Annotated in this window: 433 protein-coding genes, 3 tRNA genes, 5 pseudogenes and 1 riboswitch (2 of these 442 only partly in view); of the genes and pseudogenes, 194 read left to right on the top strand and 247 right to left on the bottom strand. The window is 72.3% G+C overall.

What is annotated here, in order from left to right; all coding sequences use genetic code 11:
• On the top strand, positions 1-186 hold the 3' portion of the coding sequence (locus ACTMS9_RS04680; RefSeq protein ID WP_441164202.1) for a hypothetical protein. 486 nt of this gene lie to the left of the window's left edge; only the last 186 of its 672 coding nucleotides appear in the window; its start codon lies beyond the left edge, outside the window; it ends in the stop codon at positions 184-186.
• A gap of 1 nt (position 187) precedes the next feature.
• Here the strand turns inward: ACTMS9_RS04680 and ACTMS9_RS04675 are convergent, their stop codons facing one another.
• The 5 genes from ACTMS9_RS04675 to eno all read right to left on the bottom strand — a co-directional run bounded on the left by ACTMS9_RS04675 (position 188) and on the right by eno (position 4358).
• Positions 188-1135, bottom strand: coding sequence for a Ppx/GppA phosphatase family protein (locus ACTMS9_RS04675; protein WP_441164436.1), 948 nt, complete (start codon positions 1133-1135; stop codon positions 188-190).
• A gap of 182 nt (positions 1136-1317) precedes the next feature.
• Positions 1318-1830: an amino-acid N-acetyltransferase gene (locus tag ACTMS9_RS04670; RefSeq protein WP_154939489.1), complete on the bottom strand. Its 513-nt coding sequence runs from the start codon at positions 1828-1830 to the stop codon at positions 1318-1320.
• Position 1831: 1 nt separating this feature from the next.
• The gene (locus tag ACTMS9_RS04665) at positions 1832-2386 is read right to left on the bottom strand and encodes a DUF501 domain-containing protein (RefSeq protein WP_441147197.1); all 555 of its coding nucleotides are present in this window, start codon (positions 2384-2386) and stop codon (positions 1832-1834) included.
• 34 nt (positions 2387-2420) lie between these two features.
• The gene (locus tag ACTMS9_RS04660) at positions 2421-3044 is read right to left on the bottom strand and encodes an FtsB family cell division protein (protein ID WP_441147199.1); all 624 of its coding nucleotides are present in this window, start codon (positions 3042-3044) and stop codon (positions 2421-2423) included.
• A gap of 30 nt (positions 3045-3074) precedes the next feature.
• Positions 3075-4358 carry a phosphopyruvate hydratase gene (gene eno / locus ACTMS9_RS04655; RefSeq protein WP_441147201.1) on the bottom strand — a complete coding sequence of 428 codons (1284 nt, stop codon included), beginning with the start codon at positions 4356-4358 and terminating at the stop codon, positions 3075-3077.
• Between the two features lie 233 nt (positions 4359-4591).
• On the opposite strand from eno, the gene ACTMS9_RS04650 reads away from it, so the two are divergent.
• Positions 4592-5284 (top strand): hypothetical protein, encoded by a 693-nt coding sequence (locus tag ACTMS9_RS04650; RefSeq protein WP_441164201.1) that lies wholly within the window; start codon positions 4592-4594, stop codon positions 5282-5284.
• A 104-nt stretch (positions 5285-5388) separates the two neighbouring features.
• Positions 5389-6243 (top strand): NAD(+) diphosphatase, encoded by an 855-nt coding sequence (gene nudC / locus ACTMS9_RS04645; RefSeq protein ID WP_441164200.1) that lies wholly within the window; start codon positions 5389-5391, stop codon positions 6241-6243.
• Between the two features lie 9 nt (positions 6244-6252).
• Here the strand turns inward: nudC and ACTMS9_RS04640 are convergent, their stop codons facing one another.
• From ACTMS9_RS04640 to mfd, 5 genes are all read right to left on the bottom strand, one after another.
• Positions 6253-7248 carry a TolB family protein gene (locus tag ACTMS9_RS04640; RefSeq protein WP_441164199.1) on the bottom strand — a complete coding sequence of 332 codons (996 nt, stop codon included), beginning with the start codon at positions 7246-7248 and terminating at the stop codon, positions 6253-6255.
• Positions 7249-7250: 2 nt separating this feature from the next.
• Positions 7251-8870 carry a DUF885 domain-containing protein gene (locus ACTMS9_RS04635; RefSeq protein WP_441164198.1) on the bottom strand — a complete coding sequence of 540 codons (1620 nt, stop codon included), beginning with the start codon at positions 8868-8870 and terminating at the stop codon, positions 7251-7253.
• Between the two features lie 202 nt (positions 8871-9072).
• Complete coding sequence (locus ACTMS9_RS04630) at positions 9073-10053, bottom strand: nucleoside triphosphate pyrophosphohydrolase (RefSeq protein WP_441147209.1); 981 nt, start codon at positions 10051-10053, stop codon at positions 9073-9075.
• Positions 10054-10055: 2 nt separating this feature from the next.
• On the bottom strand, positions 10056-10841 hold the full coding sequence (locus tag ACTMS9_RS04625) for a hypothetical protein (protein ID WP_441164197.1): 786 nt from the start codon (positions 10839-10841) through the stop codon (positions 10056-10058).
• Positions 10842-10941: 100 nt separating this feature from the next.
• Positions 10942-14601, bottom strand: coding sequence for a transcription-repair coupling factor (mfd, locus tag ACTMS9_RS04620; RefSeq protein ID WP_441164196.1), 3660 nt, complete (start codon positions 14599-14601; stop codon positions 10942-10944).
• Between the two features lie 326 nt (positions 14602-14927).
• Between mfd and ACTMS9_RS04615 the strand changes: the two genes are divergently transcribed.
• Positions 14928-15839, top strand: coding sequence for a cyclase family protein (locus ACTMS9_RS04615; RefSeq protein WP_441164195.1), 912 nt, complete (start codon positions 14928-14930; stop codon positions 15837-15839).
• Between the two features lie 71 nt (positions 15840-15910).
• On the opposite strand, the gene ACTMS9_RS04610 is transcribed toward ACTMS9_RS04615, so the two are convergent.
• Positions 15911-16951, bottom strand: coding sequence for a S66 family peptidase (locus ACTMS9_RS04610; RefSeq protein WP_441164194.1), 1041 nt, complete (start codon positions 16949-16951; stop codon positions 15911-15913).
• Between the two features lie 132 nt (positions 16952-17083).
• Here ACTMS9_RS04610 and ACTMS9_RS04605 point away from each other — a divergent pair, with 132 nt between their 5' ends.
• A complete protein-coding gene (locus ACTMS9_RS04605; protein WP_441147219.1) occupies positions 17084-18121 on the top strand; it encodes a hypothetical protein in 1038 nt (345 codons plus the stop codon).
• 120 nt (positions 18122-18241) lie between these two features.
• On the top strand, positions 18242-21028 hold the full coding sequence (gene ppc, locus ACTMS9_RS04600; protein ID WP_441147221.1) for a phosphoenolpyruvate carboxylase: 2787 nt from the start codon (positions 18242-18244) through the stop codon (positions 21026-21028).
• 63 nt (positions 21029-21091) lie between these two features.
• Here ppc and ACTMS9_RS04595 read toward each other — a convergent pair whose 3' ends face one another.
• Positions 21092-21880, bottom strand: coding sequence for a hypothetical protein (locus tag ACTMS9_RS04595; RefSeq protein ID WP_441164193.1), 789 nt, complete (start codon positions 21878-21880; stop codon positions 21092-21094).
• A gap of 54 nt (positions 21881-21934) precedes the next feature.
• Here ACTMS9_RS04595 and ACTMS9_RS04590 point away from each other — a divergent pair, with 54 nt between their 5' ends.
• Positions 21935-23098 (top strand): DNA recombination protein RmuC, encoded by a 1164-nt coding sequence (locus ACTMS9_RS04590; protein WP_350794702.1) that lies wholly within the window; start codon positions 21935-21937, stop codon positions 23096-23098.
• A gap of 148 nt (positions 23099-23246) precedes the next feature.
• Positions 23247-26564 carry a S8 family serine peptidase gene (locus ACTMS9_RS04585; protein WP_441164192.1) on the top strand — a complete coding sequence of 1106 codons (3318 nt, stop codon included), beginning with the start codon at positions 23247-23249 and terminating at the stop codon, positions 26562-26564.
• 196 nt (positions 26565-26760) lie between these two features.
• On the opposite strand, the gene ACTMS9_RS04580 is transcribed toward ACTMS9_RS04585, so the two are convergent.
• A complete protein-coding gene (locus tag ACTMS9_RS04580; protein WP_441147229.1) occupies positions 26761-27213 on the bottom strand; it encodes a hypothetical protein in 453 nt (150 codons plus the stop codon).
• 38 nt (positions 27214-27251) lie between these two features.
• On the bottom strand, positions 27252-28238 hold the full coding sequence (locus ACTMS9_RS04575; protein WP_441164191.1) for a 4-hydroxy-3-methylbut-2-enyl diphosphate reductase: 987 nt from the start codon (positions 28236-28238) through the stop codon (positions 27252-27254).
• Between the two features lie 151 nt (positions 28239-28389).
• On the opposite strand from ACTMS9_RS04575, the gene ACTMS9_RS04570 reads away from it, so the two are divergent.
• Genes ACTMS9_RS04570 through ACTMS9_RS04560 form a run of 3 tightly spaced genes read left to right on the top strand, consistent with a single transcriptional unit; the run spans position 28390 to position 30060 of the window.
• The gene (locus ACTMS9_RS04570) at positions 28390-28614 is read left to right on the top strand and encodes a hypothetical protein (RefSeq protein ID WP_441147232.1); all 225 of its coding nucleotides are present in this window, start codon (positions 28390-28392) and stop codon (positions 28612-28614) included.
• Positions 28611-29825: an exodeoxyribonuclease VII large subunit gene (gene xseA / locus ACTMS9_RS04565; RefSeq protein ID WP_210776597.1), complete on the top strand. Its 1215-nt coding sequence runs from the start codon at positions 28611-28613 to the stop codon at positions 29823-29825. The genes ACTMS9_RS04570 and xseA overlap by 4 nt, the downstream gene beginning before the upstream one ends.
• A gap of 22 nt (positions 29826-29847) precedes the next feature.
• The gene (locus tag ACTMS9_RS04560; protein ID WP_088964870.1) at positions 29848-30060 is read left to right on the top strand and encodes an exodeoxyribonuclease VII small subunit; all 213 of its coding nucleotides are present in this window, start codon (positions 29848-29850) and stop codon (positions 30058-30060) included.
• 69 nt (positions 30061-30129) lie between these two features.
• Here ACTMS9_RS04560 and ACTMS9_RS04555 read toward each other — a convergent pair whose 3' ends face one another.
• Both ACTMS9_RS04555 and ACTMS9_RS04550 read right to left on the bottom strand, forming a co-directional pair.
• Complete coding sequence (locus ACTMS9_RS04555; protein ID WP_154939527.1) at positions 30130-30975, bottom strand: hypothetical protein; 846 nt, start codon at positions 30973-30975, stop codon at positions 30130-30132.
• 320 nt (positions 30976-31295) lie between these two features.
• Complete coding sequence (locus ACTMS9_RS04550) at positions 31296-32108, bottom strand: DUF4245 domain-containing protein (protein ID WP_441164190.1); 813 nt, start codon at positions 32106-32108, stop codon at positions 31296-31298.
• A gap of 158 nt (positions 32109-32266) precedes the next feature.
• On the opposite strand from ACTMS9_RS04550, the gene glpX reads away from it, so the two are divergent.
• Positions 32267-33301: a class II fructose-bisphosphatase gene (gene glpX / locus ACTMS9_RS04545; protein ID WP_088963962.1), complete on the top strand. Its 1035-nt coding sequence runs from the start codon at positions 32267-32269 to the stop codon at positions 33299-33301.
• Positions 33298-34269 carry a DMT family transporter gene (locus ACTMS9_RS04540; RefSeq protein WP_441164189.1) on the top strand — a complete coding sequence of 324 codons (972 nt, stop codon included), beginning with the start codon at positions 33298-33300 and terminating at the stop codon, positions 34267-34269. Before glpX ends, ACTMS9_RS04540 begins: the two co-directional genes overlap by 4 nt.
• 33 nt (positions 34270-34302) lie before the next feature.
• Here ACTMS9_RS04540 and ACTMS9_RS04535 read toward each other — a convergent pair whose 3' ends face one another.
• Entirely contained in the window at positions 34303-35220 is a 918-nt protein-coding gene (locus ACTMS9_RS04535; protein WP_441164188.1) for an NAD-dependent epimerase/dehydratase family protein, read from the bottom strand.
• A 141-nt stretch (positions 35221-35361) separates the two neighbouring features.
• Here ACTMS9_RS04535 and ACTMS9_RS04530 point away from each other — a divergent pair, with 141 nt between their 5' ends.
• Positions 35362-36051, top strand: a complete 690-nt coding sequence (locus ACTMS9_RS04530; RefSeq protein WP_441147239.1) for a TetR/AcrR family transcriptional regulator — start codon at positions 35362-35364, stop codon at positions 36049-36051.
• Positions 36052-36059: 8 nt separating this feature from the next.
• On the opposite strand, the gene ACTMS9_RS04525 is transcribed toward ACTMS9_RS04530, so the two are convergent.
• The 6 genes from ACTMS9_RS04525 to ACTMS9_RS04500 all read right to left on the bottom strand — a co-directional run bounded on the left by ACTMS9_RS04525 (position 36060) and on the right by ACTMS9_RS04500 (position 41385).
• Entirely contained in the window at positions 36060-37028 is a 969-nt protein-coding gene (locus tag ACTMS9_RS04525) for an NAD(P)/FAD-dependent oxidoreductase (RefSeq protein WP_441164187.1), read from the bottom strand.
• A 118-nt stretch (positions 37029-37146) separates the two neighbouring features.
• Complete coding sequence (locus ACTMS9_RS04520) at positions 37147-37800, bottom strand: rhomboid family intramembrane serine protease (RefSeq protein WP_441147243.1); 654 nt, start codon at positions 37798-37800, stop codon at positions 37147-37149.
• Between the two features lie 115 nt (positions 37801-37915).
• Entirely contained in the window at positions 37916-38605 is a 690-nt protein-coding gene (locus ACTMS9_RS04515) for a lytic transglycosylase domain-containing protein (RefSeq protein ID WP_441147245.1), read from the bottom strand.
• A 286-nt stretch (positions 38606-38891) separates the two neighbouring features.
• Entirely contained in the window at positions 38892-40307 is a 1416-nt protein-coding gene (locus ACTMS9_RS04510) for a PhoH family protein (RefSeq protein WP_441147247.1), read from the bottom strand.
• 348 nt (positions 40308-40655) lie between these two features.
• Entirely contained in the window at positions 40656-41009 is a 354-nt protein-coding gene (locus tag ACTMS9_RS04505; RefSeq protein WP_280840415.1) for a hypothetical protein, read from the bottom strand.
• 31 nt (positions 41010-41040) lie between these two features.
• Positions 41041-41385, bottom strand: a complete 345-nt coding sequence (locus tag ACTMS9_RS04500) for a hypothetical protein (protein ID WP_441147249.1) — start codon at positions 41383-41385, stop codon at positions 41041-41043.
• Positions 41386-41649: 264 nt separating this feature from the next.
• Between ACTMS9_RS04500 and ACTMS9_RS04495 the strand changes: the two genes are divergently transcribed.
• The 3 genes from ACTMS9_RS04495 (at position 41650) to otsB (ending at position 43524) form a co-directional block, all read left to right on the top strand.
• The gene (locus ACTMS9_RS04495; RefSeq protein WP_210776574.1) at positions 41650-42090 is read left to right on the top strand and encodes a helix-turn-helix domain-containing protein; all 441 of its coding nucleotides are present in this window, start codon (positions 41650-41652) and stop codon (positions 42088-42090) included.
• A gap of 162 nt (positions 42091-42252) precedes the next feature.
• On the top strand, positions 42253-42606 hold the full coding sequence (locus tag ACTMS9_RS04490; RefSeq protein ID WP_441147252.1) for a hypothetical protein: 354 nt from the start codon (positions 42253-42255) through the stop codon (positions 42604-42606).
• A 93-nt stretch (positions 42607-42699) separates the two neighbouring features.
• A complete protein-coding gene (otsB, locus tag ACTMS9_RS04485) occupies positions 42700-43524 on the top strand; it encodes a trehalose-phosphatase (RefSeq protein WP_210776572.1) in 825 nt (274 codons plus the stop codon).
• A 34-nt stretch (positions 43525-43558) separates the two neighbouring features.
• On the opposite strand, the gene ACTMS9_RS04480 is transcribed toward otsB, so the two are convergent.
• The 4 genes from ACTMS9_RS04480 to ACTMS9_RS04465 form a co-directional block, all read right to left on the bottom strand.
• Complete coding sequence (locus ACTMS9_RS04480; protein WP_154939557.1) at positions 43559-44329, bottom strand: isoprenyl transferase; 771 nt, start codon at positions 44327-44329, stop codon at positions 43559-43561.
• A 46-nt stretch (positions 44330-44375) separates the two neighbouring features.
• Entirely contained in the window at positions 44376-45503 is a 1128-nt protein-coding gene (locus ACTMS9_RS04475) for a geranylgeranyl reductase family protein (protein WP_441164186.1), read from the bottom strand.
• A 99-nt stretch (positions 45504-45602) separates the two neighbouring features.
• Positions 45603-46466 carry a hypothetical protein gene (locus ACTMS9_RS04470; protein WP_441164185.1) on the bottom strand — a complete coding sequence of 288 codons (864 nt, stop codon included), beginning with the start codon at positions 46464-46466 and terminating at the stop codon, positions 45603-45605.
• A gap of 37 nt (positions 46467-46503) precedes the next feature.
• On the bottom strand, positions 46504-48348 hold the full coding sequence (locus ACTMS9_RS04465) for a phosphoenolpyruvate carboxykinase (GTP) (protein WP_441147258.1): 1845 nt from the start codon (positions 48346-48348) through the stop codon (positions 46504-46506).
• A gap of 461 nt (positions 48349-48809) precedes the next feature.
• Between ACTMS9_RS04465 and ACTMS9_RS04460 the strand changes: the two genes are divergently transcribed.
• A complete protein-coding gene (locus ACTMS9_RS04460) occupies positions 48810-49346 on the top strand; it encodes a GtrA family protein (RefSeq protein WP_441164435.1) in 537 nt (178 codons plus the stop codon).
• 63 nt (positions 49347-49409) lie between these two features.
• Positions 49410-50126, top strand: coding sequence for a GtrA family protein (locus ACTMS9_RS04455; RefSeq protein ID WP_441147260.1), 717 nt, complete (start codon positions 49410-49412; stop codon positions 50124-50126).
• A 110-nt stretch (positions 50127-50236) separates the two neighbouring features.
• Here the strand turns inward: ACTMS9_RS04455 and ACTMS9_RS04450 are convergent, their stop codons facing one another.
• Positions 50237-50809 carry a PH domain-containing protein gene (locus ACTMS9_RS04450; protein WP_357917446.1) on the bottom strand — a complete coding sequence of 191 codons (573 nt, stop codon included), beginning with the start codon at positions 50807-50809 and terminating at the stop codon, positions 50237-50239.
• A 119-nt stretch (positions 50810-50928) separates the two neighbouring features.
• On the bottom strand, positions 50929-51804 hold the full coding sequence (locus tag ACTMS9_RS04445; RefSeq protein WP_441147263.1) for a biotin--[acetyl-CoA-carboxylase] ligase: 876 nt from the start codon (positions 51802-51804) through the stop codon (positions 50929-50931).
• A gap of 85 nt (positions 51805-51889) precedes the next feature.
• Between ACTMS9_RS04445 and ACTMS9_RS04440 the strand changes: the two genes are divergently transcribed.
• Positions 51890-53473: an acyl-CoA carboxylase subunit beta gene (locus ACTMS9_RS04440; protein ID WP_334569639.1), complete on the top strand. Its 1584-nt coding sequence runs from the start codon at positions 51890-51892 to the stop codon at positions 53471-53473.
• A 53-nt stretch (positions 53474-53526) separates the two neighbouring features.
• Here ACTMS9_RS04440 and ACTMS9_RS04435 read toward each other — a convergent pair whose 3' ends face one another.
• The 4 genes from ACTMS9_RS04435 to ACTMS9_RS04420 form a co-directional block, all read right to left on the bottom strand.
• Positions 53527-54423 (bottom strand): hypothetical protein, encoded by an 897-nt coding sequence (locus tag ACTMS9_RS04435; protein WP_441164184.1) that lies wholly within the window; start codon positions 54421-54423, stop codon positions 53527-53529.
• Positions 54423-54914, bottom strand: coding sequence for a SigE family RNA polymerase sigma factor (locus tag ACTMS9_RS04430; RefSeq protein ID WP_377604524.1), 492 nt, complete (start codon positions 54912-54914; stop codon positions 54423-54425). The genes ACTMS9_RS04435 and ACTMS9_RS04430 overlap by 1 nt, the downstream gene beginning before the upstream one ends.
• A gap of 61 nt (positions 54915-54975) precedes the next feature.
• A complete protein-coding gene (locus ACTMS9_RS04425; RefSeq protein ID WP_441164183.1) occupies positions 54976-55959 on the bottom strand; it encodes a ketopantoate reductase family protein in 984 nt (327 codons plus the stop codon).
• Positions 55960-55984: 25 nt separating this feature from the next.
• Positions 55985-56728 carry a M50 family metallopeptidase gene (locus ACTMS9_RS04420; protein ID WP_441164182.1) on the bottom strand — a complete coding sequence of 248 codons (744 nt, stop codon included), beginning with the start codon at positions 56726-56728 and terminating at the stop codon, positions 55985-55987.
• A 101-nt stretch (positions 56729-56829) separates the two neighbouring features.
• Here ACTMS9_RS04420 and ACTMS9_RS04415 point away from each other — a divergent pair, with 101 nt between their 5' ends.
• Both ACTMS9_RS04415 and ACTMS9_RS04410 read left to right on the top strand, forming a co-directional pair.
• A complete protein-coding gene (locus ACTMS9_RS04415; RefSeq protein WP_441147272.1) occupies positions 56830-57381 on the top strand; it encodes a Uma2 family endonuclease in 552 nt (183 codons plus the stop codon).
• 124 nt (positions 57382-57505) lie between these two features.
• Positions 57506-58258 carry a GH25 family lysozyme gene (locus ACTMS9_RS04410; protein ID WP_441164181.1) on the top strand — a complete coding sequence of 251 codons (753 nt, stop codon included), beginning with the start codon at positions 57506-57508 and terminating at the stop codon, positions 58256-58258.
• 87 nt (positions 58259-58345) lie between these two features.
• Here ACTMS9_RS04410 and ACTMS9_RS04405 read toward each other — a convergent pair whose 3' ends face one another.
• Positions 58346-58576, bottom strand: a complete 231-nt coding sequence (locus tag ACTMS9_RS04405; protein WP_441164180.1) for a hypothetical protein — start codon at positions 58574-58576, stop codon at positions 58346-58348.
• 89 nt (positions 58577-58665) lie between these two features.
• Complete coding sequence (locus ACTMS9_RS04400; RefSeq protein WP_441164179.1) at positions 58666-60597, bottom strand: protein kinase domain-containing protein; 1932 nt, start codon at positions 60595-60597, stop codon at positions 58666-58668.
• A 91-nt stretch (positions 60598-60688) separates the two neighbouring features.
• Here ACTMS9_RS04400 and ACTMS9_RS04395 point away from each other — a divergent pair, with 91 nt between their 5' ends.
• Positions 60689-60901: an acyl-CoA carboxylase subunit epsilon gene (locus ACTMS9_RS04395; RefSeq protein WP_441164178.1), complete on the top strand. Its 213-nt coding sequence runs from the start codon at positions 60689-60691 to the stop codon at positions 60899-60901.
• A 127-nt stretch (positions 60902-61028) separates the two neighbouring features.
• On the top strand, positions 61029-61481 hold the full coding sequence (locus ACTMS9_RS04390; protein ID WP_154939588.1) for a hypothetical protein: 453 nt from the start codon (positions 61029-61031) through the stop codon (positions 61479-61481).
• 355 nt (positions 61482-61836) lie between these two features.
• On the opposite strand, the gene ACTMS9_RS04385 is transcribed toward ACTMS9_RS04390, so the two are convergent.
• Positions 61837-61968 (bottom strand): hypothetical protein, encoded by a 132-nt coding sequence (locus tag ACTMS9_RS04385; protein ID WP_441164177.1) that lies wholly within the window; start codon positions 61966-61968, stop codon positions 61837-61839.
• 879 nt (positions 61969-62847) lie between these two features.
• Between ACTMS9_RS04385 and mycP (ACTMS9_RS04380) the strand changes: the two genes are divergently transcribed.
• Genes mycP (ACTMS9_RS04380) through ACTMS9_RS04365 form a run of 4 tightly spaced genes read left to right on the top strand, consistent with a single transcriptional unit; the run spans position 62848 to position 65656 of the window.
• On the top strand, positions 62848-64008 hold the full coding sequence (gene mycP, locus ACTMS9_RS04380) for a type VII secretion-associated serine protease mycosin (protein ID WP_441147282.1): 1161 nt from the start codon (positions 62848-62850) through the stop codon (positions 64006-64008).
• Complete coding sequence (locus tag ACTMS9_RS04375) at positions 64005-64283, top strand: hypothetical protein (protein WP_441147284.1); 279 nt, start codon at positions 64005-64007, stop codon at positions 64281-64283. The genes mycP (ACTMS9_RS04380) and ACTMS9_RS04375 overlap by 4 nt, the downstream gene beginning before the upstream one ends.
• 53 nt (positions 64284-64336) lie before the next feature.
• Positions 64337-64993, top strand: coding sequence for a Maf family protein (locus ACTMS9_RS04370; RefSeq protein ID WP_441164176.1), 657 nt, complete (start codon positions 64337-64339; stop codon positions 64991-64993).
• A gap of 9 nt (positions 64994-65002) precedes the next feature.
• Positions 65003-65656 carry an O-methyltransferase gene (locus tag ACTMS9_RS04365; protein WP_441164175.1) on the top strand — a complete coding sequence of 218 codons (654 nt, stop codon included), beginning with the start codon at positions 65003-65005 and terminating at the stop codon, positions 65654-65656.
• A gap of 112 nt (positions 65657-65768) precedes the next feature.
• Here the strand turns inward: ACTMS9_RS04365 and ACTMS9_RS04360 are convergent, their stop codons facing one another.
• The 4 genes from ACTMS9_RS04360 to ACTMS9_RS04345 form a co-directional block, all read right to left on the bottom strand.
• The gene (locus ACTMS9_RS04360; protein ID WP_441147290.1) at positions 65769-67067 is read right to left on the bottom strand and encodes an MFS transporter; all 1299 of its coding nucleotides are present in this window, start codon (positions 67065-67067) and stop codon (positions 65769-65771) included.
• Positions 67068-67125: 58 nt separating this feature from the next.
• Positions 67126-67881: an ABC transporter permease gene (locus tag ACTMS9_RS04355; RefSeq protein WP_280840440.1), complete on the bottom strand. Its 756-nt coding sequence runs from the start codon at positions 67879-67881 to the stop codon at positions 67126-67128.
• Positions 67882-67904: 23 nt separating this feature from the next.
• Complete coding sequence (locus ACTMS9_RS04350) at positions 67905-68864, bottom strand: ATP-binding cassette domain-containing protein (protein WP_350799153.1); 960 nt, start codon at positions 68862-68864, stop codon at positions 67905-67907.
• 122 nt (positions 68865-68986) lie between these two features.
• Entirely contained in the window at positions 68987-69598 is a 612-nt protein-coding gene (locus ACTMS9_RS04345; RefSeq protein ID WP_441147629.1) for a PadR family transcriptional regulator, read from the bottom strand.
• Between the two features lie 148 nt (positions 69599-69746).
• Here ACTMS9_RS04345 and ACTMS9_RS04340 point away from each other — a divergent pair, with 148 nt between their 5' ends.
• On the top strand, positions 69747-71498 hold the full coding sequence (locus ACTMS9_RS04340) for an acetyl/propionyl/methylcrotonyl-CoA carboxylase subunit alpha (protein ID WP_357996537.1): 1752 nt from the start codon (positions 69747-69749) through the stop codon (positions 71496-71498).
• A 211-nt stretch (positions 71499-71709) separates the two neighbouring features.
• Entirely contained in the window at positions 71710-73149 is a 1440-nt protein-coding gene (locus ACTMS9_RS04335; RefSeq protein WP_377604555.1) for a GuaB1 family IMP dehydrogenase-related protein, read from the top strand.
• 114 nt (positions 73150-73263) lie between these two features.
• Here the strand turns inward: ACTMS9_RS04335 and ACTMS9_RS04330 are convergent, their stop codons facing one another.
• Positions 73264-73809: a TetR/AcrR family transcriptional regulator gene (locus ACTMS9_RS04330; RefSeq protein WP_441164174.1), complete on the bottom strand. Its 546-nt coding sequence runs from the start codon at positions 73807-73809 to the stop codon at positions 73264-73266.
• A gap of 91 nt (positions 73810-73900) precedes the next feature.
• Here ACTMS9_RS04330 and ACTMS9_RS04325 point away from each other — a divergent pair, with 91 nt between their 5' ends.
• The 3 genes from ACTMS9_RS04325 (at position 73901) to ACTMS9_RS04315 (ending at position 78218) form a co-directional block, all read left to right on the top strand.
• Positions 73901-74422, top strand: a complete 522-nt coding sequence (locus ACTMS9_RS04325; RefSeq protein WP_441164434.1) for a MarR family winged helix-turn-helix transcriptional regulator — start codon at positions 73901-73903, stop codon at positions 74420-74422.
• The gene (locus ACTMS9_RS04320; protein WP_441164173.1) at positions 74416-76149 is read left to right on the top strand and encodes an ABC transporter ATP-binding protein; all 1734 of its coding nucleotides are present in this window, start codon (positions 74416-74418) and stop codon (positions 76147-76149) included. The genes ACTMS9_RS04325 and ACTMS9_RS04320 overlap by 7 nt, the downstream gene beginning before the upstream one ends.
• Before the next feature lie 125 nt (positions 76150-76274).
• Positions 76275-78218: an ABC transporter ATP-binding protein gene (locus ACTMS9_RS04315; protein ID WP_441147632.1), complete on the top strand. Its 1944-nt coding sequence runs from the start codon at positions 76275-76277 to the stop codon at positions 78216-78218.
• 5 nt (positions 78219-78223) lie between these two features.
• Here the strand turns inward: ACTMS9_RS04315 and thrS are convergent, their stop codons facing one another.
• Positions 78224-79465, bottom strand: a complete 1242-nt coding sequence (gene thrS / locus ACTMS9_RS04310; RefSeq protein ID WP_441147298.1) for a threonine--tRNA ligase — start codon at positions 79463-79465, stop codon at positions 78224-78226.
• A gap of 526 nt (positions 79466-79991) precedes the next feature.
• On the opposite strand from thrS, the gene ACTMS9_RS04305 reads away from it, so the two are divergent.
• Complete coding sequence (locus tag ACTMS9_RS04305) at positions 79992-80597, top strand: DedA family protein (RefSeq protein WP_441147300.1); 606 nt, start codon at positions 79992-79994, stop codon at positions 80595-80597.
• 348 nt (positions 80598-80945) lie between these two features.
• Positions 80946-81599, top strand: a complete 654-nt coding sequence (locus tag ACTMS9_RS04300) for a DUF998 domain-containing protein (protein WP_441164172.1) — start codon at positions 80946-80948, stop codon at positions 81597-81599.
• On the opposite strand, the gene ACTMS9_RS04295 is transcribed toward ACTMS9_RS04300, so the two are convergent.
• Positions 81577-82980, bottom strand: coding sequence for an NAD(P)H-quinone dehydrogenase (locus ACTMS9_RS04295; protein WP_350796437.1), 1404 nt, complete (start codon positions 82978-82980; stop codon positions 81577-81579). The genes ACTMS9_RS04300 and ACTMS9_RS04295 overlap by 23 nt on opposite strands.
• A 106-nt stretch (positions 82981-83086) precedes the next feature.
• Between ACTMS9_RS04295 and ACTMS9_RS04290 the strand changes: the two genes are divergently transcribed.
• Positions 83087-83542 carry a gamma-glutamylcyclotransferase gene (locus ACTMS9_RS04290; protein ID WP_441147304.1) on the top strand — a complete coding sequence of 152 codons (456 nt, stop codon included), beginning with the start codon at positions 83087-83089 and terminating at the stop codon, positions 83540-83542.
• Between the two features lie 72 nt (positions 83543-83614).
• On the opposite strand, the gene ACTMS9_RS04285 is transcribed toward ACTMS9_RS04290, so the two are convergent.
• From ACTMS9_RS04285 to ACTMS9_RS04270, 4 genes are all read right to left on the bottom strand, one after another.
• Positions 83615-84577, bottom strand: a complete 963-nt coding sequence (locus ACTMS9_RS04285) for a GNAT family N-acetyltransferase (RefSeq protein ID WP_441147305.1) — start codon at positions 84575-84577, stop codon at positions 83615-83617.
• Positions 84578-84757: 180 nt separating this feature from the next.
• Positions 84758-85507 carry an SCO6745 family protein gene (locus ACTMS9_RS04280; RefSeq protein WP_441147634.1) on the bottom strand — a complete coding sequence of 250 codons (750 nt, stop codon included), beginning with the start codon at positions 85505-85507 and terminating at the stop codon, positions 84758-84760.
• 31 nt (positions 85508-85538) lie between these two features.
• Positions 85539-86480 carry a hypothetical protein gene (locus tag ACTMS9_RS04275; protein ID WP_441147307.1) on the bottom strand — a complete coding sequence of 314 codons (942 nt, stop codon included), beginning with the start codon at positions 86478-86480 and terminating at the stop codon, positions 85539-85541.
• Positions 86481-86485: 5 nt separating this feature from the next.
• Complete coding sequence (locus ACTMS9_RS04270) at positions 86486-87115, bottom strand: MBL fold metallo-hydrolase (RefSeq protein ID WP_441147308.1); 630 nt, start codon at positions 87113-87115, stop codon at positions 86486-86488.
• Positions 87116-87235: 120 nt separating this feature from the next.
• On the opposite strand from ACTMS9_RS04270, the gene ACTMS9_RS04265 reads away from it, so the two are divergent.
• The gene (locus ACTMS9_RS04265) at positions 87236-88198 is read left to right on the top strand and encodes a DUF4349 domain-containing protein (protein ID WP_441147310.1); all 963 of its coding nucleotides are present in this window, start codon (positions 87236-87238) and stop codon (positions 88196-88198) included.
• Here ACTMS9_RS04265 and ACTMS9_RS04260 read toward each other — a convergent pair.
• Both ACTMS9_RS04260 and ACTMS9_RS04255 read right to left on the bottom strand, forming a co-directional pair.
• Positions 88155-89414 (bottom strand): amidohydrolase, encoded by a 1260-nt coding sequence (locus ACTMS9_RS04260; protein ID WP_441147312.1) that lies wholly within the window; start codon positions 89412-89414, stop codon positions 88155-88157. The genes ACTMS9_RS04265 and ACTMS9_RS04260 overlap by 44 nt on opposite strands.
• A 614-nt stretch (positions 89415-90028) precedes the next feature.
• Positions 90029-91612 (bottom strand): acyl-CoA mutase large subunit family protein, encoded by a 1584-nt coding sequence (locus tag ACTMS9_RS04255; RefSeq protein ID WP_441147313.1) that lies wholly within the window; start codon positions 91610-91612, stop codon positions 90029-90031.
• 195 nt (positions 91613-91807) lie between these two features.
• Between ACTMS9_RS04255 and ACTMS9_RS04250 the strand changes: the two genes are divergently transcribed.
• Entirely contained in the window at positions 91808-93847 is a 2040-nt protein-coding gene (locus ACTMS9_RS04250; RefSeq protein ID WP_441164171.1) for a protein kinase domain-containing protein, read from the top strand.
• Positions 93848-93896: 49 nt separating this feature from the next.
• Complete coding sequence (locus tag ACTMS9_RS04245; protein ID WP_441164170.1) at positions 93897-95564, top strand: phospho-sugar mutase; 1668 nt, start codon at positions 93897-93899, stop codon at positions 95562-95564.
• 96 nt (positions 95565-95660) lie between these two features.
• On the opposite strand, the gene ACTMS9_RS04240 is transcribed toward ACTMS9_RS04245, so the two are convergent.
• Positions 95661-96338, bottom strand: a complete 678-nt coding sequence (locus tag ACTMS9_RS04240) for a GOLPH3/VPS74 family protein (protein ID WP_441164169.1) — start codon at positions 96336-96338, stop codon at positions 95661-95663.
• A 74-nt stretch (positions 96339-96412) separates the two neighbouring features.
• On the bottom strand, positions 96413-97045 hold the full coding sequence (gene upp, locus ACTMS9_RS04235; RefSeq protein ID WP_441147320.1) for a uracil phosphoribosyltransferase: 633 nt from the start codon (positions 97043-97045) through the stop codon (positions 96413-96415).
• A 136-nt stretch (positions 97046-97181) separates the two neighbouring features.
• Between upp and deoC the strand changes: the two genes are divergently transcribed.
• The 10 genes from deoC (at position 97182) to ACTMS9_RS04185 (ending at position 108651) form a co-directional block, all read left to right on the top strand.
• Positions 97182-98141, top strand: coding sequence for a deoxyribose-phosphate aldolase (gene deoC / locus ACTMS9_RS04230; RefSeq protein WP_441147322.1), 960 nt, complete (start codon positions 97182-97184; stop codon positions 98139-98141).
• A 5-nt stretch (positions 98142-98146) separates the two neighbouring features.
• Positions 98147-99577 (top strand): aldehyde dehydrogenase family protein, encoded by a 1431-nt coding sequence (locus ACTMS9_RS04225; RefSeq protein ID WP_441164168.1) that lies wholly within the window; start codon positions 98147-98149, stop codon positions 99575-99577.
• Positions 99570-100394 carry an aldehyde dehydrogenase family protein gene (locus ACTMS9_RS04220; RefSeq protein WP_441147326.1) on the top strand — a complete coding sequence of 275 codons (825 nt, stop codon included), beginning with the start codon at positions 99570-99572 and terminating at the stop codon, positions 100392-100394. The genes ACTMS9_RS04225 and ACTMS9_RS04220 overlap by 8 nt, the downstream gene beginning before the upstream one ends.
• A 172-nt stretch (positions 100395-100566) precedes the next feature.
• Positions 100567-100998: a BlaI/MecI/CopY family transcriptional regulator gene (locus ACTMS9_RS04215; RefSeq protein ID WP_441147328.1), complete on the top strand. Its 432-nt coding sequence runs from the start codon at positions 100567-100569 to the stop codon at positions 100996-100998.
• 11 nt (positions 100999-101009) lie between these two features.
• Positions 101010-101915: a M56 family metallopeptidase gene (locus tag ACTMS9_RS04210; RefSeq protein WP_441147330.1), complete on the top strand. Its 906-nt coding sequence runs from the start codon at positions 101010-101012 to the stop codon at positions 101913-101915.
• A gap of 226 nt (positions 101916-102141) precedes the next feature.
• Positions 102142-103392, top strand: coding sequence for a cytochrome ubiquinol oxidase subunit I (locus tag ACTMS9_RS04205; protein ID WP_441164167.1), 1251 nt, complete (start codon positions 102142-102144; stop codon positions 103390-103392).
• Between the two features lie 10 nt (positions 103393-103402).
• Entirely contained in the window at positions 103403-104410 is a 1008-nt protein-coding gene (locus ACTMS9_RS04200; RefSeq protein WP_441147334.1) for a cytochrome d ubiquinol oxidase subunit II, read from the top strand.
• Positions 104407-106086 (top strand): thiol reductant ABC exporter subunit CydD, encoded by a 1680-nt coding sequence (cydD, locus tag ACTMS9_RS04195; protein WP_441164166.1) that lies wholly within the window; start codon positions 104407-104409, stop codon positions 106084-106086. Before ACTMS9_RS04200 ends, cydD begins: the two co-directional genes overlap by 4 nt.
• Entirely contained in the window at positions 106083-107921 is a 1839-nt protein-coding gene (gene cydC / locus ACTMS9_RS04190) for a thiol reductant ABC exporter subunit CydC (protein WP_441164165.1), read from the top strand. The genes cydD and cydC overlap by 4 nt, the downstream gene beginning before the upstream one ends.
• Before the next feature lie 58 nt (positions 107922-107979).
• A complete protein-coding gene (locus ACTMS9_RS04185) occupies positions 107980-108651 on the top strand; it encodes a permease prefix domain 1-containing protein (RefSeq protein WP_441147340.1) in 672 nt (223 codons plus the stop codon).
• Between the two features lie 222 nt (positions 108652-108873).
• Here the strand turns inward: ACTMS9_RS04185 and ACTMS9_RS04180 are convergent, their stop codons facing one another.
• Entirely contained in the window at positions 108874-109215 is a 342-nt protein-coding gene (locus ACTMS9_RS04180) for a PadR family transcriptional regulator (protein WP_154939662.1), read from the bottom strand.
• Between the two features lie 118 nt (positions 109216-109333).
• Between ACTMS9_RS04180 and ACTMS9_RS04175 the strand changes: the two genes are divergently transcribed.
• Positions 109334-110284, top strand: coding sequence for a DNA primase (locus ACTMS9_RS04175; RefSeq protein WP_441164164.1), 951 nt, complete (start codon positions 109334-109336; stop codon positions 110282-110284).
• A gap of 41 nt (positions 110285-110325) precedes the next feature.
• Positions 110326-112875, top strand: coding sequence for a transposase (locus ACTMS9_RS04170; RefSeq protein ID WP_441164163.1), 2550 nt, complete (start codon positions 110326-110328; stop codon positions 112873-112875).
• Positions 112876-113236: 361 nt separating this feature from the next.
• Here the strand turns inward: ACTMS9_RS04170 and ACTMS9_RS04165 are convergent, their stop codons facing one another.
• The 4 genes from ACTMS9_RS04165 to ACTMS9_RS04150 form a co-directional block, all read right to left on the bottom strand.
• Positions 113237-113830 carry a GTP-binding protein gene (locus ACTMS9_RS04165; RefSeq protein ID WP_088964027.1) on the bottom strand — a complete coding sequence of 198 codons (594 nt, stop codon included), beginning with the start codon at positions 113828-113830 and terminating at the stop codon, positions 113237-113239.
• Between the two features lies 1 nt (position 113831).
• Positions 113832-114209, bottom strand: coding sequence for a DUF742 domain-containing protein (locus ACTMS9_RS04160; protein WP_088964879.1), 378 nt, complete (start codon positions 114207-114209; stop codon positions 113832-113834).
• Between the two features lie 102 nt (positions 114210-114311).
• Complete coding sequence (locus ACTMS9_RS04155) at positions 114312-114716, bottom strand: roadblock/LC7 domain-containing protein (protein WP_132186590.1); 405 nt, start codon at positions 114714-114716, stop codon at positions 114312-114314.
• Positions 114713-118333, bottom strand: coding sequence for a nitrate- and nitrite sensing domain-containing protein (locus ACTMS9_RS04150; protein ID WP_441147348.1), 3621 nt, complete (start codon positions 118331-118333; stop codon positions 114713-114715). Before ACTMS9_RS04150 ends, ACTMS9_RS04155 begins: the two co-directional genes overlap by 4 nt.
• A 385-nt stretch (positions 118334-118718) precedes the next feature.
• Here ACTMS9_RS04150 and ACTMS9_RS04145 point away from each other — a divergent pair, with 385 nt between their 5' ends.
• Entirely contained in the window at positions 118719-119129 is a 411-nt protein-coding gene (locus ACTMS9_RS04145; protein ID WP_441164162.1) for a hypothetical protein, read from the top strand.
• Here ACTMS9_RS04145 and ACTMS9_RS04140 read toward each other — a convergent pair whose 3' ends face one another.
• Positions 119130-120206, bottom strand: a complete 1077-nt coding sequence (locus tag ACTMS9_RS04140) for an adenosine deaminase (RefSeq protein WP_441164161.1) — start codon at positions 120204-120206, stop codon at positions 119130-119132.
• Between the two features lie 112 nt (positions 120207-120318).
• Here ACTMS9_RS04140 and ACTMS9_RS04135 point away from each other — a divergent pair, with 112 nt between their 5' ends.
• The gene (locus ACTMS9_RS04135; RefSeq protein WP_377604621.1) at positions 120319-120951 is read left to right on the top strand and encodes an RNA polymerase sigma factor; all 633 of its coding nucleotides are present in this window, start codon (positions 120319-120321) and stop codon (positions 120949-120951) included.
• Positions 120884-121534 carry a hypothetical protein gene (locus ACTMS9_RS04130; protein WP_441164160.1) on the top strand — a complete coding sequence of 217 codons (651 nt, stop codon included), beginning with the start codon at positions 120884-120886 and terminating at the stop codon, positions 121532-121534. Before ACTMS9_RS04135 ends, ACTMS9_RS04130 begins: the two co-directional genes overlap by 68 nt.
• A 43-nt stretch (positions 121535-121577) precedes the next feature.
• On the opposite strand, the gene ACTMS9_RS04125 is transcribed toward ACTMS9_RS04130, so the two are convergent.
• Entirely contained in the window at positions 121578-121991 is a 414-nt protein-coding gene (locus ACTMS9_RS04125) for a PPOX class F420-dependent oxidoreductase (RefSeq protein ID WP_441147356.1), read from the bottom strand.
• Between the two features lie 58 nt (positions 121992-122049).
• Between ACTMS9_RS04125 and ACTMS9_RS04120 the strand changes: the two genes are divergently transcribed.
• Together ACTMS9_RS04120 and ACTMS9_RS04115 are read left to right on the top strand one after the other, a co-directional pair.
• Positions 122050-122553: a MarR family winged helix-turn-helix transcriptional regulator gene (locus ACTMS9_RS04120; protein WP_441164159.1), complete on the top strand. Its 504-nt coding sequence runs from the start codon at positions 122050-122052 to the stop codon at positions 122551-122553.
• Between the two features lie 48 nt (positions 122554-122601).
• Entirely contained in the window at positions 122602-123486 is an 885-nt protein-coding gene (locus ACTMS9_RS04115; RefSeq protein ID WP_441164433.1) for a putative RNA methyltransferase, read from the top strand.
• Positions 123487-123493: 7 nt separating this feature from the next.
• On the opposite strand, the gene ACTMS9_RS04110 is transcribed toward ACTMS9_RS04115, so the two are convergent.
• The 9 genes from ACTMS9_RS04110 to ACTMS9_RS04070 all read right to left on the bottom strand — a co-directional run bounded on the left by ACTMS9_RS04110 (position 123494) and on the right by ACTMS9_RS04070 (position 133603).
• A complete protein-coding gene (locus tag ACTMS9_RS04110) occupies positions 123494-124174 on the bottom strand; it encodes a DUF4272 domain-containing protein (RefSeq protein ID WP_154939685.1) in 681 nt (226 codons plus the stop codon).
• Between the two features lie 134 nt (positions 124175-124308).
• Positions 124309-125589 (bottom strand): thymidine phosphorylase, encoded by a 1281-nt coding sequence (locus ACTMS9_RS04105; RefSeq protein WP_441164158.1) that lies wholly within the window; start codon positions 125587-125589, stop codon positions 124309-124311.
• A gap of 55 nt (positions 125590-125644) precedes the next feature.
• Positions 125645-126355, bottom strand: a complete 711-nt coding sequence (locus ACTMS9_RS04100) for a cytidine deaminase (RefSeq protein WP_088964039.1) — start codon at positions 126353-126355, stop codon at positions 125645-125647.
• Positions 126356-126504: 149 nt separating this feature from the next.
• A complete protein-coding gene (locus tag ACTMS9_RS04095) occupies positions 126505-127785 on the bottom strand; it encodes an ABC transporter permease (protein WP_441164157.1) in 1281 nt (426 codons plus the stop codon).
• A 3-nt stretch (positions 127786-127788) separates the two neighbouring features.
• Entirely contained in the window at positions 127789-129018 is a 1230-nt protein-coding gene (locus ACTMS9_RS04090; protein WP_441147638.1) for an ABC transporter permease, read from the bottom strand.
• A gap of 98 nt (positions 129019-129116) precedes the next feature.
• Positions 129117-130631, bottom strand: coding sequence for an ABC transporter ATP-binding protein (locus ACTMS9_RS04085; protein WP_441164432.1), 1515 nt, complete (start codon positions 130629-130631; stop codon positions 129117-129119).
• Between the two features lie 256 nt (positions 130632-130887).
• Positions 130888-131955, bottom strand: coding sequence for a BMP family lipoprotein (locus ACTMS9_RS04080; protein ID WP_441147642.1), 1068 nt, complete (start codon positions 131953-131955; stop codon positions 130888-130890).
• A gap of 277 nt (positions 131956-132232) precedes the next feature.
• A complete protein-coding gene (locus ACTMS9_RS04075) occupies positions 132233-132574 on the bottom strand; it encodes a hypothetical protein (protein WP_154939695.1) in 342 nt (113 codons plus the stop codon).
• Positions 132575-132631: 57 nt separating this feature from the next.
• Positions 132632-133603 carry a hypothetical protein gene (locus ACTMS9_RS04070; protein WP_441164156.1) on the bottom strand — a complete coding sequence of 324 codons (972 nt, stop codon included), beginning with the start codon at positions 133601-133603 and terminating at the stop codon, positions 132632-132634.
• 98 nt (positions 133604-133701) lie between these two features.
• Here ACTMS9_RS04070 and ACTMS9_RS04065 point away from each other — a divergent pair, with 98 nt between their 5' ends.
• Positions 133702-134301: a TetR/AcrR family transcriptional regulator gene (locus ACTMS9_RS04065; RefSeq protein ID WP_441147366.1), complete on the top strand. Its 600-nt coding sequence runs from the start codon at positions 133702-133704 to the stop codon at positions 134299-134301.
• A gap of 22 nt (positions 134302-134323) precedes the next feature.
• On the opposite strand, the gene ACTMS9_RS04060 is transcribed toward ACTMS9_RS04065, so the two are convergent.
• The 4 genes from ACTMS9_RS04060 to ACTMS9_RS04045 all read right to left on the bottom strand — a co-directional run bounded on the left by ACTMS9_RS04060 (position 134324) and on the right by ACTMS9_RS04045 (position 140066).
• Positions 134324-136135, bottom strand: a complete 1812-nt coding sequence (locus ACTMS9_RS04060) for a glycoside hydrolase family 13 protein (protein WP_441164155.1) — start codon at positions 136133-136135, stop codon at positions 134324-134326.
• A gap of 141 nt (positions 136136-136276) precedes the next feature.
• On the bottom strand, positions 136277-137179 hold the full coding sequence (locus tag ACTMS9_RS04055) for a sugar ABC transporter permease (protein WP_441164154.1): 903 nt from the start codon (positions 137177-137179) through the stop codon (positions 136277-136279).
• Positions 137176-138816, bottom strand: a complete 1641-nt coding sequence (locus ACTMS9_RS04050) for an ABC transporter permease subunit (RefSeq protein ID WP_441147372.1) — start codon at positions 138814-138816, stop codon at positions 137176-137178. Before ACTMS9_RS04050 ends, ACTMS9_RS04055 begins: the two co-directional genes overlap by 4 nt.
• Positions 138816-140066: a sugar ABC transporter substrate-binding protein gene (locus ACTMS9_RS04045; RefSeq protein WP_088964049.1), complete on the bottom strand. Its 1251-nt coding sequence runs from the start codon at positions 140064-140066 to the stop codon at positions 138816-138818. The genes ACTMS9_RS04050 and ACTMS9_RS04045 overlap by 1 nt, the downstream gene beginning before the upstream one ends.
• A gap of 197 nt (positions 140067-140263) precedes the next feature.
• Between ACTMS9_RS04045 and ACTMS9_RS04040 the strand changes: the two genes are divergently transcribed.
• Both ACTMS9_RS04040 and ACTMS9_RS04035 read left to right on the top strand, forming a co-directional pair.
• Positions 140264-141349, top strand: coding sequence for a LacI family DNA-binding transcriptional regulator (locus ACTMS9_RS04040; RefSeq protein WP_441164153.1), 1086 nt, complete (start codon positions 140264-140266; stop codon positions 141347-141349).
• Positions 141350-141569: 220 nt separating this feature from the next.
• Complete coding sequence (locus ACTMS9_RS04035; RefSeq protein WP_441164152.1) at positions 141570-143207, top strand: glycoside hydrolase family 13 protein; 1638 nt, start codon at positions 141570-141572, stop codon at positions 143205-143207.
• Positions 143208-143384: 177 nt separating this feature from the next.
• On the opposite strand, the gene ACTMS9_RS04030 is transcribed toward ACTMS9_RS04035, so the two are convergent.
• The 6 genes from ACTMS9_RS04030 to ACTMS9_RS04005 form a co-directional block, all read right to left on the bottom strand.
• Complete coding sequence (locus ACTMS9_RS04030) at positions 143385-143831, bottom strand: hypothetical protein (protein ID WP_210775092.1); 447 nt, start codon at positions 143829-143831, stop codon at positions 143385-143387.
• A 98-nt stretch (positions 143832-143929) separates the two neighbouring features.
• Positions 143930-144298 (bottom strand): GntR family transcriptional regulator, encoded by a 369-nt coding sequence (locus tag ACTMS9_RS04025; protein ID WP_154939716.1) that lies wholly within the window; start codon positions 144296-144298, stop codon positions 143930-143932.
• 1 nt (position 144299) lies between these two features.
• A complete protein-coding gene (locus ACTMS9_RS04020) occupies positions 144300-145235 on the bottom strand; it encodes a YihY/virulence factor BrkB family protein (protein ID WP_441147379.1) in 936 nt (311 codons plus the stop codon).
• A 55-nt stretch (positions 145236-145290) separates the two neighbouring features.
• Positions 145291-145836, bottom strand: a complete 546-nt coding sequence (locus ACTMS9_RS04015) for a 2'-5' RNA ligase family protein (RefSeq protein WP_246157988.1) — start codon at positions 145834-145836, stop codon at positions 145291-145293.
• A 43-nt stretch (positions 145837-145879) separates the two neighbouring features.
• A complete protein-coding gene (gene trpS / locus ACTMS9_RS04010; protein ID WP_441164151.1) occupies positions 145880-146905 on the bottom strand; it encodes a tryptophan--tRNA ligase in 1026 nt (341 codons plus the stop codon).
• 33 nt (positions 146906-146938) lie between these two features.
• The gene (locus ACTMS9_RS04005) at positions 146939-147952 is read right to left on the bottom strand and encodes a hemolysin family protein (protein ID WP_154939724.1); all 1014 of its coding nucleotides are present in this window, start codon (positions 147950-147952) and stop codon (positions 146939-146941) included.
• 229 nt (positions 147953-148181) lie between these two features.
• Here ACTMS9_RS04005 and galE point away from each other — a divergent pair, with 229 nt between their 5' ends.
• Entirely contained in the window at positions 148182-149111 is a 930-nt protein-coding gene (gene galE, locus ACTMS9_RS04000; protein WP_246158277.1) for a UDP-glucose 4-epimerase GalE, read from the top strand.
• Positions 149108-150257, top strand: a pseudogene (gene galK / locus ACTMS9_RS03995) (galactokinase). Before galE ends, galK begins: the two are co-directional and overlap by 4 nt.
• 108 nt (positions 150258-150365) lie before the next feature.
• On the opposite strand, the gene cysN reads toward galK, so the two are convergent.
• The 9 genes from cysN to ACTMS9_RS03950 form a co-directional block, all read right to left on the bottom strand.
• Entirely contained in the window at positions 150366-151694 is a 1329-nt protein-coding gene (cysN, locus tag ACTMS9_RS03990; RefSeq protein WP_441164150.1) for a sulfate adenylyltransferase subunit CysN, read from the bottom strand.
• A complete protein-coding gene (gene cysD / locus ACTMS9_RS03985) occupies positions 151694-152608 on the bottom strand; it encodes a sulfate adenylyltransferase subunit CysD (protein WP_441164149.1) in 915 nt (304 codons plus the stop codon). Before cysD ends, cysN begins: the two co-directional genes overlap by 1 nt.
• Before the next feature lie 79 nt (positions 152609-152687).
• On the bottom strand, positions 152688-153506 hold the full coding sequence (locus ACTMS9_RS03980; RefSeq protein ID WP_441147645.1) for an inositol monophosphatase family protein: 819 nt from the start codon (positions 153504-153506) through the stop codon (positions 152688-152690).
• A gap of 117 nt (positions 153507-153623) precedes the next feature.
• On the bottom strand, positions 153624-154214 hold the full coding sequence (gene pth, locus ACTMS9_RS03975) for an aminoacyl-tRNA hydrolase (RefSeq protein ID WP_280839723.1): 591 nt from the start codon (positions 154212-154214) through the stop codon (positions 153624-153626).
• Between the two features lie 102 nt (positions 154215-154316).
• Positions 154317-155024 (bottom strand): 50S ribosomal protein L25/general stress protein Ctc, encoded by a 708-nt coding sequence (locus tag ACTMS9_RS03970; protein WP_441147387.1) that lies wholly within the window; start codon positions 155022-155024, stop codon positions 154317-154319.
• A 287-nt stretch (positions 155025-155311) separates the two neighbouring features.
• Positions 155312-156292: a ribose-phosphate diphosphokinase gene (locus ACTMS9_RS03965; protein WP_238449438.1), complete on the bottom strand. Its 981-nt coding sequence runs from the start codon at positions 156290-156292 to the stop codon at positions 155312-155314.
• Between the two features lie 51 nt (positions 156293-156343).
• Positions 156344-157873: a bifunctional UDP-N-acetylglucosamine diphosphorylase/glucosamine-1-phosphate N-acetyltransferase GlmU gene (gene glmU / locus ACTMS9_RS03960; RefSeq protein ID WP_441147389.1), complete on the bottom strand. Its 1530-nt coding sequence runs from the start codon at positions 157871-157873 to the stop codon at positions 156344-156346.
• Positions 157874-157975: 102 nt separating this feature from the next.
• Positions 157976-158047 (bottom strand) — tRNA-Gln (locus tag ACTMS9_RS03955).
• 46 nt (positions 158048-158093) lie between these two features.
• Positions 158094-158924, bottom strand: coding sequence for a helix-turn-helix domain-containing protein (locus ACTMS9_RS03950; RefSeq protein ID WP_441164148.1), 831 nt, complete (start codon positions 158922-158924; stop codon positions 158094-158096).
• Between the two features lie 120 nt (positions 158925-159044).
• Between ACTMS9_RS03950 and ACTMS9_RS03945 the strand changes: the two genes are divergently transcribed.
• Positions 159045-160001 (top strand): acyl-CoA desaturase, encoded by a 957-nt coding sequence (locus ACTMS9_RS03945; RefSeq protein WP_441164147.1) that lies wholly within the window; start codon positions 159045-159047, stop codon positions 159999-160001.
• Between the two features lie 117 nt (positions 160002-160118).
• The gene (locus ACTMS9_RS03940) at positions 160119-160796 is read left to right on the top strand and encodes a TetR family transcriptional regulator (protein WP_441147647.1); all 678 of its coding nucleotides are present in this window, start codon (positions 160119-160121) and stop codon (positions 160794-160796) included.
• 12 nt (positions 160797-160808) lie between these two features.
• Here the strand turns inward: ACTMS9_RS03940 and ACTMS9_RS03935 are convergent, their stop codons facing one another.
• The 7 genes from ACTMS9_RS03935 to ACTMS9_RS03905 all read right to left on the bottom strand — a co-directional run bounded on the left by ACTMS9_RS03935 (position 160809) and on the right by ACTMS9_RS03905 (position 167168).
• Entirely contained in the window at positions 160809-161285 is a 477-nt protein-coding gene (locus ACTMS9_RS03935; protein WP_357608260.1) for a DUF4383 domain-containing protein, read from the bottom strand.
• Positions 161286-161521: 236 nt separating this feature from the next.
• Complete coding sequence (locus tag ACTMS9_RS03930) at positions 161522-161977, bottom strand: DUF4383 domain-containing protein (RefSeq protein WP_334569734.1); 456 nt, start codon at positions 161975-161977, stop codon at positions 161522-161524.
• A 115-nt stretch (positions 161978-162092) separates the two neighbouring features.
• Positions 162093-163895 carry an ABC-F family ATP-binding cassette domain-containing protein gene (locus ACTMS9_RS03925; protein ID WP_441164146.1) on the bottom strand — a complete coding sequence of 601 codons (1803 nt, stop codon included), beginning with the start codon at positions 163893-163895 and terminating at the stop codon, positions 162093-162095.
• 311 nt (positions 163896-164206) lie between these two features.
• Positions 164207-165160 (bottom strand): 4-(cytidine 5'-diphospho)-2-C-methyl-D-erythritol kinase, encoded by a 954-nt coding sequence (locus tag ACTMS9_RS03920; RefSeq protein WP_441164145.1) that lies wholly within the window; start codon positions 165158-165160, stop codon positions 164207-164209.
• Entirely contained in the window at positions 165157-165297 is a 141-nt protein-coding gene (locus tag ACTMS9_RS03915; protein ID WP_441147399.1) for a hypothetical protein, read from the bottom strand. Before ACTMS9_RS03915 ends, ACTMS9_RS03920 begins: the two co-directional genes overlap by 4 nt.
• Before the next feature lie 9 nt (positions 165298-165306).
• Positions 165307-166176 carry a 16S rRNA (adenine(1518)-N(6)/adenine(1519)-N(6))-dimethyltransferase RsmA gene (gene rsmA / locus ACTMS9_RS03910; RefSeq protein ID WP_441164144.1) on the bottom strand — a complete coding sequence of 290 codons (870 nt, stop codon included), beginning with the start codon at positions 166174-166176 and terminating at the stop codon, positions 165307-165309.
• Positions 166177-166208: 32 nt separating this feature from the next.
• Positions 166209-167168, bottom strand: coding sequence for a TatD family hydrolase (locus tag ACTMS9_RS03905; protein WP_441164143.1), 960 nt, complete (start codon positions 167166-167168; stop codon positions 166209-166211).
• An 82-nt stretch (positions 167169-167250) separates the two neighbouring features.
• Between ACTMS9_RS03905 and ACTMS9_RS03900 the strand changes: the two genes are divergently transcribed.
• Together ACTMS9_RS03900 and ACTMS9_RS03895 are read left to right on the top strand one after the other, a co-directional pair.
• Positions 167251-168477, top strand: coding sequence for a hypothetical protein (locus tag ACTMS9_RS03900; RefSeq protein ID WP_441164142.1), 1227 nt, complete (start codon positions 167251-167253; stop codon positions 168475-168477).
• Positions 168478-168549: 72 nt separating this feature from the next.
• The gene (locus ACTMS9_RS03895) at positions 168550-169401 is read left to right on the top strand and encodes an alpha/beta fold hydrolase (RefSeq protein ID WP_441147407.1); all 852 of its coding nucleotides are present in this window, start codon (positions 168550-168552) and stop codon (positions 169399-169401) included.
• A gap of 68 nt (positions 169402-169469) precedes the next feature.
• Here ACTMS9_RS03895 and metG read toward each other — a convergent pair whose 3' ends face one another.
• On the bottom strand, positions 169470-171272 hold the full coding sequence (gene metG, locus ACTMS9_RS03890) for a methionine--tRNA ligase (protein WP_441164141.1): 1803 nt from the start codon (positions 171270-171272) through the stop codon (positions 169470-169472).
• 161 nt (positions 171273-171433) lie between these two features.
• On the opposite strand from metG, the gene ACTMS9_RS03885 reads away from it, so the two are divergent.
• Complete coding sequence (locus tag ACTMS9_RS03885; RefSeq protein WP_441164140.1) at positions 171434-172315, top strand: hypothetical protein; 882 nt, start codon at positions 171434-171436, stop codon at positions 172313-172315.
• A 13-nt stretch (positions 172316-172328) separates the two neighbouring features.
• Here ACTMS9_RS03885 and rsmI read toward each other — a convergent pair whose 3' ends face one another.
• Positions 172329-173168 carry a 16S rRNA (cytidine(1402)-2'-O)-methyltransferase gene (rsmI, locus tag ACTMS9_RS03880; RefSeq protein ID WP_247657197.1) on the bottom strand — a complete coding sequence of 280 codons (840 nt, stop codon included), beginning with the start codon at positions 173166-173168 and terminating at the stop codon, positions 172329-172331.
• A gap of 92 nt (positions 173169-173260) precedes the next feature.
• Here rsmI and ACTMS9_RS03875 point away from each other — a divergent pair, with 92 nt between their 5' ends.
• The 3 genes from ACTMS9_RS03875 to ACTMS9_RS03865 all read left to right on the top strand — a co-directional run bounded on the left by ACTMS9_RS03875 (position 173261) and on the right by ACTMS9_RS03865 (position 177472).
• Positions 173261-174931, top strand: coding sequence for a dolichyl-phosphate-mannose--protein mannosyltransferase (locus ACTMS9_RS03875; RefSeq protein ID WP_441147413.1), 1671 nt, complete (start codon positions 173261-173263; stop codon positions 174929-174931).
• Between the two features lie 497 nt (positions 174932-175428).
• Complete coding sequence (locus ACTMS9_RS03870; protein ID WP_441147415.1) at positions 175429-176700, top strand: VWA domain-containing protein; 1272 nt, start codon at positions 175429-175431, stop codon at positions 176698-176700.
• A 1-nt stretch (position 176701) separates the two neighbouring features.
• A complete protein-coding gene (locus ACTMS9_RS03865) occupies positions 176702-177472 on the top strand; it encodes a peptidase (RefSeq protein ID WP_441147417.1) in 771 nt (256 codons plus the stop codon).
• Positions 177473-177512: 40 nt separating this feature from the next.
• Here the strand turns inward: ACTMS9_RS03865 and ACTMS9_RS03860 are convergent, their stop codons facing one another.
• A complete protein-coding gene (locus ACTMS9_RS03860) occupies positions 177513-177731 on the bottom strand; it encodes a hypothetical protein (RefSeq protein ID WP_441147419.1) in 219 nt (72 codons plus the stop codon).
• Between the two features lie 312 nt (positions 177732-178043).
• Here ACTMS9_RS03860 and ACTMS9_RS03855 point away from each other — a divergent pair, with 312 nt between their 5' ends.
• From ACTMS9_RS03855 to ACTMS9_RS03840, 4 genes are all read left to right on the top strand, one after another.
• A complete protein-coding gene (locus ACTMS9_RS03855; protein ID WP_441147421.1) occupies positions 178044-178697 on the top strand; it encodes a 4'-phosphopantetheinyl transferase family protein in 654 nt (217 codons plus the stop codon).
• A gap of 115 nt (positions 178698-178812) precedes the next feature.
• On the top strand, positions 178813-179838 hold the full coding sequence (locus ACTMS9_RS03850; RefSeq protein ID WP_441164139.1) for a DUF4352 domain-containing protein: 1026 nt from the start codon (positions 178813-178815) through the stop codon (positions 179836-179838).
• Between the two features lie 184 nt (positions 179839-180022).
• The gene (locus tag ACTMS9_RS03845) at positions 180023-180217 is read left to right on the top strand and encodes a general stress protein CsbD (RefSeq protein ID WP_210775062.1); all 195 of its coding nucleotides are present in this window, start codon (positions 180023-180025) and stop codon (positions 180215-180217) included.
• A 25-nt stretch (positions 180218-180242) separates the two neighbouring features.
• Entirely contained in the window at positions 180243-181124 is an 882-nt protein-coding gene (locus tag ACTMS9_RS03840; protein WP_441164138.1) for a redoxin domain-containing protein, read from the top strand.
• A gap of 13 nt (positions 181125-181137) precedes the next feature.
• Here the strand turns inward: ACTMS9_RS03840 and ACTMS9_RS03835 are convergent, their stop codons facing one another.
• Together ACTMS9_RS03835 and ACTMS9_RS03830 are read right to left on the bottom strand one after the other, a co-directional pair.
• A complete protein-coding gene (locus tag ACTMS9_RS03835; RefSeq protein ID WP_441164137.1) occupies positions 181138-181758 on the bottom strand; it encodes a VOC family protein in 621 nt (206 codons plus the stop codon).
• A 224-nt stretch (positions 181759-181982) separates the two neighbouring features.
• Positions 181983-182327, bottom strand: coding sequence for a VOC family protein (locus ACTMS9_RS03830; protein ID WP_441164136.1), 345 nt, complete (start codon positions 182325-182327; stop codon positions 181983-181985).
• Positions 182328-182531: 204 nt separating this feature from the next.
• On the opposite strand from ACTMS9_RS03830, the gene ACTMS9_RS03825 reads away from it, so the two are divergent.
• Positions 182532-183140: a hypothetical protein gene (locus ACTMS9_RS03825; protein WP_441164135.1), complete on the top strand. Its 609-nt coding sequence runs from the start codon at positions 182532-182534 to the stop codon at positions 183138-183140.
• Between the two features lie 4 nt (positions 183141-183144).
• On the opposite strand, the gene ACTMS9_RS03820 is transcribed toward ACTMS9_RS03825, so the two are convergent.
• Positions 183145-183936, bottom strand: coding sequence for a hypothetical protein (locus tag ACTMS9_RS03820; RefSeq protein WP_441164134.1), 792 nt, complete (start codon positions 183934-183936; stop codon positions 183145-183147).
• Positions 183937-184154: 218 nt separating this feature from the next.
• Here ACTMS9_RS03820 and ACTMS9_RS03815 point away from each other — a divergent pair, with 218 nt between their 5' ends.
• On the top strand, positions 184155-184715 hold the full coding sequence (locus ACTMS9_RS03815) for an RNA polymerase sigma factor (protein ID WP_441147434.1): 561 nt from the start codon (positions 184155-184157) through the stop codon (positions 184713-184715).
• Positions 184700-185470: a hypothetical protein gene (locus tag ACTMS9_RS03810; RefSeq protein ID WP_441164133.1), complete on the top strand. Its 771-nt coding sequence runs from the start codon at positions 184700-184702 to the stop codon at positions 185468-185470. The genes ACTMS9_RS03815 and ACTMS9_RS03810 overlap by 16 nt, the downstream gene beginning before the upstream one ends.
• 56 nt (positions 185471-185526) lie before the next feature.
• Here ACTMS9_RS03810 and ACTMS9_RS03805 read toward each other — a convergent pair whose 3' ends face one another.
• Positions 185527-186003 carry a DUF4279 domain-containing protein gene (locus ACTMS9_RS03805; protein ID WP_441164132.1) on the bottom strand — a complete coding sequence of 159 codons (477 nt, stop codon included), beginning with the start codon at positions 186001-186003 and terminating at the stop codon, positions 185527-185529.
• Between the two features lie 551 nt (positions 186004-186554).
• Here ACTMS9_RS03805 and ACTMS9_RS03800 point away from each other — a divergent pair.
• On the top strand, positions 186555-186893 hold the full coding sequence (locus ACTMS9_RS03800) for a hypothetical protein (protein ID WP_441164131.1): 339 nt from the start codon (positions 186555-186557) through the stop codon (positions 186891-186893).
• 163 nt (positions 186894-187056) lie between these two features.
• Here the strand turns inward: ACTMS9_RS03800 and ACTMS9_RS03795 are convergent.
• From ACTMS9_RS03795 to ACTMS9_RS03765, 7 genes and pseudogenes are all read right to left on the bottom strand, one after another.
• A pseudogene (locus ACTMS9_RS03795) lies at positions 187057-187572 on the bottom strand (DUF4304 domain-containing protein); the annotation flags it as partial.
• 200 nt (positions 187573-187772) lie between these two features.
• A tRNA-Ala gene (locus ACTMS9_RS03790) sits at positions 187773-187846 on the bottom strand.
• Positions 187847-188068: 222 nt separating this feature from the next.
• Positions 188069-188869, bottom strand: a complete 801-nt coding sequence (gene sepX, locus ACTMS9_RS03785; RefSeq protein ID WP_441147454.1) for a divisome protein SepX/GlpR — start codon at positions 188867-188869, stop codon at positions 188069-188071.
• 177 nt (positions 188870-189046) lie between these two features.
• Positions 189047-189697, bottom strand: a complete 651-nt coding sequence (locus tag ACTMS9_RS03780; RefSeq protein ID WP_441164130.1) for a GNAT family N-acetyltransferase — start codon at positions 189695-189697, stop codon at positions 189047-189049.
• The gene (locus ACTMS9_RS03775; RefSeq protein ID WP_441164129.1) at positions 189694-190989 is read right to left on the bottom strand and encodes a molybdopterin molybdotransferase MoeA; all 1296 of its coding nucleotides are present in this window, start codon (positions 190987-190989) and stop codon (positions 189694-189696) included. The genes ACTMS9_RS03780 and ACTMS9_RS03775 overlap by 4 nt, the downstream gene beginning before the upstream one ends.
• A complete protein-coding gene (locus ACTMS9_RS03770) occupies positions 190986-191939 on the bottom strand; it encodes a UTP--glucose-1-phosphate uridylyltransferase (protein ID WP_357996282.1) in 954 nt (317 codons plus the stop codon). Before ACTMS9_RS03770 ends, ACTMS9_RS03775 begins: the two co-directional genes overlap by 4 nt.
• Positions 191940-191948: 9 nt before the next feature.
• Entirely contained in the window at positions 191949-194138 is a 2190-nt protein-coding gene (locus ACTMS9_RS03765; protein ID WP_441147459.1) for a diguanylate cyclase, read from the bottom strand.
• An 84-nt stretch (positions 194139-194222) separates the two neighbouring features.
• On the opposite strand from ACTMS9_RS03765, the gene ACTMS9_RS03760 reads away from it, so the two are divergent.
• The 3 genes from ACTMS9_RS03760 to ACTMS9_RS03750 all read left to right on the top strand — a co-directional run bounded on the left by ACTMS9_RS03760 (position 194223) and on the right by ACTMS9_RS03750 (position 196527).
• Positions 194223-194879 (top strand): 5-formyltetrahydrofolate cyclo-ligase, encoded by a 657-nt coding sequence (locus ACTMS9_RS03760; protein ID WP_441164128.1) that lies wholly within the window; start codon positions 194223-194225, stop codon positions 194877-194879.
• A gap of 61 nt (positions 194880-194940) precedes the next feature.
• Entirely contained in the window at positions 194941-195297 is a 357-nt protein-coding gene (locus tag ACTMS9_RS03755; protein WP_441164127.1) for an FmdB family zinc ribbon protein, read from the top strand.
• A gap of 966 nt (positions 195298-196263) precedes the next feature.
• On the top strand, positions 196264-196527 hold the full coding sequence (locus ACTMS9_RS03750; RefSeq protein WP_441147468.1) for a hypothetical protein: 264 nt from the start codon (positions 196264-196266) through the stop codon (positions 196525-196527).
• 80 nt (positions 196528-196607) lie between these two features.
• Here ACTMS9_RS03750 and ACTMS9_RS03745 read toward each other — a convergent pair whose 3' ends face one another.
• Positions 196608-196787 (bottom strand): hypothetical protein, encoded by a 180-nt coding sequence (locus ACTMS9_RS03745; protein WP_247657189.1) that lies wholly within the window; start codon positions 196785-196787, stop codon positions 196608-196610.
• 228 nt (positions 196788-197015) lie between these two features.
• Between ACTMS9_RS03745 and ACTMS9_RS03740 the strand changes: the two genes are divergently transcribed.
• A complete protein-coding gene (locus ACTMS9_RS03740; protein WP_441164126.1) occupies positions 197016-197567 on the top strand; it encodes a hypothetical protein in 552 nt (183 codons plus the stop codon).
• Between the two features lie 13 nt (positions 197568-197580).
• Here ACTMS9_RS03740 and ACTMS9_RS03735 read toward each other — a convergent pair whose 3' ends face one another.
• On the bottom strand, positions 197581-198063 hold the full coding sequence (locus ACTMS9_RS03735) for a DUF2231 domain-containing protein (protein ID WP_441164125.1): 483 nt from the start codon (positions 198061-198063) through the stop codon (positions 197581-197583).
• 195 nt (positions 198064-198258) lie between these two features.
• On the opposite strand from ACTMS9_RS03735, the gene ACTMS9_RS03730 reads away from it, so the two are divergent.
• A complete protein-coding gene (locus ACTMS9_RS03730; protein ID WP_210775045.1) occupies positions 198259-198687 on the top strand; it encodes a Fur family transcriptional regulator in 429 nt (142 codons plus the stop codon).
• Between the two features lie 102 nt (positions 198688-198789).
• A complete protein-coding gene (locus ACTMS9_RS03725) occupies positions 198790-199647 on the top strand; it encodes an oxygenase MpaB family protein (protein WP_441164124.1) in 858 nt (285 codons plus the stop codon).
• Positions 199648-199660: 13 nt separating this feature from the next.
• Here ACTMS9_RS03725 and ACTMS9_RS03720 read toward each other — a convergent pair whose 3' ends face one another.
• The 11 genes from ACTMS9_RS03720 to ACTMS9_RS03670 all read right to left on the bottom strand — a co-directional run bounded on the left by ACTMS9_RS03720 (position 199661) and on the right by ACTMS9_RS03670 (position 208057).
• Positions 199661-200524: a RecB family exonuclease gene (locus ACTMS9_RS03720; RefSeq protein ID WP_441164431.1), complete on the bottom strand. Its 864-nt coding sequence runs from the start codon at positions 200522-200524 to the stop codon at positions 199661-199663.
• A gap of 148 nt (positions 200525-200672) precedes the next feature.
• Positions 200673-201287 (bottom strand): MarC family protein, encoded by a 615-nt coding sequence (locus ACTMS9_RS03715; RefSeq protein WP_441147476.1) that lies wholly within the window; start codon positions 201285-201287, stop codon positions 200673-200675.
• 40 nt (positions 201288-201327) lie between these two features.
• Positions 201328-202191, bottom strand: coding sequence for a PHP domain-containing protein (locus ACTMS9_RS03710; RefSeq protein WP_441147654.1), 864 nt, complete (start codon positions 202189-202191; stop codon positions 201328-201330).
• A 26-nt stretch (positions 202192-202217) separates the two neighbouring features.
• A complete protein-coding gene (locus ACTMS9_RS03705; RefSeq protein ID WP_441164123.1) occupies positions 202218-203420 on the bottom strand; it encodes a hypothetical protein in 1203 nt (400 codons plus the stop codon).
• A gap of 50 nt (positions 203421-203470) precedes the next feature.
• Entirely contained in the window at positions 203471-204244 is a 774-nt protein-coding gene (locus ACTMS9_RS03700) for a SigE family RNA polymerase sigma factor (protein WP_441164122.1), read from the bottom strand.
• 103 nt (positions 204245-204347) lie between these two features.
• Positions 204348-205229, bottom strand: a complete 882-nt coding sequence (locus ACTMS9_RS03695) for a PH domain-containing protein (RefSeq protein ID WP_280839223.1) — start codon at positions 205227-205229, stop codon at positions 204348-204350.
• 6 nt (positions 205230-205235) lie between these two features.
• On the bottom strand, positions 205236-205394 hold the full coding sequence (locus ACTMS9_RS03690) for a hypothetical protein (RefSeq protein ID WP_170285364.1): 159 nt from the start codon (positions 205392-205394) through the stop codon (positions 205236-205238).
• A gap of 117 nt (positions 205395-205511) precedes the next feature.
• Entirely contained in the window at positions 205512-206213 is a 702-nt protein-coding gene (locus ACTMS9_RS03685; protein ID WP_441147483.1) for a DUF6758 family protein, read from the bottom strand.
• Between the two features lie 74 nt (positions 206214-206287).
• Entirely contained in the window at positions 206288-206911 is a 624-nt protein-coding gene (locus ACTMS9_RS03680; protein WP_280839222.1) for a TrmH family RNA methyltransferase, read from the bottom strand.
• Positions 206912-206960: 49 nt separating this feature from the next.
• Entirely contained in the window at positions 206961-207449 is a 489-nt protein-coding gene (locus ACTMS9_RS03675; protein ID WP_441147485.1) for a hypothetical protein, read from the bottom strand.
• A 92-nt stretch (positions 207450-207541) separates the two neighbouring features.
• A complete protein-coding gene (locus ACTMS9_RS03670) occupies positions 207542-208057 on the bottom strand; it encodes a MaoC family dehydratase (RefSeq protein ID WP_179802973.1) in 516 nt (171 codons plus the stop codon).
• Positions 208058-208613: 556 nt separating this feature from the next.
• On the opposite strand from ACTMS9_RS03670, the gene trxA reads away from it, so the two are divergent.
• The 3 genes from trxA (at position 208614) to ACTMS9_RS03655 (ending at position 210492) form a co-directional block, all read left to right on the top strand.
• Positions 208614-208976, top strand: coding sequence for a thioredoxin (trxA, locus tag ACTMS9_RS03665; RefSeq protein ID WP_441147487.1), 363 nt, complete (start codon positions 208614-208616; stop codon positions 208974-208976).
• A gap of 131 nt (positions 208977-209107) precedes the next feature.
• Positions 209108-209548, top strand: coding sequence for a hypothetical protein (locus ACTMS9_RS03660; protein ID WP_210777477.1), 441 nt, complete (start codon positions 209108-209110; stop codon positions 209546-209548).
• Complete coding sequence (locus ACTMS9_RS03655) at positions 209545-210492, top strand: MFS transporter permease (RefSeq protein WP_441164121.1); 948 nt, start codon at positions 209545-209547, stop codon at positions 210490-210492. The genes ACTMS9_RS03660 and ACTMS9_RS03655 overlap by 4 nt, the downstream gene beginning before the upstream one ends.
• Before the next feature lie 21 nt (positions 210493-210513).
• Here the strand turns inward: ACTMS9_RS03655 and ACTMS9_RS03650 are convergent, their stop codons facing one another.
• A complete protein-coding gene (locus ACTMS9_RS03650) occupies positions 210514-210933 on the bottom strand; it encodes a thiol-disulfide oxidoreductase DCC family protein (protein WP_154939833.1) in 420 nt (139 codons plus the stop codon).
• A 91-nt stretch (positions 210934-211024) separates the two neighbouring features.
• On the opposite strand from ACTMS9_RS03650, the gene ACTMS9_RS03645 reads away from it, so the two are divergent.
• The 3 genes from ACTMS9_RS03645 to ACTMS9_RS03635 are packed head-to-tail and all read left to right on the top strand — an operon-like array spanning position 211025 to position 213317.
• Entirely contained in the window at positions 211025-212071 is a 1047-nt protein-coding gene (locus ACTMS9_RS03645) for an Rv2578c family radical SAM protein (RefSeq protein ID WP_441147656.1), read from the top strand.
• 38 nt (positions 212072-212109) lie between these two features.
• The gene (locus ACTMS9_RS03640; RefSeq protein ID WP_441147493.1) at positions 212110-212517 is read left to right on the top strand and encodes a CoA-binding protein; all 408 of its coding nucleotides are present in this window, start codon (positions 212110-212112) and stop codon (positions 212515-212517) included.
• A gap of 41 nt (positions 212518-212558) precedes the next feature.
• A complete protein-coding gene (locus tag ACTMS9_RS03635; RefSeq protein WP_441164120.1) occupies positions 212559-213317 on the top strand; it encodes a hypothetical protein in 759 nt (252 codons plus the stop codon).
• A 12-nt stretch (positions 213318-213329) separates the two neighbouring features.
• Here the strand turns inward: ACTMS9_RS03635 and ACTMS9_RS03630 are convergent, their stop codons facing one another.
• Positions 213330-214526, bottom strand: a complete 1197-nt coding sequence (locus tag ACTMS9_RS03630; RefSeq protein WP_088964115.1) for an acyl-CoA dehydrogenase family protein — start codon at positions 214524-214526, stop codon at positions 213330-213332.
• Between the two features lie 180 nt (positions 214527-214706).
• Here ACTMS9_RS03630 and ACTMS9_RS03625 point away from each other — a divergent pair, with 180 nt between their 5' ends.
• The gene (locus ACTMS9_RS03625) at positions 214707-215210 is read left to right on the top strand and encodes a DUF4190 domain-containing protein (protein WP_441164119.1); all 504 of its coding nucleotides are present in this window, start codon (positions 214707-214709) and stop codon (positions 215208-215210) included.
• Between the two features lie 12 nt (positions 215211-215222).
• Here the strand turns inward: ACTMS9_RS03625 and ACTMS9_RS03620 are convergent, their stop codons facing one another.
• Positions 215223-216128 (bottom strand): SDR family NAD(P)-dependent oxidoreductase, encoded by a 906-nt coding sequence (locus tag ACTMS9_RS03620; protein WP_441164118.1) that lies wholly within the window; start codon positions 216126-216128, stop codon positions 215223-215225.
• A gap of 112 nt (positions 216129-216240) precedes the next feature.
• Here ACTMS9_RS03620 and ACTMS9_RS03615 point away from each other — a divergent pair, with 112 nt between their 5' ends.
• On the top strand, positions 216241-216762 hold the full coding sequence (locus ACTMS9_RS03615; protein WP_441164117.1) for a DUF4190 domain-containing protein: 522 nt from the start codon (positions 216241-216243) through the stop codon (positions 216760-216762).
• 43 nt (positions 216763-216805) lie between these two features.
• Here the strand turns inward: ACTMS9_RS03615 and ACTMS9_RS03610 are convergent, their stop codons facing one another.
• Complete coding sequence (locus tag ACTMS9_RS03610) at positions 216806-217762, bottom strand: HpcH/HpaI aldolase/citrate lyase family protein (protein ID WP_088964118.1); 957 nt, start codon at positions 217760-217762, stop codon at positions 216806-216808.
• Between the two features lie 130 nt (positions 217763-217892).
• Here ACTMS9_RS03610 and ACTMS9_RS03605 point away from each other — a divergent pair, with 130 nt between their 5' ends.
• Both ACTMS9_RS03605 and ACTMS9_RS03600 read left to right on the top strand, forming a co-directional pair.
• Positions 217893-218717: an SDR family NAD(P)-dependent oxidoreductase gene (locus ACTMS9_RS03605; protein WP_441164116.1), complete on the top strand. Its 825-nt coding sequence runs from the start codon at positions 217893-217895 to the stop codon at positions 218715-218717.
• On the top strand, positions 218714-219007 hold the full coding sequence (locus ACTMS9_RS03600) for a hypothetical protein (RefSeq protein WP_441164115.1): 294 nt from the start codon (positions 218714-218716) through the stop codon (positions 219005-219007). Before ACTMS9_RS03605 ends, ACTMS9_RS03600 begins: the two co-directional genes overlap by 4 nt.
• Before the next feature lie 24 nt (positions 219008-219031).
• On the opposite strand, the gene ACTMS9_RS03595 is transcribed toward ACTMS9_RS03600, so the two are convergent.
• Both ACTMS9_RS03595 and ACTMS9_RS03590 read right to left on the bottom strand, forming a co-directional pair.
• The gene (locus tag ACTMS9_RS03595) at positions 219032-221182 is read right to left on the bottom strand and encodes an APC family permease (protein WP_441164114.1); all 2151 of its coding nucleotides are present in this window, start codon (positions 221180-221182) and stop codon (positions 219032-219034) included.
• A 193-nt stretch (positions 221183-221375) separates the two neighbouring features.
• A complete protein-coding gene (locus ACTMS9_RS03590; protein WP_441147509.1) occupies positions 221376-222341 on the bottom strand; it encodes a DMT family transporter in 966 nt (321 codons plus the stop codon).
• A 96-nt stretch (positions 222342-222437) separates the two neighbouring features.
• Here ACTMS9_RS03590 and ACTMS9_RS03585 point away from each other — a divergent pair, with 96 nt between their 5' ends.
• Entirely contained in the window at positions 222438-223136 is a 699-nt protein-coding gene (locus ACTMS9_RS03585) for an HAD family hydrolase (protein ID WP_441147511.1), read from the top strand.
• Between the two features lie 49 nt (positions 223137-223185).
• Here ACTMS9_RS03585 and ACTMS9_RS03580 read toward each other — a convergent pair whose 3' ends face one another.
• Both ACTMS9_RS03580 and ACTMS9_RS03575 read right to left on the bottom strand, forming a co-directional pair.
• The gene (locus ACTMS9_RS03580; RefSeq protein WP_441147658.1) at positions 223186-223677 is read right to left on the bottom strand and encodes a hypothetical protein; all 492 of its coding nucleotides are present in this window, start codon (positions 223675-223677) and stop codon (positions 223186-223188) included.
• A 62-nt stretch (positions 223678-223739) separates the two neighbouring features.
• Entirely contained in the window at positions 223740-224609 is an 870-nt protein-coding gene (locus ACTMS9_RS03575) for a PhzF family phenazine biosynthesis protein (protein ID WP_441147513.1), read from the bottom strand.
• Between the two features lie 33 nt (positions 224610-224642).
• Between ACTMS9_RS03575 and ACTMS9_RS03570 the strand changes: the two genes are divergently transcribed.
• From ACTMS9_RS03570 to ACTMS9_RS03560, 3 genes are all read left to right on the top strand, one after another.
• Positions 224643-225926, top strand: a complete 1284-nt coding sequence (locus ACTMS9_RS03570; RefSeq protein ID WP_441147515.1) for a magnesium transporter MgtE N-terminal domain-containing protein — start codon at positions 224643-224645, stop codon at positions 225924-225926.
• Positions 225919-226521: a DUF1003 domain-containing protein gene (locus ACTMS9_RS03565; protein WP_154939861.1), complete on the top strand. Its 603-nt coding sequence runs from the start codon at positions 225919-225921 to the stop codon at positions 226519-226521. The genes ACTMS9_RS03570 and ACTMS9_RS03565 overlap by 8 nt, the downstream gene beginning before the upstream one ends.
• A 97-nt stretch (positions 226522-226618) precedes the next feature.
• A complete protein-coding gene (locus ACTMS9_RS03560; RefSeq protein ID WP_441147517.1) occupies positions 226619-227767 on the top strand; it encodes an Mrp/NBP35 family ATP-binding protein in 1149 nt (382 codons plus the stop codon).
• A gap of 183 nt (positions 227768-227950) precedes the next feature.
• On the opposite strand, the gene ACTMS9_RS03555 is transcribed toward ACTMS9_RS03560, so the two are convergent.
• Positions 227951-228373, bottom strand: a complete 423-nt coding sequence (locus ACTMS9_RS03555; RefSeq protein WP_088964127.1) for a preprotein translocase subunit TatB — start codon at positions 228371-228373, stop codon at positions 227951-227953.
• 75 nt (positions 228374-228448) lie between these two features.
• Positions 228449-229786: a trypsin-like peptidase domain-containing protein gene (locus ACTMS9_RS03550; RefSeq protein ID WP_441164430.1), complete on the bottom strand. Its 1338-nt coding sequence runs from the start codon at positions 229784-229786 to the stop codon at positions 228449-228451.
• 255 nt (positions 229787-230041) lie between these two features.
• Here ACTMS9_RS03550 and ACTMS9_RS03545 point away from each other — a divergent pair, with 255 nt between their 5' ends.
• The gene (locus tag ACTMS9_RS03545; RefSeq protein ID WP_441147661.1) at positions 230042-230650 is read left to right on the top strand and encodes an O-methyltransferase; all 609 of its coding nucleotides are present in this window, start codon (positions 230042-230044) and stop codon (positions 230648-230650) included.
• Positions 230651-230705: 55 nt separating this feature from the next.
• Here the strand turns inward: ACTMS9_RS03545 and ACTMS9_RS03540 are convergent, their stop codons facing one another.
• Together ACTMS9_RS03540 and ACTMS9_RS03535 are read right to left on the bottom strand one after the other, a co-directional pair.
• Positions 230706-232181 (bottom strand): leucyl aminopeptidase family protein, encoded by a 1476-nt coding sequence (locus ACTMS9_RS03540; protein WP_441164113.1) that lies wholly within the window; start codon positions 232179-232181, stop codon positions 230706-230708.
• A gap of 144 nt (positions 232182-232325) precedes the next feature.
• Positions 232326-232493, bottom strand: a complete 168-nt coding sequence (locus ACTMS9_RS03535; RefSeq protein ID WP_007455245.1) for a DUF3117 domain-containing protein — start codon at positions 232491-232493, stop codon at positions 232326-232328.
• A 190-nt stretch (positions 232494-232683) separates the two neighbouring features.
• Here ACTMS9_RS03535 and ACTMS9_RS03530 point away from each other — a divergent pair, with 190 nt between their 5' ends.
• Together ACTMS9_RS03530 and ACTMS9_RS03525 are read left to right on the top strand one after the other, a co-directional pair.
• Complete coding sequence (locus ACTMS9_RS03530; RefSeq protein ID WP_088964130.1) at positions 232684-233502, top strand: PaaX family transcriptional regulator; 819 nt, start codon at positions 232684-232686, stop codon at positions 233500-233502.
• Positions 233503-233506: 4 nt separating this feature from the next.
• On the top strand, positions 233507-234298 hold the full coding sequence (locus ACTMS9_RS03525; protein ID WP_441164111.1) for an enoyl-CoA hydratase/isomerase family protein: 792 nt from the start codon (positions 233507-233509) through the stop codon (positions 234296-234298).
• A gap of 48 nt (positions 234299-234346) precedes the next feature.
• Here ACTMS9_RS03525 and ACTMS9_RS03520 read toward each other — a convergent pair whose 3' ends face one another.
• Genes ACTMS9_RS03520 through ACTMS9_RS03505 form a run of 4 tightly spaced genes read right to left on the bottom strand, consistent with a single transcriptional unit; the run spans position 234347 to position 236756 of the window.
• Positions 234347-234928, bottom strand: a complete 582-nt coding sequence (locus tag ACTMS9_RS03520; protein ID WP_441164110.1) for a hypothetical protein — start codon at positions 234926-234928, stop codon at positions 234347-234349.
• Positions 234925-235524: a DNA-3-methyladenine glycosylase I gene (locus ACTMS9_RS03515; protein WP_309140029.1), complete on the bottom strand. Its 600-nt coding sequence runs from the start codon at positions 235522-235524 to the stop codon at positions 234925-234927. The genes ACTMS9_RS03520 and ACTMS9_RS03515 overlap by 4 nt, the downstream gene beginning before the upstream one ends.
• 42 nt (positions 235525-235566) lie before the next feature.
• Positions 235567-236064, bottom strand: coding sequence for an SRPBCC family protein (locus ACTMS9_RS03510; protein WP_357612772.1), 498 nt, complete (start codon positions 236062-236064; stop codon positions 235567-235569).
• Entirely contained in the window at positions 236061-236756 is a 696-nt protein-coding gene (locus ACTMS9_RS03505; RefSeq protein WP_441164109.1) for a DivIVA domain-containing protein, read from the bottom strand. Before ACTMS9_RS03505 ends, ACTMS9_RS03510 begins: the two co-directional genes overlap by 4 nt.
• Before the next feature lie 154 nt (positions 236757-236910).
• On the opposite strand from ACTMS9_RS03505, the gene folP reads away from it, so the two are divergent.
• The gene (gene folP, locus ACTMS9_RS03500) at positions 236911-237780 is read left to right on the top strand and encodes a dihydropteroate synthase (RefSeq protein WP_441164107.1); all 870 of its coding nucleotides are present in this window, start codon (positions 236911-236913) and stop codon (positions 237778-237780) included.
• A gap of 12 nt (positions 237781-237792) precedes the next feature.
• On the opposite strand, the gene ndhC is transcribed toward folP, so the two are convergent.
• Positions 237793-238170 (bottom strand): NADH-quinone oxidoreductase subunit A, encoded by a 378-nt coding sequence (gene ndhC / locus ACTMS9_RS03495; RefSeq protein WP_441147535.1) that lies wholly within the window; start codon positions 238168-238170, stop codon positions 237793-237795.
• Positions 238171-238316: 146 nt separating this feature from the next.
• Between ndhC and ACTMS9_RS03490 the strand changes: the two genes are divergently transcribed.
• The 3 genes from ACTMS9_RS03490 (at position 238317) to ACTMS9_RS03480 (ending at position 242925) form a co-directional block, all read left to right on the top strand.
• On the top strand, positions 238317-239759 hold the full coding sequence (locus ACTMS9_RS03490) for a hypothetical protein (protein ID WP_441147537.1): 1443 nt from the start codon (positions 238317-238319) through the stop codon (positions 239757-239759).
• A 291-nt stretch (positions 239760-240050) separates the two neighbouring features.
• Positions 240051-241898: a 2-oxoacid:acceptor oxidoreductase subunit alpha gene (locus ACTMS9_RS03485; protein ID WP_441147539.1), complete on the top strand. Its 1848-nt coding sequence runs from the start codon at positions 240051-240053 to the stop codon at positions 241896-241898.
• Positions 241891-242925 carry a 2-oxoacid:ferredoxin oxidoreductase subunit beta gene (locus ACTMS9_RS03480; RefSeq protein WP_441147541.1) on the top strand — a complete coding sequence of 345 codons (1035 nt, stop codon included), beginning with the start codon at positions 241891-241893 and terminating at the stop codon, positions 242923-242925. The genes ACTMS9_RS03485 and ACTMS9_RS03480 overlap by 8 nt, the downstream gene beginning before the upstream one ends.
• Positions 242926-243021: 96 nt before the next feature.
• On the opposite strand, the gene ACTMS9_RS03475 is transcribed toward ACTMS9_RS03480, so the two are convergent.
• Positions 243022-244038 carry a potassium channel family protein gene (locus ACTMS9_RS03475; RefSeq protein ID WP_441147543.1) on the bottom strand — a complete coding sequence of 339 codons (1017 nt, stop codon included), beginning with the start codon at positions 244036-244038 and terminating at the stop codon, positions 243022-243024.
• Between the two features lie 154 nt (positions 244039-244192).
• On the opposite strand from ACTMS9_RS03475, the gene ACTMS9_RS03470 reads away from it, so the two are divergent.
• Together ACTMS9_RS03470 and ACTMS9_RS03465 are read left to right on the top strand one after the other, a co-directional pair.
• Positions 244193-244780: a helix-turn-helix domain-containing protein gene (locus ACTMS9_RS03470; RefSeq protein ID WP_441147545.1), complete on the top strand. Its 588-nt coding sequence runs from the start codon at positions 244193-244195 to the stop codon at positions 244778-244780.
• A gap of 140 nt (positions 244781-244920) precedes the next feature.
• Entirely contained in the window at positions 244921-245517 is a 597-nt protein-coding gene (locus ACTMS9_RS03465; RefSeq protein WP_441147547.1) for an ATP-dependent Clp protease proteolytic subunit, read from the top strand.
• Between the two features lie 260 nt (positions 245518-245777).
• Here ACTMS9_RS03465 and ACTMS9_RS03460 read toward each other — a convergent pair whose 3' ends face one another.
• The gene (locus tag ACTMS9_RS03460; protein WP_441164106.1) at positions 245778-247559 is read right to left on the bottom strand and encodes an adenylyl cyclase; all 1782 of its coding nucleotides are present in this window, start codon (positions 247557-247559) and stop codon (positions 245778-245780) included.
• Positions 247560-247735: 176 nt separating this feature from the next.
• Here ACTMS9_RS03460 and ACTMS9_RS03455 point away from each other — a divergent pair, with 176 nt between their 5' ends.
• Complete coding sequence (locus tag ACTMS9_RS03455) at positions 247736-248056, top strand: ArsR/SmtB family transcription factor (RefSeq protein WP_441164105.1); 321 nt, start codon at positions 247736-247738, stop codon at positions 248054-248056.
• A complete protein-coding gene (locus ACTMS9_RS03450) occupies positions 248053-248526 on the top strand; it encodes an SRPBCC family protein (RefSeq protein WP_280839192.1) in 474 nt (157 codons plus the stop codon). The genes ACTMS9_RS03455 and ACTMS9_RS03450 overlap by 4 nt, the downstream gene beginning before the upstream one ends.
• Before the next feature lie 64 nt (positions 248527-248590).
• On the opposite strand, the gene ACTMS9_RS03445 is transcribed toward ACTMS9_RS03450, so the two are convergent.
• Entirely contained in the window at positions 248591-248761 is a 171-nt protein-coding gene (locus ACTMS9_RS03445) for a hypothetical protein (RefSeq protein WP_441164104.1), read from the bottom strand.
• A 228-nt stretch (positions 248762-248989) separates the two neighbouring features.
• Between ACTMS9_RS03445 and ACTMS9_RS03440 the strand changes: the two genes are divergently transcribed.
• The gene (locus tag ACTMS9_RS03440; protein WP_441164103.1) at positions 248990-249514 is read left to right on the top strand and encodes a GNAT family N-acetyltransferase; all 525 of its coding nucleotides are present in this window, start codon (positions 248990-248992) and stop codon (positions 249512-249514) included.
• Positions 249515-249756: 242 nt separating this feature from the next.
• The gene (locus ACTMS9_RS03435; RefSeq protein ID WP_441164102.1) at positions 249757-251616 is read left to right on the top strand and encodes an EVE domain-containing protein; all 1860 of its coding nucleotides are present in this window, start codon (positions 249757-249759) and stop codon (positions 251614-251616) included.
• 230 nt (positions 251617-251846) lie between these two features.
• Here ACTMS9_RS03435 and ACTMS9_RS03430 read toward each other — a convergent pair.
• The 4 genes from ACTMS9_RS03430 to ACTMS9_RS03415 form a co-directional block, all read right to left on the bottom strand.
• A tRNA-Arg gene (locus tag ACTMS9_RS03430) sits at positions 251847-251919 on the bottom strand.
• Between the two features lie 536 nt (positions 251920-252455).
• Positions 252456-255017, bottom strand: coding sequence for a Nuclease sbcCD subunit C (locus ACTMS9_RS03425; protein WP_441164101.1), 2562 nt, complete (start codon positions 255015-255017; stop codon positions 252456-252458).
• 1753 nt (positions 255018-256770) lie between these two features.
• Positions 256771-257370: an AAA family ATPase gene (locus tag ACTMS9_RS03420; protein WP_441164100.1), complete on the bottom strand. Its 600-nt coding sequence runs from the start codon at positions 257368-257370 to the stop codon at positions 256771-256773.
• A gap of 63 nt (positions 257371-257433) precedes the next feature.
• Entirely contained in the window at positions 257434-258213 is a 780-nt protein-coding gene (locus ACTMS9_RS03415; RefSeq protein WP_441164429.1) for a transposase family protein, read from the bottom strand.
• A 171-nt stretch (positions 258214-258384) separates the two neighbouring features.
• On the opposite strand from ACTMS9_RS03415, the gene ACTMS9_RS03410 reads away from it, so the two are divergent.
• The 7 genes from ACTMS9_RS03410 to ACTMS9_RS03380 all read left to right on the top strand — a co-directional run bounded on the left by ACTMS9_RS03410 (position 258385) and on the right by ACTMS9_RS03380 (position 265291).
• Positions 258385-258759: a hypothetical protein gene (locus ACTMS9_RS03410; protein ID WP_441164099.1), complete on the top strand. Its 375-nt coding sequence runs from the start codon at positions 258385-258387 to the stop codon at positions 258757-258759.
• Between the two features lie 10 nt (positions 258760-258769).
• Entirely contained in the window at positions 258770-259150 is a 381-nt protein-coding gene (locus ACTMS9_RS03405) for a hypothetical protein (protein WP_441164098.1), read from the top strand.
• 176 nt (positions 259151-259326) lie between these two features.
• Positions 259327-259980, top strand: a complete 654-nt coding sequence (locus tag ACTMS9_RS03400) for a hypothetical protein (RefSeq protein ID WP_441164097.1) — start codon at positions 259327-259329, stop codon at positions 259978-259980.
• On the top strand, positions 259970-260527 hold the full coding sequence (locus ACTMS9_RS03395; RefSeq protein ID WP_441164096.1) for a hypothetical protein: 558 nt from the start codon (positions 259970-259972) through the stop codon (positions 260525-260527). The genes ACTMS9_RS03400 and ACTMS9_RS03395 overlap by 11 nt, the downstream gene beginning before the upstream one ends.
• Before the next feature lie 923 nt (positions 260528-261450).
• Positions 261451-262698 (top strand): DUF4297 domain-containing protein, encoded by a 1248-nt coding sequence (locus ACTMS9_RS03390; RefSeq protein ID WP_441164095.1) that lies wholly within the window; start codon positions 261451-261453, stop codon positions 262696-262698.
• A gap of 182 nt (positions 262699-262880) precedes the next feature.
• Positions 262881-263306, top strand: a complete 426-nt coding sequence (locus ACTMS9_RS03385) for a hypothetical protein (protein WP_441164094.1) — start codon at positions 262881-262883, stop codon at positions 263304-263306.
• Positions 263303-265291 carry a hypothetical protein gene (locus ACTMS9_RS03380; RefSeq protein ID WP_441164093.1) on the top strand — a complete coding sequence of 663 codons (1989 nt, stop codon included), beginning with the start codon at positions 263303-263305 and terminating at the stop codon, positions 265289-265291. Before ACTMS9_RS03385 ends, ACTMS9_RS03380 begins: the two co-directional genes overlap by 4 nt.
• A 1059-nt stretch (positions 265292-266350) precedes the next feature.
• On the opposite strand, the gene ACTMS9_RS03375 is transcribed toward ACTMS9_RS03380, so the two are convergent.
• On the bottom strand, positions 266351-267247 hold the full coding sequence (locus tag ACTMS9_RS03375; RefSeq protein WP_441164092.1) for a TauD/TfdA family dioxygenase: 897 nt from the start codon (positions 267245-267247) through the stop codon (positions 266351-266353).
• 161 nt (positions 267248-267408) lie between these two features.
• Between ACTMS9_RS03375 and ACTMS9_RS03370 the strand changes: the two genes are divergently transcribed.
• The gene (locus ACTMS9_RS03370; RefSeq protein ID WP_441164091.1) at positions 267409-267822 is read left to right on the top strand and encodes an NUDIX hydrolase; all 414 of its coding nucleotides are present in this window, start codon (positions 267409-267411) and stop codon (positions 267820-267822) included.
• 10 nt (positions 267823-267832) lie between these two features.
• Complete coding sequence (locus tag ACTMS9_RS03365; protein ID WP_441164090.1) at positions 267833-269095, top strand: helix-turn-helix domain-containing protein; 1263 nt, start codon at positions 267833-267835, stop codon at positions 269093-269095.
• A 365-nt stretch (positions 269096-269460) separates the two neighbouring features.
• On the opposite strand, the gene ACTMS9_RS03360 is transcribed toward ACTMS9_RS03365, so the two are convergent.
• Positions 269461-269658 (bottom strand): hypothetical protein, encoded by a 198-nt coding sequence (locus tag ACTMS9_RS03360; RefSeq protein WP_441164089.1) that lies wholly within the window; start codon positions 269656-269658, stop codon positions 269461-269463.
• 378 nt (positions 269659-270036) lie between these two features.
• Between ACTMS9_RS03360 and ACTMS9_RS03355 the strand changes: the two genes are divergently transcribed.
• The 5 genes and pseudogenes from ACTMS9_RS03355 (at position 270037) to ACTMS9_RS03335 (ending at position 276206) form a co-directional block, all read left to right on the top strand.
• Complete coding sequence (locus ACTMS9_RS03355) at positions 270037-272742, top strand: NACHT domain-containing protein (RefSeq protein ID WP_441164088.1); 2706 nt, start codon at positions 270037-270039, stop codon at positions 272740-272742.
• 642 nt (positions 272743-273384) lie between these two features.
• The gene (locus ACTMS9_RS03350; RefSeq protein WP_441164087.1) at positions 273385-273609 is read left to right on the top strand and encodes a hypothetical protein; all 225 of its coding nucleotides are present in this window, start codon (positions 273385-273387) and stop codon (positions 273607-273609) included.
• Between the two features lie 72 nt (positions 273610-273681).
• A pseudogene (locus ACTMS9_RS03345) lies at positions 273682-273852 on the top strand (IS110 family transposase); the annotation flags it as partial.
• 6 nt (positions 273853-273858) lie between these two features.
• Entirely contained in the window at positions 273859-274353 is a 495-nt protein-coding gene (locus ACTMS9_RS03340) for a transposase (protein WP_441164428.1), read from the top strand.
• A 770-nt stretch (positions 274354-275123) separates the two neighbouring features.
• On the top strand, positions 275124-276206 hold the full coding sequence (locus tag ACTMS9_RS03335) for a hypothetical protein (RefSeq protein WP_441164086.1): 1083 nt from the start codon (positions 275124-275126) through the stop codon (positions 276204-276206).
• 181 nt (positions 276207-276387) lie between these two features.
• On the opposite strand, the gene ACTMS9_RS03330 is transcribed toward ACTMS9_RS03335, so the two are convergent.
• The 5 genes from ACTMS9_RS03330 to ACTMS9_RS03310 all read right to left on the bottom strand — a co-directional run bounded on the left by ACTMS9_RS03330 (position 276388) and on the right by ACTMS9_RS03310 (position 281128).
• Complete coding sequence (locus ACTMS9_RS03330; RefSeq protein WP_441164085.1) at positions 276388-277170, bottom strand: hypothetical protein; 783 nt, start codon at positions 277168-277170, stop codon at positions 276388-276390.
• A 96-nt stretch (positions 277171-277266) separates the two neighbouring features.
• Positions 277267-278793: a tyrosine-type recombinase/integrase gene (locus tag ACTMS9_RS03325; protein WP_441164084.1), complete on the bottom strand. Its 1527-nt coding sequence runs from the start codon at positions 278791-278793 to the stop codon at positions 277267-277269.
• A gap of 61 nt (positions 278794-278854) precedes the next feature.
• Positions 278855-279163: a helix-turn-helix domain-containing protein gene (locus ACTMS9_RS03320; protein ID WP_441164083.1), complete on the bottom strand. Its 309-nt coding sequence runs from the start codon at positions 279161-279163 to the stop codon at positions 278855-278857.
• Between the two features lie 53 nt (positions 279164-279216).
• Positions 279217-280176: a TRM11 family SAM-dependent methyltransferase gene (locus ACTMS9_RS03315; protein WP_441164427.1), complete on the bottom strand. Its 960-nt coding sequence runs from the start codon at positions 280174-280176 to the stop codon at positions 279217-279219.
• A 55-nt stretch (positions 280177-280231) separates the two neighbouring features.
• Entirely contained in the window at positions 280232-281128 is an 897-nt protein-coding gene (locus ACTMS9_RS03310) for a hypothetical protein (RefSeq protein WP_441164082.1), read from the bottom strand.
• 795 nt (positions 281129-281923) lie between these two features.
• Here ACTMS9_RS03310 and ACTMS9_RS03305 point away from each other — a divergent pair.
• Entirely contained in the window at positions 281924-282793 is an 870-nt protein-coding gene (locus ACTMS9_RS03305) for a hypothetical protein (RefSeq protein ID WP_441164081.1), read from the top strand.
• 331 nt (positions 282794-283124) lie between these two features.
• On the opposite strand, the gene ACTMS9_RS03300 is transcribed toward ACTMS9_RS03305, so the two are convergent.
• Positions 283125-283718: a DinB family protein gene (locus tag ACTMS9_RS03300; protein WP_441164080.1), complete on the bottom strand. Its 594-nt coding sequence runs from the start codon at positions 283716-283718 to the stop codon at positions 283125-283127.
• Between the two features lie 198 nt (positions 283719-283916).
• On the opposite strand from ACTMS9_RS03300, the gene ACTMS9_RS03295 reads away from it, so the two are divergent.
• Entirely contained in the window at positions 283917-284369 is a 453-nt protein-coding gene (locus ACTMS9_RS03295) for an adenylyltransferase/cytidyltransferase family protein (protein ID WP_441164079.1), read from the top strand.
• Between the two features lie 22 nt (positions 284370-284391).
• Here the strand turns inward: ACTMS9_RS03295 and ACTMS9_RS03290 are convergent, their stop codons facing one another.
• The 3 genes and pseudogenes from ACTMS9_RS03290 to ACTMS9_RS03280 all read right to left on the bottom strand — a co-directional run bounded on the left by ACTMS9_RS03290 (position 284392) and on the right by ACTMS9_RS03280 (position 286365).
• A complete protein-coding gene (locus tag ACTMS9_RS03290; protein WP_441164078.1) occupies positions 284392-284790 on the bottom strand; it encodes a transposase in 399 nt (132 codons plus the stop codon).
• A pseudogene (locus tag ACTMS9_RS03285) lies at positions 284787-285932 on the bottom strand (IS3 family transposase). The gene ACTMS9_RS03290 and the pseudogene ACTMS9_RS03285 overlap by 4 nt, the downstream one beginning before the upstream one ends.
• A gap of 31 nt (positions 285933-285963) precedes the next feature.
• Positions 285964-286365 carry a hypothetical protein gene (locus ACTMS9_RS03280; RefSeq protein WP_441164077.1) on the bottom strand — a complete coding sequence of 134 codons (402 nt, stop codon included), beginning with the start codon at positions 286363-286365 and terminating at the stop codon, positions 285964-285966.
• A gap of 520 nt (positions 286366-286885) precedes the next feature.
• Here ACTMS9_RS03280 and ACTMS9_RS03275 point away from each other — a divergent pair.
• Both ACTMS9_RS03275 and ACTMS9_RS03270 read left to right on the top strand, forming a co-directional pair.
• On the top strand, positions 286886-287341 hold the full coding sequence (locus ACTMS9_RS03275; protein ID WP_441149086.1) for a hypothetical protein: 456 nt from the start codon (positions 286886-286888) through the stop codon (positions 287339-287341).
• A 228-nt stretch (positions 287342-287569) separates the two neighbouring features.
• On the top strand, positions 287570-288010 hold the full coding sequence (locus ACTMS9_RS03270) for a hypothetical protein (RefSeq protein ID WP_441164076.1): 441 nt from the start codon (positions 287570-287572) through the stop codon (positions 288008-288010).
• 51 nt (positions 288011-288061) lie between these two features.
• On the opposite strand, the gene ACTMS9_RS03265 is transcribed toward ACTMS9_RS03270, so the two are convergent.
• Entirely contained in the window at positions 288062-288358 is a 297-nt protein-coding gene (locus tag ACTMS9_RS03265) for a hypothetical protein (protein ID WP_441149084.1), read from the bottom strand.
• Positions 288359-289157: 799 nt separating this feature from the next.
• Positions 289158-289715 carry a hypothetical protein gene (locus ACTMS9_RS03260; RefSeq protein WP_441149083.1) on the bottom strand — a complete coding sequence of 186 codons (558 nt, stop codon included), beginning with the start codon at positions 289713-289715 and terminating at the stop codon, positions 289158-289160.
• An 87-nt stretch (positions 289716-289802) separates the two neighbouring features.
• Here ACTMS9_RS03260 and ACTMS9_RS03255 point away from each other — a divergent pair, with 87 nt between their 5' ends.
• Entirely contained in the window at positions 289803-289928 is a 126-nt protein-coding gene (locus tag ACTMS9_RS03255) for a hypothetical protein (protein ID WP_441149082.1), read from the top strand.
• A gap of 244 nt (positions 289929-290172) precedes the next feature.
• Positions 290173-290517, top strand: a complete 345-nt coding sequence (locus ACTMS9_RS03250) for a hypothetical protein (RefSeq protein ID WP_441149081.1) — start codon at positions 290173-290175, stop codon at positions 290515-290517.
• A gap of 479 nt (positions 290518-290996) precedes the next feature.
• On the opposite strand, the gene ACTMS9_RS03245 is transcribed toward ACTMS9_RS03250, so the two are convergent.
• Both ACTMS9_RS03245 and ACTMS9_RS03240 read right to left on the bottom strand, forming a co-directional pair.
• Positions 290997-291389, bottom strand: coding sequence for a DUF402 domain-containing protein (locus ACTMS9_RS03245; protein WP_441164075.1), 393 nt, complete (start codon positions 291387-291389; stop codon positions 290997-290999).
• A 40-nt stretch (positions 291390-291429) separates the two neighbouring features.
• Entirely contained in the window at positions 291430-294066 is a 2637-nt protein-coding gene (locus ACTMS9_RS03240) for a hypothetical protein (protein ID WP_441164074.1), read from the bottom strand.
• A 384-nt stretch (positions 294067-294450) separates the two neighbouring features.
• On the opposite strand from ACTMS9_RS03240, the gene ACTMS9_RS03235 reads away from it, so the two are divergent.
• Positions 294451-294990 carry a hypothetical protein gene (locus ACTMS9_RS03235; protein WP_441149078.1) on the top strand — a complete coding sequence of 180 codons (540 nt, stop codon included), beginning with the start codon at positions 294451-294453 and terminating at the stop codon, positions 294988-294990.
• 132 nt (positions 294991-295122) lie between these two features.
• Here ACTMS9_RS03235 and ACTMS9_RS03230 read toward each other — a convergent pair whose 3' ends face one another.
• On the bottom strand, positions 295123-296313 hold the full coding sequence (locus tag ACTMS9_RS03230; RefSeq protein ID WP_441149077.1) for a DUF6193 family natural product biosynthesis protein: 1191 nt from the start codon (positions 296311-296313) through the stop codon (positions 295123-295125).
• A 320-nt stretch (positions 296314-296633) separates the two neighbouring features.
• Complete coding sequence (locus tag ACTMS9_RS03225) at positions 296634-299234, bottom strand: hypothetical protein (RefSeq protein ID WP_441164073.1); 2601 nt, start codon at positions 299232-299234, stop codon at positions 296634-296636.
• Between the two features lie 687 nt (positions 299235-299921).
• Between ACTMS9_RS03225 and ACTMS9_RS03220 the strand changes: the two genes are divergently transcribed.
• Positions 299922-300524, top strand: coding sequence for a hypothetical protein (locus ACTMS9_RS03220; protein ID WP_441164072.1), 603 nt, complete (start codon positions 299922-299924; stop codon positions 300522-300524).
• 701 nt (positions 300525-301225) lie between these two features.
• Here ACTMS9_RS03220 and ACTMS9_RS03215 read toward each other — a convergent pair.
• The gene (locus ACTMS9_RS03215) at positions 301226-301819 is read right to left on the bottom strand and encodes an MBL fold metallo-hydrolase (protein WP_441164071.1); all 594 of its coding nucleotides are present in this window, start codon (positions 301817-301819) and stop codon (positions 301226-301228) included.
• Positions 301820-301900: 81 nt separating this feature from the next.
• Here ACTMS9_RS03215 and ACTMS9_RS03210 point away from each other — a divergent pair, with 81 nt between their 5' ends.
• Positions 301901-302839, top strand: coding sequence for a helix-turn-helix domain-containing protein (locus ACTMS9_RS03210; RefSeq protein ID WP_441164070.1), 939 nt, complete (start codon positions 301901-301903; stop codon positions 302837-302839).
• A 382-nt stretch (positions 302840-303221) separates the two neighbouring features.
• Positions 303222-304028: a DMT family transporter gene (locus ACTMS9_RS03205; protein WP_441164426.1), complete on the top strand. Its 807-nt coding sequence runs from the start codon at positions 303222-303224 to the stop codon at positions 304026-304028.
• A gap of 826 nt (positions 304029-304854) precedes the next feature.
• Here the strand turns inward: ACTMS9_RS03205 and ACTMS9_RS03200 are convergent.
• Positions 304855-305391: pseudogene (locus tag ACTMS9_RS03200) on the bottom strand (GNAT family N-acetyltransferase); the annotation flags it as partial.
• Positions 305392-305439: 48 nt separating this feature from the next.
• Here ACTMS9_RS03200 and ACTMS9_RS03195 point away from each other — a divergent pair.
• Both ACTMS9_RS03195 and ACTMS9_RS03190 read left to right on the top strand, forming a co-directional pair.
• Positions 305440-306057 carry a TetR/AcrR family transcriptional regulator gene (locus ACTMS9_RS03195; RefSeq protein WP_441164069.1) on the top strand — a complete coding sequence of 206 codons (618 nt, stop codon included), beginning with the start codon at positions 305440-305442 and terminating at the stop codon, positions 306055-306057.
• A gap of 208 nt (positions 306058-306265) precedes the next feature.
• Positions 306266-306556: a tyrosine-type recombinase/integrase gene (locus ACTMS9_RS03190; protein ID WP_441164068.1), complete on the top strand. Its 291-nt coding sequence runs from the start codon at positions 306266-306268 to the stop codon at positions 306554-306556.
• Positions 306557-306612: 56 nt separating this feature from the next.
• Here the strand turns inward: ACTMS9_RS03190 and ACTMS9_RS03185 are convergent, their stop codons facing one another.
• The 3 genes from ACTMS9_RS03185 to ACTMS9_RS03175 form a co-directional block, all read right to left on the bottom strand.
• Positions 306613-307509: a hypothetical protein gene (locus ACTMS9_RS03185; protein WP_441164067.1), complete on the bottom strand. Its 897-nt coding sequence runs from the start codon at positions 307507-307509 to the stop codon at positions 306613-306615.
• Positions 307502-307999 carry an RNA polymerase sigma factor gene (locus tag ACTMS9_RS03180; RefSeq protein ID WP_210777039.1) on the bottom strand — a complete coding sequence of 166 codons (498 nt, stop codon included), beginning with the start codon at positions 307997-307999 and terminating at the stop codon, positions 307502-307504. The genes ACTMS9_RS03185 and ACTMS9_RS03180 overlap by 8 nt, the downstream gene beginning before the upstream one ends.
• Positions 308000-308615: 616 nt before the next feature.
• Positions 308616-309320, bottom strand: a complete 705-nt coding sequence (locus tag ACTMS9_RS03175; protein WP_441149068.1) for an alpha/beta fold hydrolase — start codon at positions 309318-309320, stop codon at positions 308616-308618.
• 105 nt (positions 309321-309425) lie between these two features.
• Here ACTMS9_RS03175 and ACTMS9_RS03170 point away from each other — a divergent pair, with 105 nt between their 5' ends.
• On the top strand, positions 309426-310820 hold the full coding sequence (locus tag ACTMS9_RS03170) for a hypothetical protein (RefSeq protein WP_441164066.1): 1395 nt from the start codon (positions 309426-309428) through the stop codon (positions 310818-310820).
• A 418-nt stretch (positions 310821-311238) separates the two neighbouring features.
• On the opposite strand, the gene ACTMS9_RS03165 is transcribed toward ACTMS9_RS03170, so the two are convergent.
• On the bottom strand, positions 311239-312231 hold the full coding sequence (locus ACTMS9_RS03165; protein ID WP_441149066.1) for a hypothetical protein: 993 nt from the start codon (positions 312229-312231) through the stop codon (positions 311239-311241).
• 266 nt (positions 312232-312497) lie between these two features.
• Positions 312498-313205 (bottom strand): hypothetical protein, encoded by a 708-nt coding sequence (locus ACTMS9_RS03160; protein WP_441164065.1) that lies wholly within the window; start codon positions 313203-313205, stop codon positions 312498-312500.
• A gap of 1336 nt (positions 313206-314541) precedes the next feature.
• On the opposite strand from ACTMS9_RS03160, the gene ACTMS9_RS03155 reads away from it, so the two are divergent.
• Positions 314542-314940 carry an STAS domain-containing protein gene (locus tag ACTMS9_RS03155; RefSeq protein WP_441164064.1) on the top strand — a complete coding sequence of 133 codons (399 nt, stop codon included), beginning with the start codon at positions 314542-314544 and terminating at the stop codon, positions 314938-314940.
• Between the two features lie 67 nt (positions 314941-315007).
• On the opposite strand, the gene ACTMS9_RS03150 is transcribed toward ACTMS9_RS03155, so the two are convergent.
• Positions 315008-315757 carry a GAF and ANTAR domain-containing protein gene (locus ACTMS9_RS03150; RefSeq protein ID WP_441164063.1) on the bottom strand — a complete coding sequence of 250 codons (750 nt, stop codon included), beginning with the start codon at positions 315755-315757 and terminating at the stop codon, positions 315008-315010.
• A 793-nt stretch (positions 315758-316550) separates the two neighbouring features.
• Between ACTMS9_RS03150 and ACTMS9_RS03145 the strand changes: the two genes are divergently transcribed.
• From ACTMS9_RS03145 to ACTMS9_RS03135, 3 genes are all read left to right on the top strand, one after another.
• Entirely contained in the window at positions 316551-317177 is a 627-nt protein-coding gene (locus ACTMS9_RS03145; protein ID WP_441164062.1) for a hypothetical protein, read from the top strand.
• A 520-nt stretch (positions 317178-317697) separates the two neighbouring features.
• The gene (locus ACTMS9_RS03140; RefSeq protein ID WP_441164425.1) at positions 317698-318072 is read left to right on the top strand and encodes a hypothetical protein; all 375 of its coding nucleotides are present in this window, start codon (positions 317698-317700) and stop codon (positions 318070-318072) included.
• A gap of 114 nt (positions 318073-318186) precedes the next feature.
• Entirely contained in the window at positions 318187-318384 is a 198-nt protein-coding gene (locus tag ACTMS9_RS03135; RefSeq protein WP_441149061.1) for a hypothetical protein, read from the top strand.
• Between the two features lie 119 nt (positions 318385-318503).
• Here the strand turns inward: ACTMS9_RS03135 and ACTMS9_RS03130 are convergent, their stop codons facing one another.
• Entirely contained in the window at positions 318504-319550 is a 1047-nt protein-coding gene (locus ACTMS9_RS03130) for a fatty acid desaturase family protein (RefSeq protein ID WP_441149134.1), read from the bottom strand.
• A 31-nt stretch (positions 319551-319581) separates the two neighbouring features.
• Entirely contained in the window at positions 319582-319746 is a 165-nt protein-coding gene (locus ACTMS9_RS03125; RefSeq protein WP_441149060.1) for a hypothetical protein, read from the bottom strand.
• Between the two features lie 336 nt (positions 319747-320082).
• Between ACTMS9_RS03125 and ACTMS9_RS03120 the strand changes: the two genes are divergently transcribed.
• Positions 320083-320895 (top strand): SigB/SigF/SigG family RNA polymerase sigma factor, encoded by an 813-nt coding sequence (locus ACTMS9_RS03120; protein ID WP_441149059.1) that lies wholly within the window; start codon positions 320083-320085, stop codon positions 320893-320895.
• 33 nt (positions 320896-320928) lie between these two features.
• Here ACTMS9_RS03120 and ACTMS9_RS03115 read toward each other — a convergent pair whose 3' ends face one another.
• The 5 genes from ACTMS9_RS03115 to ACTMS9_RS03095 form a co-directional block, all read right to left on the bottom strand.
• Positions 320929-322419, bottom strand: a complete 1491-nt coding sequence (locus ACTMS9_RS03115) for a glycoside hydrolase family 130 protein (RefSeq protein ID WP_441164061.1) — start codon at positions 322417-322419, stop codon at positions 320929-320931.
• Positions 322416-323468, bottom strand: a complete 1053-nt coding sequence (locus ACTMS9_RS03110) for a glycosyltransferase (protein ID WP_441149057.1) — start codon at positions 323466-323468, stop codon at positions 322416-322418. Before ACTMS9_RS03110 ends, ACTMS9_RS03115 begins: the two co-directional genes overlap by 4 nt.
• Positions 323465-324601, bottom strand: coding sequence for a glycosyltransferase (locus tag ACTMS9_RS03105; RefSeq protein WP_441149056.1), 1137 nt, complete (start codon positions 324599-324601; stop codon positions 323465-323467). The genes ACTMS9_RS03110 and ACTMS9_RS03105 overlap by 4 nt, the downstream gene beginning before the upstream one ends.
• A 112-nt stretch (positions 324602-324713) precedes the next feature.
• On the bottom strand, positions 324714-325745 hold the full coding sequence (locus tag ACTMS9_RS03100; protein ID WP_441149055.1) for a glycosyltransferase family 4 protein: 1032 nt from the start codon (positions 325743-325745) through the stop codon (positions 324714-324716).
• A complete protein-coding gene (locus ACTMS9_RS03095; protein WP_441149054.1) occupies positions 325742-325915 on the bottom strand; it encodes a hypothetical protein in 174 nt (57 codons plus the stop codon). Before ACTMS9_RS03095 ends, ACTMS9_RS03100 begins: the two co-directional genes overlap by 4 nt.
• Before the next feature lie 578 nt (positions 325916-326493).
• On the opposite strand from ACTMS9_RS03095, the gene ACTMS9_RS03090 reads away from it, so the two are divergent.
• The 3 genes from ACTMS9_RS03090 to ACTMS9_RS03080 all read left to right on the top strand — a co-directional run bounded on the left by ACTMS9_RS03090 (position 326494) and on the right by ACTMS9_RS03080 (position 328798).
• Entirely contained in the window at positions 326494-326874 is a 381-nt protein-coding gene (locus ACTMS9_RS03090) for a LapA family protein (protein ID WP_441149053.1), read from the top strand.
• A gap of 3 nt (positions 326875-326877) precedes the next feature.
• Complete coding sequence (locus tag ACTMS9_RS03085) at positions 326878-327432, top strand: DUF5994 family protein (RefSeq protein WP_441149052.1); 555 nt, start codon at positions 326878-326880, stop codon at positions 327430-327432.
• Between the two features lie 184 nt (positions 327433-327616).
• Positions 327617-328798 carry a low temperature requirement protein A gene (locus ACTMS9_RS03080; protein ID WP_441149051.1) on the top strand — a complete coding sequence of 394 codons (1182 nt, stop codon included), beginning with the start codon at positions 327617-327619 and terminating at the stop codon, positions 328796-328798.
• A gap of 64 nt (positions 328799-328862) precedes the next feature.
• On the opposite strand, the gene ACTMS9_RS03075 is transcribed toward ACTMS9_RS03080, so the two are convergent.
• Entirely contained in the window at positions 328863-329186 is a 324-nt protein-coding gene (locus ACTMS9_RS03075) for a nuclear transport factor 2 family protein (RefSeq protein WP_441149050.1), read from the bottom strand.
• Positions 329187-329360: 174 nt separating this feature from the next.
• Between ACTMS9_RS03075 and ACTMS9_RS03070 the strand changes: the two genes are divergently transcribed.
• Positions 329361-329675, top strand: coding sequence for a hypothetical protein (locus ACTMS9_RS03070; RefSeq protein ID WP_441149049.1), 315 nt, complete (start codon positions 329361-329363; stop codon positions 329673-329675).
• Positions 329676-329823: 148 nt separating this feature from the next.
• Here ACTMS9_RS03070 and ACTMS9_RS03065 read toward each other — a convergent pair whose 3' ends face one another.
• Positions 329824-330042, bottom strand: a complete 219-nt coding sequence (locus tag ACTMS9_RS03065; protein ID WP_088964186.1) for a hypothetical protein — start codon at positions 330040-330042, stop codon at positions 329824-329826.
• A gap of 148 nt (positions 330043-330190) precedes the next feature.
• On the bottom strand, positions 330191-330859 hold the full coding sequence (locus ACTMS9_RS03060; RefSeq protein ID WP_441149048.1) for a DUF1707 SHOCT-like domain-containing protein: 669 nt from the start codon (positions 330857-330859) through the stop codon (positions 330191-330193).
• A 171-nt stretch (positions 330860-331030) separates the two neighbouring features.
• Here ACTMS9_RS03060 and ACTMS9_RS03055 point away from each other — a divergent pair, with 171 nt between their 5' ends.
• The 3 genes from ACTMS9_RS03055 (at position 331031) to ACTMS9_RS03045 (ending at position 333626) form a co-directional block, all read left to right on the top strand.
• The gene (locus tag ACTMS9_RS03055) at positions 331031-331459 is read left to right on the top strand and encodes an ATP-binding protein (protein ID WP_441149047.1); all 429 of its coding nucleotides are present in this window, start codon (positions 331031-331033) and stop codon (positions 331457-331459) included.
• A 69-nt stretch (positions 331460-331528) separates the two neighbouring features.
• Positions 331529-332725 (top strand): PP2C family protein-serine/threonine phosphatase, encoded by a 1197-nt coding sequence (locus tag ACTMS9_RS03050; RefSeq protein WP_441149046.1) that lies wholly within the window; start codon positions 331529-331531, stop codon positions 332723-332725.
• A 145-nt stretch (positions 332726-332870) separates the two neighbouring features.
• The gene (locus ACTMS9_RS03045; RefSeq protein ID WP_441149045.1) at positions 332871-333626 is read left to right on the top strand and encodes a GAF and ANTAR domain-containing protein; all 756 of its coding nucleotides are present in this window, start codon (positions 332871-332873) and stop codon (positions 333624-333626) included.
• On the opposite strand, the gene ACTMS9_RS03040 is transcribed toward ACTMS9_RS03045, so the two are convergent.
• Both ACTMS9_RS03040 and ACTMS9_RS03035 read right to left on the bottom strand, forming a co-directional pair.
• Positions 333580-333945, bottom strand: coding sequence for an STAS domain-containing protein (locus tag ACTMS9_RS03040; protein WP_441149044.1), 366 nt, complete (start codon positions 333943-333945; stop codon positions 333580-333582). The two genes, ACTMS9_RS03045 and ACTMS9_RS03040, sit on opposite strands and share 47 nt — an antisense overlap.
• Positions 333946-334072: 127 nt before the next feature.
• Positions 334073-334924 carry a DUF3152 domain-containing protein gene (locus ACTMS9_RS03035; RefSeq protein WP_441149043.1) on the bottom strand — a complete coding sequence of 284 codons (852 nt, stop codon included), beginning with the start codon at positions 334922-334924 and terminating at the stop codon, positions 334073-334075.
• A 153-nt stretch (positions 334925-335077) separates the two neighbouring features.
• On the opposite strand from ACTMS9_RS03035, the gene ACTMS9_RS03030 reads away from it, so the two are divergent.
• The 4 genes from ACTMS9_RS03030 (at position 335078) to ACTMS9_RS03015 (ending at position 338704) form a co-directional block, all read left to right on the top strand.
• The gene (locus tag ACTMS9_RS03030; RefSeq protein ID WP_441149042.1) at positions 335078-336322 is read left to right on the top strand and encodes a DUF2786 domain-containing protein; all 1245 of its coding nucleotides are present in this window, start codon (positions 335078-335080) and stop codon (positions 336320-336322) included.
• Positions 336323-336438: 116 nt separating this feature from the next.
• Positions 336439-336798, top strand: a complete 360-nt coding sequence (locus ACTMS9_RS03025) for a YciI family protein (protein ID WP_218896811.1) — start codon at positions 336439-336441, stop codon at positions 336796-336798.
• Positions 336795-338039, top strand: a complete 1245-nt coding sequence (locus tag ACTMS9_RS03020; protein ID WP_441149041.1) for an RNA polymerase sigma factor — start codon at positions 336795-336797, stop codon at positions 338037-338039. The genes ACTMS9_RS03025 and ACTMS9_RS03020 overlap by 4 nt, the downstream gene beginning before the upstream one ends.
• 29 nt (positions 338040-338068) lie before the next feature.
• Positions 338069-338704, top strand: a complete 636-nt coding sequence (locus tag ACTMS9_RS03015; RefSeq protein ID WP_441149040.1) for a dihydrofolate reductase family protein — start codon at positions 338069-338071, stop codon at positions 338702-338704.
• A 201-nt stretch (positions 338705-338905) separates the two neighbouring features.
• Here the strand turns inward: ACTMS9_RS03015 and ACTMS9_RS03010 are convergent, their stop codons facing one another.
• The 5 genes from ACTMS9_RS03010 to ACTMS9_RS02990 form a co-directional block, all read right to left on the bottom strand.
• A complete protein-coding gene (locus tag ACTMS9_RS03010; protein ID WP_441149039.1) occupies positions 338906-339409 on the bottom strand; it encodes a hypothetical protein in 504 nt (167 codons plus the stop codon).
• 282 nt (positions 339410-339691) lie between these two features.
• Positions 339692-339865: a CsbD family protein gene (locus ACTMS9_RS03005; RefSeq protein ID WP_088964196.1), complete on the bottom strand. Its 174-nt coding sequence runs from the start codon at positions 339863-339865 to the stop codon at positions 339692-339694.
• Between the two features lie 189 nt (positions 339866-340054).
• Positions 340055-342313, bottom strand: a complete 2259-nt coding sequence (locus ACTMS9_RS03000; protein ID WP_441164060.1) for a heavy metal translocating P-type ATPase — start codon at positions 342311-342313, stop codon at positions 340055-340057.
• A gap of 14 nt (positions 342314-342327) precedes the next feature.
• Positions 342328-343326 (bottom strand): hypothetical protein, encoded by a 999-nt coding sequence (locus ACTMS9_RS02995; protein ID WP_441164059.1) that lies wholly within the window; start codon positions 343324-343326, stop codon positions 342328-342330.
• Between the two features lie 34 nt (positions 343327-343360).
• Positions 343361-343570 (bottom strand): heavy-metal-associated domain-containing protein, encoded by a 210-nt coding sequence (locus tag ACTMS9_RS02990; RefSeq protein ID WP_346536774.1) that lies wholly within the window; start codon positions 343568-343570, stop codon positions 343361-343363.
• Between the two features lie 94 nt (positions 343571-343664).
• On the opposite strand from ACTMS9_RS02990, the gene ACTMS9_RS02985 reads away from it, so the two are divergent.
• Positions 343665-343964, top strand: a complete 300-nt coding sequence (locus tag ACTMS9_RS02985) for a metal-sensitive transcriptional regulator (protein ID WP_154939970.1) — start codon at positions 343665-343667, stop codon at positions 343962-343964.
• A gap of 86 nt (positions 343965-344050) precedes the next feature.
• On the opposite strand, the gene ACTMS9_RS02980 is transcribed toward ACTMS9_RS02985, so the two are convergent.
• From ACTMS9_RS02980 to ACTMS9_RS02970, 3 genes are all read right to left on the bottom strand, one after another.
• Positions 344051-344677 (bottom strand): DUF305 domain-containing protein, encoded by a 627-nt coding sequence (locus tag ACTMS9_RS02980; protein WP_441164058.1) that lies wholly within the window; start codon positions 344675-344677, stop codon positions 344051-344053.
• Positions 344678-344745: 68 nt separating this feature from the next.
• Entirely contained in the window at positions 344746-345246 is a 501-nt protein-coding gene (locus ACTMS9_RS02975; RefSeq protein ID WP_441164057.1) for a hypothetical protein, read from the bottom strand.
• A 29-nt stretch (positions 345247-345275) separates the two neighbouring features.
• Positions 345276-347309, bottom strand: coding sequence for a copper-translocating P-type ATPase (locus tag ACTMS9_RS02970; RefSeq protein WP_441164056.1), 2034 nt, complete (start codon positions 347307-347309; stop codon positions 345276-345278).
• A 318-nt stretch (positions 347310-347627) separates the two neighbouring features.
• Between ACTMS9_RS02970 and ACTMS9_RS02965 the strand changes: the two genes are divergently transcribed.
• Positions 347628-348968, top strand: a complete 1341-nt coding sequence (locus tag ACTMS9_RS02965) for a YibE/F family protein (RefSeq protein ID WP_441149033.1) — start codon at positions 347628-347630, stop codon at positions 348966-348968.
• A 166-nt stretch (positions 348969-349134) separates the two neighbouring features.
• Positions 349135-349265, top strand: a riboswitch (cyclic di-AMP (ydaO/yuaA leader).
• Between the two features lie 4 nt (positions 349266-349269).
• Complete coding sequence (locus ACTMS9_RS02960) at positions 349270-350289, top strand: coiled-coil domain-containing protein (RefSeq protein WP_441149032.1); 1020 nt, start codon at positions 349270-349272, stop codon at positions 350287-350289.
• Between the two features lie 62 nt (positions 350290-350351).
• Here the strand turns inward: ACTMS9_RS02960 and ACTMS9_RS02955 are convergent, their stop codons facing one another.
• Positions 350352-351005: a carbonic anhydrase gene (locus ACTMS9_RS02955; RefSeq protein ID WP_441149031.1), complete on the bottom strand. Its 654-nt coding sequence runs from the start codon at positions 351003-351005 to the stop codon at positions 350352-350354.
• 233 nt (positions 351006-351238) lie between these two features.
• Here ACTMS9_RS02955 and ACTMS9_RS02950 point away from each other — a divergent pair, with 233 nt between their 5' ends.
• Positions 351239-351568, top strand: coding sequence for a helix-turn-helix transcriptional regulator (locus tag ACTMS9_RS02950; protein WP_334572654.1), 330 nt, complete (start codon positions 351239-351241; stop codon positions 351566-351568).
• 73 nt (positions 351569-351641) lie between these two features.
• Complete coding sequence (gene mycP, locus ACTMS9_RS02945) at positions 351642-352880, top strand: type VII secretion-associated serine protease mycosin (RefSeq protein WP_441164055.1); 1239 nt, start codon at positions 351642-351644, stop codon at positions 352878-352880.
• A 128-nt stretch (positions 352881-353008) separates the two neighbouring features.
• Here the strand turns inward: mycP (ACTMS9_RS02945) and ACTMS9_RS02940 are convergent, their stop codons facing one another.
• The 6 genes from ACTMS9_RS02940 to eccCa form a co-directional block, all read right to left on the bottom strand.
• Positions 353009-354301, bottom strand: a complete 1293-nt coding sequence (locus tag ACTMS9_RS02940) for a WXG100 family type VII secretion target (protein ID WP_441164054.1) — start codon at positions 354299-354301, stop codon at positions 353009-353011.
• 17 nt (positions 354302-354318) lie between these two features.
• Entirely contained in the window at positions 354319-354879 is a 561-nt protein-coding gene (locus tag ACTMS9_RS02935) for a hypothetical protein (protein WP_441149028.1), read from the bottom strand.
• A 34-nt stretch (positions 354880-354913) separates the two neighbouring features.
• Complete coding sequence (locus tag ACTMS9_RS02930) at positions 354914-356362, bottom strand: S8 family serine peptidase (protein WP_441149027.1); 1449 nt, start codon at positions 356360-356362, stop codon at positions 354914-354916.
• Positions 356363-356474: 112 nt separating this feature from the next.
• Positions 356475-356753 carry a WXG100 family type VII secretion target gene (locus ACTMS9_RS02925; protein ID WP_377604913.1) on the bottom strand — a complete coding sequence of 93 codons (279 nt, stop codon included), beginning with the start codon at positions 356751-356753 and terminating at the stop codon, positions 356475-356477.
• A 28-nt stretch (positions 356754-356781) separates the two neighbouring features.
• Positions 356782-357090: a WXG100 family type VII secretion target gene (locus ACTMS9_RS02920; protein ID WP_088964212.1), complete on the bottom strand. Its 309-nt coding sequence runs from the start codon at positions 357088-357090 to the stop codon at positions 356782-356784.
• Between the two features lie 257 nt (positions 357091-357347).
• Positions 357348-361310: a type VII secretion protein EccCa gene (gene eccCa, locus ACTMS9_RS02915; RefSeq protein WP_441164053.1), complete on the bottom strand. Its 3963-nt coding sequence runs from the start codon at positions 361308-361310 to the stop codon at positions 357348-357350.
• 169 nt (positions 361311-361479) lie between these two features.
• Here eccCa and eccD point away from each other — a divergent pair, with 169 nt between their 5' ends.
• Positions 361480-362877 (top strand): type VII secretion integral membrane protein EccD, encoded by a 1398-nt coding sequence (eccD, locus tag ACTMS9_RS02910; protein WP_357617576.1) that lies wholly within the window; start codon positions 361480-361482, stop codon positions 362875-362877.
• Here eccD and ACTMS9_RS02905 read toward each other — a convergent pair.
• On the bottom strand, positions 362861-364042 hold the full coding sequence (locus tag ACTMS9_RS02905) for a type VII secretion protein EccE (RefSeq protein WP_441164052.1): 1182 nt from the start codon (positions 364040-364042) through the stop codon (positions 362861-362863). The two genes, eccD and ACTMS9_RS02905, sit on opposite strands and share 17 nt — an antisense overlap.
• A gap of 163 nt (positions 364043-364205) precedes the next feature.
• On the opposite strand from ACTMS9_RS02905, the gene eccB reads away from it, so the two are divergent.
• From eccB to ACTMS9_RS02860, 9 genes are all read left to right on the top strand, one after another.
• Entirely contained in the window at positions 364206-365678 is a 1473-nt protein-coding gene (gene eccB, locus ACTMS9_RS02900; RefSeq protein ID WP_441149023.1) for a type VII secretion protein EccB, read from the top strand.
• Between the two features lie 98 nt (positions 365679-365776).
• Entirely contained in the window at positions 365777-366145 is a 369-nt protein-coding gene (locus ACTMS9_RS02895) for a hypothetical protein (RefSeq protein WP_210774881.1), read from the top strand.
• Complete coding sequence (locus ACTMS9_RS02890) at positions 366138-367388, top strand: WXG100 family type VII secretion target (RefSeq protein WP_441164051.1); 1251 nt, start codon at positions 366138-366140, stop codon at positions 367386-367388. Before ACTMS9_RS02895 ends, ACTMS9_RS02890 begins: the two co-directional genes overlap by 8 nt.
• A 226-nt stretch (positions 367389-367614) precedes the next feature.
• Entirely contained in the window at positions 367615-367959 is a 345-nt protein-coding gene (locus ACTMS9_RS02885) for a hypothetical protein (protein WP_441149021.1), read from the top strand.
• Positions 367960-368092: 133 nt separating this feature from the next.
• Positions 368093-368890, top strand: coding sequence for a hypothetical protein (locus ACTMS9_RS02880; protein ID WP_441164050.1), 798 nt, complete (start codon positions 368093-368095; stop codon positions 368888-368890).
• An 89-nt stretch (positions 368891-368979) separates the two neighbouring features.
• Positions 368980-369321 carry a YkvA family protein gene (locus ACTMS9_RS02875; protein WP_154940009.1) on the top strand — a complete coding sequence of 114 codons (342 nt, stop codon included), beginning with the start codon at positions 368980-368982 and terminating at the stop codon, positions 369319-369321.
• 42 nt (positions 369322-369363) lie between these two features.
• Complete coding sequence (locus ACTMS9_RS02870; RefSeq protein WP_154940011.1) at positions 369364-369783, top strand: pyridoxamine 5'-phosphate oxidase family protein; 420 nt, start codon at positions 369364-369366, stop codon at positions 369781-369783.
• A 369-nt stretch (positions 369784-370152) separates the two neighbouring features.
• Positions 370153-370806 (top strand): C39 family peptidase, encoded by a 654-nt coding sequence (locus tag ACTMS9_RS02865; RefSeq protein ID WP_441149019.1) that lies wholly within the window; start codon positions 370153-370155, stop codon positions 370804-370806.
• Between the two features lie 242 nt (positions 370807-371048).
• Positions 371049-371648, top strand: a complete 600-nt coding sequence (locus ACTMS9_RS02860) for a hemerythrin domain-containing protein (protein WP_441164049.1) — start codon at positions 371049-371051, stop codon at positions 371646-371648.
• Positions 371649-371699: 51 nt separating this feature from the next.
• Here the strand turns inward: ACTMS9_RS02860 and ACTMS9_RS02855 are convergent, their stop codons facing one another.
• Positions 371700-372161 (bottom strand): Lrp/AsnC family transcriptional regulator, encoded by a 462-nt coding sequence (locus ACTMS9_RS02855; RefSeq protein WP_441149017.1) that lies wholly within the window; start codon positions 372159-372161, stop codon positions 371700-371702.
• Between the two features lie 100 nt (positions 372162-372261).
• On the opposite strand from ACTMS9_RS02855, the gene ACTMS9_RS02850 reads away from it, so the two are divergent.
• Entirely contained in the window at positions 372262-373164 is a 903-nt protein-coding gene (locus ACTMS9_RS02850; RefSeq protein WP_441149016.1) for an SMP-30/gluconolactonase/LRE family protein, read from the top strand.
• 51 nt (positions 373165-373215) lie between these two features.
• Here ACTMS9_RS02850 and ACTMS9_RS02845 read toward each other — a convergent pair whose 3' ends face one another.
• From ACTMS9_RS02845 to ACTMS9_RS02835, 3 genes are all read right to left on the bottom strand, one after another.
• The gene (locus ACTMS9_RS02845) at positions 373216-373464 is read right to left on the bottom strand and encodes a ferredoxin (RefSeq protein WP_441149015.1); all 249 of its coding nucleotides are present in this window, start codon (positions 373462-373464) and stop codon (positions 373216-373218) included.
• A 43-nt stretch (positions 373465-373507) separates the two neighbouring features.
• The gene (locus ACTMS9_RS02840) at positions 373508-374716 is read right to left on the bottom strand and encodes a cytochrome P450 (RefSeq protein WP_441164048.1); all 1209 of its coding nucleotides are present in this window, start codon (positions 374714-374716) and stop codon (positions 373508-373510) included.
• Positions 374717-374905: 189 nt separating this feature from the next.
• On the bottom strand, positions 374906-375088 hold the full coding sequence (locus ACTMS9_RS02835) for an antitoxin (protein WP_210777169.1): 183 nt from the start codon (positions 375086-375088) through the stop codon (positions 374906-374908).
• Between the two features lie 260 nt (positions 375089-375348).
• On the opposite strand from ACTMS9_RS02835, the gene ACTMS9_RS02830 reads away from it, so the two are divergent.
• Entirely contained in the window at positions 375349-376485 is a 1137-nt protein-coding gene (locus ACTMS9_RS02830; protein WP_441164047.1) for an AI-2E family transporter, read from the top strand.
• Between the two features lie 255 nt (positions 376486-376740).
• Here the strand turns inward: ACTMS9_RS02830 and ACTMS9_RS02825 are convergent, their stop codons facing one another.
• Positions 376741-377400, bottom strand: coding sequence for a dienelactone hydrolase family protein (locus tag ACTMS9_RS02825; protein ID WP_441164046.1), 660 nt, complete (start codon positions 377398-377400; stop codon positions 376741-376743).
• A 193-nt stretch (positions 377401-377593) separates the two neighbouring features.
• Here ACTMS9_RS02825 and ACTMS9_RS02820 point away from each other — a divergent pair, with 193 nt between their 5' ends.
• Positions 377594-377773 carry a hypothetical protein gene (locus ACTMS9_RS02820; RefSeq protein ID WP_441164045.1) on the top strand — a complete coding sequence of 60 codons (180 nt, stop codon included), beginning with the start codon at positions 377594-377596 and terminating at the stop codon, positions 377771-377773.
• 57 nt (positions 377774-377830) lie between these two features.
• Here the strand turns inward: ACTMS9_RS02820 and ACTMS9_RS02815 are convergent, their stop codons facing one another.
• The 10 genes from ACTMS9_RS02815 to ACTMS9_RS02770 all read right to left on the bottom strand — a co-directional run bounded on the left by ACTMS9_RS02815 (position 377831) and on the right by ACTMS9_RS02770 (position 391482).
• The gene (locus ACTMS9_RS02815) at positions 377831-380200 is read right to left on the bottom strand and encodes a glycoside hydrolase family 65 protein (protein WP_441164044.1); all 2370 of its coding nucleotides are present in this window, start codon (positions 380198-380200) and stop codon (positions 377831-377833) included.
• Positions 380197-380946 carry a beta-phosphoglucomutase family hydrolase gene (locus ACTMS9_RS02810; protein ID WP_154940048.1) on the bottom strand — a complete coding sequence of 250 codons (750 nt, stop codon included), beginning with the start codon at positions 380944-380946 and terminating at the stop codon, positions 380197-380199. Before ACTMS9_RS02810 ends, ACTMS9_RS02815 begins: the two co-directional genes overlap by 4 nt.
• 58 nt (positions 380947-381004) lie before the next feature.
• Positions 381005-381472 carry a DUF4442 domain-containing protein gene (locus tag ACTMS9_RS02805; RefSeq protein WP_441164043.1) on the bottom strand — a complete coding sequence of 156 codons (468 nt, stop codon included), beginning with the start codon at positions 381470-381472 and terminating at the stop codon, positions 381005-381007.
• A gap of 286 nt (positions 381473-381758) precedes the next feature.
• On the bottom strand, positions 381759-382799 hold the full coding sequence (locus tag ACTMS9_RS02800; RefSeq protein WP_441164042.1) for a hypothetical protein: 1041 nt from the start codon (positions 382797-382799) through the stop codon (positions 381759-381761).
• Positions 382800-382890: 91 nt separating this feature from the next.
• Positions 382891-384198, bottom strand: coding sequence for an ABC transporter ATP-binding protein (locus tag ACTMS9_RS02795; RefSeq protein ID WP_441149006.1), 1308 nt, complete (start codon positions 384196-384198; stop codon positions 382891-382893).
• Positions 384199-384336: 138 nt separating this feature from the next.
• Positions 384337-386514, bottom strand: a complete 2178-nt coding sequence (locus ACTMS9_RS02790) for a bifunctional glycosyltransferase/CDP-glycerol:glycerophosphate glycerophosphotransferase (RefSeq protein WP_441164041.1) — start codon at positions 386512-386514, stop codon at positions 384337-384339.
• Between the two features lie 17 nt (positions 386515-386531).
• Complete coding sequence (locus tag ACTMS9_RS02785; protein WP_441164040.1) at positions 386532-388484, bottom strand: DUF5941 domain-containing protein; 1953 nt, start codon at positions 388482-388484, stop codon at positions 386532-386534.
• Positions 388481-389224 (bottom strand): ABC transporter ATP-binding protein, encoded by a 744-nt coding sequence (locus ACTMS9_RS02780; protein WP_154940058.1) that lies wholly within the window; start codon positions 389222-389224, stop codon positions 388481-388483. Before ACTMS9_RS02780 ends, ACTMS9_RS02785 begins: the two co-directional genes overlap by 4 nt.
• Before the next feature lies 1 nt (position 389225).
• On the bottom strand, positions 389226-390053 hold the full coding sequence (locus ACTMS9_RS02775) for an ABC transporter permease (RefSeq protein WP_441149003.1): 828 nt from the start codon (positions 390051-390053) through the stop codon (positions 389226-389228).
• Positions 390054-390111: 58 nt separating this feature from the next.
• Complete coding sequence (locus ACTMS9_RS02770) at positions 390112-391482, bottom strand: L-serine ammonia-lyase (RefSeq protein WP_441149002.1); 1371 nt, start codon at positions 391480-391482, stop codon at positions 390112-390114.
• A 712-nt stretch (positions 391483-392194) separates the two neighbouring features.
• Here ACTMS9_RS02770 and ACTMS9_RS02765 point away from each other — a divergent pair.
• On the top strand, positions 392195-392398 hold the full coding sequence (locus tag ACTMS9_RS02765; RefSeq protein WP_154940064.1) for a PspC domain-containing protein: 204 nt from the start codon (positions 392195-392197) through the stop codon (positions 392396-392398).
• A 58-nt stretch (positions 392399-392456) separates the two neighbouring features.
• On the opposite strand, the gene ACTMS9_RS02760 is transcribed toward ACTMS9_RS02765, so the two are convergent.
• The 7 genes from ACTMS9_RS02760 to pdxH form a co-directional block, all read right to left on the bottom strand.
• Positions 392457-393221 carry a DUF4230 domain-containing protein gene (locus ACTMS9_RS02760; protein ID WP_441164039.1) on the bottom strand — a complete coding sequence of 255 codons (765 nt, stop codon included), beginning with the start codon at positions 393219-393221 and terminating at the stop codon, positions 392457-392459.
• Between the two features lie 99 nt (positions 393222-393320).
• On the bottom strand, positions 393321-394484 hold the full coding sequence (locus ACTMS9_RS02755; protein WP_346536829.1) for an acyl-CoA dehydrogenase family protein: 1164 nt from the start codon (positions 394482-394484) through the stop codon (positions 393321-393323).
• 32 nt (positions 394485-394516) lie between these two features.
• Positions 394517-394822, bottom strand: coding sequence for a type II toxin-antitoxin system VapB family antitoxin (locus tag ACTMS9_RS02750; RefSeq protein WP_154940070.1), 306 nt, complete (start codon positions 394820-394822; stop codon positions 394517-394519).
• A 178-nt stretch (positions 394823-395000) separates the two neighbouring features.
• Entirely contained in the window at positions 395001-395603 is a 603-nt protein-coding gene (locus ACTMS9_RS02745; RefSeq protein ID WP_154940072.1) for a nitroreductase family protein, read from the bottom strand.
• Between the two features lie 11 nt (positions 395604-395614).
• A complete protein-coding gene (locus ACTMS9_RS02740) occupies positions 395615-396544 on the bottom strand; it encodes an aldose 1-epimerase family protein (RefSeq protein WP_441148999.1) in 930 nt (309 codons plus the stop codon).
• Between the two features lie 107 nt (positions 396545-396651).
• The gene (locus tag ACTMS9_RS02735) at positions 396652-397947 is read right to left on the bottom strand and encodes an MFS transporter (RefSeq protein WP_441164038.1); all 1296 of its coding nucleotides are present in this window, start codon (positions 397945-397947) and stop codon (positions 396652-396654) included.
• Positions 397944-398573: a pyridoxamine 5'-phosphate oxidase gene (gene pdxH, locus ACTMS9_RS02730; RefSeq protein WP_441164424.1), complete on the bottom strand. Its 630-nt coding sequence runs from the start codon at positions 398571-398573 to the stop codon at positions 397944-397946. Before pdxH ends, ACTMS9_RS02735 begins: the two co-directional genes overlap by 4 nt.
• A gap of 272 nt (positions 398574-398845) precedes the next feature.
• On the opposite strand from pdxH, the gene ACTMS9_RS02725 reads away from it, so the two are divergent.
• The 4 genes from ACTMS9_RS02725 (at position 398846) to ACTMS9_RS02710 (ending at position 403663) form a co-directional block, all read left to right on the top strand.
• Positions 398846-399952 carry a citrate synthase 2 gene (locus ACTMS9_RS02725; RefSeq protein WP_280839119.1) on the top strand — a complete coding sequence of 369 codons (1107 nt, stop codon included), beginning with the start codon at positions 398846-398848 and terminating at the stop codon, positions 399950-399952.
• A gap of 271 nt (positions 399953-400223) precedes the next feature.
• Positions 400224-401354, top strand: coding sequence for a phosphoserine transaminase (gene serC / locus ACTMS9_RS02720; protein ID WP_441164037.1), 1131 nt, complete (start codon positions 400224-400226; stop codon positions 401352-401354).
• 184 nt (positions 401355-401538) lie between these two features.
• Positions 401539-402618 carry a septation protein SepH gene (sepH, locus tag ACTMS9_RS02715; protein WP_441164036.1) on the top strand — a complete coding sequence of 360 codons (1080 nt, stop codon included), beginning with the start codon at positions 401539-401541 and terminating at the stop codon, positions 402616-402618.
• A 58-nt stretch (positions 402619-402676) separates the two neighbouring features.
• Positions 402677-403663 carry an aldo/keto reductase gene (locus ACTMS9_RS02710; protein ID WP_441164035.1) on the top strand — a complete coding sequence of 329 codons (987 nt, stop codon included), beginning with the start codon at positions 402677-402679 and terminating at the stop codon, positions 403661-403663.
• A gap of 140 nt (positions 403664-403803) precedes the next feature.
• On the opposite strand, the gene thpR is transcribed toward ACTMS9_RS02710, so the two are convergent.
• The 5 genes from thpR to ACTMS9_RS02685 form a co-directional block, all read right to left on the bottom strand.
• The gene (gene thpR, locus ACTMS9_RS02705) at positions 403804-404382 is read right to left on the bottom strand and encodes an RNA 2',3'-cyclic phosphodiesterase (protein WP_441148995.1); all 579 of its coding nucleotides are present in this window, start codon (positions 404380-404382) and stop codon (positions 403804-403806) included.
• Positions 404379-404894, bottom strand: a complete 516-nt coding sequence (locus ACTMS9_RS02700) for a hypothetical protein (RefSeq protein ID WP_441164034.1) — start codon at positions 404892-404894, stop codon at positions 404379-404381. The genes thpR and ACTMS9_RS02700 overlap by 4 nt, the downstream gene beginning before the upstream one ends.
• Positions 404895-405005: 111 nt before the next feature.
• Positions 405006-406292 carry an MFS transporter gene (locus tag ACTMS9_RS02695; RefSeq protein ID WP_441148994.1) on the bottom strand — a complete coding sequence of 429 codons (1287 nt, stop codon included), beginning with the start codon at positions 406290-406292 and terminating at the stop codon, positions 405006-405008.
• Between the two features lie 69 nt (positions 406293-406361).
• On the bottom strand, positions 406362-406811 hold the full coding sequence (locus ACTMS9_RS02690) for a MarR family winged helix-turn-helix transcriptional regulator (RefSeq protein WP_172894517.1): 450 nt from the start codon (positions 406809-406811) through the stop codon (positions 406362-406364).
• A 120-nt stretch (positions 406812-406931) separates the two neighbouring features.
• Positions 406932-408410, bottom strand: coding sequence for an NCS2 family permease (locus tag ACTMS9_RS02685; protein ID WP_441164033.1), 1479 nt, complete (start codon positions 408408-408410; stop codon positions 406932-406934).
• Positions 408411-408544: 134 nt separating this feature from the next.
• Here ACTMS9_RS02685 and ACTMS9_RS02680 point away from each other — a divergent pair, with 134 nt between their 5' ends.
• A complete protein-coding gene (locus ACTMS9_RS02680) occupies positions 408545-408757 on the top strand; it encodes a DUF2530 domain-containing protein (RefSeq protein ID WP_218896793.1) in 213 nt (70 codons plus the stop codon).
• A gap of 3 nt (positions 408758-408760) precedes the next feature.
• Here the strand turns inward: ACTMS9_RS02680 and ACTMS9_RS02675 are convergent, their stop codons facing one another.
• On the bottom strand, positions 408761-409600 hold the full coding sequence (locus ACTMS9_RS02675; protein ID WP_441164032.1) for a DUF3027 domain-containing protein: 840 nt from the start codon (positions 409598-409600) through the stop codon (positions 408761-408763).
• A gap of 87 nt (positions 409601-409687) precedes the next feature.
• Between ACTMS9_RS02675 and ACTMS9_RS02670 the strand changes: the two genes are divergently transcribed.
• Together ACTMS9_RS02670 and ACTMS9_RS02665 are read left to right on the top strand one after the other, a co-directional pair.
• Positions 409688-411502: an MFS transporter gene (locus tag ACTMS9_RS02670; RefSeq protein ID WP_441164031.1), complete on the top strand. Its 1815-nt coding sequence runs from the start codon at positions 409688-409690 to the stop codon at positions 411500-411502.
• Positions 411499-412149: a futalosine hydrolase gene (locus ACTMS9_RS02665; RefSeq protein ID WP_441164030.1), complete on the top strand. Its 651-nt coding sequence runs from the start codon at positions 411499-411501 to the stop codon at positions 412147-412149. The genes ACTMS9_RS02670 and ACTMS9_RS02665 overlap by 4 nt, the downstream gene beginning before the upstream one ends.
• Here ACTMS9_RS02665 and ACTMS9_RS02660 read toward each other — a convergent pair.
• Positions 412121-413050 (bottom strand): GNAT family N-acetyltransferase, encoded by a 930-nt coding sequence (locus tag ACTMS9_RS02660; protein ID WP_441164029.1) that lies wholly within the window; start codon positions 413048-413050, stop codon positions 412121-412123. The genes ACTMS9_RS02665 and ACTMS9_RS02660 overlap by 29 nt on opposite strands.
• Before the next feature lie 804 nt (positions 413051-413854).
• Between ACTMS9_RS02660 and ACTMS9_RS02655 the strand changes: the two genes are divergently transcribed.
• Complete coding sequence (locus ACTMS9_RS02655; RefSeq protein ID WP_441164028.1) at positions 413855-414727, top strand: 1,4-dihydroxy-6-naphthoate synthase; 873 nt, start codon at positions 413855-413857, stop codon at positions 414725-414727.
• On the opposite strand, the gene ACTMS9_RS02650 is transcribed toward ACTMS9_RS02655, so the two are convergent.
• Together ACTMS9_RS02650 and ACTMS9_RS02645 are read right to left on the bottom strand one after the other, a co-directional pair.
• Positions 414688-415074 carry a cold-shock protein gene (locus ACTMS9_RS02650; RefSeq protein WP_210776414.1) on the bottom strand — a complete coding sequence of 129 codons (387 nt, stop codon included), beginning with the start codon at positions 415072-415074 and terminating at the stop codon, positions 414688-414690. The genes ACTMS9_RS02655 and ACTMS9_RS02650 overlap by 40 nt on opposite strands.
• Before the next feature lie 28 nt (positions 415075-415102).
• Positions 415103-415729 carry an HAD family hydrolase gene (locus ACTMS9_RS02645; RefSeq protein WP_441149583.1) on the bottom strand — a complete coding sequence of 209 codons (627 nt, stop codon included), beginning with the start codon at positions 415727-415729 and terminating at the stop codon, positions 415103-415105.
• Between the two features lie 84 nt (positions 415730-415813).
• Here ACTMS9_RS02645 and ACTMS9_RS02640 point away from each other — a divergent pair, with 84 nt between their 5' ends.
• Positions 415814-418282 carry a helicase-associated domain-containing protein gene (locus tag ACTMS9_RS02640; RefSeq protein ID WP_441164027.1) on the top strand — a complete coding sequence of 823 codons (2469 nt, stop codon included), beginning with the start codon at positions 415814-415816 and terminating at the stop codon, positions 418280-418282.
• A gap of 4 nt (positions 418283-418286) precedes the next feature.
• Here ACTMS9_RS02640 and ACTMS9_RS02635 read toward each other — a convergent pair whose 3' ends face one another.
• Positions 418287-418523 (bottom strand): hypothetical protein, encoded by a 237-nt coding sequence (locus ACTMS9_RS02635; RefSeq protein ID WP_441164026.1) that lies wholly within the window; start codon positions 418521-418523, stop codon positions 418287-418289.
• A gap of 136 nt (positions 418524-418659) precedes the next feature.
• A complete protein-coding gene (locus ACTMS9_RS02630; RefSeq protein ID WP_441164025.1) occupies positions 418660-419547 on the bottom strand; it encodes a L,D-transpeptidase family protein in 888 nt (295 codons plus the stop codon).
• 179 nt (positions 419548-419726) lie between these two features.
• On the opposite strand from ACTMS9_RS02630, the gene ACTMS9_RS02625 reads away from it, so the two are divergent.
• Positions 419727-421406 carry a DNA repair helicase XPB gene (locus ACTMS9_RS02625; RefSeq protein ID WP_441164024.1) on the top strand — a complete coding sequence of 560 codons (1680 nt, stop codon included), beginning with the start codon at positions 419727-419729 and terminating at the stop codon, positions 421404-421406.
• A 349-nt stretch (positions 421407-421755) separates the two neighbouring features.
• Here the strand turns inward: ACTMS9_RS02625 and ACTMS9_RS02620 are convergent, their stop codons facing one another.
• From ACTMS9_RS02620 to ACTMS9_RS02610, 3 genes are all read right to left on the bottom strand, one after another.
• A complete protein-coding gene (locus ACTMS9_RS02620; protein WP_441164023.1) occupies positions 421756-422406 on the bottom strand; it encodes a hypothetical protein in 651 nt (216 codons plus the stop codon).
• Between the two features lie 688 nt (positions 422407-423094).
• Positions 423095-423952 (bottom strand): hypothetical protein, encoded by an 858-nt coding sequence (locus ACTMS9_RS02615; RefSeq protein ID WP_441164022.1) that lies wholly within the window; start codon positions 423950-423952, stop codon positions 423095-423097.
• A gap of 17 nt (positions 423953-423969) precedes the next feature.
• Positions 423970-425070, bottom strand: coding sequence for a helix-turn-helix domain-containing protein (locus ACTMS9_RS02610; protein ID WP_441164021.1), 1101 nt, complete (start codon positions 425068-425070; stop codon positions 423970-423972).
• A 563-nt stretch (positions 425071-425633) separates the two neighbouring features.
• On the opposite strand from ACTMS9_RS02610, the gene ACTMS9_RS02605 reads away from it, so the two are divergent.
• Positions 425634-428246 (top strand): HsdM family class I SAM-dependent methyltransferase, encoded by a 2613-nt coding sequence (locus ACTMS9_RS02605; protein WP_441164020.1) that lies wholly within the window; start codon positions 425634-425636, stop codon positions 428244-428246.
• A gap of 582 nt (positions 428247-428828) precedes the next feature.
• Here ACTMS9_RS02605 and ACTMS9_RS02600 read toward each other — a convergent pair.
• Entirely contained in the window at positions 428829-429056 is a 228-nt protein-coding gene (locus ACTMS9_RS02600; RefSeq protein WP_334570961.1) for a winged helix-turn-helix domain-containing protein, read from the bottom strand.
• 369 nt (positions 429057-429425) lie between these two features.
• On the opposite strand from ACTMS9_RS02600, the gene ACTMS9_RS02595 reads away from it, so the two are divergent.
• Together ACTMS9_RS02595 and ACTMS9_RS02590 are read left to right on the top strand one after the other, a co-directional pair.
• Positions 429426-429704 carry a DivIVA domain-containing protein gene (locus ACTMS9_RS02595; protein ID WP_441164423.1) on the top strand — a complete coding sequence of 93 codons (279 nt, stop codon included), beginning with the start codon at positions 429426-429428 and terminating at the stop codon, positions 429702-429704.
• Positions 429701-429967 carry a hypothetical protein gene (locus ACTMS9_RS02590; RefSeq protein WP_441164019.1) on the top strand — a complete coding sequence of 89 codons (267 nt, stop codon included), beginning with the start codon at positions 429701-429703 and terminating at the stop codon, positions 429965-429967. The genes ACTMS9_RS02595 and ACTMS9_RS02590 overlap by 4 nt, the downstream gene beginning before the upstream one ends.
• A gap of 80 nt (positions 429968-430047) precedes the next feature.
• Here ACTMS9_RS02590 and ACTMS9_RS02585 read toward each other — a convergent pair whose 3' ends face one another.
• The 4 genes from ACTMS9_RS02585 to ACTMS9_RS02570 all read right to left on the bottom strand — a co-directional run bounded on the left by ACTMS9_RS02585 (position 430048) and on the right by ACTMS9_RS02570 (position 433497).
• Entirely contained in the window at positions 430048-431007 is a 960-nt protein-coding gene (locus ACTMS9_RS02585; protein WP_441164018.1) for a zinc metalloprotease, read from the bottom strand.
• 241 nt (positions 431008-431248) lie between these two features.
• Positions 431249-432136 (bottom strand): hypothetical protein, encoded by an 888-nt coding sequence (locus ACTMS9_RS02580; RefSeq protein WP_441164017.1) that lies wholly within the window; start codon positions 432134-432136, stop codon positions 431249-431251.
• 5 nt (positions 432137-432141) lie between these two features.
• The gene (locus ACTMS9_RS02575) at positions 432142-432657 is read right to left on the bottom strand and encodes a SigE family RNA polymerase sigma factor (protein ID WP_441149573.1); all 516 of its coding nucleotides are present in this window, start codon (positions 432655-432657) and stop codon (positions 432142-432144) included.
• An 81-nt stretch (positions 432658-432738) separates the two neighbouring features.
• A complete protein-coding gene (locus ACTMS9_RS02570; RefSeq protein WP_441164016.1) occupies positions 432739-433497 on the bottom strand; it encodes a TIGR03089 family protein in 759 nt (252 codons plus the stop codon).
• A 133-nt stretch (positions 433498-433630) separates the two neighbouring features.
• Between ACTMS9_RS02570 and ACTMS9_RS02565 the strand changes: the two genes are divergently transcribed.
• Positions 433631-434368 carry a hypothetical protein gene (locus ACTMS9_RS02565; protein WP_441164015.1) on the top strand — a complete coding sequence of 246 codons (738 nt, stop codon included), beginning with the start codon at positions 433631-433633 and terminating at the stop codon, positions 434366-434368.
• Here ACTMS9_RS02565 and ACTMS9_RS02560 read toward each other — a convergent pair.
• Genes ACTMS9_RS02560 through ligD (ACTMS9_RS02550) form a run of 3 tightly spaced genes read right to left on the bottom strand, consistent with a single transcriptional unit; the run spans position 434286 to position 437337 of the window.
• On the bottom strand, positions 434286-435452 hold the full coding sequence (locus ACTMS9_RS02560) for a hypothetical protein (protein WP_441164014.1): 1167 nt from the start codon (positions 435450-435452) through the stop codon (positions 434286-434288). The two genes, ACTMS9_RS02565 and ACTMS9_RS02560, sit on opposite strands and share 83 nt — an antisense overlap.
• A 39-nt stretch (positions 435453-435491) precedes the next feature.
• Positions 435492-436406 carry a non-homologous end-joining DNA ligase gene (ligD, locus tag ACTMS9_RS02555; RefSeq protein WP_441164013.1) on the bottom strand — a complete coding sequence of 305 codons (915 nt, stop codon included), beginning with the start codon at positions 436404-436406 and terminating at the stop codon, positions 435492-435494.
• Positions 436396-437337 carry a non-homologous end-joining DNA ligase gene (ligD, locus tag ACTMS9_RS02550; protein WP_441164012.1) on the bottom strand — a complete coding sequence of 314 codons (942 nt, stop codon included), beginning with the start codon at positions 437335-437337 and terminating at the stop codon, positions 436396-436398. The genes ligD (ACTMS9_RS02555) and ligD (ACTMS9_RS02550) overlap by 11 nt, the downstream gene beginning before the upstream one ends.
• A gap of 85 nt (positions 437338-437422) precedes the next feature.
• Here ligD (ACTMS9_RS02550) and ku point away from each other — a divergent pair, with 85 nt between their 5' ends.
• Complete coding sequence (ku, locus tag ACTMS9_RS02545; protein WP_441149567.1) at positions 437423-438442, top strand: non-homologous end joining protein Ku; 1020 nt, start codon at positions 437423-437425, stop codon at positions 438440-438442.
• A 110-nt stretch (positions 438443-438552) separates the two neighbouring features.
• Entirely contained in the window at positions 438553-439125 is a 573-nt protein-coding gene (locus ACTMS9_RS02540; RefSeq protein ID WP_441149566.1) for a PASTA domain-containing protein, read from the top strand.
• Between the two features lie 75 nt (positions 439126-439200).
• On the opposite strand, the gene ACTMS9_RS02535 is transcribed toward ACTMS9_RS02540, so the two are convergent.
• Complete coding sequence (locus ACTMS9_RS02535; protein ID WP_441149565.1) at positions 439201-439593, bottom strand: PPOX class F420-dependent oxidoreductase; 393 nt, start codon at positions 439591-439593, stop codon at positions 439201-439203.
• 183 nt (positions 439594-439776) lie between these two features.
• Between ACTMS9_RS02535 and ACTMS9_RS02530 the strand changes: the two genes are divergently transcribed.
• The 4 genes from ACTMS9_RS02530 (at position 439777) to ACTMS9_RS02515 (ending at position 443509) form a co-directional block, all read left to right on the top strand.
• Positions 439777-440412, top strand: a complete 636-nt coding sequence (locus ACTMS9_RS02530) for an FKBP-type peptidyl-prolyl cis-trans isomerase (protein WP_441164011.1) — start codon at positions 439777-439779, stop codon at positions 440410-440412.
• A 143-nt stretch (positions 440413-440555) separates the two neighbouring features.
• Entirely contained in the window at positions 440556-441380 is an 825-nt protein-coding gene (locus ACTMS9_RS02525; RefSeq protein ID WP_441149587.1) for an SCO6745 family protein, read from the top strand.
• Between the two features lie 36 nt (positions 441381-441416).
• Positions 441417-442073: an HAD family hydrolase gene (locus ACTMS9_RS02520; protein WP_441164010.1), complete on the top strand. Its 657-nt coding sequence runs from the start codon at positions 441417-441419 to the stop codon at positions 442071-442073.
• Positions 442074-442495: 422 nt separating this feature from the next.
• Positions 442496-443509, top strand: a complete 1014-nt coding sequence (locus ACTMS9_RS02515; protein WP_441149562.1) for an NADPH:quinone reductase — start codon at positions 442496-442498, stop codon at positions 443507-443509.
• A gap of 3 nt (positions 443510-443512) precedes the next feature.
• Here the strand turns inward: ACTMS9_RS02515 and ACTMS9_RS02510 are convergent, their stop codons facing one another.
• Positions 443513-443923: a DUF1801 domain-containing protein gene (locus tag ACTMS9_RS02510; protein ID WP_441164009.1), complete on the bottom strand. Its 411-nt coding sequence runs from the start codon at positions 443921-443923 to the stop codon at positions 443513-443515.
• A 270-nt stretch (positions 443924-444193) separates the two neighbouring features.
• Positions 444194-445828, bottom strand: coding sequence for a fatty acid--CoA ligase (locus ACTMS9_RS02505; protein ID WP_350795582.1), 1635 nt, complete (start codon positions 445826-445828; stop codon positions 444194-444196).
• Positions 445829-445928: 100 nt separating this feature from the next.
• On the opposite strand from ACTMS9_RS02505, the gene ACTMS9_RS02500 reads away from it, so the two are divergent.
• Positions 445929-446420 (top strand): NUDIX domain-containing protein, encoded by a 492-nt coding sequence (locus ACTMS9_RS02500; RefSeq protein WP_441164008.1) that lies wholly within the window; start codon positions 445929-445931, stop codon positions 446418-446420.
• Here the strand turns inward: ACTMS9_RS02500 and ACTMS9_RS02495 are convergent.
• Positions 446413-447294, bottom strand: a complete 882-nt coding sequence (locus ACTMS9_RS02495) for an EamA family transporter (protein WP_441149559.1) — start codon at positions 447292-447294, stop codon at positions 446413-446415. The two genes, ACTMS9_RS02500 and ACTMS9_RS02495, sit on opposite strands and share 8 nt — an antisense overlap.
• Positions 447295-447377: 83 nt before the next feature.
• Between ACTMS9_RS02495 and ACTMS9_RS02490 the strand changes: the two genes are divergently transcribed.
• Complete coding sequence (locus ACTMS9_RS02490) at positions 447378-448352, top strand: LysR family transcriptional regulator (RefSeq protein WP_441164007.1); 975 nt, start codon at positions 447378-447380, stop codon at positions 448350-448352.
• Here the strand turns inward: ACTMS9_RS02490 and ACTMS9_RS02485 are convergent.
• Together ACTMS9_RS02485 and ACTMS9_RS02480 are read right to left on the bottom strand one after the other, a co-directional pair.
• Positions 448325-449221: a hypothetical protein gene (locus tag ACTMS9_RS02485; RefSeq protein ID WP_441164006.1), complete on the bottom strand. Its 897-nt coding sequence runs from the start codon at positions 449219-449221 to the stop codon at positions 448325-448327. The two genes, ACTMS9_RS02490 and ACTMS9_RS02485, sit on opposite strands and share 28 nt — an antisense overlap.
• Positions 449222-449313: 92 nt before the next feature.
• Positions 449314-449440 carry the final stretch of an MDR family MFS transporter gene (locus ACTMS9_RS02480; protein ID WP_441149556.1) on the bottom strand. Its footprint extends 1550 nt past the window's final position, so 127 of the gene's 1677 nt are visible here — the last part of the coding sequence; its start codon lies beyond the right edge, outside the window; the stop codon is at positions 449314-449316.

The raw sequence follows: 449440 nt of genomic DNA, 5'->3' as shown, positions 1-449440 counted from the left end.
CGGGACCGCCCACTCGGCGTGGACGGTCTCGGCCTGGGCACGCCACACCCGACGCCGGAGCCGGAACTGGTGGGGACCGGCGGTGCGGACCGGCCCGATCGTTCGGACCGGGCCGGCTCGCTGGCGGGCGGCTCCGGGGACGGGCGCGGGCAGTGGTCGGACTGGAGGCGCCAGCCGACGCGGTGAACTACTGACGCTGGTCCTGCGGGGCGAGGCTCCAGGCGATGCCGTCGAGGATGTCGTGTTCGGAGGCGACCACTGACGGCATGCCGGCCCGCTCCATGATCACGCGGAGCACCAGCGCGCCCGCGCCGATCACGTCGGCCCGCCCGGGGTGCATGACCGGGACGGCCAGCCGCTCGTCGCGGGTCTTCGCCAGCAGGTCGGCGGTCACGTCGGCCACCCGGTCGTACGACACCCGGGCGTGGTGGATGCGCTCCGGGTCGTACTCGGTGAGGCCCTGGGCGATGGCGACGACGGTGGTGACCGACCCGGCGAGGCCGACCAGCGTGGCGGCCTGGCGGCCGGGGACGGCCTCGAGCGCGCGGTCCACCGCGACGGTGATGTCGGCCTGCGCGGCGGCGATCTCGTCCAGCGTGGGCGGGTCGCCGTGCAGGTGCCGCTCGGTCATCCGGACGCAGCCGATGTCCATCGAGATCGCCGCCTGCACCCCGCCCTCGCGGGTGCCGACGACGAACTCCGTCGAGCCGCCGCCGATGTCGACCACCAGGTACGGCGGCTCCGCGTCGGCGGGCAGCCCCCGGACCGCGCCGGTGAAGGAGAGCCGGGCCTCCTCGTCGCCGGTGACCACCTCGGGCGCGACACCGAGGGTCTGCTCGACCATGGCCCGGAAGTCCCCGGCGTTGGCGGCGTCCCGGGAGGCGGAGGTGGCGCACATCCGCACCCGCTCCGCGCCCAGCTTCTCGATCTCGGCGGCGTAGTCGGCCAGCGCCACCCGGGTCCGCTCGATCGCCTCCGGGGCGAGCCGCCCCGTCCGGTCGACGCCCTGGCCGAGCCGGACGATCTCCATCCGGCGGGTCAGGTCGAGCAGCGGCGCCTGCGCCCCGGCGGACGGGTCGGGCAGGTCGGCGACCAGCAGGCGGATGGAGTTGGTCCCACAGTCGATGGCGGCCACACGCGTCGTCACGGCAGCAACCCTACGGCAGCCCCGCGGTCCCGACCTGTCGGTCGCCGTCGGCGGCATCACCTCGTCGAGGGTGATACCTGAGAGTCATCTTGATGCCTCTGAGGTATCACCCTCGACGGCGTGGCCGCATCCGGAGGGCGTGGCCCGGCAGCACGCCGAGGGCGCACCGACTACAGCCGCAGCAGCATCCGGGTGTTGCCGAGTGTGTTCGGCTTGACCCGCTCCAGGTCCAGGAACTCCGCGACACCCTCGTCGTACGAGCGCAGCAGCTGCTCGTAGACCGGCTGCGGCACCGGCGCGCCGTCGATCTCGGTGAAGCCGAACGCGCCGAAGAACCGGGTCTCGAAGGTGAGCACGAAGATCCGCGCGACGCCCAGCTCCCGGGCGGCGTCGATCAGCTCGCCCACGATCCGGTGACCGATCTTCCGGCCCCGGCACACCGGGTCCACCGCCACCGTCCGGATCTCGGCCAGGTCCTCCCACATCACGTGCAGCGCGCCGCAGCCGACCACGGTGCCGTCGCCGGTCACCGCGACCCGGAACTCCTGCACGTCCTCGTAGAGGGTGACGGTGGCCTTGCTCAACAGCCGCCGGTCGTCGGTGTACGTGTCGACCAGCCGCCGGATGCCCCGCACGTCACCGGTGCGCGCCCGGCGTACGACGATCTCGTCGGCGGCGCTCATCTCACTCCGCCGGCACGTCCACGCACGGCCCGGCCGCCCACCACTTCTCCACCAGCTCAAGCGTCTCGTCGCCGAACGGGTTGACCCCCGGCCCGGCGCCGAGCGCGTGCCCCAGGTGCACGTGCAGGCACTTCACCCGGCCCGGCATCCCACCGGCGGAGATGCCGGCGATCTCCGGCACCTGGCCGATCGCCTCCCGCCGGGCGAGGTAGTCCTCGTGCGCCGCGCGGTAGCGGGCGGCCAGCTCCGGGTCCTCGGCGAGCCGGTCGGCCATCTCCTTCATCAGCCCGGCCGACTCCAGCCGGCTGCACGCCGCCGTCGCGCGGGGGCAGGTCAGGTAGAACAGCGTCGGGAAGGGCGTGCCGTCGGCCAGCCGCGGCGTCGTCTCCACCACGTCGGGCAGCCCGCACGGGCACCGGTGGGCCACCGCCCGGGTGCCGCGCGGCGGGCGTCCGAGCTGCGCGGCCACCGCGGCCAGGTCGGCCTCGGTGGCCGGTTCCCGCTGCGGCAGGGGTACGGAGTCCGCCGCCGGCTCCTGCGGTGGTACGACAGTCACGGTGCCCATCTCTCGTTCGGTGCTCGGGTGGTGCTCACTTCTCGGGGCGCTCGCCGTTCGCCGCCCGCACGCTGGACCAGAGCGTGTCGTACCAGGGGTCGGGGGTCTTCGGCGGGACCGGTGGCTTGCCGGCGTTGGCGTCCCGGGCCGCGCCCTCCGGGTCGTTCAGCACGATCACCGGCGTCTCGCCCGGCCGGACCATGTAGAACCGTTCCCTGGCCTTGATCTCGATGTACGCCGGGTCCTGCCACTTCGCCGCCTCGGCCGACAGCTTCGAGATCTCCTGCCGCTGGGCGGCCTGCGAGCGTTCCAACCGCTCGATGTCCACCTGCTGGTCGAGGTAGACCCGGACCGGATAGGTGTAGGCCAGGGCGAGCGCGATCAGCACCGCGAAGAGCACGGTGGCCCGCCCGGTGAAGCGTCGGGGGTGGGGTGCGGTGAGCCGCTTGATGGTGCCGCCGGCCGCCGTACGACGGGCGGCGGCGGGACGGCTCGCGGAGCGTACGCCCTCGGCGCCCCGCGCCCGGCCGGCGGCCGCCCGCGGCTCGGCGCGGACCCCGCCGTCGCGCACGGTCGGCCGGGCGCCACGGGCCCCGCCCGGCCGACCGGTCGGTCGACGGGCGGGGCGCTGACCGCCCGGTGTGCGGCGCTGCTGCATCGTCACACCCCTCCCCCGAGGCTCAGCGGGTCAGGCCGAACGGTAACGCGGGAACGCGCCCGCGCCGGCGTACCGCGCCGCGTCGGCCAACTCCTCCTCGATCCGCAGGAGCTGGTTGTACTTGGCCACCCGGTCGGAGCGGGCCGGGGCGCCGGTCTTGATCTGGCCGCAGCCGGTGGCGACGGCCAGGTCGGCGATGGTGGTGTCCTCGGTCTCGCCGGAGCGGTGGCTCATCATGCACTTGAAGCCGGCCCGGTGGGCCAGGTCCACCGCGTCCAGGGTCTCGGTCAGCGAACCGATCTGGTTGACCTTGACCAGCACCGCGTTGGCGGCGCTCTCGGCGATGCCCCGGGCGATGCGCTGCGGGTTGGTCACGAAGAGGTCGTCGCCGACGATCTGGATCCGGTCGCCGATCGCCGCGGTCAGGGTCGCCCAGCCGCTCCAGTCGTCCTCGGACAGCGGGTCCTCGATGGAGACGATCGGGTAGTCGCCGATGAGCTTGGTGTAGTAGTTGCTCATCTCCTCGGCGGACTTCGCGCTGCCCTCGAAGGTGTAGGTGCCGTTGTCGAAGAATTCGGTGGCGGCCACGTCGAGCGCGAAGACGATGTCGGTGCCGAGCCGGTAGCCGGCCTTCTCCACCGCCTCGGCGATCAGGTCCAGCGCGGCGGCGTTGGTCGGCAGGTTCGGGGCGAAGCCGCCCTCGTCGCCGAGGCCGGTGGAGAGGTCCTTCTTCTTCAGCACCGACTTCAGCGCGTGGTAGACCTCGGTGCCGGAGCGCAGTGCCTCGCGGAAGCTGGGCGCGCCGATCGGCGCGATCATGAACTCCTGGATGTCGACGTTGGAGTCGGCGTGCGCCCCACCGTTGAGGATGTTCATCATCGGCACCGGCAGCAGGTGCGCGTTCGGGCCGCCCAGGTAGCGGAAGAGGCTCAGCTCGGCGCTGCCGGCGGCGGCCTTCGCCACCGCCAGGGAGACGCCCAGGATGGCGTTGGCGCCCAGCTCGGCCTTGTTGTCCGTGCCGTCGAGGTCGAGCATCTTCTGGTCGATCAGCCGCTGCTCGCTCGCCTCGTAGCCGATGAGCTGGTCGACGATCTTGTCCTCGATGTTGGCGACCGCGTTCTCGACGCCCTTGCCCTGGTAGCGGTCGGAGTCACCGTCGCGCAGCTCGATCGCCTCGAAGGCGCCGGTGGAGGCGCCGGAGGGCACCGCGGCGCGGGCGATCGTGCCGTCGTCGAGCCCGACCTCGACCTCGACCGTCGGGTTGCCCCGCGAGTCGAGAATCTCCCGGGCGACGATTCCCTCGATGGTTGCCACTGAGTCGCTCCTCGTTCGTGTGTGCGAATCCGGTATGGGCCGCGACGGTGCGGCTGGGGCAGGTGTTGAACGCAGCGTATCGGGCGACGGCCGGCCGCACGTCGTCGCCCGCCGTTCGTCCCGCGCCCCGGATGCCCACCGGCGTGCGGGGTGAGACGGACATTCCCGGATTCTCGGGCCTCAACCGGCAACGGGTTTGCGTCGGGTGGACCCGATCGACCACGCTGGTCGCCATGCCCGCCGTATCGACCACCCTCCGCGTGCTGGCCGTGTCGGTCGCCGCGTCGCTCACGGTGACCGGATGCCAGACCCTGGACGACGCCGGCCGGGCGCTGGGCCGGGCCGACCTGGTCAACGACCTGGCCGCCCGGTTGGACGGCGCACTGACCGGCACCTGGGCCGCGGACTACCGGTTCGCCGGCGGGCGGACGGCCTCGATCGCGCAGACGCAGGAGCCGTTGCGCTCCGCCTACACCTGGCCGGACGGCAAGATCACGGTGACCCAGGATGCGGTCACCCGGTGCGAGAACGCCGGCGGCCGGACCGCCTGCACCGTGCTGCCGCCGGAGCTGACCGCCGGCAAGCCGTCGGTGGTCGTCTACACCGAGGCGGACAAGCGGGGACTGGTCACCCCGCCGGCCGTGATGGCGCTGCTCACCGAGGCCGCCCTCGACCCGGACGCCCAGGTCACCCAGAGCGACACCACCGTGGCCGGCCACCACGCCACCTGCGTCGACGTGCGGCGCTCGGCCGGCGACTTCACCACCTGCGTCACCACCGAGGGGCTGCTGGGCAGCTTCACCGGCACCCTCGACGGCACGTCGACCGAGGTGGCGCTGACCCGCTACACCGAGACGGTCGACCCGGCCGCCTTCGACGTGCCGTCTGGCGCGGGCGTGGTGGACCACCGACCGGCCACCTCGTGACCGCGCCGCCCCCCGGCCTTCCCGCCGAACGGGCGTCCACGGCCGGAGCGCCCGCCCAGACCGCTGACCCGACCGCCCCCGGGGCGTCCGCAGCCGGGGAACCGGTGCCACCCGCCGCGTCGGCGACGCCCGTTCGCGGCGGGTTCCTCTCCGGGGCGGACCGCGCCGCCCCGCCCTCGCCGGGCGACCTGGCCCTGCCGGTCTCCGGTCGCCGGGTGCTCACCCGCGCCGAGGGGCGGTTCGCCCGAGTCGGCGAGCTGCCCGCCGACACCGACTGGATACCGGTCGGCACGCTGGACGGCGTACCGGTGTGGGCGGTCGACAGCGCCGAGGCCGCGGAGTCGTGGGGGCGCTGGCGGAGCTGGCGGTCGCTCGCCGCCGAGCTGCCGGAGCCGTTCGCCACGGCGGCCGGGCGGGCGCTGGCGGTGGTCACCTGGCGGCGTACCCACCGGTGGTGTGGGGCGTGCCGGGCCGAACTGGCCGACGTGCCCGGCGAGACGGCCCGGCGGTGCCCCGGCTGCGACCTGTACGTGCCGATGCGGCTCTCCGCCGCCGTGCTCACCGCGATCACCCGCCCCGGCCCGGCCGGCGGCCCCGACGAACTGCTGCTGGTGCGGCACGCGTACGGGCCGACGGAGCTGTGGGCGCTGGTCGCCGGGTTCGTCGAGGCCGGCGAGACGCTGGAGGCGGCGGTACGCCGGGAGGTCGGCGAGGAGGTCGGGCTGACCGTCGACCGGCTGGCCTACTTCGGCAGCCAGCCGTGGGCGATGTCCGGGCCGGGGACGCTGCTGACCGGATTCACCGCCACCGTTGCCGACCCGTCCGCCGAGCCGATGGTGGACGGGCGGGAACTGACCGAGGCGCGCTGGTTCCCGGTGGACGCGCTGCCGGCGGAGCTGCCGCCGGCGTACTCCATCTCGCGCTGGCTGATCGACGCGGCGGCCGGCCTACCGGGCTGAGCCCGTTGCTCACCCGGCTCTGGCGGAGCTGAACGTGAGCCGGTGGTAGCCCTCGGCGTACACGAACTCCCGCCCGTCCGGGGAAAAGCTCGGATGGTGTGCCTCGGCCTCGTCCAACAGCTTCGACATCTTCCCGGTGACCGCGTCGACGGACCAGACACCGCCCTTCGCCTCGGGCGAGGTGACCGCCACGAGGACGGTACGGCCGTCCGGAGCGACCGCGAGGTCGGCGAGGCCCGGCAGCCCGGTCAGGGATCTGGCCGAGTCCGCCTTCGGGTCCCACACCACCAGCTGCCATTCGTAGCTCTCCAAGGCGTCGCTCCGGCGGTCCGGGAGCTTCCCGAGCGAATCCGGCGCGGCCAGGAAGTACAGCAGGCCGTCCCCGGAGAGCGCCGGCGAGCGCACCCAGGCGACCGACCCACACTCACGGTCCGAACCACTCATCGGAAACGTCTTCCCGGAGACCGTGATCGGGCGGTCGAACTCACTCGCCTTCCCGTCGACGACCCGCTCGATCGCGATGCCACAGTTCTTCGGCACTTCCGCGAACCCGGTGCCGCTCCCGTCGGCGAATGCCACGTCACCGAGGAACGGCATGGAGGCGGCCGACTCCAGCGACCCGCGACCGGCTGAGAAGGTGAACAGCTCGGTACGGACGCCATGACACTGCGCGGCGACGCCGACATCCGCCTCCGGCGCCCGGTACAGGAAGCTGAACACCCCCCTGCCGCACCCGGGCTCGAGAGCCGACTCGTCGAGCACCAGCTCGGCGGACCCCTCGTCGGGACGCTGCCGCCACAGCTCCGCGCCGTCCGAGGACACCTCACGGAGGAAGTAGACCCAGCCGTCCCGGGCCCAGACCGGATCCGTGACGGTCACCGGCTCCACCACCGCCAGGAGCCGCGAGCACCCGGCAGCCGCCATCGTCGCCAGCAGTACGACAGCCAGGACCACCCGACGCCGGACCCTGCCCGCGCCGGGCCGGTCCACCCAGGCGGTCCGCACGCTCAGATGCCCAGCAGGGTCCGCAGGTGGCGCGGCGGCGGGCAGTCGTGCGCGAGCATCGCGTCGTGCCACTCGCGCACCGACACCCCGTCGGGGCGCGCCGCGGCGATGTCGGCCATCTCGCTGTAGCCCACGAAGTACGTGGAGAGCTGGGTGGAGGTCAGCAGCGCGCGCCGCCACTTGCCGGCCGCCTCGCCCTCCTCCTGGAAGCCGCGCCCGGTCATCAGCGCCATCGCCTCCGCCTCGGACAGGTCCTCGCAGTGCACCAGCTGGTCCAGCAGCGCGTTGATGGTCATCCGCAGCTGCATCTTGAGCTGCTGCAACCGCACCGGCAGGCCACCGAAGCCGAGGCCGGCCATCAACTCCTCGGTGTAGACCGCCCAGCCCTCGATGAACACGCCGGACTCGGTCAGCGGGCGGACCCGGGTCGGGCCGGCGTACCGGCGGGCGTGCGCGAGCTGGAGGAAGTGGCCGGGCATCGCCTCGTGCACGGTCAGGTTGCGGATCATGTGGTCGTTGTACTCGCGGTAGAACGACTCCACCCGGTGCGCGGGCCAGTCCGCCGGGGTGGGCGAGATGCAGTAGAAGGTGGGCAGCGCCGCCGTCTCCAGCGGGCCGGGCGAGTCGCAGTAGGCGACGGCCACGCCCCGGGCGAACTCGGGCATCTCCTCAATCACGCACGGGTCGTCGACCAGGGTGACCAGGTCACGGTCCCGAACGAAGTCGACGGCCTCGTCCAGGGTGGTCGAGGCGAGGTCCACGATGGAGTGGTTGTCGGGGTGCTCGGCGGCGAGCAGGTCCAGCGCCCGGCGTACCGTCTCGTCGTCGGCCCGGCCGCCGACCAGCTCGACGGCCGCGGCGCGGATCTCCTCGGTGACCCGGTCCAGGTTGGCCCAGGCGCGGCGCTGCACCTCGGCGGCGCCCAACTCGGTGTCGAGGGTGTGCCACAGCCGCGCCTCCCAGCGCCGCCGCCCCAGCCGGGGGTCACGCCCCGGCCCGGCGTCGGCCTCGAGGCCGATGCGCAGCCACGCCACGAACTCCTCCAGCGCCGCGATCGCCGCGGTGGCGGCCGGCTCCACCCGGTCGAACAGCGCGGGTGCCTGCGCCAGCAGCAGCGGCACCTCGTCGCGGATCAGCGCCGCCGTGCCGGTGAACTGCCCGACCGCCGTCTCGGCGTGGATCCGGGGCATGTCGCGCAGCGTCGCGCGCGCGGTCGCCAGGGCATCGGGCACGGCCGACAGCCGCCCGACCAGGTGGGTCAGGCGCTCCTCGACCGGGGCGTACGGGCGGGCGAGCACCGCGTGCAGCAGCGGGCCGGGGTTGTGCCGCAGCGGGTCCCACTCGTACCCGCGGATCTCGCCCAGCTCGAACAGCTCCCGGTCGACCAGGGCGCTGAGCAGCGCGTGGTCGACCTGCTCCTCCACGTCCAGCGCGTCGGGGTCGAGTTCGGAGAGCGCGTCGGCGGCCTCCCGCAGCATCGCCTGGTCGGCCTTCACGGCCTCGGGGGAGAGATCGGGCAGCCGGTCGTCGTACCGGTGGTCACCGGCGGAGGTGGCCAGCCCGGGGCGGCTCTCCAGCAACGCCTCGACGATCCGTTCCGCCAGCGGCACGAACTGTTCCATTCCCCGACCCTACCGACCGCACCGTCCCGACACCGCCCACCGACCGCCGGCCCTGGCCCCTGGCCCCTGCACGAATTGCGGTGTGTCGCGGTGTCCGGATCGCGGGAGGCCGCGACACGCCGCAAATGGAGTCGATCACGACCCGGGACGGACGTGCGCCGGCGCGGGAAGGGCAGTGACGGGAGGAGCGCCGACGCGGGGGTCAGTCGCGGGTGGTGCGCTCGGCGGTGCGGACGGCGTCGGCGTAGGCGAGGGTGGCGCGGCGCAGGGCGGCCTCGGGGTCGATGCCGGCCTGTCGGGCGGCGGCGACGGTGGCCAGCAGGCTGGCACCGAGTCGCGCCTCCGGGTCGACCTGGGTGTCGGCCAGCGGGGGCGGAACGGCGAGGCCGATCCGGCCGGCGCGGTCGAGGATCTTGGCGGCCAGGGCGAGCGCGGGCTGGCTCAGCGCGATGCCGTCCAGCACCGAGGCGCGGGCCTTCTCGGCCTGCTTGATCCGCTCCCAGCTCGCCTCGATCTCCTCCAGCGTGCCCGCCTCCGCGCCGGCGAAGACGTGCGGGTTGCGGCGGACCATCTTGTCCACCAGGCCGCCGGCCACGTCGTCGACGCTCCACCGCTCGCCCTCGGGCAGTTCCTCGGCCAGCCGGGCGTGCAGCAGCACCTGGAGCAGCACGTCGCCCAGTTCCTCGCGGAGCGAGTCGGTGTCGTCGGCGCTGATCGCGTCGTACGCCTCGTAGCACTCCTCCAGCAGGAAGCCGGCGAGGCTGCGGTGGGTCTGCGAGCGCTTCCACGGGTCACCGCCGGGCGAGGCGAGCCGGTCCATCACCTCGACCGCGTCGAGCAGCCGCGCGCCGGGCGGGTCCCACGAGCCGTACATCAGCTCCAGCTCGGCCAGCCCCGGCTGGCGGGCCAGCCGCAGGCCCAGCTCCCGGGCGAGCGCCTCGTCACCGGCGGGACCGGCCAGCCAGACCGCCGCGCCGTGCGCCGCCACCGCGTCGAGCAGCGCCTGCGTCGCGCCGGCCTCGACCACCCTGACCTCGGCGCCCGCCGCCCGGACCGCCGTGGTCAGCGCGCTCTCCCCGCCGGCCAGCACCGGCGCGGAGCGTACGACGTCCCAGGCGGCCGCGGTCAGCAGGCCGGCCGGCAGCCGGGGCGACGTGACCAGCAGAACGATCCGTGCGGACATGCTCAGGGGGCCACCGACCCGGCCTGCTCCGCCGGGGTGACGACCGGCTCGGGGGTCGAGATGTCGGTCACCGGGCCGCTGGCGTCGACGTACGGCAGGGCGTAGAAGACGAGCTCCTGGCCCTTGTTGACCCAGGACGGGACGCCGAGCGGCCGGAAGCGTGGGTTGACCGACAGGTCCACCTTGTCGGCCTCCTCCTCCAGCGCCGCGCTGAGCGCCGAGGCGGTACGGACGAAGCCGCCCTCGCCGAAGAGCTGCCGCACCTCGCCCACCGAGAGCCCGGACTGGATCCCGCCGGTCTCCTCGATCGCGTGGTAGACGGCCATCACCGAGGCGTCGCTGAGCTCGGCCGGCGGCAGCTTCTGGCTGAGCACCATGGAGATGTCGGCCCACTCGCCCCAGAGCTTGGCGAACTCGGCCTGCGGCGGCATTTGGAGCTGCTGCGCGAGCTGCTCCGGGGTGACCTGGTCCGACACCTGGATGCCCTGCTCGGCCACGACCCGCTTACCCAGGTCGATGCTGACCAGCAGGTTCACCACGTCCTGCCGGGTCACCCGGGAGCGGAGCTGCTCCGCGTCGGGGGTGACGCCGGCCTGGGTCGCGCTCTGGCGCACGGCCTCCGCGAACTTCGCCTGGGCGTCGTCGTAGATCGCGTCCACCCGGTCGACCGAGTAGGTCCGGTCACCGACGTACGCGGCCACGTCGGGCGAGGACTTCCCGCAGGCGGCGAGGGAGAGGACACCGAGAGCCGCGACGCTGGCGGCGGCGATGAGACGGCGTGCACGCATGCGGGTCACTCTCTCATGCCCGGTACGGCGGTGTGACGCCGCCCACCACGGGCGGGCCGCCTCACGCCGACGCCCCGGCCAGCGCCGCCGGTTCGCCGTGTCACCTTCCGCTCGCCACTGCGGGGCGGGCAGAACCGGCCCGCTCCTCGGGCTCGCCCAGGACATCGGAGAGGAGCTGCGCGCACCACTCCAGCAGTGCCTGGTCGCGCAGCGGTTCGCCGCCGACCCGGCGGGTGCTCGGCCGCGGCACGCTGACCTGGTCGGTGGCCTGCTTGTAGACCGAGTCCGGGTGGTAGCGCTTGAGCCGCAGCTGCTTGGAATCCGGCAGCGGCAGCGGGCCGAACCGGAGGTGCTTGCCCTGCATCGACACGTCGGTCAGGCCGTACCGGCGGGCCAGCAGGCGGAACCGGGCCACCGCGACCAGGTTCTGCACCGGGGCGGGCGGCTCGCCGTACCGGTCGGTCATCTCGGCGACCACCTCGCGCAGCCGCTCCTCGTCGCGGGCCTCGGCCAGCTTGCGGTACATCTCCAGCCGCAGCCGCTCCACCCCGACGTAGTCGTGCGGCAGGTGCGCGTCGATCGGAAGGTCGATCTTGACGTCGGCCTCCTCCTCCTGGCGCTCGCCCTTGAATGCCGACACCGCCTCGCCGACCATCCGGACGTACAGGTCGAAGCCGACGCCCTCGATGTGGCCGGACTGCTCACCGCCGAGCAGGTTGCCGGCGCCCCGGATCTCCAGGTCCTTCATCGCCACGTACATGCCGGCGCCCAGCTCGGTGTGCTGGGCGATGGTGGCCAGCCGCTCGTGGGCGTGCTCGGTCAGCGGCTTCTCCGGCGGGTAGAGGAAGTACGCGTACGCCCGCTCCCGGCCGCGACCGACCCGGCCCCGGATCTGGTGCAGCTGGGCCAGGCCGAGCAGGTCGGCCCGCTCCACGATCAGGGTGTTGGCGTTCGGGATGTCGATGCCGGACTCCACGATCGTGGTGCAGACCAGGACGTCGAACTCCTTCTCCCAGAAGCCGACCATCACCTTCTCCAGCGCGTCCTCGCCCATCTGGCCGTGCGCCACCGCGACCCGCGCCTCGGGCACCAGCTCGCGGATGCGCCGAGCCGCCTTGTCGATCGACTCGACCCGGTTGTGCAGGTAGAAGACCTGCCCGTCGCGGAGCAGCTCGCGGTGGATGGAGGCGGCCACCTGCCGGTCGTCGTACGCCCCGACGAAGGTGAGCACCGGGTGCCGCTCCTCCGGCGGGGTGGCGATGGTGGACATCTCCCGGATGCCGGTGATCGCCATCTCCAGCGTCCGGGGGATCGGCGTGGCCGACATGCTGAGCACGTCCACCGAGGCCCGCAGGCTCTTCAGGTGCTCCTTGTGCTCGACGCCGAACCGCTGCTCCTCGTCGACGATGACCAGGCCGAGCTGCTTGAACCGGGTCGCCGTCTGGAGCAGCCGGTGGGTGCCGATGACGATGTCGACGGTGCCGTCGGCGATCATCTCCAACGTCCGCTCGGACTCCTTCGGCGTCTGGAAGCGGGACAGCTGCCGGATGGTCACCGGGAACTGGCTCATCCGCTCGGCGAAGGTGTTGTAGTGCTGCTGCACCAGCAGCGTGGTGGGCACCAGCACCGCCACCTGCTTGCCGTCCTGCACCGCCTTGAAGGCGGCCCGGACGGCGATCTCGGTCTTGCCGTAGCCGACGTCGCCGCAGATCAGCCGGTCCATCGGGACGGTCTGCTCCATGTCCCGCTTGACCTCTTCGATCGCGGCGAGCTGGTCCGGCGTCTCCTGCCAGGGGAAGGCGTCCTCCAACTCCCGCTGCCACGGGGTGTCGGGTGCGAACGAGTGCCCCTTGGACGCCTTTCGCGCGGCGTAGAGCTGGATCAGCTGCGCGGCGATCTCCTTGACCGCCTTGCGGGCGCGGGCCTTGGACTTCTGCCAGTCCGAGCCGCCCATCTTGTGCAGGGTGGGCTGCTCGCCGCCGACGTAGCGGCTGAGCTGGTCGAGCTGGTCGGTGGGGACGAAGAGCCGGTCGCCGGGCTGGCCGCGCTTGCTCGGCGCGTACTCGATGACCAGGTATTCCCGGGAGGCGCCGTTGACGGTGCGCTGCACCAGCTCGACGTACCGGCCGATGCCGTGCTGCTCGTGCACCACGTGGTCGCCGGCCTTGAGCTCCAGCGGGTCGATGGTGTTGCGGCGGCGGCTCGGCATCTTGCGCATGTCGCGCGTGGAGGTGCCCCGTCCGCCGGTGACGTCGTTGCCGGTGAGCAGCACGAACCGGGACGCCTCGTCGACGAAGCCGGCGGTCAGGCAGCCACAGCTGACCAGCACCTCGCCGGGGGCGGGCGCGGCCGGCACCTCCTCGACCAGCCGGGCGCCCAGACCGGCGTCGCGGAGCACCTCGACGGCCCGCTGGGCGGGGCCGTGCCCCTCGAAGACCAGCGCGATCGACCAGCCCTCGCCGGCCCAGCGCTTGAGGTCGTCGACCACCCGGGAGGTCTCGCCGTGGTAGAGCGGGGCGGGCTGCGCCGCCAGGCTCACCGCGATCGCGTCGTCGGGCGTCACGTCGACCTCGGTGGGCTCGTCCTCCCAGGGCTGCCGGACCGGTGCGGCGGCGTCCGCCTCGACCAGGCCGAACGGGGCGAGGGTCCACCAGGGCTGGCGCAGCGTGCGGGCCGCCGCGCGTACCTCGGCCAGGGTCCGGAAGGCGGCGGCGCCGAGGTCGACCGGGGCCTGGCCGCCGACGGCGGCCGCGGCCCAACTGGCCTGGAGGAACTCGTCCGAGGTACGGACCAGGTCGTGCGCCCGGGTACGGATCCGCTCCGGGTCGCAGAGCAGTACGTGGGTGCCGGCCGGCATGCAGTCCAGCAGCAGCTCCATCGAGTCGGCGCCGATCAGCGCGGGCGCCAGCGACTCCATCCCCTCGACCGGGATGCCCTCGGCCAGCTTGTCGAGGATCTCGGTTAGCTCCGGGTGCTCCTGGGCCAGGGCGGCGGCCCGCTCCCGCACCGATCCGGTGAGCAGCAGCTCCCGGCAGGGCGGCGCCCAGAGCTGCGGAACCTGCTCGATCGTGCGCTGGTCGGCGACGGCGAAGGTGCGGATCTCCTCCACCTCGTCGCCCCAGAACTCGACCCGGGAGGGGTGCTCGTCGGTGGGCGGGAAGACGTCCAGGATGCCGCCGCGCACCGCGAACTCGCCGCGCTTGGTGACCAGGTCGACCCGCGCGTACGCCATGTCGGTGAGCCGGCGGGCCACCTCCTCCAGGTCGGCCTCGTCGCCGGCGGTGAGCTGCACCGGTTCGAGATCGCCGAGCCCCTTGAGCTGCGGTTGCAGCAGCGACCGCACCGGCGCCACGACCACCCGCAGCGGGCCGGTACGGCCGTGCGCGTCGGCCGACTGCGGGTGCGCCAGCCGGCGCAGCACGGCCAGCCGGCGGCCGACGGTGTCGGAGCGGGGCGAGAGCCGCTCGTGCGGCAGCGTCTCCCAGGACGGGAAGACCGCCACCTGCTCGGGCGGGAGCAGGCTGCCCAGCGCCGAGGCCAGGTCGTCGGCCTCGCGGGTGGTGGCGGTCACGGCGAGCACGGGCCGGCCGGCGCCGGCGTCGACCGGATCGGCCGCGACGGCGGCGACGGCGAACGGGCGCAGCGCCGCCGGGGCGGTGAGGTCGAGGCCGTCGACCTGGGCGGCACCGGAGCGCGCCAGGTCACGCGCCCGGGCCAGCCCGGGGTCGGCCAGGGCGGCGGAGAAGAGTCCGGTGAGCATCTGTGATCACTTCCAGGAAATCGACACACGGCGACGGCCCCGCGTCCAGCCGGACGGGGGGTGCACCTGTCGAGACTATCCCGCTCGGGAGACGATCCGGGCTGGAGCCGTGGCGGCCGGGCCGGTACCGGATCCGCGGCGGCCGCGGCGACGGGAGCGGAGGCGCCCCCCACCGCCCACGCGCCGCTCCAGGGCGCAGATTCACGGAAAGCGGGGCCTGTTTCCGCGGCGGAGGCCACGAGTTCTCCGAAAGTGCGCGGATCTTGCACGGGCGGCCGGGTCGGGTGGATCTTGACTGGGGTGGGTGGGCGTGGTCGGGTGGGTGGATGGGAGAGCAGTATCGGGCGCAGTTCGACGCGGAGGTCACGTTCGCCAACGGGGGCGGGCTGCGGACCGACGGGTTCCGGCTGGACATCCCGGGGCGGGAGATCGACGACGAGGCGCTGGCCGCGCTCTTCGTCCGGCACCTCGGGCTGCTGATGGTCGCCGACGTACGGATCACCGGCCGGACGATCATCGAGGAGCCTCACAAGGGCGGCCGGGCCGTCACCGCCGACCCCGGTGACACTGGCCGACGCCTGGTCGAGCTGAGTCACGTGATCACCGACGGCATGATCACCCTGCCCGGCTGGCCGGCCCCCCGGATCAGCGAGTGGCTGACCCGCGAGGCGTCCCGGGCGAACTACGCCCCGGGCACCGAGTTCCAGGTGGGCCGGATCGACATGATCGCCAACACCGGGACGTACCTGGACACCCCCGCGCACCGCTGGGCCGAGGGCGCCGACCTCACCGGCGTCCCGCTGGACCGGCTCGCCGACCTGCCCGGCCTGGTGGTCCGGGTGCCGGCCGGCACGCGCACCGTGGACCGGCTGCTACTGGCGCCGTACGACGTCGCCGGGCGCGCGGTGCTGCTACACACCGGCTGGTCCGCGCACTTCGGCACCGACCGGTACGGCGCGCCGGACGCCCCGTACCTCACCGGCGACGGGGCCCGCGCCCTGGTCGAGGCGGGCGCCGCGCTGGTCGGCGTCGACTCGATCAACATCGACGACATGAGCCCGGCGTCCGGGGGCGAGCGCCCGGCGCACAGCGCGCTGCTGGCCGCCGGCATCCCGATCGTGGAGCACCTGACCGGCCTGGACGCCCTGCCCCCGGACGGGTTCCGCTTCACCGCCGCCCCGCCCATGGTGGCCGGCATGGGCACCTTCCCGGTCCGCGCCTTCGCCGTCGTCGGCTGACCCGACTCCCACAGGCGTCGGCCGGACGCAGGCACCGACGGAACAAGGTGCGGGCTGGGAAGGCCGGCTTCTCAGTACCGGACCGAGATTCGGCGCTCGACGGCGTCCACCCGGATCTCCCCGCCGTACGGGATGATCAGCTGCGGGTCGGTGTGGCCGAGGTCGACGTCGAAGACCACCACCGCGTCGGGGCGGTACGGGGCCAGCGCCCGGCTGACCGCCTCCCGCTGCGCCCCGGCCCACGCCAGCCGATCCGGGACCGACCGGGGGCTGTCGAAGTCCCACGCCTTGGGGCGGCCGACGACGACGGCGGGGAAGGCCGCGAGCAGCCCGCGCTCCCCCATGTTCCGCACGATCCGGAACACCTCCTGGGCGCTCGGCAGCTCCTCCGAGGTTTCGAGCACCAGCACCGAGCCGGTCAGTTCCGCGGCGGCGGGGACCCGGTCGGCGGCCATCAGCCAGTGCAGGATCTCCAGGTTGCCGCCCCAGGTGCGTCCCTGGACCACGGTCGACGGGCCCTGCCAGTGCCAGCCGGTGCCGGGGAACATCACCGGCTCCTGCGCCAGGGTGGCCGGGTCGCGCCAGTCGCGCGGCTCGTCGCCCCACTCCGGCGCGGGCGTGAGGTCGTACCAGCCGGAGGTGAAGAGGGCGGCGCGCAGCGAGTCGAGGGTGAGCGGGTGCGGCCGGCCGGACCGGCCGAGGTGCACCAGCACCGACCCGCCGTGGTACGCCACGATGCCCAGCCGGTAGAGGTGGTTGAGGACGTTGGTGTTGTCCGAGTAGCCGAAGTACGGCTTCGGGTTGGCCCGCAGCACCGCGTCGTCCAGGTACGGGGTGACCGTGATCAGGTCGTCGCCACCCACGGTGGCCAGCACGGCGGTGATCGTCGGGTCGGCGAAGGCGGCGGTGAGGTCCCGGGCCCGGTCCTTCGGGTCGGCGCCCATCGTCCGGGTCGTCGGATACTCCACCGGCTCCAGGCCGAACTCCTCGCGCAGCCGACGCAGGCCCAACTCGTACACGTGGGGGAAGAGATCCGGCAGGCCGGCGGAGGGTGAGACGACCGCGACCCGGTCGCCGGGGCGGGGCTTGCGCGGGTAGGTCGGGAAGGTCATGTCCGGACGCTACCGAGCGCGGCCAACGGGTTTTCCGGTCGTGTGGCCAACCTTGATCAGGTGGCGGGCCCCCGCCAGGCAGGGCGGGCGAAACGCCCCGAACACGGGCAAGCAGGGCCCTAGGCTGGCGAGGTGGAGGAGGAGCCGGAGCTGCGGACCCGCGAGTGGTTACCCCGCACGGCGGCCCTGCTGGTCGGCACCCTGGCCCTGGCCACGGCGTTCATCGCGGCCTACGTGGGAGCGCTGCACCAGCCGACCCCGCGCGACGTCCCGGTCGGCGTGGTCCTCGGTGACCAGCGCGCCCAGGCCGTGCTCGCCGGGGTGCGCGGCCGGACCGACACGATCAAACCCATCGAGTACGACGACCCGGCCGCGGCCGACGACGGCCTGATCGGCCGCGAGGTGTACGCGGTGCTCAGCTCGACACCCCAGGGAAAGCTCCTGCTGACCACCGCCACCGCGTCCGCGCCCGCCGCCACGGAACTCGTCACGCAGGTGCTGACCACCGCGGCCGGGCGCGCGCAGACCCCGATCGAGGTCACCGACGAGGTGCCGGTCGCCGCCGGCGACCCGCGCGGCGTGGTGCCGTTCTACCTGGCGGTCGGCCTGGTGCTGGGCGGCTACCTGGGGTCGACCGCGCTGGGCATCTCGCTCGGCACCGCCCCGCACAGTCTCCGCCGGGCCGGCCTGCGGATCGCCTCGCTGGCGGTGCACGCCGTGCTGTTGGCGGTCCTCGCCACGCTGCTGGTCGGGCCGGTGCTCGACGTCTGGGACCACGACCTGCCGACGCTCGCCGCCGTCGGCATGCTCACCACCTTCGCCGCCGCGATGGTCGCCGCCGCCGTCCAGGCCTGGCTGGGCCTGCTCGGCACCGGACTGGTGATCCTGGTGCTGGTGGTACTCGGCAACCCCGGCTCCGGCGGCATCTACGCCCCGGAGTTCCTGCCCGCGTTCCTGCGCGGCATGCACCGCTGGAACGTCCCCGGGCTGGCCACCGACCTGGTCAAGTCGGCGGTCTACTTCGACCTGCGGTCCGCCCGGTGGCCGCTGGCCGGGCTGCTGGTCTGGGTCGCGCTCGGCCTGGTCGGCCTGCTCACCGCCACCCTGGTGCGGGGCCGCCGGGCCGCTCGACGGCCGGCCCGCCAGCTGGACACCAGGCCGGACGCGTGAACCCGGCGGAGATCGTGGGGAAGGTGACATTGCGGGCCCCCTCCTTACCGGCGGGTCCCCACGGATACGATCGACGGAGTCGGACAGCGCTGTCCTTCGTACTCACGTAAGGAGCGCATGGTGACCGACCAGCACGACCACGACGGCCCCGACGCCGCCCTGCGGGCCGACATCCGCCGCCTCGGCACTCTGCTCGGCCAGACCCTGGCCCGCCAGGAGGGCCGCCCCCTGCTCGACCTGGTCGAGGAGATCCGCGCCCAGGTCCGCTCGGACGCCCCCGCCGCCGCGCAGCGGCTCGGCGGGCTGGACGTCACCACCGGCACCAAGCTGGCCCGCGCCTTCTCCACCTACTTCCACCTGGCCAACATCACCGAGCAGGTGCACCGCGCCCGGGACCTGCGCCGACGCCGGGCGGCGCACGGTGGGTGGCTGGACCAGGCGGCCAAGATGATCGCCGAGCGCGGCGTGCCGGCCGAGGAGATCGCCGCGGCGGCCCGCCGGCTCGCGGTACGCCCGGTCTTCACCGCCCACCCCACCGAGGCGGCCCGCCGCTCGATCCTGTCCAAGCTGCGCGCCATCGCCGACGAACTGGACACCGAGACCACCAACGCCATCCTCTACGGCGCCAGCGACGAGGGCCCGGCCAACCGGCGCCTGGCCGAGCTGCTGGACCTGATGTGGCAGACCGACGAGCTGCGGCTGGACCGGCCGGACCCGACCGACGAGGCCCGCAACGCCATCTACTACCTGCGCGACCTCTACGCCGAGGCCGCCCCGCAGGTGCTCGACGACCTCGCCGACACCCTGCGCACCCTCGGCGTGGAGACCTCGCCGACGGCCCGTCCGCTGACCTTCGGCACCTGGATAGGCGGCGACCGGGACGGCAACCCGTTCGTCACCCCGACCGTCACCCGCGAGGTGCTCCACATCCAGCACGAGCACGGCATCAGCGCCACCGAGAAGGCGATGGACCAGCTCATCAACGAGGTCTCGGTCTCCCGCCGGCTGCGGGCGGTGTCGCTGGACCTCTCCGCCAGCCTCGCCGCCGACCTGGACGCGCTGCCCGAGGTGGCGCCCCGGTTCCGCCGGGTCAACGCCGAGGAGCCGTACCGGCTCAAGGCGCGGTGCGTGAAGGCGAAGCTGGCCAACACCCGGGAGCGGCTGCGCCGGGGCACCCCGCACGTGCCGGGGCGGGACTACCGCGGCTCGGCCGAGCTGATCGCCGACCTGGAGCTGCTGCGCGCCTCGCTGGCGCGCAACTCCGGGCAGCTCACCGCCGTCGGCCGGCTCGCCTCCACCATCCGTACGGTCTCCGCGTTCGGCCTGCACCTGGCCACCATGGACGTGCGCGAGCACGCCGAGGCGCACCACGCGGTGCTGGCCCAGCTCTACGCGGCGGTCGGCGAGGTGTCGGACTACCCGTCGCTGACCCGGCTGGAGCGGACCAAGCTCCTCGCCGACGAGCTGGCCGGCCGCCGGCCGCTGTCGACGCTGGACACCCCGCTGACCGAGAACGCGCAGAAGACGTTCGACGTGTTCGGCGCGATCCGCGAGGCGCAGGACCGGTTCGGCGCCGAGGTGATCGAGTCGTACATCATCTCGATGACCCTCGGCGTCGACGACGTGCTCGCCGCCGTGGTGCTGGGGCGCGAGGCCGGGCTGATCGACGTGCACAGCGGCCGGGCCCGGATCGGCTTCGTGCCGCTGCTGGAGACCCCGGCTGAGCTGAACGCCGGCGGCGAGCTGCTCGACGAGCTGCTGTCGCTGCCCGCGTACCGGGCGCTGGTCGCGGCCCGCGGCGACGTGCAGGAGGTGATGCTGGGCTACTCCGACTCCAACAAGGAGGCCGGCATCACCACCAGCCAGTGGTCGATCCACCGGGCGCAGCGGGCGCTGCGGGACGTGGCCGCCCGGCACGGCGTGCACCTGCGGCTCTTCCACGGCCGGGGCGGCACGGTCGGGCGTGGCGGCGGGCCGACGCACGACGCGATCCTGGCCCAGCCGTACGGCACCCTGGACGGCGCGATCAAGGTGACCGAGCAGGGCGAGGTCATCTCCGACAAGTACACGCTGCCGGCGCTGGCCCGGGAGAACCTGGAGCTGACCGTGGCGGCGGTGCTCCAGGCGACGCTGCTGCACACCGCGCCCCGCCAGCCGGCCGAGATGCTGGAGCGCTGGGACGCGGCGATGGACGTGGTCTCCGAGTCGGCGTTCCGCTCGTACCGGGGGCTGGTCGAGGACCCGGACCTGCCGGCGTACTTCTGGGCCTCCACCCCCACCGAGCTGCTCGGCGCGCTCAACATCGGCTCCCGGCCGGCGAAGCGGCCCAACACCGGGGCGGGGCTGGGCGGGCTGCGAGCCATCCCGTGGGTGTTCGGTTGGACGCAGACCCGGCAGATCGTGCCGGGCTGGTTCGGGGTCGGCTCCGGGCTGGCGGCGGCGCGGGCGGCGGGGCTGGAGGACGTGCTCGCCGAGATGAACCGCAACTGGCACTTCTTCCGCACGTTCCTGTCGAACGTCGAGATGATGCTGACCAAGACCGACCTGAGCATCGCCCGCCGCTACGTGGAGACCCTGGTCCCGAAGAAGCTGCACCCGATCTTCGACAAGATCGAGCAGGAGTACGAGCTGACCAAGCAGGAGGTGCTGGCGGTGACCGCCGCACCGGCCCTGCTGGAGAACTCGCCGGTGCTCCAGCGCACCCTCGCGGTCCGGGACACCTACCTGGAGCCGCTGCACCACCTCCAGGTGGCGCTGCTGCGGCAGTACCGGGACTCCGGGGCCGCCGGGCGCGCGATGGCGACCGCGCCGGGCGGCCGCCGCGCACCGAGCGACGGTACGGCGTTGGAGCGGGCGCTGCTCACCACGGTCAACGGCATCGCCGCCGGGATGCGCAACACCGGCTGACGAGCGACGCGAAAGGCCCCGGTCACGCCGACCGGGGCCTTTCGCGTGCCGTTCAGCCGGCGGTCACCAGTCGCCGCCGCCGCCGAGGTCCCCGCCCCCGAAGTCCCCGCCGCCGAAGTCCCCGCCGCCGAAGTCGCCCGCCTGGTCGGCGCCGCCGAAGTCGCCCTGGTCACCGGCGTCCGTGCCCTGGTCGCCGCCGTCGCCGAAGCCCTCCTGGTAGCCGGCCTCGTAGCCGTACCCCGGGTCGGCGAAGGCCGGCGAGAAGAGCGCGTCGGCGATCAGCAGCCCGCCGAGCACCCCGGCGCCCGCGCCCAGCGCGGTCTTCCACCACGGAGTGGAGTACCAGCCGGCCGGCACCGGCCGCCCCTGGTAGCGCCCGCCCGGGTAGTAGTAGGGGGTGTCCTGGCCCGGCTGCGGGCCGGCCTTGAACGTCTGCCCCTGCACCTGCACCTGACGTTCCCTGGTCAACTCGCCGGCACCCTGCGCGGCGGCCAGCGGGGGCAGCTCCGGTCCCGGGTCCAGGCCGAGCGCCACCCGCGCCGCCCGGGCGTACGCCAGCCCCTCCAGCGCGGTCTCCCGGGCCAGCCGGTACTGCTGGACCGTCCCGGCCTGCTCCAGCTGGCTGCCGGCGGCGTTGTAGCGCTCCGCCGCGTCGACCAGCGCCTGGCGGACGGCCGGGGCGTCGCCGTGCAGGTTCATCACCTGACCGCCGAGGCGTTCGTACCAGCGCTGGGCGTCGGCGCGCACGTCGGCGAGACTGCGCGCCTCGCGGGCGGCCTGTTCCCGCCGCCACCAGACGAACCCGCCGACCAGGAGGGCCGCCACGAGAATCGCCACGAGCAGAAATTCCATGCCGCTGAACGTACCCGCAGACGTGGGGTCGTACCCGTTTGGCAAGCTCTGGTGATGGACTTCTCGACGCTGGCCGTGGTGGTCGTCTGCCTGGCCGGGGGCGGCGCGGCGGGCTGGTACGCCGCCCGGGCCCGGTCGGCCGCCGAGATCGCCCGGCTGGAGGCGACCCTGGCGGCCACCCGCGAGGGGGAGGGGCGGCTGGAGCAGTCGATGCGGGCGCTGAGCTACGAGGCGACCGCCCAGTCGCAGGAGGCGGTGGCCCGGGCGGTGGCCCCGCTGCACGACACCCTGCGCCGCTACGAGCAGCGGGTGGGCGAGCTGGAGCGCGACCGGGTCGACGCCTACGCCGAGTTGCGCGAGCAGGTCCGCGCCATGAGCACGGTCTCCGGCGAGCTGCGCACCGAGACCAAGCAGCTGGTGGCGGCGCTGCGGGCGCCGCAGGTGCGGGGTCGCTGGGGCGAGCACCAGCTGCGCCGGATCGTCGAGGCCGCCGGCATGCTGGAGCACTGCGATTTCAACGAGCAGGTCACCGCCGCCACCGACCACCAGGGGGTCCGCCCCGACCTGGTGGTCCGGCTGCACGGCGGCCGGACGGTGGTGGTGGACGCCAAGGCGCCCTTCGACGCGTACCTGACCGCGATGGAGGCGCGCGACGAGCGGGGGCGGGACACCCACCTCGACGCGCACGCGCGGCACCTGCGGGCGCATGTCGACGCGCTGGCCGCGAAGTCGTACTGGGCGGCGTTCGACTCGACGCCGGAGTTCGTGGTGCTCTTCGTGCCGGCCGACCCGTTCCTCGACGTGGCGTTGCAGCGCGACCCGACGCTGCTGGAGCACGCCTTCGCCCGCGACGTGGTGCTGGCGACCCCGGCGACCCTGGTGGCCCTGCTGCGTACGGTCGCCTACTCCTGGCGGCAGGAGGCGCTGGCCCGCAACGCGGTCGCCGTCCACTCGCTGGCCCGCGAGCTGTACGGGCGACTGTCCACCCTGGGCGACCACGTCGGCAAGCTGGGCACCTCGCTCGGTGGGGCGGTCACCGCCTACAACCGGGCGGTGGGCTCACTGGAGGCGCGGGTGCTGGTCAGCGCCCGCAAGCTGGCCGAGCTGGGCGTCTCCGACCAGGAGCTGGCCGCCCCGGCCCAGGTCGAGGTGGCGCCCCGGCAGCCGCAGGCCCCGGAGCTGTTGGATGGCACGTCCACCCTGGACCGGTCCAGCTAGCGTCCTGGATGTGACAGTGCGCACCTGCGCATGTCACGAAGTGGTCACAAGGCAGCGTTCGGTAGTGACACCACCACAACGCAGCACAAAGGATTCGCTCACGCGTGCCCTGTCATCTCAGGGCCCTGTTCTCTGGAGGAAAGAGAACGTGAGCAAACCCCGCAACCTGAGCCGGCGTACCTCCGCCGGGCTCTTCGCCTCGGTCGTGGCCGCCGGCGCCATGGCCGGCGCGGGCGGCGCCGCCACCGCAAGCGCCGCGCCCGCCACCACCCCGGACGCCCCGGCCAACGCCGTCGAGGCGCTCGGCTCGCACGACGCCAAGCTGCTCGCCGAGGCCGAGGCGAAGCACGCGCCGACCGTGACCCTGATCGTCGCCACCGAGAAGGGTGAGGCGAAGGACGTCGCCGCCGCGATGAAGGACCTCGGCGGCACGGTCAGCCAGCGCTTCGACTCGATCGGCTACGTGCTGGCCAAGGTGCCCACCGCAAAGGTGCTGAAGGCCGCCACGCTGCCGGGCGTCGCCGCGGTCGACCTCGACGAGACCATCCAGCTCCCCGACCCGACCCCGGAGTCCGCGCCGAACGGCGCAACCGCCGCGGAGCAGGGCGAGACCCTGGCCGGGCCGGGCGCCGGCACCGGCGCGGTCAACCCGTACATGCCGACCAACGAGACCGGCGCGGAGGCCTTCAAGGCCGCCCACCCCGAGTGGGACGGGCGCGGGGTCACCATCGGCATCATGGACTCCGGTGTGGACCTGGACCAGCCGGCGTTGCAGAAGACCACCACCGGGGAGCGCAAGATCGTCGACTGGGTCACCTCGACCGACCCGCTCGAGGACGCCACCTGGCGGGCGATGATCACCGAGGTGACCGGCCCGACCTTCACCATCGGCACCACCGCCTGGACGGCCCCGGCCGGCAGCTACCGGTTCGCCACCTTCCGGGAGTCGATCACCGCTCCGGCCGGCGCGACCAGCGAGGTCGGCGGTGACGTCAACCGCGACGGTGACACCACCGACTCGTGGGGGATCCTCTACGCCACCGACACCCACGACATCCGGGTGGACGTCAACGGCAACCGCGACTTCACCGACGACGAGCTGATGCGCCCGTACAAGGAGAAGTTCCAGGTCGGCCACTTCGGCACGGACAACCCCGCCACCGCCGTCCGCGAGCAGATCCCGTTCGTCGTCGAGTACCGCGAGGACGTCGACACCAACCCGGGCGACGGGCAGCCCGGCCCGTACGCCGACTTCGTCAACGTCGGCATCGTCCAGGCCACCCACGGCACGCACGTCGCCGGCATCACCGCCGCCAACGACATGCTCGGCAACAGCGCCTTCGACGGCGCGGCCCCCGGCGCCAAGCTGGTCTCCTCCCGCGCCTGCACCTGGACGGGCGGCTGCACCGCCGCGGCCCTCACCACCGGCATGGCCGACCTGGTGATCAACCGCAAGGTCGACGTGGTGAACATGTCGATCGGCGGCCTGCCGGCGCTCAACGACGGCTCGAACGCCCGCGCCCAGCTCTACAACAGCCTGATCACCACCTACGGCGTGCAGCTGTTCCTCTCGGCCGGCAACTCCGGCCCGGGCCTGAACACCATCGGCGACCCGTCGGTGGCGTCCAACGCGGTCAGCGTCGCGGCCAGCATCAGCAAGCAGACCTGGCTGGCCAACTACGGCTCGGTGGTCCGCAAGGACAACGCGCTGTTCAACTTCTCCTCGCGCGGTCCGCGGGAGGACGGCGGCTCCAAGCCGAACATCGCGGCCCCCGGCTCGGCGATCTCCACCGCGCCGACCTGGCTGCCGGGCGTGCCGGTCGCCGAGGCCGGCTACCCGCTGCCGCCGGGCTACCAGATGCTCAACGGCACCTCGATGGCCGCCCCGCAGGCCGCCGGCGCCGCCGCGCTGCTGCTCTCCGCCGCCAAGGCGAACGACCAGGGGGTCACCCCGGCCGCGCTGCGCCGGGCCATCTACAGCTCGGCCCAGCCGATCGAGGGCGTCGCCACCTACGCCCAGGGCTACGGCATGTTCAACGTGCCGGGCGCCTGGGAGCTGCTGGACCAGGGCGTCGAGGCCCGCTCGTACACCTCGGACGCGCCGGTCTGCACCGAACTGTCGGCGAACCTGACCCGCTACGACGCCGGCACCGGCACGTTCGTGCCGAACCCCGACCGGGGCACGGGCGTCTACAACCGTTGCGCCGCCGGGCAGGGCGGCCAGAAGGTCAACCAGACGAAGACCTACAAGGTCAAGGTCACCCGTACCAGCGGACCGGCTGGCAACATCCGGCACGACGTCGACCTGCGCGGCGACGACGGCACGTTCACCGCGCCGAAGTCGGTGGTGCTGCCGCTGAACAAGGCGGTCACCGTCAACGTGGTCGCCAAGCCGCGTACCGACGGGGCGCACGGCGCGCTCCTGACCATCGACGACCCGGCCACCAACGTGGTCGACTTCGAGGTCTCCACCGTGGTGGCCGTCTCCAACGACGTGAAGAAGCCCGACTACTCGTGGTCCACCGAGGGTTCGGTCGACCGCAACAGCTTCACCTCGTACTTCGTGACGGTCCCGGCCGGCGCGGGCGCGCTCCAGGTCAACCTCTCCGGCATCGCCACCGGTTCGCAGACCCGGTTCATCGCCATCAACCCGTACGGCATCCCGGTGGAGAGCACCGCCAGCACTGCCTGCTACACCAACTTCTCCAACCCGGCGGCCTGCAAGCCGCAGGAGCGGGACTACCAGAACCCGATCCCGGGTGTCTGGGAGATCGAGGTGGAGGCCCGGCGCACCTCGCCGGCGCTGAACAACCCGTATCAGCTCCAGGCCCGGGTGCAGGGCGTCAAGGTCGAGCCGGCCGTGGTCGCACTGCCGTCGGTGACCGCCGGCACCCCGACCCAGGTCTCCTGGGGCCTGACCAACACCTTCGGCCCGGTGTCGGTGGCCGGCCAGGGCGGTGCGCTGTCCAGCGTGCACGCCGAGCGGCCGACCATCGCCCAGGGCGCGCAGCAGGAGTACACCGTGACGGTGCCGGCCGGGGCGACCAGCTTCACCGCCCGGATCGGCAACACCGCCGACCTCGGCGCCGACCTGGACCTGTCGGTCTTCCTGGGCGCCACCCGGGTGGGCCGGTCGGCCGACGGTGACTCGGAGGAGGCGGTGACCCTGACCGACCCGGCCGCCGGCACCTACCGGGTCGTGGTGGACGGGTACGCCGTCGACGGTCCGGGCACCAGCACCGCCTACGACTACCGGGACTCGTTCTCGGCGCCGTCGCTGGGCACGCTGACCGCCCCGACCACCCCGCTGCCGCTGCAGAACGGCGACACCGCCGCCCTGACCGGTACGGTGACCGCCCTGTCCGCCCCGGCCGCCGGCCGGGAGCTCTACGGCGACCTGGCCGTCACCACGACCGAGGGCGCGGTCGTCGGCCGTGGCTCGGTCGCGATCGGCGCGGTGAACTGAGCACCGCCTGACGGCGGTCTCCGGACCGCCGAGCACCACAGGAGCCCGTCCCCGGTCCCCGGGGGCGGGCTCCCCGCTTCCCCCCTTTGCTCTGCTGCGGCGGGGGCGACACTGGGAGCGCTTCGCCGTCGCCGGGAGGGCAGCAGAGCAAAGCGAGGGGGACAGGTCCCCTGCCCCCGGACGGTCGGCGCTTGCCTCAGGAGCGGCGGGCGGACTCGACGACGAAGGGGGTGCCCTGCTGGCAGGTGGTCATCATGTCCGGCTTGGGCTGGCCGGTGACGGTGACCCGGGCGCCGACGGCGAGCACGTCCCGGGGGCCGCCGATGAGCTGGTAGCCCTCGACCAGCAGGCAGTTCGGCTCCACCCCGGCCTGGACGGTGCCGGTGATGGTGGTGGCGCCCGGGCCGGGCGGCACGCTGGGGCCGACCGGCGGCCGCTTGGTCGGCGGCAGCGCGGTCGGGGGCGGAGCGGTCGGCGGGACGGCGGTCGGGTCGCCCGGCTGCGCCGGGCCGCTGCTGGGCGCGCTGGTCACCGGCAATCCTTCCGAGGGGCTGGGGGTGCCCGTCCGGTCGTCGCCGTCCTGGCCACCGCAGGCGGTCAGCGCCGCGCAGGCGACCAGGGCGGCGAGGACCATCCGAGGAGTCTTCATGCCCACTGGGACGTGACCGGCGGGCGATCCGTTCCCGGTCAGGCCCGCGCGGCGGCGGCCTTCATGTCGCGCTTGAGCTCCTGCGGCAGCGAGAAGGTCAGCCGCTCGTTGGCGGTGGTGATCTCCTCGACGTCGGTGAAGCCCCGCGCGCCGAGGTGGGTCAGCACGTCCTGCACCAGCTCGTCCGGCACGCTCGCGCCGGACGTGACGCCGACCGTGCCGGCACCGGCCAGCCAGGCGTCGTCGATCTCGTGCGCGAAGTCGACCAGGTGCCCGGCGCGGGCGCCGGCGTCCAGGGCGACCTCGACCAGGCGCACCGAGTTGGAGGAGTTGCGCGAGCCGACGACGATCACCACGTCGCACTCGGGGGCGATCTCCTTGACCACGTGCTGCCGGTTGGAGGTGGCGTAGCAGATGTCGTCGCTGGGCGGCGACTGGAGCAGCGGCAGCCGGGACTTGAGCCGGGCGACCGTCTCCAGCGTCTCGTCCACCGACAGGGTGGTCTGGGAGAGCCATACGACCTTGTTCGGGTCCCGCACGGTGACCTTGTCGACGCCGTCGGGGCCGTCCACCAGCTGGATGTGCGCGGGGGCCTCGCCGGCGGTGCCGATGACCTCCTCGTGCCCCTCGTGGCCGATCAGCAGGATGTCGTAGTCCTCGGCGGCGAACCGCTTCGCCTCCTGGTGCACCTTGGTCACCAGCGGGCAGGTCGCGTCGATCGCCTTCAGCGAGCGCGCCTTCGCCTGCTCGTAGACCTCCGGGGCGACGCCGTGCGCGGAGAAGATGACGGTGGCGCCCTCCGGCACCTCCTCGTTCTCCTCGACGAAGATCGCGCCCTGGGCCTCCAACGTCCGCACCACGTGCTTGTTGTGCACGATCTGCTTGCGCACGTAGATCGGGGCGCCGTAGAGCTTGAGCGCCTCCTCCACGGTCTGCACCGCCCGGTCGACGCCCGCGCAGTAGCCGCGGGGCTTGGCCAGGAGCACGCGCTTGCCGGTCCGGGGGGTCGTCTCAGCCTGGGTCACCCGACCATCGTACGTGCCGGGTTTTCCGCCGGCAGCGGCTGCGACCCTCACCACAGCCGGGGCCGGGGACTGGCAGAAATGGCGGACCGGCAGCGCCCACGGCCGCCGGCCACCAGCCGAAACCCACATTTCGGGTACGAAAGGACGCGCGATGGTGATCCAGAAGACCCGCCGATGTTCGCCCTTCGGCGCGCTCGGCCTCACGGTCGCCGACGACGGCTGGACGATCAGCACGGTCGACGGCGCGACCGCCGCGCCCTGGGAAAACACCGTGGCGATCACCGAGCAGGGCCCGTGGGGCCCCGCCCCGGCGAGCGGCACGCGCTGTCAGGGCTGCCGCAGGTCGTCGGGGGCTGACCGTAGGGTGGGCGGGTGACCGACGCCCCGCGCAGCACCCCCGAGGAGCCCTGGCCGGTCCGGGTGGTCAGCCAGAAGGTCGGCGCCTGGATCGCCAAGCTCGGCTGGGTCTGGGTGGACGGCCAGGTGGCGCAGATCAGCCGGCGCCCCGGCGCCAGCACCGTCTTCCTCACCCTGCGCGACCCGTCCGCCGACCTCAGCCTGACCGTCACCACCAACCGGGACGTCCTCGACTCCGGCGCGCCGGAGCTGCGCGAGGGCGCCCGGGTGGTGCTGCACGCCAAGCCGGAGTTCTACGCGGCCCGCGGCACGCTGAGCCTGCGCGCCGACGAGATCCGCCAGGTGGGGCTCGGCGAGCTGCTGGCCCGGCTGGAGAAGCTCAAGAAGCTGCTCGCGGCGGAGGGGCTCTTCGACCGGTCCCGCAAGCGCCGCCCCCCGTTCCTGCCGCAGCGGGTCGGGCTGATCACCGGGCGCGCCTCGGCCGCCGAGCGGGACGTGCTGACCAACGCCCGGCGGCGCTGGCCGGCGGTGGAGTTCCGCACGGTCAACGTGGCGGTGCAGGGGCCGAGCGCGGTGCCGCAGATCGTCGACGCGTTGAAGGTGCTCGACGCCGATCCGAGCATCGACGTGATCATCCTGGCCCGGGGCGGCGGCGGCATCGAGGACCTGCTGCCCTTCTCCGACGAGGCGCTGTGCCGGGCGGTCTTCGCCTGCCGCACCCCGGTGGTCAGCGCGATCGGCCACGAGACGGACGCACCGCTGGTCGACTACGTCGCCGACGTCCGCGCGTCCACGCCGACCGACGCGGCCAAGCGGGTCGTGCCCGACCTCACCGAGGAGGTCCGCCTCATCGGCCAGGCCCGGTCCCGGCTGGAACGCGCGGTCCGCAACCTGGTCGACCGGGAATCGCACCGGCTCGCCCTGCTCCGTTCCCGACCGGTGCTGGCCCGCCCGCAGGTGATGGTCGACCAGCGGGCCGCCGAGGTGAGCGCGCTGCGGGACCGGACCGGCCGCTGCCTGGACCACCGGCTCGGCGCCGCCGACGACGACCTGCGGCACACCCTGGCCCGGTTGCGCGCGCTCTCCCCCGCGGCCACCCTCGACCGCGGGTACGCGATCGTGCAGCGCGCCGACGGCCACGTCGTCCGCGCCGCCGCCGAGGTGGCCAAGGGCGACCCCCTGCGGGTGCGCCTCGCCGACGGTGAGCTGACCGCGACCGTCGACGGCTGAGGAGTGTGGTGGGATGGGTGCGATGACCGACGAGACGAAGGACGAGCGGCTCAGCTACGAGCAGGCTCGCGCCGAGCTGGCCCAGGTGGTCGAGAAGCTGGAGGCCGGCGGCACCTCGCTGGAGGAGTCGCTGGCGCTGTGGGAGCGCGGCGAGAAGCTGGCCGAGGTCTGCCAGCGCTGGCTGGACGGCGCCCGGGCCCGCATCGACGCCGCCCGGCAGGCCGCCGACTCCTGACGCCTGCCCTGGGCAGCGGACAGCAGCGGCGGGGCGACCGACAGCCGCCCCGCCACCGCAGTCGACGGCTCAGTTGAACAGGTTGTAGAACTCCTTGGGCGCCTCGACCACCTGGTCGGCCGGCGGCTTCTGCGCGGCGGCGGCGTTGCCGTAGTCCGAGTAGGTGACCTTGATGTCCTGCGCGGCGTTCTGGCCGGCGGCCGGAATCTGGACCACCATCTCGCTGAGCCGGCCCTGCGGGTCCAGCTTCGCCGTGAACGGCACCGACTTGGCCTGCGGGCCGAGCGCGGTGATCACGGACTGGTCCACCGAGCCGGCCTCGGCGGCCTTCGACACGTCGAGCGTGCCGGCGTAAGTGCCCTGGCCGGTCTGCCGTACCTCGGTGATGCCCTGGGTCAGCACCTCGCTGCCGGCCGGGTCGATCTTGTCGAAGTCGAAGCCCAGCGCCTTGTTGCCCTTGATCCGGGTCTGGTCGAGGTGCTGGTACTTGCCGAGGTTGAGCTTCTGCGCGCCCGGGATGCTGCCGGCGGACTTGCCGCCCAGTTCCAGCTTCACCCAGCTGTCCGGCTTGGCGTGGATCAGGTCGAGCTTCATCGACAGGTCCGAGGACGCGTCACCGATCAGGACGCGCATCTCGGCGCTCTGGCTCGGCTCGTGCACCTGCCCCTCGGCGCTCGAACCGGCGCCGGACATGGTGAACCGGAAGTTGCCGTTCCTGATCTCGTTGGTGGAGTTGAGCAGGGCCTGCTTGGCGTCGCCGTTGACCGCGCCGGAGGCCCCCGGCGAGGCGCTGCCGGAGACCGTGGGGGACGCGGAGGCCCCCGCCTCGCCGGTCCCGGTGCTGTTGCAGGCGGCAAGCCCAGGAGTGAGCAGCGTCGCGGCGAAGACCGCCGCGCTGAAGCGCCGAATGGTCACGTGAACCTCTCAAGTGGGTCGTCCGGCCCGCGGGGGCGCCGGAGGCGTGGCGTCGAGGCGTTGCACCTGCCCCGCCGCACGAGTCCCGTCCGGCCCGACGGAACGAGCCGGCAAGGTCGCGTACCTTCTGTTCCCTGACGCCGCGTTCGGCAATCCCTGTCCGGTCCACTTGATGGAACGCCGCTCCTCGGTGGGGCGGCGCAGCACGCCGCACCCCACCCCGGGAAGTCAGTCCTTGAACATCTCGTAGACCTGGTCGGACGCCTCGACGACCTGCTTCGCCGGGGGCTTCTGCACAGGCCCGCCCAGGCCCGGCGGCGTCAGCGCAACGAGCCGGCGAGCTGCCGCAGCTCGTTCTCCCGGGCGTCGCCGATCACCAGGATCGTGCGGTTCGGTTCGAGCAGCACCAGGGCCTGGTCGTTGCCCCGGCCGGTGTACCGCTGCCAGTTGCGCCCGCCCAGGTCGGTGGGCCCCTGGGGCTGCCCCTCGGCGGTCAGCTCGGCCGGCAGCAGCCTCTCCGGCGGCACGTTGCTCTGCACCAGCTGGACGCCCCGCCCCTCCGGAGTGAGATAGCCGACGCGCAGGTTGGCGCCGCCCTCGACCGTGCGGTAGCTGGCGCTGACCGTACGCCAGCCGGAGCTCAGCCCGGCCGGCTCGCTGACCGGGAAGGCGTTCGCCGCGCGGGCCTGCTCGTAGGCGGGCGCGGCGTCGATCACGGTCGGCTGCTCGCCGCCGAGGAAACCCCGGTAGAAGGCGACCAGCAGGGCGATCGGGACGAGGAGCACCAGCAGCGAGAGCGCCATGTCCTTCGGCGACCGCTCGGAGCGGGACTTCTCCTTGCCGACGGGCCGCCCGCCGGCGGCCGGCCGCGCCGGCGGCACGTCGGCGTCCACTGCGGCGGCGTCGGGCGTCGGCTCGACCAGCGCCGGCTCGCCGCCGCCGCCGGTGCCGGCGGTCGTCTCTACCAGCGCCGCCTCGGTGCCGGCCCCGGTGGCCGAGCCGCCGCCGGCCGGTCCCTTCGACGGGCCGGACCCGGCCACCGCGTCGGTCGCCCCGGTCGGGGGCACCGGCGGCTGGCCGTCGGGCGGGGTCTGGTCGGCGGGTACGCGGTCGGCAGGCTGTGCGGGGTCCACCCGTCCATTCTCGCAGCCGCGCGGGTGACCGATCCCGCCCACCACCGCCCCGCCCCGACACCGGACCTGTCATCGTGTGAGGATCAGCGACAAAGCCGGCAGCGGCGACCGCAGCACCCTGCCGGTCCACCCCGCAACGTCGCGAGGAGGAAGCCGTCATGACGACGAACACCAGGACGCGGATCCCCCAGGATCTCGACCGCAACCTTGCCCTCGACCTGGTCCGGGTCACCGAGGCAGCGGCGATGGCCGCCGGCCGGTGGGTCGGCCGGGGCGACAAGGAGGGCGGCGACGGGGCAGCCGTCGACGCGATGCGCAAGCTGATCAACTCGATCCCGATGCGCGGGGTGGTGGTGATCGGCGAGGGCGAGAAGGACAACGCGCCGATGCTCTTCAACGGCGAAGAGGTGGGCGACGGCACCGGACCCGAGGTGGACGTCGCGGTGGACCCGGTCGACGGCACCACGCTGATGAGCAAGGGCATGCCGAACGCGCTGGCGGTGCTCGCGGTCTCCGAGCGCGGCGCGATGTTCGACCCGAGCGCGGTCTTCTACATGGAGAAGCTGGCCGTCGGTCCGATGTACGCCGACGTGGTGGACATCAACGCCGGGGTGGCCGACAACCTGCGCCGGATCGCCAAGGTCAAGGGCACCGACGTCTCCGAGGTGACGGTCTGCGTGCTGGACCGCTCCCGCCACGACGACCTGGTCAAGCAGATCCGGCGTACCGGGGCGGGCATCCGGTTCATCTCCGACGGCGACATCGCGGGCTCGATCGCGGCCGCCCGGGGCGAGTCCGACGTCGACGTGCTGATGGGCATCGGCGGCACGCCGGAGGGGATCATCTCGGCCTGCGCGCTCAAGTGCATGGGCGGGGCGATGCAGGCCAAGCTCTGGCCGCGCGACGCCGAGGAGCGGGAGAAGGCGCTGGCCGCCGGGCACGACCTGGACCGGGTGCTCAGCACCGACGACCTGGTCACCGGCGACAACTGCTTCTTCGTGGCCACCGGTGTCACCTCCGGTGACCTGCTGCGCGGCGTGCGCTACCGGGCGGGCGGGGCGTACACCCAGTCGATCGTGATGCGCTCCAAGAGCGGCACGATCCGGGTGATCGACTCGTACCACCGGCTGGAGAAGCTGGCCCTCTACTCGGCGGTCGACTTCGACGGCCGGCCGCTGGCCGAGCAGGAGTGAGTAGGGCCGGGACGGCGGTCCGTCCGACCGTCCCGGGGTCCCGGCGGATCGTCGCGACCGGGTTGGCGACCGCCTCGGGGGTCACCGTGGCCGTGCAGTCCCGGATCAACGGCGAACTGGGCGTACGCCTGGCCGACGGGATCGCCGCCGCGGTGGTCTCGTTCGGGCTGGGCCTGCTGGTGCTGCTGGTGCTGGTCCCCGCCACCCCGGGTGGGCGGCGGGGACTGCGCGACCTGCGCGCGGCGCTGCGGGACGGCTCGCTGCGCCCGTGGCAGTGCCTGGGCGGGTTGTGCGGGGCGTTCCTGGTCGCCACCCAGGGGCTCACCATCGGCACGCTCGGGGTGGCCGTCTTCACGGTGGCGGTGGTGGCCGGCCAGTCCGCGAGCAGTCTGGCGGTGGACCGGGCCGGGGTGGGCCCGGCCGGCCGGCAGCCGGTGACGCCGAGCCGGCTGGCCGGTGCGGCGCTGACCGTGCTCGCCGTCCTGCTGGCGGTGGGCGACCGGCTGGGCGACCCGGGAGCCCTGGTGCTGGCCCTGCTGCCGCTGCTGGCCGGGGTCGGCATCGCCTGGCAGCAGGCGGTCAACGGTCGGGTCCGGGTCGCCTCGGGCAGCGCCCTGGCGGCCACGCTGGTCAACTTCACCGTCGGCACGGCCGCCCTGCTGGTCACCTTCGCAGTCGACGGCGCGGTCCGGGGCTGGCCGACCGGCGCCCTGCCCGCCGAGCCGTGGCTCTACCTGGGCGGGCCGATCGGCATCGTGTTCATCGCGATCGCGGCGGCGATCGTCCGCTTCACCGGGGTGCTGCTGCTCGGGCTGGCCACCATCGCGGGGCAGATCGTCGGGGCCGTACTGCTGGACCTGGTCCTGCCGACCGCGGCCTCGCACCCGGGGCCGGCGACCCTGGCGGGTGCCGCGCTGACCCTGGTGGCGGTGCTGGTGGCCGCGCTCGGCCCGGCGCCCCGCCGCTGAGCCCGGGCCGGGCTCGCGGCGGGTGCCGGCGGGTCAGCGGCGCAGGGCCGTGACCGTCTCCTCGATCGCGCGGTCCAGCGGCGTCGCCTCGATGCCGAGGGTGGCGGTGGCGGCGGTGGAGTCCATCAGATACGGCCGGTCGAACTGGTAGGCGGTCTCGCGCAGCTCCCGCGCGAACGGGTCGGCCAGGCCGCCGAGCCAGAGCACCGGGTAGGGCATCCGGGTCAGCTTCGGCGCGGGCGCGCCGACCAGCGCCGCCGCGCGGGTGGCCAGCTCGCGCATGCCGGCGGCGGGTGCGCTGGGCACGTGCCAGGCCCGGCCCCAGGCCCGCGCGTCGGCGGCGGCCGCGACGAGGGTACGGGCGACGTCCGGGATGTACGTCCAGGTGTGCGGGGCGTCCCAGGCGACCGGGAGGAAGACCCGCCGTCCGTCGAGCACCCGGGGCAGCACCAGCATCGGCAGGGACGTGCCGCCGGCGCCGAGGTAGTCGGAACCGCGCACCTCGGTGACCCGGGCCCGGCCGGCCCGGTGGGCGGCGAGCGCCTCGGTCCACATCCGGTTGCGCACCCGGCCCTTGGTGCCGGTGGCGGCGAGCGGGGTCTGCTCGGTCATCGGGCCGTCGACCGGCCCGTACCCGTAGAGGTTGCCGACCGTGGCGAGCACGGCGCCGGTCCGCTCGGCGGCGGTGAGCAGCGCGCCGGCCAGCGGCGGCCAGTCGGTCGGCCACCGGTGGTACGCCGGGTTCGCGCAGTTGTACAGGGCGTCCGCGCCCTCGGTCAGCGCGGTGAGCCGGTCGGCGTCGGCGGCGTCGGCGGCGACCCGCTCGACGGCGGGGTGCTCCGGCCCGCTGCCCCGGCGGGTCACCACCCGGACGCGCTCACCCCGCTCGGCGAGGAGACGGGCGGTGGCCGTGCCGACCGGACCGGAGCCGACGATCACGTGCAGCGACATGGGAACGCCTTTCGAAGCGGGGATACAAACCGAGAGCACTGCTCTCACTTGCCGACACCAGCATGCCCGCCCATCCACCGAGTCGTCAAGAGCAGTGCTCTCTTTTTTGATTGCCGCTCCAGTCCGTGGCAGAGTGGACCCATGCCCGCTTCCTCGATCCGCGCCCGGGTCCGCGCCGAGATGCTCGACGAGATCAAGGCGGTGGCCCGCCGCCACCTCGCCACCGACGGCGCCAACCTCTCGCTGCGGGCGGTCGCCCGGGACATGGGGATGGTCTCCTCCGCCATCTACCGCTACTTCCCGAGCCGCGACGACCTGCTCACCGCGCTGATCCTGGAGGCGTACGACGCGCTCGGCGACGCGGTGGAGTCGGCCGACGCCGGCGCCGACCGGCAGGACCTGCGCGGCCGCTGGCACGCGGTGTGCCGGGCGGCCCGGGACTGGGCGCTCGCCCACCCCGCCGAGTACGCCCTGCTCTACGGCAGCCCGGTGCCCGGGTACGCCGCACCCGACGACACCGTCCTGCCGGCCCAGCGCCCGCCGGTGACCCTGGTCGGCATCCTGCACGACGGGCTGGTCGACGGGCGGCTGGCCGCCCCCGACGACGAGCTGCCCGAACCGGTACGCGCCGACCTGGCCGAGATCGCCGCCGGGCTCTTCCCCGGCCTGCCGGAGTCGCTGCTGGCTCGGGGCATGGCCGGCTGGACGCAGCTGTTCGGTCTGATCAGCTTCGAGCTGTTCGGCCGGCTCAACCGGGCGGTCCCGCACCGGGACGCGTACTTCGACCACCAGACCGGGCTGATGGCCGACCTCATCGGCCTGCCCCGCTGACGGTCGCCTCAGCCGGCGTCGGAGGAGTGGCCCGGGAACAGGTGGGCGCTCGGGTCGATGGCGACGGCGGCGTTGTTGACCGCGGTGGCCGCCTCGCCGAAGCCGGTGGCGATCAGCCGCACCTTGCCCGGGTATTCCGTGATGTCCCCGGCGGCGAAGACGCGCGGCAGGTTGGTCGCCATCGCGCTGTCCACCACGATGTGCCGGCGGTCCAGGCGCAGCCCCCACTCGGCCAACGGTCCGAGGTCGGCGGTGAAGCCCAGCGCTGCCACCACCGTGTCGACCGGCAGGGTCTCGGCGTCGCCGCCGCGCACGGTGATGTCGGCGGCGGTCACCGTGGCGTCCCCGTGCAGCCTGGTCAGCTCGGCGTTGACGATCACCCGCACCGGCAGCGCCAGCACCCGGGAGACCGTCGACGCGTGCGCCCGGAACTTCTCCCGCCGGTGCACCAGCGTCACCGAGCGGGCCAGCGGTTGCAGGGTCAACGCCCAGTCGAAGGCCGAGTCCCCGCCGCCGACGATCAGCACGTCCCGGTCGGCCAGTGCCGTCGGCTCGGGTACGAAGTAGACGATCCCGCCGCCCACGAAGCTCTCCGCCACCGGCAGCGGGCGCGGGGTGAAACTGCCCAGCCCACCGGTGATCACCACCGCGCCGCAGCGCAGCTGGTCACCGCCGGCGAGCCCGAGCACCGGCTTGCCGTCGACGTAGGCGAGCTTCTCCGCCCGGGTACCGAGCAGGTACTCCGGGTGGAACGGCGCGGCCTGGGCCACCAGGTTCGCCACCAGGTCCCGTCCCTTGACGGCGGGGAAGCCGGCGACGTCCAGGATCAGCTTCTCCGGATACATCGCGGTGATCTGCCCGCCCGGCTCGGGCAGCGCGTCGACGACCGCCACGGACAGCCCGCGGAACCCGGCGTAGTACGCGGCGAACAGGCCGGTCGGGCCGGCCCCGATCACCGCGACATCGACCTCGCGCATGGGCGTACCGTCGCTTTCCGCTGGCGGATCAACGCGTGCTGATGCCGACGGTAGGCCCGACGCACCGGCCGGGCAAGCATGTCCCGATCTCCGGTGGCCCAGCGGCGGGTCGCCCGACTCAGGGCATGGTGAGGGTCGACTCCGAGTGGTACGGCCCGCCCGGCTCGGGCCGGCGGCGCCGGAACAGGATCGCCGCGACCACCCCGCCGAGCAGCCCGAACAGGTGCCCCTGCCAGGAGATCCGCTCGTCGGTGGGGAGGATGCCGAGCAGCTGCCAGCCGTAGAGCAAGCCGACCAGCAGCACCACCGCCAGGTTCCACCAGCTGCGCTCCACCAGGCCCCGGGTCAGCAGCATGCCGAGGTAGCCGAAGATCACCCCGCTGGCGCCGACGACCACCGAGTTGGGCGCGCCGGTGAACCAGACGCCGAGCCCGCTGACCAGCACGATGATCAGGGTGGACCAGAGGAAGCGCCGGGTGCCGGCGGCGAGCACGAAGGTGCCGAGCAGGATCAGCGGGATGCTGTTGCTGTAGAGGTGCTCGAAGCCGTGGTGCAGGAACGGCGAGAAGAAGACCCCGTCCAGGCCCTGGATGCGGTGCGGGATGATCCCCGCGGCCACGTCGAGGCCGAAGTCGAGCCCCTGGTCGAGGGCCTCGATGAGGAAGAGGAACGGCACGACCGCGCACATGGCGACGAAGGCCCGGCCGAGGGCGGCGTAGAACGCGTCGGTGCCGAACCGGGTCGGGTCGCCGCCCGCTGGGTGCAGGGTCACCCTGACAGGGGTATCAGCATTCGTGGCCGACCGCCACCTGGGCGGCGCGCCGGCCCGGACCACGACGAGGGCGGGGCGGGTGGTCGCCCACCCGCCCCGCCCTCGTTCGCGACGATCAGTACCAGCCGACGTTCTGGCTGTGCGCCCAGGCGCCGCAGGGGTTGTCGTACCGGCCCTCGATGTAGCCCAGGCCCCACTTGATCTGGGTGGCCGGGTTGGTCCGCCAGTCGTCGGCGACCGTGCCCATCTTGCTGCCCGGCAGGGCCTGCGGGATGCCGTACGCCCCGGAGGAGGGGTTGCTGGCCTTGTGGTTCCAGCCGCTCTCCTTCGTCCAGAGCTTGTCCAGGCACGGCATCTGGTCGATCTTGAAGCCGGCGTCGAGCAGCAGCGCGCAGCCGATCTCGCGGTTGCCGCTGAACTCGTTGCAGGACGCGGGGATCGGACCGGTGAACGGCTGGGTCTTGGCCTCGGCCTCCTTGGCCGCCGCCTCCCGCGCCTTCTTCCGGGACGCCGCAGCGGCCTCGGCCTCGCGGGCCCGCTCGGCGGCCTCCTTGGCGGCCGCGGCGGCCCGCAGCTTCGCCTGGTACTCGGCGGCCCGCTGCTTGGCGGAGCTGCGCTGGTGGTCGGCCTGCCGCTCGCGCTGGTAGTCGTACTCGGCCTGGTCGACCTGGAGGCCGACCTGCGCGGTCAGGCCCTGTTGCTGGGTTTCCCGGTCTTCGCCCAGATAGAAGCCGCCGGCAACGCCCACGGAGAGCAGTGCGACGGCGGCCGTACGGGCGCCGAACCGGCTCCACAGCCGACTCACGAAGTGGTCCCTTCGTCGGGGGCAAGGACGCGGCGCGGGCCGGCCGTCTCCGGACGCGGTCGTGCCGCGAGCGCCCCGACCGGAGCCGGTCGCATCCGACGCACCGACTCTCGCCGGGGCTCGTCCTGGGGTGGGACGAACGATACTCGACGATCTTGTCGGGGCGCGGGCGCTCGTTGGACACCATCGCGCACAGTGAGACTGATGGGAAACCAACAGACCCATTTGTGACCTGCGCCACAAGGTGAATGCGGACGGAAGTGGGCGCAACGGACGCCCGAGACGACTACTGCGGGATGTCCTCCAGCAGATCAGTCACCATCGCGGCGATCGGCGACCGCTCCGAACGGCTCAGCGTGACGTGCGCGAAGAGCGGGTGACCCTTCAGCGCCTCGATCACCGCCGTCACGCCGTCGTGCCGGCCCACCCGCAGGTTGTCCCGCTGGGCGACGTCGTGGGTGAGCACCACCCGGGACCCCTGACCGATCCGGGACAGCACGGTGAGCAGCACGCCCCGCTCCAGCGACTGCGCCTCGTCGACGATCACGAAGGCGTCGTGCAGGCTCCGGCCCCGGATGTGGGTCAGCGGCAGGACCTCCAGGATCCCCCGCGAGGTGACCTCCTCCAGCACGTTCTCGTGCACCACCGCGCCGAGGGTGTCGAAGACCGCCTGCGCCCAGGGCGACATCTTCTCCGACTCCGAGCCGGGCAGGTAGCCGAGTTCCTGGCCGCCGACGGCGTACAGCGGGCGGAAGACGATCACCTTCTTGTGCCGGCGGCGTTCCATCACCGCCTCCAGGCCGGCGCAGAGCGCCAGCGCGGACTTGCCGGTGCCGGCCCGCCCGCCCATCGAGACGATGCCGATCGACTCGTCCAGCAGCAGGTCCAGCGCGACGCGCTGCTCGGCCGAGCGACCGTGCAGGCCGAACGCCTCCCGGTCGCCCCGCACCAGCCGGACGGTCTTGTCGGGCAGCACCCGGCCCAGGGCCGAGCCGCGGGCCGAGTGCAGCACCAGGCCGGTGTGGCAGGGCAGGCCCGCCGCGGCGTCCAGGTCGAGGGTCTCACCGGCGTAGAGCCGGCCGATCTCCTCCTCGCCCAGCTCCAGCTCGGCCATGCCCGTCCAGGTGGGATCGCTGGCCTGGCCGTGCCGGTACTCGTCGGCCCGCAGCCCGACCGAGGCGGCCTTGACCCGCAGCGGCATGTCCTTGCTGACCAGGGTCACCTCCCGGCCCTCGGCGGCCAGGTTCAACGCCACGGAGAGGATCCGGGCGTCGTTGGACTCGTTGCGGAAGCCCGGCGGCAGCACGCCGTCGTCCGAGTGGTTGAGCTCCACCCGCAGCGTGCCGCCGGCGTCGTTGGCGGGCACCGGACGGTCCAGCCGCCCGTGCCGCACCCGCAGCTCGTCCAGCATGCGCAGGGACTGCCGGGCGAACCAGCCCAGCTCGGGGTGGTGGCGCTTGCCCTCCAGTTCGGAGATGACCACCAGGGGCAGGACCACCTCGTGCTCGGCGAAGCGGTGGAACGCCGCCGGGTCGGACAGGAGCACCGAGGTGTCCAGGACGAACGCCTGGCCGGCTGGTCGGGGCTCCTCGGTGCCGGCCGGGGCGGCGGCCGGCGTACGGCGGCTCCGGGTGGCTCGGCGGGTCGTGGCAGTCGCGGCCGGGGTCTGGTCGGCACCGGCGGGCGTACGGCGAGTCGTCACAGGCCTGCTCCGACGGATGGGCACCCGCCACCCGTGTTCCGCCTCCTCCGGTGCCCGGGGACACGGGGTCGGATGCGGAACCCCGTGCGCGAGGTCGCAGTTCCGGGCGGACCGGCTGGCCCGGGAGAACCCCGTGCCATGCCTAGACGCTAGCGGCGCCGGGCCACCTCGGCTAGAGGTGGAGGTGGATCTCCCTCGACCGGGACGTGAACGTCGGCGGCGGACCGGCCGGGATGCATGCCCCCTGCGCGCATCCCGGCCGGTGGGGCCACCGTCACCGGTCTGACGTGGCCCCGACGGTGCGTGCCCGCCGCGGACGACGCACCGGGTCGGTGCCGGCGTGGGTCGTCAGCCCTGCCGCCGGACGAGGGTCCCGGTCGGGTGCCGGCCGGTGACCGGCGGGACCGGGGCGGTGAACGAGGAGCCGGTGTACGTGGTGCCCTGCCGGGCGACCGCGGTGGTGGTGACCGTCGCGGTGGTCACCACCGGTGGCCCGCTCACCGGCCCGGCCAGGGCCGAGGCGATCGCGGCCTGGGCGTCGCGGCGTCGTCGGTTCCACGCCCCCCGGTCGCCGTCGAAGTAGCCCTGCCGGTAACCGAAGCGATAGCCGATCCGGTAGCTGAGCTGGCCGTGCAGCCGGCCCGCCGCGTAACTGGTGGCGCCGAGGACGAGGACGAGGAAGACCGCGAGGAACGGGCTCATCCGGCGGCTCCGCCGCGCCGCGCCGGCCCGGTCACCGGTCCTCCGGCTCGATCGTGGTGGGGTCGACGACCAGGAGCCGCTCCAGGTCGTCGGTGCTGACCTCCTCCACCAGCTCGACGCTGATCCGGCACCCGTCCAGGACGATCTCGGCGACCGAGGAGCGGCGGATCTCGCCGCCGGCGTCGTAGACCCGGACGCTCAGCTCCGGACAACCGAGATGGGTACGCCAGGCGTCCCACTCGTCCCGGTCCCCCACGCTCAGGGACAGGTAGCGGCACCCTCGGGCGAGGTATAGGCGCCAGGGCGCGCTCAGTCCCGCGGCCACCCCCTCCGCGATCAGGCCGAAGGCCTGGGCACGGGTCGCGAGCTCGGTCACCGCACCTCCCGCGCGCTGGGGGCGTGACGCATGTGAGCACTAATCGTCTCATGCACGTGACACACCGTAGATTGTCCCACGAGCGTGACAGTATCAGCTTTTCGTCCGGTTACCGCCGCACCTAAGTCCTCCTATTCTGCCCAGGTGACACCCCTCGGAAAGGCCCCTGGATCGTTAACACGCGCCCGGAGAGAGTCGTCCCGTTCGCGTGACACCCGTACGCACGGACTCCCCACCGCGGCCGTCCGGCCGTACCGTCACGGGGTGACCGAGACCGCCCCCGCCCGGAAGATCGCCTTCGCCAGTTTCGTCCGCCGGGCGCTCGACGACGCCCGGGCGATGCGGGCCTGGACGGGCACCGAGGTCTCCCGCCGCACCGGCGTCTCCCGGCAGACCATCAACCGGTGGGTCCGCGGCGACTGGGCCAGCGACCCGGAGGTGGAGCGGGTGGTCGCCTTCTGCGAGGGGCTCGGGCTCAACCCCGCCGCCGCCTTCGCCGCGCTGGGCTGGGACCGGGCCGCCGCGCCCCGCACCGCGGCGACGCCACCCCCGATGGACCCGGACGTGGAGGCCCTGCTGCGCCGGCTGGTCGATCCCGCCGTCTCGGAAGCGGAGAAGTTCCACATTCGAGAAACCATTCGTTATCTCGCTTATCGCCCGACTCTGCCGGCCGACGTCCGAAAACGAGACGAACAGGCCGGGTAGTTCCTCAGATGGCGAAAGAACGCCTGGTCAGACCTCTTCGTTTCGCTACGGGCCAGGAACGGGCGCGCTAGCGTCCGTATTCGTACTGCTTGGGCTCGTCGTCGGCGGGGGGACGGGACAAGGCCGAACCCAGCCCTGCGGGACAGAAGGAGGGGTCTGTCCATGACCCTGAAATGGTGGGCAGTCGTGGTCGCGGCGGTGTCGGTGACATCGTTCGTGACCGCAAACGTCGCGATAGGCGCGGTCGAGGGCGAGCAGATGCCACTGGTCGTCAACCTCCTCGCGCTCACCACCGCCGGCACCGCGGTGGTGCTGGCCGTGGTCGCCGAGCTGCACGAGCGGCTCAACGACCGGGTCAGCGCACTGACCGAGTTCCTGGTCGCCCGGCTCAGCGAGATCGAGGCGCAGGCCGGCGACCGGAACACCGGATTCGTCGAGGGTTACCTGCTCAGCCACGGCCAGGAGGCCGACGTGGTGCCGTTCGGGCGCCCGCGCCGGGGAGCCGCCGAACGCTGACCGACCACCTGCGAAATCGCCCACCGCCGGAGGCGAGAAGGCGTCATCTCGCGGCCACGAATGAGCCGCAGCCGCCGGGGTACGCTGTCGCGCGTGCCGCCGTTGAATCTGGGCAACCAGCAGCCGAAGACTCCGTTGGACGCCGAACACGCCTGGCGGGCCACCGCCGCGCGGGCAGCCCACACGGTGCTCTTCTTCGACTTCGACGGCACCTTGGCGCCGGTCGACGACGACCCCACCGCCGTGCAGCCCGCGCCCAAGGTGCTCGCCGCGCTGGAGGCGCTCGCCCCGGTGGTGCAGCGGGTGGCGATCGTCTCCGCCCGCCCGGTCGACTTCCTCCGCGACCACCTCGGTGGCCTCGCCGGCATCGACCTGTACGGGCTGTACGGGCTGGAGCACAGCCACTCCGGGGGCGAGACGGTGACCGAGCCGGCCGCCCTGCCCTGGGTGCCGACCATGGCGGAGCTGGCCGACCTGGCCCGGGCCGAACTGCCGGCCGGCACGCTGGTCGAGTTCAAGCGGTTGAGCGTCGCCCTGCACTGGCGTACCGCACCGGGGCTGGGGCCGCAGGTCGAGCAGTGGGGACGCGCGCAGGCCGAGCGGCTGGGGCTCAAGGTGCAGGCCGGCCGGATGGTGCTGGAGCTCAAGCCCCCGGTCGACCGGGACAAGGGCCTGGTCATCGGCGAGATCGTTCGCGACGCCGGTGGCGCCTGGTACTTCGGCGACGACGTCTCCGACATCAAGGCCTTCGCCGCGCTGCGGGCCCGCGCCGCCGCCGACCCGGACTTCTTCGGCGTCTGCGTGGCCGTGGCCAACCCGGAGACCGGTCACGAGGTGGCCGACGCCGCCGACCTCACCCTCGACTCACCGGCCGCCCTCGGCGACTTCCTCACCAGGGCGCTGCCCCACCTGACCTGACCGGCGGCCGCCGCCGTGGGCGCGGGCGAGCCCGTCAGGCGCCGAAGCGGCGCTGGCGGTTGGCGTAGGAGCGCAGGGCGCGGAGGAAGTCGACACGACGGAAGTCGGGCCAGTTGAGTTCGCAGAAGTAGAACTCCGAATGGGCCGACTGCCAGAGCATGAAGCCGGAGAGGCGCTGCTCACCGCTGGTCCGGATGATCAGATCCGGGTCCGGCAGGCCCTTGGTGTAGAGGTGCTCGGAGATGTGGTCGACGTCCAGCGCGCCGGCCAGCTCCTCGATGGTGCCGCCGGTGGCGGCGTGCTCCAGCAGCAGGGAGCGCACCGCATCGGCGATCTCGCGCCGGCCGCCGTACCCGACGGCGATGTTGACCTGGGCGCCACCGGCGCGGTCCCGGGTGCGCTCCTCGGCGGCCTTGAGGGCCTGCGCGTGGTGCGAAGGCAGCACGTCGAGCGCGCCGACCATCCGCAGCCGCCAGGGGTTGCCCTCCTCGGCCAGCTCGGTGGTCAGGTCCTCGATGATCTGGAGCAGCGGATCCAGCTCCTCCGCCGGCCGGGAGAGGTTGTCGGTGGAGAGCAGCCAGAGCGTGACGTGGCCCACACCGGCGGCGTCGCACCAGCGCAGCAGCTCCTTGATCCGCTCGGCGCCCATCCGGTGCCCGTCGTTGGGGTCGACGAAGCCCATCTCCCGCGCCCACCTGCGGTTGCCGTCGCACATGACGCCGACGTGCCGGGGCACCGGCTTGCCCGCGAGCGACGCCGTCAGCCGGCGCTCGTACACGGAGTAGAGGAGGTTCCGCAGAGTCATCACCTTGCAGGGTAGCGACCCGTCCGGCCGATGGTGACCTCGGAGGTTAACTACGCGCCGAGAGACCGATGCCGATCATGGCGAGGGTGCGGGCGTCCAGCCGGCCGTCACCGAGCCCCAACTCGACGACGCTGCGGTAGACCCGGTCGTCGCGGCGGGCCGCCCGGACGGCGGCGTCGACCACCCGCCGGTGCCGGGCCAGCCAGGCGGCGACCGAGCTGTGCCGCAGGTGCGTACCGAGCCGCCGGCGCAGCGCCTGGGCGTACCGGTCGGCCGCCCGGTCCGGTGCCGCCGCGGCGGCCGCGCCGGCCAGCGCCCCGGAGAGCAGCGCGTAGAAGATCCCCTCGCCGGTGAACGGGTTGATCAGGGAGAGCGCGTCGCCGGCCAGCACCACCCGACCCCGACCGGGCGACGGCCGGTGCGTCGACAGCGGCAGGTGGTGGGCACGCAGGCCGGTGACCGTGGCCGGGTCGGTCGCCGGCAGCAACGCGGCGAGCCGGTCCAGCAGGTGCGCGCGGCTCAGCGGTTCGCCCCGCAGCACCTCCCCGTACCCGACGTTCGCGCGACCGTCGCCGATCGGGAAGGACCAGGCGTACGCCGGCCAGCGCGGCCCCGAGGTGACGATGAACTGTTCGGGCGGGCCGGGCAGCGCCGGGGCGTACCCCCGGATGGCGAGGGCGAGGTGGCGGTCCGGGTTCGGCGGGTGGCCGAGCGCGCGGCGGACGATCGACCCGGCCCCGTCCGCGCCGACCACCGCCCGCGCGGCCAGTTCCCCGTCCAGCACCACCCGGTCGTGGCGCGGCTCGACCCGGCGGACGGTGTGCCGGCACAGCACCGCACCGGCGGCCACCGCCGCCGCGACCAGCCGGGCGTCGAACACCTCGCGGGGCACCGTGTACGCGGGCCGGGGCAGCGCCCGGGCCACCGCCGGGCCGCCCGGGCCGACCAGGCGCAGCGCGGGCAGCGGGGCGTACCCGGCCACCGCATCGGTCACCCCCAGCCCGGCGAGGACGTCCAGCGCGTGCGCCGCGATGCCGTCCCCGCATGCCTTGTCCCTGGGGAAGTCGGACCGGTCCAGCAGCAGCACCCGGGCACCGGCCCGCCGGGCGGCCAGCGCGGCGGCCGCCCCGGCCGGCCCCGCCCCGACCACGATCAGGTCGAATTCGTCGCTCACCGCGTCGCCTCCCGCCCGCAGCCGCCCACCGGCCCATCCTGCCCGCCCCACGCCCCCGAACCCCGCCGCCGCACCGACCCACCAACGCGTGGCGGGGGTTCAGGTGGAGGGTGGGGGTGTTTCGGCGCGGGTGGCGCGCCAGAGGCCGTAGAGGGCGAGGACGGCGGCGGCGACGAGCGGGCCGCCGTCCCGGACCAGGCCGTCGACGCCGAGCAGCCACCAGCAGAGCGGCAGGTCGACAGCGAGCACGCCCACGGTGATCGCCACCAGCAGGGTGCGGGCCCAGCGCCGGCCGCGCATCAGGAACGCGGTGCAGAGGAGCACCGCGTAGCTGACCGCGATGCCGGCGAGGAACCAGAACACCACTGCCGGCGCGGCGGCCAGCCGGCCGTCCAGGATCGCGCCCCCGGCCACCAGCGCCGGCACCAGCATCAACGGGCTGTACGTGAAGGCGGCGACCCGACTGGTGAGCAGCCACCCGGTGACCGGCGGCCGCTTCGGGGCGGCCTCCCGCCAGGAGATCGTGCCGCCGGAGACCACCAGGGTCCTGCGGTGCCGGACGAGGTACGCGCCGACCGCCTCGGAGCGGTAGAGCAGCGCGACCACGCTCACGCAGAGCGCGGTGAGCAGGGCGAAGCCGAGCAGCCCGGGCAGCGGCGGCACCCCCTGCCGGGGCACCACCAGCCGGCCCACCGCGAAGATCGTGGTCACCGCGAGGATCAGCCCGAACGGCCGGGCCACGGTACGACCGCGGTTGACGTGCCCGATCAGCACCAGGAAGGCGAGTGAGCGGAGCATCGCCCAGCCGGTGCGTACGGCCAGGCCGAACTCCTGCTCCGGGGCGTACCACCAGTTGAGCAGCTCGACCACGACGGTGGCCGCCGCCGTCACGGCGAGCAGCGTGGTGAGCGCCCGGACGGCGGACGGCCGCCGGACCTCGGTGGTCTCGACGGCCGTCCTCATGGGATCCGATGGTGCCCGGTACGGGCAACCGTCACACCTACTTCTGCGGCTGCTCCGCGTCGAGCCGGGCCCGCAGCGCGTCCAGCTCGGCCCAGAGGACGCCCGGCAGCTTGTCGCCGAACTTCTCGAACCACTCGGTGACCAGCGGGAGTTCGTTGCGCCACTCCTCCGGGTCCACCTTGAGGGCGATCCGGACGTCCTCCGGGGTCATGTCCAGGCCCTCGACGTCCAGCGCGTCCTGCGCCGGCACCATGCCGATCGGGGTCTCGACCGCGTCGGCGGTGCCCTCGATCCGCTCGACGACCCACTTGAGCACCCGGGAGTTCTCGCCGAAGCCCGGCCAGAGGAAGCTGCCCTCCGGGTCCTTGCGGAACCAGTTCACGTAGTAGATCTTGGGCAGCTTGGCCTCGTCGCCGTCGGCGCCCTTGCCCATCTCGATCCAGTGCCGGAAGTAGTCGCCGGCGTGGTAGCCGATGAACGGCAGCATCGCCATCGGGTCGCGGCGGACCACGCCGACCGCGCCGGACGCGGCGGCGGTGGTCTCCGAGGAGAGCGTGGCGCCCATGTAGACGCCGTGCACCCAGTCGCGGGCCTCGGTGACCAGCGGGATGGTGTCCCGGCGACGGCCGCCGAAGAGGATCGCGTCGATCGGCACGCCGTTCGGGTCGTAGTAGTCCTCGGCGAGGATCGGGCACTGGGTGATCGGGGTGCAGAACCGGCTGTTCGCGTGCGAGGAGAGGCTGTCGCTCTCCGGCGTCCAGTCGTTGCCCTTCCAGTCGATCAGGTGCGCCGGCGGCTCACCCATGCCCTCCCACCAGATGTCCCCGTCGTCCGTCAGGGCGACGTTGGTGAAGATGGAGTTGCCGCGGTCGAGCGTCCGCATGGCGTTGGCGTTGGTCTTCCAGTCGGTGCCGGGCGCGACGCCGAAGAGGCCGTACTCCGGGTTGACCGCGTAGAGCCGACCGTCCTCGCCGAAGCGCATCCAGGCGATGTCGTCGCCGATGGTCTCGACCTTCCAGCCCGGGATGGTCGGCTCCACCATGGCGAGGTTGGTCTTGCCGCAGGCTGACGGGAACGCGCCGGCGATGTGGTAGACCTTGCCCTCCGGCGAGGTGATCTTGAGGATCAGCATGTGCTCGGCGAGCCAGCCCTCGTCGCGCCCCATCACGCTGGCGATCCGCAGCGAGTAGCACTTCTTGCCGAGCAGCGAGTTGCCGCCGTAGCCGGAGCCGAAGGACCAGATCTCCCGGGTCTCCGGGAAGTGCGAGATGTACTTCGTCTCGTTGCACGGCCAGGCGACGTCCTGCTGGCCGGGGGCGAGCGGGGCGCCGATGGAGTGCAGCGCGTGCACGAAGTCGGCGTCGTCGCCCATCGCCTCGAGGACCTTGGCGCCCATCCGGGTCATGATCCGCATCGAGGCCACCACGTACGGGCTGTCGGTGATCTCGACGCCGAACATGGGGCTCTCGGCCTCCACCGGGCCCATGCAGAACGGGATGACGTACATGGTGCGCCCGCGCATGCTCCCGCGGTACAGCTCCGTCATCGTCCGCTTCATCTCGGCCGGCGCCATCCAGTTGTTGGTGGGGCCGGCGTCCGCCTCGTCGACGGAGCAGATGTAGGTGCGCTCCTCGACCCGGGCGACGTCCGTCGGGTCCGTGCGCGCGTAGAACGAGTTGGGCTTCTTCTCCGGGTTGAGCCGGATCAGGGTGCCGGACTCGACCAGCTCGTCGGTGAGGCGCCGCCACTCCTCATCGGACCCGTCCACCCAGACCACGCGGTCGGGGGTGGTCAGTTCCGCGACTTCTCTGACCCAGGCGAGCAGCTTGGGGTGGGTAGTCGGGGCCTGATCGATACCCCGAACAGTAGCCGGAGCAACCATGACACATCTCCTTGTGGTCGACGCTGACCGTTCTATGGATGCACGAGTCTGGCGGGCGCGAGCCGCGTCGCCATCGTGGAAACCTGGGATTGCGCTCAGCGTAAACCGGGCCGAGCCGTGAGTCAGTGGGACTGGTTGTGAAGAACTGCACAAGGTACGGCCCGGCTGCGGCATCACGAGCTAATACCCGCTTTCCCGCGCAGTTTCACGCAAATCCTGCGGCGAACTGTTGTCGGCCACCGGAACGGACGATGACGGACAGCGGAACCGGGCTTCCGGTGACGGCCACGTCGATTGGGCGAACCGATCGACGATCGGTCCACAAAGAGTTACGCTCTGCTCACCTGCGGCGGCAGCGGACGGGCCGGTTACGACCCGCGCCGGGAGCGATCCGGGCCGGCTCGCCGTTGCTGCGCGTCCGGCTCGCTCCCGACCGGTACGCTCGGCGGGTGGCCGCGACGATGACCGGGGACCAACCAGGGTCTCCGCCGACCCGCCCGGGTCTGGTCCGCACTCTGCTGGACCGCTTCGGTCACCTCGTCCGCGAGCTGAGCAAGTTCGCCACGGTGGGCGGGATCGCCTTCCTCATCGACTTCACGCTCTTCAACTACCTGACGAGCGTGCGCGACGTCGAGCAGGTGACCGCCAAGACGATCTCCACCGTCGTCGCGGCCAGCGTCGCCTTCGTGGGCAACCGGTTCTGGACCTGGCGCCACCGCAAGCGCTCCAACCCGGCCCGCGAGTACGCGCTGTTCTTCTTCTTCAACGCAGTGGGCCTGGGCATCGCCGTGGCCTGCCTGGCGTTCAGCCGGTACGGCCTGGGCAGCATCTGGCCGGAGGTGTTCCAGACCCCGCTGGCCGACAACATCGCCAGCTTCATCGTCGGCACCGGCCTGGGGACGCTGTTCCGGTTCTGGTCGTACCGACGGTTCGTCTTCGTGGAAGCGGGAAACCCCCCGGTTCCGGAGGCGGCGCACGACCGGCCGCCGGGGGCGTGACCTGCCGCCCACCTCGTCCGGCTGGGACCTGCCGGCCCCAACCACTGCCCTAAGGTGTTCCGCATGCGTCTTGTCCGTCTGCTGCCCGAGCGCTGGCAGAAGTTCATCCACGAGGCGCTCAAATTCGGCGTCGTCGGTGGCATCAACACCGTCATCAATTACGCGGTGTTCAATGTCCTGGCACTCACCGTTTTTGTCAACGGTCAACTGAAGGCGACCGTGATCGCCACCGTGGTGGCGACGATCACGTCGTATCTGATGAATCGGCACTGGACGTACCGGGATCGACCGAAATCCGCGTTGAAGCGGGAATACGTCCTGTTCTTCCTTTTCAACGCCACCGGCCTGCTGATCGAGCTGGGCGTCCTCGCCGCCGCCAAGTACGGCCTGGGCGTGAACAGCCTGCTCGCGCTCAACGTGGCGAAGACCGGCGGCGTGCTGCTGGCCACCATGTTCCGGTTCTGGTCGTACCGGACGTTCGTGTTCCAGCCGGTGCCCGCGCACGCCGAGGAGACCTGGCACACGATTCACCGGGACGAGTGGGACACCATGGCCGAGCTGGACCCGGTGGCCGAGCTGGCCGAGTCGGTCAGCGAGCTGGAGGAGGCCCAGCAGCAGGCGGCGCAGCGGCCCGGCCGCCTGAAGGCCGAACCGGTCTTCCCGCAGCCGACCGGACGTCCCGCCCCGCTGGACGCCGGGCTGGGCAGCACGGTCGGCGCCGACCTCGACGCCGAGCTGGCCGCGGAACTGCATGCCGGCACCCGCCGCCCCCGCCGCTGACCCCGCCGCCCGGGACGACCCGGGCACCCGAATATCGCCAGGTGGCGGTGTCCGACGGACACCGCCACAGCTGCGAACCGGGGTCGATCAGGCCGGAGTCGGGCCAGGAGTCAGCTGGTGGGGTCGCGTAGCGGCTTGCCCTCGCGCATGTCGGCCAGGATGTCGCGCATCTCCCCGTCGCCCAACGAGTGCTTGTCGTGGTGGGCCTCGACCAGCTCGTAGAGCTTGGTCTGCACCTGGCCCACGGACGGGACGTCGCGCAGCACGGACTGGCCGCGCTCGCCCGCCGACTCGATGGTGAGCGTGCCGCAGCCGAGCAGCCGCTCGACGAAACGCTGGCTCATCGCGTGGTCGTTGATCCGGGTGAGCGGGATGTCCCGCCGGTCCCGGGAGAGCACGCCCTGCTGGAGCAGCACCCGCTCGTCGGTGAACAGGTAGTGCGTGGTGCGCCAGACCAGGAACGGCCAGAGGCCCAGCCAGAGCGCCAGCACCAGGGCCAGCCCGGCGATCACGTACAGCGCGATCGTGGCGCCGTCGCCGTCGGGCAGCAGGACCCAGCCCGCCACCACGGCGGCGACGCCGAGGACCAGCACCAGGATCGGCCGCAGCAGCGCCTTCCAGTGCGGGTGCAGATGCAGGACGACGTGCTCGTCCTCGGTGAGCACGTCTTCGGGAAACGCCACGGGGAACCTCCTCGGCACGGATCGGACGCGCTGACCGTAACCGGTCACCGCGAGCCGCCGGATCAGCCGCGCGGCCCCGATCGCGGCGCCGCGCCCGAACCGGACCGCCACCCGAGCGCTCAGCGCAGGTGCAGCACGTCCCCGGCCGCCAACCGCCGCTCCCCGGCGCCCGTGTCGAGCAGCAGCTGGCCGTCGGCGTCCACGCCGGTGGCCAGGCCGGTCAGCTCGGCGCCGTCGGGCAGCAGCACCCGCACCCGCCGGCCGACGGTGGCGCAGGAGGCGACGTAGGCCTCCCGCAGCCCGCTGGCCACCGCGTCGCCGCCGGCGGTGCGCCAGCGGTCGTACCAGTCGGCCAGCGAGCGGAGCAGCGCACGCAGCAGCGGATCCCGGTCGGTGGCCGTCGCGCCGGCCAGTTGCAGCGAGGTGGCCGGCAGGCCGGTCGGGTTCTCCGGCAGCTCGTCGGCACGGAGCGTGACGTTGAGCCCGATCCCGAGCACGATCGCCGGCGGCTGCGCCGGGGACGTGCCCGGCACCGCCTCGGCCAGGATGCCGGCGCACTTGGCGTCGTCGACCAGCAGGTCGTTCGGCCACTTCAGCCGAGCATCCAGCTCCGCCAGCCGGGCCACCGCCTCGACCAGCGCGACGCCGGCGAGCAGCGGCAGCCAGCCGTACCCGGTGGCGGGGGCCGGCGGCCAGCCACGGTCGGCGACGGCCTCGCCGGGCCGGAGCAGGACGCTGGTCGCGATGCCGGCGCGGGCCGGCGACTGCCAGACCCGGCCCCGCCGGCCGCGCCCGGCGGTCTGCCGCTCGGCGACCACCACCAGGCCCTCCGGCTCGCCCGCCCGGGCGGCCGCCACCGCGTCGGCGTTGGTGGAACCGGTCTCGGCCCGCAGGTCGAGCCGGCGCCAGGGCCCGTGCGGCCCGGTCAGCGCGCGGGCCAGCCGCGCCGCCGACAGCGGCGGGCGGTCCAGATCGGTGTACGGCGAGCCCGGCATCCCGTCAGCCTACGGGCCCGGCGACGGACGGTATTGAGGCGTACTGCACAGCGGCGTCGTCCTGAACCATCGTTATATTCCCTGGGTGACTACCGAGACCGGGATCAACATCCACAGCACCGCGGGCAAGCTGGCGGACCTGGAGCGACGGGTCGACGAGGCGGTGCACGCCGGGTCGGCGCGCGCGGTCGAGAAGCAGCACGCGCGGGGTAAGAAGACCGCCCGGGAGCGGATCGAGCTGCTGCTCGACGAGGGCTCCTTCGTCGAGCTGGACGAACTGGCCCGGCACCGCTCGACGGCCTTCGGGCTGGAGAAGAACCGCCCGTACGGCGACGGCGTGGTCACCGGCTACGGCACCGTCGACGGCCGGCAGGTCTGCGTCTTCGCCCAGGACTTCACCGTCTTCGGCGGCTCCCTCGGCGAGGTCTTCGGCGAGAAGATCGTCAAGGTGATGGACCTGGCCATGAAGATCGGCTGCCCGGTGGTCGGCATCAACGACTCCGGCGGCGCCCGGATCCAGGAGGGGGTCGCCTCCCTCGGGCTCTACGGCGAGATCTTCTTCCGCAACGTCCGGGCCAGCGGCGTCATCCCGCAGATCTCGCTGATCATGGGCCCGTGCGCGGGCGGCGCGGTCTACTCCCCGGCGGTCACCGACTTCACCGTGATGGTCGACCAGACCTCGCACATGTTCATCACCGGCCCGGACGTCATCAAGACGGTCACCGGCGAGGACGTGGCGATGGAGGAGCTGGGCGGCGCCCGCACCCACAACTCGCGCAGCGGCAACGCGCACTACCTCGCCACCGACGAGGAGGACGCGATCGAGTACGTCAAGGCCCTGCTGTCGTACCTGCCGTCGAACAACCTCGACGAGCCCGTCGTGTACGAGGCCCCGGCCGACCTCGACATCTCCGCGGAGGACCGGGAGCTGGACACGCTGATCCCGGACTCGGCCAACCAGCCGTACGACATGCACCGGGTCATCGAGCACGTGCTCGACGACGGCGAGTTCCTCGAGGTGCAGCCGCTCTACGCGCAGAACCTCGTCATCGGCTACGGCCGGGTCGAGGGACGCCCGGTCGGCGTGGTGGCCAACCAGCCGATGCACTTCGCCGGCACCCTGGACATCGCCGCCAGCGAGAAGGCCGCCCGGTTCGTGCGTACCTGCGACGCGTTCAACATCCCGGTGCTGACCTTCGTGGACGTTCCCGGCTTCCTCCCCGGCACCGGGCAGGAGTGGGACGGCATCATCCGGCGCGGCGCGAAGCTGATCTACGCGTACGCCGAGGCGACCGTCCCGAAGGTCACCGTGATCACCCGCAAGGCCTACGGCGGCGCGTACGACGTGATGGGCTCCAAGCACCTCGGCGCGGATCTGAACTTCGCCTGGCCGACGGCGCAGATCGCGGTGATGGGCGCGCAGGGCGCGGTGAACATCCTCTACCGCTCCGACCTGGCGAACGCCGAGGACCCGGCCGCCGTCCGGGCCGAGAAGATCGCCGAGTACGAGGACACCCTGGCCAACCCGTACATCGCCGCCGAGCGCGGCTACGTCGACAGCGTGATCCCGCCGCACGAGACCCGCGCCCAGATCGTCCGCGCGCTGCGGGTGCTGCGCACCAAGCGGGAGACCCTGCCGCCGAAGAAGCACGGCAACATCCCGCTGTAGCGGGTGTACCCGGAGATCCCCGCGTCCCTCGTGGTCGCGGGGATCTTCCGGTTTCAGCAGCGCGGGTTGGCGGCGACGCAGAGCCGACCGGCGGCGGTGCGACCGAGCCCCTCCAGGTCGGCCTGACTCAGGCCCGGGCCGGGACCGGTGCCGTCGGCCTTGAGGGTGGTCGGCCCGGTGGTGATCACGGTGACCAGGTCACCGACCCGTACCACCATGGTGGCCTCGACCTTTGGCGCAAGCTTGATCGCGGTGCCGTCGGCGACGCTGGCCGGCGGCAGCGACACATGGCGCAGCAGCACGGATTCGTCGCCGGCGAACCCGCTGACCGACCGCTCCCACCGGTGCGGGGTCACGGTCGGCACCGTCCTGCCGCCCACCTGCCCCGATCCGGTGATCTCCCACTGGGCGCAGGCGTCGAGCAGCAGGGCGACGGTGCCGAAGAGCAGCCGGCTCTGCCCCGGGTCGATGCGGTAGACGTCCTGGGTGAGCAGCGGTGGCGCGACCCCGTCGACCGGCCGCAGCAGGGTCTGCGACCGCGAATAGCGCGACGTCGCCGCCGACGGCACACCGCGCTCCCGGCCACACGCCTCCAGCACCGGATCGACCCGCACCGCCTCACCCAGGCCGGCCGCACCGATCTGCGTGCCGGTCTTCAGCCGCACGTCCCGCGCGGACAGCAGCGCCTCCCGCGGAATCTCGGCCGGCCCGGCGGTCGCCGTCGACGCGGAGACGGCCGCCACGGGCGGCGCGGGAGGCGCCGTCGCCCCTGACCGGCCCGCCACCACGTACCCGGAACCGGAGAGCACCGCGAGTACGGCGGTCGCCGCCAGCGCCGCCGTACGCCGGCTGCGTCGCCGGGCCCGGGCGCGGATCTCCTCCGGCTCGGCCCAGCGGACCCCACCGAGGTCCCGGTGCAGCCGGTCGACGAAGTGCAGGTCCTCACGCATCAGGCCTCCTCCAGGTCAGAGACGGCGAGCAGCCCGGCCAGCGCGGCGCGCCCCCGGGAGAGCCGGGCCTTCACCGTGCCGACGGGGGCCTCGGTCTGCCGGGCCACCTCGGCCACGGGCATGCCGAGCAGGTAGTACAGGGCGAGCGCGGTGCGCTGCTCCTCCGGCAGGCGACGCAGCGCGGCGACCACCTCGACCGTGTCGACGCCTGGGCCGGGCACGCTCTCCTCAGCGCCGTGCCGCAGATACGCCCGGGCGCGACTGCGCAGGCTGCGCCAGCGGCTGACCGCGATGCGGGACGCCACCACCCGCACCCACGCCTCCGGGTCGTCGTACCCGCTCACCGTCGACCAGCGCTGCCAGGCCCGGATGTACGCCTCCTGGACGGCATCCTGCGCCTCGGTCACGTTGCCGGTCAGCACGTAGACGAAGCCGAGCAGCCGTTGCCGGCTGCCCCGGTAGAACTCGTCGAACCCGTCGACGTCGGGCACGCGCTCACCTCCCGTGGCGTTCGGAGGGGACACGCGCGGCGGCACCACGCCGGTTGCCGGATCAGCCGATCATCTTCGCCAGCTCCGCGGGCGGGAAGCCGCCGGCCGGGATCCGCTCCCGGGCCGCCCGGCGCACCGCGTACGCGACGGCGGCGTTGGCCGGGGTCGGCACCCCGTGCAGCCGACCGAGCAGGACGATTTCGCCGTTGAGGTGGTCGACCTCGGTGGAGCCGACACCCCGGGCCAGGCTCTGCCAGGTGGAGCTGCCGGACCGCTCCTGCCCGTCGACCGGCCGGTGCCCGACCCGGTCGCCCCGCTCGGCGGCCTCCTCCTCGCTGCTGGTGTGCGCGATCCCGGCCGCGACGAGCACCGCCTGCCCCTCCGCTCGGACCCGGTCACGCAGGTCGGCGGGGACCTCCCCGCCGAGCAGCGCCTGCAGCCCGTTGCCGAGGTTGGCCAGCAGCTTGCCGTACTTCCACCGCATCACGTCGTCGCGCACCGGGGCGACGAAGCCGGCGCCGGTGAGGTCGGCGGCCACCGCGTGGTCCAGCGCGTCCGAGCCGGCCGGGTAGCGCCCGAGGTGCAGCATTCCCGGGTGCGGGTATCCGTTGGCGACGACCACGCCCGGCTCCAGGTGGGTGGCGGGCAGCCAGACGCAGACCGCGTGCACCCGGGCGAAGAGCCGCAGCGCCGCCGGCTCGTTGGCCACCCCGTTCTGGGCGGTGAACAGCGGCAGCCGTTCCCCCGCCGTGCCGCCACCGGCGACCGGCGCGTCCGCCCAGTCGGCCAGCGCGGCCGGGGTGTCCTGCGACTTGACGGTGAGCACCAGGACGGTGTCGGCGGGCAGCGGCCGCTCCCCGGGAGCGTCGGTGGCCGGCCCGCGCCAGGTCGCCGTGCGGTCCGGGGTGCGCAGGGTCAACCCGCGCCGCCGGATCGCGTCCAGGTGCGCGCCACGGGCCACCAGCGTCACGTCGTGGCCGGCCTCTCCCAGCCGTACGCCGATGGTGCCGCCGACCGCACCCGCCCCGATGATCACGTACCGCATGCGGCCATTCTGCTCTCCCGACCGGTTACAGGGTCAGGCCGGCGTCGGTGAGGATCGGGCCGGCGAGCAGCACCGCGCCGACGGCCAGGGCGAGCACGTTCACCAGGGCGAACACGGTCACCCAGAACAGCGCGGGGAACGGGGTCAGCCGGGCCAACTGGTCGGCGTCGGACTGCGGCATCCGTCCCCGGCTGCGCAACCGTTGCAGCTCCACCACCGGCCGTACCCCGCCGAGGAGCAGGAACCAGACGCCGGTCCAGGCGAAGGCGGCCTGCACCTGCGGCGAGGCGTACCAGGAGACGGCCAGCACCACCCCGCCGGTGACCAGCAGCGACAGCACGCCGAAGACGTTGCGGATGAGCACCAGCATGGCCAGCAGCAGCGCCACCGCGAGCCAGAGCAGCAGGGTGATCCGGTTGCCGCCGAGCAGCCAGGCCCCGGCGAGGCCGACCAGCGACGGGGCGACGTACCCGGCCAGCAGGGTGAGAATCATGCCGGGGCCGGTGGGTCGGCCGGCGGAGAGGGTCAGGCCGGAGGTGTCCGAGTGCAGCCGGATGCCGTGCAGCCGGCGCCCGGTGAGCAGAGCGGCGAGGGCGTGGCCGCCCTCGTGCGCGATGGTCACCGCGTTGCGGGCGACCCGCCAGGGCAGCCGGGTGGCGACCACGACCAGCGCGACGACGGCGGTGACCAGGACGAGCAGCGGGGGTGGGTCGGGCTGCGCGCCGAGGAGCTTGTCCCAGAGGTCGCCCAGCCCGTTGATCGACACCATGGGCGGGGAGCCTACCGGCCCGGGCTGGTGTCGTTCGGCGGGTGCGGCCTCGTATCGTGTGAGACTGATCGGGTGGCGAGCGGAGCGGGAGGTGAACGGCGGTGAGCGCGGCTCCCCTGGAACACCACGTCGGCCTGTGGACCGAGGCCGACTACCTCGCTTTGGGCGAGACGCCTGACCGGATCGAACTGCTCGACGGGAGTCTGCTCGTGAGCCCTGCCCCGAGTCGGCGGCACCAGCGGGTGGCGCGTCGACTGGCGAACAGCATCGAGGTCGCGGCAGAGCCTCGAGGACTCTCGGTTTACGATGCGATCAATGTTCGGCTGGGTGTGGACCGGATCGTCATTCCGGATCTCGTCGTAACCGACGCCGACGACGAAGGAACCTTTCTCGACGCTGGCCAGGTGTCTCTCGTCGGTGAGATCGTGTCCCCGGGCAACGCCGCCGCCGACCGGGTGCTCAAGATGCAGCTCTACGCGATCGCGCGCATCCCGTGGTACCTGCTGGTCGAACAAGACGGCGAGACGCATGCGCTGCGGTTGTACCGGCTCGACGGTGAGCACTACGTCGAGGACCGGGTGGCCAAGGCCGGCGAGACGCTGACCATGACCGAGCCGTTCCGCTGGCAGATCGATCCCACCTCGCTCCGCTGACCGATACCGATCAGGCGGCCAGCCACATACGAGCGTCGATGAAAATTTCCTTAGCCCCTCTTGTGATCTAGGGCAACTACCTCCAAGGATTGGCGTCAATCAATCGGCGTCCTCGGAGGCATCCATGACCCGTACCACATTCTCGCTGCGCCGGCTCCTCGCCGCCGGCCTCACCGTCGTCGCCACCGCGGCGGCGGCCCTCGTCGGGACCGCCGGACCGGCGGCCGCGGCCACCACCCCCGGCATCGACGTCTCCCACTACCAGGGCTCCATCAACTGGACCAGCGTCCGCAACGCCGGCATCCAGTTCGCCTTCATCAAGGCCACCGAGGGTACGAGCTACAAGGACCCGAACTTCAACGCCAACTACACCAACTCCTACTACGCCGGGGTGATCCGTGGGGCGTACCACTTCGCCCGGCCGAACATCTCCTCCGGTGCCACCCAGGCCAATTACCTGGCCTCCAACGGTGGCGCCTGGTCGGCCGACAGCCGCACGCTCCCGGCGGCGCTGGACCTCGAGGCCAACCCGTACAGCGGCGGCTACTGCTACGGCCTGACCACGTCCGGCATGCGGAGCTGGGTCCAGGACTTCCTCAACACCTACCGGTCCCGCACCGGCCGGTACGCGGTCATCTACACCACGACGAGCTGGTGGAACCAGTGCACCGGCAGCTGGACCGCGCCGTGGGCGAACCACCCGCTCTGGATCGCCCGCTGGTCCACCAGCCCCGGCACCCTGCCGGCCGGCGCCCCGTTCTGGAGCTTCTGGCAGTACACCAGCACCGGCTCCGTCTCCGGGATCAGCGGCAACGTCGACCGCAACTACTGGAACGGCGACCGGACGCGGCTGATCGCGCTGGCCAACAACACCTGACCGGCGCCGGACACAGGTCGGCGGCAGCGGGATCGGTCACCGTACGGTCGATGACTGGTCCGGCTGCCGCCGCCGTCCTTCGTCAAATCAGGCCCTGCGTCGCGCGGTCACGGGCACCGGCACGGCATCCTCGCCGGCCAGTGCGCTCCGCCGGGCGAGGCGCCAGGCGGCGACTCCGGCGGCGGTGACCGTCACGACGGCGAGCAGCGCCACCAGCGCGGGCATACCGGCACTGACCAGCAGCAGAACGATGTCTCCGAGGGCAACGAGCATCCACAGTGCCAGCCGGGGGCGGGCGTCCTTGCGTCGGTAACCCATGTCGTGCCTCCTTCCGTCGTCACGGGAGAGATACCCCGGACGAGGGAAGGTCATGCGAATCCATTTCACACGGACGCGATTCCCGCGCGTCAGCCCTGACGGTCGGGCTTGAACCCCTTGACGATCACGTCGAAGTTGGCGAGCTGGGCCCGCCAGTCCTTCTGGGCGACCTCCCACCGGATGGCGTAGCCCCGGTTGCTCGCCGTCACGAAGCCCCGGTTGCGCACGTGGATGCGGGTGTTGTCCCGGGTCTCCAGCCACTCCCAGTCGGCGCAGGTCCGGTGCCAGTCGCAACGCTCGATGCCGAGCAGCTCGTAGTTGTTGACGAACTTGCGGCGGTCCGGCTCGATCGCCCTCCAGTCCGCCTCCGCGTCGGGCTTCGGGTTGGGGGTCCACTGCACGAGCATCTCGCCCACCCCGCCCTGCTGGAAGAACACGACCGTGTCCGAACCCGTGCGGCTGACTCGCCAGCCCGGCGGCAGGGGGATCGAGAAGGTCGGTCCCTTGTGCAGGGTCCAGCCCGCGGGCAGCGCGTTCGGGTCCGTCGAGGGGGTGGCCGAGGGCGTCGGGCTGGGCGGGGCGGCACTGGTCGGCGCGGGCGCGCCCGGAGTCGACGTCGGGGCGGCGGCCGACGAGGTCGCCGCGGCGCCGGTGGGATCGCCGGCCTGTTGCCCGCCCCGCTCCGGGTCGTCCCCGCCCCGGCCGAGCAGCGGCACGAGCACCGCGAGACCGACCAGCAGCACCAGCACCACCGCGCCGATCAGCAGGTTCCGCTTCTGCCTGCCGCGCTTCGTCCCGTCGTACACCGAACCGGGAAGGCGCTCGGCGGACGCCGGCGCGGGACTCACCGGCGCCGGCATGACCGACGTGGGGGTGCTCGGCTTCGGCGGGTCCTGCACCTTCGTCGTCGGCTCGGCGTCGGCGGCCGGACGCGGCGGGTCGACCTTGGCGGTCGGCTCGGCGTCCACGCCCGCCGGCGTCGTGCTCGTCTCGTCCTCGGCGGCAGCGGCGACCCCGGCGGCGCCGGCCGCAGCCTCGGCGGCTCGCGGCGTGGCCTCAGCTCGCGGCGCGGGGGGCTTCGGCGTCGACTCGGCGCTCGTCTCGGGCGGGCGCGGGGCCGGCACCAGCGGCTTACGCGGCTCACGCGGGCCGTTCGGCCCCGGCCGGCGTACGCCGTCCAGCAGCGAGATCCCCTTGGCGCGCTTGCCGCCGGCCCGGCGCAGCAGGCGCTCGGCCACCTCGGCGGTGATCCGCTCGGTCGGGTCCTTGCGGAGCAGACCCTGGAGCACCGGCTTGAGCGGCCCGGCGTTCTTCGGCGGCGGCAGCGGCTCGGTGGCCAGCGCCGCCAGGGTGGCGATCGCCGACGGCCGGGCGTACGGGGACTTGCCCTCCACGGCGGCGTAGAGCGTCGCGCCCAGCGACCACAGGTCCGCCTCCGGACCGGCCGTGCCGTCCTTGGCCCGCTCCGGCGCGATGTACGCGGGCGAGCCGAGCACCATGCCCGTGCGGGTCACGTTCGGGTCGCCGGGAATGGTGGCCAGACCGAAATCGGTCAGTACCACCCGGCCGTCGTTGCCGAGCAGGACGTTGCCGGGCTTGATGTCGCGGTGCATCACGCCGGCCTTGTGCGCCGCCTTCAGCGCGCCGAGCACACCGAGCCCGATCTCCACCGCACGTGCCGGCGACACCGGGCCGTCCTCGGCGAGAGTGTCCTGCAACGACTTCGACGCGACGTACTCCATGACGATCCACGGGTCGCCGTCGGTGCGCAGCACGTCGAAGATGCGGACCACGTTGACGTGGTTCAGCCGGGCGATCGCCCGGGCCTCCCGCAGGGAGCGTTCCCGCATCTCGCGGCGCTCGTCGGTGGTGAGACTGGGTGGCGGGACGAGCTCCTTGATGGCCACGTCCCGGTGCAGCACCTCGTCACGCGCCTTCCAGACCCGGCCCATGCCGCCCTGACCGAGCGGCGAGATGAGCCGGTACCGGTCAGCGACAAGTTGGGGAAGCGCGTCAGACATCGGAGAGACGGTACCCGGCGCCACCGATGCTCACACCGCCGGCACGCCACTGTGCGTCGAAGGTCAAGTTCGCGACGCGTACGCTGACGCCATGTCTGCCGAAGAGCCGCTGTTCCGAGTCGTCCGGGGCGTCCCGACCGCCGACGAGTTGGCCGCGCTGGTGGGTGCGATCGTCGTCCGGTCCCGACCGGCCGCCGCGCCCGCGCCGCTGACCACGTCCGCCTGGGCGCGCAGCGCCCGACCGACCGTCGCGGCGCCCTCCGCCGGACCCGGCGCGTGGCGCGCCTCCGGCCTCCCCCGCTGACCGTTCCGCCAATCCGAGCGGATTGAGCTGGGGCGCAACCACCGTGATGTCCTCAGGACTGCCGAGATCGCTCCGCACCCATTAACCTCACTCAGGGAAACGGGGCCGTGACAGGTAGGGAGGATCGATGATCCCTGAGGAGGACCGGCCAGCTTCCTGGCTGCGCGACTACGGCGGCATCGAGGCCGACATCCGCCAGATGAGCGAGTTCGCCGACCGGCTCCAGGCCGAGGTCGAACGCAACTACGCGCCACACCTGTCGTACATCGCCGACGACATGAGAGCACCCGTACCCAACCCGTGCGACGCCTTCGTCGAGCTGGTGCAGTTCCTGCACGCCCACTGGGAGACCCAGCAGGCCACCGCGAACATGGTGCACGACCTGGGCGGAGCCACCGGCCACCTGGCCTCGGCGGCCGGCCGGATCGCCTCCGACTACCGGGGCGCCGACGCCTTCGCCTCGGCCAGGGTCGCCGACGTGGAGGCGGCGCTCGCCAACCCGTACTCCACGATGTCCGGTGGCCGGGCCCGGCTGCCCGACCCCACCGGCCCGAACGGCGGGCCGGTGGTGCTGCCGTGATCGACAGGGGCAGCGGCCGGACGTCCGGCCTCACCGACTGGCAACTGATGGACGTGCTCAGCATGTGGGCCTGCGTCCAGGACCACGAGACCCAGGGGCACTGGAAGCAGGTCGCCGGCTGGCGCAAGGTCTGCGACCTCGCGATGAACCACCTGCGGCGGCTGCACGAGTACCGGCGCGGCCTGGCCGAGGCATGGCCCCCGGAGACCAACGCGGCCGCGCGGGCATACCTGGCCGAACTCGACCAGCTCATCGACCGGGTCCAGCACACCCATGACGCCGCCGCCGCCAACCACGACGCGCTCGCCGCCGCCACCCGCGCCATCGACAGCGCCCGGCCCGAGTTGAAGAGGCTCTACGAGCAGTACTCGACCAAGCTCCAGCAGAAGCGGTCGTACGAGGCGACGCTGGCGGATCCGAAGGCGGCGGCGGGCAGCCGGGTGGTCGACCCGCCGGTGACGGACGTGGAGTTGGAGCAGCTGAACACCAAGGCCCGGGGGATCATGTACGGGTTGAGCGGCGAACTCCAGCAGGCCCAGGTGATGCTTCAGAAGCCGCCCCCGATACGTCCGCGTATCGACGACGCTGACCCAGCGATACAGGGCCCCGGCGCTTCGTCTGCACCCCTCATCCCGCCAATCGTTCCCGTGCCAATAGCTCCTGCAACCGCTACTAACTCCAGGTCGGCGACTCCAGCAAGTGCTGTCTCGATTCCTCAGGCCTCCAATGTTGGGCCAGTGCTTGGTGGCACCGGAGCAGGACTGGCGCAAGCACCGACGAGATCTGGTCCTATTGCCGTCCCGCCGCCCTCCCCCACTGCGCCAACGCCAAACGTCGGCCCACCCCCAGGCTTCCCGCCTCTTCCCAGCAAGGCGAGCCGGCCAGCTACGACCGGAACTCACCGCAGCCCTTTCCCGCCGCCATCTAGTGCAGTCAACCGCAATCCAATCGCGCCGAACGCTTCGCCCCGGCCCTTTCCATCGAGCGGACTCATAGGCGGCACCCCAGGGATGAACCTTCACCAGCCAGGAGGCACGCAACCTTCCCGCAGAGTCAATCCCGTCGGCGGTGTTATCGGCGGCGGTGGCGCCGGGACGGCACCTACCGGCGCAGCAGGCTCTCGTCCCGGCGGAGGGCGAGGCATGCTCTTGGGCGGCACTTACGGGATGCCCCCGCTTGGAGGCAGCCCAGGCTCAAACGCAAGCACTGGGATTACGGGTCAACCAAGACGATCCAAAATGGACGACGAATCCCGGCGTTGGGACCCAGAGCACCCTTGGGAGGTTGATGAGGGTGTTGCCCCAGTTGTACGACCGCCGGACGAAGAAGGCCCGATAGACCCGGGTCCGGCTATTGGGTTCCGCCGTTGAGGCAAGTTTTTGCAGCGTCGGGCGCCGTCGCACTACTCTTGGTGATCGCCGCACCCGGCGCTGATGTAAGCGCCGCCCCCAAACCGCCCGGCGGGGAGTGGGTGCGAAATCAGCAGTGGCACCTGGGATTCCTCGAAGTATCAGAGGCACACCGATTAACTCAGGGCAGGGGAGTCGTGGTCGCTGTCCCGGATACGGGAGTCGATCCCCACCCTGATCTAAGCGGCAATTTACTTTCTGGCACGGACACCATAGACGGCGGCCGCGGTACTGGAATCGGAGACCGAGACAGCCATGGCACGGGTATGGCCGGACTGATCGCCGCACACGGGCGACCGGGAAACCTGGGCGCCTTGGGGATTGCTCCGGAAGCCAAGATTCTGCCGATCTTGGTAACGCCGCCAAACGGAGACGGACAACCTGACGCACTTGCTAGAGGCATTGATTATGCAGTCGCACACAGAGCCCAGGTAATCAGCATCTCCAGCGGAGGCGACTCCAGCCCCGAATTGGAACGGTCCGTTCGGCGAGCCCTTGCTTCCAACATTGTGGTCGTGGCAGGCGCAGGAAATCGTCCGCGGGAGCAGTTCGTTGGTTATCCTGCCAGCGAGGCTGGGGTGTTGGCGGTGGCGGGCGTTAACCGTAGTGGCCAACACGCCGACATATCCGTTTCAGGGCCAGAAGTGGACGTCGCAGCACCAGGCGTAGACATAATCAGTACAAGCCACTCCGGAAATTACCGCAAGGGCACCGGTACCTCAGATTCCACTGCAATCGTTGCCGGAGCAGCCGCCCTTGTTCGCTCCAAGTACCCGGACCTGCCCGCTTCTGAAGTCGTGCACCGACTCACCGCCACCGCTGTCGACAAAGGCCCACCCGGCCGAGACGACGAGTACGGCTACGGCGTCATCGACCTGATGGCGGCGCTGACCGCCGACATACCCCCGCTCCCGCCCGACTGGGCGACGGCGAGCCCACCCCAAAACAACACACCAGCCACGACGGTGGCGGCCGAGCCTGCTGGCGGCGGGAGCGACGACAACTCGACCGCCCGGGGCCTGGCCACGCTGGGTGTGATCGTGGCGGCGGCAGGCGGCTACCTGCTCTGGCTGCGACGTCGCAACACTGACGACCCGCCGCCACGGATCAGCCGTTGACCACCGGCGCACGCCGTTTCCGGGTGGATGAAGTGTTCGACCTGACCGCCCGGCGCGGGCTCGTCGCGTGCGGGACCATGCTGGACGGCACACTGGTCAGCGGGCTCAGCTTCGTGGACGAGCTGACCGGCGCGCCGGTCCGAGTCATCGGCGTCGACTTTCCCACCCCGACCACACAACGCACCGGTCAGCACCTCCTCGTGGTCTCGAGGGAGGACGCCGCGCTGGCTCACACGGGTCGGGTCTGGGCAGGGCATGTCCTCCCTGAGTCCTGACGCCCGGCCGGTCGCCCGCCCGTCTCCCCAGCCCAGCCGGTAGCGTCGGAATCGTGCCGAACTCCCTGCCACTGCGCCTCGTGCTCGCCAGCCAGAGTCCTGCCCGTCGCAAGCTCCTCCAGGCCGCCGGGATCGAACCCGACGTGCTGGTGAGCGGCGTCGACGAGTCCCAGGTGGTCGCCGATCGGGCGGAGGATCTCTGCCTGGAGCTTGCCCGTCTCAAGGCGCTCGCGGTGCTCGACCGGCTGCTCGCCACCCCGGATGAGCGCACGCTGGTGCTCGGCTGCGACTCGGTGCTGGCCTTCGACGGGGAGATCCTGGGCAAGCCGGCGGACGCCGCTGACGCCACGGACCGCTGGCGACGGATGCGCGGGCGCAGCGGGGTGCTGCACACCGGGCACTGCCTGATCGACGTGACGCACGAGGCGCGAGCGGAGGCGGTCGCGTCGACGGTCGTGCACTTCGCCGACATCAGCGACGAGGAGATCGCCGCGTACGTGGCGACGGGCGAGCCGCTGGCGGTCGCCGGGGCGTTCACCATCGACGGGTTGGGCGGGGCGTTCCTCACCGGCATCGAGGGCGACCCGGGCACGGTGGTGGGGCTCTCGCTGCCGCTGCTGCGTCGACTCCTCGGCGAGTTGGAGCTGAGCATCACGGACCTGTGGACGAAGGTCGCGCCGGGGGGCCAGGAGGTCGAAAATCTCGGCTAGCGTCCGTTCATGACCACCAAGCCGTTGCCGCTGACTCCGGAACTGCACGCCTACCTCGTCGCCCACGGCTCGCCGCCGGACGAGATCATCCGCGACCTGGCAGAGGAGACGCTGGCCGCCCTCCCCGATGAGGCGATGATGCAGGTGGCGCCGGAGCAGGCCGCGTTCCTGACCTTCCTCACCCGGCTGCTCGGCGTGCGGCGGGCGGTGGAGGTGGGCACCTTCACCGGGCTCTCCTCGCTGGCGATCGCCCGGGGGCTGCCCGAGGACGGCCGGCTGACCTGCTTCGACATCTCTGAGGAGTACACCGGCATCGCCCGGCGGTACTGGGAGCGCGCGGGCGTCGCCGACCGGATCGAGCTGCGCATCGGCCCGGCCGGGGAGACGCTGCGCGAGCTGCCCCAGGAGCGGCACCTGGACTTCGCCTTCATCGACGCGGACAAGACGGGCTACCCGGTCTACTGGGACGAGCTGGTGCCCCGGATGCGTCCGGGTGCGGTCATCACGGTGGACAACACGCTGCGCGGGGGCCGGGTGCTCGCCCCGCAGAACGCCGACGACCGGGCGATCGCCGCGTTCAACGACGAGGTGCTGGCCGACGTGCGCGTCGAGGCGGTCATGCTCCCCATCGCCGACGGCGTGACCCTCGCCCGGGTCCACTGACGCACCTTGCGGCGTGTCGCGGTATCCCGGCGACTCGACACCGCGACACACCGCAAACCGCGCCGCGCAGCCCACACAGCGCCGCGCCACGCACACGACGCCGCGCCGAGGGTCAGGCGCCGACCAGGGTCGGGGCGCGGTCGTCGTCCGTCGGGGTGGCGCGCAGGGCGCGGCCGAGTCGCACGGTCAGCAGCAGGGCGGCGGCGATGAAGCCGGGCAGCAGCAGGAAGGCCAGGTGCGGTCCGACCCCGTCGGCCACCGCGCCGAGCGCCACCGGCGCGATCCCGAAACCCACCCCCATCGAGTACGCGGACCAGCCGGCCGCCTTGTCGGCGGCCGGCCCGGCGACGGCCAGCGCGATCGAGATCGCGAGGGGGTAGTGCAGCGCGTTGCCGAGTCCCAGCACCACCAGGCCGGTGACGGCGAGCCAGCCGACGGGCGCCAGCCAGAACAGGACGAACCCGGCCAGCGAGACGGTCAGCGCGCCGAGCAGCAGCGGGGCGGGCGGCCAGCGCAGGGCGATCCGGCCGCCGGTCAGCCGGCCGAGGAACATGCCGCAGACGATCGCGGCGACGGCGGCCGAGGCGGAGGCGGCGGTCATCCCGGCGTGCGAGCGGAGCACGTCGGCGGTCCAGAGCGACAGGCAGACCTCGATCGAGCCGGTGACCGACATCAGCACCCAGGCGATCCAGTACGCCCTGGGCAGCCGCCCGGCCACGCGCTCGACTGCGCCGGCACGGCCGCTGAGGGGTACGGCGACGTCGTCGGCTCGGGCCACATCGGCGGGCGCCGCCGCCGAGGCGGTCGCCCCGGCGGGGTCGGCGGCAGCCGCGGCAGCGGGGGCGGCCTGCGGCGGGCGTACCCGGGAGCGGCGGGCGGCGAGCGCGACCAGCGCGATCAGCCCGACCTCGACGGCCATCACCGGTCGCCAGCCGAAGCCGGCGTCGACGCTGGCGCCGATGACCAGCGGAGCGAGGATGCCCATGCCGGCGCAGACGGCGTTGGCCTCGGTGAGCGCGGCGGGCGCGGCCGGGCCGTGCCGGGCGGTGAGGACGACGGCGACGCCGCTGACCACGATCATGCCGGCGGTGGCCACGGCGGCGACTGCGGCGAGGGTGGCGGGCAGCGGGCGGAGCAGGCCGAACGCGGTGACGCCGGCGGCGACCCCGGCCAGCCCGGCCCAGATCGCCCCGGCCCGGCCGATCCGGCGGGCCAGCGGGGCGAAGAGCGCCCCGCCGAGCAGCGCGCCCACGGCGATGGCGGTGCTGTGCAGGCCGGCAACGGCGGCGCTGGTGCCCTGCTCGTCGCGGAGCAGCGGTACGACGGGGCCGAACCCGTAGAGGAAGAAGCCCCAGAGCCCCAGCTGGGCGTAGGTCAGCCAGGTGGTCCTGTCACGGGTGAGGCGGGGCACCGGCCTTACGCTACAAGCGCCTGGCCGGTGCCCCGCCTTTGGTGAGAGGCAGCTCTCGTCAGCGGACGCTGCGGGCGAACTGACGGGCGGCCCAGATGACGCCGGCGACGGCGAGCACCGCGGTGATGGTCAGCCCCTGCCACACCTTGTCGTTGCCCAGGTCCCCGGCGAAGAGCGCCCGGGTGCCGTCGACCGCCCAGGAGAACGGGTTCCAGTCGGCGATGCCCTGCAGCCAGCCGGGGGCGAAGGTGAGCGGCAGCAGGATGCCGGAGAGCAGCAGCACCGGCTGGGCGACGGTGTTCATCAGCGGGGCGAGCGCGTCCTCGCTCTTGACCTTGAGCGCGACACCGTAGGAGACGGCCGAGGTCATCAGCGCGATCAGGGCGAGCATCAGGTACGCCAGCAGCAGGTCGCCGATGAAGACGCGCAGGTCGAACAGGAGCGCGAGCAGGGTGATGATGACCGCCTGCACGAGCAGCGAGACCACGTCCCGCAGGGAGCGGCCGAGCAGCAGGGCCAGCCGGCTGACCGGGGTGACCCGGGAGCGTTCGATGACCCCGGCGCGCAGCTCGGCGATCAGGCCGAAGCCCTGGAACAGGCCGCCGAAGATGGCCAGCAGCACCAGCAGGCCGGGTACGAAGATCTTGTAGGCGGCGGCCTGGGTGGGCGCGTTCAGGGCCGGCTTGAGCAGCGGGGCGAAGAGCAGCAGGTACATCACCGGCTGGAAGATGCCGACGAAGACCCAGACCGGGTTGCGCAGCAGCAGCTGGATCTGGCGCTGGAAGATGAGCCAGGTGTCGCGGGCGAGTTTCATGACGATTCTCCTGTGGTGGATGCTCAGGACTCGCGCAGCGAGCGGCCGGTCTTGGTGAGGAAGACGTCGTCGAGGCTGGGGCGGTGCAGCTCGATCGAGGAGAGCGTCAGCCCGGCGCTGTCGAGCCGGCGGAGGATCTGCGGGATGGCGGTGGCGCCCTCGTCGACGTAGAGGCGCAGGCCGCCCTCGTCGGCGGTCTCCAGCTTCTTGACGAACTCCTCGCCGTCGAGCACCTGCGCGGCCTGCGGCGTGCTGGCCACGTCGAGGCCGACCAGCACCACGTCGCCGGAGATCTCCCGCTTCAGCTCGGCCGGGGTCCCCTCGGCGACCACCTCGCCGTGATCCATGATCGCGATCCGGTCGCAGAGCGCGTCCGCCTCGTCGAGGTAGTGCGTGGTGATGAAGACGGTCATGCCCTCGGTGCGCAGCCGGCGGATCTCGTCCCACATGTGCGCGCGGCTCTGCGGGTCGAGGCCGGTGGTCGGCTCGTCCAGGAAGACGATCTTCGGCTCGTGGATGATGCCGAGGGCGATCTCCACCCGGCGCCGCTGGCCGCCGGAGTACGTCTTGCACTTGCGGTCGGCGTACTCGGTGAGCTGGAAGGCGTCGAGGGCGCGGGCGGCGCGGCGGTGCGCCTCGGCCTTGGCGATGCCGTACATGCGGGCGTGCAGCACCAGCTCCTCGCGGGCGGTGGACTCGTCCCAGGTGCTGCCGCCCTGGGCCACGTAGCCGATCCGGCGGCGCACCTCGGCCGGGTCCTTGCGCAGGTCGGCGCCGGCGATGGTGGCCTCGCCGCCGTCGGGCTCGATGAGCGTGGCGAGCATCCGCAGGGTGGTGGTCTTGCCGGCGCCGTTGGGGCCGAGAAAGCCGAAGATCTCGCCCTCGGCGACCTGGAGGTTCACCCCCCGTACGGCGTCGACCGTCTTCGTCTCCCGACCGGCGCGGGAGCGGAACGACTTCCGCAGCCCCCTGGTCTCGATCATGTCTGCTCCTGGTCGTCCGGGCCGGACGCGCCGGCCGCCTGTCCCCCGGGGCCGCCGGACGGCGCGCTCCCCCGTGGTGCGCGAAGAGGCTAACGCGATATAGCTCTTGTGGTCAACGTTGATTATTCCGTGTTCACCTCGCGGGGCGGCGCGCCGTCGGTCCACCCCGGCCAGCCCTCCGCCCCGGCGAGTCCAGCAGGCAGGTACGACACCCCGGACTCGATCCGCTCGGCGATCCGGTCACACCAGGCCACCTCCGCCTCGGCGCGGGCCGCCCAGAGCTCGAACATCCACGCCACGTGCACCGGCTTGGTGTTGCGCATCCAGTCCGAGTCCAACGAGGCACGCATCGATTCGACACCGGCGCGCAGCAGGTTCGCCCGGTTCCGCAGCGCGGCGGCGGCCTCCTCGCGGGGCATCGCCGGCAGGAAGGAGAAGGCCGCGACGAACGGGTCCGGCGTCTCGTGCAACTGCCACCACAGGCCGCGCAGCAGCGTCTCGAACTCGTCCTCCCCCTTCGGCGTCACCTCGTACGTGGTGCGGGCCGGGCGGGCGCCGACCTGCTCGGTCGCCACCTCGCGCAGCAGCCCCTCCTCGGTCAGCTTGCGCAGGGCGTGGTAGATCGATCCGGGTTGCACGTTGGCCCACCGGTCGGCGTTCCAGCTGAGCAGCTCGCGGCGCACGTCGTAGCCGTGCACCGGTTGCATCCACCGGACCAGGCCGAGAATCATCATCCGAGTCGCAGACACCGGGCAAGCGTAATAAACAAGTTTGACTAGGGCGCGGCCGGAACAGTGCGCCATCCCACACTGAGCGATCGTTAGGGCCATCAGAGTGACCGATACACTCCCGGTCAACGACCTCCCGGGAGGAGCCCTCAAGGTGCGCAAGGTACTCATCGCCAACCGCGGCGAGATCGCCGTCCGCGTCATCCGCGCCTGCCGCGACGCCGGCCTGGGCAGCGTCGCCGTCTACGCGGACTCCGACCGGGACGCCCTGCACGCCACGCTGGCGGACGAGGCGTACGCCCTCGGCGGCGACACCGCGGCCGAGACGTACCTGCGGATCGACAAGCTGATCGACGTCGCCGGCCGGTCCGGCGCCGACGCCGTGCACCCCGGCTACGGCTTTCTCTCCGAGAACGCCGACTTCGCCCAGGCCGTCATCGACGCCGGGCTGACCTGGATCGGCCCCACCCCGCAGGCGATCCGCGACCTCGGCGACAAGGTGACCGCCCGGCACATCGCCCAGCGCGCCGGCGCGCCCCTGGTCCCCGGCACCCCGGACCCGGTCGGCAACGCCGACGAGGTGATGGCCTTCGCCGTCGACCACGGCCTGCCGGTCGCCATCAAGGCGGCCTTCGGCGGCGGCGGGCGCGGCCTCAAGGTGGCCCGCACCATGGAGGAGATCCCGCACCTGTTCGAGTCGGCCACCCGCGAGGCGGTCGCCGCCTTCGGCCGGGGCGAGTGCTTCGTCGAGCGGTACCTGGACAAGCCCCGGCACGTCGAGGCCCAGGTCCTCGCCGACCAGCACGGCAACGTGATCGTGGTCGGCACCCGCGACTGCTCGCTGCAGCGCCGGCACCAGAAGCTGGTCGAGGAGGCCCCGGCGCCGTTCCTCACCGCCGCGCAGCGCACCCAGATCCACGAGAGCGCCAAGGCGATCTGCCGGGAGGCCGGCTACCACGGCGCCGGCACCGTGGAATACCTGGTCGGCGCGGACGGCACCATCTCCTTCCTGGAGGTCAACACCCGGCTCCAGGTCGAGCACCCGGTCACCGAGGAGACCGCCGGCGTCGACCTGGTCCGCGAGCAGTTCCGGATCGCCGACGGCGAGAAGCTGCGGTTCTCCGAGGACCCGACCCCGCGCGGGCACTCCATCGAGTTCCGGATCAACGGCGAGGACCCGGGCCGCAACTTCCTGCCCGCCCCGGGCACCATCACCGCCCTGCGCCTCCCGACCGGGCCGGGCGTGCGGGTGGACACCGGCATCTCGGCCGGCGACGTGATCGGCGGCAACTTCGACTCGCTGCTCGCCAAGGTCATCATCACCGGCGAGACCCGGGCCGAGGCGATCGAGCGGGCCCGCCGGGCGCTGGACGAGATGGTCGTCGAGGGCATGGCCACCGCGCTGCCGTTCCACCGGCTGGTCGTCCGCGACGAGGCGTTCACCACCGAGCCGTTCACCGTGCACACCCGGTGGATCGAGACCGAGTTCGACAACACCGTGCCGCCGTTCACCGCCGCCGCCGGCGCCGCCGAGGCGCCCGCCGGTCGGGAGACCGTCGTGGTCGAGGTGGCGGGCAAGCGGCTGGAGGTCAGCCTCCCCGCCGGCCTCGGCGCGGGTACGACCAGCGCCGCGCCCGCCGCCCGCAAGCCGGCCCGCCGGGGCGGCGGCGCCAAGGCCGGCGCGGCGGTCAGCGGCGACGCGCTCGCCTCCCCGATGCAGGGCACCATCGTCAAGATCGCCGTGGCGGACGGGGACACCGTCGCCGAGGGCGACCTGGTGGTGGTGCTGGAGGCGATGAAGATGGAGCAGCCGCTGCACGCCCACAAGGCCGGTACGGTCAGCGGGCTGTCGGCCGAGGTCGGCGCGGTGATCACCGCCGGCGCGGCGATCTGCACCATCGCCTGACCCCGGTCGGCACGCCCCTTCGCCGGTGCGCCGGGGGTGCAACACCACTGTGAGCGATATGCCTGGGAGTCATATTTATGCCTCTCAGGCATATCGCTGACCAGTCATATGCCCGGTCGCCGCGACACGCCGACGCGACACCCACCATCGGCGGGGGTGGTTTGGGCCACCAGCGGCGGCGGATGGGACCGCGAGCAGGAATGATGGCCGGGTGCGGTTCCTTCATGGCGCGGTCCCCGCGCACGACCTGACCTACAACGACGTCTTCATGGCGCCGGCCCGCTCCGAGGTGGGCTCGCGACTCGACGTCGACCTGGCCACCGGCGACGGCACGGGCACCACCATCCCGCTGGTGGTCTCCAACATGACGGCGGTGTCCGGCCGCCGGATGGCGGAGACCGTCGCCCGGCGCGGCGCGATCGCGGTCATCCCGCAGGACATCCCGATCGAGGTGGTGGCCAACGTCGTCGCCTGGGTCAAGCAGCGGCACCTGGTGCACGACACGCCCATCACGCTCGGCCCGACCGACACCGTCGGCGACGCCATCCACCTGCTGCCGAAGCGGTCGCACGGCGCGGTGATCGTGGTCGACGAGGCGGGCCGCCCGCTCGGCGTGGTCACCGAGGCCGACACCGTCGGCGTGGACCGCTTCGCCCAGCTGCGGCACGTGATGTCGACCGAGCTGCACACCGTGCCGGCGGACGCGGACCCGCGTACCGGCTTCGACCGGCTGTCGGCCGGGCGGCGCCGGCTGGCTCCGGTGGTGGACGCCGACGGCCGGCTGATCGGCGTGCTGACCCGGCAGGGCGCGCTGCGCGCCACCCTCTACCGGCCGGCCGTGGACGACCGGGGCCGGCTGCGCGTCGCCGCCGCCGTCGGCATCAACGGCGACGTGACCGGCAAGGCGGAGGCGCTGCTGGCCGCCGGGGTGGACACCCTGGTGGTGGACACCGCGCACGGCCACCAGGAGCGGATGATCTCCGCGCTGCGGGCGGTACGCAAGCTCGATCCGGCGGTGCCGGTGGCGGCGGGCAACGTGGTCACCGCCGAGGGCGTACGCGACCTGGTGGAGGCGGGAGCCGACATCGTCAAGGTCGGCGTCGGTCCGGGTGCCATGTGCACCACCCGGATGATGACCGGCGTGGGCCGGCCGCAGTTCTCCGCAGTGCTCGACTGCGCGGCGGCGGCCCGGGCGCTCGGCCGGCACGTCTGGGCCGACGGCGGCGTGCGGCACCCCCGGGACGTGGCGCTGGCGCTCGCCGCCGGGGCGTCCAACGTGATGATCGGGTCGTGGTTCGCCGGCACCTACGAGTCCCCCGGCGACCTCTACACCGAGCCGGACGGCCGCCGGTACAAGGAGAGCTTCGGCATGGCCTCGGCGCGGGCGGTCAGCGCGCGTACCGCCGAGGACAGCGCCTTCGACCGGGCCCGCAAGGCGGTCTTCGAGGAGGGCATCTCCTCGGCCCGGATGTACCTGGACCCGACCCGGCCCGGCGTCGAGGACCTGATCGACGAGATCATCGCCGGGGTGCGCAGCGCCTTCACCTACGCGGGCGCCCGCAACCTGGACGAGTTCCACGAGCGCGCGCTGGTCGGCGTGCAGAGCACCGCCGGCTACACCGAGGGCATGCCGCTGCCCACCAGCTGGTGATCAGCCCGCCCGACGCGGGCGGTGGACCTCGTTCGCGGCGTGTCGCGGTGTCCGGGTGACGGGACACCGCGACTCGCCGCAACCGGGGTGGATCATCCCGGGCGGCGGTCGCGGTCACTCGAAGAGGCGGCGGATGACCGCGCGGGCGGTCTGCTCGGGGTCCCGGCCGGCCTCGGGCGGTAGGGCGCCGGCCAGCCAGAGGGTGGCGAACCCGTGCACGATCGACCAGGCGGCCAGGGCGTCCCGGTCGGGCTCGGCGGCGGGCAGGGCGGCCAGTCCGCCGCGCAGCACCGCGCGGGCCCGGTCCCGGGCGGTCCGCACCTCGGCGTCGTCGCCCCGGTAGAGGTCCGGCTGGAACATCACCTCGAAGTGGGCCCGGTGCTCGACGGCGAACCGGACGTAGGCCACCCCGACCTCCAGCAGGTCGTCGCCGGCCCCGCGCAGCTCGTCGGCGAGGCGGTCGTACCCCTCGACGGCGAGCGCGGTGAGCAGACCGGCCTTGTCGCCGAAGTGGTGGGCCGGGGCGGCGTGCGACACGCCGGCGCGGCGGGCCAGGTCACGCAGGCTCAGCGCGGCCGGCCCGGACTCCTCGATCGCCTGGACCGCCGCGTCGAGCAGGGCCCGCCGCAGGTCGCCGTGGTGGTAGCCGCGCGTCGTCATGCCGGGCAGCATAACTTTCCAACGACAAGATGCAATGTCGGATATTAGTTTGGCCCCTGACGATCCGGGGGCTAACGTCAGCCCCGTGCATATGAAACCCCTGGCCCGATTCCCGGACGCGCTTCGGAGCGTGCCGATGGGGCGGCTGGTCTCGGTCGCCGGCCACCTGGTCAACCAGCGCTGGGGTCGCTACCTGTCCGAACACCACGGCCTCACGACTGCCGGGATGCGGGTGCTGTTCACCCTGTCCCACACCGGCGAGACCACCCACCGGGACGTCGCCGAGCGCTGCTTCGTCCGGCCCGCCACCCTGACCGGGATCGTCGACACCCTGGAGCGCGACGGCTTCGTCGAGCGGCACCGAGCGGGTGCCGACCGCCGCACGGTGCAGCTCGCCCTGACCGACAAGGGACGCGAGCACGTGCAGGCCCTCTTCGACCTGATCCACAGCGACACCCCGCTGACCTCGGTCGACGCCGACCCGGCGAAGAAGGCGGTGATCCGCGAGTTCCTGACCGAGTTGATTGTGACCATGTCCGACGGGGAGGACACCAGGTTGAACCCGGCAGACCAGGAATCCGACGAGGCGAGACCGGGAGGCCGCCCGTGCTGATCCGCCTACTGCGCGATCACCTTCGCCCGTACCGCCGGCCACTGGCCGGGGTGGTGCTGCTCCAGTTCGTCGGCACGATGGCCTCGCTCTACCTGCCGAGCCTCAACGCCGACATCATCGACCAGGGCGTGGCCCGGGGCGACACCGACTACATCATGCGTACCGGCGGCTTGATGCTGCTGGTCAGCCTGGTCCAGATCGCCTGCTCGGTGGCCGCCGTCTACTTCGGCGCGCGGACCGCGATGGCCTTCGGCCGGGACGCCCGGGCCGCCATCTTCACGCAGGTCAACCGCTTCTCCGCCCGGGAGGTCGCCCGGTTCGGCGCACCCTCGCTGATCACCCGCAACACCAACGACGTGCAACAGGTGCAGATGCTCGTGCTGATGGGCTGCACCATGCTGGTCGCCGCGCCGATCATGTGCGTCGGCGGGGTGGTGATGGCGCTCCGGGAGGACCTCGCGCTCTCCTGGCTGATGCTGGTCTGCGTGCCGGTGCTGGCGATCGCGCTGGGCCTGGTCGTCCGACGGATGGTGCCGGGATTCCGGGAGATGCAGACCCGGATCGACACGGTCAACCGGGTGCTGCGCGAGCAGATCACCGGCATCCGGGTGATCCGGGCGTTCGTCCGCGAGCCGTACGAGACGGACCGGTTCGGCGTCGCCAACGCCGACCTCACCGCGACGGCGCTGCGGGTCGGCCGACTGATGGCCCTGATCTTCCCGGTGATCATGCTGGTGCTCAACGTCTCCAGCGTCGCGGTGCTCTGGTTCGGCGCGCAGCGGGTCGACGCCGACCAGATGCAGATCGGCGCGCTGACCGCGTTCCTGCAGTACCTGATGCAGATCCTGATGGCCGTCATGATGGCCACCTTCATGCTGATGATGGTGCCGCGCGCGGCTGTGTGCGCCGAGCGGATCGTCGAGGTGCTGGACACCGAGTCGTCGGTGGTGCCGCCGGCCGATCCGCTGATCGCGATGACCAGGCGCGCCGAGCTGGAGCTTCGCCGCGTCGCCTTCCAGTACCCCGGGGCGAGCGCTCCGGTGCTGCACGACATCTCGTTCCGGGCCGAGCCGGGCCGGACCACCGCCATCATCGGGTCCACCGGCGCCGGCAAGACCACCCTGCTCACACTGATCCCCCGGCTGGTCGACCCGACCGCCGGCGCGGTGCTGGTCGACGGGGTGGACGTGCGGCTGCTGGAACCGAACGAGGTGTGGCGCCGGATCGGGCTGGTGCCGCAGCGGCCGTACCTGTTCAGCGGAACGGTCGCCAGCAACCTCCGGTACGGCAACCCGGACGCCACCGACGAGGAGCTGTGGCGGGCGCTGGAGATCGCCCAGGCGCGGGACTTCGTGGCCGAGATGCCGGGCGGGCTGGACGCCCCGATCGCCCAGGGCGGCACGAACGTCTCCGGCGGTCAGCGGCAGCGGCTGGCGATCGCCCGGGCGCTGGTCCGCCAGCCGGAGATCTACCTCTTCGACGACTCGTTCTCGGCGCTGGACGTCGGCACCGACGCCCGGCTGCGGGCGGCGCTGCGGCCGGTCACCGCGGACGCCGCCGTGGTGATCGTGGCCCAGCGGGTCTCCACGATCGTCGACGCCGACCAGATCATCGTGCTCGAGGACGGCGGCGTCGTCGGCACGGGACGGCACGAGGAACTGCTGGTGAGCTGCCCGACGTACGCCGAGATCGTCGCGTCCCAGCAGACGGCGGAGGTGCCGGCGTGAGCGAGCCCGACGAGCGGACCACGCAGGCTGGTGACGGCCGGGCGCCCGTACCCGAGCAGAAGGCCCCGGAGGGACGGACGCCGAAGCGGCTGCCCCCCGGCGGCCAGCGCGGCGGTCCGCCGTGGATGGGCGCCGCGATGCCGGCCGAGAAGTCGATGAACTTCGGTCCGTCGGCCCGGCGCCTGCTCGGCCGGCTGCGGCCGCACCGGCTCCAGCTGGCCGCGGTGATCACGCTCGCCGTGGCGAGCATCGGGCTCAGCGTCATCGGGCCGAAGCTCCTCGGCCACGCCACCGACCTGATCTTCAACGGGGTGATCGGTCGGCAACTGCCCGCCGGGACCACCACGGAGCAGGCCGCGGCGGCGGCCCGGGCCGCCGGCAACGACAACTTCGCCGACATGCTCGCCCGGATGGACGTGGTGCCGGGCGCCGGGATCGACTTCACCGCCCTCGGCCGGGTGCTCGTCCTGGCCCTGGTGCTATACCTGGCCGCCAGTGTGCTGATCTGGTGGCAGGGGTGGCTGCTCAACGGGGTGGTGCAGCGGACCGTGCTGCGGCTGCGCGCCGAGGTGGAGGAGAAGCTCCACCGGCTGCCCCTGCCCTACTTCGATCGGCAGCCCCGGGGCGAACTGCTCAGCCGGGTCACCAACGACATCGACAACATCTCGCAGACCCTGTCACAGACGCTCAGCCAGCTGCTCACCTCGCTGCTGACCGTGATCGGCGTGCTGGCGATGATGTTCTGGATCTCGCCGCTGCTGGCGCTGGTCGCCCTGGTCGCGGTGCCGCTGTCGGTGATCGTCACCCAGCGGATCGCCAAGCGGTCGCAGCGCAGGTTCATCGCCCAGTGGCGGCACACCGGTGAGCTGAACGGCCAGATCGAGGAGGCGTACACCGGTCACGAGCTGGTCAAGGTCTTCGGTCGGCAGCCCGAGGTGGAAGCCGCCTTCCACGCGAAGAACGAGGAGCTGTTCCGAGCCAGCTTCGGGGCTCAGTTCATCTCCGGGATCATCATGCCGGCGATGATGTTCGTCGGGAACCTCAGCTACGTCGCGATCGCCGTGGTCGGCGGGCTGCGGGTGGCCTCCGGGACGATGAGCCTCGGCGACGTGCAGGCGTTCATCCAGTACTCGCGGCAGTTCACCCAGCCGCTCACCCAGATCGCCTCGATGGCGAACCTGCTCCAGTCCGGGGTGGCCTCCGCCGAGCGGGTCTTCGCAGTGCTCGACGCCCAGGAGCAGAGCCAGGACAGGGTTGCACCGTCCCGGGTCACCGGCAGGGTCGAGTTCGCACACGTCTCCTTCCGGTACGACCCGGAAAAGCCGCTGATCGACGACCTGTCGCTGGTCGCCGAGCCGGGTCACACCGTGGCGATCGTCGGCCCGACCGGCGCCGGCAAGACCACCCTGGTCAATCTGATCATGCGCTTCTACGAGCTGGACGCGGGCTGGATCACCCTCGACGGGGTGGACATCACCAGCATGCCCCGGGATGAGCTGCGCAGCCGGATCGGCATGGTGCTCCAGGACACCTGGCTCTTCGGCGGCACCATCCGGGACAACATCGCCTACGGCCGGCCGGACGCGACCGAGGAGGAGATCCTGGCCGCCGCCCGGGCCACCTTCGTGGACCGCTTCGTGCGCAGCCTCCCGGACGGGTACGACACCGTCATCGACGAGGAGGGCAGCAACGTCAGCGCCGGCGAGAAGCAGCTCATCACGATCGCCCGGGCGTTCCTGGCCGAGCCGTCGCTGCTGATCCTCGACGAGGCCACCAGCTCGGTGGACACCCGCACGGAGGTGCTGCTCCAGCGGGCGATGGCGGCGCTGCGCTCGGACCGGACCAGCTTCGTCATCGCGCACCGGCTCTCCACCATCCGCGACGCCGACCTGATCCTGATGATGGAGCACGGCCGGATCGTCGAGCAGGGCACCCACGAGCAGTTGCTCGCCGCGAAGGGGGCCTACCACCGGCTGTACCGGTCGCAGTTCGTCGGCGCGCTGGTGGACGACGAGGGCGACGGGGCGGCCCCCCGGACCCCGTCGGTCCAGGGGGCGCTCTCCTCATGATCGGCTCAGGCGGCCGCCGGCAGCAGGTCGGTCGAGCGGGCGGCGACCACCGCTCCGACCAGCCCCACCGCGTCCGCGACCGGCATCGGGGCCAACCCCCGGCCGTCGCGCAGGCGCAGCGAGACCGACCCGTCGGCCGCCTCCCGGGCGCCCACCACCCCGACGTACGGCACCCGGCGGTGGGCGGCGTCGCGGATCCGGGCGCCCAGCGAGCCACCGGCGTCGACCTCGGCCCGCAGCCCGGCGGCGACCGCCCGGCGGGCGAGCTCGGCCGCCGCCCCCGCCTGGCCGGCGTCCACCGGCAGCAGCACCAGCTGCACCGGGGCGTACCAGGGCGGGAAGGCGCCCTGGTGCACCTCGATCAGGTAGGCGAAGAGCCGTTCCATGCTGCCGACCAGGCTGCGGTGCACCATCACCGGCCGCCGCCGGGCGCCGGACGCGTCGGTGTACGACAGGTCGAACCGCTCCGGCTTGTCGAAGTCGAGCTGGACGGTGGAGAGGGTGGACTCCCGCCCGGCGGCGTCGACGATCTGAATATCGATCTTCGGGCCGTAGAAGGCGGCCTCGCCCGGGGCCTCGGTGAAGTCGACCCCGTCGAGCGCCGCGCGCAGCAGTTCCTCGGCCCGCGCCCACTGGGCGTCGTCGCCGACGTACTTCTCCCCGGGCCCGCGCAGCGACAGCCGGAACCCGGCCGGGCGGACGCCGAGCGCGACGTGCGCCTCGCGGATCAGCCGCAGGATCTCCCGCACCTCCTCGCCGACCTGGTCCAGTGCGCAGAAGTTGTGCGCGTCGTTGAGCGAGATGGCGCGGACCCGGGACAGGCCGCCCAGCACGCCCGACCGCTCCGCCCGGTACATCCCGCCCAGCTCGGCGATGCGCAGCGGCAACTCCCGGTAGGAGCGGCCGCGCGCCCGGTAGACCAGCGCGTGGTGCGGGCAGAGCGCCGGCCGCAGCACGAACTCGTCGTCGGCGCTGAGCCGCAGCGGCGGGAACATGTCGTCGGCGAAGTAGCCGAGGTGCCCGGAGAGCGCGAACAGCTCCCGTTTGCCCAGCGACGGCGAGTAGACGTGCTGGTAGCCCGCCCGTCGTTCCAGGTCGCGGACGTACTCCTCGACCGCGTGCCGGGCGGCGGCGCCGGCCGGCAGCCAGATCGGCAGCCCGGCGCCGGCGAGCGGGTCGGAGACGAACAGGTCCAGCTCCCGGCCGAGCCTGCGGTGGTCGATCATGTCGCTCTCCTTGCGGGTCATGACCCGGGAGCGACCTCGCCACGGACGCCGCGAAGCCCCGGGGCGGATCGCCCCGGGGCCTCGTCGACGTCGAACGTCAGTGCGGCGCGCCGGGGTTTCCCGGCGTCGTGGTCACCACCGCGCTGCGCATGCCCCGACGGTACGGTCCCGGCGCGCGGCGGTGCCAGCGCATTTCCGGCTCGCGACGCCGGCCGCCCGGACGGGCGTCGGGGTGAACTGAGAAAGGGGGCGGGTCGCCGGCACGGGACCTGCCGGCGACCCGCGGCGGCCGGCTCGTCAGGAACGGGGGGCCCGACGCGCGTGCGGCCGCGCGCCGACAACGGTACGCCGAGGAGCGGGGATCCGCCGTCCGCATCCCGCCCGGATTCGACCCGTTCCGCCCGTCACCCCCGACCGAACTGCGTCGTTGTACCCAAGTGGCCCTGTCGTGTCCACCGTCACCACCGGCCGGGCCTGTCCCCGGTGACGGCGGACACGCCGTCAGGCTCGGGGGATCTGATCGGCCTTGACCGGCGAGGTGGCAGTCGTGCTCGAACTTCTCACTGACGTCGCCTCGCCGACGTGGGCGTACGTCGCACTGCTCGGCCTGCTGATCGCCGACGCGTTCGTGCCGGTCATCCCGACCCAGGTCGTGATGATCACCAGCGGCGCGCTGACCGTCTACGGCGGGCTCAGCCTGCCGGTGACCATCGGCGTCGGGGCGCTCGGCGTCTTCGCCGGCGACCTGGCCTGCTACCTGCTGGGCCGCAGCGCCCCCGACCGGCACGCGCCCCGGCACGCCGAGCCGAGCCGGGCCCGCCGGATGGCCGGCCGGGTGACCCGGGGGCTGCGCCAGCCGGGTCCGCTGGTCATCCTGCTCTGCCGGTTCGTGCCTGGCGGCCGGATGGCGGCCTGCTTCTCCGCCGGCCGCAGCAGGTACCCCTACCGGCTCTTCCTCTTCTACGAGGGCGCCGCGGCGACCGGATGGGCGGCCTACGGCGGGTTGGTCGGCCACCTCGGCGGCACGGCGCTGACCGAGTCGGCCTGGCGGCTGGCGCTGATCGCTGCCGCGGCGGCGGCCGGGTTCGCGGCGGCGGGTTGGGCGATGACGCTGGTCAGTGCCCGCACCCGCGGCGAGGTACCCGTCGACTGACGCCCGCCCCGCTCGGTCTGGGCGCGGCGCCCCTCACTGCGCGGCAACCCTGTCACTGCGCGGCGCCCCTCACCGCGCGATGCCCCTCACCGCGGCGCCCGTTACCGCGCGGCGCCCTGTTTCGGCGGGGTACCCCTTCGGCGCTGTGGAGCTGATGACGTCAACGGATCGCCCGGTGGGTGGCGTGAGTCGTTGGTGTCATCAGCTCCACAGCGTCGAGCGACGGGGTGACCTCCGCACCGGCGGACCGTCTCCCCCCACTGACCCGGCACTAGGGGTGGACCCCGGCCGCGATCTCGGTGGGCGTCCCCGATCCGCTTCGGGTCGCTCCGGCGACAGGCTGGCGGCATGCCCACGACCCGGAACCTTGGCCTGGTGGCCCTCGGTGCGATCGCCCTGGCGGCGTTGCTCGCCGTGATCGGCCACCTGGAGGTGAACGACGACCTGAACCCCTGGTCGCTGACCGTCAGCGACTTCGCCGTGTCCGACCGGGGCGGCGTCATCGACGTGGCGATGGTCGCGCTCGCGGTCGCCGCCGCCGTGCTGGTCCCCGCCCTGCGCCGCGTCCGCCGGTCCCGGACCGTCGGCGAGCTGCCGCTCGCCGCCGCAGCCGGCGGGCTGTTGCTGGCCGCGGTGGTGCCCACGAACGAGCCCGGCCTGCCCATGGACGCCGCCGCCTACCTGCACCGGTACGCCTCCGTGGTGACCTTCGTGGCGCTGCCGGTGGGTGGCTGGCTGCTCGCCCGGCGGGACGCGCTGCCCGGGACCGCGCCCTGGCTGCGCGCCCTGGCGCTGGTCAGCCTCGCGCTCGCCGGGGCCATGATCTGGTCGGCCTACCCGGGCGACCGGCTGCTGATCGGGCTCGCCGAGCGGCTGCTGATCCTGGTCGAGGTGGGGCTGCTGGCGGTCCTCGCCACCGCCCTGGTCCGCCGGGGACCGGGCAGCGCCGGGCCGGCGGGCCGGCCCGGCGACCCGGGACTCACTCCAGCTCGTGGAGCATGAGCTGGCGGGCGGCCTCGGTGATCGACCCGGACAGCGACGGGTAGATCGTGATGGTCTGGGCCAGCTCGTTGACGGTGAGGTTGTTCTCCACCGCCATGGTGATCGGCAGGATCAGCTCGCTCGCCTTGGGCGCCACCACCACGCCGCCGACCACCTGGCCGCTGGCCGGGCGGCAGAACAGCTTCACGAACCCGTCGGCCAGGTCGTCCATCTTCGCCCGGGCGTTGCCCGACAGCGGCAGCATCACCTGGCGGGCGGGCACCTTGCCGGCGTCCACCTCGTCCTGGGAGACGCCGACCGTGGCCAGCTCCGGGTCGGTGAAGACGTTCGCCGCCACGGTACGCAGCCGCAGCGGCCGGACCGCCTCGCCGAGCGCGTGCCACATCGCGATCCGGCCCTGCATCGCGGCGACGCTGGCCAGCGGCAGCACTCCGGTGCAGTCGCCGGCGGCGTAGATGCCGGGGACGTTGGTGCGCGAGACCCGGTCGACGGTGACGTAACCGCCCCGGGCCAGCTCGACGCCGTACTCCGCCAGCCCCAGGTCGGCGGTGTTGGGGATCGAGCCGACGGCGATCAGCGCGTGCGAGCCGGCCACGAGCCGACCGTCGGAGAGCTGGACCTCGACGCCGTCGTCGGTGCGGCGGACCGCGTCCGCCCGGGAGTTGTTGAGGATGGTCATGCCCCGGTTGCGGAACACCCGCTCGATGGCCATCGCCGCGTCGGCGTCCTCGTGCGGCATGACCCGGTCCCGGCTGGAGACGAGGGTGACCTGGACACCCATCGCCAGGTAGGCGCTGGCGAACTCCGCGCCGGTGACGCCGGAGCCGACCACGATCAGGTGCTCGGGCAGCTCGGGCAGGTCGTACACCTGCCGCCAGGTCAGGATCCGCTCGCCGTCGGGCACGGCGGTGGGCAGCTGGCGCGGGGTGGCGCCGGTGGCGACCAGGACGGTCGACGCGGCGATCGACTGCTCGGCGCCACCGTCGGCCGGCGTGACGATCACCCGGTGGGTGTGACCGAGCGTGTCCTCGCCCAGCCGGGCGGTCCCGGCCACGAAGGTCACCCCGGCCTTGACCAGCTTGGTGTGGATGTCGTCGGACTGGGCCAGGGCGAGCCGCTTCACCCGCTCGTGGACCGCGCGGGCGTCGACGGTGACCGCCTCCAGCCCGTCGGAGTGCACCCCGAACTCCTCGGTGTCCCGATAGCCGGTGACCACCTGTGAGCTGGCGATGAACGTCTTCGACGGGACACAGTCCGAGAGCACGCAGGCGCCGCCGGCCCCCTCGGCCTCCACCACGGTGACGTCGGCGTCCAGCTGCGCGGCGACCAGCGCCGCCTCGTAGCCGGCCGGTCCCCCGCCGATGATCACGATCCGGCTCACAGCGCACGCCCCTCGTCGATGTTCACAGTGACTTTCTTCTCCCGAACGTGTCCGACACGCACCGTCGTATTCTCCCCCACCCGCCCGCCGGGCTATCGTCATCGCCGTGCGTCACTACGCCGCCTACGGCTCAAACCTGGACCCCGCCCGGATGCGCGCCTACTGTCCGCATTCGCCGATGGTGGGCACCGGCTGGCTGGAGGGCTGGCGGCTGACCTTCGCGGGCGAGGACGTGATCGGCTGGGAGGGCTCCGTCAGCACCGTCGTCGAGTCCCCGGGCGACCGGGTCTTCGTGGCGCTGTACGACATCCACCCGTACGACGCCGCGCAGCTCGACGAGATCGAGGGCGTGACCGCCGGCACGTACCGCAAGCTGCACGTCCGCGTCTCGACCCTGGACGGCGACGTCACCGCGTGGATCTACGTCTTCGACGGGTACGAGGGCGGCCTGCCGACCTCCTGGTACCTGTCGGAGATCGCGAACGCGGCCGAGAAGGCGGGCGCGCCGGACGACTACGTCACCGAGCTGCGCTCCCGCCCCACCGGCACCGCGTCGGCGTAGCGCGTATCGCACGCCTCCAGTCTGCTCCCGACGCCACGGACCGTCACCGCCGGCCCCGGGCGGCGTCGTCCATCACACACCGGCGGCGGGGACGATCCGCTCGTACATGTCGGTCCAGCGCACCTCGACCAGCCCCACGGAGCGGTAGAGGGTCACCGGGGCGGTCGGGTTGGTCAGGTCCACCCCGAGCCCGGCGGCGGCGCGGCCCTTGGCGGCGTAGCCGGTGAAGGCCCGCCACAGCAGCGCCGCGCCCACCCCGCGCCGCCGGTACGCGGGCAGCACCGACAGCGTGCGGACCCAGCCCATGTCCTGATCCAGCGCCTGGTCGGAGGATTGCAGCGCGCCGGCCGGCTCGCCGTCGACCTCGGCCACGAACCACTCGTCCCAGACCTTGCCGGACGCCGGGATCTGCTCCCGCCAGCGGTCGAAGCCGACCGGCTCGTAGTCCGGGGTGTCCCGGAAGGCGGTGTCGAAGATCCGGTGGAACAGGCGCAGGTCCGCCTCGTCGTCGGCGCGCAGCGGGCGGACGGTCACCCCCGGCGGGGGCGGCGACTCGGCGGGGAGCCCGGCCAGCGAGCGGGTCATCCGCACGTACCGCTTGACCCGGGTGAAGCCGGCCTCGGTCAGCTCCGCCGCCCAGCGGGTCTCCGGCGGAAAGACGGTGGACCGGACGGTCAGCGCGGGCAGGTCCCGCTCGGCGGCCCGCTCGGCGACCCGGTCGAGCATCCGGGCCAGCAGCGGGGCGCGCAGGTCCGCGCCGCGCTCCGGGTCGACGTAGACCTCGACGAAGTCGCGGCCCACCCCGGTCGGGTTGTCCACCGCCGTCCAGGCGACGACCGTTCCGTCGGGGTCGGTGACCAGCCAGGAGTCGCGGGCGGGGTCGAAGAAGGGAGCGGTCAGCGCGGCCCGGACGTCCTCGGCGTCGAAGTCCGGGTAACCGACGGCGAAGGTGTCGGCGGCGTGCACCACGGCGAGGATGGCGGGAACGTCGTCGAGGGTGGGGCGGCGGGCGGTCCAACCGGCGGGAAGCGTCACGGCGCGATCCTGGCAGGGCGGGCGGGTCCGGCGCCGCCGGTTTTTCCCGCCGCGTGATCCACTCGCTTTGCGGCGTGTCGCGGTGTCCGGCCCGCACGACACCGCGACACGCCGCAAACGGGGGTCGATCACCTGGCCCCGGGGTCGACCGCCCGCCGGAGACTCGGACACCGGCGGCGGTCAGCGCGCGGGGGCGCCGGCCAGCAGGGCCCGGGTGGCGGTGAGCAGTTCCACCAGCTCCGTGCCCTCCCCCGGGCGCAACGTGCGGAAGGCGGTGGAGGTCAACCGGTCGGTCATCGCCTCGGCCCAGAGCCGCCGCCGCACCAGCGGGCCGACCGGCGGGTACGGCGGCGACCAGCCGCAGGCCGACGCGCCGGCCTCCCCCTCCGGCCCGGCGAGCACCGCCTCCAGCGGGGTCATCCCGGCCGCCCGCACCGCCAGCAGGTACGCCCCGGTGAAGTGCTCGCGGAGCAGCAGCAGCGCCACGGCGGCGCGGGCGCCGGCGGCGTGCTGCGGCACCGGCATCGCCCGCCAGGCGGCGAAGAGCGGCATCCCGGTGGCGTCCGCCGCGGCGACCACCCGCTCCAGCAGCACGGCCAGCCGGGGCACCCCGGGCAGGTCGTCCAGGTGCTGGGCGCCCCAGCGGCAGCACTCGGCGAGGTTGGCGTTGGCCACCTCCAGCGGACGGACCACCCGGGCGGCGGCGTCCCAGCCGTCGGCGACCGCGTCCGGGGCGATGAAACCGACCGCGGCGGCGACGGTCTCCGCGCGGACGTCGCCGAGCGCGCCGGCCCGCCCGGTGATGTAGAAGGCCCAGCCGGAGATGCCCAGCAGCCGTGCCCGGCGCAGCGTCCCCGGGCAGCGGCTGAACAACTCGCCCAGTTCGAGCACGGCGGGCTTGCTGGCGGCTGCCACCTGTTCCGGCGTCATCCCGACCGCCCGCTGCACGCATCCATCGCGCTCAGTGTGCCTCGCCGTCGCCGGAGGCGACATCCTCCTCTTCGGCGTCCAGCGCCTCGATCGCCGCCTCCACCTCGCCGGTGCGGCGACGCGCGGCGGTGAGCGACCGTTCGGCGGCCCGGCGGGCCAGTTTGGACCGGCTCAGCTCCTGCTCGGCGGCGGCCCGGCGACGCTCCAGTTCGGCCAGTTCGGCTTCGATCTCCTCGAGCGCGGCGCCGCCGTCCCGCTCGGCCGCCGCCGCGCCGTCGAGGTCCTTCTCCGCCCGCCCCTGTTCGGTACGCGCCGACGCCAGCTCCCGTTCCAGCGCCCGGCGCCGCTTCGCGCGCTCGGCCCGGGCGGCCCGCTCCGCCGCCCGCTCGTCGCGCGCCCGGCGCTCCCCGGCCCGCTCCGCCGCCCGGTCCGGTGCCCGTGGCGGCTCCTCCGCCCCACCGGTGACGAGCCGCAGCTGCGGCCGGGGCACCTCGCCGAAGCCGGCGTAGTGGACGGCCCGCAGCAGGGTGCCGGCACGGACCTGCTCGGCCACCTCGGCATCGGCGAGCGCCGCGTTGAGGGTGGCCTCCACCTCGCCCAGCGGGAGCTTCCCGGCGGACGGGGCGTCCCGGTTCCGGGCCGCGATCCGGCGTACCTCGGCGACCAGGGCGGCGACGACCGCGCGCCGCTGGGCGGAGAGCTCGCGCAGCTTCGGCCCCTTGAGGTCGCGCTGGGCGGTGCGCAGCGCGTCGGCGAGCTGGGCCAGGTCGGCGACCAGTTCGGGGCGTTCGAGGGCGAGCAGGTTGACCAGCCAGGCCGCCACGGTGGGGCGCTTGAGCCGGGCGATCTCGCGGGCGCCGGCGGCGTCACCGGCCCGGCGGGCCTCGGCGACGGCGGCGTCCCGGGCGGCGACGAACCGGTCCGGGGGCGTGCGGTACAGCCGCTGGACCAGGTCGGAGGGGAGCGCGGGCACGGCTTTCAGGCGTCGATCCGGCTGCCCGGTTCCAGCCGCCGGTAGTCGGTCCCGGACAGGGCCGTGTACTGCCGGTCGAGCACGGCGAGCCCGTTGTCGTTGAGGTAACCGTCGTGCAGGGCGTACGCGCGGCGCGGCGCGACCGCCCGGATGAAGTCGAGCACCTCGGAGAACTTCGACCAGGGCGCGTGGATCGGCGCGAAGAGGGTGTCCACCTGGACGTCGTCCGGCACGAACAGCGCGTCTCCCGGGTGGTAGACGACGTCGTTGAACAGGTATCCGATGTTCTCCACGACCGGGATGTCGGGGTGGATGACGGCGTGCCGGCCACCGTGGGCGCGGACCGGCACGCCGGCGGCGGTGAAGGACTCCCCGGGGTTGACCACGGTCAGCACCTCCGCGGCGTCACCCAGGACGCCGGCGAGCGAGGCCGGGCCGTGGACGGTGAACGGGCGGCGGTCCAGCGCCCGGGTCAGCGCCTCCACGTTCACGTGGTCCGGGTGCTCGTGGGTGATCAGCACCGCGTCCACCCCGTCCAACGCCGCCGGCTCGCTGACCACGCCGGGGTCGACGACGAGCACCCCGCCGTCGTGCTGCAGCCGTAGGCAGGAGTGGGAGTACTTGGTGAGCTGCATACGTGACTCCTCGATTATCGAATCGTGACGTCCTCAGCGCAGTCTGCCGGAACCGGCGCGGTGTCGCGTCGCGTCCGAGCTATCGCCCCGGGACCGGGGTAGTCAGAGGACGGAGCGGGGATGGACAGACAGACGACACGACGCCGGGGCAGGGCCCTGGCGGCGCTGGGGCTGGCGGCGTTGCTGCTGGCCGGTTGCGGAGCGGCGGACCGCTCGACCTCGACGGGTGACTCGGCGGCCGAGGCCCCGGCCGGCGGAGCGCCGGCGGGTGGGGCGGCCGAGCAGGGCAAGGCCGGCGCGGGCGCGCCGGACCTGCGGGTGGACCAGCGATCGATCATCTACACCGGAACGATGCGGGTGCAGGTGGACGACGTCGAGGGCGCCGCCCGTCGGGCGGTCGCCGCGGTGGTCGCGGCCGGCGGGTTCGTCGGCGGCGACAACCGGCGCAGCGTGGCCGCCGACGCCGAGGCGGAACTGGAGCTGCGGGTGCCGGCGGCGAAGTTCACCGCGCTCATCGACGAACTGGCGACGTACGGCAAGCAGCAGCGACGGGAGGTGAAGACGCAGGACGTCACCGAGGAGACGGTCGACCTGGACGCCCGGATCGCCACCCAGCGGGCCCGGGTGGACAGTGCCCGCAAGCTGCTGTCCCGGGCCACCTCGATCCCGGAGCTGGTGTCGCTGGAGGACGAGGTGTCCCGGCGGGAGGCCGACCTCGCCTCGCTGGAGGCGAAGAAGCGTCGGCTGGCCGACCTGACCGCGCTCTCCACGATCACGGTGACGTTCGTCGGGCTGGACGCCTCGACCGCCGAGGAGGAGACCGAGACGGGCTTCATGGTCGGGCTGCGCGGCGGCTGGAAGGTCTTCGTGGCCTCGATGACCATCCTGCTGACCGTGCTCGGGGCGGTGCTGCCCTGGCTGCTGGCGTTCGGCGTACCCCTGGTGGTGTTCCTGGCGGTGCTGCGCCGGCGGCGTCGGGGGCGGCCCGCGCCACCGGCACCGCCCACCACGCCGGTCGGCGCACCGCGTCCGCCGATGCCTACCGCACCGCCGCCAGTGCCCGCAGCGCGGTCTGGACCATGAGGCGCACCCCGGCGGGAATGGCCCGCTCGTCGACGTCGAACGACGCCCGGTGCAGGTCCACGTTGGGCCCGGACCGGCCGACGCCGAGGCGGGCCAACGCGCCGGGGACGTACTCCAGGTACCAGGAGAAGTCCTCGCCGCCCATGCTCTGCGGCGTCTCGGCGATCCCCTCGGGGCCGAGCGCCGCGGCGGTGGCGGCGGTGAGGACCCCGATGGCGCGGGCGTCGTTGCTCACCGGCGGACGGCCGCGCAGGTATTCCAGGTCGACCGTGGCGCCGGTGGGCGCGATGACGTCCCGGACCACCTGAGCGACGATCTTGGGAGCCAGCTCCCAGGTGTCGCGGTCCATCACCCGCAGGGTGCCCGAGGCGCACGCCTCGGACGGGATGACGTTGTACCGGGTGCCGGCCGAGGCGTGGCCGAACACCAGCAGCAGCCCGCTGTTGGCCGGCACCCGCCGACTGACCAGCGCCGGCACCTCGGTGACCAGCCGGCCGAGCGCGTCGACCAGGTCGACCGTCAGGTGCGGCCGGGCGGTGTGCCCGCCCGGGCCGGTGAGCCGGACGGTGACGTTGTCGGCGGCGGCGGTGATCGGGCCGACCCGCAGGCCGACCTTGCCCACCGGCAGGTTGGGGTCGCAGTGCACGGCGAAGATCTGGACCACGTCCTCCAGGCCGCCGGCCTCGATGACCTCCAGCGAACCGCAGGGCAGGATCTCCTCGGCCGGCTGGAAGATCAGCCGCACCCGGCCGTCGAGCTGGCCGGCGTCGGCGAGCTGGGCCAGCAGCATGCCGACGCCGAGCATCACCGTGGTGTGCACGTCGTGGCCGCAGGCGTGGCAGACGCCCTCCACCGTGGACTTGTACGACACGTCCTTGACGTCGGTCAGCGGCAGCGCGTCGATGTCGGCGCGCAGCGCGATGACCGGCCCGTCGGGGCGGCCGTCGATGTCGCAGATGACCCCGTTGCCCTTGGGCAGCAGCCGCGGGTGCAGGCCGGCCAGGGAGAGCTCCCGCGCGATCAGCGCCGCCGTCTCGAACTCCTCGCCGGAGAGCTCCGGGTGGGAGTGGATGTGGCGACGGGTGGCGATGAGGCCGGGTACCCGCAGGGCGAGCAGATGGTCGAGCTCGTAGGGCAGGGGCTGGGACCCGGATGGCGCCTCCGGCCAGGACGACGCCAGCTGGCTGCCGTTCGGCAGCGTCAACGCACTCGTCACGTCGAATTCTCGATCACTAGGAATGGACGGATCATCGGGGAGGACAGCAGACAGCCTAGACCTCCGACGGTGACGCTGGGCAACCTCGTTACGGTAGTGATCGGACCGCACAGCGTCACGTAAGCCCTGGTGAGAGGGCTCGAATATCTGCGGGACAGCAGGTAGATCGCGTTCGAACGCCGTCATCTGCCCCACCCCTCCTACAACGCGTAACCGATTGGGCGGTCGCGAAATCGGCATCGATCCGGGGCCGTCGTTCCGAATTGTCGCATTAGTCGCCGCAATTAACTGCCGCTCGGACAATTAACCGACGACAGCCGGCGACCAGGCGACTCCCGACGGTGACACGGTCGTCCCGCGCGCGGCCGGACACGCTGTCCGTCCCGTTCACCCGTCCGGGTTACCCAGGAACCCACGCGGCACACGCCCGCCCGGAAGGCCACGCTGCCCGGGCGCCCACGGGAGCCTCGAGGAGCTCCGTGCCGCACCGGGTACCTGCACCGACGGTAGCTCCGGCGGGGCAGCCCTGACGACCCCTGTCGACCCCGACCGCATACGACAACGGCCCCCGCCGGCGCCCGGGGCACCGGCGGAGGCCGCCGTTCACGCGCTGGTCAGAAGCGGTCGCTGGGCTGGTATCTCCCCCAGACCTGGCGCAGCGTCCCGCAGACCTCGCCGACCGTGGCCCGGGCCCGCAGCGCCTCCTTCATCGGGTAGAGCACGTTCTCGGTGCCCTCGGCCGCCGCGCGCAGCTCCGCCAGGGCCCGCTCCACCGCGCCGTTGTCCCGCTCGGCGCGCAGCTTCGCCAGCCGAGACGCCTGGGCCGCCTCGATCGCCGGGTCCACCCGCAGCGGCTCGTACGGCTCCTCCTCGTCGACGGTGAAGCGGTTGAGGCCGACCACCACCCGCTCGCCCGAGTCGATCTCCTGGGCGATCCGGTACGCGGACTGCTCGATCTCGCGCTTCTGGAACCCCGCCTCGATGGCGTCCACCGCCGAGCCGTGGTCGGCCACCCGGTCCATCAGCTCCACCGCCGCCGCCTCGATCTCGGCGGTCATCGCCTCCACCACGTACGACCCGGCGAACGGGTCCACGGTGGCGGTCAGGTCCGTCTCGTACGCCAGCACCTGCTGGGTCCGCAGCGCCAGCCGGGCGGCCTTCTCGGTGGGCAGCGCGATCGCCTCGTCGAAGCTGTTGGTGTGCAGCGACTGGGTGCCGCCGAGCACCGCGCCCAGCCCCTGCACCGCGACCCGGACCAGGTTGACCTCGGGCTGCTGGGCGGTGAGCTGCACGCCGGCGGTCTGGGTGTGGAAGCGCAGCATCATCGACTTCGGGTCCTTGGCGCCGAAGTCGTCGCGCATCAGCCGGGCCCAGATCCGCCGGGCGGCGCGGAACTTCGCCACCTCCTCCAGCAGCGTCGTCCGGGCGACGAAGAAGAACGACAGCCGGGGCGCGAAGTCGTCCACGGCCAGCCCGGCCTCCAGCGCGGCGCGGACGTACTCGACGCCGTTGGCCAGGGTGAACGCGATCTCCTGCGCGGGCGTCGCGCCGGCCTCGGCCATGTGGTAGCCGGAGATGGAGATGGTGTTCCACTTCGGCACCTCCTTGCGGCAGTAGCCGAACGTGTCGGCCACCAGCCGCAGCGAGGGCTTCGGCGGGAAGATGTACGTCCCCCGGGCGATGTACTCCTTGAGGATGTCGTTCTGGATGGTGCCGTTGAGCGCGGAGCCGGCGACCCCGGCCTCCTCGGCGACGAGCTGGTAGAGCAGCAGCAGCACCGAGCCGGGCGCGTTGATGGTCATCGAGGTGGAGACCTTGTCCAGCGGGATGCCGTCGAAGAGCATCCGCATGTCCTCGATCGAGTCGATGGCCACCCCGACCTTGCCCACCTCACCGTGCGCGATCGGGTCGTCGGAGTCGTAGCCCATCTGGGTGGGCAGGTCGAAGGCGACCGACAGCCCCATCGTGCCGGCCCGCAGCAGCTGGTGGTAGCGGGCGTTGGACTCGGTGGCGGTGCCGAAGCCGGCGTACTGCCGCATGGTCCACGGGCGGGACGTGTACATGGTGGGGTAGACCCCACGGGTGTACGGATACTCCCCCGGGCCGCCCAGTCGGGTCTCCAGCTCCTCGGGGAGGTCGGCCGCCGTGTAGACGCCCTTGATGGGGAAACCGGACTCGCTGGACCGCCGTTCGCTCATCACCGGATGGTAGGACGCGCGAGCGTGTCGATGGGTGAGGGATAGCGCACACCCTGGTCGACGGCAGGTGAGCGCGCGGGCACATACGGTCCGGTAGGCAAAGGTGCGCCGCGTCGGGTTTCGCATCGGGCGTCGGAACCAGCAAGATAGGGGGGTTGTGTCCCAGCCCCCTCGATATCCCCCGGTGGCTTTTCTGTGACTCAGATCCCAACGTGGAGCGGCGGACCGGTCAGTCCTCCCAACGGACGCGCGGCACCCGGCACGATCATCGGTGGCCGCTACTCGCTGCGGTCCGCGGTGGGCAACGGCGGCATGGGCACGGTCTGGCGTGCCACCGACACGCTGCTGCGGCGCGACGTGGCGGTCAAGGAGGTCGTCCTGCCCCCGGGGCTGGCCCCCAGCGACCGTGACTCGATGTACGAGCGCACCCTGCGCGAGGCCCGCGCCGCCGCGGCCATCCAGCACCCGGCCGTGGTCCAGGTGTACGACGTGGTCACCGAGGGTGGCCGGCCGTGGATCGTGATGGAGCTGCTGGACGCGCGCAGCCTCGCCGACATGGTGATCGAGGACGGGCCGGTCGCGCCCCGCGCCGTCGCCAAGATCGGCATCGCGCTGCTCGGCGCGCTGGAGGTGGCGCACGCCAACGGTGTGCTGCACCGCGACGTGAAGCCGGCCAACGTGCTGATCTGCACCGACGGCCGCTGCGTGCTGACCGACTTCGGGGTTGCCCGGATGCCCACCGACGTCCAGCTCACCACCCCGGGGATGGTGCTCGGCTCGCCGCACTTCATCTCCCCCGAGCGGGCCATGGGCCAGGAGTTCGGCCCGCCGAGCGACCTGTTCTCCCTCGGCGTGACGCTCTACACCGCCGTGGAGGGCCGGCCGCCGTTCGACAAGGGCGACCCGATCGAGACCATGCACGCCGTGGTCGAGGACCCGCCGGCCACGCCGCAGCGCAGCGGGCCGCTGACCCGGGTCCTGATGGGCCTGCTGGAGAAGGACCCGGGCCGCCGCCTGGACGTGCACACCGCCCGGGCGATGCTCCGCGAGCTGCTCGCCGGGCCGCTGACCAGCACCGCCACCGCGGTCAACTCGGTCACCGACCCGTACGCGGTGGTCCCGGTGCAGCGCCCGTCGACGCCGCCCCCGGCGGCCGAGCCGGAGCCGAAGCCCAGCGGGCAGATCGGCGGCCGGGCCATGCTGGCTCCCGACGAGTCGCTGACCGACCGGCTGGCCGCGCTGCGCCGGGGTGAGCGGCCGAGCCCGGCCGCGTCCGCCGCCGGGCTCGACGACACCAGCGCGGACGCGCTGGCCGGCCCGCTGCACACCCCGACCGGTGCGATGCCGTCGGCGGGCCGCCCGCCGGGCACCACGTACGGCGGGGCGCCGGAGGCCACCCAGCGGTTCAGCACCGGGCACCCGGACACGACCCAGCGGATCGGCGGTGGGCGCTCCGACGCCACCCAGCGGATCGGCGGCCACCCCGACGCGACCCAGCCGGTGTACGGCGGGGGCCAGTGGTCGGTGCCGGGCACCGGCCAGCCGTGGACCTCACCGACCACCGCGCCGGCCGGGGCCACCGGCGGTGGGGCGCTCGACAAGGTCCGGGGCACCGGCGGCAAGCTGGTCGCCACGGTGCAGGGCTGGCCCCGCAAGCTCCAGCTCGCGGCGGCCGGCAGCCTGGCGGTGGTGCTGCTGGTCGGCATGATCGCGATGTTCAACGGCGGCGACGAGGAGCCCGGTACGCCGACGCAGGTCCAGCCCAGCGCGCCCGCGGCCGGCGGCGAGCTGCCCGAGATGCAGGAGCACAACGCCAGGGGCGTGCGGGTGATGGTGCCCAAGGGCTGGAAGAAGGCGACCGGCGGCTCCTACGTCGACTACGTGGACCCGCAGGACGACGGCCGCAAGGTCCGCATCCTCGCCGAGAAGTGGAAGGGCACCCCGACCCGGTGGGCGGAGAGCGCCCAGAACTTCCTGCAGACCAGGAGCACCAGCTGCGGGGACCCCTACGAGCAGGTCGCCATGGACGAGCAGGACACCGCCGGCAAGCCGGGTGTCCAGTTCGAGTACACCTGCGGCGAGGGCGACGCCAAGCGCCACGGCGTGTGGCGGGGCGTGCTCAGCGACGGGAAGATGTACTCGTTCTACCTCTCCGCCACCGATGCCACGTTCGCCGAGAGCAAGCCGATCTTCGACGAGATGGTGAAGTCGTTCCAGCTCACGGCGGCCAGCTGAGTCGAGGCCACCGGGGCGTGGTGATCCGCCGCCGTGCTATCCATAGGCAATGGCGGCGGAAACCACTGACCTTGACGACATTCGCGACCGGGCCCGGCGTTGGCTCGACGACGATCCCGACCCGGCCAGCCGGGACGAGCTCCGGGCGGTGCTCGACCGGCTGCCGGCGAGCGCGCCGGAGCTGGCCGACCGGTTCGCCGGGCCGCTGACCTTCGGCACCGCCGGGCTGCGCGGCCCGCTGCGCGCCGGCCCCAACGGCATGAACCTCGCCGTGGTCACCCAGGCCGCGGCCGGGCTGGTCGGCTGGCTCGCCGCCCAGGGCGGCGAGGGTCCGCTGGTGATCGGGTACGACGCCCGGCACGGTTCGCGGGAGTTCGCCGAGCGCACCGCCCAGGTGGCCACCGGCGCGGGCCGGCCGGCGCTGCTGCTGCCCCGGCCGCTGCCCACCCCGGTGCTGGCGTACGCGGTCCGGCACCTCGACGCGGTCGCCGGGGTGATGGTCACCGCCAGCCACAACCCGCCGCAGGACAACGGCTACAAGGTCTACCTGGGGGCCCAGCTCGGTGGGGCGCTCGGCGCCGGGGCGCAGATCGTGCCGCCGGCCGACGCGGGGATCGAGTCGGCCATCCGGGCGGTCGGCCCGCTGGCCGAGGTGCCGCTCGGCCCGGCCGGTCAGGTGCTCGGCGACGACCTGGTGGCGTCGTACGTCCAGCGGGCCGCCGAGGTCGTCGCGCCGGACGGCCCGCGCGACCTGGCCGTGGCGTACACGCCGCTGCACGGGGTCGGCGCGGCGGTGCTGACCGCCGCCTTCGCCCGCGCCGGCTTCCCGGTGCCCGGAGTGGTACCGGAGCAGGCCGAGCCGGACCCGGCCTTCCCGACCGTGAACTTCCCCAACCCCGAGGAGCCGGGCGCGGTGGACCGCCTCGTCGCGCTCGCCGACTCGACCGGCGCCGACATCGCGATCGCCAACGACCCCGACGCGGACCGGTGCGCGGTGGTCGTCCGCGACGGTGGGACGGGCTGGCGGATGCTGCGCGGCGACGAGGTGGGCGCCCTGCTCGCCGACCACCTGATGCGGCGCGGCGTCACCGGCCTGTACGCCACCACGATCGTCTCGTCGTCGCTGCTGCGGGCGATGTGCGCGGCGCGGGGCCTGCCGTACGACGAGACGCTGACCGGGTTCAAGTGGATCGTCCGGGCCGGTGGCGGGGCGCACCCGCTGGTCTTCGGGTACGAGGAGGCGCTGGGCTACTGCGTCGCCCCGGAGCACGTCCGTGACAAGGACGGCATCACCGCCGCGCTGACCGTCGCCGAGCTGGCCGCCGGCCTCAAGGCGCAGGGCCGGACGCTGACCGACCGGCTGGACGAGCTGGCCGCCGAGTTCGGCGTGCACCACACCGACCAGCTCTCGGTACGGGTCGACGACCTGCGGGAGATCGCCACCGCGATGGCCCGGATCCGGGCGGCCACCCCAACCACCCTGCTCGGGCAGCCGGTCAGCGAGGCGGAGGACCTGCTCCCCGCCTCCGACGTGGTGATCCTGCGCACCGACGCCGCCCGGGTCGTGATCCGCCCCTCGGGCACCGAGCCGAAGCTCAAGGCGTACCTGGAGGTGGTCGAGGCCGTCGTCGACGGCGACGTCCCCGCGGCCCGCACCCGCGCCCACACTGCGGTAACCACCCTCCGCACCGAGATCGCAACGGCCCTCAACCTCTAGCCCCCGGACCAACCGTTGATCATGAAGTTGGCGGCGAGGAGAGCGTTTTCCGGCACCACCAACTTCATGATCAACGCCGGCTGGGCGGGGCGGGGGTCAGGGGCGCTTGCCGAGGGCCTGGTCTACGGCCTGGGCGAGGGCGGCGACGACCAGGCCGACGGAGGGGCGGACGACGGAGTCGTCGAGGCTGACGTTGCCGGAGAAGCCGGCGCTACCGGCGATCTCCTCCAGCCGGCGGCGGGCGTCGACGGCGGCGTCGCCGCTCAGGCCGAGCGCCGGCTCCATCCGCAGCACCGCGACCAGGGTGGCCAGCGCGGCGGTCCGCTCGTCGGGCAGCTGCCCGCCGGCGAGCGCCTCGGCCAGCCGCCGCCGGCTGTCGTTCTCCACCGAGGCGTCCGCCACCGGGTAGCGGTGCACCACGATGAAGCCCAGCTCGGTCTCCTCGACGTCCCGGACCACGCCCCGGGCGACCAGGTCACCGAGGATCCGGTCGCGCAGGCCGTGCCGCAGCCGCTGCACCCAGGAGGACGGGCTGTGCGGGGTGTCGGCCGCCATCCGGCCGAGCACCCCGTCGATGATCGGCTCGCCGACCGGCGTCGGGTCGGTCACCGTCAGGGACCCGTCGGCGTACGCGATCCGCCCGGCCAGGGCGAGCTCGACCAGGACGGCGGCGGCCATCCCCAGGTCGAGGCTGATCCGGGGCATGGTCGCCCGGCCCGTCTCGTCGTCGTACGCCAGCAGCAGCAGCTCTTCGGCGAGCGCAACACCAGTCATGGCCCGAGACGGTAGCGGTTGCGCGCTCACCCGCGCGCCGACCCGCCGAGATCCGTCCCGGGACCGTGACCGGCTCAGAACCGGGGCATGCCGCCGAACTGTCGGTCGCCGGCGTCGCCGAGCCCCGGCACGATGAACATGTTGTCGTTGAGCCCCGCGTCGATCGCCGCGGTGACCAGGCGCAACGGCAGGCCGGACTGCTCCAGCCGGGCGATGCCGACCGGTGCGGCGAGCACGCAGAGCACGGTGATGTCGGTGCAGCCCCGGTCGGCGAGCAGCCGGCAGCAGTGCTCCAGCGAGCCGCCGGTGGCCAGCATCGGGTCGAGCACCAGCACCGGCAGGCCGGTCAGGTCGCGCGGCAGCGACTCCATGTACGCGCGCGGCTCGTACGTCTGCTCGTCGCGGGCCAGGCCGACGAAGCCCATCGAGGACTCCGGCAGCAGGCCGAGCGCGGCGTCGGCCATGCCCAGACCGGCCCGCAGCACCGGCACCAGCAGCGGCGGGTTGGCCAGCCGGGTGCCCTCGGTGCCGGTGACCGGGGTCTGCACCGGGTACCTCTCGACCGGGAAGGTGCGCGCGGCCTCGTACACCAGCATGGTGGTGAGTTCGTGCAGCGCGGCCCGGAACGACGACGAGTCGGTGCGGGCGTCCCGCATGGCGGTCAGCCGGGACTGGGCGAGCGGGTGGTCAATGACGTGTACGTCCACGATCGCTCAACCTACCGGTCCGCCCGCGCCCGCACTGCGGGTGCGGGGTGACCAGCGACCCCGCTCACGTGCGGCGGCGCCGGCAGGGCCGGCGTGACCATGATCACTGCCCCCCAGGATGCGTAGTATTCGGGGCATGACGGCGACAGCGACGTCGGCCCGGTCGGACCTCTCCGAGCTGGGACGATCCGAGACCGCTCTGCGGACCTTCCTGCACGGCCTGCCCGGCGTGGACCAGGTCGGCGCGGAGCAGCGGGCGGCACAGCTCGGCACCCGCTCCATCAAGACCACCGCCAAGGCCCAGGCGATCGACCTGGCCATCCGGATGGTCGACCTGACCACCCTGGAAGGCGCGGACACCCCCGGCAAGGTGCGGGCGCTCGCGGCCAAGGCGCTGCGCCCCGACCCGGCCGACCCGACCTGCCCGCACGTCGGCGCGGTCTGCGTCTACCCGGCGATGGTCCCGCACGTGGCCGAGGTGCTGCGCGGATCCGGCGTGCACCTGGCCAGCGTGGCGACCGCCTTCCCCTCGGGCCAGGCGCCGCTGGAGATCAAGCTCGCCGACACCCGGGCGGCCGTCGAGGCCGGCGCCGACGAGATCGACATGGTGATCAACCGGGGCGCGTTCCTGGCCGGGCGCTACAAGGAGGTCTACGACGAGATCGTGGCCACCAAGGAAGCCTGCGGGGACGCCCACCTCAAGGTCATCCTGGAGACCGGCGAGCTGGCCACCTACGACAACGTGCGGCGGGCCTCCTGGCTGGCCATGCTGGCCGGCGGCGACTTCATCAAGACCTCCACCGGCAAGGTCCCGATCGCGGCCACCCTCCCGGTGACGCTGGTGATGCTGGAGGCGGTCCGCGACTTCCGCGCCGCCACCGGGCGGCAGGTCGGCGTGAAGCCGGCGGGCGGCATCAAGACCACCAAGGACGCCATCAAGTACCTGGTCATGGTCAACGAGACCGTCGGCGCGGACTGGCTCGACCCGGACTGGTTCCGCTTCGGCGCCTCCAGCCTGCTGAACGACCTGCTCATGCAGCGCACCAAGCTGACGACCGGCGTCTACTCCGGTCCCGACTACTTCACCCTGGACTGAGAGTGATGTTCGAATACGCTCCCGCTTCCGAGTCCCGCTCGGTGGTGGACCTGAAAGCCTCCTACGGGCTCTTCGTCGACGGCGAGTTCGTCGACCCGACCGACGGCGGCACCTTCAAGTCGATCAACCCGGCCTCCGAGGAGGTCCTCGCCGAGGTCGCCGAGGCCGGCGCGCAGGACGTGGACCGCGCGGTCCGCGCCGCCCGGGCCGCGTACGAGAAGGTCTGGGGCCCGATGCCGGGCCGCGACCGGGCCAAGTACCTGTACCGGATCGCCCGGATCATCCAGGAGCGCTCCCGCGAGCTGGCCGTGCTGGAGTCGCTGGACAACGGCAAGCCGATCAAGGAGTCCCGCGACGTCGACCTGCCCCTGGTCGCCGCGCACTTCTTCTACTACGCCGGCTGGGCCGACAAGCTCCCGTACGCCGGCTTCGGGCCGGACCCGAAGCCGGTCGGCGTCGCGGCGCAGGTCATTCCGTGGAACTTCCCGCTGCTGATGCTGGCCTGGAAGATCGCCCCGGCGCTGGCCGCCGGCAACACGGTGGTGCTCAAGCCGGCCGAGACCACCCCGCTGACCGCGCTGCTCTTCGCCGAGATCTGCCAGCAGGCCGAGCTGCCGGCCGGCGTGGTCAACATCGTCACCGGCGCCGGCGAGACCGGCCGGGCGCTGGTCGAGCACGCCGGCGTGGACAAGGTGGCCTTCACCGGCTCGACCGAGGTCGGCCGGGCGATCGCCCGCTCGGTCGCCGGCACCCGCAAGAAGCTCACCCTGGAGCTGGGTGGCAAGGCCGCCAACATCGTCTTCGACGACGCCCCGGTCGACCAGGCGGTCGAGGGGATCGTCAACGGCATCTTCTTCAACCAGGGGCACGTCTGCTGCGCCGGCTCCCGGCTGCTGATCCAGGAGAACGTCGCCGACCGGGTGCTGGAGTCGCTCAAGCGCCGGATGGCCCAGTTGCGCGTCGGCGACCCGCTGGACAAGAACACCGACATCGGCGCGATCAACTCCGCCGCCCAGCTGGAGCGGATCCGCGAGCTCTCCGACGCCGGGTCGGCCGAGGGTGCCGAGCGCTGGTCGCCGCCGTGCGAGCTGCCCGAGCGGGGCTTCTGGTTCGCGCCGACCATCTTCACCGGGGTCACCCAGGCGCACCGGATCGCCCGCGAGGAGATCTTCGGGCCGGTGCTGTCGGTGCTGACCTTCCGCACCCCGGCCGAGGCCGTCGAGAAGGCCAACAACACGCCGTACGGGCTGTCGGCCGGGATCTGGACCGACAAGGGTTCCCGGATCCTCTGGATGGCCGACCGGCTCCGCGCCGGCGTGGTCTGGGCCAACACGTTCAACAAGTTCGACCCCACCTCGCCGTTCGGCGGCTACAAGGAGTCGGGCTACGGTCGCGAGGGCGGCCGGCACGGGCTGGAGGGCTACCTCAATGTCTGAGCGGGTCGCGGTACGCAAGACGTACAAGCTCTTCATCGGCGGGAAGTTCCCACGCAGCGAGTCGGGGCGGTCGTATCTCGTGCAGGACGCGAACGTGTCATTGGCGTCTCGGAAGGACGCCCGGGACGCGGTGCTCGCCGCCCGCGCCGCGGTGAAGGGATGGGCCGGGGCGACCGCGTACAACCGGGGTCAGATCCTCTACCGGGTCGCCGAGATGCTGGAGGGCCGGCGCGAGCAGTTCGGCGCCTTGGGTGTCAGCGACGAGGAGGTGTACGCGGCGGTCGACCGCTGGGTCTGGTACGCCGGCTGGTCCGACAAGCTCCCCCAGGTGTACGGCGGGGCCAACCCGGTCGCCGGCCCGTACTTCAACCTGTCCGCGCCCGAGCCGACCGGCGTGGTGGCCGTGGTGGCCCCCGAGTCGCCGGCGCTGCTCGGCCTGGTCAGCGTGATCGCCCCGGCGATCGTCACCGGCAACACGGTGGTGGTGGCGACCTCGCCGACGCAGCCCCTCGCGGCGGTGACCCTGGCCGAGGTGCTGGCCACCTCCGACCTGCCCGGCGGGGTGGTCAACCTGCTCACCGGGAAGATCACCGAGACGGTGCCGACGCTGGCCGCGCACATGGACGTCAACGCCCTCGACCTGAGCGGCGTGACCGACGCCGAGCTGGCGGCGGAGCTGGAGGTCAAGGCGGCGCAGAACCTCAAGCGGGTGCTGCGTCCCGCCCCGGCGGGCCACGACTGGACCGCCGACCCGGGCATCACCCGGATGACCACGCTGCTGGAGACGAAGACGGTCTGGCACCCCAAGGGGGTGTGATCGCGGGTCCGGGTGGGGTTTTCGGGGGAGCCCCACCCGCTCCGGGCGGTCAGGCTTGATCCCTGCGCGGGTGGGGCTCCCCCGAAAACCTCGGCCTGCCGGGCCCGCGGGGAATGTTCAGCTCGCGACTCCTGCCCTGGGAGGGTTCTACTACGGGGGGTAGGATTACGGGGTGACTCGGCTGGGTGATCTCGAACGTGCGGTGATGGACGTGCTGTGGGACTCGGTCCCCGCCACGTCGGACGGAGTGACCGTGCGCGAGGTCGCCGACGCTCTCGACGGCCGTGAGCTGGCGTACACCACGGTGATGACCGTGCTGGACCGGCTCGCCGGCAAGGGCATGGTGCAGCGCGAGCGGGAGGGGCGGGCCTGGCGGTACCGGGCCGCGGCCAGCCGCGAGGCGTACATCGCCCAGCTCATGCTCGACGCGCTGGACCTCGGCGGCAGCCGGGACGCGGCGCTGGTCCGCTTCGCGCGCTCGGTCACCGGGACGGAGGCGGACGTGCTCCGCGCGGCGCTGGGCGCCGAGGCCGGGCTGACCGACCGGGTCGAGGACCCACGGGCCGGCCGGTCCAGGCTGGCCGACGAGGCCACGGACAGGTAGGGGCGACAGCCGTGGCCTTCGCCGTGCACTTCGCCGCGTCGATGCTGGCCTGCTACCTGACCGCGCAGGTCCTCGCCGGGTCCACCTGGACGTGGCGCGCCCCCCGGGTCGCGATCGTCTGCTGGCAGGCGGTCGGGCTGGCGCTCGGCCTCTCCGCGATGGGCCTGCCGATGGCGCTCGGCCTGGCCCCGTACGACCGGCCGACCGGCAGCGCCCTGCTCGCCCTGGCCACCGACCTGAGCCACGGCACGCTCCCGGCCGGGCTGGGCACCGTGCACCTCGGGCTGGTCGGCGTCGGCTTCGGCATCGGCGCCGTCCTGCTCACCACGACCGTCCGCAGCATCCACGCCAGCGTCCGCGCGCAGCGCCGCCACCGGGACCTGCTCACCCTGGTCGCCCGCCGGGATCCCACCGTGCCCGGCGCGCTGGTGCTGGACCACCCGAGCGCGGCGGCGTACTGCCTGCCCGGGGTGAAGCCCCGCGTGGTGGTCAGCGCCGGCACGTTGAGCCTGCTCGACCGGGCCGAACTGGCGGCGGTGCTCACCCACGAGCGGGCGCACGCCCAGGAGCGGCACGACCTGGTGCTGCTGCCGTTCACCGCGCTCTGCCGCGCGCTGCCCTGGTTCCGCTGGGTACGCGACGCGCACGAGCGGGTCGCCCTGCTGGTCGAGATGCGCGCCGACGACAAGGCCCGCGAACTGCACGCCGAGGCGCCGCTGGCGGGCGCGCTGCGCCGCTTCGCGGCCTGCGGGGACCGGATCACCCCGGCCGGGGCGCTGGGCATGGGCGACCGCGACCTGGATGCCCGGGTGCAGCGGCTGATGGTGGCCGACCGCCCGCCCCGCCTGATCGGGGCCGCCGCGCTGGCGGTGGCGACCACCCTGGTCGCGCTGCCGGTCTCCCTCTTCCTCAGCTGACCCGGGCCTCCCTCCCCGGCCGAGCCGGACGTTCAACCGCCAGCAGAGCCGGATCTTCGCGCGCCCACCGACCGTGATGGCGATCGAGCCACATCTTCGGGGCCAGCTCAGCAGCATATCTACTACGCACTGTCGTAGCATCTTCTACGACAGTGCGTAGTAGATATGCGTAGAGAAACTACGTGTAGGATCGCTACGACAAGCGAGCCAACCCTGGAGAGCGGTCATGGACACCCTGCTCCTCGCGCGCCTGCAGTTCGCCACCACCACCTCGATCCACTTCCTCTTCGTGGTGGTCACCCTCGGCCTGGTCACGCTGCTGGTGGGCTTGCAGACGGCCTGGCTCCTCACCGGCAACCCGGCCTGGGAGCGCCTGACCCGCTTCTGGGGTCAGCTCTACGTGATCAACTACGTGCTCGGCATCGCCACCGGCATCGTGATGGAGTTCCAGTTCGGGCTGAACTGGAGCGGCCTGTCGCGCTACGTCGGCAACGTCTTCGGGGCGCCGCTGGCGATCGAGACGCTGGTGGCGTTCTTCCTGGAGTCCACGTTCCTCGGCATGTGGATCTTCGGTTGGCACCGGCTGCGTCGCGGGGTGCACCTCGCGTTGCTCTGGGGCGTCGCGCTGACCGCGTACGCGTCCGCCTTCTGGATCATGGTGGCCAACTCCTGGTTGCAGAACCCGGTCGGCTACGAACTGCGCGACGGCGTCGCCCACCTCACCGACTTCACCGCGCTGCTGACCAACCCGTCCCTCGGCATGGCGTTCGGGCACGTGGTCGCCGCCGCGCTGCTCACCGGCGGGGTGCTGATGGCCGCGGTCAGCGCCTGGCACCTGATCCGCCGGACGCCGGACTTCGCGCTGTTCCGCACCTCGCTGCGGATCGGGCTGGTCACCGCCGCGGTCGCGGTGACCCTGGTGCAGGGCTTCGGCTTCGCCCAGTTCGGCCCGGTCGCGCAGGTGCAGCCCACCAAGTTCGGTGGCGGACCGGAGGCCGACGCCCTGGTCGCCGAGTGGACCGCCCGGTTCGGCCCCGGCGACTACAGCCCGCCGGTGCTCTCCAACGTGGGGCTCGGCTTCATGATCCTGATCGGCTTCACGATCGGCTGCGTCTGGTTGCTGCTGCCGCTGCTCTGGCGGGACTGGGTCATCCGGCTGCGCTTCCCGCTCTGGCTGATCCTGTTCGCCCTGCCGCTGCCCTTCGTCGCGGTGATCCTGGGCTGGATCGCCCGCGAGGTCGGCCGCCAGCCCTGGGTGGCGTACGGGCTGCTCCCCACCGGGCAGGCCGTCTCCGGGGTGGACGCCGGGATGATGCTCGCCTCCCTGGTCGGCTTCAGCCTGTTGCTCGGCGCCCTCGCCGTCACCAACTGGACGCTGCTCGCCCGGCACGCCGCCCGGGGCGCCGCCGACCCCGCGCTCGGCCGCCCGCCCGGCGGCCGGGACGACGACGCCCGCCCCGAACCCGCCTTCGCTTGAGGAGACGACCGTGGAACTCGCCTGGTACGCCCTGCTCGGGCTCTTCTTCGCCACGTACCTGGTCCTCGGCGGCTACGACTACGGCGTCGGGCTGCTGCTGGCCCGGGGCACCGACCCGGCCCGCCGGCGCGCGGCACTCACCGCGCTCGGCCCGTTCTTCCTCGGCAACGAGGTGTGGCTGGTCGCCGCCGTCGGCATCCTCTTCGGCGCCTTCCCCACGCTGGAGGGCGAGCTGCTCTCCGGCTTCTACCCGGCCGTGGTCGGGGCGCTGGTCGGGGTGATCCTGGTGACCGCAGGGGTGCAGCTGCGCAGCCGACCCACGGCCGAGGCGACCCGCGCCCGCTGGGACCGGGTGGTGGTCGCCGGGAGCGCGCTCGCCGCGCTGGGCTGGGGCGCGCTGCTCGGCGGCCTGCTCCAGGGCGTACCCCGGCACGCCGACGGTCACGTCGCCGGGGTGACCCACCTGGCCACCCCGTTCGCCGCCGCTGCCGCGCTCGCGATGCTCGCCCTGGTCGCCGTGCACGGTGCGAGCTTCCTCACCCTCCGGCTGCCGGCCGCCGACGCCGCGGCGGTCGGCCGGCTGGCCCGCCGGCTGATCCCGGTGGCGCTCGCCGCGGTCGCCACGGCCACCGTCCTGGGCCTGCTCTCCGACCGGGTACGCGCCGCCGCGGCGCGCCCGCTGTTCGCCGTACTCCTGCCGTTGTCGCTGGTCGCGGCGATGCTGGTGGCGCGGGCGGCACTGGGCCGGGGGCGGCCCGGCGTGGCCTTCGCCGCCACCGGCGTGGCGCTGGCGCTGCCGGTGGCGCTGGTCGGGGCGACCCTGTGGCCCTCGGTGCTGGTCTCCACCGTCGACCCGGCCGCCTCGCTCGGCGTCGCCGACGCGGCGGCCAGCGGCCCGACGTTGCGGCTGCTGGGCTGGCTGACGCTGCCGCTCCTGCCGGCCCTACTAGGCTTTCAGGCGATGTGCTGGTGGGTTTTCCGGGGACGGACCGACGGCAGGGCACCGGTGTACTGGTGAACCGCCGTCCCTTCGACCCGCGTCTGCTGCGTCGGGTCCCCGCGGCCCGGCGCGACCTCGCCGTGCTCGCGGTTCTCGGCGGGCTGACGGCGCTGCTGGTCGTGGCCCAGGCCACCGCGCTCGCCGCGTTGCTGGCCACCGCGATCGACGGCCGGCTCGACACGGTGGCGCTGGCCGGTTTCGTCGCCGCCGTCGGCGCACGCGCGCTGGTCGCCTGGGGGCAGGGCACCGTCGCGGCGCGGGCGGCGGCCACCGTGAAGGCGACGCTCCGCGCCGACCTGCTCGCCGCCGTCGGCCGGCACGGGCCGGGCTGGGTCGCCGGGCAGCGCGCCGGTCAGCTCGCCACTCTCACCGGCCGGGGCCTGGACGCGCTGGACGCCTACTTCACCGGCTACCTTCCGCAGCTCGTGCTCAGCGTGACCGTGCCGCTGGCCGTGCTGGCCCGGCTGGTCTTCGCCGACTGGGGGTCGGCGCTGATCATCGCGCTGACCATCCCGCTGATCCCGGTCTTCGGCGCGCTGCTCGGCTGGCAGGCGCAGGCCGCCACCGAACGCCAGTGGCGACGGCTGTCGCTGCTCGGCGGGCACTTCCTCGACATGGTCGCCGGGCTCCCCACGCTGCGCGCCTTCGGCCGGGCCCGGGCCCAGACCGACGTGGTGCGCCGGATGGCCGACGGGCATCGGGTCGCCACCATGAAGACCCTGCGAATCGCCTTCCTCTCCGCGCTGGTGCTGGAGCTGGTCGCCACCCTGTCGGTGGCGCTGGTCGCGGTGCCGGTCGGTATCCGGCTGCTCAGCGGCGGGATCACCCTCTCCACCGCGCTGCTGGTGCTGCTGCTCACCCCGGAGGCGTACCTGCCGCTGCGGGCCGCCGGCAGCAAGTTCCACGCCAGCATGGAGGGGCTCACCGCGCTGGACGAGGCGCTGACCGTCTCCGCCGCCCCGGCCGCCGCCGCACCGGCCGGCGAGCCGGCCCCGGCGCCGGACGGCCACGGCGAGATCCGCTTCACCGACGTGACCGTGGCGTACGAGCGGACCACCGCGCTGCGCGAGGTCAACCTGACCATCCGGCCCGGCGAGCGGATCGCGGTCATCGGGCCGAGCGGCGCCGGCAAGAGCACCCTGCTCGGCCTGCTGCTCGGCTTCGTCACCCCCACCTCCGGCCGGGTCACCGTCGACGGCGTCGACCTGGCCGAGGTGGACCGGGACGCCTGGCGCCGGCAGGTCGCCTGGGTGCCGCAGCGGGCGCACCTCTTCGCCGCCTCGCTCGCCGACAACATCCGCCTCGGGGCCCCCGACACCCCGGACGCGGCGCTCGCCACGGCGGTCGCCGACGCCGCGCTCCAGGACGTGGTCGCGGACCTGCCCGACGGGCTCTCCACCACGCTGGGCGAGCGCGGGCACGGCCTGTCCAGCGGGCAACGGCAGCGCGTCGCGCTGGCCCGGGCCTTCCTCCGGGACGCCCCGCTGGTGCTCCTCGACGAGCCGACCGCCCGGCTCGACAGCGCCAGCGAGGCGGTGGTGCTGGCCGCCACCCGGCGACTCGTCGCGGGGCGTACCGCGCTGTTGGTCGCGCACCGGCCCGCGCTGCTGGCGGACGCCGACCGGATCCTCCGGATCGAGGACGGCCGGGTCACCGAGCTGACCCCGATCCCCGCCGTGGAGGCGACCCGATGAGCACCGGAGGAGTCCACCCGGAGGGCCGCGACACCGGCGGCCCGACCCCGGCGGAGGTGCCGCCACCACCGGCCGGCGCCGGCACCGTCCGTACCGGCGCGGAGCGGACCGTGCTGCGGCTGGCCCGGCCGTACCTCGGCCGGCTGGTCGGCGCGGGGCTGCTCGCCGCGGCGACGGAGTTCGCCGGACTGGCGCTGATGGCCACCGCCACCTGGCTGCTGATGAGCGCCGCCGGCCGACCGCCGCTGGACCGGCTCACCGTCGCCATCGTCGCCGTCCGGGCGCTCGCCATCGGCCGGGGCGTGTTCCGCTACACCGAACGACTCGCCGGCCACGACGCCGTGCTGCGCATGATCACCGACGTGCGGGCCCGGGTCTTCGCCACCCTCGCTGCCCGTCGGGGGCCCGCCGAACAACGGTCCGGGGACGCGCTGAGCCGGCTCGTCTCCGACGTCGAGGCCGTCCAGGACCTGCTGCTGCGGGTGCTCGTCCCCGGGGCCGCCGCCGCGCTGGTGAGCCTGCTGGCCGTCGGCGGGGCCGCGCTGGTCTCGCCACCCTCGGCCGGGGTGCTCGCGGTGGGCCTGCTGGTCGCCGGGGTCGCGCTGCCCGTACTGGCCACCGCGCTGACCCGGCGGGCCGCCGACGAGGTCGCGCCGCTGCGCGGGGCGCTCGCCACCGACGCCGTCGACCTCACCCACGGCGCAGCCGACCTGGCCGCCTTCGGCGCCACCGGGTACGCGCTGCGGGCCGCAACCGACCGCGCCGACCGGCTGGCCCGGCTGGAACGCCGGCTCGCCCGGACCGGGTTCGCCGTCGACGCGGCCGGGGTGCTGGTCGCCGGGCTGACCGCCGCCGGCGTGGTGCTCACCGCGCTGCGCGCCGGAGTCGACGGGGTGCTGGTCGGCGTGCTGGCCGTCGGCACCCTGGCCGCGGTGGAGATCGCGCTGGCCCTGGTCGGCGCGGCCCGGCAGCGCACCCAGCTGCGCGCCGGCCTCGACCGGGTCGCCACGCTGCTCGACACCGCGCCGGCCCCGACCGCTCCCGACGGCGGGGCGACGGTGGCCTCCCGGGCCGGGCACGACGTGCGGTTCGACGGGGTGACCGTGCGGTACCGGGAGGGTGCCGCCCCGGCCCTGGACGGCATCGATCTGGATCTTCCGGCCGGCCGCCGGGTCGCCGTGGTCGGGCCGAGCGGCGCCGGCAAGAGCACCCTGGCCGCCGTGCTCACCGGCGCGGTGCACCCCGACGCCGGCCGGGTCACCCTGGACGGGGTGGACCTGTCGGCGTACCCGGCCGAGGAACTGCCCCGCGCCATCGGCGGGCTGCTCGCCGAGGCGTACGTGTTCCACGCCTCCGTCCGGGACAACCTGCTGCTCGGCCGGCCCGCCGCCGACGAGGAGGAACTGGCCGCCGCCACCCGGGCCGCCGGCCTGCTCGACTGGGTACGCGAGCAACCGGACGGCTGGGACACGGTGGTCGGCGAGGAGGGCGGCCAGCTCTCCGGCGGGCAGCGGCAGCGGCTCGCCCTGGCCCGGGCGCTGCTCGCCGCCCCGGGCGTGCTGGTGCTGGACGAGCCCACCGAAGGGCTCGACCCGGCCGCCGCCGACGCGGTGCTCGCCTCCGCGCTGGCCGCCACCCCGGCCGGGCACACGGTGCTGCTGATCAGCCACCGGCTCAGCGGCCTCGACGGGCTGGACGAGATCGTGGTGCTCGACGCCGGGCGGGTGGTCCAGCGCGGCCGGCACGCCGAGCTGATGGCCACCCCCGGCTGGTACCGCGACCAGTGGCTGCTCCAGGCGGCGGCCGAGCGGGGGTACCTCGCCCTGGCCCCCTGAGCCCGGTTCCGGGAATCTCCCCGACGCGGCCGCCCCGTCCACGTGACAGGGTGGCCCCATGCGGGGCTGCGAAGACGTACGGGTGGCGGACCGGCTGCGCGAGCTGGACGACCGGCTGCGCGGGCCGGCCCGGCTCAAGGCGGAGCTGATGGTCGAGCTGCGGGACGCGCTGGACGACGCCGCCGAGGCGTACCGGGAGGGTGGGCTGTCGGCGGCGGAGGCGGAGCGACGGGCGGTGGCCGAGTTCGGCGCACCGGCCCAGCTGGCGCCGGCCTACCAGGCGGAACTGGCGGCGGCAGCGCTGCGGGGGCTGTCGGTACGGGCGTTCGCGGTGGCCCTGGTCCTGCTGGTCGCCGGTGACCTCACCTGGCGGGGTTCCAGCTGGAGCGGCGGCCCGCCACCGCCCGCCGGCTACCAGCTGCTCTCCGCCTCGGTGAACTGGGTGTGGCTCGGCGTGGCCGGCTTCGCCCTGGCCGCGCTGGTGCTCGGGGCGGGCGCGGCACGGCGCGGTCGGGCCGATGTGCCGGTGGCCGGCCGGCTGGTGGGGCTGGGCCTGACCGGCGCGCTGGCGCTCGGCGCGGTCGTCGGGGTCGCCCTGTTCGCCTGGTCGGTGCAGCTCTGGGACGCCGCCCTGAGCTGGCCCCCGATGATCATCGGCGCGGTGCTGGTCGGCGCCGGCTACTTCTCCCTCGCCCGGGCCGCCCGCGGCTGGCTGCGCGCCGCCCACTGACCCGCCGCCTCGACGCGCGCCCGGCCCAGCCTGGCGCGACGCTGCGGCCGCCTGGCCCGGCACGGCACCGAACCGGCACGGCGTGAGCCGGTCCATGATCGTCTGCAGTTTTCCGACGGGCCAGCCGGCGTGTCGAGCCGGAGAAGTGCAGACGATCATGACGGACGAAGGCTGCGGGAGCGGCGCCGGTGGGCGGCGGGTCGGCGAGCCGGGGCGGTGCGGTCAGGCGGGGGCGGTGGGGGGCGTGTCGGGGCCGAGGAAGCGGCCGACCGTCGCGCTGAACTCGCGCCAGCCGGCCCGCTCGCCGGCCAGCGCCCGGCGGCCGGAGTCGGTCAGCTCGTACGTGCGCCGCTCCCGGCCGCTGACGGTGCTCCACGAGCTGGCCACGTGCCCGGCCCGCTCCAGCCGGCGCAGGGCCGGGTAGATGGTGCCGGTGGGCAGATCGAGGTTGCCGTCGCTGCGGGCCCGCAGCGCCTCGATGATGGCGTAGCCGTGCAGTGCGCCCTGCTCCAGCACCGCGAGCAGCAGCGCGTCGAGGTGTCCGTGCAGCGCCTGAGCCCTCATACGTAGTAACGCTACTTGTCCGCCTTGCGGATCGCCAGCGGGGTGCGGGGTCCGGTCCCGCCGGGCTGACCACTAGGGTATGTGCCCAGAGTCACTAGCCGACCGGAAGTGTCGGCGAGTGGGCAACCCGACGCACCCGGAGGTCAGTGTGGCCCGCCAGTCGCCCCAACGGCCCGACGCCGACGAGCCCGAGCTCGACGCCACCGACGGGCCGGTCGAGCCCGAGGTGGAGCGCGGCTCGGCCGACCGTTCCCTCTGGGACGAGCTGCGGATCGACCCGGTGGAGATCGCTCTCCCCGCCGGCACCGGTTTCACGCTGCGCGCGTACCGGCCGGCCCGGGAGCTGACCCCGACCGACGTCGCCGAGCGCGACGAGGACGACCCGTTCCTCGCCCGCCGCCAGGTCGTGGAGGCCGAGGACGCCGAGGACGAGGAGGTGGTGATCCTTGACGAGGAGTTCGCCGCGCTCTCCGCCGAGGAGGACGAGGAGGCCGGCCGGCCCGCGGGTCGCAAGCGCAAGGCCGACGCCGAGGACGAGGAGTCCGAGGCGGAGGAGGAGGACGAGCAGGACGCGGCGGCCGACGAGGAGGTGCCGGTCTTCCTCACCCACAAGGGGCGGCTGCTGCTCTTCAAGACCCCCGAGGCGCTGGTCAGTTTCATCCGTTCCGGCGCGCCCAACGACATGTCCCAACTGGACAGCTGGAATGAACTGTCCGAACGGGTGGAACCGGCCGACATCGCGCCGCTCGACGAGGACATGTACGAGCTGGACCTGGTAGTGGAGAACCTGCGCGGCGGGCACGACACGTGGGACCCGACGCTGCTGATCGAGGCCGGTGAGGTGGCCCGTGACCTGTCGTACGCGCTGCGGCTACCCGCGGTGCTCGACATGCTCTCCGCCGGCTCCAGCCTGGACGACCTGGACGAGGCGCTGAGGGCATCTGTCAACGGCGGAATCGGTGGTTTCCTCGGCCGGCGGCGGCTCAAGAAAATCGGGGCACAAACCGCAAGCTTGGGTTGGCGCACCATTGTCGGCAAGATCTCTGCTGTCGTGGACTGGCGCGACTGACCCCGAGCGGGGAGCATCAGTCTCTGGCAGAGAAAAGACCTGTGTCCCGGGAGGAGGACGACGCCGTGGCGCTCGTGCGCGTGTACTGCGGTCTGGCCTCGGCGGATCCGGCCGACCGACCGGCATCGGCCGGATCGTCGCTGACGTCCGCTGTGGTCGACGACGCAGGCCGGCTGCTGCATGTCTGCGAGATCGGTGACGACCCGACGGGCTACGCCCAGCTGGTCGCGCTGCTCGTGGAGCGGTCGGGCGGACCGAGTGGCGCGGCGATCGCGGCCGACAGCGACGACCACACGGTCACCTCGCTGCTGAGCGCCGCCGGGCGTCCACTCGCGATCGCCGACGACGACTCGGTCGACGACTTCGCCGAGCGCTTCGCCGACGACGACTCGCTGGAGGAGATGCAGTCGCCGCCGGCCGAGCGGCGGGCGGTGGGCCTGGCCCGCGCCCTGCAGGCCGGGGCGCTCTCCGCGGTCACCCTGCCGGCACCCCGGGACCTGGCCGGCTTCAAGCAGGTCCTGGCGGCGCACGCCGCCCTGTCCACCGGTCGCCACTCGGCCGCCGTGGCGCTGCGCGAGGTGCTGCGCGAGCTCTACCCGGCCGCCCTCCGGGCGTACCCGGACCCGGCCGAGCCGGTGTCGCTCGCGGTGCTCGACGCCCTCCCCGAGCCCGGCATGCTCGGCGGCACGACCGCCCAGGGGCGCGACATCTCGGTCGCCGCCGAGGCGGTGGCCGCGCACCTGGCCGCCGACGGCGTGGCCGATCCCGACGAGATCGATGCCGCCGTCACCGCCCTGCGGGTGGCCATCTCCGAGACCCCCCGCCGGGCCACCGTCAACCGGGCGCTCACCTCCGCCGTCGCGGAGACCGTCCGTCAGGCGGTCGCCGCGGTACGGGCCTGCGACGCCGGTTGCGAGGCCCTGGTGGGCGCGCTCAGCGCCCGGGTCACCACGCCTGTTCCGGCACCCGGCCGGCGGGCCGCCGCCCGACGCGGCGAGCCGGTCGGCGAGCTGTCCGCCCTCGGTGGCGGCACGACGGGGCTGCGTACCGTCCGGCCGGCCGAGCCCGAACGCCCCACCCCCACCGGCCGGCGCAGCCGGCCCGAGCCGGTCTCCGGCGGGTCACTGCCGTCCATCCCCCGGCCGCTCGGTCCGCCGCCGGTCGCACCGGCCCCGGTCGCGCCGCCACCGGTCGCGCCCGCGCCGGTCACTCCCGCCGCCGCGGCCAGCCCGACCTCGGCGCCGCCGTCGCGTACCGACCCGGGCATGCCCGCCGTGCGCCGCGGCACCGACCCCGGCATGCCGCTGGTCCGCCGGGGCACCGACCCGGGCATGCCCGCCGTGCGCCGCGGCACCGACCCGGGCATGCCGCTGGTCCGCAGGGGCACCGACCCGGCCATGCCCGCCGTGCGTCGGGGCACCGATCCCGCCATGCCGGTGGTGCGTCGGGACCCCCCGACCAACCGTCCGGTCTCCGCACCGCCCCCGCCGCCGCCCGGCATCACGCCGATCGCCCCGGCGCAGCGCGGCAATGTGCCCCCCGCCGAGGCGGGCGAGCCGTTCCGGCCGACCCTGACCACGGCGGCGATCAACAGCGCCCGCGCCGAGCGGCAGCGCACGGTCATCCCGCCCCGCCCGAAGACCAACGGCGCGTTGTCGGCGCCCACCGGCGGCTTCAGCGCCACCGACCTGAGCATCCCGGTGCCGACCCCGCGCCCCGAGGCGGAGTCCGCTCCGCCCGGTTCCCGGGCGAACTGGCCGCTGGTCAACAACCCGGAGGACCCGGCCGACAGCTCCGCCAACAACCCGGTCGTGCCGTCGTACGGCGAGCGCGCGGGCCGGCAGGTGGACGCGCCGACCGACCCCGGCTCGGAGCGTCGGGTCACCCCGCCGTGGCTCGCCGACGACCTGCCGCCGGAGCCGCCGATGCTGCGGCTGGTCGAGCCGCCGCCGCTGGCGGACCGGGCCCTGCGCGACGGTCCGGCCCCGGGCGGTGACCCGCGCCTGGAGACGCCCCCGCTGCGGCTGGTCGACCGCGAGGAGGCGAGTCGTTCCGGGCGTGCCTCCCGGGCGGACCGGCCGGGCCCGGAGCGCCGGCCCGAGCCGGCGGAGCGCCGCCCCGCACCGATGGAGCACCGGCCCCCGCCGATCTCCGACGAGGGCGACGGCGACCTGCTGATCTTCGCGCAGGCCAGGTCCGCCTGGTTCGTCGGGCACAGCGAGGAGGAGTCCGAGCTGGACTGGTCGACCACCGCCGACACCGGTTGGCAGGCCGCCGAGCAGGCGGCTCGCCCGGCGGTCGGCGCGGAGACCTCCGCCGGCCTGCCCAAGCGGGTCCCGCAGGCCAACCTGGTGCCCGGTTCGCCGCTGCGCGAGGAGCGTCCGCTGCGGATCGTCCGCGACGCGGCGAGCCTCGCCGAGAACACCACCGGCTACTTCCGCGGCTGGCGTCGCGGCCAGGAGATCGGCGGGTTCGCGGTCGGCGGGCGACCGGGTCGTGAGTCAGCCGGCGGCTGGGACTTCAGCCGCGACCCGGCCGAGCGCGACGACGACCGCGAGTACGAGTTCCGGTCGGCCGGCTACCGTTCCTGAACCCGGGTAAAGCGCCTTCCACCTGCTGGCCGGGTGGTACGCCTTCGCGCCGATCCGCACGGCGGGATGGAGCGCGACTCGCTGGCGTCTACCAGCTCACCCAGGGGAGCTGGGCCCGGGTCTCCTGACCCTCGGCCAAGCCCTCTCCCGACCCTCTTCCCACCCGCAGCCCCGGGCACCGGCACCACCGGCGCGCGGGGCTGCTGGGCGCGCGGGGCTACGGCGCTCGGGGCTGTCGGTGCGTCCACTCGGGACCGGGTCAGCAGGCAGCGGAGCGCCGCCAGATCGAGTTCTGGCTGGCCCGGGACGCGCAGACGCGCCCGGCGTCGGCCGAAGCCGCCACCGGGCGCGTCGAGGCCGGTCAGGCCGGGGCGACCGCGCGCGAGCGGCGCATGGTCAGCACGTACTCGACCAGCGAGATCAGCACGTGCTTGGTCGACTCCCGGTTCCGGGCGTCGCAGGCCACCACCGGCACGTCCGTCGAGATCGCCAGCGCGTCCCGGACATCCTGCGGGTCGTGGTACTGCATCCCGTCGAAGCAGTTGATGGCCACCAGGTACGGCAGCCGCCGGTGCTCGAAGAAATCGATCGCCGCGAAGCAGTCGGCCAGCCGGCGGGTGTCGACCAGGACGACGGCGCCGATCGCGCCGCGTACCAGCTCGTCCCACATGAACCAGAACCGCGTCTGGCCCGGCGTACCGAACAGGTACAGGATCAGGTCCCGGTCGATCGAGATCCGGCCGAAGTCCATCGCCACCGTGGTCGTCGTCTTGCCCGGCACCTGCCGGGTGTCGTCGACGCCCACGCCCGCGCTGGTCATGATGGCCTCGGTGGTCAGCGGCGTGATCTCCGAGACCGAGCCGACCAAGGTCGTCTTGCCGACGCCGAATCCACCGGCGATAACGATCTTCGCCGACGTCACGCGCCCGCTCGGGGCCGGCGGCCGGTGCGACATGTCAGAGCCTGCGAAGTCCACTCAGCACCCTCTCCAGCAGTTCAGTGCCCACCGCGTCGTCGGAGTCGTCCAGGATGGTCGGCTCGTGGACCGCGACCAGGCCATCCGTCGCCATGTCGGCGATGAGCACCCGGGCCACACCCAACGGAAGCTGCATTCGCGCCGCGATCTCGGCCAACGACTGCACGCGTCCGTCACACAGCGCGGCGATGTACTGGTGTTCGCGGCCCTGACCGCCGTTGCCACTGGCAGCGGCGCGACCGCGCACCGTCGTCTCGACGAGCGCCTCCATGGCGATGTCGAGCCGGGGACGGGTACGACCACGGGTCACGGCGTATGGACGGACCAACGCTCCGGTTGGCTCGTCACGATCGGCCATGTCGCCGCTCACCTCCTTCGTACCCGGCACCGGCTCTCGCCCGGTGGAACTCGTCGTTGTTGTCGTGTCGTTGCTGCCGTGCCGACCCGGTGGTCAGCTCGGTCAGCCCATCATCCCGACGGCCGTGCGGGGCTGCGGGGTCAGCGCGTCGCCCACCCGGTCGACCAACAGGGCCATCTCGTAGCCGACCTGGCCCACGTCAGAGCTGCGGGCGGCCAGCACCGCGAAGGAGGAACCGTCGGAGATGGACATCAGGAACAGGAAACCGTTGTCCATCTCGACGACGGTCTGCAACACCGCGCCACCCTCGAAGCAGCGGGCCGCGCCCTGGGTGAGGCTGACCAGACCGGAGGCGATGGCGGCCAACTGGTCGGCCCGGTCGCGCGGCAGGTCCCGTGACGACGCGAGGAGCAGGCCGTCCGCGGAGACGGCGACCGCGTGCGCGACACCGGGCACCCGGTCGGCGAAGTTGGCGAGGAGCCAACCGAGATCCTGCGTAGTTGTCATCCTTCTTGCTCCTTCTGCCCGCTACCGGCCGCCGGGCCGGAGCCAGACTGCGAGGATTGCTGCCCTCCCGGAGTCGCCTCCGAGCTGGTGGGGTTGCTGTCCGAGGGGTTGCTGCGCCCGCGCTGCACGCCGCGGTGGTAGGCCGACAGCAGACCACGCACCGCCTCGGGCGTACGCCGCTGCGCCGAGATGGTCGGCTTCTCCACCGCGCCCGGGACGAGCTGGGCCATCGGCGTCCGCTTCGGCAGACCGGTCTCGGTCGTGGCCGCCACCGGCACCTCGGAGGCCGCCACGGCGGCACGCCAGCCGTCGTCGGCCGCGGTCTGCCAGCCGGCCGACTGCGGGGCGGTGGGCCGGCGGGTGGGCAGACCCTCGGCCTGACCGGGGCGGCCGCCGCCGTTGGTCGCCGAGCCGTTGTCGCGCGGCGTCCCTCCGGCCATCGGAGTGTTTGCCATCGGTGCGTTACCTGTCGTCCGTGGTGCGGTGTTCGGGACGGAGCGACCGGGGGCGTCGACGGCGGGCATCTGCTGGGTCGCGGTGCCATTGGCCGCCGGCTTGGCGGCCGCGGCGGCAGCGGCCGCCTCCTCCGGACCCGGCTTGCGGGAGGTACGGAACCAGGCCGACTCGAGCTCCCGGAAGATCGGCAGCTCCATCGTCTCGTCCGCGTACCGCTGCCGGTTCGCCGTCTCCTGCGGAGTCGGCGGCCGGTTCACCGGGGCCGGCTGCGCCGCGCGGACCTGCGGCGCGGCGGGCTGCCGCACGGCCGGCGGGGTGGCCGGCGCGGACGGCTGCGCGGTCTGCTGGGTCGGCTCGGGGCGTGCGACCCGGGGCAGCTCCGTGGTCATGTCCAGCGCGGCGGCGAGCCGCTCGGGCACCGGCGGGGCGGCCTGCTCCTGGTTCGGCACCGGCGGCCAGGCCGGCGGGGCGGCCGGGCTCGGCGGGCTCTGCCGGGGCGGCGCGGACGCCGGCTGGGCGGAGACCGGGGCGGCCGACACGGGCTGACCCGAGTACGGCTGGGCGGAGACCGGGTGCCCCGAGTACGGCGAGGCCGGCGGTGCGGAGTACGGCGAGGCCGGCGGCGCCGAGTACGGCGAGGCCGACACCGGCGGGCCCGAGTACGGCGAGGCCGAGACCGGGTAACCCGAGACCGGGGCGCCGGAGACCGGCGGGAGCGGCGGCGCGGACACCGGCGGGACCGGCGGCGCGCTGTAGGGGCGGGCCTCCGGGCTGCTCGGCAGCTGCCGCGGGATCACCGGCTGCTGGCCGGTGACCGGGTCGGTGTCGCCGGACCGCCGCTGCGGCAGCGGGTCGATCTGCTGCCCGTTGGTGGAGCGGGGCGTGAAGCCGTCGTTACCGTTGAGCGCGCTGGCACCGGTCAGGTCCGACCAGGCCGGCATGGAGCGCCCCCCGCCGGCGTTGGCCGGCGAGCCGTGCGGGGCCGGGTCGAACGCCCGCCCGCCGAGGGTGACCTGGTTGCCGGACTCGCCGGTACGCGGGGTCGGCGTCGGGCCGTTGCCCAGCGCGGGCAGCGCGCCGAAGGCCGGGGCCGCGCCGAAGGTCGGGGCCGCACCGAACTGCTGCGGGCTGGGCGTGGCCGCGGGCAGCGCCGGGGCGGGCTGGCCGCGACCGGTGAGCGCCCGGGGGACCAGCACGGAGGTGGGCATGGTGACCTCGGCCACCGTGCCCCGATCGGAGCCGGGACGCAGCTCGACCTTGACGCCGTGCCGCGAGGCCAGCCGGGCGACCACGACCAGGCCCATCATCCGGGAGACGGCGACGTCGACCTGGGGCGGCGTGGCGAGCCGCTCGTTGAGGTCGCCCAGCTGCTCCTGGCTGATGCCGATGCCGTGGTCCTCGACGTAGAGGGTGGCCCGGTCGCCGATGCGGCGCGCCTCGACCATGACCTGCGAGTCCGGCGGCGAGAACGCGGTCGCGTTGTCGAACAGCTCGGCGACGAGGTGCACCATGTCGTTGACCGCGTGGGCGGCGACCTCGATGTCCCGGTCGATGATCCCGAACTCGATCCGGGTGTAGTGCTCGACCTCGGACTGCGCGGCGCGCAGCACGTCGATCAGGGCGGCCGGCTCGCGCTGCACCCGGGTGGAGTCGGCACCGGCGAGGACCAGCAGGTTCTCGTCGTTGCGGCGCATCCGGGTGGCCAGGTGGTCGAGCTGGAACAGCTCGGCCAGGCGGTCCGGGTCCTCCTCGCCGCGCTCCAGCCGGTCGAGGTGACCGATCAGCCGGTCGACCAGGATCTGCGAACGGCGGGCGAGGTTGACGAACATCGTCGCGACGGAGGAGCGCAGCGCGGCCTGCTCGGCGGCGGTGCGGACCGCCTCCAGGTGGACCGCGTTGAACGCCTCGGTCACCTGGCCGAACTCGTCCTTGCTGCGCACCGGCAGCGGCTCGGCGATCTGGTTGGCCAGTTGCGCCGGGGAGAGCTGGCCGCTGACCTGCGGGTCGCGCAGCCGGGCCACGGCCTGCGGCAGGCCGTACTGGGCGATGGACAGGGCGCCCTGGCGCAGGTCGCGCAGCGAGCGGGCCATCGACCGGGCGACCAGGTACGCGAAGAGGATCGCCAGCAGCAGCATGCTCAGCAGCAGGCCGGTCTCCAGGAAGACCTGGCGCTGCACGTCGGAGCGGAGTTCGTCGGCCTGCCGGACCACGTTGCCGTCGAGCTTGACCTCGACGGCACGGATCAGCGCGGCGTTGGAAACCATGGCCGCGTCCCACTGGTCCGTGCCGAACTCGACCCCGGCGATGCTCTCGGTGTCACGGGACTTGATGAAGCCGCTGTAGGCCTGCGCCTGACGCAGGTCGGAGCCGGCGACGGTCTGCCGGTACAGCTCGCGCTCGGACTGGTTGGCGACCGACTGGAAGGTCTGTGTCGCCAGTTCCCCGCCCTGCTGGCTGCGAATGAAGTCGTCGCGCAGCGGAGCGATGTACGCCTTCTGCAGGAGCACCCGGTGCACCGCCACCCGGCGCAGCGACAGGAACTCCTTTTCCCGCGCGACGGCCGCGGCGGCCCGCATCCGGTCGCTCAGGTCGTTGTCGCCGGCGAGCTGGGTGGTCGAGTCGCGGACGCTCATCAGCTGGTCGATCAGGCCCTGGTACGACCCGATCGCGTTGCTGAGGCTGAGCTTGCCGTTGTAGACCTGGCTCCGGGTGCCGGGCAGGTCGCTCAGATTCTGGTCGATCCGGTCCAGCAGCGTCTCGAGGCTGGCCGGGAGATCATCGATCTCCAGCCGTTGCTGCGAGTACGGCGCCTTGGCCCGGTCGACCCGCTGGTTGACCCGGTTGTACGCCTCCTGGTACTGGTCCCGGGGCTGGCCCTTGGGCGCGCCCAGCAGCAGGACGGCGGCGGTGCGCTCGTCCTGGAGGCTGTTGACCAGGTCACCCGAGTACCCGACCAGGTTGGCCAGTTCGCCCGCCCGGTTGGCATTGTTGAGCGTCTGCAGGTGGTCCACCAGACCGCTGGTGCCCACGACGACCGTGGCGATGGTCGGCACGATCATGATGAGACCGAGCTTGGACCAGATCGGCATGTCGCGGAGCCGGCCAGCCGGCCGGCGTAGCCGCGACAGGAAGGAGCCCGCCGTCTTCGGCCGTTTGCTCACGTCACCGCCCTCGCGATTGCAGCGTCCCCGCGTTGCCCCGGGCAACGCCCAGCGACCGACCCGGCGGGTCGGACCTCCGAGATTCCATCACGCCGCCCCGGAAAGAGAAAGCCCAGGTTGGCGGTCGCCGAAGGTGTGATGAGATGTTGATGCAATTTGATAGCAATCCGTCTGGCCGGAGTTACCGAACGTAATGGAATATCGTCACCGCGTTGTCCTGCTCGCTGGCCCCTCCGGCTCTGGAAAGTCGTATATAGCCCATCGAACCGGACTTCCGGTGCTCTGCCTCGACGACTTTTACAAGGACGGCGATGACCCTACGTTGCCGCGCCAGAACGGACAGGTGGACTGGGACTCGCCCGACTCGTGGGATGCCGGGACGGCCGTGGACACAATTGCCCGACTGGCCCAGGAGGGCAAGGCCGAAGTGCCGGTTTATGCGATCGGTGCCGACCGACGGGTGGCCACCCGGCCATTCGAGGTGGCCGGATCGCCACTTTTCGTCGCCGAAGGGATCTTCGCCGCCGAGATCGTCGAGGAGTGCCGCCGCCGGGGGCTGCTGGCCGGGGCGTACGCGCTGCGGCGCCCGCGCGGCACGACCTTCGTCCGCCGGCTGACCCGCGACCTCGCCGAGCAGCGCAAGGCGCCGAAGGTCCTGCTGCGGCGCGGGGTGGCGCTGCTGCGCGCCGAGCCGGCGGTGCTGCGCCGGCAGACCGGGCTGGGCGCCGAGGCCGCCCGCGCGCGCGACGTGCTGCGGCGGGTGGCCGGCCTGGTCGCCAGCCACCCGCACCACTGATCAGGCCAGCAGCTTCGCGTACGCCGGCTTGATCACCTCGTCGATGATCCGCAGCCGCTCGTCGAACGGGATGAAGGCGCTCTTCATGGCGTTGATGGTGAACCACTGGAGCTCCTTCCAGCCGTAGCCGAAGGCGTCCACCAGCAGCGCCATCTCCCGGGACATCGAAGTGCCGCTCATCAGCCGGTTGTCGGTGTTGACCGTGACCCGGAACCGCAGGTCGCGCAGCAGCCCGATCGGGTGGTCGGCGATCGAGGCGGCGGCACCGGTCTGCACGTTCGACGACGGGCACAGCTCCAGCGGGATGCGCTTGTCCCGCACGTACGCGGCCAGCCGGCCGAGCACCGGCGGCGGCCCGGGGGTGATGTCGTCGACGATCCGTACCCCGTGCCCGAGCCGGTCCGCGCCGCACCACTGGATGGCCTGCCAGATCGAGGGCAGCCCGAACGCCTCGCCGGCGTGGATGGTGAAGTGGAAGTTCTCCCGCTGCAGGTACTCGAAGGCGTCCAGGTGACGGGTGGGCGGGAAGCCCGCCTCGGCGCCGGCGATGTCGAAGCCGACCACCCCGGTGTCCCGGTGCCGCACCGCCAGCTCGGCGATCTCCTGCGAGCGCGCGGCGTGCCGCATCGCGGTCAGCAGGGTGCCGATCCGGACGGGCGTGCCGGCCGCGGCGGCCTGCTCGCTGCCCTCGACGAAGCCGGCCACCACCGCCTCGACCACCTCGTCCAGGGTGAGGTGCTGCTCCAGGTGCTGCTCCGGGGCGAACCGCACCTCGGCGTAGACCACCCCGTCGGCGGCCAGGTCGAGCGCGCACTCCCGGGCCACCCGGCGCAGCGCCGGCGCGGTCTGCATGACGGCGACGGTGTGCGCGAAGGTCTCCAGGTAGCGCTCCAGCGAACCCGAGTTCGCCGCCTCCACGAACCAGCGGCCGAGCGCCTCCGGGTCGGTGGTGGGCAGCTCGTGACCGACCTCGGCGGCGAGTTCGACGACCGTCGCCGGCCGCAGGCCGCCGTCGAGATGATCGTGCAGCAGCGCCTTGGGGACCTTGACGATGTCCTCGTATCGGATTGCGACCATGCTCAGACCCTAGTCAGCCCCCGACCGACCCAGGGACGGGACCGCCGGGCCGGCGAGTCGCCGTGAACCGCACCACCCCGTACGGACATGACAGGGGCAGGGAGGGCGCGACATGACTGACGACCGAGAGCTCTGGGCCCGGAGCCTCGACGGTGACACCACGGCCTTCGGCACGCTCTTCGAGCGGCACGCGGACGCGGTGTTCGGCTACTGCCTGCGGCGTACGGGAGCGTGGTCGGCCGCGGAGGACCTGGTCTCGGTGGTGTTCCTGGAGGCCTGGCGACGAAGACGGGCGATGGTGCCGTACGGCGCGAGCGTCCTGCCCTGGCTCTACGGCATCGCGCTGGGCGTCAGCCGCAACCACCACCGGTCGCTGCGGCGGCACCGGGCCGCGCTGGACCGGGTGCCGCCGCCCGAGCCCGCCGCCGACCACGCCGACGCGGTCGTCGAGCGGGTGGACGCCGAGCGACGGGTGGCCGCCGTGCACCGCCACCTCGCCGGGCTCGCCCGCCGGGACCGGGAGGTGGTGGAGGCCTGCGTCTGGCTCGGACAGACCCAGGCCGAGGCCGCCGTCACGCTCGGCATCCCGCTGGGCACCGTCAAGTCCCGCCTGGCCCGGGCGCACCGTCAGCTGCGCACCGGCGTGCTCGCCGACCTCGCGATGGAGGACCGACCCGATGGACCACAGCCCGCTCCGCCCGGACCTGCCGCACCTGCCCGCCGAACGGGTCCGCGTACGCCGTGACGCGCTGCTCCGCGAGATCGCCCCGGCGCGGCGGCGACCGGTGACCGCCGCGCGACGGCGACTAGCCGTCGTCGCCGTCGGGCTCGCGACGCTGGCCGCGGCCGGCACGGCGGCGGTGGTCGCCGGCCGCCCGCAGCCACCCGCGGGGACGACGACGACGCTGTCGGCGAGCGCGCCGGCCTCCGACGGCACGGTCACGGTGACCGTGGCCGACACCGCCGACCCGACCCGGGTCAACGAGGAACTGCGTCGCATCGGTGCCCGGGCGACGCTGGTCAAGACCCGGCCGGAGGCCGCCTGCCCGCCCGGGGACCGGGGCGCCCAGGTGCGATCGGACCCCTCCGTCATGCTCGGGCCGGACGCCGCCGTGACCTTGAACAGACCCGAGGACGGGCTGCTGGTGATCCATCCGGACCGGATCCCGGCGGGGCTGATGCTCGCGGTGCATCTGCGGCAGCAGGAGGCGAACGGCAGCTATCTCTCGGGCTGGGCGTTCTATCGGCTGCCCGGGCCCGGCTGCGTGGTCGCCGGAGCGCACCGGTCGTTCGACGAGCCGGCCCCGAGCGGGAGCGGCCCCCGCTGACCGGGCCGGTCGACCGGGTTCAGGGACGCGACGGTGAGCCGGCTCAGGGTCGCCAGCCGTAGACCCGCTCGACGGCGAGCCGGATCACCAGCCGCCCGTCGGCGACCATCGCCGCCCGGTACTCCGCCCAGTCGGGGTGCTCGCCCCGGATCCGGCGGTAGACCTCGACCAGCTCCTCGACGGTGGCGTCGTCCTCGGTCGCGGCGGGCGGGGTGAGGGTGACGATCCCCTCGGCGACGGCGTACGCGCCGCCGTCGGGGGTGGTGACGTGGAAGCTGGCCCGGGGGTCGCGGCGCAGGTTGCGCGCCTTGGCCCGGTCGCCGACGGTCGAGCAGCGGATCAGGCCCGGCTCGGCGAGGTAGTCGAGGTTGGACAGCTGGGGCCGGCCGTCGCGGCGCAGCGTCACCAGGACGCCGCGACCCCGCTCACCGAAAAGCTCCCACAATCTGGTTGACATGTCACCAACCTAGGAGCGATGTAGATGACGTGTCAACCATCCGGCTAGGCTGGCCGACATGGACGCACCCCGCTGGCTCGACGACCGCGAGAACCGCGCCTGGCGCGGCTACCGCCGGATGCGCCGGCTGCTCGACCTCCAGCTGGCCCGCGACCTGATTCGTGACGCCGGCCTCTCCGAGCCCGACTACGACGTGCTCTCGGATCTCTCCGAGGCGCCGGACGGGCGGCTGCGGCTGGGCGAGCTGGCCGACCGGATGCTCTGGTCGCGCAGCCGCCTCTCCCACCACCTGAGCCGGATGCAGCAGCGCGGGCTGGTCATTCGCGAGGAGTGCGCCACCGACGGCCGTGGCTCGGTGGTGGTGCTCACCGCCGAGGGCCGACGGGCGATCGAGGCCGCCGCCCCCGGCCACGTCGCCGCCGTCCGCCGGCACCTGATCGACCTGCTGGAGCCGGACGAGCTGGCCGCGCTCGACCGGCTCACCCACCGGGTCGTCGACCGGCTGGCCGGGACCGGCGCCGCCCAACCCGCGTCCGGCCGGGGCCCCGAGCCGCTCACGTAGGCTCACCGGGTGACCGCGCCGCACCCGCCCGAGCAGCCCCGGGCCGGGATGCCCCCGGCCGTGCTGGCCCGGCTGCGCTGCCCGGTCTGCGCCGAACCACTGGACGCGGCCCCCGACACCCGCGCGCTGCGCTGCCCGCGCCGGCACAGCTTCGACGTCGCCCGGCAGGGGTACGTCAACCTGCTCACCGGCCGCGCCCCGCACGTCGGGGACACCGCCGACATGGTCGCCGCCCGGACGGACTTCCTGGCCGCCGGGCACTACGACGTCATCTCCGCCGCGCTGGCCGAGGCGGCCACCCGGGTCGCCGGCCCGATCAGCGCCGGCCGGCGGGCGGACGGCGAGCCGGACGTCGGGGCGTACCCGCTGGTGGTGGACGCCGGGGCGGGGACCGGCCGGCACCTCGCCGCGGTGCTGGCGGCGCTGCCCGACGCGGTGGGTCTGGCCCTGGACGTCTCCAAGCCGGCGCTGCGCCGCGCGGCCCGGGCCCACCCGAGGGCCGCGGCGGCGCTGGCCGACACCTGGCAGCGGCTACCGCTCGCCGACGCCTCGACCGCCGTGCTGCTGAACGTCTTCGCCCCGCGCAACGGCGCCGAGTTCCGCCGGGTCCTCGACCCGGCCGGGGCGCTGCTGGTGGTCACCCCGACCGACGCGCACCTCGCCGAACTGGTCGACGCGCTCGACCTGCTGCGGGTGGACCCGGCCAAGGCGGACCGGGTCGCCGACAGCCTGGCCGGTCACTTCACCGAGGAGCGCGGCGCCGCGCACACCGCCCGGCTACGGCTGAGCCGGGCCGAGGTGGCCACCCTGGTCGGGATGGGCCCCAGCGCCTGGCACACCGACCCGGAACGGCTCGCCGCCCGGATGGCCGCGCTGCCGGAGCCGGTCGCGGTCACCGCCGCCGTCCGGCTCACCGTCTGGCGGCCGCGCTGACCCCGGCTCAGGTGGAGAGGTCGACCTCTTCCCAGCCCGGCGGCTCGTCGTGGTACGGCCCGCGCAACATCACCGCCCACTCCAGCGCCCAGCGCCGCTGGCCGATCGCGTTGGCGTCGACCAGCCCCGGCAGCGGCTGGCCGCGCTTCTCCGCCTCCAGGTACGCCCAGTCCAGGCAGTAGTGCAGATCCAGCAGGGCGGCGGCGTCGGCCGGGTGCTGCGGCGCGGCCAGGATCCGGGCCCGCCACTGGCCGAACGTCTCCCCGCCGGCGAGGTGCGGCATCCGCTCCACCAACCGCTCGTCGACCGGGATGGTCGGGTCGAGCTGCTTGCTCAGGCCGAGCACCCAGGCCAGCGAGAAGAGCGCGTCGTGGTGCAGCACGAACGAGCGGTGGTCGCCCTTGCCGCCCATCACGAACTGCCACTCGGGCGGCGTGACCATCTCGACCAGGTGCGAGTCGAGCAGCCAGCTCATCGCCGCCTGCGGCGGCATCCCGAAGCAGCGGGCCAGGATCAGGTGCAGGACCGCGATCCGCGCCTCGATCTCCCCGGTGGGACGCAACTCGATCTCGTCACCCGGCTCCCACACCAGCGGAAACTGGGGAGGCGGCAACGGCAGGCGCAACCGGGACAGCTCGTCCAGGCTCGCCTCACGGACTTCCCGGGGATCGGGGGCGGGTACCAACACGGTCGAAGTCCCTGTCTGCTCGCGCCGGCGTCACCGCCGACCTCTCCCCCTGGGCTGGGAGAATAGCGCCCGTGGCGGGTCGGCACCATGCCGAGGTTCCCCCACCGGCCGACCGGTCGCGGGCGGTCGGCCGTTCAGCCGATCCGCTCGATGACCAGCGACGACGGGGTCGGCGCGGTGGGCGCCAGCCGGACCGCCAGCTCGGCCTCGGCCCGCGCCGCCGGGATCCGGGTGGCCTGGTCGGCGCGGAGCTCGTAGAGCGGGTCGCCGGCCCGGACCGGGTCGCCGGGCCGCTTGTGCAGCACCACGCCCGCGGCGGCGCTGACCGGGTCCTCCTTGCGGGCCCGCCCGGCGCCGAGCCGCCACGCGGCCACCCCGATCGCGTACGCGTCGACGGACTCGACGAAGCCGTCGGCCTGGGCGCGGACCACCTCGACCTCGTTGGCGGTCGGCATCGGCGCGTCCGGGTCGCCGCCCTGGGCGCGGATCATCCTGCGCCAGGCGTCCATCGCCCGCCCGTCGCGCAGCGCGGCGGCCGGGTCGGCGTCCGGCAGGCCGGCCGCGTCCAGCATCTCCCGGGCCAGTGCCAGGGTCAGCTCCACCACGTCGGCCGGGCCGCCCCCGGCCAGCACCTCCACCGACTCGGTCACCTCGACCGCGTTGCCGACGGTCAGGCCGAGCGGGGTGGACATGTCGGTGAGCAGGGCGACGGTCCGCACGCCGTGCGCGCCGCCCAGCTCGACCATCGTCCGGGCCAGTTCCCGCGCGTCGTCGACGGACTTCATGAACGCGCCGGAACCGACCTTGACGTCGAGCACCAGCGCACCGGTGCCCTCGGCGATCTTCTTGCTCATGATCGAGCTGGCGATCAGCGGGATCGCCTCGACGGTGCCGGTGACATCGCGCAGCGCGTACAGCTTGCGGTCGGCCGGGGCCAGCCCCTCGCCGGCCGCGCAGATCACCGCGCCGACCTCGCGCAGCTGGGAGATGAACTCGTCGTTGCTCAGCGCCGCCCGCCAGCCGGGGATCGACTCCAGCTTGTCCAGCGTGCCGCCGGTGTGCCCCAGGCCGCGCCCGGACAGCTGCGGCACCGCGCCGCCGCAGGCCGCGACCAGCGGGGTGAGCGGCAGGGTGATCTTGTCACCGACCCCGCCGGTGGAGTGCTTGTCCACCGTCGGCCGGGAGACCGGCGAAAGGTCCAGCCGCTCGCCGCTGGCGATCATCGCGGCGGTCCACCGGGCGATCTCCGGCGGGGTCATCCCGCGCAGCAGGATCGCCATGGCCAGCGCCGACATCTGCTCGTCCGCGACCAGCCCCCGGGTGTACGCGTCGACCACCCAGTCGATCTGGGCGTCGCTCAGCACTCCCCCGTCCCGCTTGGTACGGATGACGTCGACCGCCGTGAACGCACTCATCGTCGAGTTCCTCTGCTTGTTGGTTCTGCTGATCGGCGGTACGCCGCGCAGGGGTTCAGCCCGCGGGCCAGCGGGTGGGGATCTCCATCGGCGGTTCGCCCTCGCCGGCCCAGAAGATGGTGCCGCTCGCGTCGACCACCACCACCCGGGGCGTCCGGGCGTGCCCCCAGGTGATCGCCTCGGCGGGCTCGTCCCAGCTCGGGCCCTCCTCCAGCACCCCGGTCTCGGCGCCCTCGGCGTCCCCCGCCGACCGCTCCCAGTACGCCGTCCAGACCTGCTGCCCGGCGGACATGTCGGGGTGCACGAAGACGGTGCCCCGCCCCCGCCAGGCGGCCAGCCGCTCCGGCACCACCGGAACCGGCTGCTCCCCGGTCACCGCCTCGATGTCGGCCACGTCGAAGGCGTGCGGCAGCAGCTCCGCCATGCGCAGCGGCCGGCCCTTGGACTCGACCAGGCACTCCGGCCCGCCGTTCTCCCAGAGCAGCTGCCGGCAGCGCCCGCACGGCATCAGCGGCTCGCCGGTGGCGTCGACGCAGGACATCGCGACGAGCCGGCCACCGCCGCTGGCGTGCAGGGCGGAGACCACCCCGCACTCGGCGCAGAGCGTGACGCCGTACGCGGCGTTCTCCACGTTGCAGCCGGTCACCACCCGGCCGTCGTCGACCAGGGCGGCCGCCCCGACCGGGAACTTCGAGTACGGCACGTACGCGTGCCGCATCACCTCGGTGGCGGCGGCCCGCAGTCGCTCCCAGTCGATCTCGGTCATCCCACCATTCTGCCCAAGTCACCCTGGTCGGGCGCGGGAAGGGGTATCCCTGGTGTCCGCCGACACCAGCCCGCACCCGCCCGGCCCGGAAACGACCGTGCCCGGCGGGGTATCCCCCACCGGGCACGGATCTGGCCTCTGCCGGAGGCTCAGCCCTTGATGTACGGCTTGCCGTCGGCTGCGGGAGCGCGCACCCGGCCGACCAGACCGGCCACCGCCAGGATCGTCGCCAGGTACGGCAGCATCGCCAGGAACTGGCTCGGGATGCTGCTGCCGATCGCGCCCAGGTAGGTGGCGAGCTGGTCGGCGAAGCCGAAGAACAGGGCCGCGAGCAGCGCCCCGGTCGGGCTCCACCGGCCGAAGATCAGCGCGGCCAGGGCGATGAAGCCCTTACCGCCGATCATGTTCTTGGTGAAGCTGTAGAGCGCCAGCGTGTAGGAGGCACCGCCGATGCCGGCGACCACGCCCGCCAGCAGCACGTTGCGGTAGCGCAGCCCCAGCACCTTGACGCCGAGGGTGTCCGCCGCGGTCGGGTGCTCGCCCACCGAGCGGGTCCGCAGGCCCCACCGGGTGCGGAACAGCGCGATGTGGATGACCAGCACCAGCAGCAGGCCCAGGTAGAGGAAGATGTTGCCGCGGAACAGCGCCGGCCCGATCAGCGGGATGTCCTTGAGCAGCGGGATCTCCCAGTTGGTGAAGCGGGGAGCGCTGTTGTACTTCTGCGCGTTGGTCTGCATCAGCCGCTCGTAGAGGAAGCCGGTGATGCCGACCGCCAGCAGGTTCAGCACGACACCCATGACCACCTGGTCGACCAGGTAGCGGATCGCGAAGACGGCCAGCAGCAGCGAGATGAACGCCCCGCCGATCGCCGCCGCGACCAGGCCGACCCACACGCTGTTGAACATGCTGCCGAAGAGCGCGCCGCTGAAGGCGCCCATGAGCAGCTGTCCCTCGATCGCCACGTTGACCACGCCGGAGCGCTCGCAGAGCACGCCGGCCAGCGCGCCGAAGATCAGCGGCAGGGCCAGGATGAAGGTGCCCCGGACGATGTTGACCAGCGGCATGAAGTTGCGGCCCTCGGGGGCGGCCGACACCTGCCAGCAGAGGAAGCTCAGCACGAAGGCGACCAGCCCGACGCCGAGCGCCAGGGTGAACCAACGCTTCGGGATCCCGGCCAGCAGGGTGGCGCCGGCCGCGGCGGCGATGATCCCGAAGAGGATCGCGCCGATCGTGCCGTTGATCTCCAGTGCCGCGCCGCCCTCGGTCTCGCTGAGGGTGAAGCGCGCCTGCCGGTCGGTGGCGAGCGCCCCGAAGAGCGCGGCGGCGAGCACGCCCAGCGCCAGCAGGACCGCGCCGATCTTGCGGTTGCGGGTCCAGAACCCCTCGTCGACCGTGGCGACGGCGACGTCGGGGACAGCCATGGTGGACATGCCTTACCAGCCCTTCGCCAGGCTCGTCTGCAACCGGGCGGCGCGGGCGGCCCGGAGCTGGAAGATCGCCTTCACCAGGGCCGGTGCGGCGATGAAGATGACGATCAGCGCCTGGAGCACGGTGACCAGCTCCAGCGAGATCCCCGAGTACGACTGCATCCGGTTGCCGCCGGCCTGGAGCGCGCCGAAGAGCAGCGCCGCCAGCAGCACGCCCCACGGCTTCACCCGGCCGAGCAGGGCCACCAGGATGCCGTCAAAGCCGATCTGCGCGACCACCAGCGGGGTCAGCGCGTTCGCCGTCGAGCCGAGCACCATCTGGCTGCCGCCGAGGCCGGCGAGCAGGCCGGAGATCACCATGATCAGGACGTACGTCCGGGTGACGCTGATGCCGGCGGTGCGGGCGGCGTCCGGGTTGGCGCCGACGGCGCGCAGCTCGAAGCCGAGCGTGGAGCGGTTGAGCAGCCAGGCGACGAACCAGGTGACCAGCACCGCGAGCAGGATGCCGGTGTGCACCCGCAGGTCGTCGCCGAGCAGTCGGGGCAGCTGGGCCGAGGAGTCGACCGGCTTGCTGATCGCGTCGGAGCGGTCCGGGTTCTGCACCCCGTTCTGGATGATGACCCAGGAGAGGAAGTAGACCGCGACGTAGTTGAGCATGATCGTGTTGATCACCTCGTGCGCGCCGGTCCGGGCCTTGAGGATGCCGGGGATGAAGCCCCAGACCGCACCGCCCACGGCGCCGGCGATCAACGCGACGAGCAGGTGCACCACCGGCGGCAGCGGCAGGGCGAACCCGGCCACCGCGGCGAGGATGACACCCATGGTCGCCTGGCCCTGGGCGCCGATGTTGAACAGGCCGCCCCGGAAGGCGAGCGCGACCGACAGACCGGTGAAGACCAGCGGCGCGGTGTAGGTGAGCGTCTCGGAGATCGGGCTCAGCACCGCCTGGAAGCCGGACGCCTCGGGGTCGAAGACGGCACCCTTGAACAGGTTCGCGTACGCCTCGCTGACGACCGTCCAGCTGGAGTTGATCGCGTCGCCGGGCCGGGCCGTGATGTAGCTGTAGGTGGCCAGCACCTCCGGGTCGGACACGATGATCAGGACCGCCCCGAACAGCATCGCCAGCACCAGGGCGAGCACCGTCACGGTGACCGTGTTGGCGGCCCAGAGGTTGTCCAGGAAGAGCCGGCCCAGGGTGGGGCGGGGCTGCTCCGTGGGCTGCTTCGGGGCGGTCATGGTCGCGCCGCGGTCGGTGTTGCCGGCCTCGTCCTGCGCCGCCTGCGCCTCGGTCGCCGGCTCCTTGTCGGGGGAGCCCGACACCGGGTTGGGGTTGCTCATGCCTCGTCCTCGTTACCAGGGCCTTCGGGGGCGGGGGCCACGGCACCGCCGGGCTCGCCGGCGGCGTCCGGGGTGATGCCGGCCATCAGCAGGCCGATCTCCTCGCGCGGGGTGTCCGGGCTGACGACGCCGATGATCCGGCCGCGGTACATCACCGCGATCCGGTCGGCCAGGCCGATCACCTCGTCCAGCTCGCTGGAGACCACCATGACGGCGGTGCCCACGTCCCGCTCGCGGATCACCTGGCTGTGGATGAACTCGATCGAGCCGACGTCCACGCCCCGGGTCGGCTGGGCGGCGATGAAGAGCTTCAGCGGCCGGGACAGCTCCCGGGCCACGATCACCTTCTGCTGGTTGCCGCCGGAGAGGGTGCCCACCGAGGCGTCGGCGGAGGAGGTACGGACGTCGAACTGCGCGATCCGCTCCTTGGCCGACTTCGCGATGGCGTCCGGCTTGAGGGCCAGGCCCTTGCCGAAGGGCGGCCGGTCGTAGATGTCCAGGACCAGGTTCTCCGCGACGGAGAACTCCTTGACCAGGCCGTCGACGCTGCGGTCCTCGGGGACGTAGCCGACGCCGGCGCGTAGCACCTTCTTGGTGGACCAGCCGTGCATCGGCTCGCCGTCGAGGGTGACCGTGCCGGCGAGCGCCGGGCGCAGGCCCATGATCGCCTCGATCAGCTCGGTCTGGCCGTTGCCCTGCACGCCCGCGACGCCGAGCACCTCGCCGGCGTGCACGGTCAGGTCGACGCCGTCGACCGCGCGGATCCGCCGGTCGTCGTCGACCACCAGGCCGGAGACCTGGAGCATCGGCTTGCCGGGGGTGGCCGGCTGCTTGTCCACGGTGAGCCGGACGCTGCGCCCCACCATCAGCGCGGCCAGCTCGTCCCGGCTCGCCTCCGGGGAGGCCGTGCCGACGGTCTTCCCGCGCCGGATCACGGTGATCCGGTCGGCGATGGCCTTGACCTCGCCGAGCTTGTGGGTGATGAAGACGATCGACTTGCCGGCGGCCTTCAGCGACCGCATCACCGTGAGCAGTTCCTCGGTCTCCTGCGGGGTGAGCACCGCGGTCGGCTCGTCCAGGATGAGCAGGTCGACGTCGCGGGTGAGCGCCTTGACGATCTCGACCCGCTGCTGGATGCCGACCGGCAGGTCCTCGATCACCGCGTCCGGGTCGACCCGGAGGTTGTACCGCTCGGAGACCTCGGCCACCTCGCGGCGGGCCCGCCGGCGGTCCAGGAAGCCGGCGATGCCGCCCCTGACCTGCTCGGCGCCGAGCATGATGTTCTCGGCGACCGTGAAGACCGGCACCAGCATGAAGTGCTGGTGCACCATGCCGATCCCGGCCGCGATCGCGTCGGAGGGGCCCTTCAGCTTCAGTGGCTGGCCGTCGACCAGGATCTCGCCCTCGTCGGGCTGGTAGAGCCCGTAGAGCACGTTCATCAGGGTCGACTTGCCGGCGCCGTTCTCGCCGAGCAGGGCGTGGATCTCTCCAGGCTCCACCGTCAGGTCGATGTGATCGTTGGCGACCAGATCACCGAACCGCTTGGTGATGCCGCGCAGTTCGAGTCTCAGCGCAACCTCCTGGAGTGCGAGCGATGGTGCAGCCTAGCTGCCGGTCGGCCGGCTGACGGGGCCGGCCGCGGGTGGAGCGGATCGGCCGCCCCGGCGCACGCGGGGTGTCCCACGTACGCCGAGGCGGCCGATCGTCATGCCTGGTGCCCGCCGGCCTCCGCTGCCGATGATCCCATCGCGGCGGCCGGGGAGGCGGTCACTTGGTCGGCTGGGCCTTCGAGGTGACCGTGATGGTGCCGGCGGCGATGTCCGCCTTGATCTTGTCGACCTCGGCCTTGAGCTCGGCCGGGACCTTGCTCTCGAAGTCGTGGTACGGGGCGATCGAGACGCCGTTGTTGGCCAGGTTGCCGACGAAGCCCGGCTTGGACTGGAGCTTCTCGCCACCGGCGGCCTTGAGCACGGCCTCCTTGACGGCGTCCGGGATGTTCTTGACGACGGTGGTCACCAGCGCCGCGCAGTTCGGGGTGCTCTCGCAGCCGTCGACGTCCACCCAGATGACCGAGTACTTGCCGCCCGAGGCCTGGGCCGCGGCGGTCGTGCCGAGACCGGCGCCGCCGGCGACCGGCATGATGATGTCCGCGCCCTGGGCGACCAGCGCGTCGGAGACCTTCTTGCCCTCGTCCTGCTTGACGAAGTCGTTGGTGAAGAGACCCTTCTGGGTCGCCTTGTCCCAACCCAGCACCTGGACGTTCTTGCCCTTGGCCTTGTTGTAGTGCGCCACGCCGTCGGCGAAGCCGTCCATGAAGATGGTCACCGGCGGGATCGGCAGACCACCGTAGGTGCCGACCTTGCCGGCCTTGCTCATCCCGGCGGCCAGGTAGCCGGCCTGGAAGGCGGCCTGGGCGGTGTCGAACTGCATCGGGTAGATGTTGTCCACGCCCGGGTTCGCGTCCACGATGCCGAACTGCTGGTTCGGGTTCGAGGTGGCGGCCTTCTTGGTGGCGTCCGACATCAGGCCACCGACGGCCAGGATGAAGTCGCACTTCTGGTTGACGTACCCGGTCAGGTTGACCTCGTAGTCCGCCTCGGCCTTCGACGCGACGTACTTGATGTCGATGTTGTCGTTCGCCTTCTTGGCCTCCTGGAGACCCTTCCAGGCGGAGGTGTTGAACGACTTGTCGTCGATGCCGCCGACGTCGGTCACCATGCAGGCGCTGTACTTCTTGGCGCCGTTGCCGGCGTTGTTGTCGTCCTCGGGGGCCTCACCACACGCGGCGGCGGCCAGCACGAGCCCACCCGCCACGATCGCGGAGGCGATCCGCATCCCACGCACAGAGCGCAAGACGTCTCCTTCCCATTGCACACCGCGCCTCGTGCGGTGGCAGCCCTTGAACCGACCAGCGCTGCGCTGCCGGCATCCCACGTTACGGACGGGAGCGTACGCCCGCGCCCACCCACCGGCCGCCAATCGTGCACGACTGTTGAACGCCTGTTATCCCGGCGTAACCCTGGCGTGGGGCAGATCACTCACAGTGCTGGTACGTGACCGGCCCGCTGTCCCGAAAGTCCCTTTCCCCGGGCCCGCGAGCGGGTCCGGCCGGCTACCTCCAGAACACCGCGACAGCGGCGTTGAGCAGCGTCAACCCGACGATAGCGAGGAAGTGCCCGCGGTTGACCTGATCCCGCTTCCGGGAGAAGAAGACCATGACGAAGATCAGCAGAGCCAGCACCAACTTGGTAACAAGCTTCGCGGGTGCCGGCTCGTCGCCGTCGCGCAGCGGTGCGGAGAGGCCGATGCCGGTGAGCAGACCGATCACCGAGCCCCAGAGCATGGCCGCGTTGATCCGCAGCCGGCCGCTGACGTACTGGGCGATCGCGCCGCCGAGCAGCAGCGCGAACCCGATCAGATGGACGTAGAGAAGTACCAGCCGAAGAGCTTCCACGCCGGCCATCCTCCCCCATCAACGACAGTTTGTAGTAGCCGCCCCGCCGGGCTGATCTCATACCGTGATCTCGGCGGCCGGCCGGGGCGAGCCGCGCCGGCCGAGCAGCACCAGGCCGATCCCGAGCACCGCGTAGCCGGCCAGCACGGCGACGGAGCGACCCGCGCCCGCGCCGTCGAAGAAGGCGGCCGAGCGCAGCAGCGTTCCGCCGGCCCCGACCGGCAGGAACTGCCCGACGGTGCCCCACGGCTGCGGCAGCAGCTCCGGCGCCGCGCTGACCGCGGAGAGCGGGTTGCCGACCAGGAAGACCAGCAGCGCGCCGAGGCCGAGCCCGGGGCCGCCGAGCAGCGCGCCCAGCCCGGCGACGGCACCGGCGGCGGCGAGCGCGAAGAGCCCGATCGCCGCGGCCTCGGCCGCCGGGTCGCCCCCGATCACCCCGAGCCAGCCGTGCAGCACGGCGGTGCCGACCAGCGCGGCGAGCAGGGCGTAGCCGACCAGCCCGACCAGCCGGGCGCGCCGGCCGGTGACCAGGACGGTGAGCAGGACGCCGACGAGCATGCTGGTCAGCGCCAGCGGCAGGAAACCGGCGGCGAAGCCGGCCCCGCGCGGGTCGTCCGGGTCGGCCGGCACCACCGCCGTGACCGGCACCGGCCGTCCGCCGGAGAGCCCGGCCGCGGCCTCGGTGAGCAGGGCCGCGACGGTGGGGCTCGCACCCGGGGCGGTGTGCAGCCCGACGCCGTCGGGGCCGACGACGAACGCGGCGTACACCTCGCGGTCGCGTAGCGCCCGGTCGGCTGCCGCGGCGTCCGGCAGTTCGGTGACGGTGAAGGCACCCGGACGGGCCGCCGCCAGCCGGCCGGCCAGTTCCGCGGTGGCCGGCGCCGGCCCGGCTACGGCGACCGGCAGGTCACGCGGTGCCAGGTTCGCGGCGGGCCCCGCGAACAGGGGTACGAGCAGCGCCTGCGCCGCCACCGCGAGGACGGCGGCCAGCACGGCGAGCAGCATCGGGGATCGGGGTGACCGGGACATGCTCACTCCTTAAAACGAACGCTCGTTCTCTTTGAAGCCAGGGTGCGCTCCGGAGGTGTCAGGAGTCAAGAACGAGCGTTCGTTTTACACTGTGGGTCATGCCACGCGTATCCGACGCCCACCTCGCGGCCCGCCGCCAGCAGATCCTCGACGCGGCCCGGCGCTGCTTCCTGCGCGACGGCTTCCACAACACCTCGATGCAGGACGTGATCGCCGAGGCGGGGCTGTCGGTCGGCGCGGTCTACCGCTACTTCCCGAGCAAGAACGACCTGATCACCTCGATCGCCCAGTCGGTGATCGGCGGGGCGGACGCGGTCTTCGCCGAGCTGGCTGCCGCCGAGCCGCCGCTGCCCCTGGTCGAGGCGCTGGACCGGGCCCTGACCTACGTCGACGCGCAGGCCGGCAAGGACGGCATCCTGCCGCTGGCGATCCAGGTGTGGAGCGAGTCGCTGCGCGACCCGGCGCTGGCGACCTTCGTCAACGCGACGTACAGCGGCTTCCGGGACCGCTTCACGCTGCTGGCCCGGCGGGCCCGGGAGGCGGGTGAGCTGCCCCCCGACGCCGACCCCGAGGCCGTCGGCACCGCGCTGTTCGGCCTGGTCCCGGGCTACCTGATGCAGAAGGTGCTCACCGGCCGGCCGGACCGCCGCAGCTACCTCGCCGGCGTGCGCACCCTGCTCGGCCAGCCGGCCGCCTGACCCCGCGCCCGCCGGACCCGGATCAGGACAGCCGCCAGACCTGGAACGTGGGGCCGTCGGAGGGGAGGGTGACCACGCCGTCGGCGTCCGGGCGCAGCGCCGGGGCGCCGCCGTACGCGTTCTCCCCCGCCCCGAGGCCGGTCAGCCGGACCGGCCGGCCCGCGGCCCGGCGGGCGAGCACCAGCACCGCCCCGGTCGGGGCCTCGCGCAGGAAGACCAGCGTGTCGGCGTCGGCGTGCACCCGACGCAGGCCGCCGTGGCGCAGCGCGGGCTCATCGCGGCGCAGCGCCAACAGCCCGCGGTACGCGGCGAAGGTGGCCCGGTCCCAGCTCTCCGGCCGGTGCCACGGCATCGGGGTCCGCGAACCCTCGCCGTTGGTGCCGGTCAGCCCCAGCTCGTCCCCGGCGAAGACCACCGGGGTGCCCGGCATGGTGGCGAGCAGGCCGGCGGCCACCTCCTGCCGGGCGGCGTCGCCGACCACGGTGCGGATCCGGGCCGAGTCGTGCGAGCCGAGCAGCTGCCACGAGTGGGTGTACGAGCGCCAGGAGATCAGCGACCGGTAGGTGTCCATCGTCGCCAGCACGGCCTCGGCGTCCCGCCGCCGCACCCCGCCCGGGGTGCCGAGGAAGTTCGGCACCGGCTCGTCGCCGTGCCGCAGCCAGGACCAGACCGGGTCGGTGAAGCCGACGTAGTTCATCGTCCCGTGCCAGCCGTCCCGGTCCAGGTCGCCGGTGTGGTCGTGGCCGTGCTCGGCGAGCAGCAGGCCGTCGGGGCGGGTGTCGGCGACCACCTCGCGCAGCAGCCGCGCCACCTCGTGGGTGTACGCGTCCGCGCCGCGCCGGCCGGTCATGTTGGCCACGTCGACCCGCCAGCCGTCCAGCCCGTACGGCGGGCGCAGCCAGCGCCGCACCAGCGAGTCGTCGGCGGTGGCGAAGCGCCGGCGCAGCTCGGCGCTGCCCCAGTTCAGCTTCGGCAGCGACTTGACCCCGTTCCAGGACTCGTAGTCCCCGGTGGCCTCGTCGAAGTAGTACAACTCCCGCTCGGTGGCCCGCACGTCCGAGGCGGCGGTGGTGAACCACTCGTGCGCGTCGCCGGTGTGGTTGCTGGTGATGTCGCCGATCAGCCGCCAGCCCCGGGCCCGGACGGCATCGGCGAGCCGGGCCAGCGCGGCGTCCCCGCCGAGCAGCGGGTCGACGGTGTCGAAGCTGGCCGCGTCGTACCGGTGGTTGGAGCGGGCCGGGAAGATCGGGGTGAGGTAGAGGGTGTTCACGCCGAGCCGGGCCAGGTGGTCCAGGCGCTCGGTGACACCGTCCAGGTCGCCACCGTAGAACTGGTACGGCGTCTCCGGGCCGCGTCCGATCACCGGGGTGTCCCAGTCGCACGGGATCGCCCAGTCCGGCGGCGTACGGCCGGCGGCGGCCGCGGAGCGGGCGAACCGGTCCGGGAAGATCTGGTAGATCACCGCGTCCCGCGCCCAGGCCGGCGGCGGGGCGTAGCTGACCAGCTTGAAGTCGCCGTTGTCCGGCACGTCGTGAGAGATCACGCCGGCGGCGTTGAGCCAGCGGTAGCCGGTGGTCTGAGAGAGCATGAAGCGGTAGTTGCTGACCGGGTTGCGGACCTCGACATCGGCTCGCCACCAGACCTCGCCGCCCTCGGTGCGGTCGACGACCGCCTCGGCGAACCGGGGCTCGCCGTCACCGGTGGTCCGCACGTGCACGGTGCGCACGTCGGCGCCCGCCGGGACCCGGACGAAGACCGGCACGGTCTGACCGAGCGCCGGCTCCTGCTCGGGTACGTACAGGGCGGATCCGTCGTGGTGCGGCTGCGGGGACACGGAGAGACCTTTCGCGTGGGTCGGACGGGGAGAGAGGGGCAACCCGCCGCGGCCGGTCTCCCGACCGCGGCGGTCAACCCGTGACTGCTCCGGTGCACGTCGTCCCGACGCCCTTGCCGCAGCGTGCTAACTACCGTCGATTTATCCCTTGACGGCTCCGGCGGTCAGGCCGGAGACGATGTAGCGCTGAAGGAACTGGAACACCAGCACCGTCGGGACGGCGGTGAGCAGGGTGCCCGCCGCGAAGATCCCGAAGTTGTTGTTGCGCTCGCCCGCCACCAGACCGAACATGCCGACCGCGAGGGTCTTGGACTCGGGGTTGGTGAGGAACACGTTGGCGATCAGGAACTCGTTGATCGTGCCGATGAAGGCGAGCAGCCCGGTCACCGCCAGGATCGGCGCCACCAGCGGCAGCATGATCCGGAAGAAGACCTGGGCGTGCGACGCGCCGTCCATGGTCGCCGACTCGTCCAGCTCCCGCGGCAGCGTGTCGAAGAAACCCTTCATCAGCCAGGTGTTCACGCCCAGCGCCCCACCCAGGTAGAGCAGCAGCAGGCCCCACGGCGTGTTGAAGCCGATCGCCGGCCACAGGTCGGTGACCGTGGTGAAGATCAGGAAGATCGCCACGATGGCCAGGAACTGCGGGAACATCTGGATCAGCAGCAGCGCGAGCAGCCCGACCCGACGGCCGGCGAAGCGCATCCGGGAGAAGGAGTACGCCGCCAGCGACGAGAGGAAGATCGAGGCGAAGCTCGCCACCCCGGCGACGACCAGCGAGTTGAGGAACCACCACCCGAACGAGGTGCGGTCGAAGAGGTCGGTGAAGTTCTCGAACGACACGCCGCTGGTCGGCACCAGGTCCGTGGAGGAGAGGGTGCCGAGCGGGTTGAGCGCCGCGGAAAGCACGAACAGGATCGGGAAGAGGCTGAACGCCACCGCCACCACCCCGACCACGTGCCGCCAGCCGACCTGGGCGAGCCAGCGGTTCTTCCGCCTGCCGGCCGCGCCGGTCCGGGCGACCGGGGCGTTCGCGTGGGTGCTCACGAGTACACCTCCTCCTGCTTGCGGGTCCGCGAGAAGCTGACCGCGGAGACCACCGCGACGATCGTGAAGATGAAGATCGAGACCGCCGCCGCCAGGCCGAACTGGGCCCCCTGGGCACCGAAGGCCAGCCGGTAGGTGTACGTGATCAGCAGGTCCGTCGCGCCGGAGGTCGGGTTGTCCGCCGGGAACGGTCCACCCTCGGTGGTCAGGTAGATCGCGTTGAAGTTGTTGAAGTTGTACGCGAACGACGAGATCAGCAGCGGGGAGAGCGCCACCAGCAGCAGCGGCAGGGTGACCGCGCGGAACGACTGCCAGGGCGACGCGCCGTCGACCGAGGTGGCCTCGGTGAGTTCGCGCGGGATCGCCTGGAGCGCACCGGTGGCGACCAGGAACATGTACGGGTAGCCCAGCCAGAGCTGCACCAGGATCACGGCAATTCGGGCGGACCACTCCTGCCCGAACCAGTCGACGCCGAGCCCGAACAGGTTGTTGATCAGCCCGAAGTCGGTGTTGAACATGTCCCGCCAGACCAGCAGCATCGCGAACGACGGCATCGCGTACGGCAGGATCAGCAGGATCCGGTAGAGGTTGGTGCCGCGCATCCGCGGCGAGTGCAGCGCCAGCGCAATGGCCAGGCCGAGCAGGAAGGTGAAGCCGGTCGAGCCGAGCGCGAAGGCGAAGTTCCAGACCAGGGTGCCGAAGAACGGACCGGAGATGGCCGGGTCGGTGAGCACCCGATCGAAGTTCTTCAGCCCGACGTTGACCTTCCAGCCCTGGGCCAACTGCTCGCCGTCGGCGGCGACGAACGCACCGATCTCCTCGTCCGCCGTCCAGGTCTTGCCGGTCTCGCTGTCCTTGACGCAGTCGCAACCGGTGTCGTAGGCCCGGATCGCCCTGCCCTCGTACGCGCGGGAGAGACCGGAGGAGCGCAGCGCGCCGCCGGAGGTCGGGACCACCAGGTCGGTGATCTCCTTGCTGCGGGCGCTGGCCTGACCGAAGTTGAGCACCTGGTAGCCCTCGGCGGCGGTTACCTTGCCGCCCGGCGCCACGGTGACCTCGGCGGCGTCGAGCGGGGTCAGGCCGCCGGCGTCGCCGGCGGAGACGGTGCCGCTCTTCGGGTCGGTCACCAGGAAGACCAGCGGCCCGGTGGCCGGGTCGCCCTTGGTGGCGACGGAGAGGAGGTACTGGGTGGAGCCGGGGACCTGCTTCACCGACGAGCTCTGGATGGCGACGATCGCGTCGGACTTCTCGCCGCGGTGACCGTCGCCGAAGTTCGTGAAGGCGGTGCTGGCGGTGTAGAGCACCGGGAAGATCTGGAAGGCGATCAGGAAGATCGTGCCGGGAACCAGGTACTTCGCCGGGATGTGTCGGCGGGTGAGGTACAGGTAGAACAGGCCGGCGGTGGTGGCCGACAGGATGGCCAGCCCGACCCACTTCTCGGCCTCGATGAGCGGGAAGGCCGCCCAGATCGCGATCCCGGCCACCAGGCCGAGCAGGACCACCTTGACGGCGAGGCCGGTCAGGGTGATCGGCGCGTGGTGCCGCGCGTCACGGGACTTGCGCGGGAGCCCGGAGCGGACGGGCCCCCGGCCCGGGGTCTGCGTGGCAGACCCCGGGCCGGACAGCGACGCGCTCATTACTTGATCTGACCGGAGATCGTCTTGCCGGCGGCGGTGACGGTCTTGGTCGGGTCGGCGCCACCGATGACGGCGGCCTCGGCCTTGCCGAACGGGTCCCAGATCGCGGCCATGGCCGGGATCGCCGGGAGCACCTGGCCGTTCTTGCCGGCCTCGGAGAACTTGGCCAGGTCCGGGTCGGTGCCCTTGACCTGGTCGAAGGCGGCGGTCAGCGCCGGCGGACGCGGCTCGGCGTTGTACAGCGCCACGGCCAGCTCGGGCTTGGTCACGTAGTTGGTGACGAACTCCTGGGCCAGGGCCTTGTTCTTGCCCTTGGCGGCGACGTAGAACGACTGGACGCCCACGAACGGCTGGGCCTCCTTGCCACCGGCGAAGCCGGGGACCGGGGAGATGTCGTACTTGATGCCGGCCTTCTTGGCGTCGGCGATCGCCCACGGGCCGGAGACCAGGTAGGCGCACTTCTTGCCGGTGAAGGTGGCGATCGAGTTCTCGCCGGTGATGGAGCGCTTCAACGCACCGTCACCCTTCTCACCCAGCTTGGCGATCTTCTGGAACGCCGCGATCGACTCCGGCTTGCCCACGCCCAGGTCCTTCGGGTCGTAGTCGCCGTTGGCGGCGGTGCCGAAGAGGTAGCCGCCGGCCGAGGTGTACAGCGGGTAGATGTGGTACGCGTCGCCGTTCTGTCCGGACTGGAGGCAGAGGATCTCGCTGGCCTTCTTCTCGGCCTTGAGCTTCTTGCCGGAGGCGACCAGGTCCTCGATCGTCTTCGGCGCCTCGGGGGCCAGCTCGGTGTTGCGGATCAGCGCGATGTTCTCGGTCGCGTACGGCACGCCGTAGACCTGACCGTTGAAGGTCACGGCCTTGACGGCGGTCTCGTTGAAGGCGCTCTTCTGCTCGGCGGCGAGCTGCACCGGGTCGATGGCGCCGTTCTGCACCAGGTTGCCGATCCAGTCGTGCGCGCCGACCACGACGTCCGGGCCGCTGCCCTGCTGGGAGGCGGTGACGAAGTTGGTCTGCAGGTCCTTGGAGACGGCCTGCACCTCGACGGTGACGCCGTTCTCCTGGCCGAACTTCTCACCGAACGGCTTGAGGGCAGCCGCGCGCTTGTCGTCGGCCCAGATGACGAGCTTGCCGCTCGCGGCCTTGGGGGAATCCTTGGCGGCCGGCTCGTCCTTGCTGTTGTCGCCGCAGCCGGACGCCGCGAGCGCCAGACCGAGAACGGCGACCACACCCGCGGTACGGATGCGCATCGGTACTCCTGTCGTTGTGGCGAGCGCCGGGGGAAGGGCGGCCCGCCAGTGGGAACCTCTGTAAGTTCTTGCCAACCGGCGCTGCGGTGCTGCGCCGCTGCTCTCGCATGTTGCGGGGACGTTAGCAAGAGGTTGCAGGGAATGGAAGGGCTTGCAGGAGCGTACGCAAGAACTTGCCCGTGAGCTAAAGTTCCGCCATGCGCGCTCGACTGTCCGACATCGCCCAGCAGGCCGAAGTCAGCGAGGCCACGGTGTCGCGGGTGCTCAACGACCGCCCCGGCGTGGCCCCCGAGACCCGGCAGGCCGTCCTGACCGCCCTCGACGTGCTCGGTTACGAGCGCCCCGCCCGGCTGCGCAAGCGCAGCGCCGGGCTCGTCGGGCTGGTCGTCCCGGAGCTGGACAACCCCATCTTCCCGATGTTCGCCCAGGTCATCGAGTCGACCCTGGCCCAGAGCGGGTTCACCCCGGTGCTGTGCACCCAGACCCCCGGCGGGGTCACCGAGGACGAGTACGTCGAGATGCTGCTGGACCGGCAGGTCTCCGGGATCGTCTTCGTCTCCGGCCTGCACGCCGACACCGCCGCCAACCACGACCGGTACCGCGCGCTGATCGCCCGCCCGCTGCCCGTCGTGATGATCAACGGGTACGTCCCGAACGTCGCCGCCCCCTTCGTCTCCTGCGACGACGGTGAGGCCGCCGAGCTGGCCGTCGCACACCTGGTCGCGCTCGGCCACCGCCGGATCGGCCTGATCACCGGCCCGGACCGGTTCGTGCCGGTGCAGCGCAAGGTGGCCGGCTGGCGTACCGCGATGACCCGGCTCGCCGGCGCCGGCGAGCAGGACCTGGCCGAGCTGGCCGAGCTCTCGCTCTTCGGCGTGGAGGGCGGCGAGGCGGCCGCCGGCCGGCTCATCGAACGCGGGGTCACCGGCGTCGTCTGCGGCTCCGACCTGATGGCGCTCGGCGCGATCCGGGCGGCGCGGCAGCGCGGCATGTCGGTCCCGCAGGACCTCTCGGTGGTCGGCTACGACGACTCCCCGCTGATGGCCTTCACCGATCCGCCGCTGACCACCATGCGCCAGCCGGTCGCCGCGATGGCGGTCGCCGCGGTGCGGGCCCTGGTCGACGAGATCAACGGCCACGCCGCGCCGCACTCGGAGTACCAGTTCCGCCCGGAGCTGGTGGTGCGCGGCTCCACCGCTGTCGTCCGGCCGGCCGGCGCCAACCCGGTCCAGGGCGGCACCCGGCACCGGCCGGCGCCGCCCGCCCTCGCCGTCCCGGCCTGACCCGACCCGAGCGCCCCGGACGGCCGCCACGACGGCGGCCGTCCCGGTGCCGTCCCGCCTGCTGGGACGGCCGCACGGGGCTGCCAGGCCCAGCGGAGGGGGCGGGCCATCATTTCTTGCGCAAGGAATGCTTGACTCTTGCAGCAATCGGGCGGCATTCTGCACTGACATCCGCCTCCGGGCCCACTCCGGGTGCTCCACAGAACGGGGATCGTCACCGATGACCGACGCCACCAACCCGGCACCGCCGGCCGCCGACGCCGACTGGTGGCGGTCCGCGGTCGTCTACCAGGTCTACGTCCGCAGCTTCGCCGACGCCGACGGCGACGGCGTCGGTGACCTCCGGGGCATCCGGGAGCGGCTGCCGTACCTGCGCGACCTCGGGGTCGACGCGCTCTGGCTGACCCCCTTCTACACCTCGCCGCAGGTCGACGCCGGCTACGACGTCGCCGACTACCGCGACGTCGACCCGCTGTTCGGCACGCTCACCGACTTCGACGCGATGATCACCGACGCGCACGCCCTCGGGCTGCGGATCATCATCGACCTGGTGCCCAACCACACCTCCAGCGCGCACCCCTGGTTCCAGGCCGCGCTGGCCGCCGCCCCGGGCTCGCCGGAGCGGGAGCTCTACCTCTTCGCCGACGGCAGGGGCGAACACGGCGAACTGCCCCCGAACGACTGGGAGAGCATCTTCGGCGGCCCGGCCTGGACCCGGGTGCCGGACGGCCAGTGGTACCTGCACCTGTTCGACCCGGCCCAGCCCGACCTGAACTGGCGGCACCCGCGGGTGCGCGCCGAGTTCGAGGACGTCCTCCGCTTCTGGCTGGACCGCGGCGTCGACGGGTTCCGGATCGACGTGGCGCACGGAATGATCAAGGCCGAGGGGCTGCCGGACGTCGGCTTCAGCTCGATGACCACCGGCCAGCGCCAGTCCGAACTGCTCGGCAAGGGCCGCCTGCCCTACTTCGACCAGGACGAGGTGCACGAGATCTACCGCGCCTGGCGGCCGATCCTGGACAGCTACCCGGGCGGCCGGATGGCGGTGGCCGAGGCGTGGGCGGAGACCCCGCAGCGGCTGGCCCGCTACATCGGCCCGGACGAGCTGCACCAGGCGTTCAGCTTCGACTTCCTCGACGCCACCTGGTCGGCCGACTCGTTCCGCAAGGTCATCGACACCGCGCTGGCCGAGTCCACCATCGTCGGCGCCCCGACCACCTGGGTGCTGTCCAACCACGACCGGCAGCGGCACGTCACCCGGTACGGCGACGGCGAGGTCGGCCTGCGCCGGGCCCGGGCCGCCGCCCTGCTGATGCTGGCCCTGCCCGGCTGCGCCTACGTCTACCAGGGCGAGGAGCTGGGCCTGCCGGAGGTGCTGGACCTCCCCGACGAGCTGCGCCAGGATCCGGCGTTCCTGCGTACCGGGGAGAGCCGCGACGGTTGCCGGGTGCCGATCCCGTGGAGCGGCGAGCTGGCCCCGTACGGCTTCGGCCCGGACGGCAGCGAGCTGAGCTGGCTGCCGGCCCCGGCGACCTGGCGTGCCCTCTCGGTGGCCGCCCAGACCGGCGTCGCCGGCTCCACCCTGGAGCTGTACCGCGCCGCGCTGCGGATCCGGCACGAGCACCCGGCGCTGGCCGGCACGACCGGCGGGGTGACCTGGCTGGAGGGCGGTCCCGGCATGCTCGCCTTCAGCCGCACCGGCGGCGGGACCACGCTGACCTGCGTGGTCAACATCAGCGGCGCGCCGGCCCCCGTCGAGGGGTACGGCCGGCCGCTCGTCGCCAGCGAGGACCTCACCGAGCAGGGATCGGGGCATCTCCTGCCGGTGGACGCAGCTGCGTGGTTCGAACGGCGCTGAGCCGGGTAACCCGCCATTGACCTGGTCGTCCGTTGTGCCCCGCGCCGACGGGCGACTGGGCCTGCCGACCCCTTGTGGTGGGGGGTGAGGTGGCACCGGCGCCTCGGGGAGTTCCCCGGGGCGCCGGCGTCCTCCTCGGCCCGGCCCCGCGCCGGGAATCCCGGCCCGGCTGACGGGTCAGCGGCCCTTGCGCCGCAGCAGCTCCGAGATCCGCTCGAAGCCGGCCCGCAGCTCGTCCTCGCTGGGTGCCGGCTGCGGCGCGACCGGGTGCTCGGCCCGCGCGGCCGCCTGCTCCAGCTCCTCGTCGATCACGTCCTCGAAGTCCCCGTAGAGGTCGGACTCGTCGATCCGGGCCGCCTCGTCCTCGGCGGCGATCTGCGCGGCGGCGATCTCGCCGCGCACCTCCTCGGCCGACAACGCCGGCACCAGCGGCTCGACCACCGCCATCAGCTGCTCCTCGGCCACCACCGCCTCGGCCAGGGCCAGGGCGTGCGGACGCTCGTACGGGCCGCAGACCACCGGCTCCCACTCCGCGGGGTCGCCGAGCGGGCCGAACGTGATGATCCACGGCAGGCCGAGCATCGGCGAGTCGTCCGGCAGGTCCAACGTCACGAGTGCGCCCACGGGCTCATCATGGCCGGTCACGGCCGAAAGATGAGGGGCATTTGCGGCAACTGCCGGTTCGCGCATCGGTCCGTTTCCTGACCTGTTCGTCCGTCGACTCAGCCCGGGCGGGCGGCGTCGAGAGCGGCGCGGACCAGGGCGAGTGCCCGATCCGGCGGCACGCCCAGCCGCACCGCCTCGTCGGCGTACCGGGCCGCCGCCCGCTGCAACCGGTCGGTCGCGTCGTCGCGGCCCGGCGCGACGTACGTCCCGTGCCGCCCCCGGGTCTCCAGCAGCCCGGCCGCCTCCAGCTCCCGGTACGCCCGCGCCACGGTGTTCGCCGCCAGCCCCAGCTCGGCGGCGAACTGGCGCACCGGCGGCAGCCGGGTGCCCACCGGCAGCCGCCCGTCGCCGACCATCGCGGCCAACTGCCCGCGCACCTGCTCGTACGGGGGTACCGCCGAGCCCGGGTCGATCTCGATCAGCACGTCAGCCCGCCCCTCCCGGCGTCCCCGGATCGGTGTCCGGGTCCGTTTCGACGTCGAGGTCCGCCGGGACGGGCCCGTCGGAGAGGTCGACCACCCGCCCGTGCCGGCTGGTCGCGGCGAGCGCCGCGCCGAAGAGCACCAACTGGTTGAGCAGGTACAGGTAGAGCAGCAACCCGACCGCGCCGGCCACCACCGTGTACGCCGGGTTCCGCTCGGTGCGCACCACGTAGTAGCGCCCGACGGTGTTGAGCAGCGTGATGCCCACCGCGACGATCAGCACCACCGGCCGCAGCCGCCGGCGACTCATCCGCAGCCGGGGCACCGCCACCAGCAGCGCCGTCGCCAGCACCGCGTTGACCACCACGCTGAGCGCCGCGCTGACCGTGGTCAGCCCGACCGAGCCGGTGGCCCGCAGCAGGAAGCGCAGCAGCGACTCCAGGGCGTCGACGGCCGCCACCGAGACGCCGAGCATCACGAAGACCAGCACCAGGACGCCCAGGTCGACCAGGCGGCGCACCACCAGGTTGCCGGGCTGCTGGTTGAAGCCGTACATCAGCCGCTGCGAGGAGCGGATCGCCTCCACCCAGCCGATCCCGGTGAAGACCAGGATGACCAGGCCGATCACCCCGACGGTGTTGCTGCTCTCGGCGATCTGCTCGGGGTCGAGGAACGGCAGGTTCTCCCGCAGGAAGTCGGCCGCGGCGTCGCTGACCTCGTCGTTGTCCTCCAGGATCGCCCCGAAGATCGAGTACGCCACCAGGGCGAGCGCGAAGACGGCGAAGAACCCGTAGTAGGCGATCGCCGCGGCCAGCCGCCCGCCCAGCACGTTGGTGTAGAGGTCGATGGCCCGCCAGAGGTGGTCGAAGCGGGGCCACCGGTGCCGGGCCGTGGTGAACCGGCGGTCGATCCCGCCCGTCAGCCGGCCCCACGCGTCCACCACGTCATCCTCACCGATCTCCCGCCGCGGGGCGGGCCTGTGGCCACCGGCCCGGTCAGCCGCCGAGCCGGAAGTCCCGGCGGGGTTGCCACCGGGTCGCACCGCTGTGCGAGAAGAGCGTGAACGAGTCCACCTCGAACATGGCCGAGAAGTCGGCCAGGTCCTCGTACGCCCGGTCCAGCGCCTCGGGGGCGACGTCCTGCGCGACGGTGACGTGCGGGTGGTACGGGAAGCGGGCCTCCCGGTGCAGCTCGGGTGCGGCGTTGATGGCGGCGGCGAGCAGCTCGCACTCGCTGATCCCGGCGGCCACCGTCACGAACACCACCTGGGTCACCGGCCGGAACGTTCCCGTGCCCCGCAGGTGCAGGGTGAACGGCAGGTGCCGGGCGGCCACCCGGCTCAGGTGCTCCTCGACCGCCGGCAGCGCCGCCACCGGGATCTCGGTGGGCCCGAGCAGCGTCACGTGCGCCGGGACCACCTGCGGGTCGCCGGACTCGGCCCGGCGCCGGGTGAGCATGCCGCCCCACGGCTCCGGGACGTCCACCGCGATCCCGATCTGGATGGTGCCGCCGTCCACCGGCGCCCCGTCCCTGCGATCCACGCTCCGCGCCACCCCTCCACCCGTACCCGTCGGCCCGGAGCCGCTACTCGAAGCGGACCGGGGGGAAGAACCCGATCCGGTCGTACGCGGCGCGCAGGGTCGGCACGGCGACCGCGCGGGCCTTCTCGGCGCCGGCGGCGAGCAGCTTGTCCAGCTGCGCCGGGTCGTCGAGGTAGGCGCGGGTGCGCTCCTGGATCGGGCTGACGAACTCCCGGACCACCTCGCCGAGGTCCTTCTTGAGGTCGCCGTAGCCCTTGCCGGCGTACGCGGCGACCAGGTCGTCGATGCTCCGGCCGGACAGCGCCGAGTAGATGGTCAGCAGGTTGGAGATGCCCGGCTTGGTCTCGGTGTCGAAGACGATCTCGCGGCCGGTGTCGGTGACCGCGGAGCGGATCTTCTTGGCCGAGCGGGCCGGCTCCTCGAGCAGGTCGATGATGCCGGCCGGCGAGGACGACGACTTGGACATCTTCGCCGTCGGATCCTGCAGGTCGGTGATCTTCGCGGTGTCCTTGACGATGTGCGGGGCGGGCACCGTGAAGGTCGGGCCGAACAGCGAGTTGAACCGCTGCGCCAGGTCGCGGGAGAGCTCCAGGTGCTGGCGCTGGTCCTCGCCGACGGGCACCGCGTTGGCCTGGTAGAGCAGGATGTCGGCGGCCTGCAGGATCGGGTACGTGAAGAGGCCGACGCTGGCCCGCTCGCTGCCCTGCTTCTGCGACTTGTCCTTGAACTGCGTCATCCGGCTGGCCTCGCCGAAACCGGTGATGCAGCCGAGCACCCAGGCCAGCTGCGAGTGCTCGGGCACCTGCGACTGGACGAACAGGGTGCTGCGCTCCGGGTCGATCCCCACCGCGAAGAGCTGCGCGGCGGCCACCCGGGAGCGCTGCTTCAGCACGGCCGGGTCGTGCCCCGCGGTGATCGCGTGCAGGTCGACCACGCAGTAGAACGCGTCGTGGGTCTCCTGCAGCGCCACCCAGTGCCGCACCGCGCCGAGATAGTTGCCGAGGTGGAACGAGTCGGCCGTCGGCTGGATGCCGGAGAAGACGCGCGGGCGGGCGGGAACGTCGGACATGACGGCAATTCTGTCAGCAACGCCCGGCGTACGTCATGACGGGCCGGCGGGTCGGCTCGCCGCCGGCCCGGCGGGGGTGGTGACCTCGCGCCGCTGCTCCGGCAGGCGCGCCGCGGAGACCGCGACCCGGGACACCCGGCGCCCCTCCAGGGCCAGCACCCGCAGCAGCCAGCCGTCGACCGGCTCGTCCGGCGCCTCGGCGTCGACCGGGGACACCGGCACCTCGTCGCCGGCCACCGGCAGCCGGCCGAGCGCCGCCATCAGGTAGCCGCCGACCGTCTCGTACGGCCCGACGGGCAGCGGCACCCCGGTGCGCTCGGCGAAGTCGGCGAGGTTGAGCCGGCCGTCCACCACGGCGGGCAGTCCCGCGTGCGCGGGCTCGGGGTCGCCGTCGTACTCGTCGTGGATCTCCCCGACCAGCTCCTCGATCAGGTCCTCACACGTGACGATGCCGGCGGTGCCGCCGTACTCGTCGACCACCACCGCCAGGTGGTGTCCCTCCTTGCGCATCTCGGTCAGCGCGGCGAGCACCCGCTTGCTGCCGGGCAGCTGTTTGACCTCGCGGGTCAGCTCGCCGACGGTGGTGCACGGGTCGAGGTCGGGGCGGAGCAGCACGTCCCGCAGGTGCACGAAGCCGACCACGTCGTCCTGGGTGCCGTCGACCACCGGGTAGCGGGTGTGCGTCTCGGCCCGGACCACCCGCTCGGCCTCGGCGATGGTCAGCCCGGCGGAGAGGAAGACGACCTCGGTGCGGGGCATCATCACCTCGCGGACCAGGCTCGCGCCGGCCACCAGCACCTCGTCGATGATCCGCCGCTCGTCCGGGTGGAGCCGGGTGTTGGCCGCGACGAGGTCGCGCAGCTCGTCCTCGCTGATCCGCTCCCGACCGGCCGCCGGGCTGGCACCGAGCAGGTCGGTGACGAGGCGGGTGGCGCCGTCGGCGGCCCGGACGACGAGCCGGGCCACCGTCCGGGCGATCGGCCCGGGCCGGCGTCGGGGCCGCCCCGACGCGCGTCGACGCAGCCCGGGACCGCCCGCTTCCCGCATGGAAAAGATGGTAAGGCTGCGCGTCACCGCCGACCGGCGATGTTCGGATCTGTTCAGTCGTGAAGGTTTGTGATGGAATGAGGCGGGGCCGCGACGCTGAGCGCGTGCACAGCGTGCGGCCGTAGGGTGATCACGAACGGCCGCGACGGGACGCGGCCAGGCAGGAGGACCCGACGTGAAACTGCTCGTCACCGGCGGCGCCGGCTTCATCGGCAGCGTGGTGACCCGGATGCTGCTCGACAACGGCCACGACGTGACGGTCCTCGACGACCTGCGCACCGGCCACCGGGCCGCGCTCGCGCCGGACGCCACCCACGTCGAACTGCCCGTCCACGAGGCTGCCCGGGTGCTCACCCCGGAGGCCGGCTTCGACGGGGTGCTGCACTTCGCCGCGCTGATCGCCGCCGGCGAGTCGATGGTCCGCCCGGAGCTGTACTGGCACGCCAACACGGTCAGCTCGATCGCCCTGATCGACGCGGTCCGCGCCGCCCGGGTGCCCCGGCTGGTCTTCTCCTCCACCGCCGCCGTCTACGGCAACCCGACCGAGCTGCCCATCCCGGAGACCGCGGTCAAGGCCCCCACCAACACGTACGGGGCCACCAAGCTCGCCGTCGACATGGCGCTCACCTCCGAGGCGATCGCCCACGACCTGGCCGCCGTCTCGCTGCGCTACTTCAACGTCGCCGGGGCGTACCTCCGCGACGACCTGGCGATCGGCGAACGGCACGACCCGGAGACCCACCTGATCCCGATCGCGCTGGACGTCGCCGCCGGCCGGCGGGAGAAGCTCCAACTCTTCGGCGACGACTACCCCACCGTCGACGGCACCTGCGTGCGCGACTACATCCACGTGGCGGACCTGGCCCGGGCCCACCTGCTGGCGCTCAGCGCCGCCGTGCCCGGCCGGCACCGGATCTACAACCTGGGCAACGGCAACGGCTTCACCAACCGCCAGGTGGTCGACGTGGTCCGCGAGGTCACCGGCCACCCGCTGCCGGTGGAGATCGCGCCGCGCCGCGAGGGCGACCCGGCCGAGCTGGTCGCCTCCTCCGCGCTGGCCCGCGAGGAGCTGGGCTGGACGCCGGAGAAGCCGACCCTGCACGACATGGTCGGCGACGCCTGGGCCTTCTACCGCGCGCACGTGCTGGGGCAGCGATGAGCGGGCCGGCCGCGCAGACCGCGCCACCCGGGGCCGCGGCGGGCGACGTCGCGGCCCGCGCCGCCGCCGGCTTCCACGCCGCGTACGGCGAGCCGCCCGCCGGCCGCTGGGCGGCTCCCGGCCGGGCCAACCCTGACCCTGCGGACCGTGGTCGCCGCCGCCCCGCAGCCCGGTGAGCGGTGGACGGTCCGGTCGGAGCTCTCCGCCGAGGCGGTGGAGTTCGGCGCCGCCGAGGTCGACGAGCCGGGCCGGGTCACCGGCTGGGCGGCGTACGTGGCCGGGGTCGTCTGGGCGCTGCGCGAGGCCGGGTACGACGTGCCCGGCGCCCGGCTGGCGATCGCCTCCGACGTACCGGTGGGCTCCGGCCTCTCCTCCTCGGCGGCCATCGAGGCGGCGGTGCTCGCCGCCCTGGTCGACCTGGGCGGGCTGGACCTGCCCGCCGAGAAGCAGCCGCGGCTGGCCCAGCGGGCCGAGAACGCCTACGTCGGCGCACCGACCGGCATCATGGACCAGTCCGCGGTGATCCGCTGCCGCGAGGGGCACGCCCTCTTCCTGGACTGCCGCACCGAGGCCGTCGAACACATCCCGTTCGACCTCGACGCCGCCGGGCTGGCCGTGCTCGTCATCGACAGCCGCGCGCCGCACCGGCACGCCGACGGCGAGTACGCCTCCCGCCGCGCCGCCTGCGAACGGGCCGCCTCGCTGCTCGGGGTGCCGGCGCTGCGGGACGTGCCGGTCGCCGACCTCGACGCCGCGCTGGCCCGGCTCGACGACGACGAGATCCGCCGCCGGGTCCGGCACGTGGTGACCGAGGACCAGCGGGTGCTGGACACCGTCGACCTGCTCCGCGCCGGCCGGGTACGCGAGATCGGTCCGCTGCTCACCGCCTCGCACGCCTCCATGCGGGACGACTTCGAGATCACCGTCCCGGAGATCGACACCGCGGTCGAGGCGGCCCTGGCGGCCGGCGCGCTCGGCGCCCGGATGACCGGCGGCGGCTTCGGCGGCTGCGTCCTCGCCCTGGTCGACGCCGACCAGGCCGACCCCGTGGCCCGAGCCGTGACGAACGCCTTCGCCCACCGCGGCTTCCCCGCCCCCGCCCACGTCACGGTCCTCCCCGCCCCCGGCACCACCCGCCTCGACTAACCCCCCACGCCCGCCGACGTCGGGGGCCTCTTACAGAGAAAGAGTGGCTATCCACGTCGGAATAGCCACTCTTTCTCTGTAAGTGCGTCCGCAAACCCCGAGGGTGGGTCAGGCGGTGTCGACGATCATGCCGGCGGCGACGGTGCGGTTGGTGGTCTCGTCGATGATGACGAAGCCGCCGGTGGTGCGGTTGCGGCGGTACTCGTCGGCGAGCAGCGGCACGGTGGTGCGCAGCCGCACCCGGCCGATCTCGTTGAGCTTCAGCTCGCCGGCCGCCTCGTCCCGGTGCAGGGTGTTGATGTCCAGCCGGTAGTGCAGCCCGCGCACGATGGCCCGGGCCGACCGGGTGGTGTGCTTGATCGCGTACTTGCCGCCGACCTGGAGCGGGCGGGTCTCGTCCATCCAGCAGACCATCGCCTCGATGTCCTGCGACACCGCCGGCGAGTTGTTCGGCCGGCAGATCATGTCGCCCCGCGAGATGTCGATCTCGTCTTCCAGGCGGACGGTCACCGACATCGGCGGGAACGCCTCGGCCACCGGGCCGTCCGCCGTCTCCACCGAGGAGATCCGGCTGGTGAAGCCGGAGGGCAGCACCATCACCTCGTCCCCCGGCTTGAGCACGCCCGAGGCCACCTGCCCGGCGTAGCCGCGGTAGTCGGTGACGGTGATGGACTGCGGACGGATCACGTACTGCACCGGGAACCGCACGTCGACCAGGTTGCGGTCGGAGGCGATGTGCACCCGCTCCAGGTGGTGCAGCAGCGACGGGCCCTCGTACCAGGGCATGTTCTCCGAGCGGGTGACGATGTTGTCGCCCCTGAGCGCGGAGATCGGCACCACGGTCAGGTCCGGCACGTCGAGCTTCGCGGCGAACGCGGTGAACTCGTCGGCGATCCGCTCGAAGACCTCCTGCGAATAGTCGACCAGGTCCATCTTGTTCACGCAGAGGACCAGGTGCGGCACCCGCAGCAGCGAGCAGAGGAACGCGTGCCGGCGGGACTGCTCGACCAGGCCCTTGCGGGCGTCCACCAGGATCAGCGCCAGGTCGGCGGTGGAGGCGCCGGTGACCATGTTCCGGGTGTACTGGATGTGCCCCGGGGTGTCGGCGATGATGAACTTCCGCCGGGGGGTGGCGAAGTAGCGGTACGCCACGTCGATGGTGATGCCCTGCTCCCGCTCGGCGCGCAGGCCGTCGGTGAGCAGCGCCAGGTTGGTGTACTCGTCACCCCGGGCCGCGCTGACCGCCTCGACGGCGGCGAGCTGGTCGGTGAAGAGCGACTTGGTGTCGTACAGCAGGCGGCCGATCAGGGTCGACTTGCCGTCGTCCACGCTGCCGGCGGTGGCGAAGCGCAGCAGGTCCATCGGCCGGGCCTCCGGCCCGGCCCCGGTGGCGGCGCGGCTGTCCGCCGCGCCTGCGGCGATGGTCTCGGTGCTCATCAGAAGTAGCCCTCCCGCTTGCGGTCCTCCATGGCGGCCTCGCTGACCCGGTCGTCGCCGCGGGTCGCGCCGCGCTCGGTGATCCGGGTGGCGGCCACCTCCTCGATCACCTTCTCCACCGTGTCGGCGTCCGAGCGGACCGCCGCGGTGCAGGAGGCGTCGCCCACGGTGCGGTAGCGCACCCGGGCCTTGAACCGCTCCTCCCCCGCACGGGGGCGGAAGAACTCGTTCACCGCGTAGAGCATGCCGTCGCGCTCGACCACCTCGCGCTCGTGCGCGTAGTAGATCGCGGGCAGCGGGATGCGCTCCCGGGCGATGTAGTGCCAGACGTCCAGCTCGGTCCAGTTGGAGAGCGGGAAGACCCGGATCGACTCGCCCGGGTGGTGCCGGCCGTTGTAGAGCGACCACAGCTCGGGACGCTGGTTCTTCGGGTCCCACTGGCCGAACTCGTCGCGGAAGCTGAACACCCGCTCCTTGGCGCGGGCCTTCTCCTCGTCGCGGCGGGCGCCGCCGAAGAGCGCGTCGAAGCGGTGCTTCTCCACCGCGTCCAGCAGCACCGGGGTCTGGATCCGGTTGCGCATGCCGTCGCCGGACTCGCGGACCATGCCGTTGGCCAGGGCCTCCGGCACGCTGGCCACGATCAGGTGCAGGCCCAGCTCGGCGACCCGCTGGTCGCGGTACTCCAGGACCTCGGGGAAGTTGTGCCCGGTGTCCACGTGCATGACCGGGAAGGGGATGTTGGCCGGGGCGAACGCCTTCTGGGCCAACCGGAGCATGACGATGGAGTCCTTGCCGCCGGAGAAGAGCAGCACCGGGCGCTCCATCTCCGCGACCACCTCACGCATCACGAAGATGCTCTCCGCCTCGAGCGCGTCGAGGTGGGAGACCTGGTAGAAGCGGGCGGGGGCGGTCATGACACGGTCTCGATCGGCGCGGATCCGCTCATGGATTCCAGACCTTTCCGGTCGGATACATCAAGAACAAGCGCTCAGGCTACCCGGAATGTCTCTGCAGCGCTGCAAGCAACCGAGTGGCGAGATCCTTGCGGCAGACCAGCAGGTCCGGCAGCCGCGGATCCGCCTCGTTGTATTTCAGCGCAGAACCGTCGATCCGGGAAGCGTGCAGGCCGGTGGCCGTCGCCACAGCGACCGGGGCGGCCGAGTCCCACTCGTACTGGCCGCCCGCGTGGATGTAGGCGTCCACCTCACCGGTCACCACCGCGGCGATCTTCGCACCGGCCGAACCCATCGGCACCAGGTGCGCGCCCACGTCCTCCGCCAGGTCGGTCAGGAAGACCGGCGGCCGGCTCCGGCTCGCCGCCAGGCGCAGCGTCCGTCCACCACCCGCGGTCGCCGCCTCCAACGTCAGCGGCGGGTACGCCGGCGGGTAGTCCGTGCCGAGCACCCGGTGCTGCGCCGGCAGCCCCACCGCCCCGGCCACCAGCCCGTGCGGCGTCGGCGCGTTGCGCGCCCAGAGCGCCACGTGCACCGCCCAGTCCGAGCGCCCCTCCTCGGAGAACTCCCGGGTGCCGTCCAGCGGGTCGACGATCCACACCCGGTCGGCGGTCAGCCGGGACACCGCCGCGGGGTTCACCTCCGCCGCCCAGGCCAGCCGCGAGCCCTCGTCCTCCTCCGACAGGACCGCGTCACCGGGTCGCCACCGGGCCAGCTCGGTACGGATCAGGTCGTGCGAGACCTTGTCCCCGGCCGACTTCAGGGCGCCCGCGTCGGCGAACCCCATCTCGGCCCGCAAGCCCAGCAACGCCTGCCCGGCCCGCGCCGCCAGCCACCGGGCGAACGCGCCGTCGATCATCGGAGGACTGCCCACGTACCACTCCCGTCGCCTCGCCGCGATCCGGGTCGCGGGTCGCGGCACGCCAGAAGGCGCAGACTACCGGCCGGGGCGGCCCGTTCCCGGTACGCCCCGCCCTCAGGCCCCGTGGTACGCGTTCTGCGTCGGCTCCACGCCCTTGGTGACCACCGACTCCACCACGTCCGCCGCCCGGTCCACCAGGAACTCCAGCTCCTTGCGCTCCGCAGCGCCGAAATCCGACAGTACGTAGTCAGCCGGGTCCTGCCGCCCCGGCGGCCGGCCGATGCCGAACCGCACCCGGACGTACTCCTTCGTCCCCAGCGACTTCGACATCGAGCGCAGGCCGTTGTGCCCGCCCTCGCCGCCGCCGATCTTGATGCGCAGCTGGCCGTACGGGATGTCCAGCTCGTCGTGCACCGCGATCACCCGCTCGGCGGGGATCTTGTGGAACTGGGCCAGCGCCGCCACCGGACCGCCCGAGAGGTTCATGTACGTCAGCGGCTTGACCAGCACCAGCTTCGGCCCGCCGAACCCCAGCCGCCCCTCGGCGACCTCCGCCACCGCCCGCTTGTGCCGGCCGAACTTCGCGCCCACCCGGCCCGCCAGCAGGTCGGCGACCAGGAAACCGACGTTGTGCCGGTTACCGGCGTACTCCCGACCGGGGTTGCCCAGGCCGACCACCAGCCACGGCCCCGCCTCGTCCGTCACGTCCCGTCCCTCCCGCCCGGCACCACACCGCACCTGTCCCGATACGCCGACAGGCGCCCCCGCTGTCCGCTGGGAGCGCCTGCCGTAAACGATGCGAACCGATCAGGCCTGGGTCTTGGCCTCGGCGCTCTCCTCGCCACCGGCGGCGGCCGGCTCGCCGGCCTCGGCGCCCTCGGACGACTCGGCGGTCTCCTCGCCGACCCCGGCCTCGATCTCCTCGTCGGCCACCTCGACCTCGGGCAGGGTCGCCTCGAGCTGCTCGGCGGTCGGGGCGGCGGTCACCGAGGCGACCAACAGCTCCGCGTCGGCAGCCAGCTCGACGCCGGCCGGCAGCTGCACGTCGGCGGCGGTCACCTGGGTGCCGGCCTCCAGGCCCTCGATCGAGGCCTCCAGGTGGTCCGGCACCTTGGTGGCGTCGGCGGTCACCGAGAGGGTGTCGTGGTCGTGCACGATCAGGGTGTCCCTGGCGGCCTCGCCGGTCAGCTGGACCGCGACCTCGACGGTGACCTTCTCGCCCCGGCGGACCAGCAGCAGGTCGACGTGCTCGAAGGTGTCCTTGATCGGGTCACGCTGGATCGCCTTCGGCAGCGCCAGCACCTGGGTGCCGTCGCTGACCTCGATCGCGAAGAGCTGGTTCGCGCCGCCCTTGCGGATCGCGGCCGCGAACTCGCGGGCCGGGAGCGCGATGTGCTTGGGCTTCTCGCCGTGGCCGTACAGCACGGCGGGCACCTTGCCGGCCCGGCGGGTACGACGGGCACCACCCTTGCCGAACTCGGTACGGGGCTCGGCGCTGATCTTTACCTCGGACACGGGGAAACTCCTGATGCTTTCGCTACGGCGGCTTGTCGTCTTGCGGTGCTGGGGCGAGGGGCTCGCTGGGGCTCATGCGTCATGAACGACTGCCCGGAGCACCGCGTCGATGACGGTGCCTCCGTGCGGTGCTTTTCAGCGACCCGCCGGGCACCCTCGCCGTGGCAACCGCACCAGTCTACCCGAGCTGATTCCGAGGTTTCCGGCAGTCCCCTCATCACCGTCCCCGCCGGCGCGTCGGCCGGCGGGAACGGTGCCGCGCCGCGGTCACCGCCGCGGCGCCGCGCTCAGCTCAGGCCGCCGAAGAGGGTGGTCACCGAGCCGTCGTCGAAGACCTCGCGGATCGCCCGGGCCAGCAGCGGCGCGATCGACAGCACGGTGAGCTTGTCGAGCTGCTTCTCCGGCGGGAGCGGCAGCGTGTTGGTCACCACGATCTCGCTGATCGGGCTGTTCTTCAGCCGCTCGGTCGCCGGGTCCGACAGCAGAGCGTGGGTGGAGGCGACGACGATCTCCGCCGCGCCGGACTCCTTGAGGATGTCGGCGGCCTTGCTGATCGTGCCACCCGTGTCGATCATGTCGTCGACGATCAGGCAGACCCGACCCTCGACCTCACCGACCACCCGGTTCGCCACCACCTGGTTCGGCTTCAGCGGGTCCCGCGTCTTGTGGATGAACGCCAGCGGGCAGCCGCCCAGCCGGTCGGTCCACCGCTCGGCCACCCGCACCCGGCCGGAGTCCGGCGCGACCACGGTCATCGGCCGGCCGGCGTACTTGTGCTCCACGTACTCGGCCAGCACGTCCATCGCGAAGAGGTGGTCCACCGGGCCGTCGAAGAAGCCCTGGATCTGCGCGGTGTGCAGGTCGACCGTGAGGATCCGGTTCGCGCCGGCGGTCTTCAGCAGGTCGGCCACCAGCCGGGCCGAGATCGGCTCCCGACCCCGGTGCTTCTTGTCCTGCCGGGCGTACGGGTAGAACGGCAGCACCACGGTGATCCGCTTGGCCGAACCGCGCTTCAGTGCGTCGATCATGATCAGGGTCTCCATGACCCAGGTGTTCACCCCGTGCGTGACGGACTGCACCACGAAGGCGTCCGAACCGCGCACCGAGTCCTTGAAGCGTACGAAGATCTCGCCGTTGGCGAACTCGTACGCGTCGGAAGGCGTCGGCGCGACGCCGAGCACCTCACCGATCTCCTTGGCCAGCTCCGGAAAGCCACGTCCGGAGAAGAGCATCAGGCTCTTGCGGTTTTCGGCGACGATGCTGCCCATGGGCCCGTCTGCTCCCGTTGGTCGGTGGTTCCCGGCGGCGGAAGCCGGGGACTATTCGGTTGCAGTATCCCCCGCAGCCGACGGCCGTCCCACGGTCTCGGCGTCCCCGTGGATTGCCTCACCTTCCCTTGCGACCGGGCCACCGGCCGACGCACCCTCCGCCAGCGCCCGCTCCGCCGCCGCGGCCGACACCGTGCCGGCCCGCTTGCGGGCCACCCAGCCCTCGATGCTGCGCTGCGGGGCCCGGGTCACCCCGAGCGCGCCCGGCGGCACGTCCTGCGAGATCGCGCTGCCCGCCGCCACGTACGCCCCCGCGCCCACCTCGACCGGCGCGATCAGGCTGGTGTCGCAGCCGATGAAGGCCGCCTCGCCCACCACGGTGCGGTGCTTGTTCACCCCGTCGTAGTTCACGAAGATCGTCGCGGCGCCGATGTTGGCCTTCGCCCCGATCGTCGCGTCACCCACGTACGACAGGTGGGGCACCTTGGCGCCCGGGCCGACCTCGGAGTTCTTCACCTCGACGAACGTGCCGACCTTCGACTTCTCGGCCAGCCGGGCGGCCGGGCGCAGGTACGCGTACGGCCCCACGCTGGCCCCCGGACCCACCTCGGCGCCCACCGCGTGGCTGCGCAGCACGGTCGCCGCCGCCCCCACCACGGTGTCGATCAGCGTCACGTCCGGCCCGACGACCGCCTGCGCGCCGACCACCGTCGTGCCCCGCAGCTGGGTGTTCTGGTCGATCACCGCGTCCCGCTCCACGGTGGCGGTGACGTCGATCCAGGTGGTCTCCGGGTCGAGGATGCTCACCCCGGTCCGCATCCACGCCTCGTTGACCCGGTCGCGCAGCAGCCGGCGCAGCCCCGCCAGCTCCACCCGGTCGTTGCAGCCCAGCGTCTCGACGTGGTCCGCGGCGACGTGCACACCCACCGGCTCCCCGGCCGAGACGAGCAGGCCGAAGACGTCGGTGAGGTACTCCTCGCCCTGGTCGTTGTCGGTGGAGAGCTTGCCCAGCGCGTCCCGCAGCCGCACCGCGTCGAACGCGTAGATGCCGGCGTTGATCTCCCGCAGCGCGCGTTGCGCCGGGGTCGCGTCCCGCTCCTCGACGATCTGCTCCAGCCGCCCCGCGGCGTCGCGCACGATCCGGCCCAGGCCGGTCGGGTCGGGCACCTCCGCGGCGAGCACGGTCGCCGCCGCGCCCTCGCCCTCGTGCGCCGCCACCAGCGCGGCCACCGTCTCGGCGCGCAGCAGTGGGACGTCCCCGTTGATCACGACCACCGTGCCGGAGGCCTCCGGCACCGCCTCCAGCGCGATGCGCACGGCGTGCCCGGTGCCGAGCTGCTGCGCTTGGAGGACCGGGGTGGCGTCCGGGGCGATCTCGGTCAGGTGCGCCCGGACCTGCTCGGCACCGTGACCGACCACCACCACGGTGCGGTCGGCGGCCAGCGGCGCGGCCGCGGTCAGCACGTGACCGAGCAGCGTACGACCGAGCAGCGGGTGCAGCACCTTGGGCAGCGCCGACTTCATCCGCTTGCCCTCACCGGCGGCGAGCACGACGACGGTACGGAGGTGGGGCTGGGGCACGACGTGGCTCCCGTCGGGAAGGCGACACTCTCGCGGGCCATGCTAACCAGACTGCGGGGCGCTTAGTCCCATACCCCACGTGCGGCGCGATATCGGAGAAGGCTCGGCCGCCAGGGTTCGAACCTGAAACACGGGTACCAAAGACCCGGGTGTTGCCAATTACACCACGGCCGACTGTGACGCAAGACAGCTTAGCGCCTCCCTCTCAGCGGCCCCACCCCTACGTGATCGCTGCACCGAGCCCTGCGAAGAGGCCCTCAATCCTCCAGTACAGCTCTCGACTCCGCGGCACATCGATGACCAGGCAGCCGTGGTACTCCTCCTGCGTGTTGTAGCGGATCGTCGGCCGATGGCGCTTCAGCGTTGCCCGCTGAAATCGGGTGGCCGGTAGCTCGAGTGTGTGGACCCACCACTGCTCGGCAGCGACGACATCGGTGGACTCGTGAATGCTCACCCGGTAGGTCGGCACGTTTCGGTCGACTCCGCACGTTTCAAGGAAGCGGAGGAACAGCCGGAGCAGGCGGGCATCACTGTTGACGAACTGAACGTGGTCCTGACGTCGCCACGGCTTCGACTTGGATCCCTCGCACCAGTAGATCGCCGCGCCCAGGAGCAGCAGATCCCGTTCCGTCAGCGCACCCACCACGCCGGCTGCCGCCCGATGCGCGGCAGCCTGCGCCTCGTCCCGCGCCGCGCGGTGGGCGGCCCACCGGGCGTCCGTCATCGCGTTCGAGTGCGCCCGGCGTCGTGCCGCCGCCTCGTCGCTCCCGTCGAGCGGCAGGTGCCGGACCCACTGGTACGCGGTCGACTTGGCCACCCCGAGCCGCTGGGCGATGTCGTTCACCGAGCAGCCCTGACCGCGCAGCTCCACCGCCTCCGCCCGCAACCCGTCCTTGGCGTTGGGCCGCCGGGTCCACTCCGGCGGCGGCACCCCGCGCAGCAGCTCGTGCACCCGGTTGCGACCGAGACCGGTCCGGGCCCGGATCTGGCGGACGGACAGCTTCTCCTCGGTACGCAGGCGGCGCACCTCATCACCGGTCGGATCGTTCACGGCAGGGAACTTAGAACAGCCGTACGACAGGCCCTTCATTCATGTCCGCAACTGTTCACTCCATCGGGGCGGAGCCCTAAGTTACGGTGACGTAGGCGTATCTCTGCGCTGGGAGGTGCCATGTCGACCGTGACGGACGAGAGTGCCACCGGGCCGAAGCCACTCACCCAGGGCCCGCAGTCCACGGGCATCCTGATCGCGCTGTGGGCCTTCGTGGTCGTACCCTTCCTGGCCCTGCTCGCCGCCGTCCCGGTCGCCTGGGGCGGCTGGCTGGGCGGCCCGGACCTGGCCATCGCGGCCTTCTGGTACCTGCTCTCCGGGCTGGGCATCACCATCGGCTACCACCGGTACTTCACCCACGGCTCGTTCAAGGCTCCGCGCCCGGTGCGGGTGGCGTTGGCGGTGGCGGGCTCGTTCGCCGTGCAGGGCGAGATCATCCAGTGGGTCGCCGACCACCGCCGGCACCACGCGTTCTCCGACGCCGAGGGTGACCCGCACTCGCCGTGGCGCTACGGCGAGAGCGTCCGCGGGCTGGCCCGGGGCCTGTTCCACGCCCACGTGGGCTGGCTGTTCGGTCGGGAGCTGTCCAACCGGGCCCGCTTCGCCCCGGACCTGCTGGCCGACCGGGACACCCGGCGGGTGGACCGGCTCTTCCCGCTGCTGGTGGTGGTCTCGGTGCTGGGGCCGGCGGTGATGGGCGGCCTGGCGACCTGGTCCTGGTCCGGGGCGTGGACGGCGCTCTTCTGGGGCGGTCTGGTCCGCATCGCGTTGCTGCACCACGTGACCTGGTCGATCAACTCGGTCTGCCACGTCTACGGCGAGCGGCCGTTCGCCGTGCGGCAGGGCGACCGGGCATCGAACTTCTGGCCGCTGGCGCTGCTGTCGTTCGGCGAGAGCTGGCACAACCTGCACCACGCCGACCCGACGAGCGCGCGGCACGGCGTGCTGCGCGGCCAGGTGGACATCTCCGCCCGGGTGATCTGGCTGTTGGAGAAGGCCGGCGCGGCGCAGGACGTCCGCTGGCCGAAACCGGAGCGGATCGCCGCCAAGCTGGTGAAGCCGGCCGCACGGCGCTGAAACCGGGCGATGCCCGCGGAGGTTACCTGGCAGTATGGCCGGGTGACCGAGGTAGACGGGCACGGCGGCAGGAACATCCCACGACAGGGCGTCACCGAGCGCCGGCGAGGTGACGAGATGGCGGACGAGGCCACCGACGGACGGCGGCGGGCGGCGGGCGCGCCGGCCGCGAAGCCCACCTCCCGGGTACGCATGTCCGCGGCGCAGCGGCGGGAGCAACTGATCTCGATCGGCCGGCAGATCTTCGCCGAGCGCGGTTTCGACGCCACCTCCATCGAGGAGGTGGCGTCGCGGGCCAAGGTGTCCAAGCCGGTGATCTACGAGCACTTCGGCGGCAAGGAGGGCCTCTACGCGGTGGTGGTCGACCGCGAGGTGCGGGCCCTGCTGGACCGGATCGCCACGGCGTTGACCGCCGGGCACCCGCGCGAGCTGCTGGAGCAGGCGGCGCTGGCGCTGCTCACCTACATCGAGGAGGAGACCAGCGGGTTCCGGGTGTTGGTCCGGGAGTCGCCGCTGATGGCGGCGACGGGGAACTTCAGCAGCGTGATGAACGACGTCGGGCACCAGGTGGAGCACATCCTGGCGGCCGAGTTCTCCACCCGGGGGTACGACCCGAAGCTGGCCGAGCTCTACTCGCAGGCCCTGGTCGGGATGGTGGCGTTGACGGGCCGCTGGTGGCTGGAGGTGCGCAAGCCGCGCAAGGAGACGGTGGCGGCGCACCTGGTGAACCTGTCCTGGAACGGGCTGTCCCACCTGGAGGCGAAGCCGGGTCTGATCACCCGCAAGCGGGCCTGACCGCCGGCCGGTTCAGCGGGCGCCGGCCTCGGAGATCGGGTGTTGCCGGCGGCGGCGTTCCTCTTCGGCGTGCTCGTCCGTGCCGACCTTGTCGTAGAGGCCGGTGGCGAGCAGCAGCAGGCCGAAGAGCATCGACACGATCACCGTGGACATGGAGAAGTTCAGGAAGTTCGCGGTGGTCTGCAGGACGGACATCATGGCGAGACTGGTGACCATGAAGACCGCGCCGGCGGTCAGGTTCATGTAGTGCCCGAGGTTGCTGCGCCGGGACGCCCCGATCATCAGCACGATCCCGAAGACCACGGAGACCAGCGAGAACGCCAGGTTGGTACGAAGCCCGAGCGCCCAGTTGGGGCCCCGGTCGAAGAGCGGCTGCCCCCAGGTCTCGAAGACGCCCCAGACGCCGAAGACCAGGATGTAGAGCCCGACCAGCCCGGCGAAGACCCGGTACAGCGGGCGAGCCGGATGGTTCACCGGAAAGTGCGCCATTGACCCCTCCGTCCGAGAAGACCTCTTTCCGGAGGATTATCCCCCAGACCGGACCCGCCGTCCGGCGAACAGCCGGGCAGCCGCGCGGAACGAAAGATCCCGCCCCGCCCGGGAGCAAGCCACGGACGAAGCGGGACCACGGACGGTTTCGCTGGAGCCCGACCCGCGCAGGGATCAAGCCTGACCGCCCGGAGCGGGTCGGGCTCCGGCGACAACCCGAAGCGCAACCACCAGGATCAGAGGACGAGCCGGGCCTTCTCGAAGGCTTCCTTCTCCTCGTCGGTGCCGACCTTGCCGTACATGCCGGCCATCAGCAGGACCAGGCTGAGCGTCAGCACCACGATCACGGTGAGAATGCTGAAGTTGCCGATGTTGGCGTCGGTCTGCAGGAACGCCAGCTCGGCCAGGCCGAGCACCATCAGGCCGTAGGCCAGGAACTGGTTGATCGCCACGTCGAGGTTGCGGCCGATCACGGTGCCGGCCAGCACGACGATCCCGAGCAGGATGCTCAGCAGCGAGAATCCGAGGTTCGTCCCCTGACCCAGGACCTTGGTGTCATCCTGGGCGAAGAGGTCGTTGCCGGCGCTCGCGATGACGCCGAGCACACCGAAGACCACCAGGTACAGACCAACGAGCCCGCCGATCGCCCGGTAGATCGGCCGCGCGGGGTGGTTGACGGGGGTATGGGCCATGTCTGAGTCTCCAACGCCGTGGGGATGAGAGAGGTCGACGACGATTGTCCCGCACGCCGGGATGTGACGCCGCACACGGCCCCCGCCTCCTGGCGGGACGGACGCGCGGCGGCGGTCAGACCGGCGGGATCTCGTCGGCCAGGGTGAGCCAGGTCTCCTCGGTCCGCTCCCGCTCGGCGCGCACCTCCTTGAGCTGCGCGTCGAGTTCGGCGACCTTGGCGTAGTCGGTGGCGTGCGCGGCGAGCTGGTCGAGCAGCCCGGTCTCCTTCTGATCCAGCTTGGCGATCTGCCGTTCCAGCCGGCTCAACTCCTTGCGGGCCTGCCGGGCCTCGGCGGCGGACATGCCGGTCGGGGCCGCGGCGCCCGGGGCGGCCGTGGGAGCCGCCGGGAGCCGCGCCGGCTCGGCACCGCCGGCCCGCGACAGGTACTCGTCGACCCCGCCGGGCAGGTGCACCAGCCGGCCGTCGCCGAACATCCCGTACGCGACGTCGGTGACCCGCTCGATCAGGTAGCGGTCGTGGCTGGCCACGATGATCGTCCCGGGCCAGGAGTCGAGCAGGTCCTCCAGCGCGGCCAGGGTGTCGGTGTCCAGGTCGTTGGTGGGCTCGTCGAACAGGAGCACGTTGGGCTCGCCGGCGAGCAGCCGGAGCATCTGCAACCGGCGGCGCTCTCCACCGGAGAGGTCGCTGACCGGCGTCCAGAGCCGCCGGTCGTCGAAGCCGAAGATCTCGGCGAGCTGGGCGGCCGAGATCTCCCGGTCGCCGAGCTGCACCCGGCGGGCGATCTCCTCGACGGCTTCCAGGACGCGCAGGTGGCCCGGGAGTTCGGCCAGTTCCTGGGACAGGAACGCGGGCCGGACGGTGGAGCCGGTGTGGAACCGGCCGCCGTCGGGCCGGGTGAGGCCGGCGAGCAGCCGCAGCAGGGTGGTCTTGCCGGCGCCGTTGCGGCCGAGGATGGCGATCCGGTCACCGGGGCCGACCTGCCAGGTGGTGTCGTGCAGGATCTCCTTCGGGCCGGCGTTCAGGCGGACGTGTTCCAGGTCGTACACCTGCTTGCCGAGCCGGGCGGTGGCGAGCCGTTGCAGCGACATGGTGTCGCGCGGCGGCGGGACGTCGGCGATGAGCGCGTTGGCCGCGTCGATCCGGAACCGCGGCTTGGAGGTACGGGCGGGCGGGCCGCGGCGCAGCCAGGCGATCTCCTTGCGGAGCAGGTTCTGCCGGCGGGCCTCGGTGGCCGCGGCGACCCGCTCCCGCTCGACGCGGGCGAGGGTCCAGGCGGCGAAGCCGCCCTCGTAGGCGCGGACGGCCTGGTCGCCGACCTCCCAGGTCGTGGTGCAGACCGCGTCCAGGAACCACCGGTCGTGGGTGACCACGACCAGCGCGCCCTTGCGGCCGACCAGGTACTTCGCCAACCAGTCGACCCCGCCGACGTCGAGGTGGTTGGTGGGCTCGTCGAGGATCAGCAGGTCCGATTCGCGGACCAGCAGCGCGGCCAGCGCGACCCGGCGCCGCTCGCCGCCGGACATCGGGCCGACGGGCTGGTCGAGGCCGAGGTGCGGCATGCCGAGGCCGTCGAGGATGGCCCGGACGCCGGCGTCGCCGGCCCACTCGTGCTCGGCGCCCATGCTCTGGCCGAGCCAGGCGGTGCCGAGCACCACGTCCCGGACGGTGGCCTCGGGGGCGAGGGTGAGGCTCTGCGGCAGCCAGAGGACCCGCAGGTCGCGGCGGTGGGTGACCCGGCCGTCGTCCGGTTCCTCCTGCTTGGTGAGCAGCCGCAGCAGGGTGGACTTGCCGGCGCCGTTGAGGCCGACCACGCCGATCCGGTCGGCGTCGTCGAGGCCGAGCGAGACGTCGGTGAGCAGCGGCCCGGCAGCGCCGTACCCCTTGGACACCCGGTCCAGGTTGACGATGTTGGCCACGACCTCACCTCCCATGATCAAGGCGTCCCGGTGCCGGCTGGCACCTGGGGACGCCTGACCTCCAAGGGTACGCGGACCGCCCGGCCGCCCGCCCCGCGCGGCTCGGGCCGGCACGCTGCCCTGCACAGGGGTCCCCTCGGCCGCCCCGGCCCGGCGCCCACGATCAACTCCGGGTCGCCGGAACGGGGGTGTCCCCGTCACCCGGACACCCCCGTGTTGCCGACCTGGAGTCGATCTTGCGTGCGCAACGCGCCGTGGCGCTCGCCGGGCGAGGCCGGCGCCCGAGGCGTCGGGGGCGCGGGGCGCGCCGGTCAGGTGATGCGGGCTCCGGCGACCGGCCCGTGGGCGACCCGGGCCTCCCGGCACACCTCGGCCGCCTCCAGATCGCCGGCGATCCGCTCGGCGTGGGCGGCGTCGGTGGCGAGGAAGACGCAGGTGGGGCCGGAGCCGGAGACGATGCCGGCCAGCGCGCCGGCCGCCTCGCCGGCCTTGAGGGTGTCGGCCAGCGACGGGCGCATCGCCAGCGCGGCGTCCTGGAGGTCGTTGCCGAGGGTGGCGGCGAGCACCCGGGGGTCGCGCTGGCGCAGCGCGGCGAGCAGCGCGTCGGTGCTGCCCAGCGGCTCACCGGCGCTGCCGGCGTCGCGGAGCCGGTCCAGCTCCCGGTAGGCCGCCGGGGTGGATAGGCCGCCGTCGGCGATGGCGACCACCCAGTGCCAGGAGGTGGGGCGGGCCAGCACCGGGCTGACCGCCTCGCCCCGGCCGGTGCCCAGCGCGGTGCCGCCGTGGATCAGGAAGGGCACGTCCGAACCGAGGTCGGCGGCGATGCCGGCCAGCTCGTCGCGGGACAGCCCGGTGCCCCAGAGCGCGTCGCAGGCGACCAGCGCCGCGGCCGCGTCGGCGCTGCCGCCGGCCAGGCCACCGGCGAGCGGGATCTGCTTGCGCAGGTGCAGCCGGGCGTGCGGCATCACCCCGGCGTACCCGGCGAGGGCGTGGGCGGCCCGGATCACCAGGTTGGTGTCGTCCAGGGCCAGCTCGCCGGCGCCCTCGCCCTCCATGGTCAGGGTGAGCGTGTCGCCCCGGCGGGCGGTGAGCTCGTCGTGGATGGAGATGGCGTGGTAGACGGTGTTCAGCTCGTGGTAGCCGTCGCGGCGCAACGGCCCCACCCCGAGGTGCAGGTTGACCTTCGCCGGCACCCGGACGCGGACCGGTCCGCTGGCGCCGCGCCGCTGCTGCTCGTCGTCGTCCGGTCGCCAGGCCTCGGTCACGGGGCGAGTTCCCGCCGGCGCGGGCGGATGTCGAACGGCTTCTCCACGATCAGCTCCTCGGCGGAGTCGGCGGCCGGCTCGCGGCGGCCGTCAACCAGGTCGTACGCGTACACGTGCGGAGTGCCCCCGGCGGACACGGCGCCAGCCTACTGCGCGGCGGGCGCGGCGGCCGGAGCCGACGCGGCGATGGCGGCGAACTGCTCCACGGTGAGTGACTCCCCGCGCGCGCCGGGGTCGACGCCGGCCGCCGTGAGCGCCGCGGCGGCCCGGTCGGCGCCGCCGGCCCAGCCGGCCAGCGCGGCGCGCAGAGTCTTGCGGCGCTGCGCGAACGCGGCGTCCACCACGGCGAAGACGCGTTCCCGGGGGACGTCGGCGCGGGGCGGTTCGCGGCGGGTGAAGGCGACCAGGCCGGAGTCGACGTTGGGCACCGGCCAGAACACGTTCGGTGGCACCTTGCCGGCGGCGCGGGCCCGGGAGTACCAGGCCAGCTTCACCGACGGGATGCCATACACCTTGGAGCCGGGACCGGCGACTAGCCGGTCGGCGACCTCCTTCTGCACCATCACCAGGCCCTGCCGCAGGGTGGGCAGCTCGGCCAGCAGGTGCAGCACCACCGGCACCGCGACGTTGTAGGGCAGGTTCGCCACCAGCGCGGTCGGGGCCGGCTCGGCCAGGTCGGCGGCGCGGACCCGCAGCGCGTCGGCGTGGTGCACGGTGAGCCGGGCGGCGTCCGAGCCGGCGTGCCGGGCGGCGGTCTCCGGCAGCGCGCCGGCCAGCGTCCGGTCGATCTCCACGGCGTGCACGTGGGCGGCGACCGGCAGCAGGGCCAGGGTGAGCGAGCCGAGCCCCGGCCCGACCTCCAGCGCCACGTCGTCCGGGGCCAGCCCGGCGGCGGTGACGATCCGGCGGACCGTGTTCGGGTCGTGCACGAAGTTCTGGCCGAGCTTCTTGGTGGGGGCGACGCCCAGCCGGGCGGCCAGTTCCCGGATCTCCGCCGGGCCGAGGAGTCCGGTCACGCCCCGTAGCGTATCGGCGGGACCGGGCCCGCTCACCACGGGCCGAAGACCCGGTCGCCGGTGGCGGAGATGGCGGCGCAGAGTTCGTCGAGGTCCGCGCCGGTGGTATCGGCCAGGAACCGGACCGTCAGCGGAATCAGGTACGACGCGTTCGGCCGCCCCCGGTGCGGCATCGGGGTCAGGTACGGCGCGTCGGTCTCCACCAGGAGCTGGTCGAGCGGGGTGAGCGCGGCGGCCTCGCGCAGCGTACCGGCGCTGCCGAAGGTGACGGTGCCGGCGAAGCTGAGCAGGTAGCCCCGGCGGACGCACTCGGCGGCGAACTCGGCGTCGCCGGAGAAGCAGTGCAGCACCACGGTGTCCGGCGCGCCCTCGTCGTCGAGGACGCGCAGCACGTCGGCGTGCGCGTCCCGGTCGTGGATCACCAGGGCCTTGCCGTACCGCTTGGCGATGGCGATGTGCGCCCGGAAGCTCCCCTCCTGCGCGGCCCGCCCCTCGTCGCCGGTACGGAAGAAGTCCAGCCCGGTCTCGCCGACGCCCCGGACCCGGTCCCGGGCGGCGAGCGCCTCGATCTCGCGCAGCGCCTCGTCGAGGTCGGCCAGCCGGGGCGCCTCGTTCGGGTGCAGCGCGACGGTGGCGAGCACCGCCGGGTACTTCTCGGCGACGCCGGCGCCCCAGCGCGAGGAGTCCACGTCGACGCCGACCTGGACCAGCCGGTCCACGCCGACGGCGGCGGCCACCTCGATCGCGGCGGCGACCGGGTCGTCGGCGGGACCGCCGCCGTCCTCGTCGTGCTCGCGACTGCGGGGCTCGCAACCCCGGCTCACTCCTCGCGCTCGCGGAGGCACCCCCGCCTCGCTGACCGTGATGTCCAGGTGGGTGTGGCTGTCGAGCACGGGGCGGGGCAACGCCTCCGGCGCGGGCGGGAACTCCCCGGCCCGGCGGGCGGCCCGCTGCTTGCGGGTTTCGGTCGGCTCACTCATCGCGGCCAGCATCACACACCGCCACCGGGCCATGTCTCCGGGACGCCATCGACTGTTCACCGGCCTGGCATCAACCGCGATTACCGTCTGCAGGATGACCGTCACCCGTCAGGCCAGCGACACCGGGTTGCGTGTCGTCCACGAAGGCACGACGTACCCGGCGGAGGAGATCGCCCGGGGCGCGGCGTACGAGCTGTTCCGCGCCGACGAGGCACCCGGTTTCGAGTGGGCGCCCCGGCCCGGCTCGGCGCTGCCGTGGCGCAGGTTCGTCCACGTGACCGAGATCGGTGCGGTGCAGGGGGCGGCGGAGCCGGCCGAGGAGCCGGAGGCGCCGCTGCTGGTGCCGCTGCACCGGGAGCGCGGCTGGGCGTATGTGCACCAGCTCAGCCAGCAGCCGACGGCGGCCGGGGACCCGACGCTCACCACCGTCCGCGCCTCGGCGGTGGTGCGGCGCGGCACCCGGATGGTGAAGGTGCTCTCCGCCCAGCAGCTCGCCGGCTACGTGCGGGGTTGGCTGCCGCACGGCTTCTGCTACCGGGAGCACGACGTGGCGCACCTGCGTACGCCGGCGGCGCTGGCGGTGCTGCGCGGCGATGGCGCGGGCGGCGGCGACGACGTGGCGTACGTGCTGCGCTGGCGGGCGGCCGACCCGGTCGACTACGACGTGCCGGTCGGCCCGGCGCACCGGGGGCTGCTGGCGCTGCCGCCCCGGGACCGGCTCGGCCCGCCGGTGCTGGGCACCGGCTTCGTGCCGAGCAACGCGCAGCTGATCCCGGAGTTCGTCACCCGGGACTGCGCCGACCTGCCGCTGCCGGCGAACGCCACCCTGCTCGCGTACACCGCGGAGGGGGTGGAGGTGGTGCTCTACAGCTACCAGGCGGAGCAGCGCGGCTGGCTGCGGATGGTCGGCCCGCAGTGGCGGCACCTGCTCGCCGCGGTGCCGGAGCTCCCCCCCGACCAGGAGTACCTGCCCACCGGCGACGCACCCCGCTCCACGCAACTGGTCGGCGGCCACGGCGGCACCGAGTACGAGGCGGTGGCCGACCTGCCCGGCGGCTTCCGGGTACTGGCGATGACCCGGGCCGCCCGTTACCCGGTGGAGTGGGTGGCCCGGCGGCTGCGGTACGCGCGCTGGCGGGACGTGCCGTGCCTGGTGTTGCGGGAGGAGGCGGGGTGGCTGCGGTTGCGGCTGTGCCGCCCGGACCCGGACTCGGTGGTCGGCACCGGGTCGCAGTGCCACGAACGGGGCGTCTACGAGACGTGGGCGCCGGGGGCTGAGGTCACCGACGACCAGGTGGTGGACCAGCCGTACGTGCTGTAGAGCCGGGAGCGCATAACGGGCAGCGGGTCGGGAAAGCGCGGGCGTCCGACTTCCACGGATCAGGAGACCCGCATGCCTTTCATCACCGTCGGGGCGGAGAACGCCGCCCCCATCGACCTGTACTACGAGGATCACGGCTCGGGCCAGCCGGTGGTGCTGATCCACGGGTTCCCGTTCAACGGCGCGACCTGGGAGAAGGTCTCCATCCCGCTGCTGAACGCCGGCTACCGGGTGATCACGTACGACCGGCGGGGCTTCGGCGCGTCCGGCCAGCCGGCGACGGGGTACGACTACGACACCTTCAGCGCGGACCTCGACGTGCTGATGACCCAGCTGGACCTGCGGGACGTGCTGCTGGTGGGGCACTCGATGGGCACCGGTGAGGTGACCCGCTACCTGGGCACGTACGGGTCGAGCCGGGTGAGCAAGGCGGTGCTGCTGGCGCCGCTGGCGCCGTTCCTGCTGAAGACGGCCGACAACCCGGAGGGCGTCGACAAGCAGCTCTTCGACGGCTTCCAGCAGGCCATCCTGGCCGACCGGTTCGCCTACCTGACGTCCTTCTGCGACGCCTTCTTCAACTACTCGGAGAACAAGGGCAGGTGGGTCAGCGAGGAGGCGTACCGGGCGCACTGGAACATCGGCACGATGGCCTCGGCGAAAGGCACCCACGACAGCGTGGACGCCTGGCAGACCGACTTCCGGGGCGACCTGCCCAGGATCGACGTGCCGGTGCTGATCGTGCAGGGCGACAAGGACAACGTGCTGCCGTACCCGGCGACCGGGCAGCGGCTCCAGCCGATGCTGCCGGGCAGCCAGCTGATCACGTTGAAGGGCGCCCCGCACGGCACACCCTGGACGCACGCCGACGAGGTCACCAAGGCGATCCTGGACTTCGTCAGCCAGCCCAGCATGGCCCGCGCCTGACGGCGGAGGCGGAAAGATCGGCGGCGCGGCCCCGGGGGAAACCCGTGGGCCGCGCCGCCACGTGCGGCTCAGCCGGCCAGGCGGGCCAGCTCCTCCTCGACGATGGAGGGGTCGAGCTTGCGGAAGACCGGCTTCGGCACCGCCAGCGGCCGGCCGGCCGCCACCGGTACCGACTCCCAGCGCGCCCCGACGGTGTAGTCGCCGGTGAGCACCGGGTACGCCGGGCCGCCGTCGAGGTCGTCGACCTCCTCGATCACCGGCATCGGCGCGTGCACGCCGGTGCCGCCGAGCAGCTCGTGGATCTTCTGGGCGGAGTGCGGCAGGAACGGGGTGAGCAGCGTGTTGGCGTCGCTGACCACCTGGAGCGCGACGTGCAGGATGGTGCCCATCCGGGGCTTGTCCGCCTCGTCCTTGAGCTTCCACGGGGCCTGCTCGGAGAGGTACCTGTTGGCCTCGGCGACCACCTTCATCGCCTCGCCGATGGCCTGCTTCTGCCGGTGCTTGGCGATCAGGTCACCGACGACGGCGAAGCCGGCCCGGGCGGTGGCGAGCAGCGCCTCGTCGGCCTCGGTGAGCCCGGCCGGGTCGACCGGCGGGATGGCGCCGAAGTTCTTCGCCGCCATCGAGACGGACCGGTTGACCAGGTTGCCCCAGCCGGCGACCAGCTCATCGTTGTTGCGGCGGAGGAACTCCGCCCAGGTGAAGTCGGTGTCGTTGCTCTCCGGGCCGGCGACGGCGATGAAGTACCGCAGCGCGTCGGCGTCGTAGCGCTCCAGGAAGTCCCGGACGTAGATGACCACCTTGCGGGACGAGGAGAACTTGCGCCCCTCCATGGTCAGGTACTCGCTGGAGACCACCTCGGTGGGGAGGTTGAGCCGGCCCAGCTCGCCCGGCTCGCCGTCGTTGCTGCCCTCGCCGGAGTAGCCGGAGAGCAGCGCCGGCCAGATCACCGAGTGGAAGACGATGTTGTCCTTGCCCATGAAGTAGTAGCCGCGGGCGTCCTTACCCTCGCCGTCGGCCGACCACCACTTCCGCCAGGCTTCCGGGTCGCCGGTGCGGCGGGCCCACTCGATGGAGGCCGACAGGTAGCCGATCACCGCGTCGAACCAGACGTAGATCCGCTTGTCGCCGCGGTCGCGCCAACCGTCGAGCGGGATCGGCACGCCCCACTCCAGGTCCCGGGTGATGGCCCGGGGCTGGAGGTCGTCGAGCAGGTTCTTCGAGAAGCGCAGCACGTTGGGCCGCCAGCCCTCCCGGGTGTCCAGCCACTGCCGCAGCACGTCGGCCAGGGCGGGCAGGTCCAGGAAGAAGTGCTCGGTCTCGACGAACTTCGGCGTCTCGCCGTTGATCTTCGACTTGGGGTCGATCAGGTCGACCGGGTCGAGCTGGTTGCCGCAGTTGTCGCACTGGTCGCCGCGGGCGCTGTCGTAGCCGCAGATCGGGCAGGTGCCCTCGATGTAGCGGTCCGGCAGGGTCCGGCCGGTGGACGGGGAGATCGCACCGGTGGTGACCTTGGGCACGATGTACCCGTTGCGGTGCAGCCCCTGGAACAGTGCCTGCACCACCGCGTAGTGGTTGCGGGTGGTGGTGCGGGTGAACAGGTCGTAGGAGAGCCCCAGCGCCCGCAGGTCCTCGGCGATCACCCGGTTGTACCGGTCGGCCAGCTCGCGGGGGGTGACCCCCTCGGCGTCGGCCTGCACCTGGATCGGGGTGCCGTGCTCGTCGGTGCCGGAGACCATGAGCACGTCGTGGCCGGCCATCCGCATGTACCGGGCGAAGACGTCGGAGGGAACGCCGAAACCGGAGACGTGGCCGATGTGGCGCGGGCCGTTGGCGTACGGCCAGGCGACCGCCGCGAGAACGTGACTCATGACCAGCAAGCCTAGTGACCGCGCCCCGGTGGCCGCGAACCAATAGGCCTCCCCGTGTCGGGGCCGACACCGCCGGCGGTCGATCCACCCCCGGCCGTTCGTCCGATTTGTCCCCGACACGCGGCCTGAGCTGCCCGGCCCCTCCCCCGACGCGGTGTCCAATGAACGCCGTGACTGGCAGACGAGCGGCACCCGGGCGTGGCGAGAAGTCCCCGGGCACCAGGACGGACCCGCCGGCCGCGCCGCCGCGGGGTGGCGCGGTCGCGCCCCAGCCGCGGGTGGTGCCGGGACCGGACGAGACGCCGGTCGAGGTCGAGCCGACCACCGGCGCGCCGGTCGACGCGGTGCCGCGCCGGGTCCCGGTCCGTCAGCCGGCGCGCGGCCCGCGCGCCGATCGCGCCACCGACACGGGTACGGCGGAGGGGGACGCCGCCTTCTGGGCGCCGATCGAGGAGGTGCACTGGGACGGTACGCCGCTGCGCGAGGAGCCGAAGCGCGGCGAGCGCCCGCCCGCCGGACCCGCCCGAGCGCGCCCGTCGCGCGCCGCGCACCCGCCCGACCCGGTGCGGGGGCTGGCGGTGCTGGTGACGCTGAGCCTGGTCGCCGCGTTCTTCGCCTGGGTGAGCGCCGGGCCGTTCTGGCTCGCGGTCGGGCACGCCAGCACCGGCACGGTGGTGATCACGGACTGCACCGGGAACGCGCTGACCCAGCGCTGCCGGGGCGTCTTCTTCGCCGACCGGGGCCGGTTCCTCGCCCACGGGGTCCGGGTCAGCGGGGTGCCGGGCGAGCGCCGGGCCACCGGTACGGCGCTGCCGGCGCGGATGACCGGGGCGGGCGACGACACCGCGTACGTCGGCACCGGTTTCGGCCGGCACCTGAGCTGGCTGCTCGGGTTGCTGGTGGTCGTCGGCTGCGGGGCCGGCATCGCCCGCGGGACCGGGGCGACCCTGCTGGCCGACGCGCGGCAGCGCCGCTGGGCCACGGCCGGCGCGTACGGCGGGCCGGTGCTGATCACCCTGGGCATGCTGATCGCCGCCTGGTGAGGCCGACCGCGCGTCAGGCGTGCACCACGGTGTAGACGTCGCGGCGGCGCAGCCCGTACCCGGCGGCGACCTCGCTGATCGCGTCGCGCCGGGACAGCCCGGCGGCCTCCCGTTCGGCCACCGCGGCGCGCAGCACGTCGTCGTCGGGGCGTTCCGCCGGCCGCTCCGGAGCCCCGGCGACCACCAGGGTGATCTCCCCGCGCGGCTCGCCCTCGGCCGCCCAGTCCGCCAGCTCGCCGAGGGGCCGGCGGACGATCTCCTCGTACGTCTTGGTCAGCTCGCGGCAGAGCGCGGCCGGGCGGTCGGCGCCGAAGGTGGCGGCCAGGTCGGCCAGCGCGCCGGCGATCCGGTGCGGAGCCTCGAAGAAGACCAGGGTCCGTTCCTCGGCCGCCAGGGCGCGCAGCCGGGACCGTCGGCCGCCGGGCGAGCGGGGCAGGAAGCCCTCGAAGCAGAACCGGTCGCAGGGCAGGCCGGACAGCGCCAGGGCGGTGGTCACCGCGCTCGGGCCGGGGGCGGCGGTGACCGGCACGCCGGCGTCCAGCGCGCCCCGCACCAGCCGGTAGCCCGGGTCCGAGACGCTCGGCATGCCGCCGTCGGTGACCAGCGCGACCAGGTATCCGGCGGTCAGCACCTCGACCAGTTCCGGGGTACGCCGCTCCTCGTTGCCCTCGAAGTAGGAGACGATCCGGCCGCCCACGGTGACGTCGAGGTCCCGAGCCAGCCGGGTGAGGCGGCGGGTGTCCTCGGCGGCCACCACGTCGGCGGTGGCGAGCACCTCGCGGAACCGCGCGGAGGCGTCGGCCGGGTTGCCCAGCGGCGCGCCGAGCAGGACCAGGCGCCCGGGCTCGGACATTTCACCCACGAGTAGCGCTCCTTCATCGATCGGCGTGCCGATGTCGGGGACGATGGGCGCCACCGGGCACCTCCAGAGCCTACGATCGCCGGGTGACGAGTGCGTCGACAGCGCAGAGCGCGAACGCGACCGGACCCGACCAGGGCATTCCGCCCACCGATGGTGGCGGCGTCCCGGCCGTCGTGCGTCGCCGGCTCGCCACCGTCGAAGCCCGGCTGGACGTGAACTCCTGGATCGCCACCGCCGTGGTGGTGGTGATCGCCGCGATCCTGCGCCTGCTCGGCCTGAGCAGCCCCAAGGGCAAGATCTTCGACGAGATCTACTACGCCCGGGACGGCTACGGCCTGATCGACAAGGGCGTCGAGTGGAACTACAAGGACAACGGCCCGTCGTACGTGGTGCACCCGCCGCTGGGCAAGTGGCTGATCGGGTTCGGCGAGTGGGCCTTCGGCTACGCCGACCAGGAGCACAACATCTCGGTGCCGGGGCACCTGTTCACCACCGCCCCGGAGTTCGGCTGGCGGTTCTCGGCGGCGCTGGCCGGCATCCTGTCGGTGCTGATGCTGACCCGGATCGCCCGCCGGATGTTCCGCTCCACCACGCTCGGCTGCGCGGCCGGCCTGCTGCTCGCGCTGGACGGCTTCCACCTGGTGCTCTCCCGCACCGCGCTGCTCGACATCTTCCTGCTGCTGTTCGTGCTGGCCGCGTTCGGCGCCCTGGTGCTCGACCGGGACGCCCGGCGGCGACGCTGGGCCCGGGCGTTGGACGACGGGCTCGACCCGGCCGCGCCGGGGCGGGCCGGGCGGCCGGCCGGCGGCTGGCGCACCTGGCCGTGGTGGCGGCTGGCCGCCGGGGTGCTGCTCGGCTGCGCCTGCGCGGTGAAGTGGAGCGCGCTGTACTTCGTGCCGGTGTTCGCGCTGCTGGCGCTGCTGTGGGAGGTCGGCGTCCGGCGCTCCGCCGGGGTGCGCCGCCCGTGGCGCGACGCGCTCCTCGACGAGCTGCCCTGGCTGGTGCTCGCCGGGCTGCTGCTGGTCGTGACGTACGTGGCCACCTGGTCGGGCTGGCTGCTCGGCGACGACGGCTACTACCGACTGGCCGACCGTTACCCCAACACCCCGGGGCTGAGCGACACCCCGATCCTCGGCGCGCTGAACAACCTGTACCAGTACCACCGGGCGGCGTTCGAGTTCCACACCGGGCTGGAGACCCCGCACAAGTACCAGTCGTGGCCGTGGCAGTGGCTGCTGCTCGGCCGGCCGGTGGCCTTCTACTGGTCGGGTGACGGGGCGTGCGGGGCGCCGAGCTGCGCCTCGGAGATCCTGCTGCTGGGCACGCCGCTGCTCTGGTGGTCGTTCCTGCCGGCGCTGGCGGCGACCGCCTGGCTGGGCCTGGCCCGGCGGGACTGGCGCGCCGGAGCGATCCTGCTCAGCCTCGCCGGCGGCCTGCTGCCCTGGTTCTGGTTCGCCCTCGACGGCCGGACGATGTTCTCCTTCTACGCCGCTCCGGCGCTGCCGTTCCTGGTCCTCGCCGTGGTCTACGTGCTGGGCGCGATCGTCACCCCGACCGGTCCCGAGGGCGGCGCGGCGACCGACGCCGACCTGGCGCGCGGCGACGACCGCCGGCTGATCGGCGGGGTGATCGTCGGCGCGTACGTGCTGCTGGTGGCGCTCTGCTTCGCGTACTTCTACCCGATCTTCGTGGGCAACCTGCTGCCGTACGACGACTGGTCGGCGCGGATGTGGCTGGACGGCCGCTGGATCTGACCCCGCAGGGGGCGGCGCGCGGCGGGCCGGGCGGGAGACGCCGGTGGCACGGGGCGGCGCGCACACGATAAAGCGCGCCCCGATCGCCTGCCACGGGGGAAGCGGGCGATTGGGGCGCGCAAGACAAAGCTTAACCACCCTTCGGCACCGGCACAACGGGGCGACTTGGGTCAGATTCCCGACCGATGTCAAGGCGCGAGAGAGGTTTACCTCCGGCAATTGACGGATGGTCACCATTCTGTCGACGGTCTGCCGCAAAGCCCGTGTAGGCCGTACCGTTTCCTGCCCGAACACGAGGATCACTGCCGGACGGACGGTGGAGGGTCCGGCACCGGGACGGCGCACGAGAAGCACACGGACGCCTCACCCGATCCACCCGGACGTGACGGGCCGCCCCGCCGAAGTCGCGCGCCGGACACCCGGGGCGGAAGGCGACAGGAAGGGCGCCCAGCCGCCCCAAGTGATCATCCAGAGTGGACGGCACTACACTCCGCCCGATGATCAACAAGAGACGACCGACGGCCGTCCTGATCGGACTGCTGGCGGCCACCGTGCTGACCGGTCCGGCGCCGGCCCTGGCGGACGAGGAGCCGCCCACCGAGCCACCGAAGGTCGAGCTGGTGCTCGACGTCAGCGGCTCGATGCGCGCCCGGGACATCGACGGCCGCAGCCGGATCTCCGTCGCCCAACAGGCGTTCAACGAGGTGGTCGACGCGCTGCCCGAGGAGACCCAGCTCGGCATCCGGGTGCTCGGCGCCACCTACCGGGGCAAGGACAAGAAGCAGGGCTGCCTGGACACCCAACAGATCGTGCCGGTCGGTCCGGTCGACCGGGTGCAGGCGAAGGCGGCGGTGGCCACCCTGCGGCCGACCGGCTTCACGCCGGTCGGGCTGGCCCTGCGCTCCGCCGCCCAGGACCTCGGCACCGGCGCCACCGCCCGGCGGATCGTGCTGATCACCGACGGCGAGGACACCTGCGCTCCGCCGGACCCCTGCGAGGTGGCCCGTGAGCTGGCCGCCCAGGGCACGAAGCTGGTGGTCGACACCCTCGGCCTGGCCCCGGACGAGAAGGTACGCCGGCAGTTGCTCTGCATCGCCGGCGCGACCGGCGGCACGTACACGGCGGCGCAGAGCGCCGACGAGCTGAGCGGCCGGATCAAGCAGTTGGTGGACCGGGCGAACGAGACGTACACCGCCGCGCCCACCGTGGTCGGCGGCACGGCGGAGTGCGCGAACGCGCCGCTGCTCGCCCCGGGCGTCTACAGCGACCGGGAGGCGTTCTCCGAGCACCGCTGGTACCGGGTGCCGGTGCGGCCGGGGCAGGAGCTGCGCGCCTCGGTCAGCCTGGCACTGGACCGCCCGGTGAACCCGGACCACGGGGTGCTGCTGCGGGCCACCGCCGCCGACGGCCGGGAACTGGTACGCGGGGTGGACGCCGGCAGTGGGCGTACCGACGTGGTCTCGGCGGGCCTGCGCTGGTCGGCGACGGAGGACGGCGCCACGCCGACGCCCGGTGCCACGCCCGTTCCCGCCACGACGGTCTGCCTGGTGGTGAGCAACTCCTTCGCGCCCCGGCCGGGCACCCGGGCCACGCCGGGGATGCCGGTCGAGCTGACCGTCGACGTGGTCGCCTCGTCCCCCGCCCCGGCCGCGCCCGACCTGGGCCGGGGCTGGGTGCTGCTCGCCCTGCTCACCCTGGCCGGCCTGCTCACCGGCCTGGTCGCCGGGCTGCTCACCCGCTGGTGGGTCGCCACCTGGAGGGAGAACTGAGATGCGTACCCCGATGATGCTGGCGGGGGCGGCGCTCGCCGCCGGGCTGGCCCTGCCGGCCGTTCCCGCCGCGGCGGCCGCCCCCACTCCCTCGCCCGGCGCCACCCCGGTCACCCGGGCCGGCACGTCCTTCCTCACCGCCACCGGCATCGCCGCCGGTCAGCCGGTACGGGTGGGCGCCTCCACCGGCGACCACCTCTACTGGTCGTTCCCGGCCTCGGCCGGGCAGCGGCACGAGATCACCGCGACGGTGTCGTTGCCGAAGGCCCGCACCGGGGCGTCCACCTGGACCGTCGAGGTCTTCGACGGGCTGCGCCGCCGGCAGTCCTGCACCGCCGGGGCGCAGACCCCGACGGTCGACGCCGCGACCCGCAGCGTGTCGCTCGGCTGCACCCTGCGCCAGGTGCGCTCGTGGGCCGAGCCCTGGTCGGCGGACCCGCTGCCCGGCACCTACTACCTCCGGCTGTCGGTGACCGAGCTGCCCGAGGCCGACCTCGGACTCCCGGTCGACGTCGACCTGCTGGTCAGCGCGGACGGCGACGGCTCGCGCGACGACGGCGAGCTGAAGGCGCCCCTGGTGCCGACCACCAAGGCGGGCACGGTGCTGACCGCGGAACCGACGGCAGCCCCGGCCGAGCAGGCGGACGGCGGGTTCGGCGACCTGCTGCCCGACCTCGGCTCCCGATGGATCTGGAGCACGGTCGGCGGGGTGCTGGCCGCGGTGGCCGGCGTGGTCGGCTTCGCGCTGACCCGCCGTCCCCGCCGGCCCTGACCGGAGACGGTGGCCGCCCGACCGGGGCGGCCACCGCCGCTCAGGTCGTGATCGGCCCCCGGGGGACCCAGCCGATGAACCGGTCCTGAAGGGACGTCATCGGCGCGGCACGCAGGTCGGCGGTGGCGGCCGCCAGACAGGAGCCCAGGTAGACGCTGAGCGAGGCGCGGTCCACCTGGTACTCGCTGAGCAGCCGGGCGCGCTTGGTCGGACACGGCCACTCCTCGTCGCAGGAGTCGCAGGTCCACGCCGGTGTCACCGGAACGTGCTCGTCGGGGTGAGAACCCGAGGGTGCCGGGGCACCGGTCATCGTCACTTCCTCTCGGATGGTCGTACCTGGCACCGGCCCGCCGCGTCGACGACGCGCGGACGCCGGCAAGATCCCCGCGACGCCCTAACAGCGCTACGGGACGCTCCGGCGTTACACGGTTGCGGTACGTTCACCGTCGATGGCCGCCAGGAACCTCTCCGCCGAGCGAGGTGACGCTCTGGCCCGGGTCGCCGCCCGTGCCGGCCGACCGGCTCGACGCCGAACGGGCCAGACTGTCGTCGTACCTGAAGGGGGTGGGTGATGCGTGACCTGCTGCCGCCGACCGTCTCGGTCGTGGTGGCCGGGCCGACGGACTGGGCGGGCGAGCTGCTCCCCGGCGAGCAGAGCGGTCTCGGGGCGCGCGCGGTCGAGAGCCGGCGGCGCGACTACACCGCCGGGCGGGTCTGCGCCCGGCGGGCGATGGCCGAGCTGGGGCTGCCCGAGCTGCCGGTCCCGGCTGCGGCCGATCGCTCCCCCGCCTGGCCGGCCGGGCTGGTCGGCACCATCACCCACACCCGCGGCTACTGCGCCGCCGCGGTCGCCCGGGCGACCGACATCCGGTCCGTCGGGATGGACGCCGAGCGGCACCGCGAGCTCAACGAGGGGGTACGCCGGCTGATCTGCCGCCCTGAGGAGGAGGAGCGGTGCGCCCGGCTGCCGGCCGGCACGTCCTGGCCGTTGGTGCTGTTCAGCGCGAAGGAGACCGTCTACAAGGTCTGGCACCCGGTGGTCGGGTCCTGGTTGGACTTCCAGGACGCCACGGTCGAGCTGGACCCGGACGCCGGGACGTTCACCGCGCGGATCGACCCGGTGCGGGTGGCGGCGGCGACCGTGGCCGATCCGCCGTCGGTCGTCATCGGACGCTTCGTCGTCGAGGGTGACCTCGTGCGCACCGCGGCCGTGCTGACGCATTGACCGTTCGGCCCGGTCCGGATCCACGAACGGCGGGTCGGACCCGAGACAATTCCGCGTTGCCCGCACCGACTAGCGTCGAAGAGTTCCCGATGCAGCCGAAGTGCCGAGGAGTACGGTGAGCCAGCCCCAGCCCCCTTACGGGCCGCAGGACCCCAACCAGCCGCCCGTCGATCCGTTCCCCACGGCGCCGGTGCCGCACCAGCAGTACCCCGCGGACCCGACCGCGCCGCTGCCGCCGGTCTCCGGTGCGCCGCAGTACCCGAGCGCCCCCCAGCCCCCGTACGCGCCGATGGACCCGACCGCCGTGCAGCCGCCGACCTCCGGCGCGCCGTACCCGCCGGTGTCGGGCGCCCCGCAGCCGCCCGTCTCCGGCAGCCCGTACCCGCAGTACGACCCGAACGCGTCGATGCCGCCGGTCTCCGGCGCGCCGTATCCGCCGGTCTCCGGCGGCGGCTACCCGCCGGTGTCCGGTCCCGGCTACCCGCCGGCTCCCGGCCAGCCGCTCGGCCCGCCCATGCAGTCCGGCGCGAAGAAGAAGCCGTGGGTCATCATCGGCATCATCGTCGCCGTGCTGTTCCTGCTCTGCTGCGGCGGAGGCATCGCCGCCCTGGTCGCCGGCGGCAAGAAGGCCGCCGACAAGGCGGAGGAGATCGAGCGCTCCCTGCCCACCCCGCGCACCACCGCCGCGCCGGCCTTCCCCGGCACGAAGCCCTCCGCGTCCGCCTCGGCCGCCGACGGCGAGACCTTCAACATGGAGCCCGGCGACACCCTGGTGATCGAGGACGACGAGGGCACCATCGAGATCACCATCCGCAAGTTCTCCACCTCCACCAAGGGTTGCCGCTCCTACGCCCCCGCCCCGGACAAGGGCCTCTACCTGATCGCTGACGTCACCGCGACGGTCACCAAGGGCAAGGCGTCGATCAACCCGTTCTACTTCCAGTGGGTGGCCGAGGACGGCACCACCGTCAACGGGCTGGCCGGCGCGCTCTCCGGCTGCGGCGGCGACATGCTGGACTCCGGCAGCGGCATCCGCGCCGGCAACAAGCGTTCGGGCGCGGTGGTCTTCGACGTCAAGGACAGGAAGGGCGTCGTGGAATACCAGCACAAGTTCGAGGCCGCCGGCTCCTGGAAGCCGTGACCTCCCCGGTCCACTGGCGGGCCGGGCTCCCCATCGTGGGGGCCGGCCCGCCCCCTTTTCTGGGTCGACCAGGTCGTCGGCAGCCTTCTCGGCGGTCGCCGGGGGTTTCCCGCCACGGCGGGCGGGGACGCGGGGCGGGAGGCGCGGACAGCGCGACTGGTCCACGAACCGACGAGGGGGCGGCATGAGTTCCACCGAACGGGCGAAGGACAGCGTCGAGCAGGTGGCCGGCCCTGCCCGGGCCCAGCTGGGCGACATGAACCAGGACGAGCGGTCGCAGGCGGAACGGGTGGCCAAGCGCGACGAGATCCGGGGCCGGGAACCCGGCGAACACGTCCAGGAGGACGCTCGGGACGTCAGGGGCGATTTCACCAGCTGACGACTCCGGTTGAGGAGAGCTGACCATGCGAATCCCTCACCTGTTGGCCGAGCGGTGGGTGAACTCGCCGCCGCTGGCTCCCGACGCGCTGCACGGTCAGGTGGTCCTGCTCGACATCTGGGAGTACACCTGCATCAACTGGGTCCGTACGTCGCCCTACGTCAAGGCGTGGCACCGCGACTATTCCGACCTGGGCCTGGTCGTCATCGGCGTACACGTGCCGGAGTTCGAGTTCGGCAGGCACGCCGAGAACATCGACCGGGGGATCCGCGACCACGGGCTCACCTATCCCATCGCGATCGACAACGACTTCAAGATCTGGCGGGCCCTCGGCAACAACGCCTGGCCGGCGAAGTACCTCTTCGACGCGGACGGACTACTGGTCGACCACTGGGTCGGCGAGGGCAGCTACGAGCGCGTGGAGTCGGAGATCCGGCGGCTGATCGAGGTCAGGGCGCCCGGCACCAAGCTGCCGCCGGTCAGCCCCGAGGCGATGGCGTTCGCGACGACCGGGGAGCCCTCGTACCTCGGCGTCACGCCCGAGACGTACGTCGGCGCGCACCGCGCCGAGCCGGGCACCTTCGCCCTGACCGGCGACTGGGAGACCAGCGGCGAGTACATCGAACTCGCCGGCGGCACCGGCGAGCTCGCCCTGCCCTTCAACGCCGGCGAGGTGAACCTCGTCGTGGATCCCGGTCCGTCCGGACAGGCGGCGATCGACGTGCTGCTGGACGGGAACCCGATCGGCGACGAGCGCGGCGACGACGTCGACCCGGACGCGGTGGCCCGCGTCGACCGGGCGGGGATGATCCGGCTCGTCGCCGGGGCGTCGCGGGACGATCACCTGCTGACCCTCGGCACCAGCCAGCCCGGTCTCCGCGCGTTCGTGTTCACCTTCGGCCCGTGAGCGTTGCTGCTGCTTACTTGGGCAGTTCCGCGCCCGACTGCTCGTTCACCATGTACTCCGCGTACCAGTCGGGCCAGTCCGGGTCCACCTGGCCGGTGCGCTTCTCGTGCTCGCCGTGGGCGGCCGCCGCCCGGCGGAGCGCGCTAGCCAGGTCGCTCACGGAGGCGAAGGACGTCGCGGCAGCCTCGATCCGCCCGGGCAGCCGGGTCGTGACCTCCTGAACCAGCCAGTGGTTGCCGTCGGGATCGCTGAACGAGGTGCGCGAGAAGTAACTGCGACGCTCGGGATCCAGACCGTTCACCGGCCCCTCGGGGCCCATGTGGACGACCTCGCCCGCCTCGACACCAGCCGCTACCAGCGCGTTCCGGGCCGCCTCGACGTCGGAGACGACCAGGTACGCCTTGGCCGAACCGGGGGCGGCCGACATGAGGTTCGGCCCGAACTGCACGGAGCAGTCGGAGCCCTGCGGCGTGAACTGGACGATGCCGGGCGGGGTCTTGTCGAGCCGCCACCCGAGGCGCCCGTAGAACTCCTTCGCGCGGTCGACGTCCGAGACCGGGATGACGACGACCTCGAGCTTCAGGTCGACGTCCCGGATGTTCGGGGTCCCGCTGGCGTCGGTTCTCGGGCTCATCGCGGCCTCCCTGGGCTGAGTCAGGACGTCATGCGTCTTCCGGCGGCGTCGCGCGACTTCCCCGATTTATGGCCTGCGTGCTGCGCCAAATGGCCGGGCGCGCGCCGTCTGACGGGCTGCCGCGTGGGCGGAGGCCGCCGGTGGGGCAGGGTCTCGGTGACGACGCTACTGCTTCGGTACGTGCGGGGTGTCCGATTCGCGGCATCACGTCCTCTGCCGGCCCGTCAGATTGCGACCGGGTGGCGCGGTTCGTAGAGACCGAGTTCGCCGCCGCCGGGCAGGCGTAGCGCGGTGCGCAGCCCCCACCGCTCCTCGGTGACCGGGATCGTGAACTCGACGCCCTTCGCGGCCAGGTCGGCCATGGTCGCCGCAACGTCGTCGCACATGAGGAAGAGTTCGTGGACCGGTTCGCCCTCGGTCGGGTGCATGGCGAGCTCGGCCGGTGGGAGCTTGAAGATGAGCCAGCCATGACCGGCGTCGACGTGGTGGTAGCCGAGCGTGTCCCGGAAGAAGGCACGGTCCGCCTCTGGGTCGCGGCTGTAGATGATCACATGAGCACCATTGATCACTCACCGACCATAATGCTGAGGTCCGAGGTGGCAACGCCAATCTCGCCAGAAGATGCCAGGTACCGCCTGACTCCCGAGGTCAACTGACCCGACCCGCGCATGACGAGGCTGGCCTGGGTTTCTCCGACAAGCCGCGTGACCGAGCGGGAGGCGGGCGAGTTGAGCCACGGATGACCCCTGGTCAGCCCACGGACGGTGAGGTGCATGGACGACGGAGAACGCGAGCAGGCGCTGCTCACCGCCCTGACCACCGAGCATTTCGTGCTTCAGACCTCGCGCAGCGCGACCGTCACCGAGTCGGTGGGTCGGGCGACCGTCTTCCTGTCCATGCTCTCTGCCGCGCTGATCGGGTTCGGTTTCGTCGCCAGCAACACCGCGCTCGTCCGGCCGTACCTCGGGGCGGTGCTGCCGACGCTGGTGATCACCGGACTGCTCACATTCCTGCGGCTGGTGCAGAACATGGTGGAAAACGAGCTGGATCTCGCGCGGATCCAGCGCATCCGGGCGTACTACCATCGCCGGCTGGCCGGCGAGCACGACTTCTTCGCCGACGCGGTGCAGGGCGAGGGCATCATGCGGGCGACCTGGGCGGCGGTCGGTAACGCGCCCCGGCGGGCGCAGCTGTTGCTGACCACGGCGGCGATGGTGGGCGCGGTGAACGCGCTGCTGGTGGGGCTCGCGGTCACGCTGCTGACCGGGCTCACGGGGCTGTCGCCCGGGTTCGCGGTCGGCGTCGGCACGGTGTTGGCTCTGCTGGCCTTCGCCGCGCAGGTCGCCTACATCAACCGCGAGTCGATCTCCCAGCCCGGGTAGGGGATCAACCCTCGACGCCCGGACGAGCACGCACTGCCCGTCCTTTGATCAAGGCGAATACGACGAGACCGAGGCCGAGAAGGGCGACGACGGCCACCCATAGCAGGCGCAGACCCAGCATCAGCGGCACGAGCCCAAGCATCGACGGGATCGCCAGCAGGCACGCGATCCCCATCAGCGGATTCAACGCCATCAGTCCCACCTTTTCGCCCCGGACCGACCACCAACCGTCTGCACTACCGCGCTTGAGCCGCGCAGCCTCGAACAGCATGGGCAGACCGGAGGCGGCAAACATCCCCAGGAACAGGGTCTGCAACCAGCCGCGGTGGCCCCAGGCCTCGGTTTCGACCCGATCGCCGGCCGGCAGTTCGATCGCTACGGGGGTGCCCTCCCACAGCAACGCCTCTGCCTCTGCCTCATCCCTGAGCCTGCGGCTGCCCGAGGTCGGGACCTCGGTCTCGGCAAACAGCACGTACTCAGCGTCCTGCTCCACCATCAGGTGCCAGTCACTGCCGGGGCCACGACTGTGCCAGGGGCCGGACAAGGTGACCGGGATCCGCTCGAGACAGCCCTTCGGCGGATCGGCATCCGGCTCTACCCGCATGCTCCCCGCGAGGCACTCCACGGCTCGCCGCATCGCGACCGCGTCGCGGATGCCGTCCGGGACGCCGGCCAGCGCCAAAAGTCCGAGCACGCCCGCCAGCAAGCCGTAGAGCACGAGGAGCGCCGGCCGCGTCCAGAACGCTCGGCGCCAGAACTGCCAGCCGCGAGGGGGTGCCTTCGTTCGCCTGGACACAGCAACCACCTCCCTCCCGATTGTGGCGTGCCGTTGCCCAGATTCGAGGGCGTCGCATCGACCTGGTCTGACCAGGAAAGACTCACCAAACAGACATCGCGAGGGGTGTGGCGGGGTGGACAGCTCGCCCTCCACACCCAGCTCGACGGTGAACCGGCGTGTGACAGTTGCCGCTGAGCCGGACAGGTAGGGGACATGGACAACCAAGAAGAACCCAGATGAGCCGCGCTGGTGCCCGGGAGGAGCGCTTCCGTTCTCTGCACAGGGAGACATATGCCGACCTGCTGCGCTTCGTCGAGCGGAGGGTCCCGGTCACCGAGGCTGAGGACATCGTCTCGACGGTCTTCCTGACGGCCTGGCGGCGATTCGACGAGCTGCCGGACGATGCTCGACCGTGGCTGTTCGCGGTGGCCCGCAAGACCATGGCCAACCAGTCGCGCGGCTGGTTGAGGCGCCAGGCCCTGGACGTCCGGCTGGTGTCGCTGGAGGCACGCGAGCTGTCCGACGACGCCGTGAGTGCCGCGACGCGAATCGACCTGGAACGCGCCTGGCGCGTTCTACGCCCCGCAGACCGCGAGGTTCTCGCCCTGGTCGCGTTCGACGGATTGACGGCTGAGCAGGCGGCCACCGTGCTCGGCTGTCGCCGGTCGACCTTCGCCATGCGGCTCGGCAGGGCCCGGCAACGGCTGCGGGCCGCTCTGGAACCGGCCGAATCCGTCGCCCCTTCGTCTTTCCGCCCTCACGATTTCAAGGAGCAGCAGGCATGGACTCAAGCATGAAGGACCTGCAGCAGCTGGCCGTGCTCGACCCGGCGCGTGGGCGCGAGCCCACCGCGCTGGAACGGACCCGTTCGGAGGCGTTCGTCGAGCGGGTGATGGCCGGTCAGACCACGGGGGCATCCGCTCGCCGGCCGGCGCGGCGCCGGCTGGTGATGGGCCTCGCCGCGGTCGCCGCGGGTGCCACCGGAGTCGTGGCCGTGCCCGCGCTGCTGCCGGGAACGGCGGAGGAAGCGGTCGCGGCCTGGACGCCCACGCCCGGTTCGCTCACCGGTGCGCAGGTGTTGCCGCAGGCCCGGATCTGCGCTGGGAACGACGTGGGGGGCAGCTCGTCGGCGGTCGACCCGGCGGACGTGCTCCTCGCCGAGCAGCGCGGGCTCGCGACGCTGCTCATCATGAAGAAGGGCAGCGGCGTCATCGTCGAGTGCCTGAGCGCGGGAGACGACGACCAGCTCGCCTCGATGGGCCTGGCCGACGGCCCGCTGCCGGCCCTGCCCGCCGGCACGGTGGACCTGCAGACGATGAGTTCCATGGGCAGTGGCGACGCCATGTGGTCGAACATCGTGGGCCTGGTCGGCCCGGGGGTCACCGGGGTGGACGTTCGCCTCGACAACGGGAAGGTTTTCCAGGCCAGCGTGAAGTCCGGCTGGTGGGCGGCCTGGTGGCCCGGTCCTGAGGGCGGCGAGGTGGACCGCCTCACGGTGACCGTGCACACCGCCAAGGGAACGACCAGCTACCGCCCCTCCGAGCTGCCCTGACGTGACCCGGCTGCGGCGGCCCACCGGCCGCCGCAGCCGGGTCGCCGTGACCAGCCTCACCCGTAGCCATACTCGTCCACGTCGAGCTCTGCTCTCGTCAGTCGAAGAAACTCCAACACCCGAGCATCGATGTGCCAGCCCAGCAACTGGTGCTGACCAGGGAGCTTCTGCAGGCCTTCGACGGGGCTGGTCAGGTCCTCTTCCTCGCCATCCGGATGCTCGAACACCCGGACGACTTGCAGCATGCTCGCGCCCGGCGCTCCATCGCTGTTGTCCAGCTCGACGGCCAGTTCACCGATGCGCTCCGCGTGACCGAAGAGCCGATCCACGATCCGGTTGATCTGTTCGTCGACCGTCAACCCAGGCTTGCGACACGTGATCTTCCACCGGTGGCTGGCGGGCCGCACCGGGTTGGCCCGGCGGCTGCCACGAACGACAATCTCGTCCGGTTCGATGCCGAGCCTCGCGGTGATCTCGGCGGAGGAAACCCGGTTCGAACTCAGCGCGAAGTACGCGTACTGAGAGATGATCACCGGCGGACCATACCCACGCAGGTACCGGCGGCGCTGCCTGTTTCTTGCTGCTGACAAGATCGAAAAAGGCCGTCTCCCACTGTCGATGACCGACCACCTCCAGCGGAATCACGCAGACCGGAGCAGACCAGGGTGTTGACGGCGGTGCGGGTGCCGCGGGCAGTCGGAGATCTTGGCGACAGAGGGTCCGATGCATACACTCACCGGGTGATTCCGCCCGGGTATTCCGCTTCGGCCCAACCACCGGTGGTTCGCCCGCTCTGGTCGCTTGTCGGCCCAGCGCTTAGTGCACTGCTCGCCGTCGGACTGCTCACCGCACCCATCGGGCCGCTGGCCGGCGCGATCAGGCGCGCCCTCGGACTGTCCACCGCCACCATGACAGTGACCGTGGTCGCATCGTGCATGGTGGCAACGGCGTCCCTGATCGCGCCCGGCTACCTGGTCAGCCGGCGGTGGCCCACTGCGACCGGGGTGCCAGCGCTGGTGCTCCTGATCGTTGGGAGCGCGGTGAGCGCTTCGCCCCGGGGGCAGCGCTGTTGGTGGCAGGGCGGGTGCTCGTCGGACTGGGTGCCGGAACCGTGGTCGGCGTCGCCCTCGCCCTGTCCGGTCAGCTGGGTCACTGGCGTTCCCAGGCCCGGCTGGTGCTCGGCCTCGCGCTCGGCGCCGCTCTCCTGCTCGGACCCGTCCTGAGCGGCATCCTGACGATGGCGTTGGGTTGGCGGCCGGCGTTCCTGGTCAACGTGGCGGTGGCCTCAGTCGCGCTGGTCGCCACCGTAGCGAACGGCATCGCCATGTGGGTGGCGCGTGCGTCCCGGCCGAGCCCGCCGGCCGCCCCGGCTGTGACAACCCAATTCCCCGGCCAAACCTGGCCCGGCGGTCCAGGGCGCTGACAATCCGTTCACCAAGCTCGGGAAGCCTCCTCCGGCACAGCCAAATCGCCGTGACCATGAACATCTACAGCGAGGTAGCTGCAGAGGCCACCGAGAAGGCGCTCAAGCGCCTCGGCGAGCAGCTAAGAAGCTAGACGTCGGGAATGCTGTGGCACGAACGCAGTCATCGCCGGGAGCCCATCCACTCCACGTACGGGTGGCTAGGACGACTGAAGTTTTGGATGCCATCGACCGACCCGGCCGGTTGGGCGGCGAAGAGCACCAGTAGGTCACTTTCGCGCCCGTCGGCAAGAGCCTCGTCAAGTTGGACGTAGTGCGCGAGCCAGGCATCGAAGGTCGGCATGACTCGCTCAGTCAACTCCCGGCCCAGGGCCACCCCGCAGTCGGGCGCATCTGTCACCGACCCGATCATCCAACAGCCGAAGGGCTCCGCGTAATGGCGCGAGGCTGCCCCGAGTCGCGTCCACCACTGACCGTCGGATGCCGTAGGCCGGCCACGTTGGTCTCCACCGAACCGCTCCTGACGCCAATCCAGCCAGGAAGCCGTGGCGACGCCGAGGTTGACGTAGAAGAGGGAAAAGTCCCCTCCGCCGGCCCTCGAACCCTGAAACTCGATCACCGCCGCGTGGCCGGCAGCGGAAATCCGGCGGAAGGTACCTCCCGACCGTTTGAACCCGTGTCCCCCGAAGCATCGGCGCGACTTGCTTGGAGATCATGCCAAGGTATGCCTGCCGCACTGGACGCTCCATGCGCAAGATCCTATTGACCGGTACGACATCGGAGCCGAGCCGTAAGGGCCCAGTCCAGGCTGCTGCACTTCGCTGCTGTACAAGATCGAAAAGGCCGTCTCCCACGACGGGAAACGGCCTTTGAGCTGGGTGGAGTTGAGGGGATTCGAACCCCTGACCCCCTCGATGCGAACGAGGTGCGCTACCGGACTGCGCCACAACCCCTCCGCCGGCGAACCGGCTTCGGTCCCACCTGGCTTTCACCAGGCGGGCCGGCGACAAGGCTAACAGGTCCACCCTCCTAGCCGCGAATCCACCCCCGGCGTGCCGACGGGCGCCACCCGAAGATCGACTCGGGATCCGGCATGTCGCGGTGTCCGAGCCACCGAACACCGCGACACGCCGCAAACGGCGCCAAGGAGCAACGGGCGCGAGGAACAGCGCCGGTCAGGCGGGGTGGGAGGAGCCGCGGCCGGACTGGTACGGCCGACCCCGCAGGCCACCGGCGCGGCGGTAGGAGACGGAGCCGCCCCCGCTGGCCGCGGCCGGCAGGTCACCCGACCGGTCCAGGCCCATCGCGGTCCGGCGTACCGCCTCGCGCTGGGCCGCCAGGCGGCGCTGCGCCTCCCGGCGGGCCGCCGCCCGGCGGGCCTGTTCCCGCCGCACCTCGGCCTGCCGGGCGGCCAGCCACGCCGCCTCGCGGGCCTGGATCCGCCGCCGCCGGCGCTCCGCCACCGCCCGCTTGCGCAGGTGTACGACGTACGCCACCAGCAGCGTTCCGGTGACCGAGATGCTGATCCAGAAACCGGGGCTGACCACGATCACGCCGACCAGCTCGACGAAGTTGAGCAGCAGCAGCGCGGCGAGCACTCGGCGACGCCGGTAGACGGCCGGGGTGTGGCGGCGCCGGGGCGGGGGGCGGCGACGGGCCCTGCGCGGGGCGGGCGGCACGGCGCGCAGCCGGCCCGAGCGGCGGCCCGCCGCCGGGGGCGCGGAGACCGGGGCGCTCAGACCGCCCGTGTTCGCATTTTCGCTGAGCGTGACGAAAAGGGCGCGGGACGGGTTGACCGGCCGCCGTCCCGGGACAGTACGGCGTCGCCGACGGCGCTGGAGCACCCGCGCCGTCGACTGCGCCCGCTCCGCCACCAGCCGCTCGGTGGCGTCGTACCGGCGGACCAGCGCCGGCGCGAGGGCGAGCAGGCCGGCAGCGGCGAGGACGGCGAGGAGCACCGAGGTCGGCACCCTCACCCCTCCCGTCACCGAATTCGGGGCAATCGCCGGGCCACCGCAGGATCTTCCCCGGATGGTCGTCCACGGCGCAGATCGTACGGGCGGGCAGCGCTTGCCACAGCTTGCAGTTACTTGAGGTTACGGGCCGTCGACCCTGATGCCGGCGCGCCGCGCCGATCCCGTCCGTGGGACGGCTCACCCCGCGCGATCACGGATCCGGTGCCAGCGGGCCAGCAGACCGCCTTCGGCGGCCACCTCCTCGCTGGTCATCGCGTATCCGATGTGGTCGCGCCACGCCCCGTCGATGTGCATGTAGCGTACGTGGTACGCCTCTTCGCGGAAGCCCAACTTCTCCACCACCCGGCGGGACGGCCGGTTCTCCGGTCGGATGTTCACCTCGACCCGGTGCAACCCGCCCGGCCCGAAGGCGTGGTCCACGGCGAGCGCCATCGCGGTCGGGATCACCCCGCGACCGGCCACTGCGGAGTCCACCCAGTATCCGACGTACCCGGAGCAGAACGCCCGCCGGACGATGCTGCCCACGTTGAGGTGCCCGACCAGCCGGTCCCGGCCGTCCTGGCGGAGGCAGACCGCGAACGGCATCCCCTCACCGGTCCGCGCCGAGCGTCGCTGGTCCTTGTGGACGTAGCGGAACGCGGTCGGCGAGTTGGTCTCGTCCCAGGTGCCCGGCAGGTGCGACTCCCACGGCGCCAGCCAGGCCTGGTTGGCACGGCGCACCGCCGACCAGGCGGCCGCGTCCGTACGCCGGTACGGCCGCAGCACCACCGGCCCGTCGGTCAACACCACCGGCCAACCCGGCACCCGCCCGAAGCCGAACAGACTCACCGGCGCCGGTCCAGCAGGAGTACGTCCACGGTGGAGCCGGCGGCGGCGGAGGTCACCCGCTCGCCGAGCACCATCAGCCCGTTCGCCTCGGCCAGCCCGGACAGGGTGAACGGCCCACCCGGCAGCGGCTGGACCGTGTATCCCCCGCCGCGCCGCTCGGCGACGTGCGCGGGGCGGAACTCGCGCAGACCGCCCGGGGAGGTGATGGTCTCCAGCAGGTGCGCGCGGACGCTCGGCCGGAACACCGGCTCCGCCCCGGCCAGCAGGTTGATGGCCGGGCGGGCCAGCACCTCGAAGCCGATCAGCGCCGATCCGGGCTCACCGGGAAGACACACCACCGGTACCTCCTCGGCGCCGACGGTGCCGAATCCGAGCGCAGTGCCGGGATAGAGCGCCACCTCGGTGAAGGTGACCGGGCCGGCCCGGCCACCCTCCCTCCTGGACAGGATGCGCCGGACCATGTCGCCGGGGCCGGTGCCGGTGCCGCCGGTGGTGATGATCAGGTCGGCCCGCAGGGTCTGGTCCTCCAGCAGGCCGCGCAGCCCCTCCGGGTCGTCGTCGCAGATGCCGACCCGGTACGCCAGCGCGCCCACCTCGGCGGCGGCAGCGGTCAGCGCGTGCGAGTTGGCGTCCACCACCTGGCCGGGCTGGCTGCCCCGGCCGACGTCGACGAGTTCGTCGCCGGTGGCCACGATGACCACCCGCGGGCTGGGCCGGACCACCACGTGCCCGATCCCGGTGGCGGCGAGGACGGCGACCAGCGCCGGCGAGACGTACGTGCCGGCGCGGGCGAGCAGGGTGCCGGCGGGTAGTTCCTCACCGGCGCGGCGGACGCCGTACCCGCGCTTGGGGGTCCGGAAGATCTCCACCGCGGCCATGCCCTGGTCGGTCCACTCGACGGGGACGACCACGTCCGCGGCCACCGGCAGCGGCGCCCCGGCGGCGACCGAGAAGCACGAGCCCGGGGTGAGCCGGACCGGTCGCCAGCTCGCCGCGCCCAGGTCGCCGACCACGTTCAACCGCACGGTACGGCCGCCCGACCCCCCGGAGGGGGCCGGGCCGTAGCCGACGAGGTCCTCCCAGCGGGCCGCGTACCCGTCCACCGCCGCCTGGTCGAAGGCGGGGAACGAGTGCGGCGCGACGACGTCCTCGGCGAGGACGTTGCCGTACGCCTGGGTGAGGTCGAGGTCGAGCGGAGGCAGCGCGCGCAACCTGCGCAGCACACTGCCCAGGTAGTCGGCGAGCGGCGTCAACTCGTTCGCGGCCGCCTCGGCGTCGGCCGTCGCTGTCATGTACTAGGACCGCCCGACGCGTCGGAGTTGACGAACTCGGCCAGCCACTTGCGGAACTCACCGCCGATGTCGTCGCGCTCGACGGCGATCTGCACCACCGTCTGGAGGTAGCCCAGTGGCATGCCGGTGTCGTAGCGGGTGCCCCGGTAGACGATGGCGTGCACCGGCACGCCCTCGTTGCGCAGCAGTTCCATCGCGTCGGTCAGCTGGATCTCGCCGCCGCTGCCCGGCTCGGTGCGCCGGATCGCGTCGAAGATCCGGCCCGGCAGCACGTACCGGCCGAGGACGGCGAGGTTGCTCGGCGCGTCCTCCGGCTTCGGCTTCTCCACCATGCCGGTCACCTTGACGACCTCGCCGATGTCGGTCAGCTCCGACTCGGCCGGCTCGACCGAGGCGATGCCGTACCGGCTGGTCTCGGCCGGGTCCACCTCGAAGAAGGCCAGCACCACACCGCCGGTGCGCGCCTGAAGTTCCAGCATGGCCGGCAGCAGCGGCTGGTCGAGCTTGACGAACTCGTCGCCGAGCAGCACCGCGAAGGGCTCGTCGCCGACGTGCGACGCGGCGTACCCGACGGCGTGGCCGAGACCGAGCTGCTCCGGCTGGCGGCGGGTGTGGATCTCGGCCAGCTCGGTGGTGCGCTGTACGGCGGCCAGCAGCTCCGGCTTCTTCGCGAGCCGTTCCTCCAGGTCGGGCCGGCGGTCGAAGTGGTCCACCATGGCCGTCTTGTTGCGCCCGGTGATCAGCAGTACGTCGGTGAGCCCGGCCTGGGCGGCCTCCTCGACGATGTACTGCAGGACCGGACGGTCGACGACCGGCAGCAGTTCCTTGGGCACCGCCTTCGTCGCCGGCAGGAACCGGGTGGCCAGGCCGGCGGCCGGGATGACGGCCTTGACCGCACGGGGACGACCGGTCGCGGCGGCCGTCGAGGGGTTCGCTGAGTGCTCCGACATGTCGCGAGACTATCGGCCACGGCTCTGCCGCGGCGGGTGAGGACCGGAAGACGCGCCGCCCGTAGCCGGCTGTGTCACACCCGGAGTGGGTGCCGGGACTGCGGCGGCCGGCCGGCTCGAACCCTCCGCCGCCCTGGTGGCCGCCGGCCCGGCGCGCGGCAGCTCGTCGTCCGGGCTGACCGCGCCGGCCGGCACCGGGATCTCCTCGGTCACCGCGTCGGGGCGCAGCCCGGTCACCCGGTAACCGTCCCGCCCGGCGGCCTTGGCCGCGTACAACGCCTCGTCGGCGGCGTCGAGCACCTGCTGTCCGGTGCTGGCGTGGTCGGGGTAGACGGCGATGCCGATGGAGACGGTCACCGTGATCGCCACGTGCTCGTCCACCACGATCGGGGTGTCCCGCACGGCCGCGCCCAACCGCTCGGCGACGATCGCCGCGCCCCGGGCGTCGGTCTCCGGCAGCAGCACCACGAACTCCTCGCCGCCCTGCCGGAACGCCAGGTCGACCTCGCGGATCTCGCCGCGTACCCGGCGGGCGAACTCGGCCAGCACGACGTCGCCGGCGGTGTGCCCGTACGTGTCGTTGACCCGCTTGAACCGGTCCACGTCCAGGGCGAGGATGCTGAGCATCCGTCCGAACCGGCTGGCCCGCTCCACCTCGCGGCGCAGCGACTCGCGCAGGTAGCGGTAGTTCCAGAGCCCGGTCAGCGGGTCGGTCAGCGAGAGCCGTTGCGCCTCCTCGTGCACCCGGACGTTCTCCACCGCGACCGCCGCGTGGCCGGCGAAGGTGCGCAGGGTGGCCAGGTCGTCGTCGTCGAACTCTTCGCCGCCCAGCCGGTCGTAGAGGGCCAGCACCCCGACCGCCGGCTCCCGGCCCGCCGGTTCGGCGCCGCCGGGCGCGGCGAAGGGCACCGCCACGTACGTCTCGCAGCGCGGCTCCCCCGCCGGCGCCTCGGCCGGCTCGACCCGGCCGCGCTGCGGCTCCCCGGTGGCGGCGACCGCGCCGATCACCCCCGCCCCGATCGGCACCCGCAGCGGCTCGGCGTCCGGCACCCGGCCGTCCAGCCCTTCGGCGCACTGCCCCACCAGCACGCCGTCCGGGTCGAGCAGCAGCACCGCCCCGGCCCGCGCCCCGGTCGCCCCGAGCGCGCTGTGCAGGATCACCCGCAGAATGCGTTGCAGGTCGTGGGTGCTGGCCAGGGTGTCGCCGAGCACCGCCAGGTGCCCCCGCAACTGGTCCCGACTGCTGGTCAGCGCCGCCACGTAACTGGCCGTCTCCCGGGTCATCCGGTTGAACGCCCCGGCCAGCCGGCCGATCTCGTCCCGACTGCGCACCGGCACCCGCGCGGTCAGGTCGCCGCGGGCCACCCGGTCCACCGCGCCGGCCAGCTCGACCAGCGGCCGGGTGGTCACCCGGGCCAGCCGCCAGGCGGCCAGCACCGCCAGCACGGCGGCGAGGAGCACCGCGCCGACCAGCACGGCGGGCAGCCCGGCCGGCTGCTCGCCCGGGACGGAGAGGACCAGCGGCAGCGGCTGCCCCGGGCTCGGGCCGAGGCGGCGCACGTACCTGCCGTCGGCGGTCTCGGTGACCCGGTCGCCGTCGACGGTGCTCGCGGCGGCGAGCACCGCCTCGCGTACCCGGTTGGACTCGGTGGTGTGGGTGACCCGGTCGGGGGCGGCGGGGCCGTCGAGCAGGGTGACCGCGACGCCGGTGGCGGCGGCCAGCCGGGCGACGAACGCCGGGTCGACCACCTGGGCGGCGGCGACGGTGCCGAGCGCGATGCCGGCCGGGTCGCGCAGGTCCACCCGGGCGCTGAGCGCCCGCACCGGCCCGGCAGCGGTCCGGTCGCCGGAGCAGTCCTGCCAGGGCGTCGGGGGCGCGCCCGGGGTGGCGTAGGTCGTGGTGCCGGCCACGTCGGTGACCAGGACCGCGCCGGCCAGGCCCCGGCTGACCACCTGGGTGGCGGCGCCGGCGCGGGCGGCGGGATCGGTACGCAGCGCCACCGCGTCGGCGGCGGCCCGGAGTTGCTGGCAGAGGGCGTCCACCGAGGTGCGCACGGTCGAGGCGGCGAGCCCGAGGCGTTCGGTGGAGCGGCTGCGGTCGACGGCCGCGAGGGTGGTGCCGACGAAGACCGCTCCGAGCAGCACCGGGCCGAGCACCACCGCGAGGAAGGCCGCCGTCAACCGCCCGCGTAGCGTCAAGCTTCCCCCCGGAAGTTCCGCGCCCGTTCCTGCGATGCTGACACAGAGCAACCGAAAGACGCGGTTTGCGCAAGGGAGTGTTGCGTGCCCGAATTTCCTGATGGAGCGCATGAGGCCAAACGCGAGACGCGGGTCGCGCTGCTCGCCCACCGCCGGGCGCTGACCGCGCCGCAGCGGGCCGAAGCCGCGGCGCGCGTCCGGGCCGAGCTGGTGGATCTGGTACGCCGGCTGCGCCCACGCCGGATGACCGGGTACGTCCCGGTGGGCTCCGAGCCGGGCGGCCCGGAGCTGCCGGAGGCCCTGCGCGCGGCGCTGCCCGGCCAGGCGGAGCTGCTGCTGCCGGTGCTCCGTGCCGACCTGGGCCTCGACTGGGCGGTGTACGACGGGCCCGACTCGCTGGTGGCGGCCGGGCGCGGCATGCGGGAGCCGGCCGGCCCCCGGCTGGGCCGCGCGGCGATCGGCGAGGCGGAGCTGGTGGTGGTGCCGGCGCTGGCGGTGGACCACCGTGGCCTGCGCCTGGGGCGCGGCGGCGGCTCGTACGACCGGGCGCTGGCCCGGGTGCCGGGAAGAGTGCTGACGGTAGCGCTGTTGCACGACGGTGAGCTGGTCGAGGCACTGCCCGCCCAGCCGCACGACCGCCCGGTGCACGCCGTAATCACCCCGTCGGGCGGTCTGCGTACGCTGACCGACGCGCCCGGTGTCGATCCCCCCACGTCCGCTGGACGAACCCGGGCCGGATGACGCACCATTGGCACTCGAAACCGTCGAGTGCCAACCGGCCGTACCAGATCCGGAGGAGAACGTGCCCACGTACCAGTACGCCTGCACCACGTGCGGCCACCAGCTCGAGGCGGTGCAGTCCTTCTCTGACGAGCCGCTGACCGAGTGCCCCGCGTGCGAGGGGCGGCTGCGCAAGGTCTTCAACTCGGTTGGTGTCGTGTTCAAGGGCTCCGGCTTCTACCGCACCGACTCCCGCTCCTCCGGCTCGGAGAGCAAGACCGGCAGCACCACCCCGAAGCCGGCGAAGTCGGACAGCGGCTCCTCGTCGGATAGCGGGTCGTCGGCCGCCTCGTCCAACGGCGGCAGCTCGTCGGGCTCGTCGGGCTCGTCCAACGGCGGGTCGGCCAAGGCCGCGGCCAGCACCTCCGCCTCCTCCTGATCTCGAACGCCACCGCCCCCGCCGCCCTACCGGCCGCGGGGGCTTTCGGCGTCCGCGCTCCCTTCGCCCCGCCTGCGGTCCTCGCTTGATCAGGCGCCGGCCCGTGGCCGAGGCGAAGGGCCAGATTCGCCTCTCCTGGGTGGCGCGGTCCCCCAGGGCGCGGGAAGCTGGCCGGCTTGCCGACCCGGCTGCTCGCCGTAGTCGGTGCCGCCGCCGGGCAGGTGCCGGCAACCGACCCGGTGTGCGGCGCTGTGGACCTGATGACGCGAACGACTCAGCCTCGGACCGTCAGCCTCGACGACCCAGCCGACGGGCGTTTCGCTCGGTCGGTCCGGTTGCCCGACCACACCGACTCGGTAACAGGTCGAGCGCCGCTTCGGGGCGTTGTCCACAGCCCTGCCGGTTGTCCACAGGCCGGTGCACACGGCACTGCTGCGTCCGCTCCTGCCCGTAGCGTGCTGTCCGAGCGCCGCGACGGCGGCCGGCCAGCGAGGCGAGGGCCGGCGGTCGACCCTCGGGATGCGGGGCGGCCCGACCGCGAGGCACGCGCTGCGTTCCGGGGGCGGGTCGACGGCGAGGTGGAAGGTGAGCAGCATGGTGGGTGGTGGCCCGGACGGGAGGGACTCCCTGCGCCCGGTGCGTGGGCTCCGCCGACCAGGCGGCAGCACGCTGCTGCGCCTCGGGCTGGTCGCTGCCCTGCTCGGCCTGGCGGTGGTCGTCCTCGACTCGTCCGGCGGTTGTCCCGCCCCGGCTCTTTCCCCGGGCTCCTCGGCTGACGGCGCAACCGCCGGAGGCACACCGGCCGAATCAGCGGGCGGGACCGGATCAGCCGGGGACCTGTCGGGCGGGGAGCCGTCCAACTCAGGCGGGCCGGGGACGGGGCCGTCGACCGAGGGTGGCGGGCCGGGGACGGGGCCGTCGACCGGAGGTGGTCGGCCGGGCGCACTGGCGCTGCCGAGCGGGTCGGTGGGCGTACCGGTGCGGCTGGCCGAACCCGCCGCGCTCGCCGTGCTGCGGCCGGGAGCCCGGGTCGACCTGCTGGTCGTACCGGCCGGCCGGACGCCGGTGGAGGCCGCACTGGTGGCCTCGGGAGCGCTGGTGCTCGACGTGCTGGGCGGCGACGCCGCCGACGGATCCTCGGCCCTCTACCTGGCGCTCCGCCCGGATCAGGCACAACGTGCCGTCGGCCAGCCGGAGGGCAGCCGCTTCGCCGTCGTGGTACGCGGCTGACCCAGCCCGTCCCCCGCAATTGCTACCTGATCATGGGGACGCTGCCGGAGAGCCCGCCGGCCGGACGGAAGAAGGGTGGGTCAGCCCCAGTGCGGCGGGCGCTCGGCGAGCAGCCAGTCGTCGTTGCCGCCGATGCGCTCACCCCAGCCGTGGTCGGTGTCGTCCACGGTCTGCTCGGGCAGCACCACGAAATCCTCGCTGAGATCGACGGCGCGGTCGTCGTCGCGCACGTCCGGATCCTCGATGCTCACGAGCGGCAACACTATCCCAGTCCGGCCCGATCCTGACGGCCACACGTAGACCAGGACGGCGAGCGGGCAGCCGCCCGGCCTCATCGACCAGACGAGCCTGACCCGGGACTACGCCCTCCCGCAGCTCGGCTGCGCGCCACACCAGTCCGGTCGCCGCCACCTCGCCGTTGTCACCGGCACCGACCCGTCGCCGCGTCGGGCGGCCGAGCGCTCCCCGCGTTGGTAGCGTCGGACGGCGTGACGACGCCCAGCGGTGCCAGCTCCGAGGACGAGTTCTGGCGACGGCCGCCCGAGCAGGCCCAGCCGACGGCACCGGACACCGGCCGGACGACTCCCGACACCGGCCGGACCACCCCGGGCACCGACGGAGCGACGCTCGGCGAGCCCACCTTCGGCCTCAACCCGGCAGCGGGGTCGCCGCCCTCCGGGCCGGCGACCGGCACCACGACGACCAACGGCGTGGCGGCTGCCGGCACGCCCGGGGCGCCGACCTCGCCGTCACCGTGGGCCGCCCCGACGGACGTACCCCCGCCGCCGGTCCCGGGACAGGCGGCTGCGCGGCCCGTCGGTGGCTACGCCGGTCCGCCGCCGACCACCCCGCCGCCACCCGGTTGGCGACCGCCGGTGCACCTCCAGGCCACGCCGCCGCGGGCGCTGCCGCCGCAGGACATGGAGGCCATGGACGCGGCGGAGCAGCGCGCGCAGCGGGTCACCTACGCCGTCGGCGGGGTGGCCGGGGCGGTGTTGCTGGTCCTGCTCTGTCTGCTCTGCTCCCGGGCGCTCTTCTGAGGCGGACGACCGGTCAGAGGGTGTTGCCCCACACCGACTGCGCGCCTGTGTCGCCGGTCAGCACGACGTAGATCAGCGCGAACACCCCCAGCACCACGATGACGCCGCTGAGCAGCCAGCTGACCCAGGACGGCAGGCGCGGGGTACGGACCCGGTCGCTGGTCAGCGCCAGCAGCACCAGGGCCGCCACGGCGAGCCCCAGGGTGAGCCAGAACGTCGTGTCGCCGTACTCGGAATGCTCCTCGATCTTGGCCAGCAACTGGGGCGGGTAGTTCTTGCCCTTCAGGAACTCCTCGAACGCCTCGCCGGACTCGGTGGCCACCCAGGTGATCATCGGCGTCACCACGGAGAGGATCGCCACCGCCCAGGCGAGCCGGGGGCGCCAGCGGGGCACCAGCCCGTACGCGGAGGCGAGCAGTGCCAGCAGCGGGACGAACACCACCGCCGCGTGGATCACCAGGATGTGGCCCGGCAGGCCGTTGATCTCCTTGAACACCGACACCTCCGACGATGGCTGCGGTTGGCCGCGAAAGCGTACGACGATCCATCCGTCGCAGCACGCCCCCGATCGGACACACGCGGTGCCAGCCGATCCGGTTCACCGGCCACGAAAAGGCTGTTGAGCTGTGGCCGGGACCACGTGCCGCCGGGTTCACTTGTCGACCCGGTGACCCCGTGCTGTCATTGCCTCATGTCCAGTGGTGAGGAGCTGCTCCGGTCGAGGGGCCTGCGGGTCACCCGGCCGCGCCTCGCCGTCCTGGACGTGCTGGCCGCCGGCGGCCACCTGGAGGTCGACGAGATCACCCGCCGGGTACGCGAACGCCTCGACTCGGTCTCCACCCAGGCGGTGTACGACGTCCTCGGCGCGCTCTCCCGCGCCGGCCTGTCCCGCCGGATCGAGCCGGCCGGCAGTCCCGCCCGTTACGAGGCCCGGGTGGGCGACAACCACCACCACGTGGTGTGCCGGGGCTGCGGCGAGATCGCCGACGTGGACTGTGCCGTCGGTGGCGCCCCCTGCCTCGACCCGAGCACCGCGAACGGCTTCGAGGTCGACGAGGCGGAAGTGACCTTCTGGGGGCTCTGCCCCACCTGCCAGGCCCGCCGCTCCGCCGACGCCTGACCCGGGGTCGCAGCACCCCCGCTCGCCGTCGACGGTCACCGCCGTGGACCGGGTGCCCCGAGGAGCGAGTCCCACCCAGGCGTCCCGTGGCACTCTTGGGCGGTGGACTCCGACGACATCGGCCTCTTCGGTCCGGGATCGGTCACCTGGAAGGTGCACGACGAGCCGGTGCTGATCGTCGCCGGCCTGCGCTCCCTCTACCTCCAGGCGCTGCATCCGCGGGCGATGGCCGGCGTGGCGCAGAACAGCAACTACCGCACCGACGCGTGGGGCCGGCTGATCCGGACCGCCACGTACGTCGGCACCGTCATCTATGGCACCACCGCCGAGGCGGAGGCGGCCGGTCGGCGGCTGCGCGGCCTTCACGCCCGGATGCGCGCGACCGACCCGTTGACCGGCGATGAGTTCCGGATCGACGACCCGGCGCTGCTGCGCTGGGTGCACGTCACCGAGGTCGAGTCGTTCGTCAGCACCGCCCGCCGAGCCGGGCTGTCGCTGACCGACGCCGAGGTGGACGGCTACTACGCCGAGCAGCGGCGCGCCGCCGCGCTGGTCGGGCTCGACCCGGCCGAGGTGCCCGGCAGCGCCGCCGAGGTCGCCGACTACTACCGATCGGTACGGCCCGAGCTGCGGATGACCAGGGAGGCGGCCGAGACCGCCCTGTTCCTGACCGCGCCGCCGATCCCGTGGAAGCTGAGCCTGCCGGCCCGGCTGGGCCTGAGCCTCGGGCCACCCCGCTGGGCGTACCTGGGGATCGCCGGCACCGCGCTCGGCCTGCTGCCGCCCTGGGCGCTGCGGTTGTACGGCGGCCTGGGGCTGCCCACCACCGCGCTCTCGGCCGACCTGGGCGTCCGCGCGCTGCGCCTCGCCCTGGCCGCGCTGCCCCGCGACTGGCGCGAGGGCCCGATGCAGCAGGCGGCCAAGGAACGGGCCGCCCGGCTCGCCGCCACCGCCGCCTGATCGCCTTCCCGCCTCAGCTCCCGCCGCCCCCGACGGTGGAGGCGTCGGCGCCGGGTGCGGCCGGACGGTCCATCGCCGCCCACGGCTCGCGACCGGGCACCTGCGCCCCCACCGGGCAGCCGCGGCGATAGTCGCACCAGCCGCAGCGCGGCCCGGCCACCGGCGGAAACGCCTCGTCGGGGTCGGCCCCGTCGGCGACCGCCCGCTCGGCGGCCATGATGTCGCGCGCGGTGTCCTCGGCGCGGGTGAGCTGCCGGGCCAGCGACTCGGCGGTGTGGTCGTGCGCGGCGACCGTCCCGGTGGGCAGGTGGTGCAGCTCCACCCGGCGGCACGGCCGGCGGAAGGTCCGCTCGGCGGCGTACGCGTACAGCGCCAGCGCCTGCGAGCCCCGCGCGTCGTCGGTGTCCAGCCCGGTGCGGCCGGTCTTGTAGTCGACGATGACCAGTTCCGGCCCGTCCGGCCCGGGTCGGGAGTCGATCCGGTCGGCGCGGCCGTTGAAGGCCAGCACCGCCGTCCGGACCGCGACCACCCGCTCCACGCCGAGCGGGTCGGCGCCCGGCTCCAGCGTCTCGACGTACGCCTCCAGCCAGCCGAGCGCCCGCCGGTAGGCCTGCCGCTCCTGCTCGTCGTCGCGGTAGCCCTCGCGCACCCAGGTGCCCTTGAGCAGCCCGGCCAGCGCCTCCGGCCGGCGTCGCTCCGGGGTGAGCGCGTACCAGTTCTTCAGGGCGGTGTGCACGCTGGCGCCGAGCGAGTTGTGCGCCCACGGCGGCCCCTTGGGCGGGGCGGGCCGGTCGACGTAGGAGTAGCGGTAGCGGCGGGGGCAGTCCTCGTACGCGCCGAGCTTGCTGGGGGTGCAGACGAAGAGCCGCTCCGGCATGCCCTCGAAGCCCAACTGCTCGGCCTGCTCGGCACGGGGTCGGGGGGCGCCCGCGGATCGTCCGGCGGAGGAGGCTCGTCGCACGGGTCCGATCCTGCCACCCGGGTCCGACACCGCCACGCCCGCACCGCCGCGGGGCCGGGCCCGGTCAGGTCATGTTCACGTACTGGGTGACGAACGCGGCGACCGCGTCGGCGATGAGCTGCACGGCGATGGCGGCCAGCAGCAGGCCGGCGATCCGGGTCAGCACCTCGATGCCACCGGGGCGCAGGATCTTGACGATGCCGCCGGAGAAGCGCAGCACGATCCAGACCGCGATCATCACGGCGACGATCGCGGCGGCGATCGCAAAGTGGTCGTCGACACCGTCGGCCTGCTGCACGAAGAGCATGGTCGCCACGATGGCGCCCGGACCGGCCAGCAGCGGGGTCCCCAGCGGTACCAGCGCGATGTTGGAGGTGACCTGCTGGCTGGGGTCGTCGGCCTTGCCGGTCAGCAGTTCCAGCGCGACCAGCACCAGCAGCAGGCCGCCGGCCGCCTGCAACGCGGGCAGGTCCACGTGCAGGTAGTCGAGGAGCGTCTGACCGGCCACCGCGAAGATCACGATCACGCCGAGCGCCAACGCGACCGCCTGCCAGGCGGCCCGGTGGCGGTCGCGCGCGGTCAGTGGCCCGGTCAGGGCGAGGAAGATGGGCATCATGCCCGGCGGGTCGACGATCACCAGCAGGGTCACGAAGACCTCACCGAAGAGCTTGAGATCCACCGGCTAACCGTAGTCGGGCCGCTGTGGACGGAAACGCGGATCAGCCGGAAGCGACCTCGGTCACCCCGGAGGCCGCCGCGACGATCCGCTCGTACGCCTCCGGCGCGGTGGTGTGCGCGCCCAGCCGGACGGTCTTGTGCGTGCCGTGGAAGTCCGACGAGCCGGTCACCAGCAGGCCCAGCTCGGCAGCGAGCGCGCGCACGTGCGCGGCCTCGGCCGGGGAGTGGTCCTCGTGGTCGGCCTCCAGGCCGGCGAGCCCGGCCGCGGCCAGCTCGACGATCAGCTCGTCCGGCACGATCCGGCCCCGCCGGGTCGCCCGGGGGTGGGCGAAGACCGGTACGCCCCCGGCGGCCCGGATCAGCTCGACCGCCCGGAACACGTCCACGTCCTCCTTCGGCAGCCGGTAGCGCTCGCCCAGCCAGTCCGCCCCGAACGCCTCGGTGGTGGTGGCGACCAGGCCGGCCCGGATGAGCGCCGCGGCGATGTGCGGCCGGCCGACCGTCCCGCCGCCGGCCGCGGCCATGATCTCCGGCCAGCTGATGTCGACCCCGTCGGCGCGCAGCAGCTCGACGATCCGCTCGCCGCGCACCTCGCGGGCGAGCCGCACCCGGGCCAGCTCGGCGACGAGCTCCGGGTGGTCCGGGTCGAAAAGGTACGCGAGCAGGTGCAGCGGGACGGCCGGCTCGATCCCGTGCCACCGGCAGGAGATCTCCGCGCCGCGGATCAGGGTGAGGCCGGGCGGCAGCGCCCGCACGGCGGCGTCCCAGCCGGCGGTGGTGTCGTGGTCGGTGATGGCGACGACGTCCAGCCCGGCGTCGGCGGCGGCGCGGACCAGCTCGGCCGGGCTCAGCGTGCCGTCGCTGGCGGTGGAGTGGGTGTGCAGGTCGATCGCCGGACGCGAGATCACGCTCCGACGCTACCGCCCGACCGTCAGGAGGCGCCGGCCACCACGACCGGGCGCTCGCCGGAGGTGACCCCGCTCAGCATCGTCGTGGAGGCCCGTCCCCCGGCCAGCACCTTGTCGGGGTCGACCCGCGCCAGCGCCCCGCCCCGGTCGACGTAGGCGGCCATCATGGCGCCGTTCCAGGCCACCTCGCCGCTGATCGTCGGGCCGGCGGCCCGGGCGGCGTGGCCCGGTTCCGGGCCGGTGAGGTCGACCAGGAGCGCGCCGTCGGTCCCGCCGGTACGGCCGTTGACCAGCAGCCACCGGCCATCGGGGGAGACGGCCCCGAGGCCGTCCCCGGCCAGCGGAGCCGCGCAGCCGGTGGCGGTCGGCGCGAGATCGGCCGGGTCGAGCACCGCCAGGCAGGACCGGCCCGGGTTCCCGTCGGCGGGCACCCGCCCGACGGGCCGGCCGTCGGGCAGCGCGCCGTAGACGTCGAGGACCCGGCGGTCGCCGTCGGGCAGCGGGCCCGCCGCGGGCCGCCACAGCAGGTGGCCGCCGGTGCGGGTGCGCACCAGGACGCGGTCGCCGACGAAGCGGACCGGCGTGGCGCCGTGCCCGGCGGTCGTACCTGCGGTGGCGAGGAGCCGGTTGGCGACCAGGCCGGCCGCGAAGAGCCCGTCGCCGTCCCGCCAGGCGACCTGCCGGCCGTCCGGGCTCAGCACGACCGCCTCGGCACCGGCCAGCAGCACCTGCGGGGCCTGGCCGGACGGCACGACCCACAGGGTGCGTCCGGCCGGGGTGGGTGCCCCGACCAGCAGCCAGCCGCCGTGCTCGGGCAGCCGCTGGGCCCGGTCGACCGGGCCGATGCCCAGGTCGTACCGCTTTCCCTCCACGGTGACCAGCGCACCGCCGACGATCAGTTCGACCTCTCCCCCGGCGCGCGGGGCCGGTGGATCGGGGGCGACCGGCCAGGCGGCCGCGGTGGCCCCGCCGCGCGGGTCGCCGAGCACCACGGTGGGCGTGGTGGAGCGGCCGGGGTGGCCCCCGAGCTGCGCCATCCCGGCGGTCACCGCCGCCGTGGCGACCGCCGCCAGCGACAGCCCGGTCAGCGTCCGCCGGTGACGGATCCGCCGGGCCCGGCCGATGGCCAGCCCCGCCGGGTCGGCGGCCAACGGCGGAGGCACGGCGACCCGGCGGGAGAAGGTCTCCCGCAGCGCCCGCTCCAGGTCGTCCTGCGTCACAGCCATTGGACGCTCCGGGCCGCCGGTCTGGTTGTCCCGGGCGGCCGGGGTCGGCTTCACCGGGTCTCCGCCGGGACGGCCGCCCGGGGGCGGACGGCACCGGGCACGGGCGGTTCGGGCCGTCGACCCGTTCCGGCGGGCACGTCCCGGCCGGCACCGCGGGCCTCGGCCGGGCGGGGCGACGGGGTGGTCGCGCCGCCATCGGCCGTCCGCCCCGGTCGCCCGGCCTGCGGGGCCCGCCGTGGGCCGGCGGGTTCCGAGGGTACGACGGCAGCCGCCCCGGACGACGCTGGCCGCCCTCCGGTCGGGGTCGCCGTCTCCGGCAGTTCCCGTGCCGCCTCCTCGCCGAGTCGACGGCGCAGGGTGGCCAGCGCGCGGGAGGTCTGGCTCTTCACCGTGCCGGGCGAGATCTCCAGCAGCGCGGCGGTCTGCGCCTCCGACATGTCCTCGTAGAAGCGCAGGACCAGCACGGCCCGCTGCCGGGCGGGCAGCGCGGTCAGGTGCCGCCAGAGCACGTCCCGGTCGAGCTGCTGCTCGATCTCGTCGACCCCGGCCCGCTCGGGCAGCACCTCGGTGGGGCGTTCACCGTGCCAGCGCCGCCGCCACCAGCTGGTCGAGGTGTTGACCATGACCCGCCGGGCGTACGGCTCGATCGCCTCGATCCCGCCGAGCCGCTTGCAGGCCAGGTACGTCTTGGTCAGCGCGGTCTGGAGCAGGTCCTCGGCGGTGGCCCAGTCCCCCGCCAGCAGGTACGCGGTGCGCAGCAGGGCACTGGAGCGCGCCGCGACGAAGTCGCGGAACTCCTCCTCGAGCGGATCCCGCTCGGCCACGCGTCACCTCCGCACCCCGTCCCTGCAGGCAGGGTGCCATGGCCGAGGCGGCGGGGTCGACGGCGAAAGGTTCGCAGTTCCTCCGATGAACGGACGAAAAGCTTCAGGCGCCGTCGTCGGCCTTGGCCTCGTCGGCCTCCTTGCCCAGCCGCGCCTCGACCGCCTGCGGCTCGTACATCTCCTCGACCACACGCAGGTAGAGCTCGTTCGGGTTGGGCAGGTTCTTGATCTCCCGCAGCGCCTGCTCCTGGCCCGCCGACTCCAGCACGAAGGTGCCGTAGTTGAGCGCGCGGCCGGTCGGGGTCTGCTCGTACTTCATGTCGGTGACCCGGACCAGCGGCATCATGGCGACCCGGCGGGTGATGATGCCGTTGACCACCATGACCCGCTTGTTGGTGAGGATGAAGCGGTCGTACCACCAGTCGGCGACCCGCCAGGCGACCCAGCCCATCACCGCGAACCAGAGCAGCACCGCGACGGTGGTGAGAGCGCCGACATCCTGCCCGGCGAGGAAGCCGGAGAGGTAGCCGAGGATGAAGGTCGCGGCGATGCCGACGACGATCGGGGTGGCGAGGTGGATCCAGTGCCGCTTCCACTCGCCCCGGTAGCGCTCGGTGGGGAAGAGGTAGCGGGCCACCAGCGAGCTGGGCTCGTCCTCCAGGGGCAGCACCCGCCGGGGACCCATCGGCATGCCGGAGGCGTCCACCCGCAGCCCGGCCAGCTCCTCCTCGGAGATGGTGGCCTGCTGGTAGCCGGCCTCCGGATCGCGCGCCCAGGTCCGCCCGGAGCGGCCCTCACCGGCGTATCCCGGCCCCTCGCCGTAGCCGATGTCGTCCGAAAGGGACGGACCGTCGCCCAGGCCCGGGCCGGAGCCGTAACCCGGACCGTCGTCGGGACGGAACCGCGGGATCGGCTCGGTGTCCCGCTCCCGGCGCTCCCGGTCGGGGTCGTCGGGATCGAAGGGGGGTCCGGAGGGGCTGCCCATGGGCGGTCAGGCGACGAGGCTGGTGAAGAAGTCGCCGAAGCCCTGGGCGATGTCCATGATGCCGCCGCCGAGCGACTTGAAGACGTCCGCGGCGGAGTTCGGCCGGTAGGCGACGAAGAAGATCAAGAATGCGACGCCGGCCCAGGTGAGGACCTTCTTGACCATAGCGGGCCATCCTCTCGCGCGGGGCCGGGTCCGTTTACCGCAGCGGCACCCAGAGTATCAGTATGGTGTCGTACAGTGAATATCTGCGTCCGTTCCCTGACAAGTCCGTCAGGGCGGTCAGGCCCTGCCGTGCAGGTTGGGTGACGGCGCGCCGTACACGAGTTCGGGCGGTGTCCACTCGGAAAGGTCGTGCAGGACGACGTCTTCCGCGAGGAGGTGACCCGCGCTCGCCGGCCAGGCTATCGCATGCAGCCACATTCCCCGAGCCTCGCCCGCGTACGCGCTTCGATCCGCCGCCGAATTCACCAGCCACAGTGGAGTGGGATGGCCGCCGACCTTGATCCGGGCCGGCTCGACGTGCTCCGGGTGGCCGAGTCCGGGGCCGGGGCCGGTGAGCGCCTCCGCGAGTTCGGGCCCCGGGTCCGGTCCGGACACCCCGGCGAAGCGGGCGCCCAGCCCGACGCCCGGCTCCTCGGCCACCAGCAGGAGTTCGGCCGGTCCCCCGCCCAGCGGCGCCGGACCGGCGCAGGCCACCGCCGTGGCCCGTACGCCGGAGGGGTCGTCCCCGGCCCAGCCGACCCCGGTGACCGTCCAACCCTGCGGCAGCGGCCACGGACACCAGAGCGGCACCCGGGGTCGCTCGGCCTTCTCGTCGGCGACGACGCGGTCCACCACGCTCGCCATGATCTCGGCTCCGATGTTCTCCGGGACGTGCAGCGGCGCGACCGGGCCGCACCGCGCGCACCGCGACTCGGGGTGCATCAGGTCGGGGAGCCGGACCTGACCGGCGCACCTCGGACAACTCACCACGACACTCACATCCCCACCGTGGCCCCCCGCCACCGGCCCGTCAAGCGGAGCGGCCGTTTCCCTTCGGCGAGGCTCGGGCGACCTCAGCCGGGCGGCGGGCCGGCGTGGGCGCGGATCCAGGCGTGCATGGCGATGCCGCTGGCCACACCGGCGTTGATCGACCGGGTCGAGCCGTACTGGGCGATGGAGAAGAGCTGGTCACAGGCGGCGCGAGCCGGGTCGGACAGGCCCGGTCCCTCCTGGCCGAAGAGGAGCACGCAGCGGCGGGGCAGGGTGGTGGTCTCGAGCGGCCGGGAGCCGGGCAGGTTGTCTATGCCCACCACCGGCAGGTCCCGCCCGGCGGCCCAGGCGACGAACTCCTCGATCGTCGGGTGGTGCCGGACGTGCTGGTAGCGATCGGTCACCATGGCGCCGCGCCGGTTCCACCGGCGCAGTCCGACGATGTGCACCTCGGCGGCGAGGAAGGCGTTGGCGTTGCGGACCACCGTGCCGATGTTGAAGTCGTGCTGCCAGTTCTCGATCGCCACGTGGAAGTCGTGCCGGCGCTCGTCCAGGTCGGCGACGACGGCCTCGCGCCGCCAGTACCGGTAGCGGTCGACAACGTTGCGCCGGTCGCCGGCGGCGAGCAGCTCCGGGTCGTAGCGCGGGTCGTCCGGCGGGTCGCCGGGCCACGGTCCGACACCCACGTCGAGCTGGTCCTCGGTCACGGTCACAAGAGGGTACGGCCGGCCGGGGCACCGCCGGACGCCACCCCGGTCACCGCAGCCCCAGGGCACCACCGAGCCGGTCCAGCAACCGTCGGTCGGCGGGACCGGGCGGATCGCCGGCCCGGCAGACCCGGGCGGCCACCGACTCCACCCACTGCCGGTACGCGGCCGAGTCGGCCGGGTCTGCCCGCCGACCGAGTACGCGTACCGCGGCCCGGCAGGCGGCGAGGAGGTCGACCAGGTCGGTGAGCCGGTCGGCCTGGGCCGGCGCCCCGTCGTGGCGGGCGTAGATGGCGGTGACGACGGCGCGTACCAGGTCGCTGTCGGAGGCCCGGCCGGCGGCCACGGCGTCGAGCCCGGCGAGCCCGGCGGCGACGCCACGGGGCGGGCGGCCAGGGGTGGGGGAGGCGGCGGCCACGAGTACCCGGCCGGGCAGGGTGGTGAGCAGGTCCCACTCGGCGGCGGAGTAGACGGCGGTGGTCAGCGGTGCGGCACGGCGTCCGGCAGAGGGCGGCTCTCCGGCGAGGGAGTGGCTCATCTAGACCTCCGGCGTCAGCATATGCCCCGGATCGCGAAAAGGGCCCCTTCCCGACCAGAACGCGGTGGGAAGGGGCCCCGTCGGGGCTGCGGTCAGCGGGGCTCGGGGAAGCTCGGCCGCTCCGGGTCGACGCCGTCCGGCACCGCCGCGGCGGCGTACTCCTTCTTGGGGACCATGACCTTGCGCCGGAAGACGCAGACCAGGGTGCCGTCCTGGTTGTAGCCGCGGGTCTCCACCGCGACGACGCCCCGGTCCGGCTTCGACCCGGACTCGCGCTTGTCCAGCACGGTGGTCTCGCCGTAGATGGTGTCGCCGTGGAAGGTCGGCGCGACGTGCCGCAGCGACTCGACCTCCAGGTTGGCGATCGCCTTGCCGCTGACGTCCGGCACGGACATGCCGAGGAGCAGCGAGTAGATGTAGTTGCCGACCACCACGTTGCGCTTGAACTGGCTCGCCGACTCGGCGTAGTGCGCGTCCATGTGCAGCGGGTGGTGGTTCATGGTGAGCAGGCAGAAGAGGTGGTCGTCGTACTCGGTCACGGTCTTGCCGGGCCAGTGCCGGTAGACCGCGCCGACCTCGAACTCCTCGAAGTAGCGGCCGAACTGCATCCTTGTCCCCTTCGACGGGCGGCGATGGAGTTCGGCACAGCATGCCTTACCGGTGGTTAAGGCGATGACGGGGGCGGAGGCCGAGTGGAAATGTCACACCGGGCGCATCCGGGGGGAGACGCAATGAGCGGCGGGGCCCTCCCCGGCACCCGCCGCCCACGCTCTGATGCCAGAGATTCTGCCGTACGGGGTGGACACATCGACAGAGACGGACGTCACATTTACCGTTTTGTGACATCACTGTGAGTAATCGACGGCACCGTGCTATGCGATCTTTAGCGGCACAGTCACCCCTTGTCAAGGCTGAAGTTACCGATTCGTACCGGCGGGTGGCGTGGATCTCCTTGGAAACGCTCCCATCACGGCAGGTGACGCAAGTGCGTGGTGCATTTGCGTTCCGCAGCGCGGGGTCGACAGATACGGTTCGATAGGTTGCCCGACCTGCGGCCGGCCCCGTCCCGGGCCGTGCCGGTTTCGGCCCGCCCGGGCCGGGAATTCAACCGGGGCTGCCCTGGTTCTACGGGACGAAAAAGCAATCCGCTGATCGGAGAGTGCAATGGCAACGGTTGAGCTGACCACGGCCAACTTCGACGAGGTGACCGGAAGCGACGGCATCGTGCTGGTCGACTTCTGGGCCGAGTGGTGCGGCCCGTGCAAGCGGTTCGCCCCGGTCTACGAGCGCTCCTCGGAGAAGCACCCGGACATCGTCTTCGGCAAGGTCGACACCGAGGCGCAGCAGGAGCTCGGCGCGAAGTTCGACATCCGCTCCATCCCGACGATCATGGCGATCCGGGACGGCGTGATCGTCTTCGCCCAGCCGGGCGCGCTGCCCGAGTCGGCGCTGGAGAACCTGATCGAGCAGGTCCAGGCCCTCGACATGGACGACGTGCGCAAGCAGCTGGCCGAGCACAAGCACTGAGCACCACCCACGACGGCCGGGCTCCCCACCAGGGGGGTCCGGCCGTCGGCGTACCCGCCGACACGCAGGGCCAGCGGCAGACCGCGCAGGGACACCGTCGTGACGTCCCGATCCCGTATCGTCACGACCCGATGGAGACGTTGACCCCCCGCGGCCGCGCGGTCCGGCTGGGCGCGACCGCGCTCGGTCTGGCCCTGCTGCTCGCCGGCACCCTCTGGGGGGTCGACGACCACTTCCCGTTCGGGCCGTTCCGGATGTACTCCACGTCGGAGCCACCGAACGCGCCCGCCCCCGACACCCGGGTGGAGGGCGTCGACCGCACCGGCGCGGTGATCGCGCTCGGTCAGGACGCCACCGGCATCCGCCGCGCCGAGATCGAGGGCCAGCAGGACCGCTACGCCGCCGACCCGACGCTGCTGCGGCAGGTCGCCGACGCGTACGCCGAACGCCACCCCGGCGCGCCGGACCTGGTCGAGGTCCGCATCGTGATCCGCTGGTACGGCATCCACCAGGGCCGACCCACCGGACGGTGGACCGACGAGACCACCGTGCGCTGGCAGGAGGCCCGGTGACCCGCTGGCTGACCGAGGCGGTCCCCCGCGGCCGGGTGGCCGCCTTCCGCACCCTGGTCTACCTCTTCGTCGCCGCCGACCTGGTCGTCTTCACCCCGTGGGTACGCACCCGGGTCGACGTACCGGGCGAGCTCTACCAGCCGTTGCTGATCGGCCGGCTGCTCCCGCTGCCCACCCCGACCCCCACCATGGTCGCGGCCATCTTCTGGACGCTGCTGCCACTGGCCCTGCTCGCCGCGACCGGCCGCGCGCCACGACTGCTCGGCTGGTCGGTCTTCGCGCTCTACTTCGAGTGGATGATCATCGCGATGAGCTACGGGAAGGTCGACCACGACCGGATCGGGCTCCTCGTCGCGCTGGCCGCCCTGCCCACCGCCGGCCGCGCCCGGCACGGCGACTCGACCCGCACCGAGGCCGGCGGCTGGGCGCTGCGGGTCACCCAGATCGCCGTGATCTGCACGTACTTCCTCGCCGCCTGGGCCAAGCTGCGTTTCGGCGGGCTGGACTGGGCGACCGGCTCGGTGCTCGCCCGGGCCATCATCCGGCGCGGCACCGACCTCGCCGACCTGATCGCGCAGGTGCCGTACCTGCTACTCGTCGCCCAGTTCGGCATCCTCGCCTTCGAGTTGCTCAGCCCCGTGGTGTTCCTGCTGCCCGAGCGCTGGCGGGTGGCCACGGTCGGTTTCTTCTACTCGTTCCACCTGGTGACCATCGCGACGATCACCATCTCGTTCGCGCCGCACCTGGTGGCGATGACGAGCTTCCTGCCGCTGGAGCGGATCAGGCCGGTGGTGTGGGCCCGCCAACTGATCACCCGTCGTCGTGACGGCGCCGCGCCGACCGGCCCGGCACCGGAGGATCAGGGGCCGGCACCGGACGACGTACCCGCTGGGGCGCCACCGATGGCCGGCCGGGCACCGGTGGTCGGGCCGGCGACGACGTAGCCCGGCGACGCCGGCGGCGGGTCAGGCGTCGGTGGTGGGGCGGCCGCTCGGGCCGTACAGGCGCTCCCGCGCCTCCTGGGGCAGGGCGCAGGCGGCGGTGCCGCCGGGAAGCCGGTGCCGGTTGCGGGCCACCCAGCGGTACGCGGGCCAGGCGGCGAGGCGGACCGGCGGAACGCGCAGCCCCGCGCCGGCCACCCGCCACAGCGGACCGCTCTCGCCCAGCAGCCGGGCGATGGCGTCGGGCCCGGCGGCGCGGGAGCCGTCGGCGCCGACCCATTGCACCGCCTCCTCGCACTCGGCCTCGGTCAGCCCGAGGGCGTCGAGGTCGGCGAACTGCCACGGCACCACCCGGGCGCCGGTCGGGATGCGCCGCTCGATGAACTCGGCGCACCGGGTGCAGAACGCGCAGTCCCCGTCGTAGACGAAGGTCGACCTCTCCATGGCTCCATCCTCCACCCGCCGCCCAGCGGGCGGGAGCCGGTGTCCGGCGGGTCACTTGCACTCTTCTCGTACACATGTTCGAATGAGTGTCATGCGCTGGGAGAACCTCTCCGCTCCCCCGGACGAGGGGCATCCCGACGGGTCAGCGCCAGCGACTCCACCCCTGCCGCTGGCGCTGCCCGGCGCGATCGCCCGCACCTTCGACACCCCCGGCTTCGCCGGGATGACCTTCTACGAGGTGCAGGCCAAGTCGATCATCAACAAGGTGCCCGGCGCGTCCCGCGTCCCGTTCGAGTGGACGATCAACCCGTACCGCGGATGCAGCCATGCATGCACCTACTGCTATGCGCGCAACACCCACACCTACCTGGACCTCGACGCGGGTGCGGACTTCGATAGCAAGGTGATCGTCAAGGTCAACGCCGGCGAGCTGGTCCGGCGCGAGCTGGCCGCCCCGCGTTGGCGCGGCGCGCACATCGCGATGGGCACCAACGTGGACTGCTACCAGCGGGCCGAGGGTCGGTACCGCTTGATGCCGCCGATCATCGAGGCGCTGCGCGACTTCGCCAACCCGTTCTCCATCCTGACCAAGGGCACGCTGATCCTGCGGGACCTGCCGCTGCTGCGCCAGGCCGCCGAGGTGACCCGGGTCGGCGTCTCGTACTCGGTGGGGTTCGTCGACGAGGCGCTGTGGCGGGCGGTCGAGCCGGGCACCCCGAGCCCGCGCCGGCGACTCGACGCGGTACGCGCGCTCACCGACGCGGGCTTCGAGGTGGGCGTGCTGATGGCGCCGATCCTGCCCGGGCTCAGCGACAGCGACGAGTCGATCGACGCGACGGTGGCGGCGGTGGCCGCGGCCGGGGCGGCCAGCGTGACGCCGCTGGCCCTGCACTTACGCCCCGGCGCCCGCGAGTGGTACGCGCACTGGCTGGCCCGGGAGTTCCCGCACCTGGTGCCGCGCTACCGCGAGCTCTACCGGGCGGGCGCGTACGCGCCGCAGGCGTACCAGCGGGAGTTGACCGCGCGGGTGCGGATCGCGGCCCGCCGGCACGGGCTGCACCGGGGCGAGCGGGGCGACAATCGGCGGCTGCCGACCCCCGAGGTGCTGCCCGCCGCCGAGCAGCTGTCCCTGCTGTAGCCGGCGGGCCACCGCACCGGTGGGGTTAGAGTCGGCGGGTGCGTACCGCTCAGCAGATCCTCGCCGACTCGGCCGTGATCGCCGTCGTGGGCGCGTCCCGCGACCGCCGTAAGGCCGCGCACAGCGTGCCGTTGCAGATGCAGCGGTACGGCTGGCGGATCATCCCGGTCAACCCGACGGTCGACGAACTCTTCGGCGAGCGGGCGTACGCGTCGCTGGCCGACATCCCGCACCCGGTCGACCTGGTGGACGTGTTCCGGCCGGCGGCGGACGCCGTGCAGGTGGTCCGGGACGCCGCGGCGATCGGCGCGCCGGCGGTGTGGCTGCAACTGGGCATCGTCTCGGCGCAGGCGCGGCGGATCGCCGAGGAGGCGGGCATGGACTACGTCGAGGACCGCTGCCTGATCGTGGAGCGCGCCGCCGCCGGGCTGACCCGGCTGGGCTGACCGGCCGGGTTTTGCTGGCGGCCGACCCGTACCCTGCGCCCATGCCTCTGCCGCGGACGCCGCGCCTGCGCCTGCCCCCGACCCGGGACGGACTCTGGTCGCGCCGCCTGCTCTCCCTGGCCGTCGCCGCGGTGGTCGCGGTGGCGGTGGCCGCGCCGCTGCTGGCACTGACCCGGTCCACCACCTTCGACAGCTTCGCCTGCGTCGCCTGGCTGATATTCGGCGTGCACCAACTGGGACGGCGCTGGTGGCCGCGGCGGAACGGCCGGCTGGCCTGGACGGCCCGGGTGGCCGGCCGGGACGCGGTCGAGCCCGGCCTGGTGGCCCGCCGGTCGCTGGCCGGCTGGACGGATCTCCTGGCGGACCTGACCCTGGTGACCGGGACGGCGGTGGTGATCACCTCGTGGTTCCCGACCGACCGGGAGTGGGGCCGGATCGTCCGGACACTGCTGGTCCTCGGCGCGGCGGCGGCAGTGGGACGGATCGCCTACCGGGAGGCGCGGTTCACCGGCCGGTTGGCGCTGACCGCCGGTGGGATCCGCTACGGCAGCCAGTCCTACGACTGGTCGAACATCGACCGGGTCAGCCTGCACAAGCGGGACGGCCGGCTGAACGGGGTACGGCTGCGACCGGTCAGGTGGCAGTCGCTGGAACCGGCGCCGGTGGTCGGTGGTCGGGACACTGCGGTGCCCGAGCAGCGGCTGGCCGCCGCGATCGAGGAGTACCGGTCGCGCCCGTACGTGTTGGCGGGCGGGCCGGTCACCGCCCCGGAGCCGGCTGCCGAGCCGGCCGGACGGTGACCGGCGCACCGGTCAGAGCTTGTACTCCTTGAGCAGGCCCCGGGAGATGATGGTCTTCTGGATCTCCGAGGTGCCCTCGCCGATGAGCAGGAAGGGCGCCTCCCGCATCAGCCGCTCGATCTCGTACTCCTTGGAGTAGCCGTAGCCGCCGTGGATGCGGAACGCCTCCTGGACGACCTCGGCGCAGTACTCCGAGGCGAGCAGCTTGGCCATGCCGGCCTCGACGTCGTTGCGCTGGCCGGCGTCCTTGAGCCGGGCGGCGTTGACCATGAGCGCGTGCGCGGCCTCGATCTTGGTGCCCATCTCGGCGAGCTTGAAGGCGATGGCCTGGTGCTTGGCGAGCGGCTGGCCGAAGGTGCGGCGCTGCTGGGCGTACTGGACAGCCAACTCGAAGGCGCGGATGGAGATGCCACACGCCCGGGCGGCCACGTTGACCCGGCCGACCTCGATGCCGTCCATCATCTGGTAGAAGCCACGGCCGACCTTGTCCGCGCCGCCGAGGACGGCGGACGCGGGGACGGTGACGCCGTCGAGCACCATCTCGGTCGTCTCGACGCCCTTGTAGCCCATCTTGTCGATCTTGCCGGGGATGGTCAGGCCGGGCGCGGTCTCGCCGAAGCCGGGCTCCTTCTCCAGCAGGAAGGTGCTCATGTTGCCGTAGACCGACTCCGCGCCGGTGTCGGTCTTGACCAGGGTGGCCACCACCGACGAGTACGCCCCGTTGGTCAGCCACATTTTCTGGCCGTTGAGGACGTAGTTGTCGCCGTCGCGGACGGCCTTCGACTTGATCGCCGAGACGTCGGAGCCGGTCTCCGGCTCCGACATCGAGAACGCGCCGCGCACCTCGCCGGTGGCCATCTTCGGCAGCAGCCGGGCCTTCTGCTCGGCGGAGCCGTGCTGGGAGATCAGGTACGCCACGATGAAATGGGTGTTGACGATGCCGGAGATCGACATCCAGCCCCGCGACAGCTGCTCGACCACCAGGGCGTAGGTCAGCAGGGACTCGCCCAGGCCGCCGTACTCCTCGTCGATGGTGAGACCGAACAGGCCCATCTCCCGCATCCCGTCGAGGATGTCGGTCGGGTACTCGTCGGCGTGCTCCAGCCGCTGCGCGTGCGGGATGATCTCCTTGTCGGCGAACTCCCGGACGGTTTCCAGGATCGACCGCTGCACGTCGGTCAGGCCGGGCGTCTGGGCGAGTCTGGCCATCTCAGCCTCCGGGGGATCGGCGCATTACTCATGGGTAACTGAACGCTCGGTCAGTATCGGCCCCGGGACGGTCGAGGCCAAGGTGACCAGTCCACACAACCGCTGTGAAAAGGTTCACCGCTGCGGGTAGCGTCCGCAAGTGAGGAGCGCTGTGACCTGCGGCGGAGGAGGCGAACGGACGTGAGTCATCCACCACCCGGCGAGCCGGAGCGGCCGCCGTCGCCGTACGAGCAGCCGGGCCAGCCCTCCGGGCTGCCCCAGTGGGGCCAGCAGCCCGAGCAGCAGCAGTGGGGCCAGCAGCCGGACCAGCCGCAGTGGGGCCAGCAGCCCGAGCAGCAGCAGTGGGGTCAGCGGCCGCAGGAGCACCAGCAGTGGGCGCAGCAGCCGGCGTACCCGCCGCAGGGCCCGTACGGCCAGTACGGCCCGCCACCGGGAGGCGGCGGCGGACCGAACACCATGGCGATCCTGTCGCTGGTCTTCGCCTTCGTCTTCGCCCCGGCCGGGATCGTCCTCGGCCACCTGGCCAAGCGGCAGATCCGGCGGACCGGCGAGGACGGTGACCAGCTCGCCACCTGGGGGCTGATCCTCAGCTACGTCTTCACCGCGATCGGCCTGCTCGCCTGCTGCGGCTGGATCGCCCTGGCCGTCTGGGCCAACTCCGACGGCGGCGGCACCTACAACTGACCCGGGCGGGGGTCAGCGGAACTGCGCCTCGCGGACGCTGTTGCCGCCGTCCACCACCAGCATCTGCCCGGTGATGTACGAGGCGGCCGGCGAGCAGAGGAAGGTGATGGCGGCGGCCACCTCGTCCGGGGTGCCGGGGCGCCCGACCGGGGTGCCCATCCCCTGCTTGATCTCGGCCACCGTCGAGGCCGCCGTGTAGATGGTGCCCGGGGCCACGGAGTTCACGGTCACCCCGTCGGCGATCATCTCCATCGCCAGGGCACGGGTCAGCCCCACCACGCCGGCCTTGGCCGCCGCGTACGCCGCCTCGGTGGGCAGCGCGTTCACCGGCCCTGCGGTGGCCGCCAGGTTCACGATCCGCCCCCAGCCCCGCTCGGCCATCCCGCCGATGAAGGCGCGGCTGCACAGGAACGCGGTGGTCAGGTTCCGGTCGATCTCGCCCCGCCACTCGTCGTAGCTGAGCTGGGCCACCGGGCGCAGCACCTCCGGGCTGGCCCGGCTGGCCAGGCCCGCGTTGTTGACCAGCACCTCGACGTCGCCGAGCTGCTCGGCCACCGCGTCGGCGAGCGCGCCGACCTCGGACTCGTCGGTGAGGTCGGCGACGAAGCCGGTCACGCCCAGCTCGCCGGCCCGTTCGTGGATCCGCCGGGTGGTGGAGACGATCGCCACCCGGGCGCCCAGGTCGGCCAGCCGGCGGGCGGTCGCGTACCCGATGCCGTCGGCGCTGCCCGCGCCGGTGACCAGGGCGACCCGCCCGTCCAGCCGCATGGTGACCGGCTCGGCCACCGGCACCGGCTCGTCCTGGTCCTCCGGCCCGGCCGTGGCGACGGCGCGGGTACGCCGGGCCAGCCCGGGGCGGCTCACGTCCCGCCTCGGTCGGCTGCCGGAACGGTCGGCACCACGCGCGTCGATAGCCATGCCGAGATCCTGCCCGCTCGGGACGTCCCGGGCAACGCGGCACCACGGGGACCTCGGGTTTGTCCGGTCATGACTACCCTGACGGCGCACCCACACGCGACGGAGAGACCTGATGACCTATCCCCCACCGCCCGGCGGCGGCTGGAGCAACCCGGCCGGCGACCCGACACTGCCGGTCAGCGGCCAACCGATCCCGGCGCAGCCGACGGGCAGGGACCCGTACGCCCCGCCGGACCCGTACGCAGCCGCGGTGCCGCCGCACGCGGCTCCGGTCGATCCGTACCAGCCGCACGGCTACCCGCCCCCGACCGGCTACCCCGGGTACGGCTACCCACCCGCCCCGCAGACCAACGGCCTGGCCATCGCCGCGATGGTCGTCTCGATCCTCGGCGCGCTCGGCCTCTGCGGCTACGGGCTCGGCGGCTGGATCGGGCTGATCGGCGCGATCCTCGGCCACGTGTCCCGCAAGCAGATCCGGGAGCGGGGTGAAGGCGGTGAGGGCTTCGCCACCGCCGGCATCATCGTGGGCTGGATCGCCACCGTGATCGCGCTGCTGGCCACCATCGCCATCGTGGTGTTCTTCGTCTGGCTGGCGAACCAGGACCCGTCGACCTACGACAGCAGCACCTACTGACCGGTGCCGCCGCCCCGGTCGCCCCGGGGCGGCGGCGTACGGCTCATTCCGACGGCGGGGTGAAGCTGGAGGTGCGGGTCATCCCGGCGGCGCGCCCCTTGGCGGCGATCACCAGGGCCATCTTGCGGGACGCCTCGTCGATCATCTCGTCGCCGAGCATCACCGCGCCGAGCTTGCCGCCGGCCTCCGAGGTGTAGTGCTCGTAGGCGTCGAGGATCAGCTCGGCGTGGTCGTAGTCGGCCTGGGCCGGCTGGTAGACCTCGTTGGCGGCGTCGATCTGGCCGGGGTGCAGCACCCACTTGCCGTCGAAGCCCAGCGCCGCGGAGCGCTTGGCCACCTCGCGGAACGCGTCGACGTCGCGGATCTGCAGGAACGGGCCGTCGATGGCCTGCTTGTCGTGCATCCGGGCGGCCATCAGGATCCGCATCAGGATGTAGTGGTAGGGGTCGCCCGGGTAGTCCGGGATCAGCGCGCCGACCACCAGCGACTTCATGTTGATCGAGGCCATGAAGTCGGCCGGACCGAAGATGATGGTCTCGACCCGGGGCGAGGCGGCGGCGATGGCGTCGACGTTGACCAGGCCGGCGGCGTTCTCGATCTGCGCCTCGATGCCGATCCGGCCGACCTCCAGGCCCAGGGTCTTCTCGATCTGGGTCAGCGTCAGGTCCAGCCACTGCACCTGGGCGGCGTTCTGCACCTTCGGCAGCATGATGCAGTCGAGGTTCGCGCCGGCGCCCTCGACCACCTCGATGACGTCCCGGTAGGTCCACGGGGTGGTCAGGTCGTTGACCCGGACCACCCGGGTCTTGCCGGCCCAGTCGCCCTCGTTGAGCGCCGCGACGATGTTCTTGCGGGCGTCCGGCTTGGCCAGCGGGGCGACCGCGTCCTCCAGGTCGAGGAAGACCTGGTCGGCGGGGAGGCCCTGGGCCTTGCCGAGCATCTTGACGCTGGAACCCGGCACGGCGAGGCAGGACCGGCGGGGGCGACCGACTGCGGCCATTGGATGCGCTCCTTCCAGCGTCCGGCGGGCACGCCGACGCCACCTGGATGACGAGAACGAGAACTTAACGATCCCAAAGGGCGTTGTGACGCCACGGTAACCTCGTGCCGTGACCGGGGTGAATGGACCTGTGGAAGATCTCACTGAGCGTCGGATCGTGGTGGTGACCGGGGCCAGCTCCGGCATCGGCCTGGCCGCCGCGACGGCCCTGGCCCGCCGGGGCGACCAGGTCGTGCTGGTCGGGCGGGACCCGGGCCGGCTCCAGGCCGCCGGCGACCGGGTACGCGAGGCCTGCGGCGAGCGCCCCGAGCTGTTCCGCGCCGACTTCGCCGTGCTGGACGACGTACGCGGGCTCGCCGAGCGGCTGCGGGCCGCGTACGACCGGATCGACGTGCTGGCCAACAACGCCGGGGCGATCGTGCTGGAACCGCTCACCACCGTGGACGGCTTCGAGCTCTCGATGCAGGCCAACCACCTGGCCCCGTTCCTGCTGAGCAACCTGCTGGCCGACCGGATCGGCCGGATGGTGGTGACGGCCTCCGGCGCGCACCGCAGCGGGGCGCTCGACCCGGACGACCTGAACGCCACGCTGCGCCCGTACCGGCCGGTCCGCGCGTACGGCACCAGCAAGCAGGCGAACATCCTGTTCACCGCGGAGGCGGCCCGGCGCTGGCCGGACGTCCGGTCGTACTGCTTCCACCCCGGGGTGGTGCGGACCCGGTTCGGGGCGGACAGCCGGCTGGTCGCCCTCGGCATGCGGCTGCTGCCGTTCCGCAGCCCGGAGCGGGGCGCGGAGACGCTGGTCTGGCTGGCCAACCAGGACCCGTCCCGGCTGGTCGACGGCGCCTACTACGCCGACCGGAAGCTGCGCCGGCCGCTGCGCAAGGCGGCCGACCCGCAGCTCGCCGCCCGGCTCTGGACGGCCAGCGCCGAGGCCGTCGGCATCGCCGGATGAGCGCGCCGGACGAGGGGCTCTTCCTGGTGGCGGTGGTCGACCTGGCACCCGACGCCGTCGACGCCGGCCACCGGTACGAGGACGCCGTGCTCGGGCTGCTCGGGCGGCACGGCGGACGGCTGGAACGGCGGTTGCACAGCACCGACGAACGGACCGAGGTGCACCTGATCCGGTTCGCGTCGCGGGCCGGGCTGGCGGCGTTCCTGGCCGACCCGGACCGGGTGGCCCAGCGGGCGGCGATCGGCGACGCGGCACCGACCACCCGGGTGATCGAGGTCCACGACCGCTGACCGCCCACCGGGCGGCCCCGGCGGTCACTCGCGGAGGTGCACCGGGACGCTGGTGACCACCACCCCCGGCAGCGGCCGCAACGCCCGGCGCAGCCGCTGCTCGGTCCGGCTGTGCAGCGGGCGGTGCCAGCTCCGGCGCAGCACCACCTCGGGCACGATCACGGTCAGCACCAGCTCCGGCCCGGTCTCGTGCAGCGCCTCCAGGTAGTGCGCCAGCGGCCCGATCACCGCCCGGTACGGCGACACGATGGTCTCCAGCCGCACGTGGTCCCCCCAGGCCCGCCACTGCTCGCGGAACCGGTCCGCCTCCGCCTCCTCTGGCGCGATGTGCACCGCCAGGGTCGGCTGGCCCAGCGACACCGCGTACGCCAGGGCGCGCAGCGATGCCCGGTTGAGCCGGGCCATCGGGACCACCACCAGGTGGCGTACCTGTTGGGGCAGTTCCTCTCCCTCGGCGGGCCCGGCGGCGACGGGCGCGACCGGCGGCGGGTGCAGGGCCAGCGCGGCGTGCAGGTTCCGGTAGTGCCGGTGCACCCGGTAAAAGAGGAACACGAGCAGCGGTACGGCGATCACCACCACCCAGGCGCCCTCGGTGAACTTGGCGACCGCCGCGGTGACGAGCACCAGCCCGGAGAGCGCGGCGCCGACCGCGTTGACCGCCAGCCGGCCCCGCCAGCCGGCCCCGCGCCGGCGGCGCCAGTGCACCACCATCCCGGCCTGGGAGAGGGTGAAGGCGAGGAACACCCCGACCGCGTAGAGCGGGATCAGCCCCTCGGTGTACCCGCCGAAGGCGACGAAGACCAGCGCGGCGGTCGCGGCGAGCGCGACCAGGCCATGGCTGAACGCCAGCCGGTCCCCCATGTGCAGGAAGCGGCGCGGCGCGTGACCGGCCCGGGCCATGAAGAACAGCAGCCGGGGGAAGCCGTTGAAGGCGGTGTTCGCCGCCAGCAGCAGGATCAGCGCGGTGGCGGCCTGGATCAGGCCGTACCAGGGACCGGTCGGAAAGGTGACCCGGGCCAGCTGGGAGAGCAGGGTCTCCTCCGTCGTCGGCACCAGGCCGGCCAGGTGGATCAGCAGGGTGAGCGCGGCGAAGAGCAGCACCAGCATCGCCACCATCCAGCCCAGGGTGGTGCGGGCGTTGCGCCACTCGGGCGGGCGGAACGCCGGGACCGCGTTGGACACCGCCTCGATGCCGGTCATCGACACCGCGCCCGAGGCGAAGGCGCGCAGCACCAGCAGCAGGCCGAGCCCCTCGGCCGCCGGCACCGCCGGCGGCGGCACCGGCGTGAAGCCGCGTCCGGTGACCCGCAGGTAGCCGACCGCCAGCAGGGCCAGCAACGCGACCACGAAGGCGTACGTGGGGAGCACGAAGATGTTGCCGGCGGTCCGGACCCCGCGCAGGTTGGCGGCGAGCAGCACCGCGATGACCAGCACCCCGAGCGGGACGGCGAACGGCGCCAGCCCGGGCAGCGCCGAGGTGACCGCGTGCACCCCGGCGGCCACCGAGACGGCCACGGTCAACACGTAGTCGAGGATCAGCCCGGCCGCGGCGGTCAGCCCCGCCGCGGTGCCCAGGTTGTCCCCCGCGACGATGTACGACCCGGCGCCGTGCGGGTAGGCGTGGATGGTCTGCCGGTAGGAGACGCCGACGGCGATCATGAGCACCACCAGCGCGGCGGCCAGCGGCAGGGAGAGCCCCAACGCCGCGCTGCCGGCCAGCACCAGCACGGCCAGCATCGCCTCCGGCCCGTACGCCACCGAACTGAGCAGGTCGGAGGAGAGCACCGGCAGCGCCACCAGCTTGCGCATCCGCTCGTAGAGCACCGCCGCGCTGGACAGCGGCGGCCCGAAAACGGCCCGCCGCAGCCGGGTCAGCGCCCGGCCGAACCGGGTGCCGGGCAGGTTGGCCGGTTCGGTGGCGACCAGTTCGTCCGGCTGCTCCCGGCGGAACATGGCGATCGGGGCCAGCCGGCCGAAGCGGGTCGGGGTGGGACGCTCCCCCTGCCGACCGAGGGTCGGGTCGATCGGCAGCTCGCCCGGTTGGTCGGCGCGCCAGCGGTCGCCGATCCGGCGCAGGGTGCCCAGTTCCTCCGGGTCGAGCGGCGGGAACTCGGCCGACGGGGTGACGACGGTGCCGCTGTCGGCCTCGTCCTCGTCGCCCGGTCGCCCCGCCATCTCGCCACACCTCCCTCCGCACTCTCACGCGCGAGCGGCGGTCGTGGCGGCGGAATCGGCGTTCTCCCGCGAAGCGCCGAGCGGGCGGTGGCAGCCGGCGGTGGGCCGAGCGGGCCGATCCGGGGTCGGGCGCCGGGTGGCCCCGGCGTCGGGCCGCTGGTCGACCGACCGGCGGGGACGGGGCGAGCCGGAGTCAGGCCGCCGGCGGGGCGGCGTCGGCGGGGACCGGGGCCGGTGCGGGGCGGCGGCCGGCACGGGCGCCACCGAGCACCACCACGGCCACCCCGACCAGCAGCAGGGCCAGCCCGGGCAGGGCGAGCGGGCGGGGCAGCTGAGCGAGCCAGACCCAGCCGATCAGGGCGGCGCCGGGCGCCTCCAGCAGGATCAGCACGCTGACCGTGGTGGCCGACACGCGGCGCAGGGCGTAGTTGAACATCGAGTGCCCGAGCAGCTGGGCGCCGGCGACGAGGCCGAGGATGGCCAGCCAGGTGGCGGAGTCGTACCCGCGCAGTGGCACGCCGCCGACCAGGCACACCACCAGCAGGATCAGCGCGCACACCCCGTAGCAGATGGTGGTGTAGGTGGTGGTGCTGATGGTGGCCCGGGCGCGCTCGCCGAACGCGGTGTAGACCGCGGCGAACAGGCCGCCGGTGATCGCCAGCAGGTCCCCGGCGAAGGCCCGTCCGGAGACGGCGACGTCCGCCCCGGTGGCGAGCACCGCGCCCGTCACGGCCACCGCGATGCCGACCCAGACGGCGTACGGCAGGTGCCGGCCCTGCCAGCGGGCGATCAGCCCCTGCCAGATCGGCTGGGTGGCGCCGAGCGCGGTGGCCGCGGCGACCGAGGTGAGCTGCGCGCTCGGCATCCAGGTGGCGAAGTGGGCGGCCAGCGCCACGCCGGAGAGCACGCAGTACCAGCCCTCCCGCCGGCCCGCCCCCACGGTCAGCGCCCGGAACTCGGCCCGGCGGCGGGCCAGCGAGAACGGGCCGAGCACGGCGACCGAGAGCAGGTTGCGCCAGAACGCGACGGCCAGCGCCGGGGCCGCGGCGAAGGCGATCAGCGGGGCGGAGGAGGAGACGGCGGCGACGGCGAGCGCGAGGACGCCGACGGTCAGCGGGTCCACCGTCGGGCGGTGCGGGGTGGGGGACACGGAGAGCAATACTCACACAACTTTGGACACCACTCAGCGTCAACGCTCCGTTACGATCATGCGCGTCCGCGCCGGCGATCCCTCGACGTCCGGAGGCGCTTTCCCATGCCCAGGTACCCTGCGGTGCTGTTCGACTTCTTCGGCACCCTGACCCGCTGCGTCCAGCGCGGCCCCGCCCACGAAACCACCGCCGACCTGCTCGGTTGTCCCGTCGACACGCTCGCCGCGGTCCTCGACCGCACCTTCTACCAGCGGGCCAGCGGCCGGCACGGCAACGCCGAGGCGACGCTGCGCTGGGTCTGCGTCCAGGCCGGCGTCCACCCCTCCGACGACGCCATCCGGGCTGCGGTGGCCTCCCGGCACCGGGCGGTACGCGCCGACACCCGGCTGCGCGACGACGCGGTACCCGCGCTCGCCGCGCTGCGGGAGCGGGGCATCCGCACCGGCGTGGTCAGCGACTGCACCCACGAGCTGCCGGCGTTCCTGCCGCAGCTGGCCGTCGCCCCGCTGCTCGACGCGCGGGTCTTCTCCGTCCACGTCGGCCGGTGCAAGCCGGACCCGGCGCTCTACCTGGCCGCCTGCCGTCGGCTCGCCGTGCGGCCCGAGGACTGCCTCTACGTCGGTGACGGTGGCAGCCGGGAGCTGACCGGTGCGCAGCGGGCGGGGATGACCGCCGTGCGGCTGGTCGCCCCCGACCTGGCCGGTCACCTGGTCTTCGACGCCGAGCCGGACTGGGACGGCCCGGTCGTCGGCTCGCTGAGCGAGGTGGTCGAGCTGGTCGACGCGGTGCCGGTGGGTTGCTGAGCGCTCAGCGGCTGTCGGGAAACACCGGGCGAGGTTTCCCGACAGCCGCTCAACGGCGGCGGACCTTGTGCAGGCGGAACGGTTTGCGGGTGGCGCGCACGGCGGGAGTCTCGCGCGGCACCTCGGCCAGCGAGTCGGCCGGCAGGTCCGTGCCGGCGTCCGGCGCGCCGGCCGGGGCGAGCCGGGTCAGCGCGCAGCCGTCGGCCGCCCAGCGGGCCACCAGGTCGGCGGTGGGTCCGGAGGCGTTCAGCCGCTTCGCCGCCACCAGCGGGGCGGAGGTCTCCCACGCCTCGGTGGCCGGCGCCAACCGGGTCACCTGGGCCGGCCAGGTCACGATCCGCCCGCCGTGGTCGCCGCGCAGGGTCACCCGCGCCTGCGCCGCCTCGGCCAGCCCGGGCGCGGACTGCTCGCCCGGCCCGCTGACCACGAAGAGCGACCCCTCCAGCGGCACGCACCACAGCGCCAGCGCCGGGCCGTCGCCGACGCTCACCCAGGCCACGGCCGCCTTCTTCATCGCCTCGTCGACCAGGGGCGTCGACATCGGGTCGTCCACCTCGTCCGTCACACCGGCATCCTCTCGTACGTGGGGCGTGCGGTCACCGGTCAACCGACGAACGGCGGGACCAGGATCTCGCCCCGGGCCACCGCCATGACCTGACCGGAGACGGTGGCGCCGACCGCCGCCCCGTCGGCCGCGGTCACCGTGCAGGCCAGCGCCGACGGGCGGTGGATCTCGATGCCCTGGCGGACCGCGTACTCGGAGCGCCCGTCGCCGGGGAGCAGCCCGCTGGCGACCAGCCAGACGCCGAGCCCGAGGGCGGCCGAGCCGGTCGCCGGGTCCTCCGGCACGCCGAGCCCGGGCACGAAGACGCGGGCGTGCGCGGTTTGCGTCTCGGCGTCCCAGGAGAAGACGCTGACATGCTCCACCCCGTACCGTTCCGCCGCCGCCGCGTTGACCTTGGCGCGGGCCACCGCGTCCGGGCGGACCGGAAGGTAGGGGAACTCCAGCCCGCAGCCGGCCACCCGGGGCGCCGGGCCGGCGTGGTCGTCGGCGGTGAGGCCGGCCATCTCCAGCAGCGGCTCCGGGTCCAGCTCCGGCCCGAGGGTGGGGGTGCCGCCGGTCAGGGTGGCACCGGTCTCGCCGACCTCGATCGGCAGCACCCCGGCACCGCACTCCTGGGTGATACTGCCCACACCGAACATGCCGCGCCGGCTGGCGGTGACCGCCGCGCCGACGCTGGGGTGCCCGGCGAACGGCAACTCCGCGGCCGGGGTGAAGATCCGGGCCCGGTAGGTGGCCCCGACCTGGGTGGGCGGCAGCACGAACACCGTTTCCGAGAGGTTGAACTCCAGCGCGAGCGCCTGCATCTGTTCGGTGGCGAGCCCTTCGGCGCCGAACACCACGGCCAGCGGGTTGCCGGCGAACGGGCGATCGGTGAAGACGTCCACGATCTCGTAGGCCAAGGTCGACATGTTGATAAACACTAGGCGCTTAGGCTGGTGCCCGTGAGCACGCCGAACCGGGTCTACATCGCCCGACTCGCCGGAGTCGCCGTCTTCGACCCGAACGGCGACCAGGTGGGTCGGGTCCGTGACGCGGTGGCCCGGATCCGTGCGACCCAACGTCCCCCCGAGGTGGTGGGTCTGGTCGCCGAGATGCCGATGCGCCGGCGGATCTTCCTGTCCATCAACCGGATCACCACCATCGACGCGGACGCGGTGGTGCTCGGCACCGGCACCCTCAACCTGCGCCGCTTCGAGAAGCGCCCCAACGAGCTGCTGGTGCTCCAGGAGCTGCTGGACCGGCGGGTCCAGCTCGAACCGGGCGGCCAGCCGGGCGCGGTGGTCGACGTGGCGATGGAGTGCAGCCGGGGTGGCGAGTGGTCGCTGTCCCGGGTCGCCGTCCGCGAGCAGACCGGCCGGCTCACCCGCCGCGGCCACCTGCACCAGGTCGAGTGGGACCGGGTGCGCGGGCTGAGCGGCATCGCCGCCAACCGGGGTACGGCCAACCTGCTCGCCGTGCTGGAGGACATGCGCCCCGCCGACCTGGCCAACGCCCTGCAGGACCTGCCCGACGCGCGGCGCAACGAGGTCGCGGCGGCGCTGGACGACGAACGCCTCGCCGACGTGCTCAGCGAGCTGCCCGAGCACGACCAGGTGGAGATCCTCGCCGCGCTGGACCGGGAACGGGCCGCCGACGTGCTGGAGGAGATGGACCCGGACGACGCCGCCGACCTGCTCAACGAGCTGCCGCCGCCGGAGCAGGACGTACTGCTGGACCTGATGGAGCCGAACGAGGCCGACCCGGTCCGCCAGCTGCTGCGCTACGCCTCCGGTACGGCGGGCAGCGTGATGACCTCCGAGCCGGTGATCCTGCCGCCGGACGCCACCGTCGCGGAGGCGCTCGCCCGGATCCGGGAGGAGCAGCTCTCCCCGGCCGTCGCGGCCCAGGTGTTCGTGGCCCGCGCGCCGATGACCACGCCCACCGGCCGTTACCTGGGCATGGTGCACTTCCAGCGGCTGCTCCGGGAGCCGCCGGCGGAGATGCTCGGCGGGGTGGTGGTCAACGACATCGACCCGTTGCGGCCGACCACCCCCCTGCCGGAGATCACCCGCCGGATGGCCACCTACGACCTGGTGGCGATGCCGGTGGTGGACCGCAACAACCGGCTGGTCGGCGCGGTCACGGTCGACGACGTGCTCGACCATTCGCTGCCGCGCGACTGGCGGGACCGGGACGCCGTACCGGCCCCGGCCCCCGCCGAGGGGACGGACAGCGCTGATGGCTGACCAGCGACGGGCCGAGCGACTGGACCAGCCGCGCGAGCCCCGGGGCGTCAAGCTGCCCCGGTTCGACCCGGAGGCCTTCGGCCGGTGGTCCGAGGGGATCGCCCGGGGCATGGGCACGGCGAACTTCATCGTCTACATGACGGTGGTCATCGCGCTCTGGTTCGGCTGGAACACCCTGGCCCCGGCGCACCTGCGCTTCGACCCGTACACCTTCACCTTCCTCACCCTGATCCTGTCGTTGCAGGCCTCGTACGCGGCCCCGCTGATCCTGCTCGCGCAGAACCGGCAGGCCGACCGGGACCGGGTGGCGCTGGAGGAGGACCGGCGGCGGGCCACCCTGCAGAAGGCCGACACGGAGTACCTGACCCGGGAGATCGCCGCGCTGCGGATCGCCATGGGCGAGGTGGCGACCCGGGACTTCCTCCGCTCCGAGCTGGCCCGGCTGGCCGAGGAACTGGACGAGGCGGCCCAGCGCCGGCAGCGGCTGGAACGCCGGCAGCAGGAGAAGGCCGTGCGGCGAGGCGGCGAGGGCCTCGACGAGCCCCGCGACGACCTGGACGGCGACTACGCCCGCGACGGCCGGCCGGAGGGCTGACCGACGGGGGCCCGGGTCCGCCGGAGGGGCCATCGATTCGCTCACACCGGCCCCGCTGGCGGCGGCGACGGATCACCCCCGACGTAGCATTGCGGGCATGTCAGCTCCCGTCAGCACCATCTCCGACGCGATCCAGGCCGCCCTGGCCACAGTCAACGACCCGGAGATCCGCCGCCCGATCACGGACCTCGGCATGGTCCGCTCCGCCGTGGCCGGCGAGGACGGCGTCGTACGGGTCGAGCTGCTGCTCACCGTCGCCGGCTGCCCGCTGAAGGACAAGCTGCGCTCCGACATCACCGCCGCCGTGGGGGCGGTCCCCGGCGTGACGGGCGTCGAGATCGAGTTCGGCGTGATGAGCCCCGAGCAGCGCCAGGAGCTCCAGTCGAAGCTGCGCGGCGGCAACGCCACCGCGGAGCCGGTGATCCCGTTCGCCCAGCCCGGCTCCCGGACCCGGGTGTACGCGGTGGCCAGCGGCAAGGGTGGCGTCGGCAAGTCGAGCGTGACGGTCAACCTGGCCGCCGCGCTGGCCGCCCGGGGCCTCTCGGTCGGCGTGGTCGACGCGGACATCTACGGCCACTCGGTGCCCCGGATGCTCGGCGCGGACGGCCGCCCGACCCGGGTCGAGGACATGATCATGCCGCCGCAGGCGCACGGCGTGAAGGTGATCTCGATCGGCATGTTCACCCCGGGCAACGCCGCCGTGGTGTGGCGCGGCCCGATGCTGCACCGGGCGCTCCAGCAGTTCCTCGGCGACGTCTACTGGGGCGACCTGGACGTGCTCCTGCTCGACCTGCCCCCGGGCACCGGCGACATCGCCATCTCGGTCGCCCAGCTGCTGCCGAACGCCGAGATCCTGGTGGTGACCACGCCGCAGGCCGCGGCCGCCGAGGTCGCCGAGCGGGCCGGCGCGATCGCCCTGCAGACCCACCAGCGGGTCGTCGGCGTCATCGAGAACATGGCCTGGCTGGAGCTGCCCGACGGCTCGCGGATGGAGGTCTTCGGCGCCGGTGGCGGCCAGGCCGTGGCCGACTCGCTGAGCCGGACGATCGGCGCGCAGGTGCCGCTGCTGGGTCAGATCCCGCTCGACACCCGGGTACGCGAGGGCGGCGACGCCGGCAACCCGATCGTGCTGGCCGAGCCGGACGCCCCGGCCTCGAAGGCGCTGGCCCAGATCGCCGACCGCCTCGCCGTCCGCCGCGAGTCCCTCCTCGGCAAGCCCCTCGGCCTCAAGCCCGCCGGCCGCTGACGACCCACCCCACCCGCGCGCTCCGCGCGCCCCAAGATCCGCCCAGATACAGAGAAAGAGTGGCCTTCCGCGCTCGGGAGGCCACTCTTTCTCTGTATGTGCACGCTGCGCGCCATGCCGGGGTCGGGTGCGCGAAGCGCGCGCGACCCGTGGGCGTGGTGCGGGTGGGGAGTGCGGGACGCGTCAGGTGGCGTCGTCGTAGCTGGGGCGGGGGGCCGGGGCGGGCGCGCCGCCCGTGGCGGTGGCCTTGCGGCCGCCCCTGCCGCGCGGGTCGGCGGCGTCGGCGACGTCCTTGAGCTCGTTGTGCACGCCGGTCACGTCCGCCCGCAGGTTGTCGTAGACGCCCTGCAACGGCTTCCGGATCGCCTGCTCGTCCTCTTCGCTGAGCAGGTGCTTGCGGATGAACGCCTTGGGGTGCAGGTCCTCCAACTGGATGTCGGTGCCCAACTCGCGGCTCAGGTCGCCGGTCGCGTTGCGGGCCATGCCGCGCAGGTTCCGGACCATCCGCAGGCCGTCGTTGATGACGTTGGGCAGCCGGTCACCGAAGATCAGCAGCGCCAGGAGCAACAGCGCACCGATCTCCCACCAGTTCAGGTTGTCGAGCACTGCTGGGGCCTCCTCGTCGGCGTCAAGGCAAGACTACGCACGTCGGGTGCCCGGCCGGGAGGGGGTGACCGGTCCTCACTTGGCGTCTGCGGCGAGCGTCACCGAGGTGTTCTGCCGGGCCGACCCCCGCCGGTACTCCACCGTCACCACGGATCCCGGGGCGAACTTGCGCACCAGCGCGATCAGGTCGGTCGGCTCGGTCATCGGGCGGCCGTTCAGCTTGAGGATGACGTCCCCGGCCTTCAGCCCCGCGCCGGCCGCCGGCCCGGACGGCTCCACCGCCGCCAGCCGTACGCCGGCGCCGCCGGTAACCGTGCCGGCGCCGCCCACCTGCGCCCCGATCACGGTACGGCGGGCCTTGCCGGTGCCGATGATGTCCTGCGTGATCCGCTTGGCCTGGTTGATCGGGATGGCGAAGGCGAGGCCGATGTTGCCCGCCTCCTGCCCCTCGGCGACCAGTGACTTGATCGTGGAGTTGACCCCGATCACCCGGCCGGCGGAGTCGACCAGCGGGCCGCCGGAGTTGCCGTGGTTGACCGCCGCGTCGGTCTGGATCGCCGCGTAGTAGCGGACCGGGCCGCCAGGCTCCCCGGCCTGCATGGTGCGGTCCAGGGCGCTGACGATGCCGGCGGTGACGGTGTTGGCCAGCGAGAGCGGCGAGCCGAAGGCGAGCACCGGGTCGCCGACCGCCAGCGCGTCGGAGTCGCCGAACTCCACCGGGCGCAGCCCGGTGCGGCTGACCTTGATCACGGCGATGTCCGACTCCGGGTCCTGGCCGACGACGGTTGCCGGCGCGGTGCTGCCGTCGTTGAAGACCACCGAGGCCCGGCCGGTGGCACCGGAGACCACGTGGTCGTTGGTGATCACGTGCCCGTCGGCGCTGGCGATGAAGCCCGAGCCCTCGCTCACCCCGCCCAGGCTGGACACCCGCACGGTCACCACGCTGGGCAGGACCTTCTCGGCGACCCCGGCCAGCGACTCGGGGCGACGCTGGGCCAGGCCCGGCGCCTCGGCCGGTCGGGCGCCGAGCGCCACCCCGCCACCGGCCCCGCCGCGGACCGCGAAGGCGTACCCGAGGGCTCCGCCGAGGGACCCGGCGAGCAGCGCGGTGATCAACGGGACGAGCAGCAGCTGGCGCAGTCTCGGGCGGCCCGGGGCGTCCGGGTCACTGACCGGTTCCGGCGCGGCCCCGGCGTCGGGCGCGCCCGGGATGACCACGGCGGCCGGCGCGTACGGGTCACGCCACGGGTCGGCCAACGCGTCGGACCACCAGGGCGATGTCGTCCCGCCCGGGGCGCCGTGCGGCGCCGTAGGCGGCCCCACCGGCGTCGCCCCGGCCGGCGGTCCCGCCGATGCCGGAGTCCCGCCGGGCTGGCGCCAGTCCCAGCCGTCGGTCACGTCGGTGCCTCCCAGTCCGTCCCCCGACCCCCCGTGCCGCGTGGTGCGGCGGCCGTCGCGAAACGAGGGATACCGCTTCCAGGATTGCACGGATGAGCCGGATGGCATCAGCTCTTGCCGGGCGTGATCGTCGACGGCGGACGGCGCGGCTGCGCGCCGGAAGGCTCGCCTCTAGGCTCATACCGCCAACCCGCCCCCCGCACCACTCCCGCCGCCCGGAGGTGTCCCATCGCCACGGTCGCCAATTCCGGCACTCCGACGGCGCAGGCGCTGCAGTTCGCCGAGTCGTACGTCGGCGAGGACCTCGTCCTGCGGACCGCCCGCAGCCTCGCCCGGGAGGTGGGCCTCGACGCGGTGACGCCCGGGGCCGGGGCGGCGCTGCGCCTGCTCGCCGCCGCCGGCAACGCCCGGGCGGTGGTGGAGATCGGCACCGGCACCGGGGTCAGCGGCCTCTGGCTGCTGCGCGGGATGCGGGCCGACGGCGTGCTCACCACCATCGACCTGGAGGTCGAGCACCAGCGGATCGCCCGGCGCATCTTCGTCGAGGCCGGCTTTCCGTCGGGGCGTACCCGGATCATCACCGGCCGGGCGCTGGACGTGCTGCCCCGGCTCGCGGACGGCGCCTACGACCTGGTCTTCGTCGACGCCGAGGCGACCGGCTTCGCCGCGTACGTCGACGCCGCCCTGCGGCTGCTGCGACCCGGCGGGGTGCTGGCCCTCAACGGCACCCTGGCCGGCGGGCGGATCGGCGACCCGGCCGCGCGGGACGCCGAGACGGTGACCGTCCGCGAGACGATCAAGGCGCTGCGGGAGTCCGAGCACTGGATCCCGGCGCTGCTGCCGGTGGGGCACGGCCTGCTCGCCGCCGTGAAGTGCTGACCCGACGCCGACCGCCCGGGCCGGCGTCCGCCGCGCGCCGGCCGGGACCGCCGGCTCAGTCCAGCGTCGCCAGCCAGCGCAGCAGCCCGCGTACGCCCCAGCCGGTCGCGCCCCGGGTCAGTTCGGCGTCGTCGCCGTCGGCCCAGGACGGCGCGGACATGTCGATGTGCAACCACCGGTCGCGCAGGTCGCCGGTGAACTCGCGCAGGTAGAGCGCGGCGGTCACCGAGCCGGCGCCGACGGCGGGCGAGCTGTGCAGGTCCGCCAGGTCACTGCCGAGGTGCTCGACGTAGTCGGCGGCCAGCGGCATCCGCCAGGCGGCCTCGCCGGCGGCGTCGACGGCGGCCAGCAGGTCGGCGGCGAGCTGGTCGTTCTCGCTGTAGAGGGCGCCGGTGCGCTTGCCGAGCGCGACCGCGTTGGCGCCGGTCAGGGTGGCCAGGTCGATCAGCAGGTCCGGCTGGAGCTCCCGGACCGCGTAGGCCAGCGCGTCGGCGAGGACCAGCCGGCCCTCGGCGTCGGAGTTGGTGGTCTCGCTGGTCAGGCCGCCGTAGTGGCGGACGATGTCGCCGGGACGGAACGCCGACCCGCTGACCATGTTCTCGGCCAGCGGGGCGAGCGTGGTGATCCGCACCGGCAGCCGCAGCGCGGCCGCGCCCAGCGTCGCCGCGACCACCGCGGCCGCGCCGGCCATGTCCTTGCGCATCAGCTTCATCGCCGGCACCGGCTTGATCGAGATGCCGCCGGTGTCGAAGGTGATCCCCTTGCCGACCAGCACCACGTGGGTGCGGGCGTCGGCGGGCCGCCAGTCCAGCTCCACCAGGCGGGGGGTGCTCGCCGAGCCGCCGCCGACGGCGAGGATGCCGCCGAAGCCCTCGGCGGCCAGCTCCTCGGGCCCGCGTACCCGCAGGTGCAGGTCGGGCTGGTCGGCTGCGGCGGCCTCGACCTGCGCGACGAACCACTGCGGGTTCTTCACCGAGGACGGGGTGTTGGTGAGGTCCCGGGCGAGCCGGGTCATCCGGGCGGTGGTCTCGGCGACCTCGACCGCGTCGCGGTACGCGTCCGGGTCGTCGACCAGCAGGTCCACCCCGGTCAGCGCGGGCGGCTCGCCGGCCTCGGTCATCCGGAACCGGTAGGAGGCGAGCAGCAGCCCCTCGACGAGGGCCCGGACCGCCTCCGCGCCGGTCCCGGTCGGCACCGAAAACGTGATGTGCGTCTCATCCTTGCCGGCGCGGGTCAACGCCGCCCCGGCGGCCCGCCAGGCCCGGTCGGCACCGTCGCCGATGCCGAGCAGCAGCAGCCGGGCCGGGGTGCGGGCCGGTCGCAGGTGCGCGTACGTCTCACCGGCCCGGCCGGTCAGCCGGGTGGCCGGCAGCAGGGCGGTCGCCTCCGCCAGCACCTCGTCGGGCAGGGCCGGCCCGGTCGGGGCCAGCGTCGCCGGGGTGTCGCCCCCGTCGGTGTCGGCCGCGGCGCGGACGGGCAGGACGAGGGTGTCGAGCCGGTCCGGACCGGCTGACAGGCGGATGGCGAGCACGCTGGACCGTACCTCCGGGAAAGGATCGTGGTGCGGGGCCTGGCCACCCGCGTACACAGGTGAAGACCCTGAGCCACCGGCCGTGGCCGGTGGCTCAGGGATACGACGAACCGCCCGCGCGTCGCCGCGCGGCCTGTCGGTCGATCAGCCGGCGGCCGCCTTCAGTGCGTCACCCAGTGCATTGGCCTCGTCGGGAGTCATCTCGACGACGAGCCGGCCACCGCCCTCCAGCGGGACCCGCATGACGATGCCCCGGCCCTCCTTGGTGACTTCCAGCGGACCGTCGCCCGTCCGCGGCTTCATCGCCGCCATGTTGTCTCCCCTCAGACCTGTATCAGGGTCGGTGGGTTGCCCCACAGCCACTTCGTCACGACCACCCGCAACGTACGCGGAGGTGTCGACCAACGATTTTCCCTGATGAACACCGCCGGACCCAAACCGAAGCAGCATTGATGTAACAGCATCTAGCTTATCTTGAGAAGGCCTGTCACAATGTGCGGTCATGCAGGCACGGTCGGCACTCTTCGACCTGTACGGCGACTACCTCCGACCGAGGGGTGGCCGTGCACCGGTCGCCGCCCTGGTCAAGCTGCTGGCGCCGCTCGGGATCGCTCCTCCGGCCGTGCGCACCGCGGTCTCCCGAATGGTCCGCCAGGGCTGGTTGGACCCGCTCCGGCTGGCCACCGGACCGGGATATTCGATCACACCGAAGGCCGCCCGGCGACTCGACGAGGCGGGCGCCCGGATCTACCGCACCGGCCGGGTCACCTGGGACGGCCGGTTCGACCTCCTGGTGCTCCAGACCCCGACCGCCCGGCGGGACCGGCAGCGCCTCGCCGCCAACCTGGCCTTCCTGGGCTACGGCACCCTCGACGAGCACACCTGGGTGGCCACCCGGGCGAGCGAGGACGTGGACCTGCTCCTGGAGGAGGCGGGCGTGCGCTACGAGCGGTTCACCGCCGCGCACGCCGCCGGCACGCCGGGCGCGATGGGGGTGGTCCGCCGGGCGTGGGACCTCACCGAGATCGGGCACGCGTACGAGCGGTTCGTCGCCGAGCAGCGGCCGCTGCTGTCCGGGGTGACCGTGCGCAGCGGCGACGAGGAGGCCTACGCGGCCCGGTTCCGGCTGGTGCACGCGTGGCGTACCTTCCTGTTCCGGGACCCGCAGCTGCCCCCGGCGCTGCTCCCGGAGCGCTGGCCCGGCACCGCCGCGGCCAGCTTCTTCGACCGGCACGCGGCCCGGCTGCGGCCGGCCGCCGACCGGTACGTCGAGCACTGCCTCGACGCCAGCAACCGCATCGCCCGACAGAAGGGTCGTTAGAAACGTGACCGAGCCGCTGCTCGTCGACCGCACCGACGCCGTGGTCACCCTGACGCTGAACCGCCCCACGGCGATGAACTCGCTCGACGTGGCGCTCAAGGAGGCGCTCCGGGACACCCTGGCCGAGCTGGAGGCCGACCGTTCCTGCCGGGCCGTGGTGCTGGCCGGCGCGGGCGGGCAGTTCAGCGCCGGCCAGGACCTGCGCGAGCACGTGCAGACCCTCCAGTCGACCACCACGAACCCGCTGGACACCGTGCGGGCGCACTACAACCCGATCGCCGCCCGGCTGGCCAGCCTGCCCAAGCCGGTGGTGGCCGCGGTGCGCGGGATGGCGGCCGGAGCGGGCGCCTCGCTGGCCTTCCTCGCCGACTTCCGGGTCGGCGGCCCGAAGACGAAATTCCTGATGGCGTTCGCCGGGGTGGGGCTGGCCGCCGACACCGGAGCCTCCTGGACGCTCCCCCGGCTGGTCGGCCACGCCAAGGCCGTCGAGCTGCTGATGCTCGCCGAGCCGGTCGGCGCCGAGGAGGCCTGCCGGCTGGGCCTGCTCAACAAGCTGGTCGACGACGACGAGCAGGTGCTGCCGACCGCGCAGGAGCTGGCCGCCCGGCTCGCCGCCGGCCCGACCGTCGCGTACGCGGCGATCAAGCGTCAGCTCTCCATCGCCGACGCGGGCACCCTCGCCGACGCCCTCGCCGCCGAGGCGCAGGCCCAGGCGATCTGCGGCGCCACCGCCGACCACAAGGCCGCCACGATGGCGTTCGTGGAGAAGCGCAGGCCGGTCTTCGAGGGCCACTGACGGCGCTGTCGCCGGCCCGGTCCGCCGGGCCGGCCGGCGCTCACCGGGTCAGTCGTCCTCTTCCGGGTCCTGGTTCGCCTCGGCGCCCAGCACGAACGCCTGCATGGCCAACTCGTCGCCGGACGGGGAGACGAACGCGGGCAGCTCGGCCGGGCCCAGCTCCTGCACGTACGACCAGAAGAGCCGGACCGCCTCGGCCCGGGAGTCCGCCTCGATCGGGAGGTCCAGGCTGACCAGCCAGGTGCGGCGCAGCGGCGGCGGGCCGAGCCGGTCGGCCAGCTCGCGGTAGATCCCGGAGTCGAGCGGGGTGACCGGCCCGGCGACCGACACCTGGTCGGCCGGGGCCGGCTCGTCGAAGGCCCGCCGGGTGTACGTCACGACCAGCGAGTCCGCACCCGCGCGGGCCACCCGACCCAGGGCCACCAGCCGGGGCGGCTCCGGCACCAGCACCGCCACCGGGTCACCGGGGCGCGGCCGGGACTCCCCGACCGGGGCGGGCAGCTCCAGGGTGTCGTGGTGGACGAGGCGTTCGGCGTCGTACCGGCCGGCCGGCAGGAGCACCGCCCAGGCGCCCTCAGCCGGCCCGTCGACGTCGGTCGTCCCGCTGGCGCGGTGGTCGGTCGCGGTCATGCCCCCATCTCATCACGGGCCGCCTCGGCGGCGGCCACGTGGCAGCCGGCCAGGTGATCGTCGACCATGCCGGTGGCCTGCATCAGCGCGTACGCGGTGGTGGGGCCGACGAAGCGGAAGCCGCTCTTCTTGAGGGCCTTGGCCATCGCGGTGGACTCCGGCGTCAGGGCGGGAACCTCGGCGAACGACTCCGGCCGGGCGGCCCGGGGCGGCGGCGCGTACGACCAGAGCAGCGCGGAGAGCCCGTCGGGCAGCTCCAGCGCGGCCCGCGCGTTGGCGATCGCCGCCTCGATCTTGGCGCGGTTGCGGACGATCCCCGCGTCGGCGAGCAGCCGCGCCACGTCGGCCTCGCCGTAACCGGCGACCCGCTCGATCCGGAACTCGTCGAAGGCCAGCCGGAACGCCGGGCGCTTGCGCAGGATGGTCAGCCAGGACAGGCCGGACTGGAACGCCTCCAGCGTCAGCCGCTCGTAGAGCGCGTCGTCGCCGCGCAGCGGCCGTCCCCACTCGGTGTCGTGGTAGACGGCGTAGTCCGGGGTGCTCGACCCCCAGGCACAGCGGGTCAGGCCGTCGGGGCCGGTCACCAGGTCAGTCACGGCGTACAGGCTAGGGCCTGGCCCCGACAGGCCCGGGTGTGGTCAGGGCAGCCGGCCCTGCTCGACCAGCCGGGCGAAGCGCTTCAGCGCCAGGGTGAGGCTCGCCTTGGAGCCCGGCCAGAGCAGCGGCCACGCCACCCGGCCGGCCGGCCCGCCGGGCAGGTGGAACCACTCGTGCCAGACCACCTGGGTGCGGTCCCGGGCCAGCGGGGTGCAGCGCAGCACGCCGGGACCGCGGAGCAGCTTGCCGCAGTGCACGACGCCGACCTCGTACGGCGCGTCGACCCGGACCACCCGCATCTCGTCGCGCAGCACCGCCGGTCCGAGCGTGGTGACCGCCTCGACCAGGGTGCCCTCCCCGCCGTCGCCCTCGACGACGCGGACCCTGGTGAACGGGATCCACTCGGACTGCCGCTCCCAGTCGGTGAGCGCGGCGAAGACCCGGGGGGCAGGGGCGTCCACGATCACCGTGGCGGTGAACTCGCCGGCCCCGGGCTGGGCGGCCTCACGCAGGCCGTCCACGCCCTCCGGGCCGGTCACAGCGACTCCGAGCGGACCCTGTCGCCGGGCCGCCCGCCGGCCGGGTCGGCATCGGAGTCGGTGCCGTCGGAGCGGGGGTCGGTGTCCACGGCCGCGGTGCGCAGGGCGGGCGCGGCGTCGTCGGACGCCTCCGGCGGGGCCCCGGCGTCAGCGGCGGCGGTGCGCAGGGCCGGGGCGTCGAGCGGCCGGGCGTCGTCGACGTCGAGCGGCCGGATGCCGTCCGGGGCCGCCGCGCTCGGCTCGACGTCCCGCGGCGCGTCGGTCGACCCGTCCGGCGGTGTCGCGGCGGCGCCCGCGAGTTCGGCGTACCCGGGGTCGGTGGCCGGGGCGTCGCCGGCCGCCTCCACGCGGGCGCGGCGCAGCGCGTCGGCGTCGGCCAGCCGGCCCTCGCGCAGCGCCGCGACCTCGGCCTCCAGCACGCCGATCAGCTCGGCCTTGTAGCCGATGTCGTAGGCGGCCCGGCGCATCGCCTGGTCGACCTGGGCCATCCGGTAGCCGCGCAGCGCGGTGTCGAAGCGGACCTCGCCGACGTCCGCCTCGCGCAGCGGGCGGCTGCCCGGCAGCGGCACGGCCCGGCCGTCCGGCTCGGCCGGCGCCAGGCCGGCGTCCCGGCCGGAGACCAGCACCGTCACCCCGAACACCACCGCCGCCACGGTCAACGCGATGACCAGTACGAGCAGAACCTGACCCATGGACAGATCGTGGCACGGCGACCGCCCCCCGAGCGACCCCAACCACCGCAGCGCCCCGGATCCCCTGGTGACGTCCCGGCCCGGCGGCGTGCCGGTCGACCGGATAGCGTCGTCAGCGGCCGGGCGACCCGGCCGGCGACGGGCGGGAGGCGGGATGGCCGGGGCGCTGCGGCTCGGTGGGCGGACGTTCGCACCGGGCGAGCTGGTGGTGATGGCGATCGTCAACCGCACGCCGGACTCGTTCTTCGACCGGGGCGCGACCTTCGCCCAGGACAGCGCGCTGCGCGCGGTGGAGGCCGCGGTGACCGAGGGCGCGGAGATCATCGACATCGGCGGGGTGAAGGCCGGGCCGGGCGACGAGGTCGACGTCGCCGAGGAGATCCGGCGGACGGTGGACACCATCGCCGCCGTCCGGGCCGCCTTCCCCGACGTGGTGATCTCGATCGACACCTGGCGGGCCGAGGTCGCGGTGGAGGCGGTGGCGGCCGGCGCCGACCTGCTCAACGACACCTGGTCCGGCGCCGACCCGGCGCTGGCCCGGGTCGCCGCGCAGACCGGGGCCGGGCTGGTCTGCTCGCACGCCGGCGGGCTCACCCCGCGTACCCGGCCGCACCGGGCCGCCTTCGACGACGTGGTCGCCGACGTGGTCAGCACGGTGACCGGGCTCGCCGAGCGCGCGGTGGCCCTGGGGGTACGCCCCGACGGCATCCTGATCGACCCGGCGCACGACTTCGGCAAGAACACCCGGCACTCGCTGGAGATCACCCGCCGGCTCGGCGAGCTGACCGGGACCGGCTGGCCGCTGCTGGTGGCCCTGTCGAACAAGGACTTCATCGGCGAGACGCTGGACCTGCCGGTGCCGGAACGACTGGAGGGCACCCTCGCCGCGACCGCCGTCTCGGCCTGGCTCGGTGCCCGGGTCTTCCGCGCCCACCAGGTACGCCCCACCCGCCGGGTGCTGGACATGGTCGCCTCGATCCGCGGCGACCGCCCCCCGACGCTCACCCGTCGCGGCCTCGCCTGACCGGCGCGGGCGTCAGGTCCAGCGGAGGATGTTCTTGCGCCAGGCGTAGAGGATGCCGAGCGCCACCACGGCCACGAAGATGCCCATCTCGGCGACGGTGACCAGGCCGAAGCCGGGGCGGTCGAAGACCAGCGCCCAGGGGAAGAGGAAGACCGCCTCGACCGCGAACAGGACGTAGAGGTACGCGTACACGTAGTAGCGGATCTGCATCTGCGCCCAGTCGCCGCCGACCGGGTCGAGACCGCACTCGTAGCTGGTCCGCTTGCCCCAGGGATCAGCCGGACGGGCAGGACGTAACACCCGATTGGCCGAGAACGCCGTAACGAAGAAGAGGGCGCTGGCGAGCAGCAGGAGCCCGAGCGTCGCGTACGAGCCCAGGTAACCGGTCACGGTGGGTCAGCCTACCGGCCACCGGTCCCGCCCGACCGGCCCGGGAGGCGTACCGAACACGTTACGAATTTGTTTCCCGGTGGGACTAGTGCCCTCCGGCAACTGTTACCGAATAATGAAGGCGCACCCAGTGTCACGGAGGACAGATGGCCCGCGTGGACGTACGCCCCGGCCGCCGGGCGCTCGCCTGGCGTACCTCCTCGCTGGTAGCGGCGTCGCTGGCCACCGGGCTGGCGGTCGCGCTCGCGGCCGCGCCGGGCCTGGCCACCGCCTCCCCGACGATGCTGCGGGTGATCACCACCGCGACCGACGCGACGACGCCGGGTGGTGAGCCGACGGACGGGACCACCCCGCCGGTCGAGCCGACCGCCACCGCGCCGCTGCCGACCACCGCGCCGCCGACGCTGCCCCCCGACCCGGAGCCGACCACCCCGGCACCCGAGCCGACCACGGCCACCCCGACGACGCCCGCCCCCGGCGACCCCGCCCCGACCACCACCGCGCCGACCACCACCGCGCCGGCCCCGCCACCGCCCCCGCAGGGTGGCGGCGGCCGGCCGGTGCCGCCGGGCGACCCCGCGCCGAGCCAGCAGGACACCGGTGCCCTCGGGGTACGGGTCACCACCCGCGACATCGTGCTCGGCCCCGGCTACTGGAACGCCCGGAGCACCACCACCACGCTGCGGGTGACCGTCGCCAACACCGGGACGCTCGCCGGGCGGGTCCACCTCGCCTACACCCTGCCCGCCGGGGTGACCGACGCGGGCACCCCGGGCTGCGCCGCCGTGGGCGGCGGCAACTGGCAGTGCGGCGAGTGGGCCGCCGCCCCGGGCGCGAAGTTCACCACCCTGATCCGGGTCCGGGTCGACGGACAGGCGTGGCGGAAGATGCCGCTCAACGGCTCGGTACGGGCCACCGCGTCCGGCGCGGGGACGGCCACCGCAACGGACAACGAGGGCTTCGCGGTCCTCTTCCCGCCCGGCCCGCCGGCGCCCGGGATGAGCCTCGACGCCGACGAGGTGGCCTTCGACATCAGCGGCGGTCCCGTCGAACTGGCCGTCCGGCTGGGCAACACCGGCCGGGTGGACGCCGCGGGACGGGTCGAGGTGGTCCTGCCCGACGGGGTCAGCGTGCTCTCCACGCCCGGCTGCGAGGTGGTCTCGCCGACGCGTACCCGTTGCGACGCCGGGACCGTGGCGGCGGGCCGTACCGCCACCCTGCGCCTGCCGGTCGCCGCCACCCCGCAGGCCCAGCGCGAGGCGCCGCTGGCCGGAGCGGTGATCGCCCAACTCGACCCACGCTCCGGGCGGACCCGGCAGATGCAGATGAGCTTCCGGATCACCGCGGCGGTGGCGCTGGCCACCCCGCCGGCGGCCACCCCGGTCCCCACCGGCTCGCAGGGCGTGATCGCCGCGGGCGGTCAGACCTCCGACGGGGGCGCGATGACCTCGGCGCAGCGGATCGCGGTCACCCTGATCGTGCTCTCCGGGCTGCTGGTGGTGCTGGCGCTCGTGCTGGCCACCAGCTCGTTGCGGCGCCGGATGAGCGGGCCGGTGCCGGACCCGTCGGCGAATCCGGCATCCGACTGAACCGGCCGGCCCGGTAAGGGTCGGCGGCGGTGATCTCGATTACGGCGGTCACCCCGAAACGGCCCACAACCGGACGAACAACCTTCGGATTCGTTCCCACTCGTCGGACCTCCACCAAGGATGCCCTAACGGCTCGACGTAGGCTCTGGGGTGAGAAACGACAGCGGGCCGGACCTGCCACGGGCGGATCGGCGCAGCGGCGCGTCAAGGAGGTCACGTGGCGGGGCAAGGCCGGGTCACCATCAGGTTCAGCCGCCCGCGCGACGGGGCTGAGCGAAGCGAGGTGCAGGCGTGACCAAGCAGATCCGTCAACTGGACCGGGTGGTCATCCGGTTCGCCGGTGACTCCGGCGACGGCATGCAGTTGACCGGCGACCGGTTCACCTCGGAGACGGCGCAGCTGGGCAACGACATCTCCACGTTGCCCAACTTCCCGGCCGAGATCCGGGCGCCCGCCGGCACGCTGCCCGGCGTGTCGAGCTTCCAGGTGCACTTCGCCGACTACGACATCCTCACCCCCGGCGACGCGCCGAACGTGCTGGTGGCGATGAACCCGGCGGCGCTCAAGGCCAACCTGGCCGACCTGCCCCGCGGCGCGGACATCATCGTCAACACCGACGAGTTCACCCGGCGCAACCTGGCCAAGGTGGGCTACGAGTCCAGCCCGCTGGACGACGACTCGCTCGCCGGCTACGTGGTGCACCCGGTGGCGCTGACCTCGATGACGGTCGGCGCCCTCGCCGACCAGGCGGTGTCCAAGAAGGACGCCGAGCGGGCCAAGAACATGTTCGCGCTGGGCCTGCTCTCCTGGATGTACTCCCGGCCGTACGAGTCGACGCTGCGCTTCCTGGAGCGCAAGTTCGCCGCCCGTCCGGAACTGGTCGCCGCGAACGTGGCCGCCTTCCGGGCCGGCTGGAACTTCGGCGAGACCACCGACTCGTTCTCCGTCCGGTACGAGGTGAAGCCGGCCAAGATGCTGCCGGGCACCTACCGGAACATCACCGGCAACGCGGCGCTCTCGCTCGGCCTGGTGGCCGCCGGCGTCCGCTCCGGGCTGCCGGTGTTCCTCGGGGCGTACCCGATCACCCCGGCGTCGGACATCCTGCACGAGCTGAGCAAGCACAAGCGGTTCGGCGTGATCACGATGCAGGCCGAGGACGAGATCGCCGCGGTCGGCGCCGCGCTGGGCGCCTCGTACGGCGGTGCGCTCGGCGTCACCACCACCAGCGGCCCGGGCGTGGCGCTCAAGAGCGAGACGATCTCCCTCGCGGTGGCGCTGGAGCTGCCGCTGGTCATCGTCGACGTGCAGCGGGCCGGGCCGTCCACCGGCATGCCCACCAAGACCGAGCAGGCCGACCTGAACATGGCACTGCACGGCCGGCACGGTGAGGCCCCGGTCGCGGTGATCGCGCCGAAGTCGCCCTCCGACTGCTTCCACGCGGCGCTGGAGGCGGCCCGGATCGCACTGACCTACCGCACCCCGGTGATCCTGCTGTCCGACAACTACGTGGCCAACGGCTCCGAGCCGTGGCTGCTGCCCGACGTGGAGTCCCTGCCCGACCTGCGGGTCGAGTTCGCCACCGAGCCCAACGGCGAGGACGGCACCACCTTCCTGCCCTACCTGCGCGACCCGGAGACCCTGGCCCGGCCGTGGGCCATCCCGGGTACGCCGGGGCTGGAGCACCGCATCGGCGGCCTGGAGAAGGCCGACAAGACCGGTGACATCTCGTACGACCCGGCGAACCACGACTTCATGGTGCGGACCCGGGCGGCCCGGATCGAGACGATCCCGGTGCCGGACGTCGAGGTGGAGGACCCGGACGGCGACGCCCGGGTGCTGGTGCTCGGCTGGGGCTCGACGTACGGGCCGATCGGCGCGGCCTGCCGGGGCCTGCGCCAGCGCGGCCTGTCGATCGCGCAGGCGCACCTGCGCCACCTGGCACCGATGCCCGCCAACCTCGGCGAGGTGCTGCGCTCCTACGACCGGGTGGTCATCCCCGAGATGAACCTCGGCCAGCTCGCCCACGTGATCCGGGCCAAGTACCTGGTCGACGCGATCGGCTACAACCAGGTCCGCGGCCTGCCGTTCACCGCGGCCGAGCTGGAGACGACGCTGGAAGAGGTCCTGAAGAATGTCTGAGCCCGTCGCCCTGAAGCTCACCGCCAAGGACTTCAAGTCCGACCAGGAGGTGCGCTGGTGCCCCGGTTGCGGTGACTACGCGATCCTGGCGGCCGTCCAGCAGTTCATGCCGGAGCTGAACATCGCCCGGGAGAACACCGTCTTCGTCTCCGGGATCGGCTGCTCGTCGCGCTTCCCGTACTACATGAACACCTACGGGATGCACTCGATCCACGGCCGCGCCCCGGCGATCGCCACCGGCCTGTCGGTGTCCCGGCCGGACCTGTCGGTCTGGGTGGTCACCGGCGACGGCGACGCGCTGTCGATCGGCGGCAACCACCTGATCCACGCGCTGCGCCGCAACGTCAACCTCAAGATCCTGCTGTTCAACAACCGGATCTACGGCCTGACCAAGGGGCAGTACTCGCCAACCTCCGAGGTCGGCAAGATCACCAAGTCGACCCCGGTCGGCTCGGCGGACGCCCCGTTCAACCCGCTGTCGCTGGCACTGGGCGCGGAGGCCACCTTCGTCGGCCGCACCATCGACTCGGACCGCAAGCACCTCCAGTCGGTGCTGCGGGCCGCCGCCCAGCACCAGGGTTCCGCGTTCGTGGAGATCTACCAGAACTGCAACATCTTCAACGACGGCGCGTTCGACCAGCTCAAGGAGCCGGCCACCCGGGACGACTACCTGATCCGGCTGGAGCACGGGCAGCCGATCACCTTCGGCAAGGACGGGCAGTTCTGCGTCGTCCACCCGCCGCGCGGGTTCGGGCTGGAGGTCCGGGAGACCGCGGCCACCCCGGCCGAGGAGATCGTGGTGCACGACGCCGGAGTCAACGACCCCGCGTACGCCTTCGCCCTGTCCCGGCTGCCCGGTCTCGACCTGCGCAACACCCCGATCGGCGTGTTCCGCTCGGTCGACCGCCCGTCCTACGACAGCGTGGTGCAGGAGCAGGTGGCCGCCGCCAAGGCGAAGGTCACCGAGACCCCCGAGCAGCAGCTCGCCGGCCTCCTCGCCACCGGCGACACCTGGACCATCCTCTGACCCACCCGCTCCACGCACCTCTTACGGAGAAAGAGTGGCTATTCCGGACGGAATAGCCACTCTTTCTGTGTAAGTGCGTCCGGGCGCCCCCGGGGGTCAGGGGTGGGTGGCGGTGGTTTGGGGGCGGTCGTCGCGGACGTGGACGAGCATGTCGCCGGTTTCGATGACCGCGCCGGCCTTGTCGGCGAGGGTAACCACCTTGCCCCGGCGGACCAGCGCGATGACCAGGGACTCCAGCTCGCGGGGTGACTTGCCGACCTCGTGCCGCTCGGCGGAGCGCATCGCCAGCGCCATGCCCTGGCCGGGGGTGAGCAGGTCCTCCACCACGTCGATCAGCGGCGGCGCCGAGGTGGAGAGCCCCAGCAGCCGGCCGGCGGTGGCCGAGGAGACGATCACGTGGTGCGCGCCGCTCTGCCGCAGCAGCGGGGCGTTCTCCGCCTCGCGGACCGCCGCGATGATCCGGACCTGGCCGGCGGTGAGCTGCCGCGCGGTGAGCGCCACCAGCACCGAGGCGTCGTCGCTGTCGGTCGCGATGATCACCGCCTTGGCGTTGCGGACGTGCGCCTCCTCCAGCACCGACGAGCGGGTGGCGGAGCCCTCGATGGCGACCAGGCCGGCGGAGGTCGCCTGCCGCAGGGCGGTGCCGCTGCGCTCCACCACCACGATCCGGGACTTGTCCAGGCCGTTCTCCAGCAGGGCGGAGACCGCGCTGCGGCCCTTGGTGCCGTAGCCGCAGATGATGACGTGGTCCTTCACGGTTCTCCTCCACCGCCCCAGCCGACGGCCGGTCCGGTACTGCTCGGTCAGGACTTCCAGGGTGGTGCCGACCAGGATGATCAGGAAGAGCACCCGGGCGGGGGTGATGAACAGGACGTTGACCAGCCGGGCCGACGGCGAGAACGGGGTGATGTCGCCGTACCCGGTCGTGGAGAGGGTGACCACCGTGTAGTAGGCGCAGTCGAGCAGGGTCAGCCCGTTCTCGTCGACGTCGCGGTAGCCGTTCCGGTCGAGGAAGACCACCGCGACGGTCAGCAGCACCAGGCCCACGGCGGCGGCCAGCCGGAGGCTCAACGCGCTCAGCGGGCCCCGCCGCTGCGCCGGGAAATGGATCACCGTCGGTCCTGCTTCCCCCGGATCGCCTGCACGTCCACAACATAGCGGTTGGGCAGGCATCCGCACGCCGGGGTGGCCGACCGGGCGGGTGGGCGGGCACGACGACGGGCATGATGGGGGAAGTTCCGCCGACGCCGACCGCGAGGAGGCCCGCATGTCGTTGCTGCGCCGGGTGATCGGTGGGGTCCTGCGCCGGCTACGGCTGCGCCAGGGCCGGACGCTGCGCGAGGTCGCCGAAGCGGCCGGGGTGTCGCTGCCCTATCTCTCCGAGGTGGAGCGGGGGCGCAAGGAAGCCTCCTCCGAGGTGCTCGCCGCGATCTGCCGCGCCCTCGGCATCAACCTGTCCGACCTGCTCGAAGAGGCCCGCGACGACCTGCGCCGGATCGAACGGCGGATCCCCGCCGCGCCCCGGGCCGCCCTGTCCCGGCTGGACCGGGTGCCGGCCGCCCGCGGCGAAACCGGCCCGACTGTCCGGATCGGCTTCCAGCCCGCCGGGGCGACGCCGCCGGTGTCGGTCGCGCCGACCTCCTTCCGGCACCCGGCCGGGCCGGTGCTGCGGCTGGGCGGGCCGATCCTGCACGTCGGCGGTCCGGCGTCGCCCGTCGGGTCGACCGTCGGCGGGGCGGGGCTGCGGGTCCGGTTGATCGCCTCCGCGCCGGCCGGGCGCCCCGGCCCGCGTACCTCCAGGATGCTGGCCCGCCGCCGGGCCCGAACGGGCCGGCGGCGGCTGACCGCGGTGTAGGCCGGCCGCGGTTCTGCCGTCGGCGGATCTGCCGCCGGCAGAAATCCTGGGGCCGCGACCGGCGCCGGGCGCAGGCTGGAGACCGCCGGTTCCCGGGCGGTGCTCCTCGCCCGCCGGCGCCAGTCTGGAGGGCGGTCGCGATGATCGGGTACGACGTGCGCATGCTGGACGGCGGTCAGCCGACCTTCGGGGACCACGTTTTCGAGCGGCTGCTGCGGGAGCGGATCGTCTTCCTCGGCACCGAGGTCACCGACGCCACCGCGAACCAGATCTGCGCGCAGATCCTGCTGCTCGCCGCCGAGGACAGCGAGCGGGACATCTTCCTCTACATCAATTCGCCGGGCGGCTCGGTGAGCGCGGGGATGGCCGTCTACGACACCATGCGCTACGTGCAGAACGACGTGGCCACGCTGGCGCTCGGCTTCGCCGGGTCGATGGGGCAGTTCCTGCTCTGCGCCGGCGCGGCGGGCAAGCGCTTCGCGCTCCCGCACTCGCGGATCATGATGCACCAGCCCTCCGGCGGGATGGGTGGCACCGCCGCCGACATCACCATCCAGGCGGAGAACATGCTGCACGTGAAGCGGACCATGCAGGAGCTGATCGCCCAGCACAGTGGTCGCACCCTGGAGGAGATCCAGCGCGACTGGGACCGGGACCGCTGGTTCACCGCCGAGCAGGCCCGCGAATACGGCCTGATCGACCAGGTGATCGCCCGGGTGGACCAGCTCGCCGGCTGACCGGCGGGCCACGAGCGGGGGTCCCGTGCTGACGCGAATGCTGGACACCGACGATCCCGGCCCGGAGCGGACTCGCCCCCTCGATCGCGTCCGCCCGGCCGTGACCTGCGATCCTCGGTGCATTTCGAGCCTATGCCGGGCATGCGCCGCGCCGCTCAGCAAGAAGGCGCAGCGCTTTCGGAGCGAATCGTGTTACATGACCGCCCGCCCCCGGTACGGGGACGGGCGGTCACCGCCGCGCGGTCGCCCGCGCGCCGTGCTCAGGGGTAACTGATCACCGGGCTGGTGCCGTAGCTGCCGACGACCGGGGTGCCGACCTCGTTGACGGTCTTCTCGATGCCGCCGCTGCCGTCGAGGAAGACGGTCACCATGTTGTGGAAGCGGACCCCGGGCCGGCGCGGCGCCTCGATCCCCCGGTCGCAGCGGATGTCCACGCCCTGGTTGAAGTAGGAGTAGACGCCCAGCCCCCAGGCCTCGTGCTCGCGTACCCGGTCACCGACCTTGTAGGACGCCCAGCCCCGGCCGGTGGGGCTGGTCCAGGCGGCCTGGCTCGGCGGGTCGTAGGGCAGCTCGCTCTGGTAGAAGATCGTCCGGCCGCGCTCGCCGTTCCAGATGGTCTGGTAGCGCTGGTAGTGCTCCACGAAAAGCCCGTACGCCGTCACGTCGTCGCCGTTGACGATCACGCCGGTGCCGGCGGTGTTGGCCGTCCAGCCGATGCCGTTGCCGTGGTCGCCGCGCCAGGCCCAGACGTTGTCGATCAGCGTGTGGTCGCTCTCCACCACCAGGCTGGTCCGTGCGCGCCCGACCCAGGGCCCGCCGATGCGGATGAAGACGTCCTGCACCGAGATCGGGTCGTCGGCGTGGTCGCGGCGGGAGTGCCGGTGGCCGATCTGGACCAGCACGTCCGACTCCGTCTCGCCGGCGTCGACCAGGATGCCGGCGATGCGCACGCCGTCGACGTCGGCGACCCGCAGCGCGGCGTCGCCGCCGGTCGGGGCGAGGCTCGGCATGCCGAGGCCGAGCACCACGGTGCCCGGGTGGATGACCCGCAGCGCGCGGTCCAGGCGGTAGACGCCCGGGGTGAGCAGCAGATGCCGGCCGCGAGCCAGCTCGCGGTTGATCCGCTGCGCGTCGTGGCTCGGACGGGCGATGAAGAAGTCCCGCAGCGGCAGCGAGCGGGTCGTCCCGCCGCCGGCCGCCCAACTGGTGCCGGCGGTGTCGCGGCGCAGCCCCGGCACGGCGACCCGCCAGCGGCCGGCGGCGTCCACGAACAGGTACGGCTTCTCCCGGGTCACCGGGCTGGTCGGCAGCGTGGTGTACGGCGGGTTCGGGAAGCCCTGGGCGGGTGCGCCGAGCACGCCGGAGAACACCTGGTTCCAGACCCCGTTGGTCCAGTCGCCGCCCAGCTCGCTGTCGCGGGTCAGCCACTGCTGCTGGGAGCCGTTGATGGTGATGCCGTCCACCTTGGAATCGGCGATGAAGCCGCCGCTGGAGTAGCCGCCGTTGCCGGGCTCCAGCCAGAGGATGCCCTTGACGTGCACCCGGCGCATCGGCGACGCCTGGGAGACGGCCCACTGGTTCGACCAGTCGGTGGGGGTGATGGCGAGGTTCTCCGCCGAGCGCCAGAAGTTGGTCAGCGCGGAGATGCCGGCCGGGGAGTTCGGGTCGGGCTGGCCGACGACGCGTACCGCGCCGTGGATCTCCACGTCGTCGGGGTGCTCGCCCAGGCCGGCCACGGTCGTGTAGTAGCCCAGCCGGGCGTTCACCTCGTAGCGGCCGGGCTTGAAGAGCACCGCGTACCGGTCGGTGCCCATCTCGTTGTGCTCCTGCCGGGCGAAGAGCTGGTCCACGGTGGACTGGATCTCGGCGGCCGGGGTGCTCGGGTCGTAGACGAAGACGTTCGGGCCGAAGTCGGGCTCGTCCTCGTGGTGGCGTGCGGGAGCGGCGGAGGCGGCGGAGGCGGGGGCGAGTCCCGCCGCGGCGGCGGTCGCGGCAGCGAGGGTGAAGAGCTGCCGACGGGACGGGTGGAGGTGGGCTGTCATCGACCTACCTGTCGGTGTGGGCTGCCGATCGGCGTCGTGAGAGCGCTCTCTCGGCGACGCGGCCGACATCCGGGCTGACATGGGTGGGGAATGAGCTTGTTTCTACCCCGCCGTGCCCGATCGCGCCAGAGGGGCGGCCCTTGACAGGGGTATCGGAAAGCCTAGACTTACCGTTCGTGGCCACTTACCAAGGGCGGATGTTGGACGCCCTGGGCGACGCGACCCGGCGGTCCGTCTTCGAACTGCTCGCCGCCGGCCCCCGTTCCGTCGCCGAGATCGCGGCCGAGCTGCCGGTCAGCCGTCCCGCGGTCTCGCAACACCTCAAGGTCCTCAAGGAAGCCCGACTCGTCTCGTCCACCCCTGTGGGCACCCGCCGCGTCTACGCGCTCGACCCACAGGGCCTGGCCGCCGTACGTGCCTACTTCGACCAGTTCTGGAACCACGCCCTGGCCGCGTTCGCGCAGGCCGTGGAGCAACCGCCCGAGGAGACACCGTGACAACCGAGACCACCGGAGGGACCGTCGTACGCACCAGCGTCGAGGTCGCCGCCCCGCCCGAGCACGCCTTCACCGTCTTCACCGCCGGCATGGACCGCTGGTGGGAACGCTCGCACCACCTGCTGCCCGGCGAACTCAAGCAGGTCGGCGTCGACCCGCACGTCGGCGGACGACTCTGGGAGGAGAACGACGCCGGCGAGGTCTGCGTCTGGGGCACGGTCCTCGCCTGGGATCCGCCGCGCACCTTCGCCTTCGCCTGGCTGATCGGCCCCGACTGGAAGGTCCCGCCGCCGGACGCGACCGGCAGCCGGGTCACCGTCACCTTCACCCCCACCGAGACCGGCACCCGGGTCGACCTGGTCCACGACCAGCTCGACGCGCACGGGACCGGCTGGGAGGGCGTCCGGGACGCGGTGGCCGGTGAGGGCGGTTGGCCGGCCGGGTTGCGGCTGTACGCGGCGACCGTCTGACCGGTGCGCTGCGGGGGTCGGTCCGGTCCGCCGGGCCGGCCCCACTGCCTCCGGGTGCCCGTCCTCAGCCGGCGGTGTCGCGCCGGAACTCGGCGAGCCACCCGCGCACCTGGTGACCGTCGTGCGAATACGGCCCGTCCGGCCCGTGCCGCAGGATGTCGAGCGCCGAGCACATCGCCTCGTCGGCCTCGTCGTCCCCCAGGTCGCTCCGGGCCCGGGTGGCCCGGCGTCCCACTTCGTCACGCGGCTGGTCGCTGTCGACGGACCTGCCCGATCGGTTCGCGGCGTGTCGCGGTGTCACGTCCTGCGGACAGCGCAACAGGCCGCAAACGGCGACGGCCCTGGCGACCGACTCGGAAGCTCGCCCGCACCCCGCGAAGCGGCGATCGCCCCCCGCCCCCATGGCATCTCCCTGATGCTCGGCCCCGTACTGGTGCGCCGTGTGGACCGTTACCGTCGCCGCATGCCCGAGCTGATCGCGCCCACCGTCCGCCTGCACGCAGCCTGGCTCGAGGCACATGACGAGTGGGGTCCCGGCGTCCACGAGGACGGTTTCGGACTCCTGCCGTCCGACGAGGTGGACCCGCCCAGCGGGTTCGCGACCTGGGTGGCCCGGCTGGCTGACGAGTCGGAGCCGGCGAAGGCGCAGGATGCCGGTCGGGTGCCGTGCACGTACCGGTGGATCGTCGAGGGCGAGCGGGTGCTCGGCGGGATCGCCCTGCGGCATGAACTCAACGACTTCCTGCTGCGGGTCGGCGGCCATGTCGGCTACGGCATCCGGCCGTCCGTGCGCCGGCGGGGGCTGGCCACCTGGGCGCTGGGCCGGATGCTCGGTGAGGCACGGGCGCTCGGCCTGGACCGGGTGCTGATCACCTGCGAGGTGGACAACATCGCCTCGGCGAAGACGATCGAGCACCACGGCGGTGTCCTGGAGGACGTCCGGGACACCGAGCTCGGCACTGCACGGCGGTACTGGATCAAGCTCTAGCGGGAGGTAGATCCTTGGGGAGGATCTCGGCGGGCAGCCTCAGACCTGCCCGCCGTCCGGGCCGGGACAACGAGAGCACCGTCGCGGACCAAGGAGGTTGGGGTGTGCAGAGGAAGAGGAAGAAGGCGCCGACTCGCTGAAGGGGGTGCACTGGTCCTTTTGATCGCACGCTATGCAACCCCGAAAACACTTGGTCAGCCTGCAACATTGAGCGCGGCGAGGGCAGGTGGGAGCATGATCGCATGGAGCAGGCGCGAGTGTGGTTCTTCCAGTCGAACCCGAAGTTGTATGACATTGATGCCGCGCTTGCTGCCCTAGATCGCATCTGGTGGCGCGTCCCGCAGTACACGAACGAAATTCGTGTCGGTGATGTGGTGGTGCTCTGGCGCAGCGGTAAGGATGCGGGGATCGTTGGGCTCGGGCGAGTCGTCGCCGACCCCCGGCTGCGGCCGATGGAGCCGGCCGAGAAATCCTTCGTCCTTGCTCAAGAGGAAGCTGCCGACAACGTCACTCGGGCGCTTGTCCGGGTGCAGGCGGTGCCGTTCGTTTCGAAGGAGCGGGTGCGTGCGGTCGCCGAACTCGAACAGCACCAGCTGCTGGTAGCGCCGATGGGGACAGTGTTCCCGGTTGCCAAGGACCAGTGGGCGGCCCTGAGCCAACTTGTGCCGACGCCACCTGGGCTCGTAGCAGCTGAGAAGAGCGCTCTACCGCCTACGTTCGCTTGGCCACAGCGTGCAAAGGGCGTGATGCCCATGCCCGGTGGCTACAGCGGCTACCTTCAGCCCTTGAAGAAGGTCTGCTCGGTCGTAGCGGAAGAGCGACCAACGCCCACCGAGTTGGCTGGACTCCTAGAGGCGGTGCTGAAGGTCAAGCCGGCCGCCGCACGGCTACGCGAGTCCTTCTTGCGTAAGGTTGGTGTGGTCGATGTGCAGGGTGGCGTATGTCGCCTCGGGCCTTGGACAGAGAAGTGGTTGGCCAGCGACGATGACAGGCTCCTCATAGCGCTTCTTCATGGGCGGTGCCAGTTCATCGGCGAGCTACTCGCCGCTGCGGGGGAGCCCGTGACTAACGAGCAACTCTTGGCCGTCGCCAATGATCGGTATGGCATGGGCTGGGATACTCAGACACAGGTCGGCAACCGGCGCGGCTGGTTGCAATCCGCCAGGATGCTGGCTGACACCGGCGACGGCAAGGTACAGGTAACCGCTGCTGGGCGGGCGTTACTGGCCGAGCTCACACTGCACGACCCAACCGCAGGTCCACCCGTTGAGACGATTATCGAGCCGCCCCGAGCGGAGCCCCCGATCGAGCTGTCGCCAGCAGTTGCAAACGCTGTCGATGGCATAGCCGACGCAATCAAGAGCTTCTCGACCGACAGCCCCCATCCGGACCGCTTCGAGCGAGCAGTGCGGGACGCCTTCGCTTTCCTCGGGTTCCAGGCCGAGTGGCTGGGGGGTTCCGGAAAGACCGACGTCCTGCTCGACGCCACGCTCGGCACCGCGGAGTCCTACCGTGTAGTGGTCGACTGCAAGACAAGCGGCTCCGGCGCCGTAGGCGACCAGCAGGTCGACTGGGTCACGCTCACCGAGCATAAGGCCAAGCACGATGCGGACCACATCGCACTCGTCGCTCCGAACCCTTCCGGCAAGCGCCTGCTTGAGCGAGCGAGACAGCACAAGGTTGCCATCATTTCTGCGGATCAGCTCGCAGGGCTGTGCCGGCAACATGCCAAGACCCCGTTAGGGCTCGACGACTATCGGTCACTGTTTGCTCGTGGCGGCAGCCTCGACACCGAAGCCGTGGATGAACGAGCGGAGGAGGTGAGACGTCTGATCACCCTCGCGGCTGCCATGTGTGAGGCCATCCGCGATCGGTCGACAGTCTTTGGTCGACTGTCCGCCCGTGACCTGCTCCTGATCCTTGCCGGGCAGCCGGTCGCGGAAGGCACGACAGAGGATGAGCTGCAGGCTTTGTTGGACACGCTGGCCAGTCCGCTGCTGGGCGTACTCCATGGTTCAAGGAGCGAGGGCTACCGGGTGACCACCTCACCTGAGGTCGCCCAGCGCCGCATCGAGGCCGTTGCCCAACAGCTTGCGATCTAGGACTAGACAACTGTGCGATGATCTTGGCCGTCTCAGCAGTAGCGTGACTTGCTCCTGAGGCCCGCCTGCATTCGCCGGGCGGACCTGCGGAAGCGCAGGCAAGATCATTCCGCGCATATTCCGTGACTGGCGACAGCCAGCGGCCCAGAGGTGCCTACGGTTGCATGCGGTTGCCAATCTAAGGCGGGCTATCTTCCCTGCTCAAGGGCAGAATGAAGAGGTCTTCTGGGTGCCCCCGGCAGGATTCGAACCTGCGACACACGGTTTAGGAAACCGATGCTCTATCCCCTGAGCTACGAGGGCGCGAGGGCATAGCTTACCTGCCAGCGGATACCAGCGAGTACCTAGGAGTGCCCTCCCGTGCCCACCGGTGTGGGCTGCCGTTGCGCCGACCGGCGGAGCACACATGGAGCATGCGATCGTCGACCGGCCCGGCTACGTGCCCGTGGCTGCCCAGCGCTGACCAAGGCTGCCCGGCCGTGCCTACGACTCGCCGAGCAGATTCCGAGTAGAGCAACAGCGATCAGCAGGCCCGAAGGTCCGCCACCAGGGTGCGGTCCGCCAGGCTCCCGATGGGCAGAGTGAACTCCCGCCCTCGTCCACTCGTCGGCCGCCTCCGGAACAGCCCTTAAATCCGGCTGCGTCCCGGGGCGTCCGTGCCAGTTCCTCGGCGTCCGAGCAGCCACGGAGCAACCAACGGACCCCAGCGCACGTCCAGACCGGGCCGGCGCCACTCGCTGCGCTGATGGTGTCAGCGCAGGCTCGGCACCCATCGTCGAACGGGTGACCAACTATTCGCGCACGGTCTTCGGGGTCGCCTCGACCAGCTTGTTCGCTAGCTACGACATCGACAATGCCAGCTTGACGGTCCGGCGCTTGAAGGGCACCGGGCCGCCTTCCAGATGGTACAACGCTAGGACGTTGAGGTCGTGGCGCTCAAGGGACCCGGTCGCCTCGACGACGCCGTTCGTCGCGTCCGACGTGAGGGTGATGATCATTTCGGCGTCGGCGGAGACGACGAGGCCGGGGCTGCGGGTGGCGAAGATGTACTGCCGGCTGCCTCGCAGGTCGCGAAGCTTCGCCACGAGGTATTCCTCGATCCACGGTGCGTGGAGTGCGTCCTCGGGCTGGTCGATGATAAGGGGGTCGTTGCCGTCAGCGAGGGCGACGATCAGGATGGCGGTGCACTTCTGGCCGTGGGCGAGCCGCTCGATCGGCACGTAGCCGTCATTGCTGTGCTTGCGGAACTCGACGGAGAGGCCGTCGTGCAGGTCGAGGGTCTGCAGCAGTAAGAAGTCCTCGATCGTGCCTTTCTCCGTCACGTGTTCGAACAGGGTCTCGATGTGCTTGTGCTCGACGCCGGTGGCGGCGCACACGCCGTCGACGTCCCCGGCGAGGAAGGAGCGGACCAGTTTGACCGGGGTGGACTTCTCGCAGATCTGCTGCAGGACAGGGCTGCGCAGCCGGGAGCCTTTGGCGATGGCGGTCAGGTCGGTCAGGTAGGCCGAGTCGTCGTTCTGAGGAAGCATCTTGATTCGGACGATGCCCCCCATCAGCTTGTTGAGCGCCTTGATCCGGTCTTCGCGTCGCCGCCGTCGTGCTTTGCGTGCGTCCAGCAGCTCGGAGATCAGCTCCTCCCGGTACGCCTTGGCCGTGGTTAGGTTGGGCAGAAACTCCTCGTTCAGCTGGGTTCGCTGCGCGTCGAGCTTGGCCTTCTCCGTCTGAAGTTCGATCAGGCGGGTCCTCAGCGCGGCGAGTCCCTTGTTGTCAGCGTCGATGCGGCTGACAGCCTCGGCGAGCTGGCGGTCGAACTTCTGGTACCGATCGAGCCACTCCTGCCGGATCGTGGCGAGTTCCTTGTTGACGGCCAGCAGGACCTGGGACAGCTGTGCGTTGGCGGCGTCGATCGCCTCGTTCAATATGGTGTACGTCGCCTGCGCTCGCTCGTAGAGATCATAGTTGCCGGCGACGGCGGCCGAACCCCGGAACTTGTCCCCGCCAGATGTCCCGGCGACGACCTTCAGCTCGGGTATACCGACCAAGGTGTCAAAGAGTGCCTTTTCCGAGCTCCATTTCGCCTGCATCTTGACGGTCTCGCCGTCGAACAGATCGGACAGCTCCGCCAGCCGCTTCTCGACGTCCGGGAAAGCATGCAGCTTCTGCTTGGCTTGCACGATCTTCGACTCGAGCCCGCTGATGAGACGCCCGTTGTCGTTGAGCCGGGTCACCACATCCGTCTCGCGGAACTCGGTCAGGTCGAGGGCGGCGTCGATGAGCGCCATTCGGCCGACCGGCGTCCGCGCGTACTCGATCACCTCGCTCTGCGAGAACCCGGTGATCGCGATTCGCCCGGACAGCCCGGCCAGATGCTCGGTGTCACCGACGAACTCCGGTCGTGTGGATCCGTCCTCGAAGTACGCGCGACGGACGATGCACCGTGCGTGGCCGCGCGTGAGCACGACCTCAACGGTCGAGCCCGAGGTGAGGGCGTACTTGAGCCGGGACTCGACCTCCTTGCGCACCTGGGGGAAATCGTTGGCGTCGGTCTGCTGGTCGAGCGCGAACCGTACCAACTCGATGAGCAGCGACTTGCCCGCGCCGGTCCCGCCGAGCAGGCAGTTCAGGTCGCCGGAGAACTCAAACTGCTGCCCATCGAGGAACCCGCCGGTCACCGTCACGGACTTGATCACCGTGTGCTCGGGCACCGCAGGTTCAACGAGGCGGATCCGCAGCGACGGGTCCGCCATCGCATGCCGCAGCCCGCGCAGATCGGGCCTCGATGCCTTGATCCAGGTCCGGCGGTTGCCGACGCCGTGGAGGACATGGACGCTCGCCCCGGGCGCGGTGGTGTCGGAGCTACGGACCACCGCAAGGTCGCGCTTGCCGTCCAGCCGTACCCTGATCTTCTCGGCCTCCGCGATGTCGACGATCTCAACGGCGGCGATGGCCGGGTCCAGCATGGTCTGGTTGACGTGGTCAGCGACGGGAATCCGCAGCAGTCCCTTCTCGCGTTCGGCGTGCGCCGCGATCGCCAGCCCGCCCCGTGCGGCAATGCTCCTCGCTGTCTCGGCGAAGCCGGTGCGCAGGGCCTTGTGGAGATCTCCGTGATCGGCGCGCAGGATTCCGAGCTCGACCAGGACGTCCTCGATGAACTGGGCCGGGGTTCCCTCCTCCCATATGGCGAGGAGATGCCCTTCGGCCGTGCTGAGTTCCACGCCCGGCAGCACCACGAGCGGCGTGCCGCGGGCAGCCTCGGCCATCGCGTCACACCAGCCGGCGGTGTTGTGATCGGTGATGGCGACTGCGTGCAACCCCGCCGCGATCGCCGCGTCAACGACCTGACGGGCTTCGGTGGCCCCGTAGGTACAAACGTCGACATCCTGCGAGGCAGGGGTGTGCACGTGAAGGTCAACAGCCCAGAATCGCGCAGGCCCGTGCTTCCCGCCCGCCGACGATGCCGCCCGAACGCTCTCGGATAGTGCTGTTGCTGACGTCAAAGCACTCGCTCCGTCTGATCTTTCGCCTTCATCCCGGGTCGACACTGTAACGATCAGCGGGTGAAGTAGAGACGCGACACTCGGCCATACGTACGAACGCTGTCGGCAGCAGCGTGAACCCGCCAAACCATGGAGGTCGGCTAGCCACCGTTCCGCCGAAGCAGGGCCGGCGAAGGAACCGCTGCTGTTCCGCGGCGCATCGTGGCAGTCCCGTTCAAGGGCAGCCGACCACCGCGGTACGCCGCCCGCCGGTAAGGCCGATGGCCAGCCGATCTCCGGTGATCCACCACGTGGCGGCGCGGACAAGGTCCAGAGGCTGCGCGACAGAGTCGGTCACCGCAACGGTATGTGGCGACGGTATGACGTCCAGTCCCCTAGGTCCGCGGGAGCGCAACGGCGACCGGGTGACCCGGGCCGGCCGTCCGGCTACGACCACGGCTGAAGGGTCTCCATCAAACGATCGGCCACAGCGGATCGAGCGTGCCATAGCAGATGTCCCCGCCCTGGGGGCGCCGGCCTGTTGCCGGGCGGCCGCGGCGCGGGCAGGCTTACGGCCATGGCCTTCGCGGAGATCAGCCTTGCCGACCTGGGGCTACGGTGGGCGCCAGCCACCCTAGCGACTGCCGTCGATGAGGTGGTCACGCGAGCCGGCCAGAGGGGCAAGGATTGGCGTGACTTCGCCGAGCTGGTGTTGCTCGACTCATTCACCTCGGATGACGCGGTCGAGATGTTTAGGACATCAACGTCCTCGGCCTTCGCCGTCGGGTCGTCCGAAGAACTTGATTTCCTACGCTGGCTGCCGCGTCGGGTGGTCATGTCCCCTCGTCGGTGGCCGGTCGACCTTGGCCTCGGCCAGTTGCCTCCGCGACGTCTCGACGACAAGGCCACCCGAGCGATGCTGGCGCAGGTGCTGAGCTGGCTTGAGGAGCGGTGTTACTTCGGTCGGGAACTCGGGACCGCCTGTGTCGACGTTCACGACGACGAGGCTCGAAGCCTCGTCGAGGTCATCACCAGCCGTCTGGACCTGCCGTCGGCCGGCTCGCTGCACGAACTTTGCGCGAAGGCGGAAGCCGTAAGGTTGTCGGACATCGCTGCCGTCGCCCGCGAGTACATCGCTGTGCCGCCCGGGCGCGAGTATCACTCGTGGAACGACTGCGGCTTCCACCCCACCCCTGGACGTTGGTCCGCGGAACTTGGGCGACGGGTCATCGACGACCTCGTGTCGACGATCGCCGGCAGTAGCGATCTTGGTGGGCTCCTCTTGGCCTCTCGTCAGCTGGGCTCAACTGTCGTGGCGCCCGTTCCGGTCGACCCTCTTCGACGCACCAGTCCGGCGGCCTACGCACCGGCTGAAGCCTTCCTTTCGCACGGGTCCGTCCTCACCATCACCCGCCTCGTTACCCGCCTTGCAGCGAGCCGCCAGCTTGACGCACTTGCCGCCCTGCTGCGCGCCTATCGAATCCACGTTGAGTCGACAGGACCGACCACGAGTCCGGACTTCCTCATGGCGCTCGAGGTACTGGCCGACGACCAGTCTCGCCTTCAGCGCTATGAGGAGGTCTACACCCGGGCGCTCGGGGAGCTTTCTGGATACGGGTCATGGACCGTTCGCTATACCCGCCCGCCTGAGTTGCGCCGCTCCCCGGATTTCGCGACCCTAAGGGACGTCTCGAAACTCGGCGCAGCTTGGGCGAGGCGATTCAGGAGATCGGTGCTCGGCGGCTGTTGCGCGTTGCTGGACGAACTCGACGCGAGAGGCGACATCGCTGCGTGGCAGGGTGCTCAGCTCGTAGCCATGTTGGGTGTAGGCGGCAACCATGGCGTCGTGGGTACGAATGGCTTCGGCAAAGTCTTGGTGTCGCTCGCTGTCGGTGGTGTAAATCTGCGGCCAGGGCGGGGCGATGAACACACGCTGGTGGTAGCGGAACAGCTGCGCTGCGGCTGTCACGTGCGCCGGAACGGGCTGGCCGAGCAGGAGGTAATAGCCAACCAGATCCGGAATCCCTCGGTCGAAGAAGACGGGTCCGGCATGCTGGCTGGCTTGGCGGTAGGAGCGGATCTCCCAGCTGAGCATGATCTCGGCGAACAGTCGTGAGTCTCCGTTGTGCAGCGCCTGACCGCCGATCGACATTTGGTCCTGGATGATCTGTCGTCCCGCTTCGTCGACGCAGGCGTAGCCGGCACGCCGCAGGCTGTCAATCAGCGTGGTCTTGCCGGCTCCGGGTCCGCCGGTGATGACGATGTAATGGCTGCTCACTTCGTCCTCTCTGAGGGGCGTCTCGTGACGGGGTGAGGGCGTTGCGCGGCACCGGACCGGCGGTTAGCCGGCCAGGATGATGTTGTGAAGGTTGGCGATGCCGGAAGCGGCACTAACCAACGTGTGAGCGGCGCGGCGGTAGTCGCGCAGGATCTTGAAGCACTTCATCCTGGCCAGGGCATGTTCGACTCCGGCGCGGACGGTGCGGTGGTGGGTGTTCAGCTCTTCTTTCCAGGCTGGCGGGGCGCTGCCGTCCACGGGCTTGCGGTACGGGATGATCACCTCTGGGTTGCCGCCGTAGCCGCCGTCGGCCATGACGGGCCGCCCGTTGAGTTTCTCCTCGATGCCGCTGGTGCGGTAGACGATCGTGTCGTTGCGGTTGCCGGGTTGCGGGTCGCCGATGGCGATGACCAGGCGGGTGCTGGCGTCGATGGCGACCTGCAGGTTGGTCGAGTACCGGTAGTTCTTGCTCTTGGCGGCCAGGCGGTGATCGCGGGTGGGGATCAGGGTGCCGTCGACGATGGCGATCTGGTCGACCGGCCGCCGGCGCGCCGGCGCCAGGGCAAGCAGCGGGCCGAGGGTATCGATGACCCGATGCGCCGCGGAGTGCGACACCCCGAACAGCGGCCCGATCTGCCGCATCGTCAGGTTCGTCCGCCAGTACACGGCGACCAGCAGCACCCGGTCGGCCAGATTAAGAGCCCACTGCCGGCCCGGCCGACCATCAGCGATCGCGTCCCCGCCACGCTCGGCGACCAGTCGGACCAGCCGGCGGAACTGGGCGGGCTGCAGCCCGGTGAACGGGAAGATCCACTCCGGGTGCCTCGCGGTAATCACCTGCACCCAGACATCCTTGATGACTGTCCTCAGCAGACACATGCCGGGGATACGAGACATTCCTTAGATCCCGCCGCTATCGCTGCACGTCTCGAACGAGCAGATGTCCCGCGGCAGGCAGTTGCTGCTCTCCGATCAAGCTTCCGCTTCCGGCCCCGGCCCGGGAACGAGGGCGGCGTGCAGCTGGTAACCATCGTTGACGACCTAGATGCCGCCGCTGGTCAGGTACTCGAAGATGCCGTGTGGCGGGTACACAACGGCGTATGGACCGCACGCGCGGCCAACGGCTTGGAGACACAGCTCGTTGAGGCTCTGCAGCCATCAGGTCTCCGGGCGATGTCCGAGCGGCGTCCGCGGGTTGCGGTGGTCACGTCTCGGGGGCATGTCGGTAGCGATATCGCGCCGAAGCTGGATGGCGAGGTTCTGGACGTCGCCTACCGCACCTTCGCCGCGAACGCCCCCGATGCAGCAAAGCATCTCGCGACGATGTTGCGGAGTCTCGCCACGGAACCGGACCTGGACGTTGTGCTGATCGCCTGCGGCGGCCGGTGACCAGTCTGATTTGTCCCGGCTGGTGACACCGCAAGTTCAAACAGCCATCGACTCGGTCCGCCAGGCGGGCAAGATCGTCGTGCTCGCCATCGGTCACGGAACGTTCACAGCTGCCCTTGAAGTGGACTTCGAAGCACTGACGCCAGGTGACGCTGCCCACGCCTTCCGAGCCATCCTGGTGGACCACCCCATACGTCGGCGCATGGCAATCGCAGAGGCTCAGGAGCGGCTTGCCGCAGCCCCGCCAGATGAGGAGTGGCTTGCTGCTGCGGAACGAGAGCAAGAGTCACTGCGCAAACGGCTCTCCGCCATCGAGATGGACCACGAGGCCGTCCTGGCACGGATGCGGCAGGGCCTAAACTCCGCCTCGCTGCGCCGAGTCGCCCAGTAGACCACCCCTAACCGACTGGGCGCTCTTACCCTTGCGGCACCGTCATTCGACGTATCGGACAGCGAGTCGGCCGACCAAGAAGTCAGTGCGGTTGCTGGATCGGGACACCCGGCACCCGCTGTTGTTGGCGGCGCGAGCCTCACACCTGGTGGCCGACTCGTGGCAGGCTGGGATGCATGGACGGCGCGAACAGCGACCCTGACGAATCGCCAAGCGAGCGGGAGTTACAAGTCCTGCAGCTGTTCACGACGAAAAGGCGCAAACTGCAGTTCCTGGCGGCATCTCGCTGCCCTTATGACGAGCGAATCCTGGCTGCCGTCTGTCGGCTTGCCGACGGCTTGTGGGCCTGGCACGCGGGCAGCCGCCTGTCGCCAACGGCAAGTCGAACAGAGATCGAATCCTGGCACTTGGACAGGTTCGACAGCGAAGAGTTCACCCCAGAGATCTATCGCCAGGCCGATCAGCTAGCTGACGAGCTTCTGAGCGATGCACCCCGCTACGAATCTCCGGCAACGGTGGTGCGGATCCTCAGCTGCGGCAACGACGACACGGTGCGTGTGGGACCGTGGCGGGGTACCCGGCATGCGCTGCAGTTCTTCGCCAACGGCCTTCCCTTGTTCGAGTACACCTCATGTAAGTGCCGCCGGGCGTACCACGTTCAGTTGCTGGCCCTGGTCCATGCCGGCGTCAGGGCAGACGCCGGCACGATTCGGCGCGGGAGCCACGTGAAAGCACTGCCAGTGACACGTGCAAGCAAGTCCGCCGGCGTGGCCGGCTTGGCGTACCAGTTCACCGACAGGGGAGTGCAGGTGGCCCTCGATGAGCGATGACCGCGAAGCCGAAGTCCTCGTTTCGATCGCCCAGCACGGCCGACGCCTGACCCGGTTGGCGGAAAGCCGCTGTGTCAAGGACGGTCGCTTACTGGGTGCCACCTACCGACTGCCAGACGGCATCTGGGTTTGGTCAGCAGGGCATCGGCAACCACCACGGGCGGTACGCCACGAGGCCGCAGCCTTCAATCTCGACGCGATTGACGACTGCTCGACCGACGAAGAAGTCCAAGCCTGCTACGACGACGCCATCGAAGCTCTGGCCTCCGCCACGAGACAAAATGCCAGCCCCTCGGCTATAAAGATCGAGATGGAGGGGGCCGGACGATGGTCATACGGAATGACGCGGCCGTTTGCCATATCGTTGGTCAGCGGTCCCGGCTTCACCGTGAGCGAAGTGTCGTGCGGCTGCCGACGCCAGTACTACCTGGACATTCACGCCCTCATCATGGCGTCCGTCGGCCTCACGACGGTCGAAGCACCGCCCGTCCACGTCGCACCCCTACCACCCGACCTCCCCGAGCGGCAGGGCCAGCGTTTGCTATGATCAGGCTCATAGGCTCGAGCGTGCTTCGCCGCCCCCGTGAGATGAGCACCACGGACTAACCCGAATTGGGGATAGTCGTGCCTGCTCTCATTCCCGCACTACTCCTGATTTCCGCAGTAATCGCACCAGTCGGAGCCTTTTTGGCGATCGCTCTGGCCTCTCTGCGGGGGACTACTCCAGCTGACCGACCCAAGATCCTCCGCGAACTGGCCGCGATGCTCGCTTGGCGTAGCGGACAGGCGCCAACAAGTCGACAGGGCCGGCGGACCAGCCGCTAGCTGGGCACCGCCGCGTCACAACGACGAGCGGGACTGCAGGTCTCGAGACGTTACAGCCTCCAGGTAGGCGGCTGGTGGGGGCGCGTGCGGCCCTGCTGCACCGAATACATCGAACCGGCGCGATTCAGCCAACTCGACAAGTCGTGCACGGCGTCAAAGCTAGAGCTTCCGCGCCGACGTACGCGCCAGAACAGCCGTACCAAGACGGCCTGGGTCCTCCCGCCGGGAACGCCCGGCGGGAGGATCTTTCGCCGGGTCGCCGAGAGACTCGGGTGTCTTGAGGTCTCGCCTGGCACCTCGGGACGCTCCCGAAGCGGCCGGAGAACCTGCTGGTGGCATGGCGGACTGCGGACTGCGGACTGCGGTCGGGCGTTCGGATGAGGCCCGAATAGATATGAGCAGGTTGCTGGCGACGTCTGAAGCGAGCGCGTGGCCATCCTGCCCATCCCCGCGTGCCAGAACGGATCAAGTGCTGGCCCTTCATCCGGTGCCGGAGCAATCGACAGGCAAGACCACAACTGTGGGGTAGCCGGAAAGAAGCGGTGCGGTTAGCATCGGCCGCACCGCTTGTTGCAGTTTGAGTACCGGCGTTACCTAGGCTCGGATGTCGCTCTCGTCGCGCGACGGAACTGGGGGTTCGATCGGGTGACGGAGACGCAGCGACAGCAGGATGAACAAGCTCTGGAGTTGCTGACTCAGGTCAGTAGGGTCGAGAGCGACCCAACCGGGCTGGACACATTCGCCCGCTACGTCTGGCAGGCCAAGCAGGTCGTGCGGCAGTGGTTGACGTGTCTGTCAGAGCAGGACGGGCCACTGTTCGCGGTGTGCGAGCAGGTCGAGGATCTCGCGCTGGTCTACGGCGACAGGATCCGGTTCATCCAGCTCAAGACCCGCGACCGGGGTTCGTGGAGCGTGGCGGCGATGTGCGACCGCGGTCTCGACGCGTTGGTTCGTTCGTACAAGGCGGCCCGCAAGGCGCGGATACACGAGGTCTGCGCGTTTGAACTGTGGGTTGAAGGGGCGATCGCGGATAAGGCGGACACCGTCAGCTTTGTCCAAGATCCTCGTGCTGCGGAAAGAGACGTGCGGGCCAAGCTGGTCGCGAGCGGGCTCATCCGATCGTGGGTCGACGACTTCCTCCAGCGCTTGGTGGTTCGGTCTGATCAGCCGACGCGGGCGCACATCGACGCGAAGGCGATGTGGGAGCTCGGAGCGTTATGGCCAAGTCTGACCCGGCCGGAGGCGGAGCATCTCTACGAGCGGTTGCTGATCGCTGCGACGGCAGCGCAGACCGGTGGTTCCGGACAGCCGACGTCGATTCAGGCGCACCTGGCGGCGGCGTTGCCGCACGTGGGCCGGGACCTGCCGGGTCCGGACGAGCCGGGCGGTGCGGCGATCGACGCAATCCGCGACCAGGTGCTCAGCCGCGGGATGCTCCTCGCCCTGACCCCACCACTGCCGGGGGAGTCCGTGGAGCAGTTGCTGGCGCGGATGTCAGCCGGCTCCGCGGCGTCGCTGATGGAGTTGAAGATGATGACGGCCGGTGCGGGGCGTCAGCTCATCGAACGGGTGCAGGAGATGCGCGCCGACATGGAGGTGCGAAGGCAGCTCCTGCTGGCCAGCCGTGAGAGCGCTGAGGTGGATCTGGACCGGCTCGCCACCCGGGTGTTGAGCATGGCGGAGGCGACGGCCGTGCGTATTGGGCTCTCGGCGGCGAGCAATCCGGCTGCCGTAGGCCGCCCCGCCGAGGCGATCGCTGCTGATCTGTTGGCAAGGCCCGCCGACCTGGCGCAATGTGATCGCCAGCCGCTGCTTGATCGGGATGAGTATCTCATCTTCGGGTACCTGGGTCACCTGTCGGACCTGTGCCGATTCTCGTGGCGGCCGTCATGACCGCTCGCGCAGGGATTCCCGCTCAAGCCGGTGCCGGGAACGGCGGGTCACCAGCTGTCCCGCTTCGACCGGAGGCTCGGGCGCGGTTCCGCCCGTCCCGGGAGGCGGAAGCAAGACTTCTCCTGCTGGTGGATGCCTTCAGCCGTAAGGGAAAGGACCAGGTCCGGTACCTGGAGGGCAGAGTGAAGCTGGCCAAGCTCGACTTCCTGCTGCGCTACCCTCGCCATCTGCGACGGGTACTGCTGGCCCAAGGTGCCCGCCCCGATCAGGTAGAGGGAATCGATCCGAACGAGGCACCCTTGGACGCCCGCATGATGCGCTACCGCTACGGTCCGTGGGATCCGTCCTACTACGCGGTGTTGGGCTCGCTCATCGGCCGAGGGCTGGTCGAGGTGGCACCTCTGCCCGGGAAAGGCTTCGGTTACCGGACCTCCGCGACCGGTGCCCAACTCGCCGCGGATCTGCGCGCCGATGAAAGCTTCACCCACATCAACCTTCGGCTGCGCCTGCTGCGCCGTTACCTCGACAAGTCCGGCACCACGCTGAAGAACTACATCTACGAACTGCCTGAGATCGCCGACGCCACCTGGCACGAGGACCTGACGTGACCCGACCGACACCGACGCCGCCGGAGCCCGAGCGGACCGTCTCGGTGACCTCACACCCACACCGGCTCGAACTCGTCACGGTCGACCTAGTTGGCGGCGGGCGAGTGGTGCCGTTCAACCCTGGCCTCAACCTGATCATCGGGGACATCACCACGGGCAAGACCACCCTCGTCCGCCTCATCAGGGCCCTACTCGGCACCATGCCAGACGCCCTCCCGCCCGAGGTCGACAACGTCCAAGCCATCCGAGGACAGGTCATCCTGGGCAGCCGTGCCTGGCAGATCTACCGCCCCCGGACCACGACCAGTGACGCGCTGGTCGAAGTCAGTGAAGTACACCCCGATCCGGACCGCGAGGTCATCGCCCTGCGCCTCCCCGTAGCCAGATCCGACCGCACCTACAGCACCTTCCTCCTCGACCAACTGCGCATTCCGGCGATCAGCGTGCCGCAGGCACGTGCCGAGCCCACCGGCACGCTGACGCCGGTCACTATGACCGATTGGCTCGGCTACTGCATCATCACCGGCGATGAACTCGACACTGAGGTCTTCGGTCACAAGCGGCAGTGGCGCAACGTCAAGCGTCGCTGGGTGTTCGAGCTGGCCTACGGCTACTACGAGCCAGAACTTGCGCGGTTGAACGCCGAGCTGCGGCGCGTGGAGCTGCAACTGGCTTCGCTCGAGCATGACGCCGCCATCCGCGCCAAATTCCTCGCCGACACGCCGTTCGCAGACGCGGAGGCCCTGGAATTCCAAATCACTGCTCGAACCGCCGAACTCGAAGAGGTCATCGCCCAGGGAAGCGCTCTCGGTAGCGCCGCCAGCGCAGTGCCAGGCGTTCAGGAACTGCGTCAGACTCTGCTGGCCACTCGCACACGCCGCGCCGAGGTCACCGACCGGCTGGCCCGGCTGCAGGCCCAGCTCACCGACCTGAACGACCTGCGGCGCCAACTGTCCAGCCAATCCGCCCGGCTCACCCGCGCCATCGTCGCCGACGAGTGGCTGGTGGACTTCGACTTCATCGTGTGCCCGCGCTGCGGCAACGACGTCGACGCGGCGCGGATCGACCCGCACCTTTGCTACCTCTGCCTTCAAGAGCCGCGGCCCGCGCCGTCACAAGGCCAGCTGCTCACCGAGCAAGATCGTATCGCGAGCCAGATCAGTGAAACCGACGACGTGATCGAGGGCCGCCGTCGCGCCCACGAGAGCCTTCAGCGAGAGGCCGCACATCTCGACGACCTCATCGCCGAGCTGACCACCGATCTCGATCAACGCACTATGGCGTTCGTCTCCGACCGAGCGACCCAAATCGCGCACGACGCAGCGCGGCAGGCGCAGCTCGAAGCGGAAATTCAGCGACTCCGCGAGTACGCCAACCTGCTCCGCCGCCATGCGGAACAAATGGCCGGCCGTGGAACGCTTGAAGCCCAACAGGCAGATCTCCGAGCACGCATCCAGAGCCAGGAGCTATCCCAGCTCGACGCCGAAGACAACGTCCTCGCCCTCGAAGGACGAATACTTGAATACCTCCAAGAGCTACACATTCCCGACCTCGGACAAGAACTTACGGTCAAGATCAACCGAAAGACCTACGAGCCCGAGGTCTCCGGGCGAAGCTTCGACGAACTATCCAGCCAAGGTCTCAAGACCCTCGTCAACATCGCGCACGCGCTCGCGCACCACACCGTGGCGATCGACCGCAACCTCCCCCTTCCCGGCCTGCTCATCCTCGACGGCCTCTCCGCCAACAGCGGCCACGAAGGCTTCGACCTGGCCCGCGTTCGCGACGTCTACCGACTACTGGCCCGAGTCACCGACCAGTACCGCGGCGCCCTACAAGTGGTCGCTGTTGACAACGAACTGGCCCGCAACATCTTGCTTGAGTTCGCCGACCGTGTCGTCCTCACCCTGACTCAAGACGACCGACTCATTCGAATTCCGCAGCCCTCGTCCGGCGATCTCCCGAACGAGGCAGAGGAGTCATGAAAGCCGAACGTCACAGGGAGCACTCGATCGCCGCCGGGCGCCGATGCGGCAGCCGCGATCGGAGGCACACGGCCCGCCGACTTGATGGCGGTTCCGGTCAGGCTGCACGAATCTCGATGGCACGGGGCCATGACATCGGTGTCAGCGCCCGGACGTCGGCCGGTAGGTGAGGTACGAGGGTGGGCTGAAGGTTCCCTTCGACACGCCGTGCAAGTAGTTGCTCACCCGCGTAGTACGCCGTTGACACGTTCCAGCAGGGCGGTCACGGGGGCGCGGCGGGGCTGCTCGGGTCACGTGGAGCAGGTCACTGGTGCGGGATGCGGTCATCGCAGCCACCCCACGAACCGGCGATGGAGTAGACCAGCGGGAGCCCAGCCCATGTCCTGGCTCGCAGCGACCATGCAGGAGCCCATGTACAGGGCGAGGGAGATGGGAGCGCGCTCGAACTCGGCTCGCAGCTCGTGGCGTCGTGTGCGGCAGGGCCATGGGGCACCGCACCCGGCGCAGGTCCAGATCGGAAGAACCGGTCCGTGCGTGGTCATGACGCCTCACCGGGCCAGTGCCCTCGTCTGGGCGGTACCTGGTGTCTCGACCGGCAGGGCTGTCCACCGCCGCAGCGGCGGACTGACCGGACCTTCCTGCGTGACCACACCGGCTGGTGTCTACGGTCCATGGCCAGGGTGTAGGAGACGATCTGCTCAGCCGACATGATCTCTGATTGCCGCCGGCGGGTCTCCTGGAAGAAGGCCACGTCGCGCTCCTCCTGCTGGTGATTTCATGTTTGCGGCTACTGACTGCGCTTTTGGGGCCGCGCTTGGCTGGCCGTTCGCGCGGGGACGTCGACCGGCGTGGAATCGCCCGGCGGATATGGGCGCTGATTTCCCGGTTCGCGCGTCGCGATCTGCTTGGCCGGCTGTGTGCCTCGCGGCCGGGTGCAGTCCGGGCAGCTTAGGGATGCTCCGCAGGTGCGGCACCATTGCAGCGAGCGCTTGAAGGTGAGCAGCCCGGCGAGGAATCCGAGCACAAGGGCTGCGCTGATGGCCGCGATCGAGGTCAGGTTCATGGCGCGCCTTTCAGGACGCCGGTGTCGGCATCGTTGATTCGTTCCGATGCTGGGCGGGCGCTGGTGTGCACCCGCAGACCGTGGGCGAGGTCGTGATGTGGTATCGACGGACTGCAGGCGGCTCGCAGGGCCGGTTGCGGAGCCTGCGATGGACAGAAACCGCTCCGCAAACCATCGGTGGACAGCGGGTCACCGATGATGCGCAGCATCATGCGGTTGCCGGTGAACCGGGCTCTGCCGTGGAGCCAGCGGTCGTTGAGCAGGATGTACCCGTGGCCGGCACGAAGGTCGACTGGAATGGTCAGCTGCTGGACAAGCGTGCGAAGTCGATCGATAGACGGCGCGAGCATCGGCGCGAAGCGCGCAAGCGCGTCGAGGCGCAGCCGGACGGCTATCCGGCCTTCGGTCGTCTGTTCGAAGACCGCGCCGAGGTGTCCGGATCCTGCGCCGAAGTACGCGGATCGGGGCTTGGACAACGCCGCGAGCATGGCGGGGTCGGTGCGGGCGATCTCGTCGTAGAGTTCGCGACCGTCCACCAGTTGGCTGCGTCCACCGGTCTGCGCCGGTCGAAGACACGCCAGCATCAGGACGCGCGGTGGCCGGCATACGGCCGATCCTTCGGTGTGGGGCCAGAGCTCGCGATCGGTGAAGCCCGCGAGGCTGTTTTTTTCGTCTTTGGACGCTGGCCGCCAGGCGATGGTCGTGACTCCGTCGGAGTCGCTGTCGCGGTGCGCGCGGATGCTGATCAATGACCGGGCCGCACAGAGCAGGTCGTTCCGTTCGGTTCCGCCCTGGAAGATCGTGATGCCGTGCGTCGTGAGGCCATTCAGGATGCGAGCCGTGCTGTCCGGGTCGCGTAGGTCCACGTGGGGCAGGTCGGCAACGTCGCGCATTTGGTCACCTCCGGCGGATCGCGTTGTCGGCGTTCACCATGGCTGCACCTACCGCATGGATCAAGTGACGGATTGTCAACGCTGAGGCGCCCGATGTTGAGCCATGACCGTGCTACGTTCCGGACGGTCCAGGTCCTGCACCAGTGGAGGGAAGCCGGTCGATGAGCTACCAGCCGCACCTGTTCCCTGTCTCGGTCAAGGGCGTCGTGGTTCGCGACGGCCGTGTGCTGTTGCTCCGTAACGAGCGCGACGAGTGGGAGCTGCCGGGCGGGAAGCTGGATCTCGGCGAGGAACCGGCGCAGTGCGTGGCCCGGGAGATCGCCGAGGAGGTCGGCTGGCAGGTGACCTCTGGCCCGCTGCTGGACGCTTGGCAGTACCACATCCGCGACGGCGTCGATGTCCTGATCGTCACCTACGGCTGCCACGTCGGTACCGACGCTGATCCGGTCGTCAGTCACGAGCACAAGGAAGTCGGCCTGTTCACCGAGGCCGAGGCCGAGGCGCTGCGCATGCCAGACGGGTACAAGAGGTCCATCGCGACCTGGTACGCCAAGCTCAATACCCGAGTCATGTAGGCGACCGACGATGCGGTGCGACGGTTGCGGGGCGACGGTCGGCCGCTGGAGCGCGTCGCCGCTTTGCCCGGCTTGCCATGCCATCGCCGGTGCTGCCCTGCCAGTCCCTGTCCAGCGCCGCGGCGGCTCGGCCTTGTGGTTGTGGACCAGCGATGCAGCGCGGGCCGCGCTGGCCAGCGGCGATCTCGCGGTCATCATTCGCGCCTATCGGGCCGCGACTGGTGTGAGTCAGCGGCGTCTGGCGGAGTTGCTTGGCTACGACCCGACGTACATTTCGATGATCGAAACGGGGCGGCGGGAGATTAGCGATGTCGCGGCCCGGCTTCGTATCGCCCGCCACCTCGGCCTGCCAGCGCACACGCTTGGTGTTAGCGATCCCGACGACGCCGACTTCACCGCGATGCTCCAGTTCGGTGAGTCGACTATCCGCCTCGCCGCGATCGCACGGCAGTCCGGGCATGGCGCCGAAGCCGTCAACGAACTCTGGCCGCTGGTCACCCGCCTGGAGAGCCGGGTCGCCGACGGGCACGTCGAGCGGGATGTGATGCTCCTGCTTGCCCGGGCCCGCGCCGAGCTCGGCGTCTCACTCGGCTACGTTTTGCCCGAGGAGCGACTTGTCAGTGCGGCCCGATGGACCGGCCGGGCGCTGTGGCTGGCCGAACACCTCAACGACGAGGACCTGCTCGCCTTCACCCTCCGGGTACACGGCAACGAACTGCGCAAGGTCGAACGGCCCAATGCCGCCGTTGCCCGACTCCGCCGCTCAATGGAACTGGGGTCTGATCTCGACCGAGGTGCAGCCCTGGTGCAGCTCGCTCGAGCCGCAGGCGAACTCGGCGACCCCGCCCTGTTCGACCACGCCATCACCAGCGCCTGGCGACTGGTCGACGCCAAACCCGGCGTTGGGCTCACCAGCCCCTACGCCCTCCATGAAGTGCACTTGCGCGGGCTGGTCCACACACGCCGACCCGAACTGGCCACCGACCTGCTCGATCGCCGCCGTATGTCCACCATCGCGATACCACCGCAATGGCAGGCGATCCTCCACGTCACCACCGGCGAAGTCCTCCTAGCCCGCGCCGACACACCCCAAGCCGAAACGGCGTTCGAGGCTGCCATCACCATCGCCGAGGAGCACCGCCTACCTCACCAGATCCAGCGCAGCCTCCGGGCCTGCAAATCGCATCTTCCCGCTGTCGGGGAACTCGCGCGCCAAGCGCTGGGAAGGCTCCGCATCCCCGAGCCCAACCCGGCCGGCAGCCAGGCACCGTGACGCGCCGGCTGCCAGCCCGCCAGCGCTTCAGATCCTCGCGCGTCCTATTGCGTGCCCGGCCGGCCAGGCCGGAGGACAGGGCCAAACCGGGCAGCCAACTGCTGGAACGACAGGCCGCCGTCTTCGCCTCGCAGTTCCTCCGCCGCGCGACCCTGTTCGCGCCACGGTCCGGCGGTGTCGGCGAGCAGCAGGCGATCGACCATGCGAAGGGCCTCCGGCTACGACTCGGACTCCCACCGCAGTACGGTGGCCGTCTCGGTGTCGCCGACACGGGCGACAACCGTCCGGCGCGTCCGGCGGATGAGCCACACGTCCCGGCGCGTCCCGGGGTGGCGCTCACTGCTGCGAGCATCCGGACGGGCAGGTCACTCGCAGCGGTCCTCGGCGCCTCGGCCGTACGGCTCACAGCAGTCAGGGCGGTGCCCATACACGCGCAGGTCGCGTCCGTGCCGGCGGCCGTACTCGCGCGTGATCTCGTACAGGCAGGCCTGCCACACGACGGTCTCCCCGCCGCCGGGAACCACCTGGCCGTCTCCCGGCCCGCCACGCAGCAGCACGTCCACGTTCTCGACCGTACGGAACCCGCCGACGCCGCGGCGTGGCGTCCGGCTCTTCCACTCAGGGACGAAGGCGAGAGACTGGGACGAGGACGTGACCAGCTTGGCAAGGACGAGTCAGGACGCATGCGCTGCGGCGCTTCGCCGATACGGATCGGCGGCCAAGCGCAGAGCTCTCCTGCTTCAGACGAGTGGTTTCAGAGCAGCGTCGTTGGCTGGGGCTCAATCTCGGCACCAGTGTCTCCCTGTTCTACGTGGTGTCCACGAGAGCGCCTGCTGGCGCCCCTGTACGCGCGAGAGCAGCGGCTAGTTCGCCGCCCCGTGCACCGGCGTTGGCGTGCGACAATGCTGGTCCGACCCGCACCGGTGCCCACAGGAGGCGACGTGACTATCGCGGACCTTGTCGCCGCGCCGGACCGGCAGCAGGCACCGCTCAAGACTCTGGCCCACGTCGAGTTTCAACTGCGGGTGCTGGGGCTGCTCTGTGCCGCTGCAGCCGGGGGACCGACCACGTTGACTACACCGGGATCTCTCGATCTCTGGTACCGCTACATCACGCTGCAGCGCGGCTCTCTGGGTTGTGATACCTGTCAGTCCGCCGCGCTCGACGTCGCCGACAGCATCAACGCCGAGGTGGCAACGGGCATGTCAATCCGGCAGATGCGCAACCAGGTGTTCCACGGCGGCCCGGATCCAGAGAACGTCGACCTCGATGCTCTCCATCAGGTGGTCTCGGCCAACGCGGACCGGATCGTGGCGGTCCACGCGCACGGGCACGTCACCCAGTTGGAGCCTTTCTTCATCCCGGTCCATGGCGAACTCGCCGCCCTCAACGATTACTCCGAGGGATCCGCGACTTACTGGCCCCGCCGTGGGCTGGCGACCGACATAACCCGGCCTGAGATCCTCGACGCGCTCCAGAAGCTGGGCCCGCAGGGCGGCGACCGGCTGCTGGAGAGCTTCGCGTTGGATATCCAGAAGGATCTCCGCGGTTTCGCCGAGCGGGATTCGATCCACACCCTCGTCGTTCCGCCCCAGCCGATCGTGGCGCGCTGGGATTTGCGGACCTCCGGCGGCACGATCCGGCGCGTCGACCGGTTCGAGATGAACGTCGACCATGCCCGGATCTGGCAGTCCGAGTCGGGCCCGAAGCCGTACAAGGCGTTCCTGGCGGGCATCTGCAACTGGGAACTCCTCAAGGAGCGGCTCCTCGAGGAGCTCGAGGAGCAAGTCAAGCTCGAGAGTCAGATCAGCGAGGAGCTGTTTCCGGATCTCAAGCGCCACGTCCCCAATGTGCCCGCCCGGGTCCGCGTCGCCGACGGCTTGTTCGGGGACGGCAGCGACGTCACCATCACCCAGGCGTGTGAGCGGATCACCGCCCGGACCGGCATCTACAGCTCATACACGAACCTCATCACGCTGACCGGCGAGGCTGGATCGGGCAAGACCCACAGCCTGCTCCAGTTCGCCCGGGAGTCGCTTTCCCACAGCGGCGAGCTCGATCCCCTTGCGATCTACATCTCGTCAAGCGGGACCAGCGCGAACAGCCTCGACACGCTTCTCGACGCCCGCATGGCCCGTACCCGGATCCTCGACAAAAGCTCCGTGCTGGCGCTGTGCCGCGCGGGTCTCGCGATCCTGGTGATCGACGGCTTCGACGAGCTGCTCGGTTTCCGTACCTACGACAATCCGCTCACCGGCCTGAGGCCGATCCTGGACGAACTGCGTGGCAAGGGGACTGTCATCCTGTCGGCGCGATCGAGCTACTCTGAAGCCCGGCTCCGCCAGAACCTGGAGCTTCACGCCGCGCTGGACTGGCCGCCTTACGTGACGACGCTCGAACTGCTGCCGTGGCAACCGAAGCAACTGCGGGAGCTCACCAGTCACCTGTCTGTCGAGGCGGCGGGGAAAAATACGTCCCCGGAGATCCGGCAGCTGCTGACGACGCCGTTCTTCTGCCTAGCGTTCGCCGCCTGGGCGCGATCCGAGAAGCCACTGGAGTTCCTGCAGTTCGTCGTCGAGACCTACTTGCAGCGGGAACGGCGCAAATTGGCAGGCCAGGGAGGTATCGAGCTTTTCGGCTCGGGAGCGCTGGCCGACATTTTCTCCGAGGTCGCGGAGCTGATCGCCCGGAACGCCGTACCGGAGATCTCCGAAGAGGACCTAGAGCTGGCGGCGTCCCAGGCTCTAGCCCGTGAACTCACCAAGGAGGAGAAGCGCCGGCTGGTCGCGCTGTGCGGGATGAGCGCCGAATGGGCAGAGGACGACCTCTCGTTTAAGTTCACCCACCTCGCGATCGCCGAGCAGTTCCTTGCCCGGCAGGTCGCCCGGCTGCCGCTTGACCAGGCCGCCTCCCTGTTGTTCAGCGTGCCCGTCTCGGCGCTCTGCGCACAGCTGATCGTCTCCATCTGGCGGACGGAGCACGGTGGGGTGCCCACCGAGCTGATTGCGGCGCTCCAGGAGAGGGTAACCGCGGCGCAGCCCTATGACAGACGTCTGCCCGGGGCGATCAGCCTCGGCGAGCTGTGGGCAAAGGTCCACGGGATCGGCGACGGCCCTCGCACCGCGCGTCGGATCACCGTCGAGGATCTGGAGCTCGGCGGCTCCGGCCGGGTTTCACTCGAAGAGGCCCACATCCAAAACCTGGCCGTGGGGCCCGGCGTCGAGCTTCTGCTGACCTCCAGCCACGTCGATCGGCTGGATCTGTCGAAGTCGTCAGGTGCCGCCCTGGTGGGGGACTCCTACAAGCAGGTGCTCGAGCTGCTGACGCAGAGCGAGCTGGCGGTCGGGCAGTCAAGAATCAAGCACGTGCTCGGGCTGACCGAGGACACGGCCCATGACGTCAGCGAGATCGACAACTACTTCAAGTCGAACCTCGCCCTTGCCCGGGGGCCGATCATCGTGAGCTCGCGTGACTTCGCGCCGGAAGAAGACAGCCGGCTCACCTGGGTTCTGGACTACGGTCTCGCCGCTTGGCAGGGCTTCGTCCGCAGGATGCATGAGGAAGGCAAGATCACCCTCGAAAAGGTGAACGCGAGTGGGCGCCGGAAGGTGCGGCTGCGCGCGACGGAGAAGTTCCACAAGCAGTGACGCGGACGGTGCGTCGCGGTGCCGGCAGGGTCCTGTGCCGATGGCGTCGATGCGGTTGGTCAGGGTGGCCCTGTGCCCGCACCTGTGACCGCGGCCCGGTTGCGGGCGACGTGCACCGCCGCGCCCACGCATCCGCGCTGGCGAGCGTTCCTCCCCGGAACACCCAGGCCGTCCGGGTAGGCCTGCTGGTCCAAAACGGTGTCGCCGCTTGCTGAAACTGACCCTTGGTGAGGTGGGGGGTCGTCAGGGGGTCCCTTCTGTCCTGGCAGTGCGTTAGGCCGACCGGCATACGAAGGTCGCCGGGCGAACCTGCATGCGAGATCAACAGCAGGAGCGCGATCGGGTGCACGCTCATCGCCACGTCCGGACGGCTACCGGGCCAGCTTGGCGTGACGCTGCATAGCGCGCGGATCGCGGCTACTTGTTGACTGGCGGTACGACCGCAGCCCGGCCAGGCTTGGTCGAGGTGACCGGCGGGATAGCTCTCATTTCGGCTGCCCACCGCGGTTTGGTGTGGCTCTCATCTGGCATGCGCCCCGCCGGTCACCGTGGCGCGGAGAGGCTCCAGAGGGGTATGCCCAGCTCAAAGTAGCGCTGCCCTTCTCGCCGGCATCACGTCCCGGCTGATCGAGAAGGAGCAGCATGGCATCCGTCATCATCGGTATGGATCCCCACAAGCGATCCGCGTCGATCGGGATCATCAACGATCGGGAGAAGATCCTGAGTAGGGGCCGGTTCGGCACCGACCGCGGCGGCTATCAGGCCATCCTCGCCGGCGGGCGCAAGCACAAGGACCGGGTCTGGGCGGTCGAGGGCTGCAACGCCCATCGGCCGGCACATCGCTCAGCGCCTTGTCGCCGACGGTGAAACCGTCATCAACGTGCCTGCGGAAACTGTCCTGCCGAGTGCGCGTGTTCCGCCACCGGCCAGGGCCGCAAGACCGACCCGGTAGATGCCCACAGTGTCGCGGTGGCGGCGTTACGCACCAAGGGTTCGCGGCAGGTCGTCGTCGACGACGCCACCGTGGCGTTGCGGCTGCTCATCGATCGCCGCGACGGCCTGGGCCGCGCTCGGACTGAGACGATCAGCCGGCTGCATCACCTGTTGCTCGAACTCGTGCCGGGCGGAGCGAAGAAGTTCCTGTCCGCCCCGCAGGCCCGTGCGCTACTCAATACGGTCCGCCCGCGTGACATCGTCGGGCGCACCCGCCGGCAGTTGGCCTCCGAGCTGATCACCGAACTCACCGCTATCGACAAGAAGATCAAAGCCGCAAACGCCCAGCTGACCGAGCTGGTCGAGGCCACCGGCAGCCGCCTGCAAGAACTCAACGGCATCGGCCCCTCCGGCGCCGCCCGCCCGATCGGCGACATCGGCGACATCCACCGCTTCGCCAGCCGCGCCCATTTCGCGTCGTGGAACGGCACCGCGCCCATCGACGCCTCATCCGGCGACCAGAACCGGCACCGGCTCTCGCGGGCCGGGAACCGGCGCATCAACCGCGCCCTGCACATCATGACCGTCGTCCAGCTACGTCACGACACCGAAGGCCGCGCCTACTACCGGCGCAAACTCGCCGCGGGCAAGACCCAACCGAAGCCATGCGCGCCCTGAAAACGACGCCTGTCCGACCTGGTCTACAAGCAGATGGTCAACGACGCCAAGCGCGTGCGGACGGGCCCGGGAGGACACCTGGGGGCGACTCTGCAATCCAGCGCGACCGATCCAACCCCGATGATCGGCACTTCGGAAAAGTCACTTCCCGGACCCGCCAACCCCCAGCCTAGAACACCCCTCCTCACCGCTTCTTGACACAGAGGGGTGCCAGAAGCGAGCGTTCAGGAGCTCGATCCGTAGGACCACACTGGTACAAGATGTGCTCATGACCGCTCGCGACGAGATTCTCTCGGCTCTACCGGCGATCTGCGCCCGCACGGTCGACGGAACCTTCACGCCACAGGATGTGATCGATGAACTGCGGCGACGGGGCAGCACGTACGCACCTTCAACCATCCGAACACACGTCGTCAGCCGCATGTGCCAATGCGCCCGACCACCACGCTCGAACGTGCGACGACCTTGAACGTCTTGCTGACGGCCGCTACCGCCGTCGATGAGGCAGCATGCGCGCTCCGCGGCAGATGAGGGCGTGCGATGATCTACCTACCGGCCTAATATTCAGTTCGAGATCTGGTTGGGTCGCGAAAGGGCGAGAGTGGGCATTCGAGCTGAGTTCACCGCAGCCACCCGCAGGCTAATTGCGGAAAGAGCAGGGTATCAGTGCTCTGTACTGAACTGCGGACGCTTGACCGTCGGGCCGGGGACGGATCCGCGACAAACAGTGCATACCGGTGTCGCTGCACACATCTATGCAGCATCGCCGAGTGGTCCGCGCGGAACAGGGGGGGCTGTCGGAGGCGGAACGCAGTGAACCCGAGAATGGGATCTGGTGCTGCGCTGCCCATGGCAAGTCCATTGACTCGGACGACGGGCGAATTTTTTCGGCTGTTCAGCTCAGGGCGTGGAAAAGGCTGCATGAGGCGCGAAAAGCGGCAGAGGTAAACGGCGGCGCGCTGAATCACGTTGGACTTGTTGAGTCAATCTCGGTTAACTCTTCTCCAGTCGCCTCGCTGGAAGGTCGAACATTTGAGCTAGGAATGCGAAATATATTTACTGGCCCCAACGCAAGTGGAAAGTCCGTTCTAACACGTCTCATTGCGAGCGTCGCTTATCCGGATCACGTAGCGGAGCTATCGCATGATCGAGAGGTTGACATGGGGGTGCGCTGGTTCGACCCTATGACGCACGATGTCGTCACGAAGGGTAGGTCGGGCGTCGTCACGCACGTTCTGGATGGTCAGCCCGTGCCCTATGTCGCGCGCCCCTACAAAACCATACTTCTTCGGGGTCCACGTCGGGATGAAATCGGAAACATTACTGCGTTGGCTCAAATGTTCGACCTCAGCATATCAGCAATGATATCCACCCTTAGGCTTCTTGCCTCCGACAGCGGCCTAGTCAAAGAAGTTCAGTGCACCAACGGGCAAGTGCATTGGACTCTGGACGTCCACGGTCGAACTGAAAAATTCTCTGGCCGCGGTGGACTTAGCCTCGGGCTCGAGTCCTTGATCCTTTTAGAGTTGGCTGGCCTCCACGCGCGGCACCACGCACGCGTTGAACCAACCTTCCTCCTACTCGACGAGTTTCTCGACGGCTATCATCCCGCTGCACAGGTTGCCGCACTCGAACGACTCCAAGCGGCGGCGGAGCATGCGCAGGTGGCTATTGTTAGCCACTCGCCGACTATCCTTGCGGAAGTATCGACAGAATGGGCAATAACTGTTCTAGAGCCTCGGCCGAGCAATCGATGGGATAACCCGCTCGACTTTGAGGTAGAAACTAAGCCAACACCAAATACGTTAGACGTACCAAATCTCTCCGGCCACGACAGATCGGCACGTTCGTGACGCCTCTCGCCATATTAGTGCACTCTCGTCGGCAGAAGCGGATGCGCCGCTCTGCCGATGGCGCATCGCTGGTCACGGAACGTCACGACGGCCACCGACACTACCCATGGGTCTCGCTGAGGCCGCTGGTCGGCTCGGGAGCGGTTGGAGCGCCGAGCTGCCGCCCCTGTACCTGGTTCCCTTACTCAGAAACTGGTCCGGCTTGCCGGCGACGCAGCGTGCGGATCCACCCCTGGGCGGTGTGCCGGGGCACGCTGTAGTGATCGGCGACAGCAGTCACACTTCCGGCCTGCTGGTAGACCGCTTCGAGATCGGCCGGTGAGCGCCGGTACACCCGTCCCTCGCCTCCGGAGGATCCGCCTTTGGCGGTCCGCTTCGTGGCCTTCGTCGCCGTAGTCGTGGCCTTGGCGCCCGCTGCGGTCTTCGGCTTGCCCGCTCGGCTGCGGGTCGCGCCAGCGCCCGACGCCCGGCTGGCCTTCTTCGCCTCGCTTGCCTTGGTGGCCGGTGACGCCTGCTTGGGCACCACGACGTCTACCGCACCAGCTTCCGCAGCGTTACTCGTAGTCGGCTCATCCGCACCCAGGGTAGGGGCGGTGGCCTGGACCGCCGTCGGCTCGGCGGCGGGCTCACCGTCGTCAACGGACATACCGCCGGCTGCGGGCGCCTCGTCGGGTACGGCGATGGGGGGCGTGGCAATCGCCTGCCGCTGGCCGGCGGCGGGCGCGATCGCCCTCAAGAGCAGGTCCAGGTCGACAGCGGGGATCTGGCCCGCGGTCAGCCCGTCCCCCTGTCCGGCGCGTACCACCAGTTCGGTGATGCGCGGGGTGGTGTCGTTTACCTCGACCTTCAGGGTTGTGGTCGCTCGGCTGGGATCGTCTGCGGCGATTGTGATGGTGTAGGAACTCATCGAATCATGGCCTCCTATGTGGATGCCGGTTTTCGCCTCATGGAAGACGTCCGGCAACGCGGCAGGAACTTCACCTGTTCACCGATTGGTGTTGGTGAAGAAAGTACCGCAGGCCCTGAGCTGATATTTCAACCCATCACCCAGGTCGGTCGCTCAGGCGCTACGGCGCCGCTTGTTCTTGATTCTGTCGGCGACGGCGGTTGCGGCTTCGTGGTGCAGCCGCTTGACGACGCTTTGGTAGGTGTCGCGGGTGAGTGTGGTGGTGGAGTGGCCGAGTTGGTCGGAGACGACTTTGATGTCGACGCCGGCGTCGAGGGCGAGGGTGGCGGCGCCGTGGCGCAGGTCGTGCAGTCGGATGGGTGGCAGCCCGGCTTGTTTGACGAGGCGGCGGAAGCGTTGGGTGACCGCGCTCGGGTGCCATGGGTTGCCGTCGGGCCGGACGAAGAACAGTCCCGTGTCGGGCCAGTCTTTTCCGGCGGCGAGGCGCCAGGCGGCGCGGCGGGCCTTGTAGGCGGTGAGGACGGCGACGGTGTCGGGGTCGAGGGTGACCTCGCGGTTGCCGGCGTCGCTCTTGGGCCGCTTCTGGTGGGTTTCGTAGCCGTGGGTGGCGATCTGGTTGACGATGCTGACTTCGCCTTTGGCGAGGCGGACTTCGGCGTCGAGGAGTCCGCAGGCTTCGCCTCGGCGGGGTCCGCGGTAGGCCATGAGGTGCAGCAGGGGGTGCAGGTCGCGGGCGTGCTCGGCGGCGTAGTCCAGGAACTGGATGAGAAGGTCGTCGGTCCAGACCATGACAGGGCCGGGGACCTTGCCGGTGGCCTTCCACCTCTCGACGCGTTCCGGTTCCCACACGATTGGTTTGGCCCGGGCGTGGGGGGTCTTGACGAGGGTGGCGGGGTTCGTGACGCCGCTGACTACCTCTCGGGCGAGGGCGTCGTTGAACGCTTTGCGTAGGGTGGCGCGGATGCGGGCGATGGTGGCGGGTCCGGTGGGTCGCACCCCTCGGACGCTGGCGCGGGTGTCGGGGTCGGGGCTGGCTTTCGCGGTGGCGATGTCGGCGTTGCGTTGCTTGATGTTGTCGATGAGGTCCTCGATGTGGTGGGGGCGCAGCTTGTCCAGGACGACGTCGCCGATGTTCGGGATGAGGTGCACGCGGACGTGGGATTCGTAGCCGCGGCGGGTGTTGTCATCGACGGTGAGTCGCTGCAGCCAGGTGGTCAGCCAGTCGGCGAGGGTGGGCACCCCGATGAGTGGGGTGTCGGTGCGGAGCCGGTTGCGGACGGTGTCGACATCGGGAAGGGTTCCGCCGGCGCGGAGGGTGGCTTGCAGCAGGTCGCCGATCTCGGTGCGTTGGCGGCGGTTGCGGCCGGCGAGGTCGAGGAGTTGGCGGGCGTGGTCGAGTTCGTCGGCGGCTTGTTTGTGGGTGTCGAAGCCGGTGGGGCGTAGCTGTCGACGGCGGCCCTCGGCGGTGGGTGGGAGTTCCAGTTGGTAGGCCCAGTGGCCATGGTCGGGGTTCCAGGACCGGTTGGCGCGTCGGAGTTTCGGGCAGTGGTTGCCGAGTGGTTTACGGGTGCGCGGTTCGCGGCAGCCGCAGCGTTTGAAGATCGATCCGTGCGACATGGGCGGGTTCTCCGGGTGGGTTGGTCTGGTGGCTGCCGGGGCAGCGGTTTTGTCGATCGACATGCACGCTCGACTGCCCGCGACGATCAAGTCGTCGCGGGCAGCCGCCGCTCGGTGGGGGGGTCTACGGTGCGGGTGGGTGCGTGTCATCGCCGTCGGGTGTTGCCGGGGTGGTGAGGTGCAGGGCGGCGAGGAGGCCGGCGACGGGTATCCGGTACTGGTGGCCGGCCTGGATGACCGGAACGGGGAAGGTTCCGGCGCGGGCGAGGCGGTAGGCGGTGTTGCGGGACAGTCCGAGGATCTGTCCGGCGGTGACGACGTCGGTGGTCACGCCCAGCGCGCGGACATCCGTCTCGGTCCATGGGGGTATGGCCGCGGCTTTGGCTGGTGTGGCGGTGTATGAGGGGGTGCGGGTGCGTCGCCGGTCGCTCATGACGCGGCACCATTCGTGGCGACCTGATGAGCCATGCTTGTTCGCAAGGGCCCTCAACCCTCCTCCCCCACGTCATTGGTGGCCACCTGGCAGGACGAGCCCGCGGGACCGACGGGTTCGTGCGCGCACGAGGCTTCCCCGGAACTGGCGGAGGCGGGCACCTTGGTAAAAATCAGGACGTCTTCGTGGGTGATCAGGTGCAGTGGGGTGCCGGCGGTGCGGGCTTTGCGGACGGCCTGGAGTTGGAAGAACGACGGCCGGGCGACGAGGCGCCCGTCGCGGACTGCGGCGAGTAGCGCGACGCAGCGTTCGGTCGGTGTCAGGCCGGCGCGGACGCCGGCGGCGATGACGGCGGAGGGCAGGTCGACGAGTTGGCTGTTCTTGCGCCAGGGGCGGGCGGTGACCACGACGGTGCCGCCGGGGCGTAGCAGGGTCGCGCAGCCGGTGAGGATCTGTTCGAAGCCGTGGGTGAGGCCGGTGAGGTCGCGGTAGGCGAGGTTTCCTTTGTCGGTGCCGTCGTTGTAGGCGTTGTCGAACTTCGCGACCCCGTCAGCGCCGGGCCGGACGAGGCCGTGGACGGTGGGCCCGTAGGGCGGTGAGGTGACCACCAGGGCGACCTGCCCAGTCAGAGCGGCAGGAAGTAGGGACCGAAGGCGGGTGGCGTCGCCGCGGATCACCGAGGCGCGGCCGGTAGCGCCATGGTCGTGGGCGTGGGTGATGTTGGCGTCCGCGATGTCGGACCAGCGGGACTCGTACTCCACGCCGATGGCGTCGCGGCCGGAGTGGACGGCCTCGACGAGGGTGGTGCCGATGCCGCACATCGGGTCCAGCACCAGGTCCCCGGGCTGGGTGTAGGCGTTGACGGCGTGCGCGGCGATCGCCGGGAGCATCCGGGCGGGGTGCTTGACCGACTCCGGCACGTACCGGCCGCGGCGCTGCACCGGGCCGGTGCGTTGGGCGGTCGCCCACACCGACAGCCCGTCGGGGTCCGGCTCGGTTCGATGGGGACGCAGGCATCCGGGTGGGCTGGGGTGGCACGGGTTCTGCTCCGGGTGGACGTGCTCGTGCTCAGTCACGGTTGCCGCCTTCCTGCCGGCGCGGGCGCCGCGGCTGCTCGGGCTGCTGGCTGAACACGAGCAGGTCGGCGTGTACCCGCAGGTGCGCTACCGACCACTGCTGCTCGCCGGCCTGCTGGGCGAGGGTGAGCAGTTCCTCGTCGGTGACGTGGTAGACGAACGCGTCGCCGTCGGTGTCGGCGGCGACGGCGACGATGTGCTGCAGGTAGCCCAGGCCGGCAGCTGCGGCGGCGGTGGCCACCGGGGTGAAGTCCTCCGGACCGGCCATGCTGGCCGGCACGGTGACGACGAGGACGAGGCAGCCGCCGGGGCGCAGCAGGCGCGCGCACGCGGTCAGCAGCCACGCCAGCCGGACCCGGTTGGTCGCGTCGGCCGCGTCCAGGGGCCAGCAGGCCACGACCAGGCTGGTCGCCTCCGCCAGCGACGTGCGACCGGGGTGGGTGGTGGCCTCGTCTGCGGGCAGGTCGGGGTCGGTGAGATCGTCGCCGAACCACGTGCGCATGTCCGGCAGGTCGCCGCTGCTGTCGTCGGGCATGGCGGCCGGGTCGGGGCGGGTCGGTGGGGTGGCCGGTCCGATGATCAGGCTGGACGCGCCGGTGAACCAGCCCGGGTGGTGCCGACGTGCGCCGGCCGCGCAGACGGCTGTCAGGGCGTGGTCGCCGGTGAGGTCGACGACGGCCTCGCCGGGGCGGCTGTAGGCGGCGACGAGCCGGTAGGCCAGTCGGGCGCCGATGGTGCGGCCGGCGTCGGCCGGGCCGCGGGCGGTGCGCCACACGGTGACCGGCACGGGCGGGTCGCCGGCGACAAGGTCGATCAGGGTCGGGTCGACGTCGTGCGGGTCGACGGGCTGGGCAGGGTCGGGGTGGTGCTGCGGCGTGTGCTCGCTCATCTGGATGTGGGCTCCGCGCCGCGCCGTGATGCGCTGACACCCCTCAAACCGGCGTTTGTCAGCTCTGGCGGACACCCCTCGGCCTGACAGAGGTCTGACAGCACCACCCTGCCGGCCCCGCCTGCAGGCGGTGCGATGCGGTCAGACCGACGCCCCGGGGCCGTCGTCGCCGCTCATAGTGACGGAAGGTGAGGGGCATCCCCTGCCCGGCGCAACGACGGATGCCGATGACATTGGTGCGTGGACCGCGCTGTCAGACCGGCGCGGCGTCGCGCCAGGGCCCGCGTGTCAGGTCTGGCGCGGTCACGCAGTGTTGTCGATGACAGCGCCGCGACGTCGTGTCATCCGGCGGTGCCGCTGTCAGATCGCGGTTCGCCGCCGGGAGTGCCGCCGTGACAGACACCGGGCCGCCGTCAGGCGGCGGCGTCTGACAGCGGCAGGCTTTCAGACACCGCCGTGGCGTCACGGCGCGGTTGTCATACCGCTGTCAGACCCCTCTGACGGGCGCGGCCGGGCTGTCAGATCCGCCGGCGCGGCTGGTGTGACCACCGGGCTGGGTGGTGTCAACGCGCAGGTCAAGGCCAGTTTGTCAGCCCGCTGTCAGAGTCGGCGCCGGTGGCCGCCGGTGTCTATCAGGTCGGCGCATCGGCGGGCGGACACGGTGTCATCGGGGCGTTGGCCTGGGATGTCAGAGGTCTGCGAGGTCGCCGTGGCGCAATCGATGTCTTCCGCGCCGGGGGGTGGCACCACCTCGGCGCATCATCGACGACCTTCTTCTGTAGGGAGTGTGTGGACATGACCGTGTCCAACCCGGACTGGCCCGACTCGCCGCTGGACGCCGTCGACGCCGCTTTCGCGGCGCTGACCACCGGCCCCGACCCGATGACACTCGACCTGGACACCCTCGGACCTGACACCGGCTTGCCGGGCGGGGTCATGACACTCCCTGCGCTGCGGGAGTGGCTGCTGCGCCATCCCCGCGCCTACACCGCGCGCGACGCGGTGTGGCGGGACCTGGTCCGCCGCGCCCGCCTGGACGGACCGTCCTGGGTCATCGCGGCGGTGGCGATGGCGATGCCCGCGCTGCGCCGCCACGCCGGCCGACTGCACGCCGGTTGGTCCGGTGACGCCGCCGACCTCGACGCGGAGATCCTCACCGGGTTCCTCACCGCTCTGCGCGACCGCGTCGATCTGGCCAAGCCCGCCCCGCACGCGGCGCTGTGCATGGCCGGCTGGCGGGCCGGACACGAACTGCTGCGCCGCACGGGCACCGCGGTGCCGGTGGAGCACGTGGAGCACCTCACCGGCCCCCGCATCCCGCACGTCCCCTACGGCCACCCCGACCTGCTCGTCCGCCGTGCCGCCCGCCTCGGCCTGCTCGAGCACACCGACCTGGACCCCTACATCGACCTGCGGCTCGGGCAGCGGGCGATCGAGCCCATCGCCGCGCGTCTGGGCATCACCGTCGACGCGCTGCGCAAGCGGATGAACGGCATCGACGAACGCCTCGCCGACGCCCTGGCCAAGGGACTGCTCACCAGCGTCGTGTCCCCCAAGACCCGCGCGTACCTGCAGAACCAGTCTGTGCACCGCATCCGGACCCGCACCGGCCGAGTCACCACCCGGCCCAGGCGGACGGCGTCCCCGGCAGCCGCCGCTGCCTGACCTGCACAACATCCGTGAGGCGGGGTCCGACCATGACCGTCGGACCCCGCCACTGCTGTCATTGTCGGCGTACGAGCCAACGTGCCCAGCCAGGTACAGCTGAACATGCACAGCGTCGTGTAGACGGACGCTGAGATGAGAGCGAGCAGTTTCCACCTCCAACCGCTCCCCGAGCCGACCAGCGGTGCCTCAGCGGGACCCATGGGTAGTGTCGGTGGCCGTCGTGACGTTCCGTGACGAAGCAGATGCGCCGTCGGCATGGCGGCGCATCCGCTTTTGCCGATGACAGATCGTCGATCTTGGATAGTCGGCGACTCTGAGGTTGGAGCGATCAGCGAGGCGGCTCACTTCGAACAGCGGAGTGCGCTGCGGATGCGATTTGTGATCGGTAGTCGGCCCACCACTGCTCATCGTGCGGCTCCTGGTTCAGATTGCCGGAGCGCATCCCGGTACGCCCGTCGAGTTGCTCGCGCAGGACGTCGGCGTGTCCAGCGTGGCGAGCGGTCTCTGTGAGGACGTGGACCAGCATCGCGTGCAGCGTGACGTTTGGTCGCGGCCACCAAGGCACGTGCCCGGGAGCGTCGAGGTCAAGCGAGCGGATCGTCTCGTTAGCATGCGCGATCGCAGCCTGGTAGGTATCGAGAATCTCCTGGCGCCTCTCCGAAGCGTTCACCCACATGTCGGCACCTTCTGGCGCGTCGTCATCCCACCACGGCAGATGCGGCGCGAACGGGCGTTTGAAGGTCTTCCCGAAGTACCAGGCCTCGACGATCGACAGGTGTTTGATCAGTCCAAGCAGGTTGGTCCCGGTACGTGTGAGCGGCCTGCGCACGTCGTACTCCGATAGCCCTTCGGCCTTCCAGATCACCGCGTCACGGGTCTCTGTGAGGTAGTCATGCAACTGCTGCTTCGGGTCCTCGCTCATACGGTTCACCCTGCCCTACCCGCGCCAGGGCGGGCGAGGCGAAGACGTCCGGATCTGCCGCCGACAGCGCGTCACGCAGAGTCACCGCCGGTCGATCAAGACGCACTCGGTCTTGCCGATGTCCGCGCCTCGGCGGTCTCGTCCGGTAGAACGGTGAGCGACCGCGACTGGTGTGGGCGAAGGAGCAGGTGAGTTGTTGTGGAGGACCCAGACGTGGGTGCGGCTGCCATATCGCGGGTTTACGTCGACATGGTTGGAGACCTGTTCCACGCGGGCCACGTGTCGCTCCTCCGGGAGGCGCGCCGCCATGGTGACTGGCTGGTCGTCGGCGTGCTGTCCGACGACACCGCAGCCTCTTACAAGCGTCGTCCCATCATGACCCTCGCCGAGCGTGTCGCCGTGATCGAGTCGTGCAGGTACGTCGACGAGGTGATTGAGGACGCCCCGCTCCAAGTGACCGAAGAGTTTCTTGCCGAACACGGGATCACCACCGTGGTGCACGGCGACGACTTGTCGCCCGAGGGGGCCGAGTTCGTATACGGGCCCGCTGCAGCAGCCGGGAAACTCACTTACGTTCGGCGCACGGGAGGAATCTCAACCACCCAGTTGATCCAGCGGGTGCTCGACGCGGCCGCCTCGCGAAAGGAATGACCGGATCTGGCACCCCTCTGTGTCAAGTGATGATCAAGAGGGATGTTCTAGGCTGGGGTGTGGCGGGTCCGGGAAGTGACTTTTCCGAAGTGTCGATCTCGGGGTTTGGGTCGGCCGCGCTGGATTGCAGAGTCGCCCCCGCGTGTCCTCCCGGACCCGTCCTGACCAGCTTCGCGTCGGCTGTCATCTGCCGGTAGACGATGTCGGACAGGCGCCGCTTCAGTGCCCGTAGGGCCTCCATCGGGGTCTTGCCCGCGGCCAGTCTGCGCCGGTAGTAGCGGCGTCCTTCGGTGTCACGGCGCAGCTGGACGATGGCCATGATGTGCAGCGCCCGGTTGATGCGCCGGTTCCCGGCTCTGGAGAGCCGGTGCCGGTTGGGACTGCCCCGGGTTCGGTTGACTCGCGGGGTTGAGTGGTTCAAGCCGCGTGTGCGGGCCTGTTGATTGTCTCAAACTCGATCGGGGTAAGCCGGCCCAGGCGTCTTTGCCGTCGGCGCCGGTGGTAGGTGCGTTCGATCCAGGTCACGATCGCCAGGCGTAGCTCGTGGCGGGTGTGCCAGCGTTGCCGGTCGAGGACGTTGCGTTTGCAGTAGGGCGAAGAACGATTCCATCGCCGCGTTGTCACCGCAGGCGCCGACGCGCCCCATCGAGCCGACCAATCCGTTGCGGTGCAACGCTTTCACGAACTTTCTGGACCGGAACTGACTGCCCCTGTCGGAGTGCACGATCGTGCCGGCCGGGCTGCGCAGGCGAGCCGCGTTCGACAGCGCCGCGACGGCCAGGGACGCCTTCATCCGTGAGTCGATGGAGTAGCCGACGATCCGACCGGAGTACACGTCCTTGATCGCACACAGGTAGAGCTTGCCCTCGCCGGTGGGGTGTTCGGTGATATCGGTCAGCCACACCCGGTTCGGCGCGTCGGCGGTGAAACGGCGTTGCACCAGGTCGTCGTGCACCGGCGGCCCGGCCCTTCTCGTGAGGCCTCTGCGTTTGGCGAACACCGACCAGATCCGCTGCTGTGAGCAGAGCCTGGCCACCCGGTTGGCGCCGGCGATGATGCCGTGGGCAGGTAGTTCATCCGCGATGAACCGGTACCCGAACGCCGGGTCGTCGGCGTGGATGTCGAGAGCGGCGTTGATCAGATAGGCGTCTTCCAGGTCCCGGCGGGCGACCGGGCTGTTCTTCCACGCGTAGTAGGCCTGCTTGCTGAAGCCCAGCACCCGGCAGGTCACCGCGACGGGGATCCCGTCCGCGGCCAGGTCACCGACCAGCGGGTACGTCATTTTGGGGCGATCTCCTTGGCGAAGAACGCCGCCGCCCTGCGCAGGATCTCATTCTCCTGCTCCAGCAGCTTGTTGCGTCGTCGCAGCTCCCGCAGCTCCGCCGACTCAGAGCTGGTGGTGTCGGGGCGGATCCCGTCGTCGGCGTCGGCGATCTTCAACCAGCGGTGCAGGCACGACTCGGAAATCCCGAAGTCCTTCGCGATCTGGGCGATGGGCGCCTCGCCCTTGCGGGCAACCGCGACCACGTCACGGCGAAACTCCGGCGGGAACGCTTTCGGCATGGCAGACATCCTTCCAGCGAGGAACGCATCCTCACAGGTCAGGAGTCAACCGAACTGGGGGCAGTCCCGGGGAAAACCGACTGTCGGCGAAGGTGGCAATCGGCGCGACGACACCGGACTGTGTGCTCTCGAGGGTCGTGTCGACCTGGCGCCACCCAGAGCCGTCGTGTTTATCGATCCACCGGGGAACTGGGTAGGACTCCAGCAGCAGCGAACCCTGCGGCGTCGCCAACACCCGTGAGGACTGCGTCTTCGAGCCCGCGACCTCGACCGGCCTGCCCAATCGATCGGCAGCGGCCAGGGCCTCCGTCTCAGGGCTATCCCCCACCAGCCCGGGGTCCAGCAGGTGTTCCGCGACGGGGGCTGAAGCCACCGCCGGGACAGCCGACACGACCGAACCCCCACCGGCAACCGCAGTCAGCAGCACCGTCACCACCACAGCTGACCGGTTAGCAGCGCGTCTTACCCGCGCCGCCCGACCAGGCCCCACCCAACCACCCACGACAGCTCCCGTGATCAATATGCAGATGGACCGGGACCCTAGAGAACGCTCGCGGCGGCACGTAAGGGGCCGTCACAACTTGACACCACAAATCCCCCAAGCGCCCGTAGAACGACCTTCAAGATCACCGAAGGTGACCGGAGTCGCCGCCTCAGGTCGATGTGCGGCATGAGCAACCGAGACAGTCGCTGACTGGGGAGTGCCCGGGTTGGCCATGGCAGTCCTGACGCGGTTGGAGAGGGGTATCCTGCGCTGCCATCTTTCAGCAGGACAAGGAAGACCGATGACGCGAACTTGGTTGGCCAGCACCTCGAAGCAGGCAAGACACCGACTTGTGCTGGCTGCCGCAGTCCTCACGGCGACGACGGCCTGTTCGCCGCAATCGGACACGGGCAAGCCCTCCGCCGAGACACGGCTAGACACATCCCCGAGCGCCTCCGCAGGTGTCGTAATGCGTCTTGACAAGCAGGAAAACCTGTTCGGCTCCTGGCAGGAGGCGAAAAGTCGCATCCTGCACGGGCACGCCCAACGGAACATGGCCCACTTCAAGACCATCCTTGCCGGTGATCCCGGCAGCGCGGTCGGCGTCGCCTACACCTCCACCGACGAGAAGTACACCGCCCTCGTCAGCGGAGTGTCCGGGACGGTGACCGACCCGGTCGCGGCACTCGACGTGGTGTTCGACGGCCTTTACAAGCTGACCGACATCAAGCCGACCTCACCAGGCCCGCTGGGCGGAGAGGCGCGCTGCGGCGGCGGGAAAACCGACGGGGTCAACTTCGATGTCTGCGCTTGGGCAGACAAGCACACCATCGGCTCCGTCACGCTGATCGGCTACCCCGACGGGCACGATCCCGCCCCTCAGTTCCTGCTCGTGCGCACACAACTCGAGCATCCCGCACCCTAGGCCACTGATTTCAGCCGCGACGGCAAGCCTGACGTACTGGCAAGGGCGAATTCGACGCGAACCGTGTACATATACCCAGGTCCGCCAACGGGCTGCTAGATGCCCGCGAACAAATCGCCATCGGCTAGTGACACCAAGGGGCGGATCCGCCGACGAGGCTGGTCCGCCCCACCCTCGACAGATATGCCCGGCTGGAGCCACCCTTGTGAGACGAAAGAGAAGATCTGTATGAGCGACCAGCAACTTGGTCCCAGCCGGCCTGACACCAGTGCAACGGCGCGCCGCCGCAAACGAACCCTTATCGTGACCGCCCTCGCCCTCCTCGTCCTGCTGCCGGCCGGCGCGGCGTCGTACTGGCTCGTCGACCGGCGGGAGGACGACGACCCGGGTGTGATCGCATGCCACTCCGCCGGCGTGCTTGTCCAAGCCGAGCGCGGCGAGAACGTGGCCTTTGATGAGGTCACGACGGTGGGCCGACTGTTCCAGAACTCGAAGCATGACGACCTCAAGGACAAGGGCGTGCTAGCAGCCGGCTTCGTGCATCGGGCACAGGACCCACGACGGGACCCAACCGTTCCCGGAGCAGACCTTCCCCAACGCCGATTGAGCGAAGTAATTCCTCAACTCGTCGAAGCATGTAAAAACCACGGCGCAAGCGTCGAAGACTGAGCTCAACCGCTGCGGGCCCGCTGTTCAAACTGGCAGGCGGCTGCGACAGGTTCAGTCGCCTAGGAACCACAGATAGCGATGGGGTTCCATCTGGGCGACCTCACAGAGCCGGCGGATCTCCGTTCGGCTCTCGTCATCCAGCGCAACGCCGGACGGCAAGCGGTCCAACTCGTCAAGGAGGGACGGCAGTTGACGAAGGTTGAACATCGTGTCCAGGAAGGCGCAGAGCCCACTGAGCATGGGGTAGGCCGACCGGTCGAGATCGATGAGGTCCTGCGACCAGTCAAAGCCGCGGTTTCCCTCGGCGACGATCGCCCCCTGCTCTGTCCTCACCTGCATGTCGATCACGACTTCACCGTAGATGTGACGTCGGGAGGTCTACTGCCGGGGCTCCGCCCCGGACCCCGGCCTTCCCTCCGAGATCAGCGAAGAGCGGGTGGGCGGCTCCCCTCGCTCAGGCACCGCGAGGGCTACGCGAGAACCCCCGGTCGCGCCAAGGCCAAGCCTGCCTGACCGAGGAGGTCCCGCCGACGCGCCGGTGGCGTGCCCATGATGGGCCATCCACGGGCCAGTAGCCGCGAGGCACAGCGGTCACGAGCGAGCACCAGACGCAAATTAGCACCCCTGCACCGCAGGCGTTTCGGGCATCACGAGCGGTTGAGCACGCACTTCCAAACGGACGGTGCGCGTGGGGCTTGATGCCAGTGTCAGTGTTCTGCCGTTCACTGCCTCGGCCGAGCTGGGTTCTCTTCTCGCTCTACGCCAGCCACTAGCTGGACCTCAAAGGCGGTCGATCGACTTACTGCCAGTGACTCAAGCTCTTGCACGAGTGCTTCAACGTTCGGCAGTGAACAGCCGACGCGAATGAAGAACTCGGCACGGGATGAAACAGAAGTTGCCTCCGCCAAGACTGCCGCCAGGCGGCTGACCTCATCGCGGTTCAGAGTGAGAGTCACCTGATCGCCTTCGTACGCGCCCCGCACAAGTGCCCTCTCATCAAGCAGTCGTACAGCCATCCGTACAGCCAAGTACACCAGCCAGAGCCGACGCCGCCCGACAGTAACCGACGGCATGAGCAGGGTCAGGGGTAGCTCACCAGCCCTGACCTGCGCCGGCGGACAGGGCGCTTGATCTTTGCAATCAGGGGCTAGAGCTTTCCGCATGGTTGGACGGTCCGGTGGCCCAGCCGGTTGGACACGCCGGCGACGAAGCCAGGGTCGAGCATGGGCCAGTTCCAGAACTCGAATCCCAGGTAGCCGAAGCCCCAGGGCGGGCTCCATCCCCACTCGTTGATTCCGACAGGCTTGCCGCAGTGCTTGCATGCACGCACGCCGGTCCCACCCATGTACCACTCATCGATGACCGGTGAGAAGTCGCTCCAAGAATCTTTGTCTGGGTCGTCCACCACAACTGCTTTGCAGTGCGGGCAGACGACCTGGTCGACGCCCATCGAGTAGAACACTGACTGCCCCGTAACCAGGCGGAATCCGTTGGTGGCAAGTTCGTGCAGGTCATCCCGTGGTTCGACGGTCGCGGCGGCGTAGTTCGGCCCGGGGCGGTGCCCTTGGTTGCCGAGGATGCAGTCCGTCGGTTCGGCCATGACGATGCCCTGCTCAACCAGCCACGACAGCACCTCAGCCCCCAGATGGTCAGCCTCTTCGGGGGTTGCCTCGACGTCGGCAATAGTCTCGAACCATTCGCCCACCGCTCGCCTCCTCCGACCACCGTCCGGCGGACATCCTGACAGACATCATTAGCAACGAGTGACAGCAACAGCCTCCGACTCGACAGGATGGAGCAGGACGCCAACCGGCATGAGACGAGGGCGCAGGCCGTCATCCGGACCGCCGACGTGGAGCCCGAGAACGGGACAGCGGTGGTGCTGATTCAACTGGCCGAGCAGACGTTGCCAGCTTGAGCGCCCCGCGCGCTCCTAATCACACGGCTCGATGCTGGGACACGCGGTGACGGCGCGCGTAGGCCTTTGATACTGCCGAATTGACCTCTTCGAGGATCAAGGCGGCCCGCAAGCGGGCAGCACCGGCCCGGCCCCGGCCTACTGGCGACCTGCGGCCGGCATCGGCCGGGCCGGCCGGCCGGCAACTGATGTGCCGGTATCCTGCGCTTCTCCCAGGCAGGACAGCTCACTACGCGGAGGAAGCGTGGGATACGAGATTCACATCAGCCGAGCCCAGGAGTACTACGACAGCGAAGAGCACCCCATTGCTCTGGAGGAATGGCTGCCCTACGCGGGAAGCAACCCCGCGCTCAGGGCAGGCGGATGGCTCGGCTGGGATGAGGACCGTCAGCCCATCTTCGAGTACACCTGCGCGGACGGAAGCGTAGTTTCGCTGACCTGGTTCGAAGGTGGCATCAACATCAAGGGCCACTTCGACAGCGACCCCTACCGAGAGTTCGGAGCCCTTGCCGAGGACTTGCGGGCCACCCTCCAAGGCGACGAAGGAGAGCGATACACCGCCGACGGAGTCCTTCCGCCCACCCGGTAAGCCGTGGGGCTCCGCCCCACACCCCGGCCTTCCCTCAAGAGATCGCCGAGGACGGGTGGGGCGCGCTCCCCTTGCCCAGGCACCACGAGGGGCTAGTCCCCCGGCTGCACCAGCACCCGCTGGTTGCGCTGCAGGCTCTCGCCGACCCGGCCGGGAGGATCACCTGGGACGTCTCGGTGGACTCGACCAGCGCCGTGCCCATCAGCATGCTGTGGGGGCGCGGAAAAAGGGGATCTGCAGGCTGAACCGCCCGGCGGCTTGTCTTCGAGCCGGCCGATCATGAACCGGGCCGTCTCGCGGTGGGTTGACCGAGAAGCTACACCTGGGCTGCGAGCATTGCCAGAAGCCCCTCGCCATCGTGCTGATCGTCGGCCAACCGCGGCGACAGCCCGCAGTTCATCAAGCTGGCCGTGCACTCTGAGGCCACTATTCACCTCGCCGCCATCAACGAGTGGCTGTGATCCCCTTCGACACAGGCCTTACCCCCGGAGGGACCTGCTTCTCGGCGGGCCTGGCTGCGGGTCGAGGTTCGCCGGGAGCCGCAGCGTCGGCCAGCGCTGGTCCGGATGGAAGTCGGTGTAGGTGCCGTCGAAGGGAGAGTCGCCTGCCGCGATCAGTTTGGTGAGCCGTTCTCCTTCGGCACGGACGGCGGCGGCCGTAGCACGGTCGAAGTAGAGAAGGTGTCCAATACGTCCGTCGGACTCGTCGACGTCCTTCCACTCCCACTGCCGGTCCGGAGTCACGACGATGTCCAGGACGAGGTCGGTGACGTCCACGCCATCGGGGTGCCGGTGATACGGCGTCTCAAGGTTGACGTACCAGCCGTGGAAGGCGCCCTGTTGATGCCGTCGCTGTAGGAACTGCGTAGCCACTGCATCAGCGAGGCGGGTCCTCCGGCTCCTGTGCCGGCGGTCAGGGCGCGGCGGTGATGAAGTATCCGCTCTGGTCGATGATCACGTGGGTGCTGCCTGAGCTGCCGTTGTAGACCGTGAGCGACGCCTGGTTGGCCTTGGTGAGGGTGAGGTTCGAGGCGGTCTCTCCGGCGATGAAGTTGACGTTCGATGTCGTGGGTCGGGTCGTGAGATAGGGGTACGCGGTGAGCACACCGGGTGCGGTCGGTCCGGTGACAGTCACGTTGCCCACGAGCGCGTTCGGTCGAGGGCAGTTGATGTTGCACCCGGTGTCGATGTTTTCTGGGATGTCCCCGTAGTACCGGGCGTAGAACGATGCGGACTCCTGCTTGTGCAGGGGGCCGGGCTGGCGACCGAGCAGGCCCGTGCCGGTCCGACTGTCCACGATTCGCCTCGGACCTGACGGCACGTAATGCTCTGTCGCGCCGGAGGCTGCCGACCCGAAGTAGCCGGCCAAATCGGCCACGACGTGGGTGCTGCCGGCGCTGGCGTTGCGGATGACGATCCTGCCGTTGCGCACGGGCACGATCACCAGGTTCGGGATCGTCTGCTTGGCGACGAAGTTGAGGTTGGAGGCGACCGGCGCGGTCGAGCCGTAGGGGTAGACGGTGAGCACCCCGGTGGACGCGGGTTGGGTGACGGTGACGTTGAGGACCGCTGCGGTGGCGTGGACGGGCAGCTTGGCCGACAGGTCCAAGAGATGCTCAGCCCTCGGAGGGACCGCCGCCGTCGTGCGGGTGTCGAGCACCCGGGCCGGTGACAGGGGTTTGAGGCCCGAGCCCTCACGGCCGTAGAAGCCCTGCAGGTCGGCGACCAGGTGGACCGTGCCGCCGCCGCTGTTGCGCAAACGGACCTTGCCGTTGGTGACCGGCACGGTGACCAGGTTCGCGACGGTTTCTCGAGCGACGAAGTTGACGTTCGAGGTGTTCGGCATTGTCCCCTGGTCTGGGTAGACGGTGACGAAGCCGGCGGCGCTGGGCTGGGTGACGGTCACGTTCAGCACCACGGCGCTGAGGTCGCCGGTGGGTACCTGTCCGGTGCCGGTGATCGGCAGGACGATCTCAGCGTTCGGGGCCAGGGAGGTGGTGGTGGGGGTGCCGATGGCGGCGCGGGTGTCCAGCAGCCGGGTCGGGGGCAGCGGGGTGTACAGGGCGCCGACGACGGTCGACAGGCCGGGCTGCTCGTATCCGAGTCGCCCGTATCCGCCCGCGGTGCGGAACCCGTCGAAACTGACCCAGACGTCGACGCCGACGGACCCGGCCCTGCGATAGGTGTGGTCGAGGGTGGGTTTGCTGGTTACGCGCCAGAACCGCTCGTCACTGAACTTGTACGAGAAGCTCCCACCGGAGCCGCTCGTGGGCCAGGCGTAGGTCGGGACGGCAATGGCGGTGACGTCCATCGGGCCAGCACCGGCCTTACGCCGAAGGTTCACGGTGCCGGTCACGGGGCCTTGCAGCTCGATCGCGCCGCGGTCGAGGTAACCGCCGCTGCTGTTGCTGACCGCCGGGTTGTCCGTGCGCGGGTTGCCGAACATGTCCGTGGGGGTCACGCCCGGCGCGGTCGGGTCACCAGAGTCGACAGCGGGTGAGGCCGGATCGAGCGCGTAACCTCCACGCTGGTACAGGGACGGGCCGGCAGGGATGCGCGGGTCGGCGACGATGTCGTGCGTGCCGTGTCCGGTCGACTGCGTGAACGATGCCAGCGTCGAATAGTCGGTGCCGTCCCACGAGTACAGCGGACCCGCCGTGGTGGCGGCGATGAGGTTGTAGTCACTGACGCTCCGCGCCGTCGATGCCGGGGACACTGACACGGCCGCAGGAGGCGTCGCGCAGCCGGCAGTCCACTTCCCGACTCGCACGATGTTGTTCCGGACAGACGCACCCGGCGAAACACCCGCGATGTCGATGCCGCCCACACAAAACGTCATGATCGTGTTGTTCGTGATGACGGCACGCGGGGCGTCATTGACCAGAAGACCGCCGAGCGCCAGCTCGTTACCGGTAACCACCGCGTCCGTGGTACCGCCATCGATGACGACCACGGCACCCGACACCGTGCCGAAGTAACTGCGGCTGATCGTGACGTTCGTCGAGCCGCCGGTGACCCGCAACTCGGTGGAGCCCGTGGAACTGGCCGCCGCCAGCCTGTCCAGGACCACCCGGTCTGCTCCGTCGACCAGCAGCGACCCACGCTCCGGCGCGGAGTTCAGGGTGAACCCTTCGACGACGACGTCATGTACATCGGTGAGGGAGAAGATGTGTCCGGCGACCGGTGGCATGCCTCCGATGGTTCCGACACGGACGACGCCCGCGCGGCTGTTGACAGCTCGGAACGTGATGGGCGCGGATTCCGTACCCGAACGGGTGATCGACACCGTCTCCGGGTAGTCCCCCGGCTGGACCAACACCGTCTGGCCCGGCTGCGTCACCGCTGCCGCCTCGGAAATGGAGCAGAACGGCAACTCCGGGCTGCCGTCAGCGCCGGCCACACAGTGGGCACGACTGACATAGATCTCGGCACCGGTCGTCACCGCCGCTGCGGGAAGGGCCGGCAACACCGCCGCCGTCGGGGCCACCACGCCAAAACCGCCGACCACCAGCGGCATGACCGCGAGCAACGACAACAACCGGCCGTTCATCTACCGCCCCCGAACAAGGTGATCATGTATCGGCGGAGCGTACACCTCACGCGACCCGCACCGGCAGTCCCGCAGAACGGCCAGAAAGATGACAACGCCGAGGAAGATCGCCGATCACTGAGCCGACGATGACCGCCAGATGACGCAACCGCCAGGAGGGCGAGCTGATCTACCCAGCCGAGCCCTTCGACGATCGCACGCAGCTAGGCATTACGGAATAAGTCGCCTGCCCCGGCCGGCCTGCGGGAATGTGCGGTCTCGGGACCTGCGTGACAGATCGGTATCAGGACCTGGATGACACACCGCCGTGTGCTGCCCGACTGCTGCTCGTCAGAATGTCATGACGCCGGGCGCTGGCCGTTGCGCCGGCAGCGAAGGGGTCTCATGAGTTACGACCTTGAGTGGGCTGATCTACCCGAACCTGCTGCCACTGCTCGCTCGCGCTTCGAAGCGTGCTCTGATCTGGGGGACCTGTGCGTGCACGCTCCTCCATGCCTGAACGAGTACGAGACGCTTGCGGCTGCCTATCAGTTCCATCTGAACATCGCCGGCATGGCCCTCTGCCGCGACGGTATGCGCCGCACGGGCATGACCTACCACGCAGCCCCGCAGCCCTTCCCCGCCTGGCCGTTCGAGGGCATCGACGACTGGCAGTCTGCTGATCAGAGTCGGCGCGACGCGTACAACGAGGCCGAACGGGCGGCCTCGGCCCAGACGATCCCTGGAATGCTTGGTATCCCAGAATTCAAGCTGACGAGCAACGGTCCCTGGCTGGTAGGACCGAGGGAGATCGACGAAGCGCTCGACTGCTATCAGGCTTCGTCACCGAGCCTGCGTGCAGAGTTGGAGGGGGATGACCGGTGGGGGGCCTGGCTTGACTGGCTGAGACAGACCGTCCGCCACGGCGGTTTCACCGTACTATGAGCTGCCGCCATCCCTAGATCGTCTAACCGGACGTGTCACCCATGTCCCGAGACTGGTCTGTCACGGACGTCGTGAGACCCGACAGCCGGCCTGCGGGAACCATCCGGGGGCAGGGCATACCGTCGGCGGCTCTCACACCGTTTCCCCGTCGTCCCTTGCCCTCTGTGGAAGCAGATTGCGGGCGGGGAGGACGCCCGGCGGCAGCAGGCGTACGCGGGTACCGCGGAGCGGGGAGAACGCGAGCACCGGATGGGTGGGGTCGCTTTCCGGTGCCATCAGAATCGGCCCCTGAAACTTGGCCTTCAGACATAGGTGCTCGAGGTAGTCGAGGAGGGTTTCCATCCGCCACTCTGCCGGCACCGCATTCAGGTTGACGTCGAAGCAGATTTCGGTCCGTGATGTGGGGAGGTAGGTGACCGGCAGCGTGCCGGTCCACCTCGGTTCGCGCGGCGTCGGCTGGGGCCACGACTCACCGTTGACCAGGTCGTACAACAACTGCCATTCGCGCACTGAGGTGTTCTCGATGCAGAAGCGGGGCCATGCCCCCGCGTGCTCCGCGTCGCAGCGGCGCTCGACTTCCTCCCACAGTGGGTCCCGGCAGTCCGTGGCGCGGTCCGAGGGGGTCGCCGGGCTGATGTCGTCGGGCATCCAGTCCAGTACCAGCGCCAGGGCCTCAGCCGGCTGGTCCGTCTCTGCCACGAACACCCCGCGGGGCGACACCACGTCGTAGCTCCCGCCCCTCGGCGGGCTGACGTGCGGCAGGAGGGTGCTGGCGGAGAAGTTCAGGGACCAGTGGCTGGTGTACGGGTACAACCTTCGTAGCTTCGGCTCGGCGTATGCGGCCTCGAGCAGCGCCCGGTACTCGGGCCAGTTCGAATCATGCGCATCCATTCGCAGGTACTGCCACTTCGACGCGATCACCTGGTCGGGGTTCTGATCCGGTACCTCGGGATGCTGGGTCAGCTCGACGAACGGCGCCACCTGCTGGATGTCGGCCAAAGGCAGGCCGTCACGCCACGCCTGTGCCGCCCGGGCGACCTCCGCCAGGTCCTGCGTGTCACCCCCAATCAACCGCTTGCTCCTCCGGCCCGAACCGTTACCGCTGATCGACCACCTCCGCTCCAGATGCCAGGCGTTCACGGCTAGATCGTCGCGGTGCGGCGTGCCGCTGGGGACGACGGTGTTTCGCAGGGGATCGGATGCCGAGCTTGCCGTTGGGAACGAAAGCCCTTGCTCGACCGCCACGGCCTGCAACGCGGCAGCGAGACTGCCCCTGGCTGCCACGTCGGGATACAGAACAGCCGGATCAGGTCGCCTCGTCACGGACCGATTCTGCCTAGCTGCCACTCGCCGCGCTGTCGCGGCTTCAAGCCCAAGTCCTCAACCAGTACCCCTGCCGCTGTTCTGCGGCACCAGATTGCCCCGCAAGCCGGATAGCCAGAATTGGTGACCGCGCCGCCGCCGACCACCAGCATCCGGAAGCGCGCACGAAGGGCTTGCATGATGAGGGGTTCGACGCCGCGCCGAAGTTGTACGGCGGCATCCGGACCTCGCCTGGTACACGACTACCCAGCACGACACCGCCGACGCGGAGCCGGCGTCCGCCCGCTGGCCGCAGGGACGCCGGCTCCGGCTCCCGTAGGTCAGTACTCGGCGATGAAGTAGCCCGCCTGGTCGATGATGACGTGGCTGCGGCCCGTGCTGCTGTTGCGTACGACCACGCGGGCGTCGGTGCCGACCTGCGTCACCATGTGGTTCGCGGCGGTCTCGCGGGCCACGAAGTTGACGTTCGAGGCCTGCGGCACCGGCGAGCCGTTGGGCCCCGCGATGAGGACGCCGCTCGCGGTCGGCGCGGTGACGGTCAGGTTCGCCACCAGCGCGGTCGTGCGGGGCGGCGTCCAGTCCGTCCGCAGCCCCGACGGCCCGATGGCCACCTGCGCCCCCGGATCCATCGGCGCCCCCAAGCCGTCGCTAGCCCGGGTGTCGTAGATGCGCTGAAGCGGGGTGGGCACGAACAGGTCGGTGGCGCCCCCGCCGTACCAGCCCGACAGGTCCACCACCACGTGGGTGTTGCCGGGGCTGGCGTTGTGGACGGTCACCCGGCCGTTCACCACCTGCGCCACGACCAGGTTGGGGATGGTCTGCCCGGCGACGAAGTTAAGGTTCGAGGCCGTCGGCACCGAGGTCCCGTACGGGAAGACCTTCAGCACTCCGCTCGCGGTCGGCTTCGTCACCGTGGTGTTCAGCACGACGGCGGTGGCTCCCGCTGGGATGCGGCCGGTCAGGTCGAGGGTGCGGGATGTGTTGGCCGGGAAGGCGGTGGACCCGGTGTGGCGGGTGTCCAGCACGCGCACCGGTGCGACCGGACGGAAGCCGGAGCCGGACGCCGCGTAGAAGCCCTGGAGGTCGGCGACGACGTGCGCGGTTCCCGTGCCGGTGTGGCGGATGCGCAGCCGCCCGTTCGACATCGGCACCGTCACCAGGTTCGGGACGGTCTCACCGGCGACGAAGTTCACGCTCGATACGTCGGGCAGGTTCGTCCCGTCCGGATAGATCCGGAGGAACCCGGCTGCCGTCGGCTTCGTCACGGTCAGGTTGAGCACCACCGCGGTGACGTCCGCGGCCAGCACCTCCTGGATGCGCGGGACGTCGAGCACGACCTCGCCGTTGGCCGGCACGGGCGTGGTGGTGGGCGTACCGACCGCCCCGCGGGTGTCCAGCAGCCGGACCGGTGGCACTGGGGTGTATCGGGAGCCGAGGACGGTGCATCGGATGCCGTCGCCGTGGCTGTAGGGGGTGCGGAAGTCGTCGTAGCTGACGCGGATGTCGGCGCAGACCTGGCCCGCCCGGCGGTAGGTGTACTCGGCTGATGCAGCATCACCCACCCGCCAGAGACCCCTCGGGGAGAAGCGGAAGGCGACCCGACCGCGGGTGCCGTCCGTCGGCCAACTGGTCGGCACGGTCACCGCGGCCACCACGTCGAACGGGCTCCCGCCGTCCTTCGGCCGGAGCGTGGCGGTGACGTTAGGGTTGCCGTTCTGCAACTCGACGGCACCACGGTCACGGAAGCCGGTCCCGGTGCCGGTATTGGGCTGCGTCGGGTCGTCGGCGTGCGGATTGCCGAGCAGGTCCCGATCGGTGGCACCCCGGGCGGTGTCGTCCGCCGAGTCCCGGGCGGGAGAATAGATCGACATCGCGTAGTAGGGGCGGCCGTATGGATTCAACGCCCAGCGGATCTGCGGATCCGCCGCCAGGTCGTGCCCGGCCAGGCCGGTGGCCTGCTGGAACAACGCGAGGTCCGGATGGTCAACGCCGGCCCACCGGTACGGTGCCCGCCCGCCGCGCGGATCGATGATGTTGTAGTCGACCTCGGTGCCCGGCACGGATTCCGCGGAGATGGAGACGAGCCGGCCTGCGCAGAGGCTGCCGCTGATCACCGCGTCCTGGACGGCGTTGTTCTTGATCGAGGCACCCGGTGAGGCGCCGGCCACGGCGATCGCCTCGCGGCACAGGCTGAAGAAAGTGTTGCCGGTAAGGGTCAGGCCCGGTGCGTCGGTAGCGGCGATGCCCTGCCGGCCGAACTGGCTGGCGGTGACGGTCAGATCACGAACGCCTGGTTCCACGGTCAGGCCGGGCAGGTCACCGACGTCGACGTAGGTACGGCTGACAGTCAGGTCCTGGGCCGGACCGGTGATTCGGATACCCGCCACCGAGCTGCCCTGCTCGACGGAGAGCCCATCGAGCGTCACCCGACTGGAACCGGCGACGGTGACGACGTCGGCACCCCGGGCGCCCAGGAGCCGGAAGCCCTCGACCCGAACGTCGTGCACACCGTTCAACGCCAGGATCGTCCCCTCGACCGGAACGTCCGTGTTGTACTTGCCGACGCGGACGTACCCGTCGGGCCCGTTGACCCCGCGGACGGTGATCGGCGCCTCGGCCGTGCCGGACCGGGTGATCGCCACGGTCTCCGGGTAGCTGCCCGGCCGGACCAGCACCGTCTGGCCCGGCTGGGCCACCGCGACGGCGGCGGAGATGGTGCAGAACGGATGCTCCATGCTGCCGTCGGTCACCCCGCCCGGCGTGCAGTACTGGTTGCTGACGTGCAGCTCGGACGCCGTCGCCGACGCTGCGGCGGCCTGCGTGGGCGCCGCGCCGACGGGAGATCCCGCCGGGGCCATCAGGCCCGCGCCGCCGAGCAGGGGCACGAGCGCCAGACGCGCCAGGACAGATACGGTCGTCACCGACCACCCCCCGTGATCAACTTGTATGTCGCGGCAGAGTACACCGGCGGACACCGATGCGAGCAGCGCCGAAACAGCCGAAGCGCCGCACCGTTCGGCCGCTCGACCCGGGCTCAGTCGCGAGGGCGGCACAGGGACTCCCGAGACCACGCCCGCCCGACGCCCCGCTGCGCGTATGACTGTCAGTCGTCGTCGAGGTCAGCAAGCCGTAGCGTGGCTGCCGCCTCGGCCATGACTCAGTCGTCGTAGTCCGGCAGCGCCCGCGCCAGCATGTGCTCGTCGGCGTCGCATGATCTGCGGGCCTCCTGCTGACCTTCAGCAAGCGAGCACAGCGACAAACCTGTGCGACCATACGACGTGCTCGGCCTGCCAGGTCACCAGCGGATGTCGATGGGCTTCCGCCTGTCGGTCCACTCTGCAAACGGCTATGTCCCACGCTGACCGCCAGCGGAGCGCGGCGACCGGTGGATGGCAGTTGAGCTTTCCCGCTTGTCCGGACGGCCTGATGTCCGGGAGACCCAGGGAAGCTCGGGCAGCCCTCGCCCGGCACTGGTGAAGTGACCGTTATCGCGTCAGTCCCGATCAAGGGAAGTGGGCCAGAACCAGTTTTCACCGCCGCCGACGCCGCACGGGCCATGAGAAACGTGGTCGCTACGTACGATGTCGCTTCCCGACGTTGGAGCTGCGATGCGAACCCATATGTGCGCCGGCCTGCTGGCCGCCGTCCTCGCCCTTGCCGGCTGCACGGCGACGGAGCGGACGACGGCGACCACGTCGGCGTCGCCGTCGTCCGGCGTCGCCGCCCCGCATTACGCCCTGACGGCGCAGGCATGCTCCGCGATCGACTTCGAGGGCCTGAAGCCGGTGGTCCAGCTGTCCCCTGCCGAGGATCCGGTCTCCAGCAACTGGCTGGTCCCGGCCAACTTCCTGTACACAGGAGGCGTCCAGTGCACCCGGTCCTACGGCCCGGCGAAGCGGCCTGTCGTCGTGGTCAGCGTCGGCATGGCGACCTACCAGTCTCCGGAGGGCTCACGCCTGGCGTACGACACCCGCCTGGTCAAGGAGACAACCGAGGGTGCGCTGCCTGGTGTGGAGCTGATGTCCCACCGGCACGACGACACCAGCGACGCCCTCTACCTGCGGGACGGCAACCTCTTCGTCGAGGTCATGGTGACGCCCCTCGGAAACCGTACTTTCGCCCAAGCGGGCCTGGGCCCGGACGTGGCGTCCGCGGTCGAGGCGTTCGCCGCGCGGCTGGTCGACCGGCTCCGCACGGACTTCACCGGCTAACCCCCAGCGCCAGGAACGCGCCTGCAACAGCGACTTACCCAGCGAGAGCTGTGCCCGCTCCCGCCAGAGCCCGGTACGTGTACCCGCAGTACGTGGACGAGCTCACGCGAGGCGCGGGCGGGCCTCACGTGAGGGGCGGGTTGTCAGTCGTGTCGCTGCGTCCCGCGCTGCTGCTTCTCGTTCTGCCGCAGGGCTTCCTCGATAGTCCTCGAGGTCGGCCGCCCCTTACCGGTTCATCGGTGGGCCAAGGCTCAGAAGGCAACAGCGACCGAACACCGACCGACCGAGCAGACTGTGGCAAATGCGACCAAGGAATGAGCAGATGGGACGGCGATACAGCAGGTCACGCCGTTGCACCGATCGATCGGCGTCGGTTTAGGAAACCGATGCTCTATCCCCTGAGCTACGAGGGCGCGAGGGCCTAGTCTAGCGATCCGGGCGTTCACCTGGGGTGGCAGGGAGTGGCCCACGTTCACCCACGTCACCCGGACCCTGTTCTCCCAGCCCAGGACCACACCCCGAGCACACGAACCCGGGTTGCGACCGAGGACGCCGACATGGGCATCGAGGCCGCGATCGCGCCGACAGAGCTTCGGGGGGCGTCCCCCAAGCCCGGGCGGAGGTAGGCGGGCCGCCCTCGCCGCGCCAGGCGGCCGCCCGCTGACCCGACCGCCGAATCGCACCGCCGGATGGCGGTACGACTACCGGGGCGTCGTGCCGTCCGGCACGAACGGTGCGCCGTGGCCGGGCACCAGGATGTCGGCTGCGGCCAGGACCCGCTCCCGGCTGGCCTTCAGCTGTACGCGGTCCGGTGCGACCGGGTCGTCGGCCGGCCCGTTCGCCCGCCACCACAGGTCACCGGCGAACGCGACGACACCCTGGGGCGTGCCGGCGAGCATGGTGACGTCCTCGTGGCTGTGGCCCGGGGTGCGGATCAGGCGCACGGAGTCGGAGAACGTGAAGCCCTCGGCGTCGCGATCGGTCCACTGGTCGCCGCGGTAGACCGCCTGGTGGTCGTGCACGTGTGCCTGCGGGAACAGCCCCACGTTCATGATGTTGTCCGGATGGTGGTGGCTGAGCACGACATCGGTGACATCCTCCGGCCGGAGGCCGAGGTCGGCGAGCGGATCCAGGATCGCCGACGGGTGCGCGACCATGCCCGGGTCGAACACGATGCGCAGCTCACCATCGAGGACGAGGGAGACGGTGGCGGCCACGCCCGGGCCGGTCGAGGTCGTGTAGCCGGTGCTCAGGACGTGGAAGGCGGCGCTGCGGCCGCGGGGTGCGTCGGTCATGCGGCAATCGTGCGACGTCCGGCCGATCAGGACGAGTGGCACGGCTGCCACCGATCGCAAGGAACGTGCCATCATCACCGCATGGTCATCCGATCCGTGGCGGCGTACGCCCCCGCAGGCGTGGCGGCCTTCGGTCTTGGCCTGGTGGGCGAGATCTTCACCGGCCGCTTCGCCTTCGACGTCTGCGCCGAGCAGCCCGGCCCGGTGAGCACCGACCTGGGGCTCGCCGTGCAGGTGGATGCCGGGCTCGACCGGCTCGCCGCGGCCGACCTGATCATCGCGCTGCCGGGCAGCCGTTTCCGGGAGCCGCCACCGTCCGTCGCGGACGCCTTCCGGGCGGCGGCGGCCCGCGGCGCGACCGTCGCCAGCCACTGCGTCGGCGCGTACGTGCTGGCCGAGGCGGGCCTGCTGGACGGGCGCCGGGCGACCACGCACTGGCGCTTCGCCGCCGAGTTCGCCGTGCGCTACCCGGCGGTACGGCTGACCACCGACGTCCTCTACGTCGACGAGGGCCCGGTCGTCACCGGCGCCGGTGCCGCGGCGGGCCTCGACATGTGCCTGCACCTGATCCGCCGCGAGTACGGCGCCGCGGCCGCGAACGACGTCGCCCGCGACCTGGTGATCCCACCGCACCGCGACGGAGGGCAGGCGCAGTACGTGACCGCGCCCGTGCCCGACGGCTTCGAGGACCAGCGGCTCGGCGCGGTGCTGGCCTGGGCACAAGCCAACACGCACCGGCGGCTGACCATCGACGAGCTGGCAGCCCGCGCGCTGACCAGCCGCCGCACGTTCCTGCGCCGGTTCGCCGACGCGACCGGCACCACCCCGCACGCCTGGCTCCTGGCACAACGGCTCAACCGGGCCGAGGAGTTGCTGGAGGCCAGCGACCTGCCGGTCGAGGAGGTCGCCCGGCAGGTCGGGTTCGGCTCCGCGGCCGCGCTGCGCGAGCAGTTCGTGCGCCGCCGCGGCGTGCCGCCACGCACCTACCGCAATGCCTTCGGCAGCCGCCCCACCGTCTGAGGACCGCCATTACCCGAATCTGTTGCCGTACCAGGTGACCTTTCCTGCTGGCCGTGCACCGTTCGATACAAGATGGCGTCGCTGCCGGGTCGCCAATAGGATTGGATCATGCACCGGACCTTCGACATCATCGCACCGCCGCGCTCCTGAGCGGGGCGGCTCTTCTCATCGCGTCCAGCCGTTGTGTGGGCTGAACGCGCGGTTCACGCATCGTTGAGTTCGGTACGTCCCGCTTCCGCGACCTGTTCCTTCTCGTCGCAGGAGCGATTCCTTCATGCTTATCTTCGAACACCCGGTGGCCGCCGCTCGAGGCTCCGCCACCGGCCTGTGGTTGCTCGTATCCGCAGGCGTGCTGTAGGGCACCGGTGGTCCCTCCGGCAGCCTGCTCGCCCTCGAAACGGGGTTATCGCCGCTGGCAGTAGCCGCGTACCGGCTTGCCATCGGCGGCACCCTCATCGTCGTCCCGCTCGTGCTGATCCGACGGCCGCTGCCGCGCGGCCGGCACGCCTGGACCCGCATCACCGTGCTCGGCATGCTCGCCGCCGTCTTCCAGGCCTGCTTCTTCGCCTCGGTATCACTCACCACGGTGAGCGTCGCCACCCTGCTCACCATCGGCGCGTCACCCGTCCTGGTCCTGATCGCCGAGTGGATCACCGGACGGCGGCGGATCAGCGTGCCGATCCTCGCGGCAGTGGCACTGGCCGTCACCGGTCTGGCCTTGCTCGTCGGCACACCGTCCAGCGGTCACAGCATCTCGGGCGTGCTTGCCGGAGCCGCACTGGCGCTGCTCTCGGCAGGCGGTTTCGCCACCATGACCTTCGTCAGCGCCCGACCCGTTCCTGGCCTCGACGATCTCGCCGCGACCGGGTTCGGCTTCACCATCGGCGCAGCCACGCTCGCCCCGCTCGCCGCCGAGACGTCGGGCATGAGCTTCACCCCGGGCTGGGCCTCCATCGGGTTACTGCTTCTCCTGGGTACGGCGCCCACCGCCGTGGCGTACACCCTGTACTTCCGAGGGCTGCGTACCACCTCGGCCGGTACCGCAGCACTGATGGCGCTGCTGGAACCACTCGTCGGAACGGTCCTGGCGACCTGGATCCTCGGCGACCGTCTCAGCCCCACCGGTCTCATCGGCGCCGGGCTGCTCACCACGGCCATCCTGCTTAACACCCGCCACTCGCACCGCTAGCAGTCCTGGCCCGGGCCAGGACTGCAAACAACACCTGTCCGGGCCCCCGACGGTCGCCATGGCTCCCGACCTCCGACCTTGGTCGACCGCACACTTGCGGCAATCCCCGGAGTCGGCGAGCGAGCAACGCCCCGGGGCCGGCGTTGCCGACTGTCCGGCTTACCAGCAATTTCGAATGAGGGCCAGGACTATCCGGCCAAGAGGGGATCTTGCCGGTTCCGTGTGGCACCTTGGCCGGTTTGTGGGCCCGTCTGCTTGCGCGAGGACGGCGCTCACTTCGGCTCGAAGCTTGCCCGCCTCGGCGAGATCCGCGATCGTCTACATGCCCACGCGAGCAGGTTCGACCACGCCTGGCGGACGTTCCCGCATCGCGGTGCCGGACAGGCCGGGGTCCTTATCGGACGTCATCCCAGGCCATCGAGCTCATCCTCCAGCCGTCGGGCGTCCGGACGAACTGGGTGGTCTTGTGGCCGGAGCCCTCGAACCACTCGCCGTCGCGGACACCGGACTTGCGGTAATGGCTGAACCGGTGCGCGACCGACCCGAAGATCTCGGTCCGCTCGGCGACTTCCCATTCGGAGAACTCAGTCAACGTCCCGTCGGTGAGGATCTTCTTCCGAGGCGCGATGAACGCGTCGAGGTCGTAGATCACGGGTTCGGTGCCGACGTTCATGATGACCGTTCCTTGCGGAATGAACACCTCGCGGACAACGTCGACGTTCGGCCCGCTGCCGCCGGTGTTGGTGAACGCGCCGAGGAAGGTGCGCATCAGCTGGTCGAGCTCGGCCTTGACGTCGGCACCCCCTCCGAGGTGGGTGGATTCAGGCCATTCGGTGGCGAGCACGGACCAGACCTGCTTGTCGCGCCGAAGCCCGTCGGCGCCCGGGTTGTATTGCCGCAGCGTGCCGTCAAGGCTCATACCAAGCCTCTTGGCCACGTTGATGCTGCGGGTGTTGTCCGGCAGGGTGCACCACTGAGCGTAGGCCAGGCCGCGTGTGTGGAAGGCCCAGTCGATCATCATGCGGACCACCTGGGTGATGAGCCCCTGTCCCTCCGCGGCCGGTTCGAGCCAGCAGCCGATCTCGCACACCCCGAGGGCGGTGTCGAAGCTGACGAACATGGTGCCGCCGACCAGGGTGTCGTCGAGCCAGATGCCGTAGAGGCGCTGCCGGTCGGCGGCCTGGCCGTCCGCGTAGCGCTGGAGCACCGATCGCGCGGAGTCGAGGTCGGAGGCGACGAAGCTCGCGCCCACCCAGGGCACGATGTGCGTGCGGGCGCGGTCCAGGTGGGCCAGGAACTCCTCGGCGTGGTGCGGCTCGAGCCCCCGCAGCTCGGCGTTGTCGCGCAGCGCGGTGGCAAACACGGAACCTCCATTTACATAACGAATGTTGCGTGAATGTAGCCTGTCGGCATGCCACGTCACAAGGGAGACCACGACGCCCGCCGCCGCGACGTGTCCGGGGCCGTGTGGCGGGTGCTGGCCGCGCACGGGTTCGGCGGCCTGACGCTACGGGCGGTCGCCACCGAGATGGGCGCGACGACCGGCCTGCTCACGCACTACTTTCCAAACAAGAAGGACCTGGTCGCGCACGCGTTGACGTTGCTGGACGAGCACCGTGCGGCACGGCCGCGGCGCATCGCACCCGAGCCCGAGGGGCTCGCCGCATTACGGGCGATACTGATGGACATCCTTCCGTTGACGCCGCAGGCCGCCGCGGACAACCGGATCTGGGTCAGCTCGTGGGACGCCGCGCTGGCTGACCCGGACCTCGCCGCCGGGCACGCGGCCCGCTACGCGCGCTCGCGCGAGCGGATCCGCCACCATGTGCAGGCGGCGCAACGCCTCGCGGAGCTGCCCCCGTGTGATCCGGACGACATCGCGGCGGCGGTCCAGTCTTTCGCGCTCGGCCTCATCGTGCAGGCGCTGTTCGGCGCGGAGGAATTCCCGCCCGAGCGGCAGATCCGGCTCCTGGACGACTACCTGGCAACGCTCGCCACCACAGCCCGCCCGCCGCGCCGTGATATGTAAGCGGGTATAGCCGAGCTCAAGTGAACTTGCCGTTCGCGCTCGGCGGCAAGGCGGTTGAGCCACGCGGTCGGGATGCGGCCGGTCTTGCTGGAAAGTCGGATGAGCTGCTCGCGGGCTTGGTCAACTACCGGATCCGAACACCTGCACGGCGGTTCCGAGGATCTTGATAGCGAGGGCTTGGCAGAGGTCTGAAGGATCGATGGCTGCGGTGGATACTGCCGCGGTGGCGAAGAACGAGCGGATCGACCGCCACGAGGTGGCCAGGTTCATCCGCCGGCTGGCCACGGCGGCCGGCCTGCCCGGCTGGAAGCAGACCAGCCCGCACGCCTGCCGGCACCCCTGGAACACCATCGCCCGGAGGAAGGGCGCCGACCTCGAGGACCGGCAGCGCGCTATGGGCCACGCCGACCCGCGCACCACCCAGCGGTACGACCGGGACAAGGACTCCCTGGACCGGGATGCGTCCTTCCTGGTGGCCGCCGCGACCTCCGGCAGCTGACCGGCCGCAGCGCACCCCGCCCGCCCCGAGCTGTCGCCACGCGCGTCCGCCGTCGGCTACCCCGCCGCGAGCCGGCCCGCCGCCGCCGTGGCGACCATCCGCGCGTACGGCTCGTCCCGGTCGGGCGAGAACATCACGGTGCCGACCAGGTCGCCGACCCGGACCACCGCGACGAGCGTCACGATCGGATCGGCTGCAAGCGTCTCACCCTCGTAGTTCCACTGCTCCTCGCGGACGAGCAGCGCCTCGTCCCCGGCGAAGCCGGTGCCCACGACGGTGAACCTGCGGGGCGCCGGACTTCCGGGCGCGGTCGACGGTGTCGCCGTGCCGGCGCAGGTCGCCAGCACGTGACGTACGTCGTCGAGCGCCCGCGGGCCCCACCCGCCCGCATACCGGTGCAGGTGTTCGTAGACGTACCCGGCCGACCCGGTGGCGTACCCGGTGAAGTCGAGGTCCGCCTGCCGGCGCAGAGACGGGTAGTCGGAGCTGCGGTAGGCCGCGCACAGGTCGGCCCAGCGCCACGTGTCGCCGGAGAACGGCTCGCTGGGCAGCTGCTTCCGCCACGCACCCGGCCCGAGATCCGCTGGCCGGAGCATGAGGGTGCTCAGGTCCGCCGCGCCGGGGTCGGGCCTGCCGCTGCCGTTCGGGCTCGGCGGGGCGCTCGTTGCCGGGGTCGTCGGGCTCGGCGCCACGCTCGGCGACCCGGTGCCGCTCGGCGCCACGGCCGTCCGGCTGGCGCCGGGGGTTGGCGAGCCGTCGCCCGGCCCGAGGTTCGCGGCCCAGCCGGCCCCCGCCCCCGCCCCCGCCACGGCGACGACGGCCAGGCCGGCTACGACCGCCTGGCGCTGCGAGCGCTGCCGTCCGCGACGGCGGACCGCCTCGGGGAACGCGAACGGCGCCGGCGGCTGCTGCCCCCGCAGCGGCGCGAACGTGCTCTCGAATCCGTCAGACATTGTGCGCCTCCGAAGGTGTCGCCTCGAGCAGGTTGGCGAGCGCTCGCCGGCCGCGGGACAGGCGGGCCTTCACGGTGCCCTCGGGCACGCCGGTCTCCCGCGCCACGTCGGCCACCGGCAGACCGACCAGGTGGTGCAGCACCAAGGCGGTCCGCTGAGCGGGCGGCAACTGGGCGAGGGCGCCGACCAGCGCGACGCTGTCCGGGTTGGGGCCGGGCACGTCCTGCGGCGGGCCGGCCCGACGGTAGGCATTCAGCGCCGAACGGGCCCGCCGCCAGCGACTCACCGCGACGCGGCGGGCGACCGTCCGTACCCAGGCCTCCGGATCGGCGTACTCGCCGACCGTCGACCAACGCTGCCAGGCCCGGGCGTACGCCTCGTGCACCACGTCCTGCGCATCGGCGGCGTTGCCCGTGAGGGCGTACAGGCAGTCGTAGAGCCGCTGCCTGCTACCTCGGTAGAACGCGTCAAAGCTCTCCTCGCCTGACATGCGTCCCCTCCCTCCCCGCCTGGTCGTACCCCTAGTCACGCCGCACCCCCGCCGGCGGTTGCCTGCGGGGCAGTGGTTTCGCTCCGGAGCTGGCGGGGGGCACGCAGTGTTCCGGAAGCACGGACACGAAGCACCGCCGTCAGCCACTAGATCTTTCCGCAGGGTGTGACCCGGTGTCCGAGAAGATTGGCAACGTCAGCGATGAAGCCAGGATCAAGTGGCGGCCAGTTCCAGAATTCGAAGCCGAGGTAGCCGAAGCCCCCCGGAGGGCTCCAGTGCCACTCGTTGAGACCGGCCGACTTGCCGCAGTGCGGGCAGCTCTCGACGCCACTGCCGCCGGCGTACCAGCTGTCGATGCTCTCAGAGAAGCTGGGCCAGTGCTTTTCGTCGTCCTGATCAACGACGGCCGATTGGCAGTGTGGGCACACGATCCGATGCGACCGGCACGCAAGGAAAATCAGAGAGGATGCAGGTTGTCAGCCTGCGGACGCGCATCGAGCACCGTCTTAGGAAATCGATGCTCTATCCCCTGAGCTACGAGGGCGCGAGGGCGCAGCCTACCTGCCAGTGGATCCCCACGTAGCCAGGAGCCCCACTGGGCGCGGGCACGATGATCCTACGGCCTCACCGTCTGGGCGAATGCGCGCACCGGTTCCGACCACGCCTGCGGGTCTCGCCAGGGAAAGGTGTGAGCGCCCGGAAGTTCGCGGTACCGGCCGTCCGCGACGATACCGGTCAGTCGCCGCCCCCACTGCGGGGTGCTCAGCCGGTCCTCCTCACCGCGCAGGACCAGTAGCGGCACGGTCAGCCGCGCCAATGGTTCCTCCATGACGTGGCGCAGATGAACCCGCACCAGGTGAACCAGCCGACGCAGGCCGGCGCGTTTCCACTCCGGCCGGTGCGACTCAGTCAGGCCCGGAGGCTCGTGGCGGCCGTCGAGCTGCCAGCGCACGAGCAGACGCACCAGGCCGCGGGCGACGGGATCAACGGTGGGACTGGCCAGTACCAGCCCGGCAACGCCGGAGTGGATCACGGCGGCCTCGGCTGCTACCTGGGTGCCGCTGGAATGCCCCGCCAGGACAACAGGGCCGAGATCCCGCTTGGTCAGCCATTCGGCCACGGCGCGCCCGAACTCCGGCACCGACAGTTCGTGCGGCGGATCGCCGCTGCCGCTGAATCCGGGCAGTTCCACCAGGTGCGCGCGGGTCCATTGGCCGAACGCGGCCAAGCCCGGTAGCAGGTAGTCGGCCACAGCCATGCCCTGTACGAGCACGACCTCCGGGACGCCAGGCCGCGGCGCACCGATCGCGCGGCTACGCATCCGACCCAGGATCCCGTCGTGGTATGACGTGGTCACATCGCGCGGAAACTGGGGCATAGCCTGCTGGTACCCGTGCGGGCGGGTATGAATCGGCCGGAGGTGCCTATGAAGTTGCCCCGTGAGATCGCCGGTTTCGACTCCGCCTCCGCGATGGCCGTTGCGTTGGCGCGGTTCCTGCACGGCCGGGACACGCCACCGCTGGGCAAACCCGCCCTCCGGGTGTTGCGGCCCGCCGCCACCGTTGCCGCCAGGCTGCCACTGCGCACCCGCGAGTGGATCTACAGCGTGTTCAGCGGCGCCGAGGGCCGCCCCGAGTCGGACATTGCTGGTGTCGACATTGATGCCGTAGCGGAATCGATTGCCGGGCTGTATCCGCGCCGCCGCTACCCCGCTGCGATGATCGGGGCCTCCAATGGCGCGCTGATTCACCTCTGCGCCGCGCTGGGAGTGCCCTGGCTGCCGCAGACGCTGCTGCTGCCCGTACGCCAGCGTAGGGTCTCGCCCGACGATCCGATGCGGGCCGCGCACGCATTCGACTCCACCGCCCGCGCGTTGCTCGACCGCAACCCCGACCTCGTGCTGCATCACATGCACGATCCGAACCAGGACCGGCTCACGCTGCGCCGAATGGCATACTTCCGGATCAAACGCATCCGGCTGGGTCGAGCGTACGAAAAGTTCCTCACCGACGTCCTCGAACCGGGCGGCGTCATCCTGACGGCCGAATGCGGCCAGCGGTGGCCCACGACCCGCATCGGTGACCGGCACCTGTTCCAGTTCGGTGCCGTCGGCGGCATGTCACCGCAGGAGTACCGCGCCGGAGGGCCGCGGGTCGCCGAATATCTTCATCGCTACGGCGCGCCGGTGAGCAGATGGCAGGCGCCGCCACCCGACGCGGAGAGCCCGGAAGCGGAATGGGGCTTCGAGCCGGCGCTCCACGACGACATCGCCGCCTTCGCGAACCGCCACGGCTACCGGGTGAGCAGGCTGGTGTTTGACGAGCCTGAGGACCTCAGCCCGATGATCGCTGACCTGTACCGCTGGTGGTACCGGCAACGCGGCCTACCGGGCGACCGGCTACTGATCGACTCGTTCATGTTGCTGGACCCATGGTGGACCCTACGCACCGGCGCGGTCCCCTACTGGACGGCTTTCCCTGTTCAGCCATCTCTCGACGCCGCCCACCGCTATCTGGACAGCGGCGACGAGTACGATCACCTGCACCTCGGGCTGTTTTGCCACGGCGTCGAATCGGTGGGCACGGCCAGCGCCGACCAGTGGCGCGAGCTGCTACGGCGAGCCCGCGTCGCCGGCGTCTTCGCAGGTGTGTCACCCAACCGGTATCCCAACGACCCGGGAGTGTTCTTCAACTACCAGCGCGCGATACGCGCAATCCCGGACCGCCGTCCCATGCCGAAGCCCCTGTCGCTGGCCGACTTCGAGATGTTCGTGCGCAACGCACCGGGCCGATACCCGCGGGTACAACTTCACGCCACCTGAGGGAATGGGCTCCTGCAGCAACAGCGGATCGGGTGTCTTGGTGACGACCGGGCGCGCACCTGCGGAAAGACCGATCTGCGCGGTGCCCATCTCAACGTCCTTGCGGAATTCACCTGCCCGGGACCGCCAGTTGGCTCGCGCAACCAATCCTCGCCGGGAGGGACGGCAATCTCGCCGACGGCACCACCGTGGCTGCTGATGCGCCGGCTACTCCCCGCCACACAAAAGGCGTCCGACAGTACGGCTGACGCATAGCCGCCCACCGCCCGGCAGCGCTCAGGCTGAACCCGGTGGACGATGCACTGGAATCCGGGCCGGTGAGAGCTAGTAAGAACTCCTAACTCTTTGAGTGTTGGAGTCGGCGCCAGCGGATGATGGCGCAGCCGAGCTGATCGTTTGCCTGCCTAGGTCGGTTTCCCTACTGCCCGGGCTGATCGGTCAGAACCCTGCAGTCGTTGCCCGCTGCCGCGAGTAGAGCGCCCGCGGTGTCGAGCCGGCCGACCGCGCGGTGGGTGGCGGCGAGGGTTTTCCACTGGAGCGGGTCGACGGTCAGCACCGCCGCGGCCGGGTGGTTGACCAGGAGGTCCAGCCGGTCGGTGTCGGTGACTGATCGGGCTGCCTCGGCCAGGCACATCACGGGTAGCCCGAAGGCGCATCCCTCGTCGGCGACCTTGGCGATCGCTTCGCCCACGGCGGTCGAGCCCTCGGTGAACGCGAGGATGGCGGATGTGTCGAGGACGAGCCGGATCGGCAGGTTCTTCAGGGCGGGGGCGGGCTGGTTTGGGCGGGTGGGTGGGGTGAATGAACGGTCGCGGGGCCGACGCTGCCTTGGGGTGCGCCACATGGGATAGGTGGTGCTGCCGTCCGGGAGAGTGAAGGCTTCGAGGGGGACGTAGCCGTGCCGTGCGTACAGGTCTCGGTCGGCGAGGGTTGTCACCTCCGTGTAGGTGGGCAGCAGCGCCTGGCCCATTCGAGCGTTGCTGGTGGCGAGCAGGGTGCTGGCCCGCCTGACCCGGTACGGCTTTGGCGCGACGGTGAAGAACGCCAGGTGGTTGTGCGGACCGCGGGGTCGGTGCATCTGCAGAACGTCGTCGAGGTGCAGGAAGCGGTCCACGTATTCGCCGCAGGCGACGGCGAGCCGCTCGCCGTACGCGGTTGGCGGTGAGAGGGGACCGTAACGGTGCAGCCACACGGAGGCGGCGGAATTGTCCTGCAGGAGATATGCCTCGCCGAATAGCAGAGCGTGTTCGGTCCAGACTCGGACGACGGCGCTGAGGATGTCCCGCCGACGGTGTTCGTCGGGTACGAGCCATGCGCCGATGGTGCTGTCGGCGAAGGGGCCGACGACAAGATCGACGATGTGGGGGATGTCGTGCCAATGGGCGCGGCAGACGGGCAGGTTGTTGATCACGCGGTTCTCCGGGTAGCAGGTGCGGGCTGCTCAGCGATGGCGTTGCCGCCGGCTGTGCAGAGTTCTGGGACGTCATGACGCCCGGAAGCAGAGGCGGCTTCTTCTTCACGAACCGTGCCGATGAAGCCAGGAGTGGTACGGGCAGAAGCGGTTGCGCAGGGCCGTGCAGGCGGGACCGGAACCCAGGTGGCAGCGTCGAGGACGGTGCCTGTGTGGGCGAATGGTGGTCGCGGCTGTCCCGCCTCGGGCGAGGGTGCCGAGGTTGCTCAGGCGGGCCTGGTGGCCGGTTGACCGGAGCGGCTCGCGAGCTTCTCGCATCCGGTGACGTAACCGCCGACAGGTTGCAGGGCCGGGGCCCAGGAGCGCGGCGAAGCGTCAGCCGGGATTCCTGTCCCGCCGGAGGCGGAGCCGTGGCCGGCGGCGTTGGCGGGAGCGCCCTGAGTCAACCCGGGGGTGTGGACCAGGTCGCCTGCCCACTGCACGTGACTCGTCCCGACCGCCTTCGGCGACCGCGGGTCAAGGCATGCTGTCACGGACGTCCGCGCCGCCCCCGGGGCTGCCGGCTGGACCGCAACCATCGGTGGTACGGGCCGGACGATCGTGGTGGGCGTCGCGACCGGTGGCGCCTCGTCCGTCGACGGCGGTGCGGCGGGTAAGCCGATGATCGGCTGGATCAGGCCGAGCACCGGCGCCAGAGCGGGCGGTAGAACGTCAACGACCGGCTCGGTCACTGCCCGGACGGCAGTGCCGACCGGTTCCAGCAGGCCTGTCCCGCCGAACTCTTCCACGACAGGCGACGCCAGGCCCACTGGACGCGTCGCCGAGGTGGCTTTCTCGACGACCGTTTCGGCGTCGGCGGTTGCCGTCCGGTCCACCACCTGGCCTACTGCAATCTGCACACTCGCCGACCGCTCATCCGTCGGCATTCGCACCGGTACGTCCAGGCCCGCCAGTTGGCCCCAGCTTGCGAGCATTATCTCGCCGCCGACGCGGTCTGACGGGCTTTCCATCGCAGCGCCGGTGGGCGAGAAAGGCTCACACTCCAGGGAGCCGCCGAGGAGGGTTCCGCCGGCGCCGAGCAGGTTGCCGAGGGTGCAGGACGCCGTGGGCCCGGCGGCCCGAGCAGCGTCATCCGCAACCGCCTCGTGAAAACCCCAAAGACCGACGACGCCTCCGATCAGGAGAGCGCCGCGCAGCGTCCACCGAGCCAGCCGGCCTGGACACCGCGACAACAGGCACCTCCGATGGAACGGCCTTCGTTCACCCCAACGCCTGCGATTGTGCCGGAGTGACCGTCCAGGCACCCTCCGACACACCGCGGAGTCGACGCCACCGCCCAGGCGCCGAGGCGCCGGTCGGTCGCGCGACGGCGCGGACAAATCCTGTGCGGCCTCCGCCAATGGGGCATGGCCACACCCCGCCGCATCGTGCGAGAGCGGTTGCCGAGCCACCGGGCGCCACCCGTTGGTGGATCGTGGGCTGCTCCATGAGTGCTCGCCGGCGCCGGTTCATCCGGACGCCGGCTGAGGTCGTTTGCCCTCCGAAGCTCCGGGAAGACGAAGGGCGACAGTGGCGCGGAGCCGCCCGCGCCACCGCACGACGGGGAGGTCGAGATGGGTAACCGGGAAAGGCTGCACGATCTTCGCCAGCAGGCCACAACGCGGGCATCGAGGGCAACTCCAAGATGACCGAGGAGCAGTTGCGCGAGGCGCTGCACAGGGTCGGCAAGGGTGAGCAGCCCCAGATGGCCAAGCACGAGGCCAAGCGATGACACCGTGAGCAGGCCGGCGCCGGCCGTGGTGCCGGTGCCGGCGTCATCGGCGTCAGCTGATGGTGGCCAGGCACGCCGCGGGTGATGTTCGCGTCGTAGCCGGTGTGCCGGGACAGCACGCGTGCCATGGTGGCGCAGAGATCGGCGCAGTCCAGGTTCGTCCGTACGCACTTGGCCAGCTCGGGGACCATGGGTCGACCTCCGCCGGCGTGGTGACCCGGAGGCCGTGCAGGCCCAGCAACTCGGCCCAGCGGACGTACGGGGCGCTGACCGACGAGTGCGAGCACCGGCTGGGAGTCCAGCCGGGCGTCGTAAGAGGCCGCTGAGACAGCACCACTTCGGTTTTCTGCCGTGGGCCGAGGACATCCACGGTGATCGCCACCAGTCACCGGGCGAGGAGGTACTCCCCGCGCATCACCATCAGGGGCCGGGCCCGCGGGTAGGGTGGTCCGCGGGTCAAGACATGCGCCCAGGGTCCGCCAGCGCGCCTCGACGGGCGCGCGGAGGACCGACTGACCGATGCTCCATCGGGAGGCGACATGTCCACCCTCGAACGGCCCACTGGCCCCGACACCGAGCCCGCCGTACCGATCATGACCTTGTCCCTGGGCGTCGAAGGACCGGCGACGGTGATCGCCGTCTGCGGCGAGGTCGACATGAGCGCGGCGCACCTCATCACCGAGCTGAGCGAAGACGCGATCGACGCGCGTCCCGCACGGCTCGTACTCGACCTCGCCGGGGTGACCTTCTTCAGCGCCCACGGCATCAGCGCCCTGCTGCAGACGCAACGCGCCGCCGCTCACGCTCACCAGCTGGACCCTGCGCGACGCGGCCCCGTGCATCACCTACCTGCTGGCGCTGACCGGCACCCCGATGAGCTTGGACGAGACGGCTGCTACCTCGATCCTGACCAGCGATGCGGTCCATCGGACCGGTGACCTCTCACCGTGTCCGCGCCTCCCGACGGCCGACGGACACGGCATAGTGGGTGACCCCACCGGTCCGTTACCTCGCGTGCTGGTGCAGGAGGGCGGTGGCCGTTCCGGTCAGCGGCCGGCCCGGTTCGGTCGCCTCGACCAGCCGCCGGTAGGCCGGTCCGGCCGGAATGTGGTCCCGGTCCATCAGCAGCCCGAGCGCCCGTTGGATGAGGTCACGGGTGCGCAACGCACCGGCGAGCCCGGTTAGCAGCTGCTCGCTGCCGGCGTCCAGCCGGGGCAGCACCTGGGTCCGCCCGGTGTGGTAGCAGGACTCGACGCGTTGGATCAGCAGCCGCATGCCGGCGGCGTCGCGGGAGTAGAGGTTCAAAGCGGCAACCAGGTTGCCGCTGCCGGCGAAGACCGGGAAGGACAGCGAGGCCCGGACGCCGTACCGCCAGGCCACGTCCCGGAAGCCCGGCCACACCACCGCGCCGGCGACGTCGGACACCCCGACCGTCTCGCCGGTGTGCAGGGCGACCAGACAGGGGCCGGCGTTGTCGGCGTACTGGGCCAGGTCGAGGGCCTTGGCCGCCTCGTCGCTGGCGGCGTCGGTCCGGTGCCCGTCGGCGGCGAGTACGGTGACCGAGGCGAAATCCACCGGGCCCACCACCTCCGCGGCCAGTCGGACGATGGCGAGCAGCTGCTCCGGCAGTGCGGGAGCGTCGTCGGGCAGGCCGGCGAGCACGAGCAGCGCGTCCGTCAGGTCGTGAGACGGCTGGTCGGGCCGGGGCGAAGACATGCTCATCTCCCCGAGCAGCGTGGCCGGGAAGGGTGGCAACGGGCCAGGGTGTCCGGCGGGCCAGGTCGTCGGTGAACGCCGCCGTGTGCGCTGTCCCACCGCGTACCAGCGTGACCGACACCTCCACCGGTGTGGGCAGCACCCGCTTGGCGAGTTCCGCGACCCGCTGCAGGACATCGTCGAGACCGACCTCGCCGAGCTTGATACGGCCGAGTTCGGCGAACGCGTCAGCGGGGTCCGTCGGCAGGGGGCGAGTCATCGCACCAAATCCTCACGACCGGCACGCCCAGCCCGGAACCGAAGCCGAGGAGAACGCGCGGATGGCAGCCCGCACCTGACGGGCCGCTGCACGGACCCACCAGGGCGGAGCCGGGACCTACGCCGCTTCCTTGACGCCGGTTCGCCGCACCCGATACCGCGGATGCGAACTACAGGGCCCTCAATGTATTCCTCCTGCCGCGGAGAGCGTTCCCGCGGAGCACGCAGGATTCGGGATACGAACGAGTAGGCGAGGATCTCCGGGGCGGGAGGTCCGAGGGCCAGTCCGGCGGATGGCGGCTCGGGCGGGTGACGTGCGACAGGCGCGCGCCGGCGAACAACGCCGTCACCTTCGCAGGGACCGGTCTTATCAGGACCGGAGCCAGGAGGACGGCCGCACAACTGACTGTTCAGTCAGCAGTTGCGTCGATCCGCACCGCGCATCGAAATGGTTCTCTACCATCACGACAGGTCACCACCACATCCTGAAACGGTGCGCAATCGCCTCCTGACGCTTGGTCACTCGACTGCCTTTACGGCAAACTCCTGAACTTTGCTGACGAGGAGGAACCCAGTGAATGTTTTCCGCGGCACCTCGATCATTCGCAACACCGTCAGCCAAACCACCTCCACCATCAGTCGGGACCCAAACGCCCCACCGGCCCTCACCGAACACGCCGAGGCCGTCGGCGCGCTCCTCAACGACATGATCACCTGTGTCCTGACCGAGGACACCTGGCCAGGGCCCCTCGTGCTCGTGTCGCTGTGCAGAACACTGGACATCGACCGCGCGGGGCTGGACCTTCTGGCGCACCACACCCTCACAGCCCTGCTCGCGCAGCAGCCCGGCCCGGAAGCCCTCGTGCGCACAGCAGCCACCTTCGCCGCGGCGACCTGTCACCTACCTGTTGCGGACGATCTGCACCGGAGACCGCCTCTGCCCAGACCGACGGATCCAGCCACCGCTCCGGCCGAGACACACCTACCCATGCCACCCACCTGGGTCTGCAGCGGCTGCGCTCATGAATGGCCCTGCGCCACGAAACAGAGCCAACTTCTCGCGGAATTCGGCGGAACCCGGCCCGCGCTCGGCATCTACCTGGGCTCCTGCTTCAGTGCAGCCCTGTTCGATTTACCTCGGGCCAACAAACAACAGCTACGACACCGCTTCCTCGGCTGGCTACCGCGAGAGACCTTCTAGGCGAGGCAGCGGGCCATCTACGCCTACCGCCCACCCGTGGTGCGCACCATTCCTGACTCGTACGAATTCGTTGGAAGGTGACCGAGCAGCGCCGGCACCGCAGTTTCGGCAGACGGGCATCACGTCGGCGGCCCGGTACGAGCCCTCGGCGCCGGTCGCTCACGCAGGCGGTGACGGTACTTCCGGTGTCCTGGCAGCCGGTTGAGCGAGCGTTTTGCGCTCCGGGCAGTGGGCACTGCACAACTCATGACGGAGCAGCGCGGACCGTATCTGGACGACACCCTCGGGTTGATGCTCGACGGCTACGCCTGGTTACCTGCGCTGTGGCGCCGCGCGGGCGGACCCGCCGTGCAGACCCGGGTGATGGGCCAGCGCGCGCTCGCGCTGCGCGGGCCCGACGCGGTGCGGTTCTGCTACGACGAACGGCACGTGCGACGGCACACGGCCATCCCGGAACCGGTACAGGGGACGTTGTTCGGCCACCGGGCAGGGCCAGCACGTTCCCGCCGGCTCGCTCGTCCTGCTCGACATCTACGGCCAGAACCACGACGCGGCGTTGTGGCCGGACCCGTACCGCTTCGACCCACAGCGATTCGTCGGGCGTGCTCCCGACCCGTACGAGCTGATCCCGCAGGGCGGGGCCGACCCGAGCACCGGGCACCGCTGTCCGGGTGAGGACGTCACCGTGGCCCTGCTGGCGGCCTTTGCCGGCTGGTTGGCGAGGCTGGACTACACGGTGCCCGAGCAGGACCTGACGACGGCCCTCACCCGCTTCGCCGGGGGCAGGGGTCGGACCGCGCGTCGCGGCCGGCAGGCGGCCCGCTGCGGCGGCGGTGCACGACGGATGACAACGCCGGGTAAGGTTCGGGGTGTGTCGCCGGGCGGTCGCCCGTGATCGAGACACCGCCACCGAGCGCCAGTGCGAGCGCCGGCCGGTTACCACGAATGCCGCGGCGAGAACTGGTCCGCGAACCAGTGCGCTCCTCACCTGCCGAAATGGGACTGTTGCATGACATCGAACGACAATGATCGCTCCGCGTTGTTTCTCGCCACGCCGACCAGCGACGAGCTCGACGACCCGGGCGTGACCTTCGACGGCAGCGAGGAGGCGATGCGGCAGCTGCGCCATCCCTTCACGGTGACCCCGACCCGCCCCTCCAAGCGGCCGACGGCGACCAGGGGTGACGACCCGGAGCAGCGCGACTGACCCGACGCCGCCGGCCACCCGTCCCAGGGACCACGGGCGGGCCGAGGTCGAGGAGCGGTGAGCAGGCCGCGACGCCTTCGGGACCGGACCAGACCCACGAGGTACGCGGGAACCCGGCCTCAGCGCAGCGCGGCGTCCGTCCGCGGCTCGCCGGATCCGATGTCGTCCAGGTGGCGCAGCGCCTCGGCCCAGGAGCGGCCGAGGGTGGTCTCGTGGTAGTCGATGTCGTGCTCAGCGCAGAACCGGCGGATCAATGGCCGGGCGTGGCGCAGGTTCGGGCACGGCATGCTCGGGAACAGATGGTGTTCGATCTGGTAGTTCAGCCCACCGAGCAGGGCGTCGACGAACCGCCCACCGCGCACGTTGCGCGAGGTGAGGACCTGCCTCCGCAGATAGTCGACGTTGTCCTCGGCAGCGAGGATCGGCATGCCCTTGTGGTTGGGCGCGAACGAGCAGCCGAGGTAGAGGCCGAGCACCCCCTGGTTGACCGCGATGAACGCGACGGCCTGCGCCGGGCTCAACACCAGCAGGACGGCGGCGAGGTAGCCACCCAGGTGCAGGGCGAGCAGTCCGACTTCGGCGGGCCGACGCGCGATGGGGCGTGGGCCGAGGAGAGCCTTCACGCTGTTGGCGTGCAGGTGCAGGCCTTCCAGCAGGAGCAGCGGGAAGAACAGGTACGCCTGGAAGCGGACGACGAGCGCGCCGAGGCCGCGCCGTCGCCGGGCCTGGCCGGTGGTGAAGGACAGCGGCGCCACCGTGATGTCGGGGTCCTTGCCCTCGGTGTTCGGGTGGGCGTGGTGCCGGTTGTGCTTGTCCACCCACCAGCCGTAGCTGAGCCCGGTCAGCAGGTTGCCGTGCACCATGCCGATCAGGTCGTTTCCGCGCCGCGTACGGGCTATCTGCCGGTGCCCGGCGTCGTGGCCGATGAATCCGGCCTGCGCGAAGACCACCGCGAGGGCCGCGGCGACGCCCAGCTGCCACCACGATTCACCCAACCGGGCGAACAGGCTCCACAGTCCGACGAAGGACGCGACGACGAGGCCGATCCGCACGGCGTAGTGCCCCCGCCGTCGCTCGAGTAGACCCGCGGCCCGGACCTGCCGGGACAGGTCGGCGTAGTCACTGCCGCGCTGGCGGTCGGCGCCAATGCTGGTGTCACTCACGATCGCATGTCCAGCCGTCGGGTTCGTCAGTTGATCAGCGACGTCGACCCGGTCCTCCGGTCACCCGCTCCATGAGCTGTCGAAGCTTCTGCTGGGTGCTGGGTTTGGCCGCCTGGGTGCGGCCGAACCGCATCAGGTCACGACCCTTCGGGCTGTTGAGCAGACCCTTGATCCGTTCGGTCATCGATCCCGATGTCACGATGCACTCCCCCCTGACGGCCGGCTGCCGGCTGACCCGGTGCCCTTTCACCTTCAGTGTCAGCCATCGCCGAGCCGTGTCGGGGCGGATTGGGTGATCCTCCTGCCGTCGCCGAGTCACCGGCCGCCACGCTGCGGCACCTCATACTTTCGGATAGCAATTGATCCGCCTTTCGGGTAGCGTTCGCGGTATCAAGTGAACGACATGACGCGGTGGCGAGGCCCGTGATCGTGGCCTTGCGACAGCGCACCAGCCCGTACGTGCGCTCCGGCGACAGCCGGTTCGGAGATCTTCCGGTCGTTTCGATCAGCGGGCCCGTGCGGGAAGGCCACACCCATGGTCACCACCTTCGAACCGACGACCAGCACCCGCTTCGGCCAGCGCAGCAGCGCGCAGAGCGCCGACAGCGCGGATGCCCTCCTGGCGATGATGGCCACGACTCCGGCCGACGACCCCCGTCGCCCGGCGCTGCGGGAACGCGCCATCGAGGCGTGGTTGCCGCTCGCCCGCCACCTGGCGCGCCGCTACTCGGGACGCGGCGTACACGACGAGGATCTGACCCAGACGGCGGCGGTCGGGCTGATCAAGGCCGTCGACAACTTCGACCCCACCCGGGGCGTCGACTTCACCGGGTACGCCATCCCGACCGTCATCGGCGAGATCAAGCGGTACTTCCGCGACCGTACCTGGGCCGTGCGGGTGCCCCGCCGCCTGCAGGAGCTTCGTCTGTCGATCACCGAGGCCAACAGCACCCTCAGCCACACCCTGGGGCGCTCACCGACCGTGGCCGACATCGCGACCTACCTCGACCTGCCCGAGGAGACGGTCCTGGACGGACTGGAAGGGGCCCGCGCCTACCGCGCCACCTCCCTGTCCACCCCGACCGGTGCCGACGGCAGCACGGAACTCGGCGACACCCTCGGCGCCCACGACCACGGCCTCGACCTCGTCGAACTCCGCGTCGCCCTCGGCCCGGCCCTCGCCACCCTGCCGGAACGCGAACGCCGGATCCTGAACATGCGCTTCCACGGCAATCTCACCCAGGGCCAGATCGCCGAGCAGATCGGCATCTCGCAGATGCACGTCTCCCGGCTCATCACCCGAGCGCTGGCCACCCTGCGCGGCCATCTCTCCGCCGAGCGCCCCTGAACCGCCGGTCCATCAGGACCGCAGCCCCGGCGCTCAACCGTCCCGGCCGCCGCGCGGTGGGGATTCCACCATCGCCGCGACGAGGGCGGCCACCGGTACGGTGGCGAACCCGACCCGGGCGTCGCTGGCCCCGTACGGCAGCCACAGCTCCCCGGCGTGGACCAGCCCGCCACAGGAGTAGACGACGTTGGGTACGTAGCCGTCCCGGTCAGCCGGGTCGGGTGACAGGAGCGCGCCGGGAAGCTGCGCGATTACCCGCTCCGGTCGATGCAGGTCGAGCAGGAGCGCCCCGACGGCGTACCGGCGCATCGGGCCGACCCCGTGGGTGAGCACGAGCCAGCCGGCGTCGGTCTCGATGGGGGATCCGCAGTTGCCGACCTGGATCAGTTCCCAGCTGTCCCGGGGGGCGTGCAGCGGCGTCGGCTCCTGCCACCGGTTGTCGCCGTCCAGGCAGGTCAGACCGATGGTCTCGCCGTCGGCGCGGCACAGCGCGAGGTGACGGCCGCCGACGGTACGGGGGAACAGCGCGACGCCCTTGTTGCGGGCGCCCGGCCCGCGCATCGGGGTCACCTCGAAGCGACGCAGGTCGGTGCTGGCCAGCGCGCGGGTGGCGATGCGCCGTCCGTCGTAGGCGGTGTAGGTGGCCCGGTACACCGGTCCGGACTCGTCGGTGAACCTGACGAACCGGGCGTCCTCCATGCCGTTGCTCTCCGCCGGAGTGGCCGGCCAGAGCACCCGTTCGTGCAGGGCGGTGTCGGCGGGGAAGGTCGTGGCGTAGCTCGCGGCGTCGATGCGGCGCAGGTGTTCGAGGGTGTCCAGCCCGGTGCTGCGCGAGAGCAGGTCCGGTGGCAGGTTGCCGAGCACCCGCTCGAAGGCAGCCTCGTCGTACCGGTCGGGCAGGGCGTCCAGCACGGTGGCGGTGACCTCGTTGTCCCAGTTTTCCTCGGCCAGGCCGGCAGCGAGCAGGTCCCGACGGTGCCGTACGCCCGTTCGCTGCCCGACCACCAGGGGGCCGGACCGGTCGGCGACGGTGAGCCGGCGCCCGGGTCCGACGATCGCCGTGGCGAACCCGATGGACGACAGGTGGCCCTCGCCGATCTGGCGCAGGCTGAGCGCGACGCGCAACTGCCCGGCGTCCAGGTTGGTCTGGTCGGGGTGGGCGACCATCGACGGGTTGCACAGCGCGGCGGACTCGACCGCGTACTCGTGGCTGAAGTAGGCACCGACCAGGAGTCGGGTGGTCGGGGACAGGTCACGGGCCCGGGCGATGCGGTGCCGCACGAGGTCGTAGTGGTGGTGGAACGTGCCCGCCAGGTCGCGGTGCCGGGTGCCGAAGCGGTCGAAGGTGTCCCGCAGCAACCTGCCGGTCTCCTCGTCGTCGAGGTGCGCGACGCGGTCGATGAGCGCTCCCGCGCGGGTACGTACCACCGCGGCGTCCTCGCCGGGGACGAAGAGCTTGGCGATGACCCGGCGTGGATCCGGGGTGAGGGTCACGCCGTGCCGGACGGCCAGGGTCCCGGTCACGCCCACCGCCCGGCGTGCTGCAGGGTGGAGATCAGCGCGAGGGTGGATTCGGCACCCTGGTTGAGGTTGGGTCCGTGCGCTGTCAGCCCGTCGTAGCCGCCGCCGGTCTCCGCGTCCCACATCGCCGTGCCGACGTCGTTGTCGCCGAGGAACCACCCGACCGCCTGCCGCACCCCGGTCTCCCACCCGGGGTCGCCGGTGACCGTGGCGGCGGTGGCGCAGGCGTCGGCGAAGGCGGCGGCCTCGATCGGCTGCTGGTCGTGGCGGAGCCGCACCGCGCCGCACCGCCACCCGCCGACGGGTACGACCGACAGCCGCCCGTCGAGGACCTGGATGTCGCGCAGCCAGGCCAGCATCCGCAGCCCATCGTCGAGGGGTGGGCCGCCGTGGCGTAGCTGGCTGGCGGCGATGACCACCTCGGCGAGGGCCGCGTTGGCGTACGTCAGCTGTTGCCGCGGCCAGGGCCACCCTGGGTCTGGCCCGGGTCCGCCGACCGCGCTGGCCGCGTCCGCCAGCAGCGCGGCCGCGGCGGCGTGGGCGGGGTGGCGGCGCAGCACCTCGGCCGCGCCGAGCCCGGCGAAGGCCATCGCGTGCGGAGTCGGGGCACGCCGCGTGGCACCCCTGCTGAAGGCGACCAGCGCCTCCTCCCGGATCCAGGCGGCGGGACTGCGGGCGGCGGCGGTGCCCAGCCCCCACAGCGCCCGGCCCCACCAGTCGCCGAGCCCGGGCTGGTCGGTCCAGCGCCGATCGTGACCGAGCCGGTTGTGGAACGCGCCACCGGCGTCCTGCGCGTGGGTCAGGAAGGCGAGGTAGCGCTCCGCGAGCCGGAGCACCTCCTCGGTCGGGTCCGGCTGTCGGCTGGTCACGACCAGGCCGCGGGCGACGTCGTCGGTGCAGTAGCCGTGCTCCCGGCGGACGATGGCGTGCCGGGCGTGCTCGAACAGGCCGGTGTCGTCGCTCAACCGGATGAGGTGCGCGAAGCTCGGCGCGGGGGCCGCCGACGCGCGCCGGCCGGCCGACGTGGTGGGTCGGCCGGTGGTCGCGGTCACGCCGACGCCGCGCTGACCACGGACGGGCGCGCGGCGGTGAGCCGCTCGGCCAGGGTGCCGTAGCGGGCCGCCACGGCCGGCCAGCGCAGGTGCGCGGCCAGTGGCTGAACGCGCCCGGCGAGCCGGGCGGCCAGGCCCGGTTCGACCAGGATCCGCCGGATCGCCGCGGCCAGCGCCGCCGGATCCTGATGGGGTACGACCAGACCGGGGCCGCCGGTGAGCAGCTCGACGGCGTGCGGGAACGCCGTGGAGACGACGGGCACTCCGGCGGCCACCGCCTCGATGAGCACGCCGGAGGTGACCTGTTCCCGGGAGTCGTAGGGCAGCACCACCACGTCGGCGGAGCGGACCAACCGGCCGAGCGCGACCTGGTCGTGATAGACGTCCTGGTAGTCCACGGCGTGCGCGACGCCCAGCTCCGCGCCGAGTCGGTGCAGTCCCGACCGGTACGCCTCCCCCTGGTGCTCGATCACCTTGGGATGGGTCCGGCCGGCGACGGTGTAGGTGGGTGTCGGGTCGAGGTCCTGCAACCGCGCGAGGGCCCGTAACGACCACTCGACGCCCTTGCCCGGACCGAGCAGCCCCCAGGTCAGCAGGTGCGGCCGGGTACGACGGGCGACGGGTGCGCCGACGTGCTCGGCGGCACCGTGCGGGATGACGGTGACCTTGCCCGGGGGCACGGTGTAGCCGACGAGCAGCCGGTCGCGGGCCGTGTCGGTCATCGTGACGACCGCCCCGGCAGCGGTGACGATCTGCTCCAGCAGGGACTTCTGCCGGGCGGAGGGCTGGCGGAGCACGGTGTGCAGGACGACGATGCTCGGCACGGTGAGCCGGCGCAGCAGCGGCAGGACGTCCTCGCCGTCCGCGCCGGGGTAGATGCCGTACTCGTGCTGCACGACGGCCACGTCGTAGGTGTTCAGGGCGGCCGCAGCGGCCCGCCAGCCGGCCGGGGTGCGCGTCGACCAGGTGTGCACCACCCCGGGCCCGGGCCGCTGGTCGTCGCCGCGGTCGGTGACCCGCACGATGCCGCCGCGCGCGCCGTCGGCGGTCAGCTGGGCGGCGAGGGCGGAGTTGAAGGTGGCCAGTCCGCACCGCGTCGGTGGGTGGGTGCTGAGGAATCCGTAGCTGAGCATGGGTGTCGGGCCTTCCGGTTGTCGGCCGCCGCCGGGAGCACGGGGGCGGACCTCACGCGGTGACGGCGCACGCCGGCCAGCGTGTGTGGCCGGCGGAACGAAAGGGGCTGGGTCAGCTGCGGGCGGGGGATCCTGGCCGGGCGTGGTTGGTCAGCTGGTCGTAGACGGACAGGTAGTCGGTGACCATCCGGTCCGCGCTGAAGCGCTGCCGGGCCCGCGCCCGGCAGCCGGCCCGGTCGAGGCCGACGGCCCGGGTGACGGCGTCGGCCGCCTGCTCGACGGTGTGTACGAGGAACCCCGTCACCCCTTCGTCGACGACTTCCGGCATGGACCCCCGCGCGTACGCGACGACAGGTGTGCCGCAGACCATCGACTCCACCACCGACAGTCCGAACGGCTCGTCGAAGGTGATCGGGTGCAGCAGGGCGGTGCTGGCGCCCAGCACCTCGGCGCGCCGTCGGGGACCCACCGATCCGAGGAAGACGACCTGGTCGCCGTCGATGTGCGGGGCCACCTGCTCGGCGAAGTACCGCTCGTCCTGCACGATGCCGCAGATGGTGAGGGGCCGACCGGCGAGGCGGGCGATCTCGATGGCGGTGTGGGTGCCCTTGTCGGGATGGATCCGGCCGAAGGCGGCCAGTCCGGGGCCGGCGTCGCGGGTGAACGGCAGCGCGGCGAGGTCGACGCCGTGGTGCACCGTGGCGACGTAGTCGAGTTCGGCGCTCCGGTCGGCGTCGGAGATCGACACGTAGGACGAGCGGGCCCTGGCGTACGCCGGGAGGATCCCGGCGCCGGAGAAGCCGTGCACGGTGGTGAGCAGCGGAGCGCGGCACTGTTCGGCGAAGGCCAGCGGCAACCAGTCGAGGTGGTTGTGCACCAGGTCGAACTGCCCCGAGCGGGCCAACGCGTGCGAGACGTGCATCGCCTCCCACACCCGGCCGTCCAGGTCCGGGTCGTCGGCGTACCCCCGGGGGCACACCCCGTCGAGCCGCGCGGAGGTGACCGAGTCCAGCGTCGCGAAGAGTGTCACGTCCACGCCGCGGGTGGCCAGCCCCTCGGCGAGCAGGCCGGTCACCTGCTCCCAGGGGCCGTAATGGTGCGGGGGTGTCCGCCAGGCGACCGGTCCGAGCAACGCCACCCTCACGGGGACGGCGCGTCGGCGAGCTCAGCCGGATCGAGATGCAGGGTGGCGAGCAGCCCGACGTGCTTGGCCGGGTCCACGCGTTCCGGCAGTTCGCGCTCGACCCACTCGGCCCTGAAGTGCTGGCCTCGTTCGCGAAGGACGGTGGCGATCCGGTGCCTGGCGATCCTCATCGGGTGCTCCCTTGTGAAGCCGTCCGGGGCGGTCAAGCTCCTGGACGGCGGTGTGTTCGCGCCGGTCGGCTCCGCCACCGGCCGTCGGGGCGCGGGGCGGACCTGAAACCTTGCGTGACCGGCGGATCGTGCGGTCGGGACGTGGTCGGCGATCAGCCAGCACGACGAGCTCGCTGCCCGGACGGGGGATGACGATCTTTGAAGGCCCCTCGCGGGCTGGCGGCGACGGCACCTGGCGGCCACCGGGGACCCCGGGCGACATACCCACCGTACGCCTCACGGGCTGGATCGGCACAATCACCGGAGGCAGCGCTGCCCGGAAATCGCCTGGCGGTGATGCCGGCGGTTCAGGCGTACGCTGACAGTGTCGCTCGGGAACCCCGGTGACTGACGGTCCGCCGCCGGCGGACGGCCCCTCCCCCCGCACCGGTACGCCGGGCCGCGACACTCCGTCGCAGACCCGCCCTCGCCCGACACCCGCGCTTGCCCACGCCGGCAGCCAGGTACGCCGGGCACCCATCGGAAGGCGGCGGTTCGTGATGACCGCACCCCGAAACAGCCACGTCCGACTCCCCCTCATGAACGGACACGACGGCCCCGCCACTACTCGCCGGACGCCCCTGCGCCCCGCGGTGAAGCGCTCCCGGATCGGGGATCTGTGGATCGTCGCCGTGGTGTTCGCGATCGTGCTCCTGCTGCTCCTGATCTTCGTACTGCAGAACGGACAACGGGCCGAGGTGACGCTCCTCGGCGCACACGTCGCCCTGCCGCTCGGTGTGGCACTGCTGCTGGCCGCGGTCGTCGGGGTCCTGCTCGTCGCCCTGCCCGGCACCGCCCGGATCGCACAGCTGAGGATGCGCGCCCGCCGTTCCGCGACCCGATCGGCGGGGCGTCCCGCGCCCGGTCCGACCGCCCCGTCGACGACCGGCGTCGCCCCGCGGCCCCGCCGGGAGGGCTGAGCCATGTCCGTCACCAGCGAAAACGCCAACCCGATCGCCGCTTCGACGCCCAGCGCACCTCGACTCGTCCTCGCCCCCACCCGGGCACGGGCGGTACTGGACGGCGGCTGGTGGCCGCGATCCTGGGACCCGGCCGCCGAACTCCCCGGCCTCGTCCTCGCCCTGGCCGAACGTCATGGCCGGATCCGGCACATCATGCTGAACCTCCACGCGTGGGACAGCCGGCCCCGCCGGTTGACCGTCGGACCGGTCGCGGTCCGGCTCGGCTGGTTCGACACCCTCGACCCCGCCCTGCTGGTCGCCACCACCGGCCGGGACATCCAGGTCGACCTGCTCGTGGTGCCGCCCGCCACCCCACCGGCGGCAGCCGAGCGGGCGATGGCCACCGCCGCCGACCCGGCCGACCTGAGGCGCGCGCCCGAGATCCTGGCCGCCGTCCGGGTGCCACCGGCGGCCACGGCCCGCCCCGATGCGTACGCGGTGTGGGACAACGAGGGTGGTGGCGACGGAGTCACCAGGAACGACCGGGAGCCCCGGATCCGCGCGGGGCGCGACTGAGAAGTCGCCGCCCCCAGGGAGACGCGGGTTCGATCGCCAGGCGGATCACACCTTTGCCCGCAGTACGCCCATTGCTCCACTAATGTTCGGTACGGCGATCCTCGAAGCATCCGACTCGGCCGGTTCCCTGTCGCCGGCCGCTCCTCGAGGCCTTCGCGACCCGGAGTCAGTGGACGGGCGACCGATGACGACCGACCGAGCAGTAGGACTGACCCGCGAGGGTGAGGGGCCACAGCGGGCGACCCTGCTAGAGCTGTTTCTCGATCTGGTCTTCGTCGCCGCGCTCGCCCTGACCTCACGAACCCTGGCCGAGAGTCTCGACCGGGTCGGGATCCTCCAGACCGTGGTGCTGCTGATGGCGATCTGGTGGGTCTGGTCCATCACCGCGTTGGCAACCGACCTCTACCACGCCCAGCGGCCGCCCATCTTCGTCATGACGCTCTGGGTCATGCTCGGGACCATCCTGATGGCTGGCTCGCTGCCCGGAGCCTTCTCCGACCACGCCCTGGTCTTCGCGGGCGCGTACGTGGCGATCCACGTGGGACGTGGCATCTTTCTCGCCTCCGCACTGCACGGCCGCAAGGCGCAACTGCACGCCGGCCGGTTCATCTTCTGGTTCGTCGTGTCCGCCGTACCGTGGCTCGCCGGCGCTCTCGTGACGGGCCCGGCGCGCGGCCTGCTGTGGGCCGCCGCGCTCGCCATCGACTACGGGGCGGCCTGGCTCCGTTACCCGACTCCACGACTCGGTCGGGTACCGACGGCGCAGTACCGGGTGGCAGCCGACCACCTGGCGGAGCGTTATCAGCAGTTCTTCACGCTCGCCCTCGGTGATCTCCTCCTCGTCACCACCCTCACCTACGCCGACCACCACGTGACGGCCAGCCACACGGCGGCCCTGCTGGTGGCGTTCGCCGCCACCGTGCTGCTGTGGCAGATCTACGTCCACCGCGCCGGGGCCCTGCTGCAAGCCGCCATCGAGGCTTCCCAGGATCCGGGCAGATTCGTGCGGTCCGCGCCCAACACCCACCTGCTCATGGTGGCCGGCGTGGTCGCCACCGCCGCCGGTTTCGAGATCGTCATCGCCCATCCCACCGAGCAGACCACGCCCTGGCTGGCCGGCGTCATTCTCGGCGGACCCGCGTTGTTCCTGGCCGGACGCGCCCGATTCGAGTACGAGGTGTTCAGCCGCGTGTCACCGTCCCGGCTGGTCGCGCTGCTCGTACTGGCCGTCGCGAGCCCCGCCCTGATGCTCGCGCCCGCACTGGTGGCCGGCCTCACCGCCACCCTCGTCCTGGCCGGGATCGCCGTCTCGGACGGCATCCGCGCCTACGGAAGCCCACCCGAGCCACCGGCGCCCGCCCTGTGACCGGTGACCGGAGGCGCCATCGCGGGTGCGGCCCAGCCGGTCACCCGTCGGGCTCGCCTCCTGCTCAGGGCGCGATGCGCAGCCGGCGGATCTGCCGGTCGTCATACTCCGCGAAGCGGAAGCGCAGGCCGGCGACGGGGCTGCCGGGAAAGTCCCCGCTGATGGTGGCGGTCACCACCGTCCCCGCCGAGCTGTCCTCGACGTCGGTGATCTCGTACGACACCAGGGGCGTGTCCCGGCGCCAGGCGCGGATCGCCTCGATCCCCCGGTGCTCCCTGCCCTCGTCCTCGACGACCGCGTCGTCGGCGAAGAGCGCGAAGTAGGCGTCCCGGTCCGGCTGGCCGGCCAACGCGAAGTAGCGACGGATGATCTCGGGTGGGTCGGTCATCGGAGCCCTCCGGTGGACGTGCGTCGGTCAGACGGTCGGGATGAGATCGCCTTCGAAATGCGCCGGGTAGGTGCGCGACGACGGCGCGAGGATCACTGGCCGAGCGACCCACCTACGTCACGCAACGTCACGGCCAACCCCGAGGATCATCGCACCGCTGAAGGCGCCCGCGGCATGGTGCGACGAAGCGTGTCCCTGCTCGACGCCGGTGAGCCGGTCCCGCCCGACCTGCCCCGCTCGGTCGAGCACTTCGGGCAGGCGCTGCGGCTGCTGCACCGGGACTTCCTCGCCGGCCGCGTCCCCGACATCGCCCGGGCCCGCGCGGTGCAGGCTGCGGGCGAGGCACGCCGGGCGTACACGGAGGGCCTGGGCTTCTCGGGCACGATCGCCGTGTCGCAGTTGGGCATCGTGGTGAGCGAAACGCTCCAGGCGTCCGGCCTCGACATGGCGGAGGGGAACCGGCAGGCCGGCATTGCTGCGGGCAGCTGAACGCACCGGCCCCGGGCCACCACGACCGCCGGACGTACCGTGATCAACATTTGTGGGTGGGTGACCTGACGCGGACGGCGGAACCCCGGCGGCGCGGACCACCACGCCGGCGGGGGTCGGCGTCAGTTTCGCGCGAACGCGCCCGCGCTCAGCGGGGCAGCTCGCGCCACGCGGGATTACCCCCGCGCCACGCCCCGGCGAGAATGCTCGCCGAGGTACGACTCGGACACTCCTGCACCTTCGATCGGCCGTAGGCGCCGCCGATCTGTGCCTGTACCTCCCAGCGCAGCCCGTCGCTGCGGATGTACACGTCGCGACGGCCGCGTGCCGTCGCGTCCCCGTTCCACCAATGCTCCTCGACGATCACCTCGCGACGGTATCTCAACCGGCGTCCGATCGGCACTGCCCGGTGGCCCACTACCGCAGCTCGATCGGCTGTTTGGGCGGCCGGAACTCGGCGAAACGGACCGCTTTCGGTCCCACCGTCGTAGTCGGGCGACCGGACCGGCCGGTCGTCAGTCGTCGGAGTCGGGCGAGGAGTTCTCCAGCTTCCTGCGCTTCTTCTCCTGCTTGCGCATCCGCAGCTCCCGCTCGGAGGGCTTGCGCTTGATCGCCACCCCGCCCCAGAGGGCGAACCCGCCGACGGTGACCGTCGGCGCACCCGGCGCGCCCGGTCCGGTGGCCCGGTGGTCGAAGCCACCCATCACCCCGACCCCGGTCACGTGCACGGTGGCCTGCTCGGGCACCCAGATCTCCAGGCCCCCCATCAGTGCGTAGGCCTTGATCCGCACCGCACCCACGGTGAAGATCGCGTCGCGCAGGTCGACCAGCCCGCCACCCCAGAATGCCAGGCAGGTGAACTCGGGGCCGACGCTCCACGGGCCGGACCGTTCGAACTTGCCGGCCAGGGCGTAGCCGCTGCGCGACACCGGCGCCCCGACGACGTACGCCGGCGGCGGGGGCGGGAACAGCGACGACCCCACGGCGGGGAGGTCGTGGGTCAGGGGTTCGAGTTCGGCGTAGGTGCGGGCGGCGTAGACCCGGCCCAGCCGCTCGTCCAGCTCGCCCAGGTCGAGCCGGCCCTCGGCGGCCGCCTCCCGCAGCACGGCCGCGACCCGCTCCCGGTCGGCGTCGGAGGTACGGATCTGTCCCGGGTGCACCGGTTCCGGAATGAGCTCGCTCACATAGAGGAGGGTAGAACAACCACGCACCCGGCCGGGCCCGCGCCACCCGCCCGACGGGGGCCCGCGGCGGGTCCACGCAGGCCGGGACGGCGGCCTGCGGCGGGGCATTGTCCGGGTCACGACACCGGGGGGAACCGCTTAGGACGCGGCTACGGAGGGTAAACCGGGACCATGGCACAGCTGCGCACCTCCCCGCCGTCGCCGCAGGCTACCGAGCTGCGGCGGTGGCAGCTGTCCAGTCCCGCCCACCTGCGCGGCCTGCGGGCGTCGCTGCACCAGGCGCTGACCGGCGAGGAACTGCTCGCCGGGGAGGAGTTGGACGAGGTGCCCGAGTTGATGGTCCTGGTCGCCACGGAGCTGGCCACAAACGCCCTGCGGCACGGCATCCCGCCCACCATCGTGCGCCTGCTGATCGCCGAGGACCGGTTCATCCTGGAGGTCGCCGACCACGACCTGAGCACCATCCCGGAGCTGGTCGACACCCGTCCGATGGGGGCCGGCGGGCGCGGGCTCCAGATCGCCGAGGCCGTCTCGCTGGACGTCGGCTGGTACGCCACCGACGGCACCAAGAACATCTGGGCCGCCTTCCCCCGGAGCTGACCGGCCGGCGTTCCGAGCGGCGGCCGGCGGGGTACGTACCGGCAGGCGGGCGGCAAAACGGAGGCGACGGTGAGCGAGCGGACAGCGCTGCACGGACTGCTGCGTCACTCCCACCACGCGCGCCCGGAGGACCTGCCGGCGCTGGCCCGACGGATGGCCACCGAACTCGGCGCCACCTCGATGCGCATCCACCTGGTCGACCACGAGCAGCGGGAGCTGCTGCCGATGGACGACGGGGGCGCCGACCGGGGCTCGCTGGCCGTCGACGGCACCCTGGCCGGGCGGGCGTACGCGATGATGCGCCCGTACGCCGCCGACGGCGGGCCCGGGCCGGCGCGGCTGTGGGTGCCGCTGCTGGACGGGCTGGAACGGCTGGGCGTGGTCGAGGTGCGCTCCGCCGAGCTGATCCCCGCCGACCGGGTCTCCGGGTTCGAGGCGGCCTGCGCGCTGCTGGCGGAGCTGGTGGTCACCCGGTCCAGCTACAGCGACACCGTGGAGCTGGTGCGCCGCCGCGCGCCGATGCGGATGGCGGCCGAGATGCTCCGCGCCCAACTGCCGCCGCTGACCTTCTCCACGGGCAGCATGACCATCAGCGGCATCCTGGAGCCCAGCTACGACGTGGGCGGGGACGCCTTCGACTACGCGGTCAACGGCGACATCGCCCACCTGGCGCTCTTCGACGCGGTGGGGCACGGCTCGCACGGCGGGATGCGGGCGGTGATGCTGGCCAGCCTGGCGCTGGCCGCGTACCGCAACGCCCGGCGGTCCGGTCACGACCTGATCGCCACCTACCACCACATCGACACCGTGGTCCGCGACCACGACCGGCGGGGCCTGATCACCGGCGTACTGGCCGAACTCGACCAACGCAATGGCCGGCTGCGGGTGATCTCCGCCGGGCACCCGAGCGGCCTGGTGCTGCGCCGCGGACGGGTGGCGATCGTGCTGCCCACCCCGACCGCGCTGCCGGTCACCCTCGGCGAGCACCGGGCGCCGGTGGTGGTCGAGGAGGCCCTGGAGCCCGGCGACGACGTGCTCTTCCACACCGACGGGATCACCGAGGCGCGCTCGGCCGACGGGGAGGCCTTCGGCGTCGACCGGCTGGTCGACTGCGCCGTCCGGGCGCTCGCCGACGACCTGCCGCTGCCGGAGACCGCCCGCCGCATGGTGCACGCGATCCTCGCCTACCAGGACGACCAGCTCGTCGACGACGCGACCGTGCTGCTGGTCCGCTGGCACGGCCCCGCCGGGCAGCCGTTGACCTGATCACGCACCGGATTGACGCGCGACGCGCCGGGGTATCGGCGGAATCGTCAAGGACCGCGTCGGGGTCGGTGGCGTGCCGGAACCCCGCATGCGGTGGGGAGGAGGCACCGTGCCGGCCAACGATCGACCACATTCCCGACCTGCTGTGTCCCCTTCCGCCGGCCGGGACGGGGCGACCAGCGGTCACGCGCTCGCCGCCCGACTCGCCATGCTCGCCCGGGAGTTCCAGGGCGAGCGGACGGTGGAGGACACCCTGCGGGCCATCGTGCACGCGGCCGTGGACACCGTGCCCGGCGCCTGGCACGCCGGGATCACCGAGATCGAGGGGCGGCGCCGGGTGAGCACCCCCGCCGGCACCGGTGAGGTGGTGCTGCGGGTCGACCGGGCGCAGTACGAGACCGGCGAGGGCCCCTGCCTCACCTCGGCGTACACCGAGCGGACCGTCCGGCTGCCCGACGTGGACACCGAGGAGCGCTGGCCCAGGTTCATCGCCCGGGCGCGGGAGCTGGGCGTCGGCAGCATGCTGTCATTCCAGCTCTACGTCGCCCGGGACAATCTGGGCGCGCTCAACCTCTACGCCCGGGAGCCGCACGCCTTCACCGGCGAGTCGGAACGGGTCGGGCTGCTCTTCGCCTCGCACGCCGCCGTGGCGGTCGCCGACGCGCGGCGGCTCGACCAGCTCAGCCGGGCGCTGGACGTACGGGACCTGATCGGCCAGGCCAAGGGCATCCTGATGGAACGGCACCGGCTCACCGGCGCCCAGGCCTTCGAGCTGCTGGTGATGGCGAGCCAACGGATCAACGTCAAGCTGGTCGACGTGGCCCGCGAGCTGGTGGAGACCGGCGAGCTGAGCGTCACCGGCCAGCCGGAGCGAGCCCGAGCAGGGCGAGCACCCCGGTGATCTCCAGGACCCGACGGACCACGGGCCGCGCGTTCGCCACCACCAGCGGGCAGTCCCGGTCGGCGGCCCGGGCGTACGCGTCCAGCAGGACGTGGACGCCGGAGGAGTCCAGGAAGGGCACCTCGGCGAGGTCCACCTCGACGGGGGTGCCGGTGAGGTCGGCCAGCACGGCGTCCAGCGCCGCGCGCAGCTCGCCGGAGGTGGCGAAATCCACCTCGCCGGCGACGCTCACCCGCAGGAGGTGGCCGCCGATGTTGGTGAGGGTGATCCGGAGGTCGGCCGCCGATATCGACAAGAGTTGCCCAGGCTCGGTGTGCACTGCACTGCTCCCTACGCCCACCGGGCTCGTTCCCTCGTAGCAGAAGGCAGAGACCAGCGCAGCCAGCCTAGCCGCAGCCGGCGGGGAAAGCACGGGTCCGTCCCGTGGCGGGACGCCGACGCCGGGGTCAGTCCCCGGCCGGCACCGGGTCGTCGTACTCGCCGGGACGGCCGGTGTGCAGGGTGCCGTCGACGTACGGCCAGGCGTTCGGCGCGCAGCCGTGCAGCCCCAGCGTCTGCTGCTGCATCACCGGGGCCGGCGCGCCCCGGGCCGGGCACAGCTCGTGTCCCATGCCGAGCCGGTGGCCGACCTCGTGGTTGAGCACGTACGCCCGGTAGGTCGCCAGGTCACCGCCGAACCCGGGCACCCCGCGCGCCCAGCGGGCCACGTTGACCACCACCCGGTCCCCGTTCCGGCAGGAGGTGTAGCGGTCGTCGGCGTCCCCGCACAGGTCGGCGCGGGTCGCCGGGGTGGTCAGCAGCACGGTGAAGTCGGCCGCGACGTCCGGGCCGACCCGTTGCAGCCGCCACCGCCCCCCGCCCGTCCAACCCCGGCGGTCGGCGAGCACCACGGCCACCTCCCGGCCGAGGAGTTCCACGTCCACCTCGTCGATGCCGCCCTCGACCGCCACCCGGTACCGCAGCAGCTCGCCCGCGCGTCCGGCCACCGCACCCCGGGCGGTCGCCGTCCGCCAGGTGCCCGTACCCCGCTCGGGGTAGCCCAGGACGGGAGCGGTGGGCGTCGCCGCCGGCCGGCCCGGTGCGGCGGCCACCGCCGCGCGGGCCGGCGCGGGCGCCCGGCGGACGTCACCGACCAGCTCGCCGAGGTCCAGCTCGCCGCGCCCGGCCGCCCAGGCGCCGCCGCCCAGGCCGGCGACCACCACCAGCGCCAGCACCAGCGCGCCCGCCCGGGCCCCGGCCCCGCGACGACCACGGTGCCGGCTGCGGTCGGCCGACCCGCTCACCGTGAGGCTGCCCACCCTCGACCCTCCGTCCGCTCGGGCAGTAGTACGCGGACGGGGCCCGTGCGGATGAGTGATCCGGCTGTCGAATCCGCACCCGGTACCGTTGCCGGGCAGACACTCCCGACGATCCGGACACCACCCGGGCGTCTTGCCCAGGAAGGACCACCCGTGCCGGACGCCCACGCCCTCATCGCCGACGCGGTCGCGGCGGTGCGCGGCACCGACGTACGCGACGCGGAGCGGAAGCTGGACCGGCTCGTGGTCGGCACCGGCGCCCCGGACGGCACGGCGGTGGTGGACGCCGCCCTCCTCGACCGTCTGGCGGGCGCCCTCGCCCGGCTCTGGCCGCGCGGCTGGCAGCCGGTCGACGTGGCCCGGATGGTGACCCGCCGCCTCGGCGCGCGACCCGGCCGGCTGGTACGCGACGCGCTCGCCGCGCAGCGGCGGGGGCAGGCCGGCGACGTCCCGCCGTGGTGGGACGAGCAGCTCGACGGGCTGGCGGCCCGGGTGTGGTGGGACGACGACGACGCCGGCTGGCTGGCCCGGTGGGCCGCCCGCGAGGGCGAGGACCGGATCACCGCGCTGCGCGACGCGGTCGAGGTGCTGGCGCTGCTGGACGGCCTGCCGCCGATCGCGATGCTGCGCCCGCCGCCGGGCGGGGGCGGGCCGGCCGTGGCCCGGCGCGCCGCCCCGGGGCGCAGCGGTTCGGTGATGCTCGACCGGGTGCGGGCGCTGCTGGCCAAGGCCGAGTCGACCACCTTCCCGGCCGAGGCGGAGGCGCTGACCGGCAAGGCGCAGGAGTTGATCGCCCGGCACAGCCTGGACCGGGCGATGGTCGAGGCCACCGCGGAACGCCCCGACCTGCCCGGCGGGATGCGCCTGAGCACCGACGCCCCGTACGCCGGGGCCAAGGCGCTGCTGGTGCAGGAGGTGGCGGCGGCGAACCGGTGCGAGTCGGTCTGGAACGACGACCTGGGCTTCGCCACCGTGCTCGGCTTCGCCGGCGACCTGGAGGCGGTCGAGCTGCTCTACACGTCGCTGCTGGTGCAGGCCACCGCCGCGATGCTGCGCGGGCGCACCGAGCGCAAGCGGGGCAGCAGCCGGCGGACCAAGGCGTACGACGAGTCGTTCCTGCACGCGTTCGCGCTGCGCATCGGTGAACGGCTGCGGGCCGCGACCGAGGAGGCCAACCGGCAGGCGGCCGAGGCGACCGGCCCGGAACGGCTGCTCCCCGTGCTGGCCGCCCGCTCGGACGCGGTCCGCGAGCGGATGGAGAGCCTCTTCCCCGGCGTCACCCGGGCTCGGCTGACCATCCGGGACGCCGACGGCTGGCACTCCGGCACCTCCGCCGCCGACCGGGCCTCGCTGCACGCCGGCACGCCACCGGCCCGGCCGCTGCCCGGCCGGAGCTGACCGCTCGGGCAGAATTCTTCCGGCGGCGGTGTCGGATCCAGCGGGCGGGCTCCGACCTGTCATCGAGGGCCACGAACGGCGTGGCCAACCGACGTCAGGAGCACCACGTGAAGTACATGTTGCTGATCTGGAACCGGCCCGGCTTCGTCGAGGGCCTCTCCGAGCAGGAGCGCACCGCGCTCTTCGGCGAGGTCGACGAGATCATGAAGGAGCTGACCGAGTCCGGCGAACTGGTCGGTGGCCAGGCGCTGGCCGACCCGTCGCAGACCCGGACGGTCCGGCTCCGTGGCGAGCACCCCGAGGTGACCGACGGGCCGTTCATGGAGAGCAAGGAGCAGTTCGCCGGCTACCTGATGGTCGACTGCGACAGCCCGGAGCGGGCCGCCGAGATCGCCGCGCGCTGGCCCGACGTCCGGATGGGCTTCGGCGTGCTGGAGGTGCGCCCGGTGATGGACGAGGCCGGGACCGAGATGTGACACCCCCGGAGGTGGAGGACCTGCTGCGCGCCCTCGCGCCGCAGGTCCTCGGCATCCTGGTCCGCCGGCACGGCGCCTTTTCCGCCTGCGAGGACGCGGTGCAGGAGGCGCTGCTGGCCGCCGCCACGCAGTGGCCGGAGCGGGGGGTGCCGGACAATCCCCGCGCCTGGCTGCTCACCGTCGCCGGCCGCCGGCTGACCGACGAGTGGCGCAGCGAGCGGGCCCGCCGCGACCGCGAGGTCACCGTCGCGCTCCGGGAGCCGGCGTACGCGACGGTCGCCCCGCCCGCCGACGAGTCGCCGTCCACCGGGGACGACAGCCTCACCCTGTTCTTCCTCTGCTGCCATCCGGCGCTGCCCCGCTCGGCGCAGCTGGCGCTGACCCTGCGCGCGGTGGGTGGGCTGAGCACGGCGCAGATCGCGCAGGCGTTCCTGGTGCCGGAGCCGACCATGAGCCAGCGCATCCGCCGGGCCAAGCAACGCGTCGAGGCGGCCGGCGCGCGGTTCGTCATGCCGTCGCCGGCCGAGCGGGACGAGCGGCTGCCGACCGTGCTGCACGTGCTGTACCTGATCTTCAACGAGGGCTACACCGCCTCCAGCGGGGCGGACCTGCACCGGGCCGAGCTGACCGGCGAGGCGATCCGGCTGACCCGCCAGCTGCACCGGGCGCTGCCCGACGACGGCGAGGTCGCCGGCCTGCTCGCGCTGATGCTGCTCACCGACGCGCACCGGGCGGCGCGGACCGGGCCGGGCGGGGAACTGGTCCCGCTCGCCGAACAGGACCGGAGCCGGTGGGACCGGGCCGTCATCGCCGAGGGGGTGGCCCTGGTGACCGAGGCGCTGACCTGGTCGCCGCCGGGCCCGTACCAGCTCCAGGCGGCGATCGCGGCGGTGCATGCCGAGGCGCCCGCCGCGGAGCGGACGGACTGGCGGCAGATCGTCGCGCTCTACCGCGTGCTGGCGGCCGTGTCGCCGAACCCGATGGTCACCCTCAACCGGGCCGCCGCGGTGGCCATGGTGGACGGTCCGCGCGCCGGGCTCGCCCTGCTCGCCCCGCTCGACGCCGACGAGCGGATCGCCGGCCACCACCGGCTGGCGGCCGTCCGGGCCCACCTGCTGGAGCTGGCCGGGGAGCGGGCGGCGGCGCGGGAGGCGTACCTGCTGGCGGCCCGGCGGACCACCAGCCTGCCGGAGCGGCGCTACCTGGAGGTGCGCGCGGCCCGGCTGGCGGGCGAGCGATGAGTTCCGGTGACGACGGGAGTCCACCCCGCATGACCACAGTGAGCTGTCAGATCTCGATGTCGTTGGACGGGTACGTGGCGGGGCCGGACCAGAGCCGGCAGGACCCGCTGGGTCGGGGCGGGCTGCGCCTGCACGAGTGGTTCTTCGGGCTGGACGCCTGGCGGGAGCGGCACGGGCTGGCCGGTGGGGAGCGCGGCGTCGACGCCGAGGTGGTCGACGAGATGACCCGGGACGTCGGGGCGTACGTGATGGGACGCCGGATGTTCGGCGGCGGCGACGGGCCGTGGGACCTCGACTGGACCGGCTGGTGGGGCGAGGACCCGCCGTTCCGTACCCCGGTCTTCGTGCTCACCCACCATCCGCGCGAGACACTGGTGATGCGCGGCGGGACGGAGTTCCGGTTCGTCACCGGCGGGCTCGCCGCCGCGCTGCGGCAGGCCCGGGAGGCGGCCGGCGACCGGGTGGTCTCCGTGGCGGGCGGCGCGAGCACGGTCAACCAGTGCCTGGCGGCGGGGCTGCTGGACACCCTCCATCTGCACCTGGTGCCGATCGTGCTCGGGGCCGGCGAACGGCTCTTCGAGGGGGTCGGCGACCCCCGGCTGGAGCAGGTGTCGGTGGTGGCTGGCCCGACCGTCACCCACGTGACCTACCGGGTACGGCGCTGAGCATCTGGTCGGCCGGTCGGGGCAGGGGTCGCTCGCTGTGGAGCTGATGTCGTGAACGAATCACGGGTGGGATGGCCGCCGGCCGCCGGCCCCGATCGGTGATTCATCTACGACATCAGCTCCACAGCGTCGGTGGCACGCCTGTGGCTCCCGCTCAGCGGGCCGACTCCACGGCACAATCGCTCGCCGGGCCGCCGCCGGTCAGACGTGGCAGTCGCGGGTGAGCCGCTCGGGGATGCGGACGAAGCCGGTCGCCATCCAGGTCGCCGGGCTGTCCGCCGCGGCTCCCGTGTCGATCTGCTTCGCGGCGTCGGTCACCAGGTCCCTGATCCGCGGGTCCTCGGCGTTGCCGGCCTGCTTGCGCAGGTCGTCCGCGAGCCCGGCGAGGGTGCCCTTGAGCTGGCCGTTGAGCTGCTCCGGGGTGAGTTCGCGGCGGGTGGCGGCCGCCGAGTCGTCGGCGATCCTCCGGCTGGCCTCGATGATCAGGTCATCGGCGCGGCGGCAGACGGCGGCGGTGTTGGCGGCGCTCGGGCCGGTCGGCGACGCGCTCGGGCTGGGCGTCGAGGCGGCGCTCGCGGTGGCGGTGGCGCTCGCGGCGGCCGGAGCGTCCTGCGGGTCGGCGGCGTCGTTTCCGGCCTGCTGGCAGCCGGTGACCAGGGCGGCGCAGGCCACCAGGGCGAGCGCGGCGGCGGAGCTTCGGAACATCGGTTTCCCCGTTCGGGTGTCGGCCGTCCGGAGGGGACGGCGCGGGTCGACCATCGGCCGGAACTCGTCGCCCGGCCGCCGGGTCGGAACGCGGCGGATGTCGTTTCTGGCAACGACCAGGATCGCTGCGAGGTCACGTCGGCGTGCTGCGGTCGTCGTGCCGGAGGCACTCACGCTCCGCTGCCGCGAACCGGCTCCCCGGTGGTGACAGCGATCGTCGTCGGGCACAGCGCGCCGCACGCCGGGCCGACAGTCGTCGGCCCGGCGCGCGGAATGCGTCGGTCAGCTCTTGAAAGCGTCCTTGATCTTCTCGCCGGCCTGCTTGAGGTTGGACTTCGCCTGGTCGTTGCGGCCCTCGGCCTCGAGGCGCTCGTCGTCGGTCGCCCGACCCAGCCCCTCCTTGATCTTGCCCGTGGTGTTCTCGCCGGCATTGTCGATCTTGTCGTCGATACCCATGCGAACCTCCAGTTTGCAGTTCCTCCGACGTCCCGGATGTACCCCGGGCCTTTTCGCCGGAAACACCGATCACCCATACGTGATCACCCACCGTGACCGGCGACCTGGTCGGGGGCAGCGGGATGGGGACGGGGAGGAACGACGCCGCCGCCGGCCCCCACGGTGGGACCGGCGGCGGCGCGCCCGTGCTCAGCCGACCGGGCGGAACCCGCGCAGCCGGAGGCTGTTGGCGACCACGAACACCGACGAGAAGGCCATCGCGGCCCCGGCGATCATCGGGTTGAGCAGGCCGGCGGCGGCGAGCGGCAGCGCGGCCAGGTTGTAGGCGAACGCCCAGAAGAGGTTGCCCTTGATGATGGCCAGGGTCCGCCGGGAGAGCCGGATGGCGTCGACCGCGGCGGTGAGGTCGCCGCGCACCAGGGTCAGGTCGGCGGCCTCGATCGCCACGTCGGTGCCGGTGCCCATGGCCAGCCCAAGGTCGGCCTGGGCCAGCGCGGCGGCGTCGTTGACCCCGTCGCCGATCATCGCGACCGTCCGCCCCTCGCCCTGGAGCCGCCTGACCACGTCGACCTTGTCGGCCGGCAGCACCTCGGCGATCACCTCGTCGATGCCGACCTCGGCCGCCACCGCCCGGGCGACGGTGGCGTTGTCGCCGGTGAGCAGCACCGGCTTCAGTCCCAGGCCGCGCAGCCCGTCGATCGCCGCCCGGCTGGTCGGCTTGACCACGTCGGCGACCGCGAGGACGCCCCGGGCCCGGCCGTCCCAGCCGGCCAGCACGGCCGTCCGGCCGGCCGCCTCCGCGTCACCCGCTGCCCGCACGACCTCCTCGGGTACGTCCAGGCCCCGCTCGCGCAGCAGCCGGAGCCGACCGACGACCACCTCGTGGCCGTCCACCGTGCCGGTGACGCCGAGCCCCTCGGCGTTGGCGAAGCCGGTGACCGGCGGCAGCGCGCCCGCCTCGGCGGCGCCCGCCGCGACCGCCCGGGCGACCGGGTGCTCCGAGCCGGCCTCCAGCGCCCCGGCGAGCCGGAGCAGCTCCGCCCGGTCGACCCCCTGGTCGGGGAGCACGTCGACCAGGGTCATCCGGCCGGTGGTGACCGTGCCGGTCTTGTCCAGCACGACGGTGTCCACCTGGCGGGTGGACTCCAGCATCTCCGGCCCCTTGATCAGGATGCCGAGCTGGGCTCCCCGGCCGGTCCCGACCAGCAGCGCCGTGGGCGTGGCCAGGCCGAGCGCGCACGGGCAGGCGATGATCAGCACGGCGACCGCGGCGGTGAACGCGGCCGTCGGGCCCGCCCCGGTGCCGAGCCACCAGCCGAGCGTGCCGGCGGCCAGGGCGATCACGATCGGGACGAAGACGCCGGAGATCCGGTCGGCCAGCCGCTGCACGGCCGCCTTGCCGGACTGCGCCTGCTCCACCAGCTTCGCCATCTGGGCGAGCTGGGTGTCCGCACCGACCCGGGTGGCGGTGACCACCAGCCGGCCACCCGCGTTCACCGTCGCGCCGACCACGGTGTCGCCCGGGCCGACCTCGACCGGCACCGACTCGCCGGTGAGCATGCTGGCGTCGACGGCAGACGTACCCTCGTCCACCACCCCGTCGGTGGCGACCTTCTCGCCGGGGCGGACCACGAACCGGTCCCCCACCGCGAGCTGGTCGACCGGGATCCGGGTCTCGACGTCGCCGCGCAGCACCGCGACGTCCCGGGCGCCCAGCTCCAGCAGGGCGCGCAGGGCGGCGCCGGCGGTCCGCTTGGAACGGGCCTCGAAGTACCGGCCGGCGAGGATGAACACCGTGACGCCGGCCGCCGCCTCCAGGTAGATGTTGCCGGCGCCGTCGGTGCGGGTGATGTCGAGCCGGAACGGGTGGGTCATCCCGGGCATCCCGGCGTCACCGAGGAAGAGCGCCCAGAGCGACCAGCCGAACGCGGCCAGGGTGCCGAGCGAGACCAGGGTGTCCATGGTGGCGGCGCCGTGCCGCAGGTTGATCCAGGCGGCCCGGTGGAACGGCAGCCCGCCGTAGACCACCACCGGGGCGGCCAGGGTCAGCGACAGCCACTGCCAGTAGGTGAACTGCCAGGCCGGCACCATGGCCAGCAGGATCACCGGCACGGTCAGCGCGACCGAGACCCACAGCCTGGTCCGCAGGCCGCGCAGCTCGTCGGCCGGTTCGGCGGCCGGTCCGGCCGTACCGGCCGGGGTGGGCGGGGGAGGCACGACGGCGGTGTAGCCGGTCTTCTCCACCGTGGCGATGAGGTCCTTTGGCGTGACCTGGTCGGCGTACCGGACGGTGGCCTTCTCGGTGGCGTAGTTGACGGTGGCGGTCACGCCCTCCATCCGGTTGAGCTTCTTCTCGATCCGCGCGGCGCAGGACGCGCAGGTCATCCCGCCGATGGTCAGCTCGATCCGGTGCGGTGCGACCGGCAGGGAGTTCGTGGTCGGGATCATCGCGGCACCTCCGATCAGTTGTGCCCGTGACCGGGGGCGCCGTGGCCGGCGTCGGCGGTCGGGGTGGGAGCGGTCGGGGTGGCCCGGGTGCCCGGGGTGCTCGCCGGGGCCGCCGGGGCGTCGCCGGCCAGCACGGTGAACTCGGCGGTGCGCACCGCCCCGCCGTGCCGGAAGTCCAGGTAGAGCCGGTAGCTGCCGGCCGAGGGCACCTCGGCGGCGAAGCTCACGGCCGGCCCGGCCGGGGTACGCCCGTCACCGGGCACGCCCTCCGGGTGCACGTGCAGGTACGCGAGGTCGCCCTGCCGCAACGCCACCAGGTGCCCGTACGCGCCGAGGTACGGCTCCAGGTCGGTGACCGGCTTCCCGTCCCGGCTGACGGTCAGCGTCAACTGGCTGGTGCGGCCCGGCTGCGGCGTGCCGGTGAGGGTGACCGTGTAGCCGTCGACCGTGGTGCTGGCGGCCGGTGCCGGCAGCGGCCGGGGCTGGAGCTGGCCGGGGACGGTCACGTCGACCCCGAGGGTGAGCGGCTCCCCGCCCGACGGGGTGAAGTCGGCGAAGGCCCGCCAGACGCCCGGCCCGCCCAGCGGGGAGTCCACCCGCCAGGTGCCGTCGGCGCCCAGCTCGGGGTGGACGTGCCGGAAGCCGGACAGGTCGCGCCGCGCCACGATCAGGTGCATCCGCTTGTCGTGGGCGATCTCGTAGCCGGTCACCGCAGCGCCGTCCGGGCCGGTGATCCGGAAGGCGAACTGCCCGGTCGGGGCGTCCACCGGCTGCATGGTGTAGCCGCGGTCGGAGACGAGCAGCCCGCCGGGCAGGTGCGTGGCACCGGCGGGGTCGGCACCGTGCGAGTCGGAGCCGCCGTGCGGGTCGGAGCCGTGGCCGGCGCCGGCGGGCTCGTGGCGGGTGTCGGCGGCCGGGGTGACGGGGCCGGCCAGGTGGCCGACCCCGTACGCCGTGCCGAACACCGCCGCGAGGCCGAGGGCGAAACCGCTCAGCTTCGTCGCCGTGTTCATCGTGATACCTCGGTTCTCTGGGGTCGTGACCCCGTCACGCCTCGACGAGGTCGTACCCGGCCTCGTCGACGGCGGCGCGTACGGACTCGGTGTCCAGCGGGCTCTCACTGGTGACGGTGACCCGGCCGGAGGCCAGGTCCACCTGGACGTCGCTGACGCCCTGGATCGCGCTCACCTCGGTGCTGACCGAGTTGACGCAGTGCCCGCAGGTCATGCCCTGCACCTGGTACGTGGTGGTGACCATGGCAACTCTCCTCCCGCATCCATGCTATACCCCCCAGGGGTAGCTCTCCCGAGGACCATAGCATACCCCCAGGGGGTACGCTATCCTGGTTGCCATGACCACACCGAGCACCCCGACCCGGGGCTACACCGCCAGCAAGGACCAGCTGCTCGCGCGGCTGCGCCGCGTCGAGGGCCAGGTCCGCGGCGTGGAGAAGATGGTCGACGACGACCGGTACTGCATCGACGTGCTGACCCAGATCTCGGCGATCCAGGCCGCCCTGGACAAGGTCGCCCTCGGCCTGCTCGACGGCCACGCCCGGCACTGCATGCACGAGGGGGCCGCCGAGGGCCGCGCCGACGAGATGGCCGCCGAGATGATGGCCGCCGTCGGCCGCCTGATGAAGCGCGGCTGAGCCCGCGGAGCCCGGCCGGGCGGGTCACCCCGCCCGGCCGGGACGCCGGAGCCACGACGGCTCCGAGGCGCCCCGGCCGGCGGCGGTCAGAGCCGGGCGAGGATCTTCCTCATGGTGTCGATCTCGCCCTGCTGGGCGGTGATGATCTGCTGCGCCATGGCCTTGGCGTCCGCGTTGACCCCGTTGCCGATCTCCTGCTCCGCCATGGTGATCGCGCCCTGGTGATGGGCGATCATCATGGCCAGGAACTGCCGGTCGAACTCCCGGCCGGAGGCGGCCGCCAGGTTCGCCATGTCGGCGTCGGACATCATGCCCGGCATGCCGTGGTCGTGGCCGCCGCTCGGGCTGCCGGACGGGACGGGCCGGCCCCATGCGGTGAGCCAACCGGTCATGGTGGCGATCTCCGGCGCCTGGGCGGCCTTGATCTGCGCGGCGAGGCGCTCGACCTCGGGGTCCTGGGCACGGCTGTCGGCCAGCTCCGACATCTGCACCGCCTGCTGGTGGTGCGGGATCATCATCTGGGCGAACATGACGTCGGCGTCGTCGAACGTGGCGGACGCGCTGGCCGACGGGCCGGCGGTGGCACCGGTGCCCGGCATGTCGTGGCCGGAGCCGGCCTGGTGGTCGTCGCCGCCGCAGGCGGCCAGGGTGAGAGCGGTGCTGAGAGCGACGCCGGCCAGGGCGGCACGGCGCGCGATGGTACGAGTGGACACGATCAGACCTTTCGGTGTGAGGACGTACGCAGCGGACTCGGGACGCGGCGGTACCGCGTCGGGGCGTCCTATCTGCGCAGCACCGACACCGTGGCGAGGCGAAGCCCGACCGGGCGGGGTGGCGGGGCGCGCGGCCCACGCGACGGCCGGGACGAATGGCGGGTCGCGATCACGTGGTGGGCACGGCCGAACAGCAGCGTCGCCAGCAGGAGCGCCACCGTGACGGCGCCGAGCACCGCCAGGCAGACACTCCAGCCACCCGGGGCACCCCCAGGCTGGTCGGCGGGAAGCGCCACCGCGCCGACCTGGCCGGCGAACGACACCGGCCCGGCGACATGGGCGGCCGGGACCGCTTCGGGCGCGGCGCCGTGGGCGACCGGGACCACCTCGGGCCCGGCGGCCTGAGCGACCGGCGCCCGCTGCGACACGGCGGCGTGGCCGTCCGGGTGGGACGCGACTGAGTGCGTGTTGTGGCCGATGGTGTGCATGGCGGCCAGCCCGAGCAGGGTGCAGGCGAGCAGGAGCAGCCGGGCCCACCACCCGGCCGGCCGCGCCGTCGCCGTTCGCACCCGACCACGCTAGCCCGAACCGGGCGGGATCAGAGGCGTACCCGGCGCAACAGCTGGGCGTTGAGCGCGACCACGATCGTCGAGGCGGACATCAGCGCCGCGGCGAGCGCCGGGCTCAGCGCCACCCCCGCGAAGGCCAGCACGCCGGCCGCCAGCGGCAGCGCCACCACGTTGTAGCCGGCCGCCCAGGCGAGGTTCTGCCGCATCTTCCGGTACGCCGCCCGGCTCAGCCGGACCACCCCGGCGACGCCGCGCGGGTCGGAGGAGGCGAGCACCACCCCGGCCGACTCGATCGCCACGTCGGTGCCCGCCCCGATCGCGATTCCCACGTCGGCCCGGGCCAGCGCCGGCGCGTCGTTGACCCCGTCGCCGACCATCGCCACCCGCAGCCCCCGGCGTTGCAGCGCGGTAACCTTCCGGTCCTTGTCGGCGGGGAGCACCTCGGCGAAGACCTCGTCGACGCCGGGCCGGAAACCGAGGTCCGCGGCGACCGCCTCGGCCACCGTGCGGGCGTCCCCGGTGATCATCGCGATGCTGCGAACCCCCTCGGCACGCAGTTCCGCGATCGCCTCCCGGGCCTCGGGGCGTACCTGGTCGGCGAGCGCGAGCAGGCCGAGGACGGTGTCCGGCAGGCGGACCAGGTGCAGCACCGCCGCGCCGCGCTCGGCCCAGCGCCGGGCCGCCGGCTCCAGCGCCCCGGGCAGCTCCAGCCCCTGCTCGCGCAGGAGCGCGGGGCCACCGACCGCGTACGGCGTACCGTCGATCTCGGCCCGGACGCCGCGCCCCGGCAGCGAACGGAAGCCGGCGGCCGGGGCCGGGTCGCCGCGCTCGGCGGCGGCCGCGACGATCGCCCGGGCCAGCGGGTGTTCGCTGTCCGCCTCGACCCCGGCGGCGAGCCGCAGCACCTCGTCCTCGCCGGTCCCCGGCGCGGCGGCCACCCCGACCACGGCGTGCTCGCCCCTGGTGAGGGTGCCGGTCTTGTCGAAGAGCACCACGTCGACGGTGCGCATCCGTTCCAGTGCGAGCCGGTCGCGGACCAGCACGCCGGAGCGGGCGGCCAGCGCGGTGGAGAGCGCGATCACCAGCGGGATGGCCAGGCCGAGCGCGTGCGGGCAGGCGATCACCAGGACCGTGACGGTCCGGACCACCGCCTCGTCCCGCTCGCCCAGCGCGGTCCACCCCACGACGGTCAGCACGGCGGTGCCGGTGGCGACGTAGAAGAGCCAGGCGGCGAAGCGGTCCGCCAGCGCCTGCGCCCGCCCGCCGGACTGCTGCGCCTGTGCCACGAGGCGCTGGATGCCGGCGAGGGTGGTCTGGTCGCCGACGGCCTCCACCCGAACCCGGATCGCCGAGTCGGTGGCGACGGTGCCGGCCACCACCCGGTCCCCGACCGTCCGGGAGACCGGGCGGGACTCGCCGGTGACCATCGACTCGTCCAGCTCGGCGGCCCCGTCGACGATCCGCCCGTCGGCCGGCACCCGCCCACCGGGGCGGACCAGCACCACGTCGGCCACCCGCAGGCCGCTCACCGGCACCCGTTCGGTGCCGCCCTGCGGCCCGACCCGCTCGGCGTCGTCGGGGAGCAGCGCGGCCAGCGCCGCGAGGGCGCCCCGCGCCTGCCCGACGGCCTTCATCTCCTGCCAGTGCCCGAGCAGCATGATGGTGACCAGGGCGGCCAACTCCCACCAGAAGTCCAGCTCGAAGGCGCCCAGGCTGGTGGCGAGCGAGGCGGCGTACGCGACGCTGATCGCCATCCCGATCAGCAGCATCATGCCCGGGGCCCGGTCGCGCACCTCGCGCACCGCGCCGACGAGGAACGGCCAGCCGCCCCACCAGAAGACCACCGAGCCGAGCACCGGCCCGACCAGGGACCGGCCGGGGAACTCCAGCGAGTAGCCGAACCACTCCATCACCATGTGGCTGGTGGCGACCACGGGCAGGGTCAGCGCCAGGCAGAGCCAGAACCGGCGGCGGAACATCTCCGGGTCGTGGCCGGCGTGCCGGTCGTGCCCCCGGTGCCGGTCCGACCCCGGGTGCCGCGCCGGTCCGGCGTGCTGGTCCATGCCCCCACGATGCCCGGTGAGCGCGCTGCCGACGGCACGAACCGGGCGGACCCGCACCGAACCTGGCTACGATTCACCGGCCATGACTCGCCATCCGCCGCTGCTGCCGCCGGCCCGCGTACCGCGCCGGGCTCGGCCGCCGTCAGCGACCGCCCGGGCGGGTCGCCACGCCGGGCGACCGCGCCGTCCGATCGCGCTGGGTGACCCCGCCGGCACCCAGGGCCCACCCCGGGGTACGCGGCCCGCCACGCGCGTCCCGCCGGTGAACCGAACGGCCGGCTGACACGTACCCCGCCCTGGATCGTTGGGAGACTCGCAATGGGCGCCGACCACACCCGTCCCGCTCCGTCCGCCCCATCGGGGGTGCGGCGGATCCTCGTCGCGACGGTGGTCCCGCTGTTCGTCGTCACGGTGATCGCCGCCCTGGTGCTGTGGCCGCGCGACTCGCGGCAGGCCGACGGCGGCGCCGAGCCGGCACGCCACCACGGCACGGTGACCCGGGTGGTGACCGAACCCTGCCCGCCGACCCCGGAGGCACCGCCCGGCGCGGCCGAAGGGCCGTGCGGGACCGTGACGGTCCGGGTCGAGCAGGGCCCGGACAGCGGCCAGCAGGTGGAGACACCGGTGCCCGCCGGTCCGGGCGCGCCCACCGTCGCGGTGGGCGACGAGGTGGTGCTGGTCCAGCTCGCCGACCCGGCCGACCCCACCGCCACCAGCTACCAGATCGCCGAACACCAGCGGGGCAAGCCCCTGGTGTGGCTGGTGGCGCTCTTCGCGGCGGCGATCGTGGCGTTCGGCCGGCTGCGCGGACTGGCCGCACTGGCCGGGCTGGGCGCCAGCTTCGCCATCCTGCTGACCTTCGTCGTACCCGGCATCGCGGCGGGCGGCTCGCCGCTGCTGATCGCGATCACCGGCTCGGCGCTGATCATGTTCGTGGTGCTGTACCTGACCCACGGGATCACCGCGCAGACCTCGGTGGCGGTCCTCGGCACCCTCGGCAGCCTGGTGCTGACCGGACTGCTCGGCAGCCTGGCCACCGCCGCCACCCACCTGACCGGGTTCGGCAGCGAGGAGGCCACCACGCTGTCGATGTACCAGCGTGACGTCGACCTGCACGGGCTGCTGCTGGCCGGCATCATCATCGGCTCGCTCGGCGTGCTCGACGACGTCACCGTCACCCAGGCCGCCACCGTCACCGAGCTGGCGCACGCCAACCCCGGACTGTCCCGGACGCAGCTCTACCGGGCCGCCACCCGGGTCGGCCGGGCGCACATCGCCTCCACGGTGAACACCATCGTGCTCGCGTACGCGGGCGCCTCGCTGCCGCTGCTGCTCCTGCTCACCGCCGACAGCCGTCCGGTGAGCCAGATCCTCACCAGCGAGTTCCTGGCTCAGGAGATCGTCCGCAGCGCGGTGGCGACGCTCGGCCTGGTCGCCGCCGTACCGCTGACCACCGCGCTGGCCGCGCTGGTCGCCACCGCCGGTCGTGGCCCGGCCGACGATCCGGCCCGGGACACCGGACCGGCACCCACGCCCCGCCCCTCCGCCGACCGGGACGCGGCGCTCGAGGCGCTGAGCGCGTCGCGTCCCGGCGGACCGTCCACCCCGGCCCCCGCACGGTGGCCCGACCCGGAAAGGAGCACGGACACCGCATGGTGAGACTCCGCTGCGTGACCGACGCCGACGCGGAACCTGACGAACGCGTCACTCGTCACGCATCGCTACGACGAAATAACGCTTTTAGTCGGGTTCTGGACGTAGATCCCCGGTACGACTCTCGGGTAACCTCGCTGCCGGTCACCGCCGAAGGCGCGCAGCGGCGCCTGCGGTACCGCCGCCCAATCGCCGCGAGGCGAGCCGGGGAACCAGGTACATGGGGTGAATCCGCGCGAGCGGTAGGGGCCACTTCCGTCCCGAACCCGTCAGCTAACCCGGTCGGCGGTCGACGGAAGGGAACACTGTGACGGCACCCCTGCGCCGCTGGTTGACTCCGGTGGTGGCCGTGTTCGCCGCGCTGGCCATCCTCGGCGGGCCGACAGCCGCGATCGCCGCGCCCTCGACCCCCACCCCCTCCGGGCACGAGGAGGACGGCGAGCCCAAGCTGCTCACCGACGTCATCGAGCTGCGCAACCGCGAGTACTCCAAGGCCAAGACGCAGCTGGAGAAGTCCAAGAAGCGCCAGCAGCAGCTCGGGCTGGAGGTGCGGCGCGCGCAGGACGAGCTGGCGGCGTTGCAGCCGACGGTCTCGCAGATCGCGGCGCAGTCGTACCGGACCGGCCGGATCGGCGCGGTGGCGATGCTGCTGGAGAGCGACGCCCCGGACTCGTTCGTCCGGCGCGCCGCCGCCCTGGACGAGCTGAACATGGTCAACGCGCAGAAGCTGGCCAAGGTCACCGCCGCCAAGAACCGCGCGGAGCAGGCCAAGCTGGCGCTCGACGCCGAGGTGCGCGAGCAGCAGAAGCTCACCAACGACATGGCCCGGGAGAGCCGGGAGGCGGAGAAGGCCCTCCAGCTGGTCGGTGGCCGGGGCTTCACCGGCGGCCTGGTCGACGCGACCTCGCCGGTCGCCCGGATCGGCCCCGGCCGGACGGCCGACGGCGGCTGGCGGCCCGAGTCGCGCACCGAGAACGACCCGACCACCTCCGGCACCATCACGCCGCGCACACTGCACGCGTACAAGGAGGTCCGGCGGGCCGGCTTCACCCGGTTCGCGGGCTGCTACCGGCCAGGTGGGCCGTGGGACCACCCGAAGGGCAAGGCCTGCGACTGGTCGTTGCAGCGGAGCGGCTTCGCGCCCTGGTACAACAACGACACCCGGATGTACGGCAACAACCTCGCCGCGTTCCTGATCCGCAACGCCGACCGGCTCGGCATCTACTACGTGATCTGGAACCGGCAGATCTGGTTCCCGGCGACCGGGTGGAAGTCGTACAGCGGACCGTCGAACCACACCGACCACGTACACATGTCGATGCTCTAGCGCGACGCGTACCGAACGAGGGCCGTCCCCGGTGGGGCGGCCCTCGTCGCGTGCGGGGGGTTTCAGCCTGCGACGGCGGTCGCCCGACCGTCGGCCTGGGCCGGCACGACGCTCGGCACCGCGGCCACCGTCCGCACCTCACCGGCGCTAAGCCGGTACGACATGCCAACCACCGCGCACCGCCCCTCGGCGACCGCGGCGGCCAGTACGGCGGAGTTGCCCAGCAGCGCCTCGACGGTCTGCGCGATGTGGATGTCGACGATCCCGTCAACGTCGTCGACGCCCTGCTCGGCGGCCCGCTGGAGGCTCGGTACCACCGCGTCCACCACCGCCCGCAGGTGCCCGACCGGCGGCGTGCCGGTCCGCGCGGCGTCCCGGGCGGCCTGCACGGCCCCGCAGGAGTCGTGGCCGAGCACCACCACCAGCGGGGTGCCCAGGACGCTCACCGCGTACTCGACGCTGCCGAGCACCTCGGGGCCGGCGGTGTGCCCGGCGGTCCGGACCACGAAGAGGTCACCCAGGCCCCGGTCGAAAATGATCTCGGCGGCGAGGCGGGAGTCGGAGCAGCCGACGATCACCGCGAACGGGTGCTGGCCGTCGGCGACCGCCGTCCGGTGCAGCGAGTCCTGGTTGGGGTGGCGCTGCGCGCCCGTCACGAAGCGCCGGTTGCCGGCGTGCAGCTCGGCGAGCGCCTGCGTCGGATCGGTCAGGGTCATTGCCTCACCTCGGTCCCTCGCGAGATCGGCCTGGTCATACCCGGCCGGCGACGGAGGCGGCCTCGCCGCCCACCGTCACACGCAGCGAAAGATACGTCAAGGGATACGTGATACGGATTTCATACATTACCGGGACGTGGGCAGCGTGTTTCGCCGCCGTGTCCCCGGGCCGTGCCCGGACGGCTCCGGGTGCGCGGAGGCCAGGGCGGAAATGCCGGCCGGCTGGCCATACGATGACGGGCATGGCGACGACTGCGCAGAACGGGAGCACCCGGAACTGGACGTTCCTCACCAACCACGCGCACGTGCTGCTCGCCATCGCCCGCAACCCCACCGCCCGGCTGCGGGACGTCGCCGACGAGGTCGGGGTGACCGAGCGCGCCGCGCAGGCGATCGTCGCCGACCTGGAGGCCGGCGGCTACCTCCACCGCACCCGGGTGGGTCGGCGCAACGAGTACACGGTCAACCCGCGCGGCCACTTCCGGCACCCGGCCGAGTCCGACCGCCAGGTGGGGGACCTGCTCGCCCTCTTCACCGGCGAGCGCGCCGAGTCCACCTCCTGACGACCGCTCTCATTCTGGGCGCCCGGACCCGCCCGTCGCCCCGTCCCGGGCGCGGCGGCGGTAATCTCAGCGCGTGCGCGAGAGCTTCCGGCCGACTGGGACGGCGCTGACCGAGACCGCCGGGCGTCCATCCCGGACAGTCCTCGGTGGAGTGATGGCGGCCCTGCTCGCCTCGCTCGTGGTACCGCCGGCACCGGCCGTGGCGGCCCCGAACTGCCCCGGCCCGGCCGGCGGGGTCGCCCCCGCCGAGACACCGTGGGCGCTGCGCCGGCTCGACCCGGCGTCGGCCTGGCGGATCACCCGGGGCGAGCGGGTCACCGTGGCGGTCATCGACTCCGGCGTCTCCCCCACCCATCCACTGCTCAAGGGGCAGGTACGCGAGGGCCGCGACTTCAACGGCCTGCCGTCGATGCAGGGCCGGTGCGACCTGGCCGGCCACGGCACCATCGTGGCCGGGATCATCGCCGGGCGGGACGACACCGGAGCCCCGTACAGCGGCATCGCGCCCGCGGCCCGGATCCTGCCGGTCCGGGTGCTGCCCGACACCCAGCGCACCAACGACCCCGGCCTGCCCCTGCAGATCGCCGACGCGATCCGCTGGTCGACCGACCAGGACGTCCAGGTGATCAACCTGTCGCTGGTCACGGTGGACCACCCCGAACTCGCCCAAGCCGTCGACTACGCGCTCGGCAAGGGCGTCGTGGTGGTGGCCGCCGCCGGCAACCGGCAGCAGGAGCAGCAGGACCTGCCTGCGTACCCGGCCGCGTACCCGGGGGTGATCGCGGTCGCCGGGGTCGACCGGGAGGGCGGTCACGTCGGCAGCTCGGTCAGCGGCAACTACGTGGACATCGCCGCGCCCGGGCTGGACATCGTCGGCCCCGCCCCGGGCGGCCAGGGCTACCTCGCCGAGCCGCAGGGCGGCACCAGCTTCGCCGCCGCGTACGTCTCGGGCGCGGCGGCGCTGATCCGCGCCGCCCGGCCCGACCTCACGCCGGAACAGGTCGCCTACCGACTCACCCGCACCGCCGACAACCCGCCCGAGGGGCACAACCCCGAACTCGGGTACGGGGTGGTGAACCCGTACCGGGCGCTGACCAGCCTGCTCGGCACCCGGACGGATTCCCCGGTCGGGGCCATGCCGCCACCCGGCGCGGCGGAGGACCCGCTGGGCTGGCAGCGCACCGTGGCGCTCTGGGTCGCCGGTGCCGCGGGAGTGCTCGCCCTGGCGCTGCTGGCGGCCCGACCGATCGTGGCCCTGGGCCGCCGGCGGAAGTGGCGGCCCGGCCGCCGCGCCGAAACCGTCGACGCCTGACCCCCGGCCGACGCGCGCCACGAGCGGCGCAGCGCCCGGCCAACGGCGGAGCGGCCCACGAACGGCGGAACCCCCACCAACGGCGGAGCGCCGCCCACGTGACCGTGGACGGCGCTCCCTGTCGAGGCTCAGCGCAGGATGCCGGGCGCGGCACCGCCGTCCGCACCCCAGACGTCCTCGTCCTCCTCCAGCCAGGTGTTGCGGGGAGCCTCCTCCTCGCCGTAGCCAGCGCCGTGGCCGCCGCCCATGCCGGCCATGCCGCCCTTGACCCCGGCACCGCCCCGGACACCGCCGGCCGCGCCCTTGCCGGCACCGCCACGACCGGCCGCACCGCCCATGCCGCCGGCCATTCCGCCCATGCCGCCGCCGAGCCGGCCCGCACCGCGGCCCGCACCCCGGCCGGCGCCCGCACCGCCCGCGCCGCCCATCATCCCGGGCATGCCGGTGCTCACCGCCTTGCCGAGGGAGCCGCCGCCGGGGATCATGCCGCCCGCGCCGCCGAGGCCGCTACCACCGCCGCCGCCGGAGCCCAGGCCGGTGGTGCTGGGCAGGCCACCGCCGCCGAGGCCCGAGTTGGGCAGCGTGCCGACGCCGCCGGCACCGGCCAGACCGCTGCCGTACTCGTCACCGAGGCTGCCGGTGCCGCCGCCGCCCGGGTAGCCGCCGGTGCCGGAGGAGAGGTCCGGGTGGGTGCCGGTGCCGATACCCGGGCCGCCGGTGCCGATACCCGGGGGGGAGCCGACGCCGCCCATGGAGGGGTTGCCGCCGAGGCCGCCGGTGGAGGGCGCACCGCCGATGTCCGGCACGCCGCCACCGCCGCCACCGCCGCCGCCCCCGCCGAGGTCCGGCTTCTTGAAGTCGTCGTGGATTGTCGACGGAGCGGTGCTGGTCGGCGCGTCCAGGTTCTCGTCGATCGCCAGGTAGTGGCCGCTGACCTGCCCGTAGACCCGGTTGGCGTCGTCAGTCTTGTCGTTGAACCAGTCGACCATCGAGCTGATCGGGTCGGCCAGGCCGAGGAAGTCCGGCTTGACCTTCATCTCGAAGAACCCCGCGCTGATCGTGATCCGCCCGTTGCGGGCCTCCAGCACGTCGTTGACGCAGCTCGCCGGGATCGGGAACTCGGCCTGCGCGGCGCTGAGCTTGTCCGCGGCGTCCTTCAACGAGTGCACGATGCCGCCCCGGCTCTCGGCGTCCGCGACCACCTCGCCGGTGCTCTTCGCGAGCCCCTCGATGTGCGTCTTGAACGCCTCGTACGCCGGGCCCTTCCAGGTCTCGCCGAGGTCCTTGACGTTCGTCTCGAGGTTCTGCTTGACCGTGTTCAAATTCTTCAGCAGCTGCTCCCAGCCGAAGGCGGCGCTGGTGACGTCACCGGGCCGGCCGTCGATGACGATCTGCTGGCACATCTCTTCCCAACTCGGCATCTGCCGCCTCCCCCGACTCAGTTCTTCCCGGCGCGGCTGGACGCGCTGTTGATGGCGTTCTGCATCTGGTTGGCGTTCAAACGGTTGCGCTCATCGGCCGTGTCGTAGTTCTCCTTGACCGTCCGGAGCGCGTTGGCGGCCTTCCAGAGCTCACGGGCGAGCTCCCGCAGCCTGGTCTGGGTGCTGTCGTAGAGGCCGGCGTGCTTGGTGGCGAGGGCGTTGGCCCGCTCGAAGCTGCCGAGCGGGCTCTTCTCACCGCCGCCGCCTACCGCCGCCGCCCCGGTGGCGTTGCGCATCCACTTCCGGATGTCCTCTTCCATCTTGTACGACTGCTGGTTGAGGAAATCGGCGTGGTCGTCGAGCCACGTGATGGCCTTGTCGAGGGTCGAGGCGTCCCACTCGGTCTTGGCGCCCGCGCCGCCAGGGGCGGGTGTCAGGTGCGTCGGTCGGTGGGCCTTGTTGACGTTGTCCAGCGAGACGCCGTCGTAGTAGACGAACGGCGTGATGGTGGGTGCCACCGGGACGTTGGGCGTGTCGATCTCGACCCTGTCCGACTGCTGCGTCCTGTCGTCCGTCATCGGTTCCTCCCCGTCGCCGATCAGACTTTCTGGCTTACTGTTGGTGCACGCCGGGGCCCGGCGGGGCCGGCGGCGGTGGGGGCGTCGCCCCCGGGTGCGGCCACGGGGCACCGTGGGGTGCCGCGCCGGGCGGGCCGTAGGCACCGAGCGCCTGCGGCGGTACGCCCCCGGGCACGCCGTGCGGCGCCGGCCCTGCGGGCGGGTACGGGCCACGGGCGCCCGGGACGTTGCCGGGCGGCACGGCGTGGCCGGCTGGCACGGCGTGGCCGGGTAGCGGCGGGAAGCCGGGACCGGTCGGCGGGGCGGCCGGGCGGCGGCGGGATCGGCGCACCAGCACGATCACCAGGATCGCCACTGCGATCGGCACCAGCAGGCAGAGCGCGCCCTGGATCAGCGCACCGGTGCCGTTCTTCACGCCGAACGAGACAATCGGGCCGCCGTCCTTCGACCGCTCCGGCAGGGGTTGCGACTGCTTCTCCCCGCCACCACCGGCGGGCGCGCCGGCCAGCAGCGGGTTGCTCGACACGTTCGGCACCGAGCGGGTCAGCGCCGCCACCGGGTCCACCGCCCCGAACCCGTACTCGTCGTCCCGGCCGGCGGCACCGCGGTCCTGGGCGGTGCGGATGAGCCGGTTGACCACGTTGGCCGCGTCCAGGTCCGGGTACTTCGCCCGGACCAGCGCCGCCACCCCGGAGACGATCGCCCCCGACTCGCTGGTGCCGCTGCTGACGCCGTAGCCGTTGTCGGACACCGAGGTGGGCAGCGGTCCGATGACTTCTTCCTGCGGCGCGGCCAGCACGGACTCCGGGCCCCGCACGCTGTCGCCGAAGAACGAGCCGTTCCTGCCCAGCCCGGTCACCGCGATCACTCCGGGGATGTCCGCCGGCGAGGCGACGCCGACGTAGCCCTGGTGGACGTTGCCGGCGGCGGCGACGACCACGACGTTCTTCTCGAGGGCGTACCGGACGGCCGCGACCTCTTCCGGCTTCGCGGGTTCCTTGGTGCCCATCGAAATGTTGAGCACGTCGGCGCCGTGGTCCACCGCCCAGCGGATGCCCTTCGCGATGTCGTCGGCCTGGAGCCGGGTACCGACGGTGACGGGCAGGATCCTGGCCTCGGGAGCGATGCCGAGTTGGCGCATCTCCCCCCCGCCACGCCCGGCGATGATGCCCGCCATGGCCGTGCCATGCGCGATCTTGTCGTCGGTGCCCCAGCCCTTCGCGGACCCGTCGGCGCCGGTGGCATACCCGGGGAGCACCTGGCCTCGCAAGTCGGGGACCTCGGGCTCGACGCCGGTGTCGAGGACGGCGACGACCACGCCGCGGCCCTTGGTGATCTTGTGCGCCTGCGGGATCTTCAGCTCGTCGAGGTACCACTGGAGGCCGCGTACCGTGTCGGCGGCGCGGGCCGGGGCCGGCGCGGCCAGTGGAACCGTTCCGGCGGCAACCGCCAGGGCCAGCGCGGCCACAGTGGACCTCAGCACCGGCCGGAGACTCTTCCGCGTACGCATGACACTCCCAGGACCTCGACGACTCGCAACGCAGTGCGGCTCCGGTCCGGTCGAGCCGGACCGGAGCCGCGACGGGGCGATTATCTCAGCCCCACACCTTGGAGTTGCTCATCTCGGTGGAGACGTAGTTCTCGCGCGCCACGCCGACCGCACCGCCGATCTCGTTCAGGATGCGGTTGATGTCGCGCACAGCGGTGTCCCACTGCGCCTGGTGCTGCTCGTAGGCGGCCCGGTCCTGGCCCTCCCACTGGAGCTTCGACAGCATCGACCGCAGCGTGTCCAGCTTCTCGTCGATGGTCTTCGAGATGGACTGCATCTGCTGGTTGGCGCTTTCGAGGACTGCGTAGTCAACCTTGATGCTCATGATTTCCTCCCCTGCTCTTCTCGGCGGATCACGGGTTGAGAGCAGAGTGGAACTTGTCCAGCATCTGCTGCTGCTCTTCGTCGTTGACCTGGTGCGTCGTACCCGACTTGTCGAGCAGGTCGGCGATGTTGTCCATCGCCGTCAGCAGCTTGACCGTGTCCTCGTTCCAGCGGTTCATCAGCGACTGGAAGCCCGTGGACGCCTGTCCCTTCCAGGCGATGGCCAGGTCGTCGACCACGTTCCACAGCTTCTTCAGCTCGCCGTCGACCTCGCTGCGCGTGGACCGCACGTCACTCGCGGCGGTATGCAGAGTCGCTGCTTCGACCTCGAACGCCATGCTTCACACCCTTCCGTCATGTTGTGGCGGCGGAATCTGCCGCGCCCTCCCCCGCGGCAAGGCCAACACCCCACCGACGGACACTCCGTAGGAGACGGTAGCCCACCGTGTCCAGCGCGCGCAGCCCTGCCCGGGCGCGAGACCGCACACACCATGACTCATTGTGGACGGACCGGTCGCCGCCCGTCGAGCCCTTCCCACCTATCGACCGACGTGTTTGCGCTGTCGGATGACCGGATCGAGGTTGGTCATCCCGCTCACACCGGCTCGACCCAGGCGGTCTGGATCAGCTGCTGACCGTCCCGACGGCGGACCAGGGTGCCCCGGCCCGGCGGCTGCGGGCTCGGCCGCAGGGTGCCGAAGACCGCCCCCTCCTCGCGGTTGCCGGACATCAGCAGGCCCGGCGAGTCCAGCTCGCGCAGGCGTTGCAGCACCGGCTCGTAGAGGGCCCGGGCGATGCCACCGACCCGGCGGGTGATGATCAGGTGCAGGCCGATGTCGCGGGCCTGCGGCAGCAGCTCGTGCAGCGCGCTGAGCGGGTTGCTGCCGCCCGAGGCGACCAGGTCGTAGTCGTCGACCAGGATGTAGAGTTCCGGCCCCTTCCACCAGCTGCGGTCGCGCAGTTGCGCGGTGGTGACGTCCGGCCCGGGCAGCCGGTTCTGCAGGGCGCTGCGGATCGACCCGAGGCCCTGGCTGAACACCTGGTTGGACGGCGCGTAGTCGAGCAGGTGGTCGCCCTCGACCGCGCCGAGCAGACCCCGCCGGTAGTCGGCGATCACGATCCGCGCCTGCGCCGGGGTGTACCGCTCGGTGATGCCCCGGGCGATCAGCCGCAGCACGTTGGTCTTGCCGCACTCCGCGTCGCCGAAGACCGTGAGGTGCGGCTCGTTGGCCAGGTCGAGGTGGACGGGCGCGAGCGCCGACTCGTTGACGCCGATCGGCAGGCCGGGGGCCGACCGGTCCGCGACCCGGACCAGCTCGGTGAAGGGCAGCTTGCGCGGCAGCAGCCGCACCTTGGGGGCCGGGGCGCCGGGCCAGGCGTCCGCGACGTGCCGGGCCAGCTTGGCCGACGCCTCGGTCAGGTCCTCGATGTCCCGGCGGTTGTCGATCCGGGAGACCGCGGTGAGGAAGTGCAGCTTGTCCCGGGTGAGACCGCGCCCCGGCGCGCCGGTCGGCACGTTCGCCGCGGCCCGCCGGTCGATCTCCGACTCGTTGGCGTCGCCCAGGCGCAGCTCCAGCTTGGTGCCGAGCAGGTCCCGCATGTTGATCCGGATCTCCGCCCAGCGGACCGCGGTCAGCACCACGTGCACGCCGAAGCCCAGGCCACGGTTGGCCAGGTTGGTGATCGTCTGCTCCAGCTCCTCGTACTCCTGGCGCAGCGTGTTCCAACCGTCCACCACCAGGAAGACGTCGCCGAACGGGTCGTCGGCGAACTCGCCGGCCGCCCGACGCCGGCGGTAGCTGGCGACCGAGTCGATGCCGTGCTGGGCGAAGCGGGTCTCCCGGTCGTCCAGGACCGCCACCACCTCGGCCACCGTGCGGCGCACCGCCTCGGTGTCCCGGCGGCCGGCCACCCCGGCGACGTGCGGCAGCCCGTCCAGGCTGCGCAGCGCCCCACCGCCGAAGTCGAGGCAGAAGAACTGCGCCTCGCGCGGGGTGTGGGTGAGCGCCAGCGAGGCGATCATCGAGCGGAGCAGGGTGCTCTTGCCGCTGAGCGAGGCGCCCACGATGACCACGTTGCCGCCCGCTCCGGCCAACTCCACCATCATCGGGTCGCGCCGCTGCTCGTACGGGCGGTCGACCACCCCGACCGGGACGGTGAGCTGCCCCCGGCCCGGCCAGGTCGCGGTGCAGAGCCCGAAGGTCGAGTGGACGGCCAGCGGCGGCAGCAGCTCGGACAGGCTCGGCGGCTCGGACAGCGGCGGCAGCCACACCTGGTGGGCCGGAGTGCCCCGGCCCTTGAGCCGCTCGATGAGCACGTCCAGCATCGCCACGGCCTTGCCGTCGGCCGGCTTCTCCTCGGCCGGGGCCACCTCGACCGGCGCCTGCGGGACCTGCACCGGCACGAAGTTCACCCCGTACGGCACGATCCGGCGCTGCACCAGCGCCCGGGACGAGCGCTGGCCCTCCCCCGGCGCCCGGTACGGCCCGGACACGTACGCCGCCCGGAACCGCAGCATGGTGCTGGTGTCGGTCTTCAGATAGCCGTGGCCGGGCGCGTTCGGCAGCTCGTACGCGTCGGGCACGCCGAGCACGATCCGGCTCTCCACGGCCGAGAAGGTCCGCAGACCGATCCGGTACGACAGGTGCGTGTCGAGGCCACGCAGCTTGCCCTCCTCCAACCGCTGGGAGGCCAGCAGCAGGTGCACGCCGAGCGACCGGCCCAGCCGACCGATCATCACGAAGAGGTCGATGAAGTCCGGCTTGGCGGCGAGCAGCTCGCTGAACTCGTCGCAGATGATGAGCAGGCTCGGCATCGGGGCGAGCGGCTCACCGGCGGCCCGGGCCTTCTCGTAGTCGAACCGGGAGACGTAGTTGCCGGCATCCCGCAGCACCTCCTGCCGGCGGGTCATCTCACCGGCGAGCGCGTCCCGCATCCGGTCGACCAGCGGCAGCTCGTCGGCCAGGTTGGTGATCACGGCGCTGGTGTGCGGCAACGCCTCCAGCGACGCGAACGTCGCGCCACCCTTGAAGTCGACCAGGACGAAGTTGAGCTCCTCCGACGAGTGGGTCACCGCCAGCGCGCCGACGATCGTGCGCAGCAGCTCGCTCTTGCCGGAGCCGGTCGCGCCGATCACCAGGCCGTGCGGGCCCATGCCCTCGTGCGCGGACTCCTTGAAGTCCAGCTCGACGACGTTGCCGTCCGGCCCGACGCCGAGCGGGATGCGCAGCCGGTCGCGGTGGCTGCGCGGCCGCCAGGTCTGCTGCACGTCGACCGCCGCCGCGTCGCCGACGCCGAGCAGGTCGGGCAGCTCCATGCTGCGGGCCAGCGGCTCGTCCGAGGTGGTCTGCTGCTGGGAGAGCCGGTACGGCGCGATCTGCCGGGCCAGCCCCTCGGCGGCCTCGGCGCTGAGCCGGTCCGGCGTACCGAGCCGCGAGCTGGAGGCGCCCCGGACCAGCTCCAGCGAGCTGCCGTCACCCGCGTCCAGGCAGAGCAGCCAGCGGCCGGCGTCGCGCGGGATGGTGCCGGAGAGGTCGATGGTGGTGGCGCCGAGCAGGCCCGGCCCCATCAGCTGGCAGGTCGCCGACACCTCACCGCCGTCGATCACCACCACCACGTGCGGGGCGCTGGTCAGCGGCTTGGCCTCCGGGGTGAAGCGGGGCCGCCCGGCCAGCTCGGCGGCGAGCGACTCCTCGGCCTCGGCCAGGCTGGCGAAGACCAGCCGGCGGGCGCCCGCGGCGTCGGTCCGCGCGCTGTGGTGGACGTGCGGCAGCCACTTGACCCAGTCCCACACCTGCTGCCGGTCGGGCGCGGCGACCACCGCGAGGATCAGGTCGTCGGGGGCGTGGAAGGTGGCCAACTGGGCCAGCGCCGCCCGGGTCAGGTCCAGCACCGGCTCGCGGTCGCCGCGCAGCACGATCCGGCTGAACGCCCGCAGGGAGAGCGCGGTGGGCAGCTCGGGCACGCTGGAGTGGGCCCGGACGAACCGGCGCAGCGCGATCGCGCTCATCGGCTCCAGGTCCTCCACCGGCTTGGTCTCCGGCGGGACGATCTCCACGGCGAGGCGCTGCGGGCCGGTGGCGATCCGGGCCTCGCCGAAGTCGTCCTCGGTGATCCGCCGCTCCCACATCCGCCGGGACGCGGCGATCGACCAGAGCGCGTCCGGTTCCGGATGCCGCCAGGTCATCGCGGCCCGCTGCTGCTCGGCGGCGCGCCGGGTGCGCTTGCGCATCTGGGCCAGGTAGCGCATGTAGTCGCGCCGCTCCGCGTTCAGCTCGGCCTTGTCGTTGCCGCCGTTGCCGAGCGAGCCGATCGCCATGCCCAACATGGACACGCCGAAGAGGCCACCGGCGACGTACGTCATCATGCCGCCGCCCCGACCGGCGTAGAGGAACGCCATCGCGCCGACCCCACACACCATCGGCAGGATCATCAACAGCTGGCCCATGCCTCGGGGCGTCGGTTCGGGCAGCTCCGGAGGGGACTCCAGCAGCACCTCGCCGCGCGGCAGCGCGGGCCCCGGTTGACGCGGAAGCCGGCGGAACACCACCGTGCTCACGGCTGTCTCCTCCCCAGAAGCGGCCCTGATGCGGTTTCGCGACCGACCTGAGTCGTCGGGTGGGCATCGTACGTGCCCGCCATCGTAGGTAATCTCCCGTGGGCGTCGTGGACCCACGGGGGCGAGGCCGCCGGCCGAGGTGGATCTGAGAGAGCACGAGGAGGCCACAGTGGCGACGAAGTCGGCGACCGGCGGGTTGAGCCGGATCACCATCGTGGCACCCCGGACGAGGATGGATCTGGCACTGCCGTCCGACGTGCCCCTGGCGGACCTGCTCCCCACCCTGCTGCGGTACGCCGGCGAGGACCTCGCCGACGAGGGCGTACGGCACGGTGGCTGGAGCCTGGCCCGGCTCGGCGGGCAGCCGCTCGACGGTGGCCGTACCGCCGCGCAGCTCGGGGTCCGCGACGGCGAGGTGCTCTACTTCAACCCGCGCGCGGCGGCGGCCCCGGAGATCGTCTTCGACGACGTGGTGGACGCGGTCGCGACGGCGACCAACCAGCGCCCGGGCACCTGGCAGGTCGGCACCACCCGCACGTTCTCGGTGCTGCTGGCGGCGGTGACGCTGGGGGTGGGCGCAGTCGTCACGCTGCTCGCCGGGCCGCCGCAGCTGCCCGGCGCGGTGGCCGCCCTGCTGATGGCGGTCGTGCTGGTGGTGGGCGCGGCGGTGCTGTCCCGGGCGGCCGGTGACAGCCGGACCGGCTCGGTGCTCGCCATGGCCGGCCTCGGCTACGCCGCGGTGGGTGGCCTGCTCGTGCTGGCCGGCGACCGGACGCTGACCGAGCTGGCGAGTCCGCACGTGCTGCTGGCCGGTACCGCCGTGGTGCTCTTCGCCGCGGTCGCCGCGCTGGCGGTCGGCGACCGGATGCCGCTGTTCTTCGGGGCCGTCGCGGTCGGCGCGGCGGTGGCCCTCGGTGCGCTGCTCTCGCTGGCCTTCGGCATCGGCGCGGCGGCCGCCGCCGCGATCGTCGCCACCGTCGCGTTCGCTACCCTGCCGGCGCTGCCGATGGCCGCCTACCGGTTGGCCCGGCTGCCCGTGCCGTCCATCCCCACCGGCCCGGACGACCTGAAGACCGACACCGAGACGGTCGACGGTCGCCGGGTGCTGCGGCTCAGCGAGCGCGCCGACGCGTTCCTCACCGGGCTGCTGTGGACGGTGTCGCTGCTCGTGCTGGGCAGCCAGGTGGTGCTGGCCGGCAACGGCCGACTGCCGGCGGTGCTGCTCTGCCTGGTGCTGGCGCTGCTGTCGCTGCTGCGGGCCCGGCCGTTCATCGGGCGCGCCCAGCGCACCCCGGTGCTCGTCACCGGCACCGCCGGGCTGGCGCTGACCGCGGCGGCCACCTTCGCCGGCGGCTCGCTGGTGACCCGGCTCGGGCTGGTCCTCGGCGGCCTGCTGCTGACCGCGGTGGTCAGCCTGATCTACGGCCTGAGCGTGGCGGGCAAGCGGATCTCGCCGGTCTGGGGCCGGACGCTGGACATCGTCGAGATCCTGCTGATCGTCTCGCTGGTGCCGCTGGCCTTCTGGGTGTGCGGGCTCTACGGCTGGATCGTCAATCTCCGACCCTGAACGTGCCGGCCGCGGTGGCGACCGGCGTGGTGGCGTAGACCCCGGGCCCGTGCTGGCCGTCGAGCGGCCGGGCCGGGATGCCGCACCGGCGGGCCATGTCGCGGACCACCTTGACCAGGGCCTCGACGTGGCCGTCCAGGGCGGCGACGCGCAGCAGGGGAGGCACCGGCCGGCCACCCGGCACCACCACCGCGGCCACGGTGTGCGACGGGGCCGAGGTGGAGGTGATCGCGTCCACCAGGGTGCCCAGCGACGCCTCGGGCCGCTTGCGCAGGGTCAGGCAGAGCTGCGTCCAGCCGCCGCCGCGCAGGCCCGTCCAGGTCTCCGCGGGCGCCGCCGGGGCGAGGTCGAGGCCCGCTGCGGAGACCACCGCCGCCCGTAGCTCGTCCCGGCCCAGCACGCGGTGGCTCAGCCCGGCCGCGTTCAGCGCCTTGCCCAACCGCCCGACGCCGGCCGCGACCGTGCGGTGCACGCCGCGCATCCCGCCGCCGCGGGTCACCGTCTCGGTGCGGGCGTCCGGCACCGACAGGCGCAGCGCCACCCAGACCGTCCGGTGGGCGGCCGGTGGCGCGCCCGGCGCCGGGTACCAGACCAGGGTGTGCGAGACGACCTGGGTGAGGGTGACCGGGCCGGCGAAGTCGGTGAGCACCTGGAGGGCACGGTCCACCACGGACGCCTCGATCGAACCGGCCGGCGCGCCGGGCCGCCCGGTCAGCGCCACGGCGGCGAACCAGCCGCGCCCGTCCTGGCCGATGCCGAGCCGGGTACCCCGCTCGGTGAGTTCGATCACGTTGAGTTCGGGGGTGAGCGCCGCCAGCCGGGGGTCGACCACGGCGCCCTGGGCGACCGCCGCCCGGGCCTGCTCGCGGCGGCGCCCCAACCGGCGGCGCAGCAGCAGGTCCTCGTACCACCAGCGGCCGCCGCGCCGGGCGAATGACGCCACCGTCGCGAACAGGGCCAGGCCACCGACCACCCCGACCACCCAGCCGGGCCCGCCCAGCGCGGCCCAGACGGCGAGCGCGCAGAGTTCCAGCACGACGATCTGACCGACGGCGACCGGCCCGATCCGGCCGCGCCCGCGCCGGTCGGCCGGCACCACCGGCCGGTCGGCCGCGGCGTCGGGGGCGGCGGGGGTACGACCGGGTGGCGCCTGGAGCTGCGTCATCGGTGAGCGTCCCTTCTGGACATCATGGGCATCCGGCGGGGCGGTGCGGTGCCGGAGGACGGGCGGGGGTCCCGATGACCCACCCGTGGCCCCTTATCGTAGGGAAGCCCGCGGCGGAGTTCGGACCTGATCGTCGCGGACCCACCCCCGCCGGAGGTCAAACATGCGGACCCGCCGCGATCAGGTGCAGGCGTACCGCTTCGTCACCCGCCGCATCGTCTCCGCGCTGCTCTCCGGCGACCCCGAGACCACCAACCTGCCGATGCGGCGACTGGGCATGGCCGTGATCGGCAGCGTGCTCACCGCCGCGATCGTGCTCGGCGGGGCCGGCGCGTACGGCCAGTTCACCGGGAACACCGCGCCGCTGGAGGCGAACACGCTGGTCATCGAGCGGGAGACCGGCGCGACGTACGTCTTCGCCGACGGGGTGCTGCACCCGACGTTGAACTACGCCTCGGCGCGGCTGATCCTCAACGAGGCCGATCCGCCGACCCGGACGATGTCGCGCGCGTCGATCGAGGACCGGCCCCGGGGTCGTACCGTCGGCATCGTCGGCGCCCCCGACGCGTTGCCGGACCGCAAGTCGCTGGTCGGCCTCCCCTGGTCGGTCTGCGACGTGCCCGACCCCGGCGACTCCCGCCGGTCGACTACCCGGGTGGTGATCGACCGGCCGTTGACCGGCGGCACGCCGCTGGCGGACCGGGCGGTGCTGGTCCGGGGTGACGGGCAGCGCTTCCTGCTCACCGGCGGCTCCCGGCTCCAGATCGTCGGCGGGGACCCGGCGCTGGCCGCGCTGCGGATGGCCAACGCCACCGCGCTCGACGTCGGCGCGCAGCTGCTCAACGCGGTCCCGGCCGGACCGGCGCTGCGGGAGCTGAGCATCGACGGCGACGGCACGCCGAGCAGCCGGTCGGTCGGGGGCCGCCCGGCCCGGATCGGCCAGGTGTTCCGGGCCGCCGGCGAGCACTACGTGCTGACCCGCGACGGCCTGGTCTCCATCGGCGAGGTGAGCGCCCTGCTGCTGCAGAGCGACGGCGGTCAGGTCACCGACATCAGCCCGGACCAGGTGGGCGAGCTGGCCGACCGGCGGGTGGAGCCCGACGGCATGCCGCAGGCGCTGCCCGCGCTGCATCCGGTCCGCCCGGGGCAGACGGTGGTCTGCGCCAGCTACCGGTCCGGTCCGGCCGGCGGTCTGCCGACCACCACCCTGGAGGTCTTCGACCGGACGCCGCCCGAGCTGGCCGGCGCGGACGGCGCGACGGCGGTGCGGCAGGGCTCCCGCGACGCCGTCGAGACGGCCGAGGAGGTGCTGCTGCCGGGCGGCAAGGGCGTGCTGGTCCAGGCCGCCCCGGGCGCCGGCGAGGGCACCGAGGCGGCGGCCGGGGCGACGGTCTACCTGATCAGCCCGCAGGGGGTGCGGTACCCGCTGGGGAAGCGCTCCGGCGACGCGGCCACCGCGCTCGGGTACGGCGGGGTGAAGCCCCTGGTCGTGCCGGCATCGCTGCTCTCGCTGATCCCGACCGGCCCGACCCTGGAGCGGCGGGACGCGCTGTCCTACTTCGCCCCCGGCGACGGCCCCGGCACCCCGTCAGCGCAGCCGAAGGCGGCCACCGGAGCGCCGGCGCAGGGCGGTTGAGGGGTGCCGACGGCCGATCCACGGGTCGCCCCGGCTGGCGCCGGTCGACTAACCTGGGCGTGGCCGACGTATCGACTATGGACAACGGGGATGCTGCCATGACCGGGCGTACGACAGTCGACGTGCTGTCCCTGGAGGACTTTCACCAGCGTTTGGCGGACCGGCTCGCCCAGGCGGAGGCGGCGCTGAAGAAGCTCAACACCGAGCTCCAGTGCACCCCGCCCGCGCTCGGCACGTTCACCGATGCCAGCAGCAACGCCCGCCGCTACAGCGAGATCCAGGCGAGTTATGCCGAGCAGGTCGCCCGGCTGCGCCGCGCCGTCGAGGCGTCCCGGACGGCGACCCACACGATCATGACGAACTACCGCACCACCGAGGCGCGCAACGCGGCGAACGCCGCCGACATCGAGGCCGCGCTCAACGGGGTGGACGAGGCGCTCAAGGAGCGGGGGGACCGTCGTGTCTGAGTACACCCAGCGCTATCAGCATGTCAGCCACCGCGAGCTGTACGACGCGGTGCACGCCGGCGACCCGCAGCAGATCGACAACCTGGCCAGCCAGTGGAGTTCCCTGCGGGACACGCTCGACAACCTCGCCCGGGATCTCGGCGCCGACCTGGACAAGTTGGCCCCGGCCTGGACGGGCGACGCCGCGCGGGAGTTCCACGACCGCCTCTCCCTGGTCGTGCGCTACTCGTCCGACCTGGCCGAGGGCACGGCCGAGGTGCGGCAGGCGCTCTCCCTGATGGCCGGCCAGCTGCGCACCGCCCAGCGCAACGCGGAAAGCCCGGAGGCCACCGACGACCACGACAAGGCGGTGGACGGGGCGACCAAGGGCCTGATCCTCGGCGTGCCAGGCATGATCGTCGGCGGCATCCTGGGCCACCAGCAGGACAAGGCCGAGCAGGAGAAGGCCCACCAGCGGATGGTGCAGGTGGTGGCCGACCTGGCCACGGGCTACGAGGCCGCCTCGTACGGCCGGGTCGTCGACCCGCCGGCCCCGCCGCCGCGACTGCCCGGTGAGGCCGACCGGAACGGCGCCACGACCAAGGCCGGCCCGTCGGTGGGCAGCCCGGCGTCCGCGCCCGGCACCGGGATCGCCGGTCCGGGCGGCAGCGCCACGGTGTCCACCCCCAGCAGCCCGGCGCACGGTCCGACGACCGGTTCCGGCGACACCGGCACGGGCGGCAACGGCACGGGTACGACGACCACGCCGGTCACCGGCGGTGGGCTCGTCGGCACCGGCACCTCGCTCGCGGGCGCCGAACCGCTCACCGGCGGCGCACTCGCCGGGGGCGCCGGCCTGGCCGGCGCGGGAGCGACGGGCGGCGGCTCGGGCATGGCGTTCGGCGCGGCCGCCGGCATCGCGGCCGGCGGGGTGCTCGGCACCGGCGCGCTGGCCTCCTCGGGCCGGCCATCCGCCCCGACGCCGGTCCGGCCGGCCACCGGCGCCACCGGCATGGAGAACCGGTCCGCCGCCGGCACCGGCCGGCTGGCCTCGGGCCAGCTGGGCAGCGCCAACGGCGGCGGCCGGCCCGGCACCAACCGGGCGGCCACGGCCGGCGGCGCCGGCCGCAACGGCGTGATCGGCGGGCGCGGGCAGCACGGCGAGGACGAGAGCGACGAGCGGTTGACCTGGCTCACCGAGGACGAGATGGTGTGGCACGACGGCGCCGACACCACCCCGCCGGTGCTCGGCGGCGACCGCTGACCTGACGCACGACGAGCGGCCCACCCGGGAGTTACCGGGTGGGCCGCTTCTCGTTCCGGGACATCTGGTCGGCAGAAGTCGCCCGGCCCCGCCGTGCTCAGCGGAAGCCAACGCGGCCCCACCGTCCCGACGAGTGGTGAGTCCACGTAGGACGAGTGGTTCGGGTCACGCCGATGAACGCTGTTGGTCCGCTGCACCGGCCCCTGGGTGGCGATAGGTTGGAGAGGTGCTGCCCGTAGCGTCCACCCGCCCCTTTCGGCGGGCGACGCTGCGCGACCTGACCCGGCTGGCGCTGACCGCCCTGGTGCTCGCGGTCGGTCTCGGCGGCGTCCTCGCCCCGACGACCGGCCCGGCCGCCGCCGCGCCGACCCGGCCCGCCGTGTCGGCCGCCCGGGTGGCCGAGTCGCCGGCCACCGCCCGGCCGACCGACGAACAGCCCGCCGACTCCTCCGCCCGGCCGATCCCGGCCCGGCGTGACGCCGCCTCGCCCGACCGGCCGCTCGCGGCGCCGGCGACGACGACGGACCCGGTCCGGGACGCCACCGGCCGGCGCGGCCCGCCCCGGCGCTGAGCCACGCGGCGCCCGCCCGGCGCCGGACCACCGCCGCGCCACCCGCCGCGCCGCGCGGTCCGCCCCGGGTACGCCCGCCGCTCCGCTCGCCCGGCCGCCCGTCCACATCGATCCCCGCCGTGAGGTGCTGGTGATGCAGACCGTCTTCTCCTCCGTCCTGCCCGACGTCCCCGCCGCCGCCGTGATCTGGCTGGTACTGCTCGCCGTCGCGGCCGTCGCCTTCGGCGCGCTGGTCGCCCGTCCGGGTTGGCTGCGCTCCGCCGTCGCCGGCCGGATCCGGCAGGCCGCGCTGCCCAGCACCATGGAGCTGGCCGAGGAGGAACGGGAACGCACCCGGTACGCCGGCGAGGTGGCGGTCGCCGCCGAGCGCGCGTCGGCCACCGCCGGGCGGCGGCGCGCCGAGTGGCTGGCCGCCCAGGACGAGGTCGAGGCGGCCTGGGCGGCGTACGAGGCGGCCGAGGCGGATGTCCGCCGGCTGTCCGCCGCCGCCGCGATGCCACTGCCCGGCACGGTCCGCACCCCGGCCGAGTACGCCGACCGGGAGCGGTACCTGCACCGGGCCGCGCTGGACGCGTACTGGCGCAAGGAGCTCTCGGTGGAGCAGCTCAGCGACGTCTTCGCCCACCGCAACGGCTGGGACCCACGGCGGCACCCGGTCGAGCAGGAGCTGGTGCTGCGCCGCGCCATCCGGGACAACCTGGCCGCCCGGCACCGGGCCGCGTCGGAGCGGGAGCGGGCGGCGTGGCGGGCGGCCGAGCTGACCGTGGCGGCGGCGCGCAGCCTGCGCGAGGAGGCGTTCGCCGCGCTGGACCGCAGGCCGGAGGAGGTCGAGTCGGTGGTGCCGATGCCGGAGACCCGGCGGCCGGCGGCCGAGCCGGCCCGGGAGTCGGCGGGCGTGGCCCGGGGTCGGGCCGCCGTCGCCGCCTACTGACCGCGAGCCGGCTCGGCGGCAGTCAACCGCCGGGTCTCTCACCGCCGCGCTCGTCGGCGGTGGGTGCGGGGTTCGGCTAGCGTGACGGCATGTCCCGCGAGACGTTGGTCCTCGTCGTCATCGGCGGCATCCTGGCGCTGGCGACGTTGGTCGGCGCGGTGCTGCTGGCGATCCGGGTGGTCCGCACCCGCCGGCTGCTCGGCACGCTCGGCGTCGGGGGCAAGGTGGCCTTCTACGGCGCGCTGATCTACACGATCCTCCCGGTGGACGTGCTGCCCGACCCGATCTACCTGGACGACATGGGGATCCTCGCCGGGGCGCTGATCTACCTGACCCGGTTGGCCCACCAGCGCCGGGCGCAGGCCCGCCGGCTGCCCGGCCAGCCGGACACTCCCCCTGGTCAGGACCGGGTACGCCGTCCCGTGCCATGATCGTGCGGGCCGGCCGAGCACCGGGGGAGGAAGGGGACGGACATGGCCGGCGACCATCGGTTGGACCCGCACGACGAGCGGGTCGTCGCGTTCTGCCGGGAGCGGCACCTCGCCACGCTGACCACCCTGCGCGCCGACGGCACCCCGCACGTGGTGCCGGTGGGGGTCACGTTCGACCCGGACGCCGGGCTGGCCCGGGTGATCACCTCCGGCGGCTCCGCCAAGGCCCGGCACGTCGCCGCCGCCGGCCCCGAGGGCACGCCCGTCGCGGTGTGCCACCTCGACGGGCGGTGGTGGCTGACCATCGAGGGCCGGGCGACCCTCCGCACCGACCCGGCGTCGGTGGCCGAGGCCGAGCGCCGGTACGCCGAGCGCTACCGCCAGCCCCGTCCCAACCCCGAACGCGTCGTCATCGAGATCGCCGTCACCCGCCTCCTCGGCAGCCTCCCCCCACCCACCTGACCCCCCCGCCCCCCACCCCCGCCCTCCTCGGTCCGCACTTTCACGGAAGGAGTGGCTGTTCCGCGCTGAATAGCCACTCGTTCCGTGAAAGTGCGCCAGTCTTGGGCGGTGTGAGGTCTCGGCCCGGTTGTCGGGTTTGCGGGTGGGCGGGGGTGAGGGGGCCACGGGGGAGGCGGAATCAGGGGGTGGGGCGGGTCGTTGGATTGTCCGTACGACCGCGCCGGAATGGGTCCGGGCTGGCGGTCGTTGCGTTGCTGGTGAGCGCGGGCCGAGTGAGTCCGCGTCCCCTGATGATCCGAGCGCCTTTCCCGGTGCTTGCGTCCGAGTCTCCACGACCGGGCGGCAAACCCCCCGAATGGAGCTTCGACCATGAAGACGATTTTCCGTAACGGCATGCTCTCCGTCGCCGGCCTGGTCATGACCGGTGGCGCCATCGTCGGCCCCGCCGTGGCCGCGCAGGCCGCGCCGGTCGAGAAGGCGTCCGCGTCCGTCGTGTCCGAGAAGGGCAAGGGCAAGGGCAAGGGCGAGCGCCGCGCCGGCTACGAGTACCAGGCGCAGCCGAACTTCTTCTACTGCGGCCCGGCGTCGACCCGGATGGCGCTGTCGGCCGACGGCAAGGCGGTCAGCCAGGACGAGTTGGCCGAGAAGCTCGGCACCACCGAGAACGGCACGGACTCGGCCATCGACGTCACCCGGGTGCTCAACGAGTACACCGGCGGCCGGTACAAGACCACCGAGATCAGCGACGAGGTCGCGTCCAAGGAGCAGATCGAGCGGCTCCGGGCCGACGTCAAGGCGGCGGTGGACGCCGGTGACCCGGTGGTGGCCAACATCCTCGGCGGTGCGGTCGACGTCGACGGCGTCGAGCACTACTACCCCGGTCACTACCTGACGGTGGTGGAGTACAAGGACGACGGCAACACCGTCAAGATCGCCGACCCGGCCGCGCCGGACGTCCAGGAGTACTGGATGGACGTGGCCGAGCTGGCCAACTGGATCGCGGGCCGCGGCTACAGCTCCTGATCCCGACCTGATCGATTGAGGGCCGGCCTCCCCGACAGGGGAGGCCGGCCCTCGTCGCTGTTCCGCGGCGGCCGAGGCCCGCACCGACAGGCCCCAAGATGCCGGCGCCACAACGGCCATCCCGGCCCGTCCGGCCGGCGGCGGCGACCCGGCCCCGTCGGATCGCGCCGGAGGGGATTCGGTCGGCCACGGACGGGTACCTGCCCCCCATCCGACCGTCCGCAACCGGTAAGGGGCACCAGATGAGCCATCACGAGAAGAGCCACCAGGACGTCGTGGACGTGCTGATCTCCGACCACCGCGAGGTCGAGTCGATCTTCGTCGAGCTGGAGAGCCGCCGGGGCACGCCGGAGCACCGCCGTCAGCTGGCCGACGTGGTGATCGCCGAGCTGGTCCGGCACTCCGTCGCCGAGGAGGCGTACGTCTACCCGACCGCCCGCAAGGCACTGCCGGACGGCAAGCAGGTCGCCGAGCACGAGATCTCCGAGCACGCCGAGGCCGAGCGGACCATGAAGGAGCTGGAGTCCGTCGATCCGTCCGACCCGCGCTTCGACGAGCTGCTCGCCCACCTGACCGGCACGATCCGACACCACATCGAGGACGAGGAGGCCGACCTCTTCCCGCGCCTGCGGGCCGCGGTGGCGCGCGAGGAACTGGTCGAGCTCGCCGGCAAGGTGCAGGCCGCGAAGAAGTCGGCCCCGACCCGCCCGCACCCGGCCGCCCCGGACCACCCGCCGGCGAACAAGCTGCTCGCCCCCGGCGCCGGCCTGGTGGACCGGATGCGCGACGCGCTCAGCGGCCGCCCGACCTCGATGGCGGAGCTGCGCGAGAAGCAGCATTGACACCGATCGTCTCGCGACGGCCACGCCCGACGGGCCTGGCCGTCGCGTCGTTCAGGGGACGGCCGTCGGCGGGCGGGGATCGAGCGGGCGTTCGAAGAACGTCTCCAGCACGACGATGGTCCGGGTGCCGGTGACCCCCTCGACGCCGAACAGCCGGCGGAGGCTGGCCTGGAGCTGTTCCGGGGTGCCCACGCGGATCTTCACGAGCACGGAGGCGGGGCCGGCCACCACGTGCGCCTCCTCCACCTCGGGCAGGGCGGCCAGGGCCTCGTGGGTGGGCGAGTCCCCCATCCAGGCGTTCGCCTCGACCATCACGAAGGCCAGCACGCCCCGCCCCACCGCCGCCGGATCGACGTCCACCGTCGTACGCCGGATGACCCCCTGCTCCCGCAGCTTGCGGACCCGCTCGTGCGCCGCGCCGGTGGAGAGCCCGACCGTCGCGGCGAGCGCGGCGTACGACTGGGTGGCGTCCCGTTGCAGGGCCGCCAGCAACTCGCGGTCGGTGTCGTCCACCGAGCCTCCTCGAATCCTATCCGGCCGAATCATGGACTGACCGACTGTGGTTCGGTCATGTTAGCGTCATGCCGAACACGATCACAGGGGGTGGCAGACGGTGGACAGGTTCAGGACCCGGTTCGAGGTGTGCGACGAGCGGTTCCGGCGGGTCAACGGCGACGAGTGGGTCGAGTGCCTGTGGACCGGCGGGCGGTGGCTGGAGGGGCCGGCCTGGTTCCCCGCCGGGCGGTACCTGCTCTTCAGCGACATCCCTAACGACCGGGTGCTGCGCTGGGACGAGACCACCGGCGCGGTGGGCGTGTTCCGGCACAGCGCCGGGTACGCCAACGGGCACACCGTCGACCGGCGCGGCCGGCTGCTCAGCTGCGAGCAGGGCAACCGCCGGGTCACCCGCACCGAGCCGGACGGCTCCGACACCGTGCTGGCCGACCGGTGGCGCGGCAAGCGGCTGAACAGCCCGAACGACGTGGTCGAGCGCTCCGACGGGTCGATCTGGTTCACCGACCCGAGCTACGGCATCGACAGCGACTACGAGGGCAACCGGGGCGAGTCGGAGATCGGCGGCAACCACGTCTACCGCGTCGACCCGGACAGCGGCGAGGTGCGGCTGGTCGCCGACGACTTCGGGCAACCCAACGGCCTGGCCTTCAGCGCCGACGAGTCCACCCTGTACGTGGTCGACACCCGACACAAGCACCTGCGCCGCTTCGCCGTCCGCGACGACGGCACGCTCGCCGGGGGCGAGGTCTTCGCCACCTGTGACGCCGGCTCCTTCGACGGCGTACGCCTGGACGAGGCCGGCCGGGTCTGGGTGGCCGCGCACGACGGCCTGCACTGCTTCGACCCGGACGGCACCCTCCTCGGCAAGCTGCACATGCCGGAGGTGGTCGCCAACTTCACCTTCGCCGGCCCGAAGCGCAACCACCTCTACCTCTGCGCCTCCAGCTCGCTCTACACGCTGCGGGTCAACATCAGCGGCGTCCGCTACCCGGGCTGGTGACCGGTCGGCGTCCGGGTGGTCGATGCCGCCGGCCACCCGGGCGCGCCGCGCTCACGGCTCCGGCGCGATCCGGCTCCCCTCGGCGTCGGACACGATGATGGCCTCCATCGGGCACGACTCGGCGGCGTCCAGCACCTCATCCGCCGGGGCGATCCGCTCGGCCAGCGGGCGGGAGAGCCCGTCCACCAGCACGAAGTGGGCGGGCGCGGCTCCCGCGCAGATCCCCGATCCGATGCACCGGGTCGGGTCGACGAAGACCCGCCAGCGCGCGGCGTCGCCCGCCGCGCTCCCGGCGCTCACCGGCGCCACCGACCGGTCACCACCGCCGGACCCCGCACCGGGCTCACCAGGACACCGGCATCGCGGTCAGACCCCGGACCAGCAGGCCGCTCTTCCACGTCAGCTCCGACTCCGGCACCGCGAGCCGCAGACCGGGGGTACGCCGCAGCAGGGTCTCCAGCACCACCTGGAGTTCCATCCGCGCCAGTTGCGCGCCGACGCAGTGGTGCACGCCGTGGCCGAACCCGACGTGCGGATTGACCTCCCGGCCCAGGTCCAGCCGGTCAGGGTCGGCGAAGACCCGCTCGTCCCGGTTGGCCGAGTGGATCGACACGACCACCGGCTCGCCGGCCCGGACCAGCTCGCCGCCGAGTTCGACGTCCTCGAGGGCGTACCGGGGGAAGGCGGCGGTCGCGCCGAGCGGGATGAAGCGCATCAGCTCCTCGACCGCCGTCGGCACCAGGGCCGGGTCGGCCCGTAGCCGCTCCCAGCCGTCCGGCTCGGTCAGCAGGACGTACACCATGTTGGGGATCTGGGTCACGGTGGTCTCGTGGCCGGCGGCGAGCAGGCCGGCGGCCAGCCGGACGACCTCCTCCTCGCTGAGCCGGTCGGCGTGCTCGTCCCGGGCCCGGACCATCGCGCCGATCAGGTCGTCCGTCGGCTCGGCGCGCCGCTGGGCGATCAGCCCGGCCATGTACCCCAGCAGCTGCTCGACGTAGCTCTCGGCCACCTCGGGCGGCAGCGAGGTGGTCGACACGACCGCCTCCGACCAGGTGTGGAAGCGGTCCTGGTCGGTGACCGGCACCCCGAGCAGGTCGCAGATCACCCGGATCGGCAGCGGGGTGGCCAGGTCGGCGACGAGGTCGGCCGGCGGCCCGGCGGCGACCATGACCTCGACCAGTTCCCCGGCGACCGACCGGGTACGCGGGCGCAGCTCCTCCACCCGGCGGGCGGTGAACGCCTTCGCCACCAGCCGGCGCAGCCGGGTGTGCTCCGGCGGGTCCATCTGGAGGATGCCCGTGTCGGTCTGTCGTGGACTGTTCCGGGGCTCGTCACGGCCCACCGAGGCGGCTCGGCTGAACCGGGGGTCACCGAGCACGACCCGGACGTCGGCGTGCCGGGTGGCCAGCCAGGCGGGCTCGCCGAACGGCATCCGGATCCGGGTCAACGGCTGCTCCTGACGCAGCCGGGCGTAGCGGGGGTCGATGTCGAGCCGGTGGGGGTCGCTGAACGGGTAGGGCTGCGGGATGGTCGGCTGGGCAGTCTCGGTCACCGGGGGTGGCTCCCTCTGGGTCCGCGGCCCGCCGTGCCGGGCGGGGCCGTCGCTCCGCACGACTCCACAGTGAGTCATGCCACGACTGCGGATCGTAGCGAGCCCGGTCGATGCTGACCAGAGCGTGCCCGTCCCCGGACACGCCGCTGCCGGACCACCCGAGGGCGGTCCGGCAGCGGAAGCGCGAGGTCAGCGGCCCTGGTCGCCCTCACCCGTGCGCGCCTGCGCCATGTCGACGGCCTTGTCGGTCTGCTCGTCGTACTTGCCGCCGGTGCGCTGGTCGGCGGCTTCGCCGGCCTTGTCCAGGCCCTGGTCGACCTGCTTGTCGTGCTTGTCGGCCATGTCCTTGGCCTTGTCCATGAAGTCACTCACCACGGTCCTCCTCGCTCGGTACCTGCTGCGTTCCCTCCGGTCCCGGCCGCAAACACCCCGGCCCCTGTCGTACGCCCACGTCTCGGCGGCAGTGGCGCAGGCGAGCGTCCCTCGGCGGCCATGCCCGGCGGCGCCTGCCCGGCCGCGCGGCCGGGACTGTCCAGAGCGGAACCACCTGCCCGGGACGGCGTTGATCCACCGACGGGTGTCGGAGCAGGGCCGTACGGGTATCGATCCCGCCGAGACCGAGGAGGATCGACGTGGACGAGGACGGTGCCGGGCGTACGCCCGAGGTGACGGCGGCAGGCGCCCGGCCGGCGCCACGGCAGGCCTGGGCGGCGCTGCCCTGGCTGGTCCGCACGGCGGTGGTGTGGAGCGCCTGCCTGGTGGTCGTGGTGTTCGCGCTCTACCTGCTGGGTCGGGTGGCGGTGCTGCTGGCGCCGCTGGCGATCGCCGTGGCGGTCACGCTCTTCCTCACCGCGCTGCTCGATCCGGTGCTGCTGCGCCTGCGCCGGCTGCGAGTCCCGCCCGCGCTGGCGGCGCTGCTGTCGCTCCTGCTGCTGCTGGGCATCCTGGTCGGGGTCGGCGTGCTGGTGTGGAACCTGACCGCCGCCCAGTTCAGCGAGCTGAGCAAGGAACTCGGCGAGGGCGTCCAGCGCAGCCGGGACTTCGTCACCTCCACCCTGCCGGTCAGCGACGCGCAGCTGGACAAGCTGATCCAGCAGGTGCGCTCCGGCATGGGCGGGGGCTTCGACCTGGTGGGCGGGGCCCGGACGGCAGCCGAGGTCGTCGGTTCCGCCCTGCTCGCCCTGGTGCTGCTCTTCTTCCTGCTCAAGGACGGCCGAACGATGTGGCAGTGGGTGCTGCGCCGGACGACTGGCCCGAACCGCGAGCTGACCGCCGAGGCCGGCCGGGCCGGCTGGCAGACCCTTGGCGCGTACAGCCGGGGGACGATGATCATCGCGGCGATCGACGCGATCGGCATCGGGCTGTCCCTGGTGCTGCTGCGGGTGCCGCTCGCCCTGCCGCTGGCGCTGATCACCTTCCTCGGCGGCTTCGTGCCGATCATCGGCGCCACGGTCGCCGGTACGGTCGCCGTCCTGGTGGCGCTCGCCGCCAAGGGCCCGACGACGGCGCTGCTGGTGCTGCTCGCGGTGATCGCCGTGCAGCAGATCGAGGGCAACCTGCTGGAACCGCTGATCATGAAGCGGCAGGTGCAGCTGCACCCGGCGGTGATCCTGGTGGTGGTCACCGCGGGCACGCTGATCGCCGGGGTCGCCGGCGCCTTCGTCTCGGTGCCGATCGCCGCCGTCGCCTACCGGGTGATCGACACCGTCCAGCGCCACCGCGAACGGATCGCCACCACCCGCCCCTCCCCACCCCCCACCCACGCCTGACCCGCCCACCCCGCCCGACCTCGGCCCGGCACAGGCACACGCGGCACGGCCACGGCACGGAAACACGGGCAGGGCACGCGCACAGACACGGCAGGCACCTTCACGGAAAGAGTGGCTATCGCGCGCCGAATAGCCACGCTTTCCGTGAAAGTGCGCTCTCGCGGAGCGGGCCGCGCTTGCGGAGTCGGCCCCGCTCGCGGAGTGGGCCGCACTCGCGGAGCGGGCCGCGCTCGCGGGGCGGGGTGGGTGGGAGGGTCAGGCGGGGACGCGGAGGTGGGCGGCGAACCAGTCGGCCGCGTCGGCCGCCACCTGCTCCAGCGCACCGGGCTCCTCGAAGAGGTGGGTGGCGCCGGGCACGATCCGCAGCTCGTGCGGCGCGGTGAGCGCCGCGGCGGCCTGCTCGTTGAGCGTGATCACCTGCTCGTCCAGGCCACCGACCAGCATCAGCGTCGGCGCGCGTACCCCGGTGAGCGCGGGGCCCGCCAGGTCCGGTCGTCCGCCCCGGGAGACCACCGCGGCCACCCGGTCCGGCCGCCCCGCCGCGGCGACCAGCGCCGCCGCCGCACCGGTGCTCGCCCCGAACAGGCCCACCGGCAGCCGGCCCAGCGTGGGCTCGGTGCCCAGCCAGTCGACGATGCCGGCAAGCCGGTCGGCGAGCAGGCCGATGTCGAAGCGCAGCTCGGCCGTGACGGCGTCGACCGCGTCCTCCTCCGGGGTGAGCAGGTCGACCAGCACGGTGGCGGCACCCCGGCTCCGCAGCACCCCGGCCACCGCCGTGTTGCGCGGGCTGTGCCGCGAGCTGCCGCTGCCGTGGGCGAAGAGCACCACGCCGTTCGCGCCCTCCGGGACGGTCACGTCCGCCGGGAGCCCGACGCCGGCCGCCGGGATGGTCACCTCGTTGCTTCCTGTCCGCATCTGCACCCCTCCGTACCGTCGGATTCGCACCGGCCCGGCGGGCTTACCCGCGCCGCCGGTACCCAAGCGGGGGCGGCCCCGACGGGCTGCGGCGGTCGCCCCGGCGTTTGCCGCCGACGACCTCGGGAAGCCGCAGGGTGACCGCACGACGGCGCCGGCGTGCCCGGCGCCCCGACGGATCGCGAGGATCGCCATGGCTAAGCAGAAGTCCAGGCAGCAGACCCGGACGGCCGAGCAGGAAGAACGCGAACGGGACGCCGAGCGCGGCCGGGACTGGGCGGACGAGGCGGCCCGGGCCCGCACGGCGGACGACCCGGCCGCGATGGCTCCGCGCGACGCGGGGGGCCGTCCCTCCAACGGCCGCCAGTTCTGACCCTTTCCGGCCACGAGGTTGGCGGTACGCCGCCGACCTCGTGGCCGGTCGGTCTGGTCAGCCCTCCTCGGGAAGGTGCAGCAGCGGGGACCGACCCGGGGGTTGCTCGGGCGCCGGGCCGGGCGGATCGGGCGTCGGCACCGGGACGGTGACCGGCAGGGAACTGGTCACGGTGATCTTCTCGCCGTGGTGACGCAGCTCCAGCACCGTGTCCGGCCCGCCGTTGCGCAGCGAGTACGTGGTCTGGTGCGGCCGGACATCCACCCGCAGCCGCAGCGAGCGCCACTGCAACGAGAACTCCAGCCGGCTGAGCCGACTGGACAGGCGCGGCGAGAACGACAGCGTCCCGTCGTGGTCGCGCAGGCCGCCGAAACCCGAGACCAACGCGATCCACGCGCCGGCCAACGAGGCCATGTGCACCCCGTCGCGGGTGTTCTCGTTGAGGTCGTGCAGGTCCATCAGCGCGGCCTCGCGCAGGTAGCGGTGGGCCAGCTCCGGGTGCCCGACCTCGGCCGCCATCACCGCCTGGGTGCAGGCCGACAGCGAGGAGTCCCGGACGGTACGCCGCTCGTAGTAGAGGAAGTTGCGCAGCTTCTCGTCGGCGGTGAAGGCGTCACCCCGCCAGTGCATGGCCAGCACCAGGTCGGCCTGCTTGACCACCTGCTTGCGGTACAAGTCGAAGTACGGGTAGTGCAGCAGCAGCGGGTACTTCTCCGGCGGGGTGTGCTCGAAGTCCCACTCCTGCAACCGGGTGAAGCCCTCCACCTGCTGGTGGACCTTCAGCCCCTTGTCGTACGGGATGTACATGGCGTTCGCGGCGTCCCGCCACTGGGCCGCCTCCTCCTCGGTCACCCCGAGGTCGATCGCCTCGTCCCGGTAGCGCATCGCGCAGTCGGCGGCGGTGAGCAGGTTCCGCTGCGCCATCAGGTTGGTGTAGATGTTGTCGTCCTTGACGGCGGTGTACTCGTCCGGCCCGGTCACCCCGTCGACGTGGAACCGACCGCTGCGGTCGTGGTGGCCCAGCGAGCGCCAGAGCCGGGCCGTCTCCACCAGCAGCTCCAGGCCGATCTCCCGCTCCAGCTGGTCGTCGTCGGTGACCAGCAGGTAGCGGCGCAGCGCGTCGGCCACGTCGGCGGCGATGTGGAAGGCGGCGGTGCCGGCCGGCCAGTACGCCGACGACTCGGGGCCCTCGATGGTCCGCCAGGGGAAGGCGGCGCCCTGGAGGTTCAACGTCCGGGCCCGCTCCTGGGCCTGCCCGAGCGTCGAGTACCGCCAGTAGAGCGCGTCCCGGACGGCGGACGGCTGGGTGTAGGTGAGCACCGGCAGCACGAACATCTCGGTGTCCCAGAACGCGTGCCCGTCGTACCCGGGGCCGGTCAGGCCCTTGGCCGAGATGGGTCGCCGCTCGGCCCGGGCACCGGCCTGCAGGACGTGGAACAGCCCGAAGCGGACCGCCTGCTGCACCTCCGGGTCGCCCTCGACCCGCACGTCGGCGGCGTCCCAGAACTCGTCGAGGTACTCCCGCTGCTCCCGGCGCAGGCCCTCCCAGCCGTCCAGCCGGGCGGCGGCCAGCGCCGCGCCGACCTGGTCGCGCAGCGCCGGCAGCGACCGCTTGCTCGACCAGCCGTACGTGAGGTACTTGACCACCCGCAGCGTCTCGCCGGGCTTGAGCACGCAGCCGATGGTGGTCCGCACCCAGTCCTGGTAGCCCTCGGACTCGACGGTGAACTTCGCCGGGGCGAACACGTCGTGGCCCATCTCGGCGGCCACCCGCAGGCCGCTGACCTTGGTGCGGTGGATGAGCAGCCCGCCGTCGTCGGTGGTCAGCTCCTCCTCGGCCTGCAACGGCGACTCCAGCACGGCGGCCACCCGCGGGTCGCGGCTCTGCGCGGGCAGGGTCTCGTTGGCGACCAGCTCGGACTGGAGGATCAGCCGCAGCGGCCCGTCCACCGCCTCCACCTCGTAGTTGATCGCGGCGACCGCCCGCTGGGTGAAGGAGACCAGGCGGGTGCTGCGGACCTTGACCTCGCGCCCGGCCGGGGAGCGCCAGTGCATCTCCCGGTGCAGGGTGCCGGCGCGCAGGTCGAGGATCCGCTCGTGGCTCAGCAGCTCGCCGTACCGGAGGTCGAGCGGCTCGTCGTCGACCAGCAGCCGGATCAGCTTGCCGTTGGTGACGTTGACGATGGTCTGGCCCGACTCGGGGAAGCCGAAGCCGGCCTCCGCGTACGGCAGCGGGCGCAGCTCGTAGAAGGAGTTGAGGTAGGTGCCGGGCAGGCCGTGCGGCTCCCCCTCGTCGAGGTTGCCGCGCAGCCCCACGTGCCCGTTGGAGAGCGCGAAGACCGACTCGGACTGGGCCAGCACGTCCATGTCGAGCCGGGTCTCCCGGATGTGCCAGGGCTCGACCGGATAGGCGCGTTCGCGGATCATGCCGCCGTCCCCTTCAGCAGGTCGGAGAGGTCGGTGACCACGATGTCGGCGCCCTGGTCGCGCAACTCGTCGGCCTGGCCGACCCGGTCGACGCCGACCACGTAGCCGAAGCCGCCGGCCCGCCCGGCGGCCACCCCGGCGAGGGCGTCCTCGAAGACCGCGGCGTTGACCGGGTCGACCCCGAGCAGCTTCGCGCCGGCCAGGAAGGTGTCCGGGTGCGGCTTGCCGCGCAGCCCCTCGGCCCGCGCCACCAGACCGTCGACCCGCGCCTCGAGCAGCGGTTCCAGGCCGGCGGCGGCGACCACGTCGCGGCAGTTCGCGCTGGCCGAGACCACCGCGCGGCGCAGCCCGGCCGCGACGGCCGCCCGCAGGTACGTCACCGAGCCCGGGTAGACCTCGACCCCGTCGTGGTGGATCCGCTCCAGCAGGACGACGTTCTTGCGGTTGCCGACCCCGTTGACCGTGTCCGCCTCGGGCGGGTCGTCGGGGTTGCCCTCCGGCAGCACCACACCCCGGGAGGCGAGGAAGGACCGGACGCCGTCGGCGCGGGGCCGGCCGTCCACGTACCGGTTGTAGTCCGGCCCGGGGTCGAACGGCTTGAACGGCTCACCGGTGGCCGCCGCCCGGCGCGCCAGGAACGCGTCGAAGGTCTGCTTCCAGGCGGCGTTGTGCACCTTGGCGGTCTGCGTCAGCACACCGTCCAGATCGAAGAGACAGGCGGACACATGAGCAGGTAGGCCCAGCACGGTACGAATCTATCCAGCCCACCGCCCGAACAAACCCGTTTCGTCAGGTGCCGGTGCGTCAGCGGTTGGGGCGCAGCGTCCAGACGACGGTCATCGTGCCGGTGACGGTGCCGTCCTCGGTGCCGATCTCCACCTCCACGGGGAACTCCGGCCGCTGCCCGGCGTCGAGCTCGGCGACCACCTCGGCCGGCGTGCGACCGAGCCGGGCGGTGGCCAGCACCGGCCCCATGGCCAGCTTCCGGTACGCGATGTCGGCCCGGACGGCGAGCGGCACCGCGCGGTCGAGCAGGTGGCCGAAGGCGGCCATCACCACCGTGCCGGACGCGGTCTCGCCGAGGGTGAACATGGCTCCGGCGTGCGGACCGCCGACGTGGTTGTGGGTGGCCGGCGTGTCGGGCAGCCGGACCACAGCCCGGACCCCGCCGTGGGCCTCCGGGGCGACCTCGACGAACTCGAAGCCGAGGGTACGGGCGAACGGCACGGCCTGGAGCATCCCGGCCGCCACCTGGCGCGAGTCGATGGACATGCCCCGACGTTACTAGCCAGTAACTTTTCCGGCAAGCCACCAGCGACCAGCAATTTCGGGTCGCCGGCCGCACTCGACCGGCCCGGTCACGGCCCGGTGCCGTCGGCTCAGGTCGAACGGGTCGGGCCCGCGCCTGTCGCCCGCTCACGCGTCACGCCGCGTCACCGCGCGGGTAGCGATCCCCCGGCAAGCGTCATGCCTGACAGGCATATTTATGTCTGTCAGGCATGACGCTCGTGCGGACATCGTCCGGTCGCGCCGAGGGCATCGCCCTCGACGGCGGTGGTCAGAACAGGTTGCCGAGGGTACGGAGGATCTCCGCGTAGAAGTTGCCCTCGATACTGCGGAACAGCGCGAAGTCCTCGCCCGGGCTGCCGACGAACGGGCGCAGGGTCCAGGCGAGCTGGGTGCCGACGAAGCCGAAGAGCAGGATCCAGACGTACAGCAGGGTCATGCTGGCCGGCCGCTCCGACTCGCCGCGCCGCACCGGCGGGGTGGCCCACGGCCGGCCCGCACCGGCGTACCCCGGCGGCACCATCCCGGGCGGGAAGGCCGCCATCGGGTGGCCGGCCAGCACGACCGGCTGCGCCGGGACGCCGACGGCCGGCTGCGCGGGGACGACGGCCACCGGCTGCGCGGGGACGACGGCCACCGGCTGCGCCTCGGCGGCCGGCGTGGTGCCGTTCGCGCCGTTCGCGCCCGCCCCCACGGCCACCGGCTCCGCGACCGGCTCACCGGACGCCGGCTGGGCCGGTACGGCGGCCTGCGCGGCCGGGGCGGCCACGGCGGCCTGCGTGCCATTGGCAGCGGCGGCGGCCGACGGGGCGAGCAGGCCGTGCGCGTTGAGCACCTGCATCCCGCCGGTGAGGAAGCGCAGCCCGACCACCGCCGACAGCGTCAGGATCGCCACGTTCAGCAGCTTGAAGAAGCCGTAGTCCGGTGCCGTGATCAGGAAGAAGAGGCTGATCGGGGCGAACGCCACCGCCAGCATCGAGGTGACGGTGATCGCCACCATCACCAGGGCCACCGACTGGCGTACCGACAGCCGGGCCCCGAACACCAGGTTGAACAGGTAGAGCGTGGGCAGGCAGATGGCCAGGGTGATGAGGAAGAGCAGCGGCAGCTTGACCGCCGAGGTCAACGCCATCAGCACGCCGTGGAACGCGCCGAGCACCGCCCCGTAGCAGGCCAGTGCGACGGCGGAGCTGGCCAGCATCCGCCCGGTCAGCGCGTTCAGGTCGTCGTCGGCGACGATCTGCTGCCAGATGCCCTGCCGATCACGCAGGATCCGCTCGATCACGAGCGGGCTCGGACGGTCACCCGACACGGCGGGCCCCTCTCTACAGGCGGTGCTCAGTGGACTGGGTGCGCTGACCGTAGGGCATCGGCCCGGTCGCCCGCAGCCCCGCCCTGACGGCTCAGCGCCAGCCGACGTCGATCCGGTCGCCGCGCTCGTCGAAGAAGTGCAGGGCGTCCATCCGTACGGCGACCGACATCGGGTGACCCGCCGAGATCGCCGGGTACGGGGCGAGGCGTACCGCCAGCTCGGCGGGGCGGCGGTGGTGGCGCCCCGGGTCGGGGAGCACGCTGGTCCGGTTGCCGCCCCCGGTCGGGGCGGAGATCGGCTCCAGCTCGCCGGCCCGGCCGGTGAGCCGCTGCATGACCTGCCCGAACCGGCGCAGCCCGCGCTGCCCGGCCGGTGCGTCGTCGGTCGTGGCGCCCATCTCGTCCACCACGATCGCGGTGGCGCCGATGTCGAGGAAGGCCAGCGACTCGTGCCCGTGGTGCTCCAGGTAGCGGACCCGGCCCTGGAGCACGTCGCCGGAGGTGTCCGGCGCGACCGGCGTCAGCGCCTCGGCCCGCATCCCGATCACGATCCGCTCGCCGTGGTAGTGCGCCACCGCCCGGCTGCGGATGTCGTCCCAGGGCAGGTAGAGCGCCTGCTCGCCGAGGGTGAGGGTCACGTACCGGTCGAGGTGGACGTAGACCGACGCCTCCAGCAGGTTCATCCGGGGGCTGCCCAGGAACGCCGCGACGTAGAGGGTGGCCGGCCGGCCGTACACCTGGGTCGGTGTGCCCACGTCCTGGAGGACGCCCTTGCGCATGATGGCGACCCGGTCGGCCATGGTCAGCGCCTCGGCCTGGTCGTGCGTGACGTAGATGGTGGTGACGCCCAGCTCCCGGGTCAGCCCGGAAATCTCCGCGCGCAGCTCGGCGCGCAGACCGCTGTCCAGGTTGGAGAGCGGCTCGTCCATCAGGAAGAGCCCCGGACGGCGCACTATCGCCCGCCCCATGGCCACCCGCTGCCGCTGGCCGCCGGAGAGCTGGCTCGGCTTGCGGCCGAGGACGTCCCCGATGCCGAGCGCGCCCGCGACGTCCTGCACCCGCTCCCCGCGCGGGGCCGGCTCCACACCGGCCAGTCGCAGCGGGAAGGCGATGTTGTCCCCGACGGTCATGTGCGGATAGAGCGCGAAGTCCTGGAAGACCATGGCGATCCTGCGCTCCCGTGGCGGCAGGTCGTTGGCGACCTCGCCGTCGAGCATCACGGCGCCGGAACTCGGGTCCTCCAGGCCGGCGACCATCCGCAGCACGGTGGACTTGCCGCAGCCCGAGGGACCGAGCAGCACCATGAACTCGCCGTCGTTGACGTCCAGATTGACGCTGTCGACCGCGAGCGTCCCGTCCGGGAACACCTTGGTGACATCCTTGAGCGCGACGGTGGTCACCGTCTCCTCCCCCAGCTCGGCCGAACCCCGCGCTTGACTGTGACGAGCATCATCGGATCAGCACATCGGGTAAACGTGCGATGTTGCGGTCATGACGGTCCTATTACCGGCGGCGGCCCCGTCGACGGGACCACAGCGTCAGGCGGGATCGTCGAGGAAGACCCGACGGACCACCCGCTCCGCGGCGTGCCCGTCGTCCAAGGTGCAGAACCGGCCCCGGAACCGCTGTCGCGCCCGCTGGGCCTCCGCCCCGGTCACCGCGCCGGAGCGGAAAAGGTCCAGCAGCTCGGCGAAGGTGAGCGCGACGGCGCCGGGCGGTTCGGCGGTCACGTCGAAGTAGACGCCCCGCGCCAGCGCGTACGCGTCGCGGTCCGGCGCGTACACGACAATCGGGCGGTCCAGGACGGCGTAGTCGAACATCGCCGACGAGTAGTCGGTGACCAGCACGTCGGCCGCGAGATAGAGGTCCTCCACGCAGCGGTGGTCGCTGACGTCGACCGCCCGGCCCCCGGTACGCCGGCGGGCCCGGCCGGCCCGGTCGTGGAAGTAGTGGCTGCGGATCAGCAGCCGCCCCGACGGCCCGAGCACGTCGAGCAACCGCCCCGGGTCGAACGGCGGGCGGTAGCGGGGCAGGTGTTCGCGGTGCGTCGGCGCGTACAGCACCACCCGCTCGTCCGGTCCGATGCCGAGCCGGTCCCGGATCTCCCGGACCTGTTCGGCGGTGGCGGTGACCAGCCGGTCGTTGCGCGGGTAGCCGACCTCCAACGTGGTGTACGAGGCCGGGTAGGCCCGGTCCCACATCTGGGTGGAGAAGCTGTTCGAGGTGATGCTGTAGTCCCAGCGGTCCACCCGGCGCAGCAGCCCGGCGAAGTCCATCCCGCCCGCGCCGAGCGGGAAACGCTGCTGGTCCAGGCCCATCACCTTCACCGGCGTGCCGTGGTGGGTCTGCACGTGCACCGAGCCGGGTCGCTTGCGGACGAAGTCGGGGAAGTTGACGTTGTTCACCAGCCACCGGGCCCGGGCCAGCGTCCGGTAGTAGCCGGGGGTGCCGGCGACCACGTACTCGGTGCCGGGCGGCAGGGTGTCCACCCGGTCCCGCCGGACGATCCACACCCCGCGGACCTGCGGGGCCAGCCGACGGGCGGCGGCGTGGATCGCGGCCGGGTTGCAGGCGTACCCGCGGTACCAGTAGGCGGCGTAGACGGCCAGTGTCGGGTCGATCGGCCGGCGCAGCTCGGCCCGGTAGTACTCGCGCAGCACCGCGTCCCGGGTCAGCCGCGCGGTACGCCGGGCCACCGGCAGCGCCCGCCGGGCGGTGCCGCGGGCCGTCGCTCGGGCCTGGTTCGCCGCGCGCAACGCGCTGAAGGTCCGCCACCGGCCCGCCGCGACCAGCCGGTGCTTGAGCCCTTCCAGCCCGTCCGGCGCGGGGTAGCCCTCGGGCGGCCGGAAGCGCCGGTGGTCGGCGGTCATCTGGGCGAAGAACGCCGGGCGCAGCGCGGGGGCGATCCGTTCGCCGTTGCCGAGCACGGTCAGGTGGTGCCAGGCCATCCGCTCGAAGACCGCCGGGCGCAGCTCGGCCACCGCCGGCCCCCAGCGGTCCATCAGCGCGAACACCCGGTGCCACTGCGCGAAGACCTCGAAGTGCCGGTCTCCCCGGGTCCGGGTGATGGCCCCGGCCCGCCGCTGCCGGTAGTTGACGCAGACCCGGTCGAGCACGGCGATCCGCTCGGCGGCCAGCAGCACCGGATAGGTGAAGGAGACGTCCTCGTACCAGCCGGGGGCGAAGCGCAGCCCGAGGTCGACCAGGAACTCCCGGCGGACCACCCGGTTCCAGGCGGTGTGCAGCAGGTGCAGGGTCTCCGGCCGGTCCCGCAGCCGGAAGGTGGCCTCGCCGGGCGGCTCCGGGAACACCTCGGCCATGGCGCTGCGGGTGGCGGTGTCGTTCCAGTGCGCCCGGACGTGGTCCACCACGAGGACGTCCGGGCGGGCGCCCCGCAGCCGGTCGGCGACCTCGGGCAGGCAGTCCGGGGCGAGCCAGTCGTCGCCGTCGACGAACCAGACGTACTCGCCGACGGCCCGGTCCAGCCCGGCGTTGCGGGCCGGACCGAGCCCGACGTTGCGGGGTAGCCGGAGCACCCGGACCCGGGGGTCGCGGGCGGCGTACTCGTCGAGGATGTCGCCGACGGCGTCCGGCGAGGCGTCGTCAACGCCGATCACCTCGAGGTCGTCGAAGGGCTGCCCGAGGATCGAGTCCAGACACTCACGCAGGTAGCCCTGCACCCGGTAGGCCGGTACGACGAAGCTGATCAGGGCCATCCCGGCCGCCCCCTTGGTCAGCCCGGCGAACCGCCTCCGACCGGAACGGCCGTCACCCGCGCGGCGCGGGCCGGCAGGACGACCCAGGCCAGGACGACACTCGCCACGAATCCCACGAGAAGGTACGTACCGAGTGTAGCCAGACCGATACTCACAATTCCGGCGATCGCCGCCAGCGCCAGCAGCACGGACCGCCCCTCCCAGCCCAGCGTCCAGCGGTGCAGCGGCGGGGCCGCCTGTCGCTTCTCCAGCCGGGCCGTCAGGTCGTAGTGGTGCAGGGTGAGCACGAGAACGTAGCCGAAGACCAGCCAGGCCGGCGCGCCGCCGACCACCCCGACGGCGATGGCGAACAGGTACTCCCCGGCCCGCAGGGCGGCCGGAACCAGCCAGTCCAGCGGCCCGTTGTGCGCCGCGCCGGCCCCCAGCCCGGCGACCAGCAGCACCAGCAGCGCCACCGGCACCCACCAGCGCAGCCCGCCGTCGTCGGTCAGCAGCGCCGCGACCAGCAGCGCCGCCGGGCCCAGCGCCGCCAGCACCGCCAGCGTCAGCGGGCCCATCGGGCGGACCACCGGCAGCCGCGCCGCCAGCGGACCGTCGTCGCGGTGCAGCGTGGCGTCGACCGTGTCGAGCACCGGCACCCACATCCAGCGCGCCCGCAAGGTGCGCAGCGCCCCGGTGTACGCGAACGCCAGCATCCCCCAGACCAGCACCGCGACCAGGCTGACCAGCGGGTTGAACAGCGCCACGGTCAGCGCGATCAGCGCCCACCGCTCGCCGATCGGGAAGACCACCGTCCGCTTCAGCCAGTACGACACCGAGCCGGTGTCGGCCTGCACCCGGGTCGAGGCGGCGTTCAGCCGGTCACCGATCCCACCGCCACCCCCGCCCACCGACGTCTTCGGGCGGCGGGCCGCCTCGTCGTGCAGCACGCCGTACCAGGTGTCGGTCATGTGCCGCACGGTTTGCAGCGTCATCGCGGCGATGGCGAGGGCCCAGCCGTACCGGAAGCCGGCGGCCGTCGCCCCGTAGCCGAGGCCCGCGTAGACCACGTACTCCTTCGCCCGGTCGGCCATCGTGTCCAGCCAGCCGCCCCAGGCGCTGAAGTTCCGGGTGTAGCGGGCCAGCTGGCCGTCCACGCAGTCGAGCACGAAGCCGAGGTAGAGCAGCACCGCCCCGCTGACCAGCGCGGGCCGGCCGCCGACCGCGAACAGCACCGCCGCGGCGACCGCGAAGAGCACCGACAGCACGGTCACGGCGGTCGGGCCGAGGCCGATCCGGGCCGCCGCCTTCGTCACGTACGGCGACCAGGTGCTGACGAAGTAGGTGGTGAAGAAGTCGTCCCGCTCCTTGACTGACAGTCGCAGCTCGGCCTTGTCCTCGTCCACCCCCGCCAGCGCCGCCTCGGCGGCGTGCAGCCCGGCGGCGTCGCCGACCCGGTGCGCCACGAGCAGGCGTACCCGGTGGGCGAAGGTCAGCGTGCCGAGCGCGGTGAGCGCGGCGAAGAGCCCGTCCACGGCGGGCCCGGTCGCGGGCCGGGCGGCGGCGGCCCGGGCGGCGGCCGCCAGCGCCGGCAGGTCCTCCACGCCGACCCGCAGTGCGCCGCCGAAGACGCCGGTGGCGTCGGCCAGTTCCGGCCCGGCCTCGACCACCTGGCCGCGCTCCTCGCGCACGGCCGTGCGGCCGGTGGCCGGCGGGTCGGTGAGCACCAGGGCCACCGTCGGGCCGACCGGGCTGGTCGCCAGGTGCTTCAGTACGGCGGTGTGCGCGACCAGGTCAGCCCCGCTGACGATCACCGGGCCGCTGGCGGCGCCCACCAGGGCGGCCAGCTCGTCCAGGTCGGCGACGGCGCGCACCTCGTCCGCCCCGGCCCGGCGCCACTGGGCGGCCAGCCGGTCGGCGAGCGTCTCCCCGGCGCCGGTGGGCAGGCCCGCGGCCGGCGCACCGGCGGCGAGCACGATCGCGAGCGTCACCGCGGAACCGCGGCGTGGTACGCGTCGAGCGCCTCGGCGACCGTGCCGTCCACGGTCAGCCGCCCGCCGTCGAGGTAGAGCCCCCGACGGCAGAACCGGGTCAGGTCCTTCTCGTTGTGTGACACCAGCACCAAGGTGCGCCCCTCCGCGAGCAATCGGTCGATCGTCGAATAGCACTTCTTGCGGAACTCCGCGTCGCCCACCGCGGTCACCTCGTCCATCAGCAGGATCGGGTGCGGCAGGTGGGAGATGATGGCGAACCCGAGCCGGACCTTCATTCCGGACGAGTAGTGCCGGACCGAGGTGTCGATGGCCCGCTCCACCTGCTCGCCGGCGAACGAGACGATGTCGTCGAAGTTCCGCTTCAGGTACGCCGACGACAGCCCGTGCAGGCCGCCGACGAGGTAGAGGTTCTCCCGCCCGGTGAGGTCGTTGGAGAAACCGGCGGAGAGTTCCAGCAGCGGGGCGACGTCGCCGCGCACCCGGATCCGCCCCTCGTCGGGGATGAGCACCCCGGCGATCAGCCGCAGCAGCGTGCTCTTGCCGGTGCCGTTGCGCCCGATCACGCCGACCGTCTCGCCGGGCTCGACGGTGAAGGAGACGTCCCGCAGCGGCCAGAACTGCCCGGACGCGGCGCCCCGCCCGCCCCGGTGGATGAACAGCTCACGCAGCCTCAGCTGCCGCCGGCGGTTGCGGACGAAGCGGATACCGAGGCCCTCGGCCTCGATGATCGGCGCCACCTCACAGCTCCTTGAGCACGGCGGGTTCGAGCCGGCGGAACGCCCACCAGCCGGCGACCAGCAGCAGCAGGCTGCCGGCGACCGTGGTGGCCAGCAGCCGGGCGTCGGGGAACTCGTCCGGGTACCAGATCGCGTGCTGGAGCTGGAAGATGCCGACCAGCGGGTTGAGCTCGTAGGCGACCTTCACCCAGCCCGGCATCCCGGACTCCCGGACCAGGCTCAGCGGGTAGATGATCGGCGTGGCGTAGAAGAGCACCCGGATGATCAGCCGCATGAAGCGCTCGACGTCGCGCATCAGCACGTTGACCGCCGAGAGCAGCAGCGACAGCCCGACCAGCAGGGTGGCCTGCACCAGCACGGCCAGCGGCAGGGCGAGCAGCGACCAGCCGGGGTGGATCCTGCCGTGCGCGGCGTAGACGGCGGCGACGGCGAAGAGGATGGGCAGGCCGGCGGCGTACTCGGCGAACCGGCCGGTGACCCGGCCGATCGGGAAGACCTGCCGGGGCACGTTCATCGTGGTGATCAGGCGGGACTGCCCGGTCAGCGCGTTGGTCGCCTCGCTCAGCGCCGAACTGGTCCACATCCAGGCGAAGATGCCGGTGATCAGGAAGAGCGGGTACGACTCGGCGGCCTGCCCGAGGTGCTGCTCCGTGTCGCCGGAGTAGAGCACGCCGAAGACGAAGAAGTAGATCGCCCCCATGCCCAGCGGTTCGATCAGCGACCAGAAGTAGCCGAGCACCGACTGCTGGTACTTCACCGCGAGGTCCCGCTTGACCAGGATCCGCAGCGAGTTGCGGTGCGACCACAACGCCGCGACGCCAGCGGTCACCGTCGCCTCCCGCCTCCCAGGACGGACGACAGGTTAGCAGTCGGTGAACGAACGCCCCTCAGCACTCGATCACGTTGACGGCCAGGCCGCCGCGCGCCGTCTCCTTGTACTTGACCTTCATGTCGGCGCCCGTCTCCCGCATGGTCTTGATGACCTTGTCCAGCGAGACGGCGTGCACCCCGTCCCCACGCAGCGCCAGCCGGGTGGCGGTGATCGCCTTGATGCTAGCCACCGCGTTCCGCTCGATGCACGGGATCTGCACCAGCCCCCCGACCGGGTCGCAGGTCAGCCCGAGGTTGTGCTCCATGCCGATCTCGGCGGCGTTCTCCACCTGCGCCGGCGTGCCACCGAGGGCCTCGGCCAGCCCGGCGGCGGCCATCGAGCAGGCCGAGCCGACCTCGCCCTGGCAGCCGACCTCGGCGCCGGAGATCGAGGCGTTCTCCTTGAACAGCACGCCGATCGCGCCGGCGGCCAGCAGGAAGCGGACCACCCCGTCGTCGCTGGCGTCCGGCGTGAACCGGGTGTAGTAGTGCAGCACCGCGGGGATGATCCCGGCCGCGCCGTTGGTCGGGGCGGTCACCACCCGACCGCCGGCGGCGTTCTCCTCGTTGACGGCGAGGGCGAAGAGCGTCACCCAGTCCATCGCGCGCAGCGGGTCGGTGGAGTCGGTCTCCGCCTCCAGGCTCCGGCGCAGCTCGGCGGCGCGGCGGCGAACCTTCAACCCACCGGGCAGGACGCCGTCGTGCTCGCAGCCGGCCACCACGCACTCCCGCATCACCCGCCAGATCTCCAGCAGGCCGGCCCGCACGTCGGCCTCGCTGCGCCAGGAGCACTCGTTGGCCAGCATCACCTCGCTGATCGACAGCCCGGTCGAGGCGGTCACGTCGAGCAGTTCGGCGCCGGTGTAGAAGGGGTACCGCACCCGGGTCGTGTCGGGCTTGATCCGGTCCGCCCCGGCGGCCGCCTCGTCCACCACGAACCCGCCGCCCACGGAGTAGTAGGTACGGGCCCTGACCTGCGCGCCGGCGGCGTCGTAGGCCGCGAACGTCATCCCGTTCGGGTGGTACGGCAGCGACCGGCGGCGGTGCAGCACCAGGTCCCGGTCCGGGTCGAAGTCGATCTCCTGCACGCCGAGCAGGTGCAGCCGGCCCTCGGCGCGGATCGCGGCGACCCGGGGGCCGACGGTGTCGGTGTCGACCGTCTCCGGCGCCTCGCCCTCCAGCCCCAGCAGCACGGCCGGGCCACTGCCGTGCCCGTGCCCGGTGGCGCCGAGCGACCCGAACAGTTCGGCCTGGACCCGGACGACGTCGGCGAGCAGTCCGTCGCCCTTCAACCCGGCGACGAACGTCCGCGCGGCCCGCATCGGGCCCACGGTGTGCGAGCTGGACGGCCCGATGCCGACGCTGAAGAGGTCGAAAACACTGATCATGGCTGCACTTTCCTCGCCGTCGCGCCCGGTGGTGCCGGGTCCGACCCGGGTTCCGCCCGCCGGGGTCTCCGGCGGCCGGCGGCACCGCCCGGGGTGGTGGACGGCATCCGACCGGCGAGCCTACCCGCCCGCCGCACCTCCCGCCCTTCCGCCGCAGGTGACGACACATCCCGCCACCCTCCGCCACCCTCACCGATCCGCGGCCCGGCCGGCGTCTTCGCCCGGGACGCGGCGCGGTTTGCGGCGAGTCGCGGTGTCCGCCGGCCCGGACACCGCGATTTGCGGCGTGTCGCGGTGACCGTCGCCCGGGACACCGCGACACGCCGCAAACGGCGAGACGGGCCGCGGGCCGCCATCAGCCGCGCGGAGGCGCGCCGCGACTTGCTGCGAGTCGCGGTGTCCGCCGGCCCGGACACCGCGACACACCGCAAACGGTGAGACGGGCCGCGGGCCAGCATCGGCCGCGACGGAGGGTGGCGCCGCGACTTGCGGCGAGTCGCGGTATCAGCCGGCCCGGACACCGCGACACGCCGCAAACCGTGCGGGCGGCGCGGCGGGACGCAGGGGCGGTGGGGCGTCGGGCGGGGGCGGCGCGGGTAACCACCTACGGGTACGGGGCCGCCGGATCCGTCTTCGGACGGAGGGCGCGGTGGCCACCCCTTCCTACCGTTGATTCCAGAGCGGCGGATCGCCGCAGAGTGGGAGTACGACGATGAGTCGCAAACTGGTCCGGCCCCGCGAGGGGCGCATGCTCGCCGGCGTCTGCGCCGGCCTGGCCCGCCGGTTCAACACCTCGGCGTTCATGATCCGGCTGCTGTTCCTGCTGTCGCTGCTGCTGCCCGGCACCCAGGTGATCGTGTACCTGGTGCTCTGGGTGCTGATGCCGAACGAGGACCGCGCCGCCACCCGCTACTGACCTTCCCGCACGGCAGCGCCCGCCCCGACATCTCGGGGCGGGCGCTGCCGGTTGTGGGTCAGGGGGCGGTGTAGGTGACGGTGACCTTCTCGTAGCCGAGCGAGCGGAGCAGGCCCTCCAGCATCTTGCGGGTGTTCTCCTCGGCGCGCTGGGTCAGCCCGCTGTCGCGCGCCGCCGCGGTGATCCGTTCCTCGGCGAGCTGGTAGACCTGCTGCTGCCGGTTGGGGTCACCGTTGACCAGCTCGCCGAGCCGGTTGAGCAGGCCGCGCTCCTCGGCGAAGACGTAGCTCTTCTGCAGGTCGAGGTTGGTCTTGCCGAGCTGCGGCGCCGGCAGCTTGATCTCGACGGACTTGCCGTCGGCGGACTCGACCACCGCGCCCTCGGAGATCTTGGTGAAGTCGACGTACGCCTCCACGCTGCCCGCCCCGACGAAGAGGGTCCGCTGCTTGAGCAGGAACTCGGGCACGTTGTTGCGGTCGTTCTGCAGGTCGACCACGACCTGGAAGTTGCCCTCGGCGGCGACGTAGCGGCTGAGGTCCTGGATCGACTTGAGCAGCGGCGGCTGGCTGCGGTCGGTCTGCTCCTTGGCGAAGGGATTGCGGAAGTCGGGGAAGATCCCGGTCGCCTGGGCGCCGAGCAGCACCACCACCGCCAGCGCCGCCGCGCCCAGCACCATGAGCAGGCTCCGGGCGGGCCCGCCTGAGGGTGCCGACCCGCCCGGCCGCGGCGGGGAGGTGTCGTCCGACCGGGCCGGAAGCGTGTCGGCGGTCGGGTAGCCGGGGAACTCCCTGGTGGGCTCGTTGATGTCACCGTCGCGGGCCATGGCCCTCACCGTCCTCGTCAGACACGTCGTCTAGCGATGACGGTACGTGCCGGATACGACACCCGCGCGTCGAGCGACCCGATCGGGTGAAGCCCCGGCTCAGGCGAAGGCGGAGAGGCCGGTCAGCTTCTGCCCGATGACCAGCTGGTGGATCTCCGAGGTGCCCTCGTAGGTCAGCACGCTCTCCAGGTTGTTGGCGTGCCGCATCACCGGGTACTCGCCCGAGACGCCGTTCGCGCCGAGGATCGTCCGGCACTGGCGGGCGATCGCCAGCGCCTCCCGCACGTTGTTCAGCTTGCCCACGCTGACCTGCTCCGGGCGCAGCTTCCCGGCGTCGGCGAGCCGGCCCAGGTGCAGCGCCAGCAGGTAGCCCTTGTTCCACTCGACGGCCATGTCGGCGAGCTTGGCCTGGGTCAGCTGGAAGCCGGCCAGCGGCCGGCCGAACTGGGTCCGGGTGGTCGCGTAGTCCAGCGCCGTCGACAGGCAGTCGCGGGCCGCGCCGAGCGCGCCCCAGACGATGCCGTGCCGGGCCTCGGTCAGGCAGCTCAGCGGGGCCTTCAGCCCGATCGCCCCGGGCAGCTGGGCGTCCGCCGGCAGCCGGACGTCGTCGAGAGCGATCTCGCCGGTCAGCGAGGCGCGCAGCGACATCTTCTGCCGGATCTCGCGCGCCGTCACCCCCGGCGTGTCCATGGGTACGGCGAAACCACGTACGCCCTCGTCGGTGCGGGCCCAGATCACGCCGACCTCGGCGATCGGCGCGTTGGTGATCCACATCTTGGCGCCGTTGAGCACCCAGTCGTCGCCGTCGCGGCGCGCCCTGGTGGCCATCGAGGCCGGGTCGGAGCCGTGGTCGGGCTCGGTCAGGCCGAAGCAGCCGATCGCCTCGCCGGCCGCCATCGCCGGCAGCCAGCGCTGCTTCTGCTCCTCGCTGCCGTAGCGCCAGATGGCGTACATGGCGAGCGAGCCCTGCACCGAGACCAGCGAGCGGATGCCGGAGTCGCCGGCCTCCAGCTCCAGGCAGGCCAGCCCGTACGCGACCGCCGAGGCGCCGGCGCAGCCGTACCCGGTCAGGTGCATGCCGAGCAGGCCGAGCTTGCCGAACTCCCGGGCCAGCTCGCGGGCCGGCACGTGGCCCTGCTCGTACCAGTCGGCGACGTGCGGGCGTACCCGGTCGTCGATGAGCTGGCGCACGACGGCGCGGATCTGCCGCTCCTCCTCGCTCAGCGAGGCATCCACGTCGAGCAGGTCCAGGGGTGCGGTCATGGGGGCCACCTTAACGAGTCGTCAGGAGGGCGTCATCCCTCCTGGCCGCCGAGCACCAGCACCCGGGCGTGGATCTGGTTGCGCTGCTGCAACGCCGCGCGCAGCGCCCGGTGCAGCCCGTCCTCCAGGTAGAGCCCGCCGTTCCACTGCACGACGTGCGGGAAGAGGTCGCCGTAGAAGGTCGAGTCCTCGGCGAGGAGTTTGTCCAGCGCCAGCTCCCGCTTGGTGGTGATGAGCTGGTCCAGCCGCAGCGGGCGCGGCGGGATCTCCGCCCACTGCTTGAGCGTGAAGTTGTGCTCCGGGTACGGACGCCCGTCCCGGACCGCTCTGAAGATCACGGCACGCTCCCCTCCCCGTGGCCGGGCCGACCGTCGGCGCGGAGCCGGGTCACGCCGTGGTGCCGCGCGGTGCGGCACCGATGACCGTGCCAGCCTAACCGCCTCCGCCACACTGCGTTTTACTCCCTCATGTCGGTTTCGCTACCGCCGATACCGCCCGGGACCGCATGAACCACGCTCAACTCCACCGGCCGCGCCGGACCACCTCGCCGACCGGGCGACGCCCCCGACGCAGTGACGGTGACCGGTGGTCGGGCGCTCGATAACCCACGGTCACCGCGCCGATCGGCTGGTACTCCTCGGGCACCCCGAACGCCTCCCGGTAGGCGTCCAGCCGCTGCGGCGGGATGCCGAAGAAGCACGCCCCCAACCCCTCGTCGACGGCGGTGAGCAGCATGAGCAGCGCGGCGAAGCCGGTGTCGACGTACCAGTAGGGCACCGGCCAGCGCTCCGCCGCCCGGTCCGCCCAGCCCTTGTCCGGCTCGGCGTAGCGCTCCAGGTAGGCGGAGCGGTTGGCGTGCGGCACCACGATCAGTGGGGCCCGGCGCATCCCGGCCAGCCAGCGCTCCCGGCCGCCGCCGCCCGGGGTGGCCGCCGTCCAGAACAACTCCCGGTCCTCCGGGGTCTCCAGCACCAGGAAGCCCCAGCCCTGCGCGAACCCGGCCGACGGCGCCCGCACCGCGTGGTCGAGCAGCCGGTCCACCACGTCCGGCGGGACGGGACGGTCCGGGTCGTAGTTGCGCACCATCCGCCGTCGCCGGACGACCTCGCCGAACTCCATGCCCCCGCCGCTCAGACGCCGGGCCGCAGGCCCCAGGCGCCCTGCCAGGTGCCGCCGGGCTTCAGCGTGATCAGGTCCTTGCCGGAGCGGAACGCGTCCGCCGGGCAGGTCATCGGCTCCACCGCCACCGACCGCCGGTGCCGCTCCCCGGTCAGCGTGTCCCCGGTGAAGACCTGCCACCAACCGAACTCCCGGTCCGCCCAGATGTGCAGCACGGCGGAGCCGTCCGGGGCGGCCAGGGTCACCGCCGAGCCCCCGTCGGCGTCCCGCACCAGGTCGCCGAAGGCCAGGTCGAGCACCGCGTCGCCGATCGGGCGGGGCTCGGTGAAGTCGTACTCGGTGCCGGCCACCGGGGTGGCGGCGACGGGGAGCAGGCGGCCGTCCAGCAGCACCCGGATCCGCCCCGGTACGCGCAGCGCCACCTCGTCCACCGGCACGCCGGGCAGCCGCAGGTAGGGGTGCATCGAGTAGCCGTACGGGGCGTCCTCCGCGCCGAGGTTCGTCACCTCGTGCTCGACCCGCAGGCCGTCCGCGCCGACGCTCCACCGGTTCCGCAGCCGCAGCGGCCACGGGTAGCCCGGGGTCGGCGGCAGGTCGTACCCGACGGTGACCGCGTCGGCGGACTGCTCGACCAGGTGCCACGACACCCAGTTGACCAGGCCGTGGATCGCGTTGCGCCGGGCCGGCTCGCTCAGGTCGAGCTGCAACGAGCGCTCCCCGAAGGTGTACTGACCGTCGCGGATCCGGTTCGGCCAGGGCGCCAGCACCTGCCCGGCCGAGCCGGGGGAGATCTCGTCGGCGGCGTACCCGTCGACGTAGTCCACGCCGTCGTGCCGGTACGACCGCAGCCCACCGCCGACCTCGACGATGACCGCCTCGTGGCCGTCGGCGGCAATGGTCCACTGTGTCCCGGACGGCGGGCGGGTTCCGGCCTTCTCCATGTCTGGCGACCTTAGTCGCCCGTCCCCGCCCCCGTCGGACCAGCCGAGCCGCTTCCCGCCCAGCGGTCGCCCGGTCCGCCGCGTCCCGCCCGCCGGCAGCGGACGGTTCAGTCCCGGTCGGCGGCCGGGGTGGCCCGGTAGCGCAGCAGCGCCGGGAAGACCACCACCAGCGCGACGGCGAGCACCGCGGAGACCAGGCCCCCGCCCACCCAGGCCACGCCGGTGCCGAACCCGGCCGCCACCGCACCGGCGCGCAGGTCGCCCAGGCGCGGCCCGCCGGCGATGACCACCGTGTTGACGCCCTGGAGCCGGCCGCGCATCCGGTCCGGCGCGTAGACCAGCAGCATCGACTGCCGCAGCACCGCGCTGACCAGGTCGGACGCTCCGGCGAGGGCGAGCAGCAGCACCACCAGCCAGAGCTGGCGGGCCAGCCCGGCCGCGGCCACCGCGAGGCCCCAGCCGGCCACCGCCACCACCAGCACCAGCCCCTGCCGGCGGAGCCGGCCGATCCAGCCGGAGGTGAGCCCACCGACCATCGCGCCGAGCGAGATCGCCCCGTACAGCCAGCCGACCGCCGCGGCGCCGCCGAACCGCTCCTCGGCCACCTCGGGGAAGAGCGCCCGGGGCATGGCCAGGATCATCGCGATCAGGTCGATGGCGAACGAGAGCATCAGCACCGGCGTGGTGGCCAGGTAGCGGAGCCCGTCGACGATGCTGGCCAGCCCGGCCCTGCGCGGGCTGCCGTCGCCGTCCGGGTCCGGCTCGGGCGGCAGCGCCGGCATCCGTACGGTCGCCCAGACGGCGGCGGTGAACAGGACCGTGTCCAGGCCGTACGCGATCGGCAGCGCGACGTCGGTCCGCCAGCTCGCGAAGATCAGCCCGGCCAGCAGCGGCCCGGCCACCGACGCGGCGGTGTACGTGGTGAAGTTCAGCGTGCTCGCGGCCGGCACCAGCTCGGCCGGGACGAGCCGGGGAAGGCTCGCCGTGCGGGCCGCCCCGCTGACCGCGAAGCCGACCGACTGGAGCGCCACCAGGGCCAGCAGCAGCACCGGACTGCCCACCCGGAGCACCGCCTGCAGCAGCAGCGCCAGCATCGACGCCCAGAGCAGCGCCTGACTGGCCAGCAGCACGCCCCGCCGGTCCCGGGCGTCGGCGACCGCCCCGCCCCAGAGCCCGAAGACCAGCAGCGGCAGGAACGCGGCGATCCCGAGCAGGCCGACCCAGAACGAGTCCCGGGTCAGCGCGTACATCTCCACCGGCACGGCCACCGCCGTGAACTGGAAGCCGAGCATGGCGATGCCGCCGCCCAGCCAGATCCGCCGGAACTCGGGCACCGCCAGCGGGCGCAGGTCGATCGCCCAGCGGCGCGCCCCGCGCGACCGGGTCTCCTTGGTCGCGGTCACGGGGCCAACCGCTCCACGATCCAGTCGCCGCCGTCGGCCCGGCGGAACCGCAGCCGGTCGTGCAGCCGGCTCACCCGCCCCTGCCAGAACTCCACCGACTCGGGCCGGACCCGGAAGCCGCCCCAGTGCGGCGGCGCGGGGATCTGCGCCACGTCCGCGAAGCGCGCCACCACCGCCTCGTACGCCTCGTCCAGCGCCGCCCGGTCTCCGATCACCCGGGACTGGGCGCTGGCCCAGGCCCCGAGCTGCGACCCGCGCGGCCGGCTGGCGAAGTACGCCTCGGTCTCCGCCCGGTCGACCCGCTGCACCGGACCGGCGACGACCACCTGCCGCTGCATCGGGAACCAGGGGAAGACCAGGCTGGCGTGCGGGTTGGCGGTCACCTCGCCGCCCTTGCGGGAGGTGTAGTTGGTGTAGAAGACGAAGCCCTCCGGGTCGTAGCCCTTGAGCAGGACGGTGCGGCCGCTGGGGCGGCCGGCGGCGTCGGCGGTGCCGACGACCATCGCGTTCGGCTCGGGCAGCCCGGCGGCGACCGCGTCGGCGAACCAGCGGTCGAACTGGGTGTACCAGTCCGCGGCCAGATCGGCCTCCGAAAGGCCCAGGTCGGCGGCGTACTCATTACGCATGGCCGCCGGCGGCGGTGTGTCGCCCGTCACGTTCCTTCTCCCTCTCGCGGCGGCGCCCGCGTCCCCCGACGCTGGCCAGCCCCCACCGCACAGTCTCACCGACGACGTGACGAGATCCACCGGAGGGACTGTCACGTGCGGCACAGTCGCAGCGGGTCGCGCATTTGGTTACCGAGCAGGCAAGATGTCACGAAACCATCCCTGAGGGTCGCCTAAGGTCTGGGCCGGACTGAGCCCGCGAGGGCGCACCGAGCCGGAAGCCAGGAGACGACATGTCTGACTTCAAACCGGGCCTGGAGGGCGTCGTAGCCTTCGAGACCGAGATCGCCGAACCGGACCGCGAGGGTGGCGCGCTGCGCTACCGCGGCGTCGATATCGAGGATCTGATCGGTCAGGTCTCCTTCGGCAACGTCTGGGCGCTGCTGGTCGACGGGCGGTTCGGCCCGGGCCTGCCGCCGGCGGAGCCGTTCCCGGTGCCGGTGCACTCCGGCGACATCCGCGTCGACGTGCAGTCCGCGGTCGCCATGCTGGCCCCGTACTGGGGGCTGGACCAGCTGCTGGACATCTCCGACGAGCAGGCCCGCGAGGACCTCGCCCGGGTCTCGGTCACCGCGCTGTCCTTCGTCGCCCAGTCGGCTCGCGGCCTCGGCCTGCCCGCCGTGCCGCAGAAGGAGATCGACAAGGCCGAGACGATCGTCGAGCGCTTCATGAAGCGCTGGCGCGGCGAGCCGGACCCGCGGCACGTCAAGGCCGTCGACGCGTACTTCATCTCGGCCGCCGAGCACGGCCTGAACGCCTCCACCTTCACCACCCGGATCGTCGCCTCCACCGGCGCCGACGCCGCGGCCTGCATCTCCTCCGGCATCGGCGCGCTCTCCGGCCCGCTGCACGGCGGCGCCCCGAGCCGGGTGCTGAGCATGCTGGAGGCCGTCGAGCGCAGCGGCGACGCCGAGGGGTACGTCAAGGGCGTCCTCGACCGCGGCGAGCGGCTGATGGGCTTCGGCCACCGGGTCTACCGGGCCGAGGACCCGCGCGCCCGCGTGCTGCGCCGTACCGCCAAGGAACTGGGCGCGCCCCGCTTCGAGATCGCCGAGGCGCTGGAGAAGGCCGCGCTGGCCGAGCTCCAGGCCCGCCGCCCGGACCGGGTGCTCGCCACCAACGTCGAGTTCTGGTCGGCCGTGGTGCTGGACTTCGCCGAGGTGCCCGCGCACATGTTCACCTCGATGTTCACCTGCGCCCGGATGGGCGGCTGGAGCGCGCACATCCTGGAGCAGAAGAAGCTCCAGCGCCTGGTCCGGCCGTCCGCCCGCTACGTCGGGCCGGGCAGCCGCAAGCCCAGCGAGGTCGAGGGCTGGGACGCCATCCCGCACGGCGTCTGATCCGCGTACCCGTCGAAGGGGCCCCGTCCGCGCGGACGGGGCCCCTTCGCGTGCCCGGCTCCCGCGGCGGCCGGGTTGTGGCGCATCCCTCAGCGCACTAGGGCGGGACCAGCCGCCGGACCGCCCGGACGAAGTGCGAGGATGAAGGCTCGGCAGTGCCGCCGGACCGGGCTGGAGATCCCGGCCGCCCGTGCGCCCGCGCACGCGCCCGCCGCAGGTCCCCGCCCGGTGAAGGGCCCGCCCTCGCCCATGCGGAAGGATCTCGACAACCGTGGCTGACGCACCGACAATCCGGATTCCCGACGACATCAAGCCCGCCGACGGACGGTTCGGCTGCGGGCCGTCCAAGGTCCGTCCGGCGGCCGTCTCCGCACTCGCGGACGTGGCCACCAGCTACCTGGGCACCTCGCACCGGCAGAAGACCGTCCGCGACGAGGTGGCCCGGCTGCGCCGGGGGATCGCCGAGTTCTTCTCCCTCCCCGAGGGCTACGAGGTGATCATCGGCAACGGTGGCACCACCGCCTTCTGGGAGGTCGCCACCTTCGGCCTGGTCCGCGACCGCGCCCAGTTCGCCAGCTTCGGCGAGTTCGGCGCGAAGTTCGCCAAGTCGGTCGCCGACGCGCCGTTCCTCGGCGAGCCGACGGTCCGCAAGTCCGCGGCGGGCACCGCGCCGACGCTGGTCGCCGAGGCCGGCGTGGACGTCTACGCCACCCCGCACAACGAGACGTCCACCGGCGTCGCGGTGCCGATCAGCCGGGTGCCCGGCGCCGACCCCGGCTCGCTGCTGCTGGTCGACGCCACCTCGGGCGCGGGTGGCCTGGAGGTCAACGTCGGCGAGACCGATGTCTACTACTTCGCGCCGCAGAAGTGCTTCGGCTCCGACGGTGGCCTGTGGCTGGCCCTGATGTCGCCGGCCGCGCTGGAGCGGGCCACCGAGATCAAGGGATCCGGCCGCTACATCCCGGCCTTCCTCGACCTGGTCACCGCGATCGACAACTCGCGGCTGGAGCAGACGTACAACACGCCGGCGCTGGCCACCATCTTCCTGGCCGCCGAGCAGACCGACTGGATGAACTCGCAGGGCGGGCTGGCCTGGGCGGCCAAGCGCACCGCCGAGAGCGCGGGCATCGTGTACGGCTGGGCCGAGCGCTCCGCCGTGGCCACGCCGTACGTCGCCGACCCGGCGCTGCGCTCCAACGTGGTCGCCACGATCGACTTCGCCGACGGGGTGGACGCCTCGGCGATCGCCAAGGTGCTGCGCGCCAACGGCATCGTGGACACCGAGCCGTACCGGAAGCTGGGTCGCAACCAGCTCCGCGTCGCGCTCTTCCCGGCGGTCGAGCCGGCCGACGTGGAGGCGCTGACCGCCTGCATCGACTACGTGGTGGACCGGCTCCAGTAGACAGTCACGGTGGGTGGCCGACGGGGCTCCGTCGACCACCCACCGTGATCATCGTCGCAGCTCAGTCACGACATGCGGGTGTCGCATCCCCCACCTTCGGGTACGAGAGCGTACGGTGGTCCGAGGACGCCCGGGTGGCCGGCTCGTGGCGTGACGGCCAGCGAAGCGGGACGGAGGCAACGCCATGCGCCCAGTACGCTTCGTCGCCCTCTCCGAGGACGGCCAGGCTCTGGTGCTCGCCGACGAGGTCGGGCGCCTGCTCGCCCTCCCCATCGACGAACGCATCGCCACGGTGCTGCACGCCGAGCCCGGCGCGGCGCCGCTCGCGGTGGTGCCGACCGTCGCCGACCCGACGCCGTCGCTCTCCCCACGGGACATCCAGGCCCGGATCCGCTCCGGCGAGTCCGCCGAGGACGTCGCCCGCATCGCGGGTGTCCCGGTCGACCGGGTCTTGCGCTACGCCGGCCCGGTGCTCCAGGAGCGGGCCATGCTCGCCCAGCACGCCCGGCGCACCCGCCTCAAGGGCGCGGAGAAGCCCACCCCGCTGGCCGAGGTGGTCAACGGCCGGCTGGCCCAGCACGGGATAGACACCGAGAAGATCTCCTGGGACGCGTACCGGCGCGACGACGGCACCTGGCGGATCATCGCCACCTGGCCGTCGGGCAAGGCCACCGCGCAGGCGGTCTGGGACCTCGACAAGCTACGGCAGAACGTCACCCCGCACGACGACATGGCGCAGTACCTGTGCGCCGAGCGTCCGACGCCGATCCTCGGCCAGGAGCCGGCGCCGGAGCGGGGCGGGCACGCGCTGCCCGGCCCGTCGCGCGGCGAGCCGAGCCGGGGCGGGCACGGCCTGCCGGCGGCCAGCGAGCACAGCCGTTCCGGGCGGGACCCGATCCGGGCCGGGCGCGACGCCCTGCTCGCCTCCCTCGACCGGCCGCTCGGCGGCACCTCGGGTCGCGGGCTCGACCCGCGCTCTCCGGCCGCGCTGGCCGGCGCCGACGCACCCCGGCAGCGGGCTGTCGGCGGGGGCGCGGCGGCACTGCTCGGCGGCGGTCAGGGCTCGGCGTTCGACGACGACTCGGACGCGCCGAAGGAGGTCCCGGCCGTACCGTCGCTGGCGGTGCTCCGGCCCCGCCGCACGGGTGCGGCAGCGGCCGCCGGTGGCGAGTCCACCGACGCCTCCGGCAAGCCGCGCAAGCGGCTGCCGAGCTGGGACGACGTCCTCTTCGGCACCGGCCCGGCGGCCCGCGAGTCCTCCTGATCCAACGGGCACCCTGGCACGCGAGGCACTCTAAGTGCCCGCGTGCCAGGGTGGACCCATGGAGTACACGAATCTGGGACGCACCGGTCTGTCGGTGAGCCGGCTCTGCCTCGGCACGATGAACTTCGGGCCGCAGACCACCGAGCCGGACAGCTTCGCCATCATGGACCGGGCGCTGGAACACGGCATCAACTTCTTCGACACCGCCAACGTGTACGGCTGGCAGACCGGTGAGGGGATCACCGAGCAGATCATCGGCCGCTGGTTCGCCCAGGGCGGCGGCCGGCGCGACAAGGTGGTCCTCGCCACCAAGGTCTACGGCAAGATGGGCGACTGGCCCAACGAGCAGGGCCTGAGCGCCCGGCACATCATCCGGGCCTGCGAGGATTCGCTCCGCCGGCTCCAGACCGACGTGATCGACCTGTACCAGATGCACCACGTCTCCCGGAGCACGCCATGGGAGGAGATCTGGCAGGCGATGGAGACCCTGGTCGCCCAGGGCAAGGTGATCTACGTCGGATCGTCCAACTTCGCCGGTTGGCACATCGCCCAGGCGCAGGCGGCGGCGGGCCGGCGCAACTTCCTCGGTCTGGTCGCCGAGCAGTCCATCTACAACCTGCTCACCCGGCACGTCGAGCTGGAGGTGATCCCCGCCGCGCAGCACTACGGGCTGGGCGTCATCCCCTGGTCGCCGCTGCACGGCGGACTGCTCAGCGGCGTCCTGCGCAAGATCGCCGAGGGCGGCGCCGCGCGGGGTGCCAGCGGGCGCTCCGCCGACGCGCTGGCCGAGCACCGGACGACCATCGAGGCGTACGAGAAGCTCTGCGCGGACCTCGGGCACGACCCGGCCGACGTGGCGCTGGGCTGGCTGCTCTCCCGGCCCGGGGTGACCGCCCCGATCATCGGCCCGCGCACCGTGGACCAGCTCGACCGGAGCCTGGGCGCGTTGACCGTCGACATCGACGAGGCGACGGAGAAGCGCCTTGACGAGCTGTTCCCGCCGGTCGGCAACGGCGGCCCCGGCCCGGAGGCCTGGGCCTGGTGACCCGAGCCGGTTAGGCGCGAGCGCCGCACCGGGTGCGGTGGGGGCCTGCTCCGCACCGGTTGCGGCGTGTCGCGGTCATCCGGGGACCGGACACCGCGACACGCCGCATGTCGGGGGCCTGCCCGGGCTCCCGGGACCGGTCAGAGCGGCCAGGCGGCGAGCCGGTCGTACGTCGGCCGGGGGCCGGGGTGGCTGCGGACCAGCACCAGCTCGGTCGCCGGCCACTCCGGCCCCTCGTAGCCGCCGAGCGCGGCCCGGTCGGCCTCCACGTCGGTCGGGTCGATCCGGTCGCCGGGGCGGGCGATCGTGAGGTGCGGACGGAACGGCTTCTCGTCGTGCGGGAGGCGGTTGCGGCGCAGCCCCATCCGGATCAACCGGCCCAGCACGTGCAGCGCCTCGACATCGCCGAGCAGGTCCACCCAGAGCACGGTGAAGCGGCCCCGGCCGAACCGGCCGCCCCCGCCGAGCCGGAGCCGGGGTGCGCCGACGCGCCCCGCGCGGGACGTCTCGGCGGCGAGCCCGAGGGTGCTCTCCACGTCGACCAGGCGGTCCGCCTCCACATCGCCGAGGAAGGCGAGTGTGACGTGCAGGTTCGCCGGGTCGGCGAGGCGTACGTTGATGCCGGCGGCGGAGGCGGCGCCGATCCGCAGCCCGGCGAGCCGGTCGGTCAGGTGAGCGACCGCGGCGGGCGGCGGGTAGACCGCGACGAAGAGTCTCACGCCCGCCGGTGACGGGGTCGGCGGCCGGCGACGGCGGCCGGCAGCGCCAGCCCCGCCTGGGCGAGCAGTCCTTCGACCCGAACCCGCTCGATCTCCCGGTCCACGCCCTCCAGCTCGGTGAGGTGCTCGGTGATCGCCAGCGCCCGGCAGGCGGCCCGGAGCCGGTCGTCGTACGCGTCGATGACCGAGGCGTGCCAGACCACCGAGCGGCTCCGGGCGGCGAGCCGGTGCCCGCCGAGGCGGCGCAGGTCGGCGGCGATGCGTTCCAGGGGCTGCCGGTCGACCCGGTCGAGCTGGGTCAGGTCGATGTCGCGGGTGAGGGCGTCCGCCTCGATCGCCCGGTCCAGCCGGGCGATGGTGCGGCGCTCGCGTCGCCCGTCGCGCCACTCGGCCCAGCCGCAGGCTACCCGGTCGAAGATCTCGTCGAGGCAGAAGAGCAGGGCGAACGCCGCCGGCAGACATGCCACGGCGAGGATCGCCAGTACGAGCGTCAGTGCGCCACCGCCTGCCACATATCGACGCTAAGGCCCACGCCCGGCTCCCGCCACCGGATTGCCGGTATCCGGACGCGAAACCGGCCCGCCTTTCCCGCGCGTGGCGGGGGCGGGCCGGCGGCGCGTCGGTCAGCAGTCGGGCGACGAGACCACGTAGAAGCGGGGCATGGGCAGCACCCGGAAGCGCAGTCGGGCGCCGGACCGCCGCAGCTGCCAGGTGAGCGCGAGCAGGGCGGTGGCCAGCGAGATCAGGCCGCCCATCCAGATGCTCGCCCCGGCGCCGTAGATCTCGGCGACCCAGCCGATCAGCGGGGCGCCGACCGGGTTGGTGCCGAGGAAGACCAGCACCCAGAGCGCCATCACCCGGCCCCGGAAGGCGGCGTCGACGCCGAGCTGGACCCGCTGGTTGGCGGCCTGGGCGAAGAAGACCATGAAGAAGCCGGTGGGCAGCAGCAGCGCCACCACCAGCCAGTACGCCGGCGCCAGCCCGACCAGGGTGCCGAAGACGGCACAACCGACCGCCGCGCCCAGCACCACCCAGACGGAGGGGCGGCTGCGCCGCCCGGTGCCGGCCAGCGCCCCGACCAGGGCCCCGATCGCCAGCGCGGTGCTGAACAGGCCGAACGAGGCGGCGCCGGTACGGAACACGGTCTTGGCCAGCGCGGCCAGAGTGAGCTGGAAGTTGAACAGGGTCATCCCGACCACCGACATCACCGCCATCGGCAGCAGCAGGTCGGGACGGCGGAAGACGTACCGCAGCCCGTCGACGACCTTGGCCGAGTCCCGCTCGCCGACCGGCGGCAGGTCCTTGCGGTGCAGTTCGGCGGGGCGCATCCGTACCACGGTGGCCAGTGGGGCGATCGAGCTGACCGCGGTGAAGAGGAACACCGGGCCGACGTCGAAGGCGGCGATGGCCAGGCCGGCCACGGCCGGGCCCACGATCCGCGCCGAGTTGAACACCGCCGCGTTGAGCGAGAGCGCGTTGGGCAGCAGGGACATGCCGACCAGTTCGGAGACGAACGCCTGGCGGACGGGGGTCTCGACGGCGTTGGCGACGCCGAGCAGGGCGGCGAAGGCGAAGACGTGCCAGAGCTGCACCAGGTCGGTGAGGACCAGCACGCTCATCCCGAGCGCGAGCACCGTCCAGAAGGCGTTGGCGACGAAGAGCAGCAGTCGCTTGTCGTACCGGTCGGCGAGCCGGCCGGAGAGCAGGGTGAGCAGCAGCACCGGGGTGAACTGGAGCGCCGTCACCACGCCGAGCGCGGTTGCGGAGTCGTCGGAGAGCTCGAGGACGAGCCAGTCCTGGGCGATGAACATCATCCAGACGCCGATCAGCTTGATCAGCTGTCCGGATGCGAATAGCCGGTAGTTACGGACCTGTAGGGACTGGAACATCGTCGTCAGCTTCGCCTGCACTCTTGGTGCGCCTCCTCGGTGGTACGCCTCATCCACAACGGACGGTGCGGACCCCGAGGTGCGGGTGTGTCAGGCTCTTGCCAGCTGCTGGAGGATCTCGGCGGCGCGCCGCAGCGTGTCCCGTTCGTCCTCCGTGAGCGCGGCGAGCCGGCTGGCCAGCCACTCGTTGCGGGCCCGCTCGAACTGTTCGAGCACGGCCAGGCCCCCTTCGGTCGCCGCCAGGATGACCTGACGACCGTCGGTCGGGTGGGGGGTGCGCTGCACGAGGCCGCGCTCCTCCAACTTCGCGACGATCTTGGTCATCGTCGGTGGCTGCACCCGCTCGACGTCGGCCAGTTCCCGGGGCGTCAGCGCACCCGCCAGCTTGAGGCTGGTGAGCGCGGAGAGCTGGGTGACCGTCAGGTCGCCGACCGGGCGGGCCTGTCGGACCCGCCGGTTGAGTCGGGTGATCGCATCACGCAGCTGAGGGGCCAGCTGCGCCGGTGGCACGCGTTTCGCCGTCACCGTCCGCTCCGTCACAGTAGTTAGCATAACTAATGAGCCTGGCTAACGACATGCGATATGACCATGCTCACGAGGGGTGTGTGCTGCTCCGGGCCGGGTATCCGGTTTCGGCCCCGGCCCGGAGCGGCGGTCGAGCTACAGCACCACGGACTCGATCGGCCCGCGCAGGAAGTAGAGCACGAACAGCACGGCCACCCCGTAGAGCAGCGGGTGGATGTCCCGCGCCTTCCCCTTGGCCAGCTTCAGCACCACGTAGCTGATGATGCCGGCGCCGATGCCGTTGGAGATCGAGTAGGTGAACGGCATGAAGGTGATGGTGAGGAACGCCGGAATGGCGATCTCGTAGTCGGTCCAGTCGATGGTGCGCACCGCGGTCATCATCAGGAAACCGACCACCACCAGCGCCGTCGAGGCCGCCTCGAAGGGCACCACCACCGACAGCGGCGCCAGGAACATCGCCAGCAGGAACAGGGCGCCGGTGACCAGGTTGGCCACGCCGGTCCGGGCGCCCTCCCCCACACCGGCGGCGCTCTCGATGTACGACGTGTTGCTGGAGACGCTCGCCGCGCCACCGGCCGCCGCGGCGATCGAGTCGACCAGCAGGATCTCCTTGGCCCGCGGCGGGGTGCCCCGCTCGTCGAGCATGTCCCCCTCCTGGCCGATCGCCACCATCGTGCCCATGGTGTCGAAGAAGTCGGTGATCAACAGCGTGAAGACGAACATCAGCGGCACCAGCCAGCCGGCGCGGCTCCACGAGTCCAGCACGTTGAAGTTGCCCAGCAGCGACAGGTCCGGGACGTCCACGACCTGCTTGGGCAGCTCCGGCACGTTCAGCGACCAGCCCTTGGGGTTGGGCTTGCCGTCGACGAAGGACGGCCCGACGTTGGCGACCGCCTCCACGATGATCGCCAGCACGGTCGAGGCCAGGATGCCGATCAGGATCGCGCCGCGCACCCGGCGTACCACCAGCACCAGGGTCACCAGCAGGCCGACCACGAAGACCAGCATCGGCCAGCTCACGATCTTGCCGCTGATGCCCAGGCCCACCGGCACGGTGGTGTTGGCCACGTCCGGGATCCGCCGGACGAAGCCGGCATCGACCAGGCCGATGATGGTGAGGAAGAGACCGATGCCGACGCCGATGGCCGTCTTCAGCTGGGTGGGGACCGAGCGGAAGACCGCCGTACGCAGGCCGGTGAGGACCAACACGGCGATGATCACACCCTCGATCACCACCAGGCCCATCGCGTCCGCCCAGGTCATCTCCGGGGCGATCTCGTACGCGACCAGCGCGTTCACGCCCAGACCGGCGGCCAGCGCCATCGGGAATCGTCCGACGACGCCCATCAGCATCGTCATCAGGCCGGCGACCAGGGCGGTCGCGGCGGCCAGTGCGGGGATCGAGAGCTTCTTGCCGTCACCGTCGACGGCGCCGCCCAGGATCAGCGGGTTCAACACCACGATGTACGCCATCGTGAAGAAGGTCGCCAGACCACCCCGTACCTCGCGGCTCATCGTCGAACCACGGGCGGAGATCTCGAAGAACCGGTCGAAACCGGTGCGGGGCTGGGCGGGATCGGGTGGAGTGCCGTTGTCCGGCGGCGCAATGGCCATCAGGTCCCTCGCAGGTGATCTTCGGTTGTCGCGCGCATCGTCCCAGATCACGGCCCGGCAGGAAAAGTTGATCGCGTACGCTTTTCCCCGTGCCACAGGAGCAAGCGCCGCGGCCCGAGCCGCTCGACCCGCCGATGGTCCCGTTCGCGGTCGCCGGGCTGATCGCCTGGGCGGTCGTCGGCCTCGTCCTGCTGGTCTTCTTCCGGGGCTGGCTCACGGAGCACGGGCACCAGAACTGGCTCTGGACCTGCCTGGCCGGTTTCCTGTGGGGCTTTCCCGGTCTGGCCGTGATGATGCGGCACGACGCCAACCGGCGCCGCCGTCGCGAATCGTCCCCGCGGGACTGACCGTCAGGAGTGGCCGTACGGCTCCGCCGGCTCGCCCGTCTCCACCGAGCCCGGCGCGCGACTGACCGACATCGCCTCGACCGCGCTGTCGTCGTAGATCGTGGGCATCTCGTCGACCGGGGACTCTGCCGCCTCGACCAGCGCCTCGGAGTGCGCGCCACAGCCGTGGTCGGCGCTGACCACCCGGCCGTCGTCCGGGGCGTAGAAGTTGCCGCAGGCGCCGAACGCCTGCCGCATCGCCCCGGCCAGCGGCAGGTAGAAGCCGCAGGTGCCGCAGCGGGCGGCGGCGGGCGCCGCCACCGAGATCGGCGCGGACGGGCCGTGGTCGCCTTCGTACCAGCGCTCGGCGGTCTCGGAGCGCCCCTCGCGGGACAGCACCCGGGGCCGGCCGAGGCCGAGCTCCCAGGAGACCTCCTCGATCGCCGGGTCGTCGGAGAGCAGGTAGCCCGGGGCGAGCCGCTCGTCGTCCGGCGCGGTGGGCAGCAGGTCGCCCGGGCCAAGGTCGCCCGGCTTGAGCCGCTCCTGCCAGGGCAGCCAGCCCGGGGCGAGTAGGGCGTCGGAGCCGGGCAGCAGCACGGTCTCGCAGATCGTGACGTGCTTGCTGCGCGGCACCCGGGTCACGGTGACCGCCCACCGCCAGCCGCGGTAGCCGGCGAGCCGGCACTCGAAGTAGTGCGTGACGACCCGGTCGCCCTCGGCGACGGCGCGCAGGTGATCACCGACGTCGGAGGGCTCCACCTCGGTGATGGCGTCGCGCGCCACGTCGACGGCGGCGGCGCAGACCTGGTCGAGGCGGGCGGCGCGGGTGGAGGCGGGCCTGGTCACCCGTCCATTGTTCCCCATGCGCGTCGCCGCCTGACAGGGACTCCCCGATGACGTCTTCCCCGGGTGGCGCGACGGGCGTGGATCAGATGGGCGAGGATGGTGCACATGCCGCTCTCCTCCCGCTCCGGGCGGTCCGTCCTCGGCCGGACCGCCGGCACGGGCATCCGCGCCGCACGTCTGCTGTTCCGCGGATCACTGCGCGGAGGACGCTGGATGACCCGGCGGGCGGGGTCGGCGCGGGCCCGGGGAGCCGGCGGTGAGGTCGGCATGGTCCGCCTCTTCGACCTGCACGCGGTCTCCTGCGCCGGTGACACGCTCATCGCGATCGGCCTGGCCGGGACGATCTTCTTCGACGTCCCGCTCGGCGAGGCGCGCAGCAAGGTCGCGCTCTACCTGCTGGTCACGATGGTGCCGTTCGCCATGCTGGCGCCGGTGGTCGGCCCGTTGCTCGACCACTTCCGGCACGGCCGCCGGTACGCCCTGGCCACCACCATGCTCGGCCGGGCGTTCCTGGCCTGGTTGATCTCGGACTACATCGGCGGCCTCGGGCTGTACCCGGCCGCGTTCGGCGTGCTCGCGCTCTCCCGGGCGTACGGGGTGGCCCGCTCGGCGGCCGTGCCCCGGTTGCTGCCCGAGGGGCTCGGCCTCTCCCAGGTGGGGGCGCGGGCCAGCGTCTACGGCACGGTGGCCGGCGCGCTGGTGGCGCCGATCGGGCTGGCCGCGTTCTGGTTCGGGCCGCAGTGGCCGCTGCGGGTGGCCTCGGTGATCTTCCTGGTCGGCATGGTGATCGCGCTGCGGCTGCCACCGAAGGCGGACTCCGAGCCGCCGGAGCGGGTACCCCGCCCGTGGCGCGGGCTGAACCCCGACCGGGACCGGCCCCTGGGCCGGGGTCGCCCGGCCGGCCGCCTGGTGATCGCCACCCTGATCGGCGCGGCGGCGCCGCGCGCGCTCTACGGCTTCCTGCTGCTCTTCCTCGCGTTCGCGCTCAAGAAGGGCGACCTGAACACCGACTTCTTCGGGCGCGAACTCAGCGACCAGGCGGCGCTGGGCCTGGTCGGCGGGGCGTTGGTCGTGGGCGGCTTCCTGGCCACCGCGCTCGGCACCCGGCTGCGCATCCACCGGCCCGCCGCGATCCAGTCGAGCAGCATGGTCATCGTGGCCGGGGTGGCCGTCCTGGCCACGCTGAAGTTCTCCCTGCCGATGGTGGCGGTGCTCTGCCTGGTCGCCGCGCTGACCAGCGGAATCGCCAAACTGGCCGTGGACGCCTCGATCCAGGAGCGGATCCCGGAGCGGCTGCGGGCCAGCTCCTTCGCCCACTCGGAGACCGCGCTGATGCTGGCCTTCGTGGCCGGCGGCGGCCTCGGCCTGGTCCCCTTCGAGGGGCGGGTGGGCATCGCGGTCGCCGCCGGGGTGGGAGTGCTCGCCGCCGTCCGGGGCATCGTGGTCGCCGGTCGACTGCGCGACGAACGGCTGATCGGTCGCCCGCTCACCGACGAGGAACTCGCGGACCACGACGTGCCGGAAAACGCGGCAGGCAGCACGCCGGGCTCAGACCGGCCGGACAGCCCGGACCGCGGCCGGCCCGGGCCGACCCACGAGCCCCACTATGCCGGTCGCGACCGGCCCGAGCCGACCCATGAGCCGCGCACTGCCGGTCGGGACCGGCCCGGGCCGAGCCACGAGCCGTACTCCGCCGGTCCGCACGATCACGACGCGGCGGCGGACGCCGCCACGGCGGCCGCCGCCCAGGCCGCGCCGACCTCACCGGCGCCGACCGGCCACCGCTCCCCCGACACCGCCGGCGACGACGCCGGACTGGCACCGCCCGGGTACCACATCTACCGGCCGTCCTCGGCCGTGGCGCGTCCCGGCGGGGCGGACGACGACCAGCGGCGCCAGTCGCCGGGGTCGGTGTCGTGACGGGTCTGCTGGTGCTGACCGCCGTGCCGGCCGAGGCGGAGGCGGTCCGGGCCGGCCTCACCGACCCGACGGTGACCGTACGGCCGGTCGGGGTGGGGCCGGCGATGGCCGGTGCCGCCACCGCGCGGCTGCTGACGCTGGCCGAGGCGGCGGGTCGCCCGTACCGGGCGGTGGTGAGCGCCGGGATCGGCGGCGGCTTCGCCGGCCGGGTGGCGGTCGGCGCGACGGTCCTCGGCACCCGCAGCGTGGCGGCGGACCTGGGCGCGGAGTCGCCCGAGGGGTTCATCCCGGTCGACGAGCTGGGCATGCCGCCGGAGCTGCTGGGTGGCGGTCCGACCGTCTACGCCGACCCCGAGCTGCTGGCCGCCCTGTGCGCGGCGCTCCCCGAGGCGGTCGTCGGCGCGGTGCTGACCGTGAGCACGGTGACCGGCACGGCCGCGAGCACCCGAGCCCTCGCCGACCGTCACCCGGACGCCGTGGCCGAGGCCATGGAGGGGTACGGCGTGGCGGTGGCCGCCGCGCACGCCGGCCTGCCCTTCGCCGAGCTGCGCACCGTCTCCAACCCGATCGGCCCCCGGGACCGGGGGTCGTGGCGGATGCGGGAGGCGTTCACCGCCCTCACGGCGGCCGCCCGGGCCCTGAGCTGACCGGCAGGTCGAGACACATCGCCAGGGGCCGGTGCGATGCGATTCGGAAGCCGCACGCTGCCAGGAAGTTGACGCCCGGGCCCTCGGCGACCCCGGACACCACGCCTATCCGCACCTCCGCCATCCGCCGGAGCAACGCGTCCAGCAACCCACGCCCGATGCCGAGCCGCCGGTGCTCGCCGGCGACCAGCACTCCGTCGAGCACCAGGTCGCGTGGCCACACCGACTCGTCGCCCCCGTATGCCAGGTGCACTGTGCGCTCGTGGGCCCGCAACTCGCCGACGAGCTCCCCGTCGGGCAGCTCGGCGACGAACCGCCAGCACGTCGCCGACCGGCCGGGCTCGACGACCTGGCGTACCGAGAACTTGCGGCGCACTAGTTCCGCCCTGCGTCGCCGGTCCCGGTAGCCGCGGTCCCGCTCGTACGTCGCCTCGGGCAGCGGCAGGGGCCACCGCTCGGGCGGCAGGTTGTACCAGTCCGCCCACCACGCACCCGGCCAGTCCTTCGGCTCGTGCACCGGCCAGGCGTCCAGGTGTGCCGGGTAGCGCCGACCGACCGCGTCCCGCAGCTCGTCGTGCGGTACGGCCGGCAGCCCACCCGTCGCCTGCTCGCGACCCTCCTCGGCCACGCCGTGGCCGCCAGGCCCAGCCTCGATGCCGCCCCCGACCTCGACCCCGTCGCCGGCGGTCGGCACAGACATCACGATCCGGCCCCGCACCGCTGCCACCAGGGCCTCGATCGTGCGGAAGCGCGGATCGACCGCCCGCCCCGACTCGATGCGCGCGATCGTCGCCTGCGGTACCCCGGACTTCTCGGCCAGCTCCCGCTGACTCAGATCGGCGCGGCGGCGCATCGCGCGGATCGTGCGGCCCAGGTCGATCCGGGGCGATGTCTGCGTCACGAACTCATGCTGCGGCCACGCGCCGCGCTCTTTCAACAGGCCGCGCCAACCTGTGGACAACGCTGTGGAAAACCCGCCGGGCTGGGGACAACGGTGGGGTGATGCGACGCTTTGGAGCTGATGTCGCGAACGATTCACGCCCGGCCCGACACGCTGGGTAGGCGGTATGACGCCCGGTGGGGGCGCGCAGCGCAGCACCGGGTAACCGCCCGGCTGTTGCGACGGCCATCCTGCCGAGGGTGAGGCACGGACGGCGAGGTGCCCGATGACACCCACCAGCGACACCTCACCCGGCTGAATCGTTCACGACATCAGCTCGAAAGCGAGTCGCGTAGGCGTTGCCACGCGTCCTGGGACGGCCTGACCAGTGAGCGCTGGGCGGCGCCGGCGCACGGGCGGCGCGGGCGGCGCGGCCGATGGGCGGCGCGGGCGGCGCGACGGGGCGGGCGTGCAGCGCGGGGGCGCGGGCAGCGCGGGGGCGCGGGCAGCGCGGGGGCGCGGGCAGCGCGGGGGCGCGGGCGGCGCGAGGGCGGCGGGCGGGGTCACAGTGGGGTGGACGGGGGTGGAGCGCGGGGGCGCGGGGGCAGGCGGCGCGAGGGCAGGCGGCGCGAGGGCAGGCGGCGCGAGGGCAGGCGGCGCGAGGGCAGGCGGCGCGAGGGCAGGCGGCGCGAGGGCAGGCGGCGCGAGGGCAGGCGGCGCGAGGGCAGGCGGCGCGAGGGCAGGCGGCGCGAGGGCAGGCGGGTGGGGTCACAGTGCGGTGGGCGGGGTGGAGTGGGGGCGCGGGGGCGGGGCTACCGTGGGAGCGTGGCGCTCTCCCTGGCGATCTCGCCCTGCCCCAACGACACGTTCGTCTTCCACGCGCTGGTGCATGGCCGGGTGCCCGGCGCGCCGCCGGTCGAGGTGACCTACGCGGACGTGGACGTCACCAACACGGCCGCCGAGCGTGGCGCGTTCGACCTGGTGAAGGTGAGCTTTGCGGCGCTGCCCTGGCTGCTGGACGACTACCACCTGCTGCCCTGCGGCGGGGCGCTCGGCCGCGGCTGCGGCCCGCTGGTGCTCACCCGCGGCGGGGGCGGCGACGGTGCGGGCCGGCCGGACCGGACCGACCTGAGCGGGGCCACGGTGGCGGTGCCCGGCGACCGGACCACCGCGTACCTGCTCTTCCGGCTCTGGTCGGCCGAGCGGCCGCCGGCGCGGATCGAGGTGGTGCCGTTCCACGAGATCATGCCGGCGGTGGCCGCCGGGAAGTACGACGCGGGGCTGGTCATCCACGAGGCGCGGTTCACCTATCACCGGCACGGGCTGACCGCGCTGGTGGACCTGGGCGAGTGGTGGGAGGGCCACACCGGCCTGCCGATCCCGCTCGGCGCGATCCTGGCCCGCAGGGGCGCCGTCGACCCGGTGGCGGCGGCCGGCTGGATCCGGGAGTCCGTCCGCCAGGCCTGGGCCGATCCGGCCGCCAGCCGGGACTACGTGCTCTCGCACGCGCAGGAGATGGAGCCCGACGTGGTGGACCGGCACATCGGCCTCTACGTCAACGAGTTCACCGCGGACCTGGGGGACGCGGGCTTCGCCGCCGTGGAGGCGCTGCTGGGCCGGGCCGTCGATGCCGGGCTCGTACCTCGGATCTCCCGCCCTCAGACCTCCAGCTCGCGCGCCACCGCGTGGACCAGCTGAGCGACCTTCTGCGCGGTCTTCTTGTCCGGGAACCGACCCCGGCGCAGGTCCGGCTGGACCTTCGCCTCCAGCACCTTGATCATGTCTTCGACCAGGCCGTGCAGCTCCTCGGCCGGACGCCGGCGCAGCTCCGCCATCGACGGCGGCACGTCCAGCAGCTTGACCCCCATCGCCTGGGCGCCCCGGCGGCTGTCCACCACGCTGAAGTCGACCCGCTGCCCACCCTTCAGGTCGGTGACACCCGCGGGTAGCGCGCCCTTGGGCAGGAACACGTCGCCACCCTCGTCACTGGTGACGAACCCGTATCCCTTGGCCGCGTCATACCACTTCACTCGACCCGTCGGCACCTGAGAACCCCTGCTTCGCTTGAGACGTCTACTGCTGCTCCAAGGCTAGCCCGATGATCCGGTCCAGCGCCGCCGGGAATCCGGTGAGATCGTCCAGCACCTGGTACGCCCCGGCGGCCCGCAGCTCGTCGATGCTGCACGGCCCGGTGGCCACCCCGACGCCGGGCACCCCGGCCGCGTCCGCGGCCACCATGTCCGCCACATGGTCGCCGACGTAGAGGCTCGCGCCGTGGGCGCGCAGCGCGGTCGCCTTCTCCTCGGCGAAGAGATCCCCGGCCAGCTCGTCGACGGTCAGCCCGAGGTGGTCCAGGTGCAGCCGGGCCAGTCGGCCGATCTTGGAGGTCACCACCATCACCCGGCCGCCGCGCGCGTGCACCGCCTCGATCGCCTCCCGCGCGCCCGGCAACGGGACGGTCGGGGTGATCGCGTACGCCGGGTAGAGCTCGCGGTAGATCGTCACCGCTTCCTCCACCTGCTCGGGCGGGAACCAGTGCGCGATCTCGGTGCGCAACGGCGGTCCGAGCCGGGAGACCGCGAGGTCGGCGTCGACGGGTACGCCGGTCTGTACGGTCAACGCCCGGTAGCAGGCGGCGATGCCGGGGCGGGAGTCAACCAGGGTCATGTCGAGGTCGAAACCGACCATCAGTGGAAGCACCCGGAGAACGTACCCGCCCAACCCGGACCGAGCCGGACGTCCGAGGGGCGGGACGGCCCCGCAGCGGGCTAGCGTGGAACGACGATGACCACCTCACTCGCCGACCACCTGCGCGCCCTGCCGGACGAGTCGCTGGCCGCCCTGCTCCAGCTGCGGCCCGACCTCGTGGTGCCGGTGCCCGCCGACGTCTCCGCCCTCGCCATCCGGGCCGAGTCGCGGGTCTCCGTGGCCCGCGCGCTGGACGGGCTGGACCAGTTCACCCTCCAGATCCTCGACGCCGCCCGACTCACCCGGCATCCCGAGGAGGGCACCACCTCCACCGACGCCGTCCTCGCGATGGCCACCGCCGGGCCGCACCCGCCCGCCCCGACCACCGTCCGGGGTGCGGTGGACCGGCTGCGCGCGCGCTTCCTGCTGTACGGCCCGGAGCACGCCCTGCGCGTCGCAGGCAGCGTCGACGAGGTCTCCCCGTACCCGGCGGGGCTGGGGCGACCGGCGGCGGAGCTGGACCTGCGGACGGCGGCGCTCTGCGCGGACCCGGCGAAGCTGCGGCGGACGCTGCTGGCCGCTCCGCCCTCGGCCCGGGCGATCCTGGACCGGCTGGCCGCCGGGCCGCCGGTGGGCAGCGTGCCGCCGGGCGCGCTCCAGGCGCCCCCGGTCGGCGCGGAGGACGATCTGCCGCCGGACGCCACCAACGGCGGCGCGCCGACCGGCTCGCCCATCCGTTGGCTGGTCGACGCGCGGCTGCTCGTGCCGGTCTCCGCCGGCACCGTGGAGCTGCCCCGTGAGGTGGGGCTGCTGCTGCGCCGGGACAGCGGCCCGCTGGGCCCGCTGCGCACCAGCCCGCCGTCGGTCACCGCGCCGCCGCGCGAGCCGAAGGCCGTCGACTCCGCCGGGGCCGGGCAGACCATGGAGCTGGTACGCCACACCGAGGCGCTGCTGGAGAGCCTGGCCGCCGAGCCGGCCCCGGTGCTGCGCTCGGGGGGTGTCGGCGTCCGCGACCTGCGCCGGCTGGCCCGCGGCGTCGGGCTGGACGAGCCGGCCACCGCGTTGGTCTTCGAGGTGGCGTACGCGGCCGGGCTGGTCGGCGAGCTGGACCTGCCCGGGACCACCACCGGCCGCTACGGCGCCGACCAGCAGGTGCTGCCCACCGGCGGGTACGAGGTGTGGCGGGCGATGTCGCTGGCCCACCGCTGGGAGCAGCTCGCCCGGGCCTGGCTGACGATGACCCGGCAGGTCGGGCTGGTCGGCCAACGCGACGACCGGGACCGGCCGATCAGCGTGCTCTCCGCCGAGGCGGAACGGGCCGGCGCGCCGGCCGCCCGGCGGGCGGTGCTCGGGGTGCTGGCCGACCTGGAGCCGGCCACCGCACCCACCCCGGACGAGGTGCTGGAGCTGCTGGACTGGCGGGCCCCCCGACGCAGCCGGGGCCGGGAGGCCGCGCACCGGGAGGTGCTGGCCGAGGCGGCCCAGCTGGGCGTCACCGGGCTCGGCGCGCTCACCTCGTACGGGCGGCTGCTGCTGGCCGACGTCACCGAGGCGGACGAGCGCGGCGCCGACGACCCGCTCGGCCTGCGCTCGGACGCCGAGAGCGGCGACCCGTCGAGCGCCGTGCGGGCGCTGGACGCGCTGCTGCCCGCCCCGGTCGACCACTTCCTGGTGCAGGCCGACCTGAGCGTGGTGGTGCCCGGCCCGCCCGACCCGGCGCTCGCCGCCGAGCTGGACGTGGTGGCCGAGCACGAGTCGGCCGGCGGGGCCAGCGTGCATCGGGTCACCACGGCGAGCGTGCGCCGTGCCCTGGACGCCGGGTACACCGCCGACGACCTGCACGCCCTGTTCCACCGCCGGTCACGCACCCCGATCCCGCAGGGGCTGACGTACCTGATCGACGACGTGGCGCGCAAGCACGGCGGGCTGCGCCTCGGCTCCGCCGGCGGGTACGTGCGCAGCGACGACGAGGCGCTGCTCGCCGAGGTGCTGGCCGACCGACGGCTGGAGTCGATGGCGTTCCGCCGGCTGGCGCCGACGGTGCTGGTCACCCCGTACCAGGTGGGGCGGATGCTGCTCGCGCTGCGCGACGCCGGGTACGCGCCGGTGCCGGAGGACACCAGCGGCGCGACGGTGCTGTCCCGGCCGAAGACCCGGCGGGCTCCCGCCCGGGCGTCGGTGAGCACCCGCGCACTGGATCCGCTGGCCGCGCCGAAGCTGGCCATGCCCCGGCTGCTCGGCGTGGTGGAGCAGATCCGGCGGGGCGACGCCGCGGCGCGGGCGGCCCGGCGGGCCCCGGCGGTGGTGCGCGGCAGCGCGGCCCGGGTGGCCGCCGGCCCGATGCCGGCGCACAGCCACAGCGAGGCCCTGGCCGTGCTGCAACAGGCGGTACGGGACAAGGCGCTGGTCTGGGTGGGCTACGTCGACGCGCACGGGGCGACCGCGTCCCGGCTGCTCCGACCGGTCTCGATCGGTGCCGGTTACCTGCGCGCCGAGGACGACCGGACGGAGATGCTGCACACCTTCGCGCTGCACCGGATCACCGCGGCGGTACGGGAGGACTGAGCGGTCAGCGCCGGCTGCGGCGCACGGTGCCGATCACGGAGACGGCGAGCAGCAGCGCGAACGCGGCGCCGGCGGTCTCGCCGACCGAGGCGACGAAGCCCTGCCGCTGCACCAGCCAGCCGAAGAGGAACCAGCCGACGAGGCCGAGCGCGGCGGCGGCGTAGCCGACCAGCGTCGCCGTGGAGACCTCGTCGGCCGGCGGCGGCTCGTCGTCGGTGGCCGTTTCCTGGTCGACGCTCATGCCAAGCCCTCCCGCCCCGTCCGGCTCCCGCCACCCAGGGTGGCACCCGGACGCTTGACCGCACAGGGGACAAAACCCTGAATCGCCGCCCCGACGGTCGGGCTGTCGAGGCGGCGATTCAGGTGAGGGTCGCGGGTCAGGTGCCGGGGCGGCGGCCGACCAGCGTCACACGGGAACCGATCGAGCCGAGCTCATACCAGCGGACCGCGTCGGTGTGCAGCAGGTTGATGCAGCCGTGCGAGCCGATCGAGGAGTTGTGCAGGTAGGTGGTGGTCTCGTGGAAGCCGATTCCGCCGTTGAAGCGCTGCCAGTAGGGCAGCCACACGTCGTACGGGTCCGACCACTCCTTGAGGGCCCGGAGGTTGATCTTGTAGGTGCCCGCGGGGGTGGCGTAGCCGGACATGCCGGTGCGGGTCACCGTCGGCTTGGCCACCACCTTGCCGTCGCGCATCACCCAGGTGGTCTGCTTGGTCAGGTCCACGCAGAAGGTGGTGCCCGTGCCGGCGTTGCAGCGGCTGGTGTCCGTGTTCGCCAGCCGCTTCGCCACGTCGTACGTGAGCGGGCCGGCCCGGCCGGCGGCCGGGCGGATGTCGTACCGCTGCTGGAACTTCTTGATCGCGGCGCAGTCGGCGTCGGACTGCCGGCCGTTCACGCTGACCGTCCCGAACCCGCCCAGCCGGGCGAGGTAGCCCTCCACCTCGCGCTGGTGCTCCCCCTGCTCGCAGCGGGTCATGTTCTGCGGCGTCGGGTTGGCGAACCGGCGGCCGCGCTCCGGCTTCGGCGGGGTGGTGACGCGCGGCGTCGTCGCCGCGGCCTTCAGCTTCGGGGCCGGCGTGGTCGGCTGGGTCCGCTGGTCGGGCGGCGAGCCGCTCGCCCCCGTTACCTGTTCCGCACTGCCGACCGGGGCGAGCCCTCCTCCAGTGCCACCCGGATCGGCCTGCGGGTCGAGCGCGCACCCACCGGCGCCGACCAGCGTGACCACCGCCAAGGCGACGATCCGGATGGTTAAACCTGTATGCCTCATTGAGCCCTCCCGAATCAGCCGTCCGATTGGAAGACGTTCGGCGATGGGAAAGCGTTGCGTCGTTTGGGCATTTTTCTGGGCGTCCCCGACCTCGTGCAACACTGGATGGTCGGCCTGCGGCGGGGTGTCCCCACCAATGACGGGTAGCCGACAAGCCCGGCCGAGGAGAGGACGCTGGCGTGAGCGGTGGACCACTGATCGTGCAGTCCGACAAGACCCTGCTGCTGGAGATCGACCACCCCGACGCGCAGGCCTGCCGGATGGCGATCGCCCCCTTCGCCGAGCTGGAGCGCTCCCCCGAGCACGTGCACACCTACCGGCTCACCCCGCTCGGGCTGTGGAATGCCCGGGCCGCCGGCCACGACGCCGAGGCCGTGGTGGACGCGCTGATCAAGTACTCCCGCTACCCGGTGCCGCACGGGCTGCTGGTGGACGTGGCCGAGACGATGGACCGGTACGGCCGGCTCCAGCTCGCCAACGACCCGGCGCACGGCCTGGTGCTGCGGGCGCTCGACCGGCTGGTGCTGATCGAGGTCGCCAAGAGCAAGAAGCTCGCCGGCATGCTCGGCAACAAGATCGACGACGACACCATCCAGGTGCACCCCTCCGAGCGCGGCCGGCTCAAGCAGGCGCTGCTCAAGCTGGGCTGGCCGGCGGAGGACCTGGCCGGGTACGTCGACGGCGAGGCGCACCCGATCGAGCTGGCCGAGGCCGGCAAGGACGGCCGCAAGCCGTGGACGCTGCGGTCGTACCAGCGGGAGGCGGTCGAGGCGTTCTGGGCCGGCGGGTCGGGTGTGGTCGTGCTCCCCTGCGGCGCGGGCAAGACGCTGGTCGGAGCGGCGGCGATGGCCGAGGCGAAGGCCACCACGCTGATCCTGGTCACCAACACCGTCGCCGGCCGGCAGTGGAAGCGGGAGCTGATCGCCCGCACCTCGCTGACCGAGGAGGAGATCGGCGAGTACTCGGGCGAGCGCAAGGAGATCCGTCCGGTCACCATCGCGACCTACCAGGTGCTCACCTCGCGGCGCGGCGGCGCGTTCACCCACCTGGACCTGTTCGGCGCCCGCGACTGGGGCCTGGTCGTCTACGACGAGGTCCACCTGCTGCCCGCGCCGATCTTCCGGTTCACCGCGGACCTCCAGGCCCGCCGCCGGCTGGGCCTCACGGCGACATTGGTCCGCGAGGACGGCCGGGAGGGTGACGTGTTCAGCCTGATCGGCCCCAAGCGGTACGACGCGCCGTGGAAGGACATCGAGTCGCAGGGCTGGATCGCCCCGGCCCAGTGCACCGAGGTACGGGTGACGCTGACCGACGCCGAGCGGATGTCCTACGCGACGGCGGAGGCCGAGGAGCGCTACCGGATGGCGGCGACCGCCCGGACGAAGCTTCCGGTGGTGAAGGCGCTGGTCGACCGGCATCCGGACGAGCAGACCCTGGTGATCGGCGCGTACATCGACCAGCTGCACCAGCTCGGGGAGTACCTCGACGCACCGATCGTGCAGGGCTCCACCACCAACAAGGAACGGGAACGGCTCTTCGACGCCTTCCGCACCGGGGAGATCCGTACCCTCGTGATTTCGAAGGTCGGGAACTTCTCGATCGACCTGCCGGAGGCGGCGGTGGCGATCCAGGTGTCCGGGACCTTCGGGTCCCGGCAGGAAGAGGCGCAGCGGCTCGGACGGGTGCTGCGGCCGAAGGCCGACGGACGGCAGGCGCACTTCTACACCGTCGTCTCCCGGGACACCATCGACACCGAGTACGCGGCGCACCGGCAGCGGTTCCTCGCCGAGCAGGGGTACGCGTACACGATTGTGGACGCGGACGATGTGCTGGGACCGAAGTTGCCGACGACCGACTGACGTCGCGGGGTCACGAGGACATACCGGCCCTGCGGGAAGGCTTCCCACTAACGCCTGTGGGGGAATTGAACCCCGGCGGGGGGATGCGGTCTCAACCTGTCGGCTGCTGACAACCGGTGTCAGGCCGTGCCGGTGAGCAGGAGCCGGCCGCCAGGTGGTCACGTTCGGGACCAGCCGCGATCAATGCTCGCGCTGCCTTCTTGCTGCCTCGCTGCCTGACGACTGCGGCAACGCGCTCGCTCTTGGCGGTAAAACGGCGCAGTAGGTGCCGCCGGCGTAGATTCGGCGGCCGAGGAAGGGAGACGCCGTGCCGGACCAGAGGCAGATCCGCGCCGTGCAGGAGCTGCGCCTACGGTTCCGAGTCGTTCAGCAGAGGCTGAGGGGGTGCCGCTACCTGCCTCAGCACGTCTAGATCCCGCATCTGCCCGCGCTTAGCCATTATCGCCAACACCTGCTGACGGGCTTCGTCCACCTCCGACTCCCACCGAGGGCGGCGCCGATGCCACCACCTCCGGACTCTGGGTTTGGGTCGCAGTCCCTCAACCTCAGCCATTACGGAACGTTGCAACATGGAGGTCAACGACCGGATCCGTAGCCTTAGCTCTTGAGGCACGGAGAACTCGCCGGGCTCGTCGCCGTCGGCCCGCCGCCGCTGATATTGGTGCTGGAGGCCAATTAGCTCCTCTTCGGCCTCGATAAGAAAGCCGGTAACCTGCCAGACTGCATCCGAGGCGTCAAAGCGGGCACGCACTATGCGCACCGATGTGGGGGTCGCCGACGGTGCCGGGTCCGGAGCCACCTCAGGATCGTCCAGCCAAACCGTTGAGGCGCGCAGGTGGTAGGCCCACGCCAGCAAGTCTTCGTATAGGTCGACAACCCGCTGGCGACGCCAAGTCTCCTGCTCCTGCCTCCGGCCAGCACGAATCTGGAACGCTGTGGCTAGCAGGGCGGCCGCCGCACCGAGGACCGCGCCGACCAAGCCGACAACCGTCTCATCCAAAAGTTCTAGTCTTTCCCGAGTTCACCTTGACTCGGTGGGGTCGCTGCCCAACCAGTCATTGATAGCCACCCTAGCGATCCTCGGCTATGGACGGCGGTGTGCGCTAGTGGCCAGTCGATCCTCGTGCTGGTTGCCCGCCACGGCCGCTCGCGCGTCGGGGGGGGTACTCGACCAGGTCAAGAGGGAGTTTCGACCTTCGCTAGGGGGATGTGGAATCAGCCTGTCGGCGGGTGCCACCTGGTGTTGATCCGCATCGACGAGCAGGGGCCGAGCCTCGTTGGTTGACGTCTCGGACCGACCCGCGTCGAGGCTCGCGCTGTCTCCTCGCCGCCTCGTGGCCTGCGTCTTGCTTACAAAGGCGCTTCCAGCAAGTGTCGAGAAGTGCCTGGAGGAGTTGAAGGCTTCGGCCGGGATGAACTAACGACGTCTCGCTTACAAGCTCTGTGCATCACGTCCGCACGCGTCCAAAAACGGCCGCAGGCCGGAGTCTTATCCATGCCAGTCCTCGCCAGGGCCACCGTCTGGCGCGGTTGCTGTCAGCGTTGCTGTCGACAGCCATTGCGCTGGCGACCCGACGTCGACGCCCGCTGGGGACACAGCCCTCAGCTGTCGGCGCGTGCCGTCTAAGGGTCTGGCTCGCCATGTAAAATGCCGCACAACAAGCCCAGCGAGCAGGCCCATCTCACCATCAGTCACCGGAATAGCTGCTCATCAAGACTGCCATGTACGCCGTCGCTAGGGTCCGAATAGTCTCCTCCGGCAGAGCCGCCTGCAACGCCTGCACGGCTAGGTCCACCCCAGGTGAGCGTCGCCGGCTGAATAACTCCTGCAGCCACTGCACACCCTCGTGCACGGTGGCTCCAGCAGTCTCATCCCTGGCGAGTTCGCGCAGTCGCCGGCCCACTTGGTCGGCTGGCTCCGCCCGCATCAGGCGCAGTACGTCACCCGCATCCTTCGGCTTGAGCCGGTCTGGTCGCCCAGGCCTTAACGACTGGAGCCGGTCATGCAGCTTGTGCGCCTTCGCCACAAGCAGCGCGGCTGTGCCGGCTACCGGCACCAGCAGCTGCCGAGCGTCTATCTCTGGCTCCAAACTACAGATCAGCTCATCGCTGTGGTCCGCGACTGCCGCCTCCAAGCCCGACGTCCGTCTGGCTGCGCGGTCTCCGTGGTCAGGCAGCTTTGCCGATCGGTTGCCGCCCACCATGCTGGCCGGAACGAGGAGGTCCACCGGCACGTCCATCTCGGCTCCGTCTACCTTGGTCGACGTCGTCCAAATGCCTGGTTGGGCTGTGAGCTGGAACCCCGCCCCCCTCATCGCCTCTTCGATTCTTGGGTCAGGACCAAGCACCCGCGGATCCAGGGTTAGATCCGCGTCAGTGGTGTAAGGGGCAACGCTGGCATCGAGATCTGCCTCGCCGGTGCGCACGTAGATCGCCTGAGCACCTGCCAGGATCACTGCTTGCCGATGCTCGGCCAACGCCTCTAGTGCATCCAGGAGAACCCGTCGTGCCGCGATGTACACCGGTTCGGTTGCCGGTCTGGCCATTGGCATAGGCATAGACCTTACCGATTAAGCTCGGGCAACTCCTGCCTGCGCCACGCGTCCTCATGCGCGCGCATCCAGTCCAGCACGGCCTGCCCTTCCTCGGGTAGCCGGCCATTGCCACCCAGGCAGTCGAGCACTAGCTGGCTCAGCCCCACGTGCTGGAGCCCGTCTACAGTCCGGGTGCCTCTGACCTGGGCGATGTCCTCTGGCTGCAGAAGCACCACGTCAGCACCTCGGTCAGTTGGCAGCAGCCGGCCGAAGTTGCGCATGTGCTCCGGATCCCTTACGTAGAGCACCAGCTGAGTCGGTGCTGCCACCTTCGCGATGTCAGAAGCCGCAAACGAGCCCGTTACCACCACACTCGGCCGAGTGATGTCGGTGAGCATCCGGCCATACAGCACGCGGGCGCCTTCCTGCGCGATGAACGTGCTGGCCTGGTTGTTGCGTAGCAGGTCGTACCTCTCTGTGCTGGCTAGCAGCAGCCCTGCCCAGTCGACGCGCTCCACTACCCCGCGCGGATCCCGCTCCACCAGCGCTTGCTCGTCGAGCGAATACAACATCTTCGACACGTAGCCCGGCGTTAGGCCACCCGCCTCGGCCAGTTCCTTTAGCCGGTAAGGCGGGGTCGCCTCCACCAGCAGCCGGACCAGGCGGCGCGCCTTCGGGCCGTGTAGCCGAGCCTGAGATTGGGGCTTCGGGTTCGGGTCGCGGTCGGCCCCCTGAAGCCTGATGTAAACCGCCGGCCTGTCGATCCGGAGCCGGACGTTCCCTGTGAAGTCAAGGTAGGAGAAGCCGGCCTCGTCCAAGAGTGCCCGTGTCCGTGGGCTCAGCCACGGAGCAACACACAGCACTGTTGGGTTGCGCATCAGGCGCATGACCGGGCCAGACAGTTGCTTCCGCAGTCGGGACACTTCGCGGGGTGTCAGGGACTGCTTCGCCTCCACCAGGATCAAGCTGTAGCCTGCGTTCTGCTCGTGCAGCTGCCAGACAGCGTCCGAACCCTCAAACGGCCCTTGGCTATCGAGTACTGCATCGCTGAGCTCAAAGGCGGGCGGCAGCAGGTCCGCCAGGTGCAGCCGCGCCCGCTGCAGCAGTCCGCTCTCGGTGTCCCTCAACATGGTGTTACTTTCCCACGCTAGGGAGTTTCCTGCCTAGGGAAACTCGCCAACCCAGGAAACTCTGACGCGACCGCCACTGTTTCCCGGTGCAGGAAAGTCATGACGGCCAGGAAACTTCATCACGGCCGCCCTAGTTTCTAGCGGCAGGAAACCTGCGGCAATCGGGAAACTTGCCCCTCCCAGGCGCTCGTCCACCTGACCTCAGTCCCTCTGGCAGTCCTGCCCCTAGCCGCGAAGCCAGCCTCCCTCCCCCAAGCTCCTGGCACCGCGCGGATCATGACCCACGCTGGCCACACGACTACAGTCACTCTGATCACCGACCGGCGTGGAGAAGATGTGAGCAAGGAAGAGATCGTCAAGAAGGGGTACCTCACCCCTAGCGGCCTACACGGCAAGCGCTTCGGAGACTTTGAGCTGCTTGAGTTGGGCTCAACAAGTTCTCAACCCTCGCGCAGCTCGGCCTCGGCTTCACTCCTGCCGCCAATATCAGCTTCCCTGCCAAAAGGTACAAGTTGCCCAGGCGGCCAAGCACGTGTCGGCCTGATGCCGTCTACCTCCAGAGAGTGGATAGCGGTCTGGTTCCCATCGCCGTCGCCGAGTGGAAGGACAGGTCGAAGCTCCGCAGCGAGGAGGATGCTCAGGAAGCAGCCGAGCAGGCCATCGTTGCTGCTCTCGCGATGGGTGTGGGCATAGCAATCACCACCGATGGCAGCCGCTTTCGATATCTTGACGCTGCTGCCTCAGCGACATCCGGAGAGATTGTCGAGTTCGACGAAGTCCGAGACTTGAGCCCCGCAGTCTTGGCCGATCTGCACCGTGGCGAATCCGGCTTGGTCCGCGACCCAAAAAGCCTCGCGGAGACGGTATGGCAGACCATCTGGCATGCCACGAAGGCCGAGCCGAAAGACTGCCTCCTGACCTTCGTTGAGATCTTCATGCTCAAGTTTCTCAGCGACAACCTTTCACTGTCGGTCCTTCCTGCAGATTTTCGCTTCGAGGCACTACTCCTCGATCCGGAGGACTTCAAGCAGCAAAAAGGCACATCGCAGATTGAATACTACGTCAACTCAATCCGGCCAAGAATTAAGCAAATTTTCGCCGATCGCCTAATTGTCGACGACGACAAGGTGACCGAGCTATTCGGTCTCGCCACGATCACTTCACACACCTCAATCATCAATGGCTTCGCCTTTCTTCGCTCTTCGTCGACCGTCACCGTCTCTAGCTACAACCGAACCTTCTGTGAAATTCTCGACGCGTTCCAGGAGTTCGGCTCGCTGACAAACATTGACCCTGAGTTCAAGTTGCGCCTATATGAAATGTTTCTCAGGCGCAGCGCCCGTCAGCAACGTCTGGGACAATTCTTCACGCCTCGAAACATCGTCAAGTCGATGGTCAAGATGGCGCAACTCAGCTCGCTCCGGGAAGACGCGGTCGTGCTAGACCCGGCTGCCGGAGTCGGTGGCTTCCTGCTTGAGCCCCTCCTTTTCGCCGATGCACTTCCCGGCAATGTTCAATTTATCGACGGGAAGCCGCGGCAACGGGTGAAGCTGGTCGGCGTTGAAGTAGACGTTGATACCAACATCTTGGCCAAGGCTAATATGCTGTTGCATCTGTCGGAGCAAGTGCGCGATTCCAGCACTACGCCGGCGGCGCTCAACCAAGCACTCGCCAACACCTTCATTCTGCTCAACGGAAATGAAACGCTTGGGGCACTTGAGCACCCCCCGCGAGACAGTGTCGACGTCATCCTCACAAACCCGCCCTACGTGACTCAAGGTTCGTCGATCTACCGCAAGGAGATCGAACACGTAGCCGGGCTTCGGAATGGCGTAGTCCTGAAGGATTACTATGACAATGGCGGGCTCGGTGTAGAGTCGCTATTCCTTCGTTACATATCTGGCGCGCTTCGGCCAGGGGGCCGCGCGTTCGTCATCGTCCCGCTCGGCCTGCTTAACCGGACCGCACATCTCATGAAGGCCAGTCTGCTCGCGGAGTGTAACATCGTTGCGAGCATCCAGCTCCCCCGGAACGCCTTCTTCAACACTGCCCAGCCGACTTATATCCTTGTCCTCGAGAAACGCCGCGTCACGAATCAGCATCGGCCCCCGGTGTTTTGCGGACTGGCGCGGACGATCGGGGAGACGCTTGACTACGAGCGCGTAGCGACGCCCGAGGAAAACGATCTCGCATTGCTGGCAGACCTATTCATTCAATTCATCAAGACTCCTCCGCCCAAGGTAGATCGCCCAACGCCTTATCAGGGCAGCGCCATTGCCAAGCTCGTGCCCGCTGCTGAATTCGCAAAGGATGAGCGGTGGGATGTTGTGCGCCACTGGACGGACGAGGAGTATGTCGCGCTCGGTGTTCGCACCGAAACGGTTGAGCGTGCTGATTTCATTAAGTTCGCTGAAGACACCCTGATGGAACTGTTGGACGAGCTTCGTCAAGCCAGGGAAGAACTGGACTCGCTGACCGCTGGTGATATGACCAGCATCCGCCTCTCGGACGCGACTAAGTTCCAGATCCGCTCGGGTGTACGGATTAGGAATGTGGACCTGCGGGAAAATCCCGGAGAAGTTCCTGTGTATAGCGTCTTCACTCGCAGAGACACCATCAAGGGCAAAATCTCCGGGAGCTGGCTATTAGATCGGAGGATACGGCCCGAACTCTTTCCGTCGGTAACGGTAATGGCGACGGGAGCCTCGGCGGTTGGCACCGTCTTCTTCCGCGAGAGCGACTGCGTCATGACCGACGATGTGGTAATTGTTCAGCCCTGGTCACGGTCGGCAGAGCGGAGATGGAAGAAGCAGAAGATTGCTGACGCCCTCGGCGTGTCCGTAGACACCATTCTGGACGAAGAAGTCGACGACGCATTCGAGGAACATGTAGGACTGACTGGGCTAAGCGAGGCCGACGCCCCAAGCCAAGAGATCGACCTTCACTACTTGGCCGTCGCGCTAAGCCAGACGATTGCTCAGGGTGGCTATCTCTATGAGGCGAAGCTATACACGAAGCGGGTAGGCCAACTATCGGTAGACGTTCCAGTGATGGCCGACGGAACTTTCGATCTCGAACGGCAACGGAAGATCGCCGCAGCAGCTAAAAGGCTCGACGCTATCCGTAGTCGACTTGAAGAGACAGGCCGGTGGAGTAAAGCCGTGAGACTGGCGTAGCAACGCAAGGGTCCACCTCGCCATCCCGTCTGCCATCGACCCGCCCTCCTGGGAGCGGGCCGCCGCCCGGCCCGCCACGTCAAGCGGACCTTGACGGCTCGTACGGACGTTGGCGGGTCGGGCGGTGGTCTGCTCGGCTTGCCCGGGCCGATGGCAGACGGGATGGCTCCCCACCGCAACCACCCGGGGCCGTGACCCGCCGTCGGAGCCCCAGCCATCCTGGAGCCGGAGCGCCCCCGCCCGGCAGCCGGCCGGGCCGCGCGGCCAGCAGCCCGCGCGGCGTAGGAGAGGGCACGCCGGCCGCGTCCGCGAGCTGGCGGCGGTCGCGGGGTTGCGGCTACTGCGCCTCGGCCCACCACACCCCGTGAACGATTCTGTCGTTCTGCGGCGGCCCTCCGGGCTTCCCGCTCTCCGCGCCAGCCGCCGGGCGTCAGGCGTGACGGCCGCAGAGCGACAGCGGCAGCGGCCGGCGCGCGCCCAGGCGGCGGCGCGTGCGGCCCGTTCAGGGCCGCCTTGAGACACGTACAGAAATTCTGAACCACGTCGCCGAGGCGCTTCGCCGTTAAACAAATGACGGGCTGTTCAGCCCCGAGCGGACTCAGCAACAAAGACGCCCCGACCCGGACGGCCAACCAGCACGCCCTGCTCCCGCAGGACCGCCACCGCCCGGTGGATCGTCGAAACCGACACGTCGTAGTGGTCGGACAGCTGTTGAGTAGACGGGATCTTCGACCCCGGCTGGAACTCACCCACCTCGATCCGCCTCAGCAGATCGTTGATCAACTCGTTCATGGTCGGCGGAATCGGCACGTGGAGGCCCCTTGCAGTCGGTTGGCCCTCCCAGTATCGAGCAACAGGTGAAAGAGCGGCAATAACTGACGTAGGGGCAGCAAGCAGGAACGCCAGCGAGATTCGACAGGTAAGAGAGCGTTGACAGAGGTGAGAGGTATCGGTAGCGTCGCTCTCGGTGATGCGGTGCTGCTGCGGTCGGTTGGCGCCTCTCGTACCGGTCTCGCATCGCCGCCGAGACCCCACCCTCCGCGCTCCCCCGGCGCGGCCCTGCCGCCGCACCATCACTCCAAGGCGGCAGGGCGGGGCGGTCTCCGCCGCCCGCAACCGGCGGAGGCCGCCCCCTCCACTTCGACGCGACCCGACGAAGGGCGGTCCCCCGTGCGCAACCTGATCCGCCGGCTGGTCAGCCGACACGAGGAAGAACCACCAAGAGCAGAAGCGAACCAGAGACATCCCCTGCGCCCCTGGCAGATCCGCGAGCGCTGCTTCAACGTCCGTCGGCGCGGCCTCGACCCCGTCGAGATCCGCACCTTCCTGCACCGGGTGGCCGACGAACTCACCGTCGCGCAGACCGCCCTGGTCGCGGTGCAGGAGGAGAACGTACGAATCAAGAACGCGCTGCGCGCCTGGCAGAGCGCCCAGTCGGCGAACCACCGCTACCGATGAGCGACCGTTGGGTGATCCACCTGCCGGTCACCGCACCCGACCTGCTCCGGGCCCGGATCCTCGCCCGGACCGCCGCCCGGGTGCTGGCTCGGCTCAGCACCCGCGTCGAGCCGGGCGGGGTAACTGTCTCGGCCGAGGACCAGCAGGGCGTACGCCACTGGGTCTTCTGCGACCGGCGACTGCCCGGCGGCGACCGGTGTGCCCTGCCGGCCGACCACACCGCGCCCTGCTCACGGCGCGCGCCCTGGCTCAACCGGCGATGAAAGGCCGGGAACCTGGGCGCAACAGGAAAGGGGCTGGCGGGCCGCTGAGTGCGGCCCGCCAACCCCCTGGCAGAGCGTGGTTACCCGGCGCCGCCGGCCCGGAACGCCACCCAGGCGTCGCTCATCCGGTCCGCCTGTCCGGCGGTGAACATGTTCATGCAGGAGTCCTGCGTGTAGTCCATGAAGTTGTGGATCGGGTCCAGCCCGGGTGCGGTGCAGGTGTCCGCGCCCACCGGGCAGTTGAACTGCGGGTGCGCCTCACGCGGGGTGTCCGCGACGAAGTCGCCGGAAGCGGAGCAGCCGTGCGCGAAGGTGTGCTCCAGCATCAGCCAGTGCCCGACCTCGTGCGTCAGGGTGTCGCCCAGGGCGTACTTGCCGGCCGTGCCGCCCGGCATCGACTCGTCGAGGATCACCACGCCGTCGATGTAGTCGCGGCCGTTGTTGTAGCCCTTCGGGAAGTACGCCCAGCCGAGCAGCCCGCCGCCGATGTTCCCCGCGTACACGTTCAGGGTGCGGGAGTCGCCGGTGTACAGCGCCTTCTTCATGTCGCGCTCGTTCTTGCCCGGCACTACGGTGTACCAGTCGCTGTTCACCGTCCACGTCGTGTCGACGAGGTCGAACCGGAACGGCGTGTCGGCGGCGTTCGCGGCGGTGCTGCCGGCGAACGAGTCGTTGAGCACCTCCATCTGCGCGGCGATCAGGCTGTTCCACCTGGTCGTCTCCGCCGCGCTGAGCGGGTGGTCGGAGATCATGTGGAAGACCGTCGGCACGGTGACGCTGCCGTTGGCCAGGCGTGGAGAATCCTTGATCACGCCGTAGGCGTTCGCCTCGTTCTTGGAGTACAGCTCCGGCTCCTTGGCGGTGGCGCCCTCGGCGACCCGGGCCACGCTGTGCTCGTCGGCACCCGGCTCACACGCCTCGACACCCGGGGAGACGGTCACGGGTGCTGCCGCCGCCGCGCTGTAGGCGCCACCGGACGCCAGGAACGTGGCGGCGGTGGCGGTGAGGACTGCCAGTCGGAAGGTCGGTCTCCTGTGCATCGGTGCACCTTTCAGGGGATGGAGACGGTGCGGAATCGACGCGGGGTTGCCATGACCAGGTCAATGACGTCGTCTTCCCGGTATAAGACCACGTCAGCGGCGCCGGCAACAGCCCCTGCGGACCGGCTCATGCGGGCAGGCGTACGGCAAAGCCAGAGCTGCCCGCGGCCGTCGGGCCGCGGGCAACTTGTCGCTGGATGGGAGACCACCAACCGGTCAGCGGTCGTCCCGGGGCATGGAACTACTTGGTGACCCTGACGACGTTGGTCGGGCGCTCCACCTTCACCGCGACGCCGTAGTCGAACAGTTCGAGCGTCGAGCCGAACGTGCCCTTGTCGAGCCGGCCCTTCGCAGTCGACTGCCAGGTGCCGGTGAGTACCACCTTCGCGATCCGACCGTCGCCGTCGAGCGTGACGTCACCGGACGTGGTGGTCGACCCCTTCTCCTCCGACGTCGTGTAGCCGAAGTGCAACGTCCCGTCAGGGTTGTCCGAGATGGTCGCATTCGCGCTCTTCAACGCCGTAAACAGCGCCGCTGGGTCGGGTGCCGCGGCACCCAGGACGGTACTCCCGTCGGCGTACAGGGACAGCCGGTCGTACGTGCCCGGGTACTGGGCGTATTTACCGTACCTCTCGCCCGGGCCCTTGTCGGCCGGCAGCTTGCCCGGCGGTGGTTCCGCCCCTTCGTACCTGGTGCCGTTGATCAGCAGCTCGGTCATGACCGAGTCGTCCTGCCCCACCCGGGCGTACCCGGTGGCCGTCTTCGGGTCGAACGCGCCCTCGTAGGTCAGTCCTTGCGGCCCGGAGTTGGTCAGCCGAATCCGGTAACTGAGGTTCTCGCTGGCAGTGACGGCCGAGACCAGTTCCATCGCCGGCGAGGCCGGCTCGGGTCGCGACGGCGCCTCGGCGGTGACGCCCGGACGGCCGGACGTCGGCGTCGTCGCGACGGTTGCCGCCGTGGCGACGCCCAGCGCCAGCACCGCGCACGTCGCACTGACCATCGTGGTCGTCCGGCGCCGGCGGGCCCGCCGGCCGCGATCGAGGAGCGCCCCCATCGGGGGTACGGAGTGCGGTTCGCCGTCGACGATGTCGTGCAGCCGGTGGGCGAGCTGATCGTCAAAAGTGTTCATCGCTTCTACCTGCTTACCGCGTAGGAGGGTTCATCGAGAAGGTGGCGGAGCTTGTCCAGCGCCCGTGCGTTCTGGCTCTTGACCGTGCCCACCGAGCAGCCCAGCACCTGAGCGACCTCGCGCTCGGTCAGGTCCTCGTAGTGGCGGAGCACCACCACCGCTCGCTGCTTCGCCGGTAGCGACAGCAGCGCCCGGCGCAGGACGACGGCGTCGGGGCCGACGTCGCCCGCCGGGGCGGCCCGCTCGGGGACGTCCGCGACGAGGCTCTCCCGGCGACGCCGTCGCCAGATCGAGGTCTGGTTGTTGACCAGGGCGCGACGCAGGTAGGCGTGCGGGTCGTCGAGCCGGGACAGCCGCCGCCACCGCTCGTACACCTTGACCAGGCTGTCCTGGAGCAGTTCCTCGGCCCGCCACCGGTCGCCGGTCAGCAGCATGGCCAGCCGGATATGTCGCTGCCAGGCCACCTCGACGAAGGCGACGTACGACCGGTCCGCCGCGGAGAGTGGTTGTGTTGGGGTCACGCCCCTACCACGTGGCGGTGCCGCAGAAGGTTGTCGCGGCCCGCGGACATTTCCGGGGTGCCGCGGAGCCCGGCTGACGTCTCACAGGACCCGGGTGACCTGCTCCGCGACGATGTGGGAATCCCGCCGGGCCCGGTCGAGGTTGGCGCAGATCACCACCGACGCGCCGGCGGCCAGTGGCGCGAGCAGCCACTTCAGCGGCTGCTCGTGCTCGGCCGCGTCGACCAGCAGCCGGTCACCGACCCGCAGGTCGAGCTGCTCCGCCACGGCCCGGGCGACGCTCCCCCACTCGCCGTAGCTGGTGCCGTCCGGGCTCGCCGGGTCCGAGGCGTGGATCGTGGCGGCGGCGGGCAGGGCGTCGGTGTGCCGGAGCACCTCGGCGGACCAGTCGAGCCAGCCCAGGGGCACGTCGGTCAGCGGCCCGGGCCGGGTGCCGACGAGGTAGCGGTGCGTCCCGTCGGGTACGTCCTCCAGCCAGTCGTCGAGGCGTTCCGGGGTCACGAACACCGCGTCGTACGGCCGGTCACCGCCCGGTTCGAGCACCGGCAGCCCGGCGGTGGCCCGCGGCCGGTACGACACCGCCAGCCCGGCCGACCAGGCGCCGAGCAGCACCGCGGCGGTACGCCAGTGCGGCGGCAGCAGCACCGCGACGCGGCTGCCGGGGCCCAACCCGCAGCCGTCGCGCAGCAGCCCGGCGCAGCGCGCCGCCCAGCCGCCGAGCTGGTGCGCGGTCAGCGCGGTCCGTTCGCCGGTCGCCCCGTCCAGGTACGTCAGCAGCGGCGGGCCGGCCTCGTCCACCGCGGCTCGCCCCCACACGACCGGGTCCTGGACGGTGTCCATCGGGCGTCCTCCTCGTGACGGCGACGCCTCACCCTACCGATCGGGCGGGACCGGCGAGAACGTCGACGGCCCCGGCCGCCGTGCCGGGCCGACTACACTCGCGGCCACATCCGCGCTGGCGAGAGGCAGTCGAATGGGCGAGCTGTTGTCGACAGTCGTGCAGATCGTCAGCTCGTATGTCACCCGCATGTTGGACCGGCGGGCGGTGTCCCGGGACGCGAAGGTGGCCGCGGAACTGATGGCCGTCGTCCTGGCCCTCCAAGAGGTGTGCCTCACCGGACATCGGATCCTCGCCCTCGCCTCCACGATCGTCTCGGGCACCGCGCGACCCGACGACCTGACGGAGTTCGCCGCCGCGCTCCGCCGGCAGTCCGCCCTGGTGGATCAGCTCAGAAGCCGGATCGAGACCGCGCGCCCGCTGCTCGCTACCGTCGAGGTGGAGTTCGCGCTCAGCGTGGCGCCGTTCCTCGACGCGAAGTCGGGGCTGCTGACCCGCTGGCAGCAGCAGGCGGCCATGAGTCAGTTCTCCACCACCACGCTGCTCTTCCTGCCCGCCGAGAGCGTCACCCGGGCGGTGGCGGCGAGCCGACCCCGCCCCGACGCCACCGCGCTCGACCTGGACCGGACGGATTTCGTGCTGGTGGTGGCCGACGAGGTGCGCGGCGTGCGCCGGCACGAGGTACGGGACATCCGTACGGCCACCGACGCCGAGCGCGACCGGGTGCTGCGGGACATCGAACAGGCCCGGGCCAGGCTGGAGACCGCGACGCAGCTCTGCGCCGGGTTGCTCACGGCGACTCGGGAGACCGTCGGGCCGGAGGCGTTCGCCGAGTTGCGGCGGAACCTGGCGGGTCGGGAGCTTCGCCACTGAGCCCGCCCGACCGGCCCAGCTCGGGGTCCCGGGGGTAGCCGCCGTACCGGGCCAGCGCGTACGAGCCGACGCCCGTGGCCAGGAGGCTGAGCGAGGCCATGCCGAGTTCCCTGCTGAGTTCCTCCGCGTTGAACATGAGTCGTTGGAACAGCCCGCTGCCCCTCGCCTGGTCGGTGAGCCGGATCTCGTCGAGCGACGCGCGCCGCTCCGGGAAGGAGAATCGCAGTCCGAGCAGGGCGTGCAGGGTGCCGGCCGGCGCGATCCGCAGGTCGACGGCACAGCCGCCGTCGGGGTAGAGCGAAACCTCGAACCGCGCGTCCGGCAGACCCGCCGAGATCAGCTCGCGGAACCGGCGCGGCGGGATCGGCACCCAGCGCCGCCACGACGCGATGAACTCCTCGTCCGCCCGGGGCACCGTCATCACCGGCTCCAACGCCGTCAGGTCGGCGATCGTCATGGCGTCGATCTCGGCCCGGAGATCCCGCGCCGGGGGTGGCGCCGGGTGGAGCAGTCGTACCCCGCCGGCCTCCACCAACAGCCCGTCCCACTCCGGGTCGGGTCGGAACCGCCCGAGGCAGAAGTCGTCGCCGAGAGCGGCGGCGAGGTGCTGCCACCAGGCCGCCGCGCGTACCGGCCGCAGTCCGAACCGCATGGCGCCGACGATGAAGCAGCGGTGCAGCACGAGGGTGGCGCTGACGGCATCGACGTCGACCATCGGCCCGTCCAGGGCGCGCGCTGCGCCGACGGCGTCGCGTTCCATCTCCGTGTACGCGACGAGCGGCGGCGCGTTCGTGATCCGCACCGGGATGGCGCTGTCGAGCTGGGAGGCGGGATCGACCGGCGCCCACACCACGTCGTCGTTCAGGACGATCAGCGGCCGCAGCTCCTCGTCCTGCCGTACCACCAGCTCCAGGACCGGATCTCCGCGCGGGGAGAAGATCTGCCGGGCCCGGAGCACGGAGTCGGGGTGCAGCCGTACGCCGTCGTCGATGGCCGGCACGACCACGCGCAGCTCGGGTCCGTCCGCCCGGACCTGGAGCGCCGGCAGGGTACGCAGTGCGCTGACGAGTTCACCGCTGTCCATGCGCAACTGTATCGGGACATCGGTGGACGAGGATGTCCCTCAGGGCGCGGGCAGCTCCGGGCCGCCCTCGAGCAGCGGGGCGAGCAGGTCGCCCTGCTTCTCCACCCGCTTGAGCACCTCGGTCGCCGTGTACGGCTTCGTCGCCGGTCGCTTCCCGGCCGCCCCCGCCTCCACCTCGTCCCAGGTCAGCGGCGTCGACGCGGACGGCACCGACTGGGCCCGCAGCGAGTACGGCGCCACCGTCGTCTTGGCCGCGTTGTTCTGGCTCCAGTCGATGAAGACCTTCCCCGGCCGCAGGTTCTTCGCCATCTTCGACACGATCAGCTTGGGCTGCGCCTTCTCCAACTCCTGGGCGATCCGCCGGGCATACGCCGACACGTCGTCGGCGTCCTGCGTCCCGGCGATCGGGCAGCAGAGCTGCATGCCCTTCTTCCCCGACGTCTTCGGGTACGACTCGATGCCGTCGTCGGCCAGCCGGTCGCGCATCAGCAGCGCCACCTGGCAGCACTGCCGCAGCGCCGCCGGCGCGCCCGGGTCCAGGTCGACGACCATCATGTCCGGGTGCTCGCCGACCTTCCACTGCGGCGTGTGCAGCTCCAGCGCGGCGAGGTTGGCCAGCCAGACCAGGGTGGGCAGGTCGTCGGCGACCACGTAGTCGATGGTCTCCCGCCCCTTGCTCGACCCGGGCGCGGGCAGCGTCTCGGTGCGTACCCAGTCGGGGGTCGCGGCCGGGGCGTTCTTCTCGAAGAACGAGCCGCCGGTGACCCCGTTGGGGAAGCGGATCCGGGTCAGCGCGCGGTCGGTCAGGTGCGGCAGGAGCACCGGGGCGATCCGGGTGTAGTAGTCGATCACCTCGCCCTTGGTGAACCCGGCCTCGGGATAGAGCACCTTGTCCAGGTTGGACAGCTCCAGCGTCCGACCCTCGACCTCCACCCGGAACCGCTCAGCCGGCATCGTCGACCTCCTCCGGTGGCTTGTCCGGCCGCAGCCGCAGCACCCGGGGGAACCGCAGCCGCCCGTCGGGCGTGCGCTGGCCGTACTTGACCTCCACCACGACCCGGGGTGTTACCCAGATCGCGCCCCGGGCATCCTCGCGTGGCACGTCACCGGAGAACGGCGACGCCGCCGCGCGCAGCGGCTCCAGCTCGCGCAGCAGCTCCCGCTCCAGCGCCGCGCCGATTCCGCCGCCGACCCGCCCCCGGTAGATGAGCCGCCCGTCCGGCCCGGGCACGCCCACCAGCAGCCCGCCGATCTTCCGCGCGCCGGGCCGCCAGCCGCCGATCACGAAGTCGCCGGTCACCTCCAGCTTGACCTTGAGCCAGTCGGGCGAGCGCACGCCGGCCCGGTAGACCGAGTCGACCCGCTTGGCCATCACCCCCTCCAGCCCGTGCTCGCCGGCCGCCTCGTAGGTGGCCGCGCCGTCGGGAAAGAACGGGGGCACCGCCCACCGGGCCGCGCCGAGCCCGAGCGCCTCCAGGGCCGCCCGCCGCTCCCGGTAGGAGCGTCCGGTCAGGTCCTCGCCGCGCAGCCGGAGCAGGTCGAAGATCATGTACGTCACCGGGGCCGCCGCCGCGAGCCGGGCCGCCTTCGCCGGATCGCGGACGTGCATCCGCTCGGCCAGCGCGGTGAACGAGGGCTGCCCGGTCTGGTTGAGCAGCACCACCTCGCCGTCGAGCAGCGCGTCGTCGACCTGCTCGGCCAGGGTGATCAGCTCGGGGTACGCGGCGGTGATCTCCACGCCGCTGCGGGCGTACATGTGCTGCCGGCCGCCGGTGATGTCGGCCAGCGCGCGGACCCCGTCCCACTTGAACTCGTACGCCCAGCCGTCATCCACCGGGAGCGGCCCGGTCATCGCGAGCATCGGCTTCAGCGGCGCGCCGGGCACCTTTCGATGGTAGTTGCGCAGCGAAGAGCGTGCGCCCCGTTCGATCGTTTGCGATCCTGGGCAGAACCGGGGAGAGGAGCGCGGCATGCGGGCGATCTGGAAGGGGGCCGTGTCCTTCGGGCTGGTGTCGATCGGCGTGAAGCTCTACTCGGCCACCGAGGAGAAGGACATCCGCTTCCACCAGGTGCACCGGGCCGACGGCGGCCGGATCCGCTACAAGCGCACCTGCCAGGTCTGCGGCGAGGAGGTCACCTACGACGACATCGCCAAGGGCTACGACCTGGGCGGTGGCGAGATGGTGATCCTGACCGACGAGGACTTCGCGGAGCTGCCGCTGACCAGCTCGCGCGCGATCGACGTGCTGGAGTTCGTCCCCGCCGAGCAGGTCGACCCGATCCTCTACAACAAGGCGTACTTCCTGGAGCCGGAGGGCTCGGCGACCAAGCCGTACGTGCTGCTGCGCGACGCGCTCGCCGACTCGGAGCGGGTGGCGATCGTCAAGGTGGCGCTGCGCCAGCGCGAACAGCTGGCCACCCTGCGGGTCCGCGAGGGCGTGCTGCTGCTGAACACGATGCTCTGGCCGGACGAGGTGCGTACCCCCGACTTCGGCTTCCTGGACGAGGACCTCAAGGTCCGTCCCCCGGAGCTGGCGATGGCCAGCTCCCTGATCGACTCGATGGCCGGCACGTTCGAGCCGGACGCCTTCACCGACGACTACCGGGCGGCGTTGCAGGAGGTCATCGACGCCAAGGTCGAAGGGCGGGAGGTGGTGCAGCCGGAGGAGGTAGAGGCCGCGCCGGCCGCCGCGGTGGACCTGATGGCGGCGCTGAAGGCCTCGGTCGAGCGGGCCCGGTCCGCCCGGGGCGAGCAGCCGGCCGCTGGTGCGGGTGAGCCGACGCCGATCTCGTCGGCCCGTTCGGCGCAGAAGGCGGCGAAGGCGGCGAAGGCGGCCCCGGCGAAGAAGGCGGCGGAGAAGAAGGCCGCCGCCAAGAAGGCGGAGCCGGCGAAAAAGGCAGCCGCCAAGAAGACCGCGGAGAAGAAGGCCGCCAAGGCGCCGGCGAAGAAGGCGGCCGCGAAGAAGGCCGCACCCCGCAAGACCGCCTGAGCTGCGATGGGTCCTGGCCGGTCGTGGGAGCCGCGACCTGACGCCCTAGCTGATCTTGATTAGCCGAGTGGCCGGTGCCGACAGTTGCTTGAGACAGCACAATTTGCCGCGTGACAAACGAACCACCCACCACTCCCTGGCCTGCCCACCAACCACCACCCGCCGCACCCCCGGGCCCGGCGTTCCTCGCGGCCCCGCCCCCTCCGGCAAAGCGCAAGCTCGGCAAGGGAGCGATCGTGGGCATCGCCGTCGGCGCCGTCGTGTTGTGCTGCTGCGGCCTGGGCGGCATCGGCGCGGTCTTCGGTGATGACGACAAGCCCGCCGCGCAGACCAGCCCCTCCGCCGCAGCGGTGGCCGAACGTGTCGTTCCCTCGATCGTCCCGACGACGGCCGCGCCGACCACGGCAGCCCCGTCCCCCAGCGCGGTCGTCACCACGGCGCCGGCCCCACCGCCCGCTCCCACCACGGTCGTCATGCCGAATCTCGTCGGGATGAACGCCGCCGTCGCTCAGGACAAGCTCCAGCAGCTCGGCCTGACGAAGATCCAGCTCGGCAGCCAGGACGAGAACGACACGGTCGTGCTGCTGGCGGCGAACTGGACGGTGACCAAGCAGTCCCACCGCAAGGGCACCAAGGTCGCACTCGACGAGCTGGTCGTGCTGACCTGCACCAAGCAGCGCTGACAGCGGCCACTGACCGCCGGCCCGATGGCCGGCGGTCAGCCGCGTGGCCGGCGGGTCAGCCGCGTGGCCGGCGGGTCAGCCGCGGCCGAGCTTCTGGGTGGGGGTGATCCGGACGATCACCCGCTGCTCGCCCGGCTGCCGGAACGGGTAGGTGTCCTGCCCGAGGTACTTCTTCGCCATCCGGTCGATGTGCTCGTCGGCGCCCTCGGTGACCAGCTCGGCGGTGCCCTTCACCCAGAGGGTGCGGAAGTCGTCGGCCTTGTCCACCACCGAGACCGCCACCACCGGGTTGCGCTCGATGTTGATGGACTTCTGCCGCCCCAGGGCGGTGTTGAAAAGGATGTGCTCGCCGTCGGTGTCCACCCACACCGGGGTGACGTGCGGGGTGCCGTCAACCTCGACGGTGGCCACGTGGGCCAGCTGGGGCTCGGCGAGCAGGGCCAGGTCTTCGTCGGTGAGGATCGCCATGGTCGTAGAACCTACCGCCGGAAGCACTCCGGCACCCGGACGAACCGGGATGACGGGGAGGCCGGGGACGGTAGGTGGGAGAGCGGGCGGGCGACGGGACACCGGCGGCATCGATCCAGGTACCGTGTGCGCTGGCCGCGGGTCGTCGGGCCGGTCCACCCACACCAGCAGGGAGTCGAGGACGTGAGCGAGCGTACGCAGAACCGGTCGGCGGGCCAGGGCCCGGAGTCGAAGGCGCAGCGGCGGCTGGCCGCCCAGCTTGCGGCGCAGAAGGCCGCCGAGGCGAAGAAGCGCCGGCAGGCCTGGCTGGGGGCGCTCGCCGGCCTCGCGGTGATCGCGGTGATCGTCGGGGTCTTCGTGGTGACGCGAGGCGGTGACGACCCGGAGCCGGCCGCGTCGCCCGCCGGCTGCCCTGGCGGCTTCCCGACCCTGCCCGACGGCGCCGACCGGGCGCTCTGCACCAAGCCGCCGGCCGGCAAGGGCGAGGGCGAACTCAGCGGCCTGAAGGCCACCCCGCTGATCCGGGGCACCGGCGCCGCCGCCCAGAGCGGCCAGCAGATCACCGTGAACTACGTCGGGGTGTCGTACCGGACGGGCGAGGAGTTCGACGCCTCCTGGAAGCGCTCGGAGCCGTTCTCCTTCATGCTCGGCCAGGGCAACGTGATTCCGGGCTGGGACCAGGGCCTGCAGGGGCAGACCGTGGGCAGCCGGGTGCAGCTGGACATCCCGGCCGACCTCGCGTACGGCGACAAGCCGCAGCGCCCGGGCGCGCCGTCCGGCCCGCTGCGCTTCGTCGTCGACGTGCTGGCGGTGCAGTAGCCCACAGAGGTCTTCCCGGCTGTCACCTACCCGCAGTAGGTTCGGGGTCACCGTGGGCGGTGCGCACCGCGTCACGGTGACCCCTCACCATCGTGGAGGTACGCGTGCCGGCGCTGGACGATCCCGGGCGGACCGCCCGGCTCATGTGGACGCACTTCGAACCCCTCCACGCGGTCACCTACTTCCATCCGCGCGCCCGCGCCGCGTACGAGGCGGTCGGGTTGCGCGGCTACTGGCGCGGGTACTTCGCCGGCCGGGCCGCCCCGCTCGGGCCCACCGAGGCGGCCCCGGTGATCGCCGCGTTCTTCAACTTCGCCCCGCCGATGGTGAACCGGGCGCTGCCGGCGGTCTGGCGGCTGGCCACCCCGCAGGAAGCGCTGCGGGCCCGGCTCACCGGCGCCGTGCAGGCCCTCGCCGAGCTGACCTACGAGCTGCCCGAGGCGCACCTGGCCGAGGCCGCCGACCTGCTGGAGGAGGCGGCCGCGGCGGTGGAGCCCGCCGGCCGGGTGCTCGGCGCGGCCAACGCCGCCCTGCCGCGCGGTGAATACCCGCTGGCCCGGCTCTGGCAGGCGGCCACCACGCTGCGCGAGCACCGGGGCGACGGGCACATCGCCGCCCTGGTCGCCGCCGACCTCGATCCGGTGGAGACGCTGGCCTGGCGGGTCGCGGTGGACCAACCGCTGCAGAACCTGCTCGGCCGGGGCTGGTCCGAGGAGCAGTGGCAGGCGGCGCGGGGCCGGCTGGCCGAGCGCGGCTGGCTCGGCCCGGACGGCGAGGCGACCGACGTCGGGCGGGCCCGGTTCCAGGCTGTCGAGGACGCCACCGACCTCGCCGCCGCCCGCCCCTGGCGCACACTCGGGGCGGACCGCACCGACCGCCTGCGCGAACTGCTCGAACCGATGGCCCGCGCCTGCCACACGGTGATCCCGGAGAACAGCCCGATCGGCCTGCCCGCCCTCCAGAGCTGACACCCCGCCCCGGCCCCGGTCGGGGAGGATGGGCGGGTGACGGTGGATGCGGTGGTGTTCGACCTCGACGGCGTGATCGTGGACTCCGAGCCGGTCTGGGAGGAGGTCCGGCGGGCGTACGTGGACGCGCACGGCGGCACCTGGCAGCCGGACACCCAGCGCCGGCTGATGGGGATGAGCACCGGCGAGTGGGCCGACTACCTCAGCGGCGAGCTGGGCGTCGACCGCGACGCCGGCCAGGTCGCCACCGAGGTGGTCGAGGAGATGACCCGGCGGTACGCGCGGCACGTACCCCTGATCGACGACGCCGACCGGGTCGTGCGCGGGGTGGCCGCGCGGTGGCCGCTGGGGCTGGCCAGCTCGTCGCCGACCCGGCTGATCGCCGCGGCGCTGACCGCCATGGACCTGACCGACGCCTTCCGGGTGACGCTCTCCACCGAGGAGACCGCGCGGGGCAAGCCCGCGCCGGACGTCTACCTGGCCGTCGCCGACCGGCTCGGCGTCGACCCGGCCCGCTGCGTCGCGGTGGAGGACTCCTCCAACGGGGTACGCTCCGCGGCCGCCGCGGGCATGCGGGTGGTGGCGATCCCGCACGGGTCGTACCCGCTGGACCCGTACGCGGCGACCCTCGCCGCCGTGGTGCTGGCGTCGGTGCACGACCTCACTCCGGACCTGGTGGCTGGGCTCGGCTGACCCGGCCCACCGGTTGGCGTCAGATCCGGCGGCTGCGGCTGGACCGGGGCAGGAACGGGGTGTCGCGGCGGTCTGCCGGGACCGGACAGCTTTCGTGGGTGGCCTCCGCCGGTGCCGCGCACCCGGCGTCGGTCGGACCGGCCTCGCAACCGAACGTCACGGGCGGCGTCGCCTCTGGTACGTCCCGCATGACCCCTCCTCCGCCGGCTACCCGGTGATACGGACGGCGGGCCCGGCGGGATCGGCCGGCGGCACCGGGCCCGCACTCCATCCCGGCGTCGTCACACAGGGTGAGGTCGGCGGTCGCCCCGGTGAGGTGCGGGTGCGCGGGCCGCCACCCGAGGGGATCGCGACCGGCGACGTCACCCCGACCCGCGCGGTTTCGGCGAAGATGGGGACGCGACTGTCGGAGGGAGACGGGGATGAAGGCGATCGTCTACGAGGAGACCGGCGACCCCTCGGTGCTGAAGCTGGTGGACCGGCCGGTGCCGGAACCCGGACGCGGCGAGGTGCTGGTCCGGGTGGCCGTCTCCGGGGTGAACCCGACCGACTGGAAGGGTCGCCGGCAGTGGCCGCTGCCGGCCGGCTGGCAGACCCCCGGCCAGGACGGCGCCGGCGTGGTCGAGGCGGTCGGCGAGGGCGTCGACCAGATCCTGATCGGCCAGCGGGTGTGGCTCTGGGAGGCCGCCTGGCAGCGCCCCTGGGGCACCGCCGCCGAGTACACCGTGGTCCCGGTCCGCCACGCGGTGAGCCTCGGCTCCGCCGACTTCGACCTGGGCGCCTGCCTCGGCATCCCGTTCCTCACCGCGCACCGCTGCCTCACCGCCGGGGAGTACATGCCGACCAAGCTGCACGCCGGCGCGCTCAGCGACCACGTGGTGCTGGTGCAGGGCGGCGCGGGCGCGGTGGGCAACGCCGCGATCCAGCTCGCGCGCTGGGCGGACGCCTGCGTGATCACCACCGTCAGCAGCCCGGAGAAGGCGCAGTTCGCGGCGGCGGCCGGCGCGTCCTTCGTGATCAACTATCGGGAACAGGACGTGGTCGAGGAGGTCCGCAAGATCGCGCCCGACGGGGTGCACACGATCGTCGAGGTCTCCGCCGCCCGCAACGCCGCCACCGACGTGCAGCTGCTCCGCCCCGGCGGCGCGGTCTGCGTGTACGCCGACGACGGGGGCGCCGAGGTCACCCTGCCGATCCGGCCGCTCATGGTGCCCAATGCCCGCTGGCAGTTCGTGCTGGTCTACACCGAGCCGGCGGCGGCCAAGGCGCGGGCGGTCACCGACGTAGCGGCGGCGGTGGCCCAGGGCGGCGTACGGGTGGGCGGGGAGGTCGGCCTGCCCCTGCATTACTACCCGCTGGCCGACACGGCCGCCGCACACCAGGCGGTGGAGGATTCGGTGGTCGGCAAGGTGCTGATCACCACCAGCGCGCAGTGACGGTCACTCGGCGCGGGCCTGGGCGACGGAGGCGCGGACCAGCTCGGTCAACACGTCGAGATCGACGTCGGCGAGCCGCTTGACGTAGAGGCAGCCCTTGCCGACGGTGTGCCGGCCCAGCCGGGCCAGCAACTGCTCCTTCTCGGGAAATCCCTCGCCGAGGTAGAGGGTGGTGGCCGCCTTGCGCGGCGAGAACCCGACCAGGAACCAGTCCAGCTCGCGACCGCTGGCGTAGCGCAGGTGCCGCTGCCCGAAGCCGACGATGGCGTCGCCCCACATGGTCGGCGGCTCGCCGGTGACCTGCCGCATCAGGTCGCGGACGGCGATGGCGTCGCGGCGGCGGGTCTCGTCCGGCACGGCGGCGAGGAAGTCGTCCACGCTGGCGGTGGTCGGGGCGGTCTTCAGGGTTGCCATGACGTCTCCGGTACTCGACGGGCGGGCCGGCCCGGGGGCGGCCGGTTCAGCCCGAGCCTACGAGCCGGCACCGACACCGAGCCCCGTGAGCTGGGCGGATTTCCTCGTCAGCGGGACAGAGGCGAACATGTTTCGCAAGAATGACTATTGCGGGTCGCCCCGCAAAAAGCGGGCGGCCCCGGCGCGGTGCGAACGCCGGGGCCGCCCCTGGGGAGGGATGCATTCAGGAGTACGTCCCTGCCCCTAACGGCGACGAGCCGCCGGAAAACGTTACGGCCCGGTCAGTTCCCGCACCTCCAGCCCGCCGTCGGCGTAGCGGGACCGGACCACCTTCTTGTCGAACTTGCCGACGCTCGTCTTCGGCACCGCGTCGATGAACGCCCACCGCTCCGGCAGCTGCCAGTGCGCCACCGACTTCGCCAGGAACGCCCGCAGCTCCTCCGCGGTCACCGAGGCGCCCTCGCGGATCACGACGGTGGCCAGCGGACGCTCGTCCCACCGCTGATCGGGCACCCCCACCACGCAGGCCTCCTGCACGTCGGGGTGGGCCATCAGCGCGTTCTCCAGCTCCACCGAGGAGATCCACTCCCCGCCCGACTTGATCACGTCCTTGGCCCGGTCGGTGAGGGTGATGTAGCCGTCCGGCGAGAGGGTCCCCACGTCACCGGTACGCAGCCAGCCGTCGCGGAACTTCTCCTCGTCCGGGGTGTCGTCGCCGACGTACCGGGCGGTCACCCACGGGCCCCGCACCTCTAGCTCGCCGACGGACGTCCCGTCGGCGGGCAGCGGCTCGCCCAGCGGGCCGACGATCCGCGCGGCCACCCCGGCCGGCACCCGGCCCTGCGTGTAGCGGTAGCGCCAGGCCTCGTCGCCGCTGGCGCCGGCCGGCGGCCGGGACACCGAGCCCAGCGGGGACATCTCGGTCATCCCCCAGGCGTGGATGACCTCGATGCCGTGCCGCTCGGCGAACGCGTGCATCAGCGCGGGCGGGCAGGCCGAACCGCCGACGATCACCTCCGTCAGCGAGGAGGTGTCCACGTCGTGGCTGTCCAGGTAGGACAGCAGGTCGTTCCAGATGGTCGGCACCGCGCCGGCCAGGGTGGGCCGCTCGGCGGCGATCATCTCGGCGATCGGCGCGGCCTGGAGGAACCGGTCCGGCATGATCAGCGACGCGCCGGAGAGGAAGGCCGCGTACGGCAGGCCCCACGACATCGCGTGGAACATCGGCACGATGGCCAGTTCCCGGTCGACCGGACCGAGGCCGAAGCCCTCCGGCATGCAGACCTGCAACGAGTGCAGGTAGATCGAGCGGTGCGAGTAGGCCACGCCCTTCGGATTGCCGGTGGTGCCGGAGGTGTAACAGAGGGCAGCGGCGTCCCGCTCGTCCACCTCGGGCCACTGGTAGCTGTCGGGGCGGCCGGCCAGCAGCTCGTCCCAGTGGTGCACGGTGATCCGGTCGCCGGTCGCCGCGACCAGCGGGGCCGGGTCGCCGCCGCCGACCACCACCACGTGTCGCACCGTGGTCATCTCACCGATCACCCGGGCCAGCAGCGGGATCAGCGTCGAGTCGACCAGCACCACCCGGTCCTCGGCGTGGTTGGCGATGTAGGCGACCTGGTCCGGGAAGAGCCGAATGTTCAGGGTGTGCAGCACCGCGCCCATGCTGGGCACCGCGAAGTACGCCACCAGGTGCTCGTTGTTGTTCCACATGAAGGTGGCGACCCGTTCGTCGCCGGTCACCCCGCACTCGTCGCGCAGGGCATGGGCCAGCCGGGCGGCAGCGCGGCCGACCTCGGCGTACGTCATCCGGCGGGGCTCGGCGCCGGTCCACGTGACGACCTCGGCCGTGCCGTGCACGGTGGAGCCGTGTTCGAGGATCCGGGCGACCTGGAGGGGGGCGTCCATCATCGTGCTACGCATGGGTAACAAGCTAGTGTCGCCGGTCACAGGTTGGGAACCCCTGGAACGCCGGAGGCGCCCCCGGGAAGCTGCGTAAATTGTCCGGGTGAGCATCTCGTGGGCGGACTCGTACGTGGGGCAGCTGCGCGCCTTGGCCGGTGACCGGACCCTGATGTTCGTCGGGGCCCGCGCCGTGGTCCGCGACAACGCGAGCCGGGTGCTGCTGATCCAGCGCTCCGACAACGGCCACTGGTCCCTGCCGGCGGGCGCGATGGAGCTGGGCGAGTCGATCGCCGACTGCGCGGTACGCGAGGTCCGGGAGGAGACCGGGCTGCGCGCGCTGCGGGTCAGCGCGTTCGCCCTCTACACCGGGCCGGACCGCACCCACACCAACATGTACGGCCACACCTACCAGATCTTCACCACCGCGTTCCGGGTCGAGGACTGGGACGGCGACCTGACCCGGGTCACCGACGAGACGACCGACGCCGCCTTCTTTCCCCGCGACGCGTTCCCCTCGCCGCTGTCGGCCTCGGTCCCGGAGACCCTCGCCGACCTCGACGTCTTCGAGCAGACCAACCGGCTCATCCTCAAGTAGTCCCGACCACGGCCGGCTCGGGTCGGGTCGGCGCGACCGCCTCGGCCCGCGCGCCGGTGCGTTCGGCGCCGATGCCGGCGGCCACCACGAAGGCGATCCCGACCACCGCCCCGACGCCCGGCACCTGGTGCAGCGCGACCAGGCCGATGACCAGCGCGATCGCCGGTTCCAGGCTCATCAGCGTGCCGAAGGCGGCGGTGGTGAGCCGGCGCAGGGCGAGCAGTTCCAGCACGAACGGCACCACCGGCAGCAGCACCGCCAGCCCCAGCCCGGCCAGCAGCACCGGCCAGGTGAGGTCGCCGAGGACGCCCGGCCCGACCACCACGGTGGCGACCACCGCGGCCACCGGCATCGACACCGCCAGGCCGCGGATGCCGGAGACCTCGTCGCCGACCCGCTGGGTGAGCAGGATGTACGCCGCCCAGCAGGCGCCCGCCGCCAGCGCGAACCCGACGCCCACCAGGTCCGCACCGCCGCGCCACGGCTCGGTGAGCAGCAGCACGCCCACCGCGGCGAGCGCCGGCCAGAGCTTCGTCCCGCCCCGGCCCCGGGCCACCGCCACCCCGAGCGGGCCGAGGAACTCCAGCGCGCTCGCCGTGCCCAGCGGCAGGCGGGCCACCGCGGCCATGAACAGGATGGTCACCCCGGCGGTCACCACGCCGAGCGCGACACAGGCCAGCAGGGCGCGCCGGGTGAACCCGGATGGCCGGGGGCGGACCAGGACCACCAGCAGCAGGCCGGCCCAGGCCAGCCGCAGCCAGGCCGCACCGTCGGGCCCCACCTCGTCGAAGAGGGCGACCGAGGCGGCCAGGCCGAGCTGGACGAGGAACATCGACGCGACGGCCATCGCCGCGCCGGTACGGGTGGGAACCATGCCCCCAGTAGAGCCGCTACCCACCGTTCACGTCCACATGACTTTGCTGGACGAACCGTTCGCCAATGATGAACAATCGTGGCGTGGACGTGCGCCGCCTGCGACTGCTGCGCGAGCTGGCCCGGCTCGGCTCGATGCGCGAGGTCGCCGACGAGCTGGGCGTCACCACGTCCACCGTGTCGCAGCAGCTCGCCGCGCTCTCCCGCGAGGTCGGCGCGACGCTGATCGAGCCGCAGGGCCGCCGGGTCCGGCTCACCCCCGCCGGGCGGCGGCTGGCCGAGCACGCGGTGACCATCCTCGACGCCGTCGAGATGGCCCGGCTCGACCTCGACCCGCGCGCCGAGCCGGCCGGCACCGTCCGGGTCGCCGGCTTCGCGACCGCCGTCCGCCGCTCGCTGCTCCCGGTCACCGCCGACCTCGCGGCGCGCCACCCGCAGGTCCGGCTGCGCATCCACGAACACGAACCGGCCGAGGCGTTCGCGCTGCTGGCGACCGACGACGTCGACCTCGCCCTGACGTACGACTACAACCTCGCGCCGGCGCCTGTCGACCGCACGCTGGAGGCGATCCCGCTCTGGTCGGCACCGTGGAGCCTCGGTGTGCCGGCCGACGCCGTCGGGGACGTCCCGGACAACGCCGCAGGCGTCTTCGACCGCTTCCGGGACCGCGGCTGGATCGTCAACTCCCGCTACACCGCCGACGAGGTGGTCGTCCGGACCATCGCCTCGATGGCGAACTTCGAACCCCGGATCGAGCACCGCGCGGACAGCCTGGAACTCGTCCAGGACCTGATCGTCGCCGGCCTCGGCGTCGGGCTGCTCCCCGCCGACCAACCGACCGTTCCCGGCGTACGCCTGCTCCCGCTCACCGGCCCGGAAGCCCGGCTGCGCTCGTACGCGGTCACCCGCCGGGGCCGGGCCGCCTGGCCCCCGCTGGCCCTGATCCTCAACCTGCTGAGGGCCCGGGTCGCCGACCGGTCGGGGGTGGCCCCGGGACGCGACCGCCCCGGGACCACCCGCCCGACGCCGGATCAGACGGCGGCGGCGGACCCGACGTAGCGGTACATCACGTTCGCGTAGTCACCCGGGTCGGGCCGCCACTCGGCGCTGGTGGTGCTCACCTCGCCGTGGACCGTGAACTGGTCACCCGCCGTACCCGGAGCGACCACCATCGGGACGGTGACCGACGAGTACGCACCGGCCCTCAGCGTCCCGAGCGGGCAGGACATCGACGTCGCCGTCGCCGTGCAGAGCCCACCCAACGGGTCACCGTCGAACGACGCGCCCGGCGGCAGGTCGACGACCAGCGTCACGTCCTTGGCCGTGGCGGTGCCGGTGTTCTCCGCGGTGAACACGGGCGTGATCCGTCCACCCTCCGCCGGAACATCAGTCTCGCCCCACGGACCGCTCAGCCCGCCGGGTCGCAGGGCGAGCTCGGGGAGCTGGGCGTAGGTGGTCTTGACCTGGTCGGTGTTGTTGGTCTTGTTGCTCTCGGGCGTAGTCGTCGAGACCGTCGCCGAGATCCTCGCCTCCGCCCCCTCCTGCTTGACCGGCAGGGAGAAGTAGACGTTCAGGCTGGCCGACTCGCCCGCCGCCAGCGCCCCGTACCGGTAGGTGCAGACCAGGGTGGCGTAGTCGCACTGCCACCAGGGATCGCCCGCGATCTCGCCGCCGGACGGCAGCTGGTAGGCGATGGTGACGTCGGCCACGCCGGCGGTGCCGACGTTCTGCACGACGGCGTCGACGATGACCTCGGCCCGGTCCTCCCCCCAGAGCATCGTCTGACTGGCGGTCAGCTCGAGCTGGAGGTCGGCTCCGGTCGCCGCACCCGCCGCGACGGCGGCTGACGGCTGGAGGCAGGCCGCGGCGGCGAGGGCGGACAGGGCGACGCCGGTACGAACCAGCCGGCGTACGTGATGCGATGGCATGAACATCCCCCGATGTGTGGAGGGAACGGCCGAGCTGCCGTTCCTCCCCAATGGACGCTCAACGCCATGAATCCGTTACATGATCGGCTCGGTCAGAGCATGGTCTGCGACTTCGCCTCCATGTCGGCGGCGGCCTCCTCCTTCGACTCCTTCGTGATCGGCTTCCCGCCGGCGGCGGGCGCCTTGCCGCCGAGCGGGTCGGCGCCGCCGGTCGCGCCC

This window comes from Micromonospora sp. L31 (assembly GCF_052068075.1).
Taxonomy (GTDB): Bacteria; Actinomycetota; Actinomycetes; order Mycobacteriales; family Micromonosporaceae; genus Micromonospora; species Micromonospora purpureochromogenes.
Note: the sequence above shows the minus strand (reverse complement) of the source record. Positions and strands in the feature narration are given on the sequence as shown.

What these genes read in the sequence shown, in the direction of transcription:
- ACTMS9_RS02565 (WP_441164015.1), top strand. Translation starts at nt 433,631, where the DNA reads ATGGGCGAGCTGTTGTCGACAGTCGTGCAGATCGTCAGCTCGTATGTC.
- ACTMS9_RS03840 (WP_441164138.1), top strand. Translation starts at nt 180,243, where the DNA reads ATGCGAATCCCTCACCTGTTGGCCGAGCGGTGGGTGAACTCGCCGCCG.
- ACTMS9_RS03520 (WP_441164110.1), bottom strand. Translation starts at nt 234,928, where the DNA reads ATGACCGCGACCGACCACCGCGCCAGCGGGACGACCGACGTCGACGGG.
- ACTMS9_RS04530 (WP_441147239.1), top strand. Translation starts at nt 35,362, where the DNA reads ATGCCCGCTTCCTCGATCCGCGCCCGGGTCCGCGCCGAGATGCTCGAC.
- ACTMS9_RS04470 (WP_441164185.1), bottom strand. Translation starts at nt 46,466, where the DNA reads ATGAGGACGGCCGTCGAGACCACCGAGGTCCGGCGGCCGTCCGCCGTC.
- ACTMS9_RS02640 (WP_441164027.1), top strand. Translation starts at nt 415,814, where the DNA reads ATGACCACCTCACTCGCCGACCACCTGCGCGCCCTGCCGGACGAGTCG.
- ACTMS9_RS02870 (WP_154940011.1), top strand. Translation starts at nt 369,364, where the DNA reads ATGGCCGGCGACCATCGGTTGGACCCGCACGACGAGCGGGTCGTCGCG.
- ACTMS9_RS02740 (WP_441148999.1), bottom strand. Translation starts at nt 396,544, where the DNA reads ATGGAGAAGGCCGGAACCCGCCCGCCGTCCGGGACACAGTGGACCATT.
- ACTMS9_RS02760 (WP_441164039.1), bottom strand. Translation starts at nt 393,221, where the DNA reads ATGGCCCGCGACGGTGACATCAACGAGCCCACCAGGGAGTTCCCCGGC.
- ACTMS9_RS04035 (WP_441164152.1), top strand. Translation starts at nt 141,570, where the DNA reads ATGACCGACGCCACCAACCCGGCACCGCCGGCCGCCGACGCCGACTGG.
- ACTMS9_RS02630 (WP_441164025.1), bottom strand. Translation starts at nt 419,547, where the DNA reads ATGAGGCATACAGGTTTAACCATCCGGATCGTCGCCTTGGCGGTGGTC.
- ACTMS9_RS04065 (WP_441147366.1), top strand. Translation starts at nt 133,702, where the DNA reads ATGCCACGCGTATCCGACGCCCACCTCGCGGCCCGCCGCCAGCAGATC.
- ACTMS9_RS03535 (WP_007455245.1), bottom strand. Translation starts at nt 232,493, where the DNA reads ATGGCGGCGATGAAGCCGCGGACGGGCGACGGTCCGCTGGAAGTCACC.
- ACTMS9_RS03660 (WP_210777477.1), top strand. Translation starts at nt 209,108, where the DNA reads ATGGAGACGTTGACCCCCCGCGGCCGCGCGGTCCGGCTGGGCGCGACC.
- ACTMS9_RS03600 (WP_441164115.1), top strand. Translation starts at nt 218,714, where the DNA reads ATGAGCGCGCCGGACGAGGGGCTCTTCCTGGTGGCGGTGGTCGACCTG.
- ACTMS9_RS03720 (WP_441164431.1), bottom strand. Translation starts at nt 200,524, where the DNA reads ATGCCGGAGCGGCTCTTCGTCTGCACCCCCAGCAAGCTCGGCGCGTAC.
- ACTMS9_RS03105 (WP_441149056.1), bottom strand. Translation starts at nt 324,601, where the DNA reads ATGCTCAGCTACGGATTCCTCAGCACCCACCCACCGACGCGGTGCGGA.
- ACTMS9_RS03695 (WP_280839223.1), bottom strand. Translation starts at nt 205,229, where the DNA reads ATGGGCAGCCCCTCCGGACCCCCCTTCGATCCCGACGACCCCGACCGG.
- mfd (WP_441164196.1), bottom strand. Translation starts at nt 14,601, where the DNA reads ATGCTCACCGGACTCTTCTCCGCCGCCCTGGCCGACCCCGGGCTGGCC.
- ACTMS9_RS02635 (WP_441164026.1), bottom strand. Translation starts at nt 418,523, where the DNA reads ATGAGCGTCGACCAGGAAACGGCCACCGACGACGAGCCGCCGCCGGCC.
- ACTMS9_RS04355 (WP_280840440.1), bottom strand. Translation starts at nt 67,881, where the DNA reads ATGAAACTCGCCCGCGACACCTGGCTCATCTTCCAGCGCCAGATCCAG.
- ACTMS9_RS02925 (WP_377604913.1), bottom strand. Translation starts at nt 356,753, where the DNA reads ATGAGCATCAAGGTTGACTACGCAGTCCTCGAAAGCGCCAACCAGCAG.
- ACTMS9_RS02970 (WP_441164056.1), bottom strand. Translation starts at nt 347,309, where the DNA reads ATGGACCAGCACGCCGGACCGGCGCGGCACCCGGGGTCGGACCGGCAC.
- ACTMS9_RS03865 (WP_441147417.1), top strand. Translation starts at nt 176,702, where the DNA reads ATGCGTACCCCGATGATGCTGGCGGGGGCGGCGCTCGCCGCCGGGCTG.
- ACTMS9_RS04180 (WP_154939662.1), bottom strand. Translation starts at nt 109,215, where the DNA reads ATGAGGGCTCAGGCGCTGCACGGACACCTCGACGCGCTGCTGCTCGCG.
- ACTMS9_RS02710 (WP_441164035.1), top strand. Translation starts at nt 402,677, where the DNA reads ATGGAGTACACGAATCTGGGACGCACCGGTCTGTCGGTGAGCCGGCTC.
- ACTMS9_RS04005 (WP_154939724.1), bottom strand. Translation starts at nt 147,952, where the DNA reads ATGCGGGAAGCGGGCGGTCCCGGGCTGCGTCGACGCGCGTCGGGGCGG.
- ACTMS9_RS03900 (WP_441164142.1), top strand. Translation starts at nt 167,251, where the DNA reads ATGACCGTCACCCGTCAGGCCAGCGACACCGGGTTGCGTGTCGTCCAC.
- ACTMS9_RS04445 (WP_441147263.1), bottom strand. Translation starts at nt 51,804, where the DNA reads ATGCCGGGCTCGCCGTACACCGATCTGGACCGCCCGCCGCTGTCGGCG.
- ACTMS9_RS04050 (WP_441147372.1), bottom strand. Translation starts at nt 138,816, where the DNA reads ATGAGCGCGTCGCTGTCCGGCCCGGGGTCTGCCACGCAGACCCCGGGC.
- ACTMS9_RS03325 (WP_441164084.1), bottom strand. Translation starts at nt 278,793, where the DNA reads ATGTCGATCGACAAAACCGCTGCCCCGGCAGCCACCAGACCAACCCAC.
- ACTMS9_RS04400 (WP_441164179.1), bottom strand. Translation starts at nt 60,597, where the DNA reads ATGTCTGACGCGCTTCCCCAACTTGTCGCTGACCGGTACCGGCTCATC.
- ACTMS9_RS04280 (WP_441147634.1), bottom strand. Translation starts at nt 85,507, where the DNA reads ATGACGCCGGAACAGGTGGCAGCCGCCAGCAAGCCCGCCGTGCTCGAA.
- ACTMS9_RS02725 (WP_280839119.1), top strand. Translation starts at nt 398,846, where the DNA reads ATGTCTGACTTCAAACCGGGCCTGGAGGGCGTCGTAGCCTTCGAGACC.
- ACTMS9_RS02525 (WP_441149587.1), top strand. Translation starts at nt 440,556, where the DNA reads ATGTGGACGCACTTCGAACCCCTCCACGCGGTCACCTACTTCCATCCG.
- ACTMS9_RS03945 (WP_441164147.1), top strand. Translation starts at nt 159,045, where the DNA reads ATGTCGACCGTGACGGACGAGAGTGCCACCGGGCCGAAGCCACTCACC.
- ACTMS9_RS02860 (WP_441164049.1), top strand. Translation starts at nt 371,049, where the DNA reads ATGAGCCATCACGAGAAGAGCCACCAGGACGTCGTGGACGTGCTGATC.
- ACTMS9_RS03375 (WP_441164092.1), bottom strand. Translation starts at nt 267,247, where the DNA reads ATGCGCGACGTTGCCGACCTGCCCCACGTGGACCTACGCGACCCGGAC.
- ACTMS9_RS03885 (WP_441164140.1), top strand. Translation starts at nt 171,434, where the DNA reads ATGAACGCCGTGACTGGCAGACGAGCGGCACCCGGGCGTGGCGAGAAG.
- ACTMS9_RS03095 (WP_441149054.1), bottom strand. Translation starts at nt 325,915, where the DNA reads ATGAGGATCGCCAGGCACCGGATCGCCACCGTCCTTCGCGAACGAGGC.
- ACTMS9_RS02585 (WP_441164018.1), bottom strand. Translation starts at nt 431,007, where the DNA reads ATGCACAGGAGACCGACCTTCCGACTGGCAGTCCTCACCGCCACCGCC.
- ACTMS9_RS03255 (WP_441149082.1), top strand. Translation starts at nt 289,803, where the DNA reads ATGGAGCAGGACGCCAACCGGCATGAGACGAGGGCGCAGGCCGTCATC.
- ACTMS9_RS04155 (WP_132186590.1), bottom strand. Translation starts at nt 114,716, where the DNA reads ATGACAACTACGCAGGATCTCGGTTGGCTCCTCGCCAACTTCGCCGAC.
- ACTMS9_RS02770 (WP_441149002.1), bottom strand. Translation starts at nt 391,482, where the DNA reads ATGATCAGTGTTTTCGACCTCTTCAGCGTCGGCATCGGGCCGTCCAGC.
- ACTMS9_RS02745 (WP_154940072.1), bottom strand. Translation starts at nt 395,603, where the DNA reads ATGGAGTTCGGCGAGGTCGTCCGGCGACGGCGGATGGTGCGCAACTAC.
- ACTMS9_RS03010 (WP_441149039.1), bottom strand. Translation starts at nt 339,409, where the DNA reads ATGTTCCGAAGCTCCGCCGCCGCGCTCGCCCTGGTGGCCTGCGCCGCC.
- ACTMS9_RS04465 (WP_441147258.1), bottom strand. Translation starts at nt 48,348, where the DNA reads ATGGTTGCTCCGGCTACTGTTCGGGGTATCGATCAGGCCCCGACTACC.
- ACTMS9_RS02920 (WP_088964212.1), bottom strand. Translation starts at nt 357,090, where the DNA reads ATGGCGTTCGAGGTCGAAGCAGCGACTCTGCATACCGCCGCGAGTGAC.
- ACTMS9_RS02570 (WP_441164016.1), bottom strand. Translation starts at nt 433,497, where the DNA reads ATGGACACCGTCCAGGACCCGGTCGTGTGGGGGCGAGCCGCGGTGGAC.
- ACTMS9_RS02560 (WP_441164014.1), bottom strand. Translation starts at nt 435,452, where the DNA reads ATGGACAGCGGTGAACTCGTCAGCGCACTGCGTACCCTGCCGGCGCTC.
- ACTMS9_RS03185 (WP_441164067.1), bottom strand. Translation starts at nt 307,509, where the DNA reads ATGTCTGACGGATTCGAGAGCACGTTCGCGCCGCTGCGGGGGCAGCAG.
- trxA (WP_441147487.1), top strand. Translation starts at nt 208,614, where the DNA reads ATGGCAACGGTTGAGCTGACCACGGCCAACTTCGACGAGGTGACCGGA.
- ACTMS9_RS03400 (WP_441164097.1), top strand. Translation starts at nt 259,327, where the DNA reads ATGGACGGCGCGAACAGCGACCCTGACGAATCGCCAAGCGAGCGGGAG.
- ACTMS9_RS03025 (WP_218896811.1), top strand. Translation starts at nt 336,439, where the DNA reads ATGTTGCTGATCTGGAACCGGCCCGGCTTCGTCGAGGGCCTCTCCGAG.
- ACTMS9_RS03170 (WP_441164066.1), top strand. Translation starts at nt 309,426, where the DNA reads ATGAAGTTGCCCCGTGAGATCGCCGGTTTCGACTCCGCCTCCGCGATG.
- ACTMS9_RS03005 (WP_088964196.1), bottom strand. Translation starts at nt 339,865, where the DNA reads ATGGGTATCGACGACAAGATCGACAATGCCGGCGAGAACACCACGGGC.
- ACTMS9_RS02905 (WP_441164052.1), bottom strand. Translation starts at nt 364,042, where the DNA reads ATGACGCAGCTCCAGGCGCCACCCGGTCGTACCCCCGCCGCCCCCGAC.
- ACTMS9_RS04205 (WP_441164167.1), top strand. Translation starts at nt 102,142, where the DNA reads ATGGACACCCTGCTCCTCGCGCGCCTGCAGTTCGCCACCACCACCTCG.
- ACTMS9_RS04580 (WP_441147229.1), bottom strand. Translation starts at nt 27,213, where the DNA reads ATGAAGACTCCTCGGATGGTCCTCGCCGCCCTGGTCGCCTGCGCGGCG.
- ACTMS9_RS04140 (WP_441164161.1), bottom strand. Translation starts at nt 120,206, where the DNA reads ATGGTCGCAATCCGATACGAGGACATCGTCAAGGTCCCCAAGGCGCTG.
- ACTMS9_RS04405 (WP_441164180.1), bottom strand. Translation starts at nt 58,576, where the DNA reads ATGGGTTACCGACGCAAGGACGCCCGCCCCCGGCTGGCACTGTGGATG.
- ACTMS9_RS04570 (WP_441147232.1), top strand. Translation starts at nt 28,390, where the DNA reads ATGGTGATCCAGAAGACCCGCCGATGTTCGCCCTTCGGCGCGCTCGGC.
- ACTMS9_RS03930 (WP_334569734.1), bottom strand. Translation starts at nt 161,977, where the DNA reads ATGGCCCATACCCCCGTCAACCACCCCGCGCGGCCGATCTACCGGGCG.
- ACTMS9_RS03120 (WP_441149059.1), top strand. Translation starts at nt 320,083, where the DNA reads ATGGTCACCACCTTCGAACCGACGACCAGCACCCGCTTCGGCCAGCGC.
- ACTMS9_RS04635 (WP_441164198.1), bottom strand. Translation starts at nt 8,870, where the DNA reads ATGGAACAGTTCGTGCCGCTGGCGGAACGGATCGTCGAGGCGTTGCTG.
- ACTMS9_RS02615 (WP_441164022.1), bottom strand. Translation starts at nt 423,952, where the DNA reads ATGGCCAGACCGGCAACCGAACCGGTGTACATCGCGGCACGACGGGTT.
- ACTMS9_RS04410 (WP_441164181.1), top strand. Translation starts at nt 57,506, where the DNA reads ATGACCCGTACCACATTCTCGCTGCGCCGGCTCCTCGCCGCCGGCCTC.
- ACTMS9_RS03825 (WP_441164135.1), top strand. Translation starts at nt 182,532, where the DNA reads ATGGACGACGGAGAACGCGAGCAGGCGCTGCTCACCGCCCTGACCACC.
- ACTMS9_RS03240 (WP_441164074.1), bottom strand. Translation starts at nt 294,066, where the DNA reads ATGAACGGCCGGTTGTTGTCGTTGCTCGCGGTCATGCCGCTGGTGGTC.
- ACTMS9_RS04560 (WP_088964870.1), top strand. Translation starts at nt 29,848, where the DNA reads ATGACCGACGAGACGAAGGACGAGCGGCTCAGCTACGAGCAGGCTCGC.
- ACTMS9_RS04130 (WP_441164160.1), top strand. Translation starts at nt 120,884, where the DNA reads ATGGACCACAGCCCGCTCCGCCCGGACCTGCCGCACCTGCCCGCCGAA.
- ACTMS9_RS03215 (WP_441164071.1), bottom strand. Translation starts at nt 301,819, where the DNA reads ATGACCGACGCACCCCGCGGCCGCAGCGCCGCCTTCCACGTCCTGAGC.
- ACTMS9_RS03565 (WP_154939861.1), top strand. Translation starts at nt 225,919, where the DNA reads ATGGCTGACCAGCGACGGGCCGAGCGACTGGACCAGCCGCGCGAGCCC.
- ACTMS9_RS03835 (WP_441164137.1), bottom strand. Translation starts at nt 181,758, where the DNA reads ATGAGCCCGAGAACCGACGCCAGCGGGACCCCGAACATCCGGGACGTC.
- ACTMS9_RS04625 (WP_441164197.1), bottom strand. Translation starts at nt 10,841, where the DNA reads ATGCGTGCACGCCGTCTCATCGCCGCCGCCAGCGTCGCGGCTCTCGGT.
- ACTMS9_RS03705 (WP_441164123.1), bottom strand. Translation starts at nt 203,420, where the DNA reads ATGGCTGTGACGCAGGACGACCTGGAGCGGGCGCTGCGGGAGACCTTC.
- ACTMS9_RS03135 (WP_441149061.1), top strand. Translation starts at nt 318,187, where the DNA reads ATGACATCGAACGACAATGATCGCTCCGCGTTGTTTCTCGCCACGCCG.
- ACTMS9_RS02590 (WP_441164019.1), top strand. Translation starts at nt 429,701, where the DNA reads ATGAGCGACCGTTGGGTGATCCACCTGCCGGTCACCGCACCCGACCTG.
- ACTMS9_RS04160 (WP_088964879.1), bottom strand. Translation starts at nt 114,209, where the DNA reads ATGGCCGATCGTGACGAGCCAACCGGAGCGTTGGTCCGTCCATACGCC.
- ACTMS9_RS02765 (WP_154940064.1), top strand. Translation starts at nt 392,195, where the DNA reads ATGAGTCGCAAACTGGTCCGGCCCCGCGAGGGGCGCATGCTCGCCGGC.
- ACTMS9_RS03595 (WP_441164114.1), bottom strand. Translation starts at nt 221,182, where the DNA reads ATGGCGGGGCGACCGGGCGACGAGGACGAGGCCGACAGCGGCACCGTC.
- ACTMS9_RS03470 (WP_441147545.1), top strand. Translation starts at nt 244,193, where the DNA reads ATGTCGTTGCTGCGCCGGGTGATCGGTGGGGTCCTGCGCCGGCTACGG.
- ACTMS9_RS04615 (WP_441164195.1), top strand. Translation starts at nt 14,928, where the DNA reads ATGGGAGAGCAGTATCGGGCGCAGTTCGACGCGGAGGTCACGTTCGCC.
- ACTMS9_RS04070 (WP_441164156.1), bottom strand. Translation starts at nt 133,603, where the DNA reads ATGTCCCGGTCACCCCGATCCCCGATGCTGCTCGCCGTGCTGGCCGCC.
- ACTMS9_RS02955 (WP_441149031.1), bottom strand. Translation starts at nt 351,005, where the DNA reads ATGACCCTGACCGATCCGACGCAGGCGCTCGCCGAGCTGCACGCCGGC.
- ACTMS9_RS04460 (WP_441164435.1), top strand. Translation starts at nt 48,810, where the DNA reads ATGACCGGGGACCAACCAGGGTCTCCGCCGACCCGCCCGGGTCTGGTC.
- ACTMS9_RS04365 (WP_441164175.1), top strand. Translation starts at nt 65,003, where the DNA reads ATGACCACCAAGCCGTTGCCGCTGACTCCGGAACTGCACGCCTACCTC.
- ACTMS9_RS03395 (WP_441164096.1), top strand. Translation starts at nt 259,970, where the DNA reads ATGAGCGATGACCGCGAAGCCGAAGTCCTCGTTTCGATCGCCCAGCAC.
- ACTMS9_RS03730 (WP_210775045.1), top strand. Translation starts at nt 198,259, where the DNA reads ATGTCCAGTGGTGAGGAGCTGCTCCGGTCGAGGGGCCTGCGGGTCACC.
- cysD (WP_441164149.1), bottom strand. Translation starts at nt 152,608, where the DNA reads ATGACCGCCCCCGCCCGCTTCTACCAGGTCTCCCACCTCGACGCGCTC.
- ACTMS9_RS03055 (WP_441149047.1), top strand. Translation starts at nt 331,031, where the DNA reads ATGGCACAGCTGCGCACCTCCCCGCCGTCGCCGCAGGCTACCGAGCTG.
- ACTMS9_RS02495 (WP_441149559.1), bottom strand. Translation starts at nt 447,294, where the DNA reads ATGGTTCCCACCCGTACCGGCGCGGCGATGGCCGTCGCGTCGATGTTC.
- ACTMS9_RS03845 (WP_210775062.1), top strand. Translation starts at nt 180,023, where the DNA reads ATGAGTTCCACCGAACGGGCGAAGGACAGCGTCGAGCAGGTGGCCGGC.
- ACTMS9_RS02825 (WP_441164046.1), bottom strand. Translation starts at nt 377,400, where the DNA reads ATGCGGACAGGAAGCAACGAGGTGACCATCCCGGCGGCCGGCGTCGGG.
- ACTMS9_RS03965 (WP_238449438.1), bottom strand. Translation starts at nt 156,292, where the DNA reads ATGGGCAGCATCGTCGCCGAAAACCGCAAGAGCCTGATGCTCTTCTCC.
- ACTMS9_RS03175 (WP_441149068.1), bottom strand. Translation starts at nt 309,320, where the DNA reads ATGCGTAGCCGCGCGATCGGTGCGCCGCGGCCTGGCGTCCCGGAGGTC.
- ACTMS9_RS03505 (WP_441164109.1), bottom strand. Translation starts at nt 236,756, where the DNA reads ATGGGTCAGGTTCTGCTCGTACTGGTCATCGCGTTGACCGTGGCGGCG.
- thrS (WP_441147298.1), bottom strand. Translation starts at nt 79,465, where the DNA reads ATGACCCGCAAGGAGAGCGACATGATCGACCACCGCAGGCTCGGCCGG.
- galE (WP_246158277.1), top strand. Translation starts at nt 148,182, where the DNA reads ATGCTGCTCGACAACGGCCACGACGTGACGGTCCTCGACGACCTGCGC.
- ACTMS9_RS03195 (WP_441164069.1), top strand. Translation starts at nt 305,440, where the DNA reads ATGCCACGTCACAAGGGAGACCACGACGCCCGCCGCCGCGACGTGTCC.
- ACTMS9_RS02985 (WP_154939970.1), top strand. Translation starts at nt 343,665, where the DNA reads ATGACCACACCGAGCACCCCGACCCGGGGCTACACCGCCAGCAAGGAC.
- ACTMS9_RS02580 (WP_441164017.1), bottom strand. Translation starts at nt 432,136, where the DNA reads ATGAACACTTTTGACGATCAGCTCGCCCACCGGCTGCACGACATCGTC.
- ACTMS9_RS04345 (WP_441147629.1), bottom strand. Translation starts at nt 69,598, where the DNA reads ATGATGATTCTCGGCCTGGTCCGGTGGATGCAACCGGTGCACGGCTAC.
- ACTMS9_RS03530 (WP_088964130.1), top strand. Translation starts at nt 232,684, where the DNA reads ATGCAGGCACGGTCGGCACTCTTCGACCTGTACGGCGACTACCTCCGA.
- ACTMS9_RS02675 (WP_441164032.1), bottom strand. Translation starts at nt 409,600, where the DNA reads ATGGGGAACAATGGACGGGTGACCAGGCCCGCCTCCACCCGCGCCGCC.
- ACTMS9_RS03935 (WP_357608260.1), bottom strand. Translation starts at nt 161,285, where the DNA reads ATGGCGCACTTTCCGGTGAACCATCCGGCTCGCCCGCTGTACCGGGTC.
- ACTMS9_RS03000 (WP_441164060.1), bottom strand. Translation starts at nt 342,313, where the DNA reads ATGATCCCGACCACGAACTCCCTGCCGGTCGCACCGCACCGGATCGAG.
- ACTMS9_RS04660 (WP_441147199.1), bottom strand. Translation starts at nt 3,044, where the DNA reads ATGCAGCAGCGCCGCACACCGGGCGGTCAGCGCCCCGCCCGTCGACCG.
- ACTMS9_RS04590 (WP_350794702.1), top strand. Translation starts at nt 21,935, where the DNA reads ATGGACTTCTCGACGCTGGCCGTGGTGGTCGTCTGCCTGGCCGGGGGC.
- ACTMS9_RS04245 (WP_441164170.1), top strand. Translation starts at nt 93,897, where the DNA reads ATGGCGGCGGAAACCACTGACCTTGACGACATTCGCGACCGGGCCCGG.
- ACTMS9_RS03815 (WP_441147434.1), top strand. Translation starts at nt 184,155, where the DNA reads ATGAGCCGCGCTGGTGCCCGGGAGGAGCGCTTCCGTTCTCTGCACAGG.
- ku (WP_441149567.1), top strand. Translation starts at nt 437,423, where the DNA reads ATGCGGGCGATCTGGAAGGGGGCCGTGTCCTTCGGGCTGGTGTCGATC.
- ACTMS9_RS04630 (WP_441147209.1), bottom strand. Translation starts at nt 10,053, where the DNA reads ATGTCCGCACGGATCGTTCTGCTGGTCACGTCGCCCCGGCTGCCGGCC.
- ACTMS9_RS04225 (WP_441164168.1), top strand. Translation starts at nt 98,147, where the DNA reads ATGTTCGAATACGCTCCCGCTTCCGAGTCCCGCTCGGTGGTGGACCTG.
- ACTMS9_RS03090 (WP_441149053.1), top strand. Translation starts at nt 326,494, where the DNA reads ATGAACGGACACGACGGCCCCGCCACTACTCGCCGGACGCCCCTGCGC.
- ACTMS9_RS03585 (WP_441147511.1), top strand. Translation starts at nt 222,438, where the DNA reads ATGCCCAGGTACCCTGCGGTGCTGTTCGACTTCTTCGGCACCCTGACC.
- ACTMS9_RS03080 (WP_441149051.1), top strand. Translation starts at nt 327,617, where the DNA reads ATGACGACCGACCGAGCAGTAGGACTGACCCGCGAGGGTGAGGGGCCA.
- glpX (WP_088963962.1), top strand. Translation starts at nt 32,267, where the DNA reads ATGACGACGAACACCAGGACGCGGATCCCCCAGGATCTCGACCGCAAC.
- ACTMS9_RS04120 (WP_441164159.1), top strand. Translation starts at nt 122,050, where the DNA reads ATGGACGCACCCCGCTGGCTCGACGACCGCGAGAACCGCGCCTGGCGC.
- ACTMS9_RS04135 (WP_377604621.1), top strand. Translation starts at nt 120,319, where the DNA reads ATGACTGACGACCGAGAGCTCTGGGCCCGGAGCCTCGACGGTGACACC.
- ACTMS9_RS03220 (WP_441164072.1), top strand. Translation starts at nt 299,922, where the DNA reads ATGCGAACCCATATGTGCGCCGGCCTGCTGGCCGCCGTCCTCGCCCTT.
- ACTMS9_RS03775 (WP_441164129.1), bottom strand. Translation starts at nt 190,989, where the DNA reads ATGACAGCGACGGCCGACGCCGAGGCGGCCGCGAACGAGTTGACGCCG.
- ACTMS9_RS03015 (WP_441149040.1), top strand. Translation starts at nt 338,069, where the DNA reads ATGACCACAGTGAGCTGTCAGATCTCGATGTCGTTGGACGGGTACGTG.
- ACTMS9_RS04390 (WP_154939588.1), top strand. Translation starts at nt 61,029, where the DNA reads ATGATCCCTGAGGAGGACCGGCCAGCTTCCTGGCTGCGCGACTACGGC.
- ACTMS9_RS04650 (WP_441164201.1), top strand. Translation starts at nt 4,592, where the DNA reads ATGCCCGCCGTATCGACCACCCTCCGCGTGCTGGCCGTGTCGGTCGCC.
- ACTMS9_RS03635 (WP_441164120.1), top strand. Translation starts at nt 212,559, where the DNA reads ATGCCTCTGCCGCGGACGCCGCGCCTGCGCCTGCCCCCGACCCGGGAC.
- eccB (WP_441149023.1), top strand. Translation starts at nt 364,206, where the DNA reads ATGCGGACCCGCCGCGATCAGGTGCAGGCGTACCGCTTCGTCACCCGC.
- ACTMS9_RS04670 (WP_154939489.1), bottom strand. Translation starts at nt 1,830, where the DNA reads ATGAGCGCCGCCGACGAGATCGTCGTACGCCGGGCGCGCACCGGTGAC.
- ACTMS9_RS03810 (WP_441164133.1), top strand. Translation starts at nt 184,700, where the DNA reads ATGGACTCAAGCATGAAGGACCTGCAGCAGCTGGCCGTGCTCGACCCG.
- ACTMS9_RS04420 (WP_441164182.1), bottom strand. Translation starts at nt 56,728, where the DNA reads ATGGTGTCGATCAACGGGCTGGGCGACCTCTGGGACAAGCTCCTCGGC.
- ACTMS9_RS02515 (WP_441149562.1), top strand. Translation starts at nt 442,496, where the DNA reads ATGAAGGCGATCGTCTACGAGGAGACCGGCGACCCCTCGGTGCTGAAG.
- ACTMS9_RS03350 (WP_441164087.1), top strand. Translation starts at nt 273,385, where the DNA reads ATGGCATCCGTCATCATCGGTATGGATCCCCACAAGCGATCCGCGTCG.
- ACTMS9_RS03365 (WP_441164090.1), top strand. Translation starts at nt 267,833, where the DNA reads ATGCGGTGCGACGGTTGCGGGGCGACGGTCGGCCGCTGGAGCGCGTCG.
- ACTMS9_RS03490 (WP_441147537.1), top strand. Translation starts at nt 238,317, where the DNA reads ATGGCCCGCGTGGACGTACGCCCCGGCCGCCGGGCGCTCGCCTGGCGT.
- ACTMS9_RS04330 (WP_441164174.1), bottom strand. Translation starts at nt 73,809, where the DNA reads ATGACGACGCGCGGCTACCACCACGGCGACCTGCGGCGGGCCCTGCTC.
- ACTMS9_RS02965 (WP_441149033.1), top strand. Translation starts at nt 347,628, where the DNA reads ATGGGCGCCGACCACACCCGTCCCGCTCCGTCCGCCCCATCGGGGGTG.
- folP (WP_441164107.1), top strand. Translation starts at nt 236,911, where the DNA reads ATGGCCGGGGCGCTGCGGCTCGGTGGGCGGACGTTCGCACCGGGCGAG.
- ACTMS9_RS04270 (WP_441147308.1), bottom strand. Translation starts at nt 87,115, where the DNA reads ATGCAGCTCACCAAGTACTCCCACTCCTGCCTACGGCTGCAGCACGAC.
- ACTMS9_RS03480 (WP_441147541.1), top strand. Translation starts at nt 241,891, where the DNA reads ATGTCTGAGCCCGTCGCCCTGAAGCTCACCGCCAAGGACTTCAAGTCC.
- cysN (WP_441164150.1), bottom strand. Translation starts at nt 151,694, where the DNA reads ATGAGCACCGAGACCATCGCCGCAGGCGCGGCGGACAGCCGCGCCGCC.
- ACTMS9_RS02755 (WP_346536829.1), bottom strand. Translation starts at nt 394,484, where the DNA reads ATGACCGCACCCCTGGACCTGCTCGACGTGGATGCCTCGCTGAGCGAG.
- ACTMS9_RS04095 (WP_441164157.1), bottom strand. Translation starts at nt 127,785, where the DNA reads ATGTCCACCATGGCTGTCCCCGACGTCGCCGTCGCCACGGTCGACGAG.
- ACTMS9_RS03440 (WP_441164103.1), top strand. Translation starts at nt 248,990, where the DNA reads ATGCCCGAGCTGATCGCGCCCACCGTCCGCCTGCACGCAGCCTGGCTC.
- ACTMS9_RS03210 (WP_441164070.1), top strand. Translation starts at nt 301,901, where the DNA reads ATGGTCATCCGATCCGTGGCGGCGTACGCCCCCGCAGGCGTGGCGGCC.
- ACTMS9_RS03575 (WP_441147513.1), bottom strand. Translation starts at nt 224,609, where the DNA reads ATGTCGACCTTGGCCTACGAGATCGTGGACGTCTTCACCGATCGCCCG.
- ACTMS9_RS04595 (WP_441164193.1), bottom strand. Translation starts at nt 21,880, where the DNA reads ATGGAATTTCTGCTCGTGGCGATTCTCGTGGCGGCCCTCCTGGTCGGC.
- ACTMS9_RS04315 (WP_441147632.1), top strand. Translation starts at nt 76,275, where the DNA reads ATGGGCGCCGCGATGCCGGCCGAGAAGTCGATGAACTTCGGTCCGTCG.
- ACTMS9_RS04090 (WP_441147638.1), bottom strand. Translation starts at nt 129,018, where the DNA reads ATGACCGCCCCGAAGCAGCCCACGGAGCAGCCCCGCCCCACCCTGGGC.
- ACTMS9_RS03650 (WP_154939833.1), bottom strand. Translation starts at nt 210,933, where the DNA reads ATGGAGAGGTCGACCTTCGTCTACGACGGGGACTGCGCGTTCTGCACC.
- ACTMS9_RS04525 (WP_441164187.1), bottom strand. Translation starts at nt 37,028, where the DNA reads ATGCGCGAGGTCGATGTCGCGGTGATCGGGGCCGGCCCGACCGGCCTG.
- ACTMS9_RS02865 (WP_441149019.1), top strand. Translation starts at nt 370,153, where the DNA reads ATGAAGACGATTTTCCGTAACGGCATGCTCTCCGTCGCCGGCCTGGTC.
- trpS (WP_441164151.1), bottom strand. Translation starts at nt 146,905, where the DNA reads ATGTCCGACGTTCCCGCCCGCCCGCGCGTCTTCTCCGGCATCCAGCCG.
- ACTMS9_RS04255 (WP_441147313.1), bottom strand. Translation starts at nt 91,612, where the DNA reads ATGAGCGAACGGCGGTCCAGCGAGTCCGGTTTCCCCATCAAGGGCGTC.
- ACTMS9_RS02820 (WP_441164045.1), top strand. Translation starts at nt 377,594, where the DNA reads ATGGCTAAGCAGAAGTCCAGGCAGCAGACCCGGACGGCCGAGCAGGAA.
- ACTMS9_RS04435 (WP_441164184.1), bottom strand. Translation starts at nt 54,423, where the DNA reads ATGCGTGAGGACCTGCACTTCGTCGACCGGCTGCACCGGGACCTCGGT.
- ACTMS9_RS02815 (WP_441164044.1), bottom strand. Translation starts at nt 380,200, where the DNA reads ATGATCCGCGAACGCGCCTATCCGGTCGAGCCCTGGCACATCCGGGAG.
- ACTMS9_RS03620 (WP_441164118.1), bottom strand. Translation starts at nt 216,128, where the DNA reads ATGGCTATCGACGCGCGTGGTGCCGACCGTTCCGGCAGCCGACCGAGG.
- ACTMS9_RS03275 (WP_441149086.1), top strand. Translation starts at nt 286,886, where the DNA reads ATGCGTCTTGACAAGCAGGAAAACCTGTTCGGCTCCTGGCAGGAGGCG.
- ACTMS9_RS02790 (WP_441164041.1), bottom strand. Translation starts at nt 386,514, where the DNA reads ATGGCCCTGATCAGCTTCGTCGTACCGGCCTACCGGGTGCAGGGCTAC.
- ACTMS9_RS03460 (WP_441164106.1), bottom strand. Translation starts at nt 247,559, where the DNA reads ATGACAGCCCACCTCCACCCGTCCCGTCGGCAGCTCTTCACCCTCGCT.
- ACTMS9_RS02880 (WP_441164050.1), top strand. Translation starts at nt 368,093, where the DNA reads ATGCAGACCGTCTTCTCCTCCGTCCTGCCCGACGTCCCCGCCGCCGCC.
- ACTMS9_RS02610 (WP_441164021.1), bottom strand. Translation starts at nt 425,070, where the DNA reads ATGTTGAGGGACACCGAGAGCGGACTGCTGCAGCGGGCGCGGCTGCAC.
- ACTMS9_RS03160 (WP_441164065.1), bottom strand. Translation starts at nt 313,205, where the DNA reads ATGCTCGCAAGCTGGGGCCAACTGGCGGGCCTGGACGTACCGGTGCGA.
- ACTMS9_RS03070 (WP_441149049.1), top strand. Translation starts at nt 329,361, where the DNA reads ATGGTGCGACGAAGCGTGTCCCTGCTCGACGCCGGTGAGCCGGTCCCG.
- ligD (WP_441164013.1), bottom strand. Translation starts at nt 436,406, where the DNA reads ATGCCGGCTGAGCGGTTCCGGGTGGAGGTCGAGGGTCGGACGCTGGAG.
- ACTMS9_RS02485 (WP_441164006.1), bottom strand. Translation starts at nt 449,221, where the DNA reads ATGCCATCGCATCACGTACGCCGGCTGGTTCGTACCGGCGTCGCCCTG.
- pdxH (WP_441164424.1), bottom strand. Translation starts at nt 398,573, where the DNA reads ATGCGTAATGAGTACGCCGCCGACCTGGGCCTTTCGGAGGCCGATCTG.
- ACTMS9_RS04100 (WP_088964039.1), bottom strand. Translation starts at nt 126,355, where the DNA reads ATGACCGAGATCGACTGGGAGCGACTGCGGGCCGCCGCCACCGAGGTG.
- ACTMS9_RS02535 (WP_441149565.1), bottom strand. Translation starts at nt 439,593, where the DNA reads ATGGCGATCCTCACCGACGAAGACCTGGCCCTGCTCGCCGAGCCCCAG.
- ACTMS9_RS03465 (WP_441147547.1), top strand. Translation starts at nt 244,921, where the DNA reads ATGATCGGGTACGACGTGCGCATGCTGGACGGCGGTCAGCCGACCTTC.
- ACTMS9_RS03610 (WP_088964118.1), bottom strand. Translation starts at nt 217,762, where the DNA reads ATGGCCGCAGTCGGTCGCCCCCGCCGGTCCTGCCTCGCCGTGCCGGGT.
- ACTMS9_RS04045 (WP_088964049.1), bottom strand. Translation starts at nt 140,066, where the DNA reads ATGCGCATCCGTACCGCGGGTGTGGTCGCCGTTCTCGGTCTGGCGCTC.
- ACTMS9_RS03180 (WP_210777039.1), bottom strand. Translation starts at nt 307,999, where the DNA reads ATGTCAGGCGAGGAGAGCTTTGACGCGTTCTACCGAGGTAGCAGGCAG.
- ACTMS9_RS03370 (WP_441164091.1), top strand. Translation starts at nt 267,409, where the DNA reads ATGAGCTACCAGCCGCACCTGTTCCCTGTCTCGGTCAAGGGCGTCGTG.
- ACTMS9_RS03675 (WP_441147485.1), bottom strand. Translation starts at nt 207,449, where the DNA reads ATGAGCCACTCCCTCGCCGGAGAGCCGCCCTCTGCCGGACGCCGTGCC.
- ACTMS9_RS04535 (WP_441164188.1), bottom strand. Translation starts at nt 35,220, where the DNA reads ATGTCGCTGCACGTGATCGTCGGCTCCGGTCCGGTCGGCACGGCCACC.
- ACTMS9_RS04350 (WP_350799153.1), bottom strand. Translation starts at nt 68,864, where the DNA reads ATGATCGAGACCAGGGGGCTGCGGAAGTCGTTCCGCTCCCGCGCCGGT.
- ACTMS9_RS04115 (WP_441164433.1), top strand. Translation starts at nt 122,602, where the DNA reads ATGCCCCCGGCCGTGCTGGCCCGGCTGCGCTGCCCGGTCTGCGCCGAA.
- ACTMS9_RS03310 (WP_441164082.1), bottom strand. Translation starts at nt 281,128, where the DNA reads ATGAGCGAGCACACGCCGCAGCACCACCCCGACCCTGCCCAGCCCGTC.
- sepH (WP_441164036.1), top strand. Translation starts at nt 401,539, where the DNA reads ATGCGCCCAGTACGCTTCGTCGCCCTCTCCGAGGACGGCCAGGCTCTG.
- ACTMS9_RS02940 (WP_441164054.1), bottom strand. Translation starts at nt 354,301, where the DNA reads ATGCCGAGTTGGGAAGAGATGTGCCAGCAGATCGTCATCGACGGCCGG.
- ACTMS9_RS04455 (WP_441147260.1), top strand. Translation starts at nt 49,410, where the DNA reads ATGCGTCTTGTCCGTCTGCTGCCCGAGCGCTGGCAGAAGTTCATCCAC.
- ACTMS9_RS03690 (WP_170285364.1), bottom strand. Translation starts at nt 205,394, where the DNA reads ATGGTCAAGAAGGTCCTCACCTGGGCCGGCGTCGCATTCTTGATCTTC.
- ACTMS9_RS03270 (WP_441164076.1), top strand. Translation starts at nt 287,570, where the DNA reads ATGAGCGACCAGCAACTTGGTCCCAGCCGGCCTGACACCAGTGCAACG.
- ACTMS9_RS03580 (WP_441147658.1), bottom strand. Translation starts at nt 223,677, where the DNA reads ATGTCGACGCCCCTGGTCGACGAGGCGATGAAGAAGGCGGCCGTGGCC.
- ACTMS9_RS02875 (WP_154940009.1), top strand. Translation starts at nt 368,980, where the DNA reads ATGTCCCGCGAGACGTTGGTCCTCGTCGTCATCGGCGGCATCCTGGCG.
- ACTMS9_RS03670 (WP_179802973.1), bottom strand. Translation starts at nt 208,057, where the DNA reads ATGCAGTTCGGCCGCTACTTCGAGGAGTTCGAGGTCGGCGCGGTCTAC.
- ACTMS9_RS04490 (WP_441147252.1), top strand. Translation starts at nt 42,253, where the DNA reads ATGACCCTGAAATGGTGGGCAGTCGTGGTCGCGGCGGTGTCGGTGACA.
- ACTMS9_RS02670 (WP_441164031.1), top strand. Translation starts at nt 409,688, where the DNA reads ATGCCGCTCTCCTCCCGCTCCGGGCGGTCCGTCCTCGGCCGGACCGCC.
- ACTMS9_RS03235 (WP_441149078.1), top strand. Translation starts at nt 294,451, where the DNA reads ATGAGTTACGACCTTGAGTGGGCTGATCTACCCGAACCTGCTGCCACT.
- ACTMS9_RS03155 (WP_441164064.1), top strand. Translation starts at nt 314,542, where the DNA reads ATGTCCACCCTCGAACGGCCCACTGGCCCCGACACCGAGCCCGCCGTA.
- ACTMS9_RS04125 (WP_441147356.1), bottom strand. Translation starts at nt 121,991, where the DNA reads ATGTCAACCAGATTGTGGGAGCTTTTCGGTGAGCGGGGTCGCGGCGTC.
- ACTMS9_RS02995 (WP_441164059.1), bottom strand. Translation starts at nt 343,326, where the DNA reads ATGAACACGGCGACGAAGCTGAGCGGTTTCGCCCTCGGCCTCGCGGCG.
- ACTMS9_RS04220 (WP_441147326.1), top strand. Translation starts at nt 99,570, where the DNA reads ATGTCTGAGCGGGTCGCGGTACGCAAGACGTACAAGCTCTTCATCGGC.
- ACTMS9_RS02510 (WP_441164009.1), bottom strand. Translation starts at nt 443,923, where the DNA reads ATGGCAACCCTGAAGACCGCCCCGACCACCGCCAGCGTGGACGACTTC.
- ACTMS9_RS04165 (WP_088964027.1), bottom strand. Translation starts at nt 113,830, where the DNA reads ATGTCGCACCGGCCGCCGGCCCCGAGCGGGCGCGTGACGTCGGCGAAG.
- ACTMS9_RS04480 (WP_154939557.1), bottom strand. Translation starts at nt 44,329, where the DNA reads ATGACTCTGCGGAACCTCCTCTACTCCGTGTACGAGCGCCGGCTGACG.
- ACTMS9_RS03855 (WP_441147421.1), top strand. Translation starts at nt 178,044, where the DNA reads ATGCGTGACCTGCTGCCGCCGACCGTCTCGGTCGTGGTGGCCGGGCCG.
- ACTMS9_RS04505 (WP_280840415.1), bottom strand. Translation starts at nt 41,009, where the DNA reads ATGAGCCCGTTCCTCGCGGTCTTCCTCGTCCTCGTCCTCGGCGCCACC.
- ACTMS9_RS03940 (WP_441147647.1), top strand. Translation starts at nt 160,119, where the DNA reads ATGGCGGACGAGGCCACCGACGGACGGCGGCGGGCGGCGGGCGCGCCG.
- ACTMS9_RS03770 (WP_357996282.1), bottom strand. Translation starts at nt 191,939, where the DNA reads ATGTCGGAGCACTCAGCGAACCCCTCGACGGCCGCCGCGACCGGTCGT.
- ACTMS9_RS04240 (WP_441164169.1), bottom strand. Translation starts at nt 96,338, where the DNA reads ATGACTGGTGTTGCGCTCGCCGAAGAGCTGCTGCTGCTGGCGTACGAC.
- ACTMS9_RS03645 (WP_441147656.1), top strand. Translation starts at nt 211,025, where the DNA reads ATGCGCTGGGAGAACCTCTCCGCTCCCCCGGACGAGGGGCATCCCGAC.
- ACTMS9_RS03320 (WP_441164083.1), bottom strand. Translation starts at nt 279,163, where the DNA reads ATGAGCGACCGGCGACGCACCCGCACCCCCTCATACACCGCCACACCA.
- ACTMS9_RS03630 (WP_088964115.1), bottom strand. Translation starts at nt 214,526, where the DNA reads ATGGCCAGACTCGCCCAGACGCCCGGCCTGACCGACGTGCAGCGGTCG.
- metG (WP_441164141.1), bottom strand. Translation starts at nt 171,272, where the DNA reads ATGAGTCACGTTCTCGCGGCGGTCGCCTGGCCGTACGCCAACGGCCCG.
- ACTMS9_RS02805 (WP_441164043.1), bottom strand. Translation starts at nt 381,472, where the DNA reads ATGTCCATCGACTCGCGCCAGGTGGCGGCCGGGATGCTCCAGGCCGTG.
- deoC (WP_441147322.1), top strand. Translation starts at nt 97,182, where the DNA reads ATGACGGCGACAGCGACGTCGGCCCGGTCGGACCTCTCCGAGCTGGGA.
- ACTMS9_RS02680 (WP_218896793.1), top strand. Translation starts at nt 408,545, where the DNA reads ATGGTCCCGTTCGCGGTCGCCGGGCTGATCGCCTGGGCGGTCGTCGGC.
- rsmI (WP_247657197.1), bottom strand. Translation starts at nt 173,168, where the DNA reads ATGTCCGAGCCCGGGCGCCTGGTCCTGCTCGGCGCGCCGCTGGGCAAC.
- ACTMS9_RS03615 (WP_441164117.1), top strand. Translation starts at nt 216,241, where the DNA reads ATGACCTATCCCCCACCGCCCGGCGGCGGCTGGAGCAACCCGGCCGGC.
- ACTMS9_RS04425 (WP_441164183.1), bottom strand. Translation starts at nt 55,959, where the DNA reads ATGCGGTACGTGATCATCGGGGCGGGTGCGGTCGGCGGCACCATCGGC.
- ACTMS9_RS04325 (WP_441164434.1), top strand. Translation starts at nt 73,901, where the DNA reads ATGAAACCCCTGGCCCGATTCCCGGACGCGCTTCGGAGCGTGCCGATG.
- ACTMS9_RS03075 (WP_441149050.1), bottom strand. Translation starts at nt 329,186, where the DNA reads ATGACCGACCCACCCGAGATCATCCGTCGCTACTTCGCGTTGGCCGGC.
- ACTMS9_RS02685 (WP_441164033.1), bottom strand. Translation starts at nt 408,410, where the DNA reads ATGGCCATTGCGCCGCCGGACAACGGCACTCCACCCGATCCCGCCCAG.
- ACTMS9_RS03305 (WP_441164081.1), top strand. Translation starts at nt 281,924, where the DNA reads ATGACCGTGTCCAACCCGGACTGGCCCGACTCGCCGCTGGACGCCGTC.
- ACTMS9_RS04080 (WP_441147642.1), bottom strand. Translation starts at nt 131,955, where the DNA reads ATGCGGATCGCCTCCGCGATCGTGGCGGGTGGGCTCGTGCTGGCCGCC.
- ACTMS9_RS04105 (WP_441164158.1), bottom strand. Translation starts at nt 125,589, where the DNA reads ATGAGTGCGTTCACGGCGGTCGACGTCATCCGTACCAAGCGGGACGGG.
- ACTMS9_RS03085 (WP_441149052.1), top strand. Translation starts at nt 326,878, where the DNA reads ATGTCCGTCACCAGCGAAAACGCCAACCCGATCGCCGCTTCGACGCCC.
- ACTMS9_RS02935 (WP_441149028.1), bottom strand. Translation starts at nt 354,879, where the DNA reads ATGACGGACGACAGGACGCAGCAGTCGGACAGGGTCGAGATCGACACG.
- ACTMS9_RS03560 (WP_441147517.1), top strand. Translation starts at nt 226,619, where the DNA reads ATGTCAGCTCCCGTCAGCACCATCTCCGACGCGATCCAGGCCGCCCTG.
- ACTMS9_RS02990 (WP_346536774.1), bottom strand. Translation starts at nt 343,570, where the DNA reads ATGGTCACCACCACGTACCAGGTGCAGGGCATGACCTGCGGGCACTGC.
- ACTMS9_RS02505 (WP_350795582.1), bottom strand. Translation starts at nt 445,828, where the DNA reads ATGGACGCCCCCCTCCAGGTCGCCCGGATCCTCGAACACGGCTCCACC.
- ACTMS9_RS03300 (WP_441164080.1), bottom strand. Translation starts at nt 283,718, where the DNA reads ATGAGCGAGGACCCGAAGCAGCAGTTGCATGACTACCTCACAGAGACC.
- ACTMS9_RS03435 (WP_441164102.1), top strand. Translation starts at nt 249,757, where the DNA reads ATGGAGCAGGCGCGAGTGTGGTTCTTCCAGTCGAACCCGAAGTTGTAT.
- ACTMS9_RS04610 (WP_441164194.1), bottom strand. Translation starts at nt 16,951, where the DNA reads ATGACCTTCCCGACCTACCCGCGCAAGCCCCGCCCCGGCGACCGGGTC.
- ACTMS9_RS04300 (WP_441164172.1), top strand. Translation starts at nt 80,946, where the DNA reads ATGCCCACGACCCGGAACCTTGGCCTGGTGGCCCTCGGTGCGATCGCC.
- ACTMS9_RS04040 (WP_441164153.1), top strand. Translation starts at nt 140,264, where the DNA reads ATGCGCGCTCGACTGTCCGACATCGCCCAGCAGGCCGAAGTCAGCGAG.
- ACTMS9_RS04265 (WP_441147310.1), top strand. Translation starts at nt 87,236, where the DNA reads ATGGACAGACAGACGACACGACGCCGGGGCAGGGCCCTGGCGGCGCTG.
- ACTMS9_RS03895 (WP_441147407.1), top strand. Translation starts at nt 168,550, where the DNA reads ATGCCTTTCATCACCGTCGGGGCGGAGAACGCCGCCCCCATCGACCTG.
- ACTMS9_RS04185 (WP_441147340.1), top strand. Translation starts at nt 107,980, where the DNA reads ATGCGGGGCTGCGAAGACGTACGGGTGGCGGACCGGCTGCGCGAGCTG.
- ACTMS9_RS03870 (WP_441147415.1), top strand. Translation starts at nt 175,429, where the DNA reads ATGATCAACAAGAGACGACCGACGGCCGTCCTGATCGGACTGCTGGCG.
- cydC (WP_441164165.1), top strand. Translation starts at nt 106,083, where the DNA reads ATGAGCACCGGAGGAGTCCACCCGGAGGGCCGCGACACCGGCGGCCCG.
- ACTMS9_RS02895 (WP_210774881.1), top strand. Translation starts at nt 365,777, where the DNA reads ATGACCGGGCGTACGACAGTCGACGTGCTGTCCCTGGAGGACTTTCAC.
- ACTMS9_RS03980 (WP_441147645.1), bottom strand. Translation starts at nt 153,506, where the DNA reads ATGATCGACGGCGCGTTCGCCCGGTGGCTGGCGGCGCGGGCCGGGCAG.
- ACTMS9_RS02950 (WP_334572654.1), top strand. Translation starts at nt 351,239, where the DNA reads ATGACGGGCATGGCGACGACTGCGCAGAACGGGAGCACCCGGAACTGG.
- ACTMS9_RS04395 (WP_441164178.1), top strand. Translation starts at nt 60,689, where the DNA reads ATGTCTGCCGAAGAGCCGCTGTTCCGAGTCGTCCGGGGCGTCCCGACC.
- ACTMS9_RS03905 (WP_441164143.1), bottom strand. Translation starts at nt 167,168, where the DNA reads ATGCTGGCCGCGATGAGTGAGCCGACCGAAACCCGCAAGCAGCGGGCC.